The sequence below is a fragment of the Arthrobacter sp. AFG7.2 genome (assembly GCF_002892835.1).
GTDB lineage: Bacteria > Actinomycetota > Actinomycetes > Actinomycetales > Micrococcaceae > Arthrobacter.
On sequence record NZ_PJMB01000002.1, the window covers coordinates 1 to 455,172 of the forward strand.

Here is a 455,172-nt window from a genome sequence, read left to right on the forward strand (position 1 = left end):
TAATCCGCAAGATCCTGGCCGGCGGCCTCATCGTCGTCGATTCCCCCGGTGTGGGGGGCCTGGCCTCCGCGCACACTTTGGCCACGCTGACGGCACTGCCAACAGCGGACGCCATGCTCCTGGTCTCGGACGCTTCACAGGAATACACCGAACCGGAGCTGCGATTCCTCCGCCAGGCCATGCGGATTACCCCCAATGTTGTCGGCATCCTGGCCAAGACCGACCTCTATCCGGAGTGGCGGCGGGTAGAAGAAGCAGACCGGGCCTACCTCACCGGCGTCGCCCCCGATATTCCCCTTTTTCCCGTCTCCTCGGACCTCCGCCTCGAGGCCGCACGGCTGCGCGACAGTGAACTGAACGAGGAGTCCGGGTTCCCCGCACTGATCGCCCACCTCCGGGACGGGATCATGGGCGAGGCCCAGCGCCTCCAGGGCCGTTCCGTCAGCCAGGACGTACGCGGCGTCACCGAAAACCTGCGCCTCTCCCTGCAATCCGAGCTTGAGGCACTCGAGAACCCAGGTGGCACTCCCCGGATGGTCGCACAGCTTGAACTGGCGCGGGCAGAGGCTGATGACCTGCGGAAGCGTTCCGCGCGCTGGCAGATCACGCTCAATGACGGCATCAGCGACCTTATCGCCGACATGGAGTACGACCTCCGGAACCGCCTCCGCCAGATCCAGCGGGAAGCTGAAACCGCCATTGACGAAGGTGACCCGGGACCTGCCTGGACCGATTTTTCGACATGGCTTGAGGTGTCCACTGCCGCCGCTATCTCTGACACCTTCGTCTTGACCAGCGAGCGGGCGCAGCAGCTTGCTGCCGAAGTGGCTGAACACTTTGCCGCGGAGGAAGTGAGGCTCCCGGTAATGCATGTCTCCAATTCCGCAGACGTGCTGAACCCCGTCGACGCCATGCCGGAGATGGACCCGGGACGCATCAACCCGGTCCAAAAGGTGCTGATTGGCATGCGGGGTTCCTACGGAGGCGTTCTCATGTTCGGGCTGGTGACCGGCATCTTCGGCATGGCACTGATCAACCCGCTCTCTTTGAGCGCCGGCGTCCTGCTGGGCCGCAAGGCGTACCGGGAAGACAAGGAAGCGCGGCTCAAGCGGCGGCAAGGGGAAGCCAAGGTCCTCGTCAGGAGGCAGCTCGACGACGTTACCTTCCAGGTGGGCAAGCAGCTCAAAGACCGGCTGCGGCTGGTGCAGCGCTCCATCCGCGACCACTTCACCGAGATAGCGGACGAGCATCACCGCTCCCTTGCCGACTCAGTGGCGGCCGCGCAGAAGGCTGCCGAGACCTACGCCCTGGAGAAAGACGCCCGCATCAGGGACATCAAGGCCGAGCTCAAAAAAGTGGACGCGCTCCACCGGGCTGCAGAAGCAGTGGCCGCGGAAGTATCGGCTGCCGGCACCATGGCTCCTGCGGGCGGTGTACGTTGACTGGTCCAACAGTTGCCGGCGCTGCGGCCCTGGTCCAGGAGGCGTTGAAGGTTTATGGCGACGATCCGGCAAGTGCTGCCCTTCTCCGGGGATATTCCAGGCGGCTGACGGAACCGCTCCGGATAGCCATCGCCGGCATGGTGAAGGCGGGCAAGTCGACCCTGCTCAACGCCATTATCGGGGAGGAAATAGCACCCACTGACACGGGGGAGTGCACCAGGATCATCACCTGGTACCGGCACGGGCGCACTCCCCGCATTACCTTGTATCCCACAGCCGGCGTGCCCCGGACCCTGCCGCTCAAACGCGTCGATGGCCGCCTGGTTTTCGTCCTTGGGGATGTGGAGGCGGGAGACGTGGACAGGTTGGAAGTGGAGTGGCCCTCCCCGGCGCTCCGGAACATGACCCTGATCGATACTCCTGGCATTGCGTCGTTGTCCCAAGGCGTATCTGCCCGTTCCACCGCTTTTCTTACCCCGGCGGATACGCATTCGGAAGCGGATGCAATCATTTACCTGATGCGCCACATGCATGCGGCCGACGTCCGGTTCCTCGAATCCTTCAGGGACACGGAAGCGGGCCGCTCCGGCACAGTCAACGCAATTGCCGTGCTGTCACGGGCTGATGAGGTGGGTGGCGGCCGCATAGACTCGCTGCTTTCCGCAGGAGACATCGCGGAGCGGTACCGGCGGGACCATAACCTGCGGAAACTCGCGTTGGGCGTGGTGCCGGTGGCGGGTCTCCTTGCCCAGAGCGCGCGGACCATGAGCCAGCAGGATTTTGCAGCGCTTCAACTGCTGGCGGGCCTGGACCGGGGCAGCCGGGAGAAGGCGCTGCTTTCCGCTGACAGGTTCCTCCGGGCAGCCGAACCGGAAGGGCTGACGGCGGAGACCCGGGCCACCCTGCTGGCGCGATATGGGCTGTTCGGTATCCGCCTGGCTGTGGTCCTGATCCCCAATGGTTTCAATGAACCGACGCCGCTGGCCCACGAGCTTGCCAGGCGCAGCGGCCTGGATCCGCTGCTGGACCTGCTGGACCGCCAGTTCCAGGCACGCGCCGGGGCGCTGAGGGCACGGACGGCCCTGGTGGGAGTGGAAACCCTGCTGCGCACGGTCCCCCGCCAGGGGACCGGGCCCCTGGCTGCGGCGCTGGAACGGCTGCAGGCCAACGCGCATGAGTTCCGGGAACTGCGGCTGCTGGCTGCCCTCCGTACTACCGGTGTACCGCTCAGCTCTGAACTTGCCGCGGAGGCCGAGGTCCTGGTGGGAGGGCGGGGCGCTGCGCCACATGTGCGGTTGGGGCTGGATGCCCATGCCACGCGCACTGAACTCGCGGACGAGGCCCGCCGCTACCTGCTTCGGTGGCGGGCCGTGGCCGAAAACCCGCTGACGGACCGTTCAGCCCTGGATGCCTGCCGGGTGGTGGTCCGCAGCTGCGAAGGCGTCCTGGCGGATGTGTTTTCCCGCGACCAAAGGCAACGCCAGCCTGCATGACCGCGGCCGGCCTGGCATTCTGGCCGGCCAGGAAGCTATTTCAGGCCGTCGGCGTCGTGCTCGTCGGTCTCGTGCTTGTCTTTCCCGCCGTTGTTGTCCTTTGCCTTAGCGTCCAGCTCATCCTTGAGCTTCTTCAGGCGGTCAGCCTCGGCCTGCTGCCGGCGGCGCATTTCAAGGTTGCGGAGGAAGTCCGGATCATCGTCCGGAGCGGTGGGATGCCCCGGGCTGCGGGTCTGAGGGGGAGTGTTGCGGGGGCGGCCTATCAGGAGCCAGAGAATGGCGCCCAGCACCGGCAGGACAATCATCACCACAATCCATGCAGGTTTCGATATTCCGCGGGTCAGGCGCCCGTCAGTACGAATCACGTCGACGAGGCCATACACGAAGATGGCAAGGACTGCGACGGCCAAAGCCACACGGAGGAGCATGCCATTAAGTCTATCGTCAGCTGGCGCGGTGGCTGCGGGCGGGAGGCAGCTAAACTGGAATAGTGGCCTTTTTGAAATATTCCCTGATCCGCCTGGCTCTCTTTGCGCCCCTGTTCGTGCTGTTCACGGTGCTGGGCCTGGGCGCCCTGATGTCCGTCATCTGCGCAGCCCTGATTGCCTTCGCCGTGAGCTACCTGTTCTTCCAAAAGCAGCGGAACGAGGCTGCGGCGGCCCTCCACCACCGTTTTTCCGGCAAGGCCAAACCTCTGCGCACTGCGAACGAAGTCCAGGACGCGGACGCCGAGGATGCACTCCTGGATGCCAACCCGGACGTTGCCATCAGCAACGACGTGAAGGACCGCAAGCGGGCGTGAGACCGTGCGGGATTCTTCTAGAACCCGCGGCTTAGTACCAGGCCGAGTGAGAACAGCAGGCTGTAACCGAGGTTGATCAGTCCCGTTTGCTTGAGGACCGGGATCAGGCTCTTGCGCTTGCGCCCGTTGATCATCAGCCAGGCCGGCATGAGGCAGGCCGGAATCAGCAGCAGGACGATCAGCATCCAGGGCCGGCCGGGCGCCAGGATCACCACCAGCAGGATGGCCACGGCCAGCATCAGCACATAGCTTTCCCTGGCGTGCTTGTCGCCAAGCCGGACCGCAAGGGTCTTCTTGCCGGCCTGCATGTCTGTGGGGATGTCCCTGACGTTGTTGGCCATGAGCAGTGCCGTGGCGATGAGCCCGGTGCCGATGGCGCCAATAATGGCGGGCAGGTTGATCTGCCCGGCCTGTGTGTAGGTGGTGCCCAGGGTGGCCACCAGTCCAAAGAACACGAACACAAAAACGTCGCCCAGGCCCATGTAGCCGTACGGGTTCTTACCCCCGGTGTAGCCCCACGCTGCCATGACGCAGCCCAGCCCCACCAGGATCAGCCACCAGCTCTGGGTGATCACCACCAGGACCAGCCCGAAGACCATGGCAGCGGCGAAGGCCCCGAATGCAGCCCGCTTCACGTGCTCGGGACTGGCCGCCCCGGATCCCACCAGCCGCAGCGGGCCCACCCTGTCGTCGTCGGTCCCGCGGATGCCGTCCGAGTAGTCGTTGGCAAAATTCACGCCCACCTGGAGCAGGAGGGCCACCAGCGCCGCAAGGACGGCGTTGAACAGGAGGAACGAATCCATCTCGTAGGCGGCGGCGGAGCCGATCAGCACCGGCGCAATCGCGGCTGGCAGCGTCCGGAGTCGGGCGCCTTGGATCCATTGTGCGGCTGTAGCCACGTTCAGTACCTCTGTGTGTTGGGGAAGGAGGCAGGAGGGGAGCCCTGCCGGTGCTGCAGGTCTACTTTACTTTCCCTGGTGGAGGGCGTTGAGTTCGGAGGTCATGGCCAGCCGGTCGGGTTTGCCGTTGGGAAGCATCAGCAGCGCGGATGCCACGAGGACTGTTTTCGGCGCAAGTACCCCGAGTGTCCGCCGCCATTCCTGCTCAAGGACGGCGCCGGCGCCACGTGCGTCCGGCCCGGACACCTGGTCCTCCAGCGCCACGTAAGCCGCCACAGCCTGGCCCCATTCGATGGAAGGCACACCTGCCACAAAAGCCGCTGCGACGCCGTCGTACTTTTCCAGCTCGTCCTGCACCCGGGCGGCGGAAAGCTTCAGCCCGCCGCTGATGATCACGTCGTCAGCCCTGCCCAGGACCGTCAGCCGGCCGTCGTCGTCGATGCTGCCAAGATCACTGGTCCGGTACCAGCGCACGCCGTCCTCCTCGAAAAACGAGGCTGTATCCTCGGGCGACTCGAGGTAGCCGGCGGCGATGGTGTCACCGCCCAGGAGGATCCTGCCGTCCTGCTCGACGCGCACAGAGACTCCTTCCAGCGGGAAACCGTCATAAACGCAGCCGCCGGACGTTTCGGCAGAACCGTAGGTGGTGACCACCCGGACACCTGCCTGCCGGGCAGCAGCCAGCAGGGATGCGGGGGCAGGTGCGCCACCAAGCAGGACGGCGTTGAAGCGGCGGAGCACAGCCAGCGTCTCCGCTGACGGAGCATCGAGGAGCCGCTGAAGCTGGGTGGGGACCAGGGACGTGAGGCGGATCTTGTCCGTCAGTTCCAGCGCGGCCGCTGTAAAGGCTTCGGGCGTGAAACCGCCGGACATATCCATCACCCAGGGGCGGGTGCCGGCGAACAGGGAACGCACCAGGACCTGGATGCCGGCTACGTACTGAACCGGCAGGGCGAGGAGCCACTGGCCCTCGCCCTTGAGTGCCAGGGCCGTGGCCATGGAGGATGCCGCCAGCGATTCGACCGTCAGTACGGTGGCCTTGGGGGTGCCGGTGGAGCCGGAGGTGCGGACCACAGCCACGGCGTCATCGCAGCCCGGAGTCTCCAGATGCCCCACCACCAGGGCGCCGTCGTCGCCAATGGTGAATTCGACCGCGGGCCCCTCGCCGTGGAGGGCTGCCGCCAGGGCTGTCAGGGCCGGTTCGATGTTGAAGGGACTGGTGGGTTCTGCTGGGTTGCTCATGTGCCGCTCCTGCCTAGAAGTAGTGCGGAAAGGTGGACCAGTCCGGTTCGCGTTTTTGCAGGAAGGCTTCCTTGCCCTCCACCGCCTCATCCGTCATGTAGGCAAGCCGGGTGGCCTCGCCGGCGAACACCTGCTGGCCGGCCAGGCCGTCGTCCGCGAGGTTGAAGGCGAACTTCAGCATCCGGACGGCCTGCGGGGACTGGCGTGCGATGTCAGCCGCATACTCCAGGGCAACCTCTTCGAGCCGCTCGTGGTCCACGGCTTCATTGACGGCGCCCATCCGAACCATGTCTTCAGCGGAATATTCGCGGGCCAGGAAGAAAATCTCCCTCGCTGCCTTTTGCCCGACCTGCCGGGCCAGCAGCGCGGAACCGTAACCGGCGTCGAAACTCCCGACGGTGGCGTCAGTCTGCTTAAACTTCCCGTGCTGCCGGGAGGCGATGGTGAGGTCGGCCACCACGTGCAGCGAGTGCCCGCCGCCGGCTGCCCAGCCGTTGACGACGGCGACCACCACCTTGGGCATGGTCCGCATGAGCCGCTGGACCTCCAGGATGTGGAGGCGGCCGGCGCGGGCGGGGTCGATGCTTTCCTGGGTCTCGCCGTCGGCATACCGGTAACCGTCACGGCCGCGGATGCGCTGGTCCCCGCCCGAGCAGAAGGAGTGACCGCCGTCTTTGGGGGAGGGGCCGTTGCCGGTGAGCAGCACGGTGGCCACATCCGGGGACATCCGGGCGTGGTCCATGGCGCGGTAGAGCTCATCCACAGTCCCCGGCCGGAACGCGTTCCTGACCTCCGGCCGGTTGAAGGCGATCCGGACCGTGGGCAGGTCACGAACCCATTCGCCGCCGGAATCCCGCTCCACCTGCCGGTGGTAGGTCATGTCCTGGAAGTCGTCGAAGCCGGACACGGTCCGCCAGCGGGAGGGATCAAAAACGTCGGATACCTGGGCGGGAATCTGTTTGCTCACCGTGCAAGTCTAGTAATCGGCCTCAGCTGATGCAGAACTCGTTGCCTTCCGGGTCTGCCATCGTGTGCCAGGAGTGTGGGCCCTGGCTGGCCGTCCAGAGGAAGCTGGCCCCACGCGCCTCGAGCTCCCGGCGAACCTCGTCCTTGTCCCGGCCGTCCAGGTCCAGGTCCCAGTGCACGCGGTTCTTGACGGTTTTGCCTTCCGGCGCCGTCTGGAACAGAAGGCGCCGGGTCGGCTTGCCGGCCTCAAGTTCCTCCGGCGGCCGGATGGCGCAGCCCTCGCGCCACACCAGGTTGCCGCGGTGCGTCATGGTCTGGTCCTCGGTGGCGAAGCCCTGGTCAATCATGGAGCGGATGAACCCCGCGTCCTGGGGTTCCACCGCCCACTGAAGGGTTTCGGCCCACCAGTCGGCGAGCTGGTGGGGCTGGCTGCAATCTATGACTATCTGGATGTTGAGTCCCATCACACCACGGTACGGTGGCAGACGCTGCTCCGGTAGGTTGTGGGGGCTGCCGGAGCTTGCGTCCCTCCGCCTACAACGCTGGAAAGTATTCTTGACACATTGTCATGACATAGGTCACAGTGGGGGAGGAAAGGCTTTTCCCGGCCTGGAGCACAGCGAGAGACAGGACAGAGCATTGTCAGAGAAGACAAGAATCTCCACCATCAGCCGCCGCCAGTTTGGCCTGACGGCCTTCGGACTGTCAGCACTGGCCGCCGGACTTACCGCCTGCGGAAGCGGTGGCGGCTCCTCCTCCGAGGGTGGTGCCAAGACGCTCCAGCTGGTCCTCTCCGGTGACACCAACCAGGGCGGCGCGTTTGCCGCCGCAGCCAAGAAGTACAAGGAAATTTCGGGCATCACCATCGAGGTGGTGGACGTCCCCACGGCGGACATCACCACGAAGCTCAAGAACGCCGCCACGGCCAATGACCTCCCGGCCCTGGCCCGCGTGACCAGCATCGATCCGCTCTGGGTCAATCAGCTTCAGGACCTCTCTGACATCGCAAAATCGCGGGGGATCGACGAGAACTTCCTGCAGGAATCGCCGGACGGCATCATCCCTGCCATCCCTTCCGACCTCACCGCCGTGGGCCTCTTCATCAACAAGAGCCTGTTCGAGAAGGCCGGCGTCAGCTTCCCCACGGACATCGCACAGACCTGGACCTGGGACGAGTTCGTGGCAGCGGTCAACGAGGTCCGTGAGAAGGCAGGCGCAAAGTACGGCGTGGTCATGGACCGCTCCGGCCACCGCCTGCGGGCCATGATGTACGAATTCGGCAGCACCGCGTTCGCCAAGGAAGGCGACAAGTACTCCGCGGACGACGAAGCCGTGGAGACGCTCGAGTACTTCGCCAAGATCAACGACGACCAGACCATGCCCAAGTCCGTTTGGCTGAGCGGCGAGGACGGCAACGCGATGTTCAAGAGCGGCCAGGTGGCCGCTTACTACTCCGGCAGCTGGCAGGTCGCGGACTTCAACAAGAACATCAAGGACTTCGAATGGCTCTCTGTGCCGCTGCCCAAGAAGGAAGTGAACGCCACCAACCTGGGCGGCGGCTTCATGGTTGCGTTCAAGGACACCGGCGCGGATGAGGAAGCCAAGAAGTTCATCGACTGGTTCTACGACGACGCGAACTACACCGAGTTCGCGAAACTGGGCGGCTACCTGCCGGTGAAGGACCTGCAGGTGGAGTACCCCTTCCAGCAGGCCTCCTTCGAGCTGTACCAGAAGCAGATCGCCGGCAACGAGGCCAAGGGTGACAACGCCATCAAGCGGGTTGTTTCCGAGGCTTACGCGGAAACCCCGTTCTCCGGGGACCCGCTGCGCGAGGAGACGGTCAAAATGCTCTCCGGCAGTCAGGATGCCAAAACCACGGTGGACAACATCGTGAAGCTCTACAACGGTGCCTGATCCGTGGCCAATCCAACCATGAGCACCGCGGTGGCGCCCGGACCGCCCCAGGCCGGGGCGGTCCGGAGCAAGTCCCAGCAGAAGCGCCGTAACCGCTACGTCATCGCCCCGCTGGTCCTCATCGGCGTCAACGTGGTGCTCTTCCTGGTCTTCTTCGTCTGGCCGGGCGCCCTGGGGCTGCTCTACTCCTTCACGGACTACCGCGGCGTGGGCAAGCTGAACTTCATCGGCCTGGCCAACTTCCAGAAACTCTTCGCGGACAGCACGTTCTACGCCGCCCTGAGCCGTACCTTCGTGTACACGATCCTCTCCGTGCCGCTGATCTACGTCTGCTCCCTCGGGGTCGCGGCGCTGCTGGTCAGCAAGGCCGTCCGGGGCCGCACGGCGGCCAAGATCGTGATCTTCCTGCCCTGGCTGATATCACCCATCGTGGTGGGTGTCATCTGGAAGTGGATGTTCGGCCAGGACTTCGGGTTCGTCAACTTCGTCATCGCCACCTTGGGCGGAAGCCCGGTGCCGTGGTCAAGCAACGGCAACCTGGCCCTCGCAGTGGTCATTTTCGCCTCGGCCTGGGGCGGCACTGCCTTCAACATGCTGCTATTCATCGCGGCCCTGAAGAACATCCCGGAAGCCCTGCTGGAGGCAGCCGAGCTGGACGGGGCGAACGCCTGGCAGCGCTTCCTGAACGTCACGCTCCCGGGCATCGCGCCGACGTCGTTCATGGTCATCCTGCTCTCCACCATCCATGCCATGAAGGAATTCGCCATGATCCAGGCCCTCACCAACGGCGGCCCGGGAACCGAGAACACCCTGATCGTGCAGTACATCTACAAGACCGGCTTCGAGCAGTCCAAGGTGGGCTACGCAAGTGCTGCCTCCATGGTCCTGATGGTGGTCCTGCTGGCGATCGCCCTCATCCAGCTGCGCTTCAACCGGAAGAAGGCCTGACCATGGCAACTGCTGCCAACCTGCCTCCCGTCATCGCAGAGGAAGCCGCGCTCGGAGCTGAGAAGGCGGAGGACGCCAAGGGGAAGCCCGGCAAATCCGGCAACCGCGGCAACAGGGAAGGACGCGCCAGGCTGTCCGTTCCCCTCACCGTGCTGATGTGGGTCATCGCCGCGATCTATGCACTGCCGCTGCTCTGGTTCCTCCTCAGCTCGTTCAAGCCGGGCAGCGAGCTCTTCAGCTACCCGCTGTCCATGATTCCCCGGGAGTGGACCTTCCAAGGGTTCGTGGACGCCTGGGAGCGGGTGGACTTCGCGCAGTACTTCCTGAACACCGCCACCGTGGCGGTTGTCACCACTGTGCTCACCGTGTTCTTCAGCGCCTGCACGGGCTACGCGCTGGCCAAGTACAACAACAAGGGCACCAGGCTGTTCTTCGTCTGTATCCTGGCCACCACCATGCTTCCCACCGAGGTGATCCTGAACCCCACGTTCTCGGTGATCCGTGACCTCGGCCTGTACAACTCGCTGGCCGGCATCATCGTGCCGTCCGTGCTCACCGCCACGGGTGTGTTCATGTTCCGGCAGTTCTTCCTCACGGTTCCTGACGACCTGCTGCACTCAGCCCGCATCGACGGTGCAAGCGAGCTGGCCATCTTCTTCCGGATCATGCTTCCGCTGTCCAGGCCCATCCTGTTCACGCTGGCCATCTTCTCGTTCCAGTGGCGCTGGAACGACTACATCTGGCCGCTGATCGTCCTCAACGATCCCAAGTGGTACACGCTGCAGGTTGCACTGCGCAGCATCGTCGGGGCGGAAAACATCGACTGGCCCGTGCTCCTGGGTGCCTCGGTAATCTCCATTTTGCCGCTGGTCCTGGTGTTCTTCGTGTTCCAGAAATACGTGCTCAACGCTGACGTCAGCGCTGGCCTGAAGGATTAGGCATTCCGCCCTGTTAGCCGGCGGAACCCGTGAAAGGTGACTATTTTGCATACAGCCCAGGCCGACGTCGCGTTCCTGGACCGGGTGGTGGAGGCGGCGGACCGGCACGTGGAGGCGCTGCTGGAAACGCACGACGCCGAGGTGCCGGGCCTGGCGCACAGGCCTGCGATGGGCAGGCTGCTGGCCATGGTCGCGGTCTTCACCGAGCCAGGCTCCGCCTTTCGCGAAGCTGACGGGCTGCGGGAACCGATGGCCAGGTGCCTGGACCGGCTGGAAATGCTGCAGGGCCCCACCGGCCTGTTCGACGGCACCAACCTGTGCTCACCGCCGGACTCAGCCTTCACCCTCAATGATGTGTGCCTGGCGCTCAGCCTCATCCGGGCGCTTGACGGACCGGGGGACCCGTTGCTGGCTGAGGTTGATGCCAGGCTCAGCGGCATTGTTTCCCGCGCCATCGACGCCATGGTCACCGGCGGAGTGCATACGCCCAACCACCGCTGGGAATTGTGCGCGGCACTGGCGCAGATCAACGGCCTTCAGCCGCGGCCTGATATCGCGGAGAGGATCGGGGAGTGGCTGGCCGAAGGGATCGACCAGCTCCCGGATGGGATGTACTCAGAGCGCAGCCCGCTGTACGCCACCGCCGTCACCAACCCGTCGCTGATCACCATTGCGGACAGCTCGGGACGGCCGGAACTGCTGGACCACGTCCGCCGGAACCTCACCGCGTTCCTGCCGTGGTTCAGCCCGGACGGTAACGTCGAGTCAGTATTTTCGCGGCGGCAGGACCAGTGGATGGATTTCGACGCCGCCCCCTTCCTTCCGCTGTACCGCCGCCTCGCCAACCAGGACGGACGGCACGACTTCGCCGCCGCGGCCGCCTGGCTGGACCGGCTTCCCCTGCATGAGCCCGCCAAGCTCCTGGCGATGACCCGGCTGGATCCCTGGCTTCGGGAGGCGCTGCCCGGCAACCGGCCTGCAGGAGCCCTGGCGCCGTCGTCGAACGGGGACGAAGGACTCCCCGCCACATTCATCCCGGCAGACGCGGCCCTTGGGGACTGCGGCGTGTACCGGTTCCGGCGGGCGGGATCGGTCACCACCGTCTTTGGCGGCTGCGATGAACTGGTTCCGGGCGTGGTGTCCGGCCTTGCCACGAATCCCACCTTCCTCCGGTTCGCACACGGTGCAGCCGTGCTCGCCGGGGTCCGGCTGTCCCGCAGCTTCTTTGACCTCGGCCCGTTCCGCAGCCGGAACACAGAGCGGATCGGCACTGCCGTGACCATGGCGGAAGAGTTGGAAGCAAACTTCTACCTGCCGCTGCCACCGCAAAAGCGCCGGGCGGACGGCATCTACGCGCTGGAGCATGAGGGGCGGTTCAGCGCCAGCATGGACTTCCGCAGCCGGCCCACCGTTGTCCACCGGCTTGCCACCCACGTTGCCGTGCAGGTTGAGGGGGAGCACACTGTGCTGGAGATCAGTTTCGAGGGCGCGGACACTGCATTCGCCCTCGAGCTGACGTTCCGGCCGGGCGGAACCCTCGACGGCGTCATCCCCCTGGCTGCGCCGGATACCTTCCAGCTGGTGGAGGGCGCGGGCAGCTACCGTTTGGGTGGCGACGTCATCGAGTTCGGTCCCGGTTCAGCTGCCCATCCTGACACCCCGGCCGCCTACAACCCCGGTGAAACCTACCGCTACCTGGCGGGAACCAATGCCTCCGGGGGTGTGAAGGTATTCATCACGGGCCGCACGTCCGGCAGCCACCGCTTTACACTGCGCGGCCGCTCCCTGGCGTCCTAGGGCTGCACCTGCTGGAGCTGTTCGAAGACCTCCGGCGGGATGGCATAGATAAACACCACGGCCAACAGGTTCTTGGCGGCGTGGACAAGGTACGCGAACATCAGGTTCTTCCCGGTCCAGACGTACACGAACACCAGCGTGGCGCCCATGGCCAGGTACGGGAGCAGCGCGGTAAAGGTGATGGCCTCCTGGCCCACGATATGCAACGCCGCGAACAGCACTACGGACAGGGCGCAGCAGATCCAGATGTTCACCCGCCGGCTCAGCTTCCCGATCAGCAGGTGGCGGAAGATGTACTCCTCGACGAAAGGTCCCACTACCACCAGCAGTGGAACCATCAGCCAGGCCGGGATCTGCTGCGCCAGTTCCTGCAGCCCCGCCTGGTTTGCCGATGTCTGGGCCTCCCCGCTGAGTGCCACCACCACGGCGGTCAGGATCATCATGGCAATCACCGCAGCGGGAACCATCAGCAGCGTGAACCAGGGCCGGGTGGCGAGCACCTTGAGGTCACGGCCCACCACTTTTCCGGCGGCCCACAGCGCCAGTATGCCCACGGAGGCATAGAAGAGCAGGTTGACGGCATAGGATGCAGCCGCCGGGGTGGGCGCCAGTTGGCGCAACAGCGGTGCCAGCAGTTCCCCGGCGATTGCGAAGAACCCTGCAATAGCAACGTAGAGGCCGAGGGTGGCGAAGTCGAGGCGTGTGAAGCGGTACAGCTGTGGCTGCGGAGCGGGTGGTATTCGGTGGGCGGTAGCCATGACTTCAGCCTAAGCGCGTTGCCGGAGGAAACGTGCTTCCCGTAGAATCTTCGGTATGCCTAAATCTATGTTTCGGTGCGCCAAAGTAGCCGCCCGAACCGGCACGCGGCAATCGGCACGCTTCCGTACGGCGGCCATTGCCGCCGTTGTGCTTTCCCTCGTGCTGACTGCCTGCGGCGGCGGTGCCGCAGGCAACGGCGACGGCAAGAAGGTGGTCCTGACCACCTTCACAGTGCTGGCGGACGTCGCCCGGAATGTTGCCGGAGACAAGCTCACGGTCGAGTCCATCACCAAAGCCGGGGCCGAAATCCACGGCTATGAGCCGACCCCCGGCGACATCAGGAAGGCCTCGAAAGCCGACCTGATCCTGGACAACGGCCTGAACCTGGAAGCCTGGTTCGGGCAGTTCGTGGAGGGGCTAGACGTACCGCATGCCGTGGTCAGCGAGGGTGTGGAGCCCCTGTCCATCAGCGAGGACTCCTACCGCGGCAAGCCCAACCCGCACGCCTGGATGTCGCCGCTCAACGTCCAGATCTATGTGGACAACATGGTCCGGGCCTTTTCGGGCCTCGATCCCGGCAACGCCGAGGTGTTCAAGGCCAACGGTGAGGCCTATAAGGCGGAGCTCCAGGCTGTGCAGGACCGGATGATCTCCAGCCTGGCCGGCGTTCCGGAAAACCAGCGGGCACTGGTCACGTGTGAGGGAGCCTTCTCCTACCTTGCCCGCGACGCCGGGCTGACCGAGGTGTACATCTGGGCTGTCAATGCCGAGCAGCAGGCCACACCCCAGCAGATCACCCGCGCCATCGAGTACGTCAGGGCCAACCAGGTCCCGGCGGTGTTCTGCGAATCCACAGTCTCCGATGCGCCGATGCGGCAGGTGGTGGAAGCAACGGGAGCCAAGTTCGGCGGAACGCTGTATGTGGACTCGCTGTCGGAGACGGACGGGCCGGTGCCCACTTACCTGGAGCTCATCAGGCATGACGCGGACGTGATCACAAATGCGCTCGCAGGCGCCCCCGCCGGAGCGGGATCATGAGCGCCCCGGCCATCCTCGTTGAGAACGTCACCGTCCACTACGGCGAGGTGCTGGCTTTGGACTCCGCATCCCTGACGGTTGAACCTGCGCGGATCTGCGGCCTGGTAGGCATGAACGGTTCCGGCAAGTCGACGCTGTTCAAGGTGATTATGGGCATGGTCAAGCCCGACGCCGGCACAGTCCTGATCGGAGGCCAGCCACCTTCCCGGGCGCGGAAGCAGGGCGGCATCGGCTATGTGCCGCAGAGTGAGGATGTTGACTGGCAATTCCCACTGTCCGTGAAGGATGTAGTGATGATGGGCCGCTACGGGCACCAGGGATTCACCCGCCGGGCCTCCAGGGCGGACCGCGCTGCCGTGGATGAAGCGCTGGACCGGGTGGAACTCGGTGACTACGCGGGGCGGCAAATCGGGCAGCTGTCCGGCGGCCAGAAAAAACGCGCCTTCGTGGCCCGGGGAATCGCGCAGGGCGCCACCACCATGCTCCTGGACGAACCCTTCGCAGGTGTGGACAAGCGGTCCGAAGCCACCATCACCCGGCTGCTGCGCGAGCTCGCCTCGGACGGCTGCACCATCCTGGTGTCCACCCACGATCTGCACGCCCTCCCGCAACTGTGCGACGAAGCCGTGCTGCTGATGCACCGGGTACTCATGCACGGCCCGCCGGAACTGGTCCTGCAGCCGGAGAACCTCGCCATGGCATTTGGCCTGGATGTGCTCAACCGGGAAGAAACGGGCTCATGATGGAACTCCTGCTCGAACCGCTCAGCTACGACTTCATGGTCCGTGCCATCGTGACCACCGCTCTTGCCGCCGTGGTGTGCGCCGTACTCAGCTGCTGGCTGGTCCTCATCGGCTGGTCCCTCATGGGTGACGCCGTCTCGCACGCGGTGCTGCCCGGCGTCGTCCTGGCCTACATCGTGGGGGCTCCCTTTGCCCTCGGAGCACTCGTCTTCGCCCTGGTGGCTGTCACCCTGATAGGGGTGGTCCGCAACACCAGCCGGGTGAAGGAGGACGCCGCGATCGGCATTGTGTTCTCCTCCCTCTTCGCCCTGGGCCTGGTGCTGATCTCGGTCACGCCCAGCCAGACGGACCTGAACCACATCATCTTTGGCAACCTCCTGGGCGTCAGCATCCCGGACCTCATCCAGGTCCTGGTGCTGGGCGTCGTGGCCTTCGCCATCCTGATCCTCAAGCGGCGCGACCTCACGCTTTACGCCTTCGATCCCACCCATGCGCACGCCATCGGGCTGTCGCCCCAAAAGCTTGGGGCATTGCTGCTGGGCCTGCTGGCCCTGACCTCCGTGGTGGCGCTGCAGACGGTGGGCGTGGTGCTGGTGGTGGCCATGCTCATCATCCCGGGCGCCACGGCCTACCTTCTCACGGACAGGTTCTCGCGGATGCTGGTGATCGCGCCGGTGGTGTCGGCACTCTGTTCCATCAGCGGAATCTACCTCAGCTACTACCTGGACACAGCCTCGGGCGCCATGGTGGTTTTGACGCAGGGCGTGGTGTTCGCCGCCGTCTACCTCTTCAGCCCGCGGCAGGGACTGATCGGAACCCGGCTGGCCATGGCACGGCGCAGAAAGGCGGCCGTACTCGCCGCAGGCTGAGGCGCCGGCTGCTTGACTCGGCAACTGCTTGACTCGGCAACCCCGGGGCGGGCAGGCTGGAGCCATGAAGTCCTAGCCAACAGCCCGCCAGCGGGCTGTCTTCCGATGACCAGGGCCGCCGTCGAACGCCGGACGTACTGTCCGGCCCAGCCCCGGCGGCCACACTGCGGAACCTTTGCGAGGACTTCTTTTGACTGGACACCTGAACCTTTCGGCCGTCTCCCACGGTTACGGCGACCGCCAGCTGCTGGAACGCATCAGCCTGGTCATCACGGCCGGCGAGCACGTTGCTGTCGTGGGTGAAAACGGCGCCGGGAAATCGACCCTGCTCCGGATCATGGCCGGCCTCGAAGCTCCTGACGAAGGCGCAGTGGCAATAGAAGGCCGGGTGGGCCACCTCGCCCAGACCCACGGGCTGCCGGAGTCCTTCACTCTGGGAGCCGCCGTGGACGCCTCCCTTGCCCCGCTGCGTGCCCTTGAAGCTGAGCTTGACCGGCTGGAGGCCGACCTCGCGGACGCAGAGGACAACGAATTGGAAGCCTACGGCCGGCTGCAAACGGAGTACCAGCTGCGCGAAGGCTACGCGGCCGAGTCCCGGGTGGAGGCCGCGCTGGACCGGCTGGGACTGGGCGGCCTGGACCGGAACCGGGTGCTGGGATCGCTGTCCGGGGGTGAACAGGAACGCGTCGCGCTGGCCTGTCTCCTGGCCGACCCGGCAGATATCCTGCTCCTGGACGAACCCACCAACCACCTCGACGCCCGGGGAACGGCCTGGCTGGAGGACCGGCTGGCCGCCCACCGCGGCACCGTGGTGGTGGTGTCCCATGACCGCGTACTCCTCCGCAAGGTGGCCAATACCATCATCGAAGTCGACGCCGAGCGCCGCAGCGTGAGCCGCTATGGCAACGGCTACAACGGCTACCTCCGGGAGAAGGCAGCCGAACGCGCGCGCTGGGTTCAGCAGTACCACAACTGGATTGATGCCATGGAATCCGAAAAGCGGCAGGCCGAAACTGTAGCGGGGACCATGGGTTACGGCCGCAAGCGCGATGGCGACAAAATCGGCTTCGACTTCAAGGCAGGTACCTGGCAAAAGGCAGCCAGCAGCCAGGTCCGCAACGCCCAGGAGCGGCTGCGCCGGCTCGAAGCAAGCCCTGTGGACCGCCCGCCCGTACCCCTGCGGCTCACTGTCGACCTCACTGCTGACTCCGGGGCGGGCCCCTCCGGTGGCGCTTCCTCGGGCGATGCCTCCGCGGCACCCGGGCCGGCGGCACTGCAGGACGGTGCGGCAGCGCTGGCTGCGCGGGGCATCAGCGTGCCCGGCCGGCTCGCAAGGACGGACTTCCGCGCCGGTGCCGGCGAGAAGATCCTCATCACCGGGCCCAACGGCGCGGGCAAGTCCACGCTTCTGTCCGTCCTGGCGGGAACACTGTTACCCGGGACGGGTTCGGTTGAACGGCACGGGCGGACCGGCTACCTGCAGCAGGAGCTCGAGTTGCCGCCGCGGCCCGCGCTGCGGCTGCTGCCGGCCTTCGCAGCCGGGCTGGGCGGCAACATCGATGAGCACGCCGAGGCCCTGCTGGGGCTGGGGCTGTTCCGTGCCCGCGAGTTCCACGTTCCTGTCGGCAGCCTGTCCGTCGGCCAGCAGCGCCGGCTCGCCCTTGCCCGGCTGCTGCTGGGCGGCTACGGCACCCTGGTCATGGACGAGCCCACCAACCATCTGGCGCCCGTCCTGGTGGAGCAACTCGAGGCGGCGCTCGCTGGTTTCACCGGGACGCTGGTCATGGTCAGCCATGACCGCGCGCTGCGGGAATGGTTTTCTGCCTGTGCACGGCGCGGCGCTGCGGCGGCCGGACAGGAAAGCACCCGGGCCGGGAACACCGCTGTCGGGCAGTGGACCAGGTACTCCATGGACAAGGGCGTGCTCGCGCCGGTTTAGGGAGCAGAATCTGGTCCCGGAGACGGGGCAGGTGTAGTGCCCGTCACGTAGGACCTTCGGTTTCTTGTAAGATAGACGAGCCGCGCGAAGCTTCGGCTAAGCACAGGTTCACGCTCACGAACAGCTGTCCCAAAAGGAAAAGGCCGAATTTGTGAGCTGGATCATGCTCCAGCCCGGATGCGGCCAACCCCCAACCCACAAGGAACTGTTGTGCCTCAAAGTACCCCCACAGAACTCCAGAGCCAGGCGGCGCCATCCTCCGTCGTAGACTCCACCCTCAGCGCCGAGGGCTACAAGAAATCACTGAGCGGGCGCCAGGTCACCATGATCGCCATGGGCGGCGCCATCGGCGTCGGCCTGTTCATGGGCGCCGGCGGCCGCCTCGCCTCCACCGGCCCGGCCTTGATCTTTTCCTACGCCATTGCCGGCGTCATCGCCTACCTGCTGATGCGCGCCCTCGGCGAACTGATCATGTACCGCCAAACGTCCGGTTCCTTCGTCAGCTACGCCGGCGAAATGTTCGGCAAAAAGGGCGCCTACCTGTCCGGCTGGATGTATTTCATCAACTGGGCCATGACCGGCATCGCCGAGCTCATCGCGATCGGGCTGTACTTCCAGTTCTTCTTCCCCAATGTGCCGGTAGAGCTCTCGGCCATTGCGGCACTGCTGCTGCTCGTGGGCGTCAACCTCATGAGCGTCAAGGCGTTCGGCGAGTTCGAGTTCTGGGCCTCCTGCCTCAAGGTGGGCGCGATCGTGATCTTCCTGGCAGTGGGCACGTTCATGGTGGTCACCAATGCCCAGGTGGGTGACGGCAACGCGTCCGTCAGCAACCTCTTCGCAGCCGAGGGTGGCATGTTCCCCAAGGGCGCCCTGGTGATGATCCTGGTCCTTAACGCCGTGATCTTCGCGTACAACGGCATCGAACTCGTGGGCATCACTGCCGGCGAAATGCAGAACCCCGCCAAGGAGGTTCCCAAGGCGATCCGCGCCGTGGTCTTCCGCATCGTGGTGTTCTACGTCGGTTCTGTCACGCTCCTTGCCATGCTGCTGCCGTCCGACCAGTACGTGGCCGGCACGTCGCCGTTCGTTACTGTGTTCGGCCAGATGGGCCTCGGCTGGATGGGCGATGTCATGAACATGATCGTCATCACCGCGGCACTGTCCTCCTGCAACTCCGGCCTGTACTCGATCGGCCGCATCTTCCGGACCATGGCCAACAACGGGCATGCACCGGAATGGCTGACCAGGATGTCCAAGAACCATGTGCCGTACGCCGCCATCCTGGCCATCGGCGCCGTCTACCTCGTTGGCATCATGCTCAACATCTGGCTGGGCGGCTCGCACGCCTTCGACCTTGCGCTGAACTCCGCATCCATCGGCGTGATCTTCACCTGGGGCGCCATCTTCGCCAGCCAGATTGCGCTGCGCAAGAAGAAGGGCAAGGTCTCCTCACTGCCCGCGCCCGGCGGCGTCGCCAGCAGCTGGGCCGGTCTGGTTTCCCTGCTCGCCATCACGGTGCTGATCGGCTTCGACACCATGACCAGCAAGACCGGCGAGGTGTTCCACCTGGGCCTCTGGACCCTGGCCACCATCCCGTTCTTCGCCCTGGTGCTGTGGCTGGGCTGGCAGAAGGTCCGCAACAACGAACCGAAGAACGCGCTGTATAGCTAGTTCTTCCCAAGCAGTCCGTACGACGGCGGGGCCGCCCCTGGGAGGGCGGGCCCGCCGTCGGCGTCTCCAGGCTTTTCGTGCTGCCGGCCCGGCTGAATCGCCCAAACGGTGCCCGGTCGCCGATGCCGTTCAGCGACCCGGCACCGTTCCGGCGACTTGGACGCTGTCACGGGCTGGAGCGCCGGAGGGCTGCGAGGATCCGGTTCTTGAACTCCTGCTCCCGGAACAGGTCCTTCCATTCCAAGCGGACGAAGTACCACCCGTCTTCCGTAAGTGCCTTCTCGCGGCGCCGCTCCTGGAACAGGACTTCGGCGGTTGGTTTGTAGTCGAAGTACTTGACCTTTCCGTCGAATTCGAGTGCCACCTTCTTCTCCTTCCAGGCGAAGTCAAGGCGGTGCCGGCCGACGCGACTCTGCACCTCAACCTGAGCCTCGGGCATGGGCAGCTTCAGCCGTGCGAGGAGCTCCCGGGTCAGTGTTTCGCCGGCCGACTCGGCACGGATATCCGCCTTGGCCAGCACCGCGCGAAGATTCCTTACGCCGCTGCGGCCCGGAAGGTTGGCGGCCATGGCGTTCATCAGGTCGAGGTTGGCACCAAGCCGGAGCGCATGGTCCGCAAGTACCAGCCCCTGGCTGTAGTCGAGCATCATCGCGCAGTCCAGCACTGTCCGCTCAAGGGACGTCACCCTAAGCCGTCCGAGGGTTATCACTTCCGTGTCGGCGTACGGCCGGGTATGGCCTCGGACATCCTTCCCGAGACGCTCGGCGGAGGGACGTACCCGGAGCAGGATATGGACCAAGTCGTCCGCGTTCCACAGGAACAGCCCGTGGAGGCGTGCGGCTGACGTGTGGCTGTAGGCGAAGACTCCCGTTGAGGTGGTCAGTGTCCCATGGGCGTGCGCATGGATCAGTTGAAGTTCGCGGATCCGGCGAGACTGCTTTTCCCACAGCGAGGCCCGGATGTAGCAGCCGTACCTCAGACGGACCAGGCCGCCGCGGTTGACCAGATGGCGGATGGCCCGTGAGTTGAGTCCGCTGGCATGAAGTTGGTCAGTGCGCCAGAGGTTTCCAGTAACCGGAAGCTGTGGCAAGGGTGCTGGAGGCTGTGTCATACGCCCAGCCTTCGGTGCGGGAAACGCCCGGTCCAGGTGCCGTCGTCGTTATGTGGAAAGCTCCCCAGGCGCCGGAACGCTGCCGAGTCGTCGGAGCGGCCCTGTGTGTCAGGCTCTTGTGTGACAGATTGCTGTCGCCGCGGGCTGACATGCTGGGCGGGGAAGGTCCCCCATGGATTTTGTTAGCCCTCCCCGTGGTTCGAATCGTAAGCACTTCACTCTTGAGCAGAAGCACGCGATTCTGGATGAGTACGACAAGTGCCTCGATTGGGGGTCCAGGATTGCGTTCAGCCGTGCGGTCGGCATCACTGATGGCACCATCCGCCTTTGGGTCCGGCAGCGTGAATCCGGGGAGTTAAGATCCAGATTCAAGTCAGGGAGTGAGGACCATCGGTTGAGGGAAGGCGATAAAAGGCTGCTCAAGCAGGTGCTGAAGGAGAATGAAATTCTCAAGGCCAAACTGGCCCGGTCCGAGGCCGCGGTAGACATTTTGGGAAAAGCTTCCGCGCTCTTGGACGCCATGGCCAAGAGCGCGGCGGCAACGGATCCGGAGCTGAAGGAACCGGAGCCGCAGCGCCCGGAGTGGTTGGTGCCAAAGCCTGGAAAGACATCGCACTGACCTTCACCGGGAATCTGGTGGCTGCCGGCTGGTCAGCGGTCAAAGCCTGTGCTTTGGTGGGCTTGCACCGCACCACTTGGTACCGGCACCTGCGCCCTGCCGCCCCGGCCGGAATAACCGTGCCACAGGCCGACCGGGCTTACCCGAACCGGATCACTGCAGCCGAAGCGGAGGCGTTCATGGGGTTGCTCAACTCCCGGGACTACGGGAACCTCTCGGTCACTCAGGCTTACTACCGGATGCTCGACGCAGGGCATTGCTCCTTCTCGGTCGCCGCGGCCCACCGGATCGTGGCTGCGCACGGGCAAAACGGAGACCGCCGGTCACAACGCGGCGGTCTTAGTCCTAAACGGACCAAACCTGTCCTGGAAACCACGGCCCCGAACGAGCTCTGGAGCTGGGACATCACGATGCTCCACGGCCCCGGAAAACACACCTACAAGCTCTACACAATCCTTGACGTGTTCTCCCGCAGAGTCGTCGGACATCGCGTCGAATACACCGAAACTGCCGCCTTCGCCTCAGCCCTGATCCGAGACGCCGTGACCGAAAACAGGACCCGCCCCGGCATCCTCCACGCCGATAACGGCGCGCCAATGAGGGCGGGAACAACCCTGGACCTCGCCCGCACCTTGGGCATCACCTTGTCCTACTCCCGACCCCGGGTCTCCGATGACAACCCGTACTCAGAGGCAATGTTCAAGACGGTCAAATACGACCTGGAATTTCCCCGACGGTTCCAAGACCTGCAGCACGCCAGGGACTATATGGCGGCGTACTTCATGGACTACAACGCCAACCACCGCCACAGCGGCCTGAACTACTACACCCCTGACACCGTCCACCACGGAAAGGTCGATCACGCACGCCGGCACCGGCAAGCAATACTCGATGCCTGCTACGCACGCAATCCCCAGCGGTACCGTGCCAAACCCGCAGCGCCCGGAGTCCCGCCCGCCGCCGGTATCAACCACAAACAAACCAACCAGCTGTCACAAACAGCTTGATATATACCGACGTTCCGGCGTCCCCGCACTGTTCCGGCGATTCCGACGGCGTCCTGCAGCACATGCCCCTGGGCACCGGCCCGTTGACAGACAGGGAATGCCCCTCCACTAGACTCAACGGCATGCCTAAAACCTCCAGCATGGGCCGCGGAATCACGGCCGTCCTTGCTGTTGGCGCACGCCATGCAGCGGGACATCCCGGCGGAACAGTGGCGGACATCGCCACGGACCTGGACAGGGACCGCAGCCAGGTCTCGCGCAACCTGCGCAGCGGCGAGCAGGAGGGCTTTCTCATCCGCTCCAGCCAGCGCACGTACACCCTGGATTGGTCAGTCCTCACCGACGCGCAGCTGCTGACCGAACGCCGCTTACAGTCCGACGGCGGCACCGCCCTGGACACCCTGGCCCGCGGTACTGACGAGGCTTGCTTCCTCGGGGTCCTGCACGGCGACAGCACCGTCACCATCGGTGAAAGCGTTCCGCCCAGCAGCAATTTGGTGGGCTCCTGGCTGGGCCGCCCCTATCCCGCGTACTGCAGCGACGCCGGGCAGGCGGTCCTCTGGGACGCGTCGGAAACAGAGGTGCGGACCGTCTTCGCGGGGGTGGACTTCGTGCGCCACGGCCCCAACACCCCCACCGGAGTGGACGATTTCCTGGCCCGCCGTGAGGCCGCGTGGACACGCGGCTACTCCATTGTGGATGAGGAGGCCGAACCCGGGCTCTACTCGCTGGCCGTACCGGTCCGGGACTTCAAGGGCGACGTGGTGGCAGCCTTACAGATCGTTGGCATTAAGGACCGGCTGGAGCCGCGCAGGGAAGCATGCGCGGCGGCACTGGTGGAACAGGGAAAGTGGCTCGAAGGCAGGCTCGGCTACCAGCCGCAGGATTAGCTGGCGTGCTGGAAGTTTCCAAGCCGTTCTGCAGCGCGATGAAGGGCTGCTCCTAAATCTTGGGCTCCGGAGCCGACCTCTGTGCGGCTGCCCAAAACGCTGAGCGAGGCAAGGATGGCGCCGCCGGAGTCGCGGACGGGTACCGCAAATTCCAGGATGTTGTGCTCAAATTCTTCGTCAGCGGCGATGTATCCGGTCGCATGGTCCCGGACCATCAGGTCCCAGACTTCACTGGTGGAGTGGGCCGCACCCGGGCCGCCGATACCGATGTAGTTCACACCGGCCAGCAGGGCATCGAGGGCGTCCCGGGAGTGGTCCCACAGCAGGGCACGCCCGGCGCCGGTGCACCACACGGGCGTCACCATTCCGGGTTTCACGAAGCTTCCGGGAACGGCGTCGTTGCTCGAACTCCGGACCAGGACCACGCGGTAGCCGTCCCGGACCGAAAGCCGGGCGCGGAGCCCTAGGGCAGAGACGAGGCCCTCCAGCTCGCTCCTGGCCTCCCTGACCCACCCGGTGTTCAGCGAGGCTGCGAGTGTGAAGAAACGCTGGCCGGTCCGGAACGGACCGCGGTCCATGCGCTCCAGCAGTCCGAGGTCGCACAGCTCCTGGGTCAGCCGGGAGACGCGGCTTTGGTCCATGTCCAGTTCCGCGGCCAGCTGGGAAACGCCGAGCAGTTGGCGGCCCCGTTTCTCCCGGTCGGCCACCAACCGCACAATCCGGAGGCCCTGCGCCATTGACGATGCCTCAGTGGACGAATCCACGCTTATTGCCCCTCCCCGCCGGAAACCTCGCCCCATTCTTCCACGGCAGCAAGGCCGCCGCTGTGGCGCCGGAAAGAACGACGGCGACCGTCCGGGAAGGTGCCCTGCGCACCTGACCCGGCTGCCGCCGTCGTCCGCTTCCGTTACGTGGCAGGACAGTTACTTGGCCGCCAGTGCCTTGCGGCCGTGCCGGAAGTGGAACCAGATGTAGCAGGCGGCCACAAAGGGGATGCCGAAGTAGAGCGCGGCGGCCTGGGTGGGGTCGAGGGCAATGCCGATGAGGGAGACGACGCAGAGGGTGAACGCCAGGATGGGCACCAGTGGGAACAGAGGGGCCTTGTAGGCGAGGGCGGCCACGTCGCCGCCGTTGCGGATAAAGGCGCGGCGGTGGAAGAAGTGGGAAGCGGTGATGGACATCCACACCCCCACCACGGCGAAGCCTGCGACGGACACCAGGACCAGGTACACCGTTTCCGGGGCAATCACGCTGCTGATCAGCGAAGCGACGCCGCCCACCATGCTCACCGAGAGGGCGATCATGGGAATCCCGCGGCGCGTCAGCTTCTTGAAGGCGCGCGGTGCGTGTCCTTCGTCGGCGAGCGAGTAGAGCATGCGTGCGCAGGAGAAGAGGCCGCTGTTGCCGGCGGAGAGGAGCGCAGTGATGATGACGAAGTTCATGATGTCGGCGGCGAACGGCAGGCCGATGGCGGAGAAGACAGTCACGAAGGGGCTTTCGTCCAGGCCCACCTCGTTGTACGGGATGGTGGCGGCGATGACGGCGATGGCCCCGACGAAGAAGATGAGGAGGCGGATCACGGTGGTGCGCATGGCCTTGGGGATGCTGGTGGCGGGGTCCTTGGTTTCGCCTGCGGCAACGCCGATGAGTTCGGAGCCGGAGAAGGCGTAGAAGACGGCGAGGACCGTGACCAGGACGCCGGTGAAGCCGTTGGGGAACAGGCCGGCCTCGGTGGCAAAGTTCTCGAACAGAAATGGGTGCTCTCCCCCGCCGCTGAGCGGGCGGAAACCGAACAGGGCGGCGCCGCCCAGGACGATAAGGCCGATGATCGCGGCAACTTTCACGATGGCGAACCAAAACTCGGACTCGCCGAAGAACTTGGAGGAGACTGCGTTGAAGCTGAAAAGGACCGCGGCGAAGACCAGGCACCAGACCCAGACGTCGACGTCCGGGAACCAGCGCTGCATGAGCAGGCCTGAGGCGGTGAATTCCGAACCGATGGCCACCGCCCAGCACAGCCAGTACAGCCAGGCGGTGGCGAATCCGGTGGCGGGGCCGATGGAGCGGGCGGCGTAGATGTGGAACGCGCCGGACACCGGGTAGGCGATGGCGAGTTCGCCAAGGCAGGCCATCACCAGGTACACCACGAAGGCGCCCACCAGGTAGGCGATCACGGCGCCGAGCGGGCCGGCCTGAGAGATGGTGTAGCCGGAGCTGAGGAACAGGCCGGAGCCGATGACGCCGCCCATGGCGATCATCACCAGGTGGCGCGGGCCCATCGACCGGCGGAGTCCGGACTCCTGTTGTTGCGTTGCCACGCTTGCTGATTGCTCATCCAGCGTGAGCGGTGCTGAGGGTTTCACGGGCGTCTCCAAGATGGGTCGAACAGTGCGGTGGGGCGCGCGCAGTCCCCTGGTCCCGGTCCTCAGGAAACGAAGAAGTGCACGGCGGCAGTGTTGAAAGTAGCACGGCCGCCGAATATTTAGTCATCAAAAGCATGACTCCATGCTTATATTGCACGCTGTTACGCTCTGGCAAAGGCAATGAGACGTACGACGGCGGAAGTTCACCGCCGGAACCGTCAACTGGATTCTTGACGCCAATGGGGATGAAGTCGGTGACATGTTCACCGGCAAGGGCAAAGTGACCGATCTTTGCGCAGCCACAGGTTGAGCCCGCCTTCGGGCACCGATTCAATAGGCACCCGGGGACCAGGCCGGGGCAGCGAGGGTCTGCAGGGCCTTCTAAACCGCGCCATCAAGGTCTTCCTAGGAATGGCGCAAGATCTCCACAAGGACTGTTCACGCACCTGTGGACGAAAGCTACGCTTGCCTTGCAATTCGCGTCTGACAAAACTTATGAGGCATAAATGAATACGAGGAAGAACCTCTCCCGGCCGCACCGCGCTCGGAGGAAAGGCGAGTCAGTTTCCGCAGGAGGTTCCCGGCGGAAAGGCTCAAACAGCACAACGCTGGTGGCATCGGCTGCTGCCGTCGCGTTCCTGCTGACGGCTTGTGGCGGGTCTCCGAGTTCCATAAGTGCCGTCGTCGCAGGCAGCCCCACAAGTTCTGCTACTTCTACTGCTACGCCCACCCCCACACCGTCTCCTATTGCGGAAACTCCCTGCGCCGCAGTGGACAGCCAAAAGGCTTCCGGCGGGGAGACCTACATATGCACTCTCGACGAGACGGGCAAGCTGATTTGGCTTCAGGCATCTCAGTCCAGGGATCTCAAGGCGAAACTGGCTGTGGCTTCAGCGGCCAAGGCCGCAGCAGATAAGGCAGCTGCAGATGCAGCGGCCGAAAAGGCGGCCGCCGATAAAGCTGCCGCAGACGCCGCCGCTGCAGAGGAGGCGCGAGCAGCGGAAGCAAAGGCTGCACAGGAAGCCGCAGCGGCTAAGGCAGCAGCCGACGCCGCGGCGAAAGCGGCTGCGCCACCCGCTCCTCAATATGTTGCTCCCGCTGCACCACCTGCAGCATCGGGCTGTGACCCTAACTACTCAGGGTGTGTCCCCATTGCCTCCGACGTGGACTGCGCCGGCGGAAGCGGCAACGGACCCGCCTACGTTCAGGGACCCGTACGAGTCATCGGCAGCGATATCTATGGACTTGACGGCAAAGACAACGACGGCGTCGGCTGCGAAGGGTAGGCGGCGTTTAGGCAGCTTTGACCAGCTCTTCGCTCTTCTCCCACAGGCCGCGGGCCAGCTCGGCGTCGTAGGCCTGGGCGTTGGCCTTCGCGAGGGCGCGCTTGTAGTAGTACGCGCCGGAGATCCAGTCCTTGCCCGCCGTGCCGTTGATGAGCCACAGCAGGGTGTCTGCGCCCTGGTCCGGCGTGAGCATGAAGCGGTTCAACAGTGTTGTGTAGGCGTGCCGGAACGGGCTGGTGGACTCCGCGGCGAAGTTGGTGCGGACCACGCCCGGGTGGAATGCCGCCGTCGTAATGCCCTGACCGCCGTAGCGGCGGTGCAGCTCGGAGGTGAAGAGGATGTTGGCCAGCTTGCCGGTGCCGTAGGCGCGGTTGGTGGAGTAGCTGTGCTCGGCATTCAGGTCGAACAGGTCCAGCTTGCCGAAGCTGTTGGCCCCGCTGGAGGTATTGATGACTTTGGCATTGCTGCCCGCCAGCGTGTCCTTCAGGAGCGTGGTGAGGAGGAACGGTGCCAGGTGGTTGATCTGGAATGTTGCCTCGTTGCCGTCAACGGTGAGCGTGCGCTTTCCCATGATGCCGCCGGCGTTGTTGGCCAGGACGTCGATGCGCGGATAGTCGGACTCCAGCTGCGCGGCGAGGGTGCGCACCTGGGCGAGCTCGGAGAAGTCGCTGATGAAGTAGTCGGCGTCCAGCTCCTTGGCGATGGCGCGCGTCTTTTCCTCGGAGCGGCCCACAATGACCACCTGGTCCCCGGCTTTGGCGAGGGTCCGCGCGGCTGCTGCTCCGATGCCGTCGCTGGCGCCGGTGATCACGATGGTGCGAGGAGTCAAGGGGTGTCCTTTGCTTGGGGAAAGTCCGGGCGCCCGTGTGGACGCGCTGCCTAACCGCACAACGACGGCGGACGGCCGGGTGTTCCCCGCCGTAACCAGCAGGGCATATCCTGCACAGACATCCAGCACGGAAACCGGATCAAACCGAGCCCAAGGGGAAGCAATGGAGATGCCCAAAGCGTCGGACGCGGACAAGGAACGCTTCAGGTCGCTGGTGCCGGACAGCCCGGACGTTGCGGTCAAGCCGATGTTCGGCAACCTGGGCGCATTCGTCAACGGCAATATGTTCGCGGGGCTCTTCGGGCCTGTTATCGGCATCAAGCTGTCTCCGGATGACAAGCAGAAGCTTGAAGGCAGCGAGCGGACAGTGCCGTTTGGACCGGCCGACCGGCCAATGCGGGACTACACCGGACTTCCGGAAATCTGGAACGAGGAAGGCGACGGGGACGATGCACGGGCCAAAGCCTGGATCCGCAAAGCCCATGAGCACGTGGCGGGCCTGCCGGCGAAAGAGCCGAAGGCGGGGAAACGGCAGACGCCCGGCTGATTGCCGCGAGGGCCGTAAGCCATGGCCGGACACGAGCCACAGTGCACGGCCCGGGGCTTCCGCTAGCCGGGGACCGATTTACTAAGTAAGCTTATAAACATGGCTTTTACAACTACAGAGTGCGCGGACCCAACAAGCGCGCCTCATTGGAGGTGGAAGCAATCGACCACGAGGTGAAGCGGAGGCTGGAACTCGCTGCCGCGATCGGCCTGGATCCGGAGAAACTGTGGCCATCCTATTTCGGCCGGTCCCGTTGCTCCGCGTTCGAACTGGACGCCTACCTTCATGAGGCCCTGACCATGCCGGCCATCGAGCGCGGGCGTGATGCCGGCAAAAGGGACGGGGAACCCAGGGCGGAACAGACGCGGCCTCCGGACCAGCACACGGGCGGACAGCGGACTGCCCGCCGGAAGAATACGGAGAACGCCCTTGCGGCCCTGGGAGCTGCGGGAAAACTCCTGCTGACTCCGGAACGGGCGGAGCAGGAACGGTTGAAATCCCTGCAGGAGACGGACCTTCTGGAGACCGGCCCGGAGGACACTTATGACCGGGTTGTTACTGCTGCATGGAAGTTCTTTGATGTGGGCGCGGCCTCGCTGTCCCTGATTGCCGAAGACGCGCAGTACTTCAAGTCAGTCGTCGGGCCCCTGCGCGAGCAGACTCCGCGCCTTATTGCACTCTGCGCGGAAACTGTGGAGCGGAATTCGATGCTGGTCATCAACGATGCTTCTGCCGATGACCGTTTCGCTTCCAACCCCCTGGTCACCGGTGAGCCCTACATCCGCTTTTATGCCGGCTATCCGCTGCATGGCCCCCGCGGCTGGAACATCGGGACGCTTTGCGTCATAGACCAGAAACCGAGGGCCTTCCCCGAGGCCGACCGGCAGGTCCTCCGGACACTCGCCGCGGTGGTTCAGAAGGACATCGACGAACGCACCTAGCGCCGCAACAGCGGGCTGAGCCCACTTGACGCAGGTACGACGACGGCGGGGCGGCCGGCATTCGTGCCGGCCGCCCCGCCGCTGTTGTTCAGTGCGCGTGGCTGGGAAGGCAGCTAGCCCGCCAGTCCTGCAAGCAGGAAGATCACGGCCGCGATGGCGAAGCCCATCACGCCGATCAGGGTTTCCATGACGGTCCAGGTCTTCAGCGTGGTCTTGACGTCCATGCCGAAGAACCGGCCCACCAGCCAGAAGCCGGAGTCGTTGACGTGGGAGACCACCACGGAGCCGGCGGCCACGGCGATAACCAGCGCGGCAACCTGCATGCCGTTCAGTCCGGCCAGGGCAACAGCCGGGGCGATCAGACCGGCAGTGGTGGTCAGGGCCACGGTGGCGGAACCCTGGGCGATGCGCAGGATGGCTGAGATGAGGAAGCCGGCCAGGATCAGCGGGATGCCCAGGTCGCCCAGGACGTCGGCCAGCGCCTGGCCAATGCCGGAGGTGCGCAGGACCCCGCCGAACATGCCGCCGGCACCGGTGATCAGGATGACGGAGCAGACCGGGCCCAGGGAGGACTCGAGGAGCTTCTCGAGAGCGCCGGCGTCCTTGCCGCGCTTGGCGCCCAGGACGAACATGGCCACGAGGACAGCAATCAGCAGGGCAACCGGGGTTTCACCCAGGGTGCGCATGACCTGGTACCACTGCTCGTCCTTGACGCCTTCGGGGAGGACGCCGGAGGAAGCCAGGGTGTTCAGGCCGGTGTTCATGAAGATCAGGACCAGCGGCAGGAGCAGCAGGCCGACGATCGTGCGGAAGCGCGGCGGGTGTGATTCGGCTTCAGCGGAGGCGTGGCCCAGGATCTCCGGCACGGGCAGGACCAGCTTCTTGCCGGTGTACAGGCCGAAGAGGTAGGCCGTGACGTACCAGGTGGGGATGGCGACGATCAGGCCGGCAATAGTCACCAGGCCGATGTTGGCATCAAAGAACGCGGACGCGGAGACCGGACCGGGGTGCGGCGGCAGGAAGATGTGCATCACGGAGAACGCGCCGGCGGCAGGCAGGCCGTACCGCAGCACTCCCCCGCCCAGGCGGTGGGCGACGGCGAAGACCACGGGCAGCATGACCACCAGGCCGGCGTCGAAGAAGATGGGGAAGCCGAAGATCAGCGACGCGAGGCCAAGGGCAAACGGGGCGCGCTTCTCGCCGAAGACGCCGATCAGGTAGTCGGCCAGGACCTTGGCGCCGCCGCTGGTTTCCACGATGCGGCCGAGCATGGCGCCCAGGCCGACCAGGAGGGCAACGGTTCCCAGGGTGGTGCCGAAGCCGTTGATCAGCACCGGAACCACCTGGTTCGCGGGGATGCCGGTGGCGAAGGCCGTGGCCAGGCTGATCAGGATCAGGGCCAGCAGTGCGTGCATGCGCAGCTTGATGATCAGGAACAGCAGGACGAGGATCGCGGCCGCGGCAATCAGCAGCAGCGGGCCTGCGCCCAGTGTTTGGGTCCATCCTTCGATGGTCATGGTTCTCCTTTGAAACAGGATCTGTTGGGGATCAGGGGGTGGTCAGGGCGTGCAGGGAGCCTGGCCGGAGGGAAGCTTCAGGGCCTCCACGACGGCGGCAACCAGCTGCTCAGGGGTCTGTGAGATGTCCAGTCGGAGGCTGCCGGCGTCGAGCTCTTCCTGGCTGAGCGGCTCGAGGGTGGCCAGCTGGCTGGGCAGCAGCGTGGGCGGCATGAAGTGGCCTTCCCGGCCCTGCATGCGCTGGCTGATGAGGTCGGTGCCGCCGTCCAGGTGGAGGAAGAGGACCCTGCCTTCGGCTTCGGACAGGAGTTGCCGGTAGCTCTTTTTGAGCGCGGAACAGGTGAGGACCGTGCTGCACCCGGCCTGGGCCTGCGCGGTCATCCAGTTCCGGATTTCCTGGAGCCAGGGCCACCGGTCCTCGTCCTGCAACGGGATGCCCTGGGTCATCTTGGCGATGTTCGCTTCGGGGTGGAACTCGTCCGCTTCGGCGAAATCCCAGCCAAGCCGTTCGGAGAGGGCCGCCGCCAGGGTGGATTTGCCTGACCCGGCGACGCCCATGACTACAAGATGCGTAGGGGGATACTGCATGTCATACCTCCGGAGAAGACGTCTTTGGCTTTCGAAGAAGCTCGCTGCATGGCCCGCCAGGAAGTGGGCTACGCCATAAGGTATCACCTTTCAGGGGAAAGATACTACCTATTGGTGTTACAGGTCATACCTTTGTCTGGTTTCCGCGCTATTCTGTAGGGGCGCTGCGGCGCAAAGAGAGGCGGATAAAGATGTCGACGGCGACAGCAGGGGGCGCGGATGACGCGCACGACGGCGGCGGCTCCCCCGCCATGCACGAGCGCGTTTTGGAGGCGGTAGGCGTCGCCATTGCCTCCGGGAACCTGGCTGCCGGCAGCAGGCTCACTCTTGAAGGGCTCCAGCAGGAGTACGGGATTTCCCGGACCGTAGCGCGGGACACCATGAAGGTCCTGGAATCGATGAACCTGGTTTATTCGCGCCGGCGGGTGGGCATAGTGGTGCAGGACCGCTCCGTGTGGAACGTCTTTGATCCCAAGCTGGTGCGCTGGCGGCTGGCGTCAGATCGCCGTGAGATCCAGTACAGCAGCTTGACCGAACTGCGCATCGCCGTCGAACCCATTGCCGCGGCCGGCGCGGCCCGCCGCGCAAGTGCCGCTGAACGGGCGCAGCTGGTTGCCCTTGGGGTGGAGCTTCGGCGGCTGGGTGAGGCCAGCGACCTGCAGGGGTTCCTCGCAGCGGACATCGAGTTCCACCAATTGCTCCTGCGAAGCTGCGGAAACGAGATGTTCCGCGCCCTGGAAGGCATGGTGGCCGAAGTGCTGACCAGCAGGACCCAGCAGGGGCTCATGCCGTTCAAGCCGCGGAACGAGGCGCTGCAGGCCCACGAGGATGTTGCGGCGGCAGTGGCCGGCGGGGATACTGCGCTTGCCGAGCAGGCAATGCACCACATCCTCGACGAGGTCCGGAACGCGATGGGGCTGCACTAGCCGACACTAATGCCTTGCGTCCAGGTGGCCCGGTCCGAATCCCGGGGACGTAGACTGGCCGCATGAAAGCGGGTTGGGGGATCCTTGGCGTGTTTGCCGCCTTCACCGTCGGGGTGGTGCCGGTCCCCGGCTGCGTAACGGATGCCTGCCCGGCCGTCGGCTATGTCAGCACGCTCACGGTACATCTCGAAGGCAACGTTGCCGCCGTCAGTGAGGTCCGGCTCTGCGACGACACCGGGTGTTCGCAGCCCGCGCCGGTACCCGGCACGCCCGTCCCCAAGAGGACAATATTGCCCACCTTCTCCCCCGACATTCAGCCGTCGCCGGCGCCTCCCGCGAGCTTTCCCCCGTTTCATGGCCAGCAGCAGGACAGCGACACGTGGGTGTTCACCCTCAATCTTGGCACGCCGTCGGACGTCACTGTCCGGGCCGTCGCAGCGGACGGCACAGTGCTGGCCGAGCAGGACCACGAGCTGGTGTGGACCAGGGTGGGCGGATCGGAGCGGTGCGGCGGGCCGATGTCCACCCCGCCCATCCTGGTTTCGGTGCCCTGACCCTGAAAGGCTTCAACAGCCTCTGAACAACTGCCGGCCGCGCCGGTTTCCCGGAGCGGCCCGCTTGTGGGCAACTGGTGCTGGATGCACCGGGGAACACTCGGGTTAAAGAATCGGGTTAAACAAAAGCAGGCCGGTCAATGACCGGCTTGCTTTCAAACTTTGAAACCCTAAGGCCCCAGTTTCTCTAAGGAATTAGAGGGACTGGATGTTTACGGCCTGGGGACCCTTGGGGCCCTGCTCGGTTTCGAAGGAGACCTTCTGGTTCTCTTCGAGTGAGCGGAAGCCGGAGGAAGCGATCGCGGAGTAGTGTGCGAAAACGTCCTGTGAGGAGTCATCGGGGGAAATGAAGCCGAAGCCCTTTTCAGCGTTAAACCATTTGACGGTACCAGTAGCCATTATTTTTGTCCTTCGTGAAGGTGGAGGGAAAGTCCCGACTTTCGGGCCCTCCGGTGTGGGGTGTTCAAAACCGCTACTTCAGAAGAACACGGACTTTCGACCGTGCGTACTGCCTGAACTACCAACTGCATAAACACAACAACAGGATTTACTCTACACGAGATTCAGGACACCATTTACCACTGGTCCCGAACAGGGCCGCCAGGAGCCGCTCACGATTCCCGCTACCGCCCTGCCGCGTAGCCTTGTGCACCCCTCGGGTTGGCGGCCGCCTTCAACACTCCTGTCCCGGGATCCCGCATCACTGCGGAGAGCCGCCCAAGGGACCAGTCCCCTGCCCTGGTGACCTCGTGGCCGCGTGCTTCAAGGTCGGCGATCACGTCGTCCCCGATGCGGTCCTCAACAACGGCCCCGCCAGGCGTCCAGGTGCGTGGCCAGAAGGATCCCGGGATGGAGGTGGTGTGGAAGGCGGGCGCGTCGATGGCCTGCTGGGGTTCGTAGCCGCCCACGATCGTGCGGAGCAGGTACAGCAGCTGCCACTGGTCCTGCTGGTCGCCGCCGGGGGAACCAAGCGCGGTTACCGCCTTGCCGTCCTTCAGCACCAGCGTGGGCGTCAGGGTGGTGCGCGGGCGCTTGCCGGGTGTCAGTGTTGACGGGGCACCGTCCTCGAGCCAGGTCATCTGGAGCCGGGATCCGAGGCAGAAGCCCAGCTCCGGGATGGCCGGGGACGACTGGAGCCAGCCGCCGGAGGGGGTTGCCGCGACCATGTTTCCCCACCGGTCCACCACGTCGATGTGGCAGGTGTCGCCGAGCGTCTCCCCGGTGGGCCGCACGGTCGGCTCGCCGACACCGGCGAAGCCGGCCTCACCACGGGCAGCGAGCGACGGCGGGAGGTACTCCGTGCGCAGCGGTGGCAGGAAGGGTTCGTGGCCGGGCACCCTGCCGGGCCGGAACTCATGCGAGGCCTGGTGCCCGATCAGCTGCCGGCGCTCCGCGGCATACTCCGGGCTGAGCAGGTAGTCCAGGGGCACCGCGGCATCCCCGTAGTACGCCTCGCGGTCTGCAATGGCCAGCTTCTGCGCCTCCAGGATGGTGTGCACTCCGAGGGCGGTGGACGGGTCCAGGTGGTCGTCGTCGAACCCGTCCAGGATGGCGAGCGTCTGGAGCAGGGCAGGCCCCTGCCCCCACGGCCCGGTTTTGGCGATGGTGTGGCCGCGGAACTCCAAGGTGGCAGCGGGCTCGTAGCCGGCGGAGAACCCGGCGAAGTCCGCTTCCGTGATGACCCCTGCGTGGTCCGTCCCGGAGGAGTGCCGGTGTGGCGTGGCGAGGAATGCGACGGCGGCTTTGGCCACGAAACCTTCACGCCATTCCTGCCGGGCGGCGTCGATCCGCGCCTCCCGCGGCACTGGCGTGCCGCCGTCGTCCCCGGCATCCCCGCCCGCCGCGATCAGCCGCTCCAGGACGTCCGCGTACGCGGTGTTCCTTACGATCTCTCCCCCGGCTGGAACTTTCCCGCCCGGCATCCAGAGCCCGGCCGACGTCGGCCAATGCCCGGTGAACAGCTCCGCCACCGAGGCAATGGTGCTGCCCACGCGGTCCAGGACGGGGTGCCCGTTCCGGGCGTAGCCGATGGCGAAGGCCAGCACGTCAGCCAGTTCCCACGTGCCGTGGTCGCGGAGAAGCAGCAGCCAGGCGTCGACGGCGGCCGGCACGGCGGCGGCGAGCGCGCCGGCGCCGGGGACCAGTTCCAGCCCTTCGGCCAGGTAATGCTCCCGGATTGCGGCGGCCGGTGCAGGGCCCTGCCCCATCAGCACGACGGGTTCTGAGGGGTTGCCGGCGGTAACGAACACGCCGGTCATGTCCCCGCCGGGACCGTTCAGGTGGGGTTCGACAATGTGCAGGACGAAAGCTCCGGCCACGGCGGCGTCGAAGGCGTTGCCGCCGCGCTCCAGCACCGCCTGCGCTGAGGCGGTGGCCAGCCAGTGGGTGGAGGCTGTCATGCCGAACGTGCCCTGAAGTGTGGGGCGGGTCGTGAAACTGTCTGCGGGTGTGTACGCCATGGTCTGCAATCCTAGGGACTTTGGCAGCTCACTTCCCGTTGACGGCCTTGTCCGCGTCGATGCGGCCGTGCGCCCAGTAGGTGCCGGTGCCTTTGATGTGGTCGGCGGTGGATTCAAGGTCTTCCCGGACTGATTCGTTCGTGGCATCGTCATCGGCGCTCCACACCAGCGCTGCAACACCGGCAACCACCGGCGAGGCCATTGACGTGCCGCTGCCCAGGTCATATCCCTTGTGCCGCCCGCCCTGGATACCCGCCACGAACTCGTGGTGGGGGAACGTCGAATAGATGTCGACTCCCGGTGCGGCCACGTCCACCCACTCTCCGTAGCTTGAGAAGGGGGCTTTGGCGTCCTTGTTGTCGGTTGCCGCCACGGCGATGACCTTCGAATAGGCGGCCGGATAGATCTCGGCCTCGGTGCCGGCGTTGCCGGCTGCGGCCACAATCACCACGCCCTCGCTCCAGGCGTTCTTGATGGCAACCTCGAGGGTGCGGGACGGGACACGCTGGCCGAGGCTCATGTTGATGACTTTGGCGCCCTGCGCCACAGCCCAGTCAACGCCTGCGGCAACGGCGGAGCTGGAACCGGCGCCGCCGTCGTCGAGGACCTTGGCGTCCAGGATGGTGCAGCCCGGGCACACCCCGGCCACACCGGTGGAGTTGTGTTCGGCCGCCACGATGCCGGCCACGTGGGTGCCGTGGCCGTACCTGTCGTAGTCCGCAGGTTCATCGATCACCGTGTCGCTGAAGTTGGCCCGGGCCACCACCTTGTGCGAGATGTCCTCATGATCAATGGCCACCCCTGAATCGATGACGGCAACTTTGATGCCGTTTCCTTTCGTGATTTCCCACGCTTCGACGGCGTCCACGTCCGCATCCTCGGTGCCGGCGGCCACTGTTATTGTGCCGGCGGTATTGGTGAAGGACTGCCCCGCATTGTGGAGCGCGTACTGGCGGTCGAAGTAAGGGTCATCCTTGGCGGCGGTAACAACCACATCCGGCTCCGCGTATTCAACGTTCGGATTGCTGCTCAGCTCTTCGACGAGTTGTGCTTCTTTTCCGCGAGGCGTTTCCACCAGGACCGCGCCGGTGCTTCCGATCGCCTCCCCCTGATCAAGGCCTTGCGTACGCAGCAGGCCGGGTGCTGCAGTGCCGTCCTTGAACTTGACGATGATGTGCCCCGTACCGGGGGATTCCGGCGCCGCATTGACTGGAGCTGCCATGCTGAGACCGCCAAGCGACATGATTGCCGCTGCGAAACTAGCCACAATATGCCTTTTCATTTCGTCATTTTGCCCCGGATAACGCGGGCTGGATAGGGCCTTGATGCCGTTGATGACCCTGTCGAAGGCTGTCCGAAAATTGCGATGAAAAGGACAGTTCTTGTCACGTGGTTAACCACCCATTCATATTCCCCTCGATCCCCGTCCAACCGGCCTTCCTACGGTCGAAGGCATGGACAACATCTCCCGCAGATCCCTCATTTCCGCCGGCCTCGGAGCCGGGCTTGTTGCTGCCCTGCCGAGTGCCGCCGTCGCCGTTTCAACAGCCGACGACGCCGGCATCCGCACCGATCCCTTCATGCTCGGCATTGCGTCCGGCGAACCGTGGCCGGACGGCTTCGTCATCTGGACCCGCCTGGCGCTGGACCCCCTGGCCGAGGACGGCCTGGGCGGAATGCCCTCACGCCAGGTCCCCGTCGCGTGGGAAGTGGCAGAAGACGCGGCGATGCGCACCGTAGTAGCCCGCGGCGTCGAGCACGCCCGGATCGAAACCGCCCACTCCGTCCACGTGGAGCTCAAGGGCCTGAAGCCGGGCCGCGAATACTTCTACCGTTTCCGCAGCGGCCGCCACCTCAGCCAGGTGGGCCGAACCCTCACCGCCCCGGCCCCGCACGAGACGCCCGCCGCGCTGGCCATGGCGTTCGCCAGCTGCTCGCAGTACGAGCACGGCTACTTCACCGCCTACACCCGGCTCGCCGAGGACCACCCGGATCTGGTCCTGCACCTGGGCGACTACCTGTATGAGTACAAGAAGGACAGCTACGTGATTGGCGGCGGCAATCCGCGCGACCACCAGGGCCCCGAAACCACCACGCTGCAGGGGTACCGGCAGCGGCACGCACAGTACAAGTCCGACGCCGACCTGCAGGCAGCGCACGCGATCGCGCCATGGCTGGTGGTGTGGGATGACCACGAGGTGGACAACAACTGGGCCGACGAGATCCCGGAGAACCGCGACGCCGGCCAGCTCAACGACACCACCGAGCGGTTCCGCCAGCGCCGGGCAGCCGCGTTCCAGGCGTACTACGAGAACATGCCGCTGCGGAGGTCCTCCGTGCCGGCCGGGTTCGACATGAAGATCTACCGCACCGTCCAGTGGGGCCAACTGGCGAACTTCCACATGATGGACACCCGGCAGTACCGCGACGACCAGCTCGCCGGCGACGGCTGGAAGAAGAACGTGGCCGAACGCCTTGCGGAGAACCGCACCATTACCGGCGCCGAGCAGGAAAAGTGGCTGCTGGACGGTTTCCGGAACTCCACCCAGCGCTGGGACATCCTGGGCCAGCAGGTGTTCTTCGCGGAGCGGGACCGCAACGTGGCACCGGAGATCGACGACGTCTCCATGGACGGCTGGGACGGGTACGCGGCCTCCCGCCGCCGCATCACGCAGGGCTGGCTGGACGCGAAGGTGCGCAACGCCGTCGTCCTCACCGGCGACGTGCACCGCAACTGGGCGAACGACCTGCGGGTGGACTACAAGGATCCGGCCTCGCCGGTGGTGGGGTCGGAACTGGTGTGCACGTCCATCACGTCCACCGGCAACGGCACCGGCTCCACGGCGGATCCGGTGATGGCGTGGAACCCGCACCTGAAGTTCTACAACGACAACCGCGGCTACGTGAACACCCGCATCACCCGGGATGCGATGACGGCGGACTTCCGGACCCTGGATTACGTCACGACGCCGGGCGCTTCCGTCAGCACGAAGGCCTCCTTCCAGATCCAGGACGGCGTGCCGGGGCTGCAGTAGGTATGGCAGTGCGCGGTCCGCGCCGGTGCTGCGGTAGCACGCCGTTGCTGAAGTTGCCTCTGGGGCGAGTGGTACTGATCTTGTAAGCTTGCCGTGTCCGTGACGTTCGTCTTCTGCATGGGAAGCGAGCGTTGGGGACGGATTCCGGGCTCAGCCGGAGTACTCCTGGGGAAGACCAAGATTGCGTGATATCGAACAGGTTTTTTGTTCGGTGATGACTGGTGGGGCGTATGGGACCGCCGGGGGGCCGTCGCGGCGCTACCCCGTCCGGGTGCTGAGCGTTTTTTGTCGATTTGCTCAACCCGGGCCGCCTTGGTCATTAGGAGAACACATGTCACGTAGGAAACGGCGCCTGACTGCTTTTGGCGCCCTTTTGATTGCCACGGCTGTTGTGGCGTCCACGGGCGGTCCGGCTGCTGCAGCCCCCTCAACAGCGGCGATGGAACGGCCAGGCCCGGAGGACTCCGAACGCTATCTGGTGAGCTTTCACAAGGGCGCCAACGTCGCGGAGGAGGCCCAGGCCCTGCGGTCCCAGGGCGTAGCCGTAGGAAGAACGTTTTCCGCGGCGTTGCAGGGTGCGGTTGTCACAGCCAGCAAAGGGCAGGCAGCTGCCCTGGCTCGTTCCCCCCGGATTTCCGCCATCGAATTGGATGCGCTGGTTTCGGTATCTGAGACCCAGCAGTCGGCACCGTGGGGCCTGGACAGGATCGACCAAAGTGCGCTGCCGTTCTCGGGCACCTTCACACCACCGTCCTCGGGAGCGGGCATCAATGTGTACGTTATCGATACCGGCGTCCTCGCTGCGCATAACGAGTTCGGCGGCCGGGTAGCCCCGGGCTGGAGTTACGTTTCCGACGGCCTGGGCAGCGGCGACTGCAGCGGCCACGGCACCCACGTCGCCGGTGTCATCGCCGGAAAAACGTATGGAGTGGCGAAAGCCGCGACCATCACTCCGGTCCGTGCCCTCGCCTGCGATGGATCCGGCCTGTACTCCAACATCATCGCTGGCCTTGACTGGATAGCATCCCACCATGCTGCAGGAGTCCCGGCGGTCGCCAACCTCAGTCTGGGCGGTCCCGTCAGCAGCGTGCTGGACGCTGCTGTCCGGGGAGTCATCAACGACGGCGTGACGGCGGTCGTTGCTTCGGGTAACTCCGCAATCAACGCCTGCAACGCTTCCCCGGCCCGGGTACCCGAAGCGGTGACCGTCGCAGCGAGCGATTCCTCGGATCGGCAGGCATCGTTTTCGAACCACGGAAGCTGTGTTGACCTGTACGCACCTGGGGTCAATATCCTGTCCGCCGGGCGCACCTCCACGACGGCGGTCAGCACCTTGAGCGGGACGTCCATGGCGGCTCCGCATGTTGCGGGTGCTGCGGCTCTTGCCCTGGCGCAAAACCCAGGGCAGACGCCGGCGGCCATTTCCGCCGGGTTGACCTCAAGTGCCACCCAGTCCGTTATCACCAACCCATCAGCGGGGACTCCAAACCGCCTGCTGAATGTAGGTCCAGTTGCCCAGCTGGTTGCTCCCGCTGCGACAGCAAGGGACTTCACCGGCGACGGCAAACCCGACCTGGTAGCACGGGACAGCAGCGGCATCCTCTGGACCTACCCCGGCACCGGCACCGGCCACTTCGGCTCGCGCATCAGGGTCGGCGAAGGCTGGAACATCATGACCGCCATCAGTGCCGCCGGAGACCTCACCGGCGACGGCAAACCCGACCTGGTAGCACGGGACAGCAGCGGCATCCTCTGGACCTACCCCGGCACCGGCACCGGCCACTTCGGCTCCCGCATCAGGGTCGGCGAAGGCTGGAACATCATGACCGCCATCAGCGCCGCCGGAGACCTCACCGGCGACGGCAAACCCGACCTCGTGGCACGGGACAGCAGCGGCGACCTCTGGACCTACCCCGGCACCGGCACCGGCCACTTCGGCTCCCGCATGAAGGTCGGCGAAGGCTGGAACATCATGACCGCCATCAGCGCCGCCGGAGACCTCACCGGCGACGGCAAACCCGACCTCGTGGCACGGGACAGCAGCGGCGACCTCTGGACCTACCCCGGCACCGGCACCGGCCACTTCGGCTCCCGCATCAAGGTGGGCCAAGGCTGGAACATCATGACCGCCATCAGCTAAAGCGCGGAACTTTCCGGCGGCGGGACTCCGCCGCCGCATCTGATGGCCGTCGTCGGGATTTCCTGGGTCAGAAAATGCACCCGCCGCTAAACTACGAGGGTGACCACGCGACGCCGGTTCCTGTCCGGCGTGGGTGGAGTAGCAGCTGCGGCTGCCCTGTCAGGCTGTTCTGGAAGAGATATGAACCGTCCGCGGAAAACGTCGCTTGATCCCGCTGTCCTGAGTGCCTGGCCCCAGGGGGAACCACGCCAGGCACCGGTTCCGGGGGCTGCCGTGGGATTGCTACGGGGCGGAGCGGGTTCCCTCGTCTGTGCTTGACCCTGACGTCGGGACGAAGTTCCAGTCGAAGGACCCGTCGTCCCGAAGTGTCAGCCGAAGGAACCCGTACGTGTCACTGAACCGCTTCTCAATGTAGTCCGGACTGCTGGTGAAGGAGCGGAGGCCGGTACCGCCCGTTGACACCTGGAACGCCGTGATCCCGTCGTCGACGCATTCGTCAGCAGTGTTCACTGGACAGGACCGTTCATAGTTGTGCTGCGACCCGGACAGGGTGAGGCGGACCCGATGCTTCCACATCACGTTGATCCACGGCCTGTGGTCGTTGGCCCGCTCATGCGCCTTGGTATTGGACGTAAAGTACGGTTCGTGATGCACAACGGCCAGGTGCTTGCCCGCAGCCCTGGCCGCAGCGAGGTCCTTGTCCAGCCATTCCGTGATGCCGCGGGCCTGCTTCTGGCTGTAGCGCCAGTGCGCGGAGGACAGGAACGCGAAGTGCCAGTTTCCGAAGTCCTTTGAATACGGCTCCCCGTTTCCAATGAACCCGCGCTGCTCGTTGATCGCCGCCTTCGCCCGGGATCCCCGGCATTCGCCGTTCATGAAGTCGTCGAGGTCCTCGTTGCGGCCGGGCTGCCAGTCGTGGCCGGGGCCGGACACCCAATAGAGCTTAGACTTCGTGCCGCCCCACAGCCGGGTCCAGTACTTCACATAATCCTCGCAGCGCGCCGTGTCGTACTGGAAGTCCCCCAGCCCCAGGAACGCGTCAATCTCGTTGTTCTTCACGAGCTCGCTGATGGCCGCACCGTTCCGCCCGGACGGGCTGTCGGCCGCCGTGGTTTTGACGCCGTTCATATCACCAACGGCAGCCAGCCGAACATCACCCGCAGGGGACGCGGGTCCGCTCGGCGAAGGTTCACCGGTTGTGCCGCCTGCTGTAGAAGACTGGACCGTCGGAGACTGCTGGTCAGGCGGCTCCGGACCGCTGGTGCAGCCCGGGACAGAGAGCGCCAAAAGTATTGCGGCGGTGGTGGCCACATTCCTGAAGGATCTGCGATGAGGCAACGCTGACTCCATCCGATGTTTCCTTCGAGACACCGGACGGCAATGGCTTCCCGAAGACAGCCAGGCACACCGGCACCTTTGATAATCCGTACGCCCGGCCAGGCTGTCAAGGGCGGAGGCTATGCGCGGGGCGGTCTTCCTGTCCGGCTGTCATAACGCCTCCCAGATGGCTCGGCTGGACCATTACTCCGGCAAGCCTCAGGTGATTGAGCGGGTACTTGCGGTCACGCCTGCTTCTGCTCCGTTGATGTACCGGGTTCATGGAGCGCCCCGTCCTTTCCGGCCTTAGACAACGTGAAGATCCCGTAACGCATCGCCCCGGTGCGGTATGCCAGGATCATGCGGGGAATGCTCAGAACAAAGAGATTGCGGGCACCCAGGGCGAGGCGGCGGGTCTCGCGATCGACGAGCAGGGCCTTCACGAGGCGGCCGGCGCAGATCGGCCAGGTGCGGGTGACGCGGCGGCTGACATCCTCGTAGCCGTCAACCAAAAAGCCCGCCGCCCTTGCCATCGCTTCATACTCCTCGCGGGTGCCCAGCGAGGGCAGGCGCCCTTCGCGGCAGATCGGCTCGAGCAGATGGCGGACCTTCCAACCGTTGGCATCGGTCCCGGCGAGCCATGCACAGACGACCAAGCGGCCACCGGGCGCCAGCACGCGATGTGCCTCGGCGAAGAACCCGGGCTTGTCCACCATGTGCTCGCTCGACTCGATCGCCCACGCCGCATCGACCGAGGCATCGGCCAGTCCGTTGTCGAGCCAGTCGCGGACTTGGATGTCAACGCCGGGGGCAGAATGCGCGGCGGCGTAGCAGGCCTGCTCAGCCGAAAGCGTGAAGCCGGTGACGCGGACCCCGTAATTGACTGCGAGCCGCCTTGCCGTGGAGCCATAACCGCAGCCGATATCCACGCACGCCTGCCCTGGCATGAGGGCCAGCCTGTCACCGACTGTGTCCACCAGCGCCTCGACGGCCTCGCCGGGTGTCTCGTGGCCGGTCGCCCATAGCCCGTGATGGACATGCTCCCCCCACACCCGGCGATAAATGGGATCGAGCTCGTCGTAGTGATCGGCGACGGCCACGGCGTTCTGGGATATGTCGGGAACAATCACGCCATGACAGTACAACGGCGATCCGTAGCGAAGGAAGGGGAAGGACGACGGCGGGACTCGCCTCCCGCCGTCGTCCTTCCGAATGTCCGCCCCGCCAGCCCTTAGGGGTGCACCAGCAACTTCACGGCGGTGTCCTTGTGGTTGATAAGGGTGTCGAAGCCCTGTTCCACCAGGTCCTCCAGCGCGATCCGGCCGGTGATGAACGGCTTGAGGTCCACCTTGCCCTCCTGCACCATCCTGATTACCGCGGGGTGGTCCCGGACGTAGGCGATGGTGCCGCGCAGGTCGATCTCCTTGAGCACCAGCTTCTGCATGTCAACGGTGGCCGGCGCGCCCCAGATGGCCACGTTCACCACCACTCCCCCGGGCCGGACGGCGTCGAGCATGGTGTCCAGCACTGCGTTCACTCCGGCGCACTCGAAGGCGACGTCGGCCCCGGTTCCGCCGGTCAGTTCCAGCACCCGCGCCGGGACGTTTTCCTGGCTGGGGTCCAGCACGTGGTCAGCCACGCCGCTGGAGGTGGCCTTCTCCTTGCGGGCCTGGGTCAGTTCGCTGACGATCGTGGTCACGCCCATGCCCTTCAGCACCGCCGCGGTCAGCAGCCCGATGGGTCCCGATCCGCCCACCAGCGCGGTGTCGCCCGCCTTCACGCCGCTGCGCTCCACCGCATGATGGGCCACGGACAGCGGCTCGATCAGGGCGGCCTCGTCCAGGGGGATGTCACCGATGGGGTGCACCCACCGCTTGTCCACCACGATGGTTTCGCTCAGGCCCCCGCCGCCGCCGGAGAGTCCGATGAACCCCATCTGCCGGCACAGGTGATAACTGCCCGCCTGGCACATGTCGCAGGTCCCGTCCACGAAATAGGGTTCGACGACGACGTTGTCCCCTACCGAGAGCCCTTCCACACCTTCGCCGATTTCCGAGATGGTCCCTGAGAATTCGTGCCCCATGGTCACCGGCGCTTCCTCGTGGGACAGCGGGTGCGGGTGCCCCGGGGCGGGGACGAAGATGGGTCCTTCCAGGTATTCGTGCAGATCGCTGCCGCATATCCCGCACCACGCGACGTCGATCTTCACCGCCCCGGCCCGGAGCTCCGGCTCCGGGATGTCCTCGATCCGGACGTCCTCGCGGCCGTGGAAACGTGCTGCCTTCATGATGATCCTTTCAGTGTGCAAACGCTGCTAGCGGGTGTGATGGCTGGGCTGCAGTTCGTAGACGGGGGTGTCGAGTCCTTCCATTCGGGCCTTCAGCTGCAGCGCCAGGTAGGCGGAGTAGTGCCGGCTCTGGTGCAGGTTGCCGCCGTGGATCCAGAGGTTGGGCACGTTGGTTGGTTTCCACATATTGCGCAGTTCCCCCTCCCACGGACCAGGGTCTTTTGGCGTGTCTGAGCCGTACCCCCAGCATTTGCCCACGCGGTCCGCGATTTCCGGGGACACCAGGTCCGCCAGCCACCCGTTCATGGACCCGTAGCCGGTGGCGTAGACAATGAGGTCGGCCTCCAGCTCGGATCCGTCCGCCATCACCACGGCGTTGCCGGTGATCTTGGAAACCTGCCCGGACTTCAGCTTCACCCTGCCGTCGATGATCAGCTGGGAAGCGCCGACGTCGATGTAGTAGCCGGAGCCGCGCCGCAGGTACTTCACAAACAGGCCGGAGCCGTCCACGCCGAAGTCCAGGTCGAACCCGGCGGCCTCCAGCTGCGAGTAGAACCCGGCGTCACGTTGGGCCATCTGCTGGTACACCGGGACCTGGGCCCCGGGCAGGACCCGCATGGGCAGCGAGGCGAACAGCAGGTCGGCCTTCTCCGTGGTGACCCCTGCGGCCAGCGCCCGCTCCGAGTACAGGTCCCCCAGCGCCAGGTCCATCAGGGACTCGCTGCGGGCGATGTGCGTAGAGGAGCGCTGGATCATGGTGACGTCGGCACCGTGCTCCCACAGGTCTGCGCAGATATCGTGCGCCGAGTTGTTGGAACCGATTACCACCGCCTTCTTGCCGGTCCAGTCCCCGCCGCCGGGGTGCTGGGAGGAGTGCCGCTGCTCCCCGAGGAAGGACTCGGCGCCGTCGAAGGTGGGAATGTTCGGGTAGCCGGAGACGCCAAGGGCGAAGACCAGCTGCCTGGGCCGGAGGGTTACTGGTTCGCCGTTGCGAAGGACGTTGACCGCCCATTCCTGCGTCGCGTCGTCGTATTTTGCCCCTACGCACTCGGTGCCGGACCAGTAGTTCAGCTCCATGATCCGGGTGTAGTGCTCCAGCCAGTCGCCGATCTTGTCCTTGGCGGCGAAGACGGGCCAGTCGTCCGGGAACTTCAGGTAGGGCAGGTGGTCGTACCAGACCGGATCGTGCAGGTGCAGGGACTTGTAGCGGTTCCGCCAGGAGTCCCCGGGGTTCTCGTTCTTTTCGATGATGATAGTGGGCACGCCGAGCCGCTTCAGCCGGGCGGCCAGTCCGATGCCGCCCTGCCCGCCGCCGATGATCACGCAGTACGGCTGCTCCTCGTAGCCGAGCCGGGCCTCCTGCTCCTCCTTGAGCTCCTTCCAGGACCGGCGCCCACGGACAATCTCGTGGGCCACGCCCTGCTCGCGGCGCGGGCCCTTCTTCTCCTCGAACCCCTTGAGCTCCTGCATGGTGGTCAGCAGCGTCCAGCACTTGCCGCCGCGGAGCCGAAGGTGGCCGTAGCCGCGGGCGGTGCCGGTTTCGAACGTGATCCAGGCTTCCACGTTCTCCGCGTCCCCGGTGGCGTCTTCCGCGATCGCCCAGCCGGCAGGCTGCACGTGGTCCAGCGTGGCCTCAAGCATGCGCCGGATGTCCGCCTTGCCTTCCAGCGTCTTGAGGTTCCAGGTGAACGCCACGAAGTCGCGCCAGTAGCATTCGTCCTCGAAGAGCTCCAGGGCTGCGTCCACGTCGCGCCGCTGCAGCGCGTCATCCAGGCGTTTGAGCCAGGCCTGCGCGGCGGCCGTTGGTGAATCGGTCATGTCCACTCCTTTGTGTGATGGTCCGCGTTCAGTGGGCCCCGTTTCCGTCCTGCCCCCTGCGGTATGCTGGGCGGGCGTGAGCTGCGTCACCTCAGTGAAACGCAGTGGGGGTTACAGCAGCGTTGCATTCAGCACCGCCGGACGAGGGCGACGGCGGTGGGAGGGAGCCATGGACCACGGCCTGAAGTTCTCGGACCCGGCGGCGTATTCGCGGCTGTTGCGCCGCGCCCATGAACAGGTGATCTCCGGCGTTCCGCGGCCCGAAATCCCGGAAGGGCTGGCCAGCTCCTGGCGCCGCTCCATGGCGCTGGGCATCAGCCCCGACCAGCACAGCCCCCGCCACCTGCACGAGGCGTCCGAGGTGCTGGAACTGCGGCGGGAGCACCGGCTGCAGCAGGTTATGCCCGCGCTCAGCGAGCTGCTGGCCGACGACTCCAGCGACGGACGGCACCTGCTGGTGCTGACGGACGCCGGCGGCGAGATCCTTTGGCGGGTGGGCAGTGCCCAGGTGCTACGGCGGGCGGACCGGTTGGAGTTCTCCGAGGGGGCGGACTGGTCCGAGGCCGGAATCGGCACCAACGCCATCAGCGAGGCGCTGGTCACCGGCCGTCCGGTGCAGCTGTTCTCCGCCGAGCACCTGGTCCGCACGCACCACGAATGGGCCTGCACCGCGGCACCCATCAGGGATCCTTTGACGGGTGCTTTGCTGGGGGTGCTGGATGTGTCAGGGCCGCTGGAGTCCCTCACCGCGGACACGCTGCGCATGGTGCGGTGCGCCGTGAGCACGGCAGAGGCGCTGCTGAGGATGTCCGACGCCGGCACGTCCCTGGGTGCCCCTTCCCCGGCGCCTGTTTCCCGGCAGTCTTCCCGGACCGGATCTGCTGCACGGCCGGCGGCTGCAGTTGCGTCGCTTGAGCTGCTCGGCGACCAGCCGGCCGCGGTCCTCCGGGACGGCAGCCGCGTGCCGCTGACGCTGCGTCGGGCGGAGATCCTGGCGCTGCTGGATTCACGGAGCCAGGGCTGGAGTGCCGAAGAACTGGCCTATGAGCTCCACGGTGATGCGGGAATTGCGGCGTCCATCCGCACCGAAATGTTCCGGGTCCGGTCCCTGCTGGGCGACGCCATAGCGTCCAACCCTTACCGGCTGGGTGAGGGGCTCGCCGGGTGGTCGGACGCGGGCCAGGTGCTGCGGCTGCTGCGCGAGGGCAATGCGGCTGCGGCGCTGGAAGCGTACCGCGCACCCCTGCTCAGCCGCTCCGGAAACATGGCCATACAGCTCCTGCGGGACCGGCTGGATCTGGCACTGCGAGCAGCCGTTCGCGCCAGTACGGACCCCGCTCTCCTCGTCCGCTGGCTGTCCACGGACATGGGCTCGGCGGACATGCCGGCGGTGGAGGCGCTGGGCAAACTGGTGGGCCCGCGCGATGCACGGTATTTGTCATTCAGTGCCGGAGCGGCAGCGGCGGATGCAAAATTCGCCTAGCAAATTCTTTTGTCAATAAACCCATCCGACGTGGCGGCTGGCATTCCTGCGGGCCGCGCCGGCGGTTGTTGGGGCCCAGCCGTGGCTGGCTTATGGCGACGGGACCGCAGGCGTGCAGACCGCCGTCGTCACGCGGTGGCGCTGCCCGGGGAGGTGGGCGGCGCTGGTTTGGCGAGCTGGGCCGCGATTTCGTCGGCCCAGGCGTCGATAGAGATCCAGTCCCGAAAGTCCCCGAAGCGGCCGCCGGTGAGCCGGAACAGGAAGCGCAGCGCTGACGACATCTGGTCCGCCTTGTAGACGCCGGAGAACATCCGGTGGCCGCGAAGCGCAACGTCCTGGGGCAGGACTCCTGCCAGACGCGCCTGTTGCAATGCCGCGCCCTTTTTGCGGAACGGCTTAGGCAGCGCGTCAGCCATCCCCACGTTGAAGGCCCAGACGGGCCGCTTGGCCAGTTCGGGCGCATGCCGGGAGAAAAATTGATCGGCCGTGGGCAACCACGACTGATTGTGGACGGCGCTGCCAATCACCACGGCGTCGTAGCAAGAGAGGCTCTCCACCTCTTCCACGGACCGGCACTCGACGCCGTCCAGCGTGGACGCCATGCGGTCCGCTATATGATTGGCGATCTCCTGCGTCGAACCCATCGCGCTGGCATAGGCAACCAGAACAGCCATTCCTGAACCTCCGATCATGCCGTCTCCAGTCTGATGGACGGGCGCGGCGGCGGGGACGTGCCATAGGTCCCGAAAACAGGGCTGGCTCCTAGCCGGGCTCTTCCTCGTTCGCGGTGGCCTCGACCCAGTCGATGGCGTCGTCCGGGAAGCAGTGCCCCGGGGTTTCATCATGGCCGGCCCACCAGGAATCGATCTTCCCCGCAATCGGGCTCCTGGTAGCAGCCTCTGCCGTGGCGCCTGCGGCTGGTCCGGGCCATTGTTTCGGCTTCGGTGCAAGCGATAAAATGCTCCCGGGGAGAGGTCCTGGTTTCGCTTGACCGCCGTTAGGGGCCCCTCCAATGACCGACTTCTTTACAATGCAGCCCGGCGAGACCGCACCTCCATTGCCGCCCGGACCCGTCCTGTGCACCGGGACTGCGGGCATGCGGCGCATACACCGTTTTTTCCTGTGGGCGTACGACGAGGCGCCCGGTCTGGTGCGCTCCGTGGGTGCTGGCGACACTGCCCGCGCCGCCTACGTGGGGGAAGTGCTGGGGAACTTCGACAAGGTGCTCCACATCCACCACGAGGGCGAGGACCTGCTGATGTACCCGCAGCTGGGCCAACGGGCACCTGCGTGCGCGCTGCACGTGGCGCAAATGCTGGAGCAGCACCGGCAGGTCACCCAGCGGCTCGAGGGCATCGAGCCCGTCCGCCTGCGCTGGATGTCGACGGCGGATGCAGAGTCTGCTGCGGAACTGGCGGCGCGCTACGAGGACCTGTCGGCAATCCTCAAAGTGCACCTGCGCCGGGAGGTCACGGAGGTAATGCCCGTTGCGGACAGGGTGATGACCGAGAAGGAAATGGACGGGCTGGGGCAGCACAGCATTGAGCAGTTCGACAAGAAATTCCTGGTCACCTATCTGGGGATGGTGCTGGCCACGAATCCGCCCGCAGACCGGAAGGAACTGTTCAAGGAGATCCCCCCGCCGGTCCGCCTGGGCTACCGCCTCATCGGGCGCAGGATGTACCGGAAACAGTACTCGACGCTCTTTCCTGGGCGTCCGGTCCCCGAGACGCTTTAAAGGCCGACCATGGTCTTCCTGGTTCCTGCGATCGGGCTGCTGCTTTGGATTGACGTCCTTCTGGGTGCCCTGGTCCTGGCCGGTATTCTCTGGGCGGCGTTCGGCCTGATAGTTGGGCTTGCGAACTTCGCGCACTTGCTCATTGGAGGAAAGAGCCGGCCGAGCGTGGAGCGAAAAACCGCCACTGGCCCCAAACGGATCGTACCCCGGGCGCCACCCCCACCGCAGGTAACCCGGGCCCCAGGCCTCGCGGAGTCCGGCAGCAAGGTCGCGTCCGAGATATGGCCCAAATGGAACACGTCGCACCGGCGGTACGTGGAGGGCGAGAAATCGCACTGGCAGGAGCAGTTTGACGCCTTGAACTCCCGCGAATGAGCCCGTATTGGGGACGGCGACTGTACGATCTCGTTTAGGCCCGGGACGGCAGCGTCACGGTCTGCGGACGAGTTGGGGGACATCCAAATGCCGGAACTGAAACGCATTTATTGGACACGCGTGAGCCTTCGCCTGGCGTTCATGGCCATTGTGGTGTGGCTCTTCGGCTCGGCCATTCTCTCGCTCATGCCGCAGGCGGATGCCGGCGCCGGTTCCGGAGTGTCTACGGCGGCTGGGGTGCTCCGTTCCATGGTGGACCGCGTGAAAACCGCGGTGACGCTCCCAGGCGCGTTCGCCGTCGTCCTCATCATTGCCGCGGCCGTTATCAACGCACGGGACGTTCGACGGCGGGATCCAGTGCGGCGCTTTACGCGCCAGCAGCGCCGCGCAGGGATGGCGCGGGCCGGCGGTGTGTGTGAAATGGAGACGGGTTTTGGCCGCCGGTGCTCCCGCCCGGCCGAGCATGGCGACCACTTTTATCCCTGGTCCAAGGGCGGATCCACCAGCCTGCAGAATTTTGTGGCGGCCTGCAGCCGGTGCAACCGCGCCAAGGGCGCACGGATCCCTTCGCCGGGACAGCAGCTGCGGCTGGAGCGGCGACGCCGGACCTACGTTCCGCTTGAGGGTGCCGTTGCCGTCGGCGAAAGGCAGCCGCTTCCGTAGCCTGCTACGGATCGAGCCGCCTGCGCAGGAGGCAAAACTCATTGCCCTCAGGGTCGGCCAGGACGTGCCACGGCTCATCGCCCGTCTGCCCGACGTCGGCCGGGCGCGCCCCAAGGGCAAGCAGGCGTTCCAGCTCGGCGTCCTGGTCCCGGTCCACTGGGTTGACGTCAATATGCAAAGGGAGGCGTCCCGTCCGCGGATTGTTGCTCGGGCTCAGGATGATAGTGGGCTGCAGGCCGCCGAACCCGGCGTCCGGAGGGCCGATCTCGATGGCACCGTCCTCCCGGTCCAGCTCGACATATCCGAGCACCTGGCTCCAGAACCCTGCCAGGAGTTCCGGATCGGCACAATTCAGGACCAGTTCGCTGATACGGGAAACCATGAACCCCAGTGTACGAAGACCCTGCCCGGACTGTCCGGAAATTGATGCTTGTCCAAGGCATGCGCCGTGTGCCAAATGCGAAGGGGGCCTTACCCTCCGCTAACGCGCAGGTAGCGGCGATGTGCGCCGGGCAGTCCAGGGCTAGTAAAATCTTCTGGTGCCTTTTTCTACACCCCTCCACCGCCCGTCAACCTGCCGCCGTGCCGAGTCCCTGGCCGGTGGGACATCATGATGCTGGGGCGCCGGCGGTTCCTGGAGTGGATTGGGGCTGCGGCAGTAACGGCCGGGGTGCCCAGCGCGCTCACTGCCCCGCCTGCGGAGGTTGTTCCCTCCCCTGCCTACGTGAACGCCCGCTTTGTCAGCAGCGGCGGGGACGATGCCAACCCGGGCACCAAGGCGGCACCCTGGCAGACGCTGGCGCGGGTCAGAACGGCGCTTGACACCGGCGAAGTGGGGCGCGGCGACGCTGTCTTATTGCGGCGCGGTGACGTGTTTTGGGGCTCCCTCAAGGTTCCTGTGCTGAAAGGGACAACGGGAGCTTTTACCCTCGGCTCCTACGGCAGTGGGGCGCTGCCGCAGATCAACGGCTACAAGGTGAGCACGGACGCGTGGGGGCTGCACAGCCCCAACGTGTGGAAACTGAACCTGACGGCCGGATCCGGGGAGTTCACCGGCAACACGGCCGGAACCTCAACGGACGTCGGATTCCTGAAGGCCGGCGGCACCATCCACGGTTGGAAGCGGTGGAACCTGGCTGACCTGGCGCAGGACTGGGATTTTTACAGCGACGATACGCACGTGTACGTGAGGCTGGGCGCATCCCCGGGTGCCGGCGTGGAGATAGCCGTGAAGCAGCAGGGTTTCCGGCCCGCCTCCAACACCAACGCCTCGGACCTGCACATCCTTGGCCACGGCGCCCACGGCGTGGGAATCTACGGGACCCAGAACGCGCAGATCAAGGACTGCCTGATTGAGGAAATCGGCGGTTCGCGGGTATCAAAGACCACCCGGTACGGGAACGGCGTGGAAATCTGGATTGGCTGCGCCAACGTGCTGGTCCAGGGCAACACCATCCGGCAGACCTATGACACGGGCACCACCATGCAGGGCAGTGCTGAGGGATCCAACGTTGCGTGGACGGACTGCCGGTTCGTGGGCAACACCATTGAGAACTGCAACCAGAGCCTGGAGGTCTGGTCCCGGGGAACACCGGCTGCAGGTACGGGACACATCCGGTGCGCGTTTACGGACAACGAATGCCGCGATGCCGGCTTCTCCTGGGCTGCCAACATCCGCCCGGACCAGGCAGGCATGGGCACACACCTGCTGACCTATGACGTGGATCTGCCCTGCGACATCGAGATTGCCAGGAACAGCTTTGTGGGCGCCAAGGACAACTTCGTGCGCTCCAGCGGCCCCGGGCGGCAGATCCCGGAGGGCATCAGGACCCACAGCAACACCATCTCGCTGGACAGCGGGCAGAAGATTGCCTACGAGCATCCGGAAACCATCGAGCAGCTCGACGCATGGCGTTCCCGTACCGGCAATGGACAGGCGTAGCCCGGGGCACCGCTGCGCCTGTCCTGCCGGTGGCCGCCCAGGCCAGCTCACTCCTGGGTGTGGCGGCACCTCTGGAGATAGCGGACGACGGCGGCACCACCCTGCTCGCGTCCCTCGCCAGGGTCATCCGGCCGGCGCCGGGCAACCCTCTGTGATGCAGCAGTTCCGGTCCTAGGCCCTGGCGTCCTCATGTGCGGCGGTGGATTCGGCGATCCGCTTGATTGCCGCGAGGGTTTTCGGAATGCCGTCCAGCGCCTGCCGGGTGCGGTCGGCGATCTGGGCGTCAGCGTCAGCACCGTATTTCTCCCCGAACATGGCTATTCCGTCCGGCAGGAATTCCCAGGACTCGGTGAGCGTGGTCCCGCCATCTGCCGGGGCCAGGGCGAAGCCCCAGCGGACGAACTTGCCGCCCACCACCCAGGCGAACTCGCGGCCGCGCTCGGCAGCCACCACCTGCGAGCGGGTCTCCCAGGACCGGTGCGGGAGCTCGTTACGGCCGGTGAACCAGGCACCGGGCTGGCCGGCACTGTCCTCGTCGTCCCACCAGCATGACGTGCAAACCGGGCTCCACTCACCGGTGCGGGTGATGCCGGAGACCAGGTCGTACAGCGCCTCGGCTGATGCCTTGACCGTGACCGACTCCTGGTGGTGGCGGGTGCTGTTCTGATTCATGGGTCCATCCTTACAGACGGTCACTTCTTCTGCCGCCGGCTGCCGCCGTGCCAGTCCTCCTGCTGACCTGCCGTGCCGGGGCTGACCCCGAAGGCCGGGAGCTGCGGCTGCTCACGGAGGCTGCGCTTGAGCTCCGCGAAACCAGAGAAGCGTGCCAGCCCCACAACATGGTCCCAGAGCTCGGCGGCCGACTGTTCCTCCGGCAGCCGGCTGATGACCGGCCCGAAGAAGGCCACACCGGCGGGTGGCTCAAAGTGGATGATGGGCGTGCCCACATCCTTACCTGTTAGCGCCAGCGCCTCATCCGTCTCCTGCCGGATCTCGCGGTCCCAGGAGTCGTCGTCGAGGGCCTCCGCAAGCTCCAGGGGCAGGCCGGCCTCAGCGAGGATCGGCTCCACGAATTCACGCGTCCCGCGCCGCTCACGCATCTCGCTTTCAGTGCGCTGGTCCGTGTCCGGGGCAGCTTCGAAGATGTGGGTTCCGAACGCCTCGTACAGCCGGGCGATGGACTCGCGGCCATGCTCCGCACGTGCCCGGGCCGCCACCCGCAGAAGCCGGAGCCCGGCCGTGTGTCCGGCCTCGTACTCAGGCGGGAAATGCGCGTCGTAGTCAATGTGGGCGTTGATCAGGCGCAACGAAATGAACCGCCAGTCCACGGTGTACTCGCGCTGCGCCTGCACCTGCCGCACCCATTTGCTTGTCATCCAGGCGAAAGGGCAGACCGGGTCGAAATAGAAGTTGATGTCGGCATTCACGCGTCCACCCTTGCACCTGTTAGTGACCTGCGTCTATTCGACACGGGAGGTGGACAGCAGGGTGACCGGCTGGGGGCCTCGATGCCGGGGGCGGGAGCCACGTGCGTCTCATCCCGCCAAGACTGTGACGCGGAAACTCGGCAAAAACTGAGCTAAACCTGGGACACCACCGTGCGCCCGGCCTATAGGATTCCCTGGACATCCGGAGCCATGTGAATCCGGCAAAACTGAAAATGGGGGGGTCATCAATGCCGGAACTCGGCCGTATCTATTGGACCCGGCAGGTGCTTCGCCTGGCGTACTCAGCGGTGATGGTTTGGATCGCCGTCGCGGTGATGTCGGCGCTCATGTCGAAGACAGCACCGGCTGTCGGAGCGGGGCCGTCCGCCGCCGCAGGGGTTCTGCGCGGCATGGTGGAGAACGTCGTTGCCGCGGTTGCGTTCCCGGGCGTGGCCGCCGTCGTCCTGGGCATTGCCGCCGCAGTCATCACCGGCCGGGACGTCCGCCGCCGGGATCCGCTGCGCCGTTTCACGAGACAGCAGCGCCGTGAAGGAATGGCCCGGGCTGGCGGCGTGTGCGAGCTGGAAGCCGGCTTCGGGCGCCGCTGTGGCCGCCCGGCGGAGCACGGCGACCACTTTTACCCGTGGTCCAAGGGCGGTTCCACCAGCCTGCAGAACTTTGTTGCAGCCTGTGCCAGGTGCAACCGTGCCAAGCGTGCCAGGATTCCGTCACCGGGCCAGCAGCAACGGATGGAACGACGACGGCGGGAGTACCTGCCGCCGTCGTCCTCCGTCAGCGTGGGCGAACGGCACCCGCTCCCCTAGGCAGGTGCTCTGCCGACGCGACTGCCGGGTAATGCTTGAAGCCCCGTTGTACCGCCCCGACTACTTCGACCGCGGAGCGAGGGCGCGTGAGGACATGTGTTTGGCAGGAGATTGACTTCGGCGCGGTAATTCCCAGGCAACCGCGCCGGCTCCCGATCAGCAAGCGAATTGTGCACAGCCTTCCAGGGTGTTAGCGGAATGTAGCGTGTCAGTTCGTATGCCACTAGGAGCTAGGATAGACCTTCATGAGCGACGGCGAGCTTTTCCTTTTTGACCTAGACAAACCCGAATCGCAACCGCTGGTTGATATGCCAATAAGCCCCGAGCAAGTGCACGAAATCATGCAGGCTTTCGAAGTAGCGGGGATCACGGACTCGGAAACCAAGAAGCGGATAGTTCACAGCTGCATCATTCGTGCGATCTCTCATCCTCGCGAGCTTCTAGCCAAGGACGTTCGTCCAATCCTGAAGAGGATCAGGGAGTTCGGGAAGAGTGAACCCACGAGCGGAAGCGCTTGGGATAACCGCACAGAAGAGACCTGGATCGACAAGTTGTAGATGGCCAGCAGCCTCCTGGAGGCAGCTCAGGACTACTTTACGAAGGTCAGAACGTGGGTCTTTTTAGGAAGTTTTGTCCCGAATCCCGACGTAAACGCTCTAGTGTATTTTTGCTGGTGGAAGTCGAGCCTAGACTCCTGCGCCAGCCCCAACTCGCTGGCCGTCTCAGAGAAATGATCTCCAGCGTCGAAGAACTCCCCGCGTATAACCGCATCGCCAACCACAACGCATATCCTCGCTGAGGGCTTCGCTACACGCGCGCACTCCGACAACACCGACCGCATCGATGACATGTAACTAGAGAAGGGCATGCGCTGGTCCGAGTGCTTGTTTCTGGAACCAACTTCACCCTCCTGTACAGGACGAACGTCAAACCCGAGCCAAAACATACGCAGCTTGTTGTATAGGTAGTAATCGTGGGAGTTTGCATAGGGCGGCGAAGTGACTATCAGATCAACGGATTCGTCTCCGATCGGTAGATCTCGTGCGTCAGCGTTCCATACCTGGGTGGTAACGGACGGGGCGTCATTTGTGAAACCTACGGCTCTGACGAGGTTTTGTTCAAGCCGAGCACTGTATCTACGAAAAACATCCGAGTGAGTTAAAGAGTTTTCCCGCCGCACCCACCTCGTCTCACTGTCCTGTCTCGATACTGCGACGACTATCGAGCTGAGGGCACTTCTAGCAAGAAGTGTGGCGGAAGGGCTTTTCAGTTCCTCTATCCGTTTTAGGATTGTCGCTAGAGCACAGGAAACGTCCTCGGCAAACCAATGATCCCTGTTCTTGAAATTGGGCAGCACAAGGTCTTGCGCGAAACCTATACTGCCGGAATGCATAAATGTGATAAGGCTCTTCAACTCAGTTTCCGCTTTTAAATCTAAGCGACACGTTTTAGCCTCAGAGATGAGAGTTGAAACAGGATTTATATCAACACCTAAAGCATGACGGCCTGCCAGCGCGGACTCAACGAGCGTTGTGCCTGATCCGCACATGGGATCTAAGACCGTATCGCCTGGACTGCTGTAATGAGCAATCAGGACGCGTGGTATTTGGGGGATAAATTTAGCAGGATAAGGATGAGCTCCGTGAGTGGAAGAACGCTTGTCTTCAACACTGTCTAAGCTCGCGAAAAAGTCCTCTAAGGAACTCGCTTGGGTTGCGGAATGGTTCACGGCTTGCGGAAGATCATATTGTAGGAGTGGCCAATGTTGTGGTAATAGTTTTTAGACGGATAACCCAAGCAAACTAAGGGCCTAAAACGAGTCTGATCCCAAATCTGGATATCCCACAGTTTCAGACCGGCCTCTGCCGCGCAATCGGCTATATGCATATGGAATGGGACGAAGGGTATCTTTTCTTTTGACGCCCTGAAATCTTTGACAACCCAAACGGCATAGGCGCCTGATTTCATAACCATCATGGTGTTTCCCATAACTTGCGTTATTGCCGTCAAGTACTCCGCATACGGCATGTTACCTAAGTCGCGACTGTCATCCGAGTACGGAAGTGGGTTTCTGATGGGAGCAATTCGAGAATGTTCCTGCCACTTGTAGCCGAAAGCTCCTTTTACGTGCTTGAGCAGCGCGCCGTAAGGAGGGGACGTCATAACCATATCGACAGAATCAGGCTTCACCAGCTCATTCAGGTGGAGCGAGTCCCCAGAAATCAGGACTTGCGTTCCATCTTTCGGCAAATCAGCTAACGCAAGCTCTCTGTACTGGTCATTTAGCTCTATCCCCACGCCGTTGCGACCCAATTCAACACAGGCATCAAGGGTAGTGCCAACCCCCGCGAACGGGTCCAGGACTGTCTGTCCTTTCATCGTGTACTTGGCGATCTGTTGGCTGGCCAATGATTGGGGATACGCCGCACCGTGAAGCCGCTGCTTCTCCGAGCGGGTGTCTGGAAACTCCTGTACGCTTTTACTCGACTGCGCCCACTCTGCACCAGTCAGATCGTTCAGTTCGCGAGGTCGCATATCCTTGCGTTTGGCCACACAGTTTCGACACAGCCTCTGCGCTTCCCGCATGGTCCCGGTGAATGCGTCCGTTGTCGCCCTGCAGTTGGTGCAGTCGAAAGTGATACGGGTGGAGTCCAGCGCAGCTTGTGTCATGACCACTATGCTACCGAAGGGGTCCGTCAATTACCAGACTGGTCTTCGAGAGCCTCATCACTACTACCAGAAGTGTATTCGAGCCAGTCGAAGTTGCTCACCCCGGGAGACTCCACGTGCTGTGTCACGGAGACAAGGTCGCCTGCTCGTATGAACCGAAGGTAGTGGCCCGCCTGCAAGGTCGTGAGGACTCCCCGGTTGTGAAACGTAAAGCGAATCTCCTTATTTTGCCTCGGGTGGTTCGCCGCAGGCGTGTACAGAATGACGCGCCCTTGAAAGTCAATAATTTCAGCGCCGCTGCTGAAGTACCCCTTCACCACACGTTCCTCTTTCAAAGGGCCGCCGCTGGCGCGATCGTCCTGTGTCACTTCAAGGGGAGAGAAAAACTCTTGGAACCGGATCGGAATGACGATTTGTCCAGGAGAGCTCGTGAGGCTGACGTCGTTGTCACTGAGCTTCTTATAGAAGCCCTGAAGAGGAAGCAACTCATCAGTAACTGTGTCTGAGTCGGGATCGGGGTATTGCAGATCAATGTCCGTGAATAGCAGATCTATGTCCTGCGCACCGTCGACGCGATGGACGACTGTAGGAGGATCGCCGAGCAAATCGAGTTCGCTGCTTTCAAAGACCCGCTGTTGGTCTGCTTGAATGGGGACACCGTTGCCCCTAGAACGACGTCCCTTCCCTTCCGGCAGGATTACGAGAGTCGGGTCCTGCTTCAGGTCCTCGATGAGTTCTAGGGTGAGATTCTTGCAAGCATTGGGATCTGTCTGAAACTTTTCAAAGTAGGCGTTTGCCTCCTCGACAAATGCTTTGGCATCGGCAGTATCGGAAGGTCCCACCCGGACCCATGCTGCGGCTTCGTAGTTTCTAAACAGCCCCCCGAGTGTCAGGTTGCCTGAGCCGATAAGGATGTTGGTCTCCTGATCGTTTTCAAATATGTAGAGCTTCGGATGAAAAGTACGCACGGGACGCCTTGGGTTGTGGAAGACGTAAGACTCTGTGGTTAGGTCTATCAGCCCTTGCAAGCCTTCAATGGATGCACCACCTTCATCTACGCCGACAATGGCCTCGACTCGCCCACCCCGTTTTATCGAAGAGGTCAACTCATTAGACAAGCGGCTTAGCCCTGACGTCTTGCCCCAGGCGACAAGGAATCTGGACCTAGTCCCCTCCTGCAGTAAGAGCTCCTTTACTCGCTTTCCGATTTGGTCTGAAAACGGCTGCCCGACGAACTGAATTTCCAAAATAGGACCCCCATAGGATGAAAGTTGCTTCGCTGAGCCTACCGCTTGAAGTGACATGCATTCTCCTCGGCATTTCCAAACCCGCCGGAACTCCATCTTCCGCAAAGAAAAGGAGTGACACCTGTTGGGGCCCATGCCGTAGTCTTCCGAATCATCCCGGAGCTCCAAGACAGAGTACGACGGAGATTGGAAGCTCAATTTCCCAGTTGAGCAAACTCGATTCCATTCGGGAACCAAGGCGCTGTCTTGCCTCATGGGACCACCCGAGCAAATGTCGTTGAATGGTCGAGGGCCGCTAGGCTGTCTCAATGAGCTCACCTAAGCGCATTCTCGACACGGCATCAGAGTGGCTTTACGCGGCCTTCCTTCACCCCGACAGCGACGTTATCTTAACCAGTCCCTATCTTGCTTTCGATGTGTGCAAGCATATTGCAGATGCTGCAAGGGACTCCTCTCAGTCATGGACCCTGCTGACGACGCTGGACCCGAGCGCGGTAGCAAACGGATTCCTGCGCGTCGATGGAATGAAGCTCATGCTCGATGCCGGAATCAACGTGCGGCACGTGCAACGCCTTCATGCTAAATGTTTCATCGTAGGCACTAAGGCAATGATAGGTTCCGCCAACCTCACGGGCGCCGGCTTGGGCAGCTCCGTCAGTGCCAACCGCGAACTTAGTGTGGAGCTGGATCCGGTCCAAGCAGAAGAGGCTAGAAAGATAATCTCGGGCTGGCCTTCTCGACCAGTATCAAAAGACGATCTCGATAAACTGCTCTTGCAAGCCAAGAACCTAACAGTGACCGTGCATCCAGAAAATGAGGAACAGGACGCTGAGTCGGCGCTCCACTTGGTCGAGCAACTCCTGGTCGATGCACGGCAGTCGAAACGCCGCCTGTGGGTCAAATCTGAATATGGCGAACCTGCCCTTGACGGATGGCGGCAGGATTCATGGTTTGCAAGCCCGAAGAACGGCCGTCCCAGTTTCAATCCAGGCGATCTAGTATTCATTTGTGCCGTGGGCACTCACGACTGTTACGCCGTCGTCGAAGTGACTGCTGAGGCCGAGTACAAGCCACAGGATTACGTCGAGTGGACAGAACAAGCAGAGGAGCACGATTCACTAGAACGCTGGCCCTGGATCAACCGGACGACACCCCGACTTGTCCCGTCCTCACTCTTGGAACTCAAATTGGAAGAGCTCGGAAAGAACGGGAGAGCGCTCCAACGAGGTCACGTACGTTTAGAGTTCGACCAGTTCACCGCTGGAGTGCGAGCCCTTGGTCGCCTGGCGACCGACTAGCCGGGTAGTTTCCCTACAAACCACTCTGGCAGGGCCGGAACTGAGGCGGCCCACCTTGGAAAGGAGAGTCTACGGCCCAATTGCACGCCGTAACCGGTCCGCTCGGCTGGCTCGGCTACAATCGCACAGATGGCGACTTCCGGCAGCGCCTTCATTGAGCCACCGCCGCAGCCGTCGCAAACACATCAGCAGGCATCGGCCTGTGCAGCTTCCAGGTGATCGCGATGGGCTTCTCCCCGGAATGCTGCACGTAGTCCACTTGACCCAGGCAGGTGTACGGAACTGTCAGCCCCGTCTCGTCGTCGGCTGTGTTCCTCGTGAAGATCAGAACCTTCGAGCCGTGGGAGGCCCGGTCAAGGTAGCGGCGTCCGGTCGGGCTGCTCGGCGAGGTAGCGTTCTGTGACTCCCAGTGGAACAGCTCAGGACTGATGGCGTAGTCCTTGTACATTGTGGTCGCTGAATGCTTCTTGTCGTCCTTGTTCAGGGTGACAAAGAAGGCATCTGTGGAAGTTGCCGGGCACCATGCAACGCCCTCGCGGTGCTGCACGTTCTTGCCCTGTTCCAGCGAGCCGTACTGCAGCGCCGCGAGAACCTCCTCGCGCCGATAGGTGGCATGAGACAAAAGCGGGATGTGCTGCAGTCCCGCCCCGAGGCTCTTGGCCGCGTGCTTGGACGCTGCAACGGACAGCTTGACGATCTGCTGAATCTCGCGGCACACGAACTGGTAGCCGCGCAGGTAGTCCAGTCCGTCGTCGTACGCTCTGAATCCGCCACCGTCATCCCACAGCGTGTAAAACAGCATGCGCGCAAAAGCCTGCTCCCGCAAGCCAAGCTCGGCATAACGAGGCGCGTCGGGAGCAACCAGCATGGAATAGGCAGCGGCGCGTTCCGGATCGTCCACGTGAATCAGCGCGGCCATGCGGCCCAGCAGCTTCTTTTCCTCCGCGTCCGACAGCTCCTCAATTTTCCCACGAAGCACGGTCTCCAGGGGCGAGAACCCCTCGGTCAACCCTGCCTGCCGGAGGTAGCCGGTCCACGAGTCCCTGGTGGAACGGTAGATCGTCTTCACCTCGTTCCCCGACCGCTCCAGATAGGCCTCCAGCTCGGTCTCGGCGTATGAGGCAATGTCCCGGACCAGCTGTGCACGGTTGAACCGGAGCTGTGCCTTGATGTTGTCCAGCACCACCTGCTGCGCCACCCGGTCCAGCACGATCTGGGAACCGGACGGCAGGTACGGGAACTCGTCTTCGACAGCCTCCTCCAGCTTCTTGCGCCCGTAACCTGTCAGTGCCCGGTACCGCAGGTCAAAACGGAACTCACGGCGCTGCTGGCCGATGAAGTCCAGGACCGTCAGTACCGCTTTGCCCTCCGCACGGCGCAGCCCGCGTCCCAGCTGCTGGAGGAAGACCGTGGCGCTCTGCGTGGGCCGGAGCAGCAGGATGGTGTCCACCTGCGGCAGATCCAGTCCTTCGTTGAAAAGGTCGACGGCGAAGATGCAGTTGATCTCCCGCTGCCCCAGGCGCCTGAGGGTTTCCTCGCGGTCAGCATTGTCAGTGGTGCCGTCGACTGCGACAGACGAAATGCCGGCCCGGTTGAACACCTCGGCCATGTAGCGGGCGTGCTGCACGGAGACGCAGAAGCCAATGGCCCGCATCTGGTCGGTGCTGGTGACCTTGTCCCTGAGTTCGCGGATGACCTTGGCGGCCCGGGCGTCGTTTCCCGTGTAAAGGGCGCTCAGTTGGGTGGCGTCGTAGTTGCCGCGCTTCCACTCCAACTGGCTGAGGTCGACGTCGTCCGAGACGCCGAAGTAGTGGAACGGCACCAGCAGATCGGCGTCCAGCGCGTCCCAGAGCCTGAGCTCGCTGGCAGTGCGGCCGTTGAAGAACTGCTTGGCGACGTCGACTCCGTCGCCGCGTTCCGGAGTAGCGGTGAGTCCAAGGAGCTGCTGCGGTTGGAGGTGGTCCAGCAGGCGGCGGTAGGTGGGCGCCATGGCGTGATGGAATTCATCTATGACCACGACGTCGAAGAAGTCGGGTTCCAGCTGTTCTATGCCGAGGGAGGAGAGCGACTGGACGGACGCGAAAATGTGCTTCCACTCTTGCGGCTTGTGGTCCCCCACGTAGAGTTCACCGAAGGCGCCATCCTGAATGACATCGCGGTAGGTGCGCATGGCCTGTTTCAGAATCTCCTGCCGATGAGCGACAAAGAGCAGCTTTAGATCCCGGCCCGCAGCCTCGGAAAGGCGTTTGTAATCGAGGGCCGCGATGACTGTCTTTCCGGTGCCGGTGGCAGCGACCAGGAGGTTGTGGTTGTAACCCTTGAGCCGTTCGGCCTCGAGTTCCTCCAGCATCTCCTCCTGGTGAAGGAACGGCTGCACCTCTAAACCGGTGGCCGCATCCGCGGCCGTGGTGCGTCGGCCGCCGTTGCGTTCCAGCGCATCGTCCAGCTTTTCGCCGTCGCGCTCCGGATCGTAGCTCTGGAAGGCCTGCTGCTTCCAGTAGCTGTCGAAGGTGACCCCGAACTTATGTAGGAGCGCCGGAGTTGCGACAGAACTGAGCCGGACGTTCCATTCCAAACCATCCAGAAGTGCCGCCTGGCTCAGATTGGAGCTGCCAACGTATGCGGTGTCGAAACCGGAGTTGCGGCGGAACAGCCAGGCTTTGGCGTGCAGCCTTGTTGCCTGGGTTTCATAGCTGATCTTCACCTCGGCTCCGTACCTGGTGACGAGCTCGTCAATGGCGCGGCGTTCGGTGGCGCCCATGTAGGTGGTGGTGATGACTCGAAGCTTGGCGCCACGTTCTTTGAGCTGCTCAAGGGCTGGCTGCAGGAGCCGCAGACCGGTCCACCTAATGAAGGCGCAGAGAAGATCAACTGTGTTGGCCGACTCCATCTCAGCTCGAAGCTCGGCGGCCAGGTTGGGCTCGTCCTTGCTGTTGGTAAGAAGTGCTGAGTCGCTGAGCTTAGTTATGGGGCGACGGAGTCGTCTGCGCTTGAGCGCGTCCCGGCGGTAGAGGGACTGGAGTTGCGTAGGTCCGGGAGCAATGCAATCTTTGCTGCTCAGTTGCTGAAGAAGTTGATTAGCAAGGCTAACCCTATCTTCAGGCCTGACTGCGGCAAGAGCATCCCTCACGGCGGCTGCAACGTAACGAGAGAGGACATCGGGGGTATCTTCGTCGGCTATGTCCACAAGGATCGGCTGCAATGCCGACGCGTCATTGAGGACAGCACCTAACGCCTCGGTGTTAAGAAGTTCGTACAAGCCCTCCTGAAGTCCACCAGCCACGCCTACACCAATGATATTAGTCACTGCGTAAGGCTAACCGTTCCCAATTTGAAGATTAGGATTCGCGACGCCATCCTTTACCGCTTGCATACACCGCAACCGCCCGTGTCGCCTTTCTGATTATGTTGCTTCGATCTGAACACCCCGCCGATTCGGAATAGGACGAGCACCCTGATGTCAGCAGATCAAAGAACGTGAAATTGGCTTACGCTCCGATACTTTCAAAGATCCGGTTTGTAGCATGCCAGCCAATCGACAACTGGCAATTAGAAGCAACGAACGCCGAAACGCAGTCCGACATCCAACCTTCATTGCTTCTTCCAGCGACATTAGATCAAGCACGACGCTCACCTAAACCACAGCGACCTGAACAGCTAAGCTTTAGCCGTTCAAATCGAATAACGGATCAGAAAGAACCAACTCATCCAACTTTGACGTACGAGTGTCTAGACGTTGGAGTTCCTGGAATATGCGCATTTTTATACGGTCGCGCAAATCCGCCGGCAACTTCTGCTTTGTTCGCTGATCGTTCCAGGGGGAGCAATCCGGGAACATCTCCCGATCCGAGAATCGAGGAATTAGATGCGCGTGAACATGCGGATCTCTATTACCGAGAATGGAAACGTTGACTCGGTCGGCCCCCGTAGCCTCTCTAATGGCTTGCATCGCGATCTGAATATCCCGCATGAAGCCCAACATTGTGTCCATGGGCATGGTCTCAATCGTGACCCTATGTTCATTCAGAGCCAGTATGGATCGTCCGGGGAATCTGTCGTCATCATAGAGGCCAAGACGGGAGTGTTGCGACTGTGCGATTGGCTCCCAAAGTTCGAATCCGCATTTGCACGGAACATCTTGAAGTAGTGGAGTTCTCAGTGACACTGTCTTCATGACAACATGTACTCCTTCGTAAAGTGAATCATATTCTTTGAAGTCAGAACATCGCTTATGTCCTGATGCAACTGCTTTCCGCGTTTTCGCATGTCTCCGAAATTTGCAGATTCTTTAGGATCAGGCTCCTTGCATTCAATTTCTACTGATTTCCGCCAGGCTTGATCACCAGACCGTTCTATGAAGTAGTCCAGAGTTTCTACTATTCTTTGCACCTTTTCGCGACCGCCGTCTGCATCCATATCGACGTAATTGAGGAGGCGAATCAAGCGAAGAACTGCAGGTTCCTTGAACGCGCGAAGTAGAAACTCGAGCTCATCCGGGTTACCTTCGTGAGATAGGAGATACAAGGGAGCAATAGAAGATATGAAGCATAGCTTGCGCGAGATAAGCAACTTCAAGTATCGAAGCGAATAGGGAACGCCCGATATGTTTCCCCTTGACTGCTTAGCATGGTAATCAACCGCGATCGTCCGCCAGTACCGGATAATGTCATTAAGCAGGAATCGTGGAATCTTCTCTGAAGGAGACTTTCGAGCTTCCAGATACATACTCAAAATTGTCTTGATGGTTTCTTCGTGGACGGCGGGGTCGAATAGCGAAACACTTTCTTCCAAGAAGAGAATTCGACGGGTCAAGTTGTGATTAGTGTCATCTTCAAGACCGACATGCTCAGTTAGCTTGGAGGCATCTATGCAGGATCCGAAAATGCCGCTACTTCCGGGCGCGGAGAGAACAACACCATCAACCAAGGTTTCGCGCAGCCGATCAATGACAACCATCTGGTGACGCTTGCTGTCTTCTTCCTGCATGCCTATGAAGAGGTAATCAAGATCAGAGCTTGGCGTGAGTTCGTGACGCGCAAGCGAACCAAATGCCACTAGGTCATCGCCGCAACCAGCCATCTCCGGCACCTGCGCTAGCGCTGAGCGTGCACGATCAATCGCAGCGGTGCTTCGAGCAGAAGCCGCTAGCAGACTCTTCGACGAGTCCTTGGCTAGGCTCAACTTGTTGAGCTCCTCGGTCAAAAGATCAGTAAAACTGATGGATACTTCCGCCATCAGCACCCCCAGTACCTCGTTACCCCTATGTCTCGGACTAGTCTACGGCAGAGCCATGGCCCTTCTCCTCATCTTCGAAGGCGAGTGTGAGCCCACTCATACGTCGCCCCGTCTAACCAATAGTCAGTTCAATCAGAAATGCCAGTGCGTGTGAACCACCTGGCAACTCGCGACGAACTCCGTGAATCGGGGCGTGGCATCTTCCGTAATGCATCCTCGTAGAAAGCTAGTCGGGTCGCAGATCTTGCATATCTCCTCTGCGTGAGAACGACCTGCAGTGTCAGATACAGACCGGAAATAAGCATGAATGCACCCACTGTAATGGAGACAGCTAGCATCCATGGTTCGTCTCCTTGAAGTGAGAGTGCCGTCAACAGAGGAAGGGACGCGACAACCGCTGCAAAGTAGATGCCGGCCATTGGACCGAGTCCACCTCCAGAGAGGAGCGAGGTCTCATGTCTTAGCGTTCGCATGACTTGAAAACGCTGTTCCTCCGGTAGTCGGAGGAAAGCTTGAATGTCATCTTCCTGGACGGTCACGTCCTCAACTAGATGGTGTTCGGAAGGTGTTCGAGTTCCCATTTGATGAGAGTATCTTTCATCTGCGGCCAGCGAGGTTCATGAAGGGGCTCCGATCCCCTGTAAAGAAATTGCGATCTAGGACCCGAGGGAATGAGGGGCTGGTTGTCATGGATAAGGTCGTCAACCTGGACGAACCTGTTTCGTCGAAGACGTAGTAACGCTGAGCGCCCTTAACTGCAGGAAAAGCGCAAGGGAAATTGCTTTGCTGTAGCCCAAGTGGTTCAAGGACATCAGCCTGTTCGGACGCCCTTCGCCCGGTACCCCCGGGAACGTATCAACACATGTTGGACTTCAGGTAATGCCGCCTTAACTGGAGAACGAAGGACCCGGGTTCCTCGTTACACAGCCTATTGGCAGGAGCAGTTGCCCAGCGATGAGCAAGTACCGGAGCAATTGTCTCAGTAACCCGGGCTCTCCCGAGTTCATCTCGGCCCTACAACCTTCTTTGCCGGAACATCGGGAACGACACTCGCACCCGCTCCACGGTCTCCGGCGAAACCTCCACCACACGCACGCAGGGCTCCAGCCCAACCAGGCCCCTCGGGTCCACCAGCACGCTCCGGCCCACCGACATCGGCGGCGCCTGGCAGACCCCCGCCACGTAGACGCTGTTCTCGGTCGCCCGGGCCGCGTTCAGTGCCAGCCACTGCTCCGTTTTGTGCTCTCCCGGCACCCAGGACGAGCAGACGAGCAGGACCTGCGCGCCGGTGTCGGCCAGTGACCTGGCCAGCTCCGGGAACCGCAGGTCGTAGCAGGTCATCAGCCCGAACCGCACTCCCCCGTGCTCGAACACCACCGGGGCGGTGGACGGGCCCGGCTTGATGAACGTGGACTCGCCGAAGCCCTGCGCGTCGAAAAGGTGGATCTTCCGGTAGAAAGCCAACCGGTCGCCGTCGGGCCCGAAAGCCACCAGCGTGTTGTACGCCCGGCCCGGCTCGTCCGAAGTTTCCACCACGCCCACCACCAGCGCGCTGCCGTGGCGGCGGGCGATGGACGCCAGATCCCGGCAGACGGGCCCGTTCAGCGGCTCGGCCACCGCGGGGAACGTCGCGTCCACCTTCTTCTTCGGCAGCTGTGCAGAAGGCCCCTCAGAGAGCGCTGTAGAGTTTTCCCAGGAGATGGGGGAATGCAGTGGCAGTGAACAGTTTCGAAACGCTGAAGAAGGTCATCGAGGAGAACTCACAAGCGGGTGAGTTCTATCGTGCTGTGCATGAGTGGACCGTGACAGCGGTGGAGGAGGATCCACTCCAGGAGGGCGAATGCGTCTGCGGCCAGCAACATCTTCGGTATATGTACACCATCCAAAATCTGTATACAGGGCGGCCGCTGGAATACATCGGCAGCAAATGCGTAGAGCACTTCCAGAGTAGCGAGCTGAACCTTCAGGTCAATGTGTTCCGGGGGCTGTTCGATCTCAGGAAGAAGATCCTCGCGGGGGAGAAAATCTTTCTCGACGAGGACTTCTCACGTGAAATCCTGCGGTGGTTGTATGAAAATGAGGCTTTCTCGGCTAATCAGTACAACGGCAATAACGGCCTGAATGACTACCAGTTTCTTCTGGACATGTTCAACAAGCGTCATAAGGACAGGATCACCCAGGGGCAAGAGAACAAGATCTGGGCACTGCTGCAATATTCGGTGAAGCCATTTGTTCGCGATCATCCTGCACTCGGCTAGGTCACCTGGTGAGACGCGCACGTGTCGGTGGCGTTTCCGTTCCTTCATGTCGCCCTGCTTGGACTGTCTCAGTTTGCGGCGAGTAGTGGGTGGAGCATTCCGACTAATGGGAGCGGAGGCCGCCAGAACATAGGGCATTGGCGCCTGCCAGCCTGGGCATTTTTTTCACTTCCTGTCGCTTCTGCTGCCAAAAATCCCAGCCGAAATCCCCGAACACGCCGACCTGGATCACGCTGTTATCGCCAGAAACCGGAATCGCCCTGATCGACTCCAAAATGTGGGCCGACGGCGTCTATTGGTGGGACAACAAGCAGCTCTTCCGCAACGGCAGGGAGCTTAAGGCCTTCGTACTAGGAGCAGGTGTTGAGGCACTTCGTGCCGCCTATCCCGGTTATGTGGTTGAAGATTGGACGGTGCTGCACTCACCGACCGGAAGGCTCTCCCTGCCGTCAGTGGAGCGTGCAGATATTTTCCCACTACCCGGCCGGGCACCCATCCGGCTGGTCACTCCACTGGAGCTTGTATCGGAGGTGCATGCCTTCTTGGCAGAGGGCGTTGCCCTCCATACAGTCCAGGTCCCAGCCCTAGCCGGGCTCCTCCGCTCAATGTTGTAACCGGATGGACGTGGGGACTCCGCTCCTCCCCGGCGCTGGAAATTCTCCTGTCAGCGCGATCTCAGACGCAGTTGGACGTAGTCGCACTCCCGCCTAGCCTTCCAACCATATCCGCTGAGTAAATCCGCCACGCTTGTGACGCTTTGCGGTTGCCGCCTCGGCCACTTCTGCAAGCGAATACCCCAGGTTGTCGAGTACGGCGGTGAAAACCTCGAGAACATCCGCTGCCTCTTCCAAACGCTGACTAGCATCAGCATCGCGAAGTTCCTCGGCTTCTTCGACCAACTTCGCGAGAAGACTGTCCAGGTATGCACCGGAGTCAAGAATGCGGGTGTCAGGTCTCAGCCCCGCGGATGTCATGATTTCCGGGATCCGGTCCCTCACTAATTTGCCCAAGTCAGACGTCCTTCCGATACTTGCACGATGGGGTTCTACTCAGCACATCCGACTGCTTCGACTGCCTGGCGGCTGGCCGTGCTGATGGGCGCCAACGCTCGAACTTATAAGTTCGCCCTTGCAGATGCTCTGATCGAGCATGCTAGCGAGGGCCGCTCTTCCGTCACACTACGGGAGCTCGCCACCTCATACACCTCAGCAATAATTAGGCACTCTGCTAATGGCCCGCAAGCGCCTGCGTCCATGAATCTAGCGCCAAAGGATTTCCTATCCTTGGTCAACAAGTTCCGTGAAGCGTCTCCAGGCGATGCTCCTCCGACGGAAGAGCTGGTGGACTCAGCAGTGCGCGCGATGCCAGGCATGGTGATGCAGAAGTTTCACAACCTGCGTGGAGGCGTCGAGACACCCCACCGCTTCTATTCACTCAGGGCATCAGGGCGAGACGCCGTTGTGGACTTCACCCCGGCTTTGAAGGCTGTGGCCGGTTCCACCGAACTGCACAGTTTGAGCTCAGAGCTGGACGCACGTTGGCAGATCGTCGAAGCATCGTTTGCTAGCGGAGTCGGACAAAGTCTGATGGGGCAGGGACTCGGGATTGATCTGAGCTTGGAACATCTCCTTGAGAAACGGCGCAGGCGACCGGTGGCGGGTCTGACGGCTGCTGTCGCCGGCTTCCAGTACGGCCGCTGCCTGATCTGCTGTGAACCCCTTGAACCATTTGATTCTGTCGCCATTGATCACGTTTTTCCATTCTCATTAATGAATAACGGGAGAGCGCTGATTGGTCCGCATTTAGACCTTGATGCCGTCTGGAACCTCGCCCCGGCGCACGCTTCCTGCAACGGTCAGAAGAGCAATCGACCCCCTACGCGTGTTGAGATTTTCCGGCTTGGACAGCGAAATGAGGCAATCATGCTCTCACCCCACCCCCTTCGCCGGACGCTCGAACTGTCACTTGCCCTAGGAGGCTTCAAAGCGGGTGAAGGTTCGTGGCACAAGTTCTTGGCATCAGTGCTTTAACTACCGTGGATTCTGCTGCGCGTTATCCGGACGAGTTCCAGCGCCTCGAGCATGCAGTTCTCAATTTCAAGGCTGACCCAACATGAGAATCGTTTCCTGGAACTGCGCCATGGGCTTCGCAAAAAAGCGCCCTCTCGTCGAGGCACTGAACCCTGACATCGCAAGCTTGCCGGAAGCTTCTCAGAGAGACATCGAGGAAACTGAGGCGCCGTTCAAGGCCTGGGTGGGTTCCAACCCGCACAAGGGGCTGGGTATTGTCGGCTTCACAAACCGTTCTTACAGGCTTCACGAGGCCGGCATGCTGCTGCCTTGGCATATTCCGTTTAGCGTGGATGGACTGAACGTAATCGGGCTTTGGTCTCATGTCCGAGATAAAGATCTCAAGTATGTGCGGGTAACACATGGGATTATCGATCGTCACGCCAGTTTCTTATCCTCAGCACCTTCACTGATCATTGGTGACTTCAACAGCAACACTGTTTGGGACCAAGAGCATCCCGGCCGGAACCATTCCATGCTTGTGACGAAGCTTGAGGCTCTCGGCTTGCAGAGCGTTTATCACAGGAGTCAAGGCCTGCCCCACGGCGAGGAGATCATAAAGACTTACTTTCACACGAAAAAGCTTCGCTTCGGCCATCACATCGATTACGCATTCCTTGGCGGAAAATCAGCATCGATGGCGGGCCGGCCGGAGGACTGGCTGACGTACAGCGACCACATGCCCCTAATCCTCGACATTGACGAGGCTTAGAAGCTCTGTTGGTGCCTTTCGCTGGTCCCCGGAGCCCGGCTTACAACCGCCGCTGCCGGAACATCGGGAACGACTCCCGCACCCGCTCCACTGTCTCCAGCGAAACCTCCACCGCCCGCACCCCAGGCTCCAGCCCCAGGTCCGCTTCAACGACCCCCATCGGGTCCACCAGCACGCTCCGGCCCACGGACACCGGCGGCGCCTGGCACACCCCCACGACGTAGACGCTGTTCTCGATCGCCCGCGCCGCGTTAAGCGCCAGCCACTGCTCCGTCTTGTTAGTGCCCGGCACCCAGGACGAGCAGACCAGCAAAACCTGCGCGCCGGCGTCGGCCAGCGACCTCGCCAGCTCCGGGAACCGCAGGTCGTAACAGGTCATCAGCCCGAACCGCACTCCCCCGTGCTCGAACACCACCGGCTCGGTTGACGGCCCCGGCTTGATGAACTTCGACTCCCCGAAGCCCTGCGCGTCGAAAAGGTGGATCTTCCGGTAGGAAGCCAGCCGGCCGCCGTCGGGCCCGAAAGCCACCAGCGTGTTGTACGCCCGGCCCGGCTCCTCCGAGGTTTCCACCACGCCCGCCACCAGCGCAATGCGGTGGCGGCGGGCAATGCCGGCAAGCTCCCGGCAGACGGGACCGTCCAGCGGCTCGGCCTTCTCGGGGAAGGTCGCGTCAACCTTCTTCTTCTCATAGGTGGCGTACTCCGGGAAAGGCCACCAGCGCGGCGCCGTCGCGCGCTGCCTCGGCGGCGAACCTGTCGATCGCGGCGAGGTTGGCCCGGATGTCGGCGCCCGACTCCAGCTGCCCCAGCGCTATCCTCACGAGCATTCCTTCCCTCGGCCCAGCGGCCACACTACAACCCGACAAACGTCAGACGACTGCCTCGACCGTCGCCTTCTCCGTGGCCGTCATCTCCGGCGGTGAGGCTTTGAAACCGCGCGTGATCAGCGCCAGGACCAACACGCCCAGCACCAGCCAGGAAACCCCCAGCGTAATGGCGTTGCCGTCCAGCCGGGAGAGCAGGTAGGCGCAGATGACGGCGCCAATCACCGGGACCACCACGTGGGACACCGGGTTCACCTGCTGCCCGGCCCGGCGCCGGCGCATGTAGTGGAACACCACCGCGACGTTCACCAGCGTGAAGGCGGTGAAGGCACCAAAGTTGATGAACGACGTCGACGTGGCCACGTCCAGGAAGATCGCGATCAGGCCCACGACGCCGGTGACCACCAGGTTCGCCACCGGGGTGTGGAACTTCTCGCTGAGCTGGCCGAAGACCGCCTTGGGGAGGACGGAGTCGCGGCCCATCGCGTACAGCAGGCGGGAGGCGCTGGCCTGCGCGGCGAGGCCGGAGGCGAACTGCGCCACCACCAGCCCGGCCAGGAACACGGCGCCGAACAGCTGCCCGCCGATCTGCAGGGCGATGGAGCTCGCCGCTGAGGCCGAGTCCTCAAACACGCCGCCGGGGTGGACCAGCTGGGTCACTAGGACGGACGACCAGCATGATGACCCGTAGGAAGTCCTTGACTGTCTTCCGCTATTGGGCGTGCGAGGGAAGTGTGATGGGAAATCGGAGGCATGGCCGCGTGTGCAGAAAACGCGGCATGTCACGCCCCAAAGCGTTGATAATGCCGATAACCTACGAGTCAATCAGTACTCGCTTGAGAGGGAGGCCGCGTTTAATGGGTGGTGAAGAAGAGGAAGAGTGGCACGGCGATGAATACTTGACGCCTGCACTGCGTCCGGCACCCATGGAATGGTCTGTGCTTGAGGCTATTCCTAATGCCTTTAGTCCGGAGCCCCACACCCTCCTGCACATCAAGTTTGAGTCTCGGGACTACTCGTTACGGCAATTCAGCGAGACGATACTCGATGCCGAAGCCATGATTCAGTTTTTCTCCATAACCGCTGGTCCCATAGCTAAAGGTGGTCTGGGTAGACCTCTAGCCCGCGAAGCGGTCGACCAGATTCGAGAGTATGTTTCCGAGCACATTGAAGTCCGTGGCGTCTCCCTCAGCAGTCCGCTCGAAATCGTCTACGTAGCCGCCACGGCAGCTGCAATTGCTGCTGCTCTCAACAGGTGGATTACCGTGAAGTCGAACTGGGAAAAGGCGCGGGCGGAAAAGGCAAAAGCTGATACCGCTGTGGCGGAAAGCAAAGTAGCGCGCGCCGAAGCCAACCGCGACGTGAAGAAGGCAAGACTTGAAGAGCTGGCAACGGAATTCGTCATCGACTTCGTAGAGAACGAGACCAAGCAGGGCTTTCATTCGCTACCCGACGTACATCCACTCAAGAAGATGACCAAACGAACAATAAATGGATTGACCGAATTGGACAGTGCGTCAGCTGAGATGACTAGATCTGATAGGTGATAACCTGGTCGTCGATAATAGTGCGCGCGCACTCGCGTAATGCGCCGACCTCTTCTATAGAGTTGCAGATTTTTTCAACAATAAAACCAACTGCTGCTCTTTGTTTTGGTGCCGATAGCAAACTTAATAGCTAACTTCTTTGCGTGGACCTCGGCACAGGACCTGAACACCGACGTCGGCCAGTGACTTGTCCAGCTCCGGGAACAGCAGGTCGTTAGACTGAACCGCGCTTTCCCATGCTGTAATATCGCTTGGACCTACGACGAGAGCAAACTCCGCCGACGGGCCTCTGCGCCGGGCTGCCTCAGGATGCGCCCAAAGACACCTCGCCCCTTGTATTGGGGCCTTAATCCCCCTTGAAGGGAACGGGGGCTTAGATTTATAGCAGCACTGGAGTCAAACTCTTCTTTCCCGAGGTCACAGGCCCGCGGAGCGTCACACCAGCAAAGAGCAGGAAACCCATGCGCTTCTCCTACTGCGAATGAACCTGTGGGCTGTAATCTGAGAGCCAGTCTTAGCAGGGCAGGGGAACATGGATATCCAGGGCTGGTTGTATCAGACATTTGGTTGGATCCAATGGAATGAAGCCTTCCTTCAGGGAGCCTTGGGGGGCAGTGTCCTTGGACTCGGTAGACTAATCGTCACCATTATTGGGATGGACCACGAGAGCCACCCAACTAAGTATGGCCAGCTGATAGCCAGCCACATCCTGGCGGCCGTGCTGTTTGGACTACTCGGTGGTGTAATGGCATTTGCTTTCGAGGGGAGGGCAGGCAGCTTTATGCAAGGCATCTCGGCCATGGCCCTTTTGGGTATCCTCGCAGGCACGATGCTTCCCGTATCACCTGGCAAGCGGTCAGCTGACACTCCTTCCACTCCCCTGAAACAAGAGAGCCAAGGAATGACCCCGTGAAGCGGAAGCCGGTAGCTGCATCCGATTCATTCTGGGGTGACCTTGCCAACGCCCTGGCACTCCGGCCCGTTTACCGTCAGCCTCTGACCCAAACCCAGCAGGTCAAACCCTCCTCCGCGTCTACCTCGAGTCCTGGTCCCCAAAAATGGCAGAAGCCACAAGAGCCTTCGCAAAAGCAGGCAAAGGTTGATGGCCAGCATGAGCCAGACCCAGCAGCGTCCAATCCAAGCACCGTTTCTGCCCAACCAGCCCTTACGGAACAGAACCTCGATGATGAAATTGCAGCCGCAGCGGGTTTACTAATAAGGGCATTAGCCAAGCGTGGACGAGCTCCGCAAATGACCGGACCGGAGCAGGAGTCCGTTTCTGTGCCGCTAGGGGTGGAAAAACGCATTCTGGTGAACGTACCGGTGAGCACGGCCTACAACCAGTGGACCCAGTTCGAGGACTTCCCGCACTTCATGGGCGGTGTCAAAACTGTCACGCAGCTCAGTGACGACCGGCTGGAGTGGGTAGCCGAGATCGGCGGCGTCCGCCGGCAGTGGGAAGCGAAGGTTCTGGAGCAGGTACCCGAGCGCAGGATCGCTTGGGCGGCCACGGAAGGTGCCACGAATGCGGGCGTTGTGGAATTTGAGGACATCGGCGGCGGGCAGACGTCCGTGCAGCTGAGACTCGAATACGAGCCCGAAGGACTTATCGAGAAGGTGGGCGACAAGCTCAATGTGGTGGACCGGCAGGCCGAAGCAGACCTGCAGCGGTTCAAGGAATTCATTGAGGATGAAGGTTACGCCAGCGGTGCCTGGCGCGGCGCCGTCAACCCCGGTGCCACCGTGGGCACGCCCGGAGTGGAAGACGCCGCCGGATCCCGCGGCGATTCGGGCAAGGTAGGCGTCTCAGGCAAGGTGGCCGCTGGACTCGGCGTTGCCGCTGCCGCCGGCGCAGCAGCTGCCATGGCGGCCGGCACCAACAAGGGCACTACGGAGGCCGCCGACGAAACAGTGACTCCGACCGTTCCCGGGAAGCCTGTCACGGTGACGCCGCTGACGACGGACACCACCACAGACACCAGGTCAACGGGCACCACCACAGACACCACATCAACGGGCACCTCTACCACGGATACGACGGCGGCAGCGGGCTCCACCGGTTCGGTCGCCGACCTCGGTAATGACAGGATCGGGCACGCATTCGACCAGACCAACGGCCTAGTGGACACAACGGGCGAGTCCGACGAGACGCTGGAAGGCGAAAACTTGAGCGCCGCCGAGCGCCGCGACGATGACCGCCGGCCCGACGGCGGCCTGCCGCCCATCGGCGGCAACCTCGGCCAGCATTGATCCTGACGTCCATGTTTGAGTATCTAATGCCATTAGTCGGCGAGGCGCGCCCCATCGAAATGAACAGCATGGTTGGCGAGCTAGGGTCATCCTGAACGAAACAACGAGTTGGCACGATCGCTTAACCTTCCACAAACCTATGTGGAAACAGAACGAGCTTCGGCATGACGACAGGAGCCTCAGGACCTGGTCGATGCTCTGCTTCAGTCAGAGAATGAGGAGAAATCGAATGGTTAATCCACAGCCCTTTTCTCCGTCACACTGCTTTCGGAATACCTGCCCGTGTGCTGGAGGTCGTCCCTACAGCCGCCGCTGCCGGAACATCGGGAACGAGTCCCGTACCCGGTCCACCGTTTCCAGCGAAAACTCCACTGAGCACACTCCGGGCTCCAGCCCGAGGTCAGCCTCCACAACCCCCATCGGATCCACCAGCACGCTCCGCCCCACGGACACCGGCGGCGCCTGGCAAATTCCCGCGACGTACACGCTGTTCTCGATCGCCCGGGCGGCGTTCAGCGCCAGCCACTGCTCCGTCTTGTGCTCCCCCGGCACCCAGGACGAGCAGACCAGCAGGACCTGCGCGCCGGCGTCGGCCAGGGACCTTGCCAGCTCCGGGAACCGCAGGTCGTAGCAGGTCATCAGCCCGAACCGCACTCCCCCATGCTCGAACACCGCCGGGTCAGTGGACGGTCCCGGCTTGATGAACGTGGACTCCCCGAAGCCCTGCGCGTCGAAAAGGTGCATCTTCCGGTAGGAAGCCAGCCGGCCGCCGTCGGGCCCCAAAGCCACCAGCGTGTTGTACGCCCGGCCGGTCTCGTCCGAGGTCTCCACCACGCCCGCCACCAGCGCGATGCGGTAGCGGCGGGCGATGCCGGCCAACTCCCGGCAGACGGGGCCGTCCAGGGACTCGGCCACCGCGGGGAACGTCGCGTCCACCTTCTTCTTCTCGTAGGTGGCGTACTCCGGGAAAGCGACCAGCGCTGCGCCGTCGCGCGCTGCCTCGGCGGCAAACCTGTCGATCGCGGCGAGGTTCGCCCGGATGTCGGCGCCCGACTCCAGCTGCCCCAGCGCAATCCTCACGGCTCTTCCTCCCTTCGCCCCGGCGGCAACACTACAAACAGACAGTCTCAGGCGGCCGCCTCCACCGTCGCCTTCTCCGTGGCCGTCATCTCCGGCGGCGAAGCCTTGAACCCGCGGGTGATCAGGGCCAGGACCACAACACCCAGCACCAGCCAGGACACACCCAGCGTAATGGCGTTGCTGTCCAGCCGGGAGAGCAGGTAGGAGCAGATGACGGCGCCGATCACCGGGACCACCACGTAGGACACCGGGTTCAGCTGGTGCCCGGCCCGGCGCTGGCGCACATAGTGGAACACCACCGAGGCGTTCACCAGCGTGAAGGCGGTGAACGCACCAAAGTTGATGAACGACGTCGACGTGGCCACATCCAGGAAGATCGCGATCAGGCCCACGACGCCCGTGACCACCAGGTTCGCCACGGGGGTGTGGAACTTCTCGCTGAGCCGGCCGAAGACCGCCTTGGGCAAGACGGAGTCGCGGCCCATCGCGTACAGCAGGCGTGAGGCGCTGGCCTGAGCGGCGAGGCCGGAGGCGAACTGCGCCACCACCAGGCCGGCCAGGAACACGGCGCCGAACAGCTGCCCGCCGATCTGCAGGGCGATGGAGCTGGCAGCGGACGCCGAGTCCTCGAACACGCCGCCGGGGTGGACCAGCTGGGTCACGTAGGAGACCGCCACGAAGATGCCGCCGCCGATCAGGGCCACGAGCATGATGGCGCGCGGCACGGTCCGGCGCGGGTTGATGGTTTCCTCGGTGAGGGTGGTGACGGCGTCGAACCCCAGGAACGAGTACGCGGCGATGGCCGCGCCGGCGGAGATGGTGGCGAAGCTGGCGGTGTCGTTGAAGAACGGCTGCCCGCCGGCCAGTCCCCCGGCGCCGTTGGCGGACACCACGCTGCCGATGGCCAGCGCCACGAAGAACACCAGGACCAGCAGCTGGAACGCCATCAGCACGTAGTTGGCCTTGTCCGCCACCTTGATGCCCAGGATGTTCAGCAGCGTGGTGATGACGATGAAGCCCACGATCCAGACGCCGATGGGGATGCCGGGGAACTGGGCGCTCAGGTAGGAGCCGCCGATCAGCCAGATGACCATGGGCAGGAAGAGGTAGTCGAGCAGGACGGCCCAGCCCACCAGGAACCCGACGCGGGGATCGATGGAGCGGCGGACGTAGGTGTAGGCGGAGCCGGCCACGGGGTAGGCGATGGCCATCCGGCCGTAGCTGTGCGCGGTGAACAGCATGGCCACGAGCGCCACGAGGTACGCGGCGGGCGCGGCGCCGCCGGTGGTTTCGGCGATGATGCCGAAGATCCCCAGGACGATGATCGGGGTCAGGTACGCCAGCCCGAACAGGACCAGCGAGGGCAACTTCAGCGTGCGGGTGAGGGTTGTTGTCACGGTGTTTCCTTAGGGCTTGTAGGACGGCGGTGTCCAGGTGGCCGGGTTGATGCGGCCTTGGTAGACGGAAAGTTCGACGGCGGGCTCCCCCTCGCGGAACTGCGACCAGGGGCGGTTGAGGTTCTCCGTCCCGTGCGTGCGGACGCGGTCGACGGCGGCAAGGTCCAGTTCCGCGGTGAGCAGCTGCGGCTGATCGTCTGTTGCTTCTGTGAGGGTGTTGCCCTCCGGGTCCACGATGATGCTCTTGCCCTGGCCGGTGGGGCCGGCGCAGTTGACGCTGACCATAAAGACCTGGTTCACGATGGCGTTGGCCTTGGCGAGGATCAGTTCCTGTTTGCGGTCCGGGGTGGTGGTTTTGACGACGTTGAGGATGACGTCGGCTCCCATCCAGGCGAGCTGGCGGGACACCTCCGGGTACCAGGCGTCGTAGCAGATGTTCAGGCCCACCCTGCCGATGCCGGGCAGGTCCACGGTGGTGAACCGGTCGCCGGGGTCGTAGGGCTCGAATGGGCGCCAGGGGAAGATCTTGCGGTAGTAGCCGGCGAGCTCTCCGTCCGGGGAGAGGACCAGCTGGGTGTTGAACAGCTGCCCTTCCGGGCCGCGTTCGCAGACGCTGCCGGGCACCAGCCAGATGTTGAGGTCTTTCGCGAGCTGTTTGAGTTCTTTGACCCGTGGTCCGTCCAGGGGTTCGGCACTTGCTTGGAGCATTTCGGTTCTTTGCAGGTCCGGGTTTTCGTCACCGAACAGGTGCAGCTCGGGGAAGACCACGAGCTTGCTGTGCGGCTGGGCTTCGAGGGCTTTCTGGACCTCGTCCGCGAACGCCGAGACGGGTTCGCTGATGAGCCGGGGCCTTGCTTGGGCCGCGACGAGGGGAAGGGTGCGTTGCATGGGTTTGTCTCCGCATTGGGGTGTGATCCGGGTTATATTAGATCAGAATGAACCAATAAAGGAAAGGGGGCGGCGTGGGCCGTAAGGTAGCGGATATGACCCGTCAGCTTGAGGACACCGCCGAGCCCCCGCGCCTTGGCGCCGGCAGGATGTCCGGGATGGAGCGCCGCAGTGCGATGGACGCGGTGCGGATGCGGATCGGGATGGCGATTTCTTTAGGACTCTTGAAACCCGGCGAGCGGCTGCCGGACCAGGAGGACGTGGCGCTGGGTCTCTCGGTCAGTCCGATTACGGCCCGCCGTGCGCTGGCGAGCCTGGCGGAGCAGGGCGTGGTGGTGCGCCGACGTGGCCGGGCGGGCGGGACGTTTGTGGCGGATTCCCCACCGTCAGATGTTTTGGCTGAGCTTTCGGCGTCGCCGGCGGAGTCACAGGCGGTGAACCGGCTGGTGGACCGGCGGCTGCTGTTTGAGTGCGCGGTGACGCACTACGCGGCGGTCAATGCCACGCCCGAACAGCTGGACGAGCTGGAGCGGCTGACCGGGGCCATGGCAGAGGCCACTGACTGGTCCGTCTACCATCAGGCCGACGAGCGGTTCCATCAATTGGTGGGAACGGCGTCAGGAATGGGTAGCGCCGTCGAGGTTTATCACGAGACGCTTGCCGAGCTCTATGACTACTTCATCCCCTACCCCATCGAGAAGCTGCACAAGTCCAACCACGACCACATTGCGCTGGTGGCAGCCCTCCGCGCCGGTCGCGTTGAGGAAGCCGTGGAAGTTTCCCGGAAGCACGTAGACATCCTGCACCGAACGATGTTCATGGGGCTGGCGCAGGGCGGAGCTTGAGTCGCCACGCCATCCGCAAGCCGGTTGTGAAGTCGGTTCGGATCCTGCACGAACAAAGGCTGCCCCAAGGCGTCGTTTTGGCGCGAGTTGGCGACATCGTCGCGCCACTCTAAGCTCTCGGAGATTGAGCGTTTGATATCCGAGGCCAAGGGGGAAACAGCATGACGACAGCGACAGGTGTGACATACGAAATGCGGTCCGTGAAGACGGTTCGTGGCATGGAGGCCAGGACTCGAGTCAAGTTAGAGAAAGAGGGCTGGGAGTTTGTCTCTCAGATTCAAGGAGCGGTGCGGACGGAACTGACCTTTCGACGGCCGAAACCAGAAATTCCGTGGAAAATGATCGGGATCGGCGGCGGCCTACTTGCGCTTTTTATTGTGGTGCTGTCCATCATGAGTGCGCTCGGGGGCGGGGCCAATTCGAGCAACGACGCGGCAACCCTTCCGCCACTACCTCCATCCCAAACCGCGCCAACTTAAGCAAGCACACCATCCGTTGAGCTAACGCCTGCTGCCCCTGTGGTAACCGCCACCTCCGTCGATGAGTTGCTAGACAAGCTCAATTCCGCCCAAATGGGTGGAATTAAGATTGGGGACCAGTTTCGACTGACCGGCGAACTGTTCATGTCCGATCTGTGGATGACCGGGGCGTCCGGAGAGTACAACGTCTTGCTAAAGGCCCACGGTGGAGCCGATGACCTCTCGGTGTTCGTTGATAAATCAGATGCAGCCAGGTGGCAGGACGGCACACAGGTCCAGATGATCGTGGAAATGGGCGAGGCTACGATCAACGGTGAAACCACGGCCGGCTGGCTCAGGGCCCTTTCTGTGGAGACGATCCCGTAGCCGAAACAACCGCATCCGCGCTGCGATCAGCATGAACACTGCCATGCGAGATCTGTGCTTTAACGGGCACCTAGCTCGCCAGGAGTGCGTCTGGCTATTCAGAAGCCGTAGCTTATTTTGCGACGTCCGATCATCCGAGACTCTCGAACACCAGGGTCGCCTGAATGCGGTCGCCGCCCCCGATCATTCCCTTACTCCCGCTGCTGGCGGTGGTTATGGTGTGGAGTCGATAGCCTTTGGCGGCCTGATCGTTGATGGCTTTCTCAAGGGAGGTCAGGTTGCCTGAACCGGTTCCCCAAAGTTTTTCTTTCAGAATCACCTGCAGGACGACATACCGCATGACACGAATTCCTTCCGTTGCTAGCTAATTGGAGCCATGCTAATCGATACGGCGTGCACCCCTAGGGACGTGAGAAACGACGCGGTGGACGACCCCGTATATCAAGCAACGCGATGCGAAAAGCTGCAGATGTCGTACCGCGACTACATCGCGCTCCGCCCAGCCCTTCGCACGCAGTGCTGAGGAGGCCGTGGAGGTCGTTGGACTGATAGCCCCGCGACCACTGTCACCTCTTGGCAAAAATACACAACGCGAGTATCACAGAAGCTCGGAGCGAACCCAGAAAGCATCAACAAAGGATCAAGATTAGCGATTGATAATCAGGATTCGCACAGTTTTCTCCCAGAAAACCAAAATGCGGGCATTTTCTCAGATGTAATGAAATGACTTTGACGCTGTTGGGGGAAGCGAAGATGTTGTGTCTGTCGGCTGGATCGGTCTACCGCTTTTGCGGCCCCCGCTCCATGCTGGATTTCCTCCATGCGCGTCCATCATCGCACCTACCCCGCACGCTTAGCTTCGCATGTCGGTCAGGTGTCCTATGGAAGGACTCTCATGAGCCAGCAACCCTACACCGCCCCTTACCCTCCGAACTACGGCTACGGTGAACCGCCGGTAAGCAACAAATCATTCCTGGCGGCCTGGCTGCTCTCGCTGCTCCTTGGCGTCCTCGGCGTTGATCGTTTCTACCTTGGCAAGGTGGGAACCGGCATCCTGAAGCTGGTCACACTCGGCGGCTTCGGTATCTGGGCACTAGTTGACCTCATATTGATTCTCACGAACAAAATGCGGGACAAGCAGGGTCTTCCGCTGGAAGGTTACGACAGGCACCGGAAGGTCGCTTTGATTGTCACCGGCGTCGTTATTCTCCTGAGCATCGTCGTCAACTCGGCCCGGGCAGGTTCTGCCCCTTCGTCTGCACCCGCTGCATCAACTCCCAAGGTCACCACTGCAGCTGAGACCGCCTCTGCCGCACCCACCAAGGACCCGGCCGTGGTGGCTGCAGAGGCTGAAGCCTCTGCAAAGGCGAAGGCTGAGAAGGATGCTGCGGCTAAGGCAAAAGCAGAAGCAGACGCGGCTGCTAAGGCTGAGGCGGAGGCTGCAGCAAAGGCAAAAGCAGAAGCAGAAGCCGCCGCTAAGGCTCAGGCTGAGGCCGAAGCCGCCGCCAAAAAGGGGACCATCAGCCAGCAGAGCGCCCAGCGAAAGGCCGGCGACTACCTCAAGTTCACCGCTTTCTCGCGATCTGGCCTGATCGATCAGCTGGTGTTCGAGAAGTTCTCAGTGGAGGACTCAACTTGGGCCGTGGACCACATGACTATCGACTACAACGAGCAGGCAGCCAAGAAAGCCAAGGATTATTTGAAGTTCAGCTCCTTCTCCCGTCCCGGGCTGGTCGATCAGCTGCTCTTTGAGGGCTATACGCCAGAGCAGGCCGAGTATGGAGCCAGCACGACAGGCCTCTAACGGCCGGGCAAGGTTTCTAGCTCAGGCTCGAAGTCGATCCCGCCATCGCAATAGGGCAACCGAGACATCTACTGACGGTTGTGCCCAGGGTCCTCTTGGACGCTGTCCAGGAGGACCCTAGCGAACAGATAGTTCCGATCTTTGACCTCCGACTTATCGCGGCATGGCCGGGGATGCCACGAGTGAGCCAACTGATAATCGAGCCGCAACTGGACATCCAATTGTCGAAACACTTATGAAGGGAAATTAGATTGAAATCCATCGCAACTTTGGCCAGCGGTGCGCTCCTGTGCTTCGCCCTCTCGAGCTGTGCGGGGTCCCCGCAAGCAGTTCCCACTGTCACGCATACCGTGACTGAGACGGCCACGGCAACAGTGATCGTGACGGCGACCGCCACGGTGACTGCTGAGCCCGTTGCTCCTGCCGTTGTCGCGGCGCCAGTGCCGGCGGCTCCTGCTGCTCCAGCGATTGCCGTGATCCCGGCCAACGCTGCGGGAATGAATGCAGAGGCACTTGATGACGAGTTATCCGCTTTGGGCTTCAAAAAAATCGTCTATAACGCTGACACTGGCAAGACCGTGCTTCTGCTCAGCAACTGGACAGTTACTGGAATCGACAACGCCGGAGCGGAACAAGCCCTCGACAAAGCAGTGGTCGTTCACGTAACGAAGTAGGTATGATACCGGTGGAAGTTGAGGTTTTAGAGACTTTGGTGCTGCCTGCACTGATCTTGATCCTTGACTGACAGAGCTAGAAGCTGACTCCGACTCCGCCACCTCGGAACTTTGCTTGGTGTTCCACAAATGGAGCCACCCACCAAGAATCAATCTGGTGAAGGTGGACGCGAATAGCAGGGACTTCATAACTGGTCATACCACCGGGGAACACCTGGGCGGGAGACAGCGAGAGTACGTCCAGTGTCGGCAGGGTATCCGCCGGAGACATGGCATCCAAGATCTCTCTAGCCTTTTGGTCAGCGATGAGTTCTTTTTCCTGACGGGATGTCTTCCATTTACCCGCATCCTTGAAAAATTCCACTCCAAATTCTTCGAAGTTCTTGTCAGCAAATCTAGATGTGGATACTGACTTACCCACATAAACAGTTGCCCCGCAAACGACCACTACGCGATAGAGGTCTGCGCCGCCCTCTGCTGCTTTTACAATGGCCTGCAGGTGAGGGTCCGTAGTTTCGATAGTGTTCATTCAGGAACTATAACAACAAGAACATTTTTTATCTGAGTCCTCAACATCTTGGTAAGGAGACCTAGCGGATTGTCTTTGTCGAGTGAATTAGAGTCCAACCAACGACTAGTCACGCGGGTGCAGAAAACGGCAACTTTCGTCAGAAAGGACAGGCACTACGCAGGCTCGTTGTCTACGACCTCCTGTTCCAGGCAGTGAACGGCCGTATGCTGCCCCTGAATTGCTGCTGCTTCACGTCATGATTCTGCGTGAGGAATCCGTGTCGCTATGATGACGTGTCTCGTCGTTCTAAATGGGGAAAAATGAATACTATTCGCACTGTTGCTGGGGCCGTCTTCCTTAGCCTGGTTCTCAGTTCCTGCTCATCTTCGGCTCCGGAAACGGCGCCCACCGTATCGGTCCCGCCTGCCGCCACGCAGACTGCCACTCCTGCACCGACACCGACACCAAGTCGTAAGGAGAATGCGAGAGGGCAGTTGGTCAAGGAAATTGGTGAAACTGCATCGCAGCTCACCGATCCAAAATCCGATACTCCCACATTGACCTTCAAGGTCACCTCGATTCAGCCGATTAAGTGCGATGCACCTTACGCTACTCAACCGACCGGAACCATCATCGGGATCAGTCTGGAAGTTGCCACCACGAGCACCTTCTCAGGCCCCCTTACCGTCAATGGTGAGGAAGGGCTTATCAGCTTCGATCCATATTATTGGAAAGGCTATGCCGCGAACGGCACCCGCATGAACAAGATCGATTCGACTGCTGTTCAGGGCTGCCTTTCCGATGAAAGTAAAATTCTTCCCAGTTATATAGGCAAAGGGGAACAGCTCAACGGCTTGGTTCTTCTTGATGTCACATCACCTTCAGGTGAAGTCTCTTATGACCCTTCAGGTGGTGGCGGCTGGGTTTGGAAATACCCGTCGGCCTAATCAAATAGCTATTCGAATACCATGCAGGGGAAGCTGTTTCTATGCCCGGCCATTACAAACGATCAGCGCGACTCGGCCCTTCCCTGTAAGGCGAAAGGGCACGTCTAGCCAGGTGGACTGGTCCCGAAAGTTGGACTGAAGAATTCAGTTTCGACTCCGGGATGCAGTTCTGGCCGGACGCGCCCTTCGCATGCCACCACCCGCAAAGCGGTTCAGGCGCCTGGATCAGTCGATCAGCACAGGCTGCTTGTCACCCTCGGGAGATTCCACACGGGGCCGAGCGTCGCGCTTCCGGTGATTCACCCAGTTAGCCACAGCTAGCAGCGCCACGAGTGTAAAAGTACTAAGCAGCTGGGGACGGGAATCCTCGCCGATGAAGCCCACCGTAAAGATCGCCGCGAGGATGAGCAGGCCAAAGCACGTGAGCCACGGGAAGCCGGGCATCCGCAGGGGAAGCTCAGTTCCCTCGCGGTCGGCGCGGAGGCGCAGCGCGAGCTGGGCCAGGAGCGCGGACGTCCACACCAGCAGGCACGTCGAGCCCACAATGTTCAGCAGGACGCCAAGGACCATCTCGGGGAACGCCAGCTCCAGCACCACCGTGACAATGCCGAAGGCGACGCTGGCCAGGACTGCGACCACCGGAACCCGCGCCTTGGACACCGAAGCGAGCAGGCGCGGAGCCTCACCCCGCTCGGCCAAAGAGTACGCCATCCGGGAGGCACCGTAGAGGTTGGCGTTGAGCGCGGAGAGGAGTGCCGCGACGGCGACGAGGGTGATGGCGGTGGCGGCACCGGGCATGCCGGCGGCCTCCAACACCGCGGCGAACGGGCTCTTCAGTCCCTCCGAACCAACGGGAACCACGGCCGCGATGATGAAGATGGCACCGATGTAGAACACCAGGATGCGCCACAGCACCGTCCGCACCGCCTTCTTTACGCTCCGGGCCGGCTCGGCGGTCTCTGCTGCGGCCACGGACACAATCTCGGTGCCGCCGAACGCGAACGCCACCACGAACAGTGCCGTGGCAATTCCGGCGAAACCGCTAGGCGCGAAGCCCTCGCCCATGAAGTTGGACAGCCCCGGCGACTGGACGCCCGGCAGCCAGCCGAACAGCAGGGCAGCGCCCACGGCCAGGAACACGACGATTGCCGCCACCTTGAGCAGGGCGAACCAGAACTCGAACTCGCCAAAGTTCTTCACACTGGTCAGGTTCACGGCGGTGAGCACCACGATGAACACGAAAGCCATCAGCCACACCGGCAGAGCCGGGAAAATGGTGGCCAGTAGGCCTGCCGCCCCGAGCGCTTCGGCCGCGATGACCACCACCAGCTGGATCCACCACAGCCAGCCCACCGTGGCACCGGCCACCGGCCCGTAGGCCTTGGCGGTGTAGACGGAGAATGCGCCGCTGTCCGGGTTGGCCGCGGCCATCTCACCAAGCGCCCACATCACCAGGATGATGAGCGTTCCGGCGACGAGGTAGGAGATGAGCACCGCCGGGCCGGCCGCCTGGATGCCGGCGCCGGAGCCGATGAAGAGGCCCGCGCCGATGGCGCTGCCAAGCCCCATCATCGTGAGCTGGCGGGGTTTGAGGGCCGCGCCGAGGGCGCGGGCAGACGTCTTTGTCTGTTGTTCCATGGGGATTCCTCTAGTTAGTAGGTGGAACTGTTGGGGATAAAACTTCAGGCTGCGTGGGCTTCGAGGAGCCGGAGCACGCGGTCGTTGCACGCGGGGTCGGCAACGGTGATCCGCACGCCGTCGCCCTGGTACGCGCGGACCATGACGCCGGCGGCATCAAACGCCTCCACGAGCCGCGCCAGGAGATCGTCATCGGCACGGATCCACAGGAAATTGCCCTGGCTCGGCTGCAGCTTCCAGCCCTGGGCTTCCAGCTGCGCCGCCATCCGGGAGCGCTCCTGCCTGACAGCGGCAACGCGAGTTTCCATCTCCTCCCCCGCGTCCAGCGATGCGATGGCCGCTTTCTGGGCCAGCGCGCTCACCGAGAAAGGCAGCGCGGTCCGGCGCAGCCCCTCGGCGATGGCCGGTGCTGCCACGGCGTATCCCACGCGCAGGCCAGCGAGCCCGTAAGCCTTGGAGAAGGTGCGCAGGATGCAGACGTTCGGGTACTGGCGGTAGAGCGCCAGGGAATCGGGGCCGCTGCCTGCTTCGGCGTATTCCACGTAGGCCTCGTCAATCACCACGAGGATGTCGGAGCGGACAGCACGCAGGAAGGCTTCAATGCGGTCATGGCTGATCGGCACGCCGGTGGGATTGTTGGGGGTGCACAACAGGATGACCTTGGTGCGCACCGTAACGGCCTCGGCCATGGCATCGAGGTCGTGGCCCTCAAGGTGGTCCAGCGGGATGCGGACCGGCCGGGCGCCCGCCAGCTCCACCAGGATGGGGTAAGCCTCGAAGGAGCGCCACGCGAAAATCACTTCGTCCCCGGCGTCGCACAGTCCGGTGATGATCTGCTGGAGGACGCCCACGCTGCCGGGTCCCACTGCAACCTCAGCGGCGGTGACGCCCAGTTGCCGGGCGATCCGTTCGCGGAGTTCGACGGCGGCCATGTCCGGGTAGCGGTTCATCCGGCCGGCCGCTTCGGCCACCGCAGTGATGGCTGCGGGCAGCGGCTCGTAGTGGCTTTCGTTGCTGGCGAGGGCTGCGACGTCCGCGCCGGCGCTGCGCCGGCCCGGGACGTAAGACGGAAGGCCGGCGACGGCGCCACGAAGGGTGGGCAGCGCGATGGCTGGAGCGGCCAGGAGTTGTTCAGCGGTCATGAGGACTGACTATGGAAGTGACCCGGCCCACATTGCAAGATACGCTCTAGCCACTGGGACTTCTGCTCAACTTCTACTGTGTCTGGTGAAAATATGACCACCGCGAACTCTCGCACCCTCGATTCCCTGGACGGCCGGATCATCCTGGCCCTGGACAAGGATCCCGAAGCCAGCGCCCTGGCACTCTCCCGGACGCTCGGCGTCGCACGCAACACCGTCCACGCCCGCTTGGCGCGGCTGGAACGCAGCGGCGCCCTCCGCTCTTTCAGCCGCAGGCTTGACCCCGCCGCACTGGGCTACGAGCTCATGGCCTTCCTCTCGCTGTCCATCAGCCAGACGCGGGCCGGTTCGGTGGAGCAGGGCCTCGCGGCAATCCCCGAGGTCATCGAGGTGCACGCCACCACCGGCGACGCGGACCTCATGGCCAAGGTAGTGGCGCGCGGCACGGCCGACCTGTACCGCGTCACCAACCAGATCCTGGAGATCGAGGGAGTCCAGCGGACCAGCACGGCTATTTCCGTGGTTGAGCTGATGGCGCCACGCTACGACGGCCTCCTGGCCCGGCTGACGGAGCAGGAATCACGCCTCTCGGAGTAAACCAAAGTGACGGGCACCAGAGTTGGGCACTTTGTCACTGCTGCCACCATCCGGCTGCCAATTCTCCCAACCACTTCTCCCTCTATTGCCACTGCGAAAAGCAGCCCGCAAGATTCCTGCATGACTACTCTTACCGTTTCCGGCCGCGTCGCGCAGGTTCTCAGCAGCTACGTCAGCGACGTGTTCGGCGTTATGGGCAACGGCAACGTCTACTTCCTGGACGCCGCGGAGAAGCAGGGCCTCCGCTTCACCCCCGTCCGGCATGAAGGCGCTGCGATCGCCGCCGCCGACGCCCACTATCGGTCCTCCGGACGCCTCGCCGCCGGCACCACCACCTACGGCCCCGGCTACACCAACGCACTCACGGCCCTGGCCGAGGCGGTCCAGGCGCAGATCCCGGTTGTGCTGGTCACCGGGGACGCCCCCACCAGCGGCGCCCGGCCGCAGGACGTGGACCAGACGGCCATCGCCACCGGCCTCGGCGCGGCGACCTTCACTGTCACCCGCGACGCCGCCGGCGCCATCACGCAGCAGGCGGTGGAGTACGCACTCACCAAGCGCACCGCCGTCGTGCTTGCCATTCCCTACGACCTCGCGTCCCTCGAAGCCGGGAACGAGGAGCTTCCCGCGGCGCACGCACCGAAGGTGACGGACGACATCGACGGCGGCCTTGGGCAGGCAGCCCGCCTGCTCGCCGGTGCCAAGCGCCCGCTGATCCTGGCCGGGCGGGGTGCGCACCTCGCCGGAGCCGGGCCGGAACTCCGCGAGCTCGCCGACCGGATCGGCGCACTGACCGCCGGAACCGCCCTGGCACTTAACCTCCTCAAAGGCGAGGGGTACCTGGGCGTCGCCGGCGGCTTCGGCACGGATACCGCGGCCGGCCCCATGGGCGAGGCGGACGTGGTCCTGGTGGTCGGGGCCAGCCTGAGCCCCTTCACGATGCGGTTCGGGCATCTGCTCGGCCCGGACAGCACGGTAATCCAGATCGACGCCGGCCTGCAGCCGACCAACCCGCGGGTGGATCTGTTCGTCAGCGCGGACGCGAAGACAGCCGCGGGACGCCTCCTGTCATTGCTGGATGGTGAGGCTGCGGCGGAAGGCTGGCGCGCGGAAGCTTCCAGGCGTCTTGCTGAAGGGCCTGCCCACCACCCGGGCTCGGACGAGACCTCCGACGGCCGGCTGGACCCGCGCTCCCTCGCCAGCGCACTGGATGCCGTGCTGCCGGAACGCCGCACGGTGGTCCAGGACGGCGGGCACTTCATCGGCTGGGCGCCCATGTACTGGAACATCCCGCGGCCGCAGGACATGGTGATGGTGGGGACCGCGTTCCAGTCCATCGGGCTGGGACTCGCGAGCGCCGTCGGGGCAGCCCGCGCGGTGGAGGACGGCCGCACCCTGGTGCTGGCCTCCGGCGACGGCGGTTTCCTGATGGGCCTGTCCGACCTTGAATCGCTCATCGGTGCGGCTCGCAGCGCGATCGTTGTGATCTACAACGATGCCGCCTACGGGGCTGAGATCCACCAGTACGGCTCCCAGGGCCTGACCGAAAAGCCCATGCTGATCCCCGAGGTTGACTTCAGCGGTGTTGCCCGGGCGTTGGGTGCCGAGTCTGCTGTGATCCGGTCCCTTGGTGACCTTTCCGCGCTTCAGGAGTGGATCAACGCCGGCGCGCAGGGAACGTTCGTTGCCGACTGCCGGATCACGTCCAGCGTCCGGGCGCCCTGGCTGACCGAGTGGATGCAGGCTTCGCAGGCGGCGAAGGCTGCGGTGGCGGGGTAGCAAGGACTCGAAGCCTCGCGCTGGTAGTCCATCTGGAGCCGCGAATTGGGCCGTCCAACAGGTAGGGGCACAACGAACTCTGGTTAAACAACGAAGACCAGCCGCAGGGAAGGAAGTAGCCAAATTGCCTGGGGGAGTCGTAATCAGTAGCCGGGGCAACTCAGCCTCCGTCCTCGTCGACGGCGTCTTCGTCCTCTTCATGGTCACCCTCGCTGAGGCCGAGGCCTAGGTTGTCAGCCTCCGCGAGCCTGACTCCCCCGGCGCGCCAGCCCTCTAAGCCTCCTCATCCTATGTGCCGTAACGCCCAAGGCCACGGACCGGTGAGGGGCCAGGGCCTTTTTGGGGGGAAGTGGTGCTAGTAGTCGATGGCTTTCCGGCCCATAAATTTTCGTTGCGCTTGGCCGTCAGCTCGTGCAGCTTTCCCTTCATCTGGTCGAGCCCGCCCTTGAGCGTGTCAACCACTTCGTTCTGTGAGGCCAGGCCCGGCTCCAGCGCCTTCGCGGTGCCTTCGGAGGTCATCTGCCGCTGAAGAGCGAGCCTGGCCAGGGCATCAACTCGTCGGCGTCCACAGTGTTCCCAGCAGACCGGAACTCGTCGGCTTTCCTCGCATTTTATGTGTACGAAAGGGGGCGCCAGACGCGCCCAAAGCGTAAGGTCACTCGGCGCTGCGGTCAGGATCCGGGCAGCCGGAAGGCCCCGGCTTTCCGACCTGGGTCTGGGCGGCGGCGTTGAGCAGCTGCTCTGCCACAGCCTCACATGCGCATACTGGGGTGCTGTCGGCGGCAACGTTTGGACACCGTGCTGCCGCCGCAACCTGTCAAGGCGGCGGCAGCACGTGCACTGATGGGATAGCGACTCCGTTACGTCAGCCTCTCAGTAACTGACGGCGAAGACGGATGCCTGTTCCCTGCCGGTCCGCGCCTGCCATTGTGCGGCCTGTTCGCTGATCTCCGGGTTTTCGACTCCATAGGCAATTTTTTTACCGGCACCAAGCTTAATAGTGTTGCCGTGGGTGACGATCCCGGCGGGAATCTGCCTGTCGCCGCTGTTGCGGGTGTAATTGTCCCGCGCCCCAAGGAAGCTGTTGCCCGTAATTTCCACGTCCACAGGGACTTCCATGGAGTAGGTCAACAGGTGCGTCCCCTTGCCGTCCCGGTCAGACCGGATGAGCGCGGCCCACGAGTACCCGGCGTCGATACAGGTGTTATTGATAAACCTGCACCGAAGAAATCCGGTGCCGCCACCTTTGCCCCACAGTTCCAGTGTCATGTTGCAGTTCTCAATCCGGTTGGAATCCCACGTAATATCGGTCCAGCCCGCCGTGCCGGTGCCCTGTGCCGACAGCGCGACGTCGTACGTCTGCCGGATCACGTTCTCCCGGATCATGACCCTCGCCGCGCCTACGTACAGTTCCACCCCGTTGCCGTACCGCGTAGTTCCCGATAGGGCGGAACCGCCGATCCACTCGATTTCATTCCGCTGGATGAGGACATTCTTGCCGCCGGTAGCGACACCGTGCGCTCCAGTACCGCCGAGGTAGAGGTCCTGCACCGTGGTATGGGAGGCCAGCCGCAAAATGTCCCTTTGAACGGAGATAGCCACCCCCGCCCCCGGGTTCACCCCCAACCGGACGTAGACGTTTGTGGAATCGCTGAAGAACTCCCAGTCCGCTGCCAACTCGGAAATGGACCAGCGTTTTCGGCCGTGAATAATGCCAGCGGCCTTTAGGAATCCCACGTTCGTGGATGGCTCGAAGGTATTGCCCGAATACTGCCCACTGTTCGCCGCGATGTTCAGTTTCCAAATGTTCCCGCTGTACGGCGTCCACGCCGCATTACTCACCTTGTACCCCAGCAAACGAGGCCGTGCCCCCTCACCGTAAGCGCCGATAGTCAGGCTGCCCGCAGTCCCGATCAAGGACGGCATATGGATGGACCCGTAAAATTCGTGCCCGCGCTTGAACAGGACGGTGGATCCGCGTTGCAGTTCGCCCGAAGCCATTGCCGACCGTACCTTGGCAAGAGTGCGCCACGGTGCCGTCACGCTTCCCGGATTACCATCCGAACCTGACGCGCTGACGTACCGAACGTTTCCATTCGCGTACGCCGGGGCCGCCCCGGCCAGCGCCGCCGTTATGAACGCCACCGCGCCCTGGAGAACGGACCGCCGCTTCACACCCTGTTTCTTAAACCGCTGTTCGCCGGCAGCATCTGCCCGCGTTCCAATGACAGAACGGACGACAATTCCGGTGAGGAACAGGACGAGTCCCAGCACGATGAAGGTCCACGCCGGCGCGGCCACAGCGGCGATACTTATCTCACAGATGCCTACCGCGCCAGCCGTGCCCTGAAACGTCCCGTACAACTCAAAAAACCCCATGTTCGGACCAACGGCGCTTCTGCACATGGATCCTGCACTGGCGAAACCCAGGATGAGACCGGCAACACTCAGAATGGGGCCGATTACGATCAGCCAGATCCAGGCACGAGACCATTTCGGTGCCTGAGGAATGATTTTAGACATGCTTCCCCCTTGAAAGCTTCCAATGATGCAGTGGCATCGTATCCGCGGCCGCCCATGCAGGATCTCGGGCGCGCCCAAGCCCGGGACCGGGACGTTCCAGCAGGGCCTCTGACCAGGGGTGTCGCCGAGACCACGGTCAGCGCCACAGCCTCGGCTTCACCGTGCTGGCTGCAGTGGGTGCCAGCCGCTAAGGCGCATCAATGTCCTCCGCCTCACGGAACCGTTACGGTGCGGTTCGCCACTTCCCCGCCGGATCCGGAATAGCGATGCCATGCCCTGCGGTTGTCGCAGGCATGAAGGCAATCACTTACAGCACATACGGCAACCCGGACGTCCTCGAATACGGCGATCAACCGATGCCAAAAGTCGGACCCGGCATGGTCCTGGTCAAAGTCAAGGCAGCCGCAGTGAACCCGGTGGACTGGAAAATCATGGCCGGGTACCTGGATCCGGTCATGGACCTGGAGTTTCCCGCCATCCCCGGCTGGGACGTAGCGGGGGTTGTGGAGTCGGTGGGGATTGATGCCCGGCAGTTCAAGCCCGGCGACGAGGTCATTGCCTATGGCCGCAAAGACTACGTCCACGGCGGCAGCTTTGCCGAGTACATCGCACTGCCGGAGCGGCTCCTGGCCCGGAAGCCCGCCTCACTCAATTGGAAGGAATCGGCAGGCCTGCCGCTGGCGGGCCTGACCGCCTACCAGGTCCTCAACCGGCTGGGCCTGAAGGCCGACGGAACCGTCCTGATCCACGGCGGTTCCGGAGGCGTTGGATCGCTTGGCATCCAGATCGCGGTGGCCCTCGGCGCCAACGTCATTGCCACGGCCTCGGAGAAGAACCACGAATTCCTCCGTTCGCTGGGAGCGGAGCCGGTTGCCTACGGGGACGGGCTCGCGGAGCGCGTGCGGGCGCTGCGCCCTGGCGGTGTGGACGTCGTTGCCGACTTTGTGGGCGGAAACCTCGACGCAACGCTTGCGGTTCTGGCCGACGGAGGCCGGCACGCCTCGATTGCCGACAGTGAAGTGGAGCAGCACGGCGGCGACTGGATGTGGGTCCATCCGGTGGGAGCCGACCTGCAGGAACTCGCCGATCTGGTGGACAGCCGGAAGATGCGCGTTGAAGTCGCCGAGGTCTTCCCGCTGGACAAGGCCGCGGATGCTTTCCGGTCCAACATGGAAGGCCATACCCGCGGCAAGATCGTGGTTGCCGTAGACCAGGATTCCTGACCTAGATCCGCTACAGGGCTGTGACCGCTTGAGGCTATAGTCTTTGCCGATGGGCAGGTGGAACGAAAGGCAGCGGACGGTCCCCTCTGAAGGGGCGGACCTGGCAGTGTTTGAGTACGGGCCGGACCCGGCAGCCGATGCTCCTGTCCTGCTCCTGGTGCATGGCTACCCGGACGACCACCGCTTATACCTTCCGCTGATCCGCGAATTGGCCGAAACGTTCCATATCATCGCTTATGACACCCGCAACGCCGGCTCGTCCGTAACAGACGTGCCGGGGAGCTTTGCGCTGCAGGCCCTGGTGGACGATCTGTATGCCGTGCTGGCCGCAACGCAGGCCACGTCCGTTCACCTTGTGGGCCACGACTGGGGGTCCATCCAGGGATGGGCAGCAGTCCAGGACCCTCGTGCCCCCGGAAGGATCAGCCGCTTCACAAGCGTGTCCGGGCCGGACCTGCAGCACTTTTCCCGGTGGATACGCGAAAGGCTGCGGCACCCGCGGGGCTGGCCCCAGCTGTTGGGACAACTCCTGCGCAGCTTCTACGTGGCCGTGTTCCAGATTCCCCTGCTGCCCGAGGTGCTCTGGCGCTTTTTCCTTACCGGTTCCTACGAGCGTGCCACCGGGCGCACCGTAGGCGACAATCCCATCCGCGGGCTTGCCCTCTACCGGGCAAACGTCCCAGCCACGCCCCAGCCTCCGGTTCGGGTGTCTATTCCCGTCCATGTGATTGTCCCGGTCAGGGACCCATTCCTCTCCCCGAGCCTGACCGACGGTTTGACTGACTGGGTTCCCAGGCTGACGGTGACGAAAGTGGAGGCTGGGCACTGGTGGCCGGCCACGCACGCCTCAGACTTTGCGAAGCTATTGCGGAAAGAACACAACAAAGAGCTCTAAACAGAAACGCCGGGGATACCGTACGCACCACCCGCAATTCACCACCGCTTCAACTCCCGGCACCACAACCGCAACCTGCCCTCCCTAGCGTTGACGGGTCACCGGCCCACGGGCCGCCCCCGTTTCTTGCTGGAGGAAACCACCCCATGCGCACAGTTCTCACTGCCGCGGCAACCGCCGCCCTCATCGCCGCCATGGCGAGCCCCGCCGTCGCGAACTCCACGGACGAAGCCCGAACGCCGTCGTCGGACGCTGCCCGAGCCGCCACCTCCGCCCTGAAGGTCAGCGAGCGCAACGGCTCTTTCGACCTGCAGTCACACCGTGGCGGACGCGGTGAGTGGACCGAGGAGTCGCTGGCCGCGTTCGAGAACTCTCTCGCCTTGGGCGTGACCACGCTGGAGCTGGACACCCACCTGACAGAGGACGGCAAGGTGATCGTCTGGCACGACGACACCATCCAGGCCGCCAAGTGTGCCGACACCGCACCAGCCACCGCCGGTGACCCCGAGTTCCCGTACGTGGGCGACCGCGTGGCCGAGCTGTCCCTGGCGCAGATCAAGACGCTGAACTGCGGCTTCGTGCAGTTGGCCGGCTACCCGGAGCAGGACGTGATTGGGGGAAACCGGATCGCTGAGCTCAAGGACGTCTACCAGCTGGTCCGCGACACCAAGGCCGCCAAGGTCCGCTTCAACGTGGAGACCAAGGTGGAGGGCAGCCAGATCGGTGGCGCCGGGATGGAGTCCCTTACCCGCGCCGTAGTGGCCGAAGTCCAGGCCTCCGGGATGGCGGACCGCACCACCCTGCAGTCCTTCGACTGGTCTTCCCTGAACCTCACCAAGGAGATCGCACCGGAGCTCCCGCTGGTGGCACTGTCCAGCGGCGACGCCTGGATGGGAGTCGGCCAGCCGGGCGCCAGCCGCAACCTGGGCGGCATCGACATCGACGACTACGACGGTTCCCTTCCCAAGGCAGCAGCCGCCCAGGGGTACGACGTCGTCTCCCCCACCTTCCGCTCCGTCACCCCAGCGATGATCACCGAAGCGCACGAACTCGGCCTGCCCGTCATCCCCTGGACCGTCAACACCACGGCCGACATGGAACGCCTCATGGACCTCGGCGTGGACGGCATCATCACCGACTACCCCACGCGCCTGCGCACCCTCATGGCGGAACGCGGCCTGAAGCTGCCCAAGGCGTACGAGCTGAAGGGGTAACAACGTCCCTTGCCCTGCTGCCCCTGGTTACCGGGCAACCAGCCGCCACAGGGACGTGACCTCGGCCGCGCGCGCCAGGAACAGGGGATCATTGCGGTCCGAGGCCTTGGGATGCGTTGGCTTGGTGTCGAGCCGGTCCACCACCGTCAGCCCGGCCGCCGTGATGGCGGTCAGCAGATCCTCACGGGAGCGCAACCCAAGGTGCTCGGCCAGGTCGGAGAGGACCAGCCACCCCTCACCATCTTGTTCCAGATGGTCCGGGAGTTCGTTCAGGAAGCGGAACAGCATCCTGCTGCCGGGGTCGTAAACAGCGCTGTCCAGGCTGGAATGCGGCGTGGCCGGGATCCAGGGCGGGTTGCACACGACGAGCGGTGCCCGTCCGGGCGGGAACATGTCCGTCAGGACAGCTTCAGCGCGGTCCTGGACACCGAGGTTCCGGAAATTCTCCCCCGCGCAGGCGATGGCACGCGGTTCGTTGTCCGTCGCTACGACCCGCTGGACGCCACGGCGCGCGAGGACGGCAGCGAGCACTCCGGTGCCGGTTCCGACGTCGAACGCCAGCGTGTCAGAGGGCAGCGGAGCGGCGGCCACGAGATCCACGTACTCGCTTCGGGTGGGGAAGAACGTGCCATAGTGCGGGTGTATACGGTCCTGCAGGGCACCGACGTAGACGCCGTTCCGTCGCCACTCGTGGGCGCCGATCGCCCCGACAAGCTCGTGAAGGGACACGACGGAAGGCTCGCCGATATCACCGTACGCTTCAGCGGCTGCCTCCCGGATATCCGGTGCGCGGCGCAACGGCACCACCGGGCCCGGATCAAGGGGAATCAGCAGCAGACCGAGAATGCGTGCGCGATGCGAGGCGGACTGGCGGTGCCGGTAGAACTTTTCGGCCGGTGTTCCTGCGGTCTCTTTCTTTCCGGCGCCGATCCGCCGGTCCAGGGCGTTGAGGATCTGCCGCGCATTGTGGAAGTCACCCTGCCAGAGCATCGCGATCCCCTGCGACGCCAGCCGGTACGCATCATCGGCTGTGAGCGAGTCGGAAACCACTTGGACGCGCGTCGGTGCAGGCCTGCCGTTCGCCGAACGCCATCGTGCGGGCATGGGAAACGTCGCGGGCGTTGCCACGGGAGCTGGTGTGTCGCTTCTGATTAGGATCCATTCCAAGATTCCAGCGCCGGACTATGACTGAGGAGTGCGGCGGTGATTCGACGGCGTTCCGCGGCTGCGGCCCAGAGTCCAGACCGTCATTGGGCAGCGATTCAAGCTTCTTGATCGATTGCGGCTGAACCTACAGTGTCAGGATACAGGGGGTGCTACAGCCGCCGCTGCTGGAACATCCGGAACGACTCCCGCACCCGGTCCACCGTCTCCAGCAAGACATCAACCGTGTGCACGCCGGGCTCGAGCCAATAGCCCTTTTTGAGCCCCGACATGAGCCATCCTACGGATGGGGCACAACGAACACAGTTTAAGCAACGATGATCCAGCCGCAGGGAAGGAAGTGGCCAAAGTGCCGAATGGAATTGTAATCAGTAGCCGGGGCAACTCGGCCTCCGTCCTCGTCGACGGTGTCTTCGCCCTCTTCATGGTCACCGTCGCTGAGGCCGAGGCCTACGTCGCCAGCCTCCTGGAGCTTGACTCCCTCGACGCGCCAGCCCTCTAAGCCCCCTACCCGCCCCCGGTCTTGCGTATCAGCCGGGCGCCCTTGAAGGAGTCCCCGCTTCGCCGCGGATTGTCGTGCGGCAAAGGCGGCGGTGGCGGGGTAACTAACCCAAAGGTTCCGCCGATCCGCGGTGGCGTCGGATCTCTGATGTCGGTCACCCTGCGTAGGATCGCAAACATGAGTAGACGTGACGACGACCTGGGCTTCGTGAGAATTCAACAGGTGATCCTGCAAAAAGAAGAGGACATGAAAGCGTGGTGCCCGTCCAGCGGCGAGAACGTGGGTCTGATGATCGAGTCCCCGGGAAGCGACGACTGGTACATCAAGTGCCCGACATGCGCCACGAAGTGGGCTGGCGGCAGCACCGTGCTGGACGACCACAACCTGCCGGGGTTCCGATAAACCTGCGGGCCTGGCGGGGATGACGGCTAGTTAGTCGTCAACATCTTGGGCCCGCTTCTCGCCGTCATCTGCAGCTGGCTTGTCGTGAACCTTTTTCGGGATCTTTCCCTCAACGTCAGCGGGTACCGGAGGATCCTTCTCTTCATCAGTAGCCATAGGCCAAGCCTAAGCTGCACCCGGTTCGTTGCCGCCGGACATAAGACTGACGGCCACCCTCATCCGGGTGGCCGTCAGTCTTAGCGACCTGTTGGGGTTACTGTTCGCCCTCCGCGGCGGCAGCTGCCTTGATGGCGTCCTTCTCGGCGCGCAAGGCCTCGGCGTCGTGCTGTTCCTCGGCCTTTTCCTGGTGGATGACCGCGGCGAAGAGCTTCTCCATCTCTTTGGCCACACCGGCAGCTGACGCCGGGTTCTGGCCGGTCACCAGCCGGTCGTCAACCACAACCTTTTCTTCAAAGACATCGGCGGAGACGTGGGTGGCGCCCTGCTCCTCAAGCCGGTCTGCCAGGAAGAACGGAATGACCTTGTCCTTGCCTGCAGCGACCTCCTCGTCGTTGGTGAAGGCCGCGACCTTCCGGCCCTCGACAAGGCGAAGCCCGTTCGCGAGCTCCACGTTCAGCAGCCCGGCCGGTCCGTGGCAGACCGCGCCCACCAGACCGCCGTTGTTGTAGACGCTGGCCACCAGGCTCTGCAGGCCTTCGCTCTCCGGGAAATCCCACATGGTGCCGTGGCCGCCCACGAGGTAGACGGCGTCGTACTGCTCCGGATCAACGACGTCGACGCGGGCCGTGTTGTAGAGGCCGGCGCGGGTGGTCTCATCCTCCGTGAAGGCGACCTGGATGGGATCTTTTGTGTCCACCTCATCGCGCGGGGGCTGGCCGCCCTGGATGGATGCAAAGTCGACGAAATGCCCGGAATCCTTGAACACCTTCCAGGGATGTGCAGCCTCGGCCACGTTGTAGCCGGTCTTCTCTCCCGTATCGCCGATCTCGGAAACGCTGGTCAAAACCATGAGGATTTTCTTCATGAAGTGCTCCTTTCGTCCACGTCCCACCCTACGCCCAGGCCAGTGCGAGGCCTCCCGGTTTCATCAGGGCTGGCCCGTGGGGACGAGCCGGTATACGAACCGGCTGTCCAGGCCGCCGGGGCCCATCGTGAGGTCGGCTCCCTCGGTGGGCAGCACCACGGGCGCCTTGAACACGCTCCCGCTGCAGGGGACCTGTACGGGGGCGAGAACTTCCGCTCCATTCCAGGTGGCCACGGACAGCTCGGCTACCGGCAGTCCGGCACAGACGAGGTGCAGTTCGTACTCGCCCGGTTGGGCCGACAGGCCGGCGGTGGTGGTTGTGTTCCCGCTGCTGGCGCCCCGCAGCTCTCCGGGCACACTCGGTTGCAGCTGGTGTGCTGCCCACTCCGACATGTCCTCCAGCTCAGAAGCCCTGCGGTCACGGTTAACCTGCACCTTGACGCCCGTTGCTGCCGGCCTTCCTGTTGGCGGCACCGCGCTGATGGTGAGCGGACCGCCGTCGTGCCTGACAAAGCGGTCCAGCGTGGAGGTGCACTCGAAGCTGGACGCCTCCGGGACGCCGTCGGCCTTCACAACGGTGAGCTTGGCCCCGTAAACCCCTGCACAGGCGCCACTGACCAGGTAGTCGCCGGGCGCCAGGTCAAGGGACAGCTTCCCGGCGGGTTCAGCCCCGGACGGCATGCCGGGGTCGCCCGGGGAAGCCCCGAGCAGACGCGCCACTTCGCTGACGTTGTCCTCGAAGGATGCGGACGACGGCGTTACGGGCGGCGGGGACGATGGGGCCAGCTGTTCGGGCGGTCCAGTGTACTCACACCCCGCCAGCGACATGGCCACAACGGCCGCAACGGTGAACACTCTTGCGCGCCGAGGCGGCATCCCCCCATGAGACATGATCCCGAGTCTACGGTTTCCCACCCTCACCTGAGTGGGAGAGGCTACCTAGGCAAAACTAAGAATGGTCCCAGGTGCGGACGTAGGGTTAGTTGGCGGTGCGTAAGCGTTGGACGGGCTTGAAGTAGTCGGTCAGGAATCCGGCCAGGATGCTGGCGAGAATTACTACCGCCGCCGGCATGAGCGTGATCGGACCAACGAAGTCTCGAATGTCGATTTTGAACAGGAGCACCAGCAGGACCGCCAGCAGAAGGTAGGCAAGGGCCAGCGCTGCTCCGACGCTTGTGATGGTCTTCCCCGCCGTCCTCCGCTTTCCCTTGGGGAACTGCTTTGCGTACTCCTCTGCCGGTCCGAATTCCGCGGCCGCTGATGACCCTGATGCCGCCTGGTGGGCTCGCACCTCATCGAGCACTTCCGCGATTTCGGATTCCGGCAACCCGCGGACTCGAAGGTTGAAGGCTAGGTTTCGCTCGTAGCTCATGGCATGTCCTGTCGATGTGTTCGGAGTTCAGTGAGGGCCCGCCCCATTCGGTGCCACCCTTCAGCCATTCGGCCCAGTTCGTCGCGGCCGTCCTGAGTAAGTGTGAATTGCTTGCGGCCCGGACCCGACTGGTCGTGCTGCCAGGTGTGCTCAACAAAGCCCTGGTCTTCCAGCCGCTTAAGCAGTGGATACAAGGTTCCCCCCTTGATGCGTGCGAAGCCGTGCTGCCGGAGGACCTCGGCGATGGCATACCCGTGGCTTTCCCCATGACTGAGGACCGCGAGCACAGCCTGCGGGAGCGCCGCCCGGGTGAGCTCTGGGTCAAAATCGAGTTCTTCCACAGTTAGATAGTGTCACTAACTAGATAGCTTCGCAACCACGACTCTAAGACATCCGTTCTCGATGTCCCGCTGAAACCGCCTAGCCTTGGGATAGCGGATACAGAGCCTCACCGTGTACTGGTGTTGCCGCCTGTGCCGGTTCACCCCCTTGAAGACCACCCGGAAGGTACGCACCCATGCGGATACTCGTCGTCGGAGCCGGAGCAACAGGCGGGGCGTTCGGCACGCTCCTGCAGGAAGCGGGACGGGATGTCACGTATCTGGTGCGGCCGCGCAAGCAGGAGGTCCTCCGCCGCGACGGGCTGCGCTTCATCTCCCCCACCACGGACCGGACGCATCAGGTGCAGACCATCACTGCGGCGGACGGGCCTAAGCCGTTCGATCTGATCCTGGTCACCGTCAAAGCCACCGCGCTGGACGGCGTCCTCAACGAGATTGGGGCGTTCGTCGGGCCCGAAACCGCCATCATCCCGATCCTCAACGGCATGGCCCACGTGGACCAGCTTGAGCAGCAGTACCCGGGCCAGGTGCTCGGCGGCCTGGCCCGGATCGTTGCCACCCTCGACGGGGATGTGGTCCGCCAGAAAATGCCCCTCACCTCCCTCAATGTCGGCGGGCTCAACGGAAAGACCGTCCCTGCGCAGGTATCCGATGCACTGGCCGTGCCCGGCGTCGACTTTTCCATAGCCGACGACGTCACCGGCGCACTGTGGGAAAAATGGGCCTTTATCGCTGCGGCGGGAATCGTCAACTGCCTGTTCCGGGCGCCGGTGGGACGAATCATCGATGCCGGCGGGCGGGCCAGGATCCTGGAGGCGATCACGGAAACCGAAGGGGTGGCCGCAGCGGCAGGACATCCAGTGTCCGACGCCGGCCACGCGCAGGCCGTCGGTATACTCACCGAACCGGGCTCGGCCTTCACGTCCTCCCTCTACCGGGACCTCACCGCAGGCCTCCCTTCGGAGGCCGAACACATTCTCGGCGACCTCGCAGTTCGGGCCCACAGCCTCGACCTCAGCACGCCATTGCTGGACCTGACCCTCATCCAGATCAGGGCCGGCCTGCCCGCCTGAAAACGGTGACCTGACCGGCGTAGCCTGAAGCCATGGCATCCGAGGTCCGGAACCTGTCCCTGCGCACCGGCATCACGGTGCCGTGCCTGATCCTGGGTGACACGGACGCGAAGCCGTTGCTCCTGCTGCACGCGTGGGGTGAATCCCGGCTCTGCTTCAACCGCCTGCTGCCGTTGCTTGCCGGCTTCCGGGTCTATGCTCCGGATCTCCGCGGCCAGGGCGAGGCGGACAATCCGGAGGACGGCTACTCCCTGGCGGAGCAGGCCGAGGACGCCGCCGCGATCCTGGACGCCCTTGGGGTGACGACGGCGTTCGTCCTCGGTTCCTCCAGCGGCGGTTACGTCGCCCAGCAGCTCGCGGTGGCGCATCCCGGGCGGGTGGCGGCGCTGGTCCTGGTGGGGTCGCCGCTGAGCCTGCAGGGGCGGCCGGCCTTCGCCGACGAGGTGGACCTGCTGGCGGACCCCATCGACGAGGACTGGGTCCGGGCCTCGCTCTCCTGGTTCACCCTGCACCAGCCTGTTCCGGGCTGGTACCTGGCGGACCGGGTGCGCGACGGCGTCCGGATGCCGGCCCACGCGTGGAAGAAGATCCTGGCCGGACTGACGGCCGCCACCCCGCCCACGGAAGCCGGAACCATCCGGACGCCCACGCTGATCATCTATGGCGGTCAGGATGACCTGCTGCCAAGGAAGGACCAGGAGGTCCTGGCATCGCGGATTCCGGGTGCAGTACTGCAGGTCTATCCCGACGCCGGGCACCTGGTTCTGTGGGAGCACCCGGACCGGGTCGCGTCAGACGCCGCAGCCTTCCTGCACTCGCTGGAGAAGCACCCGACAGCAACGGAGGACCCCAACGATTCCGGGCCGTTCTACCACGGCACCAAAGCCGACCTGCGGCCCGGGGACCTGCTGGTCCCCGGCTATGTGTCCAACTACGGCAGCCGAAAAACGGCCAACCACATCTACTTCACGGCCACCCTGGACGCCGCCGCGTGGGGTGCTGAACTCAGCGAGGGCGACGGGCCGGGCAGGATCTACCGGGTGGAGCCCACCGGACCGTTTGAGAACGACCCCAACCTGACCGACAAAAAGTTCCCCGGTAACCCCACCCGGTCCTACCGCACCCGGGAAGCCCTCCGCGTGCTAGGTGAGGTTTCGGACTGGCAGCCGCACTCCCCCGAGGCACTGCAGCATATGCGCAACCACCTGGAGGAACTGAAGCGGCAGGGCATCGAGGCCATCGACTAACCCGGGCCGGCTCCGCCTGCAATGCCGTCAGCCCTCCGTGCCGGCGCGGATGACGGCCACCCCGACAGGCTCGAGCTTCAGGCTCTCTCCGACGGCCACCTGCCGCCCGGCCAGTAACTCAAGCCCCGAAACCTCAAGGTCCACGACGGCTGCGGATCCTGAGTGGTTGAGGAAAAAGAGGTACCGCCTGCTGCCGGTAAACCGTTCGGTGACCTCCACACCCTCGGGTGCAGCATGCGGCGGCCGGATCCCTGCGTCGTTAAGAACGGCCTCGACCACCCGGTCCAGCGCTTCCTGGGCAAGGTGTGTACCCAGATAGACGGCCCGCCCGGTGCCCGGCCGGTGATCCAGGATGGCCGGCCGTCCGGCCAGGTAACCGTCAGTGTAAACAGCGACGACGTCCGCCCCCTCTACGGCGAGGTCGTCCTGCCAGCGGGAGGCCCCGTCGTCGAACCCTTGCACCGTCCCGCTGAGCAGCGTCTGGCCGGAAGCGGGCGTGATCCCCACCGTTGCGCCCGGGGCGAGGGGCGAGAAGTCACGGATATGCCCTCCGATGACCCCGCGCAGCCCGCCGGGGTAGCCGTTCTCGATGATCTGGTCATCCTGGTCCACGATCCCCGAGAAATACGAGACGAGCGCGTGACCGCCACCCTCCACGAAGGACTCGACGGCGAGCTGCTGAGTTGGGCTCATCAGGTACTGGTTGGGAATCACCAGGACCTTGTAGCGGGACAAGTCCGAGGACAGCGTCACAACGTCGACGGCAGCATTCGTCCTCCAGAGTGACTGGTAATGCCCGGCAACCACTTCCCGGTAGTTGTAGTTGTTCAACGGATGCGCGGCGCCCTCCACCGCCCACCAGTTCTCCCAGTCCCAGACGATGGCCACCTCGGCGGCGCTCCTGGAGCCCGCCAGCTCTGCAAGAGCTGCCAGTTCCTTCCCCAACTGCCGGACCTCCTGCCAGGTCCGGCTTGCTTCACCGCCGTGCGGAAGCATGGCCGAGTGGAACTTTTCCTGCCCGAAGCGTGAAGCCCGCCACTGGAAAAACATCACGGCATCGGCGCCGCGGGCAATGGCCTGGTAGGAGCCAAGGCGCATCATCCCGGGTTGTTTGGGAAGGTTCACCTTCCACTGGCTCACCGCCCCTGCGGCCTGTTCCATCATCATCCACGGCTTGCCGTCCCCCAGGTGCCGCATCAGGTCATACTGCATCGCTGCCTCCACCAGTGACGCCGGCTTGGCCGGATCCGGATAGATGTCCAGGGCGATCACGTCTGTTTCCGGCGCCCACCGCCGGTAGTCCTGGACCCGGAAAAACTGCACGAAGTTGGTGGTGGCGGGAATCCCGGGGGTGATGCTTTTGAGCAGGTCCCGCTCCTGCCGGTAAAGGTCCACCTGGATATCCGTGGCGAATCGCGCAAAGTCCAGCTCCCGCGCGGGGTTCACCCAGCCACGCACGGGGCGCGGAAGGTGCACCTGGTTCCAGTCGCTGTACACCTGCCCCCACAAGGTGGTCCCCCAGCGTGTGTTCAGCTCATCCAAACTTCCGTGCTTACCCTGCAACCAGGTCCGGAAACCGTCGTCGCACAGGTCGCAGAAGCACTGCGCGTGGTATTCATTACCGATGTGCCACATGGCAAGCGCCGGGTGGGCGCCGTAGCGCTGTGCCAGTTGGCGGGCCATCCGCTGGCTCCGGTCCCGGTACACGGGCGACGACGGGCAGAAGTGGCCCCGGCTGCCCACCCCCACCCGCGTTCCATCACGTTCCACCATGAGCGCCTCCGGGAAATCCGTGGCGAGCCACGGCGGCGGCGACGCGTTGGGGGTGGCCAGGTTGACCAGGATTCCGTTCTCCCCGAGCAGGTCCATGACCTCGTCCAGCCAGCCAAAGTTGAAGTCGCCGTCTGCGGGTTCCAGCAGCGACCAGGAGAACACGCCCAGGCTGACCAGGGTGACGTTGGCTTCACGCATCAGCCGGATGTCATCCTGCCAGGTGCTGCGGGGCCACTGTTCAGGGTTGTAGTCACCGCCGTATATGATCCCCGGCAGGCGCTGGCGGAAGGACTCGAGGGGTTTGGGACTCATGGCAGGCACTTTCGGAGTGGGAACTGGTGGCAAGGAGGACGGGCGGGTCCCGGCCGGGGACCCGCCCGTGGACGTGTCTTACATGGCGGCTTTGACGTCGGCGAGGAGCTGATCCGCCGCCTGCCGGGGAGTCATGCGGTCAAAGACGACTTCCTGCGACAGCCGCTTCACCGTATCGATGAGCACCCCGCCTGCTTTGGGATGGGGGATGGCATAGGCAGGAGTGCCCAGCTCGTTGATCCGGGTCACGTATTCTGCCACCCTCCCCTCCACCGGGGTGAGCGACGGGGTGATGGCTTCCAGCATTTTGGAGCTGGAAGGAACGCCCCGATCGAATTTGACGATTTCGCCGGCTTCGGGCGCGTGGGTGAGGAAGTCGATGAGCATCGCTGCTTCTTTGGGGTGCTCGCTGTTGGCGGCCACGGAATAGTAGATGCCCGGCTTGGTCCAGCCGCCTTCCGCCTTGAACTGCTGTTCGCCGGGGAGCCGGAAGAGCTTGAATTCCTGGCCTGCGGCCTTCTCCAGGTTGCCCAGCTGGTTGACGGAAATCAGTGTCATGGCCTTCTTTCCCAGGGCCAGCGGGGACTGCTCCAGCGCCAGGCTGGCGGACTCAAGCTCGGCTTCCACAGGCTGCGTTCCACCGCTGTCCCGCAGGCTACGGACGAATTCCCACCAGCTGGCAGCGGTTTCTGCAGTGAAGCCGATCTCGCTCCCGCCGTTCTTCCAGTAATCCTCGCCGTGCTGGCGGATCCACAAATTCATCGTTTGTTCGTCCATGGTGATGGACGTGCCCGCAACGTCCGGAAGTGCTTTGGAGATGGCTGCTGCAGTGTCCTTGAATTCATCCCAGGTCCAGGTGTTGTCATCGGGCAGGGGAACGCCTGCCTTCTCGAACAATGCCGGGTTAACTGCCATCCCGAACCCGGAGTCTCCTGTTGGGATTCCGTACAGGCCGCCGTCGATTTGCGTCCCGGCCAACGATGCCTCGGAGAAGTCGCCGGTGGGCAGGACATCCGAGTGCTTGCCCAGATCCACCAGCTGCCCGTTGTCGATGTAGGTGTACAGGTGCGGGTCTGTCATCTGCATGACGTCGGGCAGGTCGCGGGAGGCTGCGCTGGTGGACAATTTGTTGAAGTAATCACTGAAGTTGGAAAACTCCGGCTGCACCTTGATGTTGGGGTGCGCTTCCTCGAAGCGTTCGATGACCTGCTGCGTCTGCGCATGCCTGGCATCAGAGCCCCACCAGTTGAACCTCAGCGTCACCGAATCGTCCGCGGCAGGGCTGCCGCAGCCGGCGACTCCAAGGCTTACGACGGCGGCAAGAACCGCCGCGATGGTCCTGACCTTGCGTGGTGGTGATGGTTTGAAAACCACGGTGGAGCTCCTTTGCTTCAGGTGATGACCTTGCCGCCGGGCGGCGGCTGCAGGTCATATGGGCACCCTGGACGGGCACGAGTGTTCGGGTTTGCAGGACGACTGAGCCAATGGATGACGTTGCCGCAGCAGCAGTGCGGGGCGGCTTAAAGAATCAGTCAGAAGCCAGCAATTAGTGATCGGTCACTATCACGGAAAAGCTTTCATCCAGAGCTTCAAGCGAGCTGACACTTGAAGAATAGTGACCGGTAACTATTTTCGTCAAGACCATTGACGCGCCGGATTTTTCACTGCAATACTCAAGTCCGTCCGGCGCCTGAGGACGCCACTTCCCAAACCACCACCCGGAGCACCCATGTCAACGTTGACCCCCCTGCCCAGAAGTACCGGGGCAGGTACCGCGCCTGCCCCGCCGTCGAGATCGCTCATGAAACGGCTCGAGGAACGGGCTGCCTGGCAGTTCCTGCTCCCCTGGTTTGTAGGAATGCTGCTGATCACCATCGGCCCCATGATCGCGTCGCTCTACTTTTCCTTCACCGACTACAACCTGCTTCGCGCCCCCTCATGGGTGGGCCTGGACAACTTCGAGCAGATGCTCACTGACACGCGGCTCCACAAATCGCTCGGGGTGACGTTCGCGTACGTGCTGATCGGGGTGCCTGCGCTTCTGGTGGTGGCACTCTCCCTGGCGATGCTCCTGAACCGCGGCATTCGGGGACTTGCCTTCTACCGCTCCGTTTTCTATCTGCCGTCGCTGCTCGGCGGCTCAGTGGCGGTGGGCGTGCTCTGGCGTCAGGTCTTTGGAACCGACGGCCTGGTCAACCAGTTCCTGGCCCTCTTCGGCATCGACGGGCCGGGATGGATTTCCAATCCAGGCACCGCGCTCAGCTCGCTGATCATGCTGCATGTCTGGAGTTTTGGCTCCTCCATGGTGATTTTCCTGGCCGGGCTACGCCAGATCCCGGAGGAACTGTACGAGGCCGCCGCCCTGGACGGTGCAGGCCGGTGGGCCAGGTTCCGGAACGTGACCCTTCCACTGCTGACCCCCATCCTCTTCTTCAACCTCATCCTGCAGATCATCAACTCTTTCCAGACCTTCACCCAGGCCTTTGTGGTGAGCGGCGGCACCGGCGGGCCGGCAGACTCCACGCTCTTCTACTCCCTCTACCTCTATGAGCAGGGCTTCGGCCGGCTCAACATGGGCTACGCATCGGCAATGGCATGGGTCCTGGTACTGATCATCGCCGTCTTCACGGCAATCAACTTCTACTTCAGCAAACGATGGGTGTTCTACAGTGACCGCGATTGATACCGCACCAGTACAGGTTCAGACCCATAACTCACCGGACTCCGGCCGAAGCCGCAAGCAACGGGGCCAACTGCGCGGGCTAGCCAAACACATCGCACTGGTGCTTGCAGCAGGGCTGATGCTGTACCCGCTGCTGTGGATGGTGGCCAGCTCCTTCCGGCCTGAGGCCCTGATCTTCCGCGATCCCTCACTCATACCCACGGAAGTGGACACCGGACACTACGCCGACGGCTGGACTGCCCTGGCGCATCCCTTCCATGTCTTCCTGGCCAACTCGGCCATCATCGTTGCCGGTTCGCTCCTGGGCAACCTGCTCACCTGCTCCATGGCTGCCTACGCCTTCGCAAAACTCGAATTCCGCGGCCGCGGCATCCTGTTCGGCGCCCTGCTGCTGACCCTGATGCTGCCCATGCACGTTGTGCTGGTCCCGCAGTATGTCCTCTTCTCCAACCTGGACTGGGTCAACACCTTCCTGCCGTTGATCGTCCCCAAATTCCTCGCGACGGACGCCTTCTTTGTGTTCCTCATGGTGCAGTTCTTCCGTGGGCTGCCCAAGGAACTGGACGAGGCCGCCCGCCTGGACGGTGCAGGGTACTGGCGGACGTACTTCCAGGTGATCCTGCCCCTGTCCGTCCCTGCCCTGGCAACCACAGCGATCTTCACCTTCATCTGGACGTGGAACGACTTCTTCGGCCAGCTGATCTACCTCACCAAGCCTGCCCTGCAGACGGCACCCGTGGCCCTGCGCAACTTCGTGGACGCCACCAGCGGCGCCTCCTGGGGTTCGCTGTTCGCCATGTCCATAGTGACCCTGATCCCGGTGTTCATCGTGTTCCTCGTAGGCCAGAAATACCTCGTGAAAGGCATCGCGACAACAGGCCTCAAGTAGGAATCCCAGGCGACGCACCGCCGTCGTACTGCCCATAGACTGAAGAATTATGGAATCGATCAAGGTGGCAGCCGCGCCCGGCACGGCTGCCCGCCGCGCCACCATTGTGGACGTGGCAACAGCCGCCGGCGTCTCGAAGCAGACCGTCACCCGGGCCATGAACAACATGCCGGGGATCAAAGCCGAAACCAGGGACCGCATCCAGCAGCTGGCGAAGGACCTGGGCTATGTTCCCAGCCGCTTCGCCAAAGGCCTGGCGCAGGGAGCACAAATATCCGTGGGGCTCGCCATTCCAGGCCTGACAAACCCCTACTTCCCTGCGTTTATCGCCAGCGTGGTGGAGCACGCTACCGGGCTCGGGTGGCAAGTGGTGATCAGCGATTACGTGGACAAGGCAGTAGGTCCGGTGTCCGCCGTCAGCCAGCTCGCCCCGCAGGTTGACGCCGTGATTGGCTACCTCGGCAACGAAACGGGAGCATCACAGGAGATCCTGGGGCGGCGCCCCCTGGTCCTCCTGGACCTGACAAGCAGCAACAGCGCCGGGCAGGTTTCCTTCGATTACGCCCATGCAGCCTCCCTGGCCCTGGACCACCTGGCGGGGCAGGGCCGCCGGCACATCACCTATCTTGACTACGTTCGGGACGGCGGACTGTCCGTCCGCGGCCAGGCGTTTGCCCGGCGCGCGGGCGAAATGGGCATGTCAACCACATTCCTCAACTGTGCAGATTCGGCGGCGAGCGCCCGGGAAACCATCGCCGGGTTCCTGGCAGGCGGGAACCGCCCGGAAGCCATCGTCACGTTCAACGACCTGATGGCCGCCGGAACCATGAAGGCCCTCACCGCCGCTGGAAGGTCAATCCCCGGCGACTGCGCGGTCATCGGAATGGACGGCATTGCCATGGGAGAACTGCTGACCCCCGAGCTGACCACCCTCGCCCTGGATCTTCGGGAGGTGGGTGCCGTGGCCGTCCGGCTGGTGGAGCGGCTTCTCGCCGGGGAACTCTCACCGGCCGGTGACGACTCACGGGTGGTCCTCAAGCACCAACTGATAGTCCGGGAGTCGGCCTAAATCACACGACGTGCAGCAACGCCTTCGGCCCCGCCATCCCCGGGGCCTGCGGCTCAGGCCGGCGTGCAAAAGTAGGGCATTTCTCCCCTGTGCACCGCCGGCCGCCGGGACTACCCTGATCCCCATCAGTGTCCACCGCCGTCGAGGAGCCGTCATGGCCGGGTTTTTCCAGATCATCGAATTCAAATCCTCCCGCATCAAGGAAATCCAGGAGCTGGGCCGACCCTCCCAAACCGCGGGAAGCAACCAGCCCACCTTCCGCCGGATTGTGGCGACGGCGGACCGGGACCACCCGGGGACCTACTTCACCATCGCGGAGTTCGAGTCCTTTGACTCGGCAATGGAGAATTCCGGCAGACCGGAAACGTCGGAGTTCGCTGCCAAAATGGCGGCGCTGTGTGACGGGCCGGTGACCTTCCACAACCTGGATGTGATCTGGGAGGACACCGGAGACGGTACGGGCACCGGTTAGGAGCAGACGGTGGCTTCCGCAGGACGGCTCCCCCACCAGAGGCGGAACACCCCGCTTACAACGGCGCGCCGGGACACCCTCCGCAGGATCCTCCTGGCCGCCGGGCCGCTCTCTTCACTGCTCTACGTGGTTTTCACGGACGTCCTGGCGGCGTCCCGGTGGGAGGGGTACCGCCGAACCGGGCAGATGGTGAGCGAACTGTTCGCCGTCGGCTCCCCCGGCCGGGAGGTCCTGGCCCCGTTTACGTGGCTCTACACGGCCATGTTCACAGTCTTCGGCCTGGGCGTGGAGCTCCGTCCGCGGGAACCGCGCCCTGCGCATTGCCGGCGGCGTGCTCATCGCGTACGGACTGTGGAACATCATGGGAGCCCTCTACTCGCTGAGGTTGGGAGACGAAACCTCCATCGCCCCGCATATCCTCGCCACCAACGTCCAGCTCGCGCTGATGGTCGCCGCAATGTGCTTCGTGGCGGCAGGCTTCCACGGCTGGATGCGGTGGTACTCCATCCTCTCGCTCGCGGCTTCTGCAGTAATGGGCATGGTGGCGTTCGCAGCTGCTCCCGGCCCCAACCTGGTTCTCGGCATCGGCGAGCGCATCAGCATCGGGGCATTCCTCCTGTGGGTCGCAGTCCTCGCCATAGCGCTGTGGAAGCCAACGGCCAAAGACCGAATCCCCGGCAGCAAGGAGATGAAGCCATGACCTATATCAAGGACCTCGGCAGCGTGAAACCGGGCGATATCGCCGTCGCCGGCGGCAAAGCGGTAGGGCTGGGCGGCCTGGTCCAGGCCGGGCTGCCGGTCCCGGCCGGGTTTGTGCTGACCACCGCCGCCTACTCGCACTTCGTCACCGAAAACGGCCTCGCGGCGGCAATCCAGGACCTGGCAGCGCTGCCACCAGAAGCGGCGCCGCAGGACTACGAGGATGCCTCGGAACGGATCACGGCCCTGTTCACGGCCGGCACCATGCCCGCCGGCATCGCCCCAGAACTGGAGGCCGCCTACGGGAACCTCGGCACCGGCGAAACACCCGTGGCCGTGCGCTCCTCCGCCACGGCCGAGGACCTCGCCTCCGCCAGTTTCGCCGGCCAGCAGGAAACCTCCCTGAACGTCCGCGGCATCGACGCCCTGACAGACGCGGTGATCGATTGCTGGGCGTCCCTCTGGACGGCGCGCGCCATGGCCTACCGCGCCCGCGAAGGTGTGCGGCCGGACCAGGTCCGGCTCGCCGTCGTGGTTCAACACATGGTGGAGGCCGAGGCCGCCGGCGTCATGTTCACCGCCAACCCCGCCAACGGCCGGCGCGACCAGACGGTCATCAGTGCCGCCTGGGGCCTGGGCGAATCGGTGGTCAGCGGGACGGTCACCACCGATGACGTGGTGGTCGACGCCGGGACCGGCACCGTCGTGTCGCGGCAGACAGCCGACAAGGACGTCATGACTGTCTACGCGGAGAACGGCATCCGGGAGCAGCCGGTGGCGGCAGCCCGCCGTCGTGCTCCCGTGCTGGATGACCAGGCGGCGGCCGACCTGGCAGCGATGGGGCAACGGACCGCGGACCACTTCGGGGTGCCGCAGGACATCGAATGGGCGCGGGCCGGCGGCGCGTTTTTCCTGCTCCAGTCCCGGCCCATTACCGCGCTGCCAGAACCGGCGGCTGACACCCCGGATACCTGGCCCGTGCCCTATCCCAACGGCCTCTACTTCCGGGCGAGCATCGTGGAGCAGCTCCCCGATCCCCTCTCCCCGCTCTTCGCCGACCTTATTGACGGCTCCGTGGCGCGCTCGCTGAAGGCCCTGATGGACGAGGCGCTGGGCCGGAGCGCGATCCGCGAGGGCGACGTGCGGATGCCCGCCATCAACGGCTACGCCTACTACTACTACCGCACCTCCGGACTGCTGCGGATGACCGGCCGGCTGGTCCCCGCGATAGGCGCCCTGGCCCTCGGCAGGGCGCACATGGGGATCGACGGCTGGCGCGGGTACTCCCATCCGCGCTACCAACGGGTCATCAAGGAATGGCAGGCACAACCCGTCACGGAGCTGACCGGCAGGGAACTGCTGGCCGGGGCGCAGGCGCTGCTGGACGCCGGGACAGTCTACTACACGGCCGTACAGTCCATCATTCCGCTCGCGTCCACCAGCGAAATGTCCTTCCGGGCGTTCTACGACAAGCTGGTCCGCCGCGACGGCGACCCCCCGGCCCAGACGTTCCTCCTCGGCTATGACAGCGAACCCATCCGGGCCGAAAAGTCACTCTGGGACCTGGCCGGCTGGGCCCGCAGCGACCCCGCACTGATGTCGGCTTTAGTGGAACGGCCGACGGCGGTGCTCGCCGAGTGCCAGCGCACCGGCTCGCCGCCCGCAGGGGTGGACGATGCCCTGTGGCAGGAATGGCGCTTCGCCTTCCAGGAGCATCTGGGCCTCTACGGCCACGCGGTCTACAACCTTGATTTCGCCACTCCCGTGGCCGCCGATGATCCATCCGCCCTGCTGGAAACGGTGAAGTTCTACCTCCGCGGGCAGGGCACCGACCCGCACGAGCGGCAACGGCTGCTGACCGGACGCCGGGAGGAGCTGACCGCCCAGATGGCCGGCCGGCTGGGACCGCGACGCCGCGCCGCCTTCCTCCGGCTGCTCCGGTGGGCACAGCTCGTGGCGCCCATCCGCGAAGACGCACTGGCCGACGTCGGACTCGCCTGGCCGCTGCTGCGGCGCATGCTGCTCGAACTCGGGAACCGGCTGGTGACCTCCAACGTCATCGCCGGGCCGACGGACGTATTCTGGCTGCGCTTCCAGGAGCTGGAGGCCGCCGTCAGGTTCGGCCTGGCTGAGCAAGATGCGGGAGCACCAGCCGTGGCCATTACCGGGGCTGACCGTCCGGTCCGCGCGGCCGCCGTCGAGGAGCGCAGGATGCTGTGGCGCGGCCAGGCGAAGGCCGCCGCGCCGCAGATGCTCCCGGAGCGCCCCTGGATGGAAAAGGCCATCGGGTCCATGATGCCGGCGGGATCGCAGCACCAGGCGGGGGACGTCATCAAGGGCGTGGGGGCCAGCTCCGGCCGGGTCAGCGCTCCCGTCCGTTTGCTGCGCGGTCCGCAGGACTTCGGCCAGATGCAGCCCGGCGACGTCCTGGTAGCACGCATCACCACCCCCGCCTGGACGCCGCTGTTCGCGATGGCCTCCGCCGTGGTGACCGACGTCGGCGGCCCGCTGAGCCACAGCTCCATCGTGGCCCGCGAGTACGGCATCCCGGCCGTCCTGGGCACCGGGGTCGCGACACAGCGGCTGGCCACCGGGCAGCAGGTCAGCGTGGACGGCGACGCCGGGACCGTCACAATCCAGCCTGTTTGAGGGTTACTCCTGCATGCCGGGGTGCACGGGAACGAAATCGATTTTGTTGCCGGAGTTCGTCCGGCCTGCAGAGGTCCTGGAGTATCCGCGCGCATCAAGATCGTTCTTGGCGCGGAATTCGGCGAGCGCCGCATCGTAGGCCTTGTTCAGGGCCAGGCCTGAGAACTCCCCCGTGCTCCCGTCAGTGAAATTAATTCTGATGCGGACGCTGGCCGGGTAGTGCCGGTTCATCCGGATAAAGCCTTCTGCGTCCTGCTGGAGGGTGATCAAGGGACTCTGCTTTCGTTGGGTTTCAGCCTCAAGTGTGGCGTACCTTGCACCGTTTACCACAAATTCGCCTGCCTGCTACCAGATGGTGCCTGTCAGGCGGCCAAATGGACGAAGACCGGTGCATTGTGCGACACTTCACAAGTTTTGATGTGGTGCGCGCCACTCCGTTCACCCACCCGGCACGCACCATCTCACGCATCACCCACGCTCTTCCATGGAGGGAACCCACACTTATGAGCGACGTCTTATCAGCCATCAACAGCGTGATCTGGAGTGACTGGCTCGTCTATCTCTGCCTCGCCACCGGAGTCTACTTCTCCGTCCGGACACGCTTCCTGCAGGTCCGGCATGTCAAGGGGATGCTCCAGCAGCTGGTGCACGGCGAGAAGTCCGCCTCCGGCGTCTCCTCGTTCCAGGCCCTGGCCATGTCCCTGTCCGGCCGCGTCGGCACCGGCAACGTCGCCGGCGTCGCCACCGCGATCGCCTTCGGCGGACCGGGCGCACTGTTCTGGATGTGGGCGGTGGCCTTCCTGGGCGCGTCCACGTCCTTCGTCGAGTCCACGCTCGGCCAGATCTACAAGACCCGCGACCCGCTGACCGGCGAGTACCGCGGCGGCCCGGCCTACTACTTCTCCCGCGCGTTCGCCCACACCAAGGGCGCCGGGTTCTTCAAGGTCTACGGCTACGTCTTCGCCGCCGTGACCGTCCTTGCCTGCGGCGTCCTCATGCCGGGTGTCCAGACCAACTCCATGGCCACCGCGATCAGCGGCGCCTGGACCCTCGAGCCATGGATTGTTGCCGTTGGCTCGGTCATCCTCCTGGCCCTCGTCGTCATGGGCGGCGTGAAGCGCATCGCCAGCGTTGCCGCGTTCGTGGTGCCCTTCATGGCCGCCGGCTACATCATCCTCGCCCTCATCGTCGTCGTCATCAACGCCGCCCAGCTGCCGGAAATCCTCTCGCTGGTCTTCCGCAGCGCCTTCGGCATGGATTCCGCCCTCGGCGCCATCATCGGCCTGGCCGTGATGTGGGGCGTCAAGCGCGGTGTCTACTCCAACGAGGCCGGCCAGGGAACGGGCCCGCACGCCGCTGCCGCAGCCGAGGTCTCGCACCCGGCAAAGCAGGGCCTGGTCCAGGCTTTCGCGGTGTACATCGACACGCTGTTCGTGTGCTCGGCCACCGGCTTCCTGATCCTCTCCACCGGCGCCTACCGCGTCTTCTCCGGCGGGAGTGAAGACGGTGACATCCTCGCCGAAGGCGGCCTGCTCTCGGCCTCGGCCGTCGTCGGCCCGCAGTATGTGCAGGCAGGCTTCGACTCCGTCTTCCCCGGCGTCGGCGCCTCCTTCATTGCCATCACGCTGATCTTCTTCTGCCTGACCACTGTCATCGCGTACTACTACATGGCCGAGACCAACCTGCGGTTCCTCCTTGGGACCTCGTCGGCCAAGATGATTCCCGGCCTCCGTACCACCCTGGGCCGCGCCACCACCATCGCACTGCAGGTGGCCATCCTCGTCGCCGCTGCATACGGCTGCGTGAACACCGCCGCCGATGCATGGGTGATGGGTGACATCGGCGTCGGCCTCATGGCCTGGCTGAACATCGTGGGCATCCTGATCCTGCAGAAGCCGGCGTTCAAGGCGCTGAAGGACTTCGAGCGGCAGCAGAAGCTGGGCCTCGACCCGGTCTTCGACCCCAAGCCCCTTGGCATCACCGGGGCCACCTTCTGGGAGTCCTACAAGCCGGCCGAGCGCGAAAAGGAATCCGCGCAGGTCTAGTGCCTGACCGTGGCGCCAGGGACGGGGTGACCCGGCAGCTTCACGGGAGGCGGGAGTAGTACCAGGGTGCTACTCCCGCCTCCCATTCACATCCCGTGGACGGACGCGGCCAGGGGGTCATGGTGCGTAATTTCGTAGTTATGCGAAAGGACAATCCATGATTCACGCACAAACCCTCACGAAGCGCTTTGGCTCCCGCACGGCCGTGGACGGCATAGATTTCACGGTCCGCCCCGGCCAGGTGACGGGCCTCCTGGGTCCCAACGGTGCCGGGAAGTCGTCCACCATGCGGATGATCGTTGGCCTTGACCGCCCCACCCGTGGGGAGGTCAAGGTCAACGGCCGCGCCTACCGCGAGCACCGCGCTCCCCTTCGCGAGGTAGGTGTGCTGCTGGACGCGAAGGCTGCGCACCCCGGCCGCACCGCGCGCAAGCACCTCCTCGCCCTGGCCGCGACCCACGGCATCGAAGCCGCCCGAGTGCGGGAGGTGATCGAGCTCGCCGGGCTCGAGTCCGCCGCTGACAGGCGGGCAGGGAGCTTCTCCCTGGGCATGGGGCAGCGCCTCGGGATCGCCGCGGCACTGCTGGGCGACCCCGCCACCGTCATCCTCGACGAACCCGTCAACGGGCTGGACCCCGAAGGCGTGCTGTGGGTCCGCACCCTTCTGCGCACACTGGCCGCAGAGGGCCGCACCGTGCTCCTGTCGTCACACCTCATGAGCGAAATGGCGCAGACTGCCGACCACCTCATCGTCCTCGGCCGGGGCCGGGTCCTCGCGGATGCGCCGCTGCGGGACCTGATTGACGGTGCCACTGCCTCGGCTGTGCGCGTACGGACACCACAGCTCAGCCGGCTGGCCAGCGCCATCACCGGCCACGGCATCACGGTCACCACGCTCGACGACGGCGCCGCCCTGGTGATGGGCATGAGCCCCGAACACATCGGCAACGCAGCCGCCGCAGCGGGGGTGCCCCTGTACGAGGTGGCCGCCGTTGCAGGCTCGCTCGAAGACGCCTACATGAGCATCACCGCCGACGAAGCGGAGTACCGGTCCCTCACCACTACAGCCCACAAGGAGCGTTCATGAGCGCCGCCGTCCTGCCCGTCCGCCCGGGCATCCCCGCCGACTCGCGGCTGCGTTTCAGCGGCATCCTGCGCTCCGAATGGATCAAGCTCACCAGCCTGCGGTCCACCCTGTGGTCGCTCCTCACGATTATCCTCGTCGGCATCGGCCTGAGTTTCGTGCTTGCACTGACCATGGAATCGGCCGGGGTCCCGGACGAACCATCAGTGCGGTTCACGCTCTCGATCGTCGCGATAGGGGCGGCATGCGGCCAGTTCGTGGCCGCGGTCCTGGGCGTCCTGGCCATCAGCGGTGAGTACTCTACAAAGATGGTCCAATCCACGCTGGCTGCCGTACCCTCGCGCCTGCCCGTCCTGGCGGCGAAGGCAATGGTGCTCCTGGGGCTTGTGACCGCCGTCGGGCTGGTCACCCTGTTCGGCTCCTGGGCGGCCACCTACGCGATGTTCGATGATCTCGGCCTGGCGGTAAGCCTGGCTGAGCCCGGCTTGGCGGGTGCACTGCTGGGGGCGGCTCTCTTCCTCGGCCTGACAGCCACCTTCGCCCTGGGTGTTGGCGCCATCCTCCGGTCCGCGGCCGGCGGCGTCGCCGCAGTGCTGGGCGTTCTCCTCCTGTTGCCGCTTGCCCTGTCCCTGCTGGGCAACTCCATGGAGTGGGTCGCCGCGGTCACCCCGTACGGTTTCGCGGCTGCGGGGGAATCGATGTGGAGCATACCCGCCGGACCGGCTGCAGGCTCTCCCGTGCCCGGCACTCCCCTCACCCCCGGAGCAGGAGGACTGGTCGTCCTCGCCTGGACAACCATGTCCCTGGTGCTCGGTGCACTCACCCTTCGAGGGAGGGACGCCTGAAACCGGATCCGACGACGGCGCCCGGCTCCCCTGCAGGGGAGCCGGGCACTCTCGTGCTGCCGGCCCCGCCGGGACTGGTCCGCAGGTCCCTGCAGCGGCGCCCCTGGCTCGGCGACCTGCTTCCAACCGTCCTGTATGTGCTGTTCGCAGGCCTCCTGGCCACCGCCTCCGCCGGCGATCCCGACGCTGCGCCCCTGTGGATCGCCGTCGTCCTTGCCGTCCCGGGCACGGCCACAGCATTCTTCAGCCGGCGCAGGCCAGTGCTGATGTTCGCGGCCGCCACCCTGCTGTTCCTGGTTTCCGCAGCCACGAGCACAACAGCCGAACTGCTGCTGGTGCTGCTGGCCTTGTACGCCATCGGAGCCAACCGCTCCCCCCGTGCAGCCTGGACCTCCTTCGGCCTCGGAACAGGCGGCGCCGCCCTCGCCGCGTTCATCCTCACCGTCCGGTCGCGGACCGGCCCGCTCCTCCTCGAACCCACCCAGCCCCCGAACTCGGGAGACCTGTTCTCGGACTGGCTCAACAACACCATCGGCATCACCCTCACGCTGCTGATCGCGACGCTCATCGGAACCAACGTGGGCGGGCGCAAGCGTTACATCGGCGCGCTGCTCGACCGGGCGCGGCACCTCGAACGCGAACGCGACCAGCAGTCCGAGATCGCCAGTGCCCGGGAGCGTGAGCGGATTGCACGGGAAATGCACGACATCATCGCCCACAGCCTGTCCGTCATGATCTTCCTGGCCGACGGAGCCTACGCGGCAGCCCCCGGCCGGCCCGGGCAATCCCGGGAAGCGATGGGACGCGTCGCCGACACAGGCCGCACAACACTTGCAGAAGTGCGGCGCCTGCTCGGAGCCGTGCGCACCACGGAACGGGAGCATCCGGCCGATCACGCCCCGCAGCCGGGTGCCGCGCAACTGGGCCACCTCGCCGACGACATCCGCCGGGCCGGCCTGCCGGTCCAACTCACCACCGCCGGCCCGCCCATCACCGACCCTGCCCTCGGCCTTACCGTTTACCGGATTGTGCAGGAATCCCTCACCAACGCCCTGCGGCACGCCCACGGAGCAAGCAAGGTCACCGTGCTGGTAGCCACGTCCGGTGAGGCCGTTGACATCACTGTCGACGACGACGCACCCTCCGGACCGGCGGGGAACCACGAATCGGAGCCGGGACGCGGGATCCTGGGCATCCGCGAGCGGGCGGCGCTCTACGGCGGCGCCGTCGCGGCCGGCCCACGGAAAGACGGCGGCTGGCGCCTCCAGGTCCGGCTGCCCTGGACAGGAGAACCAACATGACGGACACCATCAGGATCCTGCTCGCCGACGACCAGGAACTGGTCCGGTACGGGCTTCGCATGGTCCTCGAGGCTGAACCCGGCTTCGAGGTGGTCGGTGAAGCCGGCGACGGTGCCCTCGCGGCTCTGGCAGCGGAGCGGCTTCGTCCCCACGTAGTCCTCATGGACGTCCGGATGCCTGGAGTCGACGGACTGGAAGGGACACGACGCATCACGGCTTCACTGCCGGAGACCCGCGTGCTCGTCCTGACCACCTACGACCTTGACGACTATGCCTTCGGCGCGCTCAGTGCCGGCGCGTCCGGGTTTCTGCTCAAGGACACCAAGCCGGCCGCGCTCATCGCGGCCATCCGCGCCGTTCACCGGGGGGACGCCGTCGTCGCACCGCGCATCACTGCCAAGCTCATCGCGCTCGCTGCACCCCGGCTCGCGGCCGGACCGCCCAAAGATCAGGAGGACCCGCTGGCAGTGCTGACCAGCCGCGAACGGGATGTCTTCCGCCTCATCGGCGACGGTGCAACGAACGCGGAGATCGCTGATTCCCTCTACCTCGCGGAATCGACAGTGAAGACGCACATCGGCCGGATCCTGCACAAGCTGGGCCTGAGGGACCGGGTGCAGGCCGTCATCCTCGCCTTCGAACTCGGCGTGGTGGGCCGTTAGGCAAACCACCGCGTCATCATCACGCACTGATTCTGGAACAGGACCTTCGCTGTGATAATCCGATAGGTATGTCTTCTTTACCCCAACCGTCAACGACGGCATCCGCTGCCGAAGAACGCAGCGCCCGCATCGCCGTCACCCTCTTTCCCCTGCTGATCCTGGCCGGCGGAGCCGTAGCGCTTGCCGCGCCGTCGGCCTTCACCGGGCTGGCACCCTGGATCAACCCCCTTCTGGGAGTCATCATGTTCGGCATGGGCCTGACGCTCACGCCGCCTGACTTCGCCGTCATTGCCAAGCGCCCGGTCCCGGTGGTGATCGGCGTCGTGGCGCAATACGCCATCATGCCGTTCCTCGGCTGGCTGGTGGCGGCGGCGCTGGGGCTGCCGCCTGCGCTGGCTGCGGGCGTCATCCTGGTGGGCTGCTGCCCCGGCGGAACTGCCTCCAACGTGGTCTCCTACCTGGCGAAGGGCGACGTTGCCCTGTCCGTGGCCATGACCACTGTGTCAACGCTGATCGCGCCGCTGCTGACCCCCGTGCTGGCACTGTGGCTGGCCGGCCAGTACATGCCCGTGGACGCCGGTTCCATGGCGTGGTCCATCGTCCAGATCGTCCTGTTCCCCGTGCTGCTGGGGCTTGTGGTCCGGTTCTTCCTCCCCCGCCTTGTCGACAAGGCGCTGCCCGCCCTGCCCTGGATTTCGGTCCTCGCCATCACCGCCGTGGTGATCGCGGTGGTTGCAGGAAGCGCGAAGGCCATCTTTGCAGCCGGGCTCCTGGTGCTTGCCGCCGTCATCCTGCACAACGGCCTGGGCTACGCGCTGGGCTATGGTGCGGCCCGTTTGTTCAAACTGCCGATTCCCTCCAGGCGCACCACTGCCATCGAGGTGGGTATGCAGAACTCAGGCCTGGCAGCAGGACTAGCGCGGCAGTACCTGACCCCCGAAGCGGCACTGCCCGGCGCCATCTTCTCCGTCTGGCACAACGTTTCCGGTGCTGTCCTGGCGGCCTACTGGCGCCGCCGCAGCGCTCCTGCTGCGCCCGGCCGCGAGCCGGTTGCGACGGCGGTCACGGAGTAAGCGGGGCCCGCGGACCGCCGTCGGACTTCCTTTACTGTTCCGACGGCGGACCCGCATGCCCGGCGCGCCGGACCAGCCGGAATTCCGGCAGCTCCTCCCACTCGGGCGGCAGCACACTGCGCTTGCCGTCCGGGCGGAAACCCTGTTTCAGGTAGAACGCCAGCGCCCGCGGGTTGTCCTCCACCACCCAGAGATAGGCAGGCCCATCGCCGATGGCGGCGCGCATCAGTGCCGCCCCGAGCCCCGTTCCGTACGTCCGGCGGAGCGTGTAGATCGAGTACAGCTCCAGTTCTTCGGGCCCGTCGTCATCACGGCCCGGCCCCGCGTCCGCGAAGCCCACCAGTTCATTGTTGGCATCCACCGCGATGATCCGCGGATCATCGACAGCGAGGTGCGGCCGGCGCCGTTCCACCCGTTCCGGAATGCTGGCCCTGCGGCCGCGGAAGAACCCGGCGGAGAGCAGGTGCGGGTAGCACTCCTCGTGCGCGAGGGTCTGCATGTGCACCACCGCCTCCGCATCCTGGGGCGTGGCCTGGCGAAGCTGGAAATCCATGGCTTCAGCCTAACCAGCGGGACGCGCTGCCCTTGCCAGGGTCCACAAAGCGTCGTGCCGCCGTCGTAAAGTCCGACGGCGGCACGCACCCAGGTGGTTGAATCAGTCTTTAGCGGACCCCGGCGCCTGCCACTGCTTCAGTTTCCGCCCCGGCCGAAAGGTCCGAAGCGCGGGAAGCGTCCGGTGAGGCACCCGCCGCCACGTCCGCGAGCCGGAGCCAGGTGTCCACAACGGTGTCCGGGTTCAGCGAGACGGACTCGATGCCTTCCTGCACCAGCCACTCGGCGAGGTCCGGGTGGTCGCTGGGGCCCTGTCCGCAGATGCCGACGTACTTGCCGCGTTCCCGGCACGCCTTGATGGCCATGCTGAGGAGCTTCTTGACGGCAGGATCGCGTTCGTCGAAGCCGGCGGACACGATCGCTGAGTCCCGGTCCAGGCCGAGGGCCAGCTGGGTCATGTCGTTGGAGCCGATGGAGAAGCCGTCAAAGTAGTCCAGGAATTCGTCGGCGAGCAGCGCGTTGGAGGGCAGCTCGCACATCATGATGACTTCCAGGCCGTTCTCGCCGCGGCGGAGGCCGTTCTCGGCGAGCAGCTCAATCACGCCACGCGCCTCATCCAGGGTCCGCACGAACGGGATCATCAGCTTGACGTTGGTCAGGCCCATCTCATTCCGGACGAAGGACAGGGCCTCGCACTCCAGGTCGAAGCAGTCGCGGAAGGACGGCTCCAGGTAGCGCGATGCGCCGCGGAAGCCGAGCATCGGGTTTTCCTCGTGCGGCTCGTACGCCGGTCCGCCCAGGAGGTTGGCATACTCGTTGGACTTGAAGTCGGACATGCGCACAATCACCGGCTCCGGCGCGAACGCCGCCGCGATGGTGGACACGCCCTCGGCCAGGCGCTTGATGTAGTACTCGCGCGGGCTGCTGTACGCCGCGATCCGCTCCCGGATCTCCGCGGCCACGTCCTCCGGCTGGCTGTCCAGGTTCAGCAGCGCCTTGGGGTGGATGCCGATCTGGCGGTTGATGATGAACTCGAGCCGGGCCAGGCCCACACCGTGGTTGGGCAGCTGGGCGAAGGTGAACGCCTGTTCCGGGGTGCCCACGTTCATCATGACCTTCACCGGGGCGTCGGGCATCTTGGTGATCCCGGTTTCCTCCACCGTGAAGTCCAGCAGGCCTTCGTAGATGGTGCCGGTTTCGCCGTCCGCGCAGGAGACGGTGACCTCCAGCCCGTCGGACAGGGAGTCGGTGGCGTGGCCGGTTCCAACGACGGCGGGGATCCCCAGTTCGCGGGCAATGATGGCCGCGTGGCAGGTCCGTCCGCCGCGGTTGGTGACGATCGCGGAGGCGCGCTTCATGATCGGTTCCCAGTCCGGGTCGGTCATGTCCGCCACCAGGACGTCGCCGGTCTGGAACGCGGCCATCTGGTCGATGGCGGTGAGGATGCGGACACTGCCGGCGCCGATCCGCTGGCCGATCGCCCGGCCCTCCGCCAGCACGGGACCGGTTTCGTTGAGGCGGAAACGGCTCTGGCTGCCGGCGGCGCGGCGGGACTGCACTGTTTCCGGACGGGCCTGCAGGATGTACAGGCCGCCGTCGATCCCGTCCTTGCCCCATTCGATGTCCATCGGGCGGCCGTAGTGCTTCTCGATGGCTACAGCGTGCCGGGCGAGCTGCTCCACGTCCTCGTCGCTGAGGCTGAAGCGGTTCCGCAGCGATGCCTCCACCGGGACGAAGTCGATGGTCCGGCCGATCTCCCGGCTGGCCGTGTAGGTCATCTGCAGGGCCTTCTCGCCCAGGCCCCGCTTGAGGATAGCGGGCCGGCCGGCCTCCAGGGCCGGCTTGTAGACGTAGAACTCATCCGGGTTCACGGCGCCCTGGACCACGGCCTCGCCCAGGCCGTAGGAGGAGGTGACGAACACGGCGTCCTGGAAGCCCGATTCCGTGTCCATGGTGAACATGACGCCGGAGGCCCCGACGTCGGAGCGCACCATCCGCTGGATTCCCGCCGAGAGTGCCACGTCCGCGTGTTCGAACTTGTGGTGCACCCGGTAGGCGATGGCGCGGTCGTTGTAGAGCGACGCGAACACGTCCTTGATGGCGGTCAGGATGTTTTCAATACCGCGGACATTCAGGAAGGTTTCCTGCTGTCCGGCGAAGGACGCGTCGGGGAGGTCTTCCGCCGTCGCGCTGGACCGCACGGCCCAGGAGAGGTCATCGGAGCCGCCGTGCTTTTCCACGAGTTCCCGGTAGGCGTTGCGCAGCTGCTCTTCGAAGTCCGGCAGGAAGGGCGTCTGGCGCACCAGGGTGCGGATCTCCTGCCCTGCGGCGGCCAGGGCGGTCACGTCATCGGTGTCCAGGCCCACCAGCCGGTCGGCGATCTGCTGGTCCAGGCCGGAGTCCGCCAGGAAACGGCGGTAGGCATCGGCGGTGGTGGCGAAGCCGTCCGGCACCTGGACGCCTGCAGAGGTCAGGTTCTGCACCATCTCGCCCAGGGAGGCGTTTTTGCCGCCCACCCGGTCCAGGTCCTTGAGTCCGAGTTCAGAGAACCACAGGATGTCCGTTGTCATTGTTTACTGCTCCTTTGCAGAGGGTGGCGTGCACGGTTGTGCCCGTGGCGGTAACCGGCGGGGGCACAACCCCTCCACATTGGCAGGCCCGGGAAAGGCTTGCCATATGATCTCCGCCACACTTGATTTGTGAAAATTTTCCCTAGTGTTTGAGGTTCATTCTTTGCAGTATGGTGGCCGCCATCTCCTCCACGGAGACACTGGCCGAGTTGAGGTACGGAATCCCGTGCGATTCGTACAAACGCTCGGCGCTCCGCAGCTCGAAGCCGCACTGGCGCAGCGAGGCGTAGGGCGAGCCTCGGCGGCGTTCGGTGCGGACCTGGCTGAGGCGCAGCGGGTTGGTGGTCAGGCCGAAACATTTCGACACGAAGGGCTTCAGGGACCGCGGCAGCCCTTCCCGTTCGAAGTCCTCGTCCACCAGCGGGAAGTTGGCCGCGAAGATCCCGTGCTGCAGTGCCAGGTACATGGTGGTGGGCGTCTTGCCGCAGCGGGACGGGGCCACCAGGATCACCTGGGCCTTCTCCAGCGCCCGCAGGCTTTGGCCGTCGTCGTGCTCCATGGCATATTCGACGGCGGCCATCCGGGACTGGTACCGGACGGCGTTGCCCAGGCCGTGCGCCCTGCCTGGTTCCCAGCTGGCGGGGCTGCCGAGGGCCTGCTCCAGCTGGCCAACATGGGTGCCGATGAGGTCCACCATGATGCCCTGGCACTCGGAGAGGATGCTGCGGATATCGCTGCTGACCGCCGTCGAAAAAACAATGGGGACAGGGCCGGCGGCGGCCACATCGTCGATGATGCCGACCACGGACCGGGCCTGGTGGACTGTGGTGATGAACGGGATGGTGATGCGGTCGAAATTGTTGCCGGGGAACTGCGTCAGCAGCGTGTTGCCGAGCGTTTCCGCCGTGATGCCGGTGCTGTCCGAAAGGAAATAGACAGGCCGGAGAGCGTCATTGGTCATGGCATGACCTTAGCGGCCTTGCGACTCCTGAACGAAGTTGCGCACCCAGGTTTGGAGCGTGGTGGGCACCACCCCGTAGCGTGCGGGCATCCCGTCCATGTCCAGCCTGGAATCGTAGGTTTCCAGCAGTGCGAGGAAGCCGGTGAGCAGGTCCGGCATACCGTCAACGGGCTGCCCCGGAGGAATGGTGTGGACGGGAATGGGGTGCCGCAGTTCCTGCTCGAACGCCGCCACCACGTCACGCCAGGACACGGGCTCCGGGCCGCCGATGACCAGCACCTGGCCGTCCCGCTCCGGGTGCTCAACGGCAGCGCGCACGTACTGTGCCACATCGATCATGGCCACAAGCGAGTGCACCCGCCGGCCCTCCCCCACGAGGGTGACCGGACGTCCGGTGAGGGCCGGGAGCCCGACCACCAGCACCGGCAGCTTGTCCATGAAAAGGTTGGGCTGGAGGATTGTCCAGGACATTCCGCTGCTCCGCAGCAGCTGCTCGCTTTCGCCCTTGGCGGCCATGAAGGGGTTGGGGCTGTCCGGGCTGGCGCCGAGGTTGGAGACAAAGATGAAGCGTCCGACGCCGGCCCGTGCGGCAGCTTCGATGAGGTTCCGGTTTCCGAGGCGGTCCACCGATTCAACCGTGTCTTCGCCGCCGCGGGCGGAGGAGTTGGCGGTGGTCACGACGGTGTCCACGCCGGCACAGGCCGCTACGAGCGAGGCGGGATCTTTGAGGTCACCGATGACCGGATGGGCGCCGGCCGCTTCCAAGGCCTCATGCGCGGGACCGGCGCGGACCAGGATGCGCACCTGGAACCCGCCGTCCATCAGCGACCGGGCGATAAGCCCGCCCAACTGGCCAGTTGCTCCGACGACGAGGATCATGATGTTTCCCGTTCCTTTGATTCGGCAGCATCGGGTTCTTACAGACGGGATGCCGGAGTGCCGGCTTTCGGATTCCCGTCCTCCAGCGGCCGCCCCAGGACCCGCCTGACGGCTGCGTTGACGTCGCCGCCGGCAGCCTCCACCGGCTCGAGGTAAAAGCGGGCCGAAGAAATTTCCCCGTCGGCGATGCGGAAGATGACCACGCCGCGCATCAGGAAAGCAGCTCCATCGGTTCGCGTCCCGGCCAGCTCCCACTCTGTCCACAGGGAGCCGCCGCGGCCGGCGGTGCTGTCCACCCGGGCCTGGATGTCCGGAACCCGGGAAAAGATCTCTGACCAGTTCCCCTGGACCTGGCCCCGCCCCTGGAAGCTGCGCCGGGGGTGGACAGGCGTCTCATTGCGATAGTCAGCGGCGAAGCAGGCCACGAGATCGTCCAGCCGGTGGCCGTTCACCGCGCTGACGAGCCGCTGCAGCACCTCAACCGCGGGATCTGTGCCGGCCATTCCAACTCCCCGACCAATTTTGATACAGTCGCCTGTATCTGATACTCAAGCATGGAACGAAGAGTGGGAAACGTCAAGGACAAGCGGCGCTATGACTCAAGCAGCCGGCTGGAGCAGGCCCGGCGAAACCGGGATGCCGTCCTCCAAGCCGCCGAGCGGCAGCTCACTGAACGTGGATACGCCGGCGCAACCCTCGCCGCTATCGCCGCCGAGGCCGGAGTTTCGGTTGAGACCGTATATAAGGCATTCGGTGGAAAGGCAGGGCTGGTCCGGGCCCTGTACGAGCGGGGCCTGGCCGGCGCAGGGACTGTCCCCGCGTACGAGCGCTCCGACGCAATGCGCGAACGCGAGACCGAGCCGGCGTCGGTGATGCGCGAGTGGGGCCTGCTCACCGCCGAGGTGGCATCACTCGTCACGCCCCTCCGGTTGCTGATGCGGTCGGCGGCCGTGACCGACCAGGAGATGGCCAGGCTGCTGGAGGACATCGAGAACGAACGGCTCCAGCGGATGCAGCACCATGCCCGGTATCTGAAGGACCGTGGCTATCTCCGCGGAGACGTCTCCGAGGGCGAGGCGGCCGACATCCTGTGGGTCTGCAGCTCCGCCGAACTCTACGAACTGCTCGTCCTGAGGCGGGGGTGGCCGCTGCCACGGTTCGCCCGGTACGTCACGCAGTTCATGACCACCTCCCTGCTCCCCGGCTAAGGGCGCCGCTCCCCCAAGGCGCGCGCTTTTCCCCTGCGGACGCTATTGACGGGTGCGGTGCCCGGGACCATATTTGGCGTATCCCACTAGGGCGTTGCTCCAGTAAATATCCACCCAAGGATCCGCCATGAAGTCCCCCGGCCGCTTCAACAGCGGACCGCTGATTGCCATCGGCGCCGTCTGCGGCATTGCCTGGGCGGCCGGATTCCGCGCCTACATGGTTGAGCTGGCCGGGCCCGCCTCCACTGTCGGCTGGTGGGGGACGTTCGGCGCACTCCTTCTTCCGGGAGCGGTGGTGGGCGGACTCCTGGGCTGGGCGGAAGCACTGCGGCGGGCCGGCGGCCGGAGGGGATGGCGCTGGCTGGCTCTTGCGCCACTGGCGTTTGCCATCGCCCCCATGTTCCTGCCCGGCGCAATTACTGCCCTTCTTACGGAAGGACTGGGCGGAGGGGCGATTGCGGTCGCCCTGACAGCCATGGGCGCAGGCTACTCCTTCTCCCGCCGCGGGCCGCTGTGGGGCAGGCTGGCCTGCGGCCTGGTCAGCGGTGCGCTCGTGGCCGCGATGGCCCTTTCCGGTTCGGGTATCGCCGGGCCCGGGCTTGCCCTGTCGGAGCCCCGCGGCGCGTGGGTAGCGGTGCTGGCCACGTCCTTCATGCTTGTCCTTGGCCTCGCCTCATCCATCCCGCACCGGCCCGAGGTTCGATAGCCTGCGGGACTCCGGCGCCTACCGGTCTGTCTTGACCACCGTGAACAGCACCGCGGAGTCCTCGTCCGCCTCCAGGCTGTGCAGGCCGTCCGGGACAATCAGGAGGTCCCCGGCCTTGCCCTGCCACGCCTCCCCGCCGGACTTAAGCCAGACCGACCCCTTGATCACGAACACTGTGGCCTCGCCGGGATTCTGGTGTTCGCTGAGCCGGGTGCCGGCGCGGAAGGCCATTACCGTCTGGCGCAGCTTCTTCTCATGGCCGCCGAACGCGGTATCGGCAGCCCGGCCGCTGGACGCGGCGACGGCCGCCTCCAGCTGCTGGCGGGCCAGGGCATCAATCGATATCTTCTGCATTCGGACACCGTACCCACAGCGGGCCGCCAGGGCCAGGGCCCTGCGTCCCTGCCAGCAGGCGGTTCCCGCCAAGGCTCCCCAAGCCGGGCGCAAACGGACGGCGGCACCCAGGCCGGGCACCGCCGTCGTGCGTTCTCCCTGCCCCGCTAAAGCTTGGGAATCAGGACAGGCGTGTCCTTCTTGTAGGCCTCATAGTCCGGCTGTCCGCCCCACTTCTTGTCAGCCTTAGCCTCCAGCAGCGGCACACCGCTGCCCTTGATCAGCAGCAACGCCACGAAGACCGGGGACAGCAGGGCCACCCACTGCCAGCCTTCCAGCACCGGCACGGCGATCAGGAGCACGCCCACCCACAGGACAATCTCGCCGAAGTAGTTGGGGTGGCGGGACTTGGACCACAGGCCGGTGGAAATGAACTTGCCCTGGTTGGCGGAGTCCGCCTTGAACCGGCCCTTCTGGTGGTCTGCGACCGCCTCGATGCCGAAGCCCGCAGCCCACACCACGAAGCCCGCGAGCGCCCACCAGTCCAGCGCCACGCGCGTGGCGGACGTGATGGCGATCCAGGCGGCAGCTGCGGTGAGCACCACCCAAAGGCCCTGCACCGTCCAGGTGTTCAGGAACCGGAAGAAGGAGGGCTTGATCTCATCGAAGCGGTCGTCCTTCCCGTGCTTACTCACCCGCCGGAAGAGGAAACTTCCCAGCCGCCCGGCCCACACAACCACGAGGGCAGCGAGCAGCAGGCCCCGGGCATCCACACCAGGGGTCAGCAGGACCAGGAGCACCGTGATGGAGATATAGGTCAGGGCGCCGGTGAGGTCGTAGTACTTTTCGGTCTGCGCCCTGAAGGCAGGGACAAATGCCAGCCACTGGATAAGGAAAGCCGCCGCCACCCCCAACGCAAACAAGGGAAGGCCGCCCACGGTGGCACCGCCCTGGCTGCCGGCGACAGCGACGAGCGCTCCAACGACTACCGCTATCACAAAGATGATGAGCGCCTTACGGTCTGCTTCCTTCATCAGGACATTCCTTTCCCACGCCTGCCTGGGTGCGATCGGATGACCGAGCGAACCGGCTATTCAAACTTATTTGATTACAAGCCTATCTAATTACTATATAGACTAGCTAAAGAAAGGAGGAACGATGAGCCAACCCCCGTACCATCCGGCAGCCGTCGCGCTGCAGGGCGTCCTGACGCTTGCCAACGAAACTGAACGCGAGGTTGCCCGCCAACTCGGGCTGAACCTCACCGATTACCGCGCCCTCTCCGCGCTGGAACAATCCGAACCGACGACGGTGGGAAACCTCGCGGCCAAACTGGGTGCCACAGCGGCCACAACAACCGCCATCATCAACCGGCTGGAAAATCACGGTTACGTGGAGCGCCTCCGTGGCGGCGAAGACCGGCGTCACGTCCACATCAGCGCCACCGCGGCCGCCTCCCGGGACATCCTGCACCTGATGCGGCCCCTCATGGATGCCACCAACCAGCACATCGAGTCGCTGCCTGCCGCCCACCAGGGCGCAGTGGCCGAGTTCCTCCACACCGCCCAGCGCCTCATGCAGGAGCACCTGCACACCCTGTCGACGAAGGACAACGCTTGAAAGAGTTTTCCACCCCGCTGCTGGTCGACCCGTCCAGCCACCGGAATGCCACCGACCTGCTGATGCAGCGGTTCCGCACGTCCCCGGACCATGTTGCCTTCGAAGTGCGGGCACCAGGAGGCACCATCACTGATCCCTGGCGCCAGGTGACAACGCGGCAGTTCGTTGAGGACGTGCGTGCCCTGGCGAAAGGGTTCATCGCCGCCGGGCTCCAGCCCGGAGAGTCCCTCGCCATCATGTCCCCCACGCGGTACGAGTGGGCGGTGGCGGACATGGCAGCGTGGTTCGCCGCCGCCATCGTGGTCCCCATTTACGAAACGTCTGCCGCCCCCCAGGTGGCCGCAGTCCTGGACGACGCGGGCGTGCGCCTCGCGATCGCCGGTACAGCAGAGCATGCCCTGCTCCTGGACAAGGGATTCGAAGAGACGGGACATCCCGGCCTGGGTGTCTGGACCATGGATGCCCGGCCCGGGGCGGATCTCACCGCGCTCATAGCCGGCGGGGTATCAGTGACGGACAGCGAGGTTGAGGAGCGGCGGCTGCTGGCGAACCTCACCTCGGTGGCCACCATCGTGTATACCTCCGGCACCACCGCCGCTCCGAAGGGTGCGCTCATCACGCACGGCAACTTTGTGGGCCAGGTCCTCAACGTCGCCGCCGCCTACACCGGCGTGGTCCGCGAGGGCGGCAACACCGTCATCTTCCTGCCCATGGCGCATGTGCTGGCCCGCGGCCTGCAGCTGATCTGCCTGGCCAACGGCATGCGCATCGCGCACCTCTCCGACCCCCGGGATGTGGTGCCCGCCCTGGGCGTCCTGAAACCCACCTTCCTGGTGGTGGTCCCCCGCGTGCTGCAGAAGATCCAGGCCTCCGCCGCCGCCGCCGCGGCCCGGAAACGCCTTGGCAGGGTGTGGGCTTTGGCGCAGCAGACGGCCGTGGCGTGGGGCCGGTTTGCGGAAGCGCACGACGCCGACCCTTCCGTCCGCGCCCCGCTTAGCCTGCGTGCCAGGCACGCGCTGTTCGACCGGCTTTTCTACGCCCGCCTGCGGACGCTGGTGGGTGGACGGCTCGGCTACCTGCTGTCCGGTGCCGCCGCGCTCGACGCGGAACTGTCCCTCTTCTTCCGCGGCCTGGGCCTGCCCGTCGTCGAAGGCTACGGCCTGACCGAGACCACGGCGCCGCTGACCGGGAACCTGCCGGGTGCCATCACCGCCGGCACCGTCGGCGTCCCAATGCCCGGAACCACCGTGCGCATCTCGGACCAGGGCGAAGTCCTGGCCCGGGGTGTGGGGGTCTTCTCCGGCTACCGCAATCAGGCTGATGACGCCGCCGCCTTCGCTGACGGCTACTTCCGCACCGGCGACCTTGGCGGGCTCGATGAGCAGGGACGCCTTACGCTCAAGGGCCGGATCAAGGACGTCATTGTCACCGCGGGCGGCAAGACCGTCACGCCGGCCATCTGGGAGGGCTATGTGGAGGGCGATCCCCTTGTAGCCCACGCTGTGATGGTGGGAGAAGGCAAACCGTACCTGGGCGGGCTGGTGCTGCTCGACCCGGAGTCCGTCACGGCCTGGGCAGAGCGCGAGGGCATCGCCGATCTCGCGGGGCTGCGGATCCCGCACGACGGCGGCGCCGTCCGGATCGACGACGCGCGCCTCCTCGGCGCCATCGGCAAGGCGGTCAGTTCCGCCAACGCAAAGCTCGCGCGCTCCGAGCAGGTGCGGAAGTTCGTGCTGCTCCTCGCCGACCTCAGTGAGGCCAACGGCATGGTCACCCCAACCCTGAAGCTCAAACGGGGTGCCTTCACCGAACGCGCCCGCCATTTTGTTGACACCCTCTACACCGAGCCAAGGAGCCAAGCATGAACACCCGGACCAAGAGATGGCTGCTGTCCTACGCGGTCACCGCCGTGATCTTCGCCGTGCTGGATCTCGTGTGGATAAGCTTCGTGGCGAGTAACCTGTACCAGAGCCAGATCGGCCACCTGATTGCCGCCCGGCCCAACGCTGCCGGTGCCGCTGCCTTCTATCTCATCTTCGTGGCCGGGATGGTGCACTACGGGGTCCGGCCCAACGACGCGGACGCAACCCTCCGGCAGCGGATCACGGGTGCGGCGCTGTTCGGCTTCTTCACGTATTCCACCTGGGCGCTGACCGCGTTCGCCGTGCTTCAGGACTTCACCCTGCTGGTGGCCGTGACGGACATCCTGTGGGGAGCCGGGGCCTGCAGCCTGGTCACCTGGCTGGCGGCAACCGCGCTGCGCCGGGTCCTGGCCAAGGAACCGGCGGCCTGACCGCGGGGGTCCTGCAAAGGCAACCCTGGCGGAGGCCTGTTCGACGGCGGCACGCAACGGCCGCCGTCGTCCTTCCGTTACGGCTCGGTGACGTCCTGGACCACCTCATTGTGGCGCAGGAACCACGGCTTGAACGGCGGATCGAAGCGGGCAAACCGGGGCGGTCCCACGGGCGTAAGGTCCACAAGTTTGAGCGCAGCCCGCAGCCCCTCGTTATGCCGGGCGAAGGCTGCCTCGGACCCGCTGCCGGAAAACCGGACGGCCGCGGCCAGGGAGCCGGGTACGGTGCGGATCCTGACCCCGGGGTCCGACGGAACAGGCGCCGCGTCGGCCGTCATGCCCGCGGGAAGCACAAAGGCCACAACGAATTCAGAGGGTGTCCCCCGCCCGGGCAGCGGACCGCTTTGCAGCACCGGGGCGGTCATTGCCAGCTTCTGGGAAGGCCCGGGCTCCTGGATGACCGGGGCCGTCATGGCCACCTTCTGCTGCGCGGTGTTGTTGCCGCTGATGTAGTTGAACAGGCGGCGGAAGGCGGCGTTTCCGGCACGGTCGAAGGTCGTGTTGACCTGGACTTCCGCCACAACGTGGGCGGGATAGCGGCGCAGCTCGAAGTGCGGGTAGCGCCTGACGAGCTCGAAGGGTTGCTGTTCAGTCATGGTCCCTCAGACCCTACGCCCGTAAGGCCCCCGGCGTAACCTGCACGCCATCATTCGGTAGTGTCTGATCATGGACGGCAACACCCTGCTCAATTTCCTGTTGGTCCTCTTTTTTGTGCTGCTGGGCGGGGTGTTTGCCGGCACGGAAATGGCGCTGGTGTCCCTCCGCGAGAGCCAGGTGCGCCGGCTGGAGAAGTCCGGAAAGCGCGGCGCCCGGATCGCTGCCCTTGCCGGCAACCCCAACCGCTTCCTCTCCACGGTCCAGATCGGCGTCACCCTGTCCGGTTTCTTCTCCGCCGCGTATGGTGCGTCCACCATCGCGCCGGACGTCGAACCCCTGCTCGAAGGCATCGGCTTCGGCTCCACTGCCGAACCCGTGGCCTTCATCGGCATGACGCTGCTGGTGGCCTACCTCTCCCTGGTGCTCGGCGAACTGGTGCCCAAACGCCTGGCCATGCAAAGCGCCGTCGGCTTCACCAGGGTCCTGGCTCCACCCTTGGGCGTCCTCTCCGACATCATGCGTCCCGCCGTCTGGCTGCTGTCCGTCTCCACGGACGCCGTGGTGCGGCTCTTCGGCGGCGACCCCAACGCCAAGCAGGAAGGCATCACCTCCGAGGAACTGTGGGACATGGTGGCCGAGAGCGACATGCTGGAAGAACACAGCCGCAGCATCCTGTCCGACGTGTTCGGGGCCGGGAACCGCTCGCTGCAGGAGGTGATGCGCCCCCGCACCGACGTCACCTTCATCAACGGCAGCCTCAGCATCGCCGAGGCACGCAGCATGGTGCGGAACGGCCCCTTTTCGCGCTATCCGGTCATGGACAAAACGCCCGACGACGTCCTGGGCTTCGTCCATATCCGTGACCTGATGCCCCGGGACGGGGAGTACGACGACGGTCCCGTGCGGGGCATCGTGCGGGAGATCCTCCCGCTGCCGGGCACCAACAAAGTGCTTCCCTCGCTGTCCCGGATGCGCCGGCTGGGCCAGCACATCGCCCTGGTGGTGGACGAGTACGGCGGCACGGACGGCATCGTCACCCTGGAGGACCTGGTGGAGGAGCTGGTGGGCGAGATCTACGACGAATACGACACCGGCACCGACCCCGAGGACCGCATCACCAAAACCGGTGGAACGGTGGACGTTGACGGCGCCCTTATTCTTCAGGAGTTCAAAGCAGCGTCCGGCATCGACCTGCCGGAGGGCCACTACGAGACAGTGGCCGGGTACGTCATCGACCGGCTGGGCCGGCTCCCCAAGGTGGGCGACCAAGTGGAAGTTGCCGGCCACGTACTGACGGTGACGGCGATGGACCGGCTGCGCATTTCAAGGATCCGGGTGACCCCCGATGCTGAAGGCTCCTGACGCGGCACTCCCTTTTCATGGGGCCCCTCCGGTCATCAGGCTGCCAGGTCGCGGCGGCGAAGGGCGTAGGCGGCCAGCACGCTTCCAGCGGCCGCAATGATCACCAGGCCCACCGCCCCTGACTGGTTGAACGGTTCTACCGGCATGGCGGACGAGTGCCGGAAGGGACTGGCGTCCTGCAGCCAGGCCGGCAGGCCCAACAGCTCACCAAACTCGCCCAGGAAAATACCCAGTGCAAGCGCTCCCCATGCCAGCACAATGCTGAGCCGGGGGGCCGCAGCGAAAGCACAGGCGGCTGCGGCCAGGAACACCAAAGCGGCTGGAACGTGCGCCAGCGCTGCCGGCACCAGGGACCAGACAGGAGTGGCGGAGGTCCCGGAGACGGCAAGGCCGACGGCGGCAGTGGCTCCCGCCGTCGCGGAGACTACGGCGGCGGAGAGGGCAGCGATGACCAGGTTGGAGCCAAGCCACCGGCCCCGGGCTGCCGGTACGGAGAGCAACAGTTCTGCCCTGCCCTCCGCTTCCTCCGCACGCATCCGCAGCACCGCCTGGATTCCCGCTGCCGCCGCAAACACCCCTGCCATGCCGAGCAGGGCAGTAACAAACACGTCGATGAGCCCTGCCTGCCCGCCGGGCACCAACCGGGCAATCAGATCCCTCAAAGCCTCCACGCCGGAGACGGTCTCCGTCACCGCCGGGCCAAGTGCTCCTGCCACAGCTCCCAACGCGGCCGCGCCAACGCACCACCCGGCCAGGGTGGCGCGCTGCAACCGCCACGCCAGGCCCAGCAGGGAGGTCCCGCCCACTCCGGCACGCTCTTTGCCGGCACGCTGGGGCAAGAGGCTGGCACCCACGTCGCGCCGTCGTCGGATCATCACCGCCGCCATGGCAAGGAACGCCGCGGCAGCGAGCGGCACCAGCAGCGCGGACGGATCCGGACTAATGAACGGCCTGCTTCGCTGGCCCCAGCCGATGGGTGACAGGAGCGACGGCCAGGCACTGGTGACGTGCAGCAGGTCCGCCGCGGGAGTACCCAGCGTATCGCCGATGCCCCGCACCAGATAGGCCGCGCCCACCAGTCCCGCGGCGGCACCGTCCGCGCTCCGTCCTGAGGGCAGGATCTGGGCGGCCACCGCGGCAAGGGCCACGAAGAAGATGCCCACGCTCCCAACGGCGGCTCCGGCCACCGCCGATCCGGTAGCCGGCAGTCCGGCCGCAGCGAAGGCGGCGGCAACAAAGACGGCCAGGAGCAGGTTTGCTGCGGCGCCCAGCAGAAGGGTCGCGGTAAGGGGCGCTTCGCGCCGCAGCGGAGCCGCGCCCAGGAGTTCGGCGCGTCCGAGCTCTTCATCCGTGCGGGTATGCCGCACCACCAGGAACGTGCTCATCAGGCCGGCCAGGACCGCCGTGAACGCAAACCCCTGGAAGAACACCACCGGGCCGGTTCCGGTCCCGTCCGGAAGGCCGCGGAGGAACAGGAATGCCGGGTTTGACGCTGCCAGCGTGAGGATCCCGGCCTGGGCTGCCTCGTCCCCGAACTGGGTGGCAACCGCGGCGGACGTGGCAAAACTCAGCGAAGTAATGCCCAGGATCCATACGGGCAGTGCCACCCTGTCCCGCCGGGCCTGGAACAGGAACAGCCGCACCACCCCGGACATCACAATGCCCCGCTGCCGGTACGGTCGCCCTTGCGGTCTGTGGCTGACGCGTCGGCGTTCTCGTTGTGGTTGTTGGCGCTGTTCTTCCTGCTGTTGCCGTCGCTGTAGTGGCGCAGGAACAGCGATTCCAACGACGGCGGGGCAACAGACAGGCTGCTGACCCCCGGCTCGGCGATCCCGGCCAGGACGGCGCCGAGATCCCCGGGGTCGGCGTCGAACTCCACGGCGCTGCCGCCCACGCTGACGCCGTGGGTCCCGGGCAGTGCGGCCAGGCGTTCCGGATTAGCCAGGCCGGTCACGCGGAAATGCGTGCGCTGCAGGTGCCGGAGTTCGCCCAAAGTGCCCGTCTCCACTGCCGTTCCGGAGCGGATGATGGTCACCCGGTCGCACAGCTGTTCCACTTCGCTGAGAATGTGGCTGGAGAGCAGGACAGTGGCTCCGTCCCGGCAGACACGCTCGATCTGGCGTCGGAAGACGGCGTCCATCACGGGGTCAAGTCCGGCGCTCGGCTCGTCCAGCAGGTAGAGGCGGGCGGGACGGGCGAACGCCGCTATCAGGGCGACTTTCTGCCGGTTGCCTTTTGAGTAGGCCCGGGCCTTCTTCCGCGGGTCGAACTCGAACTCCTCAATGAGGTGGTTGCGCAGCGTGTCATTGGCGCCCCCGCGGAGGCCGGTAAGCAGATCAATAGCTTCGCCGCCGGAAAGGTTCGGCCAGAGGCTCACGTCGCCAGGGACGTAGGCGATGTCCCGGTGCACCGCCACCGGGTCAGCCCATGGATCGAGCCCGAAGACCGCGGCTGTGCCGGCGGTGGGACGGATCAGGCCCAGGAGGATTCTCAGGGTGGTGGATTTGCCGGCACCGTTGGGCCCCAGGAAGCCGTGCACCTCGCCTGGCGCCACACTCAGGTTGAGCCCGTCAAGTGCGCGCGTCCTGCCGAAGTCCTTGACCAGACCCTGGGCTTCAATGACAGGTTGTGCTGCTGTACTCATGAGCCGTTCGCTCCTCAGGTCGGTCACGCGAACGCCCGTGGCGGTGCCGCGTATTTCCGCAGGCGCTGCCTGCGTGCCGACCAGACTTCCCGGCTCTCCGATCCACAGCATACAAGCGCCTGCACCGGGTAGGAAGGGTGGAACAGGGCCGCCGCCGGGGGCGTAGACTGACGCCACCGCTGACAGTGGAGGCAACCATGAAGAGCATCCGCGCGCAGGTACTCGACGCTGAACACCAAGCAGCCCTGCGCCCGGGCCATGACGAACGCTTTTCCGGGTATGGCGTGATGGGCCTGCCCTTCAATTCCGGCCATGTCCTGGCGATGCGGCGCTTCCCTGTCACCAGTGTTGGGCCCGGATACACCTCGGTCTGGCTGCGCCGGCCGACCGGCTCTTGGACCATTTACGCCGATGCTCCGCCCGCTGTCTCCTGCGCCCGCTACTTCAGCGCACACCTGAAATCGACGGTGCAATGCGCGATCACGGTTACCTGGACGGGGGACTCCACGTTCGCCGTGCGGATTGGCGGGGACGTTGACCTGACATGGGAGGCCAGGCTGGCCTCGACATTGACCACCCGCGCCATGGCCGTGGCACTGGCCGCACTGCCCAGTTCGGTTCTGGACAACAAAACAGTTTTGAAGACCATGGGTGCAGTCTCCGGGCCGGTGCTGCGGGCTGGACGGCTGGGGCTGACAGGCACCGTCCCCAATGGGCAAGGCTTCAGGGCGAAGCCCCGGCGGATGTGGTTCGTCGCCCAAAGTTCGGCTGCCCTTGCCGGCAAAAACCTCGGCAGCCTCAAGCCCCTGCGCGTGCAGACCCGGCTGGGTGATTTCTGGATCCCCCAGCGCGGCATCTTCCTGATCGGCGCATCGTCTTTCGACTCATTCGATCCGGCCCGGCACCTTCCGGCGACAGCCGGCGGGACCGGCTAGCGGCGGCTTCTCACACCACCAGTCTCGCCACCAGCTCACCGCGGCTGCCCACACCCACCTTCCCGTACAGCGACTTCAGGTGGTCGTGCACGGTATGCGGTGAGATGAACAGGTGGTGGGCGATCTCCGCCGTCGGATGTCCTGCGATCACCTCGAGGCAGATCTCCCGCTCGCGGGCAGTCACTCCGTAGGCCGCGAGCAGCAGGCTGGCCAGGTCATGGGTGGTGGCCGGCACCACGGTGACCACCATCTGTTCGGGATCATTACCTGTAATCAGGCGGCTGGCCTGCAGCACCACCCAGTTGCTCCCGGCGTCGCGCATCCTGGCCCGGGCTGTACCCGACGCGGCCGCATGGGCCTGAGCAACCACAGAGTACAGCGTCATGCTGAAACGGCCCGGCTCGGCGTCCTCCACCTCCGCGAGCCAGGAAACAGCGGCGGGAGTTGCCGCTTGCAGTCCGCCGTCGCGGCCGGCGATGACAATAACGGGCCCGACGGCGGCGGGCACCTGCGGATGCGCCGCGCGGACCGCGATCCTGGTTGCCGCTGCCAGGGTGGCTGTCACGGCGCCCAGGAATTCCACTTCCCGGTCAGTGAAGTCCCGGCCGGCATCACGGAAGATACTGCCGACACCCCAGCAGGCGTCGTCCACCCGGAAGGCCGCTCTCAGCTCATGTTCCAGGCCCTGGGGCTTCAGCAGTTCGTTGATCCGGACGCTGCCGGCCACTTCCCGGTGTGGCGCGTCGGACATTCTGGCGACGGGAAGGGGACGCCGCAGCAGCTGAGTGAAGGTGTTTGGCTCGTTGCCCGTATATTCGGACTCAGCAAAGCGGGCCGAGTACTCCTGGAAATCCCGCTCCCCCACCGGCCAAGGCTTCCAGTTGGTGATGGATGTCATCACCAGGGTGTCGGGGTCGACGCCGGCCCAGCAGCCCTGTTCGAACGGCACCGTCCGCTGCACCACGGCGAGCGCCGAGGCGTACAGGTCGGCGAGGCTTGTTCCGCTGGCGGCGAGGGCGGCGATGTCCCGCCTGGCACGCTCGGCGCGCTCCTCCCACATAGCTTCAGTATCCGCCCGGGGAGCTGTATGGCAATCCCCCGGAATGGGGATTTCGCCAGTGCCCCGAAGCCCCGCTGCAGGGGATGGGGAAGCAGGGGACCGCCGTCGTACTCTTCCTTCATGAACGCCGTATCCCAGATCTTCGCGGCACCCGCTGCCGTGATGATGTGGGCCATCCCCACCGGGTTCCGCAACCTGGTGACCGGCCTGGGAGTCCTGGTGACACTGCCGTTCTGAAGGGCGGTCTTCCGCAGACAGCCCACGAGGGGCCGATGAGTACTGACATTGAGGAGATTCAGATGGGACAGGCACGCGACGTCATGGACCGGCTCACCACAGCCATGGCTGAAAAGGATAAAGAGACGCTGGGGCGGTGCTACGCCACCGATGCTGTGGTCCACACTCCGGACCAGGGGGAACTCCACGGGCGTGATGCCATCACGGGCTACTTCTTTGAGCTGTGGGATGCCATGCCGGATGTACGGTACGAGCATCTGCACAAGTACGACGCCGGCGACGTGGCGATCGACGAAGGGACTGTGGCCGGAACGAACACCGGCCCGCTGGTGATGCCCTCCGGCGAAACCCTGCAGCCCACAGGACAGCAAGTGCGCATCAGGACCTGTGATGTGGCCCGGGTGGAGGACGGCGAGATCACCTCGCACCACATGTACTTTGACCAGGTGGAGTTCCTGGCACAGCTCGGCTTGATGGGTGGCATGGCCTTGCATTGAGCGCGGGACGCTAAGACCAAACAATGCTGCCGTGGACACCCTGCGAAAGGGTATCCACGGCATCGTTGGTTAAGCGCAGGCGGTTAGCGTTCGCAGGCCACGCCGTCGTTGTCGCCGTCCATCCCTGAACGGTACCCCGACTGTCCCCGGTACAGCGGTGCGGCGCCAGCAGCCTTGGCAGCTGCGCAGTTGGCGTAGTAGGCCGGTGCCTGTCCGGGCACGGCCGGCGCTGGCGCGGCGGGAGCCGGTGCTGCCTGGCGGGCCGCTGCATCCCGTGCAGCCTGGTCAGCCGCTGCTTGAGCCGCAGCGGCCTGGTCTGCCGCAGCCTTATCGGCCGCCGCTTTATCGGCGGCCGCTTTATCGGCGGCCGCTTTGTCTGCTGCGGCCTGCGCGGCTGCCGCCTGCTCGGCGGCAACCTTTTCGGCGGCAGCCTTTTCAGCAGCAGCCAGTTCGGCGGCGGCCTTCTCGGCAGCTGCTTTTTCTGCCGCAGCCTTTTCTGCCGCCAACTTTTCGAGGGACGTGACGCCGAGTTTCACCGTGGACCCCTTGGCCACGCTTGTACCGCCGGCGGGATCCTGGGAGGTCACCTGCCAGTTCTTCTTCAGCATGATCGACTTGCCGTCCGCGGTATCCACCGCTTCGACTTTGAGTCCCAGGTCTTCCAGCTGCTCAGTGGCCTTGTCCAGGGTCAGGCCGTTTACATCCGGAACCGCGAGAGCTGCCTCAACCACAGCAACTGCGGTGGCACTTTCTGCCGGCTGCACGGCTGCCTGCTTGCCGCCGCATCCGGTAAGCATCAGGCCGGTCAGCAGAACTAAGGACAGTGTCTTTTTCAATTTTCCCCCTAGGAAATGGTTGTGATGGTGATGCAGGTGGGGCTCGGCAAGCCCCAAGACTTTGGGCGCTTACTCACAGGCGACACCGTCTGAATCGCGGTCCAGGGCTGCACGGTAGCCGGCCTGTCCGGCGAAGATCGGTGCAGCACCTGCGGCACGGGCAGCGGCGCAGTTGGGAAAGTAGACAGCCGCCGCCGGGACCGGAGCAACGGGGGTGGCTGCAGCAGGTGCTGGAACCACGGGAGCGGGAGCGGGCGCAGGAGCGGGCGCTGCCGGGACAGGTACCGGAGCCGGCGAGGGCACCACTGCCTGCTGGTCTGTCGGCGCCGGCTGCCCGGTGCAGCCAGTCAGGATCCGCGACATCGCGTCGTGCTCCGCCTGGGTAACCCACAAACTGTAGGTCGCCTTCACCGAAATCTGCCGGGCAACGTACTCGCAGCGAAACCCTTTGTTCGGCGGCAGCCAGGTGGCGGCGTCGCCGTCGCGCTTTTTCTGGTTGGTAGGACCGTCCGTCGCCTGGAGGTTCAGCGGATCGTTGGCGAAGGCTGTGCGCTGTTCCATGGTCAGCTGCTGCGCGCCCTTCTGCCAGGCGTCGCTGAGCGCAACCACGTGGTCAATCTGGACCTTGCTGCTGGTCCCGCTCCCCCGCAGGAAACTGATGGACGTTCCGGTGTATGGGTCTGCCAGCATTCCGGACTGCACCTTGCAGGGAACACTGTTCGTGAACGTGATGCCGGCCAGGTCCCGTTTAAGGATGTCATTCCGGGTGTCGCACCCGTTCCGGTCCACGTCCGCCCACGCCTGCCCAAAGAGGGAACGGTCGTAGCCGGTTTTGGGCGCGCGGCCCTTGATAGGCAGGGTGACCAGCAGGTCGGCCGCCGTTGTGCCGAAAGCAGGCTGCGTCTTCGGGGCCTCCAGGGCGACGCCCTGCGGCAGGAGCGCGGTGGCCTCGGGATCGAGCGGCGCAGCGGTCTCCTGGGCAGTCGGGACGGACGACGGCGCGGGCATGGCGGTGGACGCAGCGCTCAGGCGGGAGGGCGCGACGGGCGCCGTGCTCTGTGACGAGGCGACCGCCTCCACGCCACCGGAAAGCAGCCCGGGCAGTGAAGCAGCACCGGCGACGAAGAGTGCCAGGGAGATACCGACGGTGATGGCCGCCGTCTTATGCCGGGGCCTTGCGGCCCGCCCGGGCGGCGGCTGGGCAGGGCCCGGCGGGGTCCCATCTTTCGCCATCGAATACTTCCCCCAATAAATAAAGGCCCAGCAGTACGCCGGGCCTTTGCTTAGCCATAAGTCGTTAGAGTGAGGAGGCTATTTCCCGCCAGCACTCGAAAAGCAGAAACTGCGGGAAAGCTGAGGCAACATTGATGTTGCCTTGATCGTGCCTTGATTCCTCTTGTAACACTGTGAATTAGAAGCCGCACCAAAAGGAGGAGTACGACGGCGGTGCGCGCCGCCGTCGTACTCCTCCTCTCACTGACCGGCTGTTGCAGCGCGCCGCACCTATGTGCGCTGCGACAGGTTGAGGATGTTCCCCTCGCTGTCCAGGAACCAGGCGGACTTGCCCCAGCTGTCTGTTGCAAGGCCGTTCTCTGTCTTCAGCCCGGGCTGGTCGTAGTCTTCAAAGACGACACCGCGGGACCGCAGCTCCTCCATGTCCTGCTCGATGTTGTTCGATTCCCAGCCCATCTGGGTATTCCGGGCACTTCCCGCGTTATCGGTCTGGTAAATGAGGAAGCTGGTGCCGTTGCCGCAGCGATACAGCAGGCTGTATTCCTCCATGGCCTCCGATGACTCAAGTCCCAGTTTGTCCCGGTAGAAGTCCCTCGCCCTGTTAATGTCCTTTGCCGGCAGGACAGCTATGATCGCAGAATCCTTGAGCATAATGATTTCCCTTGTGCATTGTTCGCCTCGTGGCGGTGCTCTCCCCCGGTTGCGGTTCCCGGACGTGCGGCCAGGAAGCGCCGGACCGCCCTTCGCGCCATTTCCGGGGCGGCCACCTGGAACTCTGCGTGCCTCGCCAGCCGTCATTGGCGCGAGGGTCCCCGAAGCCTACGTGGCCATTATGGAACCGAATCGCGCGCACGGAAATAGGCAGTTTTTACTGCCCCTGCAGCGGCTTCAGGCCCTTGGCGTACGCGGCCTGCCCCACATGCTGGAGACTGTCCGCAATGGTGCTCACCAGCCGCACTCCGAGCGTGACCGGCGGGTCCCAGCGGGTGTCGACGACGCGGTCAAGGTCTCCGTCGTCGAGAGTCTTTAGGAACTCCAGGGTTTGCCGGTGGACGGCGTCGTAGTACTCCAGCAGCAGTTCCGGCTCTGCCCGGACGGCGTCCACCTGTTTGCTTGAGTGGCCGTAGCCGGTGTCGTCCCGCGACAGCGGCAACGCGAACCGGCCAACAAAGTCCCGGGCGGTCCAGACCTGTTCACGGCCGGCAACATCAGAAAGCTGTGCATCCTCCACCCGGGCCAGGTGCCAGATCAGCCAGGCGATCGAGTTGCCGTTGCCGCCGGGCCGCCTGTCCAACGTCCCGCCGTCGATCCCGCTAAGAGTGGCCTCCACGGTCTCCCTTATCCGGCCAAAGGCGTCCAGCAGCAATTCATTGGTTTTCACGGTTTCCTCCCTGCACATCTCCTTGAACCGTCCCGCCCCGGGACGTCACTTTCGGATCTCGGCCTGCCGCAGCCGGACCATCTCCTCCACCACGTCATCCGGCACCGGGCGCCCGGTCGTGAACCGAACAGTGCCTTTGGACAGTGAGAAGCCCTCCAGCCTGGGCGCGACCGCGTTCACCACCTCAGGCGAGAACGGGAAGATGGACAGGTGCCTGGCTGCCGCCACCACTCCGATCAGTGGTTTACCGTCCAGCTTCAAGGCGGGCATCCCGTAACTTCGGCCTTCCTCGGCATCCGGGACGATGCGCCGGGCCACGGCGATGACGCGCTGCAGGCAGCTGCGTTCCGGCTCAGCCAGCGCGGCAAGGGAATCGTCAACGTCACCCATGCGGACATCCTAGCCCCGCAACGTGCGACGGCAGGACCCGCTTCCAGCGCCCGGCCAACCTTGTCACCGTCACTTCTTCGCAGCGCGGATGGCCTTTCTGACGGCTCCCCCGACTGCTGAGATAACCGGAACGAGGCACATGAGGGCGATGACGGTGTTGGGCCGGAAAGTGACCTGTCCGCCGACGTTACGGTAGACACCCAGAGGCAGCACCATACCGCCTCCCCCGCCGCCGGAGGCACCGTCCTGTCCTTCCTCCCCGCCGCCGGAGGCACCGTCCTGCCCTTCCTCCCCGCCGCCGCCAAACCCGAAGGTCACCAACGCGACGGGAATGACCTCTTCGCCTCCCAGCTGAACCGGGGAACCGTACGCGCGGGAGACGCCGACGTTCTTGAATGCGTCAATCAGGGACGAGAATGTGTCAGCCATGGCCCCACCCTACGAGCGTTGATCGGCCCGCGACAGCCCCATCTGCAGAACACATCCAGTATTGGGCCGACTGTTTCTCACAAACGTCGCAACAGGTCTGGTCTGAACGTAACAGGTGGGGCGTGGGTTCGAAGACTAGTACTACTTCCAAGGGAAGCGCAGGAGTGTCCGCGGGGCGAAAGGAAGGACGAATACAGAATTGCCTGAATACATCGGGCGCTGTACTTTGAGTAGATGGAAACGCTCACGCAGGCACCCGTGCTGGCCAGGTTCGGCTATGCAGTCTCAGACCCGACCCGGGCCCGGATCCTTCTGGCACTCTCTGAGGCCCCGTCCTATCCCTCTGACCTGGCTGATTCGCTGGGGGTTTCACGGCAGAGTATGTCCAATCACTTGACCTGCCTGCGCGGCTGCGGCCTGGTTGTTGCTGTCCCGGACGGGCGGCGGACCCGGTACGAGCTGGCGGACGCCCGGTTGGGCCACGCAATCAAGGATCTGCTCGGCGTGGTCCTGGCGGTCGATCCGGCCTGCTGCGCCGCGGATGGGGAGTGCCTCGCATGACCGCACTGCTGCAGGCACCCACTTCCGAGCGGCGGGCTGTCTTGAACCGCCGCATCCGGTTGTTCGCAGCCGCGACCATCACCTACAACGTCATTGAAGCCGTCGTGGCGCTCTGGGCCGGCAACGTCGCTGATTCTGCCGCTTTGATCGGTTTCGGGCTGGACTCGGTCATCGAAGTGACCTCGGCACTGGCGCTGTCGTGGCAGTTCTCCTCCCAGGACCCGGAACGGCGTGAGCACCTGACGCTGCGGATCATTGCCATCTCGTTCTTCGCCCTCGCCGCCTTCGTGGCCATGGATGCTGTCCGGTCCCTGACCGGCGGGGAAGAAGCCCAACATTCCACCCCGGGCATCGTGATCGCAGCATTGAGCCTGGCGATCATGCCCGTGTTGTCTTGGGCACAACGCCGGGCAGGGCGGGAACTCGGCTCCCGCACGGCCGTCGCCGATTCCAAGCAGACCCTGCTGTGCACCTATCTTTCCGCGGTCCTCCTCGTTGGCCTGGTCCTGAACAGCACCCTGGGCTGGTGGTGGGCTGACGCCGGCGCCGCCCTGGTTATTGCCGGCATCGCGGTCCGTGAAGGCATCAATGCCTGGCGCGGCGAAGCCTGCTGCTCAATTCCCCACACCGACGCGCACGGCGAGGGTCACGGTGGTGAAGACGATGACTGCTGTGCACCAGCAGGTGGCAAAAGCAGGCCCGCAGCGTCCACAGCTCCCGCTTCTGAGGAGCAGGAAGGGGCATGCTGTGCCGGGTCCCAAGCCGATGCGGAACAGGCGCCGGTGACTTTGAACCTCGGTACGAAACCGGCCGATCGGTGAGCGCCGTATCGACCGCGCGGAACGTTCGGACCGCCATCTGGACCATCCTTGCCGTCCTCCTCGCGACCGGCGTGATCTGGTACGCCGTGGTCACAGCCAACAAGCCCGCACCGGCGGCAGCCCCACCTGCCCCCGATGCGCAGTTGATCCGCGAGGACAGCCACCGCGTCACGAACCCTGCTGTTGAGAAGGCCCAGCTGGTCGAGTTTCTCGACTTCGAATGCGAATCCTGCCGTGCCGCTGAACCGTTGGTGCAGGAACTGAAGCAGGAGTACGGGGACCTGATCACCTTCGTGCACCGTTACTTCCCGCTGCCAGGGCACGCCAACTCCGGCACCGCCGCGCTGGCCGTCGAAGCCGCGGCCAGGCAAGGCAGGTACGAGGACATGGCCGCCAAGCTCTTCGAGACCCAACTGCAGTGGGGCGAGAAGCAGGAATCCCAAGCCGTACTGTTCCGGACCTACGCCGAGGACCTTGGCCTCGACATGACCCAGTACGACACCGATGTGGCAGCAGAGGAAACAAAGGAACGGATCCGAAAGGACATTGCCGACGGCAAAGCACTAGGCGTAACCGGCACACCTACCTTCTTTCTGGACGGAAAGAAGCTCACCCTGAACAGTGAAGCCCAGTTCCGCCAGCTGCTCGACGAGGCCGCGCGTTAGAGTCGCTGGATCTACGGCCAGTTAGACAGATCCCAGGATGGGGTCATGCCGTGGCCAAAGCAAATGCAGCGACAGCAGCCTCCACGGCCGCCTCCGCCTGACCACTCCCGGGTTGCTTTCCATACCCCAATCATCCTGGCGGGGTTCGACATTTTAGGGCCGCCCGGTGAGGGCCAAAAGGAGGCACGACGAACTGCTGAAAGAGAGCGGCATAACGCTTACTGCATTGAGCGGAAAACCCTTTAGCCCTTCGGCGGCGGGGCCGTCGAGCCGCGCACCACCAGTTCCGTCCCGAGTTCGATCCGCTGCGGCAATTCCTCGTCCCCGTCCAGGTGGCGGAGCAATGCCCGCATGGCGGTCTCGGCCATCTGCACCACGGGCTGGCGGACAGTGGTCAGCCCGGGTTCCACCCACTCCGCGGCCGGGATGTCATCAAATCCAACAATGGACAGGTCGTCCGGAATGCTGAGCCCGGCCGACCGGGCCGCCCGGTAGGCACCCAGCGCCTGGTCATCGTTGCCCGTGAAAATGGCAGTAGGCCGGTCCTCCAGCTGCAGCAGCTTGCGGGTTGCGGCCTCACCGGACTCGATGGAGAAGTCGCCGGGAACCATGAGTGCCGGATCCACCTCAATGCCGGCCCGCCGCAGTGCCGAACTGTAGCCGTCCTCACGGGCACTGCTGCACTGCAGGTCCTCGCGTCCCCCGATCATGCCGATCCGCTTGTGCCCCAGCTGGAGCAGGTGCTGGGTGGCCGAGTAGCCGCCGTCCCAGTTCGCTGCGCCCACCGTCATCAGGTCCGGGCCAGGCTGACCCACGGGATCGATCAGCACCACCGGAATGCCAAGCGACTTGATCCGCTGGATCTGCTTGGCGTCCAGCTGGTAAACGGCCATCAGCAGGCCGTCGGACTTCCGTTCCGCCACGTTGGCCAGCCAGGGCCGGATGCGGGAGCCGTCCAGGCTCAGGCTGCTCACTACCGTGCCGTAGCCGGCAAGCTGCGCCACCCGCTCCACGCCCTCGATGATTTCGAGAGCCCATTCCGAACCCATCCCCGGAAACACCAGGTCCACCAGGCCGGCCTTTTGCCGCCGTTTCGCGGGGCGGCGCGCGTAGTCCCGCCGGGCGATGATCTCCTCCACCCGGGCCCGCGTTTCCGCGGCAACGTGGGCATGCCCGTTCAGTACTTTGGAAACGGTGGGAACTGAAACCCCGGCTTCGCGCGCAATCTCACTGATCGTTGCGCGTCCCGTGTCCTGCTTGCTCACCATGGAAGCCGTCCTTTCACCCGGGACTGGCGCCCGGCGTTAGCTATCGGAAAGTTCCCACGCCTGGATACGCCCACACATGCCGTAAATCCTGCGGTTCTCCCGTTTCCCCATGGTAGTGCGCGCCTTGCCCAGGTAGAAAGTTTCCGCAGCGTCCAGAGACAGCAGTTGCTGCCGGGTCGTCTCCGCTTGTTCCGCAGCACCTCCGGCGAGCAGCTCCGCCCATGCACTGGTCCTGGGACCCACCAGCCGGCCGGCTGCCGCATGGAAATCCGCCAGGGCTTCGGGCCCGGACTCGATCACCGCGTCCTTCAGGACCAGGTACCCCTGCAAAGCCAGGTCACGACGACGGCGGGCCGCTTCCTCCCCCGCCGGCAGCCCGGCGTCGGCATCCTTGATATCCAAGGCGGCGGCACGCCGGTAGGAGTCAGCGTCCGCAAGGTGCTCGGGCGGGAACGTCATCACGGCGTCCCCGTGTTCCGGCAGCCCGGCGTTCTGCATAACCACCAGCACCTTGAGGTCGCCCGAATCATTGATGGCCCTGTGCACTGTTCCGGGGGTGAACCACAGCACCACTCCGGGTGCCAGCGGCGTGGAGGTGAAGCCTGCTGAGTTCAGCGTCTCCAGCCGGCCCGTGCCTTGCAGCACAACGTACGCCTCGGTGGAAGCGGTGTGCATGTGCGGGGAACCACCGGCCGCACCGTCCGCGCCGGGCCAGTCGTAAATGCTGACTTCGGAAAGTCCGGTAGCCCCCGGAAAGGTCGAAGGCATGGTCATACCCAGCTTTCCAGCGCGTGCTGGGCTGCCGCAGCCAGGGCCTCGGCACGCTCCCCGCCCAGATCGCCGTCGGCAATGACCACGGCATAGCGGTACTTCAGCGGTGTGCCTTCCTTCAACAGGACTTCCTGGCTGAAGAACGGGGCGGAGCCCAGGCACGCGAACATGGATGACCTGGCGAACCACTGGTTGGGTGCACCGGGGTTGGCGCTGTCCTCCGTGAAGAGGATGCTCGAGGACCGGCAGGTGTCGTCGTGCTTCCCGGTGAACGCTATCCACGGTGACCGGCTCCCCATAAATTCGTCCCCGCCGGTTCCTTCCGGGCTGCGGAACTCCCCGCCGGTGAAGGAACGGGGGCCGCGCCAGAACAATCCGCCGTAGCCGGCGTTGTCCCGGCCCTCGGTGGTGGGACTCCCGATGGTGATTACGTCACCGGAGATGTTGCCAATTTCGGATTCGAACAGGATGGCGTAGGCACCGTCCGTGCCTGCCCCCTGCAGGAGCTGGATGCTGAACCGGCGGTTTTCCGCGATGACCGGCTCGCCGTCCTGGGACGTCCAGGTGAGGGATTCCGACGCCGTGATCCCGGCTTCGGTTTCGGCAATCGCCGTGAATGCCTGGTGGGTCATGGCGCCGTTGTTGTCCAGGTTGGCGTACTCAGTGGCACGGGTATAGGTGGCCCCGCCCCAAAAGTTGTCCTTTCCCACGTTGGGCAGCGCCCAGGACAGGCCTTTATGCCAGACGTGGTCCCAGGGACGGGAAATGGTGACCTCGTCGCCTTCCAGCGTGGTGAGCGGGTGGAAGAACGGCCGCGGGCTTTCGTACTGGTCGTCGGCGGGCTTGTAGGTGTATGTGGCGATGGTCCGGCCGTTTGCGGTGAAGCTCAGGGCAGCGCCGTCGTCGGACAGACTCAGCTGCTGGGTGGTGGTGGCTGCGGGCGTGGTCATAAGGAGTCTCCTTGGAAAGTTGGGGAAGTGTCAGGCGCGGGCGGTGTCCAGTGCACCGTGCTGGAGGGCTGTTGCCTCCAGAACCTTGGTGCCCAGTCCTTCGCCGTCCATGCCTCCGTAGAAGGGGTGGCCGGGGACGATTTCGCCGCGCCGGACGGGGGCGCCCGTGAAAGCAGAGGCGTAGATCGCTGCGGCAAGCTCGAGCGTCTGCCGCACAGAGTCAGCACCGGCAGGGAGCGGACGGCCGGCGTCCAGCGCGTCATACATGGCAAGGAACTGCGCCGAATGTCCGCTTCCCCGTTCCAGCGGCTGCCCCGTCCACGCTTCGCTGACCTGCTGTTCATGTCCTAGCGCGCCGGTGACGGTCCAGTTCCCGGTGCTGTAGCCGTACAGGTGGCTGAGCTCCACGGTGGCGAACTCACAGTCGATCCGGATGTCCGAGGTTTCCCGCGGGGACAGCAGCGAGTTGACGATGGTGGCGATGGAGCCGTTCTGGAAGCGCACCAGCGCAGCGGACAAGTCCTCGGTTGAGGTGGCGCGCGCCTGCCGGACCGCGAGGGCGGTGACTTCCTCCCATGGTCCCAGCAGGTGAAGGAGAAGATCGAACTGGTGGATGCCGTGGCCCATGGTGGGTCCGCCACCCTCCGCCTTCCATGTACCGCGCCAGGGCAGGTCCCAATAGCTGTCAGGCCGGTACCAGAGCGTGTCACAGCGGGCAACCAGGGGCCTGCCGAAATCAGCTGCTCCGATCAGCTCCTTTGCCGCGGCCGCGGCATCGCCGAAGCGGTGCTGGAAGACGCAGGAGAACTGCGCCCCGCCCTTCGCCTGGGCCTTATCCAGCCGGTCAAAGTCGGCCAGGCTGAGCGCCGGCGGCTTCTCCGAGAGAACGTGGACACCCGCTTCCAGGCACTCGATCGCCTGGTCAATGTGGAACATGGGCGGGGTGCAGAGGTGCACGATATCCGGCTTGGCGCTGGCGAGCAGGTCGGTGAGGGTGAGGTACCGTCCGTCAATGCCGTGCTGGTCCGCGAAGCCGTCCAGCCTGGCCCGGTCCACATCACAGGCAGCCACCAGCTCCGCCCGTCCCCCGCTACGGGCAATGTTGTCAGCATGTACCGCCGCAATCCCGCCGGTTCCCACGATGGCCACTCTGTACGTCCGCATATCTTCTCCGTCGTTGCAGTAAATGTCATTGCCCTGGATGTTGATGCCACCAAGGGGACTGCAGCAGTCCCAGCTTGCCGGCCACAGGTTCCGCAACGGAGAAACTTTCTAAACCAATCCAGAAGTTTCAAACCGAAAATACGAAAGTATTTCAACGCCCAGCATCAACCGTAGGAACATCTTCTGACCTTCGTCAAGGGAAATCACCCTAGAAACTTGTTATAACTTTCTGATAGTTTCAGAGAAACAATCTCGATCCTAGGAGAAGCCCGTGACAAGCGGTGCCGCGGAGAAGCAAGCACTAACCCCGGAGAACGTTCCTGCCGGCGCCAGCGACGTCGTCGAACGCCTCATCCTGGAGATGACGCTGGAAGAGAAGCTCGCGCAGCTGGCCGGTGTCTGGGTCAACGCCTCCACGGACGGCGACTCCGTGGCTCCCCTGCAGAACGAGATGGCCGGTGACGGCCGGCCCTGGGATGAGATGATCTCCAACGGCCTGGGCCAGATCACCCGCATGTACGGCACCGTCCCGGTGGAGCCGCTGGAGGGGGCGCGCCGCCTGGCCGCCGCCCAGGAGCAGATTATGGCGGCCTCCCGTTTTGGCATCCCGGCACAGGTGCACGAGGAATGCCTGGCCGGGCTGGCGGCCTGGAAAGCCACGGCCTTCCCTGTGCCCCTGGCCTGGGGTGCCACCTTCAATCCTGTGCTGGTCCGGCGCATGGCCGGGCTGATCGGTGACCAGATGTGGCAACTCGGCGTTCACCAGGGCCTGGCCCCCGTCCTGGACGTGGTGCGCGACCTGCGCTGGGGGCGGGTGGAAGAAACCATCGGCGAGGACCCCTACCTCGTGGGCATCCTGGCCAGCTCATACGTGGAAGGCCTTGAAGGGGCCGGGATCGTGGCTACCCTGAAGCACTTCGTTGGCTACTCCGCCTCCCGTGCCGGCCGCAACCACGCCCCGGTGTCCATGGGTCCGCGGGAGCTGGCCGATGTCATGCTGCCGCCGTTCGAGCTGGCCATCAAGCACGGCGGCGCCCGTTCCGTCATGCATGCCTACACCGATACCGACGGCGTTCCGGCAGCTGCCAACCGTGCGCTGCTCACGTCCCTGCTCCGGGACGAGTGGGGCTTTGCGGGGACGGTGGTGGCAGATTACTTCGGCGTTGCCTTCCTTGATGTCACCCATGGGGTGGCCGCCGATTCCGGCGATGCCGCTGCGCTTGCCCTGACGGCCGGTGTGGATGTGGAACTGCCCACGGTTAACTGCTACGGCAAACCCCTGCAGGAGCGGGTCCGTGAAGGTGCGGTTGCCGAGTCGCTGGTGGACACCGCACTGCGGCGGGTGTTGACCCAGAAGGAGGAGGCCGGACTGCTGTCCCCCGGTTTCAACCCTGCTCCCCCGGTGCTTGCGGCCGGTTCCATCGATTTGGATCCCGCCGCCAACCGCGCCTTGGCGCGGGAGATCGGAGCGCAGTCACTGGTGCTGTTGAGCAACAGGACGCACGACGGCGGCCCCTCGCTGCCGCTGCAGGGCACCGGCAACGCATCGCTTGGCGTGGTGGGGCCGCTGGCTCAGGACCCCTTCGCAATGCTGGGATGCTACTCCTTTGACGCGCACGTGGGCGCCTCCCATCCGGACGTGCCGATGGGCATCCGGGTGCCCACCGTCGCTGATGCTGCTGCGTCCCGCTTCGGTTCCGTCCGCAGCGCCGCGACCGGCACGTGCGAGGAAATTACCGAGGAACAAATCGAGGAGGCGTGCACCATTGCCTCTGAGGTGGATACATGCGTGGTTGCGGTGGGCGACAACGCCGGGCTCTTCGGCCGCGGCACGTCCGGAGAAGGCAATGACGCCGCCCACCTCCAGCTGCCGGGCGACCAGCACCGCATGCTGGACCGGGTGCTGGCTGCAGCCGAGGCTGCGGGGACGCGGATCATCGTGGTGGTTCTTAGCGGCCGCCCCTACGCCCTCGGTGATTTCGTGGACCGCGCCGGTGCCATCGTCCAGGGCTTCTTTCCGGGCGAGGAAGGGGCGGAAGCACTGTGGGATGTGCTGACCGGCGTCGCCAATCCGTCCGGGAAGCTGCCGGTATCCGTTCCGCGGACTCACGGCGGGCAGCCCGGCACCTACCTGCGCAGCCGGCTGGCCGGCCCGTCGGGGGTCAGCGCGCTGGACCCGTCACCGTTGTTCGGCTTTGGCCATGGGCTTTCGTACACCAGCTTTGGGTTTTCGGAGCATGTGGCCAGCGCCCCCGCCATGTCGACGGCGGACGCGGTCACCATCAGCTGCACTGTCACCAACAACGGCGCCCTTGACGGTGCCGAGGTGGTTCAGCTCTACCTGGAAGATCCGGTGGCTGAGGTGGTCCGGCCGGTGCGGGAGCTGATCGGCTTTGCAAGGGTTGAACTCCTGGCAGGGTCATCGGCAACCGTCCAGTTCACCGTGCACGCGGACCGCACCTCCTTCACCGGCGTGGACCTGCAACGCGTGGTCACACCCGGGCTGGTGAAACTGCACGTCGCCACGTCCAGCACCCGCGATGTCCACACGCACGAAGTCATCCTTCACGGCGAGCGCCGGGTGGTGGGTTTCGACCGTGAAATGCTGACGCCGGTAAGAGTTATCCGTCAAGGCTGAGCCGGGACTGGACTGCCTGGTCCGAATTTTGGGAATCAGTTTCGCCCTGCAGCAACTGTTCCGGAGGTGTCTCGTAACTAATGGTGAGTACAACATTTCTGCCAAGAGATGCGAGACATAGTTGCGAGAATTGCCCCAGCCGGCCGCTTCAGAGGTGAGTTCCCGATCTCATGCTGGGCTGGGACGGCAGGGAGCAACGTACATGAGCGCACGGAGGGTCTGCTGTTCGCGAGGTTCTTCCATGCATGGCCTTCCCCCACGTGTCCGACAAGCAGCCTCCTGGGCCGAGTGACTGCGGTTGGCGCAAAGTAATTGTCCGGCACGAGATGCCGTTTAGCCCTCCGGCCCCGTCTCCTGGCCCGGTTCGGTGTCTCGAAACCTCCGCGCCTCGAAACCCAAGGGTTTCAAGACGCATACTGCCGCCAGATCTCTCGGGCTAGTTAGACCCGGGCGGTGAAAAGCTGCCACTCCCACAGCACTGCCTCAGGGCGCTCCTGTCATTTCGGGGGTTGCGTGAGTCGAAACTGGTCTCCGTGCAACTCTTCATTGTCACGGTTTCCGTGCCGGAGGAGACTTGAAGCGACGGCCTCCCATCTCGGGCCGCCCGCGGGGCCACCCGGCTGCGGGGCCTCACAGCACCCTGTAGCGGCTTGGTGGATCGATGAGCTCCATGACACCCCTCGAAAAGGTCGATCAGCGGTCGCTCCAACTCTTGCCCATGGTCGCTATCGCACTGATTGGCTGTCTCGGCGGGTGCCAGTATGAGCCCGATAACGTCCCCCTCCCGTCCACCAGTTCTCCGACTACGGAGGCTCGCACGGACCCGCCACTGCCGGACGGAGGCGGCACCCGCCCGGTCCCACCGCTGCCGGAGAGTGGCGACATGGACGCCGGCACATACCTCGTCCCCGTCGCCGGCTACGGGGAACCTTTCGAGATCACCGTCCCAAACGGCTGGTTTGCTCTCGACAGCAAAAGCCTGGGCAAGGACGACCCGGATCATCCGGCTGAATGGGCCGTCTACATAACTCTTTGGCCTGCCAACTATGTGTCGAAGGACGCGTGCACCTGGATGGGCGCCCTTTCCGATGTCGGTCCGTCTGCCGAGGCCTTCGTTGACGCGATGGCGGCGCAGTCGTCAGCGGCAAGCAGTCCTCCCGCCAAGGTCATGGTAGGCAATTACTCCGGCTTCGAGTTCGACCACTCCGTCGAGGGCGACGTGGACATCAACGCCTGCGACGCCGGAAGGTTATGTATCCACTCAGAATCTAGATACACCTGCTCACGCTGGTACTCGACGCCGGGCGAACGCGAAACCTACCGGGTGGTCGACCTGAACGGCCAGCGGGCTGTGGTCGCCGTGGGCCATATCGACGAGTCGATTAATCCGGAGCTGATGAGAGAGGCACGCGTCATCTTCGACTCGATCGTGTTCAAGTCCGACAAGACCAGTTGAGGGCGATGATCCCGCCCTCGGGCGCCGGCTCCTTCTCTGAAACCCATCTGCATGTCTCATAACCGAGGCGCAGCGAGTTCAGGAGGTGAGTGCAACACCCTGAATTCTGTGGGGTGTCGTCGATGGGCAGGCCGTGGTTGCCGTTGGGTGTTCGTTTAGCGTTCTGGGAAGGGCTCTCCTGTCATTGCGGGGGATTGTATGAGTCGAGACTGGTCTCCGTCCAACTCTTCATTGTCACGGGTTCTGCGCCGGAGGAGACTTGAGGCGACGGCCTCCCATCTCGGGCCGCCCGCGGGGCCACCCGGCTGCGGGGCCTCACAGCACCTTGTAGCGGCCTGGTGGATCAATGAGTTCCGTGACATCCCTCGAAAAGGCCGCTCAGCGGTCACGCCATCTCTTGACTCTGGTGACTATCGCACTGATTGGATGTCTCGGCGGGTGCGAGTATGAGTCTAACGACGCGTCACGCCCGTCTGCCAGTTCTCCGGTTACGGAGGCTCGCACGGCCTCACCGCTGACGGAGAGTCGCGACACCCGCACGCTCCCACCCCTGCCGAAGAGTGGCGATATCGACGCCGGCACATACCTAGTCCCAGTCGCCGGCTACGGGGAGCCTTTCGAGATCACCGTCCCAGACGGCTGGTTTGCTCTCGACGGCGATAGCCTAATCAAGGATGATCCGGATCACCCGGCTGAATGGGCCGTCTTCCTGACTCTTTGGCCCGCGGACTATGTGTCGATGGACGCATGCAACTGGATGGGCGCCCTGGCCGATGTCGGTCCGTCGGCCGAGGCCTTCGTTGACGCGATGGCGGCGCAGTCGTCAACGGCAAGCACTCCTCCCGCCAAGATCATGGTGGGCGATTACTCCGGCTTCGAGTTCGACCACTCCGTCGACGGCAGCGTGGACATCAACGCCTGCGACGGCGGCAAGTTATGCATCCACTCAGGATCTAGATACACCTGCTCACGCTGGTACTTAACTCAGAATGAACACGAAACCTACCGGGTGGTCGACCTGAAGGGCCAGCGGGCTGTCGTCGCGGTGGCCCATATCGACGAATCGATCAATCCGGAGCTGATAAGAGAGGCACGCGCCGTTTTCGACTCGATCGTGTTCGCGTCCTACAAGTGACCAGCTGATCCGATAGGCGATCACGCCCTCGGGCGCCGGCTCCTTCTTTGAACACACCGGGGTGTCCATAGCCCCGGTGTCTCGAACCGCTGGGGTTTCGAGGCGAGTTCGAGCTGGCGCCGGAGGAGGATGCCTGCTGGCCCCCGCACTAGCCCTGGGAGAGTGATTTGAGGGCGACGCGGAGCGGCGCAAAAACACCGCCATTTATCGCCAACATTCACACTTTTTTCGGAGGCTTGCCGAATGATGGTCAGAAACGGTCGTTATTGACCTACTGGACGGCCCGCTGCCAGTACGCTCACCCAGTTCACTGGGCCAAAAACACCGCGGTTCCACGGGAGGCAGACCCCGGTCTTCGACATAGAAAACCACAATGGCCGCAAAGCCACGACGGAACTTCAACCTCTTTGAACGTGGCGGGTCCCGGCAACCCGCTACGGCCAACTCGTCTCACTTCTCGCGGAGGAGCTGTGTTCCGGGCGACCAGCCGTGTAGCTGAGAGCTTCAAGAGACACGCACGAGCCCTGGAATTGTGCTCTTCCGGAGGAGTTATTGACTGAATCTTGAGGCTGGGACGCGATCATGAATGGAGCCGTAAAGCAGATGCGGTATTTAGCCGGCGGGTTGGCTTCTGTGAAGGCGCGGAAGTCATGCCCCTGGTCTAAGACAGTGCGCCGCCTAACGCAGATGCTGCGGTGTACTCCAAGACAGCATGCCCCAGCCGGGCCTGTACGAAGGACACTATGAGCAAGAGAACTTCGGCTCCCTTCCTGACCGGGCCCACCGCGAAATCACCAGGAGTAACCGTGCGCGCCACCATTGAGAAATCCGTTCCTTTCCGCCGCGTTGCAAGCGCAGTCATCCTGCCGGGAGTCCTGACCAGCATGCTGGTTTTCGCGCCGCAGGCGTCGGCCGAGACCTCCCCTGTGTCGGGGATCTGCAACGGCGTAACCAACCAGCAGGCGCACCGCGGCAACGCGCAGCCGAACCTGGTCAGGGCCGCCGCGCGTCAGAACGCGGAGCAGATCGCGACGCTGACCGCCGAACGGGCCGCGCTGGTCACCACGCAGAACACCCTGACGACGCAGATCACCGCAGCGGAAAAGGAGATCGCCTCCCTTGACGCGCAGTACGCCACCCTCGCCGGTCAGGTCGACACCCTAACGATGTCGTTGACCAAGCTCGAGGCCGACAAGGCCACACTCAGCGCCGCGATCGCCGCAGCAAACACCGAGCTGACCGCCCTGCAGAGCCAAAAGACGACGCTGGTGAACCAGATCACCCCGCTGCAGGACCAGCTCACCGCCGCGCAGCCCGAGCTTGCCGGTCTTACCACGAAGAAGACCCAGGCCCTCGCCGACAAGGCAACTAAGGAGTCTGACCTGGCGGCGGCGAAGACCCGCCTGCAGACCCTGATCGGAGCGGCGACGACGGCGCAGAACAACGTCAACACCCAGGTGACCTCGATTGAGGAAGCCACACAGGAGCTGGCCGGTCTGGTCGCTCAGGGTGACGCGGCGCAGGCGCTGGTCGACGCGGCGGAGAAGAACCTGGCCGACGCCCGTGCGGCGCTGCCGGTGTTGGAGGGGACCGCCAAAACTGCTGACACTAACGCCGCCGCCGCGACCGCTGCCGTGGTCAAGGCCGAGGAGAACCTGCATCTGGCCGAACAGAGCGTAACCACCCTCACCCAGCAGATCGGCACCATCGAGGCCAGGCTCCCTGTGCTGCAGACCGAGATCGCGGGTTTGCAGGGTGACATCACCACCAAGAACGCTGAGATCGCCGCGAAGGAGAAGGAGATCGCCGCCGCGACCGCGACGCCGGTCACCGACGCTGCCGCGCTGAAGAGGCAGCTCGCCGCGCTCGAGGCCGAGCTCGCGGCAGTGAAGGGCAACTCGGACAAGAAGAAGCAGGAGCTGAACGCCGCGATCACCGCCAAGAAGGCGGAATTAGCTGCTGCGGAGCAGCAGGCGGCGAATAAGACCGCGGTGATTACCGCCCTGAACGGTGACCTGACCAGGCTGCAGGGCCAGCTCGCGACGCTGAACTCCCAGCTGTCGGCCAAGCAGCAGGAGAGCAGCAACCTCCAGCAGCAGCTCCCGGGCCTGCAGACCAGCCTCGCCGGTGCCAACGCTCAGGTCACCAGCGCCACCTCCGCGCTGGCCGACGCCAAGGCTTCCCAGGCCGACGCCAACGCCGCCCTGACCGATGCCAACGCCGCCGTCACCGCGAAGAAAGCAGAAATCGCCGCACTCGAGGCAGCCCTGCCGGGCCTGACCGGGGACCTGACCGCCGCCAAGGCGGAGATCACCACCAAGCAGGGTGAACTCAAGGCACTGGAGGACGCCCTGCCGGGCCTGCAGGCCACACTGACCGCGGCGAACACTGAGGTCACCGCGCAGACCGCCGAGGTTGCCAAGCTAGACGGTGAGATCACCAAGCTTGTGGCGACCCTGGACACCCTGAACACCTCGATCACCGACGCTGAGAACGCGATCCTCTCCCTGCAGAACCAGCTCACCCCGCTGCAGACCTCGCTGAACACGCTCAATAAGGCGATCAGCGACAAGGAAGCGGCCCTGACCACCGCCAAGGCCGACCTCAACACTCTCGACGCCAAAATCGTCACCGAGTCCGCAACCCTGCGGACCCTGGAAAGTGCCAAGAAGGTCAACCGCGACGCCGTCGCCGCCCAGAAGGCCGTCGTCGCCGGCCTGCAGGCCCAGTACAAGGTGGTCCTGGACCGCATCGCAGTCATCGACGGGACGATCGCGCTCGGCGGCTGCCTCGCCTGATTGACCGCAACACACCGAAGCGCCCCAGGAGCCCGCTCTCCTGGGGCGCTTCACTGTCTGCCTGCGACGCAGCACGGACAAGACGCGCTCACGCTCCACGAGCTCGCGGACATTTACCTTGCACCCTGTGCCAAATAGCGCTGTGGAAACGCCCTTTCTACCGGCGAAAGCCATACGCTTTTTCGTCGTCGAGCCAATTTTTCGCCGGCAGGGACGGTCGCGCCACTGCGCTGGGCGGTAGCCCGGCTTCTCGATTCGACGTCTTTCGGAACCCCTCGTTACTGAGAGCTGACTTAAAGAATGCCGACAGGATTTGGCGCTACGCCGGGCAGCAACCACAGCGGTCTCTTGTCCAAGCCGGCAATTAACGGGAGTATCTGCATTGGCGGTGTCTGCCTTGCTGGGGAGGTTCCTTCTGCCTTCATTAGGGGCCCGCCGAGGGTTGGCTCCTGGTCTCAGGAGTTCTTCGGGAGCCAACCCGACCTCATCGGATGAGATCCCAGTGGATTCGACGTGAGGCCGGTAGTGAGCAGCAGTAGCGCGTGGTCTACTGCTCGCCCAGCGGCTCACGCTCCGGGCTTGGGCCGACTCCCGCGCTGCTACAGAAGTCGGCTCACAGGACCAAGCCCCCGCATCTGCTTCACGGGCGGATACATGATCGCTTCTCCGCCTCAAGATTGGATCAAGATTTCTCCACCATGTCCACAATCTTGAGGTTGCTCATGATGAGATCTGCGCCTTGGCGGACTTGCAGGTCGAGGTCAACGAGATCATCGGGCCGGTCAGGGACTGTTGTGACTGTCCAGGACCCGAACTTCAAAGAGCCTCGTCAAGGACCTGCGGCGGGAAAACTCTTATGGGCCCTGAAATTTCGTGGCCCGGCTGAGTGCCGAGGCATACTGAAATCCGCAATACGTGGGAAGCCTGGGCAGCGAGGGTCAGGCCCGCAGATCAAGAACCGAAGGGAAGCATGAGCAACGAACGGGCCGCTCAAGCTCGTCCCGCGCCGACGAAACGGGGAATACACAAAGCACCAAACGCTGAGTGGGTGTTGATGTACCGCAATGGCATTCCGACATCGATAATCGCTGCTCTTGCGGGCGTTGCGGCGAGCACCGTCCGCTACCATCTCCGCATCGCAGCCCGGGCAGCTCCTGAGAGTCAAGTCCAGCACAAGGTAGCCAGGGGTCCTGTCAGCCCGGTAACAGCCGGCGGGCTGAAAAACATGGCCGACACCATCAGCTTCTATGAAAGGGAGGGACGGCTCCCCTCCAGTGGTGGGTACACCGCACGAGAACGGGCACTGGCCTCCTGGCTACTATCCAGATCGAGGGCAGCAGCCCGCGGCACCCTCTCCCCAGCCTATCGTGACGGCCTGGCCGTAATTCCTGGATGGGACAGGCAGCCGACCCGGGCCGAGGAAAACGCGGCCCGTTGGGAACGCCGCCTGGCTGAACTCGTTCACTACCGGCAGGAAGGTAACGACTGGCCCCTGCCCCAAAAGGCTTCCAATGAAGAAGAACGCGTGCTCGGCTCGTGGTTGCACGGACAACGAATAAAGCTCCGCAAAGGAACCCTGACCAAGGAACACGAAGGCAAACTGGACACCCAGCTCCCCGGCTGGCGCGAAGGCAGGCCACACAGCGGGGGCAGGCGTAAAAGCGGGCGCGTTGCAAGATAAGGCCTAGGCTCCAGCCCTTGCATCAGGGCTCACTCCTCCAAACGAAATCAGACATGGCGGCTGCGTCACCGTTTTTGCCCCGCTGCCTACGCGCAGTCTCGCGACACGGAGCGACCAAAAAAAGCCGCCACACAGCGACCAAATTCACAAGTATTCGCGGGGAAGTTGGCGCGAGTCGCGTCTCAACAATGTGTCTCATGTGGATTGTTCTCAACAAAGCAGAACAATGCCTTTGATGAGCGCAAGGCTGGCAGGCGGGTGGTAACTGCCGACCATGTTAAAGTCAGGCGTACCCGCGATTGAAGGCGCAGGGGCTTGCCTCGGCTGACATCGGGAAGATCATCGGCGCCAGCCGCGCCACTGTCTATCGCTACGTCTGCATCGGCGCGGACGACCTTCTTCCCATCTAGTGGGGTCTCTAGTACTTTCCCGCTTCCCCGCCGGCATGTAGGAGTGCGGAGTGAACTCCCTGGGACTGCTGAAGGTACAGTTTCCAGCAGTCCCGTGTTGCAACCCAAGGGTTATGAGACGGCAACGTGCCTCAATTGAGAGACGTTCACCGGGAGGTTAATCGGGCAGGTCAAATGGGCTTCTCGCCGCCAGGCCTCACGTAGGCGAGAGTTCTAGGCGCTGCGCACCTTCCATCGACCGGCTTACGGGACGGGTTCAAAACCGGACCCTGGCGGGACGCTGTGAGCGACGGACTGGCTGGGCTTTCCCCTCTTTTTGGCCTGTACGCCCCGCTTGTCGTGTGCAACGATGACTGAACTAACCTCCGGGGGATGGGGTATCAATGACGATCAGATACGGGCACAAGGCAACGGCAATGATTGCCGTAATCGGGGCGAATGTCTTTCTTTCAAGCTGCGCAGTGGACGCCCAGCAGGCGGCCGAACCTCAGCCCATAGCCACGCCGTCCTCGGCCGCTCCGAAGCTTGCGGCCTTCGCTTCTCTTGATGATGCCCGTCGAGCTGTTGCCGGCGTTATCGGCTGCGATGATGAGCCTAAGACGGACCCCATTGTCAACCCGGATCTCGCAGGGTTCACTGCTGAATACGTCGTTTGTGCAAACCGCGTCCAGGTTGTGGGGTTCAAGACCGAAGAGGCCCGGAGTGCCGAGCACCAGCTTCACAGCGATTCGGCCCAGCCTCTGACCATCGTTGTGGGTGAGAACTGGATGGTCGTGGATATGTCCGACGCGCTGAATGAGGCTCCAAGCGGCAAAGATTTGAGGACGCTGGCTCGGGAACTCGGTGGCGAATTCCGGTGCGTGAGCGCCGGAGAATCTTCCTGAATTCGCGGAAATCACGGTCTTTCCCGCGGGTACGTCCGGTCCCGGTTCCTCTCGTGATCGGAGGGTTCCTACCTATCGCGTTATCGTTAGTGGTTTTTCCGGTTTTGCACACGAGGCGAGTTCAAGCTGCACTGCTCCTCCTGCACGGTTGTTTCTGCCGGTATCGTCGCACCAGTCGATGTTGTGCGGCATTGCAGTCACCGTTGCTTCGCCAACCGCTATTTCAGCAGGAACTATGAAGCTGTACGTGAATTCCCCGGAATCCGTCATTGAAGTCATTGCGTTGATGACTTCGGCGCCACTCTCATCGGTGACACTCACCTGAACTTGGGCATTGGCGCCATAGCGGGGGTTACAGCCAGCCCCCGCTGCTGCGACAGTCACCGTATCTCCCGGTTTGGCGTTTGCCGGGCTCACCGAATAGGCAGGGGGAAGACACGGCGGCTCACCGTCCGAGGATGAGGAGCACGCCCCTGCGGTGGCTACCACAGCAACGCCGAACAGGAAGGGGAAGAAGGACTGCCACGATTTTTTTGGAAACCTGCCAGGGAGCTCCATGTACCCATCGTTGTCCTGCTTGCACGACCGCTCTCGAAAAGCCCCAAGTCGTCCCCGAAGCGTTGTTCTCCCCCAGGTTTTACTGACATCTGTAACTTGTGCTGGTGATGATTCCTCGACCAACTTAGCTGGAGGTTCCAGCCCCCTTGTCTTGGGCGTGAGAGAAGGCACGAGTATTCAGGGGACCTGGGCGGTCACCGACCACCGCCCAGCCCACGATAATCGCGGCCACAACGACTACCAGCAGCAGGGCTGCGATAAGAATTGTGCGAGGTCTCATACCGGGAAGCCTAATTCCGTTGAGAGAAGGAAGTTCACCGTATGAGGTTAGCGTTTCAACACAGGCTGCTCACGGTCCGGCATAGTCAGTGTTCGGGCTCGGCGCTCCTTTAAGCCGGTAGAGTGCATCCATGACATTGGGGGATGCCACGCCGAACACTGAGAGCCGTCCGTGGATTTTTGCCGCGGTCTGCGTCATGGTCGCCTCGCTGACCCTTCTGGTCTTCGGCATGACGCAGGTGCCCGTGATTGAGCTATTACCTGGGTACGTGGCCGCCTACATGCTGATCGGGGCTTGTATCTTCGGCCCGACCGGCAAGTTCCTGTCAATCCGGCAGGCCGCGGCGTTCCTGCTTCCCGGTGCCCTGCTCGTGGTCCTGGCGCTGCTGAACCTGGGTTTTTGGTGTGGCGGCTGGCTGCTTGGGCTCCCGGCCTGGGGGCTGATGCTGAGCCGATGGACGTCAGCGAATGCGCTCCGGGCCGCGGACGTGTCGAATTTCCTTGGGCTGCTGGTGTTGGGCCTGGCGGTCTTCACGTTCAACGTCATCTGGGTGATTTTCAGCCTCGGCCTGTTCCTGCTCCCGATCATCCCTCTGGTCCGGCTGGCCTACCCTGAGTACCGGGTTAGGCCTCTGCAGGCAGCCGTGGAGGTACTTCTGGCCGTGGCTGCCGTCGTGATTGCCTTTGCTATTCCCACCCCCGAAGGGTCATGGTCCTCGCCCTGGGTGTATGCAGGCGGGGCCGCGACGGCTGGACTCATGATCACATATTGGGCTTGTAAGCTCCCCCGCCGTGCACGGCGCCGGCAGCTCAATAACGGAGCCATCGTCTAGCCTCCGGTCTTCTAACGGGGATTGGTCTGAGGCCTTGTCTCATAACCCTTTGTCTCGTATCCCAGGGGTTATGAGACGGCAAGGTACCTCAGTTGAGAGACGCTCACCGGGAGGCTACTCGGACAGGTCATACTGGCTTCCGGTCGCCCGGGCCACAGGTAGGCGAGAACACGAGGCGCTGCACCCCTTCCATCGACCGGCTAACGGGACGACTTCGAGACTAGGCCTTACGGGACGTCGCAGGAGTTGAACAGCGGATCACTCTATAAACCGATGACGCCGATTAGCATGGGCGCATGGTGAGCCAAGCATCGCCGCGATTGCGGGTTGACCGACGAGTGCAGCTTCAAGCCGTCAATCCGAAAACGATCAGCGCGGCTAGTCCGATAACCACTGCTGGGACCCCGTGCTGGGCTTGCGATTCCTGAGCCCAACAGTTATCGCAATAACAACTAGCAGCACTCCGAGCGCTACCAGTGCAAAGACCCAACTTCCTATCGGTCCCATCAGGACAACCCCGGGGACTGCCCCCGGTTTTGTTGACTCCTTGACCTAGCGAGCTTGTGCTCGTGGAAGGATGTTGACCATGCCCACGGCTTATGGGGCGGAGTTCCGCCAGGATGTTATTGATGTGGCCCGCAAGGGCGAGGCGCCGCTGGCGCAGATTGCAAAGGATTTCGGGCTGTCCGTCACGACGCTCAAACGCTGGATCGCCATCGCCGAACGTAAGGAATCCGGGACCGGCCCGGCGGCGACGGAGTCGGCCGAGATGCGGGAGCTGAAGAAGCGAAACCGCCTGTTGGAGCAGGAGAACGAGATTCTGCGCCGGGCTGCTGCCTATCTGGCCAGGGACATCAACCCAAAATGACCTACCCGCTGGTCACGGATCTTGCCGCCGACGGTATTCCCGTGGCGGTGACCTGCAGGGTATTGGGATTCAGCAAGCAAGGCTACTACCGGTGGAAGGCGAACCCGGTGACGGAACGGGACTGGATCGATGCGCACCTGGTCAACGCCGCACTGGACATCCACGCCGACGACCCTGCCTTCGGGTATCGGTTCATCGCCGACGAGCTCCCGGAGAAGGGCATCACAGCAGGTGAGAACAGGGTCCAGCGACTATGCAGAGACCACGGCATCTGGTCGGTGTTCTCCAAGAAGCGGGGCCTGAATAGGAAGCCGGGGCCACCGGTCCACGACGACCTGGTCGAACGGGACTTCACCGCCACGGCACCGAACGCGCTGTGGCTGACGGACATCACCGAACACCTCACTGCCGAGGGGAAGCTCTACCTCTGCGCGGTGAAAGACGTCTATTCCGGCAGGATCGTCGGCTACTCGATGGACGCCCGGATGAAGTCCTCGCTGGCCGTCGCCGCGCTGGAGAACGCCGTACGGGCACGCAACCCGGCCGGGACGGTGGTGCACTCCGATCGTGGGTCGCAGTTCCGCTCGCGCCGGTTTGTCGAAGCGCTCCGGCACCACGGACTCACCGGCTCGATGGGCAGGGTCGGCGCGTGCGCGGACAACGCCGCGATGGAATCGTTCTTCTCGCTGCTGCAAAAGAACGTCCTGGACCGACAGCGCTGGCTCACCAGACAGGACCTCCGGCTGGCCATCACAACCTGGATCGAGCGGACCTACCACCGCCGGCGACGGCAAAGACGGCTGGGAAAACTCACACCCATCGAATATGAAACAATCAACCGGGCCGCGCTCAAAGCGGCCTAAGACCCCGAGTCAACAAAAGCCGGGGCAGTCCCTGCCTTCGATCACCCCTTGTGGGTGACTGCCAGAATTGTTGGATCATTTGCGACACACCGAGGCATGTGGCGGACAGGTATAGGTATGAATCATCTATCGAGGGCCCCTGACACGGCGGACGCCTTCCGGTCGCTATACGAATCCGCATATGCCGACTTGCTGAAGTTCGTTCAGCGTCGTACTGAGCCAGCGAATGCTGAGGATGTAGTGGCTGAGGCATTTCTTGTCGTTTGGAGGCGCTTCTCTGAAGCGCCGGCGAACCAGAGCCATGCCCGGGCTTGGGTTTTCGGAATAACGCGGAATCTTATGCTGAACGCTCAGCGCGGAGAACAACGGCGTCAAGCGCTAGGCGTCCGGCTCGCTGAAACAACACCTGATTTTTTCAACACCTCTCATGCTGATCTGGTCAGTAGTCGCGTCGATTTGAGCCGCGCCTGGACGCTTCTTTCTGAAGTCCATCAAGAAGCGCTGGGACTCGCCATCTTCGAGAACCTCGAGGCGCCGCAGGCAGCCAAAGTCTTGGGAATCTCGCCTGTAGCTTTCCGGCTGAGGTTGACCCGTGCCAGACGGGCGCTGCGGCTCCTCCTCGACCACCTCCCTCACCATCCTTCCGACATTTCGGCAGCATCACCTGAAAAGGCGTCAACGCTATGAAAAGTGACCAGAACCTCGACTTACTGGTGCGTTCCATGGACGCAGCGGAGCAAGACTCACAGCCGAACCCTGCCCGGGCACAAGCAGATCTCGCCCGCATACTCAGCTCTCGACCAATCCCCGCAGCCCCAAACAGCCGGTTCGAGGATAGCCGCGAGCTGGCCAAACCCAAGGCCAACCGCCGACGACGAGCCGTCACTCTTGGGGGCCTGGCAGCAGCAGTAACGGCCGGGTTACTGGTCATGCCGGCACTTTCAGGAGGTGACCCGGCGTTCGCCACGTGGACCGCAGCACCCGGGACACTTACTGGCTCAAAACGGGACACCGCCGTCTCAGACTGCCTCAACTCAAAACAACATGTAGGCGGCGGCATGTACTCAACCGAACTTTCAACAGCGGAAGTAGCCATCGCCGAGCGGCGGGGAGCCTGGGTGACTGTCGTCCTCAGTGGCCCTGACGGTTTTGAAGCAACATGCACCACCGACGCCACAGCACCCTGGTTCCGCAAAGGAATGATCGGTTCCATCGGAAATCCAAGTAACGCTACGGCACTCCCGGCACGAGGCATCGCTGCTACCCAACTCGGAACCGGAGCAATCGCCGACAAGCCGATCTCAATCGCGTCAGGCCGCGTGGGAACCGACGTTGTAGCCGTCACCTACACCAGCGCTGCTAATGAGGAGGTGATCGCAACTGTCGCAAAAGGTCAGTTCGCCTTCTGGCTGCCTGGAAACGAAATGCAAAATGCCTCTGATCAAGGATTGCCCGTCCAGGTGACCTACACCAATGGCACTACCGAAACTCAACTACTCAACTTCTGAGTGACGGGGGAGGTGTCCTGTCGTTTCGAACAGGGCACCCCGCTGCCTTCCCAAGAAGGTAGCGAAAAACCTTCCCGCAAACGGTTCGGGTGGCGGTCTCCTATTCGCGGCGCTCTTCCCTCACAGGTTTGAGGTGTTCTGGGACGCCACTGGATAGGTGCACGTGAACTCGCCGCGGTACCCAAAGAGAAACCCGAGGATGGGGTTCCGGACCTGCATCTGAATCGTAAACACGCCTCGGGCATCATCAAAGCTCTCGTAGAGGTCTGCCGTGCCTGTGCAGACGGCGGGAAATTCGAACGCCGCGAAGCCCTCGTAGAACCTTTGTGCCGCTGATTGCAGATGCAGTGATCCATCAGCCAGGACCTCCAAAGCGAGGTCAGTAGCAAGGTGCTGGTGGGTGCCGAGGTAGTCAACGATGCCGCCAGTTTGTTTGCTGTGCACCATGGTGGCGTCGAAGCGCCGGCGTTTGGAGTTGCTTAGTTCCAGAGTCCTGACGAAGGTGACGGTAGGGCGGCCGAAGTCATCGTTGTATGGGTAGTTCTCGATCGTGAAAGGAATGTTCTTTCCCTGGTCGGGAAACAGGATGTTGCGGTAGGTGCCCAGTTGCAGAAACGGGACTGTCCACCACGCCCCGCGGCGGACTTCGGAGAAGGTCCCGCGTCCCACGCACGCGTAGCCTGCTTCAGTGTCAACGCCGAAGCGCTTCTGCAGCATCGGGTGCAGACGGTGGAAGTCATGGCCGAGTGCTAACTCAAAAATTGACGCCACGGTTATTCCTGCCCTCCCAGGTTGGCGCTCAGACCCGGTGTGGCTGGTTCAGGCAGATCAGCAAGTGCTGACGGGGCACGCCCGGAACGCGAGTCCGGAGCCTGGCGCAGGCATCGTCCTGCCCTGGGTACGGTCCGGCGGGGCGGCAGCATCAACGAAGCTGCCGCGATTGTCAGGCCCAGTGCTGCGGGGCCGGCGGTTCGTCCTGCCAGGGCTCGGCGGAGCATGACACAGGCGGTTAGAACGCCGCATGACCTGGCTGCGGCATCTATCAGCCAGTGGTTTCGGGAGTCCCTGGGATCGAGCTCGGACTCCGCCCACATTCTCAGGCGGTCAAAGCTTATTGCCGTCGCCCACCCCAAAGCGGGGCGGAAGATCCAACAGTCCAGGGCCCTTCCGAGAGCACCCATTCCCGGCTGATAGTTGTACCCCGTGATGAATCGCAGACCGTCCTCTGTCGGGAGATAGCGCCAATAACCGGAGCCATGCCCGATGGGTGACACAGGGTCAGCAGTGTCGAATATCAAAACCGAGGTGGCCTGCCCATTGGGCCTAAACCGGTGCCCTAGGGATGTGCCCGTTCCTTGGATGACATGTAGGGGAAGGCGGAACTCATAACGGAAATGAAGAAGTCCCTCGTCGTCTTGCTCAATCGGGGTAATTCGGGAGAACCGCAAATCCCATCGAGGGTGCAACGCCGGGTCTTGGCTTAGCCTCCACACCCGATCCATTGCGGCCCGAATGCCAACCTCAACGTAAATCGGCCTGCGTGACATAGCAGCTGTTCTGCGCATTTTTCCCCCACTGCAGCATCATAAAGGGCAGCACTCGCACGACTAAGGCCTACACAACGCACAAGTTCTTATTGCCGGCTCGATCTGAATGCCAGCAAGACCATTGCCCCGTAAAGGGTTCCCAGATAGGGCTTCCCGCAACAGCCGGAACCGGATGCTAACAAGGTCTGAACAGCTCTGGGTGTGCCATCTCCCATGTAGGTTGGGTCTGTGGCTTAGTTTTCATCCCACCCCAAGGATGTGCACGTGTGGAATGAGTTTTTAACCAAGCCCCCGCAGGGCGGTTTCGTTTTACTTCCCGAGAATGGGTGGGAAGCGCTCGTACTTGCCGTCGCTGGCTCAGGCCATGGTGCCCGTTATCCCAAACGCGGCGTTCGCAAGGAGATCTCCGTTGTTACGACAACTGCCGGCTCCACAACGGTCAAGAAAGTCCCCTTCACCGACCAGGACCAAGGGATAATCGACGATTTCCTGGATGAGTACCTTGTGGCAGCGGGGTTTGAGCCTCGCCCAAGGGGCTATGACTGGTACTTGCGGTTGCCTAATGGAATAACGTCGTTTGACGAACTATGCGTTGTCCTCAATGCCGCCCTGGCTGAGGAAAATGCTGGCGGACACCCAGCCCAAGTACGTCCGGTGTTTGAACGAGTACTCGCAAACCTATATACGTACTGATCAGGTTCGGGCGAAGCATTAGGCGCTCCTGGGATGGGCAGGGCGAATCGTTTGGCGGAGCATCATCATCTTACGTGTGCTTCGTATTCTGCATTTCTGGACGTGTGGCTGAACCCGAGTTGCAACGAAGGTGAAGGGTTGAAGTGGCAATACATTTCGATGGTGGTGCCGTGGATCTGCCACTTGGAGGACGCGCTGCCCGAACGATGGGTGGACTCATCCGATGGAGGGCCATACTTTTCGCGAAGCTCTGCATAAATGTCGCGGTATCTGCTCAAGACGAGAGAGCTATCGGCTGACTGATCGACGGCTACAGGTAAACCCTCCGCGCCCAGCTCGGCCAGGCGTCCGGTCGGGTGTCGAGGTCGATGCCTTGCAGACGAATCAAGCAAACCTCATCTGGGAGTCGCGTTACCGCCCAGAGGCTGTGCGAGCGGCCTTGAGAATGCAGACGAATCCATTCGAGCACTTCATCGAGGTCCGCGCCCGAAAGCTCCCACTCCTGTTTCGAGCCGTCTTCGGCCCAGAAGTAGACGCGGTACTTCGGATCGTCGACCTGCAAGGTCTGATCCCGTGAATCGATGAGTTCTGCTCTCATCCAACGACCGTACCTCTTGCACCAGAGCCCCGGTTTGGCCATCCGCTTTCGATATGCCACGACGTAAAGCCGGAACATTGCTTCCACTGGAGGTACGCATCCTTGAGATTGCCAGGAAAGCACAGTCGGACGGCAACCCCATGTATGGGTTTGCCCTGGCGAGTGCGTTGTCGGATGACGCCGGAAAGTCGCTGACCAGTCATGGCACGTTGTACAAGGCGCTGGGGCGTTTAGCCGATGCCGGCCTTCTGGAGACCGAGTGGGAAGATCCCGAGATAGCGGAGGCTGAGGGACGTCCCCGGCGCCACCTGTACCGCATCTCATTGAGGGGGAGTGCTGCGCTGATTGAGGCTCGCACCGTACCTGCCGTAAGCGCGCGCCCGCTGTCGACGCTCCGTCCGGTTCAGCCATGAACTCTCTGCCGGAACTTCCGGATTCGAGAACGATGTCGGCCGTTCTTCGATGGGTCACTTTCTACACACGCTTCACCCCTGCCCGCGTGGCACAGGAGCGATATGACGAGTTGCGTTCAGACCTCTACGAGCAATTCGTTGACGGCAAGCGGCAGGGGCTCTCCCGCGGTTCTATTGATCGGGCAATCGCCGGCCGGGCCCTCCGCGGTCTGGCCGCTGATCTGAGCTGGAGCAGAAAACAGCTCCAACGAAAGGAAACGAACATGAGCAACCCGCAGGCAGCATCAGAACCTACCAACGGTCCTGTAACCATCCGCCTCAGTAGCCTCGTTTGGTTTGTCCTTACGCTTTTGGCGGGGATTGGCCTGGCCACCTCAATCACGGAACTTGTCGAATATGGGGGCAACCGTTTCGGTTTTGTTCCCTGGCCGGGGGCCGGCAACATCAAGATCACGCTCGTCCAGCTCGGTTGCAGTGCCGTTCTCCTCGTCCCGGCCACCATCATCACGGTCAAGAGACTGATTAAGCATCACGCTCGGAACGCCTAAGGGCGTTCAGATCACGCGGGATCCCCGTCTCCCCACACACGCAGGGCACGACCTGAAAGAGGATGCCGGACCCAGCTGAAGTGCAAACGATGTACCGGTGAAGGTCCAGCGACGTAGATGCTCACGATTCCACGGGCGGGCCCGTCAGGGTGCCTGCAACAATGGGCGGGTGCCTATCAACACCTATCCCATCCGGCGGCTGTCAGAGGATCACAGTAATGTGCTGGACCGCAGCCAGTGGCCTGCCGTGTTACCTGCGGTAGCAGCGATTCTGGACGATGGGCTCGATCTAGCGCCCGCCACCATATTTGTTGGTGAGAACGGTGCTGGAAAGTCGACACTGGTGGAAGCGATCGCTCTGGCTTACGGCTTGTCCCCTGAAGGTGGATCAACGGGTGCGCGTCACACGACCAGGTCAACAGAATCAGTGCTTGCCGATCACCTACAGCTCGTAAGGAACGCAGGAACAACTCGACGCGGCTACTTCCTGCGCGCCGAGACGATGCATGGGTTCTTCACCTACCTGGAGAAGAACCCGAGCACGTCACGTCGTGACATCGCCTTCCACGACATGTCCCACGGAGAATCGTTCCTTCAGCTAGCCGTTGACCGCTTTCGTGGAGACGGGCTGTGGGTGCTCGATGAACCGGAATCTGCATTGTCCTTCACCGGATGCCTCACACTCCTGGCTGTACTGAAAGAGCTGTTGGCTGGCGGCCATTCCCAGGTGATCATGTCCACCCACTCGCCACTTCTGGCGTCCCTCCCTGGTGCCCAAATTCTGGAAGTCGGCCCTTGGGGCCTGCGGCCAAACAATTGGGAAGACCTGGATCTTGTCAGGAACTGGCGGTCATTCTTGGAATCGCCAGAACGCTACCTCCGACACATTTAATTAAGAAAGATATCGATCTCAGAATCTTCCGCTCAGGTTTTGCCGGTGGTGCGGTGCGAGGATGATCTGATGACAGCAACTGTTGATCTGCTCCTGCAAGGTCCTCGAGGCCGCCGGCTGTGCCTTGAGTTGGCTATGGGGCTTGATCAGGAGGTTAGAACCGCGGTCTTCTGGTTAGCCCATGAACTTGACAGCGGCAGGGGTACATCCAGGGTTCTGCTGTCCGCTGTTTCCTCCGCTGACGTACAGGTTGAGCCCCCTGCTCCGTCCTTGGAGTGGTTGGCGGCGAGCCTAAGATCTTTGGACTACTCAGACCTGCAAGAAAGTCAGGTACAGGGGGCCCTTGAGCGTTCCGTTGACAGTGCAAGGTATTGGCAACCGCCCGATGGAGAGGACGTCCTGGCCGGACTCGCGGTGGTAGCCGAGGCGTTGTCCCCGGCCGCCGAACAGTTTATCTCCTCGCCCCGTATGCAATGGTGCTTTCAGCCCCGGCAGGTAGAGCAGTGGGCGATCGACTGGCGTCATGCCGACGATCCAGCACCCCTACCGAAAAACCCAGGAAAGACGCTGACAGAATGGGCCCGCAGGGAACGCGCGGAGGAAGCGACGGCGGCACGAGACCGCCCCGGCGATCCCACCGCTAACGTTTCGGGAACCTGGTGGTCCATCCCGCACGGGCTGATACAAACCGTGGGGCAACTCCCTGCCGGGCTTAGCCTGGTGGAAGATTCCCTGGGGTGGGAGCACGCCACCACCGTTCCTGTTCGCGGATCCGGCAAGGTACTTGAGCTAAAGGCAGCAGAGGACTGGGTAAACCTCTGCCGCAAGTTCCCCCTGGAAGTCACAGCGTCCAGGCGTCATGACTGGTTCCACACCACCGGACGACATGGAAGATGGGTAATTCCGAACTGGGAAAAAGTCGCCAGCGAATGGGACGCCGCGCACCTTACAGTCATGGGATACCTCAACGCCGCTGGGCGCCCCCTTGAGGTTGACCTCGAAACTGCAACGGTGATTGCGGGCTGGGACCCTGACAGCACGATCTGGCTCACGGACGTAGCGCGTGAATGGATTGGCCCCAGGCAGCAATGGCAGCGAGACTCGAACCGCGACGAATGGATTCGAGCGCGAAACAAGTGAGCCCTCTTGAATCTAGCCGGGGCCCTGAGCGAGGGAGTAGGCCGTAAGGCTGTGAGCTGAATGTAGGCTGGGTATTCAAGTTGAACGATTGGGGGAGGACAGCTATGAAACGGGTTGTTGAGGTCATTGCCGCAGCCATTATTGCTGCTTCGTTGGCCTCCTGTTCCGCCTCCGAAGCCACCCCGCCGCCCGCAGATGGTGGCACTTTCCAGACCATTGAAGAGTTGAAGGTGGCTGTGAACTCCGCCGGGCTGCCCTGCACGGATATGGTTTTGGACAAACCCCCTTCCAAGTTCGCTGCCGAGTCGGCAACCTGTGGTGAGTTCACGTCCCTTGCGCTCTATAGCGATGACCTGCATTTGCAGTCGCAACTGGATTTCTTGAGGCCAAGCGGACAAAGGGCGGTCAATATCGGTAAGAACTGGACCGTAATAAGCGAAGATCCCAACCGCATCCAAAAAAGCCTGGGCGGGACCGTCCTTCATACGGGCCCGTAACTCTAACGGAACTGTGCAAACACCCGGATCGGTCCCGGACGGAAGTCGGCCCCCTCAGTGAAGCCCATGGCCTCGTAAAAGGACCGTTGCCTTGGTTCGTCGTCGGTAATCAAGACTCTTTGCCGGACGTGTCCATATCTCTCCACGACGCGGGTCAGCAAAGTACGCCCCACCCCTTCTCTCTGGAACGCCGGCCTCACCACGATGTCCTGCACGTAGCAAATGGTCGCGTCGTCGGAGATGGCCCGTGCCAGTCCAACCAGCTCACCGTCCGCAGCACGGGCGGTCACGACAAAGGAGGAACCCTTGATTGCGCTGAGGAGCAGTTCCGGATCTTTGGTGTAGGCATCCCAACGCACAGATTCGTACAGGGACAGTACTTCGGCAGGGTGCAATTCGCTGGAAGAACTTATGGTGTAGCGGGACATCCGACCAGTCTCGCATGGGGCCCAATCTGCCTGCCGATGTGAGTATCAGTCCTTTTGCAGCTTCTCTGCGAGCATCACGATGATGCCGCTGGGTCCGCGGAGGTACGTGAGCTTGTACAGATCCTCGTAGGTTGCCACACCGCGAAGTGGATGGCATCCGTGCCTGGCAGCGACTACAAGAGCCTCCTCAATGTTGTCCACTGAGAAGGCCACGCGGTGCATGCCGATGTCATTGGGCCGAGTTGGACCCGACTCGATCGCCTGCGGGTGGATGTACTCAAAGAGCTCAAGCCGGCCGTAGCCGTCGGGCGTCTGGAGCATCGCAATCCTGGCGTGGTTGCCATCCAGCCCCACGGCGGTGTCCGTCCACTCCCCGCTGACCGTGTCACGGCCGACAACAGTCAGGCCGAGATCGGTGAAAAAGGCGATGGTTGCTTCAAGGTCGCGAACGGCGATTCCGACGTTCTCAAGTCTGATGGCCATGTGCCAAAAACTACCAAGGCGACCAGGATCACGCCATGGGTTCCAAAAGCCAGGCACAGGCCTTCAGCCAGAGGTAAATCATGTTCCGTGGAACCGCAAGGACGTCTCTTTGAAAAAGAGCTGGAGACCCGGCCGCCTGCGTGGCACCATCGGGACATGACCAAATATCTCATCTCTTTCCCCAGTGAAGCCATGGTGCTCACCGAGGATGAGTTCCCGGCCGTCGTCGCCGAATCCCACGCCGTCATCGAGGAAGCGAAGGCTGCGGGCGTCTATGTATTTGGTGGTGGAATCGACGAGAACGTGGATCCGGTGCTCGTCTCCGCAGATGGATCGGTGAGCGCCGGGACTTATCCGCACTCAGAACTGAAAGGTGGCTTCACCGTGCTGGAGCTGCCAAGCCGTGCGGATGCAGTGGAGTGGGCGCGCAAAATTGCAGCGGCCTGCCGTTGCTCGCAGGAGCTCCGGGAATTCATGTACGACCCCGCGAGCTAGCAAGGGCCCGATCCATCAGGAACGTCCCGGCAATGGACCTGCAACGGAGAGACGTTACCCGCCGCACACTGCTCAAAGGCGTGGCGGCGGGCCTGGCAGGCTCCGCGCTGGTTCCCCGTTATCAGGGCGGGGCCCGAGCCACCGGGACCACCCGGTACGTGAGCGTGCTTGGTTCCGACTCCAACCCGGGCACCGAGGCGTCCCCATGGCGTAGCCTCAGACGCATCCGCGCCGCACTCGGCAGCGGGGAGCTGGGCCGTGGAGACAGTGTCCTGCTCAAGCGCGGAGAAACATTCTTCGGCACCCTCTACGAGCCCTCACTTCAGGGAAGCAAGGGCGTCTTCACCCTTGGTGCCTACGGCACCGGGCCCCGCCCCAACGTGGCCGGCTACAAGATCAGCAAAGACGCCTGGAGCCGGCACACCCACCACATCTGGAAGCTGGACATCACGGCAAACTCCGGGCAGTACACCGGCAACACCGCCGCGACGTCCACCAACGCCGGCTTCCTGAAAGTGGCAGGCCTTATCCGTGGCCGGAAGTGTCCACGCCCCGCTGAGCTGGCGAACCAGTGGGACTTCTGCAATGACGCGACGTTCGTCTACGTCCTGTCATCCTTCAACCCCGGTGACGGCGTCGCCATCGCCATCCGGGAGGACGGCCTCCGGCCCGCCTCCAACAGCCTCGTTGAGGGCATCCACATCGAGGGCCATGGCGGGCACGGCATCGCGACCGGCGGGTCCAGGGACATCCATATCAGGGATTGCTTCCTGGAGAACCTCGGCGGCTCCCGGCTCAATCCCGACGGCACCCGGTATGGAAACGGCATCGAGGTCTGGATCGGTGCATCAGATATCACTATCGAGAACAACACCATCCGGGAATGCTATGACGCCGCCTACACCATGCAGGGCACGGCCACCGCTGATGCCAGGTCATGGACAGACATCCACTTTCGGCACAACCACGTCGAGAACTGCAACCAGTCCTTTGAAATGTGGTCAGCAGGTCAGGCCAGCAAAGACTCCGGGCACATCCGCTGCACGTTCAGCGATAACGTGTGCCTCGACGCCGGCTACTCCTGGGCTGCCACCATCCGGCCGGACACGGCAGGGAAGGGTGCGCACGTCATGACCTATGAGACGGCGCTGCCCATGGATGTCGAGGTTACCGGCAACCAGTTCATCGGTGCGCGGGACAGCTACCTGCATAACAGCGTTGACGGGCGCCTCCCCGCCGGGCTGGACCTGCACCACAACATCATCAAGCTCGGCCCAGGAAAAAAGACCGCCTACTTGAACCCGGAAACCATTGAACAATCCGCGCGGTGGCAGTCACGCACTGGCCAGGAACACGGCTCCACGTTCGGCGTACTCACCTCTGACCAATGCATGCCGCCATAAGGAAAGCAGGCGAAGCCTTCGCCTGCGTCCACGTCCCAATGCTCATGATTTGATCAAGATCATTGTTCCAGCGGACGGCAAGGCCTAACGTCGGGTGCATGGCTCATCGTCGAGTCGGAAGGACCCCCCAAGGGGCGGCACCCGAAAGGTCAGTGAACTGATGCGGCAGCGGTACTTCCCCAGCAAGGGCGGATTGGCTGCGGGAGCCCTCATCCTGGTCCTGTCACTCATGGCACAGCCTGTCGAGGCCGATTCGGTAACGGCAAGGGGCCTTCTGGTCACTCTCAGTGCCGTCTTCACCGGCGCCAACCTCGTTGGGCTCCTGGAGCGGCGCCGGCAGCACGAGGACATGGCCAACAAAGAAACCACATAGAAGCGGGCGAAGTTACGGGACGAGCCTGACGTCCTCACCCCTGAGATTGGCACGGAAACCATCACTCTGGACGGCGACGTCCCTGAGCACGAGGCCCTCTGGCAGACCCTCGATTCCATGTTCTATCGTCACGAGCCTGCGCACGATGGCGCCAGTGGCCTGGGAAAGGAATTCGGGCCCGCCAAAGTCTATGGAGCGCGGCTCAAGGACGAGCTTCCCGGCACCGTTTACCTTGACCGTCCCGATAGCCGTGACGCGCAGTTCGCGGCCCAGGGCCTCAACAGTGCGGACCACCATGGCCTGGCCACCGTCGGCTGCACCCACCACAGTCCCATTGCCCAGCTCGTCAGCAACGGCCTCAAACGGGACGGTTGCGTCCACCGAGAGCCGGGCAGCCACCACCCCGTCCGGTCCGGTGACCACATCCTGCCCGACGGCCCTTACATCGCGGAGCACTGAGCCCGCCATCACCACCGTCCCGGCGTCCAGAGCAAGGTCACCGAGCCACACGTCGTCATCACGCAGATCGGCGGGAGGTTCTGCTGCAGGCGGGCGCGCCGCACCCGGCGTCGCCGACGGCGACGGCTGGGACGATGCTTCACCTCCACCAGGCGGATCGCTTACCACCCACCATAGGATTCCAACAGCGATCACCAGGACGAGCACCATCCCGGCAGCACCGATCAGCCAGTCCTTCGCACGAGTCCACGCCATGAGGACAGTCTGACGGCTCCGGGTCCGGGGCGCGAACCCTGAGACGGGTCATACCAGCAAGAACGAGCGGAGAGCGGCGATCCAGAACTCAAAGGCGTCAAGGTGGCTGTCATGGGATGCGCCCGCCAGTTCCACCCGGTGGACGTTGCGCCCGCGCTCGCAGAACTCGGATTTATCAGCGGCAGCGAACATGCCATGCTCTCCGTAGACCACGAGTGCCGGGACGGTGATCCGCTGCCACTCATCCCAGCGGGGCGGGATCAATCCCTTCATTATGGAAACCATCACGTCAGCTTCAAACCGTGGCCACAGCCCGTCCGGTCTTTCCTCCAGGTCAGCCACCCACGCCTGCGCCAGGGGACCGTCCCCAAGGAACTCCCGTGCTGCTGCCGTGCTGGTAAAGGGCAGCGGCCAGGACCGGAAGTAGTCCCCCAAGTGTTCATTGCCGGCCTCGCTGTCACCGCCGGTGCCGCTCTCAAGAAGGACCAACCGGGACACGAGCTCAGGATGTCCTGCCGCCACCAGCATCGCGGTGTGCCCGCCCATGGACTGGCCAACGAGCGTAACGGGTGCGCCAACCACTGTTTCAATAACGCGGACGACGTCGGCCACGAAGGCTTCGCGTGAAAGGTCACCGGGCCGCCTGGTGCTTCTGCCGTGGCCACGGAGATCGATCAGGACGTTCCTGAACTCCGGCAACGCCCGCGCCGTCTCGATGAACTCCATTGCGCTGCCGGCCAAGCCGTGAAGGATGACGATGGGCGGACCTTCAGGCGGCCCCAGCTCGAAGCCGTGAATGCGGACCCCGGACCCGGTATCCACCGCAAAGGGCCGGGCAGGGGATTCCGTAGCGCTCATGGCGTCAAGGCTAACCCGGACCCCTCCCGCGGGAAGGAACGGGGCACGGGACAGCTGCCCGCCCAGCCGTCAGTGGGGCAGGGTTCTCCAGCCATGGCGCCAGCCGGTAGACTTGGGTGGGCCGTTCTCCGGCCACTCTGCCCCGGCTCCCTCCCAGCATCGTGCGAGGGCTGCGGCGTTCCCTGTTGTGAAAGGCCTTACCTGCTGTGATTACTGTCCAGGATCTTGAACTGCGTGCCGGCGCCCGGCTGCTGATGGATCAGGTGAGTTTCCGTATCGACAAGGGAGACAAGATTGGTCTCGTTGGCCGCAACGGTGCCGGGAAGACCACCCTCACCAGGGTCCTCGCCGGTGAAGGGCTGCCGGCCGCAGGCAAGGTGACGCGTACCGGCGAAATCGGCTACCTGCCGCAGGATCCCCGCACCCCGGACATGGAGCAGCTCGCGCGGGACCGGATCCTGTCCGTCCGCGGCCTGGATATCGCCGTCGGAAAGCTCCGCACTGCCCATGAAGAGATGGCCAGTGAGGACGCCACAGTCCAGCGCAAGGCGATGAACCGCTATGACCGGCTCGAATCCGAATTCCTGGCCGCCGGTGGGTATGCAGCCGAAGCGGAAGCCGCAGCCATCTGCTCCAACCTTGCGCTGCCGGACCGCCTGCTGAACCAGCCGCTGAAGACCCTTTCCGGCGGTCAGCGCCGCCGTGTTGAGCTCGCCCGTATCCTGTACTCGGACGCCGAAACCATGCTCCTCGACGAGCCCACGAACCACCTCGACGCCGACTCCATCGCCTGGCTCCGTGACTTCCTCAAGAACCACCAGGGCGGGCTGATCGTGATCAGCCACGACACCGAGCTGCTCGAAGCCACAGTCAACAAAGTATTCCTGCTCGATGCCAACCGCGCGCAGATCGACTTCTACAACATGGACTGGAAGCGGTACCTCACCCAGCGCGAAACCGATGAGCGTGCCCGCAAGCGCGAGCGCGCCAACGCCGAGAAGAAGGCCCAGGTCCTGTTCGACCAGGCAAACAAGATGCGCGCCAAGGCCACCAAGGCCGTGGCAGCACAAAACATGGCAAAGCGCGCCGAGCGCCTGTTGAGCGGGCTGGAGGCTGTCCGTGAGCAGGACCGGGTGGCAGCGCTGCGGTTCCCGGACCCTTCACCCTGCGGGCGTACGCCGCTGACCGCCGAGGGCCTCAGCAAGTCCTACGGTTCGCTGGAGATTTTCACGGACGTGGACCTCGCCATTGACCGTGGCTCCAAGGTTGTGATCCTCGGCCTCAACGGTGCCGGCAAGACCACCCTCCTGCGGATGCTGGCGGGGGTGGACCAGCCTGACACCGGTGATGTCATTGCCGGCCACGGCCTGAAGGTGGGCTACTACGCCCAGGAGCACGAGACGCTCGACGTCGAACGCACCGTCCTGGAAAACATGCGCTCCGCAGCCCCGGACATGAAGGACGCCGAGGTTCGCGGCATCCTCGGCTCGTTCCTGTTCTCCGGGGACGACGTCGATAAGCCCGCCGGAGTCCTCTCCGGTGGTGAGAAGACACGCCTCGCGCTGGCCACCATCGTGGCTTCGAGCGCCAACGTGCTCCTCCTCGATGAGCCCACCAACAACCTGGACCCGGCCAGCCGCGCCGAAATCCTGGGCGCCCTCAAAAACTACAGCGGCGCTGTGGTCCTGGTGAGCCACGACGAGGGGGCAGTCGAAGCCCTCAACCCCGAGCGCGTTGTCCTGCTGCCCGACGGTGTTGAAGACCACTGGAACGAAGACTACCTGGACCTGATAACCCTGGCTTGAGCCTTCCCGCTGCCTGCGTTACCTCCGCTTCGCGGCGTAGGTCATTTCCCGCGTGCTGGCTCGTTCCTCGCCTTTGATGCACGCTACATAAATCGCCTGCGTCGCTGCGCGTGTGCCTCAGTAGCCCTGAGCGTCCAAGAGGGCGTCTTCCTCTTCCTCTGACGTCGCCTTCCGGCGCTTCCGCGGGGCAGGCGTCGGACGACGTCGGGGTGCCCCGGCTGCCGTGCGCGGCGCACCCTCCGGGGACTCGTCGTCGTCCTCGGCGTCAATAGCGGCGTTGCGGGCCTGCTGCCGGGCGGCGTAGCCGAAGCCGACGAACATCAGCACGCCGAAGGCGAACCACTGCAGCGAGTAGGACAGGTGCGTCCCCTCCTCGGTGGAGGGCTTCGGAAACGGGAAAGGCATCTCCGCCGCGGGCGGCGTCTCGGAGGCGAGCTGGCCGTATGCCCCGGCAAGCAGGGGATACCCGAGCTGCCCGGAATAGGCGGCGAGGTCGATGGAGGCCAGTTGGCCTTCGGGGGCGCCGCGCTGCAGTTCGGGCTCAGGATGCTTTAAGCGGACGACGGCGGTCACGTTACCGGCGGGCGGTTCCGGCACCGCGTCGGGGGCGCCGGGGTTCTTGTTGCCGATGGGCAGCCACCCCCGGTCCACCACGACGGTCTCCCCGGTGTCCAGGCGGAACGGGACAACCACCTCGTAGCCCGGCTGGCCGTTGAGCGGCCGGTTCCGGACTACACGCTGGCCTTCAACGAGATAAGTGCCCGTCAGCTCCACCTGGGTCCACTCCATGGCGGGGTCAAGGGTGTTGAATTGTTCCCTAACCTCAGCAAACGGAATGGGTGCTGCAGAGTAGTTGGTCACCACGCGGTTGATTTCAGCCAGGGTCTCGGCGCGCCGGTCCATCTGCCAGCGGCCCAGGAAGACGCATGCGGACGCAAAGATGGCGGCCAGCAGGAGGTAGCCCAGCCACTTGCTGGAGAACAGGAAACGGTACATTCAGCGGCCCTTGCCCGGGTCACGGGGCGCAAGCAGATCCTCGAGGGGCAGGGTTTCCTTCCAAAGCCCCCGCGTCTGAAGGTAGTCCTCCAGCCAGTCCCGGTGATCGGCGCAGGCGAGCCAGATCTTGCGGCGCTCGGGGGAGTGGATCTTCGGGTTGTTCCACAGGAGCTGCCAGGATGCCTGCGCCCGGCAGGCCTTCCGGGAACACATCGCACCCGTTTCGGCCGCCGCCGGAGTGGTCCCGGCGGCGAAATCAAAAATGCTCATGATGCCTTCCGCTCCTGCCCGGGTGTCGTTTCGTCGTCGTCATCAATCAGTTCGCCCTGCAGGACCTCCAAGCCCGGCTCCCCGCTGGCAGCCGGAGCCGGCGGGCTGTCCAGTTCGGCCAGCGGCGCTGAATCCAGCAGCGAATCACTGTGGCCCTCCGCCTTGTCGTCGCCATTGGCGATGATCACCGCAATCCATGGCAGGAAGACCGCTCCGGCGACCGGAATGATCTTGAACCACCCGTCCACCACGAAGATCAGGACCAGGCAGACCATGCGGATCCCCATGGCAATCGCGTACTTGATCATCCGCTGGCGCATGTCCTCAGAATGGGCTCCCGCGGCGTCCGTGATGCTGTGGACTTCCGGATCGTTGGAGAGCCGGTCTGATTCTCCAGGCACGGATTGTCCCGCATGGTTTTCAAGGGTCACGGTGATTTATCACGCTCCAAAGGCTTGTACTAATTATCTCACCATCAGCAGTGGCACCCAAACGCGGGCTACGGCGGGCGCTAAGATCGAAGTCAGCCAAATCACCCCCACCACCGCGGCCCCAGCGCGCCGCAGAATCCCGGAGCCTTTACATGACTGAAGCAGCCACCGCCCCCCGCAGCGTCCTGGTGACCGGCGGCAACCGCGGCATTGGCCTGGCCATCGCCGAGGCCTTCCTGGCCAACGGCGACAAGGTGGCCGTGACCTACCGCAGCGAATCGAAGCTGCCGGAGGGGATCCTGGGCGTGAAGGCCGACGTTACTGACGAGGCTTCAGTGGACGCCGCGTTCAAGGAGGTGGAGGCTGCCCATGGTCCCGTGGAGGTCCTGGTGGCCAACGCCGGGATCACCAAGGACACCCTGCTGCTGCGCATGAGCGAGGACGACTTCACGTCCGTCATCGACACCAACCTCACCGGCGCCTTCCGGGTCATCAAGCGCGCTTCCAGGGGCATGATCCGGCTCCGGAAGGGCCGCGTTGTCCTGATCTCCTCTGTGTCAGGCCTGTACGGTGCTCCCGGCCAAATCAACTACTCGGCTTCGAAGGCAGGCCTGGTGGGCATCGCCCGCTCCCTGACCCGTGAACTCGGTTCGCGCGGGATTACCGCCAACGTGGTGGCCCCGGGCTTCATTAACACGGACATGACGGCCGAACTCCCCGAAGCCACCCAGAAGGACTACCTCAGCAGCATCCCGGCCGGCCGCTTTGCCGAGGCCACCGAGGTTGCCAACGTGGTCCGCTGGATCTCCAGCGACGAGGCCGCCTACATTTCGGGGGCCGTCATCCCCGTGGACGGCGGCCTGGGCATGGGTCACTGACCGGCGCCGGAAAACTAGGAGCGCGGCGGTTCTTTGTGCAGGTCACACAAGGGAATTGCCGGGGGCCGCTGGCATGATGGACTGCAGGCCATCAGCAATTTAGACGTTTCAGACAAAGGAGCCCGCATGGGACTGCTGGATAACAAGACTGCCATCGTGACCGGATCCTCACGCGGTATCGGCGCGGAGGTGGCAAAGAACCTGGCACGCGAGGGCGCCGCCGTCGTGGTGAACTACCGCCAGAAGGCGCCGCGCGCCAACAAGGTTGTCCAGGGCATTGAGGCCGACGGCGGCCGTGCCGTGGCCGTCGGCGCGGACCTCACCACCCAGGAAGGCGTGCACGCCCTGGCGTCCGCGGCCATGGAAAACTTCGGTTCCCTGGACATCCTGGTGCTGAACGCATCAGGTGGAATGGAAACCGGCATGGGCGAGGACTACGCGCTGAAGCTGAACCGCGACGCCCAGGTCAACATGCTCAACGCTGCCGTGCCCCTGATGAAGGAAGGGTCGCGGGTGGTTTTCGTGACCAGCCACCAGGCCCACTTCATCAACACGGTGCCCACCATGGAGGCCTATGAGCCGGTGGCCCGCAGCAAGCGCGCCGGTGAGGACGCCTTGCGCGAACTCATCCCCAACCTTGCGGAGAAGGGCATCACCCTGGTGGTTGTCTCCGGCGACATGATTGAGGGAACCGTCACGGCCACGCTGCTTGACCGCTCCACGCCGGGCGCCATCGAGGCCCGCCGCGCGGAAGCCGGCAAGCTGTATTCCGTGGAAGAGTTCGCTGAGGTTGTGGCCGGCATGGTTACGGCCGACGTCGAATCCGGCCACACCGAATACGCCGGCGGCGCTGACTACTTCGGCAAGGGTGCTGACCAGGCCACCAGCTAGGCCTGATTCTTAAACGCCGGATGGCCCGTCGCAGCGCGACGGGCCATCCGGCGTTTAAGGAGTTACTTCTGCCGGAGCCCTGATTTCAGACGCCGGCGACGTGCCGGACCGCATCGAGGTACGGCATGTTGACGGCGGCGTCGGCCACGGCCCGCACGGCGGGCTTTGCATTGAACGCTATCCCGATGCCGGCCGCGCCGAGCATGTCCAGGTCGTTGGCGCCGTCGCCCACGGCCACGGTGTGCTCCAGGGCGATACCTTCGGCGGCCGCCCACTCGCGCAGGTACTTTTCCTTGGCCGCCCGGTCCACCACTGCGCCGAGCACCTTGCCCGTCAGTGCGCCGTCGATGATCTCCAGCTCGTTTGCCTGCCAGTAGTCCAGGCCCAGCTCGGCGGCTATCGGCTCCAGGATCTGGTTGAACCCGCCGGACACCACGGCAACCACATGGCCGGCGGCCTTGAAGGCGGCCACCAGTTCGGTCGCTCCCAGGCTCAGCTTCACTTCATGGCGGACGGAATGGACGACGTCGGCCGGCAGCCCCGCGAGCACCGCCACCCGGGCGTGCAGGCTTTGGGTGAAGTCCAGCTCCCCGCGCATGGCGGCTTCGGTGACCGCGGCAACCTCCTCGCGCTTTCCGGCGTAGGCGGCGAGGAGTTCGATGACCTCCTGCTGGATGAGGGTGGAATCCACGTCCATGATCAGGAGTTTGCGTTCTGCCGCCCGAAGTGCGGCCGGGACGAGTGCCGTGTCGAGCCCGCTGATTTCCGTCCGGGCGACGGCGTGGCGCAGCCCGGCGAGCCCGGCGGCGGTGGCGTCCGGAAGCTGAAGTTCAACCGTATGGACCTGGTACCGCCCGTCCCCTGAGGAGGCCTCGGACAGCTGGGTGGCCCCCTGGGAGGTAAAGATGGAACGGAGCTGCTCCAGCGCTGTCGGAGACACATTCAGGCCATAGCTGACCGCAGTCGCGTTCGAAGTCATGCCTGCAATCTTAGCCAGCGGGGGAGGGGTCCCTGGAATTCATTGCGCAGTGCTGGTTGGGTGAGGCAGGCGGGGGCCGGGGCTGCGCCGCCGCCGAACAAAATCAGCGCCGCAGACAGGGGCTGATCAGGCCGCCAACCAGGTTTCGGTGTTACCTTGCCCCGGTTATCAGTCGGCCTCTTTTTTGTCCTAGTGTCTACTCCTATGAGTGATGTTCTGGAATTGGCTTCCGTCAGCGTTGTCCGAGGTAAAAAGACCCTGCTGGACAAGGTTGACTGGGAGGTCAATGAAGGCGAACGCTGGGTGATCCTGGGCCCGAACGGCGCCGGCAAGACCACGCTCCTGCAGATCGCGGCCGCGCGGCTGCATCCCAGCAGCGGCAAAGCCGGCATCCTCGACGAAACCCTGGGCCGTACCGATGTCTTCGAGCTGCGTCCACGTATCGGCTTATCCTCCGCCGCGCTGGCCACGCAGATTCCCGAACAGGAGAACGTCCTCAACGTGGTGGTCACCGCTGCATACGGCGTTACCGGCCGCTGGCGTGAGGGATACGAGCGCGACGACGAGCGGCGGGCTTTCCGCCTGCTCAACGACTGGGGGATGGGTCCGCTCCTGAACAGGACGTTCGCCACCCTGTCTGAAGGCGAGCGCAAGCGCGTCCAGATCGCCCGCGCCCTCATGACCGATCCTGAACTGCTGCTGCTTGACGAGCCCGCAGCCGGCCTGGACCTGGGCGGCCGCGAGGAACTCGTCCACAAGCTCGGAGAACTGGCCCAGGATGAAGCCGCCCCGGCCATGGTCCTGGTGACCCACCACCTCGAGGAAGTACCCCCGGGCTTCACCCACGCCATGCTGCTGCGCGATGGCGGAGTGGTCGCCGCAGGGCCCATCACGGATGTCTTGACCGCTGACAACCTCAGCAAGACTTTCGGGCTGGACCTGGACGTGAGCGTCAACGCCGGCCGGTACACCGCCGTCGCCCGCCGCTAGGGCGGCAGCGCAGCACCTTGGATCTTCTCAGCAGCATCTTTGTGTCCATCGCCGGCCTCTGGGCCGGCACCATCAACGCCGTGGTGGGCTCCGGCACCCTTGTGACGTTCCCCGTGCTCATCGCCCTGGGGGTCGCCCCGGTGGTGGCGTCCATGAGCAATGCCATGGGACTTGTCTTCGGCACGGCTGCCGGAGCGTTCGGTTACCGTCGTGAGCTGAAGGGGCGCGGACGGCAGCTGATGCGCCTCCTGCCGGCATCACTCCTGGGCGGCATCTCCGGCGCGTGGCTGCTCCTGCACCTGCCTGAAGAGGTCTTCCACTACGTCGCTCCCGTCCTGATTGTCCTTGCCCTCCTGATGGTGGTGTTCCAGCCCCGGCTCCAAACGTGGGTCCGTTCCCGTGAAGAGAACCCGGAGCACGCCGTGCGGGACAAACAGCACGGCGTCCTCCTGGTGGTCCTGGTGTACCTGGCCGGCGTGTACGGCGGCTACTTCGTGGCTGCGCAGGGGATTCTCCTGGTGGGCATCCTGGGCGTCTTCCTCACCGGCACCATCCAGAACGCCAACGCCATGAAGAACATCCTGGTGCTGGGCGTGAACCTGGTGGCCGCCGTATCCTACGTGCTCTTCGCGTTCGACCGGATCAACTGGCTTGTGGTGCTCCTGATCGCCGTCACGTCGAGCATCGGCGGACTTATCGGGGCAAAGGTGGGCCGCCGGCTCCCACCCACGGTGCTGCGCGGGGTGATCCTGGTCCTGGGTGTGGTGGCACTGGGATTCATGATCGCGAATCTGCTGAAATAATCACCCGGTGACAATCCACTACCTTGAATCCGCCGCGGACCCCCGGGTTTCCGACTACACCCAGCTCACTGACGTGCACCTGCGCAAGCTGCGTGAACCGGCAGAGGGCATGTACATCGCCGAATCCTCCCGGGTGCTGCGGCGGGCCCTGGCGGCAGGGCACCAGCCACGGTCCTTCTTCCTTGCCGAAAAATGGCTCGAGGACCTCCAGGACATCCTCGGCGCCTACCCGCAGGTCCCCGCCTTCATCGGCAGCGCGGCCCTGCTGGAGGAGATCACCGGCTTCCACCTCCACCGCGGCGCCATGGCGGCCATGCAGCGCCCGGCTCCGGTCCCGCTGCCGGAACTGCTGGCCGGAGCACGCAGGGTGGCCGTGCTGGAGGACATCGTGGACCACACCAACGTCGGTGCCATCTTCCGTTCCGCCGCCGCGCTGGATATCGACGCTGTCCTCGTTTCGCCCCGCTGCGGCGATCCGCTCTACCGGCGGAGCGTCCGGGTGAGCATGGGCACCGTCTTCCAGGTGCCCTGGGCCCGCCTGGGCAGCTGGCCGGAGGATCTCCACCAGCTCAAGGAGCACGGTTTCACCGTCGCCGCGCTGGAGCTCACCGACGATGCGCAGGACGTGGATGCCGTCGCGGCCCGGAACCCGGACAAGCTTGCCCTGGTGCTCGGTACCGAGGGTGCGGGCATGAGCGCGGAGACCCTTGCCGCCGTCGATCTTGCCGTGAAAATCCCCATGCGCAGGGGTGTGGACTCGCTGAACGTCGCCGCCGCATCAGCCGTTGCGTTCTGGGAGCTGCGCCCCCGGAAGTAGTCCGCGCAGGTGGTTCGCGGGCACCCTGGTTCTCCGCTATTATTGATAGCTGGCTGTAGTGCGCCCTTCGGCGCAGGCAACGGCCATCCCATTCATACCTGGCAGCTGGCAAAATCCAGTTGTGCGAACAAAGGCCCAATTATGAAGTCTAATTCCCACCCGAAGTACGAAGCTGTTGTCTTCAACGACCTCGCTTCCGGCACGAAGTTCCTGACCAAGTCCACCGTTTCTTCCTCGAAGACCATCGAGTGGGAAGACGGCAACACCTACCCGGTCATCGACGTCGAAATCTCCTCCGAGTCCCACCCGTTCTACACGGGCAAGCAGCGCATCATGGACTCCGCAGGCCGCGTCGAACGCTTCAACGCCCGCTTCAAGGGCTTCGGCGGCAAGAAGTAACCAGCTTCCGCAACGTTCTTTGGGAAAGCCCGCACCGGTTCACGGTGCGGGCTTTCCGCGTTCCGGAACCCTGTTATTGGCCCAGCGCCATTTTGGGGCAGGATGGAAGGCATGACCGCCACGCCTGCTTCAGCGAACCCTTCTGCCTCCCGCCGCCACGGCGAGTACAAAGTCCCCGGCGGCAAACTCGTGGTGGTGGACCTGGACGTCAATGACGGCAGGCTGGCCAACGTCAGCGTCAGCGGAGACTTCTTCCTGGAACCCGATGAGGCACTCCTCCACATCAACCGCGGCCTGACGGGACTGCCGGACACCACGACGGCGTCCGAGCTCGCCGCCGTCGTCTCAGCATCGCTGCCGGCCGGCGCAGCCCTGTTCGGCTTCTCCGCGGAAGCCGTAGCCATTGCGGTCCGGCGCGCCCTGGCCAAGGCCACATCCTGGGCAGACCACCACTGGGATGTCATTGCCCCCACCGTCCTGCCCACCGAAATCAACGTGGCGCTGGACGAGGTCCTCACCGAGGAAGTAGGCGCCGGCCGCCGCAACCCCACCCTCCGCTTCTGGGACTGGGAAGAGCCGTCAACGGTCATCGGCAGCTTCCAGTCCTACCGCAACGAGGTGGACCCCGACGGCGTGGCGAAGCACGGCATCAAGGTTGTGCGGCGCATCAGCGGCGGGGGAGCCATGTTCATGGAGGCGGGCAACTGCATCACCTACTCGCTGTACCTGCCACAGACCCTCGTGGACGGGCTCAGCTTTGCCGACTCCTACCCCTTCCTCGACGCCTGGGTCATGGCCGCGCTGGAAAAGCTCGGCATCAACGCCTTCTATGTGCCGCTGAACGACATCGCCACGGACCAGGGAAAGATCGGCGGTGCAGCGCAGAAGCGGCTGGCGCACGGCGGCATGCTCCACCACGTCACCATGAGCTACGACATCGACGCCGACAAAATGGTGGAAGTACTGCGGATCGGCAAGGAAAAACTTTCGGACAAAGGGACCCGCAGCGCCAAGAAGCGGGTGGACCCGCTCCGGCGGCAGACCGGACTGTCCCGCACGGCCATCATCAGCGCCATGATGGAGGTTTTCACCGACCGGTACGGGGCTACTCCGTCAGAGCTGACCGAGGCCGAGCTGGGCACGGCCGCTGACCGCGTCCGCAGCAAGTTCGGCACCGCGGAGTGGCTGCACCGGGTTCCCTGACCTACTGCAGGGCCGGCGAGGCTTTGACGACGGCGGCCTGCGCCGTGAGTGCCCGCTGCAGGTGGCTGCGCTGCTCCACGATGATGCGGCGCAGGGCCCTGGGAGCATTGGCATTGGCGGCCAGCCAGTCCTCGGTGCGCAGGATGACGGGATGCTGTGCCGGCTCCGACCCTGCGGCCAGGTCCTGGGCTGCGGGGTAGAGGCCCCGGACAATGCGGCTGGCGATCTCGATGCTGCGGCTCTCCCACACGTCCCGCAGGCACGCAAAGTACGGCTCAACGTAAGGGTCCAGCAGGGCGGCCGGCGCTGTGGTGAAGCCGCTGATGGTGGCGGTCAGCAGCTGGTTGGAGAGCTCGCTGCCATGAACCGCAGCCTGCCAGGCCGCTGTCTTCACGTCTTTGTCCAGGCGGGCGGCGAGCGCCGTGGCGTGGCCGGCCCGTCCTGAGGCCGTGGTGTCCCGGCCGAGCTCGGCCTCCAGCTCCGCCGTCGTCGCCCGGCCCTGCGCTGCCAGGGCGTGCCAGAAGTGCCAGCGCAGTTCGGCGTCGACCGCCAGACCCGGCACAGTTGCCGTGCCGTCAAGGAGGCCGCGGAGGCGGGGCAGCATGGCGTCGTCGTGCCGGCTGAGGGTGCCCACTGTCCGGGCCCAGGCCAGCTGCTGGTCCGAGCCCGGCGCGGCCCGGTCCATTTCGGCAGCTGCGGTGGCCAGGAAGGAGGACCGGGCGGCGTCCCGGGCTGTTGCCGGGGTGTAGCGTTCGACGGCGGTGCTTGCGTTTTCCAGGATGTTCAGCAGCACGCCGATGCCTGTCTCCGCCGGACCGAACGCGGCAACGGCGTCAACGTAGTGTGCGGCAGGGCTTTCGCCGTCGCGGGCCGAGTTCCACAGGGCCGTCCAGCACAGGGCGCGTGCCATCGGGTCCACGATCCGGTCCAGTGATGAGCGGACCGTCTCTTCGGATGCCGGGTCCAGGCGGACCTTGGCGTACGTGAGGTCGTCGTCATTTACCAGCAGGAGCGCCGGCCGCGGCCGTCCGGTGAGTTCCGGAAGCTCAGTCCGTGCACCCTTCACGTCAGTTTCGAGGCTCCCGGACCGCACCAGCGCGCCTCCGGCGTCGAAATCGTAGCAACCCACGCGCAGGCGGTGCGGGCGCAGTTCCTCACGTCCCGTGACCGGGTCCGTGGCGTCCTGGACGATCGACACGGCGCCCAGGACGCCGTCGTCGTCAGTCCCCGGAACGATCTCCAGGGAAAGCGTGGAGATGCCGGAGGTCTGCAGCCACTGCTGCGCCCAGCCGTCCAGGTCCCGGCCTGAAGAAGCACTCAGGGCCGCCAGCAGGTCGCCAAGGGACGTGTTGCCGTAGGCGTGCTTGCGGAAGTAGGCCCGGGCACCGGTGATAAACGCCTCGAACCCCACATAGGCGACCAGCTGCTTCAGGACGGAGGCGCCCTTGGCGTAGGTGATGCCGTCAAAATTCTGCTTGGCGGCCTCGAGGTCCGGGATGTCCGCCACGATGGGATGCGTGGTGGGCAGCTGGTCCTGGACGTAGGCCCAGGCCTTGCGCTTGTTGGCGAAGTTCACCCACGCCGTGTCCCAGCCGGTTGCCTCGTCCACACCCAGGCTGCCCATGTAGTCCGCGAAGGATTCCTTGAGCCACAGGTCATCCCACCACTGCATGGTCACCAGGTCGCCGAACCACATGTGCGCCATTTCGTGCATCAGGGTATTGGCGCGTCCTTGGTACTGGGCATCGGTGGCGCGGGAGGTGAACACGTAACTCTCGGTGAACGTCACCAGGCCGGGGTTCTCCATGGCCCCGAGGTTGTACTCCGGCACGAATGCCTGGTCGTACTTGCCCCAGGGGTAGGGGTAGTCGAAGAGCCTGTTGAAGAAGTCCAGTCCGTTCTTCGTCAGCGTGAACAGCTCGCCGGTGTCAAAGGATTCAGCCATGGAAGCCCGGCAATAGAGGGCCAGCGGCACGTCCAGGGCGGTGCCGTCGTCGAGCGTTGCCTGCCAGCGGTCCTCCGCCTTGAAGTACGGCCCGGCCAGCACGGTGGTGATGTAGGTGGACATGGGCTCGGTGGTGGCGAAGTCCCAACGTGCTGCGGTGTCGTCGCCGGGAAGGGGCGTGCGCCTGACTTCGGCGCCGTTGGAGGCAACCTGCCAGCCGGCGGGAGCCGTCACATGGAAGGTGTAGGCGGCCTTCAGGTCGGGCTGTTCAAAGTTGGCGAACACCCTGCGGGCGTCGGCGGGCTCGTACTGGGTGTAGAGGTAGCACTGGCCGTCCGCAGGATCGAAAAACCGGTGCATGCCCTCGCCGGAGCGGCTGTAGAGGGCCGTTCCGGTGACGGTCACCTGGTTCTCGGCCTGCAGGTTGTCCAGCCTGATTCTGGCGCCGTCCGCCACATCCTCCACGCGGAGTTCCTCACCGTTGAGGGACACGCTGTGGACGGTGCCGATGAAGTCCAGGAACGTCGGGGTACCCGGCTCGGAGGCGGTGAAGCTGATGGTGGTGCTGGTTGGATAGCCGGCCACCTCCGGATCCGGCCCCTGCCGCACGTCCAGGGATACGTCATAACTGGTGGTGCTGATCAGGGCTGAACGTTGGGCGGCTTCATCGCGCTGCAGATTCTCATGTGACACCCAGCTATCTAATCACGAGGTGTTTGATCACAATTCAGGACGCAATCAGCAGGGCTGCGGCCAGTCCCAGGAGGGCGATCAGGAGCCATGATGCCAGGGCCGCCAGCAGCGCCCGTCCGCCGGTGTGCAGCAGCGTCCTGATCCGCACGGCGGACCCGAGTCCGAACAGGGCGGCACCGAGCAGGATGTCCTGCAGCACCGCTCCGGCCTCCAGCCAGCCCGGCGCCAGCCACCCCGTGGAGCGGAGGCCCACCATCGCCATAAACCCGATCACGAAGAGCGGCACCACCGGCGGCAGCCTGGCTTCTTCCGCTTCGGCAGGGTTCCCCGGCGGAGGCACAAACCGGTGGTGCGCGCCGGCCAGCGCAGTGACCGGCGCCAGCAGGAGCACCCGGGTGAGCTTAACCACGACGGCGATGCCCAGCGCCGCCGTTCCTGCGGTTTGCGCCGTGGCCACCACCTGGCCGACGTCGTGCACTGATGCGCCGGTCCAGGCGCCGAACACGGGCGCGCTGAGCTGCAGGGGATGTACGAGAAGTGGCAGGACGCCGATGGCAAGGGTTCCGCAGAGGGTCACGAGTGCCACCGGCAGGACGGTGTCCACGTGCCGGATCCGGCGCACGGCGGCCATCGCGCCGATGGCGGAGGCACCGCAGATGGAAAACCCTGTTGCCACAAGGAGCGAGGTCACCGGCGGCAGCCGGAAGAGCCGGGAGATCAGGTACGTTCCACCGAAGCTGGCCGCCACCACGCCGACGATCAGGACCAGCGCCAGCCAGCCCAGTCCCAGCACGTCCATGATGCTGACTTTCAGGCCTAGCAGGACGATGCCGCCGCGCATCAGGTGCTTCCCGGCGAAGTCCAGCCCCGGCCTCGCCCTGCCGGCCGTCCACGCCCCGGCCCAGGGCAGGTTGGCGGCCAGGACGCCCAGGACCACAGCCAGAGTCATCGCGGGCAGCGCAGGCACAAACCGGTGAACCAGGAAGGCTGCTGCCAGGGCGGCGGCCGCGGTTGCCAGCCCCGGGAGCAGCCGCGTGGCCCGTCCTGGCAGGCCGGGGCCGGGGTGGCGGAAGGATCTGCGGACTGGCACTCACCTACTGTGCCGGAAAAGTTGCGCAATGCACGAACCGCAGCACCCCCGCCAACACGCCAGAATGGATGGCAGTAATGAATTCGAAACAAAAAGATGGTTGGCTATTGGACATGTCAGACCTATTCCAGGATTACTCCGTGGCCGCCGGCCGGTCCGGAGCCTACGACGAGATGTTCGCCCCCGGGCAACAGGCCAGGGGCTCTTATGAGCAGGTGGCGGACGCCCTTCGCAAGCTCTCCCTGGCGGATGTGAGCGCACGCGCCGACTCGATGGCGCGCACTTTCCTGGACCGCGGTGTGACGTTCGATTTCGCCGGCGAGGAGCGTCCCTTCCCGCTGGACATCGTCCCCCGGGTCATTCCCGCGGGGGAGTGGGACGTGCTGGAGCGCGGGGTGGCCCAGCGGGTCCGCGCGCTGGAAGCCTTCCTCAACGACGTGTACGACAAGATGACCGTGGTGGCCGACGGCGTGATCCCCCGGCAGCTGGTCACCACCAGCGCGCACTTCCACCGGCAGGTCCACGGCTTCGAACCGGCCGGCGGCGTCCGCGTCCACATTTCGGGCATCGACGTTGTCCGTGACGCCGCCGGCACGTTCCGCGTTCTGGAGGACAACGTCCGCGTTCCCTCAGGCGTGAGCTACGTCCTGGAGAACCGCCGGGCCATGGCCAAGGGCCTGCCCGAAGCCTTCGGCCAGCAGCTCATCCGGCCCGTCGAGGAGTACCCCCGCCGGCTGCTCTCTGCCCTGCGCAAAACGGCGCCCTCCGGCGTCGACGATCCCACCGTCGTCGTCCTGACCCCCGGCGTGTTCAACAGCGCCTACTTCGAGCACACCCTGCTGGCCGGCCTCATGGGCGTTGAACTGGTGGAGGGCCGCGACCTGATCTGCCGCGGAAACCGCGTCTACATGCGCACCACCGCCGGCGAACAGCGCGTCGATGTTATCTACAAACGGATCGACGACGATTTCCTTGATCCCCTGCAGTTCCGCTCCGACTCCATGCTCGGCTGCCCCGGTCTGGTGAACGCTGCCCGGGCAGGCGGCGTGACCATCGCCAACGCCGTGGGCAACGGCGTCGCTGACGACAAACTGGTCTACAGTTACGTCCCTGACCTGATCCGGTACTACCTGAGCGAGGAGCCCATCATCGCCAACGTGGACACGTACCGCCTGGAGGAGAAGGAAGCCCGGGAGTACACCCTGGACAACCTGGCCGAACTGGTGGTCAAGCCCGTGGACGGCTCCGGCGGCAAGGGCCTGGTCATTGGCCCGGACGCTTCCAGGGATGAGCTGGACGCCCTGCGCCAGCGGGTCATCGCCGATCCCCGCGGCTGGATTGCGCAGCCCGTGCTGCAGCTCTCCACGGTCCCCACGCTGAGCGGGGACAAGTTCGGCCCCCGCCACGTGGACCTGCGGCCCTTCGCCGTGAACGACGGCGACAACGTCTGGGTGCTCCCCGGCGGGCTGACGCGCGTGGCGCTCAAGGAGGGCTCACTGATTGTGAACTCCAGCCAGGGCGGCGGATCCAAGGACACCTGGGTCCTGGCAGATTCTCCGCAGGTGCCGGTGGAAACCCTGCCGCGTCCCTCCATCTCCGTCCGGGAGCGCGTCTCCGTATGGCCGGTGGAAAGCAACTGGCGGGACCGCCAGTCGGAGCAGCAGCAGTGAGCCGGGCCATGACCCACGCAGTCTCTTTTCCAGTTCCGGGCGCGCAGGAGGTAGCCGCGAATGCTTAGCCGTATTGCCGAGTCCCTTTTCTGGATCGGCCGTTATGTGGAGCGTGCCGACGGCACCGCCCGCATCCTGGACGTGCACCTGGAGCGCCTTAACCACCTGCCCATGGACGAGCGCAAAAGTGTGGCACAGGAACTCCTTGCCGTGATGGGCGCCCGCCCGCAGAGCGAGGATTTCGGCCTGCCGGAACTGCTGCACGCGCTGGCCTATGACAAGACCAGCGCCACCTCCATTGCAGGATCCCTGGGAGCGGCACGCGAGAACGCCCGCCGGGCCCGGGAAACTGTCTCCTCCGGCTTGTGGGAGAGCCTGAACACCACTTACTACGGGCTGAGCCAGCACCGCAAGGACGTGGTGGGCACCTACCGGTTCTGCAACTGGACGCTGGAACGGACAGCCATGGTCAGCGGCCTGGCGGACACCACCGTCAGCCATGATGAAAGCTGGCTCTTCCTGGTGCTGGGCCGCTCCCTGGAGCGGGCCGACATGACCGCGCGCATGCTCTCCACCCGGGACGTGCTCTCCGCCGGAATGTCCTGGGTCAACATGCTCCGCTGCGCCGGGGCGTACGAGTCCTTCCTGCGTACCCGCCGGGCCGCCTTCGGTGACCAGCACGCCGCTGAGTTCCTGCTCCTTGACCGGCTGTTCCCGCGGTCCATCGTCTACGCCCTGCGGGACGCCGACGAGTGCCTGGCAAAGCTCGATCCCTCCGCCCAGCGGGTGGGCTTTATCAATGACGCCCGGCGGATTGTTGGCCAGGCGCGGACGTTCCTTGAGTTCCACCGCACGGATGATCTGATGTCCGAGCTGCCGGAACACATGGAGCGCGTGCAGAAGGCTGTGTCCCAGGCGTCGGACGCCATTTCCCGTAAGTACTTCAATCAGGCGGATGAATTGGCCTGGGTGGGAGAAGTTTCATGACCCGGCTGAGTATCGTGCACAAGACGGCCTATAAGTACAACAAACGGGTCACCCTGTCCTACAACGAGGCACGGATGACCCCGCTGACGGATTCGCAGCAGGTGGTGCTGGAATCGGTCGTCAAGGTGTCTCCGACCCAGGCGGCCGTCAGCACCTACCGCGATTACTGGGGCACCAGGGTTACTGCGTTCGATATGCAGATGCCGCACGAGCACCTCGAGGTGGTTTCCAATATCACTGTGGAAGTCCACCGGGCAGAGAAGATTCCGGCCGAGCAGGACATTGCCGGCTGGGACGTCCTTGCCTCCCCGGAGACGCTCAACACCTTCAGCGACTGGCTGCCGCAGTCCAGGCTGAGCGGCCCGGGCGACGAAGTCCTGGGCATCATCCCCGGGGTAGTGGCCGGGAAGAACCCGCATGAGGCCGCCATGGCCGTGTTCGAGTGGATGCGGGGCGAGATGACCTACATGTCCGGGTCGACGGCGGTGACCACCAACGCGGAGGAAGCGTGGGGCCAGCGCCAGGGTGTCTGCCAGGACCTGGCACACCTGGCCATTGGTGCACTGCGCAGCTGCGGGATTCCAGCCCGGTACGTGTCCGGCTACCTGCACCCCCGCTCCAGCGCGGGCGTCGGCGAGACGGTGGCCGGCCAGTCGCACGCCTGGCTGGAATTCTGGGACGGCGACTGGCGGAGCTGGGATCCCACCAACCACAAGCCGGCGGGCGACTTCCATGTCACTGTGGCCCGCGGCAGGGACTACCGGGACGTGCCTCCACTCAAGGGCATCCTGTCCGGCGGCGGCGGCTCGGCACTGAGCGTCAGCGTGGAGATTACGCAACTCGCCTGACCGGCGCCGTCCCTGCTTGCCCGCGCCAACGGGGACGGCTCAGGCGGGGCGGCCCGGCCGTGCTACTCCTGGGCAGCCCTGGCAGCGCCGCTGAGCTGGGTCCACCAGGTCATCGGTTCAGTCACCCTGAAGCGGCGGCCTGTGATGCTGTCCGGGGTAATGCGGACGAACACGTCCTTCTTGCCTGCCTGCCAGGGGAAGAGGAAGAGCTGCGTGGTCTCCAGGACCTGTTCGGTGCCCGTGACGACGGCGGCCGTCCCCTTCACCACGACGCTCCACGCCAGCCCGGTGTCAGGGTCCACTCCGTCTGCCTCCACGGCTACCGCAGCGTCTTCCGAAGCACCCGACAACTTGGTTCCCTCGCTGGTCCGGAACACCAGTGTGCCGCCGTCAACGGTGTAGTTGATGGGGAAAATATCCGGGCGCCCGGCCACAAGGACTGCCAGCCTGCCAACAGACACGGTCCGGAGCGCGGCCCAGCACTCATGGTGTTCAAGGTTCTGCACGTCAGATATAGGTTCGCCGCTCATGCCGCGAGCTTACCCTTACCAGGGGCTGGGTTTGTAGTCCTTGAGGAACACCCCGTACTGGTCCTCGCCGTTCTCTCCCATAACGATGGGATCATAGACGCGCGCCGCGCCGTCCACGAGGTCCAGGGGCGCGTGGAAGCCTTCCTCCATGAGCCTGACCTTGGTGAAGTGCGGCCGTTCATCGGTGATCCAGCCGGTATCCACCGCGGTCATCAGGATGCCGTCGCTGTCCAGCATTTCCTGGGCGCTGGTGCGGGTCATCATGTTGAGCGCTGCCTTGGCCATGTTGGTATGCGGATGCCCCGGGCCCTTGTAGGCGCGGGAGAACTGCCCTTCCATGGCGGAGACGTTCACGATGTACTTCCGGCGGGCGGTGGAGCGCTTCATAGCCCCGCGCAGCCGGCTGACCAGCAGGAACGGCGCGGTCACGTTGCAGAGCTGCACCTCGAGCATCTCCAGCGGGTCCACCTCGTCCACCACCTGCGTCCAGCTGTTGATGGTGGCGAGGTCCGGGACCAGGCCGCCGGCGTCGATGGCCGTTCCGGACGCAATGCGTTCCAGCGAGGCCGACCCGGTGGACAGTGCCAGGGACGTAATGGCATCGCCGGCCAGGACCGGGTGTTCGGTGACGCTGCTGGCGAGCGTCAGGGGGTGCTTGTCGTGGGCATGCCCGAACGTCACGAGTTCGGGGCCGCCGTTGGCCTGTTCCAGGGCTGGCGGGAGCGCTTCATCTTCGGCGTCCACCAACGGCTTGTAGGCGTTGCCGGACCGGCGCACAGTCTGGGCCGCGTTGTTGATGATGATGTCAAGGGGACCGGCCTCGTTAAGCGAATCCGTAAGGGCCATGACCTGGGCGGGATCGCGCAGGTCAATGCCCACGATCCGCAGCCGGTGCAGCCAGTCGCTGCTGTCCTCCATGGCGGCGAACCGGCGGGCGGCGTCCTTGGGAAAGCGGGTGGTGATGGTGGTGTGTGCGCCGTCGCGAAGCAGCCGGAGCGCTATGTACATGCCGATTTTGGCACGCCCCCCGGTGAGCAGGGCACGGCGGCCGGTCAGGTCGGTCCGGGCATCCCGTTTGCCGTGGCTGAACGCGGCGCACTCGGGGCAAAGCTGGTGGTAGAAGGCGTCCACCTGGGTGTAGTGCTGCTTGCAGATGTAGCAGGGGCGGGACCGGATGAGGTGCCCGGCAACCTTGCCCGTGGCCGATGTTGCCAGCTTGTTGCCCCGGGTTTCGTCGTCGATCCGGTCGGGGGCGGCCGTGGCTGTCTGGGCCAGCACTGCCCGGTCTGCCTCGGAAATCAGGTCGCGCTTCGTGACCCGCCGGTGCCTCTTGACCGCCTTGAACATTTTCCCGGTGGCGCGCCGGACTGAAACGTAGTCCGGATGCTCCTCGTCATAAGCGTGGATGGTGTTCAGGACCTTGAGGCAGGCCTGGATTTCCTCAGGGGTCAGATCGGGGGAGCTCACTGTACCCATTTTACAGCCTGGGACATCGCCGGCCGCACCTCACTGGCGGTGGGCCGGCGTTGGGGGCCGGTGCTAGATCCTGGCCGCAGGGGTGGCGTCGGCAGAAGCTGCAGCCGCCGCGGCAGCATGGGTTTCTGCCACCTTGTCCACGGAATCGCGGAGTTCAGGGTAGTGCCCGGCTGCTGCCTTGACCGCGTTCGGGACGAGGTGGAGGTTCCGCGCAGCGAGCTGGCGCTCGTCATCACTCGGCTCGGGAACGGTCTGCCCCTTGGCAAGCACTGTGATCCCGGAGTCGGTGACCTTGAAGCCACGGGCACGGTCCAGGTCCGCGTCCAGGCCGATCGCTGCCCCTGCGGGCACTTTGACGTTCTTGTCGATAATGGCGCGGTTGATGACCGCTCCCTCGCCGACCTGGACTTTGTCCATGAGGACGGAATCAATGATCCGGCTGCTGGTGGCCACATAGACGTCATTGGACAGGACGGACCCCTCCACAATGCCACCGGAAATCACCACGCCGTTGGAGACGATGGAGTCCAGGGCGGTGCCTACCGTGTTGTGCTGGCCGCGGACAAACTTCGCCGGCGGGGAGATGCTCTGCCTCGTGTAGATGGGCCACTCGGAGTTGTACAGGTTGAAGACCGGCAACGGCGAAATGAGGTCCATGTGGGCGTCGTAGAAGGAGTCGATGGTGCCGACGTCGCGCCAGTAGGTGCGGTCACGTTCCGTGGAGCCGGGGATGTCGTTGAGGGTGAAGTCGTACACGTCTGCTTCGCCCTGGTTGACGAAGTAGGGAATGATGTCCCCGCCCATGTCGTGCTTGGTGTCCAGCCGCTCCGCGTCAACATGGAGCGCAGCCACCAGCGCATCGGCATCAAAAACGTAATTGCCCATGGAGGCAAGGAACTGGGACGGATCAGCCGCGAGGCCCGGGGTGCTGGAAGGCTTCTCCACGAACGCCGAAATCTTCTGGGGGTTGTCCTGGTCCACCTCGATGACGCCGAACTGGTCCGCCATGTGCAGGGGCTGCCGGACGGCGGCCACCGTTGCCTTGGCGCCGCTGTTCACGTGCTGGGCCACCATCTGGGCAAAGTCCATCCGGTACACGTGGTCCGCGCCGACCACCACTACGATGTCCGGGTTGGCATCATGGATGAGGTTCAGCGACTGGTAGATGGCGTTGGCACTGCCCAGGAACCAGCTCTTGCCTACACGCTGCTGGGCCGGTACCGAGGCGACGTAGTTGCCCAGCTGGGTGGACATCCGCCAGGTCTCCGAAATGTGGCGGTCAAGGCTGTGCGACTTGTACTGCGTCAGCACCACGATCTGCAGGTAGCGCGAGTTCACAAGGTTGGACAGCGCGAAGTCGATCAGGCGGTAGCTCCCGGCAAAGGGCACAGCAGGTTTGGCCCGGTCTGCCGTCAGTGGCATCAGCCTGTTTCCCTCGCCGCCTGCGAGGACAATGGCCAGGACTTTTTTGTTCAACGGCATAGTGGTCGCTCCTGTACGCCTTCGTAACTCCCCAAGACAGTCCGGCATGCCCGGACTCCTTCACACTAGAACAGTTATCCGTGAAGGACTACCTTGGGTCTTGTGCGAATAGACATTGTGACTAAAGAGTTTCCGCCTGAGATCTATGGTGGCGCCGGTGTCCACGTGGCCGAATTGAGCAGGGTGCTTAGTAAGCATGTTGACCTGCAGGTTCGTGCCTTTGGGGCTCCCCGCGACGCCGACTATCATGGCGCCACCGTGACGTCCTACCAGGTTCCGGAGGACCTTGGCGGTGCCAACGCCGCCGTGCAGACCCTCGGGGTGGACCTTCGGATCGTGCCGGACGTGGAAGGGGCGGACCTGGTCCATTCGCACACCTGGTACGCCAACATGGCAGGGCATCTTGCGTCCCTGCTGCACGGCGTTCCGCATGTCCTGAGCGCCCACAGCCTGGAGCCGCTGCGTCCCTGGAAGGCGGAGCAGCTTGGCGGCGGGTACGCGCTCTCGTCCTGGGTGGAGAAAACGGCGTATGAGGCCGCGGCAGCCATCATCGCTGTCTCGGAGGGCATGCGGCAGGACATCCTGCGCAGCTACCCGGACGTCGATCCGGAGAAGGTCAGGGTGGTTCACAACGGCATCGATGTCGAGCTGTGGCAGCGTGACGAGAATGACGACGCCGTCCGCGCCCTGGGCATCGACCCGGCAAAGCCCAGCGTGGTGTTCGTGGGCAGAAACACGCGCCAGAAGGGCGTCCCCTACCTGCTGCGGGCGGCGGCGAAGCTGCCGGCCGACGTCCAGCTGGTCCTGTGCCTGGGTGCTGCGGATACTCCCGAGCTGGCTGCGGAGACGGCGCGGCTCATTGAGGAACTGCAAAGCCAGCGGACCGGGGTGGTGCTGATCGAGCGGATGCTGCCGCGCAACGAGCTCATCCAGGTCCTCAGCCACGCCACCGCCTTCGCCTGCCCCTCCATCTACGAGCCGCTCGGCATCGTCAACCTTGAGGCGATGGCCTGCGGCGCCGCAGTGGTAGCCAGCGCCACCGGAGGCATCCCGGAAGTTGTGGAGCACGGCCGGACCGGCCTCCTCGTGGACCTTGAGCAGGTCACGGACGGCACAGGCACGCCCCTCGATCCGGAGAAATTTGTGACCGAGTTTGCAGCAGCCCTCACGGAAGTGGTTTCCGACCCCGAGCGCGCCCGCGCCATGGGCCAGGCCGGCCGCCTGCGCGCCGAGAAGCACTTCTCCTGGGAATCCATCACCGAAACAACCCTCGAGGTCTACCGCTCGGTACTGCCGGCCCAAGGCTAGCGGGTTTCGTCCCGGCGATCATTCCTGATTGACGACGACGGCGCCGCCCCCTCGCAAGGGGAGCGGCGCCGTCGTCGTTCCTGCAGCCGGCGGACGGTCAGACCCGCTTCGCGGCCGCTGTCCTGGCCATCAGAACTTTCTCGTCCACGGGCGCCTCGCCGCTGGCGCGCTGGCGGCGGAAGTAGGCCCGTGCCTCGTCCTGACGCTCCTTCTCGGCGCCGGTGGCAACGGCAGCCCGGACGTGGCCGTCGCCGTATCCGAACGCTTCCACAAGGTCCAGGGCATGCGGGCGGATCTTCACCAGCAGCCTGTTGATGTACTCGCCCACGGTCCGGCCGCGCTGCATGGAAAGACGGCCGTTCATGAGGTACCAGGACAAGTTCTTCTCGATCAGTGACAGGCCGAAAAGGTCCCGCAGCCAGGTCAGGACCACCTTGGTCCCGGGATCTGCCACGTCCCGGAGCGCGTCCGTGAACGCCTCCCACTGCAGCAGCTCGGCGTGGGCCTGGGCGGCGTCGATCAGTTCGTTCTGGTGCCGGTTGAAAAGAGCCGCGCCCTTCTCATGGGACAGCCGGCCTGTTCCCTTCAGCGCTGTTGCCGCTTCGGCCACCATGGTCTGCACCCGGTCGGTGAGCAGTGCCCGCTGGCCTTCCTCGTCACGGAGGGCAATGGCAGCCTTCTGCACCGAACCGTTGTCCGCCATGAACTGGGCCACCTGGCGCAGACCCGTCCGGTGGATTGCGGCGCCGGTGGCCTGGCCTACCACGTAGCGGGCCAGGACGCCGAAGTCCACGTTCCGGAACTCCTTGGCGTAGTCAGCCAGGAGGCGCTTGGCCACCAGCTGCAGCAGCACCGTGTTGTCCCCTTCGAAGGTGGCATAGACGTCCAGGTCGGCCCGCAGTGACGCGAAACGGTTCTCGATCAGGAAGCCGGCGCCGCCGCACGCTTCACGGCATTCCTGCAGGGTGTCCAGGGCATGCCAGGTGCTCAGGGCCTTGAGGGCAGCGGCAAGGGTTTCCAGGTCCTGGCGGTCCTCGTCAGTGTCGTGTGCGCCGGAAAAGACGTCGTCGAACTTTTGCAGCAGCTGTTCGTGGGCGAATCCGGCGGCGTAGGTGGTGGCGAGCCGGGTGAACAGCCGCCGCTGGTGCCGCTGGTAGTCCAGCAGGACTTCCTCGTCTGTGTGGGAGGACGCGTTGAACTGGCGGCGCTCGGTGGCATAGCGGATGGCCGCCTGCAGGGCGACCTTCGATGCTGCCACCGCTGCACCGTCCAGCGAGACCCGTCCCTGGACGAGCGTGCCAAGCATGGTGAAGAACCGCCTGCCCGGGCTCGCGATGGGGGACGTGTAGGTCCCGTCGGCAGCGACGTCGCCGTAACGGTTGAGGAGGTTGGCCCGGGGGATCCGGACGTTGGTGAAGTGCAGCCGGCCGTTGTCGATGCCATTCAGCCCGCCCTTGACGCCGTCGTCCTCGCCGCCGATGCCGGGCAGGAACTCCCGGGTTTCCACATCCCGCAGGTCCACGTAGAAGGCGTGGACGCCGTGGTTCACTCCGAGGGTAACGAGCTGGGCGAATACCACGGCGCCAAGGCCGTCGATGGCGGCGTTGCCGATGTAGTCCTTCCAGGCGGCCCGGAACGGCGTGTGCACCACGAATTCCTGCGTGGAGGGGTCGTAGGTGGCCGTTGTGGCAATGCTGGCCACGTCCGAGCCGTGCCCCGTTTCGGTCATGGCGAAGCATCCTGGGATGTCCAGGCTCATGATGCCGGGAAGCCACTTCACATGGTGTTCCGATGTGCCGAGGTGCATGACTGCTGAGCCGAAGAGGCCCCACTGCACGCCTGCCTTGATCTGCAGGGACGGATCGGCCACTACAAGCTCCTCGAAGCCGGCAATGTTTCCGCCGTGGTCATCGGCGCCGCCCAGTGCCGCCGGAAAGGCGCGGTGGACGGCCTCATGGTCCACCAGGTACTTCAGCTGGCCGAATACCCTCGCCCGGTGCTCAGTATGGGTCTGGCCTTCAATTTTGTGCAGGTCAGGCCGGGCGGCCAGGTCCCGGGCCTGAAGCCGGACAGCTGCCCACTTGCCCAGCAGCTGCCGGCCCAGTCCTTCCACGTCGACGGCGGGCTGGGCCAAGGAGGGGCCGGGTACCGGTTTGGTTGTTGCCGGGGGCCGCTGACCCTTGCCGGCGGGGCGATCCACTACTTCAGTCATGTCAATATCCTTCGTTGGTGCTGACAGATGTCTTGAGGTTTTTGGTGGTTGTCCTGGTGGTCATCCCCGGACCGGGGGCGAAAGCTCCGGGGCTATGCCTACGCAAAGCCAGGCCGTGATCTGCAGTGCCATCGACTCCTGGCCTGGCTTGGCCGGCGAGTCCGGGGTGCTCAGCCACTGTTCACCGGCGTTCCTCACCAGCCCTATCGCTGCTTTGGGCCAGTAGCCAATGACGGCCTCCCTGCTGTCCCCCAGGTGCGACCTCATGGGGGTTGCAATCATCTCGGCCACTGCGTCAAAGAAGTGCCCCAGCGCCCCGGAAACCGCTCCCGACGCACCTTCCGGGTCTCCGCTGCCGTAGCGCGTGACGAAGGTATAGACGTTTGGGCTGGTGGCCGCCATCTGCAGGTAGGCGGAAACCATGGCCAGCAGCCCTTCACGGGGAGTGTCAGCGCTCTGGGCGGCTTCCTGGATCCGGCGCTGCATCTGGCTCAGGACAACTTCACCCACGGCCTGCTGCAGCCCGGCTTTATCGCCAAAATACCGGTAGAACACCGATTTTGAGGTGCCTGCGGCGGCGGCAATGTCCTCCATGGAAGCGTCACTGCCCAGCATGTGAACTGCCCGCCGGGCGGACTTGATCAGCTCGCGGCGGCGTTCCTCCCGGTGGCTCTGCCAGCGCGATGAGCGGCCGTCAGGGCTGCCGGTTCCGGAGGGCACCGCGGAGCGGGCCTGGTCGTTGTTCACGATACCCAGCGTATCAGGTACGCTGGGTATCGGTAACCGCACGTAACCCGAGGAGATAGCCATGTCCATTGACGGACAGACCACCGCCGGACCTGTAGAACCAGGCAAGGCCGGTACTCCTGCCACGCGCAGGGCAGTGATCGTCGGAGGAAACCGGATCCCGTTTGCCCGCGCGGGGGGACAGTACGCAAAGTCCTCCAACCTGGACATGCTGACCGCTGCACTGGACGGCCTCATTGCCCGGTTCGGCCTGCAGGACGAGCGCATCGGGGAGGTGGCTGCCGGTGCCGTGCTCAAGCACTCCCGGGACTTCAACCTCACCCGGGAGGCCGTGCTCGGTTCTGCCCTCTCTGCCGAGACTCCTGCCTATGACCTGCAGCAGGCCTGCGCCACTGGCCTGGAGACCGTGGTGGGCCTGGCCAACAAAATCAAACTGGGCCAGATCGACTCGGCAATTGCCGGCGGCGTGGATTCCGCTTCTGACGCTCCCATCGTGGTGAGTGAGGGTCTCCGCGAAGTGATCCTCGACCTCAACCGGGCCAGGACCCTTCCGCAGCGGTTGCAGGTTCTGAGCAGGCTGCGGCCCAAGGACCTTGCCCCGCTGGCACCCGGCACCGCAGAACCCCGGACCGGTCTTTCCATGGGGGAGCACCAGGCGCTGACCACGGCGCAGTGGAAGGTTTCGCGCGAGGCCCAGGATGAGCTGGCCTTCAACAGCCACCGCAACCTGGCAGCCGCCTATGAAGCCGGGTTCTTTGATGATCTCGTCACCCCCTACCGGGGCCTTTCCCGTGATGGCAACCTCCGCGCCGATACTTCCTTGGAGAAACTCGCGACCCTGAAGCCGGTCTTCGGCAAGAACCTCGGGGCCGGCGCCACCATGACCGCGGGCAACTCCACGCCCCTGACCGACGGCGCCTCCACCGTCCTGCTCGCTTCCGAGGCCTGGGCAGACGCCCATGACCTGCCAAAGCTCGCGGCCGTGGTGGATGCCGAAGCCGCCGCGGTGGACTTTGTCCACGGCAAGGACGGCCTGCTGATGGCACCCGTGTTCGCCGTACCCCGCCTGCTGGCCCGGCACGGCCTCACCCTCGCGGACATTGACTTCTTCGAAATCCACGAAGCCTTTGCGGCCACGGTCCTCAGCACCCTTGCCGCGTGGGAGGACGAGGAGTTCGGCCGCACCCGGCTTGGGCTCGAGGGTGCCTTCGGCAGTGTGGACCGCTCACGCTTGAACGTCAACGGCTCTTCCCTGGCAGCAGGCCACCCGTTCGCCGCTACCGGCGGCAGGATTGCGGCCTCACTGGCCAAGCAGCTGCATGCCAAAGCCGGTGCGGACGGCCGGCCCGTACGCGGCCTTGTCTCCGTCTGCGCGGCAGGCGGCCAGGGCGTCGTCGCACTTCTCGAATCACTGTAGGGGGATCCACATGACAGACACGTACGCACAGCTGGTAAACCACGGCGTTGGCAGGAACGTGGCCAGGAAGCTCGGGCTGCCCCAGCCTGCTGTTCTCCGCCGGTACCAGCCCGGGCAGCCGTTGATTACGGGGCCCGTCCTGGTCCAGGGAAATACAGCGGAAGCTGACAACCTCGCCGCAGAACTTCTTTCCTGGGACCTCGACGTCCGGAGGCATGCAGTACCCCGGGAAAAACTGGGTGCCATCATCCTGGCGCTGGACGAGGTATCGCATCCGGGGGACCTCGAAAAGCCCATCCTGTCTGCAGCCGCCTCGTTGCGTGACCTTGCCCCCAACGGCAGGCTTGTCACCGTGTCCCGCCCGGCGTCGGAGGCTGATTCTCCTGCCGCCGCCGCGGCCCGGCAGGGGGTTGACGGCTTCCTGCGCTCGCTGGCCAAAGAACTTCGCGGCGGCGCCACCGGTAACGGCATTGTCCTGCAGGAGGGCATCAAGGCCACGAGCCCAAGCGCCCTGGCTGCGCTCCGCTTCTTCCTCTCCGGCCGTTCAGCGTTTGTTGACGGGCAGTTCCTCACTGTTTCGGGCACCTCGGGAGTACCAGCCAGGGACCCGGACAAGCCGTTGGCAGGGCGGATTGCGGTGGTGACCGGAGCTGCCCGCGGTATCGGCGCCGCCATAGCACGCACCCTGCACCGCGACGGCGCCTCCCTTATCCTCGTTGACATTCCGGCTGCCGGTGACCAGCTTGCAGCAGTGGCAAACGAAGTCCGGGGGACCGCACTGCAGCTGGACATCAGCAGGGATGATGCGGGCCAGCGAATCATCGCGCACGCCGCCCAGCGTCACGGGCGGCTGGACATTATGGTTCACAACGCGGGCATCACCCGGGACAAACTGCTGGCCAACATGGACCAGGTGCGATGGAACTCCGTTATCAGCATCAACATTGCCGCGCAGCTCAGGATCAATGAAGCGCTGCTTGCGTCTGAGTACTTCCGTAAATCCCCGCGTATTGTGTCAGTTGCTTCCACCAGCGGGATTGCCGGCAACAGGGGGCAGACCAACTACGCGGCGTCCAAGGCGGGGGTAATGGGAATGGTCAGGGCTACTGCTCTGTTGATGGCCGGGCATGGCGGGAGCATCAACGCCGTGGCGCCCGGTTTCATAGAAACGGACATGACCGCGAGGATCCCGTTCGCCGTCAGGGAGATCGGCCGGCGGCTGAATTCGCTGCAGCAGGGTGGCCAGCCAGCCGACGTAGCCGAAACCATTGCCTTCCTGGCCAGCGACGCCGCCGGAGGCATTAATGGAGAGGTTTTGCGGGTCTGCGGGCAGAACATGGTGGGGGCATGACCTCCACACAGCCGGTCATCCTGGGGGAGATGCCGTCGCTGTCGAAACTCTACGTGAATGCCGCGGCACAGGCAGCACGCCGGCGGCTGCTGGGCACCCACGAAGGGTCTGTCCTGCCGGCCGAAAGCCACGAAGTGCGTGGCGTTACCGTGGACGTTGCCACCCTCACCGCCTACCAGCACCTCATTGGTGAGACAGCCAGTGACGTGCTGCCCGCCGGTTTTCTCCACGCGCTCGCCTTCCCCCTGGCCATGAGCGTGATGAACAGGGACGATTTCCCGTTGCCCCTGCTGGGAATGATCCACCTTCGCAACAGCGTCCAGCAGCGGGTACCGCTCCACTTCTCGGACACCCTGGACATCTCCGCCAGGGTGGAAAACCTGCGCGGGCACCGCGCGGGCACCCAGGTGGACCTCATCGCGGAAGTCCGCCGCCGCGGTTCTGGCGAAATCTGCTGGCTCGGAATCTCCACCTATCTTGCGAAGGGAGTCTTCCTGCCGGGAATCGATAAAGCATCCGCTGCTCCCGCCAGGACAGAATTCACGGCACCGGACCCCACCGCGCTCTGGCACCTGGGGGTTGATACCGGACGTGCGTACGCAGCCGTGTCCGGGGACTTCAATCCCATACACCTGAGTGTTCTGTCCGCCAAGGCGCTAGGAATGCGCCGGTCCATCGCCCATGGGATGTACCTGGCCGCACGGGCGCTCGCGGACGTGGGCCCGTCACGTGGTGATTCCTTCACGTGGGATGTCGAATTCGATGCCCCGGTGTTCCTTCCCTGCACGGTTGCCTTGGAGATCAACTCGGTGGAGGACGATGCCGGCGCTTGGAGCCGGTCCGGCTTCGTTGCGTGGAATCCCCGCTCCGGGCGGCGGCACTTCCACGGCTCCGTGGGCGCCCTCTGACTAGCCGCCTGTACCGACAGCCCGCAAAATGCGGTGGAGGCTCAGGAGGACCGATTCGGAAGCGGGCACCATGCCGTGTTCCGGCTGTCGTCCGGCGGTGGCTGCCATGCAGGCTTCCACTGCCGCCTTTGCCGCCTTCAGGTGTTCGTCCTGCTCCGCAGGGTCCCCTTCGCTGAACGAGCGCAGAAGATCACCTGTTGCGGTCAGGGCATCTGAGAGCGGAGCGTTGTCTTCGAGCGGCACCGTGTACGGCACGTCGCTGTCCCAGATGACGTCGGACAGCACATCGGTGATGTCCTGAATATGGAAGGTGACGCGTTCAAGTTCACGCAGGTTGCGGTAGTCCAGGTCAACGTCGCGGGGGTGCAGTTTGCGCCGCGGGTTTGCCCTGCGGCTGGCGTCGGCCTCTTTGACCAGATGCCGCACTGAGCGGGCGGCCTCAGCGAGTTCGTCCGATCGGCGCGACCATTCCTCGTGTTTGGGCGGCCAGTCTTCCCTGAGCGCAATGCCCATGTCAGTAAGTTGTCTTCCGAGTGCCAGGCGCAGGTCATCGAGGCTTGCGGCCGCGGCATTGAAGTGGAGCGGCGGGAAGATCAGGAGATTGACGCCGATTCCAACAGCGACGCCGACACCCATCTGCAGCAGGTAGCCGAACGAAAAATCGTCCGGATTACTGCCGCCCACCAGCAGGACCAGAAGTGCCGCCGTCGGAATCCAGTCGCTGCCCGAGCCGATGCCCGGGAGCCCGCCCAGCAGCACACCGATCCCCATGATCAGGGCTACGGCAAAGGGGGAGGGATCAGTGACGGTCACCAGCACGAATGCCAAACCAATGCCCATGGCAAGGCCCGCAAGGGCCTGCAGTCCCTGCCGCACCGAGCCGGCCACGTTATGGTACATAGCCACGAGGGCGCCCAACGGTGCGTAGTAGGGATAGTTCGCTGCCGCACCCGGCATCAGGGGTGCGATAGCGAAAGCCAACCCGGCTGCAACTGCTGCCTTGGCAGCCAACTGCAGCCGCTGCGCCGCAAAAGCGGCCGAGAGTCCTGACACTGCCTGTTTGAGGAAAAGGGTCCCCTTGGCCCACCGGGCATCCGGACGTGCTCGAGACTTGTGCATTTGTACCACCCTATGGCGGTTCTGCTGCCGCAGACAAAGCTGCTGGTCAGGGCCCCGCAGTGGGACTGATCATGGCTTTTTCAGGACGAAAGAGCCGCCGAACGGCGTACCTCAGCAGCCAGCCGATGGGCCCGGCCAGGAGTTCTTCCCTCTTCCTGGCGTTGGGGAATGTAGCCAAAGCCGAGGCCGTACACCGGATCCGCAAATCCAAGCGCTGCATTGGCGCCCTCATGTCCAAACGCGCGGTAACTGCCGAAGTTGCGCGACGGGTGCGGCTTCATGAATACGACGGCGAACGCGTTGTCCAGGCCCGAGGACCGGTCCAGTCCCCATACTTGTTCCTCTGTCATACGGGCCACGGTCGCGTCCTCGAAGAACGGGGCATTTCCGTGTGCGCCGGTGGTTGCGGCGGCATAGAGGCGCGCCAGGCCTTCCGCTGTTCCCACGCCACCCGCCGCAGACATTCCTGCAGCCCGTACTTCCCGGATGTTGGGAAGTTCCATGATGGTGCTCACGGGGGCATTGCTGTTCATGCCGTCCAGGCTGAGGGGATCGACCCAGTGCTGGCCGGGTTCTGCCGAATAGAGGACGTCCCTGTACCGGAACTCCTGGTCGGCCGGCAGGCCAAGGAAAAAATCGACACCAAAAGGTGCCCGGATCCGCCGCTCATAGATGTCCTGCAGCGATTCTCCCGCAGTACGCCGGCACAGCTCTTCCATGATGATGCCGATGGTGAGCGCGTGGTAGCCGAACTGCCGTCCGGGCTGCCACGTGGGGGCCGTGGCGGCGAGCCGGGCAGCGGCGCCGGGGGTGGTGAACTCGGCAAGCCCGAAGCCGCCTTGAATACCCATCAAGCCCGCCTGGTGGGACAGGGCCTCCCTGACCAGAAGCCGATCTTTCCCGTGCTCCCCGAATTCCGGCCAGTAATGGGCTACGGTCTGGTCCAGGTCAAGCAGCCCGTCCTGTACCAGCAGTCCGATGACCATGGCGGCCACACCCTTGGAGCAGGAGTACGCCCCGGTGAGGGAATCCGGAGCCATGTCAGGTCCGCCGGCCAGTCCCACCACCTGGACACCGTCCTTGTAGGCCGCCAACTGCGCGCTGTAGTCCGGGTCCTCCCTAAGGAATGATTCGAACAGGTCCAGGACGCTGCCGTATTCGGGCGCCACAAAGCCGGAAGATTTCTGCATGGCGCAAGTCTATCCAGAAAGCGCTTACCAGCCCTTTGTTGCCTAGGGGTGTGGCGTTGGGGCGCCGTGTCCGGGCGCTACTTCTTCGCCCTCCTTCACCGGGCCGGGCGGTGTCCCGTCACCAAAGGGGCGGCCGCCAAGCGCTTCCCGGCCATGGGATTCCAGCCAGCCGCTGAGGTCCGGGCCCGCCGGAACAATGCCGGTGGGGTTGATGTCCTCATGGACAATGTAATAGTGCTGCTTGATCTCCACGAAGTCGGTGGTGTCGCCAAACCCGGGAGTCTGGAAAAGGTCACGCGAGTAGCCCCACAAAGCCGGCATCTCGCTGAGCTTTTGCCGGTTGCACTTAAAGTGGCCGTGGTACACCGCGTCGAACCGCGCCAAGGTGGTGAATAGCCGCACGTCGGCCTCCGTGATGGTATCGCCCACCAGGTAGCGCTGCCGTGAGAGCCGGTCCTCGAGCCAGTCCATGGCGGCCCAGAGCCGCGCGTAAGCGGCGTCGTACGCCTCCTGGGAACCGGCAAAGCCACAGCGGTACACGCCGTTGTTGATCTCGGTGAAAACGCGCTTGTTGACGTCGTCAATCTCTTTTCGGAGGTTCTCCGGATACAGGTCCGGAGCTCCCGGGCGGTGGAACTCCGTCCACTCGGTCGAGAAGTCCAGGGTGATCTGGGGGTAGTTGTTGGTCACCACGGCCCCGCTCGCCACATCCACCATTGCCGGGACCGTGATGCCGCGGGGATAGTCGGGAAACCGCTGGAAGTAGGCGTCCTGCAGGCGTTCGATTCCGAGGACAGGGTCCACGCCGCCCTGATCCAGGTCGAAGGTCCAGGAGCGGGCATCATGGGTGGGTCCGGGCTGTCCCAGCGAGATGGCATCCTCCAGGCCAAGGAGGCGCCGGACAATGACCGTCCTGTTGGCCCAGGGGCAGGCACGGGCCGCGATCAGCCTGTAGCGCCCGGCCTCCACCGGCCACCCCGGTTCACCGTTGGCGCCTGGAGAAGCGTCCCGGGTGATGCGGTCCTCAATGTAGTTGGTATCGCGGTTGAATTCCGCTCCACCGGTGACGTAGGCGCCGCGGGTGCTGTGGTCTGTGCCTTCTCCCTTTGCGGCCTGCTGGGTGCTGTCAGTTTCCTGGCTCATGGGACCAGCCTATGCTCCTGCGGCCAGGACCACGGAGATGGGCTGCCAGGCCCACAGCCAGGATCCGGCCACGAGGACTGCGAAAAGGACAATCCAGACGGCGGAGGGAACTGCTGTGGCGCGCCATAGCAGGTAGGCGTCTGAACTCGTCAGCCTGTCACGCCGCCGGAGGTGGACGTTGGCAAGCTTGATGAGGTCCCGTACAGCAGCCACCAGCAGTGCAACGCCCAGGACGACCGCCACATGGCCGACGAAGGCCTCCGGTACCACAAGGAGCAAAAACAGGGTCGCTGCGATGGCGGCGATGGTGATGATAACGCCGGCGAGGTTCCGGAGGAACAGCAGCGAGGCGGCCAAAGCCAGGCCCCCGCCCGTGATGACTGCCGGCCCCCAGCCGCTGAAGCCGCACAAGACAAACGTGGCGCCCACCAGTGCCGGGACCGGGTAACCCCAAAAGCATGACCATGCAGCAGCGAACCGGCTGCGGCTGTACGTGGTGGTAGTGCCGGAATGGTCCAGGCTCAGCCGGATACCGGACAACCGCTGTCCGCTCAGTAGCGCCGCAGCAGCGTGTCCCATTTCGTGTGTCGCCGTGGCCAGGAGCCCGAAGTACCTCCATGAACGGCGCGGTACTGACAGGGCAGCAGCTGCCACGAAAGCCAGTACCAGTTCGGTAGGAGTAACGAGTGGAGCATCTGCCCGGGTAAACGCATCCAGCAGTCTGTTCCAGAGCTCGGCGGGTATGTTCATCAGGGCTGTTTGCCGGCTGGATTAAGGGGTGCCATATGCGCCACAGTACCGGGAGCACCTGGGCGCAGGCTTAAAACCGAAAGGCACGCCAACAGCCGGGCGTGCCTCAGGATCGGTGGGGCTGCGGACGTTGCCGAAGCCCCACGCTGGACGTGCTGCCTAGCCTTCGCACTCGGTGCAGTAGCTGTGGCCATCCTTCTGGCGCGCAATCTGGGACCGGTGACGGACCAGGAAGCAGGAGTAGCAGGTGAATTCGTCTTCTGCCTGCGGGATGACCTGTACCACGAGTTCTTCTGCAACGAACTCGCCGCCGGGAACGCCGGCGCCGTCCAGGCCGTCAGCTTCATCCAGCTCCAGCACAACACTGCGTGCGTCCGGAGCATTTGCTGACTGGAGCTGCTCGAGTGAGTTGTCCTGCGATTCCTTGACGTCGGAACGCAGTTCATCGTAATCGGTTGCCACTTTAGGTGCTTCTCTTTTCTTTGGTTCGCCTGTCGCGTATGAAACGTACAGCATCACGCCCCTATTCCCCAATAGCCGGAGTATATTGACCGTCCGCTGGGTACAGGTTCAAAGAAGGCAGCCTGCGGCTTATCGCCGTAGTGTGGCTGCACGGGCAGCGGAGGACGGGGCGTTATGCGCCGCCTCCGCACTAACAGTAAGGGGTGCAGGTGGAGCAGCTCACTGCAGAGTTCGGTGGTTCCCGGCGGGTCGGCACAGGCGTTGGTCCTGTACTGGAAAAGTTCGACGACGTATCGAGGATCGTGGTGTTGCGCGGTGGCGGCCTGGGCGACCTGATCTTCGCCATCCCCGCCATGGCAGCGCTGAAGGCAGCCTATCCCGCCGCTACCCTCACGCTGCTGGGCACCCCTGTCCACCAGGCGCTGCTCGCCGCAACGAAGAGTCCTGTGGACGAGGTGTGCGTCCTCCCGTTTGCTGAAGGCGTCCGCCCGGGGGAAGAAAACGAGGAGGAGCTGGAATCGTTCTTTGACGGCATGCGCGGGCGGGCATTCGACGTGGCAGTCCAGCTCCATGGGGGCGGCCGGTATTCCAACCCGTTCCTCCTTCGCCTGGGGGCACGGCACACGGTGGGCACACGCACGTCGGACGCGGCCAGCCTCGAGCGGACGGTTCCCTACCTTTATTACCAGCATGAGCCGCTGAGGGCCCTGGAAGTGGCCGGCCTGGCCGGGGCTTTTCCCGTTGATCTGGAGGCACGCCTGGCGCCGGCAGCGCACGCGGCACGCCCCGCCGTCGTGATGGACGACGACGGCACCCAACCTTTGGTTGTGATTCACCCCGGCGCGACGGATCCCCGCCGTCGTTGGCCGGTTGAACGTTTCGCTGAACTTGCGGCCGCTTGCGCCGCCGACGGCTTCCTGGTTGCGGTCATTGGGGACGCGAGCGAGCAGGACCTGGCCGAACAGATTGTGGCGAAGGCGGCTTCCGCGCACGTCCACTCATTCGCGGGAGACCTGGACATGGCGGGGCTCGTGGGGGTCCTGACGGATGCAGCTGTGGTGGTTGGTAACGACAGCGGCCCGCGCCACCTTGCACAGGCGTTGGGAATCCCTACCGTGGGAATCTTCTGGGCAGGGAACGTCATCAATGCCGGAGCGCTGGGCAGGAGCCTGCACCGCATCCGCGCCTCGTGGGTAACCGCCTGCCCCACCTGCGGGATAGACGTAACGCAGGTTGGCTGGACGGCGCCGCGGTGCCCGCACAATGACTCGGTGGTGGCGGATGTTGCGGTCCAGGATGTCTATGAGGACGTGCGGAGCCTGGCGGCCACCGAGCGGGCCAAGGAGGATGCATGAACGGCGCCGGGACCCTCCCCGCTGCAAGTGAACCGGGGAACCATCTGGATGGAAAGCCGGAACTGCTGGTCCTTCGGGCCCTGAAGCTGGGTGACCTGCTGGTCGCCGTGCCCGCCCTCAAAGCTCTCCGCCGGGCTTTTCCCGAGCACCGGCTGCGCTATGCGGCGCAGGGGTGGCTGTCCGAGGCGCTGGGGCTGGTGGGCGGCTACGAACTCCTGCCAACCCATGGCCTGGACGAGCCTCTGGCGATGGACGCGGGTATTGTTGACGTGGCAGTAAACCTGCACGGCAGCGGCCCGGAAAGCCAGGGGCGGATTGAGGCGCTGAAGGCACGGTGGACCATCGGCCACCGGAGCGAGCACAGGGACGGGCCGCCGTGGCGCAACGAACTGCATGAACGGGAGCGGTGGGTAAAGCTTCTCGAATGGCATGGGATTGAAGCGGACCCGCTGGATGTGCAGTTGAACACCCCCCATGTTCCCAGTCCTGTTCCGGGAGCCACGGTTTTGCATGTCGGTGCCGCTTACGGCAGCAGGCTGTGGCCCGCCGACCGTTTCGCAGCCGTAGCCGCGGCGTTGGATAACGCAGGGCACAGGATCGTCTTCACCGGTGGCACCGGCGAACGGGACAGGGCCATGGACGTTTGCCGGCTTGCTGGCCTTCCGGACCAAGCGGTGCTGGCCGGAAAGCTTGGACTGGGGGAGTTCGCTGCCACCATTGCTGCCGCCCGCCTTGTAGTTTCCGCGGATACCGGTGCCGCCCATCTCGCCTCAGCATACGGAACGACGTCGGTGGTGCTGTTTGGTCCGGCCCCGCCCGAAATCTGGGGCCCGCCGCCAGGCCCGCACGTGGTCCTGACCCGTGCCGAGCTGCGGCGAGGCGAGACCTTTGCCGTGGATCCGGACCCGGCGCTGCTGGCTGTGACGGTCCAGGATGTCCTGTCCGCGGTACGGGAACTCGGTGCGCTCTAGCGTATTCCCATATTAAAAAATGGGTCCACCCAGGGCTCCTGCACAGGGCGGCAAAGTCCTAAAATTGGGCTATGGGCACTGACATCGAAATTGCCTTGGTTTTGACAGTGGCGTTCCTTTGGATTGTGGGAACGTTCGCAATCTTGTCCGCCATTGACCGTGCGGAGAGGAAAGCCCGGCGCCAGGAGCGCAAGGCAAGCCGGCAGGGCAAACGGAGGATCCAGTACCAACCCGTGGTTGAGGGCTCCCGGCTGGAGGGACAAGGCCGGCGCCACCGGCCCCGCCGGCTGCGCCCGCACTGACAAGGGGCACCCTCCGGCCGCCGCCCTCAGCGGGTAATCACGAGGGACGCGGCTGCTGGTTTTCCCAGCCTGGCGAACGACGCGATAGCGCGGGCGATCTTCTGTCCGCCCTGCGACGACGGCTCAATCGGGTTTGCGTAGTCGGCGTCTTCATTGCAGATCAGCCGAAGATCGATCAGGGCCGCACCCCGCGAGAAGGCAGCCCTGGTAATGGCGTCGTTGAAGAGGCAAAGAGCTGCCTGGATCACGTCCTGGCCGGGCTGTGACGGGGGAGTGTCATAGATGGTGCAGACAGCGACGGGCAGTCCCGCCTCCTGAACATGGTCCAGCATGGCGTGATAATCGCTTGCGAACTGCTTCCGGGCAGCGCCCAGCATGCCCAGCGCTTCCCCCACCGAGGGTGGGCGCTCCTGCAGCAGCGGGGCGTGTCCCAGGGCGTCATTGCCGCCGGCGCTCACCACCACGTGTGTTGCATCACCAGGCAGCGAGGCCACCTGGCGCGGCACCCCGGAAATCACGTCGCCGTCCAATGCCAAAAGCGTGCACCGCCACCCCGGAAGCTCCTGCCTGAGTTGAGCGATGACAGCGGGGCCGCCGCCAACGTAGGCACCGTTGTCGAAGATGGAATCACCAAGCAGGACCATATGGCCGCTGCCGGCGCTCGCCGTCGGAAGTTCCTCCATGAGCACATACTGCCCGCCTTCGCAGCGCCGTGCCAGTGCCTCGGAGTGTGACGGGCACGATGTCCCGGCCTGCCCTGTGCCGGCCGGTTGCGCGGGTAGCGTTGGCGTGAACTGCCACCTGCCCGGGAAAGTCGATGCCGCTCACTAAGTACGCCGCCACCGTATCTGCCGTCCTCTCGGGTCTCCTTCTTGCAGGTGCCTTGACCGGCTGCGAGGCCGCAGTGCGGGCGGGAACCGGAATTGCGGAGGCGCTCGACGGCGGCCCAGGCGTCGCTATTGGACCTCCCCAGGGTTCCCCAGCAGGACCGGGCTTTGACCCTGCCCAGGCCGAGGCAGCGCTCTTACAGCTGGAGGCACTCCCTGTGAAGGGCCGTGCACCCAAAACTGGGTATACCCGGGAAGAGTTTGGACCGGCGTGGGCGGACGTGGACCGGAACGGCTGCGACACGCGCAACGACATCCTCGCCCGTGATCTCGAGGCGGAGACGTTCAAACCCGGCACCCGGGACTGCGTGGTGGCTACCGGCACCCTGGCTGATAAGTACACCGGCACCACGATCAGCTTTGTCCGGGGCCAGGACACCAGCTCCGCCGTGCAGATTGACCATCTCATTCCGCTCAGCGACGCCTGGCAAAAGGGAGCGCAACAGCTCAGCGCGGAGCAGCGGAAGCAGTTCGCCAACGATCCCCTGAACCTGATGGCTGCGGACGGCTCCACCAACGGTGCCAAAGGCGATAAGGATGCGGCGTCCTGGCTTCCGCCCCACAAACCGTTCCGCTGCGAATATGTTGCCCGCCAGACCGCAGTGAAAGCCAAGTACCAGCTGTGGGTCACCCAAGCCGAGCACGACGCCATCAGCGGGATACTGGCCGGCTGCAAGTGAAGGCTGAAGGAGCACTCACCGGTGGTTATTTGCCAAATCTGAACACGATCGAGTCGAAGACGGCACGTGCCTCGCTCGTCAGTTCCGGATTGACCGATTCGCGGAATTGAACCGTCCAGTTCACAGCGAGCTGGCCGTTCAAGTGGACCACCCGGTAGGTTTCGCGCTCAGCGGCGCTCGAGTACCAGCGTGAGCATTCGTTTGAGAATTCTGAGTGGATGCAGAACTTGCCGCGGTCGCAGGCTGTAATGTCCACGTCGCGCTCGACGCAGTGGCCGGACTCGAAGCCAGAGTAATCGCCCAGCAGGACCTCGACGGGACGAGTGCTCGCCGTTGACGTCTGCGCCGTCATCGCGTCTACGAAGGCCTCAGCCGACGGATCGACCTCGACGAGCGCGCCCACCCAGGCGCATGCGTCCGTCGGGACATAGTCGGTGGGCCACCAACCCACGACGACGGTTCAACGGCATCGAAATCCGCGATCGGGACCCTCGGTGAACGCACTAGCGGATACGTGATGTTGCTGCATCTGCTTGAGGACCACACCGCCCGCACCGGCGCCGCCGCGATGAATACCCTCCCCGAGCAGCTGCGCCGTTCGACGACCTGGGATCAAGGAGCGGAGATGTCGCGGCATCAGGAGATCACTATGGCTACCGGTATGCCGATCTATTTCTGTGAGCCACATTCGCCCTGGCAGCGCGGCAGCAACGAAAACACCAACGGGCTCCTGGAGTGGTCCCTAAATGTTGGACTCCTAATTAAACGTTACGCGGTGGCGAGGTTGTGAGCGAGGTATTCGTCGGGGCTGAGGTAGCCGAGTCTCCGTTGGATTCGGGTGCTGTTCCACCAACGCAGATACTCGGTTAGACCGGTATGGAACTGCTCGGTGGTCTTGGGTTGCTGGATCCGGAACCATTCCTCTTTAAGGTGGCTGAAGAACCCTTCCATGGTGGCGTTATCCAAGCAGGTGCCCTTACGGGACATCGATTGCGTCAGCCCGGCTTCGCGGAGCGTGTCCTGCCAGAGCGGATGCCGGTACTGAATCCCCTGATCTGAATGGACCAGGGGTCGCTCGTTCGGAGCGAGGCCGCTGATCGCAGCGCGAAGGCCATCGGTAACCATTTTGACGCTCGGTGACGGACCTGCCATAACAGAGACGATCCGGTTGTCATGGAGATCAAGGACCGGTGAGACGTAAACCTTGGAGGTGCCCACCGTGAATTCGGTGACGTCGGTGGCCCACTTAGTGTGTTTGACCGCGGTCTCGAACTGGCGGTTCAACACGTTCTCAGCCGCTTTACCGACCTCGCCGCGGAAGGAGTTGTATCTGCGCCGGCGACGGACCGGGCTTTGCAATCCGAGCCCGCGCATGAGCTTCAGCACGGTCTTCTTCGACACTATCCATCCCTGTCGCAGGAGCATGGCCAGGACGCGTCGATGCCCGTAAGCGCTTCGCGCCTGCGTGAAGACCTGACGAATGGCTTCTTTGAGTTCCGCGTGCCGATCTGGCCGGGTAAGCCGGTTGCGGTGGTCGTAGAACGTGGACCGGGGAATCTTTGCCAGATGCAGCAACAGCGGCAACCGGTGATGGGCCTTGAGGTCATTGATCGCTTGAACTTTCAGCGTCGTTCCTGTGCCCTCAAGGCCCGCAAATTTCCCAGGTACGCCACCTCCGCACGCAACCGCTCGTTCTCCCTTCGGAGTTGCTCGACCTCGCCCTCCGGAACTGGATTCTCGCGATCGACCGGTGGCCGGCCCCGTTTTTTCGGGCGTAAGCCGTCTTCACCGTCTCGCCGGTAAATTCTCGTCCAGTTCGTGACGGTGCCGGGAGAGGGAAGGTCGTACTCCTTGGCCAGGACGCGTCCGGACACGCCCTGAAGATGACGTCGCACGATCAAAAGCTTGGTTTCGATGTCGTACTGCTTACGGTCTCTTGTCATCAGCGCACCCGATCCTCGTACCTGCCATCGCTGATACAACATTTGGACAGGGTTAGGTGCTAAATCAAGAGTCAGCGCGACGGACTTCGCAGTCAGCCCCTGCTCGAACAACTCCATAGAAGACACTGCATCGGAGTGACTCAACGTGCTTCTCAAGTACATCTGACTACTCCTGGAAGAAGGATCCTAAATTGGGTGTCCAACTTCCGGGGACCACTCCACTCCTCCGCGAGTACTTCCCGAAAAGCACCGATCTGTCTTTCCATGGGCCTGGAATCCTCGAGAACGTCGCGGCGGAACTCAACCGCCGGCCACGTAAACGACACGGCTACCGAACGCCCGCAGAAGTCCTCGCCGAGCTAGTCTCGAACCCAGTTAACTAAGTCCGGTGTTGCAGGCACCACTGGAATTCGCCTCGTGTACTCATCCTTAGTTATGAGACAGGTGGGCGGGCGACGCCCGGAGCTTGTCAAAGCGAGGCATGGAAGCAAGCACTTTCTTAGTTCGGCTGCCTAGCATCTTGAAAACGACAGTTTTTTAAGAGACCCCTTCAGGGCTGGGATATGCCGGTCGAGCCGGCAGGAATCACGCCGGCGCTCATCTTAAAAACACGCCTCACATCCATCGTCTCGCCGAGGGCGTTTGGGGACTTTCTGAACATGCTCGCCATCTTGGCCGAAACGTGCACGCGCTGACTGTTGAGCGAGTATCGGTATCGCGGCCGCCAGGAAAAACCGAACCTCTTTGGACAGCCCGTGTCTGACTGGGCCGTCATCGCAGGCAAACGTTGAGTACTGACTGTTCAGCTTTGCAGGCGTCGGATCGGATTGCCTTTAGTCGGCGGGCTTTTGTTTCTGCTGCGTTAGAGCGCTGAAGACCCGTTACGTTTCTCCGGCCGATAGCCGGCGAGTTCGGCGCGGAGGTCGCCCTCTTCGTGCCCGCCCTTCTTCTTGCCGAACGGCAGGGCTTTGAGCAGCGGGCCAACGACAGCCATGATGACGAGGCCCCAGGCCAGTCCGAGGATGGCCGAGCACACAGTGTTCACCAGCCAGGCCAGGAAGCCGCCCACAACTGCGATTCCGGCGAAAGGCTTCTCAAGGACATGGACCAGGTCATAGGGCGCGTGCCAGCCGAGGTCGTATGCACCCTGCAACATGATGTGCCCACCAACCCACAGCATGGCGATCGTCCCGATGAACGTGATCCCGGCCAGGACGGCGGGCATCCCCTTGACGAGCAGTTCGCCGAAGCGCTGGGTACGCGGGGAATCCTTTGTTGCCAGGTGCAGGCCAATGTCGTCCATTTTGACGATCAGAGCGACGGCACCATACACGGCCACCGTGATGACGAAAGCCACAACAACCAGGATGACAGCCCGGGCCCACAGGGAATCACCGGCCACCTCGTTCATCGAGATGACCATGATCTCGCAGGACAGGATGAAGTCGGTGGTGATGGCGCCCTTGATGACCTTGGCCTCTGCCTCCGGACCCCGCTCCACCGCCGGCGCCTTTTCATCTGAGTGGTCGCCGCGGACCTTGTGCCACACCTTCTCCGCACCCTCGTAGCAGAGGTACGTGCCGCCCAGCATGAGGATGAACGGGATAACGCCGGGGATGAAGGCGCTGATAAGCAGCAGCGCCGGCAGGATGATCAGCAGCTTGTTGCGGAGCGAGCCCCAGAAGATCTTCTTGATCATGGGCAGTTCTCGGGACGGGTCGGCGCCGGACACGTACTGCGGCGTAACAGCGGCGTCGTCGATCACCACACCGGCGGCCTTGGCACCGGCCTTGGCTGCTCCGGCGGCAACATCGTCCACCGAGGCTGCGGCTATGCGGGCCAGGGCTGCAATGTCGTCCAGTAGGGCGACGAGGCCGCCGCTCACAGACCGCTCCTGCGCTGCTCGGGGAGGGACTGCTGGGCGTGGGGGCCTCGATTAAGGCTCGTGATCGGCATGCTGAAAATTATAGTGGCCGGGCTGGCTGCGGAGGGGGAGGTTGCGGCCCTTCCGGGACGGAGGTAACCCTGCAGCGCCCCAATTCGCAGGAATTGTTGTAATACCGGCGGACACAAGAAAGTCTCAAAATGAACATTCCCCGGAAGTCGGACTGAGACATGCAGTTCTGACTTCCGCGGTGGAATTCGAGGGAGAGCCGCCGGTAGGCGAAGGCATTGTCTGTCATGACGCGTTTGACCGGTGCGCCGTTGGCTACCATGGCTGCCGCCGCGCGGGTGAGGAACCCGGCGCAGGTCGGGCCTTTCTCGTCAGGCGTGGCATGCCGGCGCGGGCCAGAATCCGGGAGACCGTTCGGGCGCTGGTCCTCAGCGCACGGCCAGGTCCATTGGGCCTTCCCGGTGCCCCCGCGCTGGGTCAGGACGTCGGCAACGTCTTCTTCCGGGGTGGCATGCGGGCTGACTTCGGTCTGGAGCTGCGGTCCTAAAGGCCGCCCAAGCCGTGGGCCCGGTACCGGCTGATCCAGCGGTGGGCGCAGGTCCGCGAGATACCCATTTCCTTGGCTACATGGGCTATCGGACGGCCGGCCAGGATGCGTTCGACGAGGATCCGTCTACCGGTCGGGGTCAGGCGGCATTACGGTGGAACATGAAGACCTCTTAGTCGTTGGCTGTGTGTGGTAACCACCAACCTAAGAGGTCTTCACCTATTCATGATGTAACCAACGTCCTGACTCGGTACAACCAGCGCCTACGCCTGGATTCTGACAAAGGGGCCCGTCCCGGTACAGTCGGCTTCAGCCATCTTCAGCCCTACGGAAGCAGCGAATATGCGCCACCCTCTCCTAGCGTCCCGAGTATTCGCAGCGGCTTTCATCGTACTGAGTACCGCCGGCTGCCTGGCTACTGGCCCCTCGAAGGCCGACCAGCTCGAAATTGCGATGAACGATGCTGCAATGACGGTTCCGGGCATTCAATCGACGTTGATCAACGTCAATATGAACACGTCCGGCAACTTCATCACCGCGAAACTCGTCGGGAACAGCATGGACCAGGCTGAACTCGCTGATGCCCTCAGGCGGGCCTTACCGCCGATGCTGGAGGAAACCAGTCACCTTGACGGGGGCACCTTCTCGACCAGCATCTTCTCGCCGGACGACTCAGTCTCGGTTGGGGCCAGCGACTTCGGCTATTCCGGCGGTGCCTCCCTTGAAAGGTTCCGGGAGTACTTCCTGGACTAGACATGCTCAGACAGGGCAGAGCTTGAGCGTGGTCAGCTTGGCCGAGGGAAGCGAAACTGCCCCGGTTTGATGTAAGTGGTATTGCCTCTGCCCGCGCCGCCAGGGTGACGCAATACCGGCGAGTCGATGTACTCCCGCAGTTTGCGGGCCACCTAACAGCTCTCTACCGGCCGTCCAATGATCCACGGACTGCATGATATCCCGGGGTGCCGGGAAGGTCGGCCGGGGTAACCCGACAGAGCCGTGGACGGGGCTGGAGGGAGCGCGCCGACGCTCACGCCGTCGATGTCCGGGATCTCGAGCTCCAACTTCTGCTCCGCCGTGGAGGTCCCCTCATCCTTGTACCGAGCCCTGGAGGCCGCTGGCGCCCGCGCCGCCAACGAATCGGCACAAGTCGTCGTCCCCGTTATGCCGAAGAACTTAGCCGAGCTGTGAGGGACGTCCTGCTACAACCAGCCGCTGTTCCCTGTTAGTGCCCCGGCTCTTTCTTTTGCTGCCCCAGTTCCAAGAGGTTGACGTCGACTCGGCCGGAGGTGCCCGGCTGGGGGGAGCCCCGCAGCCCGCGGAGCTTGGTGGCCCGGTATTCGTCGCGGGCGAGGTTGAACGTGTAGAGCGTCATGAGTCCGGCGAAGCCAATGAGCCACAGGGCGCCCCACGTCGGCGCCCGCCCTCCCACAGCGGCCGCTGGAACAGCCATAGGCCAACGATCAGCACGAGTCCAAGGAAGGCTGTGATGATTCCCATACCCCACCAGGTGCTGACCTGGGCATGACCGCGTCCGGGAGTGAATCCGATTTCTTCCGCCGGGTAGCTGTGCAGCTCCCCGGCGCTGGTCTTGCGGAGCACGCGCTTCCCTCCGGCGGCTACAGCCTTCTTGTGCTCGGCGTATACCGCGTCCTCGTGCCGCATACGCTCCCGGTCGTAGACCATGCTGATTCCTTAATGCTGACTAGCTGTCCGAAAAACGTCTTTGGCACGTTGTGTGCGGCATCCGCCAGGACCTTCCTTGAGCACGCCCGGAGACTTACGGGCAGCTTTCCCTACACATACACCTCACTCTAATGAACAATGAGGCAACACCATGTCCTTGACGGACAAGCTCAAAGGCAACGTCGCCGTCCACGTGAAAAGCCGGCAACAAGGCCGCTCTGACCAGCGTCCTGGGCAAAATCGAAACGAAGGAGAAGTCCGGCAAGACCCCGTGGAGCTGGACGACCTCCCTGTCTGAACCGGCTGGCCGGCAAGATGTAATGAAGAAAACAAGGGGAGCAGGAGGGGCGCGCCGGCGGCGCTGTGCACGGCCACTGACCGGCCTCTCCACCCGCCGCTGACAAAACCCGGGCAGCCTGAGTTCGAAAGTTTGGGGGAGCGCCCGTGGTAGAGAAGAATGCGGAAGCTGATTCAAACGCAGGAAGTCCTGGAGAAATGCAATGGCTTGGCTGGCACCCGTCCCGGCAGGTAGCTGCGGAGAATTAGCGGACCGACGTCGGCGGGAGGACTGTATAGCGGGCGCCTTCCTCAATAAACATGCGCCGCCGGCGCCGCCGAGCACCACCCAGGCTATGGAGCCGTCCTCAGTATGGTCATCAACAACGCCGGTCCCCAGGTCATGGCCGAGTTTGTGCACCCTGACCGTCTGGCCCCGCCACAGCGTACCGGCGCCGGTGGTCGTTTGGGTTAATACATTGGTACTCATGGTGTCTCGTCCTGTCCTCGATATGTCGTTCCCCGGAGTTAGAGTCCCCACATGAGCGTTACTGAACGCCGGCTGGGACGGGGAGGCGCAGGGCGGCTCAGCCATGGCGCAGGACATCGAAAATGCAGGACGCCGCAGCCCACGGGGCGGGACTGCGCTCTTGCCGTATTCGTGAAGGTGGCCGCCCTGGGTACCAGCGCCGCTGCGGCAGTGATCCTTGCATGGACTCCCGGGCTCGTCCTGGGCCAGGAATCCGTCAAGGTATGCCGCGGGACCAGGTGCAGGGCCGGATGCTGTCCGCGGCGTTCATGCTCATCCCCGCCGCCGTCCTGATTGTCGTCCACTGGCGCCCACCCTGCTCACGCAACGGCCTGTGTGGTGGAACGGCCCGGTCAATCGCAGGGGGCCGGTAGATCCGGTGCTTAACCTGCCAGGCCAGCTTAAGCACCCGGGCGTGCATGCCTGCGGCGGCGCACGGCAGTCCCGCGAATGGGGGGAATTGTTACCGCAGGTCAGTTCCTCGTTCTCCACGTGAACGTAAGATCAGCCCTGTCTCATTACTTTGTCATTTGGGGGAATACCTTTGAGCCACCCGCAATATCACTCGCAGCAGCCTTACCAGCCCCAGCAGCCGCACTTGTCCCAACAGTCTTGGGCAGGCAGCGGTGAACCGCCGCTTTGGGCTCCGTGGTACGGCGCCCCGTTCGCCGCGGCCGTCAAGCGGTTCTTCAAGAAGTACGCCACATTCTCCGGCCGGGCCAGCCGCAGCGAATACTGGTGGTGGACGCTTGTGTCCATCATCGTCAGCATCGTCCTGAACATCGTGATCACCGCAGGCATCAACTACACCGGCTATGGCCCCACCGCCGGACTGGGGACGCTCATCGGCATCCTCCTGGCGGCCACCTGGCTCCTTGCCTTCTTCATCCCCTCGCTGGCACTGTCAGTGCGGCGCCTGCACGACAGCAACAAGAGCGGCTGGATGCTGCTGCTCGCCCTAGTCCCGGTCGCCGGCCCTATCATCGTGCTGGTATTCATGCTGCTCGGCCCTGAGCCGGCCGGTCAGCAGTACGACCAGCCGATGGCCTAGGGTCGCGGCACAAAGAGGGGAAGGCCGCTGTGGCCTTCCCCTCTTTGTGTCTGTCTGTTGTGCCCGGCTACCCCCGAACAGCCTGGCGAAGAGTCACTTCTTCAGCAACGCTGGGTTCCCCTGCACAACCTTCTTCGACGCAGGCCATGTAGTTACTAAGCGGCGAACCCCCTGACGGGGGTGCATAGTCGCACTGGTGTGGATGGAAAGGCCTCACGCGTTTTTGCAGACACAAAAAAGCCCCGGAAAATCAGTGATTTTCCGGGGCTTTCCCTTTGTGCGCGGAGGGGGACTTGAACCCCCACCCCCTTTCGAGGACTAGCACCTCAAGCTAGCGCGTCTGCCATTCCGCCACCCGCGCAGGTGGTATTTCGGGAAGCATTTCCGCCTTTCAGCGTTTCGCATCTCTCCGAAGCAGCGAGAAAAACTCTAACACGAACTTTCCTGAAACATGGAATCGGGGCAAGTGGGTAGGCTGAGGGCAGCTATTCAGCGCTGTTCCAACCAGCATTTCCAGTGAGGAGCCCTCCATGCCTGACGTCCTGCCCGAGGATGAAGTTGTCCGTATCTGCCAGGAACTGATCCGGATAGATACTTCAAACTATGGTGACGGTTCAGGACCGGGGGAGCGTGCTGCCGCTGAGTACGCCGCAGGGCTGATCGAGGAAGTCGACCTGGAAGCCGAGATATTTGAGTCCGCCCCGGGCCGCGCCAATGTCGTCACCCGGATGGCAGGCGAGGATCCCTCCGCCAGCGCCCTGGTGGTCCACGGCCATCTCGACGTCGTGCCCGCCCTCAAGGATCAGTGGTCAGTGGACCCGTTCGGCGCTGAACTGAAGGACGGCCTGATCTGGGGCCGCGGCGCCGTCGACATGAAGGACATGGATGCCATGATCCTGTCCGTCCTGCGCAGCTTTGCCAGGTCAGGCAAAAAGCCGAAACGTGACATCATCTTCGCCTTTTTCGCGGACGAGGAAGCCGGCGGCGCCTACGGAGCGCGCTACGCCGTTGACAACCGTCCGGAGCTGTTCGAGGGCGCCACCGAAGCCATTTCCGAGGTGGGAGGCTTCTCTGCCACTATCGGCGGGCAGCGCACCTACCTGCTCCAAACCGCGGAGAAGGGCATCTCCTGGCTTCGGCTGGTGGCGCATGGCCGGGCAGGGCACGGTTCCCAGATCAATACGGACAACGCCGTTACCCGCCTCGCTGCAGCCGTCACCCGCATCGGTGAGTACAAATGGCCCATCGAACTGACGCCCACTACCCGGCAGTTCCTGGAGGGAGTGACGGAACTCACCGGTGTGGAGTTCGACGCCGACAATCCGGACCGCCTGCTGGACCAGTTGGGCACGGTGTCACGCTTCGTGGGTGCCACCCTGCAGAACACCACCAACCCGACGCTGCTCAAGGGCGGCTACAAGCACAACGTCATCCCGGAGTCCGCCGAGGCCCTGATCGACTGCCGCACCCTTCCCGGTCAGCAGGACCAGGTACTGGAGATCGTCCGGGAACTGGCGGGAGCAGGCGTCGACGTGAGCTATGTTCATAACGATGTGTCCCTGGAGGTGCCCTTCGCAGGCAACCTCGTGGACTCCATGATCGATGCCCTGCATTCCGAGGATCCCGGCGCCAAGGTCCTGCCCTACACGCTTTCCGGCGGAACGGACAACAAGTCCCTGAGCAGGCTGGGCATCACGGGCTATGGCTTCGCGCCGCTGATGCTGCCGGACGAGCTGGACTTCACGGGCATGTTCCACGGCGTGGATGAGCGCGTGCCCGCAGACTCCCTCAAGTTCGGCGCGAGGGTACTCAACACACTCCTCACCAACTACTGAGGCGGCAGCCCATGACCCCCGATGACATCCTGCCCGATGCCCTCCTGGAGAAAATCCGCGGCCGGGCCGCAGGCTACGACAGGGACAACACGTTTTTCCATGAGGACCTTCAGGACCTGGTTGCGGCCGGATACCTGAAGCTCTTCGTCCCGGTGTCCGACGGCGGAATGGGCTTTGGCCTCGAAGCGGCGGCGCAGTGCCAGCGGAGGCTGGCAACGGCCGCGCCAGCCACCGCACTGGCGGTGAACATGCACCTGGTGTGGACCGGCGTCGCGCATGTCCTCGGAGCCCGGGGCGACCATTCCCTGGACTTCGTGCTCAAGGAAACAGCCGGTGGCGAAATCTTCGCGTTCGGCAATTCGGAAGCCGGGAACGATTCGGTCCTGTTCGACTCCCGGACCACGGCCACGCCCCTGCCCGATGGCGGGTACTCCTTCAGTGGTACCAAGATCTTCACCAGCCTCTCACCCGCCTGGACCAGGCTGGGAATCTTCGGCAAGGACGCCTCCGGCAGGGAAGGCGAGGGCGAACTGGTCCACGGTTTTATCACTCGAGACACGCCCGGATACCGCATTATGGACGACTGGGACACCTTGGGAATGCGGGCAAGCCAGTCGGGCACTACCGTCCTGGACGGCGCCCGGGTGCCGCAGGAAAGAATCTTTCGCAGGATTCCCGTCGGGCCCAGCCGGGACCCCCTGATCTTCGCCATCTTTGCCTGTTTCGAGACGCTGCTTGCCGCGGTCTACACGGGACTGGGGGAGCGCGCCCTTGCAGTGGGCGTGGAGACCGTCAAACGCCGCACCTCATTCAAGAACGGCGGCCGCAGCTACGCTCAGGACCCGGACATCCGCTGGAAGGTCGCCGAAGCTGCCATGGCAATGGACAACCTGTATCCGCAGTTGACGGGAGTGGCAGCTGATGTGGATGCCCTGGTGGATCACGGTCCGCAATGGTTTCCGAAGCTGGTGGGCCTGAAGGTCAACGCAACCGAGACTGCACGGCGGGTTGTTGACCTGTCCATCCGCGTCAGCGGGGGCTCCAGCTACTTCCGGGGTTCGGAACTCGAACGGCTCTACCGGGACGTCCTTGCCGGCATGTTCCACCCGTCGGACGACGAGTCTGCACACAACACGGTCGCCAACGCCTGGCTGGGTCCGCTGGAAAACTGAGCTGCGGGCATTGCAAGAAGGCAGCGCGCCTCAGACGGTCCGCTGGACCTGCATCACCCGGCGGCGAAGCCAAAAGCGGCGGCCTCCGCCGACATATAGCTTGCTGCGTTCCAGTTCCCACTTGCCGTACTCGGAATGTTCAACGAGCCGGCGCCGCGCCTCAGGCAGTGAATCCTCAGGACTGACCGTCAGTACGAGGTACTCGTACTGCCTCAAATAGTCCCGTTCCCGCTGGACCGAGCTGGTGAGAAATTGTTCCTTCATTGCTCTCCATTTTCGTCCTTTTCCGGCTAACGTGAAGTCATGAGCATCGATCCGCGTGTCGCGCTTTCGTCCCTGACCACCGCTTTGGAAGAACACCTTATAGCAGCAACCAACCGCCGCGGAGATGGTGATCCCTCCGTGGAGGCGGCGTTCTTCGCAGTCGCAGATGCCTTCGAAGTTTACGAGGACGCACTCTACGAGGCCTATAACGAGGTAACTCCGCTCCAGGTCTTTGATGACGAGGACGACGAGGACGAAGATAGCGAAGTGGACGACGAGGACCTGGAAATCGTTCAGGAGTAGGATTGCACCCTTACTGCGGTGCTGAAACATCCTCCAGGGCCCGGGCTATCTCGGGCGGCAGCGGCGTGAGCTGGGCGTCCAGCAGCTCCTTAAGCTGGGCAGGCGTTCGCGGACCCACTATGGCGCTGGCTACGCCGTGCTGTGACAGGAGCCAGCTGAGGGAAACATCCTGTGGCGTCCGGCCCAGGCCCTTGGCAGCCATGCACAGGGCTTCGACGGTTCGTGACGGCTTCTCCTTAAGATACGGCTCCACGTACCCGGCTTCTGCCCCTGACGCTGCCCGTGATCCAGACGGTATGGCGCCCCGGTACTTCCCGGTGAGCACACCGCGTCCCAACGGCCCCCAGGCCATGAGGCCCAGCCCGGCATCCTCGATGGCAGGGATCAGTTCAGCTTCCGGCGCGCGCTGCAGGAAGGAATACTCTGCCTGCGCGGCCACCAGCGGGAACCCGGCTACGGCGGCGGCTTTCGCCGTCTGCCATCCATTGAAGTTGGAAACGCCCGCATACCGTGCCCGGCCTGTACGGACCGCGAATTCCATCGCCGACAGTGTTTCCTCCAGCGGAACGTTCCCGTCCCAGGCCTGTGCAAACCAGAGGTCCACGTAGTCGGTGCCAAGCCTGGCAAGGCTGGCGTCGAGGCCGGAAAGCATCGCAGTGCGGGACGTGTCCACGCCCCGCCGGCCGTCCGGCGTCGTCATTCCTGCCTTGGTGGAGATGGAAATCTCCGTCCGCGCGACGACGTCGCCGAGCAGCGAGCCGATCATCGCCTCTGACCGTCCGTCCGCGTAGGAGGCAGCAGTATCAACGTGCCGGCCGCCCGCATTCAGGAAGGTGCGCAGGAGTTCCGAGGCGTCCTGTTCGTCGGTTTCGCCGGCCCAGCCCATGGTGCCAAGGGAAAGGGCTGACACACGCAATCCACTGTTGCCGACGTAACGCTGCTGCATAGCAGCAAGCTTACGGGCAGAACCGGCACTGCCCATGCCGTAGGGTCTTAGCGTGAACTGGTTTGAGGCGGCCCTGCTGGGCCTTGTGCAGGGACTGACCGAATTTCTACCCATTTCTTCAAGTGCTCATCTTCGGATTGTGGGACAGCTCCTGCCCAATGCGGCAGATCCAGGCGCGGCTTTCACGGCCATCACGCAGCTCGGTACCGAAACCGCCGTCGTGGTCTACTTCTGGCGGGACATCGTCCGGATCGTCAAAGCGTGGACAGGATCCCTCAGCGGAAAAGTGCCGCGCCAGGATCCTGACGCCCGGATGGGCTGGCTGGTGATCCTGGGCAGCCTGCCCATCGTGGTCCTGGGCCTGCTGTTCCAGGACCAGATCGAATCAGTGCTCCGCAGCATGTGGATCGTCGCCACCATGCTGATCGTCTTCGGCATTTTCCTGGCCGTGGCGGACGCCACAGGCCGGCAGGAACGGGACCTGAGCCGGTTAACCTACAAGCATGGCATCCTCTACGGCTTTGCCCAGGCGCTGGCGCTCATCCCGGGCGTCTCCAGGTCCGGCGGCACCATCACCGCGGGACTGCTGATGGGTTATACCCGGGAGGCGGCGGCTCGTTACTCCTTCCTCCTGGCGATCCCCGCAGTATTCGGCAGCGGCCTTTTCCAGCTCTACAAGACTGTGTCCGATGACGGAATCAGCGGCCCCTACGGGCTGCCCGAAACTGCCCTGGCCACCGTGATCGCCTTCGTGGTGGGCTACGTCATTATCGGATGGTTCCTGAAGTTCGTCTCCACCCGCAGCTACCGGCTGTTTGTCTGGTACCGGATTTTCCTGGGCATGGCCCTGTACCTCCTCCTCGGTTTCGGTGTCATCAGCGCCTAGCACTAGGCTTGGTCTGTGAAATCCTGGACTTCCCGCCCTGTTCCCCGCGTGCCCGGCACCATGCCCGCCATCCGGTTGTTTGATACCGCCGCGGGCCGGGAGGTGGCCCTGGAAAACGAGGGCCGGCCGTCCATGTACGTCTGCGGCATCACACCGTACGACGCGACGCATATGGGCCACGCAGCCAGCTATGTGGCCTTCGACCTACTTAACCGGGCCTGGCGCGACGCCGGACTCGACGTTGCCTACGTTCAGAACGTCACGGACGTTGATGATCCCCTCCTGGAACGTGCCACCGCCACAGGCGTGGACTGGCGGGACCTCGCCACCGGACAGATCGAGCTCTTCCAGGCAGACATGGAAGCCCTCAACGTCCTGCCGCCTGACCACTACGTCGGCGCAGTCGAATCCATCGCGCTGATAGTTCCGGAAGTGGAACGGCTTGTGGAACTCGGGCTGGCCTACACGGTCCAAGGCACCAACGGCGAGCCTGACGGGGACGTCTATTACGACGTCGAGGCGGCGGGCAAGCAGTCCGTCGCACCTGACGCATGGACCCTGGGATCGATCTCCGGGCTGACCGAAAGCGAGATGCTGGAGCTTTTCGCCGAACGCGGCGGGGACCCGGGGCGGGCCGGGAAGCGGCAGGCGTTGGACCCGCTGCTGTGGCGCGTCGAGCGCGAGGGTGAGCCCAGCTGGCCCGGCGGCGGCCTGGGAGCAGGCAGGCCAGGCTGGCACATCGAATGCACGGTGATCGCCCAGAAGTACCTGCCCGCGCCGTTCACCGTTCAGGGCGGCGGCTCGGACCTGATCTTCCCCCACCACGAAATGGGTGCCGGCCACGCCTACTCACTCGCCGGCGTCCCGCTGGCCAGGCACTACGCCCACGCGGGCATGGTGGGGCTGGACGGCGAGAAGATGAGCAAATCAAAGGGCAACCTGGTGCTCGTGTCAAAACTTCGGGCAGCAGGGGAGGACCCGGCTGCGATCCGGCTGGCTATCCTCGCCCACCACTACCGCTCTGACTGGTCCTGGACGGATGAAGGATTTGAGGCAGCAAAGGCCACAATAGCGACGTGGCGCCGCGCCCTCGGCCACGCTCCCGAAGGCTCCGCCGGACCCCTTGTCGCCGAGATGCGGGCGGCGCTGTCCACTGACCTGGATGCGCCCGCCGCCGTCGCCTCCGTCACCCGCTGGGCGGAGCAGGCAAACGCCGACGGCGGTCCGGCCAGTCCTTCCGACCAGGCCCTGGTCAAGAATGCGGTGGACGCCCTGCTCGGCATTCTTATCTAAAGGAGCCGTCCCGGTCCCCAGGAAGGGGGCGTACCGTGTTCGGCGCGCCCCTTTGTTCTCAGGGCCGGTCCTGGCCCCGGCGCTTGAGGTAGCGCTCAAACTCACGGGCAATTGACTCGCCGGTGGCTTCCGGAAGATCGGCCGTGTCCTTCGCTTCCTCAAGCTGCCGGACGTAGGCCGCAATTTCGGGATCCTCGGTGGCCAGTTCGTCCACGCCGCGCTCCCAGGCGTCTGCCTCCTCAGCCAGTTCATGCGTATCGAGCGGGACCTGAAGCAGTTCCTCGATCCGGTGCAGGAGCGCCAGTTGGGCCTTCGGCGACGGCGCCTGGGCAACATAGTGCGGAACCGCTGCCCACAGCGAGACTGTGGGGATGCCTGCCAGCAATGCCACTTCCGAGAGCACGCCGACGATGCCCACCGGACCCTCATACTGCGAAGCCTCCAGGTTCATCCGTTCCCGCAGCGGGGCATCATCCGAGGACGTGCTGACCGGAATCGGCCTGCTGTGCGGAACATCTGCCAGCAGTGCGCCCACCAGGACAACGTAATCAACGTTCAGTGCCTCAGCGTGCACCAGGAGCTCAGCCGTGTAGGCACGCCACTTGTAGGACGGCTCGGTGCCCTGGACAAAGATGACGTCCACGTTCGAGTTCGGCGCACTGGCCTTATAGATCCGCGTGGAAGGCCACTTGATCTTGCGTTCGCCGGCTGCATTGCGCCGGACGGTAGGGCGCGTGAACTGGAAGTCGTAGTACTCGTCCGCGTCGATGGAGGCCACTTTCTTGCCGCCCCACAGCTTGTTTAAGTAGCGCAGGGAGTCGCTGGCCGCTTCCCCGGCGTCATTCCAGCCTTCAAACGCGGCAAGCATCACTGTCACGCGCTGTCCGTCAGCCACCGGCTGCAGGAACCGCTCCCGTTCGGGTCCGGCACCTGGTTCGGTGGTGTCTCCCTCGAAGCTATTCATTTCTTCACCCTACGTCCAAGCACCGCGGCTGTGCATTCAATGAAGCGCCGTAAAAGCAGTCAAAAGCAGGGGCCCGGCGCCACAGAGCACCATATTCGCCAAGGGCGTAGCCATCAGCCCGCGCTCAGGCAGTCCCCGTAGACTGAACACATGCCATCGCCAGCCGACAATTCCCCGCTCAAAGCCGTCCTATGGGACATGGACGGCACGATCGTTGATACCGAGCCCTACTGGATCGCGGCGGAACGTGCCCTGGTGGAAGCGCACGGAGGCACCTGGTCCCATGAACAGGCAATGCAGCTGGTTGGCCAGTCGCTGACTTTCTCCGCCGGACTCCTCCAGCAGGCCGGCGTGGACCTGGAGATCCGGGACATCATTGACACCCTCACCGGCGCGGTGATCAGCAGCGTTCAGCGCCAAGTGCCCTGGCGCCCGGGTGCAAGGGAACTGCTTGAGGAGCTTCACCTCGCAGGGGTCCGCTGCGCACTGGTCACCATGTCCGAGGGGCCGCTGGCGAGGCAGGTGGTGGCCAGTCTTCCACGGCCCTACTTTGAAGTCCTGGTAACGGGGGACACCGTAACCCAGGGCAAGCCTCACCCGGAGGCCTACCTGACCGCCGTCGAATGGCTGCAGGAGGCAGACCCGGACCTCGCGCTCCACCACTGCATCGCGCTGGAAGATTCCGTGCCGGGTGTCACTGCGGCTGTCGCGTCAGGAGTGGCCACCGTTGCAGTCCCGCACATTGTGCCCTTGCCCGAGGACGAGCGGTACACGCTGTGGAATTCTTTGGCCGGTCGCACCGTTACGGACCTTGAGTCCCTGCTTCTTGCCGGCCCTGCACTCCGTGGCCGTGCCGGACACGCTGCATCGTGGGGGACTGCCGGTGACTGAGGCCAGCGTGCCGGTCCGGCGCGAAGGCATCCCGCTGGGCAGGATCGCCGGCGTCCCGGTTGTCCTTGCGTATTCGTGGTTCATCATCGCTGCCTTCACGGTGATTGTTTATGGTCCGCTCCTTGACAGGCAGAATCCGGCCCTTGGTGTCAGCGCATACATTGTGGCCTTTGCTTATGCCCTCCTGCTCCTCATTTCGGTCCTGGTGCACGAACTTGCGCACGCCCTGACAGCGAAAATCTACGGCTGGCCCACGCAGAAAATCGTGCTCAACCTGTGGGGCGGGCACACCCAGTTCGAGAGTTTCACGGCGACCCCCGGACGCTCCGTCCTGGTGGCCCTGGCCGGGCCGGCCGCAAACTTCGTCCTGGCCGCAGGCGCGTGGCTGATCCTCACTTCTGCAACCATGGGCAGCGTTGCCGAGATACTCACCAACATCTTTATGTGGGCGAACTTCCTGATTGCCGTCTTCAATGTCCTTCCGGGCCTTCCCCTGGACGGCGGGCGGCTGGTCGAATCCGCCGTCTGGAAGGCGACCGGAAGCCAGGCAAAGGGCACGGTGGCGGCAGGCTGGGGAGGACGCATCATCGTCGTCGCCCTCTGCTACTGGTTTATTGCCAGGCCCCTGCTCGCCGGGGATGCTCCTGATTTCAGCCTGTTGATGATCACCGTCCTGGTGGGAAGTTTCCTGTGGATGGGTGCCTCAGCCTCCATCCAGCAGGGAACCCTCAGGGGGCGGCTGCACCTGGTCAGCGCAGCAGCGCTTTCGACGCCGGCAGCCGGGATCCCTGCGAGGGCGACGGTGGCGGACGCGCTTCAGTATGACGGCGCCGAAGACAAGACGCTGGTGGTCTGCGGTGAAGGCGGCCGCCCGGAGGGAGTGGTGGACGCAGCTGCTTTGTCGTCAGTCCCTGTCCACGCTGCGGCGTCAACCCCCATCACGGCCGTGTCCTATGCACTGGCCCCGGGCGCTTACGTTCCCGAATGGTCCAAAGGGCAGGAGCTGCTCCAGTTCCTGTCCCAGCTTGAGGGGCGGCACTACGCGGTGGTGGACCATAACGGCGCCGTCACCGGGCTGCTTTCCCAGGACGCGGTCCTGGCCGCCATCACAGGGAAACCGCGGCGGCCCGATACACGCCGGCAGGGCCAGAACCGGTAGAGTTACCTGCCGGCCGTGCATTGCCGCCGCAGAAGCCACAATGTTTTTCACAGGACATTCAGGCGCCACAGTTTTACAGGAGCGAGGAAAGTCATGAGCAGCGAAACTGCCGTCAACGAAGCTACAGCCGCAGCGGCACAGGCCGGGGCTGCCGCGGGCGGCTCGCAGCCGGTAGGCGCTGCCCGTCGCCGTGGTCCGTTCCGTGAAGGCGAGCGCGTCCAGCTGACTGATGAACGTGGCCGCATGAACACCATCACCCTCGAAAGCGGCGGGGCATTCCATACCCATCGCGGCTTCCTGAACCACGATGAAATCATCGGCAAGGTGGACGGTTCGGTAGTTGTGAACAACGTCGGCCAGCAGTACCAGACCCTCCGCCCCCTGCTCTCGGACTTCGTGCTCTCCATGCCGCGCGGGGCAGCCGTCGTCTACCCCAAGGACGCCGGGCAGATCATCACCATGGCCGATATCTTCCCCGGCGCCCGTGTTGTGGAAGCAGGCGTTGGCTCCGGTGCCCTGTCCATCTCCCTGCTGCGGGCAGTCGGAGACAACGGCTACCTGCACTCTTTTGAACGGCGCGAAGAGTTCGCCGACATCGCCCGCGGCAACGTCGAGACCATTTTTGGCGGCCCGCACCCTGCCTGGCAGATCTCGATCGGTGATTTTCAGGAAGAAGTCGTCCGCACCGAGGAACCAGGATCCGTGGACCGCGTGGTCCTGGACATGCTGGCCCCCTGGGAATGCCTGGACGCCGTGGCCACCGTGCTCGCCCCCGGCGGCGTGTGGATCAATTACGTTGCCACCGTCACCCAGCTATCCCGGACTGCCGAAGCGATCCGGGCAGATGGCCGTTTCACGGAACCCGACGCCTGGGAGTCCATGGTGCGGGGCTGGCACCTGGAAGGTCTCGCCGTCAGGCCGGACCACCGCATGGTGGCGCATACCGGCTTCCTGCTGGTCACCCGGCGCCTGGCCGACGGCGTTACCGGCATCTCCGTCAAGCGCCGGCCCTCCAAGACCGACTTCAACGAAGAGGATGTCAACGCCTGGACGCCAGGTGCCGTGGGCGAGCGGCAGGTCTCCGACAAAAAGCTCCGGCGGGCAGCCCGGGACGCGATCGCAGGAACAAACGTCAAGGACGGTCCCGAGGTCACGAACTAGTCCATATTTCGGGAGTCTCCATCCCTACCTGCCATCTTGGGGCTAATGTCTTAATAGAAGCGCAGGAAGGGGCTGATACATCATGGAGACACCAAACCAGGACTCCGGACGTACACCGGCAGAGCAGTCTGCCGCCAATGACCTCTCGGTTGCCGACCGCCAGGTCAACATCCTCCGGGACAAGCTCAGGCACATCGACCGGCAGTTGGCTGCGGCAACGCAGAACAACACCAAGCTGGTCAGCATGCTCGAGACGGCGAAGGCCGAAATCCTCCGGCTCAAGAACGCCTTGGATCAGGAAGGCCAGCCGCCGTACAGCTTCGGCACCATCCTGCAACTGAATCCCAAGCGTCAGCCGGCGCCCGGCAGCAGCGGCCAGGCAGCCACGGAAGAGTCCGTGGATATCTTCAATGCCGGCCGGAAGATGCGTGTGGGCATCAGCCCGCTGGTGAACATCAGCCAGCTGGCCGTGGGCCAGGAGGTACTCCTCAACGAGGCGCTCCTGGTTGTCGCCGGGCTCGGATACGAGCGCGCCGGTGAGCTGGCCACGCTCAAGGAGATGCTGGGGGCGGACCGCGCCCTGGTGGTGGGGCGTGCTGATGAAGAGCGCGTCGTCCGGCTTTCGGGAGCGCTCCTGGCAGAAAAGCTTCGCGTGGGTGATGCCCTGTCCATTGACTCCAGGACCGGGTACGCCCTCGAAAAAGTGCCGCGCTCCGAAGTGGAAAACCTGGTGCTGGAGGAAGTTCCGGACATCACCTACGAGGACATCGGCGGCCTGGGACCCCAGATCGAGCAGATCCGCGACGCCGTCGAGCTGCCCTTCCTCCACCCTGACCTCTACCGCGAGCACGGCCTCAAAGCCCCCAAAGGCATCCTGCTGTACGGTCCTCCGGGCTGCGGAAAGACCCTGATTGCCAAGGCCGTCGCCAATTCGCTGGCTGCGCGTGCCGCCGAGCGGTCCGGCAATGTGGACCTCAAGAGCTACTTCCTGAACATCAAGGGCCCGGAGCTCCTGGACAAGTACGTCGGTGAAACGGAGCGGCACATCCGGCTGATCTTCTCGAGGGCCCGCGAAAAGGCCTCGGACGGCAGCCCCGTCGTGGTGTTTTTCGATGAGATGGATTCCCTGTTCCGTACCCGCGGCACAGGGATTTCCTCCGACGTCGAAACCACCATCGTGCCCCAGCTGCTCAGTGAGATAGACGGCGTGGAACGGCTGGACAACGTGATCGTGATTGGCGCCTCCAACCGTGAGGACATGATCGATCCCGCCATCCTCCGGCCGGGCCGGCTGGACGTCAAGGTCAAGATCCACCGCCCGGACGCCGAAGCTGCCGCCGATATCTTCAACAAATACATCACCCCCGACCTGCCGTTCCACGAATCGGACCTCGCCGAGCACGACGGCGATGTGCAGGCTACCGTGGACGCCATGGTCCAGCGGACGGTGGAGGCCATGTACTCCACCGACAAGTCCAACGAGTTCCTCGAAGTCACCTACGCCAACGGCGACACCGAAATGCTCTACTTCAAGGACTTTAACTCCGGCGCCGTGGTGCAGAACGTGGTGGACAGGGCCAAGAAATATGCCATCAAGGACCTCCTGACCACGCACCAGAAGGGGCTGCGGATCGAGCACCTGCTGCGCGCCGTCGTCGACGAATTCCGCGAGCACGAGGACATGCCCAACACCACCAACCCTGATGACTGGGCACGGATCTCCGGCAAGAAGGGCGAACGGATCACCTACATCCGGACCATTGTCCAAGGCAAGGCGGGCCAGGAGCCCGGCAAGTCCATCGAGACCATGCCCAGCACGGGACAATATCTATGACGGCTGCACCGGAACCCGCCGCCGGGGGATCATTGCCCGTCGGCGGGGCCATGCGGGTGATGGGAGCGGAAACCGAATACGGAATCCACGCTCCCTCCGCTCCTTCCGCCAACGCCACCATGATGAGTGCCAGGGTGGTTCAGGCGTACGCCCAGGTGACGCGCCAGCGGGCCGCCGGTGGCGCGGAAACCCGCTGGGACTACACCGACGAGGAGCCGCTGCATGATGCCCGCGGCTGGACGGTGGACCGGACCTCAGCCCATCCGAGCCAACTGACCGACCAGCCCCCGGTACTGGATGCGGAAGCGGTGGCGCTTGCCTACGGCCGCGAGGAACTGGAACTGGACGGTCAGGACGAGTCCGGGACACTCCTGATGAACATGGTTCTGGGCAATGGTGCCCGGCTGTACGTGGACCACGCCCACCCCGAGTACTCCAGCCCTGAAGTCACCAATCCACGTGACGCCGTGAAATGGGACGCGGCCGGAGACCTTGTGGCCCTGGCAACCGTCCGCCGGCTGGCAGCAGACCCGGACCTTCCGCCGGTCAATCTCTACAAGAACAACACGGATAACAAGTCCGTCTCCTACGGCTCCCATGAGAACTACCTCATGCCGCGTTCGGTTCCCTTTGGCGACATTGTGCGGGGGCTGACGCCCTTCTTCATCAGCCGCCAGGTCCTCTGCGGTTCCGGCCGGGTGGGAATCGGGCAGGACGCTTCCACCCCCGGCTACCAGATCAGCCAGCGGGCTGACTTCTTTGAAGCCGAAGTTGGCCTGGAAACCACCATCCGCCGTCCCATCATCAACACAAGGGATGAGCCGCATGCCACGGCGGACAAGTACCGCCGGCTCCACGTCATCATCGGAGATGCCAACCTCAGCCAGGTCTCCAACTATCTCAAGTTCGGGACCACCGCGTTGGTCCTCAGCCTTATCGAGGCCGGCCTGGCGCCGAAAATCGAGGTCTATGAGCCGGTGTCCGCGCTTCAGACGGTCAGTCACGATACCTCGCTCACCGCTACACTGCGGCTGCTTGATGGCAGGCGCGTCACGGCCCTGGACCTGCAGTGGATGTACCACGAGGCCGCCGCCAAGCTGGCCCAGGACACCGGCGTCGGCGACGCCGTTGAGGGAGACGGGCACACGCACGAGGTCCTCGAACGCTGGGCCACCGTCCTCACCCAGCTCGACAACGACCGGGCCGCTGCTGCTTCGTCGGTGGAATGGCTGGCCAAATTGTCGCTGCTCGACGGCTACCGTGAGCGTGACGGGCTTGAATGGAGCGATGCCCGGCTGGGACTGGTCGACCTCCAGTGGGCCGATATCAGACCGGAAAAGGGATTGTATTACCGTTTTCTGGCCCGCAACCGGATGCAGAGGATCCTTGCGGACGAGGCCATCGCCACAGCAGTTTCCGAACCCCCGGCGGACACCCGGGCATTCTTCCGCGGCAGGTGCATCAGCAGCTTTGGCAAGGACGTGGTGGGCGCAAGCTGGGACTCCGTCATCTTCGATGTCCCGGGGTACGGGCGGCTTCAGCGCGTGCCCACCAGGGAACCGCTCAGGGGAACCAAGGCCCTGACCGGAGCGTTGTTTGAACGCTACCGGGAAGCTGGTCCGTTCCTGGCGGAGCTTCTGGGACATACCGCTCCGCCTGCGGCGTAAACCGCGCCGGGAGGCCCACACCGTGGCAGGATGGGCATATCGGAGGATCCGCCGGATCCGATGACGGATACAAGGAGGGGTAACAATGGCAGGCCAGGAGCAGCAGCAGCCGACATCGCGCGACAGCCAGGTCGACGAGGACATTCCCGAGGCACCGCCCGCGCCGCCCGAGGCACAGGCGTCAGCATCGACAGAGGGCGTGGACGATCTCCTGGACGAGATCGACGGCGTTCTCGAATCCAATGCCGAAGAGTTCGTCCGCGCGTTTGTCCAAAAGGGCGGTCAGTAAACCCGGACCCGGAGGCTGGCGGAAGCCGCGGACGGCCCGAATCTGTACCGACGTTGAAGAACCACGTTCAAGGAGTGCATGAGTGCAGGAATCAACCGCCAACCAGGTAGCCGCCAACGCAACCTCATCGTTTACCGAACACCTGCAGCGGGACCGGCCCGAGCTCCTTCCCTATAACCGGTCCCTTCAGGCTGCCGCGCCAGCGGCTGCACCCCTGCAGGTTCCGCACGCCACCACGATCGTTGCCATGAGCTACGACGGCGGTGTCCTGATGGCGGGGGACAGGCGTGCCACCATGGGCAACGTGATAGCCAGCAGGCACATCGAGAAGGTCTTTCCCGCCGACCGCTACTCCGTCCTGGGAATCGCAGGCACCGCCGGCATTGCCATCGACCTCACCAGGCTGTTCCAGGTGGAACTTGAGCACTACGAGAAGATTGAGGGCACACTCCTCAGCCTGGAAGGCAAAGCCAACAGACTGGGGGCCATGATCCGGGGCAATCTTCCCCTGGCACTGCAGGGACTCGCCGTGGTGCCCCTCTTCGCCGGGTTCGACACCAGCGCCGGCGTCGGAAGGCTGTTTTCCTACGACGTCACGGGCGGCCGCTACGAGGAACGTGAGCACCACTCCGTCGGATCCGGCTCCGTCTTTGCCCGCGGAGCACTAAAGAAGCTGTGGCGGCCTAACCTCACCGCCTCCGAAGCCACCGCCGTCGCCGTTGAATCGCTCTATGATGCGGCCGACGACGATTCAGCCACCGGCGGTCCGGATGTAGTGCGGCAGCTTTGGCCCGTCATTTACACCGTGGACAGTTCCGGTGCGCGGCGGGTACCCGACAGCGAGCTGGCCGCTGCATCCCGCAACGTTATTGAGGCCCGCACCATCGCTGGACGGGAGGCCTGAGATGACGCAGCAGTTTTACGTATCACCTGAGCAGCTGATGAAGGACCGGGCGGATTTCGCCCGGAAAGGCATCGCCCGGGGCAGATCGGTCGTCGTCATCAGCTGCGAGGACGGGATCGCCCTTGTGGCCGAGAACCCCTCGCCATCCCTGCATAAAATCGGCGAAATCTACGACAGGATCGCCTTCGCTGCCGTCGGCAAATACAACGAATTCGAAAGCCTTCGCCAGGCCGGCGTCCGCTACGCGGACGTCCGCGGCTATTCCTACGACCGGGAGGACGTCACAGCGAGGGGGCTGGCCAGCGTTTACGCCCAGAGTCTCGGAGCGGTGTTCACTGCCGAACAGAAGCCCTTTGAAGTGGAGCTGGCGGTAGCAGAGGTTGGCGCCAGCCAGGCGGAGGACCACCTCTACCGGCTGACGTTTGACGGTTCCATTGCAGACGAGCACTCCTTTGTTGTGATGGGTGGCCAGGCAGACAAGGTCTCCTCTGTCATTGGCCAGGGATGGCGCAGCTCATTGAACTTCGCGGAAGCCATGCAGCTCGCCATGGCGGGCCTTGTTCCGCCCTCAGAGGCGAAAGAACAGCCAAGAGCACTGCCGGCTGGTGCGCTGGAAGTGGCACTTTTGGACCGGAACTCGGAGCGCACGCGCGGATCCAGGCGCGCCTTCCGGCGGCTCAACGACGCAGACATCACTGCACTGCTGGCCTAGGAGGACAGGACCGATGGACAAGAGAATCTTCGGCATCGAAACCGAATTCGGGATTTCGTACTCAAGCCCCGACTCGAGGCCTCTTGCCCCCGAGGAGGTGGCCCGCTACCTCTTCCGCAAGGTGGTCAGCTGGGGGCGCTCATCCAACGTGTTCCTGACTAACGGCTCCAGGCTGTACCTGGACGTGGGCTCCCACCCCGAGTACGCCACGGCCGAGTGCGATGACCTGGCACAGCTCATTGCCCATGACCGGGCCGGAGAGCTGATCCTCGACGACCTTGTGGACGAGGCGCAGGCCCGGCTCGCAGCCGAAGGCTTCAATGGAACGGTATACCTCTTCAAGAACAACACCGACTCCGCCGGGAATTCCTACGGCAGCCACGAGAACTACCTCATTCCACGCCGCGGGGAATTCTCGCGGCTTGCGGAAATCCTGATCCCGTTCCTTGTCACCCGCCAGCTGATTGCCGGCGCGGGCAAAATCCTCAAAACCCCGCACGGTGCCACCTATGCCTTTTCCCAGCGGGCGGATCACATCTGGGAAGGCGTCTCATCCGCCACCACCAGGTCGCGTCCCATCATCAACACGCGCGACGAGCCGCATGCCGACGCTGAATTCTACCGGCGCCTCCACGTGATTGTGGGGGACTCGAACATGGCCGAAGCCACGGCCCTGATGAAGGTCGGCACCGTGGACCTCGTCCTGCGGATGATCGAGGCCGGGGTAATCATGCGGGACATGCGGATGGAGAACCCCATCCGCAGCATCCGCGAGATCTCCCACGACCTCAGCGGCCGCGCCCTGGTCCGGCTGGCCAACGGGCGCCAACTGACCGCTCTCGAAATCCAGCAGGAGTATTTGACCAAAGTCACGGCCTTCGTCAAGGAGCACGGGGCCCACAACCGCCACGTCCCGCTCATCCTCGACCTTTGGGAGCGAACGCTCAAGGCCATCGAAAGTGGCGACTTCCGCAGCATCGACACCGAAATCGACTGGGCCATCAAGAAGAAGCTCATGGACAACTACCGTGAACGCCATGGGTTGGGGCTTGACGCCCCGCGGATAGCCCAGCTGGACCTCACGTACCACGACATCTCCCGAAGCCGGGGCCTCTACTACCTCCTCCAGTCACGTGGTGCCGTGAGGCGGATCGTTGACGATACAGTCATCAAGGACGCTGTGGACGTCCCGCCCCAGACCACACGCGCCAAGTTGCGCGGGGACTTTGTGCGCCGCGCCCAGGAGCTGGGCCGGGACTACACCGTTGACTGGGTCCACCTGAAGCTGAATGACAGGGCACACCAAACGATTCTGTGCAAGGACCCGTTCCGGAGCGTTGACGAGCGCGTGGATGCCCTGCTTGACTCTATGGGCTGACACCCAGCTTCAGGGGCTATTCTGGATGGGCCCCTTTAATCGGGCCCGCCGCGATGCCGGCCGTTGCCATGCGGAACATCGCATCCACCCTGCCCCGACGAAAGTTTTCTTAAGTGCGCCGACTACTAGCAATCCTTCTTCCCGGTCTGCTGCTGCTGACCGCCTGCGGCGGATCAACCGCAGAGCCGGAACCCACCAGTGTGTCCGCCGGCGAGACTGCCAAGTTCGACTCCCTCAAACTGACAGACAACGGGGACAAGAAAGCCCCCGGCGTTGAATTCACCAAGCCCCTCGAAGTGGCAGAACCCACCGTCAAGGTGATCAGTGAGGGCAGCGGCGAAACGGTAAAGGCGAACCAGGTTGCCAACATCTCCATCCTGGCCCTCAACGGCGCTGACGGCAGCACCCTCGAGGACACCTTTCCCGGTGAGCCCGAACCCCTTGAGCTCAATGACGAACTAAAGACCAGCAGCGAGGTCATCTACAACGCTTTTGTTGGTGCCAAGGTCGGCTCCAGCCTTGCCCTGGCTGTCCCCGGCCAGCAGAGTGCACCCGCCCCGGCACCGTCGGACGGAGCCAGCCCCAGCCCATCCGCTGCAGCCGGGCCCACGCAGTTGTTGATCATCAAGGTTGTTTCAGCCGAGGACGTGGCACCCGTGCTGGAAAAGCCTGAGGGTGAGACCGTCACCCCGCCGGCAGGACTGCCTACTGTGACCGAAAAGGACGGCGTCCCCGAAATCAACGTTGAGGGCGTGGCCGCACCGACGTCCCTGGTTTCCCAGGACCTCATCAAGGGCAACGGTGCCACCGTCAAGGAATCCGACACCCTCACCGTGAACTACGTGGGCGTCACCCTTGAGGGCGGCACCAAGTTCGACTCGAGCTTCGACCGCGGTGAACCCGCAAGCTTCCCACTCACCGGCGTCATCAAGGGCTGGACCCAGGGCCTTGCCGGCAAGCCGGTCGGCTCCCGTGTCCTGTTGGTTATCCCGAAGGATCTTGCCTACGGCGACGCCGGCCAGGGTGAGGCCAAGGGCGACCTCGTCTTCGTCGTCGACATCCTCGGGGCGAAGTAGCACCAGTTACAGTCGAAGCAGCAACACTGGAGCGATGCCCTGGCTGCGCGCCGCGGCATCGGCCAGCGCCTCACAACACGAGCAGCACAAAAACCAAAGGAGAAACCATGTCATTCGGTCAGCGTGAATTCGACCGCCAGAAGCCCGAGATCGACTTCCCCGAGGGCGACGTCCCCACCGAACTGGTCATCACCGACCTCATCGAGGGAGACGGCCGCGAAGCCAAGGCCGGCGACACAGTCTCCACGCACTACGTTGGCGTGGCCTGGTCCACCGGCGAAGAGTTCGACGCGTCCTGGGGCCGCGGAGCACCGCTCGATTTCCGCGTAGGAGTGGGACAGGTCATCCAGGGCTGGGACCAGGGACTGCTCGGCATGAAGGTAGGCGGCCGCCGTCGTCTGGAAATCCCCTCGGAGCTGGCCTATGGTTCCCGCGGAGCCGGTGGAGCCATCGCTCCGAATGAAGCACTGATCTTTGTGGTGGACCTGGTAGGCGTCCGCTAAGAGGGCCCGGCCGGCAAACGCCGGTACCGCCAGGGCGCGGCAGCACCAGGACTAAAACTCCCGGTGCTGCCGCGCTTTCTGTTTCCGCCCCGGACTTTAGTAACGTAACCAGAGTGTCCGTATCCCGCACTGAACGCCTCCTCAACCTGCTCATCGCGCTCCTGAACACGCGTTACGGGCTGCGCCGCAGCGAGCTGCGGGAAAAGGTGTACCACGACTCCTCCGGAAACGACGTAGCCTTTGGCCGGATGTTCGAGCGAGACAAGAACGACTTGCGCCAGTTCGGCTTCGACGTGGAAACCCTGACGGACCTGGGATGGAGCGAGGATGATCCTGCCACCACCCGCTACCGGATTGGCAAGGAATCCAACCGCCTTCCGGACGTCCAGCTGGGGCCCGACGAATGGACAGTCCTGCTCCTGGCCTCGCAACTGTGGGAACGGGCCGCCCTCGGTACGGCTGCCCAGAGTGCCCTCCGGAAACTGCAGGCGTCAGCCCGGCTGGCCGACGTCGCCCTGCCCGCCGGTGTTCAGCCCCGCATCAAGCCGGCCGGGCAGGCCTTCGATGACCTGGTGTCCGCAATGCACTCCCGGCACCCCGTCACGTTCACCTACCTTGCCGGCAGCACAGGCAGGGAAGAGCTGCGGACCGTGGAGCCGTGGGGCCTGGGAAGCAGGTTTGGCCAGTGGTATCTGGTAGGCCACGACCGTGCCCGGGCGGCACCCCGGCACTTCCGCCTTTCCCGGATCACCAGTGCTGTGACCACCCTGGACAGGGAGCTTTACACGCCTCCGGCCAATTTCAATATCCGCCAGGAACTGGACCGCCTCCCGGAACTGCCGCTGCGCACCGCCGTCGTGGACGTCCGTGACGGACGCCTGCTGGCCCTGCGGCGGCGAAGTTCGCTGGCGGGCAGCAGCGCCGGCCGGCCTGAAAGCGGCTATGAGCGGCTTTCAGTCCAGTACCGGGACCCTGAGGTCCTGGCCGAAGAGCTTGCCTCCTATGGGCCCGATGCCCTGGCTGTAGCCCCTTCCGACCTTGTGGCCGCCGTCCTCCGCAGGCTCCGTGCCGCAGCGGACTTCAGCGCCGCACCTGAGCCCTCGTACAGCTTCAGTGAGAGCCGGGCGCGTCCTGTCCGGAAACGAACGTCGGAGGACCAGCTCAAGCGGATGCTCCAGCTTGTGCCCTTCCTGGTGCACAACCAGGGCCTGCACATCCAGGACGTCGCCGACCAGTTCGGCATCAGCAGGAAGGAACTGGAGGACGACCTGCAGATCCTGATTTGCTCCGGCCTCCCGGAGGGGTACCCTGACGATCTGCTGGACATCCACTGGGATGACGACCACGTTTACATCACCCAGGACCTTGACCTGACACAACCGGTCCGCTTCACAGTGGAGGAAGCCTGTGCCCTCCTGGCCGGCCTGGAGACCCTGAACGGGCTGCCGGAAGTAGCGGAGGGCGGTGCCCTGGAGTCGGTTACCCTCAAGCTCCTGGCGGCCGCAGGCGAAGAGGGGCTCCGGGCGGCCTCACTGGCCGGACCGGAGGTGGCGCCTGCCGATGCCGCCACCCACGCCACCGTGCGGCAGGCCATCGAATCACGCTCGCAGCTGCGGCTGACGTACCTGTCGCCCCAGCGGGACACCATCACCGAGCGCGACGTGGACCCGTTCCGCCTCTATTCCCTTGACAACACCTGGTACTTCGAGGCGTACTGCCATCTGGTGCGCGGCCTGCGGAACTTCCGGCTGGACCGGGTCCAGGAAGTCAGTCCGAACGGTGCTCCCGTCTCGGCAGAGTACACGCCGGCGGAGGGGGTGCCCGCGAAGCTCTTCACAGCGAACGACGACGACACCACCGTCACCGTCCAGCTCACCCGGCAGGGGAGGGGGCTGGCAGATGACTACTACGCGGAACGTACCGCAGAGCTGCCCGACGGCGGGCTGGTGGCCGACATCCGGTTCGGCAACACCGCGTGGCTCCCGATGTTCGTAGCCCAGCACGGCGGTTCCGCCAGGATACTCGCACCCGTTGAACTCGCCGACGCGGCCCGCAGTTGGCTGACGGCGTCCCTGGCCAGGTACGGCGGCTAGACTTCACAGCATGCCTTGGTGGTCCTGGATCCTGATATGGGTGGCGCTCGTTGCGCTGTCGCTGCTTTTCTATGTCCTGCTGGGCATCCGACTGTTCCGCCAGTTCATGGCCACCATGAAGGACCTGGGCGCAGCGGGCGAAAAACTGGGCCATTTGGGTCCCCTGGAGGTCGCGGATGCGCCGGCCGATCCGTCAACCCCGTCTCCGGGGTCCGCGGTTTTTGCCTCGCCCACTGTCATGCGACATGATTACGAGGCATCCAAGTCCTCCCGACGGGAAGAACGCCGCCTCAAACGGGTGCAGCGCAAGACGGACCGGGGCCAGCCGCAGGCGCTCGGCGATCTGGACTTCACTTAGAAGTAAAATGTACTTAGACGAAAGGATTTCCCGTGGGAAGACTCTTTGATGGCCCCTGGCCCATCGTAATTATCATCGTGGTTGCTTTGCTTCTCTTTGCCGCACCGAAACTTCCGGCCATGGCACGCAGCCTGGGCCAGTCCATGCGGATCATCAAATCCGAGGTCAAGGAAATGAAGAACGACGGCAAAACCGAACCCACCGACCCCTCAGGTCCGGTGGAAGGAACCATCGTCAACCACCCCAAGGCGAAGCCAGGCGAGCCGACTGACGGCACTGACGTTCCGCCGTCGAACCGCGTTTGACCCCAGTGGCACTGTCGCGGGCCCGTAAAGCCAACCCCGAGGGGCGGATGGCTCTTTGGGACCACCTCAAGGAACTGAAAAACCGGCTGATCAAGTCGGCTATCGGCGCCGTCATCGGCGGCATCGGGGGATGGATACTTTACGATCCGCTGCTGAAGGCACTGGCGGAACCGGTTAACCGCATCTCGGAGCAAACCGGCGGGCTGGCCGCAATCAACTTCGGAAGCATCGCTTCGCCGTTTGACTTCAAGCTCCAGATGTCGCTGCTCATTGGCGTGGTGATATCCAGCCCGATCTGGATCTACCAGCTGTGGGCCTTCATCACCCCCGGGCTCACGTCCAAGGAGCGCCGGTACACCCTCGGCTACATGGCGGCAGCTGTGCCGCTGTTCCTGGCCGGCATCTGGGCCGGCTGGCTGGTGGTCCCGCAGGTGGTCCGGGCCCTGACCCAGTTCACCCCGGATGGTTCCTCCAGCGTTATCGATGCCCGCACCTACATCGAGTTCGTCACCCGGATGGTCCTGGTGCTTGGCATCGCCTTCCTGGTCCCGGTGGTCCTGGTAGGCATCAACATGGCCGGCGTCATTTCGGGACAGACCATTCTGAAGGCCTGGCGGATCACCGTGTTCCTGGTGTTCGTCCTCGCCGCCATTGCCGCTCCCGGAGCGGATGCCATTTCGATGTTCATGCTGGCCGGTCCGCTGCTGGTCCTGTTCTTCGCCGCGATCGGCATCTGCCTGATGAACGACAAACGCCGGGAACGGCGGATCGCCAAACGGGCAGCCGAAACCGAGGCAACGGCAGACGTCGCCACCCCCGGCAGTGAGCTGAAGAACCTCTAAGCGCCCGTTAGGCTTGGGGTATGTCCTCCAACACCGGGCCTTCTTCAACTGGACCGTTTTCCCCTGAGCCCGCTGACTTCGAGCAGCTCTCGCCGGCCGAGCGGTACCGGGCCAGCGCGGAGCGCATGGCAGAAGCAGCGACGTACCTGGGAGCGTTCGTCAGAACCCTCGACTTCGAGCTTGACGACTTCCAGCGCCAGTCGTGCCGGTCCCTGCAGGAAGGCAGGGGAGTCCTGGTGGCAGCACCCACCGGCGCGGGCAAAACAATCGTCGGTGAATTCGCCATCTACCTCGCCCTGCAGCGGGGGCTCAAGGCCTTCTACACCACGCCCATCAAGGCACTCAGCAACCAGAAGTTCACCGAACTCTCCGAAAAGTATGGCGCCGGCAACGTCGGCCTGCTCACCGGCGACACAAGCATCAACGGTGACGCGCCCGTCGTCGTGATGACCACCGAAGTCCTGCGGAACATGCTGTACGCGGATTCCGCAACCCTGGATGACCTGGGCTACGTGGTGATGGACGAGGTCCACTACCTTGCGGACCGGTTCCGGGGAGCGGTCTGGGAGGAAGTCATCATCCACCTCCCCAGCGAAGTGCAGGTGGTATCCCTCAGCGCCACCGTTTCGAACGCGGAGGAGTTCGGCGCCTGGCTGGACACCGTCCGCGGCGATACCGACATCATCGTTTCCGAACACCGACCGGTGCCCCTCTGGCAGCACGTGATGGTGGGGCGCCAGATCATGGATCTGTTCGCCGGCGAAACCACCTTCGATGAAATCGCGCCGCCCGTGGAGGAGGGGGAGACGCAGCCGGTCTCACCCAAGGACAGCGACAAGGGACGCGGCTTCGACGTCAATCCCGACCTCCTGACCGTCGCGCGGAGCGAAAGCCAGCAAATTTTCCGCAGCCGCCAGGGAGGACCGGGCGGGCGCGGCCAGCGTGGAAGGCGCGGCAACGACCGGCCCGGCCGCGGCGGCGACGAGCGGGGAGTACGCCCCGCCAGCCGGCCGCAGGTGATCGCCAGCCTGGACCGCATGGACCTGCTGCCGGCCATCACCTTCATCTTTTCCAGGGCAGGCTGTGATGCTGCAGTGGCCCAGTGCGTGGGGTCCGGGCTGTGGCTCACCACCGAAAAAGAGCAACGCATCATTGCCCAGCGCGTTGACGAGGCCGGACAGGACATCCCGCCGGACGACCTCGACGTCCTGGGCTTCTGGACCTGGCGGGACGGACTGATCCGGGGGTTCGCAGCGCACCACGCCGGCATGCTGCCCACGTTCAAGGAAGTGGTGGAGAAGCTCTTCGTTGACGGCCTGGTCAAGGCAGTGTTCGCCACAGAAACCCTGGCTCTGGGTGTCAACATGCCCGCCCGCTCCGTGGTTCTGGAAAAACTGGACAAATTCAACGGTGAGGCCCACGTGGACATCACCGCAGGGGAGTACACCCAGCTGACGGGTCGTGCCGGGCGCCGCGGCATCGACGTCGAAGGCCATGCAGTGGTCCTGTGGCAGCCAGGGACGGATCCGACGGCGGTAGCCGGCCTCGCGTCCCGGCGCACCTACCCCTTGAACTCGAGTTTCCGTCCCACCTACAACATGAGCATCAACCTCCTGGCCCAGTTTGGCCGGGCGCGTGCACGCGAAATCCTTGAGTCCTCCTTTGCGCAGTTTCAGGCTGACCGTTCCGTCGTGGGACTGGCCAAGCAGGTGCGCAGCCGGGAGGAATCGCTGGCCGGTTACGCCAAGTCGATGACCTGCCACCTGGGCGACTTCACTGAGTACGCACGGCTGCGCAGGGAACTGTCCGACGCCGAAAACGCCACCTCAAAAACCAAGTCCCGTGCCCGGAAATCCCTGAGCGACGATTCGCTGGCACGCCTGCTTCCCGGGGATGTGGTGCACGTTCCCGGCGGCAGGGCTCCCGGGCCGGCCATTGTCCTCAGTTCGGACCACGCCAGCCGCGAACCCCGGCCTGCAGTTCTGACACTGGACAACCAGCTGCGCAGGATCGGGACGGATGACCTTGAAGGTCCGATCGCGCCCGTAACGCGCATCCGGATTCCCAAGTCCTTCAACGCCAAGGTACCCAAGTCCCGCCGCGACCTTGCATCCTCGGCCCGGAATGCGCTCCGGGAAAACCGGCCACCTGCTCCGGGTAACAACCGCAACAATGACTTCGGGCTGGCCACGGCGCTGCCCAACCAGGAAAAGCGGATTGCCGATCTCCGCCGCGCACTCCGCGCCCACCCGTGCCACGGGTGCAGCGAGCGGGAAGACCACGCACGCTGGTCCGAGCGCTGGTGGAAGCTCCGGCGGGAAACAGACGGGCTGGTGCGGCAGATCCAGGGCCGGACCAACACCATCGCCAAAACCTTCGACCGCGTCTGCGATGTCCTGTCCACCTACGGTTACCTTGAGCCGGCTGCCGACGGGCGGCTCGCCATCAGCCCGGACGGCCAGCGGCTGCGGCGGATCTACGGGGAAAAGGACCTGCTCATCTCCCAGTCCCTGCGGCTGGGTGCGTTTGATGACCTGGACGCTGCGGAGGTCGCGGCGCTGGCCAGCGTCCTGGTGTACCAGGCGAAACGGGAAGAGCGCGGGCTCCGGCCGCGGATGCCCAGTGTTTCCCTCGAAACGTCGGTGGATATCGTCGTTCGTGAATGGTCTGCCCTGGAGGACGTGGAAGAGGATAACAAGCTTCCGTTGACCGGTGAACCTGAACTTGGGCTTGTGTGGCCTGTTTACAAATGGGCCCGGGGCCGTCACCTGCAGGACGTCCTGAGCGGCACCGACCTCGCGGCGGGAGACTTCGTCCGCTGGGTCAAGCAGGTTGTTGACCTGCTGGACCAGCTTGCCAAGATCCCCGGCCTGGATCCCCGCCTGGCCAGGCTCTGTGCCGAGGCCATTTCCCTGATCCGCCGCGGCGTCGTGGCGTATTCGTCCGTACTTTGACCAGCCGTGCCGGTCCTGGTACCGGCACGCCCCAATGCCAGGAGCACCACTCCCTATGTCCCAGCCTCAAACGCTGCCCGCCCCGCGCCCAAAAACAGTCCTCTACCGGAACGGGTCCGTGTACACCGCCGCAGACCCCTTTGCCACGGCAATGGTGGTGGAGGGCGGCACCGTGGCGTGGGTGGGATCCGAACAAGCGGCCTCGTCCATCGCGGACAGCTCCATGGAGATCATTGACCTCCGCGGAGCCCTGGTGGCGCCGGGTTTCGTGGACTCCCACATCCATCTCACGGAGACGGGCATCGCACTGGACTCGCTGCAGCTGGGCGGCATCCGCTCAGCCAGGGAGCTGCTGGACGCCGTTGCTGCAGCGCCCGGCGACGGCCCTGTCCTGGGCCACGGCTGGGACGAGACTGCCTGGCTGGACAGCGGCCTGCCCACCGCCGCTGAACTGGAGCGGGCATCAGCCGGGCGTCCTGTGTACCTGTCCCGGGTTGACGTTCATTCGGCGCTGGTGTCCGGGTCACTGGCGCATTCGGCCGGGCTGCGGGAGCTGGACGGGTTCGACGGCGGCCCCAGGGTTCGGCGGGCGGCACACACGGCGGCGCGCCGGGCTACCCGCCGCCTGCCAGGGGACGCGCTGAAGCGGCACCAGGCCCGCGCACTGTCCGAAGCGGCCGCAAACGGATACGTGGCGGTGGCCGAAATGGGAGCACCGCATATTGGCGGGGTGGAGGACCTGCGGCTTGCGGGCGCCTGGAACAGCAGTGGGGAAGGAGGCAGTGCCGTCCCGGAAGTCCTGCCGTATTGGGGGGAACTGGCATCTTCCGAAGAGAATGCGCGCAGTCTCCTGGGCCAGTTTGATTTCGGCGTACGGGGGCTTGCCGGCGACCTGAACATCGACGGTTCTGTTGGCTCACGGACAGCGGCTCTGAGGTCAGGGTACATTGATGCTCCGGACGAGCAGGGCAGCCTGTACCTGAGCGTGGAGGAAGCCGCCGCGCACCTGGCCGCATGCTCGCTCGCGGGAGTCCAGGGCGGTTTCCACGTTATCGGTGACGCGGGGCTGGACGCCGCGCTCTCCGCGTTGGAGCTTGCCGCCGCGGAAGTTGGCGAGCAGCGGATGCGTGCCGCAGGGCATCGCTTTGAGCACGTGGAGATGATGGACTCTGCGGCAGTGGAGATGCTGTCCCGGTATGCCGTAACGGTGAGTGCCCAGCCGGCGTTTGACGCTGCCTGGGGCGGGACCGGGGGCCTTTATGAGCAGCGGCTGGGGGAGCGGAGCAGGTCCATGAACCCGTTTGCCACCCTCTACGCAGCCGGGGTTCCCATCTGTTTCGGCAGCGACAGCCCTGTCACAGCGCTGCGCCCCTGGTCCAGCGTCAGGGCATGTATTGAGCACCACAACCTTGATGAGCGCATTTCCGCCAGGGCCGCTTTCCTGGGCCATACGCGTGCCGGCTGGCGGGCAGCCAGGTATCCGGACCCCATGGCAGGACAGCTGGTTCCCGGGGCACCGGCAAGCTTCGCTGTGTGGGAGGTGGAGGAACTGATGGTCCAGGTGGCCGATGGCCGGGTCCAGTCCTGGAGCACGGATCCGAGGGCGCGCACCCCGCTGCTGCCTGCCCTGGACACCGGTGCTGACCCGGTCTGCCTGCAGACGGTCCGCAACGGCGTCGAACTTTTCGCAAGTCCGGCGCTTCGGTCCTGACCGGACCACTGCCGCCCTATAATTGGTAGTTGCGCCTGCTGCCGATCTGTTCGCAGCCGGGCGCACTGACCGTTTCCCCCAGGAAAGGCCCTCTGTGCGAGTCCTCACCATCATTCCCACCTATAACGAACTGGAATCGCTGCCCAAGACCCTTCAGCGGCTTCGCACGGCAGTTCCGGCGTCGGACGTGCTGGTGGTGGACGACAACAGCCCTGACGGTACCGGGCAGCTCGCGGACAGTTTCGCTGCCGGGGACGCCCAGGTGCATGTCCTGCACCGGAAGGGCAAGGAAGGGCTCGGGGCCGCCTACATCGCCGGCTTCCGGTGGGGCCTGGATGCCGGGTACGACGTCCTGGTGGAGATGGACGCGGACGGCTCCCACCAGCCTGAGCAGCTTCCCCAGCTCCTGGAAGCCGTTGAGCAGGGCGCTGACCTTGCTATGGGCTCCCGCTGGGTTCCCGGAGGAAAAGTAGTCAACTGGCCGCTCTACCGCCAGGCCATTTCACGGGTTGGAAGCACCTACGCCCGGCTTATGCTCGGCCTAAGCATCAAGGATGTCACCGGTGGCTACCGTGCCTTCCGCAGGACCACACTGGAAAAGCTCAACCTGGACCTGGTGGATTCGGTGGGCTACGGGTTCCAGGTTGACCTCGCCTTCCGGGTGGCCCGCATGGGCCTGCGCATCGAGGAACGTCCCATCACTTTTGTTGAGCGGGAACTTGGAGCCTCCAAAATGAGCGGCAACATCGTGCTTGAGGCAATGGTGAACGTTACCAAGTGGGGACTCCAGGCCCGCTGGAACACCCTCACCCGCAGGAAAGCGGCGGCCCGGCAGTAGAGGAAGCGCTGCTGCCGAGGGAGCCAGCCAGCCGGACCAACACAGAAGGGGCCGTCCCTGCACGTTCAAGTGCAGGGACGGCCCCTTCCCAGCGTCAGGCCGCCAGTCTGGAACCTCTAGGCGGAGCGGCGTTCCCCGCGGCGTTCGCGCAGGATGGTCAGCCGGTCCTCAAGGATCTGCTCAAGCTCGGGGAGTGAGCGGCGTTCCAGCAGCATGTCCCAGTGTGTACGCACTGCTTTGTCGTTGCTGGTGTCGGGACGCTCGCCATCAACCAGGAGGGCTTCCTTACCGGTTTTGGAAACCCAGACCGGGGGAATCTCCGCTTCTGAGGAGAAGGTGACGAAGACCTGCTCGCCGTCCTCGCACCGGTACTCGACACGCTGGCGCGGAGCCGGCTCTACTCCGGACTCGGTCTCCATGCTCTGTGCACCAAGGCGCATGCCCCGCAGGCTGCGATCGCTCATGATTTCTCCCTCTGGTCGGTTCGCGGCGTATAACACCGCGCCAGCCGGCAGCGGCCAAGCGCCGCCGGACTACTGTGTGCTCTGTGTTGCATCTTTAGATTCAACGCATCGCGAAGCTTCGTTGTTCCAGCGGATCTGCTCCTGCCGGACAAATACTCAAGTATACCGGCGCTGGCCCTGAACAGCCAAAAGGAGGGGCCCGCAGCAGCGGATCCCTCCTTTTGGCCGGCACTCCGGTCGGCCCGGGTTCAAGCTCTAAGGCTCGGACGGTTTGGCTCCCACTTCATCAAACAGGCCGCCGGAACCGGGTTCAGGGTTGGTCCCGCCCAGGGCGTTACCGATCCCCTTCAGGGCCTCGCCGACTTCACTGGGAATGATCCACAGCTTATTGGACGAGCCCTCCGCCAGCTTGGGCAGCGTCTGCAGGTACTGGTAGGCCAGCAGCTTCTGGTCCGGGTTGCCCTTGTGGATGGCGTCGAAGACCTTCTGGATAGCCTGGGCTTCACCGTCAGCACGGAGAATGGCGGCCTTGGCATCGCCTTCCGCCGCGAGGATGGAGGCCTGCCGCTGGCCCTCGGCGGTCAGGATTGCTGACTGCTTGGTCCCTTCGGCAGTCAGGATGGCAGCACGGCGGTCACGCTCGGCGCGCATCTGCTTCTCCATGGAGTCCTGAATGGAGTGCGGCGGGTCGATGGCCTTCAGTTCCACCCGGGAAACCCGGATGCCCCAGCGGCCGGTGGCCTCGTCCAGGACCCCGCGGAGCTGGCCATTGATCTGGTCGCGGGAGGTCAGTGCCTCCTCCAGGTTCAGTCCGCCCACCACGTTGCGCAAGGTGGTGGTGGTCAGTTGCTCCACGGCTTGTATGTAGTTGGCAATCTCGTACGTGGCCGCGCGCGGGTCAGTCACCTGGAAATACACCACAGTGTCGATGGAGACCACCAGGTTGTCCTCGGTGATGACGGGCTGCGGCGGGAACGAGACCACCTGCTCACGAAGATCCAGCAGCGGCAGGAGCCGGTCCACGAACGGAATCAGGATGGTCAGTCCCGGATTGAGCGTCCGCTGGTATTTTCCAAGCCGTTCAACCACTCCTGCCCGCGCCTGTGGAATGATCCGGACCGCCCGGACCAGAACGATAATCACAAACACGATCAGGACCACCAGCACTATGGCGAGTGCGGCTCCTCCTGCGTTATCCATACATCTCCTTTTTCCCCAATTGTTCAGGCTGTATCAGGACTTATCGTCGGCTTCCGAGGGCGCCGAGACGACGGCGGTTGCGCCGTCGATCGCGGCTACAACTACTTTTTGTCCGGCGGGAAGGACCCCTGCCGCGGAGCGTGCGCTCCAGATGTCGCCGCCAATCTTGACCAGGCCGCCGTCGGACGTCACGGGTTCCATGACCACGGCCAGCTCGCCGATCAGGCGGTCCACGTTGGTCCGCTGCTCGGACGGACCCTTCTTAAGGTGGGACAAAGCGACGGGCCGGACAAACGCAATCATGAGGAGTGAAACGACGCAGAAAACCACGATCTGCAGCCACGGGTCCGCGCCCGCGAAGTCGGCCACCAGGGCGGCGAGGGTTCCTCCGCCGAGCATGATGAAGAACAGGTCAAGGGTGATCATCTCAATCACTGCAAAAGCGAGGAAAGCAGTGAGCCACAGTGCCCACCAGTTCTCGCCCAACCATTCGAACAACGTTCTCCCCCTTCGCTACGGGAAGCCGCGTCCGCGGATCCGCCAGTAACTGTCCTTCCATCCTAGTGCGGGTGTCCGTATTATGGGCGGGCCGGGCTCAGCTGTGGGGGATAGTGGCCAAGTCGTTACGCCGGCTGCGGCGTGGCGGGCCGGAAGACGGTCAAGCGGAACCTGGCTTCGGTCTGCAGGGTCTCGGGCTGCCCCTCAAGGCGGCCGGTGATGGCTGCGGGGTCAAGATGGTGCCCGGCCGGGCCCATGTAGGCAAGGCCTGCCGCCTCCTGGCGGGTAAGCGACAGGGGGAACCCGACGTCGCGGGCCTCCTCGACGATGAAGTGGGGAGCCATCGCCCCGGCAAGGCGGCTGTCCTTGTCCTCTTCGATGGCGAGCATTCCCGTGATACGGGCGATCGAGGCCAGATGCCCGTGCCGGGGAGTCACCACCAGCAGGCGTCCGGTGGGCCGCAGAACGCGGGCGAACTCCGGCGCGTTGCGGGGCGCGAAGACGACAGTGACCACGTCGACAGAGTTCCCGGCCAGCGGCAATGCCTGCCACACGTCCCAGGCCAGGTGCAGCGCCTCGGGGTTGAGCCTTGCGGCCCGCCTCAGTGCGAATTTGGAGATGTCCAGGCCCAGGGCTGCGACGTTCAGTCCTTCTGCTGCCGCTGCGTCGAGAACAACGCGGAGGTAATGCCCGGTCCCGGTGCCGGAGTCGAGGACGACGGCGGGTTCCCTGGCGAGGTGCGGCACGACGGCGGCAGCTACGGCGTCCGCGAGCGGGCGGTAGTGGCCGTGCCCCAGAAAGTTGAACCGGGCATCAACCATTTCGGCGGTGTCGGCCTCGAAAGCCGTGCCTTTGCCCACGAGCAGGTTGAAATAGCCCTGCCGGGCAGCGTCGAAGCTGTGACCGGAGCCGCAGGCAAGGCCGCCCTGCCCTGAAGGATTCGCCCGTGCAAGTTCCAGCGGCTCCGAGCACACCGGACACAGCAGAGGAAGGCTGGGAAAGGGCATACGCACCATCTTAGGGCTGTCCGCGCATGTCCAGCAGTGCGCGGACTGGCCAGCCGCGTCACCAACGTCTCAGGTCAATACACCTGGCCCGCAGGGAAGGGGGCGGTGCCGGCATCGAAGCCGAGGCCGGCCTGCGCCCTGCTGATTCCGGGCTCGGCCCAGTGGGCGGCGTACTCGGCGTTGCTGCTGAGCGAGCGCAACTGGGCCCGGTCCACGTAGAGAATGCCGTTGAGGTGGTCAGTTTCGTGCTGCACAATGCGCGCCTGCCAGCCTGCGAACTCCTGTTGAACCGCTGATCCGTCGGGCGCCTGAAACTCCAGCAGGACTTTCTCCGGGCGGGCGACCACTGCCTGCAAGCCGTTCAGGGACAGGCAACCCTCGTAGAAGGAAGCCAGCTCCGTGCCCACGGCTGTGTAGCGGGGGTTGAGGATGGCAAGGAACTCAAGGGGACTCCGTTTGCGCAGAGCTGCGGCCTCCGGGTCGACGTCGTACTGGTCCTCCAGGACGGCTATCTGCAGCGGTATGCCCAGCTGCGGTGCTGCCAGTCCGACGCCGGGCGCCTCGTGCATGACCTGCCGCATGAGGGTGATCAGGCGGTCAAGCTGATTGGCGGAGAGCTGGCCATCGAAGGCGGCGGCGCGCTGGCGGAGTGCAGGATGGCCGGCCTGCACAATGGGCGGCAGCGTCCCTGCGGACAGGATCCGCTCCACAGTGTCCCGGATCTGTTCGTTATTGAGGGCGGTCTCCGGCGGATTGTGGCTCATGGAGAAAAGCCTACTGGGGGCGTGCCATTCCGGCGGAAGGGCTGGGTTATGGTCTTTCCATGGCTGAAGACTCCTCCTCGAACACCCCTGCCCTGGACTGCGTCCTGGCTTTCATCCGCGTCCTGGAATCAGGCGGGGGATCCGACGACATCAGGCCCTTCCTGGCTGACTCCTTCGTGCTCGTGGAAGCCCCGCACCTCCTGGCACCGGAAGGATCCACGAGGTCACTGGAATCAGTGCTTGCCGGTGCCGACCAGAGCTCAGAAGTGGTCGCGGACCAGAAGTTTACGGTCAGGCGCACTACCTGTGAGGGCGGAAGAGTGGCTGTGGAGGCAGACTGGTCAGCCACCGCGCTGATGGACCTGCGCTACTGGGACAGCGGAGAGACCATCCGCGCCAGGACATCATCGGTGTTCGAGGTCAGCGACGGAAAGATCCTGAGCCAGGACAGTTACGACTGCTACTTCAGGTGACGGCCCAGGGAGGCTTTGCCTTCCCGGGACCTGATTACTGCATCGTGAACCGGCGGGCAGTCCACTGGTTAATGGCCGGAGTGGAAGCGGCGGCCCCAATGGCAAGGTTCCGCAGCTTCAGGAGAGGTCCGGGCAGTGGGCGTCCCAGCATCATATTGAATTCCGACTGCCGCCGTGCGGTCACGGCGGCACGCTGCCGGCCGGCCTCGAACTCTTTCAGCTCCGCGTCCACCGCCTCCCCAGCCAGGGACCTGGCAATCACCGGAGCCAGGGCCCGGGCATCAAGCCAGCCAAGATTCATGCCCTGACCACCGATGGGGCTGATCTCGTGTGCAGCGTCCCCGATCAGCAGGACCCGCCCGGCCACGGTACGCCGGGCGAGAGTGGACCGGACACTGAACGCGCTCGTCATGCAGTTGGTCTCCGCCTCCGGCATGATTCCCGTCCGCGCGTGCACCAGCTCTGCCAGCTGGACCGCGTCTGCTGCTTTGGCAGGCTGACCGAGACGTACCACCCACCGCCGCAGGCCACCGGGAAGCGGGAAGGACTCAACGATTCCCCCTGGTTCCAGGAACAACACCGCCATCTGACCGTGATGCCCGGCGTCAGCGAAGTCTCCCATCAGGTAGTGGTCGGGATAGGCCTTCGCCTTGACGGGCACACCGAGCGCGCCGCGCATCCGTGACCTCGCGCCGTCAGCCGCCACCACAACGGTGGCCTCGAAGCCATCGTGGCCTGCTTGTCCATCCACAGAAGGTTCGACGGCGACGGCGGTCCTGTCGCCGTCGTCGTTCAGTCCCGTGACCTCGATGCCCCGGACCATTGCCTTACTGTCCAGGGCAAGGACGCGTTCCTCCAGCAGCTGTTCCGTCCGGTACTGGGGGAGGGCCAGCACGAACGGATAGTCCTTCGAAACGTTTGCGAAGGACATGGTGCCCACTGTCTTGCCGCCGCTGACCGCCAGGCCCGTACGGATGGCCACGCCCTCCTGCACCATGGCTGCGGCCACGCCGACCTCGTCCAGTGCAGCGAGGGCAGGCGGGTGGATCCCGATGGCGCGGGTGTGGATGTTCCGTTCCTTCCTCTGCTCGAGGATGCGCACCGAGATTCCCTGCTTCAGGAGGGAAGCGGCCAGGTACAGTCCCACCGGTCCGCCCCCGATAATGGCGACATCTGTCCGCACGTCAGCCCCTCGGGTAAGCGAGTACCTGGTGGAAGGCACTGCCGGACCGGACATCCCAGCCTGGTGGAGCGGTGGATATCAGCTCAGGACGCGTGTAACTCCGGCGGATGGAGGTCAGCCCGTCCGCGCGGATGAAGGAATGGCGGAACGGAAGGGCGGCAACGCTGAAGAGGGCATAGGCCACCGTGCTTCGGCGGAGATCGTTGTGAAGTGCCGCCTGTCCGGCCAGTATTTCCGAATGTGCCAGCAGTTCCAGCAGTTGCCCGTGATCCAGGTGGTGCAGGACATGGTTCGAGATCACGAAGTCGTACTGCCTGCCTTCCTGCACGAGTTCACTGCTGTGGGCCTGCCGGAAACTGACCCCGGGCATGGCCGGGCGCTGCAGGGCAAAGGCGGCCGCCCGGGGATCAGGATCGATGCCTGTGATGTCCAGCCCCACGTGGTCCCGTGCTGCCCACCGTGCCAGCATGACGGCAAGGTCACCGCCGCCTGAACCGATATCCAGAAGGGTTCCCGGCCGGGCACTGGCGGCAAGGAAGGGGCGCAGCTCCCGCACGTACAGCCGCCGCCATCCGGCCAGCGCCCGGTTCACGGCGGCAAACTGCCTGTACGTGTTGTCCAGGGCCTGCGGATCGCAGTCAGGCAGGTCCATGATCTCAGTGGCACCGGTGGCGCGCTGCCGCAGCAGGAGGTCCACGGGATCAGGCCACCGGCGCTGCCGCCGGCAATCGCTCCTGCTCCTGCTCCACGTGTGGGGTCTGTTCCGCCGTCACGTGGCGCTGAGCCTGCCGCAGTTTGGTGAACAGCGCGGTTTCCACGGTGAGGCCCGGGCCGAACGCCATGGAGCAGATGCGCTCGTCGCCCGGCTCCGGGTCCTGCTCCAGGATGTGCTTGATGACAAAAAGAACCGTCGCGCTGCTCATGTTGCCGTAGTTCCTGAGGATCTCGCGGGCCGGGACCAGCTGCTCCGCGGTCAGGCCAAGCCGGGATTCCACTTTGTCCAGGATGCTCCGGCCGCCGGGGTGGATGGCCCAGTGCCGGATGTCGGAGTAGGGGAGGGCCGCTAGCTCCGGTTCCCGTGCCAGCAGCGGCTCCAGCGCCCCGACGATGTGGTCATCGATGATGTGCGGCACGTAGTTTCCGAGGACCATCTCGAAACCGTGGTCGCCAATGTTCCAAGCCATCGAGTCCTCGCCGACGGGAGTAAGCACAGTCTCGAAGTGGTCCAGCTGCAGGAGGGCGTTTTCCTTCGTGCCCGGCCGCGCGGTGACGACGGCGGCAGCGGCGCCGTCAGCGAAAAGGGCGGATCCCATGATGGTGTCGGGATCGTTGGAGGTGCGGACATGGAGCGAGCAGAGTTCCGCGCAAACAACCAGGACGACGGCGTTGGGGTCGGCTTCGCAGAACAGCTTCGCGGCGCGGAGTGCGGGAAAGGCCGCGTAACACCCCATGAAGCCGAGGTGGTAGCGCTGGACGGCAGGATCCAGGCCAAGCTCCCGGACGATTTTGTAGTCAGGTCCAGGGTTGAAGAAACCGGTGCAGGAGACGGTCACGAGATGAGTTATGTCAGGTAGATTGAGCTCCGGACAGGCTTCCACGGCCGATCGGGCAGCCTCAACAAACAACTTGGTGGCTTCGCGGCCGAAGATTTCATTGCGGACCTTTGTGCTGGGATTCAGCAGGAGGCCGGTGGCCTGGTCGTAGAAATTGGGGTCGTCGGCGCGAAAATCATTGGTCATTTCCTCGACGGCCGTAAACCGGGTTTCGATGGCCGCCGAATCGAAACACGTACTCACCAGCCGTGAACCGAGCCTGGACAATCCGGGCTGCGCCGCAAAGACGTCCCGGGCTTCGGACTGGATCAGCATCGTTTGAGGGACTGCAGTTTCAAGGGCGCGTACGTAGACCGTCATTGACTCATTCTTAACGAGCGCAGGGATATTGGCAACGGCCAGCGAGGCTTTGACCTGCGGTCATGTCCGGTCTGTCCAGGCCAATACGCTGCGGAATGTGCCCCTGCCGGACACTCTGAGAAAGTGCCGATAATCTACATTATGTAAAGCTGAGTTTTGCTTACCTCATCAGATGAATCACGCAGGCCCTCTCCTGCGGATTCCGCACGGATTCCGGATGAGGCGTTCGAGCCCCTCCGTGCAGCAGCGTTCAGGGACGGATTCAAGGAACAGTTCGGCGATGAATATGCACCATTACCAGTAGAAAAAAGTTGTGGGTGCATCTGATGACGACCGCCGGTTCAATCCCGGCTACACGGCCGGCGGCTTGTTCCTGGCTGCCAGGACTGCCAGATCACGGATGAGTCTTTGCACCTCGTGTTCACGGCCGCGGGCGGGAACGGCCGGGGACGTCGCTGCCGGGCCTTTAAGAGGTTCCGGGGCGGGCTTCGGCTCGCTGGTCGGTTTTACGGGAGGCTGGTCCCCTGCCGCAAACGGATCAATGAAGTGTACGTTTTCCATATACAACCTCCCCCAAGGCTTTTGCATTTTCCTTATAGTACTCATGGGACTTGTCATTTCAACTAATTCGCGGTGAGCGGCCGCAGCGGGTTCCATGGCCACGGCCCGTCCGCTCCCCCAGCCGGCACATCCGCTCCGCTGACCGTGGACGTAGCAGTGGGCCTATCCGTTCCCGGGGCAGGGATCAACTGCCACCACGGCTCTTCGGCCGGACCCGGCCGCCCCTCTTGCCCCAGGACCTTTGGCTCTCCCGTTCAGGGGATCGAGGCTTCATGATGGCAGGGACGTTCCGGACACAGTGCCGGCAGGAGGTGGCGACAATGGCCAGTACCCGGCATGAAGTGCAGTCCCCATTTCCTGCGCGCTCCCCCAACGCTATGCAAAGGCTCCTGTCCGGCCGGTTAACAGGCCTTGCCGTCGGGACGGCCCTCGCAGCGGGGTGGGGGCTTCTCTCCGGCTGGATGATGCCCCGCGGTCCGCTGACAACGGGTGAAGCGCTGGCAACCATGACCGTAAGCCTGGTCATAGGCATCGCTGCAGGAGCATCAATGGGTTCACGCTGGGCAATGCTGGTTGCGCCCGTCGTTTCGGTGATTGTGTTTGAAGCCGCCCGGCTGGGTGCTGAAGGCCCGACTGTGGATGCTGTCCAGTCCAGCACCTACGGCATCTTTGCCTTCATCGTGGGCCGTGGTTTCCATGCGCTGCTGGCTCTCACTCCCATGATTCTGGGCGCGGCAGTCGGTGCCGGACACATGCGGCGATCCGAGCCATCCACGCCGCGCCGCCGCGCTAAGCTTTGGCGTGGCATCCGGCGGTCCCTGGCCGCCGTCGTCGGCCTGGCTCTCGTTGCCTTGGCCGTTCTGATCGCCCGGCCCGCCTCTACCTCGCCCATCATGGGTCCTGACGGCAACCCCGCGGCGGGCAGCATCACAGAACTCACCACCGTGGAGGCCGGCGGCAAGGACCTTGGCCTGATGCTCCGCGGGACCAGCACCAGAAACCCCGTCCTGCTGTTCCTGGCGGGAGGCCCCGGCGGTTCAGAGCTCGGAGCCATGCGCAACCACCTCCCCGCCCTCGAAGAAACTTTTCTTGTGGCGACGCTCGATCAACGGGGTACGGGCACGTCCTACCCGGCCCTCGATCCGACCTCCACCCTCAGCCTCGAGAGCTACGTAAAGGACACACTGTCGGTCACCAACTACCTGCGGGAGCGTTTTGACCAGGACCGCATTTATCTGATGGGCCAGTCGGGCGGCACTCTTCACGGCATTCTTGCCGTCCAGCGCAACCCGGACTTCTACCGTGCGTTCGTCGGCGTAGGCCAAATGGTCAGTCCGCTCGAAACGGACCGGATCTTTTACCAGGACACCCTTGACTGGGCGAACCGGACCGGCAAAGCGGAGCTGGCAGGGAAACTGGAAGACATTGGTCCCCCGCCCTACGAAAGCATGCTCGACTACGAAACTGCGTTGTCCCATGAGTACGAGGTCTACTCTTACGATCGCACGGGCAATTCGGAGGGCGAGGGCGGGTTCTCCGAGAATTTCCTGGTCCCCGAATACACCTTCACGGACCAGGTTCATCTGCTCGGCGCGTTCATGGACACCTTCGCTGTCCTCTACCCGCAACTCCAGGACCTCGACTTCCGGAATGACGCAATCTCGCTGGAGGTGCCTGTCTTCTTTGTCCAGGGGGCCCATGAAGCGCGCGGCCGCGCCGAACCCTTCCGCGAATGGGTAGCGGTCCTCGAAGCCCCGGGCAAAGAGGTCGTGGAGTTCGAAAATTCCGGGCACAGGCCCCTGTTCGAGGAGCCGGCGAAATTCGTTGCGTTTATGCGGGACACCGTGCTTACCGGCACGGCGTCCTGACATGGCGGGGCCAAGGCCGCAGAAGAGTTGAGGAAGTAAATGAAACGGCGGAACGCGGCTGGTAACCCGGATTAACGCGGTCTACGACTGGAACAAGCCGCTGGTGGCGCTGGCCGTCGTCGTACTTTTGGAGTTCGGCGACTTTGCTATGCTCCGCAGGATGCTCCTGGGAATCGAGGACAGGGGCGAGGCGGTGAACGGCAGCGGCCACGCTGGCTGAACTGCCAAAGTCAGCGCCTGGATCCCACCCCGGCCCCGACCAGTGCACCGACGCCTAACCCGAGTGCAAAGCCAAGGAACGGGCTGTCGAACACCGCCAGCCCAAGGGTGATTCCAACTGCCGCGCCAAGCAGGCAACAGATCCAGAGCGGCTTGTTCACAGGGCTCCTATCCTGGTTGGCGTAACCGGTGGCGGTGAGTGCCTGCCGCCGTCAGCCGTCATAGGCCCTTCGCAGTTCCGCAATGTCAAGCTTCCGCATGTTCAGCATCGCCTGCATGGCGCGCTGCGAGCCGTGGGGATCCGGTCCGGCGATCAATGACGGCAGGATGGTCGGAACGATCTGCCAGGACACTCCGAAGCGGTCCTTCAACCAGCCGCACTGGCTTTCCGAACCTCCGTCCGTGAGCGCAGTCCAGTACCTGTCCACTGCGGACTGGTCCTCGCAGTCCACCACAAACGAGATGGCTTCGGTGAAGCTGGAACCCCGTGCACCGTTCAGGGCAGTGAATGCGCGCCCTTCAAGTTCAAAGTCCACGGCGATGGCCTCACCCGCCGGACCCGGGCCGCCCTCACCGAACCTCGAAACGTTCACAATCTTTGAGTCGTCGAAAACTGAGGCATAGAACGTTGCCGCTTCTTCCGCCTGGTTGTCGAACCAGAGGCAAGTCCCGATCTTTCGTGGCATGGATGGCTCCCTTCCGGCTCGAGCCTAATGCCGGGGCCCACGGCGCACAACGACTGGGGCTAGGCTCGAAACCATGAGTTCCCGCACCATGAAGTCCCCCGGACCGCCCGTCCTCCGCCTGCCGCTGGCAGCCGCACTTACGGATACCGTCCTGATTTTGGTGTTCGCCGCCGTCGGACGCGATGCCCACCAGCGCGGCGATATCATTTCGGGTGTGCTGCTGACCGCTTGGCCGTTCCTTGCGGGGGCGGCCATCGGGTGGGCTGCTGCCAGAGCGTGGCGGGCCCCGCTCTCGGTGCGCAGGGCCGGGCTGGCCGTATGGCTTGGCAGCGTGGCGGGAGGGATGGCGCTGCGTGCGGTGACGGGGCAAACGGTGGTGCTCCCGTTCGTCATCGTGGCCCTGCTCAGCCTGGGGCTATTGCTCCTTGGCTACCGTCTGCTGCTCGCAGGCCTGCGGCGCCGAAGGCGTGCCTGAGTGCCCAACGGCGCGGTTCACGCCGGGCCGGAAGTGCGGGCCGATGTAATAGGCTGGCAGCACTGAAAGCTTGCCGGGCACTGCTACGGCGCAACAGATCCGGAAGGTTCAACGTGATCACCGCATTCGTTCTGATCAAGACCGACGCTTCCCGCATTCCCGAGACGGCCGAGGAAATCTCCGCGATCGAGGGCATCAGCGAGGTGTATTCAGTGACTGGTGAATGGGACCTCATTGCAGTGGCCCGGGTGCACCAGCACGAGGACCTGGCCGACGTCATTGCCGACCGGCTTTCCAAGGTCCCTGCCGTGGTGCACACCACGACGCATATTGCCTTCCGGGCCTACTCTCAGCATGACCTTGACGCGGCGTTTTCGATGGGCTTCGAACAGTAGCCTGATTCCTGCTAGCGGGCAGTCAGGGAAACCCACTTCTCAAGAACCGCCGCAGCCGCGCCGGAATCAATCGAGTCTGCCGCGCGGTCAAACGCGGACTGCATACGGTCACCAAAGTGCCCCGTGGCGGATTCGTCGAAAGCCACCAGGCCGGCAGCCGCATTAAGCAGAACCGCATCGCGGGCTGCGCCTTCCTTGCCTGCGAGGACGTCCCGGACCACAGCGGCGTTAACCTCCGCATTGCCGCCCCGAAGCTGCTCGACAGTAGCCAGGCCAATGCCCAGGTCCTGCGGAGTGAAAGTAAGTTCAGTCACGATGCCGCCGCGGATTTCCCACACGGTGGACGGGCCGGTGGTGGTCAATTCATCGAGGCCGTCGTTTCCCCGGAACACCAGTCCCCTGCTCCCCCGCTGAGCCAGGACGCCAGCCACCAGCGGCGCCATCCTCGCGTTTGCGACGCCGACCGCCGAGGCCTGCACATTGGCCGGGTTGGTCAGGGGACCAAGGAAATTAAAAGCAGTCGGAACGGCCAGTTCCCTGCGGGGAACCGCCGTGTGGCGGAATGACGGGTGGAAGACCTGGGCAAAGCAGAAGGTAATCCCCGCCTCCTCGGCGTTTCGCGCCACCTGCTCGATGGTGAGATCCAACCGGACACCCAAGGCTTCCAGTACATCGGCGGAGCCGGACGACGACGACGCTGCCCTGTTGCCGTGTTTGACCACCTTTGCGCCGGCTCCTGCAGCAACAAGGGCGGCCATGGTGGAGATGTTCACCGTATTCAACTGGTCTCCACCCGTACCCACGATGTCCAGCTTTTGACCTGAGATCCTCACCGGTTTTGCGTGGGCAAGCATGGCGTCAACCAACCCGGAAAGTTCCTCCACAGTTTCACCCTTGGCGCTGAGCGCCACCAGGAACCCGGCGATCTGCGCCGGGGTGGCCTCGCCGGACATGATGGTGTCCATTGCCCAGGAGGTGTTGTCAGCAGTAAGGTCGGCTCCGCTGATCAGCGCGGAGATCAGCCTGGGCCAGGAGTTGACGGACGGTGCAGAAGCCTGTGAAGTCACCTCCTGATGCTATCGAGGGATGCCGGAGACTGACCAATATGAACCACCGCGGGAACTTTTCGGCGCGAATTCGCGTCTTTGTAGAAAAAGTCCCCGAAAAAGGCGGTTTGCGTTGGGCAGCACGGACTTTTGCAGACATAATGTCTATGTGACATCTGCGACCCATGCCCCCAGTACCCCGGCGCACCCCACGCTGAACCGCCCCAATATGGTTTCCGTTGGAACCGTTGTGTGGCTGTCCAGCGAGTTGATGTTCTTCGCCGGTCTCTTCGCCATGTACTTCACGCTGCGCTCCACGAGCGCACAGATGTGGGCGGACGAGACAGCCAAGCTCAACTTCCCCTTTGCGCTCGCCAACACCATCGTCCTCGTGGCCAGTTCCTTTACTTGCCAGATGGGCGTCTTCGCGGCCGAACGGCTCCAGCCGCGCCGGACCGGGGGTGTGTTCCAGTTCGCCCGCTGGGGAATGAACGAATGGTTCACCCTGACGTTCCTCATGGGCGCGTTCTTTGTCGCCGGGCAGGCCACCGAATACGCGATGCTCGTTTCTGAGCACGTGTCGCTTTCCTCCAACGCGTACGGCTCCGCTTTCTACATGACCACCGGGTTCCACGGCCTGCACGTCATCGGCGGGCTCATCGCCTTCCTGCTCATCATGGGCCGGTCTTTTGCCGCGAAGAAGTTCGGGCATTTCGAAGCGACGTCAGCGATCGTCACCTCTTACTACTGGCACTTCGTGGATGTCGTGTGGATCGGCCTCTTCCTGGTCATCTACGTACTCAAGTAGCCAGCTTTGATTCTTTTTCTACAAGAGGCAGAATTTCAGGTAGCGGCTCCCCGAGCCGGCGCAGGATCGAATAAAGGAACCACCACGTGAAGGCACTCTCACAAAAGCGGCGTCACCCACTTGCAGCAATAGCGCTGCTCCTGATGGGGCTCCTCATCACGGGTGGGCTCTACGCCGTGGCTACCACCGTCAACGAGGCAAAGGCCTCCACCACCTCGTACAGCGCGGATGACGTGGAGGAGGGCGGCAAGCTGTTCGCCGCCAACTGCGCCACCTGCCACGGCATGGGTGCCAGCGGCAGTGAGGCCGGTCCTTCCCTGGTCGGCGTCGGTGCCGCCTCGGTTGACTTCCAGGTTGGAACCGGCCGCATGCCGATGCAGATGAACGGCCCCCAGGCGATGAAGAAGCCTGTCCAGTTCAACGATGAGCAGACCAGGCAGCTCGCCGCCTACGTGGCGTCCCTGGGCGCCGGACCGGCAATTCCGGAAGAGGGCCTGCTGGATGAAGGCGGCGACGCCGCTGCCGGTGGCGAACTGTTCCGCGTCAACTGCGCCATGTGCCACAACGCTGCTGCCGCCGGTGGTGCTCTGACGCGCGGCAAGTTTGCGCCCGCGCTGGCCGACGTTTCCGGCAAGCACATCTACGAGGCAATGGTGACGGGCCCGCAGAACATGCCTGTGTTCAGCGATTCCAACATCACCCCCGAAGACAAGCGGGACATCATCACCTTCCTGAAGCAGATCGAAACCACCGGTTCGCCCGGCGGCGCCGACCTCGGGTCCCTCGGTCCCGTGGCGGAGGGCCTGTTCGTATGGGTAGCAGGCCTTGGCGTCATCATCGCCTTCACCATCTGGTTGACTTCCCGGACGTCCTGACATCCGGGCACCGCACACTTCTGCTGATCCGTCAGCAGCTTGATATTAGAAACTAACCCGGTATCCGCCGGGACGAGAGAAGGATGAGGCGAATTATGGGCAACCATAGTGACGGCAGTCCGAGCCACTCGGGCACCGTAGCTAGGGCTGGTCAGAATGAGGTGGAGAAGTTCCAGGACCCTGGAATTCCTCCGCACCGTTTGCGCCTGGCTGACACGGACCCGAAGGCCGCAAAGCGGGCAGAACGGCAGGTCGCCTTACTATTTGGCATTTCTGTTGTTGGAACCCTGATCTTCCTGGTGGCGTACTTCGCCATCGACCTGGGAGCCGAAGATTCGAGCATTGGGACCATCCGGCTCCAGAACATGCTGTTGGGGCTTGGTACCGCGTTCGCGATGCTCGGCATCGGTACCGGCATTGTGCACTGGGCCAAAGCGCTCATGCCTGACCACGAAGTTTCCGAGGAGCGCCACGCGATCCGTTACGAAGAGGACCGCCAGGCGGCTGTCCGAATCGTGGATGACATCGTTGAAGAGACGGGCATCAAGCGCCGTCCCCTGATCCGGAACACGCTCCTGGGTGCGGTTGCCCTGGCGCCCCTGCCGGCAGTTGCCATCTTCGGTGACCTCGGACCGCGGCCTGATAACAAGCTGGCGCACACCCTGTGGGCGCCCCAGGAGGGCAAGCTTAAGCGCCTCGCCCGGGACCCCGACGGAACGCCAATCAAGGCCTCCGACGTCACCATCGGTTCTGCGTTCCACGTCATTCCGGAGGGCCTGAACGACCTCCACGAAGGCAAACTCAACGAAAAGGCCAAGGCCGTTGTGCTGCTCATGCGGCTGGACCCGGCGTCGTTGAACCCCTCCGAGGGCCGCGAGGACTGGGGCTACAACGGAATCGTTGCCTACTCCAAGATCTGCACCCACGTCGGTTGCCCTGTCGCTCTCTACGAGCAGCAGACGCACCACCTGCTGTGCCCGTGCCACCAGTCCACCTTCGACCTCACTCAAGAGTGCAAGGTGATCTTCGGCCCCGCCAGCCGGCCTCTCCCCCAGCTGCCCATTGCAGTTGACGACGAGGGCTACTTGGTCGCCACCAGCGACTTCAAAGAACCTGTAGGACCAAGTTACTGGGAGCGTGATATGCATGAGCGCAGCGTCAACAGCTGAGCCCGCTTTCGTCGCCAAAACCAAGACAGGCCGGGTTACCGACTTCGTCGATCAGCGTGTTGGCGGTTCCGGAATTCTCCGCGAGTTCGGCCGCAAGGTCTTCCCGGACCACTGGTCCTTCATGTTCGGCGAAGTTGCCCTCTACTCTTTCGTCATCCTGCTGCTCTCCGGCACGTTCCTGACGTTCTTCTTCGATCCGTCCATGGCCGAGACGCACTACGACGGTTCGTACGTGCCGTTGAAGGGCGTCGAGATGTCGGTGGCGTACAGCTCTTCGCTCGATATTTCGTTCGACATCCGTGGCGGGCTGTTCATGCGCCAGGTCCACCACTGGGCCGCCCTGCTGTTCGTGGCATCCATCGCGGTGCACATGCTCAGGGTCTTCTTCACGGGAGCTTTCCGCAAGCCCCGCGAAATGAACTGGGTTGTGGGCGGCGTGCTGCTCATCCTGGCCATGGCTGCCGGCTTCACCGGTTACTCCCTGCCTGACGATCTGCTCTCCGGTAACGGCCTGCGCATTATCGACGGCGTTATCAAGTCCATCCCGGTCATCGGTACCTACATCTCGTTCTTCCTCTTCGGCGGCGAGTTCCCGGGTACGGCAGTCATCGGACGCCTCTACATGCTGCACATCCTGCTGGTGCCGGCGCTGATCCTGCTGATGATCGTTCTCCACCTGTTCATGGTGGTTGTTCACAAGCACACCCAGTACCCCGGTCCGGGCCGCAACGACAACAACGTCGTCGGGTACCCCCTTGGTCCCGTTTACGCTGCAAAGGCCGGCGGGTTCTTCTTTATCGTCTTCGGCGTGCTGGCGCTGATGGCAGGGTTCTTCACGATCAACCCGATCTGGAACTACGGTCCCTACGACCCCTCCCCCGTCTCCGCCGGTACTCAGCCTGACTGGTACATCGGTTTCGTTGACGGTGCGCTGCGCCTGATGCCGGGCACCTTCGGTGACTGGCAGGTTGAGCAGACGTGGCTTGGTTTCGTGTTCTCGTTCAACGTACTGCTGCCGGCCCTGGTGCCTGCAGGCATCCTGTTCACAGTGATGTTCATGTACCCGTGGATCGAGCGCTGGGTCACCAAGGATGATCGTGAGCACCACGTTCTGGACCGTCCCCGCAATGCCCCCACCCGTACCGCAATCGGCATGGCCGGTTTCGTTTGGTACTGCGTCATGTGGGCAGCTGCAGGTTCGGACCTCATCGCCACGCACTTCAGCGTTTCGCTGAACGACGTCACCTACTGGCTGCGGGCCCTGTTCTTCATTGGCCCGATCATTGCTTTCATCGTGACCAAGCGTGTGGCCCTGGCCCTTCAGCGCAAGGACCGGGAAATCGCACTCCACGGACGTGAGACCGGCCGCATTGTCCGGCTCCCGCACGGTGAATTCATCGAGGTACACGCTCCCCTGGATGAATACAAGCGCTACAAGCTCGTGGGCTTCGAATCTCCTCAGGTCCTGCCCGCCGTGCCCAACGAGCATGGCGTTGTAACCCGCAAGGAGAAGCGCCGCGCGTTCCTCTCCAAGTGGTTCTTCGAGGACCGGGTAGCCCCTGCAACGCCCGCTGAGCTGGAAGCGGCCCACGGCCACGGCCACGAAGCAGTCGAGGCGCCAGAGGCAGCCAAGAGCCTGTCGCACTAAGCTCTATGATTCAACAAGGAAGGCCCGGTCCACGTGGACCGGGCCTTCCTTTGTGCTGCGGATGCTGTGGCGCCCGGGAGAAAGGGCCGCGATGGCGTCGTCGACCTGCGTCCCCAGGCTTCCTAGTGGTTGCGGGCCCTGCGTGCACCGGGGCGCTGCAGTGGAACCCACAGCTTGTAACGGTCCGCGCGGTAGTACGAGACGGAATAGTCCACCATCGCCCGGGCAACAAAGGCGTGCCGTTGGATCTTCAGGAGCGGGGAACCCACTTCCACATTCAGCAGGCGCGCGGTGGACGGTGACGCCGCCGTGGCCTCGATCATGTCCTCGCCCCATTCCATGACCAGGCCGAACTGCTCACTCAGGACGTTGTAAAGCGATGTGGGCGGTTCCCCCTCCAGCAGCCCCGGGACCCGGTGAGCGGGGATGAAGTTTTCATCCACACTCATTGGCTCACCGTCCGCGAGCAGCAGGCGACGGAACCGGACGAGCGGTGTGCCCTCGTCCAGCTGCAGTTCACGTGCCAGGAATGCACTGGCTCCAATTTGCTCAAAGCTAAGTACCTTTGCGGCCGGGACCATGCCCCGCCGCTGCATCTCCTCACTGTATGAGGTCAGTTTCACCTGGAGATCGAGCTTCGGTCTCCGGACGAACGTCCCCAAGCCCACAACTCGCTCGATCACTTCCTCGCCTACCAAAGCGTCGATAGCCTGACGGACAGTCATCCGTGCCAGTCCAAATCGTTCGGCGAGGTCGCGTTCCGAGGGCAGGGCCGAGCCTGGCGGGCAGGACTGCGCAATGTAGGACCGCAGGATCTCGCGAAGCTGGATGTAGATTGCCGTGCCGCTGGCGCGGTCTATATCGCCGACGATGGCCGCCGCACTACCAGGCATGGGGCCTCGCCCCTACATTGAAGTTCACCCTCCAATTTTAGGGCAGGTCTAGACCAGCGATGCGCCGTTCCGCCGTTTGGCGGCGCAAGACCCCAGACCGCTATATTTGTCAGGAAAATGTCCTGCCGGCGGCGGTAAGCTGCCACAACGAAGGAGTGTCCCCTTGCCAGTTCAGAAGGCCGTGGTCAAGGCCTCAGTTGGTCTGCACGCGCGGCCTGCCGCCGTTTTTGTGCGGGCTGTTACTGAGACCGGGTTGCCGGTAACCATCGCCAAAGCGGGCGACCCCCACGTGGACGCACGTTCGCTCCTGCAGGTGATGACGGCAGATTTTCACCAGGGGTGCGAGGTGGAGTTGAGCGTCAGTGATGCGGTGCTGGGCGGCACGCTGAGCCGTCAGGAGGCCGAGGACGCCCTCCGCTCCCTCGGCGAACTCCTGGAGTCGCAGGGCGCTTCCTAGCCCGGCCAGCACAGCAACTAACAGTTGCCGGCAGAACGACGTCGGGCCCCCACCTTCCGGTGAGGGCCCGACGTCGTTATTTCAAAATTGCTGCTGTTAGTGCGCGTGGTCTCCGCGGCTGTACTCGTACACCCAGCCGATGAGTGCGACTACCGCAAGGCCGGCTGCAATGTAGACAATCCAGAAACCGACTGCGAGGCCAAGGAAGCCCGTTGCGCAGGCAATACCGAGAACCAGCGGCCACCAGCTCCAGGGGCTGAAGTGCCCCTGCTCGCCGGCGCCTTCGTGGATTTCCGCATCGCTGCGGTCCTCGGGACGGAGGCCTACGCGCTTGCCGGTGAATCCAAGGTATCCACCGATCATGCCGGCCAGGCCGCCCACGAGGAGGACGCCGAGGATGCCGACCCACTCACCCCAGTTGGTCAGGAAACCGTATACCAGCGATACCGGAACGAAGAAGAAGACTCCGGCTCCAAAGATCCATGATTCGATTTTCACTGTGCAGTGTCCTTCTGGTCGGCATTACCGAGCGTCTTGGCTGCGGGAGCGGGCGACTCAACAGTCTGAACCTGTCGAAGCTCGGGGTGGTGCAGGTCGAGCGCCGGCCGCTCCGAGCGGATCCGGGGCAGGGAGGTGAAGTTGTGGCGCGGCGGCGGGCAGGAGGTGGCCCACTCCAGCGAGGCACCAAAGCCCCACGGGTCGTCCACGGTGACCCTCTCGGCGCTGCGCCATGTGATGTACACGTTCCAGAAGAACGGGATCAGCGACGCCCCCAGGACAAACGACGCCACGGTGGAGAACTGGTTCATCCAGGTGAAGTTGTCCTCCACGAGGTAGTCAGCGTAGCGGCGCGGCATGCCCTCGACACCCAGCCAGTGCTGGATCAGGAAGGTGCCGTGGAAGCCGAGGAACAGCAGCCAGAAGTGGATCTTGCCAAGCCGCTCGTTGAGCATCTTGCCTGTGAACTTGGGCCACCAGAAGTAGAAGCCTGCGAACATCGCGAATACCACGGTGCCGAACACCACGTAGTGGAAGTGCGCCACCACGAAGTAGGAGTCGGACACGTGGAAGTCAAGCGGCGGGGAGGCCAGGATAATGCCGGTGAGGCCGCCGAAGAGGAACGTGATGAGGAAGCCGATGCTCCACAGCATGGGCGTCTCGAACGTCAGCGAGCCGCGCCACATGGTGCCGATCCAGTTGAAGAACTTCACGCCCGTGGGCACTGCGATCAGCATGGTCATGAAGGCGAAGAACGGGAGCAGTACTGCGCCGGTGACGTACATGTGGTGTGCCCACACCGTCACGGACAGGGCCGCGATGGCGATGGTTGCGTACACCAGGCCCTTGTAGCCGAAGATTGGCTTGCGGCTGAAGACCGGGAAGATCTCCGAGACAATGCCGAAGAACGGCAGCGCGATGATGTAAACCTCGGGGTGGCCGAAGAACCAGAACAGGTGCTGCCAGAGGACAGCGCCGCCGTTCTCGGGGTCGAAGATGTGTGCACCGAACCGGCGGTCGGCACCCAGCGCGAACAGGGCGGCGGCCAGCGGCGGGAACGCCATGAGCACCAGGATTGCGGTGATCAGCGTGTTCCAGGTGAAGATCGGCATCCGCCACATGGTCATGCCCGGAGCACGCATGCAGATGATCGTGGTGATGAAGTTGACCGCACCCAGAATGGTTCCGAAGCCGGAAAGAGCCAGGCCGAAGACCCAGAGATCGCCGCCGATGCCCGGGCTGAAGGTGGTATTCGACAGCGGAGCGTAGGCGAACCAGCCGAAGGAAGCGGCACCCTGCGGGGTGATGAAGCCGGACACCGCAATGGTGGAGCCGAAGAGGAAGAACCAGAAGGCCAGCGCGTTCAGCCGCGGGAAGGCCACGTCCGGGGCGCCGATCTGCAGCGGCATGATCACGTTTGCAAAGCCGGCGAACAGCGGGGTGGCGAACATCAGCAGCATCACGGTGCCGTGCATTGTGAACAGCTGGTTGTACTGTTCCTTGGTCTGCAGGATCTGCATGCCGGGCTCAAACAGCTCAGCACGGATGAGCAGCGCCATAACGCCGCCCAGGCAGAAGAACACGAAGGACGCAATCAGGTACATGTACCCAATGGTCTTGTGGTCGGTTGAGGTGATCCAGTTGACGACGATGCGTCCCTTGGACTTCGGAACCACGGGAGCCGTCAGGGCTCCGGTGGGTGCGGATTGAGTGTACGTAGCCACGTCGATCCCCTTACTTAGCTTCGTTCAGGTTGGGGTTGCGGTCGTACTCCACACCGAGGAGGCCCGTGTTCCCTGCCGACTTCAGGTTGTCCATGTGGGCCTGGAATTCGGATTCCGAGACTACCTTGACGCGGAACAGCATTTCGGAGTGGTACTCACCGCAGAGTTCGGCGCACTTGCCGTCGTAGGTGCCCTCTTTCGTGGGGGTGAACCTGATGTAGTTCGTCTTGCCGGGAATCATGTCGCGCTTCTGCAGGAAGGCGGGAACCCAGAAAGAGTGGATCACGTCGCGTGCATTGAGCTCGAGGTCCACGGACTTGTTCACCGGCAGGTACAGCGTGGGGAGCTGTTCCTTGTCGATGGTGTTGCCGGTCAGGTTGGTCTGGACGCCGGCTTCGTGGACGTCTTCTTCGATGACGTCGCCGGCCTTGTAGTTGAAGTCCCAGGCCCACTGCTTGCCGCGGACGTCAACAACGACGTCGGCTGGCTCGGACCGGTTGTCAATGGCCTGCTGGTCACGGTCGGTGAAGTAGAAGAACACCACAACCATGAAGATCGGGATGGTCAGGTAAAAGACTTCCAGCGGCAGGTTGAAGCTGGTCTGGCGCGGGAAACCCACCGTGCCCTTGCGGCGGCGGTATGCGACCAGGCACCAGATGATCAGGCCCCAGGTAATGGTGCCCACCACAAGGGCAGCAATCCATGAGTTGACCCAGAGGTCCATGATGCGGTCGGTGTTGCTGGTGGTGCCACGTTCCGTGGGCAGCCACCCTTTCTCTACCTCTGGCGAACATCCGGTCAAAACCAACGCGCCGGCAATTGCCAAGCTGGTGATCGTTGTGATCGTTTTGCGTCGGCTGCCGGTTCGGTTCTGCGAACTCACAGACGGCCCTTCCTACTTGTTGCTGTTGTCCGGGCAGACTTGGCCGCCCCGGGCACACTAAAAGTTTTACTACTCGGTGTAGAGCTTACCGCTCCGCCGGGCGTTTCGCCCACATGTCGGCGCCGTGCCCCCATACCGTTATGTTCGGCAAGGGACACGGCGCCGGCACCGGGCGAAATAACCGGCTCAGTGGAACGAATCGCCACAGGCGCAGGAGCCGCCGGCGTTCGGGTTATCGATGGTGAAGCCCTGCTTGGCGATGGTGTCCTCGAAGTCGATGCTGGCACCGCTGAGGTACGGAACGCTCATCTTGTCCACGACAACTTCGACGCCGTCATAGTCACGGACCGCGTCTCCGTCCAGGAGCCGCTCATCAAAGTAGAGCTGGTAGATCAGCCCGGAGCATCCGCCGGGCTGCACAGCAACCCGGAGGCGCAGGTCCGTACGGCCTTCCTGCTCGAGAAGACTGCGTACCTTGCCTGCTGCCACGTCGGTCAGTTTGACCTCGTGGACGGGCAGTTCATCACTGGCCGTGCTGGTGGTACCGGTGCTGTTCTCATTGGTTGCGGTGCTCATTGGCCTACCTTCTTAGGACGGTCTGGCGGCACCGCGCTGGCGGTGCCTGCCCCTACGGTTTCGGTATGGGCTATAGCTACATGCTACGCGGGGCGGAGGTGTAGCTCTAACTCCTGACGTAACCATCGAGGCTCCCCTGTTGTTCCCGGGAACGCCCCTGCTGCGGGCGGCTGTGTGTCCCCGCTCCGGGACCGCCGGCGTGCCCTACAGCCCCTGTTCGTTAATCCGGGCAAGGAGCAGCGCCTCGGCCAGGATCGCTTTACGGAAGTCGCCCAGGTGCAGTGACTCATTGGCGCTGTGGGCCCGTGAGTCCGGATCCTCCACACCCGTTACCAGGATCTGGACGTCCGGATACAGCTCGGTCAGATCGGCGATGAAGGGGATGGAGCCGCCGATACCGGTTTCTACCGCCGGCACCCCCCAGGCCTCGCCCAAGGCCCACATAGCCTTCGATGCTGCCGGGGACGACGTGTCGGTCAGGAAGGGATCGCCGCTCTCCCCCGGCGTGAAGGTTACTTTCGCGCCGAACGGTGCATTCTCCTCCACGTGCCTGCGCAGGGCGTCCATGGCCTCCCCCGGAACCTGTCCCGGAGCCAGCCGCAGGCTGAACTTCGCCCGTGCGCGCGGCAACAGGGTGTTCGATGCCTGGTCCACTGACGGCGCGTCAAACCCAATGATGGACAGGGCCGGCTTGGTCCACAGCCGTGAGGCAATGCTGCCCGTCCCGGCGAGCCGGACGCCGTCGAGCACTGACGCGTCAGCCCGGTAGTCGGCTTCCGGAAGGTCCACGGTGGCAGTGTCCCTTGCCACCAGTCCCTTGACGGCGACATTGCCTTCGTCATCGTGCAGGGTGGCAATCAGTCGGGACAACAAGGTGGGCGCGTCCAGTACGGGACCGCCGTACATGCCTGAGTGGACGGCGTGTTCAAGGACCTGGACTTCGATGGTCCCGTCCACCAGGCCGCGGAGGCTGGTGGTGAGCGCGGGGATGCCGACCTTCCAGTTGCTGGAGTCGGCCACGATAATGACGTCGGCCCGGAGCAGGTCACGGTTTGCCTCCAGGAATGACCGGAATGTCGGTGATCCCGCTTCCTCCTCGCCTTCGAAGAAGAACGTCACGCCGAGTCCGAGGGAGCTGCCAACCACCTCGGACACTGCCGCATACGCGGCCAGATGCGCCATGATCCCGGCTTTGTCGTCAGCCGCCCCGCGGCCGTAAAGGCGCCCGTCCTTTTCGACGGCGGCGAACGGCTCCGTATCCCACAGGCTTACATCACCCGTGGGCTGGACGTCGTGGTGCGCGTAGAGGAGGATGGTCGGCTTACCGTCCCCGGCAGGCCTGCTGGCCACGACGGCGGGCCCGCCCGGGGTGCCGTCCGGCTTGTCGCAGGCCAGGATCTGCACGTTGTCCAGCCCCGCTCCCCGGAGCAATTCCGCCACCGCCTCGGCACTGTGTTCCAGGGGCCCGCGGTCAAAGCTGGGCCACGCTATCCCGGGTATGGCCACCAGCTTCTTAAGGTGGTCCAGGGTCTGGTCAAAGCACTGGTCGATGGAGGTCCGGAGATCTTCCGTCAAGCTGTTTCCGGCAAGGCCCGGGGATGTGCGGGCATTGGGGTTCTGCGGCGTAGCCGCTGGCGATGAAGTCATGGCCAAAACATTACCCGCGTCACATCATCAACCGGCGGCGGCGCCAAGGGCCAGGCATCAAGTCGGGTGCCTGCCGCAAGGTATTCTGTTCAGGTGTTCGGACGTAAAAAGGAAGCGCCCTCGGCGCAGCAAACAGTAGACCAACAGGCTGCAGAGGCGGCGGCCCGGGCAAACGGGTTGAGCGGCAAGGGGGCTCCAACTCCCACCCGCCGGGCGCAGGAAGCAGCGCGCAAGCGCCCGCTCGTGCCCGAGGACCGCAAAGCGTCCAAGGCGGCCGAGCGCCAGGCCGTCCAGGAACAGCGGCTTAAGATGCGCCAGGCGCTGGATACCGGAGACGAGAGGTTCCTGCCGCTTCGCGACAAGGGCCCGCAGAAGCGGTTTACCCGGGATTTTGTTGATGCACGCTTCAGCCTGGGCGAGTACCTGATGTTCGGCGCCCTTGTCTTCGTCCTGGTGTCCCTGGTGGTACCCGCGTCCAGCGACCTGATGATTTACGTCCTGGGCGGATTCTGGGTGATGTTCCTGGCCGTCTTTGTTGACGTGTTCATCCTGTCGCGCCAGCTTCGCAAGCGGCTGACCGCCAAGTTTGGCGAGGTTGAGCGCGGAACGGTCTGGTACGGCTCCATGCGTTCCCTGCAGTTCCGTAAGCTTCGGCTGCCCAAGCCCCAGGTCCGGCGCGGACAGTACCCGGCCTGACCGCCTCAAAGACTAAATACACCAAACCCCGGCGGGCGACCCGCCGGGGTTTGGTGTTTAACGGTGCGGTGCGGCAGTTTCGTCAGGGCCGGCGCTTCTTTGCGAGGTCACGATTGATGCGGGCAGCCCAGAAAGGCCCCTCATAGAGGAAGGCGGTGTAGCCCTGTACCAGGGTGGCCCCGGCGTCGAGCCTGTCCTGGACATCCTGTGCCGTTTCGACACCGCCGACAGCCACCAGCACAAGGGCATCACCGGTGACACGCTTGAGCCTGCGCAGAACTTCAAGGGAGCGCTGCTTGAGCGGGGCGCCGGAGAGCCCGCCCGCGCCGCAACGTTCCACTTGTTCCGCCGGTGACGTCAGTCCGTCCCTGGCAATGGTGGTGTTGGTGGCGATGATGCCATCGAGCTTAAGGTCCAGTGCAAGGCGCGCGACGTCGTCGATATCCTCGTCGCTGAGGTCCGGTGCGATTTTGACGAGCAGGGGAACGTGGCGGCCCGCAGCCCTGTCAGCTTCCTCACCCACTGCAGCCAGCAGGGGCCTCAGGGACCCGACGTCCTGGAGCAGGCGGAGCCCGGGGGTATTGGGCGAACTGACATTGACCACCAGGTAGTCGGCGGCGGGCGCCAGGCTGCGGGCAGTGACAAGGTAGTCATCCACTGCATCCGCCAGGTCCACAGCCTTGGTCTTGCCGATATTAACGCCGATGACAGGGCGTACATTCGGGTGCCGGCGCTGGAGTGCAGCGCGGGCGGCCTTGAGCCGCGGCGCCACTGCCGTTGCGCCGTCGTTGTTGAACCCCATCCGGTTGATGACGGCGCGGTCCTCGACCAAACGGAAGAGCCGCGGCTTCTCATTGCCCGGCTGGGCCTGGCCGGTGATGGTGCCTACCTCCACATGGCCGAACCCGAGTTCCATGAGCGCCTCAATGCCATGCCCTTCCTTGTCGAAGCCGGCCGCCAGCCCGAACGGCGAGGGAAAGGTCATACCCAAAGCCGTGGTCTGAAGGGACGGTGCGGGCGCCGTCAGCTTTTCAAGGAACTTCCCCGTGCCGGAGCGGTGCGCCAGCCTGATGCCCTGGAACCCGATTTTGTGGGCGCGCTCGGCGTCCATCCATGAAAAGGCAAGCCTGAAGAAGGTGGGGTATACGCGCATGCCTCCAGTCTTCCGTCTTGTTCGCCCAGACCAAAATGGGCAGCCCCAACAAGGCAGCGGATTAGCATGAATTCATGGAATGGCAGCAGGACATACTGGGCGAGGACTTCGAGTCGCATGCCTTCCGTGCCGTAGGGCCGGACGGTGCGGAACACACCGCTACCCTTGTCCGCTTCCGGCCCGCCCTGAAGGAGTTGCCTCCCTCGCGGGAGCGCCGCAGGGTGGTTCTGTTCCTGCACGGCTGGAGTGACTATTTCTTCAACGTGGACCTGGCCCGCTTCTGGTCCGCGGCCGGATACGACTTTTATGCGCTGGACATGCACAACCACGGACGGAGCCTCCGCCCGGAATTGCCCGGCGGATATGTGTCTGACCTTGGCGACTATGACGCAGAGATCGACATGGCGTGCCGCCTCATCGACCAGGACGGGGCCAACCCCTCCTTCACCCTGATGGGGCACTCAACAGGAGGGCTGGTGGCGGTGCTGTGGGCAAGCCGGAATCCGGGCAGGGTGTCCCGGCTGGTCCTCAACAGCCCATGGCTGGAAATGCACGGCAGTGCGCTGGTGCGGCGTGCGGCGTCGAGAATGGTGGGACCCGTCGCCCGGTTCCGGCCGGAAGCTGTGCTCCGGCTGCCCGAGCGCGGGTTTTACTGGCGGACCATCAGCAGTTCAGCAGACGGTGAGTGGACGCTGGATGACCGGTACCGCCCTCCGATGGCCTTTCCCGTGCGCGCGGGCTGGCTCAGTGCCGTACTCGCCGGTCACGCTCAGGTGGCACGCGGCCTCAACATCGAGGTTCCCATCCTTGTTTTACTGTCCAGCGGAAGCGCCAACGGGCTCTTCTGGTCTGAAGAAATGCGCCGGACGGACGCCGTACTCGACGTGAACATCATTGCTGCGCGTGCCCTGACCCTCGGCCGGACGGTGACGGTGGAACGGATCGACGGCGCCCTGCATGATGTGTTCCTCTCCCCCGCTGCCGTGCGCGCCGATGCATACGCCCGGCTGGCACGGTGGCTCCGCGCGTACGGGGACGGGGACGGGGACGGGGACCCCCAGCAACCCGGCAGCGGGGACAGCGCATGAGCGCCGCCCCCACCGGCCGCGGAACAGCTGCCGCACTGTGGACCGCCGACATCCTCGGGCCGCGATTCCAGCAGCGGCTGTTGCCCCTTGCCCCTGATGATGAGGGGGACGTGTGCGCGACGCTTGTCCGGTGCCTGCCCGGAGAGCCAGGGAAAGAGATGACGGCGGCAGGAGGGGCTGCTGCAAACGTCGTCCTTTATGTCCACGGCTGGGCGGACTACTTCCTGCAGGCGGAGGTTGCTGAATACCTGACCGACGCCGGGTTCCCCTTTTACGCAGTTGACCTGCGCAAGTTCGGCCGGAGCCTGCGGCCGTGGCACACCCCGGGGTTCACCGAGGACCTTGCGGTCTATGACGAGGACCTGGCAGCGGCCGTCGAGGCTATCAGGGAAGATGCCGCCGAACGCCTGGGGCCCGGTATTCCGCTGAAGGTCCACGTTCTGGCCCATTCTTTGGGCGGGCTCATTGCCGCGCTGTGGGCTGACCGGAATCCGGCTGACCTGGGCACCCTGATCCTGAACGCGCCCTGGCTGGAGCTGCAGGGCAGCAGCGTCATCCGCACCATCGCCATGCATCTGGTGGACCCGTTGTCCCGGGCAGATCCCCGACGCCCCCTGTGGCTTCCCGAGATGCCCGGCTATTGGCAAAGCGTCAGCAGCGAGGCCCATGGGGAATGGCAGCTCGACCCTGTCTGGCGGCCCAGGGCGTCATTCCCCATCCGCGCGGGCTGGGCCAAAGCAGTCCTTGCCGGCCATGCGGCCGTGGAGCGCCGGCTGGACATCCGTGCCCCTGCACTGGTCATGCTGTCCAGCCGTACTCGGATCCAGATTGAATGGTCAGTGGAGCTGATGGAGGCCGACGCAGTCATCGACGTGGAGGAAACGGCCAACCGTGCGCTGCGCCTGGGACGGCGGGTGGCAGTGTTCCGCTATCCCGGTGCCATCCACGACGTCTTCCTTTCCCGGCGGGAGGTGCGGGAGGAGGCTTACCGGGACCTGACCGCCTGGCTCAGGGGCTACCCTGCCTGACTAAGAGCCCGCGGGTGCGGCGGCGTCCACGGCCCCGCCGTACCGGCGGTCCCGCTGGGCATACTCCTCCACGGCCGCCCACAGCGTCCGGCGGTCAACGTCCGGCCACAGGGTGTCCATAAAGACGAACTCGGCGTAGGCGGACTGCCAAAGGAGGAAATTGGACAGCCGCTGCTCGCCTGAGCTGCGGAGGAACAGATCCACGTCCGGGAGGTCCGGCTCGTCAAGGTATTTCTGGATGGTGCGCTCGGTAATGGCACCCGGCTTGAGCCTGCCGGCAGCCACCTCGGCAGCGATGGCGGAGACAGCATCGGTGATCTCAGCCCGCCCGCCGTAATTAACACACATGGTCAACGTGCACGTGCTGTTTCCGGCGGTGAACTCCTCGGCCTCTTCCAGCTCGCGGATGACAGAGCCCCACAGTCGTGGCCTCCGGCCCGACCAGCGTACCCGGACGCCCCACTCATCGAGCTGGTTCCGCTGCCTCCGCAGCACATCCTTGTTAAATCCCATCAGGAAGCGGACTTCCTCCGGGGACCGTCGCCAGTTTTCGGTGGAGAAGGCATACACGCTGACATACTCGATGCCCAGTTCGATGGCCCCGGCCATAACGTCCAGCAGCGCCGGCTCGCCGGCTTTGTGGCCCTCGATTCTTGGCAGCCCGCGCTGGTTGGCCCAGCGCCCGTTGCCGTCCATCACGATGGCCACGTGGCGGGGAATGAACTCCTGCGGTATGGCGGGGGCCACGGCTCCCGAAGGATGCGGGTACGGGGCAACCACGGGGTGGCTGCGCTTACGGGACACTGTGTTCTTTTTGCCGAGGGCCACTGTCAGCTTCGCTCCACATGTTTGAGGGACTTCAGGACTCGTTCGAGGTGCCATTGCAGGTAGGCCGCCACCAGGCCCGCAGCCTCTTTCCGGTGCACCGGAAGGGAACCGTCCGCCGTGGCCCAGTCACCGGTCAGAAGTGCCGCCAGCAGGACGACTGTTTCCGGTGCGGGGGCCGGCGACCCCGGGGGCCTGCATCCGCTGCAGACCATCCCGCCCAGGGGTGCGGAAAAGGCTGTGTGGGGTCCGGGCACGCCGCACCGGGCGCAATCCGTGAAGCTCGGTGCCCAGCCGCCGGTGGCCAGCGCTCGAAGGAGGTAGGAGTCAAGAATCAGGCCGGCAGCGTGTTCATCCCTGCTGAGGGAAGCCAGTGCACCCACCAGGAGGTTGTACTGCGCCGTTCCTGCCTCGCCGTCGACGTCCGTCAGTTTCTCTGCTGTCTCCGTCATGGCGGCAGCCACGGTGTACCGGCCGTAGTCGGCGGCAATGTTTCCGCCGTAGGCGCCCTTGGCTACAGCCTGGGTAACGATGTCCAGGGTTTTTCCGGACACAAGCTGGAGGTCCGCCACCATAAAAGGTTCCAGCCGTGCACCGAAGCGGCTGCTGGTGCGGCGTACCCCTTTGGCAACAGCCCGGACCTGGCCGTGGTGCTTGGTGAGCAGCGTGATGATCCTGTCCGCCTCGCCCAGCTTGTGGGTGCGCAGCACGACGGCATCGTCCCGGTACGCGCGGGAGGCGAATGAGTGTTGGGCCACGCCTTTTATCTTCCCATTATTTGAGGGCGAGGCAGTGCTGCATGCTGGTGTGCCGCCGGCTGATACCGGCGGCACAACCATACAGGGATCAGGCCTGGGCGTCCCGGATGGCGCGGTTCACGGCAGAGATCACGGCTTTCAGCGAGGACATGCTGGTGTTGGCGTCGATGCCGACGCCCCAGAGCACCCGCTCCCCTACGGCGCATTCCACGTAGGCGGCTGCCATGGCGCTTCCGCCTTCGGAGAGGGCGTGCTCGCTGTAGTCCAGTACCCGGACATCAACGCCGTCTTCCCGCAGGATGCTCAACAGCGCGGCGATGGGACCATTGCCCGTGCCGGTGCGCCGGACCTCTGCGCCGTCAACGGCGAGGGAGGCGTGAAGGGTCATGCCGCCGTCGTCGTCCGTCTCGGTCTTGACAGCCCCCAGGGAGTAGCGGCCCCACTGGCCGTCGGTCTTGCCGGAGGGCAGGTACTCGTCCTGGAAGACCTGCCACAGCTGGGCGCCGCTGACTTCGCCGCCCACGGTGTCGGTGCGCTTTTGGATGACGCCGGAGAACTCGATCTGGGCACGGCGCGGCAGGTCCAGGCTGTGCTCGTTTTTGAGCAGGTAGGCGACGCCGCCCTTGCCGGACTGGGAGTTGACGCGGATGACCGCTTCGTAGCTGCGGCCCAGGTCCTTGGGGTCCACGGGCAGGTAGGGCACCTGCCAGGTGAAGTCCGCAACGTCCTTGCCTGCGGCAGCGGCGTCCCGTTCGAGGGCCTCGAAGCCCTTCTTGATGGCGTCCTGGTGTGAACCGGAGAATGCGGTGAACACGAGATCGCCGCCGTACGGCGAACGCTCCGGGACGGGCAGCTGGTTGCAGTACTCCACCGTCCGGCGGATGTCGTCGATGTTGGAGAAGTCGATCATGGGGTCGATGCCCTGTACAAAGAGGTTCAGCCCCAGTGTCACCAGATCCACGTTGCCGGTCCGCTCGCCATTGCCGAAGAGGCAGCCTTCAATCCGGTCCGCCCCGGCCATGTAGCCCAGCTCGGCAGCCGCGACGCCCGTTCCACGGTCGTTGTGGGGGTGCAGTGAGAGAATGATGCCTTCCCGCGGGTGCAGGTGGCGGCTCATCCACTCAATCGAATCGGCGTAAACGTTGGGGGTGGCCATTTCCACGGTGGCGGGCAGGTTGATGATGACCTGGCGGTCCGCGGAAGCCTCGAAGACATCGGCGACGGCGTTGCAGACCCGCACGGCATACTCCAGTTCGGTGCCCGTGAAGGACTCCGGGGAGTACTCGTAGGTGACGTGCGTGTCCACGAGGGTCTCTTCATACTTCTTGCACAGCCTGGCGCCCTGCAGGGCGATGTCCAGGATGCCGTCCTCGTCCTGGTTGAAGACGACACGACGCTGCAGTACGGAGGTGGAGTTGTACAGGTGGACGATCGCCTGCCTGGCACCCACCAATGACTCGTAGGTCCGCTCGATCAGGTGCTCCCGGGCCTGCGTCAGGACCTGGATGGTGACGTCGTCCGGAATGTGATTGCCCTCGATGAGCTGGCGGACGAAGTCGAAGTCGGTTTGGGAAGCGGAGGGGAAACCTACCTCAATTTCCTTGTAACCCATCCGGACCAGCAGGTCGAACATCTTCATTTTCCGGGCCGGACTCATCGGATCGATCAGCGCCTGGTTGCCGTCGCGCAAATCCACTGCACACCAGCGCGGGGCCTTGGTGATGACCTTGTCCGGCCACGTACGGTCCGGCAGCTCAACCTTGATCAGGTCCTGGAACGGGGTATAGCGGTGGGCAGGCATTCCTGAGGACTTCTGTGCGTTTCGCATTACTATCGGGGCCTTTTCTGTGGTTCTTCATTGAAAGGTGGCCGGGCAACACAAACTCCGCAGCGAGGATGGGCCTTGCGCTAGATCGCGTCTGAGGCCTCGCCGCGGCAGCTAAGAAGAAGGAGCTCTGCACGCACTCTTTGAGACTAACACGCGTGCGTAAGATGAAAGGGCACTACCGTCCGTAAAGTCCACCATGCAGACGCCGCGCGCTGTTATTCCTGCCGCCGCGCTTCATCAGAAGGAGTTTCAGTGCCCATTTCGGGGATCGACCTGTCCACCATTGATCACACGGTCCGCCCGCAGGATGACCTCTACCAGCACGTCAACGGTGCATGGCTGAAGGCCACCGAAATTCCCGATGACCGGCCGCTGGAGGGCACGTTCACAGCCCTTCGAGACGGTTCCGAGATTGCGGTCCGCGACATCATTGAAGAAGCTGCGGCCAAGGGTGAAGCCGCAAGCGGAATTGAACGGAAGATCGGCGACCTCTATTCGAGCTTCATGGACGAGGCTGCGGTGGAGAGCAAAGGCCTGGAACCAATCCGCGGCCGCCTGGCCGAGGTGTTCGCCACCAATTCCGTGGCAGAACTTGTCGCGCTGGCAGGCCGGCTGTTCCGTGCGGATGTTGGCGGGCTTTTCTACATCTACCCGGCTCCGGACGCCGGCAACCCGGACCGGATTCTCCTCTACACCGGACAGGGTGGCCTCGGTCTACCCGACGAGTCCTACTACCGGGAAGAAAAATTCGCCCCGATGGTCAGTGCCTACGGCGCCCACGTGAGGACGATGCTTGGGCTTGCAGGGGTGGATGATGCGGACGGCGCATCCCAGCGGGTGGTCGCGCTGGAGACCAGGCTGGCCTCCCACCACTGGGACAAGGTCGCCCTTCGCGACCCGCAGAAGACCTACAACCTGAAGACTGCTGATGAGGCATCCGCGCTGTTCCCCCTTTTGGACACCTGGTTTGACGCCGCCGGCATCAGCGTGGACAAGCGGCAGGAGGTGGTCATGAGCACTCCCCCGTTCTTCCAGGGAGCTGCCGGCCTGCTCGAGTCCGAGCCGTTGGCCCACTGGCAGGAATGGCTCGCCATGCGGGTGGTGAGCGCAGTTGCCCCGTACCTTTCCGCTGCGTTCGTGGACGCAAACTTCGCTTTTTACGGAACTACGATCAGCGGCACGCCGCGGAACAAGGACCGCTGGAAGCGCGGAGTCGCCGTCGTCGAAGGGGCACTGGGTGAGGCTGTGGGGCAAATCTATGTTTCCCGGCACTTCCCGGAAATGCACAAGGCCCGGATGCAGACCCTGGTGGCCAACCTGACTGAGGCCTACCGCCAGAGCATCACCGCCGTTAACTGGATGGGTGAGGCCACCAAGGCCGAGGCCCTCCGTAAACTTGACGGTTTCCGCGCGAAAATCGGCTACCCCGAAAAGTGGATCGATTACTCCGCCGTCGAGATCGATCCCGCGGACCTGCTGGGCAACGTCGAGCGGGCGCACAACGCAGACGTGGACCGGCACCTTGACGAGGTGGGGAAGCCGGTGGACCGCAACAAGTGGCTGATGACCCCTCAGACGGTTAATGCCTACTACCACCCGATGATGAACGAGATCGTTTTCCCGGCGGCAATCCTGCAGCCCCCGTTCTTCACGGCGGACGCCGACGACGCCGTGAACTACGGCGGGATCGGTGCCGTCATCGGGCATGAGATCGGCCATGGCTTTGATGACCAGGGGTCCCAGTTCGACGGCGGCGGTGCGCTGCGGAACTGGTGGACGGACGAGGACCGGCAGGCGTTCGAACAGCTCACCGCGAAACTCGTGGCCCAGTACGATGCGCTGTCTCCCTACGCAGCGCCAGGACACACTGTCAACGGACGGCTCACCCTTGGAGAGAACATTGGCGACCTGGCGGGCTTGGCGATTGCCTACAAGGCATACCGCATCAGCCTGGACGGGAAGGAACCGGAGGTCCTGGACGGGCTGACCGGGGAGCAGCGCTTCTTCGCCTCGTGGGCCGCCGGCTGGCGCCAGGTGATCAGGCCGGAGGAAGCCATCCGCCGCCTGGCAACGGACCCGCACTCTCCCAACGAGTTCCGCACCAACGCCATCGCGAAGAACCTGGACGCCTTCCATGATGCGTTTGACGTCTCCGAACAGGACGGCATGTGGATGCCGCCGGCGGAGCGCGTCAGCATCTGGTAGCGCACGACGCAACAGCGGGGGCCCACCGGCTGGTGGGCCCCCGCTGTTGTTCCTTCAATTTATTGCGGTGGGCAATTCCACGCCTGCAGCGCCCTCCGCGACGGCTAGTCCTGGACGATGAGCGCCGGGTTTGCCTGCTGGCAGGAGGCATCCCTTGCTGTCTGGTTGACGATGTCATCAGGCAGCGCCGCAGGACCCCCGTAGGTAGCCCCCGTGGTGAAGTCGGTGCCCAGGTACACCTGGACACCCGGGATGTTGGGGGAAGGCACAAGCTGTGCTGCCGGGATACCCAGCAGAGCGGCAACGTCTGCGGCCACATCCGCGAAATCCGGTCCGTAGTAAACCACCGACTGGGCCACTACGGTGGCCTCGAACTGCCCGGTTTGGGTGAAGCCGCCAGAGACCAGGGCCTGCACGATTTCCAGGGCGCGGCCAGGTACGCCGCTGCCGTTGGCGACGGTGACAGGCTGCAGCGCTTTGTCGTAGGGCGGCGCCGGAGGTGCGGTTTCCGTGGGGCCCGCCGTGGGCGGTGCCGTCGACGTTTCCGTGGGCGCGGGCGAGGGGGCTGCGGGATCGGTCAGGTCAACGTCCTGGCGAAGGGCGGCGAACAGTTGTGAGCCCGCAGGTTCGGCTATCTGCAGCCTGTTTTCGTCCAGGACGGCGGGTGTGGTGGGGACCGCCACGAAGGCCACCTTGCTGATGTCGATGTCCTTGAGCCGGTTCCCAATGGTGAGCAGGCTGGGCACCGAGGCCAGCCCGTCGTCCACCGTCAGGTTCTGCGTCACCACGTCGGCGATTTTGAGCATCTTGCCCGGATCTGACAACGTCCCGTCGTCTTTGATTTTCCGGGTCAGCGAGGACAGGAAGCCCTGCTGCGCTTTGATGCGGCCCAGATCACCGCCGTCGGCAAATGCGTGGCGGGTGCGCAGGAATGCGAGGGCCATTTCCCCCTGGACAGCCGAGGTGCCGGCGGGCAGCCTCAGCCGTGAATCGGGGTCATACACGGCGTCACTGATGCATACTTCCACTCCCCCTACAGCATTGGACAGTTCCTTTACTGCTGTGAAGTCAGCCATCATGAAGTGGTCCACTTCCAGGCCGGTGAGCTTGTTGACAGTGTCCACGGCGCAACCGATGCCCGCTTCGGCCATGGCCTCGTTGATCATCACACCGCTGCGGGCCGGATAGACCTGGTTGGTCTCCTCGTCCTTGCACTGTGGAATGTCAACGAGCAGGTCCCGCGGAAAGCTGATGACGCTGACGCGCTTGTTGTCTTCGGAGATGTCCATCATCATCATGACGTCCGACTTGCCGTAGCCCCGGGAATCGTCCGCTGTGCCGTACTCGGCGTTCTTGCCGTCGCGGGTATCCGAGCCAAGGATCAGGATCTGCATCCGTCCGGTCGCGTCGCTCACCGACTCGTTGTTGCCGCCGCCGGCGTTCAGTGGAGCCTTGGAGATATTATTCTGGAGCCGCAGGAACCAGAAGCCCGCAAACGCGAGGCCGCCAACCATTGCAAGGGCAAGGACACCGGTGACGACCTTTAACCAGCCGGGCATGCCACGCAGGGGTCCGAGATGGCGGGCAGCGCCAAGGGTGCCATCTTCCGCGTGCCTCGACGCTGGTCCCCCGGCTGACATGTCAGCCCCATTTTCACGCTCGTCGCGGCTTCGCCCCACGTGGTGAACCTTCCTCTAAACTTTGAATCCGGCCCATTTTAGTGGTCCAGGCTGGGAAATTCCCGGACGTCGCCGGGGCGGCGCTTTGTGAAAGGCTCAGAAGCCCAGCTTCACCAGCTGCTTTGGGTCCCGCTGCCAGTCCTTCGCCACCTTCACATGGAGGTCCAGGTAGATGCGGGTACCCAGGAGCGCCTCGATGCCCTTGCGCGCATTAGTGCCCACTTCACGCAGCCGGCTGCCGCCCTTGCCGATGATAATTGCTTTTTGCGAGGGACGCTCCACGTAGAGGTTGACCCGCACGTCGAGAAGCGGGCTGTCCTCCGGCCGGTCTTCGCGGGGAACGATTTCCTCCACCACGACGGCGAGAGAGTGGGGCAGTTCGTCCCTGACGCCTTCCAGCGCAGCTTCCCGAATGAGTTCGGCGACCATGACAGCCTCCGGCTCGTCCGTGAGCTCGCCGTCCGGGTACAACGGGGGCGAAGGGGGCATGTGGCTGATGAGGACATCCGCCACCGTGTCCACCTGGAACCCATCTGTTGCGGAGACGGGAACGATGTCCTTCCAACCGTCATCCCCCAGCACTTCCCTGCCCAGGGCGGCAACAGCCAGGAGCTGCTCCGTCAAAGCCTGGCGGTCCACCGTGTCGGCTTTGGTGACGATGGCGATGACAGGCTTGCGGCCCACCGCTGCCAGCTGGGCGGCAATGAACCTGTCCCCCGGGCCGATCTTTTCATTGGCCGGGAGGCAGAAGCCGATCGCATCCACCTCCGCCAGCGTGTCCGCAACGAGGTCATTCAGGCGTTTACCCAGGAGGGTACGGGGACGGTGGAGCCCCGGCGTGTCCACGAGGATGAGCTGCGAGTCCTGCCGGTGGACAATTCCGCGGATTGTATGCCGCGTGGTCTGTGGCTTGGCGGACGTAATGGCCACCTTCTTGCCCACCAGCGCGTTGGTCAGGGTTGATTTGCCCGCATTGGGCCTGCCTACCAGCACCGAAAAACCGGCGCGGAAACCGCCAAAATCGTCGTGGCTTTCGGCCTTATTTTTCTTGCTCACGTGAAACTCCCTGCTGGGTTGCTTCTGCCTCTTCGAAGAGGTCCTCGAGGTCAGTGTCTTCTTTTGCCAGTGGCGCCGCAATGATGTGGCTGACGCGGTTGCGGCGGCCTTCCAGCCGGTCCGCGCGCAGGGACACGCCGTGGACTTCCACGGTACTCCCCACAATGGGCACCCGGCCCAGCGCCTTGGCGAGCAGGCCGCCGACGGTGTCCACTTCGTCGTCGTCCAGCTCAATGTCGAAAAGCTCGCCCAGATCGTCAATGCCCATCCGGGCGCTGACCCGATACGAACCGTCGGCCAACTCCACTGCCTCTGCGCTTTCGGTGTCGTATTCGTCCACGATTTCACCCACAATTTCCTCAATGAGGTCCTCAAGGGTGACCAAGCCCGCCGTGCCGCCGTATTCATCGATCACGATGGCTACGTGCGTGGACTCCTTCTGCAGTTCCCGGAGCAGGTCGCTGACCGGCTTGGACTCGGGGACGTACCGCACTTCACGGGCGAGGGACTCAACCAGCGGCGGTTCCTGGTGGGGTGCCAGCTCGTGGATGACGGCGGCAACATCCTTCAGGTAAATGATCCCCAGAATCTGGTCCGTGCTTTCACCGATGACAGGAATCCTGGAATACCCCGAACGGAGGAAGAGGGACATGGCCTCGCGCAGGCTTGATCCCGCTTCAATGGTGAGGATGTCCGTTCGTGGAACCATCACGGCGCGGACCAGCGTGTCGCCGAAGTCGAAGACGGACTGGATCATCTCCGCCTCGGTGTCCTCGATCATGTCGGACTCGCTGGCGCGTTCCACGAGCTCGCGGAATTCCTGCTCGCTGAAGAACGCTTCGTCACCCACTGGAGCGCCTGGGGCGGCCGTGCTGCCCAGCGTCACCAGCCAGCCCGGAATTGGGCCCAGGACCCAGGTAAGGAAGCGGATCATCGGAGCCGTCAAGCGGACAACGGCCGCTGAATGAAGCCTGCCGAGCTGCCGTGGGGAGACGCCCACAATGACAAAGCCGAGCAGGGCCATGATGCCGGTGGCGGCAAGGCCTGCAAGCCAGACGTTGTCCAGAAGGTTGTAGAGCAGGACGGCGACAGCAACTGCCGAGGCCATTTCGAACCAGATACGCCAGAACCGGAGGGCCCGGATGTGCGCGACGGGCTTGCTGAGGATCCGCCGGAGGGCAGTGCCGCGGCTCTTCACCAGCGCTTCTTCCGCGTCATGGCGGGGAATGAAGTTAAAGGCGGCCTCGGCCGCGGTCAACACCGCCGCAACAACCAGGAAAACCAGGGCCATTGCGACGAGGAGCACATGCGTCACTGGGTGGTCTCAGCAGGCGCTTCTTTGCCCGTGAAGCCGGACAACAGCTCCCGCTGGAGCCCGAACATCTCGGCCTTCTCCTCGGGCTCGGCATGGTCATACCCCAGCAGGTGGAGGATTCCATGCGTGGTCAGCAGGAGCATTTCGTCCTGCAGGCCGTGACCGGCGTTCCTGGCCTGGACGGCAGCCACCTGCGGGCAAATAGCAATGTCACCCAGCATTCCCTGGGGCGTGGGCCGGTCCGGCGTGCCTGGTGTCAACTCGTCCATTGGCACGGACAGGACGTCGGTTGAACCGGGCTCGTCCATCAGTTCGATGTGCAGTTTCTCCATGGCCGGCTCGTCCACCAGGAGAACGGAGAGTTCGGCCTGCGGGTGGATGAAGAGCCGCTCGAAGATATACCGGGACAACGCGACGAGTTCAGCCTCATCCACCTGGACGCCGGACTCGTTGTTGACCTCGATGCTCACGCGTGTTCCCCCCGCTTGTTGGCGCCGGCCGAATGCTTGACGCGGCTGCGCTGGGCGTCATCCCAGATGCTGTAGGCATTGACGATGTCACCCACCAGCCGGTGCCGGACGACGTCCGCAGCGTCGAGGACCGAGAAGCTGACGCCCTCAATTCCCTGCAGGATCTCCTCGACAATGCGAAGTCCCGAGCGGGTGCCGAACGGCAGGTCCACCTGGGTGACGTCACCCGTGACCACCATTTTCGATCCGAAGCCAAGCCGGGTGAGGAACATCTTCATCTGCTCGGGCGTGGTGTTTTGTGCCTCGTCGAGGATGATGAAGGCATCGTTGAGCGTCCGCCCGCGCATGTAGGCGAGGGGGGCAACTTCGATAGTCCCTGCTGCCATGAGCCGGGGAATGGACTCCGGGTCCATCATGTCGTGCAGGGCGTCGTAGAGCGGACGCAGGTAGGGGTCGATCTTGTCGCTCAGGGTTCCGGGGAGGAAGCCCAACCGCTCCCCCGCCTCAACCGCCGGACGGGTCAGGATGATCCGGCTGACCTCTTTTTGCTGCAGCGCCTGGACAGCCTTTGCCATTGCCAGGTAGGTCTTGCCCGTTCCGGCCGGTCCGATGCCAAAAATCACGGTGTTGTCGTCGATTGCGTCAACGTACGTCTTCTGGTTCAGCGTCTTCGGGCGGATGGTTTTGCCGCGGCTCGAAAGAATGTCGTGGGTCAGTACGTCCACGGGGTTCTGCATGGACTGGGTCCGGAGCAGCGCCACGAGCTGCTGCAGTACGGCGGGGCTGATCACCGTGCCGCGTGCCACGAGGCCGCGGACTTCGTGGAGGAGCCGCATGATCCGGGGCACGTCGCTGGCCGGACCGGTGATGGACAACTCGTTGCCGCGGACATGGAAGTTAACGTCCGGGAACTGTTCCTCGATATAACGCAGGGCCTCGTCGTGACTGCCCAGCGACTGGACCATCTGGTCTGAGTTGTCAAAGAGGACTACCTCGGTGCGGCTGCCGGGGAGGGAATGCGGGAATTCCCCCGCAACGCCTTCTCCTGTGTTGAGCCGGCGCTTGCCATTCGCTGATTCAGTCATGGTTATGGCCCGCAGGCCTGTGATCCCCTCGAAGTCCGAAAACAATTCCCTCCGCTGACTTCGCAACTTCTACTGTTGCGCCTTGCCCAGCGGTCCACCCATCTTACGCCAGGACGCCATCAACGACAGAAAAGGGGAACCCGGCAAGGTCTGAAAAGAACGTGGCAAAGCGGTGAGAGTGCCGCCTTAAAGGTATCAACTTCATATCGGCCTCATATCGTTCCCGTTGCAGTTCGCCGTGGAGCCGGAGATGCGGCCATTCCGCTCCTGGGCCTGTGCCATGCTGGAAATCCAGCCGCAGCTGGGATTGCGCCGCCTGGGGAGCGGCCCGCCATACACGAAAGGACAGGCAACAGACGTGCCGGAATCTGCTGCGCCCCGCAGGGCAGGACGACGCCCCGGTCCCGTGCGCTCTGCTGCCCTGGCAGCGATTCTGATGGTTGCCCCCCTTCTGACCGGCTGCCTCGCCGAACCGGATCCCTCACCGACCGGCCTCCTGGGCACAGATCCTGCCGCTACCGGTACCGCTCCTTCCACCAGCGCGCCGCTCGAAACCACGCAGTCCTCGAACAAGGCGCCCGTCTACTGGATTGGCCGGAGCAACAGCAACGTCTTCCTTTACCGGGAGTTCAGGGATGTCCCGGAGCAGGAGAACCCCGTGACGCGGGCGTTGCGTGCGATGATGTCGGACAAGCCCCTGGACCCCGACTTTTTTACCCCCTGGCAGAATCCGAGCAAGCTGGCCACCTCGATTTCCGGCAAGGACGTCATCACTGTGGACGTGTCCGAGGATGCGTTCAACAGCAACCTCGATGCTGACATGGCCATCCGCGCTGTCCAGCAGCTTGTGTACACTGCCACCGCCGCTGCGGCCAGTTCGGGCCTCATCGATTCCGGGCAGCAGATCCGGGTGCGGATCCTCGTGGATGGCCACACCGACTATGTCGCGTTCGACCATGTCCAGCTGGGTGAGCTCATGGGAAGGGCCGCCGGAATGGTGGCACCCGTGTGGATTATTGATCCGCAGGAAAACACGGAAGTGCCGGGCGGGAGTGTCAAGATCACCGGCCGCAGCACACTCGCCGGCGGCAAGCTCCGCTGGCAGATCCTGCGGGCAGAGGAGAACGGCACCAAGGCGCCGTTCCTGACCGGCGAAACAACGGCTGCCACCGAGCCCGGCCAGGCAGGGCTGTTTACGCTGGCCCTCACGCTGCCGGCCGGCGACTTTGAGTTGAAGATGGCCCAGGCCGGCATCGGCGAGCAGCCGGACCAGCATGAGGATTCCCGCGCGTTCAAGGTCCGCTGAAGGCACTGGCTCAACCAGGCCGGGGCCGCGCCTTAAACTGAAGGTGCTGTCCAGCGCCCGAGGATGTCACTGGCGAGAACGACGGCGGCCGGACCGGCGGTGGAGGAGCGCAGCACGTGGTGCCCCAGCAGGGCGGTGACCGCGCCATTGCCGCAAAGCCTGGTGACTTCCCGGGGACTGATGCCGCCTTCCGGTCCGACGATCAGGAGAACCTCCAGGGAGTCCACCCCGTACTGGACCTGCCAGGCCTCCAGTACAGTCCGGAGGGGGCGAACGGCGTCCTCGTGCAGGATGATTGCCAGCCCTGCGGTCTCTACGAGCCGTGCCAGGGCGGGGGTGTCGACGGCGGGGCGCACCTCGGGCACCCACGCCCGGCGGGCCTGCTTGGCTGCCGCCGTCACGACCGACTGCCATTTGGCGTGGGCCTTTGCAGCCCTGTCCCCTTTCCAACGCACGATGGACCGCTCGGACTGCCAGGGTACGACGGCGTCGATCCCCAATTCCGTCGCTGTCTCGATGGCGAGTTCGTCGCGGTCACCCTTGGCCAGGGCTTGTACGAGCACCAGCCTGATGCCCGGCTGTTCCTCAACCGAGAGGAAGGTGCATTCCACTTCAAGGCTTGCCGGCGACGCGGCAAGCACCTTCCCGCTCATGCGCGTCCCGGCACCGTCCACAAGGTCTACGGTTTCACCCGGAGCCAACCGTTTTACCGTGACGGCATGCCGGGCCTCGGCCCCGTCGAGGACATAGACCGCCCCCTCCGTCATCTGGTCCAGGGACCCCGGCGGAGTGAAAAAGACAGCGTTGCTCACCGCTACAGGTTACCGAGCCGGTCCCGGAGCTTGGCGAACATACCGCCGCTGGCAGCAAGCTTGCCGTCGGTGATCTGTTCCCCGCGAAGCTTAGCGAGCTGCCGCATCAGGTCTTCCTGGGCAGCATCAAGCCTGGCGGGCGTGTCCACCTGGAGGTGCACTTTCAGGTCGCCGCGCCCATACCCGCGGAGGTGTGTCACGCCAAGGCCGCGGAGAGTGATGATCTCACCGGACTGGGTGCCTGGCTTGACATCTATGTCCTGGGTTCCGTCAAAAGTTTCCAGGCTCACTTCCGTGCCGAGGGCGGCGGCCGTCATGGGGATATGCAGGGTGGCATGGAGATCGTCGTTGTCGCGGACATAGGTTGCGTCGTTGTTGACGCGGATCTCGACGTACAAGTCACCGGCGGGGCCGCCCGCCGGGCCTGCTTCCCCCTGGCCTGAAAGCTGGATGCGGGTACCGGTGGCCACGCCGGCGGGAACCTTGATGGTCAGCGAACGGCGGCTCCGGATACGGCCCTGGCCGCTGCACTCGTTGCAGGGATCCTTGATGACCGTGCCGAAGCCCTCGCACGTCCCGCAGGGCGCAGCGGTCATGACCTGTCCCAGAATCGAGCGGACGGCGCGCTGGACCTGGCCGCTGCCGCCACAGATGTCACAGCGTTCGGGCTGGGTGCCCGGCTGGCAGCAGGAACCGTCACAGGTGGGGCAGGTGACGGCTGTATCAACTTCCAGCTTCTTGTTGACGCCGAACACAGCATCACGGAGTTCGATCCGCACACTGATCAAGGCGTCCTGTCCGCGCCGGACGCGGGAGGCCGGGCCCGTGGTGCCGCCGGCGCCGAAGAACGTGTCGAAAATGTCCTGGAACGCGAAGCCCTGGCCGGCGTATCCTCCGCCTCCGAAGCCGTTGTCCGTGCCGTTTTCGTTGCCGGTGGTGTCGTATACCCGCCGCTTCTGCGGGTCCGAGAGAACTTCGTAGGCGTGGGTGACTGCCTTGAAGCGGTCGGACGCGTCTTCACCCGGGTTGACGTCCGGGTGGAGTGTGCGGGCCAGCTTCCGGTAGGCCTTCTTGATTTCTTCTCCCGTGGCCTCCGGTGAGACTCCAAGGACGTCGTAATGGCTGCTCAAAGTTCGTATCTCTTCCTTGTTGTACTGCCTGCAGTTGGACTGCCGGAAATGCTTGGGGTCCCGGCAGCGCCGGGATGATTGTCAGGGTCCGAGAATCCGTGAAAGGTAACGGGCAACGGCCCTGACGGCGGCCATGGTGGTTGGGTAATCCATTCTTGTCGGTCCCAGCACGCCGATTTTCGCCACGCTGTCCGGACCGTACCCGGTGGCCACGACGGATGCCTCGGCAAGGCCGTCGTAGGGATTTTCGCGGCCGATGCTGACGGCTACGCCACGGGGATCCTGCGCCATCTCACTGAGCAGGCGGAGCATGACTACCTGCTCCTCCAGGGCCTCCAGCACAGGACCAATGCTGAGCGGGAAGTCCACATTGGACCGGGCCAGGTTGGCAGTGCCCGCCATGACCATACGGTCCTCGCGGCTGCTCTGGGCAAGGCCCTCAAGGCCTGCGGCGAGGGCCTGGGCGGCCTGCCGTTGCGCCTGCCCGGCTGTGGCCACCACTGCCGGAAGGGACTGGGCGAGCTGGCTCAGCGGGGTGCCGGAAAGCGAGCCAAGGAACCGCGCCCTCAGGCCGGCAAGGGCCTCGTCCCCCAGTTCCTGCCCGACGTCGATAACGCGCTGCTCCACCTTGCCGCTGTTGGCGATCAGCACCACCAGCACTTTCCGCGGAGCGAGCAGGACGAACTCGATGTGGCGGACCAGTGCCCGGCTGAGGTGCGGGTACTGGACCACGGCAACCTGGTTGGTCAGCTGGGACAGCAGGCGGACGGTGCGGTCCAGCACATCGTCCAGGTCATCGGATCCTTCAAGTAAAGACTGGATGGCGCGGCGCTCGGCCTGGGAGAGCGGCTTGACCGCCGAGATCTGGTCAACAAACAGCCGGTAGCCCTTATCCGTGGGGATGCGGCCGGCGCTGGTGTGAGGAGCGGTGATCAGGCCTTCTTCCTCCAGGGCCGCCATGTCATTCCTGATCGTTGCGCTGGACACACCGAGACGGTGCCGCTCCACCAGGGCCTTGGACCCCACGGGTTCGCGGGAGTGGACGTAGTCCTCCACGATGGCACGCAGTACTTCAAGCTTGCGTGGCTCGCTCACACTCCACCTCCATCCAGGGTTACGGGGGCCGTGCCGCCCGCACTGTGCCGCCTCAAGGGTTAGCACTCGACATGCCTCAGTGCTAACAGTCTATTATGCCTCCGCCCGTTGCTAGCATTGGTACCGCTCCGGGCGAAATTCCGGACCTGTGATCGAGCGCTAGGCGGAGTGAATCCATGCAGTACCAGAACTGGGGTCCCCAGGACATGTCCGCTCCGACGAAGGCCAAGCTGCCTGAGGTGCCGGTTGAACGGGGAATGGTCCTTGAAGACGTCCAGTCCGGCTGGGTGGGCGCGGTCATCCGCGTGGAAAAGTCAGGCGGAATGCATGTGGTGGCCCTGGAGGACCGGCGGGGGAAATCCCGGTCCTTCCGGCTGGGCTTCGGATTCCTCCTGGACGGGCAGGCCATCAAGCTCCTGCCGCCCGCCCCGCGGCAGGCACCGGGCGCCGTCGCGGGCAGGACCGCGTCAGGTTCGGTCCGCGTTGCCGGTCAGCGGGCGCAGGTGGCCAAGGCCAGCCGGATCTGGGTGGAGGGAAAGCACGACGCCGAACTGGTGGAAAAGGTCTGGGGAGACGACCTGCGGGTGGAGGGCATCGTCGTCGAGCCCCTGCACGGCATTGACGACCTGGCGGCGGCTGTGGCTGAGTTCAACCCTGGACCGGGCCGGCGCCTTGGGGTGCTGGTGGACCACCTGGTCCCGGACTCCAAGGAATCCCGGATTGCGGACGCCGTCATGGCCTCACCCGGCGCTGCCGGGAACGTGCTGATTGTCGGGCACCCCTACGTGGATGTCTGGCAGGCCATCCGCCCCGCTGTCCTGGGCATTGAACAGTGGCCCGTGGTGCCGCGCGGGCAGGACTGGAAGACCGGCATCCTTGCAGCGTTCGGCTGGCCCCACGCCACGAAGGAGGACATCGGACTCGGATGGCAAAAGCTTCTGGGCGCAGTCCGCACCTACGCGGACCTGGAAGCCTCTTTGCTGGGGAGGGTGGAGGAAGTTATTGACTTCCTCACCGTTCCCTGACGGCACCTCCGGTCCCGTGTCGGGCCTCCCGCGCCGGGTTGGGCGCCGGAAGCCAGTATTCTTGGTACTGCGGATCCTGCGACGTTTGCAGTCCGCTGCAACCCCTATGAACTCTTAGCCAGCACCATTGCACCTCAGAAGGAACAGACTGTGGCACAAAACGCACGCGATCACAGGGACGCCCAGGGCGGCCAGGGCCGCTCGGAATACCACGGCGTTCCGGCGAATGCGCTGCCCCTGACAGCCAGCGAAGACCGGCAGTGGGCCACAATGGCGCACTTCGGTGGCATTCTTGGCTGTGTGCCCGCGCTGCTGATTTACCTGATCTTCCGGGACCGTGGTCCCTTCACCGCGCAGGAGTCCAAGGAAGCGCTGAACTTCAGCCTGCCGCCCACCATCGCCGCCGTGGTTGCGAACGTCCTGGTGTTCGTCCCGGTGATCGGCAACATTTTCGCCGTAATTGCCACGCTGATCTGGATTGCCCTGACCTGTTACGCCGTCGCGGCCGGCATCCACGTCAATAAGGGGCAGCCGCACCGCTACCAGTACAACCTCCGCTGGATCAAGTAACCGGGCAGCATTGCTTTAAAACGCCTTGCTGCAGGGATCAGTCCGGCAGGACCCTCCGGACCACTGCGTCCGCCAGCAGCCTGCCCTTGAGCGTAAGGATGAGCCTGCCCTTGAAAGCGGCGGCAGGATCCACCAGCCCTTCTGCGATGAGGCCTGCTACCTCGCGCCTTCCTGCGGCGTCCAGCGAGGAAACCTCGAGGCCGGACTGGAGGCGTACCTCCAGCATCACCCGTTCCATATTCCGTGTTTCCTCGTCCAGGGTTTCCCTGCCGGCCGCCGGTGACACTCCCTGCGCCAGACGTCCGGCGTAGGCCGTGGGGTGCTTGACGTTCCACCAGCGGACCCCGCCCACGTGGGAGTGGGCCCCGGGTCCGATCCCCCACCAGTCGTCGCCGCGCCAGTAGGCGAGGTTGTGGCGGCAGGCCTGATCCGGCGTGCGGGCCCAGTTGCTGACCTCGTACCAGCCCAGGCCGGCTTTGGTGATCAGTTCGTCGGCGAGTTCGTATTTGTCGGCGTGGTCGTCGTCGTCGATGCCGGGAACTTCACCACGGCGGATCTGGGCGGCCAGTTTGGTACCGTCCTCCACGATCAGTGCGTAGGCGCTGACGTGGTCCGGCTCGTAGGAGAGCGCCGTCTCGAGGGAAAACCTCCAGTCATCCAGGGACTCCCCCGGCGTGCCGTAGATGAGGTCCAGGCTCACGGCCAGTCCAGCGTCACGTGCCCACTGCACCACCTGCGGCACGCGGCTGGGCGTGTGGGTCCGGTCCAGGACCTTCAGGACATGCGGAACGGCGGACTGCATGCCGAACGAAATCCGCGTGAACCCGGCATTTTTCAGGATCACGAGGGATTCAGGGGTGACGGAGTCCGGGTTGGCCTCCGTGGTGACCTCGGCACCCTCCTCGATCCCCCACTCGCCGATGGCGCGCCTGAGGATCAGGGCCAGGTCCTCCGCCGGGAGCAGCGTTGGCGTCCCGCCCCCGAAAAAGACCGTGCTGAGGGGCCGCGCAGGAAGGCCCGAACCGGCAAGGACTTTAGCGGCCAGGGACACCTCCGAGGCAGCGGTTGCGGCATACGCGTCCTGCGAGGCCCCGCCGCCGAGCTCGGTGGCGGTATAGGTGTTGAAGTCGCAGTAACCGCAGCGCACAGCGCAGAACGGGATGTGGACATAGAGCCCGAACGCCCGTGCCGCCGCACCGTCAGCTGCCTGTGGAGGCAGGAGACCGTCCGGCGGCGCCGGGTCGCCGAGGGGAAGAACGCTAGGCATTGCAGGGGCCTCCGGTGCAGCCGGACGCTGTGTTCACTACTTCCTGGCCTTGTCCTTGGATTCGTCGGTGGTAAGCGCGGCAATGAAGGCTTCCTGGGGGACCTCGACGCGGCCCACCATCTTCATGCGCTTCTTGCCTTCCTTCTGCTTTTCCAGCAGTTTGCGCTTGCGGGAGATGTCTCCGCCGTAGCACTTGGCGAGTACGTCCTTGCGGATGGCGCGGATGCTTTCGCGGGCAATGATCCTGGAGCCGATGGCTGCCTGAATGGGCACCTCGAACTGCTGGCGGGGAATGAGTTCACGCAGCTTGGTGGTCATCATGACCCCGTAGGCGTAGGCCTTGTCGCGGTGGGTGATGGCGGAAAACGCATCCACCTGCTCGCCCTGGAGCATGATGTCCACCTTGACGAGGTCGGCCACCTGGTCGCCGTCGGCCTTCCAGTCCAGGGACCCGTAGCCGCGGGTTTTGGACTTGAGGATGTCGAAGAAGTCGAACACAATCTCCGCCAGCGGCAGGCGGTACCGGATTTCCACCCGGTCCTCGGACAGGTAGTCCATGCCGCCCATCACGCCGCGGCGGCTCTGGCACAGTTCCATGATTGCGCCGACGAATTCGTTCGGAGCGAGGATGGTGGCGGACACCATCGGTTCGCGGACCTCGTGGATCTTGCCGGAGGGGTATTCGCTGGGGTTGGTCACATGGACCACCTTCTTGTCCTCCAGCGTCACTTCGTATTCCACGTTGGGGGCGGTGGAAATCAGGTCCAGGTTGTATTCGCGCTCGAGCCGTTCGCGGGTGATTTCGAGGTGGAGCAGTCCAAGGAAGCCCACGCGGAATCCGAAGCCCAGTGCCGCGGAAGTCTCAGGCTCGTACACAAGCGCGGCATCATTCAGCATCAGCTTTTCCAGGGCATCGCGCAGCACCGGGTAGTCGGTTCCATCCAGCGGGTACAGGCCTGAGAACACCATGGGTTTGGCGTCGGCATAGCCGGGGAGCGAGTCCGCGGCCGGCTTGGCGAGGTTGGTGACGGTGTCGCCGACCTTGGACAGGCGCACGTCCTTCACGCCGGTGATGAGGTAGCCGACCTCGCCGACGCCCAATCCCTTGGAGGGGGTGGGTTCCGGTGAACTGACGCCGATCTCAAGGAGTTCGTGGGTGGCGCGGGTGGACATCATCTGGATGCGTTCCCGGGGGTGGAGCATGCCGTCCACCACGCGGACGTAGGTAACCACGCCGCGGTAGGTGTCGTAGACGGAGTCGAAGATCATTGCGCGCGCCGGGGCGTTGGCGTCGCCTTCCGGAGCCGGCAGGTCCCGGACGATTTTGTCCAGCAGCGGCTCAACGCCCATGCCGGTCTTCCCCGAGACGCGCAGCACGTCCTCCGGGTCGCCGCCGATGAGGCTGGCCAGTTCCGCCGCGTACTTCTCCGGCTGCGCTGCCGGCAGGTCGATCTTGTTCAAAACGGGGATGATCGTGAGGTTGTTTTCCATCGCCAGGTACAGGTTGGCGAGGGTCTGGGCCTCGATGCCCTGAGCCGCGTCCACCAGGAGGATGGCTCCTTCGCAGGCTGCGAGGGAGCGGGAGACCTCGTAGGTGAAGTCGACGTGACCCGGCGTGTCGATCATGTTGAGCGCGTAGCTCTTGCCATCCAGTTCCCACGGCATCCGGACCGCCTGGGACTTGATGGTGATACCGCGTTCGCGTTCGATGTCCATCCGGTCCAGGTACTGGGCCTTCATGTCACGGGGCTGGACCACACCGGTCAACTGAAGCATCCGGTCTGCCAGGGTGGACTTACCGTGGTCAATGTGCGCGATGATACAGAAATTCCGAATAATGGCCGGATCTGTCGCGGCGGGCACCGGGGCGGTGCGGGCCATGGGAGACACGCAGGGTCCTTACTGTTGGCATTTCCACGGCCACCGCCGGGGCGCACCGTGGGCGGCCCGCGGACAGGCCGCACATTTTCAACCTCCAGTGTCCCACGTCATTGCCCGCCATACCGCATCTTGGCCCGGTTGCAGCCGTCATTCCCCTATCCGGAAGGCAGCTATAAGGTGGCGGGATGGTTTTCACTCTCCGTTCACTGCAGGACGCCGTCAGGACAGGCCTTCGGGTACTCCGTAAGGCGGGAAGTAATGCCGGGACACCTGCCCGCCATCCCTCGCCGGGCCGCAAGGCGCCAATGTCCGGTGGAGGACGGCTCCCGGGCGGCCCTGGTGCGGGCGATACATATCCAGGGGACTACCAGGGAAGGTTCACCGTCCGCTATGCAGCAACACCAAACGGAAAACCGGACCCGGGAGAAGTGGTGTGGGCGTGGGTGCCTTACGAAGAGGACTACAGCCGCGGAAAGGACCGGCCCGTTCTGCTGGTGGGACACAGCGGCGGATATCTGCTTGGGCTGATGCTGACCAGCCGGGACCGTGTTCCTGACTCCGGTGCATCCGAAGACTACGTGGACATTGGTGTTGGCGGCTGGGACCGCCAGGGCCGGCCCAGCGAAGCCCGGCTCGACCGCATCCTCCAGCTCCAGCCCGACACCATCCGCCGGGAAGGGGCCGTGCTGGACCGGGGCCGTTTCGACAAGGTGGCGGCCGGCCTGCGCCGGCGACACGGCTGGCCGTAATCCCTGAAATGGCCAGTGCTGCCGCTGACCTGCTATTCTTTATAGCTGTGTGTCCGTGCAGGTCGACGGCCACTGATGGTTGGCCGCCATAGGTATCCCCACGCCGCTCAGTCAATGGCCAATCTGAAAGCCCTCTAGACCATTTCCGCATTAAAAAGAGAGTTCACACGTGGCGAATATCAAGTCCCAGAAGAAGCGCATCCTCACCAACGAGAAGGCACGCCTGCGCAACAACGCAGTCAAGTCCGAGCTGAAGACGGCCATCCGCGCCGTCAACACCGCCGTTGAGTCCACGGACAAGGATGCAGCTGCTGCTGCCCTGGTTGCTGCCAGCCGCAAGCTGGACAAGGCTGTCAGCAAGGGTGTTCTGCACAAGAACAACGCAGCGAACCGCAAGTCGGCGATCTCCAAGAAGGTCAACGCACTGTAAGGTTTCCAGTTCGCCTGAACTGATGGCTGTGGCCGGTACTCTCGGGTACCGGCCACAGCCCTTTAAGCGCTGTGCCGTTGGGTGGGGTGCTGGTTGCTCGTCCCCTTGTTGCCGCCCTACCTGCCCTGGACGGACATGGCTATCACGGTCACTGCATGCTCCACGGCGTAAACAGGGTCGCGGGAGAGCCCTTTGACCTGGGCATCCGCTTCTGCCGTTGCCTGGATGGACCGCACCAGTCCGTCGGGAGTCCACCGCCGGACATCCCGTTGGGCCTGCTCGACCAGCCAGGGCTGCATGCCCAGCTCCGCTGCTATCTGGGCCGAGGATCCGGATGCTCCTGCCACCCTCGCAACCGTGCGGAGCTTTGCGGCCAGCGCGGCCACCAGCGGAACAGGGTCCGCTCCGGTGGCGAGGGCATGGCGAAGCGTGGACAGGGCCACGGGAGCATTGCCGGCCATTGCGGCGTCGGCAACCTTGAAGGCAGTCGCCTCGATGCGCCCGCCGTAGTACTGGTCCACGACGTCGGAGGTTACGGTGGATCCGGCGTCGGCGATCAGCTGGCTGCAGGCCGCCGCAAGCTCTGAGAGGTTGGCCCCCACCGCGTTCACGAGGGCCTGGACGGCGTCCTGCTCGATGCGCCGGCCGCCGGATTTGAACTCAGCGGAGACGAAGGCCATCTTGTCGGCGTCCTTTTTGAGGGGCTGGCAGTCCACCACGGGCCAGCCGCCCTTTTTGACTGCGTCGAGGAGTTTCTTTCCGCGGACTCCCCCGCCGTGCCGCAGGACCAGGACAGCGTCGGCTTCCGTATGGTCCACATACCGGAGGGCGTCGGCGAGGAAGGCGTCGTTCATGGCCTCGACGGCCTCCACCTCGATGAGCTTGCTTTCGCCGAAAAGGGATGGGCTGACCTGCATCAGCAGGGTGCCCGGCTCGTAGGATGACGCGTTGATGCGGCTGACCTCCACGTCCGGGGCGGAGGTCCGCACCTGCGCACGGATCCGGTCCATGGCCCTGATGCCCAGGTACTCCTCCGGGCCGCTGATAAGCACAACCGCGGCAGGGGTTACATCCCGCCAGGTTGCCGCGTTTGATGCCGGGGAACGGGTTGCTCGCTTTTGTGCAGCGGCCATCGTGGGTTCCTTCCGGAAAGGTCTGTGGAATACTCCAGCCTGCCACGTCCGGCCGCCTGCTCCAAGCCAGGAGCAGGCGGTCCCGCCTTATCCCGGTGCGGCCCATGCGACGTTGCGCCGCCCGCGCGGCGCAGTATTGTGATTGCCGATGTTTCCAGGACTTCGATGAGGGAAACGAGGCGCCGGTGGCAGAAAAGGATGCAGCGGATGAACCGGCGCGGCCGGGCTGCAGCCCAGACAGCTCCGTAGGTCAGCATGGACAGGAACAGCATGGTCAGTAGACCGGGGATGCCTTCCGGCCACGGGAGGGATGCGCCCGGGAGTTGTGAGGCGAACCTTGCCGTCCCGGCGACGCCGGCGCTGAAGGTTCCGGCCACTGCGATGAGCGCGGTGGCCGGCCACGGCACCAGAACCAGCAGGGGCACGGCTGCGGTGCCCAACAGTGTCACCGGGGCCACCAGGGGCGAGGCAATCACGTTGGCCAGCAGCGAGTAGCTTGAAAACTGGGGTTGCAGGAGGACAATCACCGGCCCGCACAGCAGCTGGGCCGACAACGGAACAGCCACTGCTGCGGCCGCCCAGCGCGGTACGCACTTCGGCGTCCAATCAATGATGCACCGCCCCAGAACAATAATTCCCAGGGTAGCCAGAACGGACAGAAGGAACCCGAAACTCGACCCCAGCCCGGGATCCATCAGCAGGAGACCGATCACAGCCAGGCACAGGAAACTCAGGCCCCGCCCGGCCCGCCCTCCTGCCAGCGAGACAACCGCCACTGCACCCATGAGGGCCGCCCGCAGGACACTGGCATCAGGACCCACGAGTACCACGAACAGGCCAAGCCCGCCGGCGGCCAGTACAGCAGCCGGCAGCCGCGGCAGGCGCAGGGACCGGCATGCCAGCAGCAGCGCCCCGAGGACCAGGCCGCAATTCGCCCCGCTGACGGCGGTCAAGTGCGTCATGCCCACCACCTTCATGGCGTTGTTGAGGCCCTCATCCAAGGCACTTGTATCCCCCGTGACCATGCCCGGCAGCAGGCCCCGGGGATCGGGTGCCAGGAATGAAGATGCGGCCACGAACCGCTCCCGCAGTTCTTTGGCGGACCGCTCCAGGATTGGTGACTGGCCGGGTTTCCCAGGGGCAGCGGAAGCCGCGAGAATACCCGCTTCCTCCCTCCCCGGATCAGCCGGCCTAAGCTTTCCCGCTGCACGGAGCACCTGGCCGGGTACCACGTTGCCCCAGGCGCCGCCACCCATCACCATCAGTTGCGCCCTGGTCCGGAGCAGGACCCCACCGGTGCTGACGTCCCGGGTCCAGACAGGTACGGACCACCGCTCCGGCGGGCCTGCCTGGCCGGGGGCCGCGAGCGGGCGGGGGGCTCCTGCCACCTCGACGACGGCGACTGCTGACTTTCCCGACGCAATCGCCTCCGCCAGGGGACCTTCAAACCGCTGGCCGGCTGCCACCGCCGAATGCGCGGCAGTGGCAGCTGCCAGGAAGAGCGCAACGGCGCCGGTTGCCAGGAAACTGCGGCGGGCGGGTTCGCGTCCTGCTTCGGGTGCCCTGCGCCCGCGGAACCCGGCTGATCGCCGGCCGGGCCGTTTCAGCATCAGCACGCCGGCAGCAACACAACCGCAACAGAGAACTGCCAAGGCGGCGGGCTGCAGCCAAAGACCAGCAAGCGCTGCCGCCCACACCGCTGCAGCGGGCATGGCGAGCCGCACGTCCATGCGGCGGCGCGGCGCCTCATCTCCGCCGTCGCGATCTTTCCCTGACCCGGCCTTCCCCACCCGCTGGCGCGCGTTGTCCCACACACGGCCCCACTGTTGCCGGGCCCGGCGGCGGCCGGAGGGAACGACCTCAAACGTGCGGTGCCGCCCTTCCACAGGTCCCGAACCGGCGCCCGGATTGTTCCCGGCGTGCTGGCCTGTGCCTGCACCCAGCCCCACCTTGCCGGCTCCATCAGGTCCAGGGCCCGGTCCCCTGACTGCCGATTCCACGTAGCGGTTCCAGGGACTCGTCCGAGGCTTCTCCCCGCCGCTATTCATCTGGCTGACCCCCACCCGAGCTGGTCATACGGTCACCAGCGGCAGCAAGGTCTCAAGCATCTTGGGCCCTACCCCGTCAACAGCGTCAAGCTCCTCAACGGTTTTGAAGGCCCCATGTTCCTTCCGCCAGTCCACAATGCGCCGGGCAAGGACCGGGCCGACTTTAGGCAAGGTATCCAGCTCCTCCACGCCTGCCGTGTTGAGGTTGATCTTGCCTCCTGCAGCCGTGCCGGTGCTGCCAGCGCCCTCTCCGCTTTCCGGGTCTTCGCCACCGGCATCGGCGGCGGGAATCTCCGCGCCTTCCCGGGGGACATGGATTTTCTGGCCGTCCTGCACCACCAGGGCCAGATTCAGCCGGTCCAGCCAGGCTCCCGGTGTCCCGCCTCCGGCGGCGGCGATGGCTTCATGCACCCTGCTGCCTGCGGGTAGCTGGACTACTCCCGGCCTGGCCACCGCTCCGGCAACGTGGACCACGACAGCGCCGGCGGTTCCAGGTCCGTCACCTTCCGGGACTGCACCAGGATCACTAGCGGTTTCACTGTCTCCGCCGGGAGTACTTTTCCCTGCCGGTCCAGGTTCCGGACTGCCGGGGCTGACGCCAGTGAGCGGCAGGATCTCCGGCCGGCCTGCTTCCGCCTGCCACCAAAACCAGGCCCCGGCAGCAACAGCAAGAATGCCCAGAAGCACCGCCAGGCGCGGCCCCGTCCGCCACCGAAGCGCCGGTCCCACGGCCACGGACGAGGGATCCGGGTCCTGTCCGGTCAACAACCCGCGGGCGCCATCCCGATCCTGCCCCTCGATGCCCTGGTATTCGAAGGGTTCGTTCCGGTCGGCGTCCAGCAGCAGGCCTGAGGGTGACTCGCCCAGCGTCGCCTGGAGCCGGGTTCTGGCATGGCGCGCCGGACGACCTGCTGCTCCAGCATCCCGGCGTGACATAGCTTCACGCTAGGGACACCCAGGGTGGAGGCACCACGGCCGGCGCCCGTTATGTGGAAAGGCTGTCGGTTTCCGTCAGCTCTTCGCCCACGATGACCGCCAGGACTCCGAGTCCCGCGTGGGCCGCGAGGACGGCGGGGAGGGAACTGGTTTGGGCAGGAGGGCACTGCGGCAAGGCTTCGGCCAGTCGTCCGGAGAGGCTTAATGCCTCTTCGGGGTTTCCGAAGTGGTGGACGGCGAGCCGGACGGCAGAAGCGGGACGGGCGCCGGCGTCTGACGCGACGATCTCCTCCAGGCGGGCAACCGCCCTGGCAGCTGACCGTACCTTTTCCAGCGGCACGATCCTGCCGCCGTCGACGGCCAGGATGGGCTTGATGGCGAGCATGGTGCCCAGCAGGGAGGCTGCCGGGCCAATCCGGCCCCCGCGGCGCAGCTGTTCCAGGCTGGGGACGTAGAAATACACTTTGGTCCGCGCGGCCTGTTCCGCTGCGGCAGCGGCAACGGCGGACGCGTCGCCGCCGTCGGCCGCTGCGCGGACACCTGCCTGGACCGCCATGCCCAGGGCCATCCCGACCGTCCGGGAGTCGACGACCTCCACCGGGATGCCCACCCGGGTGGCAGCCAGCCGGGCAGCGTCAGCCGTGCCGGACAGCTCACTGGAGATGTGGACAGACACCACTGCTTCGAAACCCTTTTGCTGGGCCGAACGGTAAGCCTGCTCGAACTGTCCGGGCGAGGGCCGCGAGGTCTTCACGGAGGTTCCGCTGGCCAGCGCGAGGGCAATGGTCTCGGAGATGTCGTCTTCGCCCTCACCGTAGATGTCAGCACCCACCATCACGGGCATGGGAATCACGGTCAAGCGTCCGTCACCACTGAATGCGGCACTAAAATCAGCCGGCAGCGCGGCTGCCGAATCAGTGACCACGGCAGTACGCACGACGACGTCCGGCGGGACCGCGACGCCTTCCTGCCGGCGGCGCGCCAACAGGCGGGCACGGACCCAGGGCCAGGCAGCGTCACGGTCGGGCAAGGAGGCCTCCTGGGGTCACAACAGGCCGCCGGAGGGTTCCGGCGGCCTGGTCCGGCTTAGGCCGGGACGATGTTGACCAGTTTAGGGGCGCGGACAATCACGGTGCGGATGCCGCGGCCGTCAAGGGCACGCCGGACGTTGTCCGAGGCCAGCGCCAGCTCACGCAGCTGGTCCTCGGACACGGAGGGGGAAACCTCCAGCCTGTCGCGGACCTTGCCCTGCACCTGCACCACGGCGGTGACGGTGTCCTGCACCAGCAGTGACTCGTCGTGGGTTGGCCAGCCGGCGTTTGCCACCGACGCGGGATGCCCCAGGACGCTCCACATATCCTCCGCCGTGTAGGGGGCGAAGAGGCTCAAAATCACCGCTACTGCCTCCGCGGCTTCGCGGACTGCCGGGTCCGCTCCGCCGGCCCCGGCGTCGATGGCCTTGCGGGTGGCATTCACCAGCTCCATCAGCTTGGCCACCACCACGTTGAACTTGTTGGCGTCCAGCAGTTCGGCCGCGTCGGCAATGGTCCGGTGGGTTACGGAGCGCAGGGCACGGTCCCCGGTGGTGGCGTCGACGCCCGGTTCGCTCGCCACATCCTGGGCGAGACGCCAGGCGCGGGCAAGGAACTTCGCCGAACCGGACGGCGAAACGTCTGCCCAGTCCACGTCGTCCTCGGGCGGTGAGGCGAAGATCATGGTGAGGCGGACCGCGTCCACGCCGTACTTGTCCAGCTGCTCGCCGAGGTCCACGCCGTTGCCCAGCGACTTGCTCATGGCTTTGCCGCCGTTGAGCACCTGACCCTGGTTCAGCAGCGCGGTGAAGGGCTCATTGGCTTCGATCAGGCCGAGATCGTTGATGACCTTAGTGAAGAACCGGGCGTACAGCAGGTGCAGGATGGCGTGCTCGACGCCACCGACGTACTGGCCCACGGGCATCCAGTCGTTGATTTTCTCCGGATCGAAGGGACCTTCCGTGTACTGCGGTGACACAAAGCGCAGGAAGTACCAGGACGAGTCCACGAAGGTGTCCATGGTGTCGGTGTCCCGCTTGGCCGGGCCATGGCAGGAGGGGCACTCGACGTTACCCCAGGCCTCGGCCGCGGCCAGGGGTGAAGTGCCCTTCGGTGACAAATCCTCGCCGCGCAGGTCGGAGGGCAGGGTGACGGGCAGCTGCTCATCGGGGACCGGAACCTCGCCGCAGGACGGGCAATGGATGATGGGGATGGGGGTGCCCCAGAAGCGCTGGCGGCTCAACAGCCAGTCGCGCAGCCGGAAGTTCACGAACTTCTCGCCCGTGCCCTGCTTCTCCAGCATCGCGATAGCGGCCGGGATGGCTTCAGTCTTGGGCAGGCCGTCCAGGTCGCCCGAATTGATCAGGGTGCCCTCCCCCGCCGTGGCAGTGCCGGACACTGCGGGGTCTTCCTCGCCGGTATCCAGGACTGCCCGCACGGGCAGGTCGAACTTCCGGGCGAAGTCGAGGTCGCGCTGGTCGTGGGCGGGCACGGCCATGATGGCGCCCGTGCCGTAGTCAGCCAGGACGTAGTCGGCCGCCCATACCGGCAACTTCTCCCCGTTCAGCGGGTTGATGGCGTAGCGGCCGGTGAAGACGCCGGTCTTCTCCCGCTCTGTGGACTGGCGTTCGATCTCGGAGAGCGCCTTGACCTGTTCGCGGTACTCGTCCAGGGCAGCGGCGTGCTCGTCAGTGACGAGTTCGACGGCGAGCGGCGCGTCTGCGGCCACCACAAAGAAGGTTGCGCCGTACAGGGTGTCGGGGCGGGTGGTAAAGACCGTTACCTCCTTGGCGGGCCTGCCGCCGTCGGCCTCGATCACAAAGTTGACGTGCGCACCCTCGGAGCGGCCGATCCAGTTTTTCTGCATGGCCAGCACGCGTTCGGGCCAGTGCCCGCGCAGCTGCTCCATGTCATCGAGCAGGCGGTCCGCGTACTCGGTGATCTTGAAGTACCACTGGTTGAGTGACTTCTTGGTGACGGTGGTTCCGCAGCGTTCGCAGGCACCGTTGACAACCTGTTCGTTGGCCAGGACGGTCTGGTCCTTGGGGCACCAGTTGACCGGGGAGTCTTTGCGGTACGCCAGGCCGCGCTCGTAGAAGCGCTTGAACAGCCACTGTGTCCAGCGGTAGTACTCCGGGTCCGAGGTGTGCAGCCGCCGGGACCAGTCAGCCGAGATGGCGTACCGCTTGAAGGACGCGGCCTGGGTGTCGATGTTGGCGTAGGTCCACTCGCTGGGGTGGGCATTGCGTTTGATGGCCGCGTTTTCCGCGGGCAGGCCAAAGGAGTCCCAGCCGATCGGGTGCAGGACGTCGTAGCCTTTCTGGCGCAGGTAGCGGGCCACCACGTCGCCCATGGCGAATGCTTCCGCGTGGCCCATGTGCAGGTCACCGGACGGGTAGGGGAACATGTCCAACACGTAGCGGCGCTCGCGGGACCCGTCGTCCACAGGCGTGAAGACCTTAAGGTCTTCCCATACCTGCGGCCATTTGGCCTCCATCGCCGTGAAGCTGTAGGTGCCCTCCTCAGGCACGTCCGCTGACACTGTTGCTGCTGTTCCGGTCTCTGTCTCCGGCTGAACGCCCACTGCTGCCCTCTTCTGTTCTGTTATGGCATCTGTGCTGCCATAACGGCCTGATCCCCCTGCTGCCACCGGAAAATGTTCCCGGACACACAAAAGCCCCTCGCCATGGAGGGGCTGCCGCACGCTATCCGTTGATTCGGATACCGGGCGGCTTGCTAAGCAGAAGGATCGCACGCATGCAACCACTTTAGCGCACCAAAGCGGCCTGCCGCCCTGCACCGGGCCTGTACCGCCGTTGCCCGCCGTCACTAGACTTGAGCCGGGCAACGACCTTCCTACACAGCAGGGTGGCTCCTTTGGGTGACGACTCCGGCGATGACACGCTTGAAGGCTTCAGCGGCGGGCCCCCGCCCGGCCGGCTCTTCCCTCCGCTTGGCGGGCCGGTCCCCCTGCGCCGTGAGGCAGCCGGCGGCAAGGCGGCGGTATTGTCCGAACTGATGGCCGCCGGTTTCCCCGTTCCTCCGGGCTTCGTTGTGACCGGCCGCGCCATGGCAGAGCGCCCGGGCTGGCAGGAGAACTGGGACCGTCACCTTCAGGCCGCCGCCCGCGCAGCCGGCCCCGGACCGTATGCCGTCCGCTCCTCTGCGGCCGCCGAGGACCTGCCCGGTGCCTCCTATGCCGGAATGTATGAAAGCTACCTGGGCTTAAGCGACGGCGACCTCGCCGCGGCCGTTGTCCGGTGCTGCGCCTCGGCTGACGCCGCCAGGGTCCGGGCCTACCAGGATCCGCTCCGGCTGCGGGCTGGTGCTGGTTTGGACAGTGAACCAGCGGCGCCGCTCGACAGTGCGCGCATGGCCGTCCTCGTCCAGCAGATGCTTGATCCTGTTGCAGCGGGGGTCGCCTTCACGGCAAATCCCCTGACTGGTTCCCGTAACGAAACTTTGGTCTCCGCGGTCAAAGGGCTGGGCGAAAACCTGGTGGGTGGTGCGGAGGACGGGGAGGAATGGCTGGCGCGCGACGGCGTGGTGAGCCGGAGGCGGGGTTCGCACGTCCTCACGCTGGAAAGCGCGACGGCGGTAGCCGCCCTCGCCGTGCACGTCGCCTCATACTTCGGCTGCCCGCAGGACGTTGAGTGGGCCCTGGACAGTTCCGGCCAGGTACAGGTCCTGCAGGCCCGTCCGATGACAGCAATCCCCGAACCGGTGACGTGGAAGGCACCGGGCAAGGGCGTCTGGCTGAGGAACTTCCGGCTGGGGGAATGGCTCCCAGAGCCGGTTACGCCGCTTTTTATGGACTGGCTGGTTCCCGGCATCGACGCGGCCTATAACGATGCCGTTGCCCGCTCGGCCGGAATCAGGCTTCCCATGGGCAACGCCACGGTCAACGGTTGGTACTACGTTGCCCCACCCACGTTGCGGGCCCTCCCCCACGTGCTGTTTGGTGGCAGGCCGCATTCCCTGCCTTACTTTTTCAACGCCGTCGTGCGGCCCATGATTGATCCCGCAGGCGCGGACCGGGCCGTCCTGCGGGACCTGGAGTACGAGTGGCGCACCCGGCTGCTTCCGGCCTGCCGCACCCTGGCGGCGGGCGATGTTGCCCCTTCGGCCAGCCTGGATGAGCTCCTGGAGACCATTGAACTGGTGGCCCGGGCGGCCGGGCAGTACCTGTGGTTCTTTTCCGCTACGGGCGGTGCCGCCTGGAAGATGGAACTGGTGTTGGCAAGGATCTGGCGCAGGCACCTGGCCCCTTCCCTGGCGGGGAGGCAGGAACGCGGACCGCACCGGCAGGGACTGCACCGCGGCGGCGGATACCAGGTCCTGCTGGGCGGCCTGCTTCCATCCCCGCCGGCCGTCGTCCCGCATGCTGTCTACAGCCTGGACTGGTACCACCGGGTGGCGGGTGAGGAGCCCGCCGGACAGGCCGGATCCACGGCCGGAGATTCCACCGCCGCCGCTGACCGGCGGCGGTCCGCCGAAGCCGACTGCCGGATGATCCTCCGGGGCACCCGTCATCTCCGCCGTTTCGACACCGTGCTTGCTGTTGCCCAGCACTATGCACTGTTGCGGGAGGAGCAGGCCCGGGACTTCACCCTGGGCTGGCCCCTCTTGCGCCGCTGTGCAGAAGCCATCGGGGTGCAGTTGCGGCAAGCCGGCGTCATCAACAGCTCCAGCGACGTCTACTTCCTGAAGCGCCGGGACCTGCGGCCCGACGCACCACCACAACAGGACGCCGTTGCCAGACGCCGTGAGGACTGGCTCCGGCAAAGGAAACTGGCCGCGCCGCTGATGTTGGGCCGGGTGCCGCTGTCCGGCAATACATTCGACCGGATAGCGCAGTCTGCCCGCAGCACTGGCAACCATTCCCGGGGTGCGCTTGTTGGCCATCCCGCAAGCCCCGGAAGGACCCGCGGCCGGGTCCGCGTTGTGGACGCTCCCGCGGATGTCACGACCTTCAAGCCGGGCGAAGTCCTGGTTGCCCGGGCAACGGCACCGGCCTTGACCCCACTCTTCGCGTCCGCGTCAGCGGTGGTAACGGACACCGGAAACCTTGCGGCCCACGCATCCTTGATTGCCCGTGAGTACGGCATCCCGGCCGTCGTGGGTACCGGCAACGCCACCCAGATCCTCTACACGGGCCAGCTGGTAACAGTAGACGGCAACGCAGGAACAGTGGAACCCCACGAAGGCTGAGGGTGGACAGGCAGCAAAAGGGGCCGATGACTCTCCGCTGGTGCGGCAGGCGGAAGTCATCGGCCCCTCTTGAGGAGCGGAAAAGGCTAGCGGACGTCCTCGTCAACCCAGTCCATGGACTTGGTCACGGCCTTCTTCCAGAGGCGCAACTGCCGGTCCTGCTCCGCCTGGTCCATCCGGGGTTCCCAGCGCTTGTCCTCAGACCAGTTGGCCGAGCACTCCCCCAGGTCCTTCCAGAAACCGACAGCCAGGCCGGCTGCGTAGGCGGCACCGAGGGCTGTGGTTTCCACAACCTTCGGCCGGATCACGGGAACGCCCAGGATGTCCGCCTGGAACTGCATCAGCGCATCGTTGGCCACCATGCCGCCGTCGACCTTCAGCTCGGTGAGCGGAACGCCGGAGTCAGCGTTCACGGCGTCCAGGACCTCGCGGGTCTGGAAGGCGGTAGCCTCCAGGGCCGCGCGTGCAATGTGGTTCTTGTTCACGAACCTGGTCAGCCCGACGATCGCTCCGCGCGCGTCCGAGCGCCAGTAGGGAGCAAAGAGGCCGGAGAAGGCCGGGACGATGTACACGCCGCCGTTGTCCTCGACGGAGGCCGCGAGGGTTTCCACCTCGGGTGCGCTGCTGATCATGCCCAGGTTGTCCCGCAACCACTGGATCAGCGAGCCGGTGACGGCGATGGACCCTTCCAGGGCGTAGTGCGGCGCCGCGTCCCCGAGCTTGTAACCCACGGTGGTCAGCAGCCCGTTCTTCGAATGGACGATTTCCTCGCCAGTGTTGAAGATCAGGAAGCAGCCCGTGCCGTAGGTGTTCTTGGCCTCGCCGGTCTGGAAGGCGGCCTGGCCGAACGTGGCGGCCTGCTGGTCGCCGAGGATTCCGGCCACGGGAACTTCCCGCAGGAGCTGGGAGGTGTGCACGGTGCCATAGACCTCGGACGAGGACTTGATCTCCGGCATCATGGTCCGGGGAACACCGAAGATTCCAAGGATCTCGTCGTCCCACTGCAGGGTCTCAAGGTCCATGAACAGCGTGCGGGAGGCGTTGGTGACGTCCGTGACGTGGACGCCGCCGTTGATGCCGCCGGTCAGGTTCCACAGCACCCAGGAATCGGTGTTGCCGAACACCAGGTCACCGGCTTCAGCTTTGGCCCGCGCACCTTCCACGTTGTCAAGAATCCATTTGATCTTGGTACCCGAGAAGTAGGTCGCCAGCGGCAGGCCCACTTTTTGCTTGAAGCGGTCCGGACCGCCGTCCTTGGCGAGGTCATTGACGATGTCCTGCGTGCGGGTGTCCTGCCAGACGATGGCGTTATAGACGGCTTCGCCGGTGGTCTTGTCCCACACCACGGCGGTTTCACGCTGGTTGGTAATTCCGACGGCGGCGATATCGTGGCGGGTCAGGTTCGCCTTGGACAGGGCAGACGCGATGACCTCCCTGGTGTTGTTCCAGATTTCGGCAGCGTCGTGCTCCACCCAACCGGCCTGCGGGAAGATCTGTTTGTGCTCCATCTGGCCCGAGGACACGATGTTTCCGCTGTGGTCGAAGATGATCGCGCGGGTGCTGGTGGTTCCCTGGTCAATGGCGATTACGTACTGGTTCATGATTGACGTCCTTGTCTGATTATGGGTGTGGTCAGGTGGTGCAGGAAGCTAGGCAGCGGCCAGGGAGATAATGGGAACCGCTTTGGCAACGATGCCGCCCAGGGCACCGCCTACCAAGGGGCCTACCACGGGGATCCACGAGTAGCCCCAGTCGCTTGACCCCTTGCCCTTGATCGGGAGAAGGGCATGGGCGATGCGGGGACCAAGGTCGCGGGCAGGATTGATGGCGTAGCCGGTGGGGCCGCCGAGGGAGACACCGATGCCGACAACAAGCAGGGCAACCGCCAGCGGGCCCAGGCCGGACGGCGTTCCACCAAAGGCGAGGATCACGAACACCAGGACGAAGGTGCCGATGATCTCCGTCACCAGGTTCCAGGGGGTGGAGCGGATGGCGGGACCCGTGGAGAAGACGCCAAGCTTGCTGGCAACTTCCGGTTCCGCGTCGAAGTGCTGCTTATAGGCGAACCAGCAGGCCACGGCGCCGAGGAAAGCACCCAGGAGTTCTCCGCCGAAATACGTCAGCGTCGATGCTAAATCTATGGGTACGTCCGGTGCATACGGCCTCTTGCCTTCGACCAGAATCCCGAGCGTGACAGCGGGATTAAGGTGCGCCCCGGACTTTGCGGCCACAAAGACGCCGGCGAAGACAGCGATGCCCCAGCCCCAGGTGACCATCAGGAACCCGCCGCTGTTGCCTTTTGTCCCCCTCAGGGCAACGTTGGCGACGACACCGCAACCCAGCAGGGTTAGCATCGCCGTTCCGAACACTTCGGATAAGAAAACAATTCCAAGAGACATCTTTGACTCCTTTGTATTTTGTTGTGAGCCCTTCGCGGGTTGAAGGACTTTGGGCCGGGGCGGGTTGCCGCCCCGGCCTGCAGCCAGGTCCTAGGCGACCAGGCTGTGGGTTTCCACGCGGTGGAACCGCTGGAGAACGTCCTGCGCGTGCTTGATTTCCGCTGCGCGGGCTGCGGCGTTCCAGCCCATGGGTACTGACAGTACGTCCGCCACCTCATTGAGCAGTTCGCCTGTTACCAGGCCCCGGAAAGCCAGCGAGGTCCGGCGGATCAGGATGTCCACCAGGTGTCCCACCTGCTCCTGGGCTGCCATGAACTCAAGCTCGCGGACGCTCAGTTCACGGGTGGAATGCAGCAGCCTGTCTGGTCCGGCATCGAGGTACCCCATGACGGACTCCGCCCGGGTCCCGTACCGGGTCAGGAGGCCCGCGGTCCGGTCAGCATCGCGGCCGGCGGCCATGTGTTCCTTGATCCACTTCTGCACACCGGCCTCATCGGCAGGGAAGTTCGCTCCGCCGCCGATGGGCAGCTGCGCTGTGGAGACCTTGCGCTCCATGCCGAGTTCGGCCAGGACATCGTTGGTCATGTGTTCGGCAAGGGCACGGAAGGTGGTCCACTTGCCGCCCACCAGGCTCAGTACAACGGCGCCCTGCCCGTCCCCGCCGGTGCCGGGTTCGCGGCGTTCAATGCGGTAGTCGCGGGAGACGAAGCCGGGCTGGGCAGCGTCATGGCGCGGGAGGGGACGAACACCGGAAAAGGTGTACACAATCTGCTCATGCGTGACTGCGATGTCCGGGAAGACATGGCCGATCAGTTCGAAAAAGTATCCGATTTCTTCGTCTGTGCAGACTGCGTCTTCCGCCATGTCTGCGTAGACGTCGGTTGTGCCCACGAGGACCCGGTCCCCCATTGGATAGATCAGGACGATCCGGCCGTCGGTGTGTTCGAAGAAGATCTCCCGGCCACGGCAGGCCTCCAGGAGCGCCGGGTGGTCCAGTACGATGTGGGACCCCTTGGTGCCGCCCATGAAAGCGGAGGCAGTACCCATTGCTTCGTTCGTGAGATCCACCCAGGCACCGGTGGTGTTAACTATCACGTCTGCCGTGAAATCGAACTCCTCCCCGGTCAGTTCGTCCCGCAGCCGGACAGTGCTGCCCCGGCCGGTTCCTGGATTGGGTTGACCGGTCATGGACTGCAATGAAACGTAGTTGCTGGCCCGGGCTGTGTTGCCCTGGGCGTTGCCTTCGCCCACAGCCGCCCCTCCGGCTTTCTCCCCGTCCTGGAGGACATCGAGCGTGAGCCGTTCCGGGTTGTGCACCGACGCATCGAAGTAGGTGGCGGTGTATTTGACGTCCGGGCGGAGGCTGGGGAGTTCGGCACGGGCCCGCTGGCCGGTGCGGAACTGGTGCCGCGGAACTGTGCCGCCGTCGCGGGAGAAGGAGTCGTACAGGCTGAGGCCCAGTTTGATGAGGAAAGCTCCGCGTTCCTTGGGCTTGCCCTGCTGTTTGTGGGTCAGGAACCGGAGGGGCGCCGAGAGTACGCCGGAAAACGTGCTGAAGATGGGGATGGTGGTCTGCAGCGGCTTCACATAATGCGGAGCGATGCGGAGCAGCCGGTTGCGCTCCACCACGGATTCCTGCACCAGGCGGAACTCGCCGTTCTCGAGGTACCGGATCCCGCCATGGATCATGTGGGACGACGCGCCGCTGGCTCCCTGGCAGTAGTCACCGCGCTCGACGAGGGCAACATCCACGCCCTGCAGCGCAAGGTCGCGGAATGTTCCTACCCCGTTGATCCCGCCGCCAACCACGAGTACCTTTGCGTGCGGGCGGCGCCGAAGATGCTGTACTGAACTGCGCTCGACTCCCGGCTTCGCCGCTGAAGCAGATTGTCCGCCGGTTGAATCCTTGGGTCCCAAAACGACTCCCTTGGGCTTTGTGTGGCGCGGGCCACCGAATGGATGAACCCGCCGTTCTCAACTATTCTTCGGAGTAATGGAAAATGGCGTCAAGGACTATGCACAAACGTGCAGACCGGAGCAGTAATGGATCCTTCCCGGCACTCTGAGGCGCTGCGAGCTGCACAAATGTATTATCTGCAGGACCTCACCATGGATGCCATAGCCCGGGAACTCAGGACTTCGAGGTCCACCGTCTCGCGGCTCCTGTCCTCCGCGCGCGAATCCGGACTGGTGCAGATCCAGATCCGCAACCCCCTGGACACGGGCCCCGAACTCGAAGGCAGGATCCGCCGGCGGTTTGGTGTGGACGTCCACGTGGTACCGGTTCTGGAGACACTGAACGAAGCAGAAACCCTGGACCGCGTAGCCATGCAGGCAGCACGCACCATCGGACCGCTTGTCGACTCCAACGCGATCATCGGGGTCGCCTGGGGTTCAACCCTGAGCGCCGTCAGCCGCCACCTCACCCGCAAGATCACCCATGACGGCGTCATCGTTCAACTGAACGGTGCGGGCAACATGCATACCACGGGCATTACGTACGCCAGTGACATCATGCGGCGCTTCGGAAGTGCCTATGGGGCGAGGGTTGAACAGTTTCCCGTACCGGCCTTTTTCGACCACGCCGCTACAAAAACCGCTATGTGGAATGAGCGCAGCGTGCAGCGGATCCTCGAGTTGCAGGCAAAGATGAGCATCGCCATCTTCGGTGTCGGGTCGGTGGACGCGGACTACCCCAGCCACGTCTACGCAGGCGGGTACCTTGATGAAACCGATCTCAACATCCTGGCGACCTCGGATGTAGTGGGCGACGTCGCCACCGTCTTCTTCCGCGGCGACGGATCCTCTGACGGAATAGTCCTCAATGAAAGATCCACAGGGCCCGGCCTCACGGAACTGCGGCAGGTCCGGCGGAGGATCTGCGTAGTGTCCGGGGTATCCAAGATCAACGGCCTCCGCGGTGCCCTGGCCGCCAACCTGGCCACCGACCTGATCCTGGATGAGGCCACCGCGCGGCGTCTGGTGGATTCCGAAGGGCTCGCTGCGGCCAATGGGTAGAGTCGTGGCTATGAGAATTTCACCGCGGCTCAGCCTGAACAACGGCGTGCTGATCCACCAGCTCGGTTTCGGGCTGTACAAGGTCCCGGCTGCGGACGCGGCAGGACTCGTTGCCATCGCGCTCGCGGCCGGCTACCGCCACTTCGACACCGCCGCCATGTACGGCAACGAAACGGGCGTTGCCCGCGGCATCAGTTCCCAGCTGGGCGGTACGGCCGGCAGCGGCGGCTCAGGCGAACTTTTGCCGTCGCTGTCCAGGGAAGACCTGTTCATCACCACGAAAGTGTGGAACGACCACCACGGCTATGACGCCACGCTCCGGGCCTTCGATGACTCCATGGTCAATCTTGGCCTGGACTACGTGGACATGTACCTCATCCACTGGCCGTGCGCCAGGCGTGGCCTTTTCCCCGACACGTACCGGGCGCTGGAGACGCTGTACAGGGAAGGGAAAGTCCGAGCTATCGGGGTCAGCAACTTCCAGCCGGCCCACCTTGACCGCCTGCTTCAGACAGCAGAGGTGGTCCCGGCGGTCAACCAGATTGAGCTGCACCCGTGGCTTCAGCAGCAGGAACTGCGCACGCTGCATGACCACCTCGGCATCCGGACCGAAGCCTGGAGTCCGCTGGGCCGCGGCCAGGTCCTCGATGATCCGGTTGTCCGTGCCTGCGCCTCGGAACACAGCAGGACACCGGCCCAGGTGATCCTGCGATGGCACATGCAACTGGGTAACATTGCCATCCCCAAGGCGAGCTCGGAGGCCCGCATCCGGGAAAACCTCGACGTGTTCGATTTCGAGCTTTCCGGCCGGGACATGACTGCGCTTGCAGGGCTCGACCGGGGACATCGGACCGGCTCCCACCCGGACCACGTCAGCTAGGGCAGGACAGATGACTACAGCACACCCCGGATCCCGCATGCCTGCCTACTTCAGCTCCGGCCTCGCGTCCCGTACATTTTCATCCTCCATGGAGATCGACGGCGGCAAGGTTGCATTCTGGACCTACGAGCCGGTGGAAGCCGGCCCGGAAACGCGGACCATCCTGGTGATCCACGGCTTCCGTGGAGACCATCACGGACTGTTGCGCGTCGCAGACCACCTTCCGGAGATGCGCATCATCATGCCGGACCTCCCTGGCTTCGGTAATTCTGAAGCGTTTACCACCGGCGTCCATTCTGTGGAGCGCTACGGCTCATTCATCACCAGCTTCATGGCGGCTCTCGGACTGGGCCCGGACACAGTCCTGCTGGGCCATTCCTTCGGTTCCATCATCGCGGCGCATTTCGTCGCCGGGAACCCGGGAACCGTAAATCCCCTGATCCTCATCAACCCGATTGCTGCACCGGCACTGGAGGGGCCAAAGGGAATCATGACCCGGCTTGCAGTCCTTTACTACCGCCTTTCCGCGCGCCTCCCCAGGCCGGTGGGACTGGCCCTGCTGCGCAGCCCGCTGATTGTCCGGATGATGAGTGAAACCATGGCCAAGACGCCGGACCGGGACCTGCGCCGTTTCATTCACGGCCAGCACCACGCTTACTTCAGCGCGTTCGCCAGCCGCGACAGCCTCCTTGAGTCCTTTACTGCCTCAGTCAGCAGCCATGTGGCCGAGGTGGCCGGCCGGCTGGCCCTCCCGGTGCTGCTGATAGCCGGTGAGAAGGATGAGATTGCCGTCCTCCCTGACCAGCGCCGCCTCGCCGCGCTGCTGCCGGACGGCGAACTCCATGTGATTCCCGGCGTCGGCCATCTGATCCATTACGAAACGCCGGAACCGGCCGCCGCCTTTATCCGCAGCTTCCTTAAGGACCACCCCGCGTGAAAATTGTTATCGACGCACGTTTCACCCGGACCGACCACCACGACGGCATCAGCCGGTACGGGGCAAGCCTGATTGCGGCCACTGCGAAAATCGCCGACGTTTCCATGCTGGTCTCCGACGTACGGCAGCTCGCCCTGCTCCCGGACGTCCCCTACACCCTGATCAGCAGCCCGTTGTCGCCGATGGAGCTACTGGTGGCCCGCAGTATCAACAAGCTGGGCGCGGACGTGGTGGTGTGTCCCATGCAGACAATGGGAACCTGGGGCCGGAAGTACGGGCTGGTCCTGACACTCCACGACCTCATCTACTATGAACACCCGGCGCCACCCGGCATCCTGCCCGCACCGGTGCGGCTTCTCTGGCGGCTCTACCACAAGGCGTTCTGGCCGCAGCGGCTTCTCCTCAACCGCGCGGACACTGTGGCCACCATCAGTAAAACCACGGAAGCGCTGATTGCAAAGTACCGCCTGACCCGCCGCCCGGTGAGGATCATCAGCAACGCCCCCCAGCCGGAGCAGGAGCCCCGCCCCGCTGAGGCCGGGGCGGAACGCACGCTTGTCTACATGGGCTCCTTCATGCCGTACAAGAACGTTGAGACCATGGTGGCGGGAATGGCCGGGCTCCCCGGTTACACCCTGCACCTGCTGAGCCGCATCACACCCCAGCGCCGCGCCGAGCTGGAACGCCTGGTTCCGCCGGGGGCGCACGTGGAGTTCCACAATGGCGTAACCGATGAGGAGTATCACGCTTTCCTGCGGCAGGCAACGGCCCTGGTGAGCCTTTCCCGTGCTGAAGGCTACGGGCTTCCCTTGGTGGAGGCCATGGCCCTGGGCACCCCTGTCATTGCCAGCGACATCCCTATTTTCAGGGAAGTCGGTGGAGATGCTGCCCTCTACGTTGATCCCGCCTCCCCCGGGCAGTTTGCCGACGCCGTAGGTACCCTGCAGGACACCAGCCGCTGGCAGGACATCTCACGGCGCTGCGTTGCACGTGCCCGGGAGTTCAGCTGGGATGAGTCAGCCCGCCAGCTGGTGGACGTTGCCCATGAGATCAGGCAGCGGCGGCGTTAGCACCTGCCGTTACAGCACGTCCACGCCGTCCAGCCGGAGCTGGAAGGGCTCGGTGGAACGTTTTGCGGCTGCGGCTGCCCTGGTGACCCGCAGCACGCGGGTCACGGCAGCTGCCTGTGCATAAGGGAAAAAGAGCAGCGTCCGGACATCCTCCACTGAGCGGCGGGGCGTGGGCGGGCCGTTAAGAACCACGGGTGCCGGTCCGGCAGTGCGCAAGGTGATTCCTCCGGCGGCCAGCTCCGCGGTGACGGCCCCGGCGTACTGCTCGACGGCGGCCCTGGGCCCGGTAACGGATGCCAGGCGTACGGCAGGGGGCAGCTGCAGCTCCACCCGCAATGACAGCTCCCGTTCGGCATAGCCGGCGGGATCCCATCTGAGCAGGGCGCCTACGGCAGCTGTGTCCGCTGCGGTGACCACCACCAGCCCGCCATCCGCGGCCGGGCGGACAAGCGCTGCGGCGTTGAACCACCGCCGCACAGTGTCCTCGCCCGCGCGGAGCGTCTCACGGCGCAGCAGGGAATCACCGTCCAGGAGCAGGGCTGCAGCGTATCCCCCGGTGGCCACCGGTTCCGCGCCTACAGTCGCCACCACCAGGGCCTTGCCGGCGCCCACTTCCGCTTTGACCTGGTCTCCCGAGGAGGTAATGACCGTCTTGCCGGGAAACGCGCGGCCGAGCTCCTCCGCTGTCCTGATGACTCCCGTGGCGCCCTTCCGGAGCCGCCTGCCACCGCAGTGCACGCAGTGCCAGTCCGGCGCAGGTGTGGAACACCAGCGGCATTGGGGCATGGCTGAGGTTCCGCTTGCCCCGGCTACTGCAAGCGGCCCTTGGCACGTGCCGCACCGGGCGGGCTCCCGGCAGGTCTCGCAGGCGAGCGACGGCGCGTAACCGGCACGCGCAACCTGCACCAGGACCGGTCCGTGCTCCAGTCCTTCCTTTGCCGCCCGCCACGCAGCTCCAGGAAGGCGGGCAATCCTGGCCAGCGGATCCCGCTCCTGCTCGAAACTGTCGGCAGTATTGACGATGCGCGGAACAGTCCGCCGGACATCAGGGCGGCCGGCATCGACTGCAATTGCCCAGCCGGCCTCCACCAGCCGCTGGGCCTCCGTACTGCGGGAGTGGCCGGCGAGGAGGCAGGCAGCGCCTTCCTGCCCGGCCCTCAGGAGCAGGACGTCGCGGGCGTGGGCGTAGGGGGCGCGTTGTTCGATGTGGAGGTCGTCGCCGTCGTCCCAGCAGGCCACCAGGCCAAGGTCCTTGACCGGGGCGAAGGCGGCCGACCGCGTGCCAATGGCAACCCGGGCTGTCCCCGCCAGAAGCCGAAGGAAATTCCGGTAGCGCGGAGTGGGCCCGTCGTCGGCCGTTAACCGGGCAACTGCGTCTTCGGGCAGCAAGGCCTGGAGGGCTTTTTCGAGGCGGTCGAGATCGCGGTAGTCGGGCACCACTACAAGGGCGCCACGCCCTGATGCGTAGGCGGCCGCCGCCGCTTCGGCCAGTAGCTGCGGCCATCCTCCCGTGCCATAGCCCTGAAGCGGGTTCAGGACGGCCCGGGGAGAACCGCCGCCCGCCAGATGGTGCAGGAACGTCGGGCCGTTGCGGTACAGCGCCCAGGAAACGGGCAGCGTTTCCTGCCCCGGACCCGGGGGCGTCTCTGGACTTTCGGGCACCCGGCCCGGATCAGCGGTACCAGCGGGCAGCCCGGCCGTGAACTCCTTTTCCAGCTTCGCCACCCGGGGCGGCACGGCAACGCGCAGGACGTCGCTGACGGTACCGGCGCAGCGTGCCGCGACGGCGGCCACAAGTTCCCGGACAGCGGGTGTGAGGACGGCGACCGGGGACACGACTTTCGCCAACGGAACCAAGGTGTGTCCGGCGTCGGATTCGGCGACCCGTTCCATCAGGAACCCGCTGAGATCCTGGCCGTTGAACTTGACCTTGACCCTGACGCCCGGCATCGCCGATTCGTCCAGCGCCTCCGGAACCCCGTAGTCGAAAAGCCGGTCCAGGTGCGGCAGGGAGGACTCCACCAGCACCTTGGCCACGGGCAGGTGCCGGGCCAGTTGCGGGCCACCGGGCCGCGGAGTGGCCGGAAAACCCTGCAGGAGCGAAGGCTGGACCGCGCCGGATCCGTCCGGGGACGGCTGGAGAGGGCTGTCAGCAATGGGCACATGAGTACCCGGCCTGTGGGCAGCGATGGCAGTTACCTCCGTTCGGCTCCCGGATGGACATGCCCAGCCAACCACAGGGGACTGACATTCTTCACCAGGCGAATGACCGGGACGGAAGCGTGCAGCCTAGGCGTTGAAGAATGCCTTCAGGTCATCGACGCGGTCCAGCCGCTCCCAGGTGAAGTCCGGCTCGTCGCGCCCGAAGTGCCCGTGCGCTGCGGTCTTGGCGTAGATGGGCCGCTTCAGGTCCAAGGCATCGATGATGGCGCGGGGGCGCAGGTCGAAGATCTCCGCAATGGCAGCGCTGATCCGCGCCGGGTCCACCGTTTCAGTCCCGAACGTCTCAACGTACGTGCCTACCGGCCGCGCCTGGCCGATGGCGTAGGCGATCTGGATTTCCGCCCGCTTGGCAAGCCCTGCAGCAACCACGTTCTTGGCAACCCAGCGCATGGCGTACGCGGCGGAGCGGTCCACTTTGGACGGGTCCTTGCCGGAGAATGCACCGCCGCCGTGCCGGGCCATGCCGCCGTAGGTGTCCACAATGATCTTTCGTCCGGTCAGGCCGGCATCACCCACCGGGCCACCGATCACGAACTCACCGGCAGGGTTAAGAATGTTATGGGTGCGGGACAGGTCCAGGTTGGCACCCGCCAGCACCGGCTCGATGACCACCGATGCGAGGTCCGCGCGGAGCCGGTCCAGGCTCGCGCCTTCCGCATGCTGGCTGCTGATGACGACTGTTTCCACGGAAACCGGGACGTCCTTGTCGTACCCCACGGTCACCTGGGTTTTGCCGTCCGGGCGCAGGTACGACAGTTCGCCTGACTTGCGGACTTCGGTGAGTCGTTCGGACAGGCGGTGTGCCAGCCAGATGGGTGTGGGCATGTACGACGGCGTTTCGTCGCTGGCGTAGCCGAACATCAGGCCTTGGTCGCCGGCGCCCTGGAGGTCGTAGTCATCTTCCTGGCGGCCCTCGCGGGCTTCGAGCGAGTTGAACACGCCGCCTGCAATGTCGTTGGACTGCTGCCCGATGGAAACGGAGACGCCGCAGCGGGCGCCGTCGAATCCGTTGGCGGAAGAATCGTAGCCAATGCCCAGGATCGTTTCGCGCACGATCTGGGGAATCTCCACGTACGCATCAGTGGTGACCTCGCCTGCCACGTGGACCAGGCCCGTGGTGGCCATGGTCTCCACAGCTACCCGGGACTCCGGGTCGGCAGCCAGCAGAGCGTCCAAAATGGCGTCACTGATCTGGTCGCAGATCTTATCGGGATGGCCTTCGGTGACCGACTCGGAGGTGAAGAGCCGGAGTGCGGAGGGCGTGGCCCCGGACGTCTGGGGAAGGTGCAGCGGTAAAGTCACTCAACTACCTTACTGGTTGGGATACGCACCACCCGCAGGAGACGGGGCGAGATGTCTCCGTGCTAAGTGAACGTGGCCTGAAACACTCAGGCTCGGGGCGAAACGGAATTCAGTTCGTAGCCGATCCGGCTGATGATGGCTGCCGAAACCTCTGTCTTGGTTCCGGAGGCCTCCTGTGGTTCGGAACCGGCGCGGGCCAGGATGACCACCGAATTCGTATCCTGCCCAAAGACCTTGTCCGTGCCCACATGATTGACCACCAGGAGGTCACAGCCCTTGCGCTGAAGTTTCGCCTGGGCATGCGCCAGAACGCCACCATCGCTGTCGCCGGTTTCTGCCGCGAAGCCAACAATCAGCTGCTGCTTTTGCCCGGCTGTGCCGTTCCGCAGTTCCACCAGTTCCTGCAGGATGTCAGGGTTGCGCACCAGCGTGATGACGGGATCGGCTGTGTCATCACGCTTCTTGATCTTGGTGTCCGAAACCTCCGCAGGGCGGAAGTCGGCAACTGCCGCAGACATGATGACGGCGTCGGAGTCAGCTGCCGCCGCCAGCGCGGCTTTGCGAAGCTGCAGGGCCGTCTCCACCTGCACCACATCGACGCCGGCCGGGGGCGGGACTTCCATGTGGGCTGCCAGCAGGCGGACGCTGGCGCCGGCATTCCGGGCGGCGACGGCCAGGGCGACGCCCTGCTTCCCGGAGGAGCGGTTGCCCAGGAAGCGTACCGGGTCCAGGGGTTCACGGGTGCCGCCGGCACTGATGGTCACCGTCCGGCCGGCCAGCGGCAGCTGGAAGTCTGATGGTCCTTGCAGCAGTGCCATGGCAGCGTCAAAAATAGCTTCCGGCTCGGGAAGCCTGCCCGGGCCGGAATCGGCGCCCGTCAGCCGCCCGGTTGCCGGCTCCAGGACGGCCGCACCACGGCTGCGCAGGGTCTCAACGTTGGCCCGGGTGGCAGCATGCTGCCACATCTCGGTGTGCATGGCCGGGGCGAACAGCACAGGGCCGTGCGCCATCAGCAGGGTGTTGGTCAGCAGGTCCCCGGCCTGCCCGGTCGCTGCTTTTGCCAGCAGGTCGGCAGTGGCCGGGGCGATGACCACCAGATCCGCTTCATGGCCCAGCCGGACGTGGTTGACCTGGTGGACGTCGTCGAAAACGCTGTTGCTCACCGGGTTTCCGGACAGCGCCTCCCAGGTTGCGGTACCCACGAAGCGGGTGGACGCCTCCGTGGGGATGACCGTGACGTTGTGGCCGGCTTCAGTAAAAAGCCGGAGGAGCGATGCCACCTTATAGGCGGCAATCCCTCCCCCGACTCCGAGGACTATGCGCACGTGACCTCCGTCAACAGCACGTCAGTTCGGCGGCAGTTATTACTCTGCTGCTTCGATCGGCGTGGAAACCAGCTTGCCTTCGTTAATCTCGCGCAGGGCGATCGAGAGTGACTTCTCGTTCAGCTTGGTGTCAACCAGCGGGCCGACGTATTCGAAAAGGCCCTCGTGCAGCTGGGCGTAGTAAGCGTTGATCTGACGAGCACGCTTGGCACCGAAAATCACCAGGCCATACTTGGAATCGGCTGCCTCAAGCAGCGAGTCGATGGGCGGGTTGATGATGCCTTCAAGGTTCGTAGACACGAATTCTCCAAAGTTCTAGCGGGTTGACGGTTCCGGCGCGCCATGCGGGTGCGGGGTCAGCCCCATGAGTGAAACAAGCTCGTCCGCTGCCCGGCGAACGTCGTCATTCACGACGGTGAAATCGAACTCCGGTTCAGCAGCAAGTTCCAGTTTAGCGGTTTCCAGCCGCTGCTGCTGTTCCTCCGGGCTTTCGGTGCCGCGGCCCACCAGGCGGCGGACCATTTCGTCCCAGCTGGGCGGGGCCAAAAAGACAAACTGTGCGTCGGGAACCGCGGCTTTCACTTGCCGGGCACCCTGAAGGTCGATTTCCAGAAGTACAGACCGGCCCTCGGCAATGGCCTGATTAACGGTGCTCTTCAGCGTCCCGTACGTGTTCTGGCCGTGAACCACAGCCCATTCCAGGAGTTCCCCGTCCGCTACGAGCTGCTCGAACTCTTCTTTGGACTTGAAGAAGTAGTGGACGCCGTCCTGCTCGCCGGGACGGGGAGCCCGGGTGGTGGCGGATACGGACAGCCATACCTCGGGATAATTGTCCCGGATGTAGGTGGACACGGTGCCTTTGCCAACAGCCGTCGGACCAGCGAGGACTGTCAGTCCAGGTTTCTTGCTCACGTATTCCTTTGCCGGGGTTGGGATCAGCAGGCTTCACGCCCGCCCTAACTCTCGTCTATAAAATCTACCAGCGCCCGGCGCTGGTGAACGCCCAGGCCGCGGACCCTGCGGGAAGCGGCTATCCCCAACTGGCCCATAATTGCCGCGGCCCGTACTTTTCCGATGCCCGGGAGCGCCTCCAGCAGTTCGGACACCCTCATCCGGGCCAACGCATCATCCTCCAGCGAAGAGCTGATGATGTCCGCGGCGGACCTTTCACCGTTCTTGAGGCTTTCCTTGGCCGCCGCACGGGTAGCCCTGGCTGCTGCTGCCTTGTTCAGGGCGTCAGCCCGTTCCGACGCGGATAACGGTCGCAGGACCATGGCGCCACACCCCCGGGATTCGGTGGATTTGGTCCAAGGGCGGCCGCCCTTGGACCTGTCCTGAAACTACCCTTTGGTGCTGCCCGAATCAATGCATCCGGTGAAACGCACCACTATTCGCTGCGGAGTCCGTCGACGTTCCGCTGGGCGGCCTCACGCAGTCCGCGCTGATCCGGCCCGGCAGAGAGAATCTCCCGGCTCGAGGTACCCAGGACTTGCGGATAGGCAGCACCGAAAGTGGCGCGCAGATCCGACGGCGTTGCCCCCTGCGCGCCCAGGCCCGGCGCCAGGATGGGCCCGCGCATGCCGGCAAGATCCAGGTCCAGGTCCGACAGGGCGGAGCCTACGGTAGCGCCCACCACAAGGCCCACGGAACCGAGGCTTCCCTGGTAGCGGCGGTTTTCCACCGCGGCCGCCTCCGTGATCCGGCGGGCCACCGAGTCCGCTCCCCCGACGTGCTGCACGGAGGCACCCTCCGGGTTGGACGTCAGCGCAAGGACGAAGACGCCGCGGCCCGTCCCGGCTGCAAGGTCCAGCGCGGGGCGCAACGACTCGAAGCCAAGGTACGGGCTAAGGGTCACGGAGTCCGCAGCCAGGGGGGAATCGTCACGGAGCCAGGCGTCGGCGTAGGCGGCCATGGTGGATCCGATATCGCCGCGCTTGGCGTCGGCAATGGTGAGCACGGACTCGTCCCGGGCCTCGGCAAGAACCTCTTCCAGGACCGCCATTCCGGCGGAACCGTGGCGCTCGTACAGCGCCACCTGCGGCTTGATGGCGGCAGCGAGCGAAGCCACCGCCTCCAGCACCGTCAGCGAAAACCGCCTCAGCCCGGCGACGTCGTCGTCAAGTCCCCAGCTCTTCAACAGGGCGGGGTGGGGATCGATGCCGACGCACAACGGGCCGCGGGCCGCCATGGCGGCACCCAGCCGCGAGCCAAAGGACTCCCGGCCGGGTACTGCAGCGGATGGCGATACGTGCTCAGGCATGCTGCAGGGCAGCTTTCTGGGACGCCGCCAGGGACGCGGCGTGCTCCTGCAGGCTGGTCACCGACCACTCGTAGGTCCGCATCGCCTCGATGGCCTGGACGGCGGCGTTGAACTCGGCCACCGTGGTGATGCAGGGGATGCCGATGGACGTGGCCGCTGCGCGGAGTTCGTAACCGTCGCTGCGGGCCTCGCCGCCGGAGGGTGTGTTGAACACCATGTCGATCTCCCCGGCGATCACCAGGTCCGCGATGGTGCCTTCACCCTCGGCGCTGCTGCCTTCTGCCACCTTGCGGACCGGGGTGGCCTGGATGCCGTTGCGCCGCAGGACGTCCGCAGTGCCGCCGGTGGAGACGATCTCGAAGCCGAGGTCGGAGAGCCGCTTGACGCCCATGATCACCGAACGCTTGTCCCGGTTGGCTACGGAGACGAAGATCTTGCCTTCGGTGGGCAAGGCGTTGTTGGCCGCTGCCTGGCTCTTGGCGAACGCGGTGTCGAAGTGCTTGTCGATGCCCATGACCTCACCGGTGGAGCGCATTTCGGGCCCGAGCAGGGAATCGACCACCTTGCCCTCAAGGGTACGGAAGCGGCTGAACGGCAGGACTGCCTCCTTGACGGACACCGGGGCGTCCAGGGGCAGCGTGGAGCCGTCCCCCGCTTCCGGCAGCATCTTGTAGGCGCTGCGGAGCTGGCCGATGGTGACACCGGTGCCGATCAGGGCCGCGGCCTTGGCCATCTGCACGCCGGTGGCCTTGGACACGAACGGCACGGTCCGGGACGCCCGGGGGTTGGCTTCCAGGACGTACAGGACGTCGGAGGCCAAAGCGAACTGGATGTTGATGAGGCCGCGGACGCCCACGCCTTCGGCGATGGCCCGGGTTGCGGTGCGGACCCGTTCCAGGACGTTGGTGCCCAGGGTGATGGGCGGCAGGACGCAGGCGGAGTCGCCGGAGTGGATGCCGGCTTCCTCGATGTGCTCCATGATGCCGCCCAGGTACATGTCGGTTCCGTCGAAGAGGGCATCGACGTCAATTTCGACGGCGTCCTCCAGGAAGCGGTCGATCAGCACCGGGTGGTCCGGGGTGATTTCCGTGGCGTTGGCGATATAGCGGGAAAGGTTGGGCTCGTCGTAGACGATCTCCATGCCGCGGCCGCCCAGCACATAGGACGGGCGGACCAGCACGGGGTAGCCGATTTCGTCGGCGATCTTCTTGGCGTCCTCGAAGGACACGGCGGTGCCGTTCTTCGGGGAGATCAGGCCGGCCTTGTCCAGCACGCGGGAGAACATGCCGCGGTGCTCGGCGAGGTCGATGGCTTCCGGGGAGGTGCCGAGGATGGGCACTCCCGCGTCAGCCAGCTGCTGGGCCAGCTTGAGGGGGGTCTGGCCGCCAAGCTGCACGAAGACGCCCATCACGCCGCCGGTGCGTTCTTCCGCGGCGATGACCTCCAGGACGTCCTCGAGCGTCAGGGGCTCGAAGTACAGGCGGGTGGAGATGTCGTAGTCCGTGGAGACGGTTTCGGGGTTGCAGTTGACCATGACGGTCTCGTAGCCGGCCTTGCGCAATGCCATGGAGGCGTGGACGCAGGAGTAGTCGAACTCGATGCCCTGGCCGATGCGGTTGGGGCCGGAGCCGAGGATCAGGATGGACGGCTTGGAGTGCAGCGCAACCTCGTCCTCCTCGTCGTAGGCCGAGTAGTGGTACGGGGTGTACGCGGCGAATTCCGCTGCGCAGGTGTCCACAGTCTTGTAGACGGGGCGGATCCCGAGCGCCTGCCGGACGCCGCGGACCACAGCTTCGGAATTGTGGGTGAGGGCGCCGATCTGCTCGTCGGAGAAGCCGTGCCGCTTGGCGCGCTTCAGCATGTCAACCGTGAGTGCACCCGCCTTACGGATCTCGTGGGAGATCTCGTTGAGCAGCTGGAGCTGGTCGAGGAACCAGGGGTCGATCTTCGTCGCCTCAAAAAGCTGCTCTACGGTGGCGCCGCCCAGCAGGGCGCGCTGGACCTGGTACAGCCGGTCCGTCGTCGGCCGCTTTGCTTTTTCGATCAGCTCGGCCACTTCCCATTCGGGAACGGAGGTGAAGTCCAGCTGGGAGCCCTTCTGCTCCAGGGAGCGCAAGGCCTTCTGCAGGGCCTCGGTGAAGTTGCGGCCCATGGCCATGGCCTCGCCCACGGACTTCATGGTGGTCGTGAGGGTGTTGTCCGCGGCCGGGAACTTCTCGAACGCAAAGCGCGGTACCTTCACCACAACGTAGTCGAGGGTCGGCTCGAAGGACGCCGGGGTCTTCTGGGTGATGTCATTCGGGATCTCGTCCAGCGTGTAGCCCAGGGAGAGCTTGGTGGCGATCTTCGCGATGGCGAAGCCGGTTGCCTTTGACGCCAGCGCCGAGGAGCGGGAAACGCGGGGGTTCATCTCGATGACCACCACGCGGCCGGTGGCGGGATCGATGGCGAACTGGATGTTGCAGCCGCCGGTGTCCACGCCCACTTCGCGGATGACGGCGATAGAGATGTCGCGCAGCCGCTGGTATTCGCGGTCGGTGAGGGTGAGGGCAGGTGCCACGGTGATGGAGTCACCGGTGTGGACGCCTACGGGATCGAAGTTCTCGATGGAGCAGACCACCACGACGTTGTCGTTTTTGTCCCGCATCATCTCGAGCTCGTATTCCTTCCAGCCGAGGATGCTCTCTTCGAGCAGCACCTCGCTGGTGGGGCTGTACTGCAGGCCCTGGCCCACGATGCGCCGGAGGTCGTCCTCGTTGTAGGCGAGGCCCGAGCCGAGGCCGCCCATGGTGAAGGACGGCCGGACCACCATGGGGTAGCCGAGGTCGTCGGCGGCCTTGAGGGCTTCATCCATGCTGTGGATGATGTGGCTGCGGGCGGATTCCGCGCCGCAGCGTTCCACCACGCCCTTGAACTTTTCGCGGTCCTCGCCGAGTTCGATGGCGGCGATGTTTGCGCCGATGAGCTCCACGTTGTACTTCTCGAGTACGCCGTTCTTGTCCAGGGCGATGGCCGTGTTCAGTGCCGTCTGGCCGCCCAGGGTGGGCAGGACGGCGTCCGGGCGTTCCTTGGCGATGATCTTCTCCACCACCTCGGGGGTGATGGGCTCGATGTAGGTGGCGTCGGCGAACTCGGGGTCGGTCATGATGGTGGCCGGGTTGGAGTTGACCAGGATGACCCGCAGGCCCTCCTCCTTCAGGACGCGCAGCGCCTGCGTGCCGGAGTAGTCGAACTCTGCGGCCTGGCCGATGACGATCGGGCCGGAACCAATGACGAGGACGCTCTTGAGGTCTGTACGTTTCGGCATTACTTCTTGTCCTCAGTCTTGTTGTCGTTTTTGTGTTCAGCGCCTGCGGGATGTGCGGAGTCCACGGGATCCTTGGACAGATTGGCGGTCCTGCCGTCCCGGGTGCCCTCCATCAGGTCGATGAAGCGGTCAAAGAGGTAGGCGGCGTCGTGCGGGCCGGCCGCTGCCTCGGGGTGGTACTGCACGGAGAAGGCGGGGATGTCCAGGCAGGCCAGGCCCTCCACCACGTCGTCGTTCAGGCTGACGTGGCTGACCTCCACACGGCCGTACCGTTCCTCCGGAGCCAGCGTTGCGCCGTCGAGCGGTGCATCCACGGCGAAGCCGTGGTTCTGGGACGTGATTTCCACCTTGCCCGTGCGGCGGTCCATGACGGGCTGGTTGATGCCGCGGTGGCCGTAGCGGAGCTTGTAGGTGCCAAAGCCGAGCGCGCGGCCCAGGATCTGGTTGCCGAAGCAGATACCGAAGTACGGCAGCTTCTCGTCAAGGACGGAGCGGAGCAGCTTCACCTGTGTATCGGCAGTGGCGGGGTCCCCGGGGCCGTTGGACATAAAGAAGCCGTCCGGGTTGACCGCCTTGACGTCTTCCAGGGTGGCGGTGGCGGGGAGCACGTGGACCCGGACGCCGCGCTCGGCGAACCGGACGGGCGTCATGGCCTTGATGCCAAGGTCGACGGCGGCAATGCTGAACCGGGGTTCGCCGTCCCAGCCGTGGTCCTTCGGGTCCACCACGTAGGCTTCGTCGACGCTGACTTCCTCCGCGAGGCGTGCGCCTTCCATGGGGGCGCTGGCCAGCACCGCGTCAACCAGTTCCTTGTCCGTGGCCTGCGCGGCTTCGCCGGAGAAGATGCCGGCGCGCATGGTTTTGTGCTCGCGGAGGTGGCGGGTGATGGCCCGGGTGTCCACGCCCTGGATGCCCACGATCCCCTGGGCCACCAGCTCCTCGTCCAGGGAACGCTCGGAGCGCCAGTTGGAGGGGCGGCGCGCGGCGTCACGGACGATGTAGCCGGCAACCCAGATGCGGCGGGACTCTGCGTCGTCGTTGTTCACGCCAGTGTTGCCGATGTGCGGTGCGGTCTGGACCACAAGCTGGCGGGCGTAGGAAGGATCCGTAATGGTCTCCTGGTAGCCGGTCATGCCGGTAGCGAAGACGGCCTCGCCCAGGGTGGTTCCGGTGGCGCCGTAGCTGCTCCCGCGGAAGATGCGGCCGTCTTCAAGGACCAGCGCAGCTGGAACGGAAACCGGAGCGGAAACTGGGGCGGTTACTGCGGTATGTGTTGTCACTGTCTTACTTTCCACTGTTGGCATCAGCCGCGGGGGCCGAAGAAATCAATTCCTGAAGTGCTTCGAACAGAACGTCCTTGTCCGCCGCGCGGCGGGTGCGGAAGCCGGTGTCCAGCCCATGGCTGCCGTGCGTCCAGGCCAGGACCAGGAGGCCGTCCTTTTCCACGAATTTGCCGGCCATGCCGCTGTCCTGCCGGACGGCGGTGAGCGACGCCGCAGGGACGTAGAGTGCCGGAGCTCCTGAACGGTCAAAGAGGACGCCGTGCGGGTAGACCTCGAGGACGGCGTTGGTGCGGATGCCCAGGCCATGGACCGCGATGCGGTCCAGCCAGTCACCGGCTGTGGTGGTGGCGACGTATTGCCCCTCCGCAACGGCGAGCGGCTCACCGGCAGCCTCCGGCACGGACGGCAGGTGTTCGACGTCGGACTGGCGGCGCAGCCTGTTCCGCCATCCAACGGCGAGGAGGACGAAGACGACGGCAATGATCGCGAGCATCGCGAGTCCGGGGAGGATTTTGTCCATTAGGCGGCGCCCACGGACGCGGCGTGCCGGAACGGAGTGTTGAGCCTGCCGTCCAGGACGGTGGGGTGTCCCTTGAAGAAGGTGGCCACAACCTTGCCCGGCAGCTCCCTGCCCTTGAAGGGCGAGTTTCGGCCCATGGTTGCCATCCGGGACGGGTCAACGGTCCAGCGGGCGGCAGGATCCACGAGGATGACGTTGGCCGGCTCCCCTGCTTCCAGGGGCCTGCCCTGGTCCTCAAGCCGCCCGATTTTCGCGGCGGCGGTGGAGGTGACCCGGGCGAAGTCCGCCCACGTCATCAGGCCGGTGTCGATCATGGTGTGCTGCACCACCGAGAGGGCAGTCTCCAGCCCCGTCATGCCCATTGCGGCCTGCGCCCACTCGCACTCCTTGTGCTCGCTGGGGTGCGGCGCGTGGTCGGTGCCCACGACGTCGATGGTCCCGTCTGCCAGCCCGGCCCGGAGGGCCTGGACGTCAGCGTCGGTGCGCAGCGGCGGGTTGACCTTGTACACGGGGTCGTAGCTGCGGACCAGGTCGTCGGTGAGCAGCAGGTGGTGCGGGGTGACTTCCGCCGTGACGTTGATGCCGCGTTCCTTGGCCCAGCGGATGATTTCAACAGAGCCGGCCGTGGAGACATGGCAGACGTGGAGCCGCGAGCCTACGTGCTGCGCCAGCAGGACGTCGCGGGCAATAATGCTTTCCTCGGCAACAGCGGGCCAGCCGGCGAGGCCGAGCACCGCTGACACCTCGCCTTCGTTCATCTGCGCACCGGCGGTCAGCCGTGGTTCCTGCGCGTGCTGGGCCACCACGCCGTCGAATGCTTTGACGTACTCCAGTGCGCGGCGCATCAGGACAGGATCGTGGACACAGATCCCGTCGTCGGAAAACATGCGCACCCGCGCCCGGGAATCGGCCATGGCGCCCAGTTCAGCGAGCTGCTCCCCCGCGAGGCCCACGGTGACGGCGCCTACCGGCCGCACATCCACCCACCCGGCTGCCTGGCCGAGTGAGAATACCTGTTCAACCACGCCCGCGGTGTCCGCCACCGGCGTGCTGTTGGCCATCGCGTGGACCGCCGTATACCCGCCCAGCGCTGCGGCGCGGGTGCCGGTCTCCACTGTTTCGGCGTCTTCCCGGCCCGGCTCGCGGAGATGAGTGTGGACATCAACCATGCCGGGCAGCGCCACCAGGCCGGAGGCATCGATGACAGTGGCGCCCTCAGCGGTCAGTCCGCTGCCGGTTTCGGCGATAACGCCGTCACGGATCAGCAGGTCGGCCGGTTCACCGCCCAGGATGGCGGCGCCCTGGATCAGGTATGTTCCGGTGTTGGCGGCCATCAGTTGCTCTCCTTGGTGGAATGGGTGCCGGCGTAGGCAAGGGCGGGGGTGGCGGCTGGTTCGCGGGTGTCCCCGGAGAGCAGCAGGTACAGTGCGGCCATCCGCACGGAGACGCCGTTGCGGACCTGGGCGAGCACTGTGGAACGGGGCGAGTCGGCTGCGGCCGCGGAAATTTCCAGGCCTCGGTTCATGGGCCCCGGGTGCATGATGATGGTGTCCTTCATCCCCAGGGTGTCCAGGGCCCGCAGCCGGTTATCGTCGAATCCCCACCGGCGGGAATATTCGCGGGTGCTGGGGAAGAAGGACGCGTTCATGCGTTCACCCTGGACCCGGAGCATCATGACGGCGTCCGCTCCCTGCTCCAGGGTTTCGTCCATGTTGTAGCTCACCTTGCAGGGCCATTTTTCGACGCCGATGGGCAGCAGGGTGGGCGGCGCCACCAGGGTGACGTCCGCACCAAGGGTGCGCAGCAGCCAGACATTGGACCGGGCAACGCGGGAGTGGAGGACGTCACCGGCAATGGCTACGCGCATCCCTTTCAGGTCGGCGCCTTCGGAGCCTGTACCGGCCAGCCGTGCCCAGTGGCGGCGCATGGTGAACGCGTCCAGGAGCGCCTGGGTGGGGTGCTCGTGGGTGCCGTCGCCGGCGTTGATGACGGCGGCGTCGATCCAGTCGGTGGCTGCGAGCCGGTGCGGCGCGCCTGACGCCCAGTGACGGATGACGACGGCGTCCGCACCCATGGCGGAGAGCGTCTGGGCGGTGTCCTTCAGGGATTCCCCCTTGGAGACCGAGGAGCCTTTGGCAGCGAAGTTGATGACGTCCGCGGAGAGTCGTTTGGCTGCGGCTTCGAAGGAGATCCGCGTCCGGGTGGAGTCCTCGAAAAAGAGGTTGACTACGGTCCTGCCGCGGAGAGCCGGAAGCTTTTTCACTTCGCGGTCACCTACCGCTGCCATCTCCTCTGCGGTGTCCAGGATGCGGATGGCGTTGCTGAGGCTCAGGTCCTCGGTAGAGAGCAGGTGCTTCATGAACGGCCCTCGATGACTACTTCGTTCACTGGTGCGCCGCCGGGGGCGGTGTCCGTCTCCTCGAGCCGGACCCGGACCTTTTCCGCGGAAGATGTTGGCAGGTTCTTGCCCACGTGGTCCGCGCGGATGGGAAGTTCGCGGTGGCCGCGGTCGATCAGGACGGCGAGCCGGACGATGCGGGGCCGGCCCAGGTCAACGAGGGCGTCGAGGGCGGCGCGGATGGTGCGCCCGGAGTACAGGACGTCATCGATGAGGACAACCACCTTGTTGTCGATACCGGTGCGCGGCAGTTTGGTGGGGTAAGGCGGCCGGGTCCCCTGATGCGAGAGATCGTCGCGGAACATGGTGACGTCGAGCTGGCCTACGATTGCCGCTGCATCAACAGTGCTGTCCGCTGCTGCGATTTTGTCGGCGAGCCGGAGTGCCAGCGGGTAGCCGCGGCGCGGGATGCCCAGCAGGACAAGGTCCTGGGAACCCTTATTTGCCTCAAGGATTTCGTGGGCGATACGAGTGAGGGCCCGGTCAATGTCCGCCTGGCTGAGGACAACCCTGGCTGGAACCGGTGCGCTGGTGACAGAAGTCAACGCTCGTCTCCCCTTTCCCCGCCTCACAGGACGGAATTAAAAAAGGATCATGTGCGTCTCAAAATTACCACACGGGCTGCGGGGAACCGGCCCGGGAGGACGCGGCGATGGTCACACTGCAGCGGCACCCGGTTCGAGGGTGCTTGGTGGCGCAGCAACTCACACCTAGGCTTTTCGTTATGTCAATACATCCGCGCCTGCCTCCGTCAGGGCCGCCCGAAGATCCCTTCCGCGGGGCGGGCGCCCCGGTGCCCAGCGATGCGAACCCCAGTTGGATGGGCCATGTCCAGCCAGGGAACTACCGCCCGGCACCGGGCCACCACGGCACGCCCGTTGCTGCGGTGGTGCCGCCGCAGGCCCAGGGCGCCATCATCAGGGCCGGCCGGTCCCGCAGCGGCCTGCTGGGCCTGACTCTCGGCGGCAGCGCCGTGGCCTTCCTCAGCCTTTTCCTGGTAATCCCGTTCCTGCTGTCCAACACTGGCCCGGCCGGGTTCCTGGTGGGCTTCCTTGCATCCTTGGTTCCCCTGTCCGTGGTGCTTTTGGCCGTGTACATCATCGATAAATGGGAACCGGAGCCGAAGCGGCTCCTCTACTTCGCCTTTACCTGGGGCTCGGCGGTGTCCATCGCAGTGACACTGCTTATCCAGCCCATTTTTGTCCTCACGTTCCAGTTTTCTGACGAGGCTGACCTCCAGGCCTATATGGCCACGGTGCAGGCCCCCATCGTGGAGGAGTTCGCCAAATCCCTGGGGCTGCTGATTCTCCTCCTGCTGGCCAGGAAGCACTTTGACGGTCCCGTGGACGGCGTGGTCTTCGCATTCACCATTGCCGGCGGTTTCGCTTTCACCGAGAACATTCTGTATTTTGGCCGGGCCATTGCTGAATCGGCGGATCCCGCCGGCAACTTTGCCCAGGTCTTCTTCCTCCGCGGGGTCATGTCACCCTTTGCGCACGCCATCTTCACCGGGACGACCGGCCTGATTATGGGGTTCGCGGCCCGGCGCTGGCATACCGGCGCATCAGTGGCTGCCTTCCTGGTGGGTCTGTTACCGGCAATGTTCCTGCACAACCGCTGGAACAGCATGGGGCAAGGCTTCCTGGTGGATTACATCATGGTGCAGGTGCCCATCTTCTTCCTTGCCGTGGGAGGCATCGTCCTGCTCCGCGTTGCGGAGAAACGGCTGACCCGGCAGCGCCTCCTGGAGTACTCCGCAGCAGGGTGGTTTACTCCCGCTGAGGTGGAACTCCTGGCAACCGTGGGCGGCCGGCGGACGGCCCTGAGCTGGGCGGGCAGTTACGGCAGGAAGCGGCAGATGAAGGAGTTCCTCAAGGCTGCCACCCACCTGGCGAACACGCGGCAGCGGATTCTCAGCGGGCGCGACGTCCAGCTCCACCAGGCTGAGGAACGGCAGCAGCTGCAGCGCGTCCTCGCCCTGCGGGCGGCCCTCGCCGGCTGAGCTTCCATGCGGGCGCTGGCACCGGGCTGGAAGGTTTAACGGTAAAAGGGGGCCGGCATCCACTGATATGGATGCCGGCCCCCTTTTTGCCTGTCGCCTAGGCGAGCAGGGACGGCTTCAGCTGCTGCAGCCGGCCCAGGAGTCCGTTGATGAACTGCGGCGACTCATCAGTGGAAAGCGTCTTGGCCAGGGCCACCGCCTCACTGACCGCGACCCCGTCCGGGACGTCGTCGTTGTACAGGAGCTCCCAGGTGCCGATACGCAGGATGATGCGGTCCACGGACGGCATCCGTTCAAGAGTCCAGCCCTGCGAGTACGTCTCCAGGAACTCATCGATGGCAGCCTGCTGGGAGACCACTCCCTCAACGATTTCGATGGTATAGGGATTGACTACCTGATCAGTCTTCTCCCGCCGCGAGCGAATCACGTCAAAAGCCGAAACCGAGCGCTGCTCAGCTTCGAAGAGAACATCAAGTGCCCTGTTACGGGCTTTACCGCGTGCGCTCACTACTCAGTGACCCGGCCCAGGTAGCTGCCGTCGCGGGTGTCCACCTTGACCTTGGTGTTGTTTTCGATGAACAGCGGCACCTGGATCTCGTAGCCGGTTTCCAGGGTTGCGGGCTTTGTGCCGGCGGAGGAGCGGTCGCCCTGGAGGCCCGGCTCAGTGTAGGTGATTTCGAGGACAACGCTGGGCGGTAGTTCGATGTACAGCGGGGTGCCTTCGTGGATGGCGATGTTGACCATCTGGTTCTCGAGCATGAAGTTGGTGGCGTCGCCCACGGTGGCACCGGAGACCGTGATCTGGTCGTAGTCGGACGTGTCCATGAACACGAAGTCGGCACCGTCCTGGTACAGGTACTGGTAGTCACGGCGGTCCACCGTTGCCGTCTCAATTTTGAGCCCGGCGTTGAACGTCTTGTCCACGACCTTGCCGGACATCACGTTGCGCATCTTCGTACGGACAAAAGCACCGCCCTTGCCGGGCTTGACGTGCTGGAATTCGATGATGTTCCAGAGCTGGCCCTCGAGCTTCAGGACCGTTCCGTTCTTGATGTCGTTAGTGGTTGCCACTGTATCCTCTGGTTTCTCTGTCTGGTCGCGTTGTCAGACGGTGTATGCCGGGCGGACAGGCCAAAAGGCTGCCGGCGCGTGTTTGTCAAAAATCGGGTGCTTAAAAATCCAAGGACCATTCTAGCGGTAAATCGGCGGACACCATTCGGCCGCGCCTTCCGACGGGTGCGGAACTGGGTCAGCAGGCAAGCTCCAGGACGTCCCTGGCACGCTGCAGGGCCACGGTGGACGAGTAGATCTGGGCGGCATCGGCCGACTGTGCCACCCGGAGGTCCAACGCGCGGGCGAAAGATTCCACCGCTGCGGACATCTGGCCTGCGCTGTACTGCGTCTTACCAAGGAACTGCCACACAAGGGCCTCCCGGGGCGTTCCCTGAACCTCAGCGAGAAGCTGGCGGAACAACTCCACGGCACGGTCCAGCCGGTTGGAGACCCGGAGTACTTCAGCTTCGAAGGTGCGCAGCCGGAAGGATTCCGGGTCCTTGAACCTCGCTTCGGCCAGCAGTTCAGCGGCTTCGGAGGCGTGTCCTTCCACCAGGAGCACGAAGATGTGGTCTGCCGGATCGGTGGATACTGCCAGCGCCATCCGGCAGGCGTCCTGGTTAACGATCTCGGGCAGCAACGATTCCGGGTTGATCCGGATGCCCGGGAAGCCGGCCTCGGGCCAGTCTGCTGTACCTTCCCTGTCGCCCTGCATCAGGAAGCAATTTCCTGGTAGGCGGCGAACAGGAGCGAGGTGTCAGGGACGTCAAGCATTCCCGGTTTGGCGATGCCGTCCAGCACAACAAAACGCAGCAGGTCGCCGCGGGACTTCTTGTCGCGGCGCATCCCGTCGAGAAGTCCCTGCCAGCGGTCACGCCGGTAGGTCACCGGAAGCCCCAGGCTCTCAAGGATGCTTCGGTGCCGGTCGGCGTCGGTATCGCTAAGCCGTCCCACGCTGCGGGCAAGCTCGGCGGCGAACATCATCCCTACGGAAACAGCCGCCCCATGGCGCCAGGAATACCGCTCCACCAATTCGATCGCGTGGCCCAGGGTATGCCCGTAGTTCAGGATCTCCCGCAACCCGGATTCCTTCAGGTCCTCGGAGACCACCCTGGCCTTGACGGCAATTGCCCGCTCGATCAGTTCACGGAGGACGTCCGACTGGGGATCAACCACAGCCGTGGGGTCCTTCTCCACGAGGTCAAGGATTGCGGGATCGGCGATGAAACCGCACTTGATGACTTCCGCCATGCCGGAAATCATTTCATTCCGTGGCAGCGTGTCCAGGGTGTCCAGGTCGGCAAGTACCGCGGCCGGCGGGTGGAACGCTCCCACCAGGTTCTTGCCTTCTGCGGTGTTGATCCCGGTCTTTCCGCCCACGGAGGCGTCCACCATGCCCAGCAGGCTGGTGGGCATGTGGATGACTTTGACGCCTCGCAGCCAGGTAGCGGCAACAAAGCCCGCAACGTCGGTGACGGCTCCACCCCCGACGGCGACAATGGCGTCAGAGCGGGTGAAGTCGTTCTGCCCCAGGACCTGCCAGCAGAACGCTGCCACCTGGATGTGCTTGCCTTCTTCGGCATCCGGGATTTCCGCGGTCAGCGACGTGAAGCCGGCTGCGGCCAGCTCGTCGCGGACCGTGTCGCCGGTCAGCCTGAGCGCACGCGGGTGGATCACCAGGACCCGCCGGACGCGCTCACCGAGCAATCCCGGCAGCTCACCCAGCAGCCCCCGCCCGACGACGACGTCGTAGTTTTCAGCGGCGGAAGCGCCGGTGATGCTGATGACAGTTGATTCGGTGCTCACTTTTCAACTTCCTGTTTGGCAGCTGCGTAATTTCGCAGTGCTGCTTCGAGCCTGCCGCCCAGCTCGGAAACCGAGCCGTGGCGCACGTCGAGGGTGATGTCTGCCAGCCGTTCGTAGACCGGTTTGCGGGTGGCGAACATGGCCGTCCAGCGGCCCATTGCGTCCCCTGCCAGCAGCGGCCGTCCGGAGTTCCGGGCGATCCTGCCGGCGACTGTTTGGGCGTCGCATTCGAGGTACACCACGGTGCAGCGTCCAATGAGCTGCTGGGTGCCGGAGTCCAGCACGGCGCCCCCGCCGAGGGAGACCACAGTGACAGTACTGTCCGCCTCCTCAAGGACGGCGGCCACCGTCCGGGCCTCAATTTCACGGAAGGCGTGCTCACCGCGGCCGGCAAAAATTTCCGGGATGGATCCGTACCCGGCAACGATCACAGCGTCGGTGTCCACGAACGGGACTCCGAGCTGGCTGGCAAGCTGCTGCCCTATGGCCGATTTGCCGACTGCCATTGGCCCAATGAGGACAATGGGCCGGCCTGCAGGTCCAGATGTGCTGCGGTGGGGCACTTACTGGCCAATCGAGTCCAGGGACGCCGGAATGTTCTCCAGGTAGCCCTTGATGTTACGGGCAGTTTCCGCCACGGAGTCTCCGCCGAACTTCTCCGTCACTGCCTCGGCCAGGACCAGGGCAACCATCGCTTCGGCAACCACGCCGGCGGCCGGGACGGCGCAGACGTCCGAACGCTGGTGGTGGGCTTTAGCGGGCTCTCCCGTGCTGACGTCGATGGTCTTGAGGGCTCGCGGAACGGTGGCGATGGGCTTCATGGCGGCGCGTACGCGCAGGACGTCGCCAATGCTCATGCCGCCCTCGATGCCGCCGGCACGGTTGCTGGTCCGGACGATCCTGCCATCGGCGTCGCGGACGATCTCGTCGTGGGCGGCGGAACCGCGTCGTGCCGCTGTCAGGAAGCCGTCCCCGACCTCCACGCCTTTGATCGCCTGGATCCCCATCAGGGCCGCTGCGAGGCGGGAGTCAAGCCGCCGGTCCCAGTGGACGTAGCTGCCCAGCCCGGGCGGCAGCCCGTAGGCAAGGACTTCGACCACGCCGCCGAGGGTTTCGCCTTCCTTGTGCGCCGCATCCACCTCGGCCACCATGGCGTCCGAAGTTTCCCGGTCGAAGCAGCGCAGCGGGTCTGCATCAAGGGCGATAACGTTCGCCGGCACGGGCAGGGGACGTCCCTCGGGAACGGTTACGGTGGCGATGCTGACGGTATGGCTGACGAGTTCGATGCCAAGGTGCTTGAGGAACTGTGCCGCCACGGTTCCCATGGCCACGCGGGTTGCTGTTTCGCGTGCGCTGGCACGTTCCAGGACGGGACGGGCCTCGTCAAAGCCGTACTTCTGCATACCGGTGAAGTCCGCATGGCCGGGGCGGGGGCGCGTCAGGGGCGCGTTGCGGGCCTGATCGGCCAGTACTGCGGGATCCACTGGATCCGCGGACATGATCTGCTCCCACTTCGGCCATTCGGTATTGCCCACCTGGATGGCCACGGGACCGCCCTGGGTAAGGCCGTGGCGGACGCCGCCGAGGATCGTCACTACATCCTGCTCGAACTTCATCCGTGCTCCGCGCCCGTATCCGAGGCGGCGGCGGGCCAGAGAGTCTGCGATGTGCCCGCTGGTGATTTCCACACCTGCGGGGACGCCTTCAATAATTCCCATCAGAGCCGGACCATGGGATTCACCGGCAGTCAACCAACGCAACATAATTTCCTATCCTGCCACGTATGGCGGTCACAACGCCCGTCGGGGAAGGCCGACTGCGTCACACATCACATCTATGACAGCTGCATTAACGTCATCTCCCCGCCGGGTGAAAAGTCGAACCTGCTCCACCGCTTGGTACAGGAGCATTTCCAGCCCGGGCACCACTGTTCCTCCGCCGGTCTGCCACACAGAAGCGAGAAGGCTGGGCCACGGATCGTAGGCAACATCCAGCAGGACTCCCGGAAGGGCAGTTTTCAGGGCGGCCACTTCAGCGGCCAGTCCGTCCGCTGCCCTCGGTGGAAGGGTCGAAATGACGACGTCGGCTGCTGCTGCCGTGCGCGCAGCTTCCGCGAGGTCCCGGATGTCCAAGGCAAAGTCCAGGCTTCCGGCGGCCGTGCGTACCTCCGCGGTCCGGGACGTATTCCGGACGAAGACCGTGGCATTGCTGGACCCCAGCTCCTTGAGTGCGGCGACGGCTGATGCCGCAGTCCCCCCGCCGCCAAGGACCACAGCGGACGGCGCTGCTCCCGAGCCTGCATGCCGCAGCGCGTTCACGATCCCGGCAACGTCGGTGTTGGAGCCAATGGTGCGCCGTGCGTTGCCGTGTTCCTCAAACGAAACCGTGTTCACCACGCCCAGCGCCCCGGCGACGCCCCGGACTTCGTCCACCTGTCCGAGCATTGCCGTCTTTAAGGGCATCGTGACGGACAGGCCACGCCAGCCGGGCTGATCGCGGATCTGCCCCATCAGGGCGGGCAGCAGCAGCTCCGTGACGTCTATCGCTGTGTAACTGATGTCAATGCCGAGCGCGCCGTACGCAGCGAGGTGCAAAGCAGGCGACTTGGAGTGGCTGATCGGGTGGCCCAGGACGGCAGCCCGTAGGGTCACGTGCACCGTCCGACGTTGGCCGTGCACCAGGCGTTGTACTGCTCAACGTAGCGATTATGCTCATCCAGCGTCTTGGAGAACTTGGTCTCCTTGGTATCCAGGTTGATGGTTACCCAGTACAGATAGTCATTCGTCTTGGGCTTCGCGGCAGCGTCGATGGCAGTCTTTCCCGGCGACCCGATGGGGCCGGGGGGCAGGCCGGGATTCGCATAAGTGTTGTAGGGGTTGGACTTGTCCTGGCGCTGTTCATCAGTGAAGTTGTAGCTCTTGGTGCCCAGGCCATACGTCACGGCCGAGTCCACCTGGAGGAAGCCGCCGGTCTGGTCGTTGGGCTTGAGCCGGTTGTAGATGGCTCCTGCCACGTCCCCGTACTCCGCCTGGCCGCCCTCGGCCTGGACAATGCTGGCGACGATGACGGCCTCGTACTGCTTCGCAGGATCCGTGATGCCTTGCGACACAAGTTCGTCGGTGGTGATCTTGACCAGGGCCTGCAGGATGTCCTTGGCCGGGGTGCCGAGCGGGAAACGGTGCTCACCAGGGGCCAGGTAGCCCTCAAGGTTCTTGGCGCTGGCGGGCAGGCCGAACTGGGCCGGCTGGTTGCTGAGGCCCTGGAGATCCTGGAAGGAGATTCCGGAGCCCTGCGAGATCGCCTGCAGGGACTCGCCAATGCGCAGGCCGGCGCTGAGGGCGAAGTAGATGACCTTGGCCTGGTCTTTGCCCAGGAGGACGTTGACGGCGTCGGAGTTCTTCATCTCGTTCTTGAACGTGTAGTCCCCCGGTGCCAAAGTCCCGCCGGAGGCTGTGAAGCTCTGGAGGAAGGTGTCGGCATTGGCAACGACCCGTTCGCTTTCCAGCTTAGCGGCCACCGAACGGGTGCCTTCCCCGTTCTCTACGGTCACCATGACTTCGCCCGAGCCCGGGCCCGGGAAGTCGCTCGGCTTGCTGTCGCCGAGCAAAGGCTTCAGGAAGGAAGCGCCGACAGCGACGGCAGTGACGAAGACGGCAAGGGTCAGGAAAAGCGCCAGGAGCCGCCGGCGCCGGCGGACCTTCTTCGAGGGCTTCGCCACTACGGCTGCTGCCGCTGTGGTTGGAAGGATTTCGTGATGCTGCACGGCGTCATGCTGCCCCTCCGCATAGTGGGTTTCCTCGTAGTGCGCGGGGTCGTAGCCGGCATCAGTCTGATATCCGTCATGATGCGGCTCGGTGCCGTACTCATGCCCGTCCGCATAGTGGCGTTCGTCGTCGTACTGGGCTCCCGCTGCGTGATGGTGCCCGGCAAGGGCCGGCGCAGCGAAAAGTGCCGGCGCGTCAGCGGCCTGCAGGTCCTCATACCCGGCGGCTCCCTGAGGATGCGCGTGGCCATGCCCTTCATGCTGTACCTCGTCCGGATGCACGTCCTGGATGGACGGCGGGGCAGCAGGAGCAGCTGGAATCCCGTGTTCTTCAGGTTGCTCCGCCTGGCCCTGGGGTGACGTTTCTTCGCGCAATGCTTCATCCTGACGCCGTGGGGCTGATTCTGCGGCCACGGGGGGTTCCGAGGGCAGCGGTGGAATGTTGTGTCCGGTCTCGTACGCCTGCTCAGGAACAACGTCGTGGTCCCCCGTGTTGAGGGTCTTCTCGCGTGCACGGAGTTCCTTGCGGGTCAGCGGTCTCGCTGCCCCTGCGTCCAGCGGACTGGAGGCGTCGTCAATGTTGGCAGGGCTCACTGTTGCCTTCCATTATCTGAAGATCGGGCCGTATCACCGGGGGTGGCGGAGACCGGGCGGTCCTGCCCAGTGCCTCCCGGGTCCACGGAAGGGGCCGGCGGCGTCACGCGTGAGCCGACGTCCGCTCCCCTGGTTTTCTGCATGTCGATGGCGTGCTGAAGGATACCTGCCGCCGCGACCTGATCAACTACTTTACGGTGATTCCTGCCGCTCATGCCAGCTTCATGCAGGTTGCGGTGCGCTGAGACGCTGCTCAAGCGCTCGTCCACAAGGTTCACCGGCACGGACAGGGCGCGGGCAGCCAGCTCCACAGCGAGCAACAGGGCGTAGTCCGTGGCCATCCTGGCCGAGGAACCTTCTTCACCCTTCATGGTGCGCGGCAGGCCAACAATGACCTGCACTGCGCCCAGCTCCTGAACGAGGTTTGCAATAACCCGGACATCGGAGTTTTTCCTGGCGTTGCGATCCAGCGTTTTGTAGGGTGTGGCCAGGATCGAGTCGGGGTCGCAGATGGCGACTCCCACCCGGACGGTGCCGACGTCCACCCCCAGCTTGATGCCCTGGGGGTAGGCGCCGGCAGCAGCAGGACTGGTCATGGGAGGATCAGCGGCGCGAGATGGCGTCCACGACCGCTGCCAGGGCTGCGGCCACCTTGCCCGCGTCCGTGCCGCCGCCTTGCGCTACGTCATCCTTGCCGCCGCCGCCGCCGCCGAGGATGCCCGCGGCCAGCCGTACCAGGGCACCGGCCTTAACGCCGGCTTCCCGTGCGGCTTCGTTCGTGGCCACCAGGATCATGGGGCGGTCGTTCGCGACGCCGGCGACAGCCACCGCAGCGGCAGCTGAACCCAAGCGGTTCCGCAGGTCCAGGGCCAGGCCGCGGAGGTCGTCAGCGCCACTGACCTGCCCGGCATCGTGGGCAATGACGCTGACCCCGGAGGCATCCTTTGCGCTGTTGACGAGCTGGGCAGCCGCGGCAGCAAGCTGCTCCTTACGCAGGCGGTCCAGTTCCTTCTCGGTGGCCTTGAGCTTGGCCAGGGTGGCGGCAATCCTGTCGGCCAGCTGGCCGGAGGGAACCTTGAGCATGTCGGTCAGTTCGGTCACCAGGGCACGTTCTGCGGCCAGGTGGCGGAACGCCTCCATACCCACGAAAGCCTCCACACGGCGGTTTCCCGAACCAACGGACTGCTCGCCGAGGAGGGACAGGCTGCCGATCAGTGAGGTGTTGGCCACATGGGTGCCGCCGCACAGCTCGCGGGACCACGCGCCGTCGATCTCCACCACGCGGACTTCGCTGCCGTAGTTCTCCCCAAAGAGGGCCATGGCGCCCAGGGCCTTGGCCTCGGCCAGTCCCATCACCTTGGTTTCCACGGCGTAATTGTTCCGGATGGCGAGGTTGGACACCTCTTCGATCTCGGAGCGGGTGGCGGTGCTCAGGCCCTCTCCCCAGGCGAAGTCGAAGCGCAGGTAGCCGGCCTTGTTGTAGGAACCGCGCTGGGTGGCTTCCGGGCCGAGGATCTGGTGCAGGGCGGCATGCACAATGTGCGTGCCGGTGTGCGCCTGTTCGGCGGCGTGGCGGCGTTCACGGTCGACGGCGGCGCGCACCAGCGAATCTGCCTCGATCTCACCTTCCCGGACAATCGCCTTGTGCACGCTGAGGCCCTTCAGGGGACGCTGGACGTCCAGCACCTCGACGACGAAGCCGTCGCCGGTGATGAGTCCCGTGTCGGCTGCCTGCCCGCCCGCTTCCGCGTAGAAGGGGGTTTCGGAGAGCACGAGTTCGATTTCATCGCCGGTGGACGCCTGCTGTACCGGGCGCCCGGCGGTGAGGATGCCGCGGACGCGGGACTCGCCGTCGAGCTCTGTGTAACCGGTGAAGACCGTCTCGCCCTGCGACAGGATGTCCTGGAAGGCGCTGAGATCGGCGTGGCCGCCCTTCTTGCCCTTCGCATCGGCCTGGGCGCGCTGGCGCTGTTCCTGCATCAGGCTTCGGAAGGCGGGCTCGTCCACCTTGAGGCCGGCTTCCTCGGCCATCTCGAGCGTCAGGTCGATGGGGAAGCCGTAGGTGTCGTGCAGGGCGAAGGCATCGGCCCCGGACAGCGGCTTGTTGGCAGCCTTGGATTCCTTGACCGCGTCCTCAAGGCGGGCGGTGCCGGAAGCGATGGTGCGCAGGAAGGCCTTCTCTTCGGCGTACGCGATGCGGCTGATGCGGGCGAAGTCAGTCTCGACCACCGGGTAGACGCCCTTCATGGCATCGCGGGAGGCCGGAAGGAGCTCGGGCAGGCAGGCCTGTTCCACGCCGAGGAGGCGCATGGAGCGCACGGCACGGCGGATAAGCCGGCGCAGGACGTAGCCGCGGCCCTCGTTGGAGGGGGTGACGCCGTCGGAAATCAGCATGAGGGCGGACCGGATATGGTCGGCGACCACGCGCATGCGCACGTCATCCGTGTGGTGCGGATCCTCGTCCGTCTCGGCGGAGGTGTACTCCCGGCCGGACAGTTCAGCAGCTTTGTTGATCACGGGGCGGACCTGGTCCGTCTCGTACATGTTCTCCACGCCCTGGAGGATCATGGCCAACCGCTCCATGCCCAGGCCGGTGTCAATGTTGCGCTTGGGCAGCTCGCCCACGACGTCGAAGTCTTCCTTCGAACGGACGTTTTCGATCTGGTACTGCATGAACACGAGGTTCCAGATCTCGATGTACCGGGTCTCGTCGGCCAGCGGGCCGCCCTCGATGCCGTACTGCGGGCCGCGGTCGTAGTAGATCTCGGAGCAGGGACCGGCCGGGCCCGGCTGGCCCGTGTGCCAGTAGTTGTCCGATTTGCCCATCTTCTGGATGCGCTCGGCGGGTACACCGGTGTTCTTCAGCCACAGGTCCTTGGCTTCGTCGTCCTCTTCGTACACCGTCACCCACAGGCGCTCCGGCGCCAGGCCGTAGCCGCCGTCGTCTACGCCCGTGGTCAGCAGTTCCCAGGCGAACTTTATGGCGTCTTCCTTGAAGTAATCGCCGAAGGAGAAGTTGCCGCACATCTGGAAGAACGTTCCGTGGCGGGCAGTCTTGCCGACTTCCTCGATGTCACCTGTGCGGATGCACTTCTGCACGCTGACGGCGCGTGAGTAGGGCGCTTCCTCCCTGGCGGTCAGGTAGGGAATGAACGGCACCATGCCGGCAACCGTGAACAGCAGCGAGGGGTCGCTGGAAACCAGCGATGCGGAGGGAACCGCGGTGTGGCCCTTGCTGACAAAAAAGTCCACCCAGCGCTTTGTGATCTCCTGCGACTTCATGAGCTGTGTACTTACCCTTCTTGCTCCGCACTTGGATTCGCGGAGGTTCTTTCGCTTGGCAGGTCCCGTGGGTTCGGTCCCCGCCGCAATGGTTCTAACGTTTGGTGGGCCCTGGTTTAGGCCGGCCGGGTCCCGGTCACTGACGGACCAGGTCTGCCGATTCCACGCCGAGGGCGGTCCGGAGGTCAGTCTCCCGCTCGCGCATTCCTGCGCGGACGGCGTCTGCAAAGTCGTAGACACCGTCGGCAAGACGGTTCACGGCGCGGTTGAGGCCCTCCGGGCCAAGTGTTGACTGCATACTGGCCTGGGCCTCGGTCACCTTGCGGAATGCGATCACTCCGATCGCCACGCCGATACCCATCCAGACAAATCGTTTCATTTCTTGTTCTCCCGGAACTTAGCGGCTGCGGCGGCCGGCGGCCGGCTTCTTGCGGTTGGCCAGCGCGGTGCGGACGCCGTAGCTGAAGGCCGCCACCTTGATGAGCGGCGACCCCACGGTGGCCGCCACCAGGGAGGACAGGGCCGAGAGGTTCGCGGACGCATCGGAAACGTTGGACGAAATGCCGTCCACCTTCTTCAGCTGCTGGTTGGTGGTGGAGACGGTTGCGGTGACCTCGTCCATGAGGGGCGTGGCGCCGTCGCTGAGGGACCTGATGGAGGTGCGCACCTCGTCCAGGACCCGGCCGAGCTTAAGGATGGGCACCGCGAGCAGCAGTACCAGGACCGCAAATACTCCGGCAGCGATCAGGCCGGCAATATCGCCACCAGACATAGACGTTCATCTCCTCGAAATTCTGTGGTTCGGTTCCATCCCGGCGGGTGCGTGTGAAGCGTGTTCCGCGGATGTCCCCCAAGTACCTTACATACAAAGAAGCCCGCGGCGCTTGCCACGGGCTTCTTTGGATACGCTGCTGGAATTTAGCGTGCGTAGAATTCGACGACCAGCTGCTCTTCGCAGGTCACGGGGACCTCGGAGCGCTTGGGGCGGCGGACCAGGCGGGCCTGGAGGGCTTCCAGCTTGACGTCCAGGTACGCCGGAACGGCGGGCAGGACGTCGCGGTGGGCGCCGGCTGCTGCAACCTGGAGCGGAACCATGGTTTCGCTGCGGCTGTGGACGTGGACCAGCTGGCCCTCGCCGACGCGGAACGACGGGCGGTCAACGCGGACGCCGTCAACCATGATGTGGCGGTGCACAACCAGCTGGCGGGCCTGGGCGATGGTGCGGGCGAAGCCGGCACGCAGGACCAGGGCGTCAAGGCGCATTTCGAGCAGTTCGATGAGGTTTTCACCGGTCAGGCCCTTGGTGCGGCGGGCTTCTTCGAAGGCACGGGTCATCTGTGCTTCGCGGATGCCGTACTGGGCGCGCAGGCGCTGCTTTTCGCGCAGACGTACGGCGTAGTCGGAGTCCTGCTTCTTGCGGGCACGGCCATGCTCACCGGGGCCGTACGGGCGGCGCTCCATGTACTTGGCGGCCTTGGGGGTCAGAGCAATGCCGAGGGACCGCGAGAGGCGGGCCTGACGGCGAGCACGAGTGTTGTTAGCCACTTGTGTCCTTCCAATATCTGCGGTGTGTCAGTGTTACTGGCCTCCACGATGGAGAGCATCGGCCAACCGCTGCCTTTTGCTACTGGGCGCAGGGCATAACCTTCTCAACGTGAAATTGGGGAGATTGTGCGCCTGTGCCTTGCCAGACAAACATCTAGCCTACCACGGCGGTCACTTGCCCCGGACAATCCGGCGAAGCCGTTCCAGCCGCACGGCAATGTCCCGCTCGGCGCCGTTGGCCGTGGGCTGGTAGTAGTCCTTGCCTGCCAGATCGTCCGGCGGATACTGCTGGGTGGCAACACTGTGCGGGGCGTCGTGGGCGTACTTATAGCCGAGGCCGTGGCCCAGCTGCTTGGACCCGGGATAGTGCGCGTCCCTCAAGTGGGCAGGAATGCCGTTTCCGAGGCCGGCGCGGACGTCGGCGATGGCCTTGTTGATGCCCATGTACGCGGCGTTGGACTTGGGCGCCGTTGCCAGGTGCACTACTGCCTCGGCCAGGATGATCCGCCCTTCGGGCATTCCGATCAGCTGGACCGCCTGCGCTGCGGCAACGGCAGTCTGCAGGGCCGTGGGATCTGCCATTCCCACGTCCTCTGCTGCTGATATGACGATCCGCCGGGCGATGAAGCGCGGGTCCTCCCCCGCCTCGAGCATCCGGGCAAGGTAGTGCAGGGCGGCATCCACATCGGAGCCGCGGATGGATTTGATGAAGGCACTAATGACGTCGTAGTGCTGGTCGCCGGCACGGTCGTACCGGACAGCGGCAACGTCCAGGGCGCGCTCGGTATGTTTGAGTTCGACGGCGACGGGCCCCTCCCCTGCATCATCGGCGTCCCCGAACGCAACGCCGGCGGCCGCTTCCAGTGCAGTCAGGGCACGGCGCGCGTCGCCCCCGGAAAGCCGCACAAGGTGGTCGAGTGCTTCCTCAGTGAGGTCAACTTTCCCGCCCAGTCCCCGTGGATCTGCTACTGCACGCTGGATCAGTCCCTGGATGTCCGCGTCCGTCAGCGGTCTCAGCGTCAGCAGCAGGGACCGGGACAGCAGCGGCGACACCACGGAGAACGATGGGTTCTCGGTGGTTGCGGCCACCAGGACCACCCAGCGGTTTTCGACGCCGGGCAGCAGGGCGTCCTGCTGGGCCTTGTTGAAGCGGTGGATCTCGTCCAGGAACAGGACCGTGGTGGTCTTGTACAGGTCCCTGGCTGTCAGGGCGTCGTCCATCACCCGCCGCACGTCCTTGACTCCGGCGGTGATGGCAGAAAGTTCAACGAACTTCCGGCCCGTTCCCCGGGCAATGACATGGGCGAGGGTGGTTTTGCCGGTTCCGGGCGGGCCCCACAGGATGAGGGAGGTGGGTCCGGCGGGGCCGGAGGTGTCCGCTCCCGCCCCGGCGGCGAGCTGGCGCAGCGGCGACCCTTGACCCAGGAGGTGTTGCTGCCCCACCACCTCGTCAAGGGTGCGGGGACGCATCCGGACGGCGAGCGGGCCCCGGGGGGAGGTGTTGCTCCCCCCTCCCGCGGGCCGGCCGGGGGCCGGAGCAGCGTCGCCGCCGCCGTCGTCGTCATCATTGCCGCGGCCGTGCCCGAAGAGATCTTCCACATAGATAGGCTACTTCCAGTTCACGTCCCGGTTCCGCCGGGAGTCCGCCCGCCCAGCAAAGGAATGCCACGATGTCCGCACGCAGCCCCGGCGGAGCCAAACCGCCCTCCGTGCGCACGACTTTCATCCCTGCCGGCCGGTTGGCCGGATGGGCGGAGCGTTTCGGCACGGCGCACGGCGGATACCGGCTGAACGATGACGACGACGGGCTGCGGCTGGTTGCCGCCGACGGCGCCGAGGCGCTTTTGCAGGCGCCCTGGCCGGTAGACGGCAGGCCGGGGCGCGGTGCCGATGCCCTGGAGCGGCTGGCCTCCCTCGCGTCGCAGCCGCGCAGGCTGGGCCTGCTGCTGGTCAGGCGGGGAGGCTACGGCGTGGCGGTGGTCAGCGAAGGACTGGTCCTGGCGTCAAAGGTGGGCTCCACGTACGTGCAGTCCCGGACCGCTGCAGGCGGCCAGTCCCAGCAGCGGTTTGCGCGGCGGCGGTCCAACCAGGCGGATGCCCTGGTGGAGGCGGTGGCGGAGCAGGCAGCGCGGGTGTTCGGCAGTGGGTCCTTCGAGTACGTGGTTCCAGGCGGCGACCGTGCCCTGGCAGGCGGTGTCCTCCAGCATCAGGCACTAAGGATTTACGCCGGGTTGCCCCGGTTGGCCTCCCTTGATGTCCCCGACCCAAAAGCCGCCGTGGTGAAGAAGGCGGCAGCGGATGCGTGCGCGGCCCGGGTCCAGGTAACCGACGCTTCCTGACTCAGCAGCCCGTCAGTGCGCGCTGAAGCCGCTGCTGGCGGTAGACGTAGCGGCCTGCTTCCTCGAATCCGGCCTGCCGGTAAAGCTGTTGTGCGGCGGGGTTGGCCGCGGTGACCAGCAGCCAAAAGCTCTCCAGGTTCCGGGCGGTTCCTTCGGACAGGAGCGCCTGGAGCACTGCCGTCGCATACCCGCGCCTGCGGTGGCGAGGGGACGTGGCCATGCAGTAGATCCCGCCGGTTCCGTCCACCAGGGCGAGGCGCGCAACGGCGGCCGGGGCGCCGCCGTCGTCCCTTACCAGGGCATACAGCGAAGGGCACCCGGTCACGATTGCACGCGCTGTGGCCCGCTCCTCCCCGCCGCCGCGGCCGTCTAGGCTCCACCAGAGGTGCAGCCATTCCTCGGTGGGCCCGTTGAGGATCTCAACTTCCGCACCCGCTGGAACGTCAGTCCGGCACCCGGCAGGCCGGGCCATGATCAGCGTTTCGGACTGCCGGGTGAAGCCCTGGGCATCCAAAACGCCGTTCAGCACGGAGTTGGCAGCCGTGTCCGTCACCTGGAAGATCAGGGGCAGACGGCGCGTCCGGTACCACTGCACCGCCTTACGCAGTGCATCCTGCGGTTCCGCCGCGGCGCCGCGCGGCCAGACGGAGTTGGCCCGCTGGGTGACGCCGGCTGCAGCGCGGAGGACCCACTCCCCCGTGTCGAAACGCTCGACGGCGGGCCACGCCGCGTCCATGAGCGTTTCGAAGGTGCGGACCTGCTGGTCCGTAAGGCCATAAACCAAGGGACTCCTCTGGTGCTGATACGCCTGAAGGCCCTCCCGTCCGGGAGGGCCTTCAGGTCAAACGGGTGACGCCTTACTTGCCCTCTTCCGGCTTCCTGGCCTCAGGCTTGAAGTCCACGCCGGCTTCCTTGCGCTGCTGCGGCGTGATGGGGGCGGGAGCTGCGGTCAGGGGATCGTAGCCGTTGCCGGTCTTGGGGAACGCAATGACGTCGCGGATCGAGTCCACGCCGGACAGGAGCGCAACCACCCGGTCCCAGCCGAAGGCAATGCCGCCGTGCGGAGGTGCGCCGTATTTGAAGCCCTCCAGCAGGAAGCCGAACTTCTCCTGCGCGTCCTGGTGCGAGAGGCCCATGACCTCGAACACCCGCTCCTGGACATCGCTCTGGTGGATACGGATGGAACCGCCGCCGATTTCGTTGCCGTTGCACACGATGTCGTAGGCGTAGGCCAGGGCGGACTCCGGATCCGTGTCGAAGCTGTCCATGTACTCCGGCTTCGGCGAGGTGAACGCGTGGTGCACCGCCGTCCACTGCCCGGCACCAACGGCCACGTCGCCGGAGGCCACAGCAGCTGCTGCCGGCTCGAACATCGGTGCGTCCACCACCCAGCAGAAAGCCCAGTCGCTGGGGTTGATCAGGCCGGTGCGGTGGCCGATCTCCACGCGGGCTGCACCGAGCAGGGCGCGGGCGGAGGACTTTTCGCCGGCCGCGAAGAAGATGCAGTCCCCGGGGTTTGCGCCCACGGCATCTGCAAGCCCGGCACGTTCGGTTTCGGTGAGGTTCTTGGCAACAGGACCGGCAAGCTCGCCGTCTTCCTTGAACAGCACGTAGGCAAGGCCCTTATGGCCGCGCTGCTTGGCGAACTCCTGCCAGCCGTCAAGGGTACGGCGCGGCTGCGATGCGCCGCCGGGCATGACCACGGCACCTACGTAGGGGGCCTTGAAGACACCGAAGTTGGTGTCCTTGAAGAACTCCGTCAGCTCGGTGAGTTCCACTCCGAAGCGCAGGTCCGGCTTGTCCGAGCCGAAGCGTGCCATGGCGTCGTGGTAGGTGATGCGCTGGATCGGCGTCGGGATGTCGACGTCGATGAGCTTCCACAGCGCCTTAACGATGTTCTCGCCGAGGGCAATGATGTCATCCTGCTCCACGAAGCTGGCTTCGATGTCGAGCTGGGTGAACTCCGGCTGCCGGTCCGCACGGAAGTCCTCGTCGCGGTAGCAGCGGGCGATCTGGTAGTACTTCTCGAACCCGCCAACCTGCAGGAGCTGTTTGAACAGCTGGGGTGACTGCGGGAGCGCGTACCAGGAGCCCGGCGCCAGGCGGGCGGGGACAACAAAGTCGCGGGCGCCTTCAGGCGTCGACCGGGTAAGCGTAGGGGTTTCGACTTCCACGAAGCCGTCCTGGTGCAGGAGCTCCCGGGCCACGCGGTTGGCTTCGGACCGCAGGCGCAGGTTGCGGGAGGGGCCGGGACGGCGAAGATCCAGGTAGCGGTGCTTCAGGCGTGCTTCCTCGCCCACCTCAACGTGCTCGTCAATCTGGAACGGAAGCGGATCTGACGTATTGAGGATGGTGACCTTTTCGGCCATCACCTCGATCTCGCCGGTAGCCAGGGCTGGGTTCTCATTGCCCTCCGGCCGCTTCGAAACGGTGCCGATGATCTGCAGGACGTACTCGTTGCGCAGGCCGTGGAAAACTTCTTCCTCGCGGACCACCACCTGCGCAACGCCGGAAGCATCACGCAGGTCCACGAAGGCCACACCACCGTGATCACGACGGCGGCCCACCCAGCCAGCCAGGGTTACGGTTTGTCCAATGTGCTCGGAACGAAGGGATCCGAGGTCATGTGTGCGCAGCACAGCACGCCTTTCTGCGGGGTAACAGCGGGGAGTCGATAGAAATGTTAAATAGGATCGTTACGGGAACGATTCCGTTCGAGTTTACCCGCTGCAGAGGGACTGCCACCGCATGAGCGCACACCAGCAACTACAACGCAGGCTTGGCACGTTCGACGCCTCCGCCATAGGACTCGGCTCCATGCTGGGCGCCGGGGTGTTTGTGGTCTTCGCACCGGCCGCCGCCCTGGCCGGCCAGCTGCTGGTCCTGTCCGTGCTGGTTGCCGGGGCCGTGGCCTACTGCAACGCGGTGGCCTCGGCCGCCCTGGCCGCGAAGTACCCAACCAGCGGCGGGACGTACGTCTATGGACGTGAACAGCTTGGCGAATGGCCTGGATTCCTTGCAGGCTGGGGCTTTGTCACCGGGAAGACGGCCTCCTGCGCTGCTATGGCCCTGACTTTCGGCAGCTATGCCTGGCCGGATTACGCCGTGCCCGTGGCAGTGGCAGCCGTCGTTCTCCTCACCGGCGTCAACCTTCTGGGCATCACCCGTACAGCCCTGCTCACCAGGATCCTGCTGTGCGTGGTCCTTGCCACCCTGGCCTTCGTGGCTGTCGCCGCAGCGGTCGGGCCACATCCCGGCCCCGGTGTGGCTGAGCCGCTTGACGGAGCTTCCCCGGCGGGCGTTCTTCCGGCCGCAGGCCTGATGTTCTTTGCTTTTGCCGGCTACGCGCGGATTGCAACCCTCGGCGAGGAGGTCAAGGATCCGGCCCGCGCCATACCCCGCGCAATCCTGGCCGCCCTGGCTGCGGCTTTCGCCATTTACCTCACCCTGGCGCTGCTCCTGCTTAACCACCTCCCCGGCGGGCAGCTGGCAGCCACCACCACGCCACTGCTCGACGCGGTGCTCGAGTCACGGTTTGAGGGGGGCGCAGCACTTGTGCAGGTGGGCGCCGCCGCCGCCTGTTTGGGAGCCCTGCTGGCACTGATCACCGGCGTGGGCCGGACCACCCTGGCCATGGCGCGGGAACGGGACCTGCCCTCGCCGCTGGCGAAGGTGGGGGGAAAGCACACGGTGCCGTACGTTGCCGAACTGGCCGTAGCCGCCGTCGTCATTGTGCTTCTCCTCACCACGGACGTCATGACCGTGGTGGGCTTCTCCAGCTTCGGCGTCCTGGTTTACTACGCTGTGGCCAACGCGTCGGCGTACACCCTGGCCTCGCACCCCGGGTACGCGCCCAAGTGGCTGAACGCCGTCGGCTTTACGGCCTGCCTGTTGCTGGCCTTCACCCTGCCGCCGTCGTCGGTCCTGACCATGGTGGCTGTGCTGGCAGCAGGGCTGGCAGGGCGGTGGGTTGCGCTCCGGTTCCGGCGCTAGACTGCGGCGGCCGCAGGCTCTGCCGCCGTTGACACCTGCACGGTCAGGTCTTCCGCCGGCGGAGCCCAGGTTTCAGGGGCAGCGACCACCTGTTCCCCAGTGCGGATGTCTTTGACCTGGTGCGTGCCGTCGTCGTCCGTGAACCAGACAAACGGGATGCCCCGGCGGTCGGCGAACTTGATCTGCTTGCCGAACTTCTCCGCCTTCGCGGCTACTTCGGTGGGAATTCCGCGGCTGCGCAGCTGGGCGGCCACGTCCTGCGCAGCGTCCCAGCTGTCATCGTGCGTGAGCGCCACCAGTACGGCAGTGGGAACCGAGCGTGAGGCCTTGGCCAGGTCCTGGCTCAGGATGCGTGACACCAGCCGGGTGACGCCGATGGAAAGTCCGACGCCCGGGAATTTGCGGTTCCCCTTCGAGGCCAGCGCGTCATAGCGGCCGCCGGAGCAGATGGAGCCCAGCTGCTCGTGTCCCACCAGCACGGTTTCCACCACGGTCCCTGTGTAGTAGTCCAGGCCGCGGGCGATGCTGAGATCGGCAATTACCTTGCCCGGTGCCCGCTGGACGGCCGCGTCAATAACCTGTTCAAGCTCGCTGAGGCCCTCCTCCAGCAGGTCATTGGTAACCCCCAGCGCGCGCACCTGGGCCACGAATGAGGTGTCCTCGGTGCGGATTCCGGCCAGCTGCAGGGCCTTCTGCGCCTGGTCGTCGCTGGCGCCCAGCTCCGACTTCAACAGTTCCGCGACCTTCGCGGGGCCAATCTTTTCGAGTTTGTCGATGCTTCTCAGCACGCCGGCTGTGTCGTCCAGGCCAAGACCGCGGTAGAAGCCCTCGGCGAGCTTCCTGTTGTTAATGCGGAGGCGGAAGTCCGGAATGGGAAGGGCGCTCAGCGCTTCAGCGATCACCAGGGCAATCTCGACGTCGTAGCGGAACGGCAGGTCGCCGTCGCCCACCACATCAATGTCCGCCTGGGTGAACTCGCGGGCGCGGCCTTCCTGCGGGCGTTCGCCGCGCCATACCTTCTGGATCTGGTAGCGCCGGAAGGGGAACGCCAGGTAGCCGGCGTTTTCGACGACGTAGCGGGCGAACGGGACGGTGAGGTCGAAGTGCAGGGCAAGGGCGTGCGGGTCGGCTTTACCTTCCTTGACCGGGAGTGCGTCCTCGTCTTCCTGGAGCCGGCTGAGCCCATAGACTTCCTTGTCAATCTCGCCCTTGCGCAGCAGCTGGCCAACGGTTTCCACGGCGCGCGTTTCAATGGAGGAGAACCCGTGCAGCTCGAAGACCCGGCGCAACGTATCCAGCACATGGAGCTCCACCAACCGCTCCTCGGGAAGCCACTCGGGGAATCCGGACAGGGAGGCGGTGCGTGCCATGGTGGAGTTTCTCCTCTTGGTGAACGGCGGCCGTGGTCTGCGCGGTAATCGGCCCGAAACGGGCTTACGACGGCGGCAGTCCAGCCAGTCATGCATAAACTATGTGCGGCAGTCAGTTTATGCGCCATCCGCCGGCATCTCTAATGCGGCGGAGCGCAAGGCCCCGGCCGCCAGATGCCTGCGCCGGCGGCCCACAAGCCATGCCGCGCAGCAACCCGACTAGAAGGAGGACCCTTGGCGGCCAGTTCACGCAGTGCCCGCGAAACAAAACGGCGCATTCAGCAGATGGAAGCCAAGCGGGAAATGCGGCGTGACCAGGAAGCACGGCGCAAGCGCGACAACCTGATCGCCGCCAGTGCCGGAGCAGCCGCAGTGGTCCTCGCCGTCGTCCTTCAATTCACTGCCTTTGCCGGGAACCCGACCGAGGAGGAGTTCGCTGCCGCGGAGGCGGGACTGAGCAGCCCGTCGGCCACGCCGGACCCCTCGGCAAGCCCCTCGGTCCAGGCAACCAATGCCGCCAACATTCCTGCTGCAGACACCGCCGCCGGCAAGACCTTCACCGGCGAGCTGGTCCTGAACGGCCGACCGCTCGGGGTGGAGCTGAACGGAACGGCTGCTCCGCAGGCTGCTGCTGTTTTTAAATCCCTGAGCGATGAGGGTTACTTCAACGGGAAGACCTGCCACCGCCTGACTACCGGTGAGTCGTTCGGCGTCCTGCAGTGCGGGTCTCCGACAGGCGACGGGCAGGGGGATCCTAATTACACGTGGGGCCCGCTGGAGAACACACCGGCGGACAACACGTATCCGGCCGGAACCATCGCAGTGGCCCGGACCGGCAACAACGCGTACGGAAACGGCACCCAGTTCTTCATCGTCTACAAGGACACGGTTATTCCAGCTGACAGCGCGGGCGGCTATACGGTGGTCGGGAAGGTGGCATCAGGCCTGGACGTGGTATCGGATCTTGCTGCCGCCGGAATCACGCCGGGCAGCAGCGACACGGACGGCGCGCCCGTTGAACCAGTCACGATAGACTCGTTTTCTCTGAAGTAGGAGCCCGGCCGGCCCGGCCGTGGTGCATTACGTGAGTATTTTCCTCCAAGCGAAAGACTTTTAGCGGTGACAGACAGTCAGAAATCCGACGAAACAGCAACAGACGTGACCGAAGCAGCGGCCGCCCCGGCTGACAGCGCAGTGACTGAGGCAGCCGACAACCCGGCAGCGGAAGCCCCTGCAGAAGAATCTGCCGCAACCGATGCTCCGGCTGATGCCCCGGCTCCTGCCGCCGCACCGGCACCTGCTCCTTCACCGCGGTCGGCAGCGCCGTCCCCGGCCGCCTTCGCTTCCCGGCCCAAGCCCGCTGCAGCCGCCCCGGCCGCAGCAGCGGTACCGGCAGCACCTGCCACGTCCCTGGCGGAGGCCTCCAAATGGGGCCGGGTGGAAGGTGACGGCCACGTCTTCCTGTCCATCGATGGCAGCGAACATCCAGTGGGGCAGTACCCGGGCGTCAGCGATGACGAAGCCCTCGCCTACTTCGCGCGCAAATACGACGACGTTGTGGCCCAGATTGTGCTGCTCGAACAGCGCGTCAGTTCCAAAGCCCCGAGCACGGACATGCAGAAGACCGTGACCCACCTCCGCGAGCAGTTGGCTGAGCGCAACATGGTGGGCGATCTCCGCGCTGCGGAAGCACGGCTGGACAAGCTGGCTGAACAGATCGGTGAGCTGGAGAAGGCCGAAAAGGCGGAGCACGACGCCGTACGCGCATCCGAGCTCGCCGCCCGCGAGGCGATCGTTGCTGAGGCGGAGCAGATTTCCGGCCAGGACCCCGCCCAGACGCAGTGGAAGACCTCAAGCGCACGGATGAACGAGCTCTTCGAAAGCTGGAAATCAGCGCAGAAGAGCGGCGTGCGCCTGGGCCGCAGCAACGAAGACGCCTTGTGGAAGAGGTTCCGCGCTGCCCGCACAGTGTTCGACCGCCACCGCCGCGCCTACTTTTCCCAGCTGGACAGCAACAACTCCGCAGCTAAGTCAGCCAAGGAAAAGCTCATCGCTGAGGCCGAGGAACTCTCCACCTCCACCGACTGGGGTTTTGCCGCAGGCGAGTACCGCAGGCTCATGGATCAGTGGAAGGCGTCGCCCCGCGCCAGCCGCAAGGACGACGACGCACTGTGGGCGCGTTTCCGGGCGGCGCAGGATGTGTTCTTCACCAAGCGCCAGGCTGCCAACGACGAAATCGACCAGGAGTATGCAGCCAACCTGACGGTCAAGGAGGAGCTCCTGGTGGAGGCCAACGCCATCCTTCCCGTGAAGGACCTGGCGGCCGCCAAGAAGGCCCTGCAGTCCGTCCGCGACCGGTGGGAAGAAGCCGGCAAGGTGCCCCGTGGTGACATGGGCCGCATCGAAGCGGGGCTCCGCAAGGTTGAAGATGCCGTCCGCAATGCTGAAGAAGAGCAGTGGCAGCGTTCCAACCCGGAGCGGAAGGCACGCACCAACAGTGCGCTATCCCAGCTGGAGTCCGCGATCGCCGGCCTGCAGGACGATCTTGCAAAGGCCGAGAAAACCGGCGACCAGCGGAAGATCAAGGCTGCGCAGGAAGCACTCGAGGCGCGCCAGGCGTGGCTCGACCAGATCCAGCGCTCGGCCAGCGAACTGTCCTGAGCCACTCCCTGATCCGTCTGCCTGGTCAGTAGGCAGGCCCATCGCAACAGGCCCGTTCCGGTTATCCACATAACCGGGAACGGGCCTGTTGCCGTTAAGCCTCCGGCGGCAGGATGGACGAATGGCAATTCCATTGGCTCCTGCCGGCCTGGACCATCCCGTTGGGGCAGAGGCACTCCCTCCACGTTTTCCGGAGCTGTATACCCCGGACATGCCCTTCGCCCTGCCTGAGCTGCAGTCTCTGGCCAGGGACGGGCTTTTGGACAGGCTCTGCCACCGCGGCTACACGCTGCCCGGGGCCGGCGCCTCCCCGCAGCTGCGCGCCAGGGCGGCGGCGGGCGCCGTCCCGTCATCGGTCCGGCAAAGGGTGGTTGCCGGACGGATGACGGCGGCATGGATTTACGGCTGCGCGGCAGAGCCGGACAGGCTTGCCCTGCTGGTCGATGCAAAGCGGCGGGTTTCAAGCCTCCGGAACACCCGCGGCTGTACGCTCCACGAGGTGAAGCTGGGACCGTTCGACGTCGTCAGCCTTGGCGGCCTGATGGTGTCCAGCCCGCTGCGGACCGCCCTGGACATCGCCTTGCATGTCGATGCCGGGCGGGCCATTCCCGCTTTGGAAAATCTGCTGGCACGCCCCCAGAAGGACGTCCGCCTGCGACTGCTGATCCTTGCGATCGAAGCCACGCCCCGGGTGCCCCACAAAAGGGCGGCCCTGGATAAACTCGCCGCGCTAGCTCCGGCGCTTGTTGCCGGTGGTCCGGTAGACGTCGAACACACCGTCGATCCTGCGGACAGCGCTCAGGACATGGCTCAAGTACTTGGGATCGCCCATCTCGAAGGCAAACTTTGAGATCGCCACCCTGTCCGTGGACGTGTGCACACTGGCGGCGAGGATATTGACGTGGTTTTCTGACAGGATCCGGGTGACGTCGGACAGCAGCGACTTGCGGTCGAGGGCTTCCACCTGGATCTCCACCAGGAAGACACTGGACTGCGTTGGCGCCCAGTCCACATCCACAATCCGGTCGGGCTGGTCCTTCAGATCCGAGATGTTGGTGCAGTCTGTCCTGTGCACCGAAACTCCCGAGCCCCTGGTCACAAAACCGAGGATCGGGTCCGGCGGAACGGGCGTGCAGCAGCGGGCCAGCTTGACCCAGACGTCGCCTACTCCGCGGACCACCACACCTGAGTCGGAGAAACGGGCCTTGGTGACCTGGGTAGGAATGCTGACTTCCGCGATGTCGTCGTCAGCGCTTTCATTGCCGCCGAGGCTTTCGACCAGCTTTTCCATGACCGACTGGGCCGACGTATGCCCGTCACCCACGCCGGCGTACAGGCCGGAGATGTCAACGTACTTGAAGTCCTCAGCAACTGCAGCGAGAGCCTCGTGGGTCATCAGGCGCTGCAGGGGCAGGTTCTGTTTCCGCATTGCACGGGTCAGCAGTTCCTTGCCGCGGTCAATCGCCTCTTCCCGGCGTTCCTTGCTGAACCACTGGCGGATCTTGTTCCGGGCCCTGGCGCTCTTAACGAAGTGCTGCCAGTCCTGGCTCGGGCCGGCCCCTTCGGCCTTGGAGGTGAAGATTTCAACCCAGTCGCCGTGGTTCAGTTCGCTGTTGAGCGGAACCAGTTTGCCGTTGACCCTGGCACCGATGGTGCGGTGGCCCACTTCGGTGTGGACCGCGTAGGCGAAGTCCACGGGAGTTGAGCCCGCCGGCAGTGCCATCACCTCGCCCTTCGGGGTGAAGACAAACACTTCACGGGCGTTGATCTCGAAACGCAGGGAATCCAGGAACTCACCCGGATCCGAGGTTTCCTGCTGCCAGTCCACGAGGGAGCGCAGCCAGCCCATGTCCCCGTCCCGGGGGCTTCCCGGGCCCACGGCGGTCCGGTTGGGCTGATCTTTGTACTTCCAGTGCGCAGCCACACCGTATTCAGCACGGCGGTGCATTTCATGGGTGCGGATCTGGATTTCCACGGGCTTGCCGCCCGGGCCGATCACCGTGGTGTGCAGCGACTGGTACATGTTGAACTTGGGCATCGCGATGTAGTCCTTGAACCTGCCGGGCAGCGGGTTCCAGCGCGAATGCATTGCGCCAAGGGCGGCATAACAGTCACGGACGGAGTCCACCAGGACGCGGACACCCATCAGGTCGTTGATGTCATCGAAGTCCTTGTCGCGGACAATCATCTTCTGGTAAATCGAGTAATAGTGCTTGGGACGGCCTGTGATGGTGGCCTTGATCTTGGCCGTGCGCAGGTCCTCGGTGATCTGGTCGCGGATGACGCTCAGGCTTTTCTCCCGCTCGGGGGTCCTGTCCCCCACCATCCGGACGATCTCTTCATAGACCTTGGGGTAGAGGGCAGCGAAGGAAAGGTCCTCCAGCTCCCACTTAATGGTGTTCATGCCCAGCCGGTGTGCCAGCGGAGCGAAGATTTCCAGCGTCTCGCGGGCCTTGCGGGCTGAGGACTCAGCAGAGACGAAGCGCCAGGTCCGCGCATTGTGCAGCCGGTCAGCCAGTTTGATCATCAGGACACGGATGTCCTTGGCCATCGCTACGACCATTTTGCGGACCGTTTCGGACTGCGCAGCCTCCCCGAAGCTGACCTTGTCCAGCTTGGTGACGCCGTCAACCAGCATGGCCACTTCAGGCCCGAAATCCCGCTTCAGGTCTGCGAGGGTGTACGGCGTGTCCTCCACTGTGTCATGCAGCAGGGCCGCGGCCAGGGTGGTGCCGCTCAGTCCCAGCTCGGCAAGGATGGTGGCCACAGCCACGGGGTGCGTGATGTAGGGGTCGCCGCTCTTGCGCTTCTGCCCGCGGTGGCTCTGTTCAGCGACGTCGAAGGCACGCTGGATGAGGTCAAAGTCCTCTTTGGGATTGTTGGCCCGGACGGTCCTCAGCAGCGGTTCAAGAATCGGCGAGTACGTGGCTGCGCTTCGCCCCGTCAGCCGGGCAAGCCTGGAGCGGGTGCGTTCCCTGCGCCCCGGGAATGTGGGACGGGAGCCGGAGTTGTCAACGGGAACCAGCGGGCCGGGGCGCGCGGACGGGGCCACCCCGGTCTGCGTCCCGTGGGCAGGACTCTTGTCTCCTTGTGCCGTTGGCGCTGACGCCGAACGCTCTTCCAATGAAGTACCCCTCACCACCGTTTAATTACTTCAGTCTATTCCCCGCGGCGGTGACTTTTATAACCGGCCCGTTAAACGCGGACGGGCCGGCCGGCGTCAGGAATATGACGCCGGCCGGCCCGTGGCTTCTGGCTTACGCCTGGGCTGTTGCCACTACGGAGGATCCGGAAGCGGAACCGGCACCATGGCGCCGGTGCTCAACACGTTTTGCCTGCCTGACGAGGTCGGGTTCGTTCTGGCGCAGCCAGGCATACATGGGCGCTGCCACAAAGATCGTGGCTGCCGTTCCGATGAGGATGCCGACGAACAGGGCGAGCGAAAGGTCCCGCAGCGTACCGGCACCCAGCAGTCCTGCGCCGATGAACAGGATGGCGCCCACCGGGAGGATAGCCACCATCATGGTGTTGATGGAACGGACCAGCGTCTGGTTGACGGCGAGGTTGACTTCCTCCGCGAATGTGCGGCGGGTTGATGCGTCCAAATCCGCGGTGTTCTCCCGGATCTTGTCGAAGACCACCACCGTGTCATACAGCGAGTAGCTGAGGACTGTCAGGAACCCGATGATGGCGGAGGGTGTGACCTCAAAGTCGCTGAGGGCGTAGACCCCGGCAGTGATAAACATCGTCACCGCCATGCCCGCAATGGCTGAAAGCGACATTTTCCAGGTGCGGAAGTACAGGGCCATCAACACGGACGCGAGGAGGACGAAGACCACCAGGCCGATCAGGGCCTGCTTGGTGACGTCTGCGCCCCAGGTGGGGCCCACGAACGTGGAGGTCACTTCGTTGTCGGTAACCCCGTACGCGCTGGTGAGGCCCTCCTTGATACGGAGTGTCTCATCGTCGGTGAGTTTGTCCGTCTGGATCCGCATGGTGGTTCCGGCCACGTTCGCTACGCGCGGCACGCTGCCCTGCACGACGTCGGTGACGGCCTTTTCCCCAAGCGCGGCATCAGTGGTCTGAACGTTGGAAACGGTGAACTCGGAGCCGCCGCGGAACTCGATGCCGAGGTTAAACCCGCCCTTGGCCACCGGGATGATGATGGACAGGGCCACAGCCACCGCTGCGATGATGAACCAGAGTTTCTTCGCCCCCACAAAGTTGTAGGAGCGCTTTCCGGTGTAGAGCTCGTTGCCGAAGTTGGCGAAGCCTGACATTACTTGTTCTCCTTCGCTGAGGACTTCGAGGAGCCCGCAAGCTGCTCCTGCTTCTCCGCCAGGCGGCGTTCCGCAATGGTCATCCTGCGCTCCGCTTCTGCGGCCGCGCCGGCGTTCTTGGTCCGGACCACGGCCGGCTTGTCCTCAGGAGTGCGGACGCGTCCGGCACCACGGTAGAGCGGCACGGCTCCCAGGCGCTTGGGGTCAAGGCCGGACAGCGTATGCCCCTCGCCGAAGAACTTCGTGCGGGCCAGCAGCTGCAGCGTGGGGTGGGTAAACATGAACACCACGATGAGGTCGGCGATGGCGGTCAGGCCCAGGGTGAAGGCAAAACCGCGCACGTTGCCCACGGCCACGAAGTAGAGGACCAGGGCGGCCAGCAGGTTCACGGCCTTGGAAGCCAACACAGTCCGTTTGGCGCGCTTCCAGCCATTTTCGACGGCGGAGACCAGGCCGCGGCCCTCACGGAGCTCATCACGGATCCGCTCAAAGTAGACGATGAAGGAGTCGGCAGTCTGGCCGATGGCGACAATCAGGCCGGCCACACCGGCCAGGGACAGCCGGTAGTTTTCGGTCCAGCCAAGGATGGCGATGGCAAGATACGTGAGGACGCCGGCCACCACCAGTGACGCAATGGTCACGAAGCCGAGCGCCCTGTACTGGAACAGCGAGTAAACCACTACCAGCAGGAGGCCGATGATGCCGGCCAGGAGTCCCATGCGGAGCTGCTCACCGCCCAGGGTTGCGGAAATCTGCTGCTCGCTCTGGATCTCGAAGCTGATGGGCAGGGCGCCGAAGCGGAGCTGGTCGGACAGGGCCTTTGCGCTCTGCTCGGTGAACCCGCCGGTGATCTGCGGACGGCCGTCGGTGATCACGGCAAGGGAACGTGGCGCCGAGATGACCTGGTCATCGAGCACGATGGCGAACTGGGCCTTGGGGTCGTTGCCGGCGTCGCCGCCGGCTGCCACGTAGAACTGGTTCAGGCGTTCGGTGACCTCTTTGAACTTGGCCGTGCCTTCGTCGTCGAACTGGATGTTGACTGCCCAGTCATTGGTGACGGCACCCTGGGCACCCTGCTGGAGTTGGAAGGAGGACGTGACGATGTTGCTGCCCTTGACCTCCACAGGCCCGAGGATGTACTTGATCGCGGGGGTGGTGTCCGTGGCGGGTTCACAGGTCACCAGCGGCTTGGCCGGGTCCGAGCGTTCCTGCTCATCCTGGGCCGGGTTGTCACAGTCCAGGGTTTCGAACTGGCGGTAGATCTCAGGGGTGATCCAGTTGGTGTCACTGCTGTTGGCGGGTTCCGCCGTCGGCTTGGGCAACTGGTCCTCGGGCGCCCGCTGCTCCTCCGGAACCGGTGCGCCGGCTCCGGCGAGCAGGACGGGGCGGAAGTTCATGTCCGCGGAGGCCTGGATCAGGTCGCGCGTCTGGCTGGAGGGGGTGCCGGGAAGGCTCACCACCACATTGCGGCCGGACTGGGTGCTGATTTCTGCTTCGGCAACACCCGAACCGTCAACGCGCTGGCGGATGATCGCCACGGCCTGGTTGAGCTGTTCCTCGTTGATGTCCGAGCCGCCCTCTACCTTCGGCGCCAGGATCATCTGGGTGCCGCCTTCGAGGTCCAGTGCCAGCTTGGGTGCCCAGCTGGCCTGTCCGGCCAGGGTGCCGCCGGCCAGGACAGCAGTGAGTACGGCCAGGAGTACACCGAGCCAGACCAGGACCCTGAGGCCTGGTTTCTTGGGGCCAGTTCGTGCCATTGTCGATCTTTCTCTTATTCACGGAAGAACCGCCGGTGCCTGCTTATGCGTGCACCGGCGGTGGTCCGCAGCGGTAGAGGTGCTAAAGAAGCAGCGGAGACTAGCTGTCCTTCTTGCCCTCGTCGTTGAGGCGCTTGAGTGTTTCATCCGGGGTCTCGGTTGCAGCAGCGGTGCTTCCGCTTCCCGCTCCGGTCAGGGAGGAGGCATCGTCCGGTACGTCCGTGGCAGCGGCGGGCTCAGCTGCGGGTTCAACGATCTTGGTGACTGCCTGGCGGTGCACGGTGGCGAGGTTGCCCGGGGACAGCTCGAGCGTGACCTTGTTCTCCTCGTCGTCGATGGCAACAATGCGGCCGAACAGGCCAAAGCTGGTCATGACGTCAACGCCCGGCTCGAACTGCGACTGCAACGCTGCCTGCTGCTGCTGGGTCTTCTTATTGCGGCGGAACATCATGAAGATGAAGATGCCAAGCATCACGAACAGCAGGATCGACATGATGTCGATGCCGCCGCCGGGCTGGGTTGTGGTGGTCTGGGCAGTGATGTGTCCGAACACGGGGAAGTTCCATTCTGTACTTGCATAGAGCCGGTTGACAGCGCGTCCGCTTTGAACGAGTGGCCTGGCGAAGAAGTGCCTGCCATCCATCCGCGGGCTGCCGGTAATGCTGCCCGCGGGAACAAAGACCCGAACGTGCCGAGCGTCATACCAGTCTAAAGGGAAAAGCTGATCGGAGCCTGCTATTGGCTTTCCGGGGCCCAGTCACCCGCAGGTTCATCGTCTCCGGCCGGCTCGAACAGGTCCAGCTGTTCCTGGGCAAAAACGCCCGAAGGGATGGCGTAGCCGAGGTGGCTCCAGGCCGGAGCCATGGCGATCCGCCCTCGCGGGGTGCGGCCCAGGAGGCCCTCCCGCACCAGGAAAGGCTCTGCCACCGTTTCCACGGTTTCGGTTTCTTCGCCGACGGCGATGGCGAGAGTGGAGAGGCCCACCGGTCCCCCGCCGAATTTGGTGATGAGTGCTTCAAGGACGGCGCGGTCCAGCCGGTCCAGGCCTTTCTTGTCCACCTCGTACATGTCCAGCGCAGCCGAAGCTGCCCGGGCGTCGATCTGCTCGATGCCGTGCACCAGGGCCCAGTCCCGCACCCGCCGCAGCAGCCTGTTGGCAATGCGGGGGGTGCCGCGGGAACGCCCTGCGATTTCCGCGAACCCGGCCGAGTTGACCTTAAGGTCAAGGAGGCCGGCAGAGCGGCGCAGCACGAGTTCGAGCTCCGGCACGGAGTAGAACTCCAGATGGCCGGTGAATCCGAACCGGTCGCGGAGGGGCCCGGGCAGCAGGCCGGCGCGCGTGGTGGCGCCCACCAGCGTGAAGGGCGGCAGTTCAAGGGGAATTGCCGTGGCACCGGCTCCTTTCCCCACCACGATGTCCACCCGGAAGTCCTCCATGGCCATGTAGAGCATTTCTTCGGCGGGCCGGGACATTCGGTGGATTTCGTCCAGGAACAGGACCTCACCCTCCGAGAGCGAGGAGAGGATGGCGGCGAGATCGCCCGCGTGCTGGATGGCGGGGCCGCTGCTGATCCGCAGCGGCGCGTTCATCTCGGATGCCACAATCATGGCGAGGGTCGTCTTGCCCAGCCCCGGGGGACCGGAGAAGAGCACATGGTCCGCACTGCGCCCGCGCATCCGGGAGGCCTGCAGCACCAACGACAGTTGTTTCCGCACCCGGTGCTGGCCGACGAAATCATCCAGGTTCTTGGGCCGCAACGCCGCCTCGATGGCCCGTTCCTCGGGCTCCTCCCCCGCGGCCACCAATGACGGTTCAGCCACGGCTGCCTACGCGGTTGCCGGCACGGGCACCGTCCTGGCCCAGCCAGCGGAGCGTGGTCCGCAGGATTTCCGGCACGTTGCCACGGAACGACACCTCGGGATCGTCCGCCAGTGCCTTGTCGATACTCGCCGACGCGTCCTTCTCTGACCAGCCCAGGCTCGTCATGGCGGCCACCACCTGCGGCTTCCATGCTGCCTCCGCCGCAGTGGGCACTCCGGCTGTGCCTGCAGTCCCGTGGGGAACCAGCTTTCCGGCCAGCTCAAGCACAATCCGGCCTGCCACCTTGGGACCGATTCCGGGGACCTTGGTGAAGGTCTTGCTGTCGCCGGTGTGTGCGGCTACCCGTATCGCCTCCGGTTCGTGGACTGCCAGGACAGCCAGTGCCAGCCGGGGACCGACCCCGCTCACACTGAGGAGGACGTCAAAAACTTCACGTTCGTCGTCGGACGCGAAACCGAAGAGCGTCAGCGAGTCCTCCCGCACAATCATGGAGGTGAACAGCTGGCCTTCTTCTCCGGTGCGCAGCCGGCTCAGGGTCTGCGGGGTGGCGCTGACGCTCATGCCCGCCCCGTTGAGGTCAATCACAGCCGTGGAAAGACCCACGTGTGCTACCGTCCCGCGAAGGAAACTGATCAAATCCGGGCTCCTGGTGTCTTGCCGGGCTCCAGGGAGCAGGACCGGCTATCCGAACATATCTACGAATACCCTAGCAAGCAGCCGGGACATTCAGCGTGCACGGCGCGCCTTGGCTTCCGCCTCGGCCCAGGCCTGCTGCGCCGGAGTCAACGATGAGCTCCCGGGGCCGGTCGTAGCCACTGCCGCGCCGCTCCCGGCCCGCCACGCGTGGGTGATGGCCAGTGCCAAAGCGTCGGCGGCGTCCGCCGGCCGCGGCGGCGCGTCAAGTCGAAGGATCTTGGTGACCAGCTTAGTCACCGCGTCCTTGTTCGACGTCCCGCTGCCGGTCACCGCGGCTTTAACTTCCGACGGCGTATGCAGCGCCACCGGAATCCCCCGCCGGGCGGCCGCAGCGATGACGACGCCGGATGCCTGTGCAACGCCCATCACCGTGCTGACATTGAGCTGGGAAAAGACGCGCTCGACGGCGAGGACGTGGGGCTCGTGGCGGTCGAGCCATTCGTCGATGGCGAGGGCTATCACCAGCAGCCGCTGGTCCAGGGTGTCATCCGGCGAGGTTCCCACCACGCCGAACGCCACCATGGTGGCCCGCCTGTTCCGTTCAACGTCCACTACGCCGATCCCGCAACGGGTCAGGCCGGGATCGACGCCCAGGACGCGCAGCGTCACTGTTGTGCGGGTTCAGCAGGCAGGCGGAATGTCACTCAGAGTCCAGGGCGGCCTGGACGTCGTCGCTGAGATCGGCGTTGCTGTAGACGTTCTGGACGTCGTCGAGGTCCTCCAGGGCGTCAACGAGCTTCATGAACTTCTTTGCCGCATCGAGGTCCAGCGGGACTTCCATAGAGGGAACGAACTCCGCCTCGTCGGTGTCGTACTCGATGCCTGCGTCCTTCAGGGCGTCGCGGACGGCCTGGAGGTCTTTGGGGTCCGAGTGGATTTCGAAGGTTTCGCCGTTGTCCTTGACTTCTTCGGCGCCGGCGTCCAGTACTGCCATCAGGACGTCGTCCTCGGTCAGGTCCTTCTTGGGCAGGGTCACCACGCCCTTGCGGCTGAAGAGGTAGCTGACGGAACCGGGATCGGCGATGGTGCCGCCGTTGCGGGAGATGGCCAGGCGGACTTCCGACGCTGCACGATTCTTGTTGTCCGTAAGGCACTCGATCAGCAGCGCCGAGCCCTGCGGGCCGCGGCATTCGTACATGATCTCGGTGTAGTCAACCACTTCACCGGTAAGGCCGGCGCCGCGTTTGATGGCGCGGTCAATGTTGTCAGCCGGGACCGAGGTTTTCTTGGCTTTGGTGACGGCGAGTTCCAGGCCGGGGTTGCCGGACAGGTCCGGTCCGCCCATGCGGGCAGCGACTTCAATGTTCTTGATCAGCTTGGCGAACGACTTGGCACGTCGGCTGTCGAGGATGGCCTTCTTGTGCTTGGTCGTTGCCCATTTGGAGTGGCCTGACATGCTTTACGCTTCTCCTCTGATCATGCGGATAAAAAGTTCGTGTACGCGTTTCTCCCCAGTCACTTCCGGGTGGAAGGAGGTGGCCAGCAGGTGGCCGGAACGCACTGCAACAATTCTAGCTGTCCCCGGCAGCGGGACTGCGTGGGACGCGTGCTCCGGGTCGGCCGGCTCAACCTGGGCGAGGATTTCGACGTCCGGGCCCACTCGCTCCACCCACGGCCCTCGGATGAAGACGGCATGTACAGGCTGGACACCTGCCTCTGTTGCGCTGAAGTCCAGGCCTTTGAAGTCCAGGTCCGTTTCAAAGGATTCGCGCTGCCGGCCGAAGGCGTTGCGCCGGACCGTGATGTCCAGGCCGCCGAACGTTTGCTGGGGAGCCCCGGAAAGGTCCGTGGCGGGATCGGCGATGTCAGCTGCCAGCAGGATCATGCCGGCGCAGGAGCCGTAGACGGGCAGGCCTTCGGCGATCCGCTCACGAAGGGGTTCCGCCAGGTCAAACGCCCGGGCCAGCTTGTCGATCGCAGTTGATTCGCCGCCGGGAATCACCAGGCCGTCCAGCCCGTCCAGTTCATTCGGGCGGCGGATGCCGACTGCCTCGGCGCCCGTGGCTTCGATGGCCCGGAGGTGCTCACGGAAGTCGCCTTGAAGCGCCAGCACCCCGATCCGAAGGCCCGAACCCGCGCGCGCAGGAGCAGCCGAAAGGGAATTTGTCATCCATCCAGCATACGGGCCCGCCCCTTACAGACGCTGGCAACAGCAGTGCCCGCGGCGGTTGCATGCCGTTGCTGGGATATATTCGAACCATGCTCTCCTTCAGTGTTCCGCTCGGCAAGCTGGTCCGCCGGGTGTCCCGGCTCCGGGGCGGCGGTTCCGCCCTGCCCGGGCTGGTGGTCGAAAAAATCGATCCCGGCTTCATGCGGCGGACGCTCACCACGCTCCCCCACGGCGTTGCGGTTGTTAGCGGCACCAACGGCAAAACCACCACCACCAAAATGGTCGTGGAGCTGCTGGAAAGCCAGGGCCTGAAGGTTTTCACCAACCGCACGGGCAGCAACTTCACCCGCGGCGTGGCTGCGGCCCTGCTCGGCGAGGTTGACTGGCGCGGACGGCTTGACGCGGACGTCGCGGTCCTGGAACTGGACGAGGCCCACGCCGTGCACTTCGTCAACAGTGTCCCGCCCCGCTACTGCCTCCTGCTGAACGTCCTCCGGGACCAGCTGGACCGGTTCGGTGAGATCGACAAAACAGCCCAGCTGCTCCAGCACATCGCCGCCAAGACAACCGGGACTGTGGTGCTGAACCGGGAGGACCCCAGGGTCGCCCGGATCGCCGCCACACTCACGGGGCAGGACGTCAAGTACTTCGGCCTGGACGATTCCCTGCTGAGCACCTTTCCCAATGACGATGACATGCGCGCCGCCCCCGGAAGTCCCGCTCCGGCAGGCCTGCCGGAAAAGCCTGCTGCCGACGTCGTCCTGCGCAAGGTCGGCGCGGATACAGCCGAGTTTGAGTACGACGGCGGCACGGTCACCACCGGCATGAAGCTGCGGGGTGTCTACAACATCTTCAATGCGGCCGCGGCGCTGACGCTTGCCCGGAGCATCTGCGGCAGCGGGGCTGCCACAGCCAACCACGACACGCTGCTGGAGGCGCTGTCCCACGTGGCCCCGGCGTTCGGACGCGGGGAAAGCCTCACAGTGGACGGCCAGCCCCTGGACCTGGTCCTGGTCAAAAACCCGAGCGGATTCCGGCTTGGCCTGAAGTCGTTTCCCGCGGGCGGCTACGCCACCATGATCGCCATCAACGACAACTACGCCGATGGCCGGGACATGTCCTGGCTGTGGGATGTGGAATTCGACTCCCTGCAGGAAGGCGGCGTGGACCAGCTGACTGGTTCCCGTGCGTACGACATGGCCCTGCGCCTGCAGTACGACGATGTGCGGATCGGCGCCGTTGAGACCGAGATAGCGTCCGCCCTGGCAGCGTTCATCCGGGAAGCCCAGGGCAAACCGAAGCGCATCTTCTGCACGTACACCGCCATGCTGGCCATCCGCCGCGAACTGTCCAAAATCACCACCGTGGAGGTTGTCTCGTGAGCCAGTCAGGCGCGAATCCCGCAAGGGAAAGCTCCGCGAGCAAGGGCACCATCCGGGTCGTCCAGCTCTACCCGCGGGACATGAACATTTACGGCGACTGGGGCAACGCCCTGGTCCTTCAACAGCGCATCAAGTGGCACGGTTATACCCCGGAACTGCTCGAATACAACGTGGGCGATCCCTTCCCGGAGGACGTCGACATCATCGTGGGCGGCGGCGGCCAGGACAGCGGCCAGCTAATCATCCAGGACGATCTGCAGGCGCGGGCCGGTGCACTGAAGGACCTGGCCGAAGACGGCGCGCCCATGCTGGTGATCTGCGGCCTTTACCAGCTTTTCGGGAAATTCTTCAAGACCCGCACTGGAGCCGTCATCCCCGGCATCGGCGTCCTGGACGTTGAAACGCACGGCACTGACGAACGCCTGATCGGAAACGTTAAGGTCACCACGCCGGAGTTCGGCGAGGTGCTGGGTTACGAAAACCACAGCGGGCAGACGACGCTTGGCAGTTCGGTACGGCCGCTGGGCACGGTGGCCAAAGGGACCGGAAACAACAGCAGTGACGGCCACGAAGGTGCCCGCTACCGGAACATTGTGGCGAGCTACCTGCATGGGTCACTGCTGCCGAAGAATCCCGCCATCGCCGATTTCCTGATCCGCACCGCCGCCGAGCGCAGGTTCGGCACCTTCGTTCCGGGCAACCCGGACGACCGCTACGCGCAACTGGCCAGGGAGCACGCCGCTCGCCGTCCGCGCTGACCGCTGCGTGGCGGACTTCTGGCAGGGGAAATTCCGGAGAGCGGCCGGTGGCGTGGCTCACATTGAGAAGCGTGGCCTGCTGTGAAAGGTTGTACTTCATGACCAACCCCCTTCTGGTGCCCAGTCCCCTGCCCTACGGACTTCCACCCTTCGCCGACATCACCACCGCCCACTACGAGGAAGCCATCGAGGCGGGCCTGGCCCAACATCTGGCTGAAATCCAGGCAATCGTGGACAACGAAGATCCGGCCACTTTCGAGAACACCGCACTGGCGATGGAGCGCTCAGGCCGGCTGCTGGAACGGGCCGCAGGCTCCTTCTTTACGCTGGTTTCCGCCGATGCGTCTGCCGGTATCCGGGACCTTGAAACAAAGCTTTCCCCTCTGCTTTCCGCCCATCAGGACGAGGTTTTCCTTAACCGGGCGCTTTTCGACCGCTTCGCCGCAATCGATACCGCCGCCTGCGATGCCGAATCCGTGCGGCTCGTGGAGGAATACCTCAAGGAATTCCGGCAGTCCGGCATCCAGCTCGACGGACCTGGACAGGAAAGGCTCAGGGCCATCAACGCGGAGCTCTCGCGGCTGGGCACCGAGTTTGGCCAGCGGGTCAAGGAAGGCATGAAATCTGCGGCGCTCCTGCTGGACGATGCTGCAGACCTGGCTGGCCTGCAGGCAGATGACATCGCCGGCGCGGCCGAAGCTGCGCGGGCGGCCGGACATGACGGCAAGTTCCTGCTGACACTCATTCAGCCGAGCAACCAGCCGGCCCTGTCCGCCCTCACAAACCGCGAGGTCCGGCGCCGGCTCTTTGAAGCCTCCGTAGCCAGGGGCAGCAGCGGCGGCAGCCTCGACGTGTTGGGCCTGGCCACGTCCACGGCCCGGCTTCGCGCAGAAAAAGCACGACTCCTGGGTTTCGCCAACTACGCCGAACTGGTGGTGGACCGCCAGACCGCACCGGATTTCGAGTCGGTCCAGTCAATGTTGAACCGCATGGCCCCGGCAGCCGTGCGAAATGCCGACGCCGAAGCAGCAGCACTCGCCGACGCCGCCGGCCATCCACTGGAAGCCTGGGACTGGGCCTTCTACTCGGCAAAGGTCAGGCGTGAACGGTACGAGGTGGACGAGCAGTCACTCCGCCCCTACTTTGAACTGGACCAGGTCCTGACCCACGGCGTCTTCTTTGCTGCCACCTCCCTCTTCGGCATTACGTTCCACGAACGGAAGGACCTCACCGGGTACCACCCCGACGTCCGGGTCTGGGAAATCCGTGACGAAGACGGCATGGGGCTGGGGCTGTTCCTCGGTGACTACTACACGCGGGAGTCGAAACGGGGCGGCGCCTGGATGAACTCCCTGGTTGAGCAGTCCGCGCTGCTTGGAACCAAGCCCGTCGTCATCAACAACCTGAACATCACCAAGCCGCCCGCCGGCGAACCCACGCTCCTCACCCTGGACGAGCTGCGGACTACTTTCCATGAGTTCGGCCACGCCCTGCACGGGCTCTTTTCGAACGTCACCTATCCACGATTTTCCGGGACGTCGGTACCGCGGGACTTTGTGGAGTACCCCTCGCAGGTCAACGAGATGTGGATCCTGTGGCCTGAGGTCCTGCACAATTACGCACGCCACCACGCCACCGGAGAACCGCTGCCGCCGGAGGTTGTCGCAAAACTGGACGAGTCCCGGCTCTGGGGTGAGGGCTTTGCCACCACGGAGTATCTGGGCGCGGCCCTGCTGGACCTGGCCTGGCATGTCCTTGAAGCCGGCGAGGTGCCCGAAGATGTTGTTGCCTTTGAGGACAAGGCCCTGGCTGCCGCCGGCATCGCCCACGCGCTGATTCCGCCGCGTTACCGCACCGGCTATTTCCAGCACGTCTTTGCCGGCGCCGGCTACGCTGCCGGCTACTACTCCTACATCTGGAGCGAGGTCCTGGATGCGGAGACGGTGGACTGGTTCACGGAGAACGGCGGACTCACCAGGGCCAACGGTGAACGTTTCCGCCAGGAGCTCCTGTCCCGGGGCAACAGCCGCGACCCCCTCGAGTCCTTCCGCATCCTTCGAGGCCGGGAAGCAAAGCTCGAGCCCCTCTTAAAGCGCCGCGGCCTGGAGTAACCAGGCCCCCTGCCCACCTCACCCCACCCCACCCCACTTAAAGAAGTACGACGCCGGTCCCCCACCAAAGAAAGGTGAGGACCCGGCGTCGTACTACTGGGAGGCAGCGCACCCTGGCGATGGGCGGTGTTATCCGGCAGCGCGCGTAAAAGGGCCCCCGCGCCGGAACCAGCTACTCAGCTGCCAACTACGCGCGGGGAATAGCGCGCCGAGGATGACGCCGTCCGGCGCCCCCAAGGCGACCAAAGCCAGAGGACTACCAGCCGCGCTCGGCCAGGCGGTGGGGCTGGGGGATCTCGTCGACGTTGATGCCTACCATGGCTTCGCCCAGGCCGCGGGAGGCCTTGGCGATGACATCGGGGTCGTCGAAGAAGGTGGTGGCCTTCACGACGGCGGCGGCACGCTGGGCAGGGTTGCCGGACTTGAAGATGCCGGAACCGACGAACACGCCGTCGGCGCCGAGCTGCATCATCATGGCGGCGTCGGCCGGGGTGGCGATGCCGCCGGCGGTGAACAGCACCACGGGAAGCTTGCCGGTAGCGGCGACTTCCTTGACCAGTTCGTACGGTGCCTGAAGTTCCTTGGCCGCGACGTAGAGCTCGTCCTCGGGCAGGGCAGCCAGCTTGGCGATCTCGGAGCGGATCTGGCGCATGTGGCCGGTGGCGTTGGAAACGTCGCCGGTGCCGGCCTCGCCCTTGGAGCGGATCATGGCCGCGCCCTCGTTGATGCGGCGCAGCGCCTCACCGAGGTTGGTGGCACCGCAAACGAAGGGGACCTTGAAGTTCCACTTGTCGATGTGGTTGATGTAGTCCGCCGGGGTCAGGACCTCGGACTCGTCAATGTAGTCCACGCCCAAGGACTGCAGGACCTGGGCTTCAACGAAGTGGCCGATCCGGGCCTTGGCCATGACGGGGACGGACACGGCGTCGATGATCTTGTCGATCATGTCCGGATCCGACATGCGGGACACGCCGCCCTGGGCGCGGATATCGGCCGGAACGCGTTCCAGCGCCATCACAGCAACGGCACCGGCGTCTTCGGCGATGCGGGCCTGTTCGACGTTGACGACGTCCATGATGACGCCGCCCTTGAGCATCTCAGCCATGCCCCGCTTTACGCGGTTGCTGCCCGTGACGCTGTTCGCGGACGTACCGGCCTCGCTGCTTACATCAGGTGTAGACACAAAAACCCCTATGGGTAGATAGATGACCTTCGCCGGGCGTGCAGGGCGGCAGGAAGATGCCATCAATGCACGCACCGGGTTGCCGGATCCATTGACCGGGCAGTCCTAATACTAGTCTCACCGCGGGCGGGCGGCTTAATTCGCGTTAATCCGCCGGTGAGGGTTCGGCAAGGGCCTGCCGCCGCACCGAAACGACGCGCTGGATCACCGTGATGAAGCTGGCCGCTGCCAGCAGAACAAGCGTCACCAGCAGGACAGCTTCGGGAAGCCCGATGCCCGTGAAGCCGGTGACAACCAGCACGGAGACCAGGCGTTCCGCGCGCTCTGCGATGCCGACATTGGCAGTGAATCCCAGCGACTCTGCCTTAGCCCTGGCGTAGGAGACCACCATGCCCAGGACAAGGCAGGCCATCGCTGCAACAGCGATGGGAGTGTTTGCGCCGCCGGTGAAGAACCAGATGGCCAGGCCGGCGAAAAGCGCGCCGTCCGCAATCCGGTCAAGGGTGGAGTCCAGAAAGTTGCCCCACCGGCTTTTGACGTCCTGCATCCTGGCCATGATGCCGTCCAGGACATCGGAGAAGATGAACGCGGTAATGAACAACGTTCCCCACCAGAGCTGCCCCAGCGGGTAGAACACCACCGCACCCACCACCACTCCGGCCGTCCCAATGATGGTCACAGCATCCGCTGATACCCCGATCTTGAGGAGCCAGCGGGCAAGCGGAGTGAACAGCGCTGTGAAGAAACTGCGCGCGTGCCTATTTAGCATCAGTCTCCCCGGGCCAGGCATCGGCCACCTGCTGGCGGACCTCATCGAGGGTCTGGGTGATGGCCTTGGTCTGGGCAATGATGGGGAAGAAGTTCCCGTCCCCGCCCCACCGCGGAACAATGTGCTGGTGCAGGTGGGCGGCAATGCCGGCACCGCCAACAACGCCTTGGTTCATCCCCAGGTTAAACCCGCCCGGGTTGGCCACCTTGCGAAGGACCCGCATGGCCGTCTGCGTGAGGTCCGCAAACTCGGCCGTCTCTTCAAGGGTCAGGTCCGTGTAATCGGGAATGTGCCGGTAGGGGCAGACCAGGAGATGGCCCGGGTTGTAGGGAAAGAGGTTCAACACCACATAGCAGGTTCTTCCGCGGTGGACGATCAGCGCTTCCTCGTCCGTACGTCCCGGGCCAACGCAGAAGGGGCAGTCGTTCTCATTCTTGAACTGGTGCTGTCCGCCCTTGATGTAGGCCATGCGGTGCGGAGTCCACAGGCGCTGGAAGGCGTCCGGGACACCGGCGAGGTCAAAGTCGTCGGTAACGCCGGCATCGCCTGGATACCCTGCGCCTGTGTTCTCCTGCACGGTGCTGTTCCGTTTCCGCTAGCTGGTCCGGTTACGGACGGCTTCCGTGATCCGCTTGACTGCCTCTGCCACGGGCACGCCGTTGTCCTGGCTGCCGTCACGGAATCGGAAGGAGACGGCGCCCGCCTCGGCGTCGTCGCCGCCGGCGATCAGCACAAACGGGATCTTGTCCTTGCTGGCCGTGCGGATCTTCTTCGGGAAACGGTCTGACGAGGTGTCCACTTCGGCGCGGATGCCTGCGGCCTTCAGCTGGTCAACGACGTCGAACATGTACTCATTGAAGGTCTCTGCCACCGGGATGCCCACCACCTGAACGGGGGCGAGCCAGGCAGGGAAGGCACCGGCGTAATGCTCGGTCAGCACGCCCATGAACCGCTCAACCGACCCGAAGAGCGCCCGATGGATCATGACGGGACGCTGGCGGCTGCCGTCGGCGGCCTGGAACTCGAGTTCGAACCGCTCGGGCAGGTTGAAGTCCAGCTGGATGGTGGACATCTGCCAGGTACGGCCCAGCGCGTCCTTGGCCTGGACGGAGATCTTGGGACCGTAGAAGGCCGCTCCGCCCGGATCCGGAACGAGTTCAAGGCCTGATTCCTGTGCCACCTCGGCCAAGGTCCGGGTGGCTTCCTCCCAGGTGGCGTCGTCACCGACGTATTTTTCCGGGTCCTTGGTGGACAGTTCCAGGTAGAAGTCGTTGAGCCCGTAGTCCTTGAGCAGGTCCAGGACGAAGGTCAAGGTCTTGGTGAGTTCGTCCTTCATCTGCTCACGGGTGCAGTAGATGTGGGCGTCGTCCTGCGTCATGCCGCGCACACGGGTGAGGCCGTGCACCACGCCGGACTTCTCGTACCTGTAGACCGAGCCGAATTCGAACAGGCGCAGCGGCAGCTCACGGTAGGAGCGTCCGCGGGAGCGGAAGATGAGGTTGTGCATGGGGCAGTTCATCGGCTTCAGGTAGTAGTCCTGAGCCGGCTTGCGGATGGAGCCGTCCTCGTTGAGTTCGGCATCGACCTGCATTGCCGGAAACATGCCGTCCTTGTACCAGTCCAGGTGGCCGGAGACCTCGTACAGGTGGCCCTTGGTGATGTGCGGCGTGTAGACGAACTCGTAGCCGGCTTCGACGTGGCGCTGCCGCGAGTAGTCCTCCATCTCCTTGCGGATGATGCCGCCCTTGGGGTGGAACACCGGCAGGCCGGAACCGAGCTCGTCCGGGAAGGAGAACAGGTCCAGTTCAGAACCCAGCTTGCGGTGGTCGCGGCGTTCAGCCTCTGCAAGCCGCTCCTGGTAGGCCTTCAAGGCGTCCTTGGTGGGCCAGGCTGTGCCGTAGATCCGCTGCAGCTGCTGGTTCTTCTGGTTGCCCAGCCAGTAGGCGGAGGACGAGCGGGTGAGGGCGAAGGCGTTGGAGATGAGCTTGGTGTTGGGCAGGTGCGGGCCGCGGCAGAGATCACACCAGACGGTGGTCCCTTCCTTGCGCTCAACGTTGTCGTAGATGGTGATGTCGCCGGCGCCGACCTCGACGTTCACGCCTTCACCGGCTTCGGCGGCTTCGTTTTTCTTGCCCAGGAGTTCGAGCTTGTAGGGCTCGTTCTTCATGGCTTCGCGGGCCTCGGCCTCGTTGACCACGCGGCGGACGAATTTCTGGTTCTGGTTGATGATCTTTTGCATCATCTTTTCGAGGGTTTTGAGGTCCTCAGGGGTGAAAGGTTCAGCGACGTCGAAGTCGAAGTAGAAACCATCAGTGATGTAAGGGCCGATACCCAGCTTGGCATCAGGACGAAGCTGCTGGACCGCCTGGGCCATGACGTGGGCGGTGGAGTGCCGGAGGACGTTGAGGCCGTCGGGGGAATCAATGGTGACGCCCTCGACGTCGGCGCCTTCCGGCAACTCCTGGTCCAGGTCCTTCAGTTCGCCGTTGACGCGGGCTACAACAACATCACGGCGCTCAAAGAAGAGTTCCGCACCGGTTGTCCCGGTAGTCACCTTGGTCTCTTCGCCATCGACGAGAAGGGTGATCTGCTGGGCATCTGACACGGGTGTCTCCTATTCAAAGTTAAGGCTTCATAGCTTGTGGCGTACGGGGACCACAGCCAGCCATCGTCAATGCTATCGGTTCCGCTGAAGCCGAACCAACGCGGCGCACGGGAGGATCAGCCGCTGAATCCCGTAATGGAAAGGCTCCTGCTGATTCCGTCCAGCGGGTGCCGGGCCTCCGGCTCCTGCGGGCTGGAGTCCTTAAATGGCAGGGTCTCTGTCCGGCCCAGGTCCCAAGCCATACTCGCGCTCAGGCTGATTCCGCGCGGCCCGGTCCTCCTGGTGGTGCCGCGGATCAGCAGAAGCCTGGTACCAAAAAGGAGCATTCCGGCTTTTTCCTGTGCTTCATGAAAGAAGACAGAATCGATGCAGCCGGTGCCGTCGTCGATGCTGATAAAGACGACCCGCCTCCCGCCCCGCATGGGCGGGGTCTGGGTTGCCACGCGCACTCCGGCAACCAGAACTTCCGTACCGTTGCGCAGGCCCAGGAGTTTGTCAGCGGTGATCACTCCAAGCCTGTCCAGCATGGGGCGGTGGCTGTCCATGAGATGGCTGCTGACGTCAACTGCCATCAGGTCCAGCTCGGCCCGGACATTTTCCACCAGTGTTGGCGCGGGAAGCCCAGGCTTAACATTGCGCAGTTCAACATCACCCAAAGGCAGGGACAGCTGCCCTTCGAGGACTTCCACCCCTTTCCGTCCGCTGCTGGAAAGTTGGAGCTTTTGCAGGTGGTGGACAAGGTCTGCCCTGTTTGCCGTGCCGCCGGCCTCCCTGTGGAGGGAATCGAAGGCGCCCAGCTGGGCCAGCCGTTTGATACTGGGCTTGCTGGCCCTTGACCGTGCACGAAGATCTGCCAGGGAGTCATAGGGCTGGCCCGCGACGATCCGTTTCAGTTCAGTTGCCGACAACCCGTAGATGCCGTTCAGGCTCAGCCTGATTCCCAGCTTTCCGGCGTCCTTGCCTTTTTCAATCCTTTCCACCCGGTACTCGGCCTTGCTCCGGTTGATGTCCAGGGGAAGGATGGGGATGCCCAGCCGGCGGGCTTCGGCCACAAGGAGCCTTTTGGGGTACATGCCAGGATCGTGCTCCCACAGCCCTGCAAGGAAGGCTTCAGGATGATGGGCCTTCAGCCAGGCTGATTGGTACGTGGGAACGGCAAAGGCGGCACCGTGCGCTTTGCAGAAACCGAAACTGCCGAAGGCCTTCAGCGTCCCCCAGACGTTGTCCACCACCTCTGGGGTGTAGCCCTTGTCCCGAGCTGCTTTGCGGAAGAAGACCTCCACCTCTGTTTCGAGAGCTTCGTTGCCCAGGGCGCGGCGGAATTCGTCAGCCCTCGCCAGTCCGCACCCGGTCATGACATCAAAGGTCCGCAGAATCTGTTCGTGGAAGACGGTGACGCCGTGGGTTTCGGCCAGCACAGGTTTCAGGTCGGGGTGGGGGTAAACCTCAGGAGCGAATCCGTGCCGGTGTTCAAGGAAAGGCCGGACCATGTCCGATTTCATGGGGCCTGGGCGGAACAGTGAAATGTCGATGATGAGGTCGTTGAACTCCCTGGGTGCCATCTTGCCGATCAGCTCCCGCTGCCCGGGTGATTCAATCTGGAAGCAGCCCAGTGTATGGGTGCTTCTGATGAGTTCAAACGTGGTTTCGTCATCCAGGGGGACAGCATTGAGGTCAATGTGGCCGTTCTCCGCAATGTAGTCAGGACCATTACCGTCCTGCCCCGACGAATGCTTCCCGGCGGCCACCACGTCCTTTTTTGACGGGTGGATGCGGATGACTTCCCGGACGGCGAACGCCATGGCGCTCTGCATCCGGACCCCCAGGACGTCAAGCTTGAGCATGCCCATAGGATCCATGTCGTGCTTATCGAACTGGCTCATGGGCAGCCCCAGTCCGCTGGGCTGCACGGGCGAACGGTCCAGAAGGGTGGCGTCGCCAAGGATCACTCCGCAGGGATGCATGGAGATGTGGCGGGGCAGCCGGTCAAGGCGTTCCGTCAGGTCAACCAGAAGGTCAAGCTGCTGGTTTCCGTCAAGGTCGCGCTGCTCCACCCGTCCCGCGAATTCACGGAGTTCAGGTTTTTCCTGGAGCGCCTCGCGGAACTTCCGGGCAGAAAAACGCCACAACTGCTTGGCGATCTCCCCCACTTCGCCGTCATCCATACCCAGTGCCATTCCTGCATCACGCACTGCCCCCCTGGCCCGGTAGCCGTTCTGCATGCTCATCAGGGTTACCCGCTCGGCACCGAAGCGTTTGAAAATCCTGCGGTAGACGTTATGCCGTTCAGCGCTTTCGACGTCGATATCGATGTCCGGAAGGGTAGCCCGGTCCCGTGAAAGGAACCGCTCGAAGATCAGGTCGTGCTGCAAGGGATTCACCTGGCTGACATCGATCAGGTAATTGACCAGGCTAGAGGCTCCCGATCCCCTGGCAGCCGCCCTTACCCCCATCTCCTGGATCATGCGGGAGACCTCAGCGACTGTCAGGAAATAGGAGGAGAAACCGAGGTTGCTGATGATCGCCAGTTCATGGTCGAGCCGGGAAAGCATGTTCTCCCTGGCAGCACCGGAGACCCCGGGGAACCGCCTGCTGATACCAGCCTGGCACCGCTGGATCAGTTCCTGGTGGGGGTCCTGGCTGATACCAATGACTGAGGCTTCGGGAACAACCGGCTGCTTCCAGCCCATGTCCGTGGCCGGATCAATCCGGCAAAGGTCCGCGAGCGCCTCGGTCTGCGTCATCAGTTGTTTGAGGTCGGCGGCACCATAGCCTGCTGCCGAAATGATTTCCTTTCCCAGCCGGAGCATCTCCGAGGATGATTTCAGCCAGCCCTGGCCGGTGGGCTGCAGCAGTGGTTCATCTGCCAGTTCAGGAAGGGATTTCAAGGTGCGGGCTGAGTCGAGCACATCAGCCGTGGGGGCCCCGTCTGCAGCCCAGTACCTGACGGCATTGGTGAGGATCGCAGGCACGTGATGTTCTTCGGCAAGTTTGAGCATGCGGACAGCATGGGCAGTACTCAATGGTTTTCCCGGGGCACTGAGTTGGGAAACGATCTCGGCCACCACCGTGCCCTGGGGCAGGTCATCCAGCCATTGCTTAAAAAGTGTCCTCGGCCGGAGGTAGCGGCGCCCGCCCATGGCCCGTCCGACGTCTGAATCCGGCCCGATCAGGACAGTCAGCACCGGCTTAAGGGTTTGGGGATCAATAGTGCGGGAGGCAAGTTCTGCCCTGGTGACGGCAACGGGGACCGTTCCCCCCGATTTCCCTGTGGTGCGGGCGTGTGCGTCGGAAATTAGGCGACAGAGGGCACGGTAGCCCGCCCCGTTGTTATGTCCCCGGGCAAGGACAACAACCCTGCCCGCGACGTGGGTGCGGTGATCGCCGTCGTCGTCCAATACTGCAAGGTCAACCCCCACGATGGGGTCAATGCCTGCAGCAAGGCATGCCTTGAGGTGTTTGATGGTTCCATACAAGCCGTCCCGGTCTGTGCAGGCGAGCGCCGTCGCGCCGTCGGACGCTGCGGCCTGCGCCAGTTCTTCTGGCCAGGAAACGCCGTAGTGGGCGCTGAATGCGGTGGAAACGTGAAGGTGCGTGAAACTCATGCTGTCCTTGGCCGGAGTGCGTCATGGATCCGCAGGAGCCGCCAGCGGCCGCTCCTGATATGCCGGGTGAGGTCAAGGGTCAGGGGCTCGTCCGGTTCCGGTACCCCTCGTGGAGTGTGGGACGGCAGGACCTGGACCCGCCAGATTTCATGGTCCACCACTCCTGGACCGCTGCCCAGGGGCGCCCTGCTTTCTTCCGCCCACCATTGCCGGCGTTCATACCAGCGCACAGGTTCTGCGCAGACGGTATAGGAATCCCCAGCCCAGAGCAGGCTTTGGGGTTGCCCCTCAGCAGAGCACACAACATCCACGGATTGGCTGAACATGCCCATGACGCCTCCCGGACTGATGGGAACTGAAGTACTCGAACATATATTCGAATACTGCCAGTCTACCCCTGCCCGGAACGGGAGCATAGAAGCGGCATAAGGAAGGGCCCTGCACGCTAAAGAGAATGCCCGTGAAGGGTGGACTGACCGAACGGCAGGGAGCAGGATGGTGCCATGAGCACCCATGACGCACTCCTCAAACAGGTCAGCATCAAAGCCCAGGACTCCACGCTTGTGGCCACCTTCGATATAGACGGCAACATCCCCGGTTCCGGTGCCTATGTAGTGGGGCTTATGGCCGCCAGCCCGGACTACTCCTCACAGCGGCGCCTGGGCATTGAGTTCATGAACGGGGAAGCCATCGCTTTTTTCTCGTTCAACCATGAACAGAGCACGGAGGAGAACTACGATCTCTCGGGCGTCAGCCATTCGGGGAGCACCATTACGGGGCAATTCCCCATGGCTGCCATTAATGGGCTCGGCAAAGGGCATGTGATGACAGGCTTCAGCGAGGCGGACGGGCGGGAGTTCCAGTCGGGCGTCCCTGTGGAGGAGAACCTGTGACAGCTGGGCTTGAGCAACTCAGCTGTTCTCTTTGTGGACTTTCAGTTCGAGTTCTATGAAGCCGGAGATCATGGCCCGGTAGGTGGACTCCACGATGTCCGGATCGATGTCTTTTTTCTCCGCGGCTGAACGGACGTGTTCAATGATCCGTTCCACCCGGCCTGGAGCGCGGACTTCGGCGTCATCACCCTTGAGGGTTCCGGCAATACGGATCAGCCGCTCGCGGCGGGCTATGAGGGTGACGATCTGGTCATCCACTTCGTCAACAGCAACACGGACGGCAGCGAGCTGTTCCTTATCAGCCAAAGCATCTCTATCGTTTCCTTGAATTGTCGCCATCGTCTGACAGTATCGAAGCATGCAGCCCAGAGTCGACTTCATTTCGCTAGGCGTCCGCAGCGTTGCCGCCTCCCGTGCGTTCTACGTTGACGGGCTTGGCTGGCCTGTCCATCGCGAGTTCCCCGGAGATGTGGTGTTCATCCAGGTGAACCACGGCCTGGTGCTGTCGCTGTGGGACGTGCGCCAGATGCAGGCTGACGCGGGCGTCAGCGCGCCTGGCCCTGTCCCCTGCATCACGCTGAGCCACAACCTTCCCGGCACTGATGACGTGGACCGGGTCATGGCCGAGGCTGCCGCGGCGGGAGCGGACATCATCGCGGAACCCGTCACGCAGCCCTGGGGCGGGTACAGCGGCTACTTCGCGGACCCGGACGGGTTCCGCTGGGAAGTGGCGTACAACCCCGCCTGGGAAGTGGACGACGACGGCGCGGTCACCGTTTAGTGCCTGGCGCAGCTCCGCGCCGGGCTGCTAGAAGAGGGCCTCAACGGGCTGGATCAGCTCCGGGCCGTTGTTCCGGACGTTTCCCACGGCTTTCCCCACTGATTCCACGTGCCAGTCTGCGGCCACGTCTTTGACCCCTTCCCGGACCAGGTCAACCAACCCGGCGGCGTCGTCGGCCTGGGGATCCAGCCATGCCTGCATCGTGGCTTTGTCCATGGGCAGGGGCACCCGGTCATGAAGTGCGGTCAGTTTCCCAAACACCGTCGATTCGCTGCCGGGCGGTGGTGTGTCAGTGGTCAGGATGGACGTGGAAAGCATCCACCCGCCCGGCTCGTCAGCCGGCCATGACGGGTCCTTCCACCATTCATAAAGCCCGGCAAAAACAAGGCCCCGGCCCTCACCCGGATGGACGTAGTAGGGCTGCTTGGACTTTCCGGGCCCCTGCTTCCATTCGTAGTAGCCATCGGCCGGAACCGCGCAGCGGCGTGACTGGATGGCTTTCCGGAACGCCGGCTTTTCGAGTACGGACTCGCTGCGTGCATTGATCATCCTCGAGCCGATTCCCGGGTCCTTGGCCCAGGACGGCACCAGGCCCCAGCGGGCAACATGAAGCTGGCGGACGTTCCTGCCGTGCGGACCATCATCCAGGAGGCGTTCCAGGACAATCGGTACGTCATCCGTTGGTGCCACATTCCACGACGGCGGGATACTCACCTCGTCCTCAAGCTCAGCGTCGAACTCGGCGAGAAGATCCCCCACGGCACGAGCCATCACATAGCGTCCACACATGGCTCCAGCATGCCATCGGCGGCAGGAGCTGTCATCCGGGAGCAGCCACCAGTGCCGGACACCCGGGAATAGCGGGCTGCACGCTACCGTTATCTGGAATGAAACCGTCAGCGACACGTAGGAGAAATCCGTGGACTTCACTCCCGAATCCGGCACCATCACCATGTTTTCCACCACCTGGTGCGGCTACTGCAACCGGCTGAAGAAGCAGCTGGATGCCCAGGGCATCGGCTATACCGAGATCAACATCGAGGAAGTGGAAGGCACCGCGGAACTTGTGGAGCAGCTGAACGGCGGCAACCAGACGGTACCCACCGTCCTCTTCCCGGACGGCACCGCTGCAACGAACCCATCCGCCGCAGAGGTCAAGAAGCGCCTCGCAGCCTAGCCAGGAAGCGATGGGAAGAACGGGACCAGCATTGGTAAATGGTGGTCCCGTTCCTGTCTGCAAAGACGGCAGCGCCTACGCCCCCAGGCTGCTGAAGGCGGCTGACCGCAGGGTGGCCTGCTCCGCGTAGGTGGCCAGCAGGGCATCTTCTACCGCTGCGACGTCCACGCCGGGTACAAGATCGTCCACTGCTCCTGCTGTGGCTGGATCCCAGTCCAGTCCGAGGGCTGCGTAACTCTCGACCAGCACCTTGCGGATCGGCGGAGAGTTTTCCACCACAATGACCGAGCTGAAGAGCCACCCGCCGGCAACCACCCGCTGTGCAGTGCCCACGAGCTTTACCTGGTGGCCGCCAGCGGGATGGGTACCGTGGACGCTGAATTCACCGGGACAGTACTCACCGGGAATCTCGCCGACGGCAGCCTGGACGCCGACGCTGCGCAGGGCATTCGCAAACAGCTCCCCAAAATACCCAAACCTGGTCTTCGAGCCGGCAATGGCGTCCGGGTCAGGTTCAAGGTGGTCCACCACCAGGGTTCCCTCGTGGTAGGCCGCCGCCCGTCCGCCTGCCCTCCGGACCAGGGGTTCGAAGCCGTTGGCGCGGCAGGCTTCGGCGGCGGCTTCAAAGCCCGGCAGGCGGGTATCACGCTGGCCGAAGGCAACGGTCGGAGCCGGCTGGTAAAGCCGCAGGGTGGGGCCGATTTCCCCGTTCCTGGCCCTGGCCAGTAGCTCAAGGCCGAACTCCAGGTCCCGGGCGGCACCCAGCGACTTTCCCTGCCGCACCACGGTGAGCATGCGCGCCCCCGGACCGCCGTCGTTCATATTGCTAAGCTCCCCTATGGTCATTCTGCAATTCCTCGTGGTCGCCGCAGCCTTCGCAGCAATTGACGCCGTCTGGCTCAAACTGATGAACCCCTTTTACCGCAGCCACATCGGCGAACTGCTGGCGGACAAACCACACTTAGGTTACGCCGTGGCCTTCTATGTCATATACATCGCCGGAATCGTGTTCTTTGCCCTCCGGCCAGCGCTCGACGGCGGCGGCTGGCTGACGGCCCTGGGCTATGGTGCAGCCCTTGGCGCCTTCGCCTACGCCACCTACGACCTCACGAACGCCGCCACCCTGAAAGTGTGGCCGCTGCAGCTGGTGGTTGTGGACATGCTGTGGGGTGCGGCGCTGACCGGCCTGTCCACCCTGGCGGGCTGGCTCGTTTTCCACGCCCGGCCCTGACGTCCGGCGGTTTCCCGGCGCACAACCCGGGCGGGATAACACGGTCACAGGCCGCGGCGCCCTGCCCACAGTCCATGCAGCAGCGGCAGCGCTGAACCTGCCATCAGGATGTTTCCCAGAACGGTGTCATCCGGCCGGACGACGGCACCGGCGATGAGCAGGGCAGCAAAGATCACGGCGGACGCCGACCGCTGGGCTGTGCGCTCCAGCCGGGCGACGTGCCGCTCAAGGCGGGGTGTGGCCACCGAAAGTGATCCCTCCTCGATCCGCGTGGGAGGGCGTCCAGGCGCTTGGGCAGGCGCAGCGCGAGGGCGGCAGCCTCGAAAGCCTGCCGGCCCACGTCCTGAGCAATGTTGCCCCGCTCATCGCGCAGGAGCCGGGCCGCGTATGGTTCCACCGAATCCCACAGGTTGAAGCGTTCATCGAGCGAGCTGCATACCCCGGACGTCAGCGACATCGCGCGGATAATCAGCAGGAAGTTCTCGGGGAGCTGGAACGGAAGCGAGCGGACCACATCGCCAAATTCCACCGCGAAGTCACGGAATTCCCTGGGATCCACCTCGCGGAGCTCGGCGAACCCCATGCCGCCGAAGCGGTCGAAGAGGTGCGTCATGGCCTGTTCCAGCTCCACGGTGTCGGCGGACGGCACCAGGACGCCTACCTCGTTGATTGCCGCCACCAGCCCCCTGCCGTCACGTGCGGCGGCCGCGATCAGCAATGCCCTCAGTCCGCTGCGGGTCGAGGCAGTAATGTCGCCCATCATGCCAAAGTCGATGAACGTCAGTTTCCACGGATGCCCGCCGGAGCCGTCCCTGGCTGGAGTAACGAAGATGTTGCCGGGGTGCGGGTCGGCGTGGAAGAAGCCACTGGTGAACATCTGGTCGAACATGACGGCGGCGAAGACCGGGGCCACGTCTGCGGGATCTATGCCGGCGGCACGAAGCGCCTTAACCTCCGTGATCTTGATGGCTGTGACGTCTTCCAGGGTGAGGACGCGGCGGGTGCTCCGCTCCCAGGCAATGCGGGGCACGCCCACCCTGCCGTCATCGGAAAAGTCGGTGGCGAAGCGCTCGGAGTTTGCCGCTTCGTTCAGATAGTCGATTTCTTCGAAACTTGTCCTGGCGAATTCCTCCACCAGCGCAGGCATGTCCGCCCGGCTGGACACGAGGCGGATGCGGCTGAGCCAGCCGCCAACCTTGCGGAGTGCGGCCAGGTCGACGTCGACGATGGCTTCTATGCCCGGACGCTGCACCTTGAGCACCACGGCGGTGAGTCCGGTGTCAGCGGTATCGGCGGGAAGGAGGCGGGCACGGTGTGCCTGCCCCAGGGATGCGGCGGCCATCGGGGCGTCCTCCACAAAAGCGAACACCTGTTCAAGGGGAGCGCCCAGTTCGGCCTCGGCGAGGGCACGGATGGCGTGGAAGGGAACCGGCGGAACTTCGTCCTGCAGTCCTTCAAGCTCCCTGGTGATCTCCGGCGGAAGAATGTCGAGCCTCGAGGAAAGGAACTGTCCCACCTTAATCATCAGGCCGCCCAGTTCCACTGCCAGCACATGGAAGCGCCGTGCGAAACGCTTCATCCTCTTCGACCTTGTCCGCGCGGCGATCCGGCCCAGGCCGATCCGTGGCAGGAACAGTTCAAACCACCAGGTGACGGCCAGGTTCCAGGCGGCAAAGCGCAGGATGCGGCGGTAGCGGGCCCGCGTGCCACCGGCGACGGATGCTGCAGCGGGACGGTCCCGGCCCGCAGACGCCACCCGGGTCAGCCCTGGGCGAGGATCGCGTAGATCCGGCGACGCGCTTCGTCGAGCACCGCAACGGCCTGCTGCACCTGCTCAGGGGAACCTGTCCGGCCAACCTGGGCTGCGGCCTGCGCGAGTTCCACGCCCGCCTTGGGCAGGGAAGCAAACCCGCCGGCCTGGGTGCCTGCTGCCTCCCACGGTGCGGACGCCGCAGGATCGTGCGCAACCTCCTCACGGCCGGCTTCGGTCAGCGAATAGATCTTGCGGCCGTTGGACTCCTCGGCGCTGATGGTGCCCTCGTCCGCGAGAAGCTGGAGGGTTGGGTAGACCGAGCCGGCGCTTGGTTTCCAGCTGCCGCCGCTGCGCTCCTCGATCTCGCGGATGATCTGGTATCCGTGCATGGGCCGCTCCGCCAGGAGTGCCAGTACCGCGGCCCGCACCTCGCCTTTGCCGGCCCGGGTTCCAACACGCTTTTCGAACCGGGACCGAAGCTCCTCCACGGCCTGCCACATGCCGTCAATGTTGTTTCCGCCAAATCCGCCTGCCGGGTACGCACCACGCATCTTGATCTCCTCAGTGAACCGCGAAAGATATACAACGATACTCAACGATACAGCCGGAGAGTGGCGGGCGGGGACGTTTTCCCTCAGGTCTTTCGGAGCGTAAGAATCTGCTCGGCACGCCCGAACGGCCCCTGCAGGTCGTGCAGGACAGTGGACGTGAGGCCTATTCCATCAGCCCCGAACGATACGGCGTTATCCAGGCCCAGCCATTCCCCTGCGGGACGGCGGTACATGTGGATCTGAAGGTCCAGGTTGGGGAACGCGTAGCTGTCCCCTCCCGGCGGAACCCGCGCTGCTATGCCGTTGGCCGTGTCAACCATGCCCACGAGGCGTGCGAGGTCGCCGCTGTCCGCACTGTCAGTCAAGGGGTGCCCGGTACGGAGCCAGACTTTCCCGGCGCCGGGGCGGTGCCCTTCTGCAACGCGCATTTCCAGGGACCGGATGTAACCCCCCGGCCAAACGGAGGCGCCGTCATAAGGCTTGCAGTCCTCCGGCCCAGGGATGGGAGTGTCTTCGAGAGCAGCCACGGGAGAGGTATCGCTGGTGGCCAGCCGCCACCCGGTTGCACGGATGGCATTCCGCCCGCCCGCCACCAGCTCGGCCTGCAGGAGTTCGATGGTTTTCCCGGGCCGGAGCGTGGTGGTTTCGATGTGGAATTCGCCGCCCGGGATAAGGCCCAGGATTTCGTAGCTGATCCGCGCCATCCGCATGTCCGGCCGGGGTTCATGCCGTTCCAGGCTGTCCGCCATGAGGCCCGATGCGGGCGCCATGTGCTGCTCGTGGACATTCCACGCACCCTGCGCATGGATCGTGGATCGGAACCGTTGTCCGCCCAGGTCCAGGTAGTAGAAGTTTCCCTCAGCCAGTTCAGGCAGCTCTGCGGTCAACGTTGGCCCCTCCGGAGTTTCCAGTGAATCGGGCTTAACTCTATCCGGCGTCCCCGGCCACGCCGGCCCGCCTGTTGGGGACCGCCGGCGGGACGCGGCGAAATGTTGGAGCCAGGCGGGATTCATCCGACTAGACTCAGGAACTGGTCCTGTCAGCAACCCTCGGAAGAGGTGTTCCATGCGCGTCATCAGCTACAACCTCCGCAAGCACAAGGCGAGCGGCGAACTCCTCGCCCTGGCGCGGAACCACGACATAGACGCGCTCTGCCTCCAGGAGGTGGACTCCAGCGACCTACCCGAAACCCTGGGGCCACTGCACCTTGCGGACTCCACCAAGGGCAACCGGCTGGGGCTGGCCATCTACTACCGCACCAGCCGCTTCACCGCCCTGGACACGCAGTCCTTTGCCCTGAAGAAGTCGATGCATGACCGTGTCCTGGCCCCGGCCCACGAGAGGCTGATCGGAACCCGCGTCATTGATAACGACACACAGCATGAGCTGGTGATCGGCTCGTTCCACGCGGCGCCCCTCACCGCGTCCAACTCGCTGCGGCGCAAGCAGATCCACGCGGCCCACGCGGAACTGCTGAGCATGGGCAAGGGGCTGATGACCCTGATGGTGGGCGATTTCAATTATCCGTTTTTCACCAAGAACCTTGACATGCACATGAAGAACTCCGGCTACGCGCTGTCCCTCAGCAACCGGCGCACGTACACGCGGTACAAGGTATTCAAGGGCCACTTCGACTTCGCGACGTCGCTGGGCCTGGACATCGAAAGCGTGGAGACCCTGCCGCGCGGCAACTCGGACCATCTCCCCATCCTTGTCACGGCAGAATATGGCCCGGACTACTAGGACTCGAGCCGTCGGTGGAGTTCCGGCCAGGACGCCTTGAAACCGGGATGCAGGTCCAGGCCTGCCACTTCAGGCAGCGGGACCCACCGCAGTTCCAGGCTTTCGGGATCGCTGATGACGGGGTCAAAGGGCTGCACCACCCGCACCACAACCGTGGTGTAGGTCCAGTAACCCAGATCCAGCAGTGACGTGAAGAGCACATCAACGTTTTCGGCGGGCACGGCAGCTTCCTCGCTCGCTTCCCGGAGCGCACCGGTAACGGGTTCCTCGCCCTCATGCAGGGCGCCGCCGGGCAGGCCCCATGTTCCGCCGTTGTGGCTCCAGACGGCCCGGTGCTGCAGCAGCACGCCCTTCCCGGGATCGTGTGCCAGTACGCCCGCCGCCCCGAAGCGGCCCCAGAAACGGCCGTGGTCCCCCTCCACCCAGGCATCGCCCGGGTCCCTCGGGCCGGTACGGACGGGCGGGGCGGAGGACGCGGTGGACGCCGGAAAGTGATCCATCGCTCCAGTCTGACAGGTGAAGTGGACGAGTTGCACCCATCCGCCTGCACCGTCAGTCAGGCCTGGTTTCCATGCCCATGCACGACGGCGAAATCACCGCCGGGATACATGATGGTCTCGTGGCCGTCGTCGAAGCGGACCAGGTACGGCGGCGTCCCGCCCTGGCCGCGCACTTCCAGGATCACTCCGTGCCGGTCCGCTGCCCCCACGGTCCTGCCGTGCACAACAATGCGGTCTCCCTGGGCTGCCTCCATGGCAATCACCTCCCAGCCCAGATTACGGCCGCGTCCGGAATCGGGAAAGAGCGGGTGTGGAAGGCCGAAGGGCACAAAGAGGTCCGCGGGAACGAGCCGGGCGTGGCAGGATTTTTCCCATGCCGCTGAATCTGGTCCTGGTCGCCGATACACACGTGCCCAAACGCGCCCGGACCCTCCCTGAACGCGTGTGGACCGCCGTCGAAACCGCCGACGTCGTCTTTCACGCCGGGGACTGGGTGTCCGCAGCCCTGCTGGACGAGTTCCTTCAGCGCAGCCAATCCCTGGTGGGGGTCTATGGAAACAACGACGGGCCGGAGCTGCGCGGGAGGCTTCCCGAAACGGCGGCAGTCACGCTGGAGGGCGTCCGGTTCGCGATGGTGCACGAGACCGGCCAGGCGAAAGGCCGCGAGGCAAGGTGCGAATCCCTGTATCCGGAGGCCGACGTACTGGTCTTTGGCCACAGCCACATCCCGTGGGACACCACTTCCCCGCGCGGGCTGCGGCTGCTGAATCCCGGCTCGCCCACTGACCGCCGCAGGCAGCCGGCCTGCACCTTCATGACGTGCGTCGTGGATGCCGGGGTAGTGGCGGACGTCCGGCTGGTAGAAGTCACCCGGGACTGAACCCGGGTTGGCAGGGCACTGCTGATTGCCTAGGCTGGAACGGTAAGCATACTTAGCTTTCTTGTTCCATCCCAGCAACAGGAGGACTGCCATGACAGACCAGTACACCTTCCGCAATCCGGTCACCGCTTACGAAAAGATTTCGCCGCCGGAACAGCACCAGCCTGAGCCGGGACTGGACGCGGACCTGGCCCCCAAGGCCGACCTCGGCGAGGAAACCTACCGCGGCACCGGCCGGCTGGAAGGCCGCAAGGCGATCGTCACCGGCGCGGATTCCGGAATTGGCGCTGCAACGGCCATTGCCTTTGCACGGGAGGGCGCCGACGTTGTCCTCTCGTACCTTCCCGAAGAGGAAGAGGATGCCGCCCGGATCGCAGGCATCATCGAGGCCGCCGGCCGCAAGGCCGTCAAGGTTCCGGGCGACCTGAAGGACGCCTCCGTGTGCCGCGACGTGGTGGACACTGCCGTCGCGGTTCTGGGCGGCATCGACATCCTGGTCAACAATGCGGGGAAACAGGTGGCGCAGGAGGAGCTGACCGGCATCACGGATGAACAGTTCGACCACACGCTGAAGACGAACGTGTACGCCATGTTCTGGCTGACCAAGGCGGCACTCCCCCATATGCCCGCAGGTTCCACCATCATCAACACCACGTCCGTCCAGGCCTACAACCCGTCCCCCACGCTCGTGGATTACGCCACCACCAAGGCCAGTATCAACAATTTCACCAAGGGCCTGGCCCAGCAGCTGGCACCGAAGGGCATCCGCGTCAACGCTGTGGCGCCGGGTCCCATCTGGACGCCCCTCCAGGTCAGCAGCGGCCAGCCCAAGGAGGAACTGCCGGAGTTCGGCCAGTCCACCCCCCTGGGCCGGGCGGGCCAGCCGGCGGAGCTCGCCCCGGCTTACGTCTTCCTGGCATCGCCGGAATCGAGCTACGTCATCGGAGAAACGCTGAACGTCAACGGCGGCAGTCCCACGCCGTAGCGTCAAGCCACCAAAAAGAACCGCCGGCGGCGGTGCCTTGCGTACTTGCGCGGGCACCGCCGTCGGCCGTTAACCCGCTGGCTTACTCTTCATCCTTGCCAGCCAGCAGTTCGTCCGTGGCAGCATCAGGCTGTCCCTCGAAAAACCGGGCCAGGACGGTTTTGAAGACAGTTTCCCCAGGAGCTGCACGGAGGAACAGCGTCATGGACGAATGCAGTTTCTTGGCGTCGATGCTGCCGAAGATATTTTCCGCCGGGCTACCCGCATGATTGGTAACGGCCAGGGCGCAGTCCAGCAGCCGGGGGCCAAGGACCGGATGGTCCAGGTACTCCCTGGCCTCGGCAACGGAGCTGATGGCGTACCGGCGCGACATTTCACTGTGGCCAAGGCCTGCGATCTGCGGGAAAACGAACCACATCCAATGGCCGGATTTCCTGCCCAGCTGCAGTTCCGCCAGGGCCTGATCGTAGGCTCCTCCGTTCTCCTGCGCCGTGACGAATCGCTCCAGGTTATAGGGATCGTTCATGGGTATCTCCTTGTGGTCGGGGTTCGGGGGCGGATTGCTGCTGGATGAAGGCCGCGGCGCGGCGGAGCCCGCTGTCCGGGTCCGCCTCCCAGCGGCCAAGGACGACCTGTGCGCGCTGGCGGTCACGTCCGCGCAGCCGGGCCAGGAACGGCACCACGACGTCGGCCAGCAGGGGTTGGGTGAGTTCGCTCGTGCCGGCAGACCGCAGGAAGCCTTCAAGCCGGGTCAGATCCGAATGGAGCAGGAGCGGCGTCCTGGATTGCAGCAGCACCACGGCAGCCAGCCGGCGCTCAAACACAGCCTTGGAGCCGGGCCGGGGCTGGCCCCACAGGGCAGATGCCAGCTGCATCACGGCGTCGTGATCGAAGTCCTTGTACTTCCGAAGGGCGTCGCGGATGGTTCCGCGGACAGCGCCCACCGAGGAGCCGTAGGAGGCCAGCTGCCCGCCAAGCCTGCCCTCGACGTCGTCGGCCCGGTACCAGGACCCCTCGTTCTGCAGGGTGCGGTCAATGAATTCTGCAGCAGCTGCCACCTGGGACGGGCCGCTGCTCATGAGCTGCGGCCGGCCGATGCGTGCCGGATGCAAAATTGAGTCCACGGCCGTGCCTCCAGCCGGCCCTCGGCGATGGCTTCCCCGCAGGCTGCGCAGGTCCCATAGGTGCCGGCGGCAATCCTGGCCAGGGCCGCGTCCACCTCGTCCAGCCCTGCGCTGCTCCTGGGACAGCTCGAACGCGATGGTGGATCCTTCCGGGTCATGTTCGTCGTCAACGTTGGAACCCTGGCGCGCTGAATTTGCGGACGCAATGTCCGCGCGGAGGGCCGGAAGGAGTGCCACCTTCCGTTCCCGCTCCTCTTCGAGCAGAATCCGGAACCGTTCGTAATCGGGCATGGCAAAAGCCTAGCGCGGCACCCGTGCAGGCTCCCCGCACGGACGGTTCCTGACCGCGCGCCATGCACTGGTTGACGGTCTCAGACGTGTTGGTTGAACCAGGCAAGGGTGTCGTTCCATGCGGCGGTCGCCTGCGCCTGGTTGTAGCGTTCACCGGTGTCATTGTGGAAGGCATGGTCCACGCCGGGGTAAACGGTGAGCTGATGGACAACACTGGCGGCTGCCAACGCGTCCTTGAGGGCGGGCATGCCGCCGGTAATGCGCTGATCGAGCTCAGCATAGACCCCGAAAACGGCCGCCTTGATATCCGCTGCCTTGGCCAGGTCCGGCGCGGGCCCATAAAACGCCGCAGTGGCCTTCAACCCCTCCAGCTCGGTGGCAGCCTGCCAGGTGATGCCGCCGCCAAAGCAGTACCCGGTCATGGCGACCCGCGCACCGTCCACAAAGTCCTGGCTCCGGAGGTACTCCAGTGCCGCTGCGAAGTCCGCGACGTGGCGTTGGGCGCCGGCCTGCGTAAGGGCACCGGGGACAGCGTCCCGGTCCAGGTTCGCAGTCCCGCCTTCCCTGCTGAGCAGGTCAAGCGCAAGGGCGGCATAGCCGGCTTTGGCGAAGCGGCGCGCCACGTCTTCAATGTGGGGTGTCAGGCCGCGGTTCTCATGGCAGATCAGCACGGCCGGGCTTCGGCCCTGCCCCTCCGGCCTTGCCTGGTACGCACTGACGGAGGTTCCGCCGGACGGAAACTCCACGGTCGCCGTCGTCAGTCCTGGCGCGCCCTCGGGAACGGAAAGCGGACTCTTGGCTCCCGGAACCGCCCCGGAACCGCCAGTCCCGGCCGCAGATGATGATGGCTCGGGAGCAGGCATGGGATCCGTACTGCGCGGCACCTCGCCGGGCGTGCAGCCGACCAGCAGCATTGCAGCCGCCGCTGCCGCCATACTTCCCGTAATAAAGGCGACCCGCCTTGTGAATGTCCGCTGGCTCAGAGCACCGGCGCGGTAGTCGTCAAAAAACTCTTCAATCAGGTATTTTTCGTACTTGCCAAGCTGCATCACACTGCCTCCTCGGGTGCCGAACATCCTCCTCCCGGCGGCCGCTGCAGACAAGCCTTGATCCCTGCTTTCCGGCACCCTTTACCCTTCTGTGACAAAGGACACCCAAATTCTTTTGACGCGCCTGTTCGCAGCCGCGCCACCCCCACGTTTCAAGGAATCCAGTCGTTTGATAAACCGAGAGATACGCCTCGCATGTTATCCAAATGTGACAATGGACGCCGGGGTAGGTTATGGTCTTCAGGTGTCCCTCTCAGACGGGACATTCCCCTCAGTATGCCGAGCCCTGCCACTGACCCGGGAACCAATCGCTTTCCAGCTGGCAGGGACGGGGGAACCAAGTTTCCGCGGCCTATTAAGGCCTTGGGGTTAAGTCGATAGCGCCTCCGTTCCTTCGGAGTAGTTACCGGCCGGGTATCTCCAACCCGAACCCGACAGCTCACCCCGCAGGCATGGGAGAGGCGATCAACTGTGTCAAAAAATTCCACCACCGCCCGTCACCGTGCGACTCCGGCCGGCTCCATCGTGCTCGAAGGACTGGCTGTTTCGGCCAAGTCCCTGAGCCGTCCGGCGCTCGCCGTTGCGGCTGCCTCCGGCATTGCCTTCGGCGTCGGCGCCCCTGCACACGCCGGTGTAACCGGCCCGGACACCACGGGAACCAGTAATGTCCAGGCTTCCGCGGCACCGGCCGCAGCAGTTGCAGCTCCCGCCGCAGCCACCGGCAACGTTCACACGGTTGTATCGGGCGACACCCTCGGTGCCATCGCTTCGGCCCACGGCGTCAGCCTGAACGACGTCCTGTCCGCCAACGGACTCAGCGTCTCCACGATCATCTTCCCCGGTGACCAGATCCGGATCCCGGCTGCAGGGTCCGCTGCAGCAGCTGCTCCGGCTTACGTTGCCCCGGCCCCCGCTGCGGCAGCACCGGCTCCGGCTCCCGTCCAGGCCGCCGCAGTCACCACCCCGGCGAACACCGGAATGAACATGTCCTACGCTTCAGCTCCCGCAGCCACCGGCAGCGGCGCAGGCGCAGCCATCCTGGCCAACGCCTACGGCCAGGTCGGTCAGATCCAGGACTGCACCGCCATGGTGGAGAAGGCACTGCGCACGGTCGGCAAGTCCGTCGGCGACCTGGCCCCCGGCCAGTTCTACCAGTACGGCTCCACCGTGAGCACCCCCGCTCCCGGTGACCTGGTCATCACCGCCGGCCACGTGGGCGTTTACGCCGGCGACGGCCAGGTTGTCAGCGGCGGCGTGAACGGCAACCAGACTGCCGTGCACTCCATCAGCTGGCTCGGCGGCGCTTCCTTCGTCCGCGTAGCATAACCAGCGCGAACAACGCTGCCAGCCCGCACAGGGCGGAAGCCACTCCAGACAGGGGCGGCAGCCGGGTTAACCCGGCTGCCGCCCCTGTCTGCGTTGTCCCCTTCGGGCTTCCCCTGGCTCCCTAGGTACCGCAGAAAGTCCGGTAGTCGCCGAAGTCTGCCGGCGGAGCCTCGGTGTAGCGCTCCAGTCCCTGCCGTTCCTGGAATGGCAGCCTGACCACCTCCAGGAGGCGGTTGAAGGGGTCAAGATCACCTTCGGTAGCCGCTGCCAACGCTTCCTCCACCAGGTGGTTCCGGGGAATGTAGGCCGGATTTACCCTGGCCATCAGCCCGGCGTCGGGTTTGAGTGCCGCCCAGCGTCCGGCCCAGGCATCGAACGCGGCGAGGTCCAGGACCATACCACGGGCTGGCCTGGTGTTTCCCGCTGCGGCCAGGCCGAGGTTCCGGAAAAATTGCGTGTAGTCAACGGGCCCGTCCTTCAACAGGCCGATTACTCCGTCAACCAGGGCAGAGGCCTCGTCGGCTTGGGCGCTTCCGGCCGGGATAGAAGATAGGCCGAGTTTTGCCTTCATGCCGTTGAACCAGGCGTCACTGTACTGGCTGCGGAATCTGCCCAGCGCCTCCACAGCGGGGGCGACTGCCTGTTCCTGGTCCTCATGGAACAGCGGAAGCATGGCCTCGGCGAGGCGTGCCAGATTCCACTCGGCCACCACGGGCTGGTTGGCATAGGCGTAGCGGCCGCCGACATCAATAGAGCTGTAGACGGCTCCAGGATTGAAGGCATCCATAAAGGCACAGGGCCCATAGTCGATGGTTTCGCCGGAGATCGTCATGTTGTCCGTATTCATCACGCCGTGCACAAAACCCACCAGCATCCACTGGGCCACCAGCCCGGCCTGCGCAGACACCACCGACTCAAACAGCGCGAGGTAGGGGTGTTCTGATTGGGCTGCGGCAGGGTAGTGCCTGCTGATGGCATGATCAGCGAGCCGGCGCAGGAGCTCCATGTTCTCGGTGGCCCGGGCATACTGGAAGCTGCCCACCCGCAGATGGCTGCTGGCCACCCGGGCCAGGACAGCGCCGGGCAGCATCGATTCCCGGCGCACGGGACGGCCTGTGGCCACGACGGCGAGGGCCCTCGTCGTGGGGATGTTCAGGGCATGCATCGCCTCACTCACGAGGTATTCCCGCAGCATGGGCCCGACGACGGCGCGTCCGTCGCCCGCCCGGGCGAAAGGTGTGCGGCCGGAACCCTTGAGGTGCAAATCCCGCAGCTGCCCGCCGTCGTCGGCGATTTCGCCCAGCAGGAGCGCACGGCCGTCGCCGAGGAGCGGCGAGTAACCGCCGAACTGGTGTCCGGCGTACGCCTGGGCAACAGGGGTGGCCCCCGCCGGGACATGGTTCCCCAGCAGGAGGCGCACGCCCTCCGGGGTGCGCAGGTATTCCGGAGCAAGCCCAAGGTCGCCGGCCAGCGCCTCGTTCAGGACCAGGATTTCAGGGTCCGGCGCCTCCTCCGCCTGCCAGGGGACGGCCAGTTCTGCGAGTTCACGGGCAAACCTGCCCTCCAAAGTAACTGTTGATTCTGCTGCTGCAGTCATGAATTAACCCTATCGCCGTCGTTGGTCCGCCGGTTGATCAGCCAAGTGATGAACCACAGGATCACGCCAATGGCCATCAGCCCGCCGGCAATCTGGTACTGGATAACGTTCCGTCCCACCCAGGGACCCGCCAGGAAAGCGCAGAGCACGGCGGCGACGAGTGGAAGCTGGCCGGGGGATGTAAAGAACACCTTGCGGTGGGGATCCCGCTTGCGGCGGAGGACTACGCAGGCCACGTTGACCACCGTGAAAACACACAGCAGCAGGAAGGCGGTGGTTCCGGAGAGGTTGGCCACGATGTTGCTGTCGGGATCACTGGCGACGTACACGATGAGTCCCAGTGCCAGGATGGTGGAGAAGGCGATTCCTGCCCACGGGGTGCGCCGGACCGGAAGGACTTTCCCCAGGGGCCGGGGCAGGACGTGCTGGCGGGCCATGCCATAGATCAGCCGGCTGGCCATCAGCATGTTGATGAGGGCAGTGTTGGCAACTGCGAAGACTGCAAGGAAGGGAAAGATCCTGTCGATGGGGAAGTCCGGTGAGCCCTTGTGCACTACTTCCAGCAGGGCAGCGCCTTCAGCTTCCCTGATGCCTTCGAGTTCGGTTGGCGACAGCACACTCACCACGGAGATGGCTACAAGCATGTACAGCAGTACTGCAATACCGAGGCCGGTGAGCATTGTGCGGGGGAAAATTTTTTCGGGGTTTTGGGTCTCTTCAACCATATTGACCGAGTCTTCGAAGCCCACCATGGCGAAGAACGCGATGGACGTGGCGGCGGTAACGGCCAGGAACAGGCCTTTGTCCTGGTAGTCGTTAAAGACAAAAATCTCGCCCGGATTTCCGGTCCCCCGGGCCATGACGAAGAAGCCGACGCCGATCACGATGCACAATGCCAGCATCTCCACCACCGTCAGCACGACGTTGAATTTGACGCTCTCCCCTACACCGCGCAGGTTGATAGCCGCCAGAAGCAGCATGAATACGAGGGCGACGGCGGTGATGACACCCTGCCCGGGCTTGCCCATCCAGCCATTCACTTCAAGCCCGCCAAAAAAGTTCTGGGCCAGGACATTCGCAGAAGTGGACGCGCTGGTAATGCCGGAGCAGACGACGGCAAACGCCACCAGGAACGTGACGAAGTGGATGCCGAACGCTTTGTGCGTATAGAGCGCAGCCCCTGCGGCCTGCGGATACTGGGTGACGAGTTCAAGGTAGGAGAACGCCGTGAGCGTCGCCACCACAAAGGCCAGCAGGAAAGGCAGCCACACGATGCCGCCCACCGTGCCGGCCATGGTTCCGGTGACCGCGTAGACGCCGGCGCCAAGGATATCGCCCACGATGAAGAGCAGCAGGAGCTTCGGCCCCAGCACCCGTTTGAGGGCAGGTTCCTTGTCATGGGCAGTAAGGTCTGACACTTCTTCGGAAGCAGCGCTCATGAGTGACCTCCATAACTGAATGAGTGGTTAGGGTCCGGCATATCGCCAGGTTCCGGCAGTCCCCCGTTGCCTTGTGGCCATCTCAGCCGCCTGGGAACGCCGATCAGTTGCAGGTCCTCCGCCGCCATGACGGTTGTGTTTCCAGCGCGTTCGCCGGCCTCTCGGGCGAGGGGCGCCACGTCGTCGCCGTACCGTGAGGAGAAGTGTGTCAGGACGAGGGTCCGGGCCCCGGCGTGTGCCGCCAACTCCCCCGCCTGCCCTGCTGTGAGGTGGCGGTACTGGCTGGCCAGTCCGGCGTCGTCATTGCTGAAGGTGGACTCCGCCACGAGGAGGTCGGCATTGTCGGCAAGTTCCTCTGCGCCCGGACAGGGCGCGGTGTCCATGACAAAAGCGAAGCGCTGGCCGGGCCGCGGAATGCTGACGTCTTCAAGGCGCACCCCGCCAAGGGTGCCTTCGCGCTGCAGCCGCCCTACGTCCGGGCCCCGGACGCCCGCCTCGCGCAGGCGTTCGGGCAGCAGGGTCCGTCCATCCGGTTCAAGCAGCCGGTAGCCGTAGGTTTCTATGCGGTGCTTGAGGGGCCGGACTTCCAGGCCTTCGGCAACAGCGCCGCCTCCGCCATGCGGGTGGAACCTGAGGTCGATGCCCGGTGTACTCACGGACACGAGGGCGCGCACAACGTCCTCTCCGGAGGACGGATAGTGAAGGTGGATCGCGTGCGGAACGCCGTCGAGGGCCATCCGTGAAAGCACCCCTGGCAGCCCGAAGCAATGGTCCCCGTGCACGTGAGTGAGGCAAATGCGGGTGATCTGGTTGGCAGAAACCCCTGCATGGATCATCTGGCGCTGTGTTCCCTCCCCAGGGTCAAAGAGGAGACCATCACCGTCCCAGCGCAGGAAGTAGCCGTTATGGTTTCGGGTCCGGGTGGGGACCTGGGAGGCCGTGCCGAGGATAACGAGTTCCCTCATAGCTTTGGAGTACCAAAAGGCAGGTTCCGGACGAACCCGGAACCTGCCTCATTGGATGCTGTGGCGGCTTAGCGCCGCCGGAGCATTCCCATGATTCTGCCGGCTACGCCGCCGGTCCTGGCGCCTGCAGCACCCGTGGTGCCCGGGGTCCGCCCTGTGGCATTAAGTCCGGTCCCGCGTGTGGTCCCGCTGGTCCCGGTCCGGCCTGCAAATCGTCCAGCGGCATTCCTGATCATGCTTCCCAAGTTCATATCAAACTCCTTCAGTGTTGATCTTGCCAACCGATATTCATCAGCCTGCTTATTATTTTAGCCTAATTTGGCTCTGGGTCGAAGGGTCCGCCGACTTTGCCTGCCAGCACGTTCCGTCAGGGCGGGAGCAATGATCCGTCCTCCGGTGGCCGGTGCTTCCGGCGCAGTCTCCGGATCAGGATGAGGACAGGCCAGGCCAGCAGTTGCAGCAATCCCGCTGAAACCAACAACGCAAGCACAAGGACCAGGACCGGCGAGTACAAAAGGAACACGCCGATTGCAGCGGCAAGGTAGCCGGCAACCAACGCCAGAAGGTCACCGCTGTCCATCGAAACTCCTCTTCGTTGCCTGGAGGGGGCCGGTCACGTAAACGGCTGTCAAAGCAGACGCAGTGGCCGGGAGATCCCTCATTCAGGGTGAAGAGACCAAGGGAAGGCAACCGACCGAAGGGCATCCTCAGGATGCCGGAAATTGTCATCCAATCTTCGATGGCTGCCGCATTCTTCCTTACGGTCACCCCAGAGTACTCCCCTGCACCGGCGTCGGAAAGAAGCGGGGCACCCGGGGCGGGTGGTGGCTTGCGCAGGTACGGAACCAGGGTCCATTGCCCCTATCAGCATGCTTTCAGGCGCTGCTACATTTGCACTCCTGAGACCAGTCCGCCCTGCCACCACCCCGTCATCCGGAAGGCTCCACCATGCTCTCTGACACCTCTCTTCCCGTCATCAAGGCAACGCTGCCTGTGGTCGGCGAAAACATCCAGGAAATCGCCAAACGGTTCTACCAGCACATGTTTGAGGCGCGGCCGGACCTTTTGGACGGCCTCTTCAACCGGGGAAACCAGGCTGACGGCCGGCAGCAGCAGGCGCTGGCCGGATCCATCGCAGCCTTTGCCAGGTACCTCGTGGAGAAGCCGGACCAACTGCCGGACCACCTGCTGTCCAGGGTGGCCCACAAGCATGTGTCGCTCGGCCTGCATCCGGACCAGTACCAGATCGTCCACGAACACCTGTTCTGGGCCATCGTGGATGTTCTTGGCGAGGCCGTGACGCCGGAGGTTGCCGCCGCGTGGGACGAGGTCTACTGGCTGATGGGTAACATGCTGATCAACCAGGAACGCGGGCTGTACAACGCCGTGCACTTGTCCCCGGAAACCATCTGGCGCACCTGGCGGGTGGCCGAGCGCATCCAGGAGACCGACGACGTCGTGACTTTCGTTGTGGAACGCGTCGACGAACGGGAGGTGAAGCCTTCCCTGCCAGGGCAGTACGTGACCCTCAAGATGCTCATGAAGGACGGCGTCCACCAGCCACGGCAATACAGCCTTACCCGTGCCGACGACGGCAAGCACCGCCACTTTGCCGTCAAGCGGGTGCACGGGCAGGGAACGCCGGATGGCGAAATGTCCAACCTCCTGCATCACGACGTGAAGGTGGGCGACGAAGTTGTGCTCTCAGCCCCCTTCGGCGATGTGGTCCTGGAGTACACGGACAGGCCTGTGGTCATGGCCAGCGCAGGGATCGGGATCACGCCGATGGCCGGGATGCTCTCGCACCTGGTGAAATCCGGCAGCCAGCGCCAGGTAATGCTCCTGCACGCCGACGACAGCCCTGAATCATTTCCCCTGCGCAACCAGGTCACCCAGGACCTCGCCCTGCTGGCCGACGGATCGATGCACACCTGGTTCCTTAACCAGGACGCCAACCAGGACCAGACGGCCGGCTCCTCCAGCTTCAGCGGGTTTATGGACGTCAACGCCATCGAGCACCCTATCGGGGCCGAATATTATCTGTGCGGCCCCTTGCCGTTCCTGCAGTCCGTGCGGAGCGGCCTCATTGCCAGGGGCGTTCCGGCCAAGGACATTCAGTACGAGGTGTTCGGGCCGGACCTCTGGCAGGCCGACTTCCAGTAAAAGGAAACCATCATGGAACAGTTAACAGGAAAAGTGGCCCTGGTCACCGGCGGGGGCTCCGGCATCGGGGAAGCAATCAGCAAGGAGCTTGCCGCCAAGGGCGCAAATGTTGTGGTGACCGACATCAACCTTGAGGCGGCGCAGCGCGTCGTCAAAGAAATTTCCGACGCCGGAGGGACAGCCTCGGCGGTTCGGCAGGACACTGCCAGCAAGGCTGATGCTGAAATGGTGGTCCGGTATGCGGTGGACACCTACGGGGCCCTGCACCTGGCGGTAAACAACGCGGGCATCGGCGGCAAGCAGGCGCCAGCCGGGGAGACGGACCTGGACGAGTGGGACAAGGTCATCGGCATCAACCTCAACGGGGTCCTCTACGGCATGCGCTACCAGATTCCCCGGATGCTGGAAGCCGGTGCGCAACGGTGTGCCATCGTGAACATGGCCTCCATCCACGGCGCTGTCGCCGCCCCGGGCAACGGCGCTTACACCGCTGCGAAGCACGGCGTGGTGGGAATCACCAGGAATGCCGCCGCGGAGTACGGTCCCCAGGGCCTGCGCATCAACTCCGTCGGGCCGGGCTACATCCGGACTCCCCTGGTGGAGAACAGCCTCAGCCCCGAGATCCTGCAGGTCCTGGAAGGCAAGCACGCCCTCAACCGGCTGGGTACCGCCGAGGAAGTTGCGCACCTCGTCAGCTTCCTCCTGTCTGAAGAAGCATCTTTTATAACCGGTGGATATTACCTGGTGGACGGAGGCTATACCGCGGTCTGAGTGCTCGGCTGGCGGGATGCTTACCGCTTAAGGCGGCGGACGAAGGGGGCCTTTCCCAGTGGCGTCCGTTCAAGCCGGTCCACCACTGTCACGTCGACAGGTGTCCCGATAATGCCTGCCGCAGTGAGTGCGCCGGCCACCGCAGCCTGAATTCCCTCAGTGGTGGTGCCCGCCCTAAGACCTGCGAGGAGGACGCGCAGTCCGTGGGCTTCCCGGAGTACCTGCCAGCCGGCGGTGGCAGCCTGGTCCAGTACGTGGTGGAACCGTTGGTATGGACGCTGACAGGCCCCGACTTCCCCGGCAGGTCGAGCACATTCAGGCTCTGTGGGCGGGGCGGAGCGCCGCCAGGCGTGCAGTGTATTCCGTCTCGTCTATTTCGCCACGGGCAAAACGCTCGGCGAGCAGGTCCTCCGCGGCGCCGCCGGCTCCGCTGTTGCCGCGCCTGCGGCCACCGGGCCCCATGGAGCGGGCAAAAACGACAATGGCAGCGATGATGGCGCCCCAGAAGAGGATGAAGCTGACCACCATCAGGATGTAGCCCCAGGCACCCATGTTCCCGTCCCAGTACATCATCGCGGATCCTTCCGTCCCGGGGCCATACTCCCAGCTCGACTGTCCCGCAGATCCGGATTCAGCGACAGAGTCTTTCGTCCCCCAGTACCCGTCCAGCCCCGGGAACGGTGGAAGCACTGGCGGGCCAAGTCCTTCCAAGGGCTCCACAGGGGGAAACGGAACTGCCTGCCGGGCAACTACTCCAGCAATCACGCAAGCGGCCCTGGTCCGGGCAGCGCACGCCCTCCGGAATGCCCAAAGTACTGGAACACCCCGTTAGGCGACCCCTCCGCCCGGACGCAGCCGCCGTCGTAGATGCTCCTTACCGCTCCAGGTCGTCTGGTTCAAACTCGCTAAGCGGGGAACCGCCGAAGTTTTCCGTGTCGTCACTGCCCTCGGACTCCGGGCCGGAGGGGTTTTCGCCAAAGTCGACATCTGCAACCGCCTCACCAAGGGTGGGTGTTGCCGAAGCTTCCTGCGGGCCATCAGCTGCGGCGCGGGCCTGCGCTGTCTCGTCCCGGAAGGTCTGGTCGCTGATGAAATCTTCTTCTTCTCCGGAAACCGCCTCATCCTGAAGCAGCGGGTCCTCCTGCCAGCGGTCCGGGTTGTTCTCCGCAGCGCCGGGGTAGCTGTCCGGCTCGCCCCTTACAGGGTCAAGCTCAAGGGAGGAAGCTGCACCGGGAGTCTCATCGAGAAGCACGTCGTCATCCTGGACAACTTCAAGCTCGTCATCGGGGAGGTTCTGTTCCGTCATGGTGATGCCTTTCTCTCGAACAGGTAAGCCGGGCAATAGTCAGCATACTGACGAAGTGGTGCCGGCGCTAACCTCCCGGCTGCCCATCCATCTGCCGCGAGCACAGGTCCCCGGGCCCAGCGCAGCTAAAGCCCCCGATCAGGATTAACCACGTCAAGGCGGCATTTGCCGTGACCTTTGGCCCTATGTCCGTAGCGGGCTCCAGGCCACTGTTGTACTTGACCACGCCCGCGCAAACCAGGAAGCCAGGCAATGACAGCCCGTAAACCTATTGCCGTCGCCACCAACGATTCGCCGCAGAGCCAGGCGGCAGTGCTGTGGGCTGCACGGCGGTCCGGGCGCGCCGGTTTGCCGCTGGTCATACTCCACGTGGTCGATGACCGGTGGGTGGCGGAACCCTATCCCTGGACCGGCGTCCTGGAAGAAGCCGGTGACAGGCTCCTGCAGATCGCGGCCGGGCGTGTCCGGGACACTTTCCCCATCACCATCACCACCCGGCTGCTGACCGGAAGCATCGCCGGCTCCCTGGCGAAGTACTCAGGCAAAGCGTCAATGATGGTGGTGGGCTCGGGCACCGGACACCTTGGCGGTTCCCTGGCTGACCGGGCGCTCCAGGTTGCAGCCGCGTCCAAGGTGCCTGTGGCTGTGGTGGGAACGCAGGACACAGACGGCCGTTCCGGCGTGGTGGTGGGGGTTGACGGTTCGAAGGAAGCGACCCAGGCGGTCGCTTTCGCTGCCGCTGAGGCTGACCGTGAAGGTGATGACCTCACCGTCGTGTATGTCATTATCGCCCCTGACCGCGTTGGCGATGCAGGCCTGAACGCCACCAGCCTCGCAGACCTCATTGCCGAAGAAGAGCGCCTTGTCCTGGCGGAAACCGTGGCCGGGCTCAAGGAGGACTATCCAAGCGTGACGGTGCATCAGATTCTTGAAACCGAGCGGGGGCCGGTGGAAGCCCTGGTGGCCGCCGCGGCCAACGCGAGGATGCTCGTGGTGGGAAGCCGGGGCAGGGGCGCCATCAAAAGAATCCTGCTCGGGTCTACAACCCACGGAGTCCTCAGGCATCTGCCCTGTCCCACCGTTATCACCCGCATCCAGGCCGCAAAGAACAAAAACTAACGGAGGGTTCGGCACCGTCCCTCTCGTCCCTACCTCCTACTTTTCGGGTTGGCATCATGAAAAAGACCGCGTCAGTAATCATGCTTATCCTCGGGATCCTCATCTCGCTGATTGGCCTTGCCACCTTGGCCGGCGGCGCCGTCGCCTCAGTGGTGGGGTCCGCCCAGGGCGACGGCTACCTCACCTCCGGCACCGCCCGCCTGGCTGTGGGATCCCACGCCTTGACCACCCCCCGCCTTGATGCCGTGGGTGAGGGCGTCCCACCGCGCTTGCCGTTCGACGTCGGGACGCTCCGGCTGCGGGCATCCTCCACAGACCCCGGGAAGGAGATCTTCATAGGAGTCGCTCCGCAGGACGACGTCGAGCGGTACCTTTCCGGCGTGCATCACTCGGAACTGATTGAGGTGGACAGCCGTCCCTTCCGGGCGGAATACCGCGACATTCCGGGCACCACCCCTCCCGCGCCCCCAGGAGAACAAACGTTTTGGAGCACGTCCACCTCCGGCCCCGGCCAGCAGGAGCTTACGTGGAACCTTGCCGCCGGCAGCTGGGAAATAGTCATCATGAATGCAGACGGCAGCCAGGGGGTTGACGCCCAGGTGCAGGCAGGCTTCCGTTCGGACCTGATCAGGCCGGCCGCCACCGGCCTGCTGGTGGGAGGGGCAGTTGCACTGGTAGTCGGGATTCCCTTGCTGATCCTGGGAGCCGTCGGACTGGGCCGGCACACGGGCCCGCATTCCGGGGGGCCTGCCGGACCGCCGCCGGGGTATGGGCCGCCAACCGGGTACGGACCGACGTCCGGCTATGGGCCGCCGCCCGGATACGTGCCACCACCCGGATATGCACCAGGAGGGCCCGGAACAGGGACGGCCGGAGCCTCAGGAGTGCCCGGCCTGCAGGGAGCCGGCAGCCCGGGCGTCCCCCCGGCGCCCAGGCCCGGCATCGCGGACCAGGCCGACCGGGCCCCATACCCTGCCCGGCTCTTCGGCCAGCTTGACCCGGGCCTGTCAAGGGCCATGTGGCTGGTGAAATGGTTCCTTGCCATTCCGCACTTCATCGTGCTGGTTTTCCTGTGGTTTGCGTTCCTAGTGACGACGATTTTTGCGGGGTTCGCCATCCTGTTCACGGGCCGCTACCCCCGGCCGCTGTTCGACTTTAACGTTGGAGTCCTGCGCTGGAACTGGAGGGTGGCCTTTTATGCCTATGCCGCCGCGGGCACTGACCTCTATCCGCCCTTCACCCTGGCCCGCACCAACTATCCGGCTGATTTTGAAGTGGACTACCCAGAGCGGCTCTCCCGGGGACTGGTCCTGGTCAAATGGTGGCTCCTGTCCCTCCCGCACCTGCTCATCGTCGCCGCCCTGGCCGGCAACACCTGGACCTGGCGGACAGAAACAGGGGATCTGGGAACCACCTATGAACGCGCAACGGGCCCGTCCCTGCTGGGGTTGCTCGTACTGGTCGCCGTGGTGGCCCTGCTCTTCACCGGCCGGTACCAGCGTCCGCTGTTCGATCTGATCCTTGGCATCAACCGGTGGATCTACCGTGTACTGGCCTACACGGCCCTGATGCGGGATGAATACCCTCCGTTCCGGCTCGACCAGGGACCTGGTGAAGTGACCCCGGCGCTGGAACCACCCCACAATGAACCACCACCATGGGAACCCGCCCAACAGGAACCTCCGCACCATGAAGCACCCCGCCCCGGAACGAGCCCTGCCCCCGGGCCATGACCTGGCTGGCAGGCCTGTTCCTGATAGCTCATGGGCTGATCCACGCCGGAATCTGGTGCACACCGTTTGATCCGGCAAAGGCACCGTTTGATCCCAGGCATTCATGGCTGGCAACCCGGTTGGGTTCCGATGGGCCAGCCCGTTCCCTCCCGGTAATGCTCGCGCTCGCAGCCACCGCAATTTTCGTCATCTCGGGCGCCGCGGTCCTGGCCGGCGCCCCACGGGCAGGAGTTGCGGCTGTCACGGGAGCTGCGGTCTCGTTGCTGCTCACCGTGCTGGTCTTCAACCGCTGGCTTTCGCTCAACCTGCTGATCAATGCCGCCATCATTGCTGTTGCCATGGCTACCCGGTGAAAACCAGGCGATAAAAAGGATCAGCGGAGCATCCTTGGGGAGCGCCCCCTGCAGTGACTTTCGGCCCTACCTCCCGTTCTTTGGCCGGGACATCATTACGAATGACCGCATGGCCCTGTAAGGAGCTGAGATGAATACTGCTGGAGCACCATTCGCCCGGATTGTTGTAGGAGTGGATGGATCAGAGCCCTCCATCGAGGCGCTCCGGCAGGCCCAGCGCCTGGCACTGCCCCTGGGAGCCAAGGTCCTGGCCAATGCGTACTGGGATTACCCGCAGGTTTACGCAGGCTACGTGATGGTGGGCATTGAAGGTTTCGAAGAACGCGCCGGGCAGATCCTCGATGAGGCGGTCAGGACAGCGTTCGGTGACGAAACGCCGTCGAACGTTGTTACCAACCTGGTGCGCGGCCACCCGCGGGACGCGCTGATTGAGGCCACCCGCGACGCCGATCTGGTGGTGGTGGGAAGGCGTGGCCACGGAGGTTTTGGCGGCCTGCTGCTGGGCTCGGTCAGCTCGGCCCTGGTGGCCCACGCCCACTGCCCGGTGCTGGTGGTCCACACACCGGACGAACGCTCGTAAAAACGTCCTGGAGGCGGAGAACGTGGAGGGCGGCCGACGGCGGGTGGTGGCCATCGCCGTCGTGCTGGCCCTGCTTGCTGTCACCTTTGTCCTTGCCGTGCTGCTCCAGCCGGCAGCGGAGAGTCCGCCGCCGTCGGCCGCGTCGTCCGGCTCTCCGGGCAGCTCCAGCAGCCCCGGCAGCCCCAGCCCGGACGTATCCACTGCCTCTCCCTCTGCAGCCGAGGCCACGGAAGCATCCACGGAAACGCCCGAGGCAGGCCAAAACCCCGTCCAGCCGCCGGCCACCGTGCCACCCGTTCCAGTCACACCGCCGCCCCCGCCGGAGGAAGAGCCGGACCCTGCCACGCCCGGCGTGCCGTTCCCGGCCCCGCTCCGCAACCAGGACCTCACGGTCCTCCCGGGCGCGGGCCGCGTGGTGGCGCTGACTTTTGATGCCGGCGCCAACGCGGCAGGCTTGCCGAAGATCCTGTCCACTCTGTCGGCAAAGGGCGTGGCCGGCACGTTCTTCCTTACCGGGAACTGGGTAGAGGCCAACCCCGGCGGGGTGGGGCAGATTTTTTCGGCCGGGCACCGGGTGGCCAACCACTCCATGACCCATCCCGGTTTCACCGGCCTCAACACCGCTCAGATCAGACAGCAGGTCCGCGGGGCTGAGCAGGTCATCCTGGCCGTCGGGGCCGACTCCAGGCCATTGTTCCGTTTCCCTTTCGGTGAGCGGGATGCCCGCACCATTGCTGCTGTCAACGACCTTGGCTATGTTGCCGTCCGATGGACCGTGGACACCCTGGGGTGGAAAGGCACCAGCGGGGGCGCCTCCGCACAGGTCGTCGCTGACCGTACCCTGGCAGGCCTGCAGCCGGGCGAAATCGTCCTCATGCACATTGGCTCCAATCCCGACGACGGCACAACCCTTGACGCCGATGCCCTGCCGGGCATCATCGACCGGATCAGAGCCGAGGGGTACGGATTCGTGACCCTCGATGTGCTGCTCGCCCCATAGGCCAGGAAGGCCCAGCCATGGACAAGGCCCGGCAGCCAGGAACCGCCGGCAAAAGGTCCGGCCAGGGACCAAACGGTACGCCTGATCCGGCCCACCACGGCCTCCCCCTGCACGAGGTGGTCCTGCTCCTTGAAACAGACCACGTGCAGGGCCTCGCTTCTGCAGAGGTAACCCGCCGTAAGGCCCAGTTCGGAGCCAACGTACTTCCCCGCTCACGGGGCGGGGGGATTTTCCGCAAACTTGCGCGGCAGTTCCACAACCCGCTGGTATATGTGCTGCTGGCCGCGGCAGCCGTCACGCTGTTCCTCGGCGAATACCTGGACTCCATTGTCATCCTCGCCGTCGTCCTGGTGAACACGGCGATTGGGTTCATCCAGGAAGTCCGGGCAGAGGCTGCCCTGGATGCGCTCCACTCCCTTGTCCGCACCCGCGCCGTGGTGATCAGGGGCGGACAGAAGCAGGAGGTGCCCTCGGAGGAGCTCGTGCCCGGCGACCTTGTCCTGCTCGAAGCGGGCGACAAGGTGCCGGCGGACCTCCGCCTGGTCCGGCTCTCCGGCCTGCGGGCGGATGAATCCGCCCTGACAGGCGAGTCCGAAGCAGTAGCAAAGGACGAGGTGGTCCTTCCGCCGACCACACCGGTGGCGGACCGTCGCAACATGGTCTACAGCGGGACGCTGGTGACTGCGGGAACGGGCGCCGGGGTGGTGGTGGCAATCGGGGGCGAAACAGAACTCGGCGAGATTCATCGGCTCATGGGTGCGGTCAAGCCGGTGGCCACACCCCTGACACAGAAACTGGCACGCTTCAGCATGACCCTGACGGTGGCCATCCTTGCCCTGGCTGCCGTGGCTTTCCTTGTGGGCGTGGCACGCGGCCAGGAACCCGCGCAAATGTTTACCGCGGCCGTCGCACTGGCTGTGGGGGCCATCCCCGAGGGCCTGCCTGCCGCCGTCACGGTGACCCTCGCCATCGGTGTCCGCCGGATGGCCCGGCGCCGCGCCGTGGTCCGCAGGCTGCCGGTGGTGGAAACGCTGGGCAGCACCACCGTCATCTGCTCGGACAAGACCGGCACGTTCACGGAAAACCAAATGACGGTGCGTGCGCTCTGGACCCCCTCCGCCAGTTATGAAGTGACTGGCTCCGGCTACGGCCCGGAGGGGCACATTTTTCCGGCAGGGGCGGGGGCCATTGACGCCACCAAACCGGGCAGGGGGCCGACGACGGCGGCACAGGATATGGCGCTGTACTGGTCCCTCCTGGCGGGAGGCGCCTGCAATGACGCCGAGGTGGTCAAGGAAGGTCACGTCTGGCAGGTCAAGGGGGACCCTACGGAGGCAGCAATGCTGGTGGCGGCCGGCAAAGGAAGCGTGGACGCCCCGGAGTTCCTCGCCGCCAATCCCCGCCGCCACACACTGCCGTTCACTTCCGAGCGCCAGTACATGGCTACGCTCCACTCCCCCCGGCTCCCGGACGGCAGCGGCGCCGGCTTGGGCATTGTGTTGGTCAAGGGCGCCGTGGAACGGGTGCTGGAGCTGTGCGCGGGGCAAATGGACAGCAACGGCGGCAGCAGTCAACTTGCCGGGCAGGCGGTCCTCGACAGGGCCCACCGGTTTGCCGGCACCGGACTGAGGGTCCTGGCGACTGCCATGATGCCCCTGCCTGCCGGCACCGCCCTTGACGAGGCAGACCTGCAGGGGCAGATGACGCTGACGGGGCTCCAGGCGATGTTCGACCCGCCGCGGGAGGCCGCAGCTGCAGCGGTGCGGGCGTGCCACCAGGCAGGGGTGGCGGTCAAGATGATCACCGGGGACCACGTTGGAACCGCCGCCACCATCGCCAGGGCAGTGGGCCTTACCGCGGACCGTGCCGACGGGACAGCGCTGACGGGAACGGAACTGGAAGCGATACCCGCAGAACAACTCCCTGATGCCGTGGAGCGGGCCACTGTTTTCGCACGGGTGTCTCCGGAGCAGAAGCTCCGCCTGATTGGCGCCCTGCAGTCACGGGGACACGTTGCGGCCATGACGGGCGATGGCGTCAATGACGCGCCGGCGCTGCGCCAGGCAAACGTGGGCATCGCCATGGGACGCTCCGGAACGGAGGTGGCCAAGGAGGCCGCAGACATCGTCCTCACGGATGATGACTTCGCCACTATTGAGGCGGCCGTGGAGGAAGGCAGGAACGTTTTTGACAACCTGACCAAGTTCATCGTCTGGACGCTGCCCACCAATATGGGAGAAGGCCTGGTGATCCTGGTGGCCATCCTGGTTGGCGCCACGCTCCCCGTCCTGCCCACCCAGATCTTGTGGATCAACATGACCACCGCCGTGGCCCTGGGCCTGATGCTGGCCTTCGAACCGAAGGAACCGGGCCTCATGTCCCGCCCGCCGCGCACCCCGGACCGTCCGCTCCTGACCTGGATCCTCACCCTTCGGGTCCTGCTGGTGTCCAGCCTCCTCGTGGCGGGGACCTGGTGGATCTTTGAACTCGAACTGGCAGGCGGCGCGTCCCTCGCTGAAGCCCGGACCGCGGCAGTCAACCTCTTTGTTGCGGTGGAAACGTTTTACCTGTTCAGCTGCCGTTCCCTCACCCGGTCAGTCTGGCGGATCGGCTTCTTCAGCAACCGCTGGGTCATCCTGGGTGTCCTGGTGCAGGCAACCGGGCAGCTGGCCATCACGTACCTTCCCCTGATGAATGAGCTGTTCCATACGGCGCCCATCGGCGCGGAGACATGGCTGCGGATCCTGGGCATCGCACTGCTCGCTTCCCTGGTGGTCGCAGCGGACAAGCGCTTCCGGCGCCATTCGTTCCAGCAGTGGTGACCAGGGGGCGGCTGTTGCATCATCCCTTGTGGAGTATCCGCACCAACACCAGGCCGGTAACCACGGACATGGCCACCGCAATCAGGACAGCAGCACCAATCCCAATTGCCGCCGTAACCCACAGGTCCTGGCCGGGCTGCCACAGCGGGGTTGTCACGGCCATGAAGACGCCCAGCCCCACCGCCCAGCCAGCCGCAGTTCCGGCTATCCACCGCCAGGCTCCGGGGACGTGGCGCCGCAGTTCCAGCCACTGCGCGAAGCCGATCGACACCAGGATCACCGCTGCGGCCAGGGCTCCCGTCGCTGCCTGGGCAGCTTCCGGCCAGTTCTGCCAGGCCTCACTGCTGAAGGTCAGCAAGCCTGCCGTCCAGGCAACAACGGCCGCGGCACCTGTCAGCAGGACCCACCGGCGGATGGCCACGGCGGGGAGCCAGGTCTTGAGGACCCGCACCTGGAACCACCCCAGGAGCGCGCCCTCGGCGAAGCCAGCCAGCACCAGCAGCGGAACCATGGCCGGGGGCCACAACGCAGCCGAAACGACCTGGGCGGTTGCGGGGGCAAGGAACCCCAGGCTTTCGCCGACGCTCACCCACCCCACCCAGCGGGCAAGGAAAGCATTCCGGCGTGCCACAACCGATCCCTCAGCAGCCACCCTGCACAGTCCTCCCTCAGTTTCCTCCACAGTGGGGTGCCAGGGAGGCGAATAACAGGGCCAGAAGCCCCGCGGCCCACCTCCCGGCGAGTCATTGCCCCTGCTCTTCAAACCTTCGCCGGGAAAGGGGACCAATGGCTCTGCCGGACGTCCGGTCCTGATGGTCATAGTTAACGCCGGGAAGAAATGCCGGACAGAAAGCGGTAAGGGACCATGAACCACGGCAAGGACGCTGCTTCCGAGGCGGAGGCACTGCAGGCAGTCGAGCGGCACCATGCCCACATGCTCAAGCATCTCAACGGGCTTGTGGCCCTCCTGATGGAAGCGGTTGAGGCAGGTGATACAGGTGCCGAGGGAACAGCCCAGGCAACACTTGTGGACTGGTGCGACAGCGAGCTTGTCCCCCACGCCCTGGCAGAGGAGGGTCCGTTGTACGGCGGACCGCGCGCCACCCCCGAGGGCAGGCTCCTGGTGGAGGGCATGCTGGCTGAGCACCGTGTGATCGTGGACCTGGTGGAAGAGCTGCGCACCTCCAGCGGACTTGCCGCAGCAGTTGCCGGCGCCGCCATCCAGCGGTTGTTCGCCATGCACCTGGACAAGGAAAACCGGCTCCTGATGCCCTACATTGTGGACTCCGCCGGCATGTCCCTTGCCGACTCAGTGCAGGGGCTGCATGAACTGGTGGGGGAAGGCGGGGGCCATCACGCAGGGACGCACGACGGCGGCACGCACCAAAGCTGACTGACGCGCGGGCTTACTTCCCGCCGTCGGCACCTCCACCGCCGTGGGCGCCCTTGCCGCCGCCATTTTTCTCCGGTTCCTGATTTTTCTCCGGGGCATGGATAACCATGACGGGGCAGTGGGCGTGGCTGACGCATGCCGAAGTCACCGAACCCGGCACAAAGCTGCCGTGGCCGCGCCTTCCAACAATGAGGAGCGCGGCGTTCCGGCTGCCTTCAATCAGTTGCTCGCCGGCTTTTCCACGCACCAGCCTGGGGTGCACAAAGGCGGGCCGGTCCTGGCCGAAAGCGTCTGTGAGGGCCTGCTCCAGTGACTGCTGTGCGGCATACTCAAATCCTTCAATGCCAACCACAAGGTAGAGCCCAAAGCCGGCGGGCACATCCCAGCAAGCCCAGGCTTCCACTGATGCTTCAAGCGGCCCCGCCAAAGCAGCTGCCGTACGGAGTGCTGCAACCGAGGCGTCAGAACCATCCACGCCCACAATGATTTTGGGGTGCCGTTCCCGGGCATCCATAAGGCTCCGATCTCTTGGGTCTGCTCCAAGACTGGACATCCCCCGGCCCCCGGGCTAGGGCCTAAAGTCACCGGACGCCCAGATTGCCGGCGTGGCTGCAGCGGCCCCTCCCCCGAATTGTTCGTTTCGTTTCCAGACCTTGGTCCCTACCAGCTGACCCTGCAGGCAGGGAACAATGGGATGAAGCCCAGGCGCTGGGCTGCCTCGCACAACGGTGCGGGCTGGTCCTCACCACGTTGGGAGCATTGGGTGCAAAGGCATGAATCAGGCTCCGAGGGAGCTGTAGATCCGCGGACGCCGCTGCGGGTGTTCATCCTCGATGACCACGAACTTGTGAGGCAGGGCCTGAAGGACCTGCTGGAGGGTGAGGGTTTCGTGGTGGTCGGCGAAAGCGGGTCAGCAGCGGAAGCAACACGCAGGATCCCTGCCCTCCAACCGGATATCGCAATCCTGGACGGAAGGCTCCCGGACGGCACCGGCATTGAGGTATGCCGTGATGTGCGCTCGCTGGACCCCCGCCTGCACTGCCTGATCCTGACCAGTTACGACGACGAGCAGGCCCTGCGGGGTGCGGTCCTTGCGGGCGCGTCCGGCTACATCCTCAAACAAATCCGGAGCGACGACCTCCTCGCGGGGATCCGTAAGGCTGCTGCAGGCGAGTCGCTGTTCGAGCCGGGGGTTGAGCAGCGGGTGATGGAGGGCCTGACCAAAACCCCGACCGATCCACGGATGGACGGCCTCAGCGCCCAGGAACAAAAGGTTCTCACGCTGATCGGCCAGGGGTTGACCAACCGGCAAATTGGTGAGGATCTCTTTTTGGCGGAGAAGACCGTCAAAAACTATGTCTCGTCCATCCTGGCGAAACTTGGCTTTGAACGGCGGACCCAGGCCGCGGTGTACGTGACCCGAAGCAGCCATGAAACGCAGTAAAGGGCCAGGCGCGGGGGAAGGTGCTTTCCGGTCGCATCACTGGTGATTGGCGGTCCACTCTACCCGTGTACCTTCTCCTGGTGAGCTCTGGATGACGCAGGCACCGCCCAGAAGTTCCGCCCGTTGCCGCATATTTCCCAGGCCGCTGACCCGCGCCGGCTCGAGGAAACCGCAGCCGTCGTCGGTAATCACAAGCTCTACCTGGTGCCGGCTGGCTGACACTGTAACCCGGATGTCCTGGGCACCGGAGTGCCGGGCGGCGTTGCTGAGCCCCTCAGAAAGAACGGACAGCAAGTGACCGGCAACGTTTTCCCGGACCGCGTCGTCCACGGGTCCCGCAAAGGCAACCTTCGGTGCCACGGAGTAACTGCGCGAGCCTTCCTGGACAACCCTCAGGACACGGCTCGTGAGCGGTTCACGGGCTTCCTCCCCTGTCCGAAGTGAGTATATGGTGTCCCTCAGTTTCCTGATGGTGTCATCGAGTTCCGACGTCACGGCGGCGATCCGCTCGTGGGCGATGGGGTCGAGCGTGTAGCGGCGCAGGCTCTGGATGCTCAACCCTGACGCGAACAAACGCTGAATCACGAGGTCATGCAGGTCCCGGGCGATGCGCTCCCGGTCGGTGAACAGGAGGTTCTGTTCCCGCAGGGCATTGGCGCGTACCAGGTCAAGCGCCAGCCCGATCCTGCTGCCGAAAAGCGAACTGGAGTCCACTTCGGCCTGATTGTAGGCAGCCGAGCCCTGCGCCCGGGCGAGGATCAGCACGCCGTCTTCACTGTTGCTGTGGCCAATGGCACACACCAGGACCGGACCCAGCTTTTCCGCCACCTCGTCAGCAAAAACCTGCCGGGCGTCCCGCACCAGGAGGGACTCCCCTGTTTCGGCCACTCTGGAGATGACGTCGGAGGCGGTGATTTCCTGCCCCGCCTGCAATCCCTGGACCCCCAGGGAGGACCGGCATCTCAGGACACCGTCAGCAGTGGGAACAGCAATGACAGCAAGTGCGGAGTCCGATACCTTCAGCGCTGTTTCGGCTACAAGGTCCAGGTTTTCACCCTTCCCCGGCTGAGGGGCCATGATCAGCTGGCCACTCAGCTCCAGCCCGGCCTCCAGCCATTTCTGCCGGAGCTTGCTGTCTTCGAAGAGGCGCGCATTCTGAATTGCCACACCGGCTGCGGCGGCCAAAGCCATGGCAAGGTCTTCATCCTCGGGGGTGAAGTCCTGCCCGCCGTCCTTTTCCGTCAGGTAAAGATTTCCGTACACTTCGTCCCGGACGCGCACCGGCACTCCGAGGAAGGTTTTCATCGGCGGATGATTGGGAGGAAATCCCGACGCAATGGGGTGCTGGCCAAGATCGTGCAGCCGCAGGGGCTGCGGCTCACGAATCAGATGACCCAGGACCCCGTGCCCGGTAGGTAATTCCCCGATGGACTTTATGTCCTCCTCCCCGATGCCCACTGTGATGAAGTGGCTCAGGCTGCGGTCCTCCCCGATGACCCCCATCGCACCGTATTTGGCGCCGACCAGTCCGCACGCTGATTTCACCAGGCGGTCCAGGACCGCCTCCAGGCTGAGATCCTCGGCCAGTGCCACGACGGCGGCCAGGAGGCCGTTCATCCGGTCCTGGGTCTGCAGCAGTTCATCTGCCCGGGACACAAAATCCCGCAGGAGGTCCTCGGCCCTTTCTTTCATCGGAGAGCTCCAGGACTCAGGACTCATGGTCGGACCTCCTGTGGAAACTGCCCGCACCGTTGCGGGCCCTCAACAGTGCTGCACGCGGCCGGAGAACGCTTCCCCCGTCGGCGCCACACTCCTGAGCACGAGTGATGTCTTGGCATCAGTCTAAGAGAGTAAGTCAAGGGCTGAAGTCCCTGTCCAGGTCCAACCAACCCGTCTCCCGGCAACCGAAGTGCCGCGGGACCTTCTTCCCTAGCCCCGGGGGAATCTCCCGCTTAGGCTACGGCCATGGATACAGCTGAAACAGAACCGGAAGCCGAGAGCCTTGGACTGCATGACTGCTGGAGATACCTGCGGTCAACATCCCTCTGCAGGATAGCCTTCACCCGCGGTGACGGCGTGGAGATACTTCCGGTTAACTACGTGCCAAGCAACGGAACGTTGCTGATACGCACCGGCCCGGGAACGAAGATGGACGCCGTGGCCGGACGCAAGGCCGTGTCCCTGGAAGCCGACGGGCTGAACCAGTACGGCACCATCGCATGGAGCGTGGTGGTGAAGGGGCACGCCGTACTCGTGGACGATGCCGAGGAGTTCCAGGACGCGGCGGACGCCGGTTTGTCACCCTGGCAGGCAGGACCCAAGGAGAGCCTGATCAGGGTCACGCCCGAGGAGATCACCGGGCGGAGATTCGTTATCGCTCCGCCAACCCACTGGTGGGCGCCGCAGGAGCCGGCCGGAAAAGCCTGAGGCGCCACGCCTCGAAGATTCACCACCACGGAAGGTTACCAATGGACGCAAGCAAGCCCATCGCCGTCGGCATCATCGATTCCTCTCCTGCCAATGCCGCCCTGGCATGGGCAGCCGCCCGCGCCCGCAGGCTGAAGGTGCCCCTGGCTGTCCTGCATGTCCTGGACGACCGTTGGATGGCGGGCGAGGCGCTTGAGGCGCTTCCCTATATCGACGTGTTGCGCACTTCCGCTCTTGACATGCTGAAGGAGGCAGGGGAAAGGGTGCGCGCAGCGGAGCCGGACCTGCAGGTTTCCGTTGAACTGCTGGAGGGGAGCGTGGGGGCGTCACTCGGCGAGTATTCACAGAAGGCCGCCATGCTGGTCCTGGGCAGCAGCGGCCATTCCCGGGGTGCACTGACTGACAGGGCACTCCAGGTGGCGGCCGCGGCAGAATGTCCGGTGGCGGTGATCGGACCGGGCCAGGACGCCGGGCAAGGCGTTGTGGTGGGTGTGGACGGGTCGCAGGAGTCCACGCAGGCCGTGGCCTTCGCGGCGTCCGAGGCTGATGCACTCGGTGAGGAACTCACCGTGCTCTATGCCTTCACGGGCCCCAACCGCTGGATCAGTGCCGGGCTCCCGTCCAGCAGCTTCGCCGAACACGTGGTTGAAGAGGAGCAGATCGTCCTGTCCGAAACTGTCGCCGGACTCCGCCAGGACTATCCCGGCCTTGTGGTGCACGGAGTCCTGGAAACTGTCCTGGAACCCGCCGACGCCCTGGTCCGGGCCGCCGCCAATGCCAGGTTACTGGTCCTGGGCAGCCGGGGCAGGGGCAGCTTCGGCAGGCTTCTCCTGGGGTCGACGGCGCATGGCGTCCTGAGCCAGCCTTCCTGCCCCACGGTGATCACCCGGCTTAGAAAGACCCGGCACGAGACATGACGGACGGAAGCTGCTCCCGGTACGATGTTTGACGCCGGGAAAAGCACCGACGATCAGCGGTCCTCCACCGTCAAGGAGGGGCGGCCGGCGTGGGACGGGCTTACCTCCGCCGAGGTCCGGGAACGGACCGGCACCGGACTGATCAACAGTGTCCCGGGAACAACGAGCCGCAGCCTGTGGGACATTGTCCGCGCAAACGTCCTGACCCTTTTCAATGCCATCGTGGCGGGATGCTTTATCTTGCTGCTGGTGCTGGACCAGTGGCGGGACGCGCTCTTCGGCTTTTCGGCGCTGGGCAACTCCCTGATCGGAATCGTCCAGGAATTCCGCGCGAAGCAATCCCTGGACCGGTTGGCTATTCTCCACGCCGCAAAGAGCAGGGTCATCCGCGACGGCAGGACGCAGCAGATTCCCGCGGAGGTCCTGGTTCCGGATGACGTCGTCCTGCTCAGTGCCGGGGAACAGGTCACCGCCGACGTGCGCCTCCTGGACGGCGGGTATGTGGAGGCGGATGAGTCCTTCCTGACCGGAGAGTCCGAGCCGGTGCCCAAGCATGCCGGTGCGGTACTGCTGTCCGGTTCACTGATCATGGCAGGCAGCGGCCGCGCAGTGGTCTTTCGGGTGGGGCCGGACACTTTCGCCTATAAACTCACGGCGGAGGTGAAGCGGTTCTCCCTGGTCACGTCCGAGATACGCTCCAGCCTGGACAAAGTCCTTGGCGTGATCACCTGGCTGCTCCTGCCGACCGCAGTGCTGGTCACTTACGCCCAGGTTCACAATGCCGGCGGTTGGGCGGACGCCTTCAGCTCCGGCAGGTGGATACCGGCGGCGGTGGGCGTGGTGGCCAGCATCATGTCAATGATCCCCCTCGGCCTGGTCCTGCTCACCAGCGTGGCGTTTGCGGTGGGCGGTGTCCGGCTGGCCGGACACATGGTTTTGGTGCAGGAGCTTGCCGCCGTTGAAGTGCTGGCCCGGGTCGACGTCCTGTGCCTGGACAAGACCGGCACCTTGTCTTCCGGCGCCCTGACCTTCGACGCAGTGCACGACGCCGGAGGGCCACCGGCTGCGGGATGGCGGAAGGCACTGGAGTGGTTTGGTGCGAAGGCGGAAAGCAGCAGCACCGCCAGGTCCATCGGTGACGCCTTTCCCGCCCCGCAACTCTTGCCGGAGGCCTCGTCCGTGCCGTTCACCTCGGCCCGGAAATGGAGCTCCGTCACGTTTCCTCCCGGATCCGGGGCAGCGGGAACCTGGGTTCTTGGGGCTCCGGACTTTGTCCTGGGGCAATCACCTTCCGGCGCGCACGCACACCGGCTGGCCGCAGCCCTGGCCTCCAGCGGGCTGCGGACCCTGGCGCTCGCGCACATGCCGGGCTCCATGGCCGCGTCCGCAAAAGGCAGCGCGTTGCCGGCCGAAATTGTTCCGGTGGTGCTGCTGACCTTCCGTGAAGAAATCCGGAAGGATGCGCCGCAGACCCTCGAATACTTCCGGCAGCAGGGGGTAAGCCTGAAGATCATTTCCGGTGATGATCCCCGAACCGTCGGCGTGCTTGCCCGCGCCGTAGGGCTCGGAGCGGGCGCCGCCTATGACGCCCGGAACCTGCCCGCGGACCCGCTCCTGCTGGAGGAAACGGTGGAGAACAACCATGTCTTCGGAAGCGTGACCCCTTCCCAGAAACGGGACATGGTTCTGGCATTGAAGAGGCGCGGGCATACCGTGGCAATGACGGGAGACGGCGTCAACGATGTCCTGGCCCTGAAGGACGCCGACCTGGGAATTGCCATGGACACTGCATCACCGGCCACCAAGGCAGTGGCCCGGCTCGTCCTCCTGGATGGGCGTTTCGACAGGCTGCCGGCTGTTGTTGCCGAAGGCCGGCGGGCCATCAGCAATATCGAGCGGGTTTCCATGGTGTTCCTCAGCAAGACCGTCTACATCACGGTCATCTCGTTGACGTTTGCCCTGCTCCTGTGGCCCTTTCCGTTCCTTCCGCGGCAGTTGTCCGTACTCGACGGACTGACCATCGGCCTGCCGGCATTCTTCCTTGCGCTGCAGCCCGGCGCCCAGCGCTATGCGCCCGGCTTCCTGAGGCGCTCCCTCGCATTCTCTGTGCCGGCCGGAATCTGTGCCGCCCTGTGCGTGCTGGCCGTCAGCACGTATGCACGCTTCGCGGGACAGTACAGCGCCGGCGCCGCCCAGTCTGCCGCCGTCATCACCGTGGCACTCGTTGCCTCGTGGATCCTGGTGACAGCATCCCGGCCCCTCAACTGGACCAAGTCCCTCATTCTGGCCGGCATGTACGCGGGGCTGGCCCTCCTGTTCACAGCGCCTCCCGTGAAAGACTTTTTCAGGCTCGACTGGCCGCCACCGGACCTCCTGGCCGCGTCCGTCACGGTGGCCGTGGCCGGCAGCCTGGTCATCCAGGCAATCCGCTTTTTCCAACGGCGACTGACCAGGCGGCCCGCGGACTACTGACAATAGTGACCTTTGGCTCTGGAAGAGCTTCACCCGGCCGTGCCAGTGTTCATCCAAAGGGGCAAGAGGAGGAAACGGTGCTCGCATGGTGGGTGGGCCGGCCCGGGCCAATGTCTGCCCGTCCCCTGGTCAGGGGCTTCCGCGAAGACCCGAAGCCCGGGCCCAACGAGCTCCTGGTTGACGTGAGCGTCTGCGGCGTCTGCCGTACTGACCTTCACCTGGCGGAGGGGGACCTGCAGCCCCGCCGTCCGGGTGTTGTCCCTGGACATGAGGCTGTGGGCGTAGTGGCTGGACTCGGGCCGGGCAGCTCCCGGTTCCAGCCGGGAGACAGGGTGGGGGTGGCATGGCTGGGCCGTGTCTGCGGCACGTGTCCCTACTGCCGCCGCGGCGACGAGAACCTCTGCTCCGCACCTGTCTTCACCGGGTGGGACAAGGACGGTGGGTACGCACAGCAGATCACCGTCGCCCAGGACTTTGCCTACCGCATTCCCGAGGTGTTCACCGATAAACAGGCAGCGCCCCTGTTGTGTTCGGGCATCATCGGCTACCGGGCGCTGAAACGGGCCAACGTACCGTCCGGAGGGCGCCTCGGCATCTACGGCTTCGGCAGCTCCGCCCACCTGACGGCCCAGATGGCCATGCACCGGGGCGCGTCCGTGTTCGTCATGACCCGGTCCGGGGAGGCCCGCGCCCTTGCCCGTAACCTCGGCGCGGAATATGTGGGCGGGGCGTATGACTATCCTCCGGTGCCGCTTGATTCCGCCATCCTCTTCGCTCCGGTGGGGGACCTCGTGCCGGTGGCACTCCGCGCCCTTGACCGGGGTGGAACGCTGGCAATTGCCGGCATACACCTGACCGACATTCCGTCCCTAAACTACGATGCCCATCTCTTCTACGAGCGCCAGGTGCGCAGCGTTACAGCCAATACCCGGGCTGACGGCCAGGAATTCCTCACCCTTGCGGCCGAAATCCCGCTGGCACTGACCACCACCGAGTATCCGTTTGACGCGGCAGACACCGCACTGGCGGATCTCGCAGCAGACAGGATCACCGGTTCCGCCGTCCTGCGCGTGCGCCCGGAAACAACCGTGCAGAAGGATGGGACCTTGGACTCTGGAACCTCCTCAGCGTGAGGCGGAGGGTGGTAGTGCCGGTAATCCTATGACCCGGCCCAGTATGAGCAGGAGGCAAGAATGACTGACCTGATGAAGTGGTTTGACTCCCGTCGCTCCCCCATGGACGTGATCGAAAGGTTGTTTGAAGGCGAGATGGGCACGTCCGCCATCAGGGTGGAGGAGATGGTGGACGGCAACACCCTGGTGGTACGGGCGGAGCTGCCCGGAATCGACCCCGAGAAAGACGTGGACGTCACGGTCACCGACGGCGTGCTGTCCATCAAGGCCGAGCGGCAGGAAAAGAAGGAACACAAGGACAAAGGCGGCTACCGGTCCGAATTCCGCTATGGCTCCTTCGTCCGGCGGGTTCCGCTGCCCAGCGGCGTACAGCAGGGCGACGTCACGGCTTCGTACAAGGACGGCGTCCTGGAAGTCCGTGCTCCCCTACCGGACCAGGGGCAGGAGGCCGCTGCGTCCAAGATTCCGATCACCCGGGGCTGACGGGTTTCGGCCTGGCCCTGGGCAAGGGCCAGGCGCTGGTCCCCCTGCCGGCCACTGGTTCCCACCTGCCGGCCAGCCGACAGCCAGGCAAGCCCTGCACCGACAAGCCCTCAGCCGAACAGGACTGCCGCCTCCCCGTACCGCGCGTCGGGAACCACCTTCAGTGTTCCGAGCGCAAGCTCCAGGCCTACGGTGACAATGTCCGTTCCACGCAAAGACACCATGCTCCCCCAGTAGCCGTTCGCCGCCGCCTCCACTGGGCCATTCCAAGCCGGGTGGCCAGCACGCGGTCGTAGGCGGTGGGCTCGCCGCCCCGCTGGATGTGGCCCAGGACGGTGGCCCGCGTCTCGATGCCCGTCACCTGCTGCAGCTGTTGTTCCAGCAGGCGGCCAATACCGCCCAGGCGGGGCCGCCCAAAAGTATCGAGGCCCCGCGGTGCGTAGGGTGATTCTTCCCCAAGGAGCGCGAATGCCTCGGCCACCACCACCAGGGGCGCCCTTCCGCGGTCCCGTGCTGAGGTGACCCAGGCAGAGACCTGGTCCAGGGACACCGGATGCTCGGGAATCAGGATGGCATGGGCACCTGTGGCCATCCCCGAGTGCAGCGCGATCCAGCCGGCGCCCCTGCCCATGACCTCGGCGATCATGCACCGGTGGTGCGACTCCCCTGTTGTCCTTAGCCTGTCAATGGCCTCAGTGGCTGTCTGGACGGCTGAATCAAAACCGAACGTATAGTCCGTTGCGCCGAGATCGTTGTCGATTGTTTTGGGCACACCTATGACGTTGACGCCTTGGTCGCAGAGCTCTTTTGCGGCCGCCAGCGTTCCCTCGCCGCCGATGGCGATAAGGCCGTCAAGGCCGTTTCGCTGCAAACTTTCCCGTACGGCGTCGATCCCGCCGTTCTTGAGCGGATTGGTGCGGGACGTTCCCAGGATGGTTCCGCCCAGCCGGGAAATGCCGCGGACGCTGCGCCTGGGCAGCGGAACCGCATCCTGTTCGAGGACTCCCCGCCAGCCGTCGCGGAAACCCAGGAACTCGTACCCATGGGCAACCTCACCTCCCAGCACGGCACCGCGGATGACTGCGTTGACCCCTGGGCAGTCGCCGCCGCTTGTCAGGACGCCGAGTTTTTTCATGATGCCGCCGATCCCCTGCCCTGTTCAGGTAAACGGAAACTCCTCGCCTGGCCCGCACGGAGTGCCGTATCCCTGCCGTTGACGCGCAGATTGATGGGGTCTGCGTCCCCCGGGACTGATGCGATATTCATGCGCCCGTCCTTGAGCTCCACCTTGAGGTGGTGTCCCCGGTAGCGGACGTCGAAGCGGACGGCCCTGAGTCCGGTGGGCAGGTTGGGCGCGAAAACAATCGTGTCGCCGCTGAACCGCAACCCGGCGAAACTGCGCTGTATGACGTCGATGGTGCCGGCCATGGCGCCCAAGTGGATGCCCGCCTTGGTGGTGCCGTGCTGGGTATCGTCGAGGTCGGCGTCGAGCGCCTCCCGGAAACTGTCCCAGGCGCGGTCTGCGTCCACGGCGGCCAGGACGGACGCGTGGGCTACCCGGCTCAGCGTGGATCCGTGGGCCGTCCGGGAGAGGTAGTACTCGATGGTCCGGTTCAACTGCTCCACGGTGAAGGCGTAGCCCATGCCAGAAAGCAGGGTAATGAGCCCCTCGTGGCCCAGCAGGTAGGGAAGCATCAGGACATCGGCCTGCTTTGCGAGTTTGTAGCGGTTGGTCTCGTCCCTTTCGGCCTCCAGGATCAGGTCCAGCCGTTCAATGCTGTCGTACGTCTCCCGGTAGCGTTCCCAGTCGAGTTCTTCCAGCTGCTCGTAGCCGGCGAACTGGCTGATGATGCCGTCAGTGTGGAAGGGGACAAAAAGTGCCCTGCCCACCTGCTCCCAACCGGTTGTTTCGCCGGTGCGGATGCCCAGGCGCTCCTGCAGTTCCCCCAGCTCGTCGCCCTGGAAGGTTGTGATGATCTCGGACGCCCGGAGGCAGGCCCAAGCGGCCATGACGTTGGTGTAGGCGTTGTCGTCAAGCCCCGGAGAGGTGCTGCCGGGATATCCCGTGTGGTACTCGTCCGGTCCCACCACCCCCCGCAGGTGGTAGCGGCCGGTGTCCTGGCTGTACTCCGCGCGGGACGAGAAGAACCGGGCAACGTCAACCACAAGTTCGGCGCCCCTGCGAAGCAGCCAGGCTTTGTCGTTGGTCGCCTGGTAGTACTGCCAGGCGTTGAAGGCCAGCGCCAGCCCTGCGTGCAGCTGCAGGTGCGAGTGGTCCTTGACCCAGCGGCCGGACCTGTCGTTGAAAAGCCACGTGGGAGTCTCCTCCGTCCCGTCACTGCCGCTCTGCCAGGGAAACTTGGCCCCCGATAGACCCAGGACGGCGGCCGCGTGCCGGGCGGCGGGGAGCCTGCGCCAGCGGTATTCGATGAGGGAACGCGCAACATCGGGCGTCCTGGACGTCAGGAGGGGCAGCACAAACAGCTCGTCCCAAAAGACATGCCCCCGGTATCCCTCGCCATGGAGCCCGCGGGCGGTGACCCCGGCATCAAGTTCGGCCGTGTGGCGGGTCAGCGTCTGCAGCACGTGGAAGATATGCAGGTTGAGGACCAGCCGCACCTGGACCGGGGCGTCGATGTCCACCAGGAACGGACGCACCTCACGGCGCCACGCCTCCTGGTGCGCAGACAGCAGGGCGTCGACGTCGTCGCCGGCCCGTTCCAGCACGGCCCGTGCAGCGGTACCCGGGGAGGAGATCGCACGGTCACGGGATGTCACCACGGCCACGGTCTTGCTGATCCTCGCGGGCGTCCCGTCAACGAGCGGAACCTCGAAGGTCCGGAAATGAAAGGCACCCTTCCTGCCGGGATGTCCTGCGCCTGCTGCCCCTGGCACCCTGGTGCGGACGGCCACGGCTATCCGGACCAGGCTCTGGGTTGTTTCGGCCTCGACGACGGAAATGTCGTCCAGGGGCGGCTGCCCGGCACTGCTGCCGGCCTTGGTCCGGTCCGCCAGGTGAATCCCGCTGCCGGACGCAGGATCAGGAACATTCCCATTCCTGACACCAATGTTGACGCCGCTGCGGACTTCCACCGCGCCGCTCCAGCCCAGCGGCGTGACCTTCAGCTCAAGGGCCAGCAGGTGGGGCTCGGCCATGGACACGAACCGGGTCTGGACAATTTCCATCCGCCGCTTGTCCCCGGCCTCCAGCAGCACCCGCCGTTCCAGGACTGCCCTGTGAAGGTCAAGCGTGCGGCGCTCGTGGAGAACGGTCATTCCCCCTGCCGACCACCACTGTCCGTGCGGCAGGCGCAGGTCCAGGGGAAGGCAGTCCGGGGCGTTGACCATGTGTTCTTCCACGAGCACTTCACCGTCGATCTCCGCCGTCACCCGGTTGTAGACGCCCGCCAGGTACATGCCCGGGTACTGGAATGTCCCGCTGCTCTCGGGGGCGGCACCGCGTACGGCCAGGTAGCCGTTGCCAAGGGTGGTGAGCGCTTCGCGGTGCCCTTCATGCGCGGCATCGAAGCCCTCGTAAATGAGCTGCCAGGGATCGCCCAGCACAAGGCCCAGGTCCAGCTCGCCGACATCGTTGAGCACCACACTTGCTCCGGCAGCTTCCAGCTCGCGCCTGGTCCCGCTGCGGTCGATCCCCACTACCAGCCCGAATCCGCCCCGGCGGGCCGCTATCACCCCGGCGACTGAGTCTTCTATCACCACGGCATGCGACGGCGGCACGCCCAGCCGGAAGGCGGCCGCCAGGAAAACGTCGGAGGCCGGCTTTCCCCGGAGGCCAAGGCTGGCTGCGGCTGTGCCGTCCAGCATCGCACTGAACTGGTCCGGGATGCCGGCCGCAGCGAGCACGGAGGAGGCATTGCGGCTGGACGTCACCACCCCGGTGGGGACGCCGGCGTCGGAAAGCCTTTGCAGCAACTGCATGGTTCCCGGATAGGTCTGGACGCCCTCCTGTTTCAGGAGTTCCAGGAAGATCCGGTTTTTCAGGGCACCGAGCCCGAAGGCTGTCCAGGCCGTCGGCCCATCCTTGTCCGAGCCCCGTTCGACTTTGACGCCTCTGGATGCCAGGAATTTCAGGACACCTTCCTCCCTTGGAAGACCATCAATGTAGGCGCGGTAGTCGGCCTTGGAGAGGGTAGAACGGTCTGCCGTCCCGGGCACCCTGGGGTCCTGCAGGATCCGGTCGAAGGCCTCTTTCCAGGCCGCCTGGTGTACCAGGGCTGTGTTGGTGATGACCCCGTCCAGGTCGAAGATGACGGCGTCAAAGGACGGCCTGGCGGCTGCTGCGGTGGGCGACGCGGTCATATGACAGTGCTATCAGCGCACGGCCGGCGCAGACAGTGCCGTTAGGCCCGTTTGCCCAGCCGCTGCTCGGCCGCGGCGATAATGGGCAGGGTCTTCAGGTAGGTGTCAGGGTTCAGTGAAATGGAATCTATGCCGCGGCCAATCAGGAATTCGGCAAGATCGGGGTGGTTGCTCGGCCCCTGCCCGCAGATGCCGATCTTGATGCCTGCAGCGTGTGCCTTGTCGATGGCCTGGGCAATCGTGGCGCTGACAGCCGGGTCCCGTTCATCAAACAGTCCGGCCAGCTGCTCGGAGTCACGGTCCACGCCCAGAACCAGCTGGGTAAGGTCATTGGAACCGATGGAGAACCCGTCGAAGCGCTGGGCGAACTGCTCTGCAAGCACCACGTTCGAAGGTATCTCACACATCATGTAGAGCTGCAGGCCGGCGCTGCCGCGCACCAGTCCGTGCTCCGCCATCGCTTCGATGACCAGGTCCGCTTCCCGCACTGTCCGGCAGAAGGGCACCATGACGATGACGTTGGAGAAGCCCACGTCCTCCCGCACCCTTTTGAGGGACTTGCATTCCAGCGCGAAACCTTCGCGGTAGTCCTCGCTGTAGTAGCGCGAGGCACCGCGGAAACCGAGCATGGGGTTTTCTTCCGGGCGTTCAAAGTAGCCGCCGCCGATCAGGTGGCTGTACTCGTTGCTCTTGAAATCGCTGAGCCGCACGATCACCGGCTTGGGATGGAATGGCGCGGCTATCTTCGCGATTCCGGTGGCCAGCACATCGACAAAGTACTCCTCCGGGTCGCTGTAGCCGCTGGTCAGCTTGTGGATGAGGGCCGCTTCTTCCGGATCGGCCACGCGCTCCGGGTGCACAAGTGCCATGGGATGGATGCGGATGATGTTGTTGATGATGAATTCCATCCGCGCCAGCCCTACCCCTGCGGCCGGCAGGCGCCACCATTTGAAGGCTGCGGCGGGGCTGCCGATATTAACCATCACATCGGTGCGGGTGGCGGGAAGGGTCCTCAGATCCACGTCCTCCACGGTGAACTCCAGGAGTCCTTCGTAGACACGCCCTTCTTCCCCTTCGGCGCAGGACAGGGTGATGGGTGCGCCGTCAGGCAGGGCCTCAGTTGCGTTCCGTGTCCCGACGACGGCGGGCACGCCAAGTTCGCGGCTGACGATGGCTGCGTGGCTGGTAGGGCCGCCGTGATCGGTGACGATGCCCGCTGCACGCTTCATGACCGGAACCCAGTCCGGATCCGTCATCCGGGTCACCAGCACGGAACCATCCACAAACGATTCAATGTCCTTTGCGTCCCGGATGACGCACGCCTGCCCACTGGTGATGGCGTCCCCGATTGCCGCACCTGCTGTCAGCACGCGGCCCGGCTGCCGGAGGTGATACGTCCTGAAGGTTGTGGTGCTGCGCTGGGTCTGCACGGTCTCCGGCCTGGCCTGGACCATGAACAGTTCTCCCGATACTCCGTCCTTGGCCCACTCCATATCCATGGGCCGCCCGTAGTGGTCCTCCACGGCCGCCGCCCAGCGCGCCAGCACGACGGCCTCCCCGTCGGACAACACCAGGGACGCCTGCTCCCGTTCGGTCGTGTCCACCATCCGGGTCCGCGCGTTTCCTCCGTGGCTGTAGACCATTTTGCGTTCCTTGGCGCCCCGTGTCCTTTCGATCACGGGGCTGAAACGCGAATCGGACAGCAGCGGCTTGAACACCTGGTACTTGTCCGGGTTGATGGTTCCCTGGACCACCGTCTCGCCAAGGCCCCAGGCAGCGCTGATGAGCACGGCCTGGGGAAAGCCGGACTCGGTGTCGATGGAGAACATGACCCCGGAGGCGCCGAGGTCCGAGCGGACCATGCGCTGCACGCCCACGGACAACGCCACCTCGAGGTGGTCGTAGCCCTTCATTTCCCGGTAGCTGATGGCGCGGTCGGTGAACAGCGAGGCGTAGCAGTTCCGGCAGGCTTCGAGGACGCCACGCTCCCCCGCCACGTTGAGGAACGTCTCCTGCTGGCCGGCGAAGGAAGCATCCGGCAGGTCCTCCGCGGTGGCACTGCTGCGGACGGCCACCGATACCTCGTTCTGGCCGGCCCGCCTGGAAAGGATCCGGTAGTGCTCCTGGATCGCCCCTCCGATGCTGTCCGGGAAGGTTGCCGCGAGAAACAGTTCCCGGATTGCTGCACCGGCCTGGCGCAGGGTTGCACGGCCGGCGCGGTACTCCTCGATGTATACCCTGATGCGCGGCTCCAGTGCATTGGCTTCCAGAAAAGCCCGGTACGCGGCTGAGGTGGTGGCAAACCCCTCGGGAACCCTCACGCCGGCGGACCGCAGGGAACGGCTCAATTCGCCCAGGGAGGCATTTTTTCCGCCAACAGATGCTATGTCCCCGATCCCGGTGTCTTCGATCCACTTGACATGGATGTCGGCCAGGGAGGTTGCGGGAGCAGTCATGCCTTGATTTTGTGCCGTGGTGGAAGGGCCGGGCAGAGTCTTTGGTCCCGAGCGCCGGCCCCGCTGGCGGCAGGACGCAGGTCACCTCCGGTTGCCCCTGCTCCTGGCCGCCTTGTAGGCCCAGTCCGCGGCCAGGACCGCCGGTACCGCCAGCGCAGCCAGGAGGAGGCCTGCCGCCGGAGGCGGGGCCTGGCCCAGCAGGGCGGCGAGCTGTGGGACGTACAAACATGCCGCAAGCACGGCCAGTTCGGCCAGGACTGCCCACACCAGGAGTTTGTTGGTGCCCAGGCCCAGCCGCCATGGAGGTACCGTGGCGCTCCGGCAGGCAAAGGCGTTGGCCAACTGCCCCAGGACCACAGCTGCGAAAGCGGCACCGGAGGCGGCCATGAGCAGGGCCGGATCCGGCAGTTCCGCGCGGTTCCATCCGCCGCCGAAGAGCACCGCGGAGAAGGCTCCCATTTCAACGGCGGCCTCGACCGGTCCCAGCACGCAGAAGACCCGCACCATGAGCTGCCGGTCCATCAGGTGCCGCCGTTCCGGCGGCCGGGCCAGCACGTGTTTGCCGGGCGGTTCGGCCCCCAGCGCCAAGGCCGGAAGCAGGTCCGTGCCGATGTCCAGGGCAAGGATCTGCAGGACGCCCAGCGCCAGCGGAAACTGGCCGCCGGAGAGGGCCCAGACAACGAAGGGGGTCAGTTCGGCCACGTTGTCCGTGAGGTGGTAGGTGAGGAACCGGTGGATGTTCGAGTAGGTGGCCCTGCCCTGTTCGATGGCCGCCACAATGGTCCCGAAGTGGTCGTCCAGGAGGACCAGGTCGGCTGCTTCGCGGGCAACGTCGGTGCCGCTCAACCCCATCGCCACGCCAATGTCGGCTTCGCGCAGGGCAGGCCCGTCGTTGACGCCGTCTCCCGTCATCGCCACCACGTGGCCACGGGACTGCAGGGCCTTGGCCACCCGCAGCTTCTGTTCGGGGGATACCCTGCTGACCACCACCCCGTCCCTGTCCAGGAGCGCCCCCAGCAGTTGCTCGTCCTCTGGGAGATCGGTGCCTTCCAGCACGCGTTCCGGCTCCCCCATCAGGCCGATCTCCCGGGCGATCGCCGCAGCCGTGGCGGGATGGTCGCCGGTGATCATGGCAAGTTTGAGTCCTGCCTGGCGGGCCGTCCGGATGATATCGCCCACATCCGGCCGCGGCGGATCATGAAGCCCGATCAGGCCAAGCAGCTCCATGCCGCATTCGATGTCCTCCGCACGGCGGGCTTCCCAGCTGCCCGGCGGGCCAGCCATTCCCCTCCGCGCCACGGCAATGACGCGAAGGCCGCGGGAGGCCATGTGCTCCACCTGTTGCGTGACCTCAGGCGGGACCTCCACGCAGAGCGGAAGAACGGCTTCGGGCGCCCCCTTGCAGAAGAGGTTCTGCCCTACGATTGCCGACTCCCGCCGTCGTACCGGATCAAAGGCGAAACGGCGCGAAGGTGCCATTTCGGCCCTCGCCCTTCCCGTCAGGCGCCGGGCCAGGACGTCAATGGCCGCCTCCATCGGGTCGCCCGACGCCCGCCATTGTCCTTCATGCAGTTCGGCGCGGCCGTGGGAGGCGGCGAGCGCCGCGAGCGCAGCCTCGGCGGCTTCCTCCCGTCCTTCCCCGAGGACTGTCCCCTCTGGGCTGTACCCCTCCCCGGCTATGGAGACCCGTCCGGTCGGGGTGAAGACCTCGACGGCGTTCATCCTGTTCTGGGTGAGGGTGCCTGTCTTGTCCGTGCAGATGAACGTGGTGGATCCGAGGGTTTCCACGGCCTCAAGGTTGCGGACCAGCGCGTTGCGGGAGGCCATCCGCTGCGCGCCCATGGCCAGTGACAAGGTCACGGTGGGCAGCAGGCCTTCGGGGACGAGCGCAACGGCGACTCCGATGGCAAACAGGAAGGAATCCCGCCACTGGATGCCCACCAGCAGGGAAACCAGGAAAAAGAGGGCGGCGATGGCCAGGGCAACGGACGCCACCACCCGGACGATCCGTCGCAGTTCCAGGGACAGCGGGGTGGGTGGCGAAACAGCTCCGGTGGTCAGGAGGGCGATCCCCGCGAGGCGGGTCCTGGCGCCGGTGGCGGTTACAGCGGCCTCGGCGTCGCCGTTGACCAGGAACGTTCCGCCCCAGGCAGAGTCACCGGCTGTCTTTGGCACCGGATTGCTTTCGCCCGTCAGCATCGACTCGTCCACGGCGCAGGCCCCGGCAAGGACCAGCACGACGTCGGCGGGAACACGGTCTCCTGCCGCCAGGACGACGACGTCGTTGACCACCAGTTCACTGGCGTGGACTGTGCGGACGCGTCCGTCCCGGCGCACCAGGACATCTGCAGGCAGCAGCCCGCGTAACCTGGCCGCGGCGTGCTGGGCCCGTTCCTGCTGGATATGGGCGAAGACCCCGTTGACCAGAACGACGACGATGATCGCCACGCCCAGTTGCGGCAAGTCCGCGAGGAAGGCCAGCGCAGCGGCGCACCACAGCATGAGGGCAAAGAAGTGCGTCAGCTCCCCCCACAGTTTCCGCCACTGGGAGACGGGTTTCTCAGCCGGAAGGAGGTTGGGTCCTTCCTGCTTCAGGAGCTCGGCAGCCCGGTCCGAGGTCAGGCCGGCCGCTGTCATCACACGTCGTCCGCCTCCTGGCCCACCAGGAGCACCGGGCACACGGAATGTGCTGCGCAGGCCCTGCTGACAGAGCCCATGGCGTTGCCCAGGAATCCTCCCTCGCCGTGCCGTCCCACCACCAGCAGCTGTGCCCGCCGGCTCTCCTCCACCAGCACTTTCCCCGGCGCACCGAACTTGACGGTAACGTCCACGTTGGCGGGACGTTCGCCGGAGAACGCCCGTCCCAGGGCTTCCTCCACAGCGCGGGAGGCAGCGTCCTCCAGGCGGCCGGTCAGCGGATGCTCACCGCCTTCGAGGTGGGCCACCACCAGGTAGTCGGGCATGCCGATGCAGGTGATCACCTCCAGCCGCGCACCCAGGCGCTCCGCCAGCTTGCCGGCGTACCTCAGGGCAGCTGAAGAAAATTCCGAACCGTCGACCCCTACGATCACGGGCTTGGACACTGTGTCTGCGTTCATACCCACCAGACTCCCCACTGCGCGAACAAGGGGGAAGGGCCGAAAGTCACGCCGCGGCGTTCCGCTTCAGCCCCGGTTTCCGGGCTTTTGCCGGCCGGCCCCATGCAAAGCCCTCAACCCGTTCAGGATTGTGGCCAGGTCAACGAGTTCCTGGAGGAGGGCTCCGGTGACTGCCGGAATGTAGCCGGTCATGGCCACGGCCATGAGGCCGATGCTCAGGCCTATTCCTGTCCAGATGCTCACCAGGGCCACGGATACTGTGCGCTTCCCAATGTCAACTGCCAGTGCCACCCGGGAGAGATTGTCAAGCATGATCACGACGTCGGCCGATTCACTCGCGGCCGTGGCGCCTTTTGCCCCCATCGCAATTCCCACATCGGCGGCCGCCAGGACGGGAGCGTCATTGACGCCGTCGCCCACCATGATGACAGGACGTTCCCGCACGGCCGCCACCGCCTTGACCTTGTCTTCCGGCAGGCAGTCCGCCTGCACCTGCAGGATGCCTGCCTCTTCGGCAATATGCGCCGCAGTCCCTTGGGCATCGCCGGTCAGCAGCATGGTGTGCTGGACCCCCAGCCGTTGTAGTCGGGCCAGCGTTTCACGGGCGTCTGAGCGCAGCGGGTCTTTCATGACGAGGGCGCCGGCATAGATGCCGTTGACGGCGACGTAGACTGCCAGCTGGCCGCTCTGCAGGGCTGCCTCCCGGAAACCGGCGGATGAGTTCCTGACTAAACCAGCTTTCCCCACCACAACGGTGTCCCCGCCGCACACGGCTTCCACCCCCTGGGTGGCATGTTCTGTGGCCCGGGTAACCGGCAGAAGCTCAAGGTTGTGCAGGGCTGCGGCTTCAATGACCGAGGCCGCCAGGACATGGGAGGAGTACTGCTCGGCGGAGGCGGCAAGCTGCAGGATCCGCTCCGCGCCCACCGCCTGCACCGTCCCTGTTCCCTGGTCCGCAGGCACCTGGACCGTGTCCAGCACCGGCCTTCCTGAGGTCAGGGTTCCGGTCTTGTCGAAAACCGCGGTCCTGGCCTTGGCCAACTGTTCGAGGGTCCCGGTGTTCTTGATGATGATGCCCTTGTGGGCGGCCTGGCTGGTGCCGGCGAGGAACGCCACCGGGGCAGCAATCAGCAGCGGGCAGGGAGTTGCCACCACCAGGACCTGGGCGATGCGCACGGGATCCCCGGAAAGGAGCCAGGCTGTTCCCGCCATGAGGATCGCGAGCGCCGTAAAGGGAACTGCGTACCGGTCCGCCAGCCGGACCACGGGTGCACGGCTGGAGGCCGCTTCCTCCACCAGCGCGATGATCCGGCTGTATTGTGAGTCCTCCGCGGTGGCAGTGGCCCGCATCCTGATTGCCGTCTCGCCGTTGACGGAACCGCTGAGCAGCAGGTCCCCGCTTACCCGCTCCACCGGCAGGCTCTCCCCCGTCAGCGACGATTCATCCAGGCTGGCGGCCTCTGACAGCAGCTCCCCGTCCACGGGTACCAGCTCCGAAGGCCGCACCACCAGGACGTCCCCCGGTACCACTTCGCCAACCGGAGCGTCTTCGAGGATTGACCCGGCAGCCTCCCGGTGGGCGAACCGGGGAGCCCTGGCCAGCAGGGACCTCAGTTCACGTGCTGCCCGTCCCTGGGCGAAGCTTTCCAGCGCTTCCCCGCCGGAGAGCATGAGGATCACCACCAGGGCAGCAAGGTACTCACCCACCCACACGGTACTGGCAATGGCCATCAGCGCCAGGATGTCGATCCCCCAGCGGCCCTCGCGCAGGGAGCGGAGCATCGATACTGCCCGGAGTGATGCCACCACGGCGGCATACGCGGAAGCGGCCAGCCTCGCCGGCTGGTCCAGGCCCGACTGCAGCAGCAGCCCGGTCACCACAAGCATCAGGCACGTCAGTGCCACCAGGGGATACAGCCGGACAAACCGGGCAGCCCGGGCCGGCAGCGATGCGCCGGGTTCTTCTGCGTCGACCGTCGACGGGGGCGCTGTGGCGGTGCCCGCCGAAACGGCCGGCTTTCCCTCAGGCAAGGCCCCGCGGCGGATTATCCAGGTGGCTCCACCACGTCAACGGCGGGGTGACGGTGAACCGCCTGCCGCTCACCGCCGTCGGAATTATGCGCACAAATTGGTCCTTGTGCCCCGCCTGCCAGGGAAAAAGCGTCAGGCCAACGCCTGTCATCAGGTCCGGTGATGGGTCCAGCACCTCTGCGTGGCCCTTCACCTGGACGCTCCAGGCCGTTCCCTGTTCCTGATCAGTGCCATCCGCCTCGAGGGCGACCGCCGCGGGCCCGGCCGCTGCCTGCAGCTTTGTCCCTGCTCCCGTGCGGAAGACCACGGATTGATGGTCCACCTTGTAGTTCACGGGGAAAATCTCGGGGTGGCCGTCCACCAGCACAGCCAGGTGGCCAACCGAAACCACCCGCAGGAGATCCCAGCAGGCACTGGCGTCCAGGACCTCCACTGCAGTTGAAGCGCTGCGTTCGGATGCGTTGTTGCCCATGCAGCTGAACGTACTTCCACCCGGCCGGTCCTGCTAGGGCATTTAGGCCCGGGAGTGGCTGCAGCGGCCCGGATGACTTTTGGCCCTGCCCTCCAAACCCTTCGGCCGGCATCGTTGGAGGGACACCGTTGCCTTCCCAGACGCAGCAGGGAAGATTTCCCGCGCACTGCAGGACGCCGGTGCCGGCATCATCGCCCGTCCGATGGCCTTCTACGTCAAAGGCGGTGAGGGCGCCCTCCTCACAGGCGAAGCGGAGCGTGCGATTGCCTGGGCTGAAAGTATCCTTGCCACCCTCAAGGGCCAGGAGAGCGACGGGAATCTCTGAACCGGTGGACAGGTCAACGGACTTTGGGCCCTGTTGGCGAACCAAGGTGCGCCATAGGATCGGGGCATGACCGACAAGAACATTGCGCCCGAAGCAGAAATCCTCGGCTCCGACGAATGCTGGAAACTACTGGGACACACGAGCGTGGGCCGGCTGGGCGTCGTCGTCGACGGCCAGCCCGACGTCTTTCCGGTGAGCTTCAAGGTTGACGGTGAGGGACTTGTTTTCCGGACGGGAAGCGGAACAAAGCTGCAGGCGATTGAAGCCAATTCGATGGTTGCCCTGGAAGCGGACAGTGTGAGCGCCGAGTTTGGCCTGGCGTGGAGTGTTGTGGTCAAGGGCAAGGCTGTCCAGGAGGACGCAGCGAGGCCGGATTTGAATGAGACGCGGCGGGGGCTGTTTCCCTGGCAAGGGGTTGGCCAGGACCACCTCATCCGCATTGTTCCGCAGTCGGTAACAGGCCGGAGGTTCACCCTGTCGGCCACCGGCACCTGGCAAACCCCCCTGAACGAGGCCACGCGCGCCGGGCTCGAATAACCGCTCCGGGTGCGGTGGAGGGCGGCGAACGCTGGACTGTTGAACGATACTTCGAAGGTTCCAGCACGGGCTATGGCATTTACGTGCAGGCAGAGCGCATGGCGTCCGGTCTGGGACCCATGGAGGTCCGTGTCTCCAAGAGCCAGGTTTCGTTCCGCCGCCGCCGTGGCTTCGCTTATCTCTGGCGCCCCGGCGCCTACGTAAAGTCGATGGTTCCCGTAGTCCTGTCGCTGGCGCTTCCCTTCCAGGCAGCATCGCCGCGGTTCAAGCAGATCGCGCACCCCGCGCCGAACATCTGGATGCACCACCTCGAGCTCCTGGACGTCAGCCAGCTGGATGATGAGGTGCAGCAGTGGATGCGCCAGGCGTATGAATCCGCTGCCTGAGCTGGTGGCGGCGGAGCACCTTTAGAGTCCTATGGCACTGTCAGGTCCCGCAGCCGGGGGCGGAGGCTGGACTTATGAGTGACACTGCACAGCACCCCAGGAAAGTCCATCTCGCCGGGCAGCCCGTCGCCGTCGTCCGTGAACGGGTGCCCATGGACGCGCTCACCGATTTCTTCGGCCGCGCCTTCGGAACCGTCATGGCAGCGGCGCAGGCGCAAGACTGCACACCGGCAGGTCCGCCTTTCGCGCTCTACCGCGGAATGCCCAGTGACACCGTTGACGTGGAGGCGGGATTCCCCATCGACGGTAATTTCACGGACACGGACGGCGTGGCCAGCGGGACCCTGCCTGAAACTGACGCGCTCGAAGCCCTCCACATCGGACCCTATGACAGCCTGGAAAAGACCTACCAGGCGATCCTTGAACAGATGGAAGCGGAAGGCCTCACCCCCGCGGACATCATGTGGGAGTACTACCTCAGCGACCCGGAACAGGAACCCGACCCCGCAAAGTGGCAAACCCGGGTCATCTGGCCCCTCGCGTGACGTGGAAATAGAGGCAATTATTGCCGAAAACAACACACCGGCAATCGTGGGAACCCTTTCTGCCTTCGGAATCCTCTTGATGGCCACAGCCATGGCCAGGGGGCCACGAGGGCTCTTCCCCCGGTGGACCGCGTGGCTGGGCGTGGCCACTGGAGCCCTGGGGGGTGGCCAGTGACATCCTCCGCCACGCGGTACCTGAGTTTTACTGGGGTTACGGAGTGCTGCTGTGGGTCTGGTTCATCGCAGTTGGTATCGCGCTGATCCGGCTTTCCCCGGGAAAAACGGGCGGTAGATCATCAGCGCCAGCCCCGCAAACAGCAGGGCGAATGCCAGGAACGCCGCCATCAGCGTGAGCGACGCATCCGGATCCCCCTTGACGTACATCACCACGGCCATCGAAGCCACCGACGCCGCCAGGAACGCGTAACCGGTCAGCAGCGGATACATGATCTTCAGCGCCCACCTTGCTCCCAGGAGCAATCCAATCCCTGAAGCAATGGCCGCCGGGACGATGATGCCAAGATCCATCAGCTTCACCATCCAGAAGGGTGTTGGGCTGGATGAATACTCGGTGAGCGCTGCAGGGTCCGTCCAGGCCGCCAATAAGGACCGCAGGTGCTGGCCCACCACAAGGAACACTGCCACCGCCAGCAGGGAGATGCCGGCGGTTTTCCGGGCTGACGGTGACGGGGCGGGCAGGTCCGTGGGGATGGCAGCCAGGGAGAGAACAACCCCGGCCTCGGCGAAAACGAAGACGGCCAGCAACAGCGGGAACCAATACTCCACGTTTCCCGGAAGCCGGAGGTACTCCTGCCCGATGATTACCTGCGCATAGGTGTAGATGGCGTAGACGCCAATGCCGCTGCCCAGGAGCGGTCCTGCGGGCTGGCTGCGGAACACCAAGACAGCAGCCAGGATTGTGGCCGGGAAAACCACGAACAGGGCTGCCGCGTCACTTCCCACCAACTGGTTGACGGTGGTCTCCGACGTGCGGTATCCCATGAAGCCGAACACCAGGGGCCCCATAAGCGATGCAGCAGCCATGCCGCACCCCAGGGCAACCAGGACAACTGCCAACGCCCGTTCAATCGTCCGCTGCCGCCGTCGGCTCCCCGAAACCAACCCGGGTGCATTCTTCATGGTCAACACCTCCTGCAGCGACGTTAGGCACGGACGCCGCGGCCGGATAGAGCCCAACGGCTCTGAAACCACGAAAAACAGCGACTGCCCCGCAACCCCACCGGCGCACCGGGTTTAACCCAACGAATGGCTGATACGGGACTTTGGCCCCTAATGCGCAGCTGCGCCCGCTGGCAGAGTGGATGACGGCCCGAAAGATGCACAATGGCTGGGCATTGTGTTGGGCTGCTGCACCGGATGCCGGTGGGCAGATGCGCTCCACACTTTGTTGGAGGCAAGACGCTTGAGGGAGAGCACCACGTATGGCAGGAACGTTCGAACTGTTTGTCGATGAGGATTCGCGGATCAGGTTCAGGCTTGTGACGCCGGACGGGCGTGTGCTTGTGGTGTCCGGACAGTACCAGGACAAACACCAGGCTGCCGCTGCCATCAAGGACGTCCGCGAATGCGCCGGCACGGGTTTGATCCGTGATCTCGCTGCGAACCCGGTCGAGGCACGGCCGGCCAGGCGCCGCCTTCAGGCCCGGGCGCTCTTTTCCGGCACAACAGGTTCCCTCGGTGCCGCCTAGAACACCGGCTGCCCCGTGACGGCAGAGGTCCAGACCCAAAAGGCCCAGGTCCTGGGCGTCAAAGGCCTGGTCAAACGCTACGGTGACCATACCGTCGTCGACGGCGTGTCCTTTCACATCGAGGCCGGCGAAACATATGGACTCCTGGGTCCCAACGGGGCGGGCAAGACCACCATCATCTCCATGGTGGCAGGGCTGATCCCGGCAGACTCCGGATCAATCGAACTGGTTGGTTCCGCCATGACTCCGGCGAGCACTCGGGTCAAGGGCCACATCGGCCTGGTTCCGCAGGAACTCGCCATCTACCCGGACCTGACGGCCAAGGAAAACCTCCTGTTCTTCGGCCGGCTCCAGGGCCTCAGCGGCCAGGAACTCAAAGGGCGGACTGCCGAGGTCCTGGAACTCATCGGCCTGGCGGACCGGGCCGGCGAGCAGACCAAGAAGTTTTCGGGCGGGATGAAACGCCGGCTGAACATCGGCATCGGGCTGCTCCACCGGCCAACCCTGCTGATCCTTGATGAACCGACAGTGGGCGTTGACCCCCAGTCCCGCAACTCCATTCTGGAATCGGTGGAAGGGCTTGCCACGGAGGGGATGGCCGTCCTGTACACCACCCACTACATGGAGGAGGCTGAGCGCCTCTGTGACCGGATCGCCATCATCGATGAGGGAAAGATCCAGGCTGAGGGCACCCGGAACCAGCTGGTGGAGCTGACCGGCGGCGTGGACCGCATCGACCTGCACGGCAGTGGAAACACCAGTGCCGCTGCCACCGCGCTGCGGCAGCTGCCCGGCGTCCAGCATGTCGACGGCGGCGCGTCAGGTTTGGCGCTGACGGTGCACAACGGTCCGGGCCTGCTGGCGCCCATCGTGGCCGAGGCCGGCCGGGCGGGGATGGCATTGACCTCCGTGGAGATTGTCCGACCCGACCTGGAGTCCGTGTTCCTGCACCTGACCGGCAAGGCCCTGCGGGACTGACGTGCGCGGACTGTGGACCATGGTGGCCAACGACCTTAGGCAGCGCATCCGGGACAAGTCCGTGTTCATCTTCTCCCTCCTTGTCCCCCTGGCACTCATGGGAGTCCTCAACCTTTCCTTCGGCGGCTTCGATACAGGAAACGTTGACCTGAAGCCCGCCGTCGTCATTGCAAGCTCTGAAGACAGCGGGCAGCTTGGCGCGGCGCTCCTGGAAGCGGTGGACGAACTCCCCGTCATGGACGTCACCGTCCGGAAGGTCCCTGCGGGCCATGTCAGCCGGGAAACCAAGGACACCGGGGCCGACCTGGGAATCATCCTGCCGGCGGACTTCACCACTCGGGTCACCTCCGGGCAGGCACTTTCCGTCCAGCTCGTTGAAGGGGATGCCGCAGGCGTTGAAACAAACGTCCTGATTTCCGTTGTGGACGGGCTCCTGGAGCAGTTTTCCGCAGGGACTGTAACCGCCGAAGCAGGGGACATTGCCGGACTCCCCCACCAGGTCCTCGGCGGACTGGCCCAGCAGGCCGCCGCCGGCACCCCTGCCCTGACGCTGTCCGAGGGCCAGGCCTCGGCTGAGCAGCTCTCGCTCAAGGGAACCCTGGTGGCAGGCCAAACCGGACTCTTCCTCCTCTTCACCGTTGGCTTCGGGGTCCTCGGCCTGCTCGCCGAACGGGAGGAAGGCACACTGTTCAGGCTGCAATCCACACCCGTTGCGCCCGGGACAATCATTGCGGCCAAGGCCTTGGTCGGGTTCGTTCTGGGCGTGGTGGCAACAACCATCCTGCTGGCCGCGGGCAGCGTCCTCTTCGGCGTCTCGTTTGGCTCACCGGCTGTGGTGGCACTCCTGGTCCTGGCGGTGGCCGCGGCCGCAACCAGCCTGACGTTCATCGTTGCCCGCCTTGTCCGCAGCGCGGAGCAGGCGAACATCGCGCAGTCCATCATCGCCATGGTGCTGGGGATCGCCGGCGGCGCGTTCTTCCCCATCGAAGCCTCGGGATTCCTCGCAGCCCTGATGGACCTGAACCCCATTGCGGCCTTCATCCGCGGCTTGGGCATCGCCTCGGGAGGAGGCGACGTGGCGGACATCGCCGTCCCCCTTGCCGTCATGCTGGGATTTGCCGCCCTGGCCACCCTGGCATCCCGCCTGCTTCCGGACAGGGGTGCCAGGGCATGAAAAGCATCATCGGTATCGCCGTCGTGGAGGTCCGGCTCTTCCTGCGGGACAGGTCCAACATCTTCTTCGTCTTCATCTTTCCCCTCCTGCTGATCCTGCTGCTCGGTTCGCAGTTCGGAGCCAACAGCGGCCAGGCACGCGTGGCACTGTCCGGCGCTCCTGGCACAGAGCTGGCGAAGGCCCTTGCCGGACAGCTGGAAGAGGACGGCGTCCAGGTGTCAACTGCCGGGCCGGAGACAGTGCGCGACCAGTTGAGCCGGGGAAGGACCGACGTTGGAATCTTCACCAGCGACGAAGACGCAGCGGCTTACGCAGCGGGCCGGCCCGCCGGCCTCGAAGTGGTGACGGCCTCGCAGTCCGCCGCGCAGGCAGTGCTGCAGGAGGTCCGCGCCTCCATCCAGGCCGTCAGCACAGAGCGCCGGCAACAGTCCCTCCTTGAATCCGCAGGAGTACCTGCAGCGGAAGCGGCTGCAGCTCTCGTGCAGGCAAGGACCTCGGTAGAACAGCCACGGGTGGAACTCGTGGACACCGACGACGTCACGCAGGTCTTCCAAGGGCTGGGCCGGTTCGACCTCGGTGCAGCGCAACAGCTCCTGCTGTTCGTCTTCCTCAGCTCCCTCACGGGTGCCGCCACTTTGATCAAGGCCCGGCGCCTGGGTGTCATCGCGCGCGTCATGGCGGCTCCGGTTGCAAGCTGGCAGGCCCTGGCGGGCCAGGCGTTGGGGCGGTTCGGAATCGCTGCCGTCCAGGGCGGCTACATCATGCTGGGAACAGCATTGCTGTTTGGTGTGGACTGGGGAAATCCCCTCCTGGCAGGGCTGGTTTTGGTGCTCTTCTGCGCGGTCTCGGCCGCAGCGGCGATGGTGATTGGCTCGCTGATGGATAACGACGCCGCCGCCTCGGGCGTGGGGGTCGGTTTGGGTCTGGTGCTGGCCGGGCTGGGAGGCTCGATGGTACCGCCGGAGTTCTTTTCCGAAACGCTCCAGGCAGTATCCCGGCTCACGCCGCACCGCTGGGCCTACGACGCTTTTGCGGATATCCAGCGGCATGACGGCACGCTGGCGGATATCCTCCCGCAACTAGGGGTTCTTGCTGCCATGGCACTGGGCCTGCTGGCTCTTGGGTCATTCCTGCTGCAGCGGAGCCTCAGCCGGGCGCTGTAGCCCGCGCGCTCCAGGCAGGGCCGCCGTCGTACCGCTGCCGGAAGCTGTACCCGCAGTCAGAAACTCGACGAACTTCCCGAGCCGGAAAAACTTCCGCCGCTGCTGCCATAACCTGTGGTGCTGCCGCTTCCGCCGCGGGCGGAGCTGACGCTGCTGACTCCGGTGTTGAGCCCTGAGTTGAAGGTGGCCACGGAGAAGAAATGGTAGGACGGGTAGACGGTGCCCAGGATGCTTGGCTCGTAGGTACGGCGGCCCTTGTGGTTGAGTCCGTCCTGGGCCGCCTCCATTTCCTTGCGCATCAGTTGCGCTTCCCGATCGTTCTTCGCGAATCCCTCAATGACGGTATCAGCGTGGTTTTCCAGGAGCACGGCCAGGCGGGACCTCGCCTCGTAGAGGCGGTCCAGCGCCTTCTCGGGAGTGATCTTTCCTTCGGCCAGCTCCGCCGTCCACCGCTCAATCTCCCGCAGGCTCTGGTCGCGGTAGGACCGCAGCGCCGCCGCCGTTGCCGAATCCCCCTGCCCGTTGCGCTTGGTGAGGAGTTGCTCCAGCCCCGACAGGTCCTTGCGGAAGGGCGCAAGCTGCCGGTCCCAGGCAGTGGGCCAGGTGTTGGCCCGGTTCAACAGTGCATTGGTGTCGGCAATGACGTCGTCCAGGGCGTCGAGCTCCGAGGCGGCGTCCGCATACTCCCGGGCGAGTTTGAGGTTCCTGCGGCGGCTCAGCTCGCGCCCGGACAGCGCGTGCACCTTCTGTGAGAGTTCGCTGGCGGTGTTGTACCGGTTCAGGAAGGTGCGGTGTTTTTCCAGGACATGGCCGCCGTACCGGGACGATTCCGGAATGGTGCCGGCATTCAGCTCTGTTACCTCGAGATCCATGCTGACGTTGGCATAGCTCTGGTCGCCGCGGTTGATCTCTTTCCGGCTGGAGGTCCTGGTAACGCCCCGTACGATGATCCAGGCGCCCGCCCCCACAGCAGCCGTTCCGGCTGTCACCCAGGCAGTGACCAGGAAGGCGGCGGACCGGTACCAGGGCTGGTTGATGAGTTCAGCCGCGCGCCGGACGCCCTCGATTGTGCCGTCCGTCCACTGCGCGTCACGCAGGAGGTCCTTTGCTGCATCCTGGATGTCGCTGCGCTGCTCGAGCGACACTTTCCGGTCTTCGCCCATGTAGGTACCAACATGGCGGCCCACAGGGTCAAGGGCGAAGATGAAGAGGCCGTCCGCCCATTTCTGCCCGTCCGCGCTGATCCACTCGGGGTGCCCGGTCCGGGCGAACCTCAGGACCTCTTCATTAAGGTTGTCCTCTGTCCTGCCGTTATAGGTGTAGACCACAACCCGGGTCGGTTCGTAGAAGTCCAGTCCCTCGAGTGCCGGAACCAACGTGGTGCGGTCCAGCACTCCTGCCCTGTCCTCCACCTGCACAGACACCGGAGGGACGGCGTAGGCAACCGCAGCGCCGGCCGTCAACAGTGCCGCCACAACCAGCAGCAGGCCAACAAGCCTGCTCATTATGCTGCCCAATGATTCCCCCTGACTGCTCGCCCGCCGCGGTCCAGGCCGCATTCCACCCGTTGTCCATGGCAACCGCCGCGGTGCCGGGCCAATTGGGGCATGGGGCTTCCTCGTTTCGTCAGCTTATTGCTACAGCAGCTGCGGGGTGGTCTGCTTGAATGAGCGGGTACACAGGGACCCACCTAAACAGCATGGGGTCCCGGAACAAGCCATCACAGGGCCGAAAGTCCCCGACCGGGAACGAGGGAACAATGGCGGAACCAGGATCCATCGTTGCCGGTTACGACGGCTCGGCTGAAGCTGCAGCCGCCGTCCAGTGGGCGGCGCAGCAGGCGCTTCTGCGTGGCTGTCCCCTCCGTGTAGTGCACGTGTCCATCTGGCCGCTGCTGACCAAAAACCTGGGTCCGGTTCCTGGTGTTGCGGACAGCGGACTCGAGCGGGCGGCGCAGGCCATTCTTGAGGATGGCGTCAGCCGTGCCAGAGGGGCGGCACCGGGGCTGGACGTTGAAGGAACGCTGCTCCAGGGACTTCCCGCATCGTACCTCGCCGAGATCTCGGCCGGTGAGGAGATGCTTGTGGTCGGCAGCCGCGGCTTGGGTGGCTTCCTGGGACTGCTGGTGGGCTCCGTGAGCCTCGAGCTGGCAGCTACCGCGACCTGCCCGGTAGCTGTCATCCGGCCGGACCTTCAGCCTGGCGGGCCCGTCGTCGTCGCGGTGGACGGATCCGGTTCTCCCGCTGCACTGGCGGACGCGTGTGCGCTCGCAGCCGTCTGGCAGGCGGCCCTCACCATCGTCCATGTCCGGCACACCCCACCCGGGTACGGGCTGCGTGGCCAGCCGGACGCTGAGGAACCCGCCGGGGACATCCTGGGTTCCGCCCTGGGCAGGGCGCGCACCCTGGCACCCTCTGTTCAGGCGGAAGGCAGGATCCTGACGGACACCTCGGTCCCCCACGCCATCATCAAGGCCTCGGAAGGTGCACGGATGCTGGTTGTGGGAACCAAGGGCCATGGGTTCCTCAGGGAGACCATAGGTTCCACCGCCCACGCGGTCCTGCACCATGCCCGTGGACCGGTCCTCATCTCGCGCCGCGGCACCGCAGCGCGCAGTGTGGAGGTGCAGTAACAGGGCTCCCCCGCCAACGCCCTTGGCCTTGATGGCGGTGATACCCAGGGACCTATGACCCTTCCACCCTGGAACCCATGGGCACATCCTTGAGGTTGATGCAGCACTCGGGAGCGCCCGGATTACCGACCAGCAAGGAGCAGTAATGAAAGCCATTGTCTACGGCGGACCCGGAAAGAAGTCCTGGACTGACGTGCCGGACCCGTCGATCGTCAATCCCAGTGACGCCATCGTCAAAGTGGACACCACCACCATCTGTGGAACGGACCTTCATATCCTCAAGGGCGACGTGCCGGCTGTACAGGAGGGAAGGATCCTGGGCCACGAGGGCGTGGGAACCATTACCGAAGTCGGGTCCTCCGTCACCACCCTGAAGCCCGGCGACCGGGTCATCATTTCCTGCATCAAGTCCTGCGGCCACTGCGCCAACTGCAAAACGGGGCTCTATTCCCACTGCCTCGGCGATGAAGGCGCCTCCGGGATCGGCTGGGTCTTCGGCCACCTGATTGACGGCACCCAGGCCGAGTACGTCAGGGTTCCCTACGCGGAAAATTCCCTCCACCTCCTGCCCGAAGGGGTCAGCGACGAACAGGCCGTCATGCTCTCGGACATCCTTCCCACGGGCTTTGAAATAGGGGTCCAGTATGGCCGGGTCAAGCCCGGAGACACGGTGGCGGTGGTCGGGGCAGGCCCGGTAGGGCTGGCTGCAATCGCCACCGCCGGGCTGTACGGAGCAGCGACCATCATCGCCATTGATCTTGACCGGAACCGGCTGGAGCAATCCCGCGGGTTCGGCGCCACCGACGTCGTTCTTTCCGGAGACGCGGACTGGAAGGACCAGGTGCTGTCCCGTACGGACGGGCAGGGCGTCGATGTTGCCATCGAGGCCGTAGGCATTCCGGCCACGTTCAGCATGTGCACCGAGATTGTCCGTCCGGGCGGCACCGTAGCCAACGTGGGGGTGCACGGCAAAGCAGTGGAACTGCACCTGGAGAACCTCTGGATCCAGAACATCAACATCAGCATGGGCCTGGTGAATGCCAATACAACGCCCATGCTGCTGAAGCTTGTTGCGCAGAAAAAGTTGCCGGCAGAGAAGTTCGCCACGCACCATTTCCGCTTTGACCAGTTCATGGACGCGTACGACACTTTCGCCCGGGCGGCAGAGACCAACGCCCTGAAAGTAGTTATCAGCGGCTGATGGGCCAGGGCAGGGGTGTCCACCCGGCCGGCAGCAATACCTTGCACCTATGCTGGTCCAGTGACCCCTGCCCCGTCCCCAAGTACCCTCGACGTCGTCGTCCATTCGGGACCGGCCGACTGGTGGGTCATCCTCGCCGGCCTGGGCCCCCTGGCGGTCCTTATCGCTGCCCTGCTGGCCTTTTACATCAACTGGCGCACCCTCAAACAGCGAACCAGCGCCGATGCCACCGCACTCGAGCAGAAAAGAGCCGCGGACACACAGGCACTGCTGCAAAAGACCGAAGCGGACAGCCGGGCCGAGTGGTGGCGCAGGACCCAGTGGGCCCTGGACCGCGCGTTGGACCAGGACGAAGGAACAAAGGCCCTGGGGCTGGCCACCCTGGAAGTCCTGGCCCGCAGCGAGCTTGCGCGCACCGAGGAACTTGAGTTGTTCGACATAGCCTGGAAGAGCGTGTGGGGTGATGAGAACGGGGACGACAACGGTCAGGACGCCGATGCCGCGCAGGAAGTGCCCTTCGTGGACGTTGATGGCAACATAGGCGAGAATGGAACGACGGATGAAGACAAGACCAAGGAGGCTGGAGCATGAGTGCAGCGTCGTCTGAACACCGGTTTGTCCATACTCCGCGGAACACCACCGCCAAGCCGGCGAAGAAAGCCACCCCTGCCGAGCATCGTGTGCAGGTGGCTGCCGCACGGCTGCGCGTCACACTGGACGAGCGCCTGGGCCGCGAAACTCCTGCCAGGACCAAGGCGCTGGCCAAGGAACCCATCTAGGCGCTTGCCAGGCCGTGACATGCCGACGTGCCCGTGCGCTGGATCAGGTGAGTGGTGGCTGCAGTAATTCTTGTCTGGAACCCCAGGGAAGCAGACCGCTGGGACTACCGTGCCGCCGTCGGGCAGGCAGTGGAGTCCGGCAGGTTCCTGCGCCCATGGAGCGTTGACCAGGCACCAAACGTCCGGGGAGGAACTGAAGCCTGGCTTTTTGCCACAGCGGGCAGTGACTCCGGCACCGGGCTGATCGGGCATGGAATGGTGATGTCCGAGCCATACCAGGCGGTTGACGGGGACGACGGCGCGCCAGGCTGGCACGTCAGCGTGGCGTTCGACGCCCTGCTCCCCCTCGGTGAGCAGGTACGGGCTGATACTCTCCGGTCAGCAGTCCCCGGAATACGCTGGGGCGACGCGATCGGCGGCACAACCATTCTTGTTCCACCCGAGGCGGAGCCAGGCCTTCGTCGGCTCTGGCGGGACGTCGGGCCGGTTCCGGCCGGTTGCGCTGAAGTGGTCCCGGGGACGTACCCGCCGGACGCTGTCAGCACCATCAGTGTCAATCGTTACGAGCGGAACGACGACGCACGCCGCGTCTGCCTGGCGTTTCATGGGACGTCCTGTGCCGTCTGCGGATTCTCCTTCGAGGCCTCCTACGGGCACGCCGGCACGGAGGTCATCGACGTACACCACATCGTTCCGCCGGAAATGCTGGGGAACGGCTATCTACTGGACCCTGTCGCCGACCTTGTCCCGTTGTGCCCCAATTGCCACGCCATGGCGCACCATGGCGTCAGTCAACCGCGCACTGTCTCGGAACTCCGGAGCATCATTGCCGTCTCCGGCCACTTCGGGGGCGAGGTGGTCAGCAGCCTCGCCCTCGAAGCCCAGGCGGATGCCCGGCGGATCCTCGAAAGTGGCCACGACCGAAGGTCCGGCAGCACGTGAAAGACGGGCAGCGCTGACTACTGCCCTGCCGGCGTGGTCCCGAACATCAGGGTCCGGCGCCGCACGTCGTAATAGACGGTCGCCGAACGTTTCAGGAGGTTTTGCAGAACCTCCGCATCCTCGGCGTCGAGTGTCAGCACTTCTTCCCAGGCGCCTTGGTCAAGGACCAGCTGGAGGGTCCAGGTGCCAGGCTTTCCGGCTTCACCGGCCACCCAGCTGAACTGGTAGTGGTTGAGTTGGCGGACCTGGATGCTGTCATCGGTTATGGGCTGTTTTGGGTTGGGGCTCATGGTCCCCTCCTGGATGAGTGGTGGGTGGGCCTTCTGCATAAGCCAAGACCCAATGTAGACCTGGTGCCCATCGAGAACCAGACCCTGTGCGAGGGTTGGAGCGGGTGATCCCCGGGTTCCGGCCTGGCGGGCATCAGGATTACGATTTTCAGAACGATGACCTGCCAGGGTCTGCCAGGCGCAGAGTGAGGACATGCCGTGACCGGAGGGACGAGCTATAGCGGACCGCACTGGCGGCGGGTGGTGGCGGCGCTTGGCAACGGGGATGCCCGTACCGCCTACGCGCAGGTAGTGCTCGGTGCCGGGCTGTCGGATGTACTTCCTGGCGTGAAGGACCAGCGGCGCAACAAAGCGATCGCCGCCCTGCTCGAGTCGGGGCTGATCGAACAGCATGCTGCGGGTGAACTCGTGGCGCCTGAGTCGATTTTCCGCGACCTTCTCGCCCGGATGCCCCGGCGGCAGGCGCAGAACGGCGTGGCCCGGTTCATGCGGCTGGGCAGGATCGAAAGGTACCCAGCCAACATGGGCGACCGCCGGGAACTGCTGGAACATATCGTCAGTGAGGCGATTGAGCCCGGCGAGCAGCTGACGGAGAAGCAGGTGAACGCACGGCTTCTCAGCTACACCGATGACGTGGTGCTGCTCCGCCGGTACCTGGTGGACTTCGGACTGATGGTGCGTACCGCCTCGGGCTCCTCATACTCCCGCCGGGAGACGTAGCCGCACCGCCAGGGCCAACGTCCTTTTGCAGGATGGGAGCTATCCTGCGGCCGGCAGCGTTGTCCCCGCCCGCAGCCCGAGGGCCATGTCCGATGTGAGCCCAAGAACCTCCACCAGGACATCCTCGTCGCGCTGGATCTCCGTGACCGTGGCGGATCGGGCTGACTTTTCGACGCGCCCGGCCGGGAACCCGTTGATGGCCAGAGCCCAGGAGTCGGCAGCGGGGTCGTCCGACTCCCACGTCACCTTTATCTCACTGACTGCGTCGATCGTGGACAGTACCTCAACCTGAACATTCCGCGGCGGCGCCAGCAACTGATGCGAAGGGACGGTGCTGACATGAACGGGGGTCTTCAGGACGTGGGTGCTTCCAACCATGTTCGTCACCCGAAGGAACATCTCGCCCTCGAACTCATTTTCATAGGTGTGCTTAAGGACCGGCCCCGAGGTGGTCGCATCGTATGTGCCGTCGCCGTCGAGGTCCCACTCGTACTTGTTTACCGCGCCGGCGGACGATGAAGCATCGAAGGTGATCTCCATACCCGGGGCTGCGAAGTAGCCGTTGATCGGCAGCCTCGCCTCCACACCGTTGTTCTTGCCCAGGGGAATGACGTTGACCTGCACAGGCGAACCGGTGCCCTGGCTGTAGGGGGTGGGGCCGGGCTCACTGGCAGCCGCCTTCGGGGAGGGAATCCCGGCGGCAGTTGAAGTCGTGATGAGGTCTGGTGCGCTGGCATCGGCGCACCCGGAAGCCAGCACGAGAACCAGGCCGGCAGACGCGAGTCCCCAGGCGCTTCTTTTCATGATCTCCCCCATCGATCGTTGCCGTCACCGACAAGAATGCGCAGGGAGATGCGGCTCCCGGTAGAGGGACAGACACAAGATTGCGGAAAGATATTGGATAAGTGGCTGCCGCGGGAAGTCTCACTGACCAGGCTGAACAGAAAGGTGTGTTCCCCGCAAAGGGGAGCACAGCCCGGGCGGTTCCCGCCGAAGGTGGGGGCGCGCACCTCGTGGCGATCGACGTCGTCGGCCGCTGACTCCTGCTGCAAGCCAGAAAAAAAACCAATCAAATATTCAAATCCCGAGACTCACATCGTTCCGGTCGGGGTTATCCTCAAAATGCGTATCCAGTTGCGGGGGCGGGGCGGGGGCTAGGCGCACCCGCGGTGTAACGTCCGCGGGCCAGTTTCACTGTTTGCATTCATACCGGGGAAACCCGGAGGATTCAAAGGAAACCAGCATGGGCCGTCGACGCGCAGCAACTGATCCGATCTATCCACGCTGGGTCTGGGTCGCCGTGGCGGCCACCGTGGCAATTCTCATTGTTGGCGGAGGATTTTTGCTGCGAAGCCTGATCTTCCCCGCCGATTCAAAGGAAGGCGGGATTGCAGCCGAGAACGGCAGCACACCCTCAGGCCAACCCCTGGCGCAGGACAGCCCTGCCACCGCCGCCGGGGCCACACCTTGCGTACCGTTGAACATCCTCACGTCCTTGGAGAACGCGGACATGGTCCGGGCCCTGGCGGCCGGATACACGGCCAAACCCCGCAACGTCGACGGCAAATGTGTAGCCCCCGCAGTGGTCCAGGAAAAATCGGGAGTCGCTGCCGGCAAGGTTGCTGCGCAGTTCCCGGGCGCGCCACCCGGTGACAGACCCGCGATCTGGCTGCCGGATTCCTCCGCCTGGTTACGAATAGCGGGGGAAGCCGGCGGAGGGAGCCCTGTTCCGCAGGAGGGAACCAGCATCGCCCGGAGTGCCATCGTCGTCGCCATGCCGGAAACGATGGCAGGTGCCCTTGGCTGGGACAGCAACCCGCCGTCGTGGTCAGAGGTCTTCAGGATGGCCGAGGACCAGGACGTCTGGGAGCGCCTGGGCCGCGGCGAGTGGGGGAAGTTCAAGTTCGGCAAGGCCAGCCCGCTCGTTTCGACGTCAGGTTTGATGGCCCTCGCTGCTTCCTACGGTGCCGCCGGCGGCAGTGCAGGTGGTTTGGACGGAATGGAGCTGGGCGCACCGTCCCTGGTAGAGAAAGTGCGCGCCGTGGAGCTCGGCACCAGCCACTATATGGCCACCCCGGAGCACTTCCTGTGGCACGCAAGGGAGGCTGATGACGCCGGGAACATCGCCGAATTCCTCTCCGCCGTGATCGTGGATGAAAAATCTGTCTGGGACTATAACCGGGGAGTAGTCAGCGAGGACGGAAAGACCAAGCAATCCGGCCCTGCCCCCAAGGAGCCCCTGAGGGCCATCTATCCCAATGACGGCGTCCACGTGGCGGACAACCCTGCGGTCATCCTCGACGGGGATTGGGTGGGGAGCCAGCAGCTTCTCGCGGCCCGGGATTTCCTCGCGTTCGCAACGACTCAGCAGGGGCAGGACGTTGTCACGGCCTCCGGATACCGGAGCATCCAGGGCGCGCTGGACCCGGATGTCGCCGGAACCGGACGGTACGCTGAGACGCTCCAGCCGCTGCCACTGCCCAAGGCGGAGGTGCTTGTTGCCTTGCAGGACAGCTTCCCCGAGGTACGCAAGCGGGCCAGGGCCTTGTTCCTGCTGGACGTCTCGGAGTCCATGGTGCAGGAACCTGGAGTGACCAAGCTGCAGCGGGCCAAGGATGCCGTCCGGAAGGCACTGGATCATTTTACGGATGAGGATGAGATTGGGCTGGCCGCCTTCTCCCAGGAAGGCGACGGCCCGTTGCTGCCGGGCATCGTAAGCCCGGTCGCCCCGTTCCAGACCAATAAAGAAGACCTCATCGCCAAGCTCAACGAGCTCAAGGCCGTGGACGCCACGCCCCTGTTCGAAGCGGTGGGCCGGTTCGCGGGAGATCAGGCAAAGGACTACAAAGCCACGTCCATCAACACCATCGTGCTTTTGAGTGACGGAAAAAACGACACCACCCACCCGGGAGACCTGGGCGGGCTTTCCCAACAGTTGAGCCATCAAAACCACTCGACGCCGGTACTCGTCTTCACCCTCGCATACGGGCCCGACGCCGATGTCCCCACTCTGCTGGAAATCGCCAGGGCCAGTGGGGCTCACTACTATGACGCCACTGATCCGACCAGGCTCGAAGAGGTGCTGGGCGAACTGGTAACCAGTTTCTAGGCCAACGGCCAGCGGATCGGGCACTACCGTTGTACGCCCCGCAGGAAGGCCAGGCCGCTCGCGGCCAACTCGTCCTGGCTTGCGGCGAGGGGCCGCCAGATGGACGCCGCAACGGCAATCGCCGCGTTATCCGCAGTAAAACTTTCGATGTTCAACGGTCCGCTGTACCCCACCTCGTCCAGGGCCTCCAGAAAACCTTCCCAGTCGGTCTGGTCCCTGCCAGGGGCGCCGCGGTCGTTCCCGGCAACCTGCACGTGAACTATGTGCTCGCCGGCCGCCCGAACCGCGGCTGCGAGCGAACGCTCCTCGATGTGCAGGTGGTAGCTGTCCAGGGCAAGTCCAATGCCGTTGCCGAGCAAGGGCTCCAGCGCCTCAAGCGCCTGGTCCACGGTGTTGATCAGGGACGTTTCATACCGGTTCAGCGGTTCGATCCCCAGCACGACACCTGCTTCCTGTGCCCGCGCCGCCACCGGTTCGAGGTTCCGGCGCAGCTCAGCGTAGGCCTCCTGCCGCTGCCCCGGCGACATCCTCCAGACCCGGCCGGTCCGGGCGTAAAAGGGACCGCAAACAGTGGGCGAACCGATGCTGCCCGCCATGGTGACGCAGGCCGTGAGGTAGGCCTGGGTGCGCTCCACGGTGGCCGGGTCCGCGGCGACGAGGTCGCGGCCCGGCGCCATGGCACCGACCAGAAAGGGTGCAAGTCCGGTGGAGTCCAGGGCTTCGCGCACCGCTTCCGGCGTAAAATCACCGGCGTTTTCGAGCGGCAGTTCGACGGCGTCGAAACCCATGGCGGCGATCCTCGCCAGCTGTCCGCCCAGGGTGGAGTCCGTCAGCGGTGATTCCCAGACCCACGTGCTGATCCCGATAAGGCGCTTCACGCTGCTCCCTCCAACGCCGTTTCAAGGACAGGCTCAGGGCATTTGCCGCTGCTGCCAGACCTCCGGGTAGCCGGGGAGGTCCTCGCCGCCGAACTTGGCGTAGTGGCCGCCGGGCATGCCCTCATTGCGCTGCAGCCAGTCGTCCAGTTCGTCCGCCAGGATGGGCTCCTGCGGGAGGACCCATTCGGCCGGAATCTGCTCGCCCTTGAAGATCTTTTCCAGGGCCAGCAGCGGGGTCCGCCACTGGAAGTTGGAGTAGACGGGGGCCATGGCGTCGATGCCGGTTTCCTTCCACTTGGTCAGGAAGCTCATCTCATCCTCGCCGGTCATCACCGGCAGCTCCTTGCCTGCATCCTCGAACGCCTCGAGGGCAGCCACGGCACCGTCCCCTGCGTCCATCCAGACGCCTTGCACGTCGCCGGTGGCCAGTTCATCGGAAATGATCTTCTTGATCTCCGTGGGGTCCGCTCCGGTGAAGTAGTCCTTGGCCTGGATGCCCTTGTCCTCAAAGATCTTCTGTGCTGCCGCCCAGCGGTGTTCCAGCACGTCCACGCCGGGAAGGATGCGGAGGGCCACCACTTTGTCACCGGACTCCAGCCTGTCCGTCAGGAACGTTGCGGTGTCTATGCCCCAGGCAAAGCCGCCGATCGGGTGGATGAACGTGGTGGCGCAGTCGGTTTCGACGCCCCGGTCAAACACCACCACCGGCTTGCCGGTCTCGCAGGCACGTTCCACCGCCTGGGTCAGGGCCGCCGTGGAGTTTGGCGATATGACGAACCCGTCACAGTTTCCCTCGTCAATGAAGTAGTCGATGTCCGCGATCTGCGTGTTGTCGTTGTCCTTGGCGTCCCGGGTTTCCATCTCGGAAATGACGCCCGAGTCCTGCAGGACCTTGAGCTGCTGGTTCATGGTGATCCAGCCGGTCTGGCGCCACGGGTTGGAGATGGAAGCATTGGCGAAGCAGACCTTTTTTGGTCCGGATGAGGCGAACTCCGTGGTGTCCGTCATGTCCCCGGCAATGTACTGGAGGTAGGGCTGATCCGCGTTCCCTTCAAAGGTCGCCGAGCGTTGCTCGAACTGGGCGTCGTACAGTGCTTGGTCGAACCATTCCTGGCTCGCCGGGCTGCTTTCAGCCGGCGCACCGGTGCCCGGTGCTGCCGTTGTTTCGGTAACCGACGGATCTGTGGTGGTACAGGCAGTGAGCACTACCAGCGGCAGTGCTGCGCCAAGTGCCATCGCGCGAATAGAGTTTTTGCGCATCAGACTCGATCTCCTCCTTGTTCGGTGCCCTCCTGGGGCATGGGTGCTGCGCTTAGCCGGTGCCGTTCGTCATGGGCACCGGAAGTCGCGCCCTTGCGCTTGCGCTGCCATGACTTGGACGCTGCTGCCACAGCGATGATGATGATTGCCCCCTGGACCGTGTCCCGCCAGGTGGCTTGGACCCCCATGAAGTTCAGGAGGGTGAACAATGCCTCGAGGGCGAACGCGCCGGCCGCCGCGGACAGGACCCAGCCGCGACCGCCTCCCAGCACCACGCCCCCGAGGACGACGGCGGTAATCGCCGTGAATTCGTATCCCCGGCCTACCGATGGGTGGACTCCGGCGTATCCCACGAGGAGGATGCCGGCGACAGTAGCCGAGAGCGACGAGAGCATGAAAGCCCGCGTCCGGACCCACCAAACGCGGGCGCCGGCCAGTTCAGCTGCCCGTGGATTGTCACCGACGGCGATGAGCATCCTGCCGAAGGGGCGGCGCATCAGGAGGAACGCCAGGAGGGCCACTGCCGTCAGGATGATCACAGGGTAGGGAATGACATCCAGGACCGGTACGTCCTGGATCCCCCCGCGCCCTATCTGCCGGAAGCTGTCCGCAGGGTTTCCCTGCGCCGCGCCGCCGGTCCAGTACAGGACCAGTCCGAGTAAGGCCAGCATCATGCCCAGCGTCACAATGAAGCTGGGCACCTTCAGCAGGGTTGAGATCAGCCCGTTCACGAGCCCGATGAACGCACCGAGCACAAACATCAGGATCAGCACCGGAATCACCCGGGAATCGTCCTGCCGGATGAGGTTGCCGGCAACAATGACCTGCATGGTCACCACCGAACCCATCGACAAGTCGAATTCGCCGCTGACGATAACGAAGTACTGGCCGACGGCGGCGATCGCTATCGGGGCCGTCCTGCCGATGAATCGGATGAGGGAGCCCGGCTCCCCGAAGGAGGGATTCAGGACGATGATGGTTGCCAGGAGGCTGATCAAGAGGATGAAAACGGCGCCGCCGGGAGTGCGCACAACCCGTAAAAGCTGCTGGGAACGGCTGGCGCGGTTCTGCCGGAGGACGGCGCTTCGCCCGGAGGGCAGTGCCGCGCTCATGGCCCCTCCGCCTGTGCAGCCTGTGCAGCCTGTGCGGCAGGAGATTGCGGCGAAACCTTGGAGCTGAACCGTTCCGGCCTGTTGACGATCCTGCGGCGGGCATACACGGCGACGGCGACGACGATCACCACGCCCCTGACCACGTCCTTGAGGAAGGGGTTGATCTGCATGACGGACATGATGTTGTCCAGCATGGCAAAGATGAGGACGCCGCCGAGGGTGCCGGTGATGGTCCCTTTGCCGCCCGCCAGCAGGGTGCCGCCGAGGACGACCGCGGCGATGGAGAGCAGGTCATAGCCGCCCTGCGAACCCACTGTCGGGCTGCCCACGCCCAGCCGGCTGGCGAGGAGCAGGCCGGCCATGCCTGCCATCAGCGAACAGATCACATGGGCCGTGATCACCGGCAGGTCGATGCGGATTCCGGAGGTCCGGGCCACGGAGATGTCACCGCCGACGGCGTAGAGGTGGTGGCCCAGCCGGGTGCGGTGGAGCAGCAGCATTGCCAGGGCTGCGCAGGCGAGCATGATGATGGTCGAGATGGGAACGGGACCCAAACCCGTCGCCCCGATCAGCCGGAACGAGAGCGGGGCCTGGCCAAAGCTGCCTTTGAAATTGGTGGCGAGGTAGCCGCTGATGATGAGGCCCATGCCCAGCGTGGCGATAAACCCGTGCACGTTAAGGCGGGCCACTATCAGCCCGTTCGCGAGGCCGATGACAGCCGCTGCAGCCAACGTGAGCATCACGCCGGGCAGCACGTTGGCCGGGTTGTTGGCCATCACGCCGGCGGCAATCAGGCTGGCCAGGCTGGTGACGTAGGGAACCGAGAGATCCAGGCTGCCGGCCAGGATGACCAGCGTCTGTCCGATGGCGATGAACCCCAGGACGCTGGTTCCGGTCAGGATGCTGGAGATGTTGCCCTGGCTGAAGAAATTCCGCCCGATCGTGCTGACCAGCAGGGCACCGACAACCAGCGTCAGCAACGCCACCAGGTAGACGATTTGTGTGGAGGACAGGCGATCAATCATGCCGGCACGCTGATTCATGCTCCTCCCTCCGGTGCAATCCTGGCGCCCGTTCCCAGCTGAAGGACTGCTTCCTCGGATGTTCCGGCCGGAAGCTCGCCGGCGAGGCGCCCGTCGCGCATGACCAGGATCCGGTCGGACATGCCGATGACCTCCGGTAGTTCGCTGGAAACCATCAGGATGGCTTTGCCTTCGGCCGCCAGCCGGCGCATCAACCGGTACACCGCAACTTTGGCTCCCACATCTATTCCGCGGGTAGGTTCATCCAGCAGCACCAGGCGGGGCCGGATGGCCAGCCACTTGGCAAGGACCACTTTCTGCTGGTTCCCGCCGGAGAGGTACTGCACCTCCTGGTCCAGGTCCCGGGCAACGACCTCGAGGGAGGAAAACACGCCGGGAATCCCGGTTCTGGCCGCTCTTGTACGGCGCGGAAAAACTGACCTGATGACGGTCAGCGCGTTATCCAGGATGGACTGGTTAAGGCTCAAACCCTCTGCCTTGCGGTCTTCCGTAATGAGGGCCATCCTCGCCCGGACCCCGTCCCTCGGTGACCTGGGCAGAAACTCACGGCCTTCCACCTTCATGGCGCCGCGGCTAAAGGGGGCGGCGCCGAATATGGCGTGCAGCAGTTCAGTCCTCCCGGAGCCCTGGAGACCGGCAAGCCCGACGATCTCCCCCGGACGAATGCTGAAGCTGATCCCCTCCAGCTGGCCGTTTCCGGCACCGCGGAGTTCGAGAATCGGTGTGGCGGGGACGCCGGCTCCAATGATTTCGGCGTTGCCGCGGTCGTCGTCGGAATCTGGCGGTGGCAGCTTGTCCGGGAAGAAGGCTGAAATAGGCCGGCCCACCATCAGCCGGACCAGGCTTGCATCGTCGAGTTCTGAGGCGGGTCCGGTGCTGACCACCCGGCCGTCTTTGAGGACAGTGATGACGTCGCACAGATCGAAGAGCTCCCGAAGCCGGTGGGAGACATAAAGGATGGCCGTTCCACGTTCCCGGAGGCGGGACACGATCTGGTAAAGGAGCTCGACTTCGGCGCCGGCCAGCGCGGCGGTGGGTTCGTCCATGGAGACGATGCGGGCGTCATAACTGACCGCCTTTGCGATCTCCACTACTTGCTGCTCGGCTACGGTCAGGCTCCGCACCTGTGCGGTTGGCCGAATGGCGGTGATCCCCAGCGATTGCAGCAGCTCCGCCGTTTTCCGGTTCATCAGTGCCTTGTTCACCAGAGCCCCGCGCCGCGGCTCCCGGCCAAGGTAGATGTTCTCGGCAACCGTCCGGTCAGGAAGGAGGTTGAACTCCTGGAATACAGATGACAGCCCGGCTTCGTGGGCCTTTGTGGGGTGGCTGAAATTGACCGCCTGGCCGTCCAGGAGCACCGTTCCCGCGTCCGGCTGGTAGACCCCGGCGAGAACTTTCATCAGGGTGGACTTCCCCGCACCGTTTTCGCCCACGAGCCCGTGGACCTGGCCCCGCTGAAGGGTAAGGTGGGCGTCTTCCAGAACGGGAATGCCAAAAAAACTTTTCGTCAGTCCACGGACTTCCAGGAGTGGGGGCGGGGCTTCCGAACCATGAGGGCGCACACCGGGGATCGACGATGCGCCAGTCCGCTCACGGTTCTCCATCGATCCGCCCACGCCTAACTGTTACAGGGGCGGTTCCGTTCCGTCAAGGAAAAGTGATTGCCTGCTACTGGGCCGGTCCGCGGAGCCCCGCGGCGAATTTTCCCGAAGTTTTGGTAGGGGCACAGCGATTCCGGTCCGCCGACCTACCATGTTCCTCATGAAGCTTGCCCGAGAGGCACGATCGGCTGCCGTAGTGCTCAATGCCCAAGCACGGCGGGGGGCGGCGGCACAGAATCTGGTGGTGGACAAGATGAGAAGGGCCGGCGTGCCTGTCTCCTCCGTGCACCACGTGCTGTCCGGGGCGGAGCTTGCCGCGACGCTCGATGGTGTCATGGCGGACGGGCACGACCTGGTCATTGTCGGCGGCGGCGACGGAACGGTGACCTGCGCGGCGGGTCGCCTTGCCGGCACCGACGTCATGCTCGGCGTTCTGCCGCTCGGAACCGCGAACGACCTCGCCCGCACGCTTGAGATCCCTACTGACATGGACAAGGCATGCGCCGCCGTCGCAGACGGCAAGGTGGTGGACATCGACCTCGGCCGGGCAAACAGCCTCCCATTCCTCAACGTTGCGTCCGCTGGCCTATCGGTAGGTGTCACCGAGGCTCTTAGCCCTCTCCTGAAACGGCATATTGGGCCGATGGCATACGGGATCGCCACCCTGCGCGCTTATGCCCGGCACTCGCCGTTCCGGGCCC

The 455,172-nt window shown here is 64.5% G+C and carries 434 protein-coding genes, 1 tRNA gene, 6 pseudogenes and 1 riboswitch (1 of these 442 only partly in view); of the genes and pseudogenes, 212 read left to right on the forward strand and 229 right to left on the reverse strand.

The window, feature by feature from the left end:
• Positions 1-1,442, forward strand: a 1,442-nt coding sequence (locus tag CXX84_RS03635) for an Isoniazid-inducible protein iniA (RefSeq protein ID WP_102975371.1), incomplete at its 5' end; no start/stop codon positions are given.
• Entirely contained in the window at positions 1,439-2,935 is a 1,497-nt protein-coding gene (locus CXX84_RS03640) for a dynamin family protein (protein WP_102975372.1), read from the forward strand. The genes CXX84_RS03635 and CXX84_RS03640, both read left to right, overlap by 4 nt.
• A 35-nt stretch (positions 2,936-2,970) precedes the next feature.
• Here CXX84_RS03640 and CXX84_RS03645 read toward each other — a convergent pair whose 3' ends face one another.
• On the reverse strand, positions 2,971-3,363 hold the full coding sequence (locus tag CXX84_RS03645) for a PLD nuclease N-terminal domain-containing protein (protein ID WP_102975373.1): 393 nt from the start codon (positions 3,361-3,363) through the stop codon (positions 2,971-2,973).
• A 62-nt stretch (positions 3,364-3,425) separates the two neighbouring features.
• Here CXX84_RS03645 and CXX84_RS03650 point away from each other — a divergent pair, with 62 nt between their 5' ends.
• The gene (locus tag CXX84_RS03650; protein ID WP_189337489.1) at positions 3,426-3,737 is read left to right on the forward strand and encodes a DUF4229 domain-containing protein; all 312 of its coding nucleotides are present in this window, start codon (positions 3,426-3,428) and stop codon (positions 3,735-3,737) included.
• Positions 3,738-3,754: 17 nt separating this feature from the next.
• On the opposite strand, the gene CXX84_RS03655 is transcribed toward CXX84_RS03650, so the two are convergent.
• The 4 genes from CXX84_RS03655 to CXX84_RS03670 form a co-directional block, all read right to left on the reverse strand.
• Entirely contained in the window at positions 3,755-4,636 is an 882-nt protein-coding gene (locus CXX84_RS03655) for a 1,4-dihydroxy-2-naphthoate polyprenyltransferase (RefSeq protein WP_102975375.1), read from the reverse strand.
• 66 nt (positions 4,637-4,702) lie between these two features.
• Positions 4,703-5,878, reverse strand: a complete 1,176-nt coding sequence (locus CXX84_RS03660; protein ID WP_102975376.1) for an AMP-binding protein — start codon at positions 5,876-5,878, stop codon at positions 4,703-4,705.
• Between the two features lie 13 nt (positions 5,879-5,891).
• A complete protein-coding gene (locus CXX84_RS03665) occupies positions 5,892-6,845 on the reverse strand; it encodes a 1,4-dihydroxy-2-naphthoyl-CoA synthase (RefSeq protein WP_102975377.1) in 954 nt (317 codons plus the stop codon).
• Positions 6,846-6,867: 22 nt separating this feature from the next.
• Positions 6,868-7,308 carry a VOC family protein gene (locus CXX84_RS03670; RefSeq protein WP_102975378.1) on the reverse strand — a complete coding sequence of 147 codons (441 nt, stop codon included), beginning with the start codon at positions 7,306-7,308 and terminating at the stop codon, positions 6,868-6,870.
• Between the two features lie 175 nt (positions 7,309-7,483).
• On the opposite strand from CXX84_RS03670, the gene CXX84_RS03675 reads away from it, so the two are divergent.
• The 4 genes from CXX84_RS03675 to CXX84_RS03690 are packed head-to-tail and all read left to right on the forward strand — an operon-like array spanning position 7,484 to position 12,441.
• Positions 7,484-8,758, forward strand: a complete 1,275-nt coding sequence (locus tag CXX84_RS03675) for an ABC transporter substrate-binding protein (protein WP_102975379.1) — start codon at positions 7,484-7,486, stop codon at positions 8,756-8,758.
• A gap of 18 nt (positions 8,759-8,776) precedes the next feature.
• Positions 8,777-9,706, forward strand: a complete 930-nt coding sequence (locus tag CXX84_RS03680; RefSeq protein ID WP_102975380.1) for a carbohydrate ABC transporter permease — start codon at positions 8,777-8,779, stop codon at positions 9,704-9,706.
• A gap of 2 nt (positions 9,707-9,708) precedes the next feature.
• Positions 9,709-10,644 carry a carbohydrate ABC transporter permease gene (locus CXX84_RS03685; RefSeq protein ID WP_189337491.1) on the forward strand — a complete coding sequence of 312 codons (936 nt, stop codon included), beginning with the start codon at positions 9,709-9,711 and terminating at the stop codon, positions 10,642-10,644.
• A 36-nt stretch (positions 10,645-10,680) separates the two neighbouring features.
• Positions 10,681-12,441: a hypothetical protein gene (locus tag CXX84_RS03690; RefSeq protein ID WP_223252953.1), complete on the forward strand. Its 1,761-nt coding sequence runs from the start codon at positions 10,681-10,683 to the stop codon at positions 12,439-12,441.
• Here CXX84_RS03690 and CXX84_RS03695 read toward each other — a convergent pair.
• Positions 12,438-13,199: a CPBP family intramembrane glutamic endopeptidase gene (locus CXX84_RS03695; RefSeq protein ID WP_102975382.1), complete on the reverse strand. Its 762-nt coding sequence runs from the start codon at positions 13,197-13,199 to the stop codon at positions 12,438-12,440. The two genes, CXX84_RS03690 and CXX84_RS03695, sit on opposite strands and share 4 nt — an antisense overlap.
• Before the next feature lie 55 nt (positions 13,200-13,254).
• Here CXX84_RS03695 and CXX84_RS03700 point away from each other — a divergent pair, with 55 nt between their 5' ends.
• From CXX84_RS03700 to CXX84_RS03720, 5 genes are all read left to right on the forward strand, one after another.
• Complete coding sequence (locus CXX84_RS03700) at positions 13,255-14,238, forward strand: metal ABC transporter substrate-binding protein (RefSeq protein ID WP_102975383.1); 984 nt, start codon at positions 13,255-13,257, stop codon at positions 14,236-14,238.
• The gene (locus CXX84_RS03705; protein ID WP_102975384.1) at positions 14,235-14,981 is read left to right on the forward strand and encodes a metal ABC transporter ATP-binding protein; all 747 of its coding nucleotides are present in this window, start codon (positions 14,235-14,237) and stop codon (positions 14,979-14,981) included. The genes CXX84_RS03700 and CXX84_RS03705 overlap by 4 nt, the downstream gene beginning before the upstream one ends.
• Positions 14,981-15,850, forward strand: coding sequence for a metal ABC transporter permease (locus tag CXX84_RS03710; protein ID WP_102975851.1), 870 nt, complete (start codon positions 14,981-14,983; stop codon positions 15,848-15,850). Before CXX84_RS03705 ends, CXX84_RS03710 begins: the two co-directional genes overlap by 1 nt.
• A 190-nt stretch (positions 15,851-16,040) precedes the next feature.
• On the forward strand, positions 16,041-17,789 hold the full coding sequence (locus tag CXX84_RS03715) for an ABC-F family ATP-binding cassette domain-containing protein (RefSeq protein WP_102975385.1): 1,749 nt from the start codon (positions 16,041-16,043) through the stop codon (positions 17,787-17,789).
• 210 nt (positions 17,790-17,999) lie between these two features.
• Positions 18,000-19,460, forward strand: a complete 1,461-nt coding sequence (locus CXX84_RS03720) for an amino acid permease (RefSeq protein WP_102975386.1) — start codon at positions 18,000-18,002, stop codon at positions 19,458-19,460.
• Positions 19,461-19,626: 166 nt separating this feature from the next.
• On the opposite strand, the gene CXX84_RS03725 is transcribed toward CXX84_RS03720, so the two are convergent.
• Complete coding sequence (locus tag CXX84_RS03725) at positions 19,627-20,571, reverse strand: type IV toxin-antitoxin system AbiEi family antitoxin domain-containing protein (protein WP_102975387.1); 945 nt, start codon at positions 20,569-20,571, stop codon at positions 19,627-19,629.
• Between the two features lie 172 nt (positions 20,572-20,743).
• Between CXX84_RS03725 and CXX84_RS03730 the strand changes: the two genes are divergently transcribed.
• The 3 genes from CXX84_RS03730 (at position 20,744) to CXX84_RS03740 (ending at position 23,087) form a co-directional block, all read left to right on the forward strand.
• Positions 20,744-21,190, forward strand: coding sequence for a hypothetical protein (locus tag CXX84_RS03730; RefSeq protein WP_102975388.1), 447 nt, complete (start codon positions 20,744-20,746; stop codon positions 21,188-21,190).
• 17 nt (positions 21,191-21,207) lie between these two features.
• Complete coding sequence (locus CXX84_RS03735) at positions 21,208-22,197, forward strand: IS3 family transposase (RefSeq protein ID WP_223252991.1); 990 nt, start codon at positions 21,208-21,210, stop codon at positions 22,195-22,197.
• Between the two features lie 122 nt (positions 22,198-22,319).
• Complete coding sequence (locus CXX84_RS03740; protein WP_102975390.1) at positions 22,320-23,087, forward strand: IclR family transcriptional regulator; 768 nt, start codon at positions 22,320-22,322, stop codon at positions 23,085-23,087.
• On the opposite strand, the gene CXX84_RS03745 is transcribed toward CXX84_RS03740, so the two are convergent.
• The 3 genes from CXX84_RS03745 to CXX84_RS19240 form a co-directional block, all read right to left on the reverse strand.
• Positions 23,084-23,851: an IclR family transcriptional regulator gene (locus tag CXX84_RS03745; protein ID WP_102975391.1), complete on the reverse strand. Its 768-nt coding sequence runs from the start codon at positions 23,849-23,851 to the stop codon at positions 23,084-23,086. The two genes, CXX84_RS03740 and CXX84_RS03745, sit on opposite strands and share 4 nt — an antisense overlap.
• A gap of 159 nt (positions 23,852-24,010) precedes the next feature.
• A complete protein-coding gene (locus CXX84_RS03750) occupies positions 24,011-25,450 on the reverse strand; it encodes an amino acid permease (protein WP_411266187.1) in 1,440 nt (479 codons plus the stop codon).
• A gap of 493 nt (positions 25,451-25,943) precedes the next feature.
• Complete coding sequence (locus CXX84_RS19240) at positions 25,944-26,180, reverse strand: hypothetical protein (protein WP_223253000.1); 237 nt, start codon at positions 26,178-26,180, stop codon at positions 25,944-25,946.
• A 40-nt stretch (positions 26,181-26,220) separates the two neighbouring features.
• Between CXX84_RS19240 and CXX84_RS03755 the strand changes: the two genes are divergently transcribed.
• The gene (locus tag CXX84_RS03755; protein ID WP_317614931.1) at positions 26,221-26,736 is read left to right on the forward strand and encodes a hypothetical protein; all 516 of its coding nucleotides are present in this window, start codon (positions 26,221-26,223) and stop codon (positions 26,734-26,736) included.
• Positions 26,737-26,743: 7 nt separating this feature from the next.
• On the opposite strand, the gene CXX84_RS03760 is transcribed toward CXX84_RS03755, so the two are convergent.
• Positions 26,744-27,565, reverse strand: a complete 822-nt coding sequence (locus CXX84_RS03760; protein ID WP_102975393.1) for an SDR family NAD(P)-dependent oxidoreductase — start codon at positions 27,563-27,565, stop codon at positions 26,744-26,746.
• A gap of 163 nt (positions 27,566-27,728) precedes the next feature.
• On the opposite strand from CXX84_RS03760, the gene CXX84_RS03765 reads away from it, so the two are divergent.
• Positions 27,729-28,112: a TfoX/Sxy family protein gene (locus CXX84_RS03765; protein WP_102975394.1), complete on the forward strand. Its 384-nt coding sequence runs from the start codon at positions 27,729-27,731 to the stop codon at positions 28,110-28,112.
• Between the two features lie 119 nt (positions 28,113-28,231).
• Positions 28,232-29,053: a GAF domain-containing protein gene (locus CXX84_RS03770; protein WP_146031819.1), complete on the forward strand. Its 822-nt coding sequence runs from the start codon at positions 28,232-28,234 to the stop codon at positions 29,051-29,053.
• A gap of 113 nt (positions 29,054-29,166) precedes the next feature.
• On the opposite strand, the gene CXX84_RS03775 is transcribed toward CXX84_RS03770, so the two are convergent.
• Positions 29,167-30,570, reverse strand: coding sequence for a GntP family permease (locus CXX84_RS03775; RefSeq protein WP_102975396.1), 1,404 nt, complete (start codon positions 30,568-30,570; stop codon positions 29,167-29,169).
• A gap of 42 nt (positions 30,571-30,612) precedes the next feature.
• Positions 30,613-31,158 carry a gluconokinase gene (locus CXX84_RS03780; RefSeq protein WP_102975397.1) on the reverse strand — a complete coding sequence of 182 codons (546 nt, stop codon included), beginning with the start codon at positions 31,156-31,158 and terminating at the stop codon, positions 30,613-30,615.
• A gap of 191 nt (positions 31,159-31,349) precedes the next feature.
• Here CXX84_RS03780 and CXX84_RS03785 point away from each other — a divergent pair, with 191 nt between their 5' ends.
• Both CXX84_RS03785 and CXX84_RS03790 read left to right on the forward strand, forming a co-directional pair.
• Positions 31,350-32,084, forward strand: coding sequence for a FadR/GntR family transcriptional regulator (locus CXX84_RS03785; protein ID WP_102975398.1), 735 nt, complete (start codon positions 31,350-31,352; stop codon positions 32,082-32,084).
• Positions 32,085-32,146: 62 nt separating this feature from the next.
• Complete coding sequence (locus tag CXX84_RS03790; protein ID WP_146031820.1) at positions 32,147-32,638, forward strand: hypothetical protein; 492 nt, start codon at positions 32,147-32,149, stop codon at positions 32,636-32,638.
• A gap of 195 nt (positions 32,639-32,833) precedes the next feature.
• On the opposite strand, the gene CXX84_RS03795 is transcribed toward CXX84_RS03790, so the two are convergent.
• The 3 genes from CXX84_RS03795 to CXX84_RS03805 all read right to left on the reverse strand — a co-directional run bounded on the left by CXX84_RS03795 (position 32,834) and on the right by CXX84_RS03805 (position 36,379).
• On the reverse strand, positions 32,834-33,037 hold the full coding sequence (locus CXX84_RS03795; RefSeq protein ID WP_066274236.1) for a cold-shock protein: 204 nt from the start codon (positions 33,035-33,037) through the stop codon (positions 32,834-32,836).
• 224 nt (positions 33,038-33,261) lie between these two features.
• Positions 33,262-35,097, reverse strand: coding sequence for a gamma-glutamyltransferase family protein (locus tag CXX84_RS03800; protein WP_102975400.1), 1,836 nt, complete (start codon positions 35,095-35,097; stop codon positions 33,262-33,264).
• Positions 35,098-35,125: 28 nt separating this feature from the next.
• A complete protein-coding gene (locus CXX84_RS03805) occupies positions 35,126-36,379 on the reverse strand; it encodes a S8 family peptidase (protein ID WP_102975401.1) in 1,254 nt (417 codons plus the stop codon).
• A 172-nt stretch (positions 36,380-36,551) separates the two neighbouring features.
• Between CXX84_RS03805 and CXX84_RS03810 the strand changes: the two genes are divergently transcribed.
• Together CXX84_RS03810 and CXX84_RS03815 are read left to right on the forward strand one after the other, a co-directional pair.
• The gene (locus CXX84_RS03810; RefSeq protein ID WP_102975402.1) at positions 36,552-38,132 is read left to right on the forward strand and encodes an alkaline phosphatase D family protein; all 1,581 of its coding nucleotides are present in this window, start codon (positions 36,552-36,554) and stop codon (positions 38,130-38,132) included.
• Positions 38,133-38,463: 331 nt separating this feature from the next.
• Positions 38,464-40,272 (forward strand): S8 family serine peptidase, encoded by a 1,809-nt coding sequence (locus CXX84_RS03815; RefSeq protein ID WP_189337493.1) that lies wholly within the window; start codon positions 38,464-38,466, stop codon positions 40,270-40,272.
• Between the two features lie 282 nt (positions 40,273-40,554).
• Here the strand turns inward: CXX84_RS03815 and CXX84_RS03820 are convergent, their stop codons facing one another.
• The 4 genes from CXX84_RS03820 to CXX84_RS03835 all read right to left on the reverse strand — a co-directional run bounded on the left by CXX84_RS03820 (position 40,555) and on the right by CXX84_RS03835 (position 45,694).
• The gene (locus tag CXX84_RS03820; protein ID WP_223252954.1) at positions 40,555-41,400 is read right to left on the reverse strand and encodes a metallophosphoesterase family protein; all 846 of its coding nucleotides are present in this window, start codon (positions 41,398-41,400) and stop codon (positions 40,555-40,557) included.
• Positions 41,401-41,834: 434 nt separating this feature from the next.
• A complete protein-coding gene (locus CXX84_RS03825; protein ID WP_102975404.1) occupies positions 41,835-42,719 on the reverse strand; it encodes a class I SAM-dependent methyltransferase in 885 nt (294 codons plus the stop codon).
• Between the two features lie 101 nt (positions 42,720-42,820).
• Positions 42,821-43,876, reverse strand: coding sequence for a 2,3-butanediol dehydrogenase (locus CXX84_RS03830; RefSeq protein ID WP_102975405.1), 1,056 nt, complete (start codon positions 43,874-43,876; stop codon positions 42,821-42,823).
• Positions 43,877-43,903: 27 nt separating this feature from the next.
• On the reverse strand, positions 43,904-45,694 hold the full coding sequence (locus tag CXX84_RS03835) for an NAD(P)/FAD-dependent oxidoreductase (protein ID WP_102975406.1): 1,791 nt from the start codon (positions 45,692-45,694) through the stop codon (positions 43,904-43,906).
• A 169-nt stretch (positions 45,695-45,863) separates the two neighbouring features.
• On the opposite strand from CXX84_RS03835, the gene CXX84_RS03840 reads away from it, so the two are divergent.
• On the forward strand, positions 45,864-47,177 hold the full coding sequence (locus CXX84_RS03840; RefSeq protein ID WP_102975407.1) for a GAF domain-containing protein: 1,314 nt from the start codon (positions 45,864-45,866) through the stop codon (positions 47,175-47,177).
• A gap of 128 nt (positions 47,178-47,305) precedes the next feature.
• On the opposite strand, the gene CXX84_RS03845 is transcribed toward CXX84_RS03840, so the two are convergent.
• The gene (locus CXX84_RS03845; protein ID WP_102975853.1) at positions 47,306-47,851 is read right to left on the reverse strand and encodes a flavodoxin domain-containing protein; all 546 of its coding nucleotides are present in this window, start codon (positions 47,849-47,851) and stop codon (positions 47,306-47,308) included.
• Between the two features lie 422 nt (positions 47,852-48,273).
• On the opposite strand from CXX84_RS03845, the gene CXX84_RS03850 reads away from it, so the two are divergent.
• The 3 genes from CXX84_RS03850 to CXX84_RS03860 all read left to right on the forward strand — a co-directional run bounded on the left by CXX84_RS03850 (position 48,274) and on the right by CXX84_RS03860 (position 49,953).
• Positions 48,274-48,915, forward strand: a complete 642-nt coding sequence (locus tag CXX84_RS03850) for a hemerythrin domain-containing protein (protein ID WP_223252955.1) — start codon at positions 48,274-48,276, stop codon at positions 48,913-48,915.
• A gap of 9 nt (positions 48,916-48,924) precedes the next feature.
• A complete protein-coding gene (locus CXX84_RS03855; protein WP_102975409.1) occupies positions 48,925-49,290 on the forward strand; it encodes a hypothetical protein in 366 nt (121 codons plus the stop codon).
• Between the two features lie 120 nt (positions 49,291-49,410).
• Positions 49,411-49,953, forward strand: coding sequence for an HNH endonuclease (locus CXX84_RS03860; RefSeq protein WP_223252956.1), 543 nt, complete (start codon positions 49,411-49,413; stop codon positions 49,951-49,953).
• A gap of 4 nt (positions 49,954-49,957) precedes the next feature.
• Here CXX84_RS03860 and CXX84_RS03865 read toward each other — a convergent pair whose 3' ends face one another.
• The gene (locus CXX84_RS03865; RefSeq protein ID WP_102975411.1) at positions 49,958-50,335 is read right to left on the reverse strand and encodes a VOC family protein; all 378 of its coding nucleotides are present in this window, start codon (positions 50,333-50,335) and stop codon (positions 49,958-49,960) included.
• Positions 50,336-50,563: 228 nt separating this feature from the next.
• Here CXX84_RS03865 and CXX84_RS03870 point away from each other — a divergent pair, with 228 nt between their 5' ends.
• On the forward strand, positions 50,564-51,895 hold the full coding sequence (locus tag CXX84_RS03870) for a right-handed parallel beta-helix repeat-containing protein (RefSeq protein ID WP_102975412.1): 1,332 nt from the start codon (positions 50,564-50,566) through the stop codon (positions 51,893-51,895).
• A complete protein-coding gene (locus tag CXX84_RS19070; protein ID WP_189337494.1) occupies positions 51,862-52,050 on the forward strand; it encodes a hypothetical protein in 189 nt (62 codons plus the stop codon). The genes CXX84_RS03870 and CXX84_RS19070 overlap by 34 nt, the downstream gene beginning before the upstream one ends.
• Positions 52,051-52,066: 16 nt before the next feature.
• On the opposite strand, the gene CXX84_RS03880 is transcribed toward CXX84_RS19070, so the two are convergent.
• Together CXX84_RS03880 and CXX84_RS03885 are read right to left on the reverse strand one after the other, a co-directional pair.
• Positions 52,067-52,567 (reverse strand): SRPBCC family protein, encoded by a 501-nt coding sequence (locus CXX84_RS03880; protein WP_102975413.1) that lies wholly within the window; start codon positions 52,565-52,567, stop codon positions 52,067-52,069.
• Positions 52,568-52,587: 20 nt separating this feature from the next.
• Complete coding sequence (locus CXX84_RS03885; RefSeq protein ID WP_102975414.1) at positions 52,588-53,322, reverse strand: hypothetical protein; 735 nt, start codon at positions 53,320-53,322, stop codon at positions 52,588-52,590.
• A 248-nt stretch (positions 53,323-53,570) separates the two neighbouring features.
• On the opposite strand from CXX84_RS03885, the gene CXX84_RS03890 reads away from it, so the two are divergent.
• Positions 53,571-54,146: an HNH endonuclease gene (locus CXX84_RS03890; RefSeq protein WP_102975415.1), complete on the forward strand. Its 576-nt coding sequence runs from the start codon at positions 53,571-53,573 to the stop codon at positions 54,144-54,146.
• A gap of 245 nt (positions 54,147-54,391) precedes the next feature.
• Positions 54,392-54,703 carry a hypothetical protein gene (locus CXX84_RS03895; protein WP_102975416.1) on the forward strand — a complete coding sequence of 104 codons (312 nt, stop codon included), beginning with the start codon at positions 54,392-54,394 and terminating at the stop codon, positions 54,701-54,703.
• A gap of 32 nt (positions 54,704-54,735) precedes the next feature.
• Here CXX84_RS03895 and CXX84_RS03900 read toward each other — a convergent pair whose 3' ends face one another.
• From CXX84_RS03900 to CXX84_RS03910, 3 genes are read right to left on the reverse strand one after another with little or no spacing between them, the layout of a single operon-like run.
• Positions 54,736-55,875, reverse strand: a complete 1,140-nt coding sequence (locus tag CXX84_RS03900; RefSeq protein ID WP_102975417.1) for a TRM11 family SAM-dependent methyltransferase — start codon at positions 55,873-55,875, stop codon at positions 54,736-54,738.
• Positions 55,872-56,816, reverse strand: a complete 945-nt coding sequence (locus tag CXX84_RS03905) for a DNA methyltransferase (RefSeq protein ID WP_146031822.1) — start codon at positions 56,814-56,816, stop codon at positions 55,872-55,874. Before CXX84_RS03905 ends, CXX84_RS03900 begins: the two co-directional genes overlap by 4 nt.
• Before the next feature lie 26 nt (positions 56,817-56,842).
• Positions 56,843-58,120 (reverse strand): phospholipase D family protein, encoded by a 1,278-nt coding sequence (locus CXX84_RS03910; RefSeq protein ID WP_102975419.1) that lies wholly within the window; start codon positions 58,118-58,120, stop codon positions 56,843-56,845.
• 251 nt (positions 58,121-58,371) lie between these two features.
• Here CXX84_RS03910 and CXX84_RS03915 point away from each other — a divergent pair, with 251 nt between their 5' ends.
• Positions 58,372-59,361 (forward strand): phospholipase D-like domain-containing protein, encoded by a 990-nt coding sequence (locus tag CXX84_RS03915; protein ID WP_102975420.1) that lies wholly within the window; start codon positions 58,372-58,374, stop codon positions 59,359-59,361.
• Positions 59,362-59,512: 151 nt separating this feature from the next.
• On the opposite strand, the gene CXX84_RS03920 is transcribed toward CXX84_RS03915, so the two are convergent.
• The 3 genes from CXX84_RS03920 to CXX84_RS03935 all read right to left on the reverse strand — a co-directional run bounded on the left by CXX84_RS03920 (position 59,513) and on the right by CXX84_RS03935 (position 66,234).
• Positions 59,513-62,668 carry a DUF3427 domain-containing protein gene (locus tag CXX84_RS03920; RefSeq protein WP_102975421.1) on the reverse strand — a complete coding sequence of 1,052 codons (3,156 nt, stop codon included), beginning with the start codon at positions 62,666-62,668 and terminating at the stop codon, positions 59,513-59,515.
• Positions 62,669-63,531: 863 nt separating this feature from the next.
• Positions 63,532-64,596 (reverse strand): hypothetical protein, encoded by a 1,065-nt coding sequence (locus tag CXX84_RS03930; protein ID WP_146031824.1) that lies wholly within the window; start codon positions 64,594-64,596, stop codon positions 63,532-63,534.
• 1,014 nt (positions 64,597-65,610) lie between these two features.
• Entirely contained in the window at positions 65,611-66,234 is a 624-nt protein-coding gene (locus CXX84_RS03935) for a nitrilase-related carbon-nitrogen hydrolase (protein ID WP_223252957.1), read from the reverse strand.
• 74 nt (positions 66,235-66,308) lie between these two features.
• Between CXX84_RS03935 and CXX84_RS03940 the strand changes: the two genes are divergently transcribed.
• On the forward strand, positions 66,309-66,854 hold the full coding sequence (locus CXX84_RS03940; protein WP_102975425.1) for a hypothetical protein: 546 nt from the start codon (positions 66,309-66,311) through the stop codon (positions 66,852-66,854).
• 137 nt (positions 66,855-66,991) lie between these two features.
• Positions 66,992-67,468, forward strand: coding sequence for a hypothetical protein (locus CXX84_RS03945; protein ID WP_146031825.1), 477 nt, complete (start codon positions 66,992-66,994; stop codon positions 67,466-67,468).
• A gap of 93 nt (positions 67,469-67,561) precedes the next feature.
• Here the strand turns inward: CXX84_RS03945 and CXX84_RS03950 are convergent, their stop codons facing one another.
• A complete protein-coding gene (locus tag CXX84_RS03950; RefSeq protein ID WP_102975427.1) occupies positions 67,562-67,864 on the reverse strand; it encodes a nucleoside triphosphate pyrophosphohydrolase in 303 nt (100 codons plus the stop codon).
• 273 nt (positions 67,865-68,137) lie between these two features.
• Here CXX84_RS03950 and CXX84_RS03955 point away from each other — a divergent pair, with 273 nt between their 5' ends.
• Entirely contained in the window at positions 68,138-68,884 is a 747-nt protein-coding gene (locus CXX84_RS03955) for an HNH endonuclease domain-containing protein (protein ID WP_223252958.1), read from the forward strand.
• Positions 68,885-68,966: 82 nt separating this feature from the next.
• The gene (locus tag CXX84_RS03960; protein WP_223252959.1) at positions 68,967-69,635 is read left to right on the forward strand and encodes an endonuclease/exonuclease/phosphatase family protein; all 669 of its coding nucleotides are present in this window, start codon (positions 68,967-68,969) and stop codon (positions 69,633-69,635) included.
• Between the two features lie 40 nt (positions 69,636-69,675).
• On the opposite strand, the pseudogene CXX84_RS03965 reads toward CXX84_RS03960, so the two are convergent.
• The 3 genes and pseudogenes from CXX84_RS03965 to CXX84_RS03970 all read right to left on the reverse strand — a co-directional run.
• Positions 69,676-70,284: pseudogene (locus CXX84_RS03965) on the reverse strand (nitrilase-related carbon-nitrogen hydrolase); the annotation flags it as partial.
• A gap of 37 nt (positions 70,285-70,321) precedes the next feature.
• The gene (locus CXX84_RS19415) at positions 70,322-70,456 is read right to left on the reverse strand and encodes a hypothetical protein (RefSeq protein ID WP_262982121.1); all 135 of its coding nucleotides are present in this window, start codon (positions 70,454-70,456) and stop codon (positions 70,322-70,324) included.
• Between the two features lie 48 nt (positions 70,457-70,504).
• On the reverse strand, positions 70,505-71,119 hold the full coding sequence (locus CXX84_RS03970) for an APC family permease (protein ID WP_223252960.1): 615 nt from the start codon (positions 71,117-71,119) through the stop codon (positions 70,505-70,507).
• 119 nt (positions 71,120-71,238) lie between these two features.
• On the opposite strand from CXX84_RS03970, the gene CXX84_RS03975 reads away from it, so the two are divergent.
• The 3 genes from CXX84_RS03975 (at position 71,239) to CXX84_RS03985 (ending at position 74,256) form a co-directional block, all read left to right on the forward strand.
• Positions 71,239-72,006 carry a hypothetical protein gene (locus CXX84_RS03975; RefSeq protein ID WP_189337495.1) on the forward strand — a complete coding sequence of 256 codons (768 nt, stop codon included), beginning with the start codon at positions 71,239-71,241 and terminating at the stop codon, positions 72,004-72,006.
• Positions 72,007-72,538: 532 nt separating this feature from the next.
• Positions 72,539-72,919, forward strand: a complete 381-nt coding sequence (locus CXX84_RS03980; protein ID WP_102975431.1) for a hypothetical protein — start codon at positions 72,539-72,541, stop codon at positions 72,917-72,919.
• 368 nt (positions 72,920-73,287) lie between these two features.
• Positions 73,288-74,256 carry an SRPBCC family protein gene (locus CXX84_RS03985; RefSeq protein ID WP_102975854.1) on the forward strand — a complete coding sequence of 323 codons (969 nt, stop codon included), beginning with the start codon at positions 73,288-73,290 and terminating at the stop codon, positions 74,254-74,256.
• Between the two features lie 300 nt (positions 74,257-74,556).
• On the opposite strand, the gene CXX84_RS03990 is transcribed toward CXX84_RS03985, so the two are convergent.
• From CXX84_RS03990 to CXX84_RS04000, 3 genes are read right to left on the reverse strand one after another with little or no spacing between them, the layout of a single operon-like run.
• Positions 74,557-75,336: a carbon-nitrogen hydrolase family protein gene (locus CXX84_RS03990; RefSeq protein ID WP_102975432.1), complete on the reverse strand. Its 780-nt coding sequence runs from the start codon at positions 75,334-75,336 to the stop codon at positions 74,557-74,559.
• 47 nt (positions 75,337-75,383) lie between these two features.
• On the reverse strand, positions 75,384-76,733 hold the full coding sequence (locus CXX84_RS03995; protein WP_102975433.1) for an APC family permease: 1,350 nt from the start codon (positions 76,731-76,733) through the stop codon (positions 75,384-75,386).
• Between the two features lie 9 nt (positions 76,734-76,742).
• The gene (locus CXX84_RS04000; RefSeq protein ID WP_102975434.1) at positions 76,743-77,621 is read right to left on the reverse strand and encodes a carbon-nitrogen hydrolase family protein; all 879 of its coding nucleotides are present in this window, start codon (positions 77,619-77,621) and stop codon (positions 76,743-76,745) included.
• A gap of 95 nt (positions 77,622-77,716) precedes the next feature.
• Between CXX84_RS04000 and CXX84_RS04005 the strand changes: the two genes are divergently transcribed.
• Positions 77,717-78,466 (forward strand): FadR/GntR family transcriptional regulator, encoded by a 750-nt coding sequence (locus tag CXX84_RS04005; RefSeq protein ID WP_102975435.1) that lies wholly within the window; start codon positions 77,717-77,719, stop codon positions 78,464-78,466.
• A 518-nt stretch (positions 78,467-78,984) separates the two neighbouring features.
• Positions 78,985-79,311 (forward strand): hypothetical protein, encoded by a 327-nt coding sequence (locus CXX84_RS04010; protein ID WP_102975436.1) that lies wholly within the window; start codon positions 78,985-78,987, stop codon positions 79,309-79,311.
• Between the two features lie 130 nt (positions 79,312-79,441).
• Here CXX84_RS04010 and CXX84_RS04015 read toward each other — a convergent pair whose 3' ends face one another.
• Positions 79,442-79,651, reverse strand: a complete 210-nt coding sequence (locus tag CXX84_RS04015; protein WP_102975437.1) for a DUF4177 domain-containing protein — start codon at positions 79,649-79,651, stop codon at positions 79,442-79,444.
• Positions 79,652-80,206: 555 nt separating this feature from the next.
• Between CXX84_RS04015 and CXX84_RS04020 the strand changes: the two genes are divergently transcribed.
• Together CXX84_RS04020 and CXX84_RS04025 are read left to right on the forward strand one after the other, a co-directional pair.
• Positions 80,207-81,115, forward strand: coding sequence for an Ltp family lipoprotein (locus CXX84_RS04020; protein ID WP_102975438.1), 909 nt, complete (start codon positions 80,207-80,209; stop codon positions 81,113-81,115).
• Positions 81,116-81,366: 251 nt separating this feature from the next.
• Positions 81,367-81,789 (forward strand): hypothetical protein, encoded by a 423-nt coding sequence (locus CXX84_RS04025; RefSeq protein WP_102975439.1) that lies wholly within the window; start codon positions 81,367-81,369, stop codon positions 81,787-81,789.
• A gap of 76 nt (positions 81,790-81,865) precedes the next feature.
• Here the strand turns inward: CXX84_RS04025 and CXX84_RS18960 are convergent, their stop codons facing one another.
• A complete protein-coding gene (locus CXX84_RS18960) occupies positions 81,866-82,318 on the reverse strand; it encodes a hypothetical protein (RefSeq protein WP_146031827.1) in 453 nt (150 codons plus the stop codon).
• 476 nt (positions 82,319-82,794) lie between these two features.
• Here CXX84_RS18960 and CXX84_RS04035 point away from each other — a divergent pair, with 476 nt between their 5' ends.
• The gene (locus CXX84_RS04035) at positions 82,795-83,247 is read left to right on the forward strand and encodes a hypothetical protein (RefSeq protein WP_102975441.1); all 453 of its coding nucleotides are present in this window, start codon (positions 82,795-82,797) and stop codon (positions 83,245-83,247) included.
• Between the two features lie 225 nt (positions 83,248-83,472).
• Here CXX84_RS04035 and CXX84_RS04040 read toward each other — a convergent pair whose 3' ends face one another.
• Together CXX84_RS04040 and hisC are read right to left on the reverse strand one after the other, a co-directional pair.
• Complete coding sequence (locus CXX84_RS04040) at positions 83,473-84,885, reverse strand: amino acid permease (RefSeq protein ID WP_102975442.1); 1,413 nt, start codon at positions 84,883-84,885, stop codon at positions 83,473-83,475.
• A 44-nt stretch (positions 84,886-84,929) separates the two neighbouring features.
• Positions 84,930-86,027, reverse strand: coding sequence for a histidinol-phosphate transaminase (gene hisC / locus CXX84_RS04045; RefSeq protein WP_102975443.1), 1,098 nt, complete (start codon positions 86,025-86,027; stop codon positions 84,930-84,932).
• 93 nt (positions 86,028-86,120) lie between these two features.
• Between hisC and CXX84_RS04050 the strand changes: the two genes are divergently transcribed.
• Both CXX84_RS04050 and CXX84_RS04055 read left to right on the forward strand, forming a co-directional pair.
• Positions 86,121-86,624, forward strand: coding sequence for an Lrp/AsnC family transcriptional regulator (locus CXX84_RS04050; RefSeq protein WP_102975444.1), 504 nt, complete (start codon positions 86,121-86,123; stop codon positions 86,622-86,624).
• A 120-nt stretch (positions 86,625-86,744) separates the two neighbouring features.
• On the forward strand, positions 86,745-88,403 hold the full coding sequence (locus CXX84_RS04055; RefSeq protein ID WP_102975445.1) for a thiamine pyrophosphate-binding protein: 1,659 nt from the start codon (positions 86,745-86,747) through the stop codon (positions 88,401-88,403).
• 387 nt (positions 88,404-88,790) lie between these two features.
• On the opposite strand, the pseudogene CXX84_RS19245 reads toward CXX84_RS04055, so the two are convergent.
• A pseudogene (locus tag CXX84_RS19245) lies at positions 88,791-89,011 on the reverse strand (PspA/IM30 family protein); the annotation flags it as partial.
• Positions 89,012-89,276: 265 nt separating this feature from the next.
• On the reverse strand, positions 89,277-91,004 hold the full coding sequence (locus CXX84_RS04065) for a hypothetical protein (protein ID WP_223252961.1): 1,728 nt from the start codon (positions 91,002-91,004) through the stop codon (positions 89,277-89,279).
• Between the two features lie 215 nt (positions 91,005-91,219).
• Here CXX84_RS04065 and CXX84_RS04070 point away from each other — a divergent pair, with 215 nt between their 5' ends.
• From CXX84_RS04070 to CXX84_RS04080, 3 genes are all read left to right on the forward strand, one after another.
• Positions 91,220-92,149: an NADP-dependent oxidoreductase gene (locus CXX84_RS04070; protein WP_102975447.1), complete on the forward strand. Its 930-nt coding sequence runs from the start codon at positions 91,220-91,222 to the stop codon at positions 92,147-92,149.
• A 49-nt stretch (positions 92,150-92,198) separates the two neighbouring features.
• Positions 92,199-93,044: an alpha/beta fold hydrolase gene (locus CXX84_RS04075; RefSeq protein WP_102975448.1), complete on the forward strand. Its 846-nt coding sequence runs from the start codon at positions 92,199-92,201 to the stop codon at positions 93,042-93,044.
• Between the two features lie 146 nt (positions 93,045-93,190).
• Entirely contained in the window at positions 93,191-94,258 is a 1,068-nt protein-coding gene (locus CXX84_RS04080) for a glycerophosphodiester phosphodiesterase family protein (protein WP_102975449.1), read from the forward strand.
• A gap of 27 nt (positions 94,259-94,285) precedes the next feature.
• Here the strand turns inward: CXX84_RS04080 and CXX84_RS04085 are convergent, their stop codons facing one another.
• The gene (locus CXX84_RS04085) at positions 94,286-95,362 is read right to left on the reverse strand and encodes a N5-glutamine methyltransferase family protein (RefSeq protein WP_102975855.1); all 1,077 of its coding nucleotides are present in this window, start codon (positions 95,360-95,362) and stop codon (positions 94,286-94,288) included.
• 409 nt (positions 95,363-95,771) lie between these two features.
• On the opposite strand from CXX84_RS04085, the gene CXX84_RS19075 reads away from it, so the two are divergent.
• The gene (locus CXX84_RS19075; RefSeq protein ID WP_189337496.1) at positions 95,772-95,924 is read left to right on the forward strand and encodes a hypothetical protein; all 153 of its coding nucleotides are present in this window, start codon (positions 95,772-95,774) and stop codon (positions 95,922-95,924) included.
• A gap of 177 nt (positions 95,925-96,101) precedes the next feature.
• Positions 96,102-96,326, forward strand: a complete 225-nt coding sequence (locus CXX84_RS04100; RefSeq protein WP_146031829.1) for a hypothetical protein — start codon at positions 96,102-96,104, stop codon at positions 96,324-96,326.
• A 30-nt stretch (positions 96,327-96,356) separates the two neighbouring features.
• On the opposite strand, the gene CXX84_RS19420 is transcribed toward CXX84_RS04100, so the two are convergent.
• The 5 genes from CXX84_RS19420 to CXX84_RS04125 all read right to left on the reverse strand — a co-directional run bounded on the left by CXX84_RS19420 (position 96,357) and on the right by CXX84_RS04125 (position 99,063).
• Positions 96,357-96,482: a hypothetical protein gene (locus CXX84_RS19420; RefSeq protein ID WP_262982122.1), complete on the reverse strand. Its 126-nt coding sequence runs from the start codon at positions 96,480-96,482 to the stop codon at positions 96,357-96,359.
• Between the two features lie 97 nt (positions 96,483-96,579).
• Positions 96,580-97,350 carry a type 1 glutamine amidotransferase domain-containing protein gene (locus CXX84_RS04110; RefSeq protein WP_102975453.1) on the reverse strand — a complete coding sequence of 257 codons (771 nt, stop codon included), beginning with the start codon at positions 97,348-97,350 and terminating at the stop codon, positions 96,580-96,582.
• Positions 97,351-97,413: 63 nt separating this feature from the next.
• Positions 97,414-98,241 carry a hypothetical protein gene (locus CXX84_RS04115; RefSeq protein WP_146031830.1) on the reverse strand — a complete coding sequence of 276 codons (828 nt, stop codon included), beginning with the start codon at positions 98,239-98,241 and terminating at the stop codon, positions 97,414-97,416.
• Positions 98,242-98,329: 88 nt separating this feature from the next.
• Positions 98,330-98,722 (reverse strand): hypothetical protein, encoded by a 393-nt coding sequence (locus tag CXX84_RS04120; RefSeq protein ID WP_102975455.1) that lies wholly within the window; start codon positions 98,720-98,722, stop codon positions 98,330-98,332.
• Entirely contained in the window at positions 98,719-99,063 is a 345-nt protein-coding gene (locus CXX84_RS04125) for a PadR family transcriptional regulator (RefSeq protein ID WP_102975456.1), read from the reverse strand. The genes CXX84_RS04120 and CXX84_RS04125 overlap by 4 nt, the downstream gene beginning before the upstream one ends.
• Before the next feature lie 176 nt (positions 99,064-99,239).
• On the opposite strand from CXX84_RS04125, the gene CXX84_RS04130 reads away from it, so the two are divergent.
• The 3 genes and pseudogenes from CXX84_RS04130 to arr all read left to right on the forward strand — a co-directional run bounded on the left by CXX84_RS04130 (position 99,240) and on the right by arr (position 101,383).
• Positions 99,240-100,136 (forward strand): 2-dehydropantoate 2-reductase, encoded by an 897-nt coding sequence (locus CXX84_RS04130; RefSeq protein ID WP_102975457.1) that lies wholly within the window; start codon positions 99,240-99,242, stop codon positions 100,134-100,136.
• Positions 100,137-100,168: 32 nt separating this feature from the next.
• Positions 100,169-100,915, forward strand: a pseudogene (locus CXX84_RS19530) (alpha/beta fold hydrolase); the annotation flags it as partial.
• A 30-nt stretch (positions 100,916-100,945) separates the two neighbouring features.
• Positions 100,946-101,383 (forward strand): NAD(+)--rifampin ADP-ribosyltransferase, encoded by a 438-nt coding sequence (gene arr, locus CXX84_RS19535; RefSeq protein WP_411266194.1) that lies wholly within the window; start codon positions 100,946-100,948, stop codon positions 101,381-101,383.
• A 27-nt stretch (positions 101,384-101,410) separates the two neighbouring features.
• Here arr and CXX84_RS04145 read toward each other — a convergent pair whose 3' ends face one another.
• Together CXX84_RS04145 and CXX84_RS04150 are read right to left on the reverse strand one after the other, a co-directional pair.
• Positions 101,411-103,468, reverse strand: coding sequence for a beta-galactosidase (locus tag CXX84_RS04145; protein ID WP_102975458.1), 2,058 nt, complete (start codon positions 103,466-103,468; stop codon positions 101,411-101,413).
• A gap of 78 nt (positions 103,469-103,546) precedes the next feature.
• On the reverse strand, positions 103,547-104,842 hold the full coding sequence (locus CXX84_RS04150) for an ABC transporter substrate-binding protein (protein WP_189337497.1): 1,296 nt from the start codon (positions 104,840-104,842) through the stop codon (positions 103,547-103,549).
• A gap of 427 nt (positions 104,843-105,269) precedes the next feature.
• Here CXX84_RS04150 and CXX84_RS04155 point away from each other — a divergent pair, with 427 nt between their 5' ends.
• The 6 genes from CXX84_RS04155 to CXX84_RS04180 all read left to right on the forward strand — a co-directional run bounded on the left by CXX84_RS04155 (position 105,270) and on the right by CXX84_RS04180 (position 111,929).
• Positions 105,270-106,151: a carbohydrate ABC transporter permease gene (locus CXX84_RS04155; protein ID WP_223252962.1), complete on the forward strand. Its 882-nt coding sequence runs from the start codon at positions 105,270-105,272 to the stop codon at positions 106,149-106,151.
• Complete coding sequence (locus CXX84_RS04160; protein WP_223252993.1) at positions 106,147-107,040, forward strand: carbohydrate ABC transporter permease; 894 nt, start codon at positions 106,147-106,149, stop codon at positions 107,038-107,040. The genes CXX84_RS04155 and CXX84_RS04160 overlap by 5 nt, the downstream gene beginning before the upstream one ends.
• Before the next feature lie 49 nt (positions 107,041-107,089).
• A complete protein-coding gene (locus tag CXX84_RS04165; RefSeq protein WP_102975462.1) occupies positions 107,090-108,109 on the forward strand; it encodes a LacI family DNA-binding transcriptional regulator in 1,020 nt (339 codons plus the stop codon).
• Positions 108,110-108,263: 154 nt separating this feature from the next.
• Entirely contained in the window at positions 108,264-108,581 is a 318-nt protein-coding gene (locus CXX84_RS04170) for a hypothetical protein (protein WP_102975463.1), read from the forward strand.
• Positions 108,582-108,912: 331 nt separating this feature from the next.
• The gene (locus CXX84_RS19250; protein ID WP_262982123.1) at positions 108,913-109,281 is read left to right on the forward strand and encodes a DUF998 domain-containing protein; all 369 of its coding nucleotides are present in this window, start codon (positions 108,913-108,915) and stop codon (positions 109,279-109,281) included.
• Positions 109,278-111,929 carry a PEP/pyruvate-binding domain-containing protein gene (locus tag CXX84_RS04180; protein ID WP_102975464.1) on the forward strand — a complete coding sequence of 884 codons (2,652 nt, stop codon included), beginning with the start codon at positions 109,278-109,280 and terminating at the stop codon, positions 111,927-111,929. Before CXX84_RS19250 ends, CXX84_RS04180 begins: the two co-directional genes overlap by 4 nt.
• 3 nt (positions 111,930-111,932) lie before the next feature.
• Here CXX84_RS04180 and CXX84_RS04185 read toward each other — a convergent pair whose 3' ends face one another.
• Positions 111,933-112,199, reverse strand: coding sequence for a hypothetical protein (locus CXX84_RS04185; protein WP_102975465.1), 267 nt, complete (start codon positions 112,197-112,199; stop codon positions 111,933-111,935).
• 233 nt (positions 112,200-112,432) lie between these two features.
• On the opposite strand from CXX84_RS04185, the gene CXX84_RS04190 reads away from it, so the two are divergent.
• The 6 genes from CXX84_RS04190 (at position 112,433) to CXX84_RS04215 (ending at position 118,939) form a co-directional block, all read left to right on the forward strand.
• Positions 112,433-113,974, forward strand: coding sequence for an alanine/glycine:cation symporter family protein (locus tag CXX84_RS04190; RefSeq protein WP_102975466.1), 1,542 nt, complete (start codon positions 112,433-112,435; stop codon positions 113,972-113,974).
• A 157-nt stretch (positions 113,975-114,131) separates the two neighbouring features.
• A complete protein-coding gene (locus tag CXX84_RS04195) occupies positions 114,132-115,061 on the forward strand; it encodes an ABC transporter ATP-binding protein (protein WP_102975467.1) in 930 nt (309 codons plus the stop codon).
• Positions 115,058-115,903, forward strand: coding sequence for an ABC transporter permease (locus CXX84_RS04200; protein ID WP_102975468.1), 846 nt, complete (start codon positions 115,058-115,060; stop codon positions 115,901-115,903). Before CXX84_RS04195 ends, CXX84_RS04200 begins: the two co-directional genes overlap by 4 nt.
• Before the next feature lie 53 nt (positions 115,904-115,956).
• A complete protein-coding gene (locus tag CXX84_RS04205) occupies positions 115,957-117,204 on the forward strand; it encodes a sensor histidine kinase (RefSeq protein ID WP_102975469.1) in 1,248 nt (415 codons plus the stop codon).
• Positions 117,201-117,866 (forward strand): response regulator, encoded by a 666-nt coding sequence (locus tag CXX84_RS04210; RefSeq protein WP_102975470.1) that lies wholly within the window; start codon positions 117,201-117,203, stop codon positions 117,864-117,866. Before CXX84_RS04205 ends, CXX84_RS04210 begins: the two co-directional genes overlap by 4 nt.
• 68 nt (positions 117,867-117,934) lie before the next feature.
• Positions 117,935-118,939, forward strand: a complete 1,005-nt coding sequence (locus tag CXX84_RS04215) for a bile acid:sodium symporter family protein (protein WP_102975471.1) — start codon at positions 117,935-117,937, stop codon at positions 118,937-118,939.
• Between the two features lie 31 nt (positions 118,940-118,970).
• Here CXX84_RS04215 and CXX84_RS04220 read toward each other — a convergent pair whose 3' ends face one another.
• The 5 genes from CXX84_RS04220 to CXX84_RS04240 form a co-directional block, all read right to left on the reverse strand.
• Complete coding sequence (locus CXX84_RS04220; RefSeq protein ID WP_102975472.1) at positions 118,971-119,492, reverse strand: GNAT family N-acetyltransferase; 522 nt, start codon at positions 119,490-119,492, stop codon at positions 118,971-118,973.
• Positions 119,493-119,601: 109 nt separating this feature from the next.
• Positions 119,602-122,061 (reverse strand): phosphoenolpyruvate synthase, encoded by a 2,460-nt coding sequence (gene ppsA, locus CXX84_RS04225; RefSeq protein WP_102975473.1) that lies wholly within the window; start codon positions 122,059-122,061, stop codon positions 119,602-119,604.
• A gap of 142 nt (positions 122,062-122,203) precedes the next feature.
• The gene (locus CXX84_RS04230) at positions 122,204-123,022 is read right to left on the reverse strand and encodes a pyruvate, water dikinase regulatory protein (protein ID WP_102975474.1); all 819 of its coding nucleotides are present in this window, start codon (positions 123,020-123,022) and stop codon (positions 122,204-122,206) included.
• A 9-nt stretch (positions 123,023-123,031) separates the two neighbouring features.
• Positions 123,032-123,901, reverse strand: coding sequence for an SDR family oxidoreductase (locus CXX84_RS04235; protein WP_102975475.1), 870 nt, complete (start codon positions 123,899-123,901; stop codon positions 123,032-123,034).
• A 38-nt stretch (positions 123,902-123,939) separates the two neighbouring features.
• The gene (locus CXX84_RS04240; protein WP_102975476.1) at positions 123,940-124,404 is read right to left on the reverse strand and encodes a nuclear transport factor 2 family protein; all 465 of its coding nucleotides are present in this window, start codon (positions 124,402-124,404) and stop codon (positions 123,940-123,942) included.
• Positions 124,405-124,455: 51 nt separating this feature from the next.
• On the opposite strand from CXX84_RS04240, the gene CXX84_RS04245 reads away from it, so the two are divergent.
• Entirely contained in the window at positions 124,456-125,109 is a 654-nt protein-coding gene (locus CXX84_RS04245) for a TetR/AcrR family transcriptional regulator (protein WP_102975477.1), read from the forward strand.
• Positions 125,110-125,236: 127 nt separating this feature from the next.
• Complete coding sequence (locus CXX84_RS04250) at positions 125,237-125,815, forward strand: hypothetical protein (RefSeq protein ID WP_102975478.1); 579 nt, start codon at positions 125,237-125,239, stop codon at positions 125,813-125,815.
• An 18-nt stretch (positions 125,816-125,833) separates the two neighbouring features.
• On the opposite strand, the gene CXX84_RS04255 is transcribed toward CXX84_RS04250, so the two are convergent.
• Both CXX84_RS04255 and CXX84_RS04260 read right to left on the reverse strand, forming a co-directional pair.
• Positions 125,834-126,169, reverse strand: coding sequence for a cupin domain-containing protein (locus tag CXX84_RS04255; protein WP_102975479.1), 336 nt, complete (start codon positions 126,167-126,169; stop codon positions 125,834-125,836).
• Between the two features lie 146 nt (positions 126,170-126,315).
• On the reverse strand, positions 126,316-127,182 hold the full coding sequence (locus CXX84_RS04260) for a DUF1295 domain-containing protein (RefSeq protein WP_102975480.1): 867 nt from the start codon (positions 127,180-127,182) through the stop codon (positions 126,316-126,318).
• Positions 127,183-127,306: 124 nt separating this feature from the next.
• Here CXX84_RS04260 and CXX84_RS04265 point away from each other — a divergent pair, with 124 nt between their 5' ends.
• The 3 genes from CXX84_RS04265 to CXX84_RS04275 are packed head-to-tail and all read left to right on the forward strand — an operon-like array spanning position 127,307 to position 130,061.
• Positions 127,307-127,768, forward strand: coding sequence for a MarR family winged helix-turn-helix transcriptional regulator (locus tag CXX84_RS04265; protein WP_102975481.1), 462 nt, complete (start codon positions 127,307-127,309; stop codon positions 127,766-127,768).
• A complete protein-coding gene (locus tag CXX84_RS04270) occupies positions 127,765-129,633 on the forward strand; it encodes an AMP-dependent synthetase/ligase (protein ID WP_411266188.1) in 1,869 nt (622 codons plus the stop codon). The genes CXX84_RS04265 and CXX84_RS04270 overlap by 4 nt, the downstream gene beginning before the upstream one ends.
• Positions 129,630-130,061, forward strand: a complete 432-nt coding sequence (locus CXX84_RS04275) for a DUF2177 family protein (RefSeq protein WP_102975482.1) — start codon at positions 129,630-129,632, stop codon at positions 130,059-130,061. Before CXX84_RS04270 ends, CXX84_RS04275 begins: the two co-directional genes overlap by 4 nt.
• Before the next feature lie 77 nt (positions 130,062-130,138).
• On the opposite strand, the gene CXX84_RS04280 is transcribed toward CXX84_RS04275, so the two are convergent.
• A complete protein-coding gene (locus CXX84_RS04280; RefSeq protein WP_102975483.1) occupies positions 130,139-130,717 on the reverse strand; it encodes an SOUL family heme-binding protein in 579 nt (192 codons plus the stop codon).
• A gap of 70 nt (positions 130,718-130,787) precedes the next feature.
• Here CXX84_RS04280 and CXX84_RS04285 point away from each other — a divergent pair, with 70 nt between their 5' ends.
• Positions 130,788-132,080 carry a hemolysin family protein gene (locus CXX84_RS04285; protein ID WP_102975484.1) on the forward strand — a complete coding sequence of 431 codons (1,293 nt, stop codon included), beginning with the start codon at positions 130,788-130,790 and terminating at the stop codon, positions 132,078-132,080.
• A 35-nt stretch (positions 132,081-132,115) separates the two neighbouring features.
• Here the strand turns inward: CXX84_RS04285 and CXX84_RS04290 are convergent, their stop codons facing one another.
• Both CXX84_RS04290 and CXX84_RS04295 read right to left on the reverse strand, forming a co-directional pair.
• Positions 132,116-133,735 (reverse strand): ABC transporter permease, encoded by a 1,620-nt coding sequence (locus CXX84_RS04290; protein ID WP_102975485.1) that lies wholly within the window; start codon positions 133,733-133,735, stop codon positions 132,116-132,118.
• Positions 133,735-134,724 (reverse strand): ATP-binding cassette domain-containing protein, encoded by a 990-nt coding sequence (locus tag CXX84_RS04295; protein ID WP_102975858.1) that lies wholly within the window; start codon positions 134,722-134,724, stop codon positions 133,735-133,737. Before CXX84_RS04295 ends, CXX84_RS04290 begins: the two co-directional genes overlap by 1 nt.
• Positions 134,725-134,921: 197 nt before the next feature.
• Here CXX84_RS04295 and CXX84_RS04300 point away from each other — a divergent pair, with 197 nt between their 5' ends.
• Complete coding sequence (locus CXX84_RS04300) at positions 134,922-135,659, forward strand: hypothetical protein (protein WP_102975486.1); 738 nt, start codon at positions 134,922-134,924, stop codon at positions 135,657-135,659.
• Positions 135,660-135,669: 10 nt separating this feature from the next.
• Here CXX84_RS04300 and CXX84_RS04305 read toward each other — a convergent pair whose 3' ends face one another.
• Positions 135,670-136,719, reverse strand: coding sequence for a helix-turn-helix transcriptional regulator (locus CXX84_RS04305; protein WP_102975487.1), 1,050 nt, complete (start codon positions 136,717-136,719; stop codon positions 135,670-135,672).
• Between the two features lie 299 nt (positions 136,720-137,018).
• Between CXX84_RS04305 and CXX84_RS04315 the strand changes: the two genes are divergently transcribed.
• Positions 137,019-137,453: a nuclear transport factor 2 family protein gene (locus CXX84_RS04315; protein WP_102975488.1), complete on the forward strand. Its 435-nt coding sequence runs from the start codon at positions 137,019-137,021 to the stop codon at positions 137,451-137,453.
• Between the two features lie 83 nt (positions 137,454-137,536).
• Here the strand turns inward: CXX84_RS04315 and CXX84_RS04320 are convergent, their stop codons facing one another.
• The 6 genes from CXX84_RS04320 to CXX84_RS04345 form a co-directional block, all read right to left on the reverse strand.
• Positions 137,537-138,289, reverse strand: a complete 753-nt coding sequence (locus CXX84_RS04320; RefSeq protein WP_223252963.1) for an excalibur calcium-binding domain-containing protein — start codon at positions 138,287-138,289, stop codon at positions 137,537-137,539.
• 69 nt (positions 138,290-138,358) lie between these two features.
• Positions 138,359-139,522: a DUF1524 domain-containing protein gene (locus tag CXX84_RS04325; protein WP_223252964.1), complete on the reverse strand. Its 1,164-nt coding sequence runs from the start codon at positions 139,520-139,522 to the stop codon at positions 138,359-138,361.
• A 270-nt stretch (positions 139,523-139,792) separates the two neighbouring features.
• A complete protein-coding gene (locus CXX84_RS04330) occupies positions 139,793-140,173 on the reverse strand; it encodes a VOC family protein (RefSeq protein ID WP_102975490.1) in 381 nt (126 codons plus the stop codon).
• A 217-nt stretch (positions 140,174-140,390) separates the two neighbouring features.
• A complete protein-coding gene (locus CXX84_RS04335; protein ID WP_102975860.1) occupies positions 140,391-140,903 on the reverse strand; it encodes a mycothiol transferase in 513 nt (170 codons plus the stop codon).
• A gap of 45 nt (positions 140,904-140,948) precedes the next feature.
• Positions 140,949-141,293, reverse strand: coding sequence for an iron chaperone (locus CXX84_RS04340; RefSeq protein ID WP_102975491.1), 345 nt, complete (start codon positions 141,291-141,293; stop codon positions 140,949-140,951).
• Between the two features lie 69 nt (positions 141,294-141,362).
• Complete coding sequence (locus tag CXX84_RS04345; RefSeq protein ID WP_102975492.1) at positions 141,363-141,722, reverse strand: hypothetical protein; 360 nt, start codon at positions 141,720-141,722, stop codon at positions 141,363-141,365.
• Positions 141,723-141,956: 234 nt separating this feature from the next.
• On the opposite strand from CXX84_RS04345, the gene CXX84_RS04350 reads away from it, so the two are divergent.
• From CXX84_RS04350 to CXX84_RS04360, 3 genes are read left to right on the forward strand one after another with little or no spacing between them, the layout of a single operon-like run.
• On the forward strand, positions 141,957-142,283 hold the full coding sequence (locus tag CXX84_RS04350) for an ArsR/SmtB family transcription factor (RefSeq protein ID WP_102975493.1): 327 nt from the start codon (positions 141,957-141,959) through the stop codon (positions 142,281-142,283).
• The gene (locus CXX84_RS04355) at positions 142,280-143,104 is read left to right on the forward strand and encodes a cation diffusion facilitator family transporter (RefSeq protein WP_102975494.1); all 825 of its coding nucleotides are present in this window, start codon (positions 142,280-142,282) and stop codon (positions 143,102-143,104) included. The genes CXX84_RS04350 and CXX84_RS04355 overlap by 4 nt, the downstream gene beginning before the upstream one ends.
• Complete coding sequence (locus CXX84_RS04360) at positions 143,101-143,769, forward strand: DsbA family protein (RefSeq protein WP_102975495.1); 669 nt, start codon at positions 143,101-143,103, stop codon at positions 143,767-143,769. Before CXX84_RS04355 ends, CXX84_RS04360 begins: the two co-directional genes overlap by 4 nt.
• 242 nt (positions 143,770-144,011) lie before the next feature.
• On the opposite strand, the gene CXX84_RS04365 is transcribed toward CXX84_RS04360, so the two are convergent.
• Genes CXX84_RS04365 through CXX84_RS04380 form a run of 4 tightly spaced genes read right to left on the reverse strand, consistent with a single transcriptional unit; the run spans position 144,012 to position 147,922 of the window.
• Entirely contained in the window at positions 144,012-145,037 is a 1,026-nt protein-coding gene (locus CXX84_RS04365) for a LacI family DNA-binding transcriptional regulator (RefSeq protein ID WP_102975496.1), read from the reverse strand.
• Positions 145,038-145,073: 36 nt separating this feature from the next.
• Entirely contained in the window at positions 145,074-145,805 is a 732-nt protein-coding gene (locus CXX84_RS04370) for a cupin domain-containing protein (RefSeq protein ID WP_102975861.1), read from the reverse strand.
• Between the two features lie 2 nt (positions 145,806-145,807).
• Positions 145,808-146,758: a PmoA family protein gene (locus tag CXX84_RS04375; RefSeq protein ID WP_102975497.1), complete on the reverse strand. Its 951-nt coding sequence runs from the start codon at positions 146,756-146,758 to the stop codon at positions 145,808-145,810.
• 30 nt (positions 146,759-146,788) lie between these two features.
• Positions 146,789-147,922: a Gfo/Idh/MocA family protein gene (locus CXX84_RS04380; protein ID WP_102975862.1), complete on the reverse strand. Its 1,134-nt coding sequence runs from the start codon at positions 147,920-147,922 to the stop codon at positions 146,789-146,791.
• A gap of 271 nt (positions 147,923-148,193) precedes the next feature.
• Between CXX84_RS04380 and CXX84_RS04385 the strand changes: the two genes are divergently transcribed.
• The 6 genes from CXX84_RS04385 (at position 148,194) to CXX84_RS04415 (ending at position 158,924) form a co-directional block, all read left to right on the forward strand.
• The gene (locus CXX84_RS04385) at positions 148,194-150,560 is read left to right on the forward strand and encodes a glycoside hydrolase family 3 N-terminal domain-containing protein (protein ID WP_102975498.1); all 2,367 of its coding nucleotides are present in this window, start codon (positions 148,194-148,196) and stop codon (positions 150,558-150,560) included.
• Positions 150,561-151,443: 883 nt separating this feature from the next.
• Positions 151,444-152,016: a hypothetical protein gene (locus tag CXX84_RS04390; protein ID WP_223252965.1), complete on the forward strand. Its 573-nt coding sequence runs from the start codon at positions 151,444-151,446 to the stop codon at positions 152,014-152,016.
• A gap of 739 nt (positions 152,017-152,755) precedes the next feature.
• Entirely contained in the window at positions 152,756-153,151 is a 396-nt protein-coding gene (locus tag CXX84_RS19255; protein WP_223252966.1) for a hypothetical protein, read from the forward strand.
• 806 nt (positions 153,152-153,957) lie between these two features.
• Positions 153,958-155,949, forward strand: coding sequence for a chromosome segregation ATPase (locus CXX84_RS04400; RefSeq protein WP_102975501.1), 1,992 nt, complete (start codon positions 153,958-153,960; stop codon positions 155,947-155,949).
• Between the two features lie 970 nt (positions 155,950-156,919).
• Entirely contained in the window at positions 156,920-157,630 is a 711-nt protein-coding gene (locus CXX84_RS04405) for a helicase associated domain-containing protein (protein WP_102975502.1), read from the forward strand.
• Between the two features lie 793 nt (positions 157,631-158,423).
• Complete coding sequence (locus CXX84_RS04415) at positions 158,424-158,924, forward strand: hypothetical protein (RefSeq protein ID WP_146031831.1); 501 nt, start codon at positions 158,424-158,426, stop codon at positions 158,922-158,924.
• Positions 158,925-158,996: 72 nt separating this feature from the next.
• Here the strand turns inward: CXX84_RS04415 and CXX84_RS04420 are convergent, their stop codons facing one another.
• Positions 158,997-159,308: a hypothetical protein gene (locus CXX84_RS04420; protein ID WP_102975863.1), complete on the reverse strand. Its 312-nt coding sequence runs from the start codon at positions 159,306-159,308 to the stop codon at positions 158,997-158,999.
• Positions 159,309-159,892: 584 nt separating this feature from the next.
• On the opposite strand from CXX84_RS04420, the gene CXX84_RS04425 reads away from it, so the two are divergent.
• From CXX84_RS04425 to CXX84_RS04440, 4 genes are all read left to right on the forward strand, one after another.
• Positions 159,893-160,594 (forward strand): hypothetical protein, encoded by a 702-nt coding sequence (locus CXX84_RS04425; RefSeq protein ID WP_102975504.1) that lies wholly within the window; start codon positions 159,893-159,895, stop codon positions 160,592-160,594.
• Between the two features lie 586 nt (positions 160,595-161,180).
• Positions 161,181-162,325 (forward strand): IS3 family transposase gene (locus CXX84_RS04430; RefSeq protein WP_102975505.1). Its coding sequence is split into 2 segments (ribosomal slippage): positions 161,181-161,457 and positions 161,457-162,325, totalling 1,146 coding nucleotides; the frame shifts between segments, so codons are not numbered across the junction.
• Between the two features lie 117 nt (positions 162,326-162,442).
• Entirely contained in the window at positions 162,443-163,012 is a 570-nt protein-coding gene (locus CXX84_RS04435) for an RNA polymerase sigma factor (protein WP_189337501.1), read from the forward strand.
• Positions 163,009-163,833: a hypothetical protein gene (locus CXX84_RS04440; protein ID WP_102975506.1), complete on the forward strand. Its 825-nt coding sequence runs from the start codon at positions 163,009-163,011 to the stop codon at positions 163,831-163,833. Before CXX84_RS04435 ends, CXX84_RS04440 begins: the two co-directional genes overlap by 4 nt.
• 120 nt (positions 163,834-163,953) lie before the next feature.
• Here the strand turns inward: CXX84_RS04440 and CXX84_RS04445 are convergent, their stop codons facing one another.
• The gene (locus CXX84_RS04445) at positions 163,954-164,604 is read right to left on the reverse strand and encodes a DUF4166 domain-containing protein (RefSeq protein WP_223252967.1); all 651 of its coding nucleotides are present in this window, start codon (positions 164,602-164,604) and stop codon (positions 163,954-163,956) included.
• 1,040 nt (positions 164,605-165,644) lie between these two features.
• On the opposite strand from CXX84_RS04445, the gene CXX84_RS19540 reads away from it, so the two are divergent.
• Complete coding sequence (locus tag CXX84_RS19540; protein WP_102975507.1) at positions 165,645-166,073, forward strand: DUF5956 family protein; 429 nt, start codon at positions 165,645-165,647, stop codon at positions 166,071-166,073.
• Positions 166,074-166,383: 310 nt separating this feature from the next.
• Here CXX84_RS19540 and CXX84_RS04455 read toward each other — a convergent pair whose 3' ends face one another.
• Positions 166,384-166,671, reverse strand: a complete 288-nt coding sequence (locus CXX84_RS04455) for a hypothetical protein (protein ID WP_102975508.1) — start codon at positions 166,669-166,671, stop codon at positions 166,384-166,386.
• A gap of 53 nt (positions 166,672-166,724) precedes the next feature.
• Here CXX84_RS04455 and CXX84_RS04460 point away from each other — a divergent pair, with 53 nt between their 5' ends.
• The 5 genes from CXX84_RS04460 (at position 166,725) to CXX84_RS04480 (ending at position 170,161) form a co-directional block, all read left to right on the forward strand.
• Positions 166,725-167,084: a PadR family transcriptional regulator gene (locus CXX84_RS04460; protein ID WP_102975509.1), complete on the forward strand. Its 360-nt coding sequence runs from the start codon at positions 166,725-166,727 to the stop codon at positions 167,082-167,084.
• Positions 167,081-167,632 (forward strand): hypothetical protein, encoded by a 552-nt coding sequence (locus tag CXX84_RS04465; RefSeq protein ID WP_146031832.1) that lies wholly within the window; start codon positions 167,081-167,083, stop codon positions 167,630-167,632. Before CXX84_RS04460 ends, CXX84_RS04465 begins: the two co-directional genes overlap by 4 nt.
• A 169-nt stretch (positions 167,633-167,801) precedes the next feature.
• Positions 167,802-168,524: an AAA family ATPase gene (locus CXX84_RS04470; RefSeq protein WP_102975511.1), complete on the forward strand. Its 723-nt coding sequence runs from the start codon at positions 167,802-167,804 to the stop codon at positions 168,522-168,524.
• A 69-nt stretch (positions 168,525-168,593) separates the two neighbouring features.
• The gene (locus tag CXX84_RS04475; protein WP_102975512.1) at positions 168,594-169,664 is read left to right on the forward strand and encodes a hypothetical protein; all 1,071 of its coding nucleotides are present in this window, start codon (positions 168,594-168,596) and stop codon (positions 169,662-169,664) included.
• Positions 169,665-169,768: 104 nt separating this feature from the next.
• Positions 169,769-170,161: a hypothetical protein gene (locus tag CXX84_RS04480; RefSeq protein WP_102975513.1), complete on the forward strand. Its 393-nt coding sequence runs from the start codon at positions 169,769-169,771 to the stop codon at positions 170,159-170,161.
• 2 nt (positions 170,162-170,163) lie between these two features.
• Here the strand turns inward: CXX84_RS04480 and CXX84_RS04485 are convergent, their stop codons facing one another.
• The gene (locus CXX84_RS04485) at positions 170,164-170,589 is read right to left on the reverse strand and encodes a GNAT family N-acetyltransferase (RefSeq protein WP_102975514.1); all 426 of its coding nucleotides are present in this window, start codon (positions 170,587-170,589) and stop codon (positions 170,164-170,166) included.
• 45 nt (positions 170,590-170,634) lie between these two features.
• The gene (locus CXX84_RS04490; RefSeq protein WP_102975515.1) at positions 170,635-171,072 is read right to left on the reverse strand and encodes a VOC family protein; all 438 of its coding nucleotides are present in this window, start codon (positions 171,070-171,072) and stop codon (positions 170,635-170,637) included.
• 156 nt (positions 171,073-171,228) lie between these two features.
• Between CXX84_RS04490 and CXX84_RS04495 the strand changes: the two genes are divergently transcribed.
• The 3 genes from CXX84_RS04495 to CXX84_RS04505 all read left to right on the forward strand — a co-directional run bounded on the left by CXX84_RS04495 (position 171,229) and on the right by CXX84_RS04505 (position 173,343).
• Positions 171,229-171,567 (forward strand): YciI family protein, encoded by a 339-nt coding sequence (locus tag CXX84_RS04495; protein ID WP_102975516.1) that lies wholly within the window; start codon positions 171,229-171,231, stop codon positions 171,565-171,567.
• 32 nt (positions 171,568-171,599) lie between these two features.
• The gene (locus CXX84_RS04500; protein WP_102975517.1) at positions 171,600-172,970 is read left to right on the forward strand and encodes a right-handed parallel beta-helix repeat-containing protein; all 1,371 of its coding nucleotides are present in this window, start codon (positions 171,600-171,602) and stop codon (positions 172,968-172,970) included.
• 160 nt (positions 172,971-173,130) lie between these two features.
• On the forward strand, positions 173,131-173,343 hold the full coding sequence (locus CXX84_RS04505; RefSeq protein ID WP_102975518.1) for a hypothetical protein: 213 nt from the start codon (positions 173,131-173,133) through the stop codon (positions 173,341-173,343).
• Positions 173,344-173,355: 12 nt separating this feature from the next.
• Here the strand turns inward: CXX84_RS04505 and CXX84_RS04510 are convergent, their stop codons facing one another.
• Complete coding sequence (locus CXX84_RS04510) at positions 173,356-174,057, reverse strand: LmeA family phospholipid-binding protein (RefSeq protein ID WP_102975519.1); 702 nt, start codon at positions 174,055-174,057, stop codon at positions 173,356-173,358.
• A 48-nt stretch (positions 174,058-174,105) separates the two neighbouring features.
• Positions 174,106-174,915 (reverse strand): alpha/beta fold hydrolase, encoded by an 810-nt coding sequence (locus CXX84_RS04515; protein ID WP_102975520.1) that lies wholly within the window; start codon positions 174,913-174,915, stop codon positions 174,106-174,108.
• Between the two features lie 206 nt (positions 174,916-175,121).
• On the opposite strand from CXX84_RS04515, the gene CXX84_RS04520 reads away from it, so the two are divergent.
• Complete coding sequence (locus tag CXX84_RS04520) at positions 175,122-176,720, forward strand: ABC-F family ATP-binding cassette domain-containing protein (protein ID WP_102975521.1); 1,599 nt, start codon at positions 175,122-175,124, stop codon at positions 176,718-176,720.
• 117 nt (positions 176,721-176,837) lie between these two features.
• On the opposite strand, the gene CXX84_RS04525 is transcribed toward CXX84_RS04520, so the two are convergent.
• Genes CXX84_RS04525 through CXX84_RS04535 form a run of 3 tightly spaced genes read right to left on the reverse strand, consistent with a single transcriptional unit; the run spans position 176,838 to position 178,417 of the window.
• A complete protein-coding gene (locus CXX84_RS04525) occupies positions 176,838-177,716 on the reverse strand; it encodes an SURF1 family protein (RefSeq protein ID WP_102975522.1) in 879 nt (292 codons plus the stop codon).
• A complete protein-coding gene (locus CXX84_RS04530) occupies positions 177,717-177,986 on the reverse strand; it encodes a hypothetical protein (RefSeq protein WP_102975523.1) in 270 nt (89 codons plus the stop codon). It lies immediately after the preceding gene.
• On the reverse strand, positions 177,983-178,417 hold the full coding sequence (locus tag CXX84_RS04535; RefSeq protein WP_102975524.1) for a DUF3099 domain-containing protein: 435 nt from the start codon (positions 178,415-178,417) through the stop codon (positions 177,983-177,985). Before CXX84_RS04535 ends, CXX84_RS04530 begins: the two co-directional genes overlap by 4 nt.
• Positions 178,418-178,569: 152 nt before the next feature.
• Between CXX84_RS04535 and CXX84_RS04540 the strand changes: the two genes are divergently transcribed.
• Both CXX84_RS04540 and CXX84_RS04545 read left to right on the forward strand, forming a co-directional pair.
• A complete protein-coding gene (locus tag CXX84_RS04540) occupies positions 178,570-179,295 on the forward strand; it encodes a beta-ketoacyl-ACP reductase (RefSeq protein WP_102975525.1) in 726 nt (241 codons plus the stop codon).
• Positions 179,296-179,421: 126 nt separating this feature from the next.
• Positions 179,422-180,186: an SDR family oxidoreductase gene (locus CXX84_RS04545; RefSeq protein WP_102975526.1), complete on the forward strand. Its 765-nt coding sequence runs from the start codon at positions 179,422-179,424 to the stop codon at positions 180,184-180,186.
• Between the two features lie 85 nt (positions 180,187-180,271).
• Here the strand turns inward: CXX84_RS04545 and serB are convergent, their stop codons facing one another.
• Entirely contained in the window at positions 180,272-181,165 is an 894-nt protein-coding gene (gene serB, locus CXX84_RS04550; RefSeq protein ID WP_102975527.1) for a phosphoserine phosphatase SerB, read from the reverse strand.
• A gap of 204 nt (positions 181,166-181,369) precedes the next feature.
• On the opposite strand from serB, the gene CXX84_RS04555 reads away from it, so the two are divergent.
• From CXX84_RS04555 to CXX84_RS04575, 5 genes are all read left to right on the forward strand, one after another.
• Positions 181,370-182,155, forward strand: coding sequence for an ABC transporter ATP-binding protein (locus CXX84_RS04555; RefSeq protein ID WP_102975528.1), 786 nt, complete (start codon positions 181,370-181,372; stop codon positions 182,153-182,155).
• A gap of 17 nt (positions 182,156-182,172) precedes the next feature.
• Positions 182,173-182,958, forward strand: coding sequence for a sulfite exporter TauE/SafE family protein (locus tag CXX84_RS04560; protein ID WP_102975529.1), 786 nt, complete (start codon positions 182,173-182,175; stop codon positions 182,956-182,958).
• Between the two features lie 7 nt (positions 182,959-182,965).
• Complete coding sequence (locus CXX84_RS04565; protein ID WP_102975530.1) at positions 182,966-183,775, forward strand: TrmH family RNA methyltransferase; 810 nt, start codon at positions 182,966-182,968, stop codon at positions 183,773-183,775.
• 141 nt (positions 183,776-183,916) lie between these two features.
• Positions 183,917-184,174 carry a type B 50S ribosomal protein L31 gene (locus CXX84_RS04570; RefSeq protein WP_102975531.1) on the forward strand — a complete coding sequence of 86 codons (258 nt, stop codon included), beginning with the start codon at positions 183,917-183,919 and terminating at the stop codon, positions 184,172-184,174.
• Between the two features lie 111 nt (positions 184,175-184,285).
• Positions 184,286-185,377 (forward strand): biotin/lipoate A/B protein ligase family protein, encoded by a 1,092-nt coding sequence (locus tag CXX84_RS04575; protein ID WP_102975532.1) that lies wholly within the window; start codon positions 184,286-184,288, stop codon positions 185,375-185,377.
• 1 nt (position 185,378) lies between these two features.
• Here the strand turns inward: CXX84_RS04575 and pepN are convergent, their stop codons facing one another.
• Positions 185,379-188,015 carry an aminopeptidase N gene (gene pepN / locus CXX84_RS04580; RefSeq protein WP_102975533.1) on the reverse strand — a complete coding sequence of 879 codons (2,637 nt, stop codon included), beginning with the start codon at positions 188,013-188,015 and terminating at the stop codon, positions 185,379-185,381.
• Positions 188,016-188,049: 34 nt separating this feature from the next.
• Positions 188,050-189,105: a YeiH family protein gene (locus CXX84_RS04585; RefSeq protein ID WP_102975534.1), complete on the reverse strand. Its 1,056-nt coding sequence runs from the start codon at positions 189,103-189,105 to the stop codon at positions 188,050-188,052.
• A 113-nt stretch (positions 189,106-189,218) separates the two neighbouring features.
• Here CXX84_RS04585 and CXX84_RS04590 point away from each other — a divergent pair, with 113 nt between their 5' ends.
• Genes CXX84_RS04590 through CXX84_RS04600 form a run of 3 tightly spaced genes read left to right on the forward strand, consistent with a single transcriptional unit; the run spans position 189,219 to position 192,610 of the window.
• Positions 189,219-190,775: a circularly permuted type 2 ATP-grasp protein gene (locus tag CXX84_RS04590; protein ID WP_102975535.1), complete on the forward strand. Its 1,557-nt coding sequence runs from the start codon at positions 189,219-189,221 to the stop codon at positions 190,773-190,775.
• A gap of 60 nt (positions 190,776-190,835) precedes the next feature.
• Positions 190,836-191,762, forward strand: coding sequence for an alpha-E domain-containing protein (locus CXX84_RS04595; protein WP_102975536.1), 927 nt, complete (start codon positions 190,836-190,838; stop codon positions 191,760-191,762).
• On the forward strand, positions 191,759-192,610 hold the full coding sequence (locus tag CXX84_RS04600) for a transglutaminase N-terminal domain-containing protein (RefSeq protein ID WP_102975537.1): 852 nt from the start codon (positions 191,759-191,761) through the stop codon (positions 192,608-192,610). The genes CXX84_RS04595 and CXX84_RS04600 overlap by 4 nt, the downstream gene beginning before the upstream one ends.
• A gap of 62 nt (positions 192,611-192,672) precedes the next feature.
• Here CXX84_RS04600 and CXX84_RS04605 read toward each other — a convergent pair whose 3' ends face one another.
• The 3 genes from CXX84_RS04605 to glgC all read right to left on the reverse strand — a co-directional run bounded on the left by CXX84_RS04605 (position 192,673) and on the right by glgC (position 196,098).
• Positions 192,673-193,140: a pyridoxamine 5'-phosphate oxidase family protein gene (locus CXX84_RS04605; protein WP_102975538.1), complete on the reverse strand. Its 468-nt coding sequence runs from the start codon at positions 193,138-193,140 to the stop codon at positions 192,673-192,675.
• Positions 193,141-193,155: 15 nt separating this feature from the next.
• On the reverse strand, positions 193,156-194,607 hold the full coding sequence (locus tag CXX84_RS04610; protein ID WP_102975865.1) for an SDR family NAD(P)-dependent oxidoreductase: 1,452 nt from the start codon (positions 194,605-194,607) through the stop codon (positions 193,156-193,158).
• A 72-nt stretch (positions 194,608-194,679) separates the two neighbouring features.
• Complete coding sequence (gene glgC, locus CXX84_RS04615) at positions 194,680-196,098, reverse strand: glucose-1-phosphate adenylyltransferase (protein WP_102975539.1); 1,419 nt, start codon at positions 196,096-196,098, stop codon at positions 194,680-194,682.
• A gap of 102 nt (positions 196,099-196,200) precedes the next feature.
• Here glgC and glgA point away from each other — a divergent pair, with 102 nt between their 5' ends.
• Complete coding sequence (gene glgA / locus CXX84_RS04620) at positions 196,201-197,406, forward strand: glycogen synthase (RefSeq protein WP_102975540.1); 1,206 nt, start codon at positions 196,201-196,203, stop codon at positions 197,404-197,406.
• Between the two features lie 97 nt (positions 197,407-197,503).
• Here glgA and CXX84_RS04625 read toward each other — a convergent pair whose 3' ends face one another.
• Together CXX84_RS04625 and CXX84_RS04630 are read right to left on the reverse strand one after the other, a co-directional pair.
• Positions 197,504-199,618 (reverse strand): acyl-CoA dehydrogenase, encoded by a 2,115-nt coding sequence (locus CXX84_RS04625; RefSeq protein ID WP_102975541.1) that lies wholly within the window; start codon positions 199,616-199,618, stop codon positions 197,504-197,506.
• A gap of 60 nt (positions 199,619-199,678) precedes the next feature.
• The gene (locus CXX84_RS04630; protein ID WP_411266189.1) at positions 199,679-200,365 is read right to left on the reverse strand and encodes a TetR/AcrR family transcriptional regulator; all 687 of its coding nucleotides are present in this window, start codon (positions 200,363-200,365) and stop codon (positions 199,679-199,681) included.
• A 61-nt stretch (positions 200,366-200,426) separates the two neighbouring features.
• Here CXX84_RS04630 and CXX84_RS04635 point away from each other — a divergent pair, with 61 nt between their 5' ends.
• From CXX84_RS04635 to CXX84_RS04645, 3 genes are read left to right on the forward strand one after another with little or no spacing between them, the layout of a single operon-like run.
• Positions 200,427-201,782, forward strand: a complete 1,356-nt coding sequence (locus CXX84_RS04635) for an acetyl-CoA C-acetyltransferase (protein WP_102975542.1) — start codon at positions 200,427-200,429, stop codon at positions 201,780-201,782.
• Positions 201,783-201,792: 10 nt separating this feature from the next.
• Positions 201,793-203,133, forward strand: a complete 1,341-nt coding sequence (locus CXX84_RS04640; RefSeq protein ID WP_102975543.1) for a 3-oxoacyl-ACP reductase — start codon at positions 201,793-201,795, stop codon at positions 203,131-203,133.
• Positions 203,130-204,041 (forward strand): MaoC family dehydratase, encoded by a 912-nt coding sequence (locus tag CXX84_RS04645; RefSeq protein WP_102975544.1) that lies wholly within the window; start codon positions 203,130-203,132, stop codon positions 204,039-204,041. Before CXX84_RS04640 ends, CXX84_RS04645 begins: the two co-directional genes overlap by 4 nt.
• Here CXX84_RS04645 and CXX84_RS04650 read toward each other — a convergent pair whose 3' ends face one another.
• The 5 genes from CXX84_RS04650 to CXX84_RS04670 form a co-directional block, all read right to left on the reverse strand.
• On the reverse strand, positions 204,042-205,094 hold the full coding sequence (locus tag CXX84_RS04650) for an FUSC family protein (protein ID WP_102975867.1): 1,053 nt from the start codon (positions 205,092-205,094) through the stop codon (positions 204,042-204,044).
• Between the two features lie 146 nt (positions 205,095-205,240).
• Positions 205,241-206,350: a serine hydrolase domain-containing protein gene (locus tag CXX84_RS04655; protein WP_102975545.1), complete on the reverse strand. Its 1,110-nt coding sequence runs from the start codon at positions 206,348-206,350 to the stop codon at positions 205,241-205,243.
• A gap of 42 nt (positions 206,351-206,392) precedes the next feature.
• Positions 206,393-207,493 carry a glutathione S-transferase family protein gene (locus CXX84_RS04660; protein ID WP_102975546.1) on the reverse strand — a complete coding sequence of 367 codons (1,101 nt, stop codon included), beginning with the start codon at positions 207,491-207,493 and terminating at the stop codon, positions 206,393-206,395.
• A 9-nt stretch (positions 207,494-207,502) separates the two neighbouring features.
• Complete coding sequence (locus tag CXX84_RS04665; RefSeq protein ID WP_102975547.1) at positions 207,503-208,243, reverse strand: M50 family metallopeptidase; 741 nt, start codon at positions 208,241-208,243, stop codon at positions 207,503-207,505.
• A gap of 159 nt (positions 208,244-208,402) precedes the next feature.
• Complete coding sequence (locus tag CXX84_RS04670) at positions 208,403-208,705, reverse strand: DUF4193 domain-containing protein (protein ID WP_066275770.1); 303 nt, start codon at positions 208,703-208,705, stop codon at positions 208,403-208,405.
• A 209-nt stretch (positions 208,706-208,914) separates the two neighbouring features.
• Here CXX84_RS04670 and CXX84_RS04675 point away from each other — a divergent pair, with 209 nt between their 5' ends.
• The 3 genes from CXX84_RS04675 to CXX84_RS04685 all read left to right on the forward strand — a co-directional run bounded on the left by CXX84_RS04675 (position 208,915) and on the right by CXX84_RS04685 (position 211,333).
• Positions 208,915-210,060 carry a glycosyltransferase family 9 protein gene (locus CXX84_RS04675; RefSeq protein ID WP_102975868.1) on the forward strand — a complete coding sequence of 382 codons (1,146 nt, stop codon included), beginning with the start codon at positions 208,915-208,917 and terminating at the stop codon, positions 210,058-210,060.
• Positions 210,057-211,031 (forward strand): glycosyltransferase family 9 protein, encoded by a 975-nt coding sequence (locus tag CXX84_RS04680; RefSeq protein ID WP_102975548.1) that lies wholly within the window; start codon positions 210,057-210,059, stop codon positions 211,029-211,031. The genes CXX84_RS04675 and CXX84_RS04680 overlap by 4 nt, the downstream gene beginning before the upstream one ends.
• Before the next feature lie 71 nt (positions 211,032-211,102).
• Positions 211,103-211,333 carry a hypothetical protein gene (locus tag CXX84_RS04685; RefSeq protein ID WP_102975549.1) on the forward strand — a complete coding sequence of 77 codons (231 nt, stop codon included), beginning with the start codon at positions 211,103-211,105 and terminating at the stop codon, positions 211,331-211,333.
• Positions 211,334-211,359: 26 nt separating this feature from the next.
• Here CXX84_RS04685 and CXX84_RS04690 read toward each other — a convergent pair whose 3' ends face one another.
• The gene (locus CXX84_RS04690; protein WP_102975869.1) at positions 211,360-212,016 is read right to left on the reverse strand and encodes an SGNH/GDSL hydrolase family protein; all 657 of its coding nucleotides are present in this window, start codon (positions 212,014-212,016) and stop codon (positions 211,360-211,362) included.
• Between the two features lie 134 nt (positions 212,017-212,150).
• Between CXX84_RS04690 and CXX84_RS04695 the strand changes: the two genes are divergently transcribed.
• Positions 212,151-212,900 (forward strand): HNH endonuclease family protein, encoded by a 750-nt coding sequence (locus CXX84_RS04695; RefSeq protein WP_102975550.1) that lies wholly within the window; start codon positions 212,151-212,153, stop codon positions 212,898-212,900.
• Between the two features lie 25 nt (positions 212,901-212,925).
• On the opposite strand, the gene CXX84_RS04700 is transcribed toward CXX84_RS04695, so the two are convergent.
• On the reverse strand, positions 212,926-213,252 hold the full coding sequence (locus tag CXX84_RS04700) for a hypothetical protein (protein WP_223252968.1): 327 nt from the start codon (positions 213,250-213,252) through the stop codon (positions 212,926-212,928).
• A gap of 75 nt (positions 213,253-213,327) precedes the next feature.
• On the opposite strand from CXX84_RS04700, the gene CXX84_RS04705 reads away from it, so the two are divergent.
• The gene (locus CXX84_RS04705) at positions 213,328-213,690 is read left to right on the forward strand and encodes an IS30 family transposase (protein ID WP_411266195.1); all 363 of its coding nucleotides are present in this window, start codon (positions 213,328-213,330) and stop codon (positions 213,688-213,690) included.
• Here the strand turns inward: CXX84_RS04705 and CXX84_RS04710 are convergent.
• The 4 genes from CXX84_RS04710 to CXX84_RS19470 form a co-directional block, all read right to left on the reverse strand.
• Complete coding sequence (locus CXX84_RS04710; protein ID WP_102975551.1) at positions 213,669-214,484, reverse strand: IS3 family transposase; 816 nt, start codon at positions 214,482-214,484, stop codon at positions 213,669-213,671. The two genes, CXX84_RS04705 and CXX84_RS04710, sit on opposite strands and share 22 nt — an antisense overlap.
• 38 nt (positions 214,485-214,522) lie before the next feature.
• Positions 214,523-214,960, reverse strand: a complete 438-nt coding sequence (locus CXX84_RS04715; protein ID WP_189337503.1) for a helix-turn-helix domain-containing protein — start codon at positions 214,958-214,960, stop codon at positions 214,523-214,525.
• Between the two features lie 745 nt (positions 214,961-215,705).
• The gene (locus CXX84_RS04725) at positions 215,706-216,728 is read right to left on the reverse strand and encodes a DUF808 domain-containing protein (protein WP_102975553.1); all 1,023 of its coding nucleotides are present in this window, start codon (positions 216,726-216,728) and stop codon (positions 215,706-215,708) included.
• A gap of 552 nt (positions 216,729-217,280) precedes the next feature.
• On the reverse strand, positions 217,281-217,427 hold the full coding sequence (locus tag CXX84_RS19470; protein ID WP_102975870.1) for a helix-turn-helix domain-containing protein: 147 nt from the start codon (positions 217,425-217,427) through the stop codon (positions 217,281-217,283).
• Between the two features lie 310 nt (positions 217,428-217,737).
• Here CXX84_RS19470 and CXX84_RS04740 point away from each other — a divergent pair, with 310 nt between their 5' ends.
• Positions 217,738-218,037 (forward strand): hypothetical protein, encoded by a 300-nt coding sequence (locus CXX84_RS04740; RefSeq protein WP_223252969.1) that lies wholly within the window; start codon positions 217,738-217,740, stop codon positions 218,035-218,037.
• Positions 218,038-218,506: 469 nt separating this feature from the next.
• Here CXX84_RS04740 and CXX84_RS19265 read toward each other — a convergent pair whose 3' ends face one another.
• Both CXX84_RS19265 and CXX84_RS04745 read right to left on the reverse strand, forming a co-directional pair.
• On the reverse strand, positions 218,507-218,656 hold the full coding sequence (locus tag CXX84_RS19265; protein WP_223252970.1) for a hypothetical protein: 150 nt from the start codon (positions 218,654-218,656) through the stop codon (positions 218,507-218,509).
• Positions 218,653-218,967 carry a hypothetical protein gene (locus CXX84_RS04745; RefSeq protein ID WP_223252971.1) on the reverse strand — a complete coding sequence of 105 codons (315 nt, stop codon included), beginning with the start codon at positions 218,965-218,967 and terminating at the stop codon, positions 218,653-218,655. Before CXX84_RS04745 ends, CXX84_RS19265 begins: the two co-directional genes overlap by 4 nt.
• Positions 218,968-219,784: 817 nt before the next feature.
• Between CXX84_RS04745 and CXX84_RS18965 the strand changes: the two genes are divergently transcribed.
• Positions 219,785-220,066, forward strand: a complete 282-nt coding sequence (locus CXX84_RS18965) for a hypothetical protein (protein WP_146031834.1) — start codon at positions 219,785-219,787, stop codon at positions 220,064-220,066.
• A 250-nt stretch (positions 220,067-220,316) separates the two neighbouring features.
• Positions 220,317-220,823: a DUF805 domain-containing protein gene (locus tag CXX84_RS04750; RefSeq protein ID WP_102975556.1), complete on the forward strand. Its 507-nt coding sequence runs from the start codon at positions 220,317-220,319 to the stop codon at positions 220,821-220,823.
• Between the two features lie 278 nt (positions 220,824-221,101).
• On the opposite strand, the gene CXX84_RS04755 is transcribed toward CXX84_RS04750, so the two are convergent.
• Positions 221,102-221,184 (reverse strand) — tRNA-Leu (locus CXX84_RS04755).
• 169 nt (positions 221,185-221,353) lie between these two features.
• Between CXX84_RS04755 and CXX84_RS04760 the strand changes: the two genes are divergently transcribed.
• A complete protein-coding gene (locus CXX84_RS04760) occupies positions 221,354-222,658 on the forward strand; it encodes a M20/M25/M40 family metallo-hydrolase (protein WP_102975557.1) in 1,305 nt (434 codons plus the stop codon).
• Positions 222,659-222,669: 11 nt separating this feature from the next.
• The gene (locus tag CXX84_RS04765) at positions 222,670-223,830 is read left to right on the forward strand and encodes an acyl-CoA dehydrogenase family protein (RefSeq protein ID WP_102975558.1); all 1,161 of its coding nucleotides are present in this window, start codon (positions 222,670-222,672) and stop codon (positions 223,828-223,830) included.
• A gap of 30 nt (positions 223,831-223,860) precedes the next feature.
• Here the strand turns inward: CXX84_RS04765 and CXX84_RS04770 are convergent, their stop codons facing one another.
• Entirely contained in the window at positions 223,861-224,094 is a 234-nt protein-coding gene (locus CXX84_RS04770; RefSeq protein ID WP_102975559.1) for a DUF5703 family protein, read from the reverse strand.
• Positions 224,095-224,133: 39 nt separating this feature from the next.
• On the opposite strand from CXX84_RS04770, the gene CXX84_RS04775 reads away from it, so the two are divergent.
• A complete protein-coding gene (locus CXX84_RS04775; RefSeq protein WP_102975560.1) occupies positions 224,134-224,397 on the forward strand; it encodes a hypothetical protein in 264 nt (87 codons plus the stop codon).
• Between the two features lie 10 nt (positions 224,398-224,407).
• Here CXX84_RS04775 and CXX84_RS04780 read toward each other — a convergent pair whose 3' ends face one another.
• Positions 224,408-225,343, reverse strand: a complete 936-nt coding sequence (locus CXX84_RS04780; protein ID WP_102975871.1) for an aldo/keto reductase — start codon at positions 225,341-225,343, stop codon at positions 224,408-224,410.
• Positions 225,344-225,395: 52 nt separating this feature from the next.
• Here CXX84_RS04780 and CXX84_RS04785 point away from each other — a divergent pair, with 52 nt between their 5' ends.
• Both CXX84_RS04785 and mshC read left to right on the forward strand, forming a co-directional pair.
• Positions 225,396-226,229 (forward strand): undecaprenyl-diphosphate phosphatase, encoded by an 834-nt coding sequence (locus CXX84_RS04785; protein WP_102975561.1) that lies wholly within the window; start codon positions 225,396-225,398, stop codon positions 226,227-226,229.
• A 15-nt stretch (positions 226,230-226,244) separates the two neighbouring features.
• Positions 226,245-227,522, forward strand: a complete 1,278-nt coding sequence (gene mshC / locus CXX84_RS04790) for a cysteine--1-D-myo-inosityl 2-amino-2-deoxy-alpha-D-glucopyranoside ligase (RefSeq protein WP_102975562.1) — start codon at positions 226,245-226,247, stop codon at positions 227,520-227,522.
• Between the two features lie 58 nt (positions 227,523-227,580).
• Here mshC and CXX84_RS04795 read toward each other — a convergent pair whose 3' ends face one another.
• A complete protein-coding gene (locus CXX84_RS04795) occupies positions 227,581-228,486 on the reverse strand; it encodes a PAC2 family protein (protein WP_102975563.1) in 906 nt (301 codons plus the stop codon).
• Between the two features lie 150 nt (positions 228,487-228,636).
• Between CXX84_RS04795 and CXX84_RS04800 the strand changes: the two genes are divergently transcribed.
• From CXX84_RS04800 to CXX84_RS04885, 18 genes are all read left to right on the forward strand, one after another.
• Positions 228,637-229,377, forward strand: coding sequence for an HAD family hydrolase (locus tag CXX84_RS04800; RefSeq protein WP_102975564.1), 741 nt, complete (start codon positions 228,637-228,639; stop codon positions 229,375-229,377).
• Positions 229,364-230,536, forward strand: a complete 1,173-nt coding sequence (locus CXX84_RS04805) for a site-2 protease family protein (RefSeq protein ID WP_411266196.1) — start codon at positions 229,364-229,366, stop codon at positions 230,534-230,536. Before CXX84_RS04800 ends, CXX84_RS04805 begins: the two co-directional genes overlap by 14 nt.
• Positions 230,537-230,629: 93 nt before the next feature.
• On the forward strand, positions 230,630-231,697 hold the full coding sequence (locus CXX84_RS04810) for a tRNA (adenine-N1)-methyltransferase (protein WP_102975565.1): 1,068 nt from the start codon (positions 230,630-230,632) through the stop codon (positions 231,695-231,697).
• A gap of 82 nt (positions 231,698-231,779) precedes the next feature.
• Positions 231,780-233,531, forward strand: coding sequence for a proteasome ATPase (gene arc / locus CXX84_RS04815; RefSeq protein WP_102975566.1), 1,752 nt, complete (start codon positions 231,780-231,782; stop codon positions 233,529-233,531).
• On the forward strand, positions 233,528-235,198 hold the full coding sequence (gene dop / locus CXX84_RS04820) for a depupylase/deamidase Dop (protein WP_102975567.1): 1,671 nt from the start codon (positions 233,528-233,530) through the stop codon (positions 235,196-235,198). The genes arc and dop overlap by 4 nt, the downstream gene beginning before the upstream one ends.
• An 85-nt stretch (positions 235,199-235,283) precedes the next feature.
• Complete coding sequence (locus CXX84_RS04825) at positions 235,284-235,487, forward strand: ubiquitin-like protein Pup (RefSeq protein ID WP_102975568.1); 204 nt, start codon at positions 235,284-235,286, stop codon at positions 235,485-235,487.
• A gap of 82 nt (positions 235,488-235,569) precedes the next feature.
• Positions 235,570-236,391: a proteasome subunit beta gene (prcB, locus tag CXX84_RS04830; protein WP_102975569.1), complete on the forward strand. Its 822-nt coding sequence runs from the start codon at positions 235,570-235,572 to the stop codon at positions 236,389-236,391.
• A gap of 1 nt (position 236,392) precedes the next feature.
• Positions 236,393-237,103, forward strand: coding sequence for a proteasome subunit alpha (prcA, locus tag CXX84_RS04835; RefSeq protein ID WP_102975570.1), 711 nt, complete (start codon positions 236,393-236,395; stop codon positions 237,101-237,103).
• 13 nt (positions 237,104-237,116) lie between these two features.
• The gene (gene pafA, locus CXX84_RS04840) at positions 237,117-238,481 is read left to right on the forward strand and encodes a Pup--protein ligase (protein WP_102975571.1); all 1,365 of its coding nucleotides are present in this window, start codon (positions 237,117-237,119) and stop codon (positions 238,479-238,481) included.
• A gap of 113 nt (positions 238,482-238,594) precedes the next feature.
• Entirely contained in the window at positions 238,595-239,557 is a 963-nt protein-coding gene (locus CXX84_RS04845) for an FKBP-type peptidyl-prolyl cis-trans isomerase (RefSeq protein ID WP_102975572.1), read from the forward strand.
• Positions 239,558-239,664: 107 nt separating this feature from the next.
• A complete protein-coding gene (locus tag CXX84_RS04850) occupies positions 239,665-240,060 on the forward strand; it encodes an FKBP-type peptidyl-prolyl cis-trans isomerase (RefSeq protein ID WP_066275847.1) in 396 nt (131 codons plus the stop codon).
• A gap of 113 nt (positions 240,061-240,173) precedes the next feature.
• Positions 240,174-242,153, forward strand: a complete 1,980-nt coding sequence (locus CXX84_RS04855) for a helix-turn-helix transcriptional regulator (RefSeq protein ID WP_102975573.1) — start codon at positions 240,174-240,176, stop codon at positions 242,151-242,153.
• Between the two features lie 10 nt (positions 242,154-242,163).
• Positions 242,164-242,511: a hypothetical protein gene (locus CXX84_RS04860; RefSeq protein ID WP_102975574.1), complete on the forward strand. Its 348-nt coding sequence runs from the start codon at positions 242,164-242,166 to the stop codon at positions 242,509-242,511.
• 32 nt (positions 242,512-242,543) lie between these two features.
• The gene (gene tatA / locus CXX84_RS04865) at positions 242,544-242,816 is read left to right on the forward strand and encodes a Sec-independent protein translocase subunit TatA (protein WP_102975575.1); all 273 of its coding nucleotides are present in this window, start codon (positions 242,544-242,546) and stop codon (positions 242,814-242,816) included.
• 47 nt (positions 242,817-242,863) lie between these two features.
• On the forward strand, positions 242,864-243,658 hold the full coding sequence (gene tatC / locus CXX84_RS04870; RefSeq protein WP_102975873.1) for a twin-arginine translocase subunit TatC: 795 nt from the start codon (positions 242,864-242,866) through the stop codon (positions 243,656-243,658).
• A 20-nt stretch (positions 243,659-243,678) separates the two neighbouring features.
• Entirely contained in the window at positions 243,679-246,612 is a 2,934-nt protein-coding gene (locus CXX84_RS04875) for a DEAD/DEAH box helicase (protein ID WP_102975576.1), read from the forward strand.
• Positions 246,613-246,667: 55 nt separating this feature from the next.
• Positions 246,668-248,323, forward strand: a complete 1,656-nt coding sequence (locus tag CXX84_RS04880; protein WP_102975577.1) for an amidohydrolase — start codon at positions 246,668-246,670, stop codon at positions 248,321-248,323.
• Positions 248,324-248,417: 94 nt separating this feature from the next.
• Positions 248,418-249,161: a polyprenol monophosphomannose synthase gene (locus tag CXX84_RS04885; protein ID WP_102975578.1), complete on the forward strand. Its 744-nt coding sequence runs from the start codon at positions 248,418-248,420 to the stop codon at positions 249,159-249,161.
• Positions 249,162-249,277: 116 nt separating this feature from the next.
• Here CXX84_RS04885 and CXX84_RS04890 read toward each other — a convergent pair whose 3' ends face one another.
• The 5 genes from CXX84_RS04890 to CXX84_RS04910 all read right to left on the reverse strand — a co-directional run bounded on the left by CXX84_RS04890 (position 249,278) and on the right by CXX84_RS04910 (position 253,094).
• On the reverse strand, positions 249,278-249,625 hold the full coding sequence (locus CXX84_RS04890; RefSeq protein ID WP_013600997.1) for an RNA polymerase-binding protein RbpA: 348 nt from the start codon (positions 249,623-249,625) through the stop codon (positions 249,278-249,280).
• Positions 249,626-249,880: 255 nt separating this feature from the next.
• The gene (locus tag CXX84_RS04895; protein ID WP_102975579.1) at positions 249,881-250,825 is read right to left on the reverse strand and encodes an SPFH domain-containing protein; all 945 of its coding nucleotides are present in this window, start codon (positions 250,823-250,825) and stop codon (positions 249,881-249,883) included.
• Between the two features lie 33 nt (positions 250,826-250,858).
• Positions 250,859-251,323, reverse strand: a complete 465-nt coding sequence (locus CXX84_RS04900) for an NfeD family protein (RefSeq protein WP_102975580.1) — start codon at positions 251,321-251,323, stop codon at positions 250,859-250,861.
• 125 nt (positions 251,324-251,448) lie between these two features.
• The gene (locus tag CXX84_RS04905) at positions 251,449-252,330 is read right to left on the reverse strand and encodes a putative RNA methyltransferase (protein WP_102975581.1); all 882 of its coding nucleotides are present in this window, start codon (positions 252,328-252,330) and stop codon (positions 251,449-251,451) included.
• Positions 252,331-252,404: 74 nt separating this feature from the next.
• A complete protein-coding gene (locus CXX84_RS04910) occupies positions 252,405-253,094 on the reverse strand; it encodes a peptide deformylase (protein ID WP_102975582.1) in 690 nt (229 codons plus the stop codon).
• Between the two features lie 59 nt (positions 253,095-253,153).
• Between CXX84_RS04910 and CXX84_RS04915 the strand changes: the two genes are divergently transcribed.
• Complete coding sequence (locus CXX84_RS04915) at positions 253,154-253,567, forward strand: nuclear transport factor 2 family protein (protein ID WP_102975583.1); 414 nt, start codon at positions 253,154-253,156, stop codon at positions 253,565-253,567.
• Positions 253,568-253,601: 34 nt separating this feature from the next.
• On the opposite strand, the gene CXX84_RS04920 is transcribed toward CXX84_RS04915, so the two are convergent.
• The 4 genes from CXX84_RS04920 to CXX84_RS04935 all read right to left on the reverse strand — a co-directional run bounded on the left by CXX84_RS04920 (position 253,602) and on the right by CXX84_RS04935 (position 257,224).
• The gene (locus CXX84_RS04920; protein ID WP_223252974.1) at positions 253,602-254,750 is read right to left on the reverse strand and encodes an FAD-dependent oxidoreductase; all 1,149 of its coding nucleotides are present in this window, start codon (positions 254,748-254,750) and stop codon (positions 253,602-253,604) included.
• A gap of 1 nt (position 254,751) precedes the next feature.
• Positions 254,752-255,402 (reverse strand): class I SAM-dependent methyltransferase, encoded by a 651-nt coding sequence (locus tag CXX84_RS04925; RefSeq protein ID WP_411266197.1) that lies wholly within the window; start codon positions 255,400-255,402, stop codon positions 254,752-254,754.
• Positions 255,403-255,451: 49 nt separating this feature from the next.
• Positions 255,452-256,663, reverse strand: coding sequence for a type III polyketide synthase (locus CXX84_RS04930; RefSeq protein ID WP_102975586.1), 1,212 nt, complete (start codon positions 256,661-256,663; stop codon positions 255,452-255,454).
• 351 nt (positions 256,664-257,014) lie between these two features.
• On the reverse strand, positions 257,015-257,224 hold the full coding sequence (locus CXX84_RS04935; protein ID WP_102975587.1) for a hypothetical protein: 210 nt from the start codon (positions 257,222-257,224) through the stop codon (positions 257,015-257,017).
• 377 nt (positions 257,225-257,601) lie between these two features.
• Here CXX84_RS04935 and CXX84_RS04940 point away from each other — a divergent pair, with 377 nt between their 5' ends.
• Positions 257,602-259,092, forward strand: a complete 1,491-nt coding sequence (locus CXX84_RS04940) for an alpha/beta fold hydrolase (protein WP_223252975.1) — start codon at positions 257,602-257,604, stop codon at positions 259,090-259,092.
• A gap of 431 nt (positions 259,093-259,523) precedes the next feature.
• Here the strand turns inward: CXX84_RS04940 and CXX84_RS04945 are convergent, their stop codons facing one another.
• On the reverse strand, positions 259,524-259,997 hold the full coding sequence (locus tag CXX84_RS04945) for a VOC family protein (protein WP_102975589.1): 474 nt from the start codon (positions 259,995-259,997) through the stop codon (positions 259,524-259,526).
• 73 nt (positions 259,998-260,070) lie between these two features.
• Between CXX84_RS04945 and CXX84_RS04950 the strand changes: the two genes are divergently transcribed.
• Together CXX84_RS04950 and CXX84_RS04955 are read left to right on the forward strand one after the other, a co-directional pair.
• Entirely contained in the window at positions 260,071-260,472 is a 402-nt protein-coding gene (locus tag CXX84_RS04950) for a DUF3054 domain-containing protein (protein WP_102975590.1), read from the forward strand.
• A 113-nt stretch (positions 260,473-260,585) separates the two neighbouring features.
• The gene (locus CXX84_RS04955; RefSeq protein ID WP_102975591.1) at positions 260,586-260,867 is read left to right on the forward strand and encodes an Lrp/AsnC family transcriptional regulator; all 282 of its coding nucleotides are present in this window, start codon (positions 260,586-260,588) and stop codon (positions 260,865-260,867) included.
• A gap of 11 nt (positions 260,868-260,878) precedes the next feature.
• Here the strand turns inward: CXX84_RS04955 and trpD are convergent, their stop codons facing one another.
• Positions 260,879-261,934, reverse strand: coding sequence for an anthranilate phosphoribosyltransferase (trpD, locus tag CXX84_RS04960; RefSeq protein WP_102975592.1), 1,056 nt, complete (start codon positions 261,932-261,934; stop codon positions 260,879-260,881).
• A 208-nt stretch (positions 261,935-262,142) separates the two neighbouring features.
• Between trpD and CXX84_RS04965 the strand changes: the two genes are divergently transcribed.
• From CXX84_RS04965 to CXX84_RS04980, 4 genes are all read left to right on the forward strand, one after another.
• A complete protein-coding gene (locus tag CXX84_RS04965) occupies positions 262,143-262,721 on the forward strand; it encodes a heme-copper oxidase subunit III (protein WP_102975593.1) in 579 nt (192 codons plus the stop codon).
• Between the two features lie 86 nt (positions 262,722-262,807).
• Complete coding sequence (locus CXX84_RS04970) at positions 262,808-263,596, forward strand: c-type cytochrome (RefSeq protein WP_102975594.1); 789 nt, start codon at positions 262,808-262,810, stop codon at positions 263,594-263,596.
• Positions 263,597-263,691: 95 nt separating this feature from the next.
• A complete protein-coding gene (locus CXX84_RS04975; protein WP_102975595.1) occupies positions 263,692-264,765 on the forward strand; it encodes a ubiquinol-cytochrome c reductase iron-sulfur subunit in 1,074 nt (357 codons plus the stop codon).
• On the forward strand, positions 264,743-266,413 hold the full coding sequence (locus CXX84_RS04980; RefSeq protein ID WP_102975596.1) for a cytochrome b: 1,671 nt from the start codon (positions 264,743-264,745) through the stop codon (positions 266,411-266,413). The genes CXX84_RS04975 and CXX84_RS04980 overlap by 23 nt, the downstream gene beginning before the upstream one ends.
• Before the next feature lie 122 nt (positions 266,414-266,535).
• Here the strand turns inward: CXX84_RS04980 and CXX84_RS04985 are convergent, their stop codons facing one another.
• A complete protein-coding gene (locus CXX84_RS04985) occupies positions 266,536-267,306 on the reverse strand; it encodes a GntR family transcriptional regulator (protein ID WP_102975597.1) in 771 nt (256 codons plus the stop codon).
• Between the two features lie 163 nt (positions 267,307-267,469).
• Here CXX84_RS04985 and CXX84_RS04990 point away from each other — a divergent pair, with 163 nt between their 5' ends.
• Positions 267,470-267,763 (forward strand): HPr family phosphocarrier protein, encoded by a 294-nt coding sequence (locus CXX84_RS04990; protein ID WP_102975598.1) that lies wholly within the window; start codon positions 267,470-267,472, stop codon positions 267,761-267,763.
• Between the two features lie 96 nt (positions 267,764-267,859).
• Here CXX84_RS04990 and CXX84_RS04995 read toward each other — a convergent pair whose 3' ends face one another.
• The 5 genes from CXX84_RS04995 to CXX84_RS05015 form a co-directional block, all read right to left on the reverse strand.
• Positions 267,860-268,261 (reverse strand): cytochrome c oxidase subunit 4, encoded by a 402-nt coding sequence (locus CXX84_RS04995; RefSeq protein ID WP_102975599.1) that lies wholly within the window; start codon positions 268,259-268,261, stop codon positions 267,860-267,862.
• On the reverse strand, positions 268,258-269,985 hold the full coding sequence (gene ctaD / locus CXX84_RS05000; RefSeq protein ID WP_102975600.1) for a cytochrome c oxidase subunit I: 1,728 nt from the start codon (positions 269,983-269,985) through the stop codon (positions 268,258-268,260). Before ctaD ends, CXX84_RS04995 begins: the two co-directional genes overlap by 4 nt.
• A gap of 10 nt (positions 269,986-269,995) precedes the next feature.
• The gene (gene coxB / locus CXX84_RS05005) at positions 269,996-270,868 is read right to left on the reverse strand and encodes a cytochrome c oxidase subunit II (protein ID WP_102975601.1); all 873 of its coding nucleotides are present in this window, start codon (positions 270,866-270,868) and stop codon (positions 269,996-269,998) included.
• Positions 270,869-271,054: 186 nt separating this feature from the next.
• Positions 271,055-271,444: a HesB/IscA family protein gene (locus CXX84_RS05010; RefSeq protein ID WP_102975602.1), complete on the reverse strand. Its 390-nt coding sequence runs from the start codon at positions 271,442-271,444 to the stop codon at positions 271,055-271,057.
• A gap of 204 nt (positions 271,445-271,648) precedes the next feature.
• On the reverse strand, positions 271,649-273,091 hold the full coding sequence (locus tag CXX84_RS05015) for a dipeptidase (RefSeq protein WP_102975603.1): 1,443 nt from the start codon (positions 273,089-273,091) through the stop codon (positions 271,649-271,651).
• A 93-nt stretch (positions 273,092-273,184) separates the two neighbouring features.
• Here CXX84_RS05015 and CXX84_RS05020 point away from each other — a divergent pair, with 93 nt between their 5' ends.
• On the forward strand, positions 273,185-273,787 hold the full coding sequence (locus tag CXX84_RS05020) for a DUF3043 domain-containing protein (RefSeq protein WP_102975604.1): 603 nt from the start codon (positions 273,185-273,187) through the stop codon (positions 273,785-273,787).
• An 82-nt stretch (positions 273,788-273,869) separates the two neighbouring features.
• On the opposite strand, the gene CXX84_RS05025 is transcribed toward CXX84_RS05020, so the two are convergent.
• Positions 273,870-274,940 (reverse strand): quinone-dependent dihydroorotate dehydrogenase, encoded by a 1,071-nt coding sequence (locus CXX84_RS05025; protein ID WP_102975605.1) that lies wholly within the window; start codon positions 274,938-274,940, stop codon positions 273,870-273,872.
• A 74-nt stretch (positions 274,941-275,014) separates the two neighbouring features.
• On the opposite strand from CXX84_RS05025, the gene CXX84_RS05030 reads away from it, so the two are divergent.
• Complete coding sequence (locus CXX84_RS05030; RefSeq protein WP_102975606.1) at positions 275,015-276,028, forward strand: alpha/beta hydrolase; 1,014 nt, start codon at positions 275,015-275,017, stop codon at positions 276,026-276,028.
• Positions 276,025-277,056, forward strand: a complete 1,032-nt coding sequence (locus tag CXX84_RS05035) for an alpha/beta hydrolase (RefSeq protein ID WP_102975607.1) — start codon at positions 276,025-276,027, stop codon at positions 277,054-277,056. Before CXX84_RS05030 ends, CXX84_RS05035 begins: the two co-directional genes overlap by 4 nt.
• Here CXX84_RS05035 and CXX84_RS05040 read toward each other — a convergent pair whose 3' ends face one another.
• The 3 genes from CXX84_RS05040 to leuA form a co-directional block, all read right to left on the reverse strand.
• A complete protein-coding gene (locus CXX84_RS05040; RefSeq protein WP_102975608.1) occupies positions 277,057-277,884 on the reverse strand; it encodes an isoprenyl transferase in 828 nt (275 codons plus the stop codon).
• A 2-nt stretch (positions 277,885-277,886) separates the two neighbouring features.
• On the reverse strand, positions 277,887-278,639 hold the full coding sequence (recO, locus tag CXX84_RS05045; RefSeq protein ID WP_102975609.1) for a DNA repair protein RecO: 753 nt from the start codon (positions 278,637-278,639) through the stop codon (positions 277,887-277,889).
• An 88-nt stretch (positions 278,640-278,727) separates the two neighbouring features.
• The gene (gene leuA, locus CXX84_RS05050; protein WP_102975610.1) at positions 278,728-280,467 is read right to left on the reverse strand and encodes a 2-isopropylmalate synthase; all 1,740 of its coding nucleotides are present in this window, start codon (positions 280,465-280,467) and stop codon (positions 278,728-278,730) included.
• A gap of 252 nt (positions 280,468-280,719) precedes the next feature.
• On the opposite strand from leuA, the gene CXX84_RS05055 reads away from it, so the two are divergent.
• Positions 280,720-282,672: a M13 family metallopeptidase gene (locus CXX84_RS05055; RefSeq protein WP_102975611.1), complete on the forward strand. Its 1,953-nt coding sequence runs from the start codon at positions 280,720-280,722 to the stop codon at positions 282,670-282,672.
• Positions 282,673-282,776: 104 nt separating this feature from the next.
• Here the strand turns inward: CXX84_RS05055 and CXX84_RS05060 are convergent, their stop codons facing one another.
• The 5 genes from CXX84_RS05060 to CXX84_RS05080 all read right to left on the reverse strand — a co-directional run bounded on the left by CXX84_RS05060 (position 282,777) and on the right by CXX84_RS05080 (position 288,277).
• Positions 282,777-284,351 (reverse strand): LCP family protein, encoded by a 1,575-nt coding sequence (locus CXX84_RS05060; protein WP_411266190.1) that lies wholly within the window; start codon positions 284,349-284,351, stop codon positions 282,777-282,779.
• A gap of 96 nt (positions 284,352-284,447) precedes the next feature.
• Positions 284,448-285,407 (reverse strand): GTPase Era, encoded by a 960-nt coding sequence (gene era / locus CXX84_RS05065; protein WP_102975613.1) that lies wholly within the window; start codon positions 285,405-285,407, stop codon positions 284,448-284,450.
• The gene (locus CXX84_RS05070; protein WP_102975614.1) at positions 285,391-286,722 is read right to left on the reverse strand and encodes a hemolysin family protein; all 1,332 of its coding nucleotides are present in this window, start codon (positions 286,720-286,722) and stop codon (positions 285,391-285,393) included. The genes era and CXX84_RS05070 overlap by 17 nt, the downstream gene beginning before the upstream one ends.
• Positions 286,719-287,192 (reverse strand): rRNA maturation RNase YbeY, encoded by a 474-nt coding sequence (ybeY, locus tag CXX84_RS05075; RefSeq protein ID WP_102975615.1) that lies wholly within the window; start codon positions 287,190-287,192, stop codon positions 286,719-286,721. The genes CXX84_RS05070 and ybeY overlap by 4 nt, the downstream gene beginning before the upstream one ends.
• Positions 287,189-288,277, reverse strand: a complete 1,089-nt coding sequence (locus tag CXX84_RS05080) for a PhoH family protein (protein WP_102975874.1) — start codon at positions 288,275-288,277, stop codon at positions 287,189-287,191. Before CXX84_RS05080 ends, ybeY begins: the two co-directional genes overlap by 4 nt.
• A 358-nt stretch (positions 288,278-288,635) precedes the next feature.
• Here CXX84_RS05080 and CXX84_RS05085 point away from each other — a divergent pair, with 358 nt between their 5' ends.
• Positions 288,636-289,583 (forward strand): GerMN domain-containing protein, encoded by a 948-nt coding sequence (locus CXX84_RS05085; protein WP_223252976.1) that lies wholly within the window; start codon positions 288,636-288,638, stop codon positions 289,581-289,583.
• Positions 289,584-289,615: 32 nt separating this feature from the next.
• On the opposite strand, the gene CXX84_RS05090 is transcribed toward CXX84_RS05085, so the two are convergent.
• The 3 genes from CXX84_RS05090 to hrcA form a co-directional block, all read right to left on the reverse strand.
• Positions 289,616-290,395 (reverse strand): 16S rRNA (uracil(1498)-N(3))-methyltransferase, encoded by a 780-nt coding sequence (locus tag CXX84_RS05090; protein WP_102975616.1) that lies wholly within the window; start codon positions 290,393-290,395, stop codon positions 289,616-289,618.
• Between the two features lie 2 nt (positions 290,396-290,397).
• A complete protein-coding gene (gene dnaJ, locus CXX84_RS05095) occupies positions 290,398-291,525 on the reverse strand; it encodes a molecular chaperone DnaJ (RefSeq protein WP_102975617.1) in 1,128 nt (375 codons plus the stop codon).
• 81 nt (positions 291,526-291,606) lie between these two features.
• A complete protein-coding gene (hrcA, locus tag CXX84_RS05100; RefSeq protein WP_102975618.1) occupies positions 291,607-292,620 on the reverse strand; it encodes a heat-inducible transcriptional repressor HrcA in 1,014 nt (337 codons plus the stop codon).
• Between the two features lie 176 nt (positions 292,621-292,796).
• On the opposite strand from hrcA, the gene CXX84_RS05105 reads away from it, so the two are divergent.
• On the forward strand, positions 292,797-293,645 hold the full coding sequence (locus tag CXX84_RS05105; protein WP_102975619.1) for a DUF3097 domain-containing protein: 849 nt from the start codon (positions 292,797-292,799) through the stop codon (positions 293,643-293,645).
• 150 nt (positions 293,646-293,795) lie between these two features.
• Positions 293,796-294,215 carry a DUF4870 domain-containing protein gene (locus CXX84_RS05110; RefSeq protein ID WP_102975620.1) on the forward strand — a complete coding sequence of 140 codons (420 nt, stop codon included), beginning with the start codon at positions 293,796-293,798 and terminating at the stop codon, positions 294,213-294,215.
• Positions 294,216-294,252: 37 nt separating this feature from the next.
• Here the strand turns inward: CXX84_RS05110 and hemW are convergent, their stop codons facing one another.
• Positions 294,253-295,482 carry a radical SAM family heme chaperone HemW gene (gene hemW, locus CXX84_RS05115; RefSeq protein WP_102975621.1) on the reverse strand — a complete coding sequence of 410 codons (1,230 nt, stop codon included), beginning with the start codon at positions 295,480-295,482 and terminating at the stop codon, positions 294,253-294,255.
• A gap of 36 nt (positions 295,483-295,518) precedes the next feature.
• The gene (lepA, locus tag CXX84_RS05120) at positions 295,519-297,372 is read right to left on the reverse strand and encodes a translation elongation factor 4 (protein ID WP_189337506.1); all 1,854 of its coding nucleotides are present in this window, start codon (positions 297,370-297,372) and stop codon (positions 295,519-295,521) included.
• A 176-nt stretch (positions 297,373-297,548) separates the two neighbouring features.
• Here lepA and CXX84_RS05125 point away from each other — a divergent pair, with 176 nt between their 5' ends.
• Both CXX84_RS05125 and rpsT read left to right on the forward strand, forming a co-directional pair.
• On the forward strand, positions 297,549-298,112 hold the full coding sequence (locus CXX84_RS05125; protein WP_102975623.1) for a type II toxin-antitoxin system PemK/MazF family toxin: 564 nt from the start codon (positions 297,549-297,551) through the stop codon (positions 298,110-298,112).
• A 169-nt stretch (positions 298,113-298,281) separates the two neighbouring features.
• A complete protein-coding gene (gene rpsT / locus CXX84_RS05130) occupies positions 298,282-298,542 on the forward strand; it encodes a 30S ribosomal protein S20 (RefSeq protein ID WP_011692086.1) in 261 nt (86 codons plus the stop codon).
• A 116-nt stretch (positions 298,543-298,658) separates the two neighbouring features.
• On the opposite strand, the gene holA is transcribed toward rpsT, so the two are convergent.
• The 5 genes from holA to leuS form a co-directional block, all read right to left on the reverse strand.
• Positions 298,659-299,675, reverse strand: coding sequence for a DNA polymerase III subunit delta (gene holA / locus CXX84_RS05135; protein ID WP_102975624.1), 1,017 nt, complete (start codon positions 299,673-299,675; stop codon positions 298,659-298,661).
• Positions 299,609-301,675, reverse strand: coding sequence for a ComEC/Rec2 family competence protein (locus CXX84_RS05140; protein WP_223252977.1), 2,067 nt, complete (start codon positions 301,673-301,675; stop codon positions 299,609-299,611). Before CXX84_RS05140 ends, holA begins: the two co-directional genes overlap by 67 nt.
• A 72-nt stretch (positions 301,676-301,747) precedes the next feature.
• On the reverse strand, positions 301,748-302,659 hold the full coding sequence (locus CXX84_RS05145) for a ComEA family DNA-binding protein (protein WP_102975625.1): 912 nt from the start codon (positions 302,657-302,659) through the stop codon (positions 301,748-301,750).
• 49 nt (positions 302,660-302,708) lie between these two features.
• Positions 302,709-303,689 (reverse strand): DegV family protein, encoded by a 981-nt coding sequence (locus CXX84_RS05150; protein ID WP_102975626.1) that lies wholly within the window; start codon positions 303,687-303,689, stop codon positions 302,709-302,711.
• A 56-nt stretch (positions 303,690-303,745) separates the two neighbouring features.
• Positions 303,746-306,274, reverse strand: a complete 2,529-nt coding sequence (gene leuS, locus CXX84_RS05155; RefSeq protein ID WP_102975627.1) for a leucine--tRNA ligase — start codon at positions 306,272-306,274, stop codon at positions 303,746-303,748.
• Positions 306,275-306,567: 293 nt separating this feature from the next.
• On the opposite strand from leuS, the gene CXX84_RS05160 reads away from it, so the two are divergent.
• Positions 306,568-308,901: a PEP/pyruvate-binding domain-containing protein gene (locus tag CXX84_RS05160; protein ID WP_102975628.1), complete on the forward strand. Its 2,334-nt coding sequence runs from the start codon at positions 306,568-306,570 to the stop codon at positions 308,899-308,901.
• An 86-nt stretch (positions 308,902-308,987) separates the two neighbouring features.
• Here the strand turns inward: CXX84_RS05160 and glpK are convergent, their stop codons facing one another.
• From glpK to CXX84_RS05175, 3 genes are all read right to left on the reverse strand, one after another.
• Positions 308,988-310,502 carry a glycerol kinase GlpK gene (gene glpK, locus CXX84_RS05165; protein WP_102975629.1) on the reverse strand — a complete coding sequence of 505 codons (1,515 nt, stop codon included), beginning with the start codon at positions 310,500-310,502 and terminating at the stop codon, positions 308,988-308,990.
• A gap of 48 nt (positions 310,503-310,550) precedes the next feature.
• Positions 310,551-311,300: an MIP/aquaporin family protein gene (locus CXX84_RS05170; RefSeq protein ID WP_102975630.1), complete on the reverse strand. Its 750-nt coding sequence runs from the start codon at positions 311,298-311,300 to the stop codon at positions 310,551-310,553.
• Between the two features lie 90 nt (positions 311,301-311,390).
• Complete coding sequence (locus tag CXX84_RS05175; RefSeq protein ID WP_102975631.1) at positions 311,391-313,217, reverse strand: glycerol-3-phosphate dehydrogenase/oxidase; 1,827 nt, start codon at positions 313,215-313,217, stop codon at positions 311,391-311,393.
• Between the two features lie 126 nt (positions 313,218-313,343).
• Between CXX84_RS05175 and CXX84_RS05180 the strand changes: the two genes are divergently transcribed.
• Genes CXX84_RS05180 through CXX84_RS05195 form a run of 4 tightly spaced genes read left to right on the forward strand, consistent with a single transcriptional unit; the run spans position 313,344 to position 317,205 of the window.
• A complete protein-coding gene (locus tag CXX84_RS05180) occupies positions 313,344-314,318 on the forward strand; it encodes a sugar-binding transcriptional regulator (protein WP_102975632.1) in 975 nt (324 codons plus the stop codon).
• 10 nt (positions 314,319-314,328) lie between these two features.
• The gene (locus CXX84_RS05185; RefSeq protein WP_102975633.1) at positions 314,329-315,198 is read left to right on the forward strand and encodes an aldo/keto reductase; all 870 of its coding nucleotides are present in this window, start codon (positions 314,329-314,331) and stop codon (positions 315,196-315,198) included.
• Positions 315,199-315,208: 10 nt separating this feature from the next.
• The gene (locus tag CXX84_RS05190) at positions 315,209-316,135 is read left to right on the forward strand and encodes an alpha/beta fold hydrolase (protein ID WP_102975634.1); all 927 of its coding nucleotides are present in this window, start codon (positions 315,209-315,211) and stop codon (positions 316,133-316,135) included.
• Positions 316,132-317,205 carry a glycosyltransferase family 4 protein gene (locus tag CXX84_RS05195; RefSeq protein WP_102975635.1) on the forward strand — a complete coding sequence of 358 codons (1,074 nt, stop codon included), beginning with the start codon at positions 316,132-316,134 and terminating at the stop codon, positions 317,203-317,205. The genes CXX84_RS05190 and CXX84_RS05195 overlap by 4 nt, the downstream gene beginning before the upstream one ends.
• A 9-nt stretch (positions 317,206-317,214) precedes the next feature.
• Here the strand turns inward: CXX84_RS05195 and CXX84_RS05200 are convergent, their stop codons facing one another.
• The 13 genes from CXX84_RS05200 to pyrR all read right to left on the reverse strand — a co-directional run bounded on the left by CXX84_RS05200 (position 317,215) and on the right by pyrR (position 332,368).
• Positions 317,215-319,362 carry a primosomal protein N' gene (locus CXX84_RS05200; RefSeq protein WP_102975877.1) on the reverse strand — a complete coding sequence of 716 codons (2,148 nt, stop codon included), beginning with the start codon at positions 319,360-319,362 and terminating at the stop codon, positions 317,215-317,217.
• 132 nt (positions 319,363-319,494) lie between these two features.
• Complete coding sequence (gene metK, locus CXX84_RS05205) at positions 319,495-320,730, reverse strand: methionine adenosyltransferase (protein ID WP_102975636.1); 1,236 nt, start codon at positions 320,728-320,730, stop codon at positions 319,495-319,497.
• Between the two features lie 86 nt (positions 320,731-320,816).
• The gene (gene coaBC, locus CXX84_RS05210; RefSeq protein WP_102975637.1) at positions 320,817-322,055 is read right to left on the reverse strand and encodes a bifunctional phosphopantothenoylcysteine decarboxylase/phosphopantothenate--cysteine ligase CoaBC; all 1,239 of its coding nucleotides are present in this window, start codon (positions 322,053-322,055) and stop codon (positions 320,817-320,819) included.
• Between the two features lie 39 nt (positions 322,056-322,094).
• The gene (rpoZ, locus tag CXX84_RS05215) at positions 322,095-322,355 is read right to left on the reverse strand and encodes a DNA-directed RNA polymerase subunit omega (RefSeq protein WP_003800778.1); all 261 of its coding nucleotides are present in this window, start codon (positions 322,353-322,355) and stop codon (positions 322,095-322,097) included.
• 15 nt (positions 322,356-322,370) lie between these two features.
• Positions 322,371-322,967 carry a guanylate kinase gene (gene gmk / locus CXX84_RS05220; protein ID WP_102975638.1) on the reverse strand — a complete coding sequence of 199 codons (597 nt, stop codon included), beginning with the start codon at positions 322,965-322,967 and terminating at the stop codon, positions 322,371-322,373.
• A gap of 44 nt (positions 322,968-323,011) precedes the next feature.
• A complete protein-coding gene (gene mihF, locus CXX84_RS05225) occupies positions 323,012-323,329 on the reverse strand; it encodes an integration host factor, actinobacterial type (RefSeq protein ID WP_102975639.1) in 318 nt (105 codons plus the stop codon).
• A gap of 113 nt (positions 323,330-323,442) precedes the next feature.
• Positions 323,443-324,315: an orotidine-5'-phosphate decarboxylase gene (gene pyrF, locus CXX84_RS05230; RefSeq protein ID WP_102975640.1), complete on the reverse strand. Its 873-nt coding sequence runs from the start codon at positions 324,313-324,315 to the stop codon at positions 323,443-323,445.
• Positions 324,308-327,622 (reverse strand): carbamoyl-phosphate synthase large subunit, encoded by a 3,315-nt coding sequence (carB, locus tag CXX84_RS05235; protein ID WP_102975641.1) that lies wholly within the window; start codon positions 327,620-327,622, stop codon positions 324,308-324,310. Before carB ends, pyrF begins: the two co-directional genes overlap by 8 nt.
• Positions 327,622-328,926, reverse strand: coding sequence for a glutamine-hydrolyzing carbamoyl-phosphate synthase small subunit (carA, locus tag CXX84_RS05240; protein ID WP_223252978.1), 1,305 nt, complete (start codon positions 328,924-328,926; stop codon positions 327,622-327,624). The genes carB and carA overlap by 1 nt, the downstream gene beginning before the upstream one ends.
• The gene (locus tag CXX84_RS05245) at positions 328,907-329,425 is read right to left on the reverse strand and encodes a hypothetical protein (RefSeq protein ID WP_102975643.1); all 519 of its coding nucleotides are present in this window, start codon (positions 329,423-329,425) and stop codon (positions 328,907-328,909) included. The genes carA and CXX84_RS05245 overlap by 20 nt, the downstream gene beginning before the upstream one ends.
• Positions 329,425-330,759 (reverse strand): dihydroorotase, encoded by a 1,335-nt coding sequence (locus CXX84_RS05250; RefSeq protein ID WP_102975644.1) that lies wholly within the window; start codon positions 330,757-330,759, stop codon positions 329,425-329,427. The genes CXX84_RS05245 and CXX84_RS05250 overlap by 1 nt, the downstream gene beginning before the upstream one ends.
• A complete protein-coding gene (locus CXX84_RS05255; protein WP_102975645.1) occupies positions 330,759-331,784 on the reverse strand; it encodes an aspartate carbamoyltransferase catalytic subunit in 1,026 nt (341 codons plus the stop codon). The genes CXX84_RS05250 and CXX84_RS05255 overlap by 1 nt, the downstream gene beginning before the upstream one ends.
• Positions 331,781-332,368 carry a bifunctional pyr operon transcriptional regulator/uracil phosphoribosyltransferase PyrR gene (gene pyrR / locus CXX84_RS05260; RefSeq protein WP_102975646.1) on the reverse strand — a complete coding sequence of 196 codons (588 nt, stop codon included), beginning with the start codon at positions 332,366-332,368 and terminating at the stop codon, positions 331,781-331,783. The genes CXX84_RS05255 and pyrR overlap by 4 nt, the downstream gene beginning before the upstream one ends.
• A 179-nt stretch (positions 332,369-332,547) precedes the next feature.
• Here pyrR and CXX84_RS05265 point away from each other — a divergent pair, with 179 nt between their 5' ends.
• Positions 332,548-333,825 (forward strand): PrsW family intramembrane metalloprotease, encoded by a 1,278-nt coding sequence (locus CXX84_RS05265; protein ID WP_102975647.1) that lies wholly within the window; start codon positions 332,548-332,550, stop codon positions 333,823-333,825.
• A 97-nt stretch (positions 333,826-333,922) separates the two neighbouring features.
• On the opposite strand, the gene nusB is transcribed toward CXX84_RS05265, so the two are convergent.
• The 14 genes from nusB to CXX84_RS05335 form a co-directional block, all read right to left on the reverse strand.
• Positions 333,923-334,333: a transcription antitermination factor NusB gene (gene nusB / locus CXX84_RS05270; RefSeq protein WP_102975648.1), complete on the reverse strand. Its 411-nt coding sequence runs from the start codon at positions 334,331-334,333 to the stop codon at positions 333,923-333,925.
• Entirely contained in the window at positions 334,333-334,896 is a 564-nt protein-coding gene (gene efp, locus CXX84_RS05275; RefSeq protein WP_050054941.1) for an elongation factor P, read from the reverse strand. The genes nusB and efp overlap by 1 nt, the downstream gene beginning before the upstream one ends.
• A 178-nt stretch (positions 334,897-335,074) precedes the next feature.
• Complete coding sequence (locus tag CXX84_RS05280; RefSeq protein WP_102975649.1) at positions 335,075-335,593, reverse strand: tetratricopeptide repeat protein; 519 nt, start codon at positions 335,591-335,593, stop codon at positions 335,075-335,077.
• Positions 335,593-336,684, reverse strand: a complete 1,092-nt coding sequence (aroB, locus tag CXX84_RS05285) for a 3-dehydroquinate synthase (RefSeq protein WP_102975650.1) — start codon at positions 336,682-336,684, stop codon at positions 335,593-335,595. The genes CXX84_RS05280 and aroB overlap by 1 nt, the downstream gene beginning before the upstream one ends.
• A complete protein-coding gene (locus CXX84_RS05290; protein WP_411266191.1) occupies positions 336,681-337,190 on the reverse strand; it encodes a shikimate kinase in 510 nt (169 codons plus the stop codon). The genes aroB and CXX84_RS05290 overlap by 4 nt, the downstream gene beginning before the upstream one ends.
• Positions 337,191-337,247: 57 nt before the next feature.
• Complete coding sequence (gene aroC, locus CXX84_RS05295; protein WP_102975652.1) at positions 337,248-338,447, reverse strand: chorismate synthase; 1,200 nt, start codon at positions 338,445-338,447, stop codon at positions 337,248-337,250.
• Between the two features lie 27 nt (positions 338,448-338,474).
• A complete protein-coding gene (locus tag CXX84_RS05300; RefSeq protein ID WP_102975653.1) occupies positions 338,475-339,335 on the reverse strand; it encodes a shikimate dehydrogenase in 861 nt (286 codons plus the stop codon).
• Positions 339,332-341,041 (reverse strand): endolytic transglycosylase MltG, encoded by a 1,710-nt coding sequence (gene mltG, locus CXX84_RS05305; RefSeq protein WP_102975654.1) that lies wholly within the window; start codon positions 341,039-341,041, stop codon positions 339,332-339,334. The genes CXX84_RS05300 and mltG overlap by 4 nt, the downstream gene beginning before the upstream one ends.
• Positions 341,038-341,637 (reverse strand): Holliday junction resolvase RuvX, encoded by a 600-nt coding sequence (ruvX, locus tag CXX84_RS05310; RefSeq protein ID WP_102975655.1) that lies wholly within the window; start codon positions 341,635-341,637, stop codon positions 341,038-341,040. The genes mltG and ruvX overlap by 4 nt, the downstream gene beginning before the upstream one ends.
• A gap of 7 nt (positions 341,638-341,644) precedes the next feature.
• A complete protein-coding gene (gene alaS, locus CXX84_RS05315; protein WP_102975656.1) occupies positions 341,645-344,323 on the reverse strand; it encodes an alanine--tRNA ligase in 2,679 nt (892 codons plus the stop codon).
• A 136-nt stretch (positions 344,324-344,459) separates the two neighbouring features.
• The gene (locus CXX84_RS05320; protein ID WP_223252979.1) at positions 344,460-344,702 is read right to left on the reverse strand and encodes a hypothetical protein; all 243 of its coding nucleotides are present in this window, start codon (positions 344,700-344,702) and stop codon (positions 344,460-344,462) included.
• A gap of 18 nt (positions 344,703-344,720) precedes the next feature.
• Positions 344,721-345,095: a DUF948 domain-containing protein gene (locus CXX84_RS05325; RefSeq protein ID WP_102975658.1), complete on the reverse strand. Its 375-nt coding sequence runs from the start codon at positions 345,093-345,095 to the stop codon at positions 344,721-344,723.
• Between the two features lie 146 nt (positions 345,096-345,241).
• Positions 345,242-345,868: a 30S ribosomal protein S4 gene (gene rpsD / locus CXX84_RS05330; protein WP_066276228.1), complete on the reverse strand. Its 627-nt coding sequence runs from the start codon at positions 345,866-345,868 to the stop codon at positions 345,242-345,244.
• 171 nt (positions 345,869-346,039) lie between these two features.
• Positions 346,040-347,467: a replication-associated recombination protein A gene (locus CXX84_RS05335; RefSeq protein WP_102975659.1), complete on the reverse strand. Its 1,428-nt coding sequence runs from the start codon at positions 347,465-347,467 to the stop codon at positions 346,040-346,042.
• 71 nt (positions 347,468-347,538) lie between these two features.
• Here CXX84_RS05335 and CXX84_RS05340 point away from each other — a divergent pair, with 71 nt between their 5' ends.
• Positions 347,539-348,207 (forward strand): acVLRF1 family peptidyl-tRNA hydrolase, encoded by a 669-nt coding sequence (locus CXX84_RS05340; protein WP_102975660.1) that lies wholly within the window; start codon positions 347,539-347,541, stop codon positions 348,205-348,207.
• 1 nt (position 348,208) lies between these two features.
• Here the strand turns inward: CXX84_RS05340 and CXX84_RS05345 are convergent, their stop codons facing one another.
• Both CXX84_RS05345 and aspS read right to left on the reverse strand, forming a co-directional pair.
• A complete protein-coding gene (locus CXX84_RS05345) occupies positions 348,209-348,943 on the reverse strand; it encodes a GNAT family N-acetyltransferase (RefSeq protein ID WP_102975878.1) in 735 nt (244 codons plus the stop codon).
• A gap of 121 nt (positions 348,944-349,064) precedes the next feature.
• Positions 349,065-350,846, reverse strand: a complete 1,782-nt coding sequence (gene aspS / locus CXX84_RS05350) for an aspartate--tRNA ligase (protein WP_102975661.1) — start codon at positions 350,844-350,846, stop codon at positions 349,065-349,067.
• A gap of 109 nt (positions 350,847-350,955) precedes the next feature.
• On the opposite strand from aspS, the gene CXX84_RS05355 reads away from it, so the two are divergent.
• Positions 350,956-352,200, forward strand: a complete 1,245-nt coding sequence (locus CXX84_RS05355; protein WP_102975662.1) for an APC family permease — start codon at positions 350,956-350,958, stop codon at positions 352,198-352,200.
• Here CXX84_RS05355 and hisS read toward each other — a convergent pair.
• Positions 352,197-353,570, reverse strand: a complete 1,374-nt coding sequence (gene hisS, locus CXX84_RS05360) for a histidine--tRNA ligase (RefSeq protein WP_102975663.1) — start codon at positions 353,568-353,570, stop codon at positions 352,197-352,199. The two genes, CXX84_RS05355 and hisS, sit on opposite strands and share 4 nt — an antisense overlap.
• 234 nt (positions 353,571-353,804) lie before the next feature.
• Between hisS and CXX84_RS05365 the strand changes: the two genes are divergently transcribed.
• The 3 genes from CXX84_RS05365 (at position 353,805) to CXX84_RS05375 (ending at position 357,081) form a co-directional block, all read left to right on the forward strand.
• Positions 353,805-354,623, forward strand: coding sequence for a peptidylprolyl isomerase (locus tag CXX84_RS05365; RefSeq protein WP_102975664.1), 819 nt, complete (start codon positions 353,805-353,807; stop codon positions 354,621-354,623).
• A 66-nt stretch (positions 354,624-354,689) separates the two neighbouring features.
• Positions 354,690-356,231, forward strand: a complete 1,542-nt coding sequence (locus tag CXX84_RS05370) for a DUF349 domain-containing protein (RefSeq protein ID WP_102975665.1) — start codon at positions 354,690-354,692, stop codon at positions 356,229-356,231.
• A 121-nt stretch (positions 356,232-356,352) separates the two neighbouring features.
• The gene (locus tag CXX84_RS05375; protein WP_223252980.1) at positions 356,353-357,081 is read left to right on the forward strand and encodes a type IV toxin-antitoxin system AbiEi family antitoxin; all 729 of its coding nucleotides are present in this window, start codon (positions 356,353-356,355) and stop codon (positions 357,079-357,081) included.
• Here the strand turns inward: CXX84_RS05375 and CXX84_RS05380 are convergent.
• From CXX84_RS05380 to pdxT, 9 genes are all read right to left on the reverse strand, one after another.
• Positions 356,962-359,355, reverse strand: coding sequence for a RelA/SpoT family protein (locus CXX84_RS05380; RefSeq protein WP_102975666.1), 2,394 nt, complete (start codon positions 359,353-359,355; stop codon positions 356,962-356,964). The genes CXX84_RS05375 and CXX84_RS05380 overlap by 120 nt on opposite strands.
• Before the next feature lie 133 nt (positions 359,356-359,488).
• On the reverse strand, positions 359,489-360,511 hold the full coding sequence (secF, locus tag CXX84_RS05385) for a protein translocase subunit SecF (RefSeq protein ID WP_102975667.1): 1,023 nt from the start codon (positions 360,509-360,511) through the stop codon (positions 359,489-359,491).
• Complete coding sequence (gene secD, locus CXX84_RS05390; protein WP_102975668.1) at positions 360,511-362,268, reverse strand: protein translocase subunit SecD; 1,758 nt, start codon at positions 362,266-362,268, stop codon at positions 360,511-360,513. Before secD ends, secF begins: the two co-directional genes overlap by 1 nt.
• 100 nt (positions 362,269-362,368) lie before the next feature.
• On the reverse strand, positions 362,369-362,761 hold the full coding sequence (gene yajC, locus CXX84_RS05395) for a preprotein translocase subunit YajC (protein ID WP_102975879.1): 393 nt from the start codon (positions 362,759-362,761) through the stop codon (positions 362,369-362,371).
• A gap of 242 nt (positions 362,762-363,003) precedes the next feature.
• Positions 363,004-364,089: a Holliday junction branch migration DNA helicase RuvB gene (ruvB, locus tag CXX84_RS05400; protein ID WP_102975669.1), complete on the reverse strand. Its 1,086-nt coding sequence runs from the start codon at positions 364,087-364,089 to the stop codon at positions 363,004-363,006.
• A complete protein-coding gene (gene ruvA, locus CXX84_RS05405; protein ID WP_102975670.1) occupies positions 364,082-364,726 on the reverse strand; it encodes a Holliday junction branch migration protein RuvA in 645 nt (214 codons plus the stop codon). Before ruvA ends, ruvB begins: the two co-directional genes overlap by 8 nt.
• A 90-nt stretch (positions 364,727-364,816) precedes the next feature.
• Positions 364,817-365,395 carry a crossover junction endodeoxyribonuclease RuvC gene (ruvC, locus tag CXX84_RS05410; protein WP_102975671.1) on the reverse strand — a complete coding sequence of 193 codons (579 nt, stop codon included), beginning with the start codon at positions 365,393-365,395 and terminating at the stop codon, positions 364,817-364,819.
• Positions 365,396-365,426: 31 nt separating this feature from the next.
• The gene (locus CXX84_RS05415; RefSeq protein ID WP_102975672.1) at positions 365,427-366,182 is read right to left on the reverse strand and encodes a YebC/PmpR family DNA-binding transcriptional regulator; all 756 of its coding nucleotides are present in this window, start codon (positions 366,180-366,182) and stop codon (positions 365,427-365,429) included.
• 3 nt (positions 366,183-366,185) lie between these two features.
• On the reverse strand, positions 366,186-366,896 hold the full coding sequence (gene pdxT, locus CXX84_RS05420) for a pyridoxal 5'-phosphate synthase glutaminase subunit PdxT (protein WP_102975673.1): 711 nt from the start codon (positions 366,894-366,896) through the stop codon (positions 366,186-366,188).
• A gap of 89 nt (positions 366,897-366,985) precedes the next feature.
• Here pdxT and CXX84_RS05425 point away from each other — a divergent pair, with 89 nt between their 5' ends.
• The 3 genes from CXX84_RS05425 to CXX84_RS05435 all read left to right on the forward strand — a co-directional run bounded on the left by CXX84_RS05425 (position 366,986) and on the right by CXX84_RS05435 (position 371,147).
• Positions 366,986-368,278, forward strand: coding sequence for a Mur ligase family protein (locus CXX84_RS05425; RefSeq protein WP_189337507.1), 1,293 nt, complete (start codon positions 366,986-366,988; stop codon positions 368,276-368,278).
• Entirely contained in the window at positions 368,275-369,036 is a 762-nt protein-coding gene (locus CXX84_RS05430; protein WP_102975674.1) for a type 1 glutamine amidotransferase, read from the forward strand. Before CXX84_RS05425 ends, CXX84_RS05430 begins: the two co-directional genes overlap by 4 nt.
• 98 nt (positions 369,037-369,134) lie before the next feature.
• Positions 369,135-371,147 (forward strand): M3 family metallopeptidase, encoded by a 2,013-nt coding sequence (locus CXX84_RS05435; RefSeq protein ID WP_102975675.1) that lies wholly within the window; start codon positions 369,135-369,137, stop codon positions 371,145-371,147.
• 256 nt (positions 371,148-371,403) lie between these two features.
• Here CXX84_RS05435 and pdxS read toward each other — a convergent pair whose 3' ends face one another.
• From pdxS to CXX84_RS05465, 6 genes are all read right to left on the reverse strand, one after another.
• On the reverse strand, positions 371,404-372,330 hold the full coding sequence (gene pdxS / locus CXX84_RS05440; protein ID WP_102975676.1) for a pyridoxal 5'-phosphate synthase lyase subunit PdxS: 927 nt from the start codon (positions 372,328-372,330) through the stop codon (positions 371,404-371,406).
• A gap of 145 nt (positions 372,331-372,475) precedes the next feature.
• On the reverse strand, positions 372,476-373,099 hold the full coding sequence (gene pgsA, locus CXX84_RS05445) for a phosphatidylinositol phosphate synthase (RefSeq protein WP_102975677.1): 624 nt from the start codon (positions 373,097-373,099) through the stop codon (positions 372,476-372,478).
• Entirely contained in the window at positions 373,089-373,676 is a 588-nt protein-coding gene (locus tag CXX84_RS05450) for an HIT family protein (protein WP_102975678.1), read from the reverse strand. The genes pgsA and CXX84_RS05450 overlap by 11 nt, the downstream gene beginning before the upstream one ends.
• 18 nt (positions 373,677-373,694) lie before the next feature.
• Entirely contained in the window at positions 373,695-375,704 is a 2,010-nt protein-coding gene (gene thrS, locus CXX84_RS05455; RefSeq protein WP_102975679.1) for a threonine--tRNA ligase, read from the reverse strand.
• Positions 375,705-375,820: 116 nt separating this feature from the next.
• Complete coding sequence (locus CXX84_RS05460) at positions 375,821-379,309, reverse strand: DNA polymerase III subunit alpha (RefSeq protein ID WP_102975680.1); 3,489 nt, start codon at positions 379,307-379,309, stop codon at positions 375,821-375,823.
• Entirely contained in the window at positions 379,306-379,641 is a 336-nt protein-coding gene (locus tag CXX84_RS05465) for a DUF6504 family protein (protein ID WP_102975681.1), read from the reverse strand. The genes CXX84_RS05460 and CXX84_RS05465 overlap by 4 nt, the downstream gene beginning before the upstream one ends.
• Positions 379,642-379,812: 171 nt before the next feature.
• On the opposite strand from CXX84_RS05465, the gene CXX84_RS05470 reads away from it, so the two are divergent.
• Positions 379,813-380,202, forward strand: coding sequence for a hypothetical protein (locus tag CXX84_RS05470; protein WP_102975682.1), 390 nt, complete (start codon positions 379,813-379,815; stop codon positions 380,200-380,202).
• A gap of 18 nt (positions 380,203-380,220) precedes the next feature.
• Here CXX84_RS05470 and CXX84_RS05475 read toward each other — a convergent pair whose 3' ends face one another.
• Positions 380,221-380,541 carry a chorismate mutase gene (locus CXX84_RS05475; protein ID WP_102975683.1) on the reverse strand — a complete coding sequence of 107 codons (321 nt, stop codon included), beginning with the start codon at positions 380,539-380,541 and terminating at the stop codon, positions 380,221-380,223.
• 19 nt (positions 380,542-380,560) lie between these two features.
• Between CXX84_RS05475 and CXX84_RS05480 the strand changes: the two genes are divergently transcribed.
• Complete coding sequence (locus tag CXX84_RS05480) at positions 380,561-380,983, forward strand: VOC family protein (RefSeq protein ID WP_102975684.1); 423 nt, start codon at positions 380,561-380,563, stop codon at positions 380,981-380,983.
• A gap of 27 nt (positions 380,984-381,010) precedes the next feature.
• Here the strand turns inward: CXX84_RS05480 and CXX84_RS05485 are convergent, their stop codons facing one another.
• Positions 381,011-381,772, reverse strand: a complete 762-nt coding sequence (locus tag CXX84_RS05485) for an SOS response-associated peptidase (RefSeq protein WP_102975685.1) — start codon at positions 381,770-381,772, stop codon at positions 381,011-381,013.
• 130 nt (positions 381,773-381,902) lie between these two features.
• On the opposite strand from CXX84_RS05485, the gene CXX84_RS05490 reads away from it, so the two are divergent.
• Positions 381,903-382,160 carry a mycoredoxin gene (locus CXX84_RS05490; RefSeq protein WP_102975686.1) on the forward strand — a complete coding sequence of 86 codons (258 nt, stop codon included), beginning with the start codon at positions 381,903-381,905 and terminating at the stop codon, positions 382,158-382,160.
• Positions 382,161-382,235: 75 nt separating this feature from the next.
• On the opposite strand, the gene CXX84_RS05495 is transcribed toward CXX84_RS05490, so the two are convergent.
• Positions 382,236-383,006, reverse strand: coding sequence for a biotin/lipoate A/B protein ligase family protein (locus tag CXX84_RS05495; protein ID WP_411266192.1), 771 nt, complete (start codon positions 383,004-383,006; stop codon positions 382,236-382,238).
• On the opposite strand from CXX84_RS05495, the gene CXX84_RS05500 reads away from it, so the two are divergent.
• Complete coding sequence (locus CXX84_RS05500; RefSeq protein ID WP_102975688.1) at positions 382,999-383,391, forward strand: DUF2177 family protein; 393 nt, start codon at positions 382,999-383,001, stop codon at positions 383,389-383,391. The two genes, CXX84_RS05495 and CXX84_RS05500, sit on opposite strands and share 8 nt — an antisense overlap.
• A 44-nt stretch (positions 383,392-383,435) precedes the next feature.
• Here CXX84_RS05500 and CXX84_RS05505 read toward each other — a convergent pair.
• The 3 genes and pseudogenes from CXX84_RS05505 to CXX84_RS05515 form a co-directional block, all read right to left on the reverse strand.
• Positions 383,436-385,147, reverse strand: a pseudogene (locus CXX84_RS05505) (ABC1 kinase family protein).
• A gap of 5 nt (positions 385,148-385,152) precedes the next feature.
• The gene (locus tag CXX84_RS05510) at positions 385,153-385,695 is read right to left on the reverse strand and encodes a PadR family transcriptional regulator (RefSeq protein ID WP_102975689.1); all 543 of its coding nucleotides are present in this window, start codon (positions 385,693-385,695) and stop codon (positions 385,153-385,155) included.
• An 83-nt stretch (positions 385,696-385,778) separates the two neighbouring features.
• Entirely contained in the window at positions 385,779-386,582 is an 804-nt protein-coding gene (locus CXX84_RS05515) for a thioesterase family protein (RefSeq protein WP_102975690.1), read from the reverse strand.
• Positions 386,583-386,760: 178 nt separating this feature from the next.
• Between CXX84_RS05515 and CXX84_RS05520 the strand changes: the two genes are divergently transcribed.
• A complete protein-coding gene (locus tag CXX84_RS05520; protein WP_102975691.1) occupies positions 386,761-387,438 on the forward strand; it encodes an endonuclease/exonuclease/phosphatase family protein in 678 nt (225 codons plus the stop codon).
• On the opposite strand, the gene CXX84_RS05525 is transcribed toward CXX84_RS05520, so the two are convergent.
• Both CXX84_RS05525 and CXX84_RS05530 read right to left on the reverse strand, forming a co-directional pair.
• Positions 387,435-387,938: an NUDIX domain-containing protein gene (locus CXX84_RS05525; RefSeq protein ID WP_102975692.1), complete on the reverse strand. Its 504-nt coding sequence runs from the start codon at positions 387,936-387,938 to the stop codon at positions 387,435-387,437. The genes CXX84_RS05520 and CXX84_RS05525 overlap by 4 nt on opposite strands.
• 56 nt (positions 387,939-387,994) lie before the next feature.
• A complete protein-coding gene (locus CXX84_RS05530) occupies positions 387,995-388,192 on the reverse strand; it encodes a DUF1918 domain-containing protein (protein WP_102975881.1) in 198 nt (65 codons plus the stop codon).
• Between the two features lie 119 nt (positions 388,193-388,311).
• Between CXX84_RS05530 and CXX84_RS05535 the strand changes: the two genes are divergently transcribed.
• Positions 388,312-388,818 carry a metallophosphoesterase family protein gene (locus CXX84_RS05535; RefSeq protein WP_189337508.1) on the forward strand — a complete coding sequence of 169 codons (507 nt, stop codon included), beginning with the start codon at positions 388,312-388,314 and terminating at the stop codon, positions 388,816-388,818.
• 91 nt (positions 388,819-388,909) lie between these two features.
• Positions 388,910-389,803, forward strand: coding sequence for a glucose 1-dehydrogenase (locus CXX84_RS05540; RefSeq protein ID WP_102975693.1), 894 nt, complete (start codon positions 388,910-388,912; stop codon positions 389,801-389,803).
• Between the two features lie 82 nt (positions 389,804-389,885).
• Here CXX84_RS05540 and CXX84_RS05545 read toward each other — a convergent pair whose 3' ends face one another.
• From CXX84_RS05545 to CXX84_RS05560, 4 genes and pseudogenes are all read right to left on the reverse strand, one after another.
• Positions 389,886-390,329 carry a DUF1810 domain-containing protein gene (locus CXX84_RS05545; RefSeq protein WP_102975694.1) on the reverse strand — a complete coding sequence of 148 codons (444 nt, stop codon included), beginning with the start codon at positions 390,327-390,329 and terminating at the stop codon, positions 389,886-389,888.
• Positions 390,313-390,882 (reverse strand): DNA alkylation repair protein, encoded by a 570-nt coding sequence (locus CXX84_RS05550; protein WP_102975883.1) that lies wholly within the window; start codon positions 390,880-390,882, stop codon positions 390,313-390,315. Before CXX84_RS05550 ends, CXX84_RS05545 begins: the two co-directional genes overlap by 17 nt.
• Positions 390,879-391,218: pseudogene (locus CXX84_RS05555) on the reverse strand (TraR/DksA family transcriptional regulator). Before CXX84_RS05555 ends, CXX84_RS05550 begins: the two are co-directional and overlap by 4 nt.
• A gap of 80 nt (positions 391,219-391,298) precedes the next feature.
• Entirely contained in the window at positions 391,299-392,267 is a 969-nt protein-coding gene (locus CXX84_RS05560) for a dienelactone hydrolase family protein (RefSeq protein WP_223252981.1), read from the reverse strand.
• Positions 392,268-392,534: 267 nt separating this feature from the next.
• Positions 392,535-392,735: riboswitch (cyclic di-AMP (ydaO/yuaA leader) on the forward strand.
• A 3-nt stretch (positions 392,736-392,738) separates the two neighbouring features.
• On the opposite strand from CXX84_RS05560, the gene CXX84_RS05565 reads away from it, so the two are divergent.
• The gene (locus tag CXX84_RS05565) at positions 392,739-393,593 is read left to right on the forward strand and encodes a LysM peptidoglycan-binding domain-containing protein (protein WP_102975696.1); all 855 of its coding nucleotides are present in this window, start codon (positions 392,739-392,741) and stop codon (positions 393,591-393,593) included.
• A gap of 121 nt (positions 393,594-393,714) precedes the next feature.
• On the opposite strand, the gene CXX84_RS05570 is transcribed toward CXX84_RS05565, so the two are convergent.
• The 4 genes from CXX84_RS05570 to CXX84_RS05590 form a co-directional block, all read right to left on the reverse strand.
• Entirely contained in the window at positions 393,715-395,190 is a 1,476-nt protein-coding gene (locus tag CXX84_RS05570) for a protein adenylyltransferase SelO (protein WP_102975697.1), read from the reverse strand.
• Entirely contained in the window at positions 395,187-396,629 is a 1,443-nt protein-coding gene (locus CXX84_RS05575) for an APC family permease (RefSeq protein WP_102975698.1), read from the reverse strand. The genes CXX84_RS05570 and CXX84_RS05575 overlap by 4 nt, the downstream gene beginning before the upstream one ends.
• On the reverse strand, positions 396,626-397,594 hold the full coding sequence (locus CXX84_RS05580; protein ID WP_102975699.1) for a ribonuclease Z: 969 nt from the start codon (positions 397,592-397,594) through the stop codon (positions 396,626-396,628). The genes CXX84_RS05575 and CXX84_RS05580 overlap by 4 nt, the downstream gene beginning before the upstream one ends.
• Before the next feature lie 367 nt (positions 397,595-397,961).
• Entirely contained in the window at positions 397,962-398,174 is a 213-nt protein-coding gene (locus CXX84_RS05590) for a hypothetical protein (RefSeq protein WP_102975701.1), read from the reverse strand.
• Positions 398,175-398,542: 368 nt separating this feature from the next.
• Between CXX84_RS05590 and CXX84_RS05595 the strand changes: the two genes are divergently transcribed.
• Positions 398,543-399,757 (forward strand): globin domain-containing protein, encoded by a 1,215-nt coding sequence (locus CXX84_RS05595; protein ID WP_102975702.1) that lies wholly within the window; start codon positions 398,543-398,545, stop codon positions 399,755-399,757.
• A gap of 12 nt (positions 399,758-399,769) precedes the next feature.
• Positions 399,770-400,528: an SDR family NAD(P)-dependent oxidoreductase gene (locus CXX84_RS05600; RefSeq protein ID WP_102975703.1), complete on the forward strand. Its 759-nt coding sequence runs from the start codon at positions 399,770-399,772 to the stop codon at positions 400,526-400,528.
• A gap of 315 nt (positions 400,529-400,843) precedes the next feature.
• On the opposite strand, the gene CXX84_RS05605 is transcribed toward CXX84_RS05600, so the two are convergent.
• Together CXX84_RS05605 and CXX84_RS05610 are read right to left on the reverse strand one after the other, a co-directional pair.
• Positions 400,844-401,101, reverse strand: a complete 258-nt coding sequence (locus tag CXX84_RS05605; RefSeq protein ID WP_102975704.1) for an SHOCT domain-containing protein — start codon at positions 401,099-401,101, stop codon at positions 400,844-400,846.
• A gap of 301 nt (positions 401,102-401,402) precedes the next feature.
• The gene (locus tag CXX84_RS05610; protein WP_102975705.1) at positions 401,403-401,834 is read right to left on the reverse strand and encodes a hypothetical protein; all 432 of its coding nucleotides are present in this window, start codon (positions 401,832-401,834) and stop codon (positions 401,403-401,405) included.
• Between the two features lie 252 nt (positions 401,835-402,086).
• Between CXX84_RS05610 and CXX84_RS05615 the strand changes: the two genes are divergently transcribed.
• From CXX84_RS05615 to CXX84_RS05640, 6 genes are all read left to right on the forward strand, one after another.
• Positions 402,087-402,953, forward strand: coding sequence for a universal stress protein (locus tag CXX84_RS05615; RefSeq protein ID WP_102975706.1), 867 nt, complete (start codon positions 402,087-402,089; stop codon positions 402,951-402,953).
• Between the two features lie 56 nt (positions 402,954-403,009).
• Positions 403,010-404,686, forward strand: a complete 1,677-nt coding sequence (locus CXX84_RS05620; protein WP_223252982.1) for a DUF4389 domain-containing protein — start codon at positions 403,010-403,012, stop codon at positions 404,684-404,686.
• Positions 404,683-405,039, forward strand: coding sequence for a hypothetical protein (locus CXX84_RS05625; protein ID WP_102975707.1), 357 nt, complete (start codon positions 404,683-404,685; stop codon positions 405,037-405,039). Before CXX84_RS05620 ends, CXX84_RS05625 begins: the two co-directional genes overlap by 4 nt.
• A 130-nt stretch (positions 405,040-405,169) precedes the next feature.
• A complete protein-coding gene (locus tag CXX84_RS05630) occupies positions 405,170-405,619 on the forward strand; it encodes a universal stress protein (protein WP_102975708.1) in 450 nt (149 codons plus the stop codon).
• A 22-nt stretch (positions 405,620-405,641) separates the two neighbouring features.
• The gene (locus CXX84_RS05635) at positions 405,642-406,619 is read left to right on the forward strand and encodes a polysaccharide deacetylase family protein (protein WP_223252983.1); all 978 of its coding nucleotides are present in this window, start codon (positions 405,642-405,644) and stop codon (positions 406,617-406,619) included.
• Between the two features lie 17 nt (positions 406,620-406,636).
• Complete coding sequence (locus CXX84_RS05640; protein WP_102975709.1) at positions 406,637-409,441, forward strand: HAD-IC family P-type ATPase; 2,805 nt, start codon at positions 406,637-406,639, stop codon at positions 409,439-409,441.
• Between the two features lie 19 nt (positions 409,442-409,460).
• On the opposite strand, the gene CXX84_RS05645 is transcribed toward CXX84_RS05640, so the two are convergent.
• Positions 409,461-410,072, reverse strand: a complete 612-nt coding sequence (locus CXX84_RS05645) for a hypothetical protein (RefSeq protein WP_102975885.1) — start codon at positions 410,070-410,072, stop codon at positions 409,461-409,463.
• Positions 410,073-410,306: 234 nt separating this feature from the next.
• Here CXX84_RS05645 and CXX84_RS05650 point away from each other — a divergent pair, with 234 nt between their 5' ends.
• On the forward strand, positions 410,307-410,834 hold the full coding sequence (locus CXX84_RS05650) for a hemerythrin domain-containing protein (protein WP_102975710.1): 528 nt from the start codon (positions 410,307-410,309) through the stop codon (positions 410,832-410,834).
• 13 nt (positions 410,835-410,847) lie between these two features.
• On the opposite strand, the gene CXX84_RS05655 is transcribed toward CXX84_RS05650, so the two are convergent.
• A complete protein-coding gene (locus CXX84_RS05655; RefSeq protein ID WP_102975711.1) occupies positions 410,848-411,348 on the reverse strand; it encodes a universal stress protein in 501 nt (166 codons plus the stop codon).
• 249 nt (positions 411,349-411,597) lie between these two features.
• Here CXX84_RS05655 and CXX84_RS05660 point away from each other — a divergent pair, with 249 nt between their 5' ends.
• Positions 411,598-412,278, forward strand: coding sequence for a response regulator transcription factor (locus tag CXX84_RS05660; RefSeq protein WP_223252984.1), 681 nt, complete (start codon positions 411,598-411,600; stop codon positions 412,276-412,278).
• 36 nt (positions 412,279-412,314) lie between these two features.
• Here the strand turns inward: CXX84_RS05660 and CXX84_RS05665 are convergent, their stop codons facing one another.
• Entirely contained in the window at positions 412,315-413,970 is a 1,656-nt protein-coding gene (locus CXX84_RS05665; protein WP_102975713.1) for a GAF domain-containing sensor histidine kinase, read from the reverse strand.
• Positions 413,971-414,243: 273 nt separating this feature from the next.
• On the opposite strand from CXX84_RS05665, the gene CXX84_RS05670 reads away from it, so the two are divergent.
• The 5 genes from CXX84_RS05670 (at position 414,244) to CXX84_RS05690 (ending at position 419,710) form a co-directional block, all read left to right on the forward strand.
• A complete protein-coding gene (locus tag CXX84_RS05670; RefSeq protein ID WP_102975714.1) occupies positions 414,244-414,705 on the forward strand; it encodes a pyridoxamine 5'-phosphate oxidase family protein in 462 nt (153 codons plus the stop codon).
• A gap of 41 nt (positions 414,706-414,746) precedes the next feature.
• Positions 414,747-415,622, forward strand: coding sequence for a universal stress protein (locus CXX84_RS05675; RefSeq protein ID WP_102975715.1), 876 nt, complete (start codon positions 414,747-414,749; stop codon positions 415,620-415,622).
• Between the two features lie 24 nt (positions 415,623-415,646).
• A complete protein-coding gene (locus CXX84_RS05680) occupies positions 415,647-418,094 on the forward strand; it encodes an HAD-IC family P-type ATPase (protein WP_102975716.1) in 2,448 nt (815 codons plus the stop codon).
• A gap of 77 nt (positions 418,095-418,171) precedes the next feature.
• On the forward strand, positions 418,172-419,227 hold the full coding sequence (locus tag CXX84_RS05685) for a zinc-dependent alcohol dehydrogenase family protein (protein WP_102975717.1): 1,056 nt from the start codon (positions 418,172-418,174) through the stop codon (positions 419,225-419,227).
• A 60-nt stretch (positions 419,228-419,287) separates the two neighbouring features.
• Positions 419,288-419,710 carry an Hsp20/alpha crystallin family protein gene (locus tag CXX84_RS05690; protein WP_102975718.1) on the forward strand — a complete coding sequence of 141 codons (423 nt, stop codon included), beginning with the start codon at positions 419,288-419,290 and terminating at the stop codon, positions 419,708-419,710.
• Positions 419,711-419,820: 110 nt separating this feature from the next.
• Here the strand turns inward: CXX84_RS05690 and CXX84_RS05695 are convergent.
• The 7 genes and pseudogenes from CXX84_RS05695 to CXX84_RS05725 form a co-directional block, all read right to left on the reverse strand.
• A pseudogene (locus CXX84_RS05695) lies at positions 419,821-420,845 on the reverse strand (ATP-dependent 6-phosphofructokinase).
• Positions 420,842-424,030, reverse strand: coding sequence for an HAD-IA family hydrolase (locus CXX84_RS05700; protein ID WP_102975719.1), 3,189 nt, complete (start codon positions 424,028-424,030; stop codon positions 420,842-420,844). The pseudogene CXX84_RS05695 and the gene CXX84_RS05700 overlap by 4 nt, the downstream one beginning before the upstream one ends.
• Before the next feature lie 41 nt (positions 424,031-424,071).
• Positions 424,072-426,486, reverse strand: coding sequence for a phosphoenolpyruvate synthase (ppsA, locus tag CXX84_RS05705; RefSeq protein WP_102975720.1), 2,415 nt, complete (start codon positions 426,484-426,486; stop codon positions 424,072-424,074).
• 81 nt (positions 426,487-426,567) lie between these two features.
• Entirely contained in the window at positions 426,568-429,123 is a 2,556-nt protein-coding gene (locus CXX84_RS05710; protein WP_102975721.1) for a cation-translocating P-type ATPase, read from the reverse strand.
• Positions 429,123-429,584, reverse strand: coding sequence for a universal stress protein (locus CXX84_RS05715; protein WP_102975722.1), 462 nt, complete (start codon positions 429,582-429,584; stop codon positions 429,123-429,125). Before CXX84_RS05715 ends, CXX84_RS05710 begins: the two co-directional genes overlap by 1 nt.
• Positions 429,585-429,650: 66 nt before the next feature.
• A complete protein-coding gene (locus CXX84_RS05720; RefSeq protein ID WP_411266193.1) occupies positions 429,651-431,615 on the reverse strand; it encodes a heavy metal translocating P-type ATPase in 1,965 nt (654 codons plus the stop codon).
• Positions 431,608-432,087 (reverse strand): pyridoxamine 5'-phosphate oxidase family protein, encoded by a 480-nt coding sequence (locus CXX84_RS05725; protein ID WP_102975723.1) that lies wholly within the window; start codon positions 432,085-432,087, stop codon positions 431,608-431,610. Before CXX84_RS05725 ends, CXX84_RS05720 begins: the two co-directional genes overlap by 8 nt.
• Before the next feature lie 79 nt (positions 432,088-432,166).
• On the opposite strand from CXX84_RS05725, the gene CXX84_RS05730 reads away from it, so the two are divergent.
• The 4 genes from CXX84_RS05730 to CXX84_RS05745 all read left to right on the forward strand — a co-directional run bounded on the left by CXX84_RS05730 (position 432,167) and on the right by CXX84_RS05745 (position 433,880).
• Complete coding sequence (locus CXX84_RS05730) at positions 432,167-432,412, forward strand: hypothetical protein (protein ID WP_102975724.1); 246 nt, start codon at positions 432,167-432,169, stop codon at positions 432,410-432,412.
• Positions 432,413-432,478: 66 nt separating this feature from the next.
• Positions 432,479-432,949 (forward strand): pyridoxamine 5'-phosphate oxidase family protein, encoded by a 471-nt coding sequence (locus CXX84_RS05735; RefSeq protein ID WP_102975725.1) that lies wholly within the window; start codon positions 432,479-432,481, stop codon positions 432,947-432,949.
• A gap of 98 nt (positions 432,950-433,047) precedes the next feature.
• Entirely contained in the window at positions 433,048-433,335 is a 288-nt protein-coding gene (locus CXX84_RS05740; RefSeq protein ID WP_102975887.1) for a DUF5655 domain-containing protein, read from the forward strand.
• 74 nt (positions 433,336-433,409) lie between these two features.
• Positions 433,410-433,880 carry a GyrI-like domain-containing protein gene (locus tag CXX84_RS05745; RefSeq protein WP_102975726.1) on the forward strand — a complete coding sequence of 157 codons (471 nt, stop codon included), beginning with the start codon at positions 433,410-433,412 and terminating at the stop codon, positions 433,878-433,880.
• Positions 433,881-434,117: 237 nt separating this feature from the next.
• On the opposite strand, the gene CXX84_RS05750 is transcribed toward CXX84_RS05745, so the two are convergent.
• Positions 434,118-435,020, reverse strand: a complete 903-nt coding sequence (locus CXX84_RS05750) for a hypothetical protein (protein ID WP_146031835.1) — start codon at positions 435,018-435,020, stop codon at positions 434,118-434,120.
• Between the two features lie 302 nt (positions 435,021-435,322).
• Here CXX84_RS05750 and CXX84_RS05755 point away from each other — a divergent pair, with 302 nt between their 5' ends.
• The 4 genes from CXX84_RS05755 to CXX84_RS05770 are packed head-to-tail and all read left to right on the forward strand — an operon-like array spanning position 435,323 to position 438,904.
• Positions 435,323-435,589: a YegP family protein gene (locus CXX84_RS05755; RefSeq protein ID WP_102975728.1), complete on the forward strand. Its 267-nt coding sequence runs from the start codon at positions 435,323-435,325 to the stop codon at positions 435,587-435,589.
• Positions 435,590-435,604: 15 nt separating this feature from the next.
• Complete coding sequence (locus CXX84_RS05760) at positions 435,605-436,567, forward strand: ABC transporter ATP-binding protein (protein WP_102975729.1); 963 nt, start codon at positions 435,605-435,607, stop codon at positions 436,565-436,567.
• Between the two features lies 1 nt (position 436,568).
• Positions 436,569-437,741: an ABC transporter permease gene (locus tag CXX84_RS05765; RefSeq protein WP_223252985.1), complete on the forward strand. Its 1,173-nt coding sequence runs from the start codon at positions 436,569-436,571 to the stop codon at positions 437,739-437,741.
• Entirely contained in the window at positions 437,738-438,904 is a 1,167-nt protein-coding gene (locus CXX84_RS05770; RefSeq protein ID WP_102975730.1) for an ABC transporter permease, read from the forward strand. Before CXX84_RS05765 ends, CXX84_RS05770 begins: the two co-directional genes overlap by 4 nt.
• A 56-nt stretch (positions 438,905-438,960) precedes the next feature.
• On the opposite strand, the gene CXX84_RS05775 is transcribed toward CXX84_RS05770, so the two are convergent.
• Positions 438,961-440,409, reverse strand: a complete 1,449-nt coding sequence (locus tag CXX84_RS05775) for a DUF5129 domain-containing protein (RefSeq protein WP_189337510.1) — start codon at positions 440,407-440,409, stop codon at positions 438,961-438,963.
• 254 nt (positions 440,410-440,663) lie between these two features.
• Between CXX84_RS05775 and CXX84_RS05780 the strand changes: the two genes are divergently transcribed.
• The 5 genes from CXX84_RS05780 (at position 440,664) to CXX84_RS05800 (ending at position 444,458) form a co-directional block, all read left to right on the forward strand.
• A complete protein-coding gene (locus tag CXX84_RS05780) occupies positions 440,664-441,536 on the forward strand; it encodes a universal stress protein (protein ID WP_102975732.1) in 873 nt (290 codons plus the stop codon).
• Positions 441,537-441,681: 145 nt separating this feature from the next.
• Positions 441,682-442,737, forward strand: coding sequence for a zinc-dependent alcohol dehydrogenase family protein (locus CXX84_RS05785; RefSeq protein WP_102975733.1), 1,056 nt, complete (start codon positions 441,682-441,684; stop codon positions 442,735-442,737).
• Positions 442,738-442,797: 60 nt separating this feature from the next.
• A complete protein-coding gene (locus CXX84_RS05790) occupies positions 442,798-443,328 on the forward strand; it encodes a hypothetical protein (protein WP_102975734.1) in 531 nt (176 codons plus the stop codon).
• Positions 443,325-443,516 (forward strand): hypothetical protein, encoded by a 192-nt coding sequence (locus CXX84_RS05795; RefSeq protein ID WP_102975735.1) that lies wholly within the window; start codon positions 443,325-443,327, stop codon positions 443,514-443,516. Before CXX84_RS05790 ends, CXX84_RS05795 begins: the two co-directional genes overlap by 4 nt.
• Positions 443,517-443,570: 54 nt before the next feature.
• A complete protein-coding gene (locus tag CXX84_RS05800) occupies positions 443,571-444,458 on the forward strand; it encodes an HNH endonuclease (protein WP_102975889.1) in 888 nt (295 codons plus the stop codon).
• A gap of 17 nt (positions 444,459-444,475) precedes the next feature.
• Here the strand turns inward: CXX84_RS05800 and CXX84_RS05805 are convergent, their stop codons facing one another.
• Entirely contained in the window at positions 444,476-444,748 is a 273-nt protein-coding gene (locus CXX84_RS05805) for a hypothetical protein (protein WP_102975736.1), read from the reverse strand.
• Positions 444,749-444,946: 198 nt separating this feature from the next.
• Here CXX84_RS05805 and CXX84_RS05810 point away from each other — a divergent pair, with 198 nt between their 5' ends.
• Positions 444,947-445,468 (forward strand): DUF2087 domain-containing protein, encoded by a 522-nt coding sequence (locus tag CXX84_RS05810; protein WP_102975737.1) that lies wholly within the window; start codon positions 444,947-444,949, stop codon positions 445,466-445,468.
• A 39-nt stretch (positions 445,469-445,507) separates the two neighbouring features.
• Here the strand turns inward: CXX84_RS05810 and CXX84_RS05815 are convergent, their stop codons facing one another.
• Positions 445,508-446,272, reverse strand: a complete 765-nt coding sequence (locus tag CXX84_RS05815) for a PKD domain-containing protein (RefSeq protein WP_189337511.1) — start codon at positions 446,270-446,272, stop codon at positions 445,508-445,510.
• A 439-nt stretch (positions 446,273-446,711) separates the two neighbouring features.
• Between CXX84_RS05815 and CXX84_RS05820 the strand changes: the two genes are divergently transcribed.
• On the forward strand, positions 446,712-448,577 hold the full coding sequence (locus CXX84_RS05820) for a vWA domain-containing protein (protein WP_102975739.1): 1,866 nt from the start codon (positions 446,712-446,714) through the stop codon (positions 448,575-448,577).
• 23 nt (positions 448,578-448,600) lie between these two features.
• Here the strand turns inward: CXX84_RS05820 and CXX84_RS05825 are convergent, their stop codons facing one another.
• The 5 genes from CXX84_RS05825 to CXX84_RS05845 are packed head-to-tail and all read right to left on the reverse strand — an operon-like array spanning position 448,601 to position 454,474.
• Entirely contained in the window at positions 448,601-449,455 is an 855-nt protein-coding gene (locus CXX84_RS05825) for a sugar phosphate isomerase/epimerase family protein (RefSeq protein WP_102975740.1), read from the reverse strand.
• 33 nt (positions 449,456-449,488) lie between these two features.
• Positions 449,489-450,715 (reverse strand): substrate-binding domain-containing protein, encoded by a 1,227-nt coding sequence (locus CXX84_RS05830; protein WP_102975741.1) that lies wholly within the window; start codon positions 450,713-450,715, stop codon positions 449,489-449,491.
• Positions 450,715-451,827 (reverse strand): ABC transporter permease, encoded by a 1,113-nt coding sequence (locus CXX84_RS05835; protein ID WP_102975742.1) that lies wholly within the window; start codon positions 451,825-451,827, stop codon positions 450,715-450,717. Before CXX84_RS05835 ends, CXX84_RS05830 begins: the two co-directional genes overlap by 1 nt.
• Positions 451,824-452,852, reverse strand: coding sequence for an ABC transporter permease (locus CXX84_RS05840; protein ID WP_223252986.1), 1,029 nt, complete (start codon positions 452,850-452,852; stop codon positions 451,824-451,826). The genes CXX84_RS05835 and CXX84_RS05840 overlap by 4 nt, the downstream gene beginning before the upstream one ends.
• Positions 452,853-452,866: 14 nt before the next feature.
• Positions 452,867-454,474 carry a sugar ABC transporter ATP-binding protein gene (locus CXX84_RS05845; RefSeq protein WP_102975744.1) on the reverse strand — a complete coding sequence of 536 codons (1,608 nt, stop codon included), beginning with the start codon at positions 454,472-454,474 and terminating at the stop codon, positions 452,867-452,869.
• A gap of 157 nt (positions 454,475-454,631) precedes the next feature.
• Here CXX84_RS05845 and CXX84_RS05850 point away from each other — a divergent pair, with 157 nt between their 5' ends.
• Positions 454,632-455,172, forward strand: partial view of a lipid kinase gene (locus CXX84_RS05850; protein WP_102975890.1) — the 5' portion only. Its footprint extends 392 nt past the window's final position; 541 of the gene's 933 nt are visible here — the first part of the coding sequence; its start codon is at positions 454,632-454,634; the stop codon falls past the right edge of the window.

What these genes read in the sequence shown, in the direction of transcription:
- CXX84_RS04590 (WP_102975535.1), top strand. Translation starts at nt 189,219, where the DNA reads ATGTCAGACCTATTCCAGGATTACTCCGTGGCCGCCGGCCGGTCCGGA.
- CXX84_RS05145 (WP_102975625.1), bottom strand. Translation starts at nt 302,659, where the DNA reads ATGTCACGCCGGGATGCTGGAGCAGCAGGTCGTCCGGCGCGCCATGCC.
- CXX84_RS04975 (WP_102975595.1), top strand. Translation starts at nt 263,692, where the DNA reads ATGGGCAACCATAGTGACGGCAGTCCGAGCCACTCGGGCACCGTAGCT.
- CXX84_RS05680 (WP_102975716.1), top strand. Translation starts at nt 415,647, where the DNA reads ATGTTTGACGCCGGGAAAAGCACCGACGATCAGCGGTCCTCCACCGTC.
- CXX84_RS04300 (WP_102975486.1), top strand. Translation starts at nt 134,922, where the DNA reads ATGAAGAGCATCCGCGCGCAGGTACTCGACGCTGAACACCAAGCAGCC.
- CXX84_RS04965 (WP_102975593.1), top strand. Translation starts at nt 262,143, where the DNA reads ATGGTTTCCGTTGGAACCGTTGTGTGGCTGTCCAGCGAGTTGATGTTC.
- prcA (WP_102975570.1), top strand. Translation starts at nt 236,393, where the DNA reads ATGACGCAGCAGTTTTACGTATCACCTGAGCAGCTGATGAAGGACCGG.
- CXX84_RS05630 (WP_102975708.1), top strand. Translation starts at nt 405,170, where the DNA reads ATGAATACTGCTGGAGCACCATTCGCCCGGATTGTTGTAGGAGTGGAT.
- CXX84_RS03795 (WP_066274236.1), bottom strand. Translation starts at nt 33,037, where the DNA reads ATGGCTACTGGTACCGTCAAATGGTTTAACGCTGAAAAGGGCTTCGGC.
- CXX84_RS04085 (WP_102975855.1), bottom strand. Translation starts at nt 95,362, where the DNA reads ATGCCCGCACGATGGCGTTCGGCGAACGGCAGGCCTGCACCGACGCGC.
- CXX84_RS03815 (WP_189337493.1), top strand. Translation starts at nt 38,464, where the DNA reads ATGTCACGTAGGAAACGGCGCCTGACTGCTTTTGGCGCCCTTTTGATT.
- CXX84_RS05550 (WP_102975883.1), bottom strand. Translation starts at nt 390,882, where the DNA reads ATGAGCAGCGGCCCGTCCCAGGTGGCAGCTGCTGCAGAATTCATTGAC.
- CXX84_RS03670 (WP_102975378.1), bottom strand. Translation starts at nt 7,308, where the DNA reads ATGGGACTCAACATCCAGATAGTCATAGATTGCAGCCAGCCCCACCAG.
- CXX84_RS04530 (WP_102975523.1), bottom strand. Translation starts at nt 177,986, where the DNA reads ATGAGCATTTTTGATTTCGCCGCCGGGACCACTCCGGCGGCGGCCGAA.
- carB (WP_102975641.1), bottom strand. Translation starts at nt 327,622, where the DNA reads ATGCCGAAACGTACAGACCTCAAGAGCGTCCTCGTCATTGGTTCCGGC.
- CXX84_RS05740 (WP_102975887.1), top strand. Translation starts at nt 433,048, where the DNA reads ATGGCGTCCGGTCTGGGACCCATGGAGGTCCGTGTCTCCAAGAGCCAG.
- CXX84_RS19420 (WP_262982122.1), bottom strand. Translation starts at nt 96,482, where the DNA reads ATGGCTACTGATGAAGAGAAGGATCCTCCGGTACCCGCTGACGTTGAG.
- hisS (WP_102975663.1), bottom strand. Translation starts at nt 353,570, where the DNA reads ATGGCACGCACCGCCTCCCTGTCCGGATTCCCCGAGTGGCTTCCCGAG.
- CXX84_RS03660 (WP_102975376.1), bottom strand. Translation starts at nt 5,878, where the DNA reads ATGAGCAACCCAGCAGAACCCACCAGTCCCTTCAACATCGAACCGGCC.
- CXX84_RS04685 (WP_102975549.1), top strand. Translation starts at nt 211,103, where the DNA reads ATGGGCACTGACATCGAAATTGCCTTGGTTTTGACAGTGGCGTTCCTT.
- CXX84_RS05700 (WP_102975719.1), bottom strand. Translation starts at nt 424,030, where the DNA reads ATGACCGCGTCGCCCACCGCAGCAGCCGCCAGGCCGTCCTTTGACGCC.
- CXX84_RS05745 (WP_102975726.1), top strand. Translation starts at nt 433,410, where the DNA reads ATGAGTGACACTGCACAGCACCCCAGGAAAGTCCATCTCGCCGGGCAG.
- CXX84_RS03905 (WP_146031822.1), bottom strand. Translation starts at nt 56,816, where the DNA reads ATGACACAAGCTGCGCTGGACTCCACCCGTATCACTTTCGACTGCACC.
- CXX84_RS03730 (WP_102975388.1), top strand. Translation starts at nt 20,744, where the DNA reads ATGGATTTTGTTAGCCCTCCCCGTGGTTCGAATCGTAAGCACTTCACT.
- CXX84_RS04355 (WP_102975494.1), top strand. Translation starts at nt 142,280, where the DNA reads ATGACCGCACTGCTGCAGGCACCCACTTCCGAGCGGCGGGCTGTCTTG.
- tatC (WP_102975873.1), top strand. Translation starts at nt 242,864, where the DNA reads ATGGCTCTTTGGGACCACCTCAAGGAACTGAAAAACCGGCTGATCAAG.
- CXX84_RS03830 (WP_102975405.1), bottom strand. Translation starts at nt 43,876, where the DNA reads ATGAAGGCAGCACGTTTCCACGGCCGCGAGGACGTCCGGATCGAGGAC.
- CXX84_RS19265 (WP_223252970.1), bottom strand. Translation starts at nt 218,656, where the DNA reads ATGACGCTCTACACGTTCAACCTCGCCCGCGACGAATACCGGGCCACC.
- CXX84_RS04365 (WP_102975496.1), bottom strand. Translation starts at nt 145,037, where the DNA reads ATGGTGAGCAAGCAGGACACGGGACGCGCAACGATCAGTGAGATTGCG.
- CXX84_RS04115 (WP_146031830.1), bottom strand. Translation starts at nt 98,241, where the DNA reads ATGTCTCATGGGGGGATGCCGCCTCGGCGCGCAAGAGTGTTCACCGTT.
- CXX84_RS04645 (WP_102975544.1), top strand. Translation starts at nt 203,130, where the DNA reads ATGACCTCCACACAGCCGGTCATCCTGGGGGAGATGCCGTCGCTGTCG.
- CXX84_RS04190 (WP_102975466.1), top strand. Translation starts at nt 112,433, where the DNA reads ATGAGCGACGTCTTATCAGCCATCAACAGCGTGATCTGGAGTGACTGG.
- CXX84_RS04570 (WP_102975531.1), top strand. Translation starts at nt 183,917, where the DNA reads ATGAAGTCTAATTCCCACCCGAAGTACGAAGCTGTTGTCTTCAACGAC.
- CXX84_RS05815 (WP_189337511.1), bottom strand. Translation starts at nt 446,272, where the DNA reads ATGAAAAGAAGCGCCTGGGGACTCGCGTCTGCCGGCCTGGTTCTCGTG.
- CXX84_RS05415 (WP_102975672.1), bottom strand. Translation starts at nt 366,182, where the DNA reads ATGTCAGGCCACTCCAAATGGGCAACGACCAAGCACAAGAAGGCCATC.
- CXX84_RS05805 (WP_102975736.1), bottom strand. Translation starts at nt 444,748, where the DNA reads ATGAGCCCCAACCCAAAACAGCCCATAACCGATGACAGCATCCAGGTC.
- CXX84_RS05475 (WP_102975683.1), bottom strand. Translation starts at nt 380,541, where the DNA reads ATGGCGACAATTCAAGGAAACGATAGAGATGCTTTGGCTGATAAGGAA.
- CXX84_RS05845 (WP_102975744.1), bottom strand. Translation starts at nt 454,474, where the DNA reads ATGGAGAACCGTGAGCGGACTGGCGCATCGTCGATCCCCGGTGTGCGC.
- CXX84_RS04055 (WP_102975445.1), top strand. Translation starts at nt 86,745, where the DNA reads ATGACTACTCTTACCGTTTCCGGCCGCGTCGCGCAGGTTCTCAGCAGC.
- CXX84_RS05320 (WP_223252979.1), bottom strand. Translation starts at nt 344,702, where the DNA reads ATGAAACGATTTGTCTGGATGGGTATCGGCGTGGCGATCGGAGTGATC.
- CXX84_RS03680 (WP_102975380.1), top strand. Translation starts at nt 8,777, where the DNA reads ATGAGCACCGCGGTGGCGCCCGGACCGCCCCAGGCCGGGGCGGTCCGG.
- CXX84_RS04985 (WP_102975597.1), bottom strand. Translation starts at nt 267,306, where the DNA reads ATGCCTGGTAGTGCGGCGGCCATCGTCGGCGATATAGACCGCGCCAGC.
- CXX84_RS05425 (WP_189337507.1), top strand. Translation starts at nt 366,986, where the DNA reads ATGCTCTCCTTCAGTGTTCCGCTCGGCAAGCTGGTCCGCCGGGTGTCC.
- CXX84_RS03780 (WP_102975397.1), bottom strand. Translation starts at nt 31,158, where the DNA reads ATGCAGTATCCCCCTACGCATCTTGTAGTCATGGGCGTCGCCGGGTCA.
- serB (WP_102975527.1), bottom strand. Translation starts at nt 181,165, where the DNA reads ATGACTTCGAACGCGACTGCGGTCAGCTATGGCCTGAATGTGTCTCCG.
- CXX84_RS05025 (WP_102975605.1), bottom strand. Translation starts at nt 274,940, where the DNA reads ATGCGCGTATACCCCACCTTCTTCAGGCTTGCCTTTTCATGGATGGAC.
- CXX84_RS04435 (WP_189337501.1), top strand. Translation starts at nt 162,443, where the DNA reads ATGAATCATCTATCGAGGGCCCCTGACACGGCGGACGCCTTCCGGTCG.
- CXX84_RS04425 (WP_102975504.1), top strand. Translation starts at nt 159,893, where the DNA reads ATGACATTGGGGGATGCCACGCCGAACACTGAGAGCCGTCCGTGGATT.
- CXX84_RS04655 (WP_102975545.1), bottom strand. Translation starts at nt 206,350, where the DNA reads ATGCAGAAATCTTCCGGCTTTGTGGCGCCCGAATACGGCAGCGTCCTG.
- CXX84_RS05250 (WP_102975644.1), bottom strand. Translation starts at nt 330,759, where the DNA reads ATGGCCGCCAACACCGGAACATACCTGATCCAGGGCGCCGCCATCCTG.
- CXX84_RS05510 (WP_102975689.1), bottom strand. Translation starts at nt 385,695, where the DNA reads ATGCGTGGTGCGTACCCGGCAGGCGGATTTGGCGGAAACAACATTGAC.
- CXX84_RS05340 (WP_102975660.1), top strand. Translation starts at nt 347,539, where the DNA reads ATGTCCGCACGCAGCCCCGGCGGAGCCAAACCGCCCTCCGTGCGCACG.
- CXX84_RS04605 (WP_102975538.1), bottom strand. Translation starts at nt 193,140, where the DNA reads ATGAGCGGCGAACCTATATCTGACGTGCAGAACCTTGAACACCATGAG.
- CXX84_RS05460 (WP_102975680.1), bottom strand. Translation starts at nt 379,309, where the DNA reads ATGAGTTTCACGCACCTTCACGTTTCCACCGCATTCAGCGCCCACTAC.
- CXX84_RS04285 (WP_102975484.1), top strand. Translation starts at nt 130,788, where the DNA reads ATGGACGGCAACACCCTGCTCAATTTCCTGTTGGTCCTCTTTTTTGTG.
- CXX84_RS04850 (WP_066275847.1), top strand. Translation starts at nt 239,665, where the DNA reads ATGTCATTCGGTCAGCGTGAATTCGACCGCCAGAAGCCCGAGATCGAC.
- CXX84_RS19070 (WP_189337494.1), top strand. Translation starts at nt 51,862, where the DNA reads ATGGCGTTCCCGTACCGGCAATGGACAGGCGTAGCCCGGGGCACCGCT.
- CXX84_RS04440 (WP_102975506.1), top strand. Translation starts at nt 163,009, where the DNA reads ATGAAAAGTGACCAGAACCTCGACTTACTGGTGCGTTCCATGGACGCA.
- CXX84_RS04000 (WP_102975434.1), bottom strand. Translation starts at nt 77,621, where the DNA reads ATGCAACGCACCCTTCCCCTCGTCGCGGCCCAAGCAAGGCCCCGGCTC.
- CXX84_RS04075 (WP_102975448.1), top strand. Translation starts at nt 92,199, where the DNA reads ATGGGCAGGTGGAACGAAAGGCAGCGGACGGTCCCCTCTGAAGGGGCG.
- CXX84_RS05190 (WP_102975634.1), top strand. Translation starts at nt 315,209, where the DNA reads ATGACTACAGCACACCCCGGATCCCGCATGCCTGCCTACTTCAGCTCC.
- CXX84_RS04810 (WP_102975565.1), top strand. Translation starts at nt 230,630, where the DNA reads ATGAGCAGCGAAACTGCCGTCAACGAAGCTACAGCCGCAGCGGCACAG.
- CXX84_RS05035 (WP_102975607.1), top strand. Translation starts at nt 276,025, where the DNA reads ATGAGCGCCGCCCCCACCGGCCGCGGAACAGCTGCCGCACTGTGGACC.
- CXX84_RS05355 (WP_102975662.1), top strand. Translation starts at nt 350,956, where the DNA reads ATGAGCGCACACCAGCAACTACAACGCAGGCTTGGCACGTTCGACGCC.
- CXX84_RS05375 (WP_223252980.1), top strand. Translation starts at nt 356,353, where the DNA reads ATGGCAATTCCATTGGCTCCTGCCGGCCTGGACCATCCCGTTGGGGCA.
- CXX84_RS05640 (WP_102975709.1), top strand. Translation starts at nt 406,637, where the DNA reads ATGGACAAGGCCCGGCAGCCAGGAACCGCCGGCAAAAGGTCCGGCCAG.
- CXX84_RS04745 (WP_223252971.1), bottom strand. Translation starts at nt 218,967, where the DNA reads ATGGTCTACGACCGGGAGCGTATGCGGCACGAGGACGCGGTATACGCC.
- aroC (WP_102975652.1), bottom strand. Translation starts at nt 338,447, where the DNA reads ATGTTGCGTTGGTTGACTGCCGGTGAATCCCATGGTCCGGCTCTGATG.
- CXX84_RS05480 (WP_102975684.1), top strand. Translation starts at nt 380,561, where the DNA reads ATGCAGCCCAGAGTCGACTTCATTTCGCTAGGCGTCCGCAGCGTTGCC.
- alaS (WP_102975656.1), bottom strand. Translation starts at nt 344,323, where the DNA reads ATGAAGTCGCAGGAGATCACAAAGCGCTGGGTGGACTTTTTTGTCAGC.
- CXX84_RS04375 (WP_102975497.1), bottom strand. Translation starts at nt 146,758, where the DNA reads ATGACCACGCCCGCAGCCACCACCACCCAGCAGCTGAGTCTGTCCGAC.
- CXX84_RS04110 (WP_102975453.1), bottom strand. Translation starts at nt 97,350, where the DNA reads ATGAAGAAAATCCTCATGGTTTTGACCAGCGTTTCCGAGATCGGCGAT.
- CXX84_RS04100 (WP_146031829.1), top strand. Translation starts at nt 96,102, where the DNA reads ATGAGTAGACGTGACGACGACCTGGGCTTCGTGAGAATTCAACAGGTG.
- pgsA (WP_102975677.1), bottom strand. Translation starts at nt 373,099, where the DNA reads ATGCTAAATAGGCACGCGCGCAGTTTCTTCACAGCGCTGTTCACTCCG.
- CXX84_RS04480 (WP_102975513.1), top strand. Translation starts at nt 169,769, where the DNA reads ATGAAACGGGTTGTTGAGGTCATTGCCGCAGCCATTATTGCTGCTTCG.
- CXX84_RS18965 (WP_146031834.1), top strand. Translation starts at nt 219,785, where the DNA reads ATGAGCGTTACTGAACGCCGGCTGGGACGGGGAGGCGCAGGGCGGCTC.
- CXX84_RS04695 (WP_102975550.1), top strand. Translation starts at nt 212,151, where the DNA reads ATGCCGCTCACTAAGTACGCCGCCACCGTATCTGCCGTCCTCTCGGGT.
- CXX84_RS04950 (WP_102975590.1), top strand. Translation starts at nt 260,071, where the DNA reads ATGAGTTCCCGCACCATGAAGTCCCCCGGACCGCCCGTCCTCCGCCTG.
- mihF (WP_102975639.1), bottom strand. Translation starts at nt 323,329, where the DNA reads ATGGTCCTGCGACCGTTATCCGCGTCGGAACGGGCTGACGCCCTGAAC.
- CXX84_RS04600 (WP_102975537.1), top strand. Translation starts at nt 191,759, where the DNA reads ATGACCCGGCTGAGTATCGTGCACAAGACGGCCTATAAGTACAACAAA.
- ruvX (WP_102975655.1), bottom strand. Translation starts at nt 341,637, where the DNA reads ATGACCAGTCCTGCTGCTGCCGGCGCCTACCCCCAGGGCATCAAGCTG.
- CXX84_RS04690 (WP_102975869.1), bottom strand. Translation starts at nt 212,016, where the DNA reads ATGGAGGAACTTCCGACGGCGAGCGCCGGCAGCGGCCATATGGTCCTG.
- CXX84_RS05840 (WP_223252986.1), bottom strand. Translation starts at nt 452,852, where the DNA reads ATGATTGATCGCCTGTCCTCCACACAAATCGTCTACCTGGTGGCGTTG.
- CXX84_RS04340 (WP_102975491.1), bottom strand. Translation starts at nt 141,293, where the DNA reads ATGGGTGACGTTGACGATTCCCTTGCCGCGCTGGCTGAGCCGGAACGC.
- CXX84_RS04525 (WP_102975522.1), bottom strand. Translation starts at nt 177,716, where the DNA reads ATGTACCGTTTCCTGTTCTCCAGCAAGTGGCTGGGCTACCTCCTGCTG.
- CXX84_RS05280 (WP_102975649.1), bottom strand. Translation starts at nt 335,593, where the DNA reads ATGCAGGGCGACAGGGAAGGTACAGCAGACTGGCCCGAGGCCGGCTTC.
- CXX84_RS04485 (WP_102975514.1), bottom strand. Translation starts at nt 170,589, where the DNA reads ATGTCCCGCTACACCATAAGTTCTTCCAGCGAATTGCACCCTGCCGAA.
- CXX84_RS04740 (WP_223252969.1), top strand. Translation starts at nt 217,738, where the DNA reads ATGAACGATGCTGCAATGACGGTTCCGGGCATTCAATCGACGTTGATC.
- CXX84_RS04910 (WP_102975582.1), bottom strand. Translation starts at nt 253,094, where the DNA reads ATGAGCCACAATCCGCCGGAGACCGCCCTCAATAACGAACAGATCCGG.
- CXX84_RS05435 (WP_102975675.1), top strand. Translation starts at nt 369,135, where the DNA reads ATGACCAACCCCCTTCTGGTGCCCAGTCCCCTGCCCTACGGACTTCCA.
- holA (WP_102975624.1), bottom strand. Translation starts at nt 299,675, where the DNA reads ATGGCCGCTGCACAAAAGCGAGCAACCCGTTCCCCGGCATCAAACGCG.
- pafA (WP_102975571.1), top strand. Translation starts at nt 237,117, where the DNA reads ATGGACAAGAGAATCTTCGGCATCGAAACCGAATTCGGGATTTCGTAC.
- CXX84_RS04640 (WP_102975543.1), top strand. Translation starts at nt 201,793, where the DNA reads ATGACAGACACGTACGCACAGCTGGTAAACCACGGCGTTGGCAGGAAC.
- glgC (WP_102975539.1), bottom strand. Translation starts at nt 196,098, where the DNA reads ATGCCGTTGAACAAAAAAGTCCTGGCCATTGTCCTCGCAGGCGGCGAG.
- CXX84_RS04510 (WP_102975519.1), bottom strand. Translation starts at nt 174,057, where the DNA reads ATGGCGTGGACTCGTGCGAAGGACTGGCTGATCGGTGCTGCCGGGATG.
- CXX84_RS04255 (WP_102975479.1), bottom strand. Translation starts at nt 126,169, where the DNA reads ATGCAGAAGATATCGATTGATGCCCTGGCCCGCCAGCAGCTGGAGGCG.
- leuA (WP_102975610.1), bottom strand. Translation starts at nt 280,467, where the DNA reads ATGCGAAACGCACAGAAGTCCTCAGGAATGCCTGCCCACCGCTATACC.
- CXX84_RS03775 (WP_102975396.1), bottom strand. Translation starts at nt 30,570, where the DNA reads ATGACCATCGAAGGATGGACCCAAACACTGGGCGCAGGCCCGCTGCTG.
- CXX84_RS04490 (WP_102975515.1), bottom strand. Translation starts at nt 171,072, where the DNA reads ATGGCCATCAGACTTGAGAACGTCGGAATCGCCGTTCGCGACCTTGAA.
- CXX84_RS04220 (WP_102975472.1), bottom strand. Translation starts at nt 119,492, where the DNA reads ATGGATTTCCAGCTTCGCCAGGCCACGCCCCAGGATGCGGAGGCGGTG.
- CXX84_RS04405 (WP_102975502.1), top strand. Translation starts at nt 156,920, where the DNA reads ATGAGCAACGAACGGGCCGCTCAAGCTCGTCCCGCGCCGACGAAACGG.
- CXX84_RS03930 (WP_146031824.1), bottom strand. Translation starts at nt 64,596, where the DNA reads ATGGCGGAAGTATCCATCAGTTTTACTGATCTTTTGACCGAGGAGCTC.
- CXX84_RS05750 (WP_146031835.1), bottom strand. Translation starts at nt 435,020, where the DNA reads ATGAAGAATGCACCCGGGTTGGTTTCGGGGAGCCGACGGCGGCAGCGG.
- CXX84_RS04215 (WP_102975471.1), top strand. Translation starts at nt 117,935, where the DNA reads ATGTCTTCTTTACCCCAACCGTCAACGACGGCATCCGCTGCCGAAGAA.
- CXX84_RS04350 (WP_102975493.1), top strand. Translation starts at nt 141,957, where the DNA reads ATGGAAACGCTCACGCAGGCACCCGTGCTGGCCAGGTTCGGCTATGCA.
- CXX84_RS05080 (WP_102975874.1), bottom strand. Translation starts at nt 288,277, where the DNA reads ATGACTGAATCAGCGAATGGCAAGCGCCGGCTCAACACAGGAGAAGGC.
- carA (WP_223252978.1), bottom strand. Translation starts at nt 328,926, where the DNA reads ATGCCAACAGTGGAAAGTAAGACAGTGACAACACATACCGCAGTAACC.
- CXX84_RS05580 (WP_102975699.1), bottom strand. Translation starts at nt 397,594, where the DNA reads ATGAGGGAACTCGTTATCCTCGGCACGGCCTCCCAGGTCCCCACCCGG.
- yajC (WP_102975879.1), bottom strand. Translation starts at nt 362,761, where the DNA reads ATGTCGATCCTGCTGTTCGTGATGCTTGGCATCTTCATCTTCATGATG.
- CXX84_RS18960 (WP_146031827.1), bottom strand. Translation starts at nt 82,318, where the DNA reads ATGAACACTATCGAAACTACGGACCCTCACCTGCAGGCCATTGTAAAA.
- CXX84_RS04495 (WP_102975516.1), top strand. Translation starts at nt 171,229, where the DNA reads ATGACCAAATATCTCATCTCTTTCCCCAGTGAAGCCATGGTGCTCACC.
- CXX84_RS05520 (WP_102975691.1), top strand. Translation starts at nt 386,761, where the DNA reads ATGCGCGTCATCAGCTACAACCTCCGCAAGCACAAGGCGAGCGGCGAA.
- CXX84_RS04465 (WP_146031832.1), top strand. Translation starts at nt 167,081, where the DNA reads ATGAACTCTCTGCCGGAACTTCCGGATTCGAGAACGATGTCGGCCGTT.
- CXX84_RS04165 (WP_102975462.1), top strand. Translation starts at nt 107,090, where the DNA reads ATGGAATCGATCAAGGTGGCAGCCGCGCCCGGCACGGCTGCCCGCCGC.
- CXX84_RS05725 (WP_102975723.1), bottom strand. Translation starts at nt 432,087, where the DNA reads ATGGGCAACAACGCATCCGAACGCAGCGCTTCAACTGCAGTGGAGGTC.
- CXX84_RS04380 (WP_102975862.1), bottom strand. Translation starts at nt 147,922, where the DNA reads ATGCGGACGTACAGAGTGGCCATCGTGGGAACCGGCGGGATTGCGGCG.
- CXX84_RS04770 (WP_102975559.1), bottom strand. Translation starts at nt 224,094, where the DNA reads ATGAAGGAACAATTTCTCACCAGCTCGGTCCAGCGGGAACGGGACTAT.
- CXX84_RS04800 (WP_102975564.1), top strand. Translation starts at nt 228,637, where the DNA reads ATGCCATCGCCAGCCGACAATTCCCCGCTCAAAGCCGTCCTATGGGAC.
- CXX84_RS05245 (WP_102975643.1), bottom strand. Translation starts at nt 329,425, where the DNA reads ATGGACAAAATCCTCCCCGGACTCGCGATGCTCGCGATCATTGCCGTC.
- CXX84_RS04595 (WP_102975536.1), top strand. Translation starts at nt 190,836, where the DNA reads ATGCTTAGCCGTATTGCCGAGTCCCTTTTCTGGATCGGCCGTTATGTG.
- CXX84_RS03910 (WP_102975419.1), bottom strand. Translation starts at nt 58,120, where the DNA reads ATGTCACTTCAAGCGGTAGGCTCAGCGAAGCAACTTTCATCCTATGGG.
- CXX84_RS05570 (WP_102975697.1), bottom strand. Translation starts at nt 395,190, where the DNA reads ATGACTGCAGCAGCAGAATCAACAGTTACTTTGGAGGGCAGGTTTGCC.
- CXX84_RS04290 (WP_102975485.1), bottom strand. Translation starts at nt 133,735, where the DNA reads ATGTCCGGGGTGGTGCGGCTGTTCCTGTTCCAGGCCCGGCGGGACAGG.
- CXX84_RS05590 (WP_102975701.1), bottom strand. Translation starts at nt 398,174, where the DNA reads ATGGACAGCGGTGACCTTCTGGCGTTGGTTGCCGGCTACCTTGCCGCT.
- CXX84_RS04760 (WP_102975557.1), top strand. Translation starts at nt 221,354, where the DNA reads ATGCCTGACGTCCTGCCCGAGGATGAAGTTGTCCGTATCTGCCAGGAA.
- CXX84_RS05180 (WP_102975632.1), top strand. Translation starts at nt 313,344, where the DNA reads ATGGATCCTTCCCGGCACTCTGAGGCGCTGCGAGCTGCACAAATGTAT.
- CXX84_RS05010 (WP_102975602.1), bottom strand. Translation starts at nt 271,444, where the DNA reads ATGAGCACCGCAACCAATGAGAACAGCACCGGTACCACCAGCACGGCC.
- CXX84_RS04265 (WP_102975481.1), top strand. Translation starts at nt 127,307, where the DNA reads ATGAGCCAACCCCCGTACCATCCGGCAGCCGTCGCGCTGCAGGGCGTC.
- CXX84_RS04130 (WP_102975457.1), top strand. Translation starts at nt 99,240, where the DNA reads ATGCGGATACTCGTCGTCGGAGCCGGAGCAACAGGCGGGGCGTTCGGC.
- CXX84_RS04575 (WP_102975532.1), top strand. Translation starts at nt 184,286, where the DNA reads ATGACCGCCACGCCTGCTTCAGCGAACCCTTCTGCCTCCCGCCGCCAC.
- CXX84_RS05500 (WP_102975688.1), top strand. Translation starts at nt 382,999, where the DNA reads ATGGTCATTCTGCAATTCCTCGTGGTCGCCGCAGCCTTCGCAGCAATT.
- CXX84_RS03705 (WP_102975384.1), top strand. Translation starts at nt 14,235, where the DNA reads ATGAGCGCCCCGGCCATCCTCGTTGAGAACGTCACCGTCCACTACGGC.
- CXX84_RS04005 (WP_102975435.1), top strand. Translation starts at nt 77,717, where the DNA reads ATGACCCGTCAGCTTGAGGACACCGCCGAGCCCCCGCGCCTTGGCGCC.
- CXX84_RS04775 (WP_102975560.1), top strand. Translation starts at nt 224,134, where the DNA reads ATGAGCATCGATCCGCGTGTCGCGCTTTCGTCCCTGACCACCGCTTTG.
- CXX84_RS04625 (WP_102975541.1), bottom strand. Translation starts at nt 199,618, where the DNA reads ATGACTGAAGTAGTGGATCGCCCCGCCGGCAAGGGTCAGCGGCCCCCG.
- CXX84_RS04120 (WP_102975455.1), bottom strand. Translation starts at nt 98,722, where the DNA reads ATGAGCTACGAGCGAAACCTAGCCTTCAACCTTCGAGTCCGCGGGTTG.
- CXX84_RS04260 (WP_102975480.1), bottom strand. Translation starts at nt 127,182, where the DNA reads ATGAAGGAAGCAGACCGTAAGGCGCTCATCATCTTTGTGATAGCGGTA.
- CXX84_RS04325 (WP_223252964.1), bottom strand. Translation starts at nt 139,522, where the DNA reads ATGGCGAAAGATGGGACCCCGCCGGGCCCTGCCCAGCCGCCGCCCGGG.
- CXX84_RS05345 (WP_102975878.1), bottom strand. Translation starts at nt 348,943, where the DNA reads ATGGACGCGGCGTGGCCCGCCGTCGAGCGTTTCGACACGGGGGAGTGG.
- CXX84_RS04455 (WP_102975508.1), bottom strand. Translation starts at nt 166,671, where the DNA reads ATGAGAGCAGAACTCATCGATTCACGGGATCAGACCTTGCAGGTCGAC.
- CXX84_RS04305 (WP_102975487.1), bottom strand. Translation starts at nt 136,719, where the DNA reads ATGTGGGAGGAGCGCGCCGAGCGTGCCAGGCGGGACATCGCCGCCCTC.
- CXX84_RS03850 (WP_223252955.1), top strand. Translation starts at nt 48,274, where the DNA reads ATGCGGCGCATACACCGTTTTTTCCTGTGGGCGTACGACGAGGCGCCC.
- CXX84_RS03835 (WP_102975406.1), bottom strand. Translation starts at nt 45,694, where the DNA reads ATGACCGATTCACCAACGGCCGCCGCGCAGGCCTGGCTCAAACGCCTG.
- CXX84_RS04935 (WP_102975587.1), bottom strand. Translation starts at nt 257,224, where the DNA reads ATGGAAAACGTACACTTCATTGATCCGTTTGCGGCAGGGGACCAGCCT.
- CXX84_RS04680 (WP_102975548.1), top strand. Translation starts at nt 210,057, where the DNA reads ATGAACGGCGCCGGGACCCTCCCCGCTGCAAGTGAACCGGGGAACCAT.
- CXX84_RS04880 (WP_102975577.1), top strand. Translation starts at nt 246,668, where the DNA reads ATGTCCCAGCCTCAAACGCTGCCCGCCCCGCGCCCAAAAACAGTCCTC.
- CXX84_RS05780 (WP_102975732.1), top strand. Translation starts at nt 440,664, where the DNA reads ATGGCGGAACCAGGATCCATCGTTGCCGGTTACGACGGCTCGGCTGAA.
- CXX84_RS05535 (WP_189337508.1), top strand. Translation starts at nt 388,312, where the DNA reads ATGCCGCTGAATCTGGTCCTGGTCGCCGATACACACGTGCCCAAACGC.
- CXX84_RS03845 (WP_102975853.1), bottom strand. Translation starts at nt 47,851, where the DNA reads ATGGCTGTTCTGGTTGCCTATGCCAGCGCGATGGGTTCGACGCAGGAG.
- CXX84_RS04015 (WP_102975437.1), bottom strand. Translation starts at nt 79,651, where the DNA reads ATGCGGTATGTCGTCCTGCAGGTGATTCTGAAAGAAAAACTTTGGGGA.
- CXX84_RS04940 (WP_223252975.1), top strand. Translation starts at nt 257,602, where the DNA reads ATGCAAAGGCTCCTGTCCGGCCGGTTAACAGGCCTTGCCGTCGGGACG.
- CXX84_RS03915 (WP_102975420.1), top strand. Translation starts at nt 58,372, where the DNA reads ATGAGCTCACCTAAGCGCATTCTCGACACGGCATCAGAGTGGCTTTAC.
- CXX84_RS03840 (WP_102975407.1), top strand. Translation starts at nt 45,864, where the DNA reads ATGGACCACGGCCTGAAGTTCTCGGACCCGGCGGCGTATTCGCGGCTG.
- CXX84_RS04370 (WP_102975861.1), bottom strand. Translation starts at nt 145,805, where the DNA reads ATGCCTTCGACCTTTCCGGGGGCTACCGGACTTTCCGAAGTCAGCATT.
- CXX84_RS05560 (WP_223252981.1), bottom strand. Translation starts at nt 392,267, where the DNA reads ATGCAGCTTGGCAAGTACGAAAAATACCTGATTGAAGAGTTTTTTGAC.
- CXX84_RS04235 (WP_102975475.1), bottom strand. Translation starts at nt 123,901, where the DNA reads ATGATCCTCGTCGTCGGAGCAACTGGCCAGTTGGGCGGGCTTATCGCC.
- CXX84_RS04230 (WP_102975474.1), bottom strand. Translation starts at nt 123,022, where the DNA reads ATGACCAATGACGCTCTCCGGCCTGTCTATTTCCTTTCGGACAGCACC.
- ppsA (WP_102975720.1), bottom strand. Translation starts at nt 426,486, where the DNA reads ATGACTGCTCCCGCAACCTCCCTGGCCGACATCCATGTCAAGTGGATC.
- ppsA (WP_102975473.1), bottom strand. Translation starts at nt 122,061, where the DNA reads ATGACAACGGACATCCTGTGGTTCTCTGAACTCGGACTCAAGGACCTG.
- CXX84_RS04715 (WP_189337503.1), bottom strand. Translation starts at nt 214,960, where the DNA reads ATGGAGTTGTTCGAGCAGGGGCTGACTGCGAAGTCCGTCGCGCTGACT.
- CXX84_RS04795 (WP_102975563.1), bottom strand. Translation starts at nt 228,486, where the DNA reads ATGAATAGCTTCGAGGGAGACACCACCGAACCAGGTGCCGGACCCGAA.
- CXX84_RS05770 (WP_102975730.1), top strand. Translation starts at nt 437,738, where the DNA reads ATGAAAAGCATCATCGGTATCGCCGTCGTGGAGGTCCGGCTCTTCCTG.
- CXX84_RS03710 (WP_102975851.1), top strand. Translation starts at nt 14,981, where the DNA reads ATGGAACTCCTGCTCGAACCGCTCAGCTACGACTTCATGGTCCGTGCC.
- CXX84_RS19255 (WP_223252966.1), top strand. Translation starts at nt 152,756, where the DNA reads ATGGACGCATGCAACTGGATGGGCGCCCTGGCCGATGTCGGTCCGTCG.
- CXX84_RS03880 (WP_102975413.1), bottom strand. Translation starts at nt 52,567, where the DNA reads ATGAATCAGAACAGCACCCGCCACCACCAGGAGTCGGTCACGGTCAAG.
- CXX84_RS04415 (WP_146031831.1), top strand. Translation starts at nt 158,424, where the DNA reads ATGACGATCAGATACGGGCACAAGGCAACGGCAATGATTGCCGTAATC.
- CXX84_RS03740 (WP_102975390.1), top strand. Translation starts at nt 22,320, where the DNA reads ATGCCTAAAACCTCCAGCATGGGCCGCGGAATCACGGCCGTCCTTGCT.
- CXX84_RS03865 (WP_102975411.1), bottom strand. Translation starts at nt 50,335, where the DNA reads ATGGTTTCCCGTATCAGCGAACTGGTCCTGAATTGTGCCGATCCGGAA.
- CXX84_RS05830 (WP_102975741.1), bottom strand. Translation starts at nt 450,715, where the DNA reads ATGCGCAAAAACTCTATTCGCGCGATGGCACTTGGCGCAGCACTGCCG.
- CXX84_RS04050 (WP_102975444.1), top strand. Translation starts at nt 86,121, where the DNA reads ATGACCACCGCGAACTCTCGCACCCTCGATTCCCTGGACGGCCGGATC.
- CXX84_RS05650 (WP_102975710.1), top strand. Translation starts at nt 410,307, where the DNA reads ATGAACCACGGCAAGGACGCTGCTTCCGAGGCGGAGGCACTGCAGGCA.
- CXX84_RS04545 (WP_102975526.1), top strand. Translation starts at nt 179,422, where the DNA reads ATGGGACTGCTGGATAACAAGACTGCCATCGTGACCGGATCCTCACGC.
- CXX84_RS05795 (WP_102975735.1), top strand. Translation starts at nt 443,325, where the DNA reads ATGAGTGCAGCGTCGTCTGAACACCGGTTTGTCCATACTCCGCGGAAC.
- CXX84_RS04930 (WP_102975586.1), bottom strand. Translation starts at nt 256,663, where the DNA reads ATGACGGTCTACGTACGCGCCCTTGAAACTGCAGTCCCTCAAACGATG.
- CXX84_RS05290 (WP_411266191.1), bottom strand. Translation starts at nt 337,190, where the DNA reads ATGGCAGTCGGCAAATCGGCCATAGGGCAGCAGCTTGCCAGCCAGCTC.
- CXX84_RS04895 (WP_102975579.1), bottom strand. Translation starts at nt 250,825, where the DNA reads ATGGATAACGCAGGAGGAGCCGCACTCGCCATAGTGCTGGTGGTCCTG.
- CXX84_RS04555 (WP_102975528.1), top strand. Translation starts at nt 181,370, where the DNA reads ATGAGTGATGTTCTGGAATTGGCTTCCGTCAGCGTTGTCCGAGGTAAA.
- CXX84_RS04180 (WP_102975464.1), top strand. Translation starts at nt 109,278, where the DNA reads ATGACCTATATCAAGGACCTCGGCAGCGTGAAACCGGGCGATATCGCC.
- CXX84_RS04070 (WP_102975447.1), top strand. Translation starts at nt 91,220, where the DNA reads ATGAAGGCAATCACTTACAGCACATACGGCAACCCGGACGTCCTCGAA.
- CXX84_RS04020 (WP_102975438.1), top strand. Translation starts at nt 80,207, where the DNA reads ATGAGCCAGCAACCCTACACCGCCCCTTACCCTCCGAACTACGGCTAC.
- CXX84_RS04170 (WP_102975463.1), top strand. Translation starts at nt 108,264, where the DNA reads ATGGCCGGGTTTTTCCAGATCATCGAATTCAAATCCTCCCGCATCAAG.
- CXX84_RS05835 (WP_102975742.1), bottom strand. Translation starts at nt 451,827, where the DNA reads ATGAGCGCGGCACTGCCCTCCGGGCGAAGCGCCGTCCTCCGGCAGAAC.
- pdxT (WP_102975673.1), bottom strand. Translation starts at nt 366,896, where the DNA reads ATGACAAATTCCCTTTCGGCTGCTCCTGCGCGCGCGGGTTCGGGCCTT.
- CXX84_RS03805 (WP_102975401.1), bottom strand. Translation starts at nt 36,379, where the DNA reads ATGAAAAGGCATATTGTGGCTAGTTTCGCAGCGGCAATCATGTCGCTT.
- CXX84_RS04505 (WP_102975518.1), top strand. Translation starts at nt 173,131, where the DNA reads ATGCGGCAGCGGTACTTCCCCAGCAAGGGCGGATTGGCTGCGGGAGCC.
- CXX84_RS03960 (WP_223252959.1), top strand. Translation starts at nt 68,967, where the DNA reads ATGAGAATCGTTTCCTGGAACTGCGCCATGGGCTTCGCAAAAAAGCGC.
- CXX84_RS04665 (WP_102975547.1), bottom strand. Translation starts at nt 208,243, where the DNA reads ATGAACATACCCGCCGAGCTCTGGAACAGACTGCTGGATGCGTTTACC.
- CXX84_RS04700 (WP_223252968.1), bottom strand. Translation starts at nt 213,252, where the DNA reads ATGACGGCGCAGACGTCAACGGCGAGCACTCGTCCCGTCGAGGTCCTG.
- CXX84_RS04315 (WP_102975488.1), top strand. Translation starts at nt 137,019, where the DNA reads ATGGGACAGGCACGCGACGTCATGGACCGGCTCACCACAGCCATGGCT.
- CXX84_RS03800 (WP_102975400.1), bottom strand. Translation starts at nt 35,097, where the DNA reads ATGGCGTACACACCCGCAGACAGTTTCACGACCCGCCCCACACTTCAG.
- CXX84_RS05620 (WP_223252982.1), top strand. Translation starts at nt 403,010, where the DNA reads ATGAAAAAGACCGCGTCAGTAATCATGCTTATCCTCGGGATCCTCATC.
- CXX84_RS05615 (WP_102975706.1), top strand. Translation starts at nt 402,087, where the DNA reads ATGACAGCCCGTAAACCTATTGCCGTCGCCACCAACGATTCGCCGCAG.
- CXX84_RS05545 (WP_102975694.1), bottom strand. Translation starts at nt 390,329, where the DNA reads ATGAACGATCCCTATAACCTGGAGCGATTCGTCACGGCGCAGGAGAAC.
- CXX84_RS05670 (WP_102975714.1), top strand. Translation starts at nt 414,244, where the DNA reads ATGGATACAGCTGAAACAGAACCGGAAGCCGAGAGCCTTGGACTGCAT.
- CXX84_RS03785 (WP_102975398.1), top strand. Translation starts at nt 31,350, where the DNA reads ATGTCGACGGCGACAGCAGGGGGCGCGGATGACGCGCACGACGGCGGC.
- CXX84_RS03975 (WP_189337495.1), top strand. Translation starts at nt 71,239, where the DNA reads ATGTCACGCCCCAAAGCGTTGATAATGCCGATAACCTACGAGTCAATC.
- CXX84_RS04875 (WP_102975576.1), top strand. Translation starts at nt 243,679, where the DNA reads ATGTCCTCCAACACCGGGCCTTCTTCAACTGGACCGTTTTCCCCTGAG.
- CXX84_RS05185 (WP_102975633.1), top strand. Translation starts at nt 314,329, where the DNA reads ATGAGAATTTCACCGCGGCTCAGCCTGAACAACGGCGTGCTGATCCAC.
- CXX84_RS05605 (WP_102975704.1), bottom strand. Translation starts at nt 401,101, where the DNA reads ATGATGTACTGGGACGGGAACATGGGTGCCTGGGGCTACATCCTGATG.
- CXX84_RS04250 (WP_102975478.1), top strand. Translation starts at nt 125,237, where the DNA reads ATGAAGTCCCCCGGCCGCTTCAACAGCGGACCGCTGATTGCCATCGGC.
- secF (WP_102975667.1), bottom strand. Translation starts at nt 360,511, where the DNA reads ATGTCAGGCTTCGCCAACTTCGGCAACGAGCTCTACACCGGAAAGCGC.
- CXX84_RS04390 (WP_223252965.1), top strand. Translation starts at nt 151,444, where the DNA reads ATGGACGCCGGCACATACCTCGTCCCCGTCGCCGGCTACGGGGAACCT.
- arc (WP_102975566.1), top strand. Translation starts at nt 231,780, where the DNA reads ATGGAGACACCAAACCAGGACTCCGGACGTACACCGGCAGAGCAGTCT.
- CXX84_RS05575 (WP_102975698.1), bottom strand. Translation starts at nt 396,629, where the DNA reads ATGAGCGCTGCTTCCGAAGAAGTGTCAGACCTTACTGCCCATGACAAG.
- CXX84_RS05485 (WP_102975685.1), bottom strand. Translation starts at nt 381,772, where the DNA reads ATGTGTGGACGCTATGTGATGGCTCGTGCCGTGGGGGATCTTCTCGCC.
- CXX84_RS05600 (WP_102975703.1), top strand. Translation starts at nt 399,770, where the DNA reads ATGGAACAGTTAACAGGAAAAGTGGCCCTGGTCACCGGCGGGGGCTCC.
- CXX84_RS05785 (WP_102975733.1), top strand. Translation starts at nt 441,682, where the DNA reads ATGAAAGCCATTGTCTACGGCGGACCCGGAAAGAAGTCCTGGACTGAC.
- CXX84_RS04500 (WP_102975517.1), top strand. Translation starts at nt 171,600, where the DNA reads ATGGACCTGCAACGGAGAGACGTTACCCGCCGCACACTGCTCAAAGGC.
- CXX84_RS04145 (WP_102975458.1), bottom strand. Translation starts at nt 103,468, where the DNA reads ATGAGTCCCAAACCCCTCGAGTCCTTCCGCCAGCGCCTGCCGGGGATC.
- CXX84_RS04945 (WP_102975589.1), bottom strand. Translation starts at nt 259,997, where the DNA reads ATGCCACGAAAGATCGGGACTTGCCTCTGGTTCGACAACCAGGCGGAA.
- CXX84_RS04275 (WP_102975482.1), top strand. Translation starts at nt 129,630, where the DNA reads ATGAACACCCGGACCAAGAGATGGCTGCTGTCCTACGCGGTCACCGCC.
- CXX84_RS04345 (WP_102975492.1), bottom strand. Translation starts at nt 141,722, where the DNA reads ATGGCTGACACATTCTCGTCCCTGATTGACGCATTCAAGAACGTCGGC.
- CXX84_RS04240 (WP_102975476.1), bottom strand. Translation starts at nt 124,404, where the DNA reads ATGGCCGGCACAGATCCCGCGGTTGAGGTGCTGCAGCGGCTCGTCAGC.
- CXX84_RS05775 (WP_189337510.1), bottom strand. Translation starts at nt 440,409, where the DNA reads ATGAGCAGGCTTGTTGGCCTGCTGCTGGTTGTGGCGGCACTGTTGACG.
- CXX84_RS04915 (WP_102975583.1), top strand. Translation starts at nt 253,154, where the DNA reads ATGGCTGAAGACTCCTCCTCGAACACCCCTGCCCTGGACTGCGTCCTG.
- CXX84_RS03980 (WP_102975431.1), top strand. Translation starts at nt 72,539, where the DNA reads ATGGATATCCAGGGCTGGTTGTATCAGACATTTGGTTGGATCCAATGG.
- CXX84_RS04890 (WP_013600997.1), bottom strand. Translation starts at nt 249,625, where the DNA reads ATGAGCGATCGCAGCCTGCGGGGCATGCGCCTTGGTGCACAGAGCATG.
- CXX84_RS05530 (WP_102975881.1), bottom strand. Translation starts at nt 388,192, where the DNA reads ATGGAGGCAGCCCAGGGAGACCGCATTGTTGTGCACGGCAGGACCGTG.
- CXX84_RS05735 (WP_102975725.1), top strand. Translation starts at nt 432,479, where the DNA reads ATGACCGACAAGAACATTGCGCCCGAAGCAGAAATCCTCGGCTCCGAC.
- CXX84_RS03870 (WP_102975412.1), top strand. Translation starts at nt 50,564, where the DNA reads ATGATGCTGGGGCGCCGGCGGTTCCTGGAGTGGATTGGGGCTGCGGCA.
- CXX84_RS05675 (WP_102975715.1), top strand. Translation starts at nt 414,747, where the DNA reads ATGGACGCAAGCAAGCCCATCGCCGTCGGCATCATCGATTCCTCTCCT.
- CXX84_RS05255 (WP_102975645.1), bottom strand. Translation starts at nt 331,784, where the DNA reads ATGAAGCACCTGCTCTCTACCGAGGACCTGAGCCTCAGCAACGCCATC.
- CXX84_RS05465 (WP_102975681.1), bottom strand. Translation starts at nt 379,641, where the DNA reads ATGGGCATGTTCAGCCAATCCGTGGATGTTGTGTGCTCTGCTGAGGGG.
- CXX84_RS04475 (WP_102975512.1), top strand. Translation starts at nt 168,594, where the DNA reads ATGACAGCAACTGTTGATCTGCTCCTGCAAGGTCCTCGAGGCCGCCGG.
- CXX84_RS05625 (WP_102975707.1), top strand. Translation starts at nt 404,683, where the DNA reads ATGACCTGGCTGGCAGGCCTGTTCCTGATAGCTCATGGGCTGATCCAC.
- CXX84_RS05015 (WP_102975603.1), bottom strand. Translation starts at nt 273,091, where the DNA reads ATGACTTCATCGCCAGCGGCTACGCCGCAGAACCCCAATGCCCGCACA.
- hisC (WP_102975443.1), bottom strand. Translation starts at nt 86,027, where the DNA reads ATGACCGCTGAACAACTCCTGGCCGCTCCAGCCATCGCGCTGCCCACC.
- CXX84_RS04540 (WP_102975525.1), top strand. Translation starts at nt 178,570, where the DNA reads ATGACTGAAGCAGCCACCGCCCCCCGCAGCGTCCTGGTGACCGGCGGC.
- CXX84_RS03725 (WP_102975387.1), bottom strand. Translation starts at nt 20,571, where the DNA reads ATGACACAGCCTCCAGCACCCTTGCCACAGCTTCCGGTTACTGGAAAC.
- CXX84_RS04780 (WP_102975871.1), bottom strand. Translation starts at nt 225,343, where the DNA reads ATGCAGCAGCGTTACGTCGGCAACAGTGGATTGCGTGTGTCAGCCCTT.
- CXX84_RS05655 (WP_102975711.1), bottom strand. Translation starts at nt 411,348, where the DNA reads ATGGATGCCCGGGAACGGCACCCCAAAATCATTGTGGGCGTGGATGGT.
- CXX84_RS05710 (WP_102975721.1), bottom strand. Translation starts at nt 429,123, where the DNA reads ATGACAGCGGCCGGCCTGACCTCGGACCGGGCTGCCGAGCTCCTGAAG.
- CXX84_RS04195 (WP_102975467.1), top strand. Translation starts at nt 114,132, where the DNA reads ATGATTCACGCACAAACCCTCACGAAGCGCTTTGGCTCCCGCACGGCC.
- CXX84_RS04905 (WP_102975581.1), bottom strand. Translation starts at nt 252,330, where the DNA reads ATGCCCTTTCCCAGCCTTCCTCTGCTGTGTCCGGTGTGCTCGGAGCCG.
- CXX84_RS05755 (WP_102975728.1), top strand. Translation starts at nt 435,323, where the DNA reads ATGGCAGGAACGTTCGAACTGTTTGTCGATGAGGATTCGCGGATCAGG.
- secD (WP_102975668.1), bottom strand. Translation starts at nt 362,268, where the DNA reads ATGGCACGAACTGGCCCCAAGAAACCAGGCCTCAGGGTCCTGGTCTGG.
- CXX84_RS04210 (WP_102975470.1), top strand. Translation starts at nt 117,201, where the DNA reads ATGACGGACACCATCAGGATCCTGCTCGCCGACGACCAGGAACTGGTC.
- CXX84_RS03790 (WP_146031820.1), top strand. Translation starts at nt 32,147, where the DNA reads ATGAAAGCGGGTTGGGGGATCCTTGGCGTGTTTGCCGCCTTCACCGTC.
- CXX84_RS03810 (WP_102975402.1), top strand. Translation starts at nt 36,552, where the DNA reads ATGGACAACATCTCCCGCAGATCCCTCATTTCCGCCGGCCTCGGAGCC.
- CXX84_RS04980 (WP_102975596.1), top strand. Translation starts at nt 264,743, where the DNA reads ATGAGCGCAGCGTCAACAGCTGAGCCCGCTTTCGTCGCCAAAACCAAG.
- CXX84_RS04860 (WP_102975574.1), top strand. Translation starts at nt 242,164, where the DNA reads ATGCCTTGGTGGTCCTGGATCCTGATATGGGTGGCGCTCGTTGCGCTG.
- CXX84_RS03685 (WP_189337491.1), top strand. Translation starts at nt 9,709, where the DNA reads ATGGCAACTGCTGCCAACCTGCCTCCCGTCATCGCAGAGGAAGCCGCG.
- CXX84_RS05610 (WP_102975705.1), bottom strand. Translation starts at nt 401,834, where the DNA reads ATGACGGAACAGAACCTCCCCGATGACGAGCTTGAAGTTGTCCAGGAT.
- CXX84_RS04295 (WP_102975858.1), bottom strand. Translation starts at nt 134,724, where the DNA reads ATGAGTACAGCAGCACAACCTGTCATTGAAGCCCAGGGTCTGGTCAAG.
- CXX84_RS05820 (WP_102975739.1), top strand. Translation starts at nt 446,712, where the DNA reads ATGGGCCGTCGACGCGCAGCAACTGATCCGATCTATCCACGCTGGGTC.
- pyrF (WP_102975640.1), bottom strand. Translation starts at nt 324,315, where the DNA reads ATGCCTGAGCACGTATCGCCATCCGCTGCAGTACCCGGCCGGGAGTCC.
- CXX84_RS04925 (WP_411266197.1), bottom strand. Translation starts at nt 255,402, where the DNA reads ATGGACCTGCCTGACTGCGATCCGCAGGCCCTGGACAACACGTACAGG.
- CXX84_RS05470 (WP_102975682.1), top strand. Translation starts at nt 379,813, where the DNA reads ATGAGCACCCATGACGCACTCCTCAAACAGGTCAGCATCAAAGCCCAG.
- CXX84_RS03700 (WP_102975383.1), top strand. Translation starts at nt 13,255, where the DNA reads ATGCCTAAATCTATGTTTCGGTGCGCCAAAGTAGCCGCCCGAACCGGC.
- CXX84_RS05265 (WP_102975647.1), top strand. Translation starts at nt 332,548, where the DNA reads ATGTCAATACATCCGCGCCTGCCTCCGTCAGGGCCGCCCGAAGATCCC.
- CXX84_RS03820 (WP_223252954.1), bottom strand. Translation starts at nt 41,400, where the DNA reads ATGAACGGCGTCAAAACCACGGCGGCCGACAGCCCGTCCGGGCGGAAC.
- CXX84_RS04245 (WP_102975477.1), top strand. Translation starts at nt 124,456, where the DNA reads ATGGAACGAAGAGTGGGAAACGTCAAGGACAAGCGGCGCTATGACTCA.
- hemW (WP_102975621.1), bottom strand. Translation starts at nt 295,482, where the DNA reads ATGCCTAGCGTTCTTCCCCTCGGCGACCCGGCGCCGCCGGACGGTCTC.
- CXX84_RS04460 (WP_102975509.1), top strand. Translation starts at nt 166,725, where the DNA reads ATGCCACGACGTAAAGCCGGAACATTGCTTCCACTGGAGGTACGCATC.
- CXX84_RS04155 (WP_223252962.1), top strand. Translation starts at nt 105,270, where the DNA reads ATGAAACGGCTCGAGGAACGGGCTGCCTGGCAGTTCCTGCTCCCCTGG.
- CXX84_RS05690 (WP_102975718.1), top strand. Translation starts at nt 419,288, where the DNA reads ATGACTGACCTGATGAAGTGGTTTGACTCCCGTCGCTCCCCCATGGAC.
- dop (WP_102975567.1), top strand. Translation starts at nt 233,528, where the DNA reads ATGACGGCTGCACCGGAACCCGCCGCCGGGGGATCATTGCCCGTCGGC.
- CXX84_RS04280 (WP_102975483.1), bottom strand. Translation starts at nt 130,717, where the DNA reads ATGACTGAACAGCAACCCTTCGAGCTCGTCAGGCGCTACCCGCACTTC.
- CXX84_RS03695 (WP_102975382.1), bottom strand. Translation starts at nt 13,199, where the DNA reads ATGGCTACCGCCCACCGAATACCACCCGCTCCGCAGCCACAGCTGTAC.
- CXX84_RS04660 (WP_102975546.1), bottom strand. Translation starts at nt 207,493, where the DNA reads ATGAGCCAGGAAACTGACAGCACCCAGCAGGCCGCAAAGGGAGAAGGC.
- CXX84_RS03855 (WP_102975409.1), top strand. Translation starts at nt 48,925, where the DNA reads ATGGTCTTCCTGGTTCCTGCGATCGGGCTGCTGCTTTGGATTGACGTC.
- CXX84_RS04040 (WP_102975442.1), bottom strand. Translation starts at nt 84,885, where the DNA reads ATGGAACAACAGACAAAGACGTCTGCCCGCGCCCTCGGCGCGGCCCTC.
- CXX84_RS03895 (WP_102975416.1), top strand. Translation starts at nt 54,392, where the DNA reads ATGAGCGACGGCGAGCTTTTCCTTTTTGACCTAGACAAACCCGAATCG.
- CXX84_RS04765 (WP_102975558.1), top strand. Translation starts at nt 222,670, where the DNA reads ATGACCCCCGATGACATCCTGCCCGATGCCCTCCTGGAGAAAATCCGC.
- CXX84_RS04080 (WP_102975449.1), top strand. Translation starts at nt 93,191, where the DNA reads ATGCGCACAGTTCTCACTGCCGCGGCAACCGCCGCCCTCATCGCCGCC.
- CXX84_RS05595 (WP_102975702.1), top strand. Translation starts at nt 398,543, where the DNA reads ATGCTCTCTGACACCTCTCTTCCCGTCATCAAGGCAACGCTGCCTGTG.
- glpK (WP_102975629.1), bottom strand. Translation starts at nt 310,502, where the DNA reads ATGAACCAGTACGTAATCGCCATTGACCAGGGAACCACCAGCACCCGC.
- CXX84_RS05125 (WP_102975623.1), top strand. Translation starts at nt 297,549, where the DNA reads ATGGTTTTCACTCTCCGTTCACTGCAGGACGCCGTCAGGACAGGCCTT.
- CXX84_RS05540 (WP_102975693.1), top strand. Translation starts at nt 388,910, where the DNA reads ATGACAGACCAGTACACCTTCCGCAATCCGGTCACCGCTTACGAAAAG.
- CXX84_RS05665 (WP_102975713.1), bottom strand. Translation starts at nt 413,970, where the DNA reads ATGAAAGAAAGGGCCGAGGACCTCCTGCGGGATTTTGTGTCCCGGGCA.
- CXX84_RS05105 (WP_102975619.1), top strand. Translation starts at nt 292,797, where the DNA reads ATGCAGTACCAGAACTGGGGTCCCCAGGACATGTCCGCTCCGACGAAG.
- CXX84_RS03645 (WP_102975373.1), bottom strand. Translation starts at nt 3,363, where the DNA reads ATGCTCCTCCGTGTGGCTTTGGCCGTCGCAGTCCTTGCCATCTTCGTG.
- CXX84_RS05715 (WP_102975722.1), bottom strand. Translation starts at nt 429,584, where the DNA reads ATGAACGCAGACACAGTGTCCAAGCCCGTGATCGTAGGGGTCGACGGT.
- CXX84_RS04330 (WP_102975490.1), bottom strand. Translation starts at nt 140,173, where the DNA reads ATGCTCAAGGATTCTGCGATCATAGCTGTCCTGCCGGCAAAGGACATT.
- CXX84_RS03890 (WP_102975415.1), top strand. Translation starts at nt 53,571, where the DNA reads ATGCCGGAACTCGGCCGTATCTATTGGACCCGGCAGGTGCTTCGCCTG.
- CXX84_RS05030 (WP_102975606.1), top strand. Translation starts at nt 275,015, where the DNA reads ATGGAATGGCAGCAGGACATACTGGGCGAGGACTTCGAGTCGCATGCC.
- CXX84_RS05525 (WP_102975692.1), bottom strand. Translation starts at nt 387,938, where the DNA reads ATGGATCACTTTCCGGCGTCCACCGCGTCCTCCGCCCCGCCCGTCCGT.
- CXX84_RS05170 (WP_102975630.1), bottom strand. Translation starts at nt 311,300, where the DNA reads ATGTCTCTTGGAATTGTTTTCTTATCCGAAGTGTTCGGAACGGCGATG.
- CXX84_RS04200 (WP_102975468.1), top strand. Translation starts at nt 115,058, where the DNA reads ATGAGCGCCGCCGTCCTGCCCGTCCGCCCGGGCATCCCCGCCGACTCG.
- CXX84_RS03765 (WP_102975394.1), top strand. Translation starts at nt 27,729, where the DNA reads ATGGAGATGCCCAAAGCGTCGGACGCGGACAAGGAACGCTTCAGGTCG.
- CXX84_RS04635 (WP_102975542.1), top strand. Translation starts at nt 200,427, where the DNA reads ATGTCCATTGACGGACAGACCACCGCCGGACCTGTAGAACCAGGCAAG.
- CXX84_RS05495 (WP_411266192.1), bottom strand. Translation starts at nt 383,006, where the DNA reads ATGACCATAGGGGAGCTTAGCAATATGAACGACGGCGGTCCGGGGGCG.
- CXX84_RS04515 (WP_102975520.1), bottom strand. Translation starts at nt 174,915, where the DNA reads ATGAGCGCTACGGAATCCCCTGCCCGGCCCTTTGCGGTGGATACCGGG.
- CXX84_RS05325 (WP_102975658.1), bottom strand. Translation starts at nt 345,095, where the DNA reads ATGTCTGGTGGCGATATTGCCGGCCTGATCGCTGCCGGAGTATTTGCG.
- CXX84_RS04825 (WP_102975568.1), top strand. Translation starts at nt 235,284, where the DNA reads ATGGCAGGCCAGGAGCAGCAGCAGCCGACATCGCGCGACAGCCAGGTC.